Origin of the sequence: Agrobacterium tumefaciens (assembly GCF_005221325.1) — a bacterium.
In the GTDB taxonomy this organism is placed as follows: Bacteria; Pseudomonadota; Alphaproteobacteria; order Rhizobiales; family Rhizobiaceae; genus Agrobacterium.
The window spans coordinates 575255-1032458 of record NZ_CP039889.1 but is presented as its reverse complement, the minus strand read 5'-3'; the positions used below and the strand labels follow the sequence as shown (position 1 = coordinate 1032458).

Sequence of the window (457204 nt, the reverse complement as noted above, 5' to 3'; positions counted from 1 at the left end):
GGGTGGAGAAGGCGCCGTTCTGGAAGGTCGATACGATGCCGTTGCGGTCGATCCAGCGACCATCGACGGCCGGTCCGCGGGAAAGCGAAGGCGCCATCGAGGTCTGCTGCGAGGGTCCCGGTGCGACGCATGAAGACACCGCGATGGCGGCACTAAGCAATGCAGCGCTTGTCTTGAAGTTCATGAGCCTGTTCTCCTGCGATTCGATGAAACTTTCTATGCTTCGACCATGCCGCGAAGCGTTGCTTATTTCAAGGCAACGTTGTTCGCTCTCCCCGGTTCCTGTCGTCGTTTAAGGAAAGCCCCGGCGTGACAAATATGAGACGCCGATCCCTCAGCGCACCAGTATGTTGCGGAACTGCCAGGGATCGGACATGTCGATATTGTCGGGGAACAGGCCCGGCCGGCCGTCAAGCGGCGTCCAGTCGGTGTAATGCCCCTCGACAGGGCCGAGATAGGGGCGCTGCACCTCAAGGCAACGGCGATAATCCATCTCATCCGCCTCGACGATGCCGGCCTCAGGGTTTTCGATCGCCCAGGCCATGCCGGCCAGAACCGCCGAACTGACCTGCAATCCAGTGGCATTCTGGTTGGGGGCAAGCGAACGTGCCTCCTTGAGGCTCAGCCGCGAACCATACCAATAGGCGTTCCTGTCGTGGCCATAAAGAAGGACGCCCAATTCGTCCGCACCGTCAACGAGTTCGTCTTCGCCTAGCACATGCTGGATCGGCTGCGGGTTGCCGCCATTGCCGAAAAGTTCGTGCAGGGACAGAATGGCGTCGTTGCAGGGGTGGTAGGCATAGTGGCAGGTGGGCCGATAGGTCACGTCGCCATCATCATTGCGGACGGTGAAGTAATCCGAGATCGAGATAGCCTCATTGTGGGTGACGAGAAACCCATATTGTGCTCCGAGCCCCGGGCACCAGGTGCGCACCCGCGTATTGGCGCCGGGCTGGTCGAGATAGATCGCCGCCTTGTTTCCCTTTTTCTGCTTTTTGGCGTTTTTCGGCATCCAGTTTTCATGCGTACCCCAGCCGAGTTCGGCCGGCTGAAAACCTTCAGCGATAAAACCTTCCACGGACCAGGTGTTCCAGAACGCGCCGAAAGGCTTCGGCTCCTTTGCCCGCTGGGTGTCGCGCTCGGCCACATGCACGCCCTTGACGCCAAGCTGCTTCATCAGCTTTGCCCAGCCTTCCCGGTCGTGCGACTGCGGTTCCTCGATGTCGAGGCCGGTATCCTTGGCAAGATTGACGAGTGCCTGCTTCACGAACCAGGACACCATGCCGGGATTGGCGCCACAGGTGGAAACCGCGGTCGTGCCACCGGGCTTGCGCGCCCTTTCCTTCAGCATGGTCTCGCGCAGCGAATAATTGGTTCTGGCGCGATTGTCGGCATCGGCGTCGAAATAGAAGCCGGGCCATGGTTCCACGACGGTGTCGATATAGAGCATGCCATGTTTGCGGCAGATCCGCATCAGATCGACCGAGGCGGCATCGACCGAAAGATTGACGCAGAAGCCCTGACCCTGCACGCCTTTGAGAAGCGGCTTGAGAACGTCCTTATAATTCGCCTTGGTCAGATGTGTCTGGACGTGACGGATATTTCTCTCCGCCAGAAACGCTGCGATGTCCTCGCGCGGATCGATGACGACGAGCCGGGTTCTGTCGAAATTGAAATGACGCTCGATCAACGGAAGAGTGCCGCGCCCGATGGAGCCAAAGCCGATCATGATGATGGGGCCGTCAATATCACCGTAGATCGGGTAGTTTGCGTCCGTCATTCGTCAATTTTCCTTTTTCAGCCAATAAGTAAGCTAGATCATAAAAGCATGCCACAATAAAGGGCAGGTGGATGACGGAGATATGACGACGGTGGCGCCGCGGTGGGCCTGTGCATTCTTTTCGCCATATTCTGCCCGCCCATTTTGCGCGCCGATCAGGCTCTTTGTGCGGCCAAGGAGAAAGGCCGCGACCGGCTTCTGGCGGTCACGGTTTAAATCAGTTCCGCTGCAATCAATCCATGCAGCGAATTGCCGACGAAGAGTTTTCGGCCGGCAATATCCTCCGGCTTCAGCGTCTGTCCGCGTGCCCGGCGTTCGCGGATAAGGTCGGCGCGCAATACACCCGGAAGAATGCCGCTGTCGAGCGGCGGCGTCAGCAACGGCCCTTCAGGCATTTCGACGAAAATGCTGGTCGATGACCCCTCGCACAATTCGCCGCGCTCGTTGAGCAGCAGCACCTCGTCCGCCTCCTCGGCCGAAAATTCGGCGCGGGCGGCGTCATAGGGCTCCCGGCGAGAGGACTTGTGACGATAGAAGGTATCGGCGGAATCGAGTGTGGTCTGTCTGGCAATGCGGACGCGCCAGACGGCATTTTCCTGCAACGGACGGAATTCGGCCGTCTCGACATCCAGCACGCCCTTGTAGTTCATGACCAGCCTGACGCAGAGCGGCTTTTCGCCACCCACCTGTTTTTCCAGCACCTGAACCGCATTGACGGGCGCACGAAAACCCAGCGCATCGGCGGAGCGCAATAGCCGGCGCATATGCTGGTCGATGCGCTGAAAGCCCGTTTGCGGCTCCCAGCGCAGGGTTTCCCTCAAGGTCAGATCGGCGGGTTTGCGTTTCATGGCCTGTGCTCGTCGCCTGGATGATTTGCCGGTATCTCTGCCGGCAATATCTACCGACAAAGCTTGTCCGAAAGATAGCTTTGCCGGTGGAAAAGATTAAGCCTGTTTCCCGTCCAGTTCTTCCAACTCGTCGATCAGCCCTTCGATCATCGAAAGCCCCTTGTCCCAGAAGGAAGGATCGGTCGCATCGAGGCCGAAGGGTTTCAGAAGCTCGGAATGGTGTTTGGTGCCGCCGGCTTTCAGAAGCTCGAAATATTTCTCCTGAAAACCCGCCTCGGCCTTCTGGTAAACCGCGTAGAGCGAGTTCACCAGGCAATCGCCGAAGGCATAGGCGTAAACATAAAAGGGCGAGTGGATGAAATGGGGGATGTAGGTCCACCATGTCTCGTAACCTTCGGAAATCCGGATGGCCGGGCCGAGACTTTCGGCCTGAACGGACAGCCACAATTCGCCGATCTGTTCCGAGGTCAGCTCGCCTTCTTTGCGGGCGGTGTGCAGCTTGCGCTCGAATTCGTAAAAGGCGATCTGGCGCACCACCGTATTGATCATGTCCTCGACCTTGCGGGCGAGCATGGCCTTGCGTTCCCGGATATCTTTCGTGTCGTCGAGCAGCTTGCGGAATGTCAGCATTTCGCCAAAGACGGACGCTGTTTCTGCAAGCGTCAGCGGCGTTGCGCACATCAGCGCGCCCTGCTGGCCGGCCAGCACCTGGTGCACGCCATGGCCAAGCTCATGGGCGAGCGTCATCACGTCGCGCGGTTTGCCGAGATAATTGACAAGCACGTAAGGATGGGCTGAGGGCACGGTTGGATGGGCGAATGCGCCGGGCGCCTTGCCGGGACGGGCGGGGGCGTCGATCCACTCTTCATCGAAGAATCGGCGGGCGATATCGGCCATTTCAGGGGCGAAATTTCCATAGGCGGAAAGCACGGTATCCTTCGCCTCATCCCAGGGGATGATCGTATTCGACGTATCGGGAAGCGGCGCATTGCGGTCCCAATAATTCATCTGCTCCATGCCGAGCCACTTCGCCTTCATGGCGTAATAACGGTGCGAAAGGCGCGGATAAGCCTTTTTGACGGCGGCAGCCAAGGCATCGACCACCTCCCGCTCGACACGGTTGGCGAGATGACGGCTGTCGGCAATATCCTCGAACTTGCGCCAGCGGTCGGAAATATCCTTGTCCTTGGCAAGCGTATTGGTGATGAGGGTGAAGACCCGCAGATTGTCCTTGAAGGTGGCGCTCAAGGCCTCCGCCGCTTTCTTTCGGGTTTCCGGTTCCGGCTCCTGCAGCATGTTGAGCGTCACTTCCAGCGAAAGGCTTGCGCCATCAATGTCGAACCGCAGATCGGCCATCGTTTCGTCGAACAGGCGGTTGAAGGCTGCCGCGCTGGTCATCGATTTTTCAAGGAAAAGCTGCTCCAGCTGATCGTCCAGCTGGTGCGGCTTGTCCTTGCGCAGATCCACCAGCCAGGGACGGTAGTGGCCGGCCGCGGCATCGTTTGCCATGCAGGCATCCATCACGACATCGTCGATGCGGTTGAGTTCCAGCGTGAAGAACAGGAGATGCGCGGAAATATCCGTCAGTTTCGCCTGGGCATCGCCGTAAAGCTTGCCGTTTGCCGGATTCGACGTATCGGAAAAATAGGTAAGGCCGGCAAAGGAGCCGATGCGGCCGATAAGATCGTCCAGCGCTTCATAGTCCTTCAGCGCCGCGCCGATGCCGTTTGCGCCGGTCGCCTTTGCGGCGGATTCGAGCTTGCCCTTCCATTTTGTCTCGAAAGCCGCTGCCATCGAAGCCGCCTTCTCAAGATCGCCCTTATATTCCGGCGAATCCCCCGACGGATAAAGATCCGACAGCTTCCAGCCGGGCAGATCGCCGAGCGCCGGGCCGGAGGTTTCGGCAAGCGAGAATACGGGTTGCGGAGCGGGGTGGTGGAGGGTCATCGGACGTATCCTTCTGGTTATGCTGTCAAAGCATATGGGGACCCTGTTTCCCGCGGCAATGGATAAAATGCAAGCAATTCTCAAAACTGGATGTTCAAGTCTCCCGTGGCAGAGTGCGGCATAAGGGACCGCATGAAGCAGGTCCATAAACCGGAAACCGGAGCTAAAAATGACCGCGCATGCTCTCGTGATAGACGATGATCCCGTCCAGCGCCGCCTGCTCAAAAATGCGGTGGAACGTTATGGGCATCTGGCCTTGCTTGCCGAAAACGGCAGGGCGGGGCTGGAACTGCTCAAGCAATATAGCGGCGAGATCAACGTCATTGTCCTCGATCTGATGATGCCGGAAATGGACGGGCTTGCCTTTCTGAAGGCCGTTGGCGAACTCGGCACGGATGTTCCCGTCATCGTCCAGACCGGGCAGGGCGGCATCGACACCGTCGTGCAGGCCATGCGCGCCGGCGCCTTCGATTTCGTCGTGAAGCCGGTTTCGCCGGAAAGGATCGGCGCCGCCATCTCCAATGCGCTCAAGCTCGACAGGAGAGAGGCAAAGGCCCGCACGGGCAGGCGCGGACGGAGCAATGCAGTGAATTTTACCGATATCGTTTCCGCGAGCCCCGCAATGCTGAGGGTCATCGAACTTGCGCAGCGCGCTGCCCAGTCCAGCATTCCCGTGGTGCTGGAAGGCGAATCCGGCGTGGGCAAGGAAATGGTCGCCCGCGCCATCCAGTCGGCCGGCGACCGCGCGAACAAGCCGTTCATAACGGTCAATTGTGGTGCCATCCCCCATAATCTCGTGGAAAGCATCCTTTTCGGCCACGAGAAGGGCGCCTTCACCGGTGCGACAGAAAAACACGTCGGCAAGTTCATGGAGGCGGATGGCGGCACGCTGTTCCTCGATGAAATCGGCGATCTGCCGCTCGACGTGCAGGTGAAGCTGCTCCGCGCCGTCCAGCAGGGCGAAATCGAAACGGTCGGCTCCGCGCGGGTTCAGAAGGTCAATGTGCGGCTGATTTCCGCCACCAACAAGAACCTCATCGAAGAGGTGAAGGAAGGCCGCTTCCGCGAGGACCTCTATTATCGCCTCAACGTCTTTCCGATCACCATTCCGGCGCTGCGCCGCCGCAAGGAAGATATTCCCCATCTGGCGCGGGTTTTCGCCGAACGCTTTTCGGCGGAACAGAAACTGCCCAATCCCGTCGGTCTCGATGCCAGTGCGCTGGCGCTGCTGACGGCCTACGACTGGCCGGGCAATATCCGCCAGCTGGAAAACGCCGTTTTCCGCGCCGTGGTTCTCTCTCAGGGTGAGGAGCTGTCGGATTCCGATTTTCCGCAGATCGCGCTGCAGCTGCCGGAGTTTTCGAATGGCGATGATGGGGAGGATATCATCCGCTCGCCATCCGGCTCGTCGTTGAAGCTTGCGGCCTATTCGCCGCCGCCGGCTCCTGAAAGCCATGCCGTCATCGAGGAGCCTTCGGATATTTCCACCACCATTTATCGGGGCGGAAACCTGATCTCCAGCATGGACGATTCGGGTAATATTCGGAAACTGGCCGAGATCGAAGAGGAACTCATCCGTTTCGCCCTTCGTTTCTATCGCGGTCAGATGAGTCAGGTCGCGAGAAAGCTCGGCATCGGCCGCTCGACGCTTTATCGTAAGCTGAAGGATTATGGGATCGATCCGGATGATCCGCTTCGAGATGCCGCCTGAGGGCCCAAACCGCTTATTCCGAGGCAGATCGTGAAATTCGTTAACTTCTGAGCAAGGATATCCGCTTACCGTCTATAAACCTCTTGTTAGTCACTGATTCACTATGTAGAGGAAGGTTGCATGTGTGTGGCAATTTTGCCATCGTGTCACCGTATTTGACGTTCATTTGAGGCAATGTGACAGAAATTGTCTTCCAGGCGGGGATCGAATTGCCATATCTGCATCGGAATAACGCGCTTTCGACCAAGATTGCGCGCGGCTTGATCAAGGATATATGCACGAAGCTGTCGGCGCGCGCTGTCACCTTTGCCTGCCTGATGCTCGCCGCAATGCCCTTCGTAGGTGTTTCGGCGACGGAAGCCGCCGCCGAGACGCGCAGCCTCAAACTGTATTATATCCATACACGCGAGAAGGCGGTCATCACCTTCAAGCGCAATGGAAAATACGACCAGAAAGGTCTGCAGGAGCTGAACCGTTTCTTGCGTGACTGGCGCCGCAATCAGCCGACGCGCATGGATCCGCGCCTTTTCGATCTCGTCTGGGAAGTTTATCGTCGCAGTGGCGCGACCGATTACATCAATGTCGTTTCGGCCTTCCGTTCGCCCGAGACCAATGGCCTGTTGCGCACGCGCACCAAGGGCGTTGCGGAAAAAAGCCAGCATATGCTCGGCAAGGCCATGGACTTTTACATTCCCGGCGTGAAGCTTGCCACGCTGCGTGAAATCGGCATGCAGATGCAGATCGGCGGCGTCGGCTTTTATCCTACCTCCGGTTCTCCCTTCGTGCACATGGATGTCGGTGGCGTTCGCGCCTGGCCGCGCATGAGCCGTCAGGAACTCGTGCGCATTTTCCCGAAGGGCAATACGCTGCATCTTCCGTCCGATGGCAAGCCGCTTCCCGGTTATGAGCAGGCGATCGCCGATTACAAGAAGCGCGTCAGCTCCTCCTCCATTCAGGTCGCTTCCAGCGCCGGTTCCGGCCCTGATTCCTCCGGTGGCGGCGGCAAGCGCAAGACCCTGTTGCAGGCACTCTTTGGCGGCGGTGACGAGGATGAAGATCCCGATAGCATCGCAGCGCCGGAGCCCGCAGAACGCCCGGCGGTCGCTCGCCCGGCGGCTCCGCAGCAGGCGGCTCCCGAGCCTGAACCCACCATTGCTGTTGCTTCAGCACGGGCCCTTCCCGGCGTGACCGATGCGCCGCTGCCGACGGCTCGTCCTGCATTCGGCAACCAGCCGCCTGCCAATGCCGGCCTTGCGACTGCGCTTTATTCTCCGGCCCGCAATGCCGCGCAGGATGCCCTGCAGGCGGCAACCACGCCGACGCCGACGTCAGCGCCGGCCGAGCGCCAGCAATTTGCCGATCTGGCTGAGGTTTCCGTGCCCGTGCCCACCCTTCTCGGCCCGCGTGGCATGAAGGGTGATGCGGAAGGGTCGATCCTGACGGCTTCTGCCGATGGTGCGACACCGGCCGCGACCGGCGAACTCGCCTCTATTCCGGTTCCGGCCAATCGTCCGGCCGTGGCGGAAGCCCTGCTGGCGGCGGCGAATGCTGATCCGGAAGGCGAAGATGATCTCGCCGAGGCACAGCAGGATACGCTTTCGCCGACCGTGGTTGCGGCTCTTGAACAGAGCGGTCAGGCTGCCCGTTCGCAGGTCCAGTCCGCCGCCATGCCGACAGCTGCGCCGTTCCCGGCCGCCGTCAACCACAAGGTTACCGTCGCGCCCGCTGAAACGGCCAAGGCCGCTCCGCAGCCTGGTTTTGGTGATGCTTTCGATCTGAAGCCCGCCATCAGTGGTGGCCTCAGCGCCGGCCTTCCGACCAAGGGTTCGCGCCCGAGCAAGCAGGATGCAGCCGTTTCCGAGCAGGCCATGGTGGGCGGTGGACGCCTGACGCAGGATCTTATTTCGGATTGGGCGCTCAACCAGAACAAGGGTACGACCGGACGCTCGGTAAAGGCGCCGCGCGTTGTCGCCAACCGCATGCTCAGCAAAGAGATGTCGGCCTCCGCCTCCTCGGCGAGCTTCAAGCCGGGTGCCGTGGCCATCGAATCCAGCCGCTTCAGCACGCCGGTGAAGATGCACTGAGCCTGTTTTATCAGACGGTCGAAAGGCCAACAAAAAACCCGCCGTCGCCGGCGGGTTTTTTGTTGCTTGGTATTTGTCTATCAGACGCCGCTCTGGCCGTCCGAGCCGATATAGGCGATGCGCACCATGTTGGTTGCGCCGGGGGTGCCGAGCGGAACGCCGGCGGAGATGATGATGCGATCACCTGGCTTGCCGAAACCTTCGGAAACGACGATGCGACAAGCGCGGTTCACCATGTCGTCCAGATCGCTGGCATCACCGGTGACGACGCAGTGAAGGCCCCAGACGACCGACAGGCGGCGCGCGGTCTGGATGATCGGCGACAGCGCAATGATCGGCACCTGCGGTCGCTCACGCGCGGCGCGCAGGCCGGTCGTGCCCGATGAGGTGTAGGTGACGATCGCCGCAAGGTTCAGCGTTTCGGCAATCTGGCGGGCGGCAAGCGAAATGGCGTCGGCGCCGGTTGCTTCCGGCTGCGGACGCTGCGCGTAGATGATGTTGGAATAATAGGGGTCCTGTTCCACCGTGCTGGCGATGGACGCCATGGTCGATACGGCTTCGATCGGATAATCGCCGGAAGCGGACTCAGCCGAAAGCATGATGGCGTCGGCGCCTTCGAACACTGCAGTTGCAACGTCCGACACTTCCGCGCGGGTCGGAACCGGGGCGGTGATCATCGATTCCAGCATCTGGGTGGCAACAACGACAGGCTTGCCGGCGCGCCGGCAGGCACGGGTCAGCTGCTTCTGAATGCCCGGAACAGCTTCCAACGGCATTTCCACGCCAAGATCGCCGCGCGCAACCATCAATGCGTCGGAAAGCTCGATGATTTCTTCGATGCGTTCGACAGCCTGCGGCTTTTCGATCTTGGACATCAGGCCAACGCGACCGCGCGAAATCTTGCGCACCTCCGCCAGGTCTTCCGGGCGCTGAACGAAGGAAAGAGCAACCCAGTCTACTTCGTTGGTCTCGAGAACGGCTTCGAGATCGACGCGGTCCTTGTCTGTCAGAACGCCGACGCCAAGCAGGGTGTCGGGCAGGCTGATGCCCTTGCGGTCGGAAATGCGAGTGCCGGAAACGACCGTGGTGACGATGCTCTTGCCGTCGCTTTTTTCAGCGCGCAGGTGCAGCTTGCCGTCATCGATCAGCAGGCGGTGACCGGGCTTGACCGCCTCGAGAATTTCAGGATGCGGCAGGAAAACGCGGGTGTTGTCGCCGGGGGTATCGTTGTTATCAAGCGTGAAGGTTTGGCCCGGAACCAGATCGACCTTGGTCTCGGCAAATTTTCCGACGCGCAGCTTGGGACCCTGCAGGTCGGCCAGAATGCCGATGGGACGGCCGTTGCGGCTTTCGACAGAGCGGATGCGCTGAATGAGCGTCCGCATCACGTCGTGGCTCGCATGGCTCATGTTGATCCGGAAAAGATCGGCGCCAGCAAGATGCAGCTTTTCGATCATGGCCTCGTCGGAAGAGGCCGGGCCGAGAGTTGCAAGAATTTTGACTTTGCGGTTACGCTTCATCAGTTTTGATTTCCCTGTGTGCCTGGCGTATCGGAAAGCTGGACCATCCAGCTGCCCTGTCTGCCCGTGTCATATTCCTTGAAACCCATTCTCTGGAAGCTGCGGGCATAACAATCGTCTACGCCGGCGATCTTGAACTCGTTTTCCGCCACGCACATGTTGACGTCACCGGTCCAGCGGCCGCCGTGAGCGGCGTCCTCGGCATAAAGATAATAATAACGCGACTGCAACTCACCCTCTATCAGCGTTGCGCAGGTGGAGGAGGGGACCTGCCACCAACCTTCACTGACCCAGCCATCCTGCCCCCGGTAGCCGATTGCGACCCCAACGAGGTTTTGCGTGCTGTTGCAGACGCGGAAATCCGCATGCGCGGTCTCCACGAAGACAAACGGGGTCAGAAACAATGCCGCTGTGGAGAAAAGACGGGCAAGATGCCGAAAGTGGCGAGGAAGAGCGAGAGATGACTGAGTCACGGCTTCCATCCGGATTCCATGGTTATAATGAACACACTTCTTGGCGTGGCCGCCAAAGAAAGTCAACGCGAGTTTAATCGATTATATTGTTCGTGGGATCGTGAGTGCGGTAAGGTAGATGGCTGTTCTTCCGCCTGAACTTGCGCCCGGCCTCAAGCCATGCCATCAAGTTTCTCTCCTCAATCCTGCCCCAGAAAATCATCGATGAACGACTTCATACCCTATGAAATCATAGAAGGCGATTATGACAAAGGCATGGTTCTTCTGGCGGACCATGCCATGAACCTCCTGCCGGCACACTACGGCAATCTTGGCCTTCCGCAAACCGCTTTTCATCGTCACATCGCATTTGATATCGGCATAGAAGGGCTGACACGATCGCTTGCCGCGCGGCTTGGCGTGCCGGCTGTGCTCGGGCGGTTCTCACGGCTGCTGATCGATCCGAATCGCGGCGAGGACGATCCGACCCTCATCATGAAGATTTCGGACGGTGCGATCATCCCCGGTAATCATCCGATTGCGGATGAGGAATGGCAAAGGAGGATCGAGGTTTTTCATCGGCCCTATCACAATGCCGTGGACCGCGTGCTGACCGGCGTTGCGGAGGCGTCCGAAGAAGCGCCGCTCGTCCTGTCGCTGCATTCCTATACGCCGTTCTGGAAAGAAACGCCGCGGCCATGGCATGCGGCGGTTCTGTGGGACACGGACCACCGTGCGGTCGATCCGCTTCTGGCGCATCTGCGCGCCACCGGCGACATTCTCGTTGGCGACAACGAGCCCTATGACGGCGCGCTCAAGGGCGACACCATGTATCGGCATTGCATGATGAAGGGCATACCGCATGCGCTTCTGGAGGTTCGGCAGGATCTGATCACGGATGAGAAGGGGATCGCGGAATGGTCGGATCGGCTCGCTCCCATTTTCGCCGCAATGAATGACGATCCCGTCCTGCATGAATATCAGCTGTTCGCCTCTCGCACCGGCCCCTATTGAGCCTGGAGTTTTGCCATGACGAATGAGAACGACAACAGGCAGATCGAGTTCGAGGCCGCCGCCTTCCGCCGCCTCGTCAAGCACCTTCGTGAACGCCACGATGTGCAGAATATCGACCTGATGAATCTCGCGGGCTTCTGCCGCAATTGCCTTTCCAACTGGTATCGGGAGGCGGCCGAGGAAGCTGGTGTTCCGCTCAGCAAGGATCAATCCCGGGAAATCGTCTACGGCATGCCGTATGAGGATTGGAAAGAGAGATATCAGGGCGAAGCGAGTGGCGACCAGAAAGCCGCTTTCGAGCAGAACCGGCCCAAGGAATAAGTCCTCATCGACGGAATCAACTTGACGGAACGCCTTTCAGTGGGCAGTTCACAGGCCTGAATTTTGCTGTCCGCTGGCAGCGACCGGCGACGACTTCGCCCGGATATAATGAACAAGGCTCACATGCGGGCCGCCAATAAAGGATGATATGATGGACGAAACAAGCACCACCGAAACCGTCGCCGCCGCAGAACTGCGTCAGTTCATCGAGCGCGTCGAGCGCCTCGAAGAGGAAAAGGCCGCCATTCAGGGCGATATCAAGGATGTCATGGGCGAGGCGAAGGGCCGTGGTTACGACACCAAGGCGATTCGCACCATCATTCGTCTGCGCAAGAAGGATGCCAACGAGCGTATTGAGGAAGAAACGATTCTCCAGACCTATATGGCCGCGCTCGGCATGGAATGATCGGCTGAGAAAGCCTCAATGAAAAATCGCCGCTTTTGCGGCGATTTTTGTTTGTGCTTTTGTCAAATTCAGCCGCGTGTGCCCGCCAGCTTTTCCGAGAGATCGGCGGCTTCCTTGCGGGCGTCCTTGTCTGCGGGGTAAACTGCCAGATATTGTTCCCAGGCCTTCAGTGCCAGCTCGTGGCGGCCGGAGGCTTCGAGGATGTTGGCAAGGCTTGCCAGCGCCGGGAAATAACGCGGCTCTTTTTCGAGGGTCAGGTTGATGTCGGCCATTGCCTTGCGGGTATCACCATCGGCAAAATGCACCATGGCGCGGCGATAAGGCGCCTGCACATAGTTCGGGTCGAGCAAAATGACCTGGTCGAGAAAATCATAAGCCGCCGCGTTCCGCTTTTCGTCCGCGGCTTCGCCGGCCCATTGCATCAGGAGATTGACCGTCGCGCTGCCGGAATCGTTCCATTCGGAGGCGATCTGGTTGGCGATGCTGCGCGCCTTGACTGTGTTGCGCTCTTTTTTCAGCGATGCGAAAAGAGTGTCGATCGTCTTGGCAGGGGAAGGCGCGGCTTCTGCCGCAGCAGGCTGCTGTCCATCCGCCGCATGGCTAATGGCGGCCATTCCCGGAATCAGGAGGCCGGCAAACAGGAAACCCTGAGCGAGGAGGATAGCCGTGCAAAAACGATTTGGGCGCATGGGTTAAAGCTTAACCCGACTGCGCCCAATATCAAATGCAAACTTCTGCACTGTCAACAAAGTGATCCGCGCGTTCAATCGCGAACCGCAGTCGCAATCTATCAGCCCTGACGAGCCTTGAAACGCGGGTTCTGCTTGTTGATGATGTAGACGCGGCCCTTGCGGCGAACCAGGCGGTTATCGCGATGACGGGCCTTAAGCGCTTTAAGCGAATTCTTGATCTTCATTTTACTGGTCCGCAGTTTTGCACGGGTTCTGCCGTGCTATTCTAACAATCAAAAGCGCGCAACGGGGCGCGCTCTTTTCGGTTGGCAGGCAGATACCCGTTTGAGCCCTGCCTGTCAACACTTGGCCGTGCCTTTGCCTTAAAAGACTAGGCTTTTCCTGTGTGCAGAAGCTCGGTCACATGGCCCATCTTGCGGCTTGGCCGGGCTTCTGTCTTGCCATAGAGATGCACGAGACAGTCTTTTTTCGACAGCCATGCCGGCACGTCGTTGATGTCGTCGCCGATCAGGTTGGTCATGACACAATCGGAATGGCGATCCGTACTGCCGGGGGCAAGGCCCGACACGGCCCGGATATGCTGCTCGAACTGCGAGATAACGCAGGCTGCTTCCGTCCAGTGGCCGGTATTGTGGACACGCGGCGCCATTTCATTGGCAACCAGCGAACCATCCGGCAGGACGAAGAATTCGATGCCGATGACTCCGACATAATCGAGTGCGGCGAGAAGCTTTTCTGCTGACCGCACGGCGACAGCCTTCGCGGCATCCGAAAGTGCCGCCGGCACCGTCGATGTGTGCAGAATGCCGTTCAGATGGACGTTCTCGGCCGGATCGTAACACTTGACGGTGCCGTCCTTGAAGCGGGCGGCGATGATCGAGATTTCCCGCTCGAAGGCAACGAAGCTTTCGAGGATCAGCGGCACGCCGCCGAGTGCCGCAAAAGCGCCCGCGAGGTCTTCGCCACCACGGAAGAGGCGCTGGCCCTTGCCGTCATAACCCATGCGGCGGGTTTTCAGCACGCCCTTGCCACCGAAGGCGGTCAAGGCGGCTTCCAGCTCGCCCTGGCTGTCCACGGCGCGAAAATCGGCGGTTGGAATGCCGCAACCATTGAGGAAGCGTTTTTCCGTCAACCGGTCCTGCGATGCGCTGAGCGCCTGCGCCGGCGGATAGACCGGCACGGAGGCGCTGAGTTTTTCCGCGGCTGCGACAGGCACGTTTTCGAATTCGTAGGTGACGACATCGCAGCGGCTTGCGAGTTCCGCAAGCGCCTTTTCGTCGTCATATTCCGCGACGATCTGGTCGTTGCAAACCTGCGCAGCCGGACAATCGGCCTGCGGCTCCAGCACGATGGTGCGGTGGTTGAGACGGGCAGCGGCCATGGCCAGCATACGCCCGAGCTGCCCGCCACCGATGATGCCGATGGTAAGGTTGGTCGTCTTTGCCATCACTTTTTTCGTCACTGGGCGCTGTCCATCGGATATTCTGCGACGGCTGCCGACTGGCGGGCACGCCAGGCATCGAGCCGGTCGGCCAGGTCTTCGTCGCTGAGTGCCAGGACCGCAGCGGCCAGAAGGGCGGCATTGATGGCGCCGGCCTTGCCGATGGCGAGCGTGCCGACGGGGATGCCGGCAGGCATCTGCACGATGGAATAGAGACTGTCCTGTCCGGACATGGTCTTGGACTGTACCGGAACGCCGAAGACGGGCAGGGGCGTCATGGCGGCTGTCATGCCCGGCAGGTGGGCGGCACCGCCCGCACCGGCGATAATGACCTTGAAGCCTTCGTCCTTTGCGCCGTTGGCAAAGTCATAAAGCCGGTCCGGCGTGCGGTGGGCGGAAATGATGCGGGCTTCATATTCCACGTCGAGCGCATCCAGCGTATCGGCGGCGTTCTTCATGGTCTCCCAGTCGGACTGGCTGCCCATGATGATGGCGACGGGGGGCGTTTCTGCTGTCACGTAATCTCTCCGGCTCAGGCGATGATATCGGGAATGACCTGGTCTTCCAGCTGGGTCATCTTGTCCTTGACGGCCAGCTTCTTCTTTTTCATCCGCTGTATTCTCAGTGCATCGCAGCTGGTCTGGATCATCGCGTTGATCGCCGCGTCATAATCCTCATGCTCCTGGCGCAGCCGCGCCAGCGTGAGCCTGATGTCCGCCTGGTCCTGATCGGGCATCTCGTCATCCCCATTTTATGCCGCCGGATCGGCTCCGGCGCGTATGTGATCGTTCACGAGCCTCTATCATCAAATCGCGGTAACGGGAAGTTATCCCTTGCGACCAAATTGCCCACTTATTGCCTTCATTTCGCCTTCGACAAGCGGCGCGATCCGTGTCACATTGCCGTCGCAAACCTGAAACTCCAGCGATGGAGAGCTGGAGGTAGGTTCAAAAAGGAAGGACGTGCCGCATGACCATTCAGGCTCATATTGCATCGCTCGAAAAGAAACACGGTGCTCTGGAGGAGGAGCTCGAAAGTATTCTTGCTTCCCCGTCGTCTGACGATAGAGAGATCGCGGACCTTAAACGTCGAAAACTGCGCCTGAAGGATGAACTGCAGAGGCTCAAGGCCTCGACAAGACATTGATTTATGCCAGACCGCTCCCTCGACAATTGAGGGGCCGGCGGTCTGAGCCTTTTGAGCTCTGGCGGTGAAAACCTGCTGCCAGAGCTTTTTATTGCCGGATCTAGAACGGCAGCCCGTCCCACAGGAGCTTCAGCGCCGCAATCAACGCCATGGAATACATGAGCGGGTAAAACACTGATGGTTTCAGATATTTCACTACCCTTGCGCCGGCGAGCGTCGCGAGCATTGCTACCGGCAGCAGGCTGGCCGAGGTCTTGAGGTTGGTGGCGTCGAGAGCCCCCAGCGCGAAATAGGGGATGAGCTTGATCGCGTTCATGATGGCGAAGAAACGCACGCTCATGCCGGTATAGGTCTTTGGATCGAGCTTCAGCGGCAGAACATAGATCTGGAAAGGCGGACCGCCCGCATGGGCAACGAAGCTTGCATAACCCGAGAGGCTCGACCAGAGCGTTGCGGCCGCGGGTCTTTGCGGTTTGGCCGGAATCTCCTGACCCCTCCGGCTTTTGAAGCTCTCGTAGAAATAACGCAGCACGAACAGGATTGTGACCGAGGCGACGACAAGGCGCATGGCGTTTGCGGAAATGAGGCTGGACGTTGCCCAGCCGAGCGCGATGCCGGCGATTGCGCCGGGCAGCATGATGAGCAGCGTTTCCCGGTGATTGTGCCCCCGCCAGGCGAAGAGCGCCACGATATCCATGACGATCAGGATCGGCAGGAAGATCGCCGCCGCCTGCACTGGCGAAACGGCAAGCGCCATCAGCGGCACGCCCATCAGCGCCAGTGCGCCGCCAAGCCCCCCCTTGGAAAGGCCGACAAGCACGACTGCGGGAATGGCGACGAGATAAAAATGAAAATCGGTCAGCATGGATGTATGGTTGATCCTTTCGCCGGTCCGGTTTATCGGATTTGTCATATGAAAACGAGTGCAGATCGCGCGATAAGCGTCCTCTGCCTGAAATGGACGAAACGATGAGCATTGTTGAAGACCGTTGCCGCCTTGTCCTGATCGTTCCGCAAGCGGACGATGCGCAAAAGCAGGTGACAGAGGTGGAAGACGCATTGCGAGGCGGCGATGTCGCTTCGGTCATCATTCCGCAATACGGTCTGGATGACGCCGCTTTCCAGAAATGGGCGGAATTGATTGTCCCGATCGTCCAGGCGGCGGGTGCGGCCGCCCTCATCGCTGGCGACAGCCGCACGGCTAGCCGGGCGAAGGCGGATGGCCTGCATGTGGGAGGCAATGCCGAGGCGCTTGCCGAGGCGGTGGAAAACTTCACGCCGAAGCTGATTGTCGGCGGCGGCAATGCCGATGACCGCCACAAGGCGCTGGAAATGGGTGAGTCCAATCCGGACTACGTCTTTTTTGGAAAGCTGGAAGGCGACATCAAGCCGGAGGCGCATCCCAAAAATCTGGCGCTTGGCGAGTGGTGGGCGTCGATGATCGAAATCCCGGCCATCGTCATGGGCGGCACGGATTTGTCGTCGGTGGTTGCCGTTTCTGAAACCGGCGTGGAGTTCGTGGCGATGCGCAGCGGTGTTTTCGACAACGCGTCCGGCGCTGCCCAGGCCGTTTCCGAAATCAACGCTTTGCTTGACGAAAAAGCGCCACGGTTTGGCGGTTGATACAGGCGATGTTCATGCGCTCGGTTCCTCTCTGTTTTTCCGTTTCGCTGCTGGCGCTCGCTTTTGGCGCGCCTGCGGGTGTCGCCTTTGCCCAATCGGGACCGCAGAACGAAAGCAATGCGCTGTCCCGCCAGTTGGAGAATGAGGCCCAGCCTACCCGTCAGGGCAGGGTGCAATCGGAAGAACAGAAGGATCTCGAGCCGTCTTCCGGCGTCAACGTCTATCAGCGCATGGGCGCGGATCTGCCGGCCCTGCCGCCGGAAAAGGAATTCAAGGGCCGGGTGGACGAAGCCTATGGCCATTTCCAGCGCGGCGAATATGTGCAGGCGCTCGACAAGGCGCTAACCCGCGCGCAGAACGGCGATGCATCCGCGCAGACGCTGGTGGCGGAAATGATGTCGCGTGGCCTCGGCATCGCCCGCGACGAAAAGACTGCCGCTTTCTGGTATCAGCAGGCGGCTGAGGGTGGCGATCCCGTCGCCATGTTCAAATTCGCGCTGATCCTGATGGAAGGCAAATTCGTCACCCGCGACAAAGCGAAGGCTGACGATTTCATGCGGCGCGCGGCGGAAGCAGGCAATGCCTCTGCCCAGTTCAACTGGGGCCAGATTCTGGTTTCAGAAAATCCCGGCGCCAAGGGGCTCTTGATGGCCCTGCCGTTCTATGAAAAATCCGCCGAGCAGGGCATTGCCGACGCGCAATATGCGGTGTCGCAGATCTACTGGTCGGTCAAGGATGTGCCGACCGAGAAAAAGGCCAAGGCGCGGGACTGGCTGATGCGGGCGGCAAAGGCGGGTTATGATACGGCGCAGGTCGATCTCGGCGTCTGGCTCGTCAATGGTTTCGGCGGTGAGCGCAATCTGGATGAGGGGTTCCGCTGGCTTTACGGTGCGGCGCAGCGCGGCAATGTTGTGGCGCAGAACAAGGTGGCGCATCTTTACGTTCAGGCGCTCGGCACCCGGCCGGATCCTGTGGAGGCGGCCAAATGGTATGTGCTTTCCCGCCGCGCCGGTTTGAAGGATCCGAGGCTGGAGGACTTCTATCTCGGCATCACCGACGAGCAGCAGAAAAAGGCGATCGAAGCGGCAAATCGTTTCCGCCCGACGTGATGCAACCGCCTTTCCTTCGCCGCCGACATTCTCATGCAGGCTTTTTGCCTTGAATTTCCGCGCGTTTTGTGGTCTTGAACCGCAAACTTTCAATTCAAGAAAATAATGACGTGCCTGCCCGTTGCGCTTCGGGCGGTTCGCAAGCTTTCCAGGAAACAACATCGATGGCCCGTTCAGCCCTTCTCAATGTCATGGTTCAGGCCGCCATCAAGGCGGGTAAGTCTTTGTCGCGTGACTTCGGTGAAGTGCAGAACCTTCAGGTTTCGGTCAAGGGACCGAGCGACTTCGTCTCTCAGGCAGACCTCAAGGCCGAGAAGATCGTGCGCGAGGAGCTGATGAAGGCCCGCCCGACCTACGACTTCCTGGGCGAGGAAGGCGGCGAGGAAAAGGGCACTGATGGCGCGCATCGCTGGATCGTCGATCCGCTTGATGGCACCACCAACTTCCTGCACGGTATTCCGCATTTCGCGGTTTCCATTGCGCTGGAGCGGAACGGCGAAGTTGTTGCCGGCGTGATCTTCAACCCGGCCACCGACGAACTCTACACCGCCGAGCGCGGCGGCGGCGCGTTCCTCAACGATCGCCGCATCCGTGTTGCCGCACGCAAGGCGCTGACCGATTGCGTCATCGGCTGCGGTGTGCCGCATCTTGGTCGTGGCAATCATGGGAAGTTCCTGGTCGAGCTTCGCCACGTCATGGGCGAGGCCGCAGGCATTCGTCGCATGGGCGCGGCAGCGCTTGACCTCGCTTATGTTGCCGCGGGCCGTCTCGACGGTTTCTGGGAAGCCGACCTTTCGCCCTGGGACATGGCGGCGGGTCTGGTGCTGATTCGTGAAGCCGGTGGCTTCGCTTCCGATGCCAAGGGCGGCGCGGATATCTTCGGCACCGGCAGCGTTGCTGCCGGTAACGAATATATCCACAAGGCACTTGTTGAGGTCGCCAACCGCCCGGTGCCGGGTCGCTGATGCGTATTCGGCAGATAACCTGCCATTTTCAGCAAGTTTCAGACGCCCGGCGAATTTTCGCCGGGCGTTTTCGTTTTCCGTTGCCGGCTGTTCATCCAGTTTCCTGAAATGCCTGTGACGAAAGACCGGCTTTTCGCTTCAAATCGTCGCAATTTTCAAATAGCTTCCGCTTGTTACGTGACCAGAGGGAATGCGAACGTTATGGCGGATTCGGAGCTGCTCGATCTTGGTGTTGAGAAACCGGTGACCACGCGGCAATACAGCCACAAGCTGTCCAGCCCCACACCCTTTCTCTGGACGATGGTTCTGTTTCTGATCCTCGTCGGCTTTCTGGCGGCCATTCTCTATCGGCAGGCGCACACCGCCTTCATGACCAATCCGGGGCTCAACGGCTTCATTCTCGGTGTGCTCGCCATCGGCATCATTCTGGTGTTTACGCAGACCATGAGCCTGCGTTCGGAAGTCCGCTGGTTCAATGCTTTCCGCGCCGCCGGCAGCGTCGAAAAGGTCGGCCGCGCGCCAAAATTGCTGGCGCCGATGAGCACGCTGATCGGCAAGAGCGGCGAAGTCCGGCTGTCCACCGTCACGCAGCGGACTATCCTCGATTCCATCGCCACACGCCTTGATGAATCCCGTGACACATCGCGCTATCTCGTTGGCCTGCTGGTGTTTCTGGGCCTGCTCGGCACATTCTGGGGTCTGATCGGCACCATCGGCGCCATCAGCAATGTCATCCAGTCGCTCGATCCGAGTGCAGGCGACAGCAATGATATTCTGAGTTCGCTCAAGGCCGGTCTCACCGCGCCGCTTGCGGGCATGGGAACGGCGTTTTCCTCGTCCCTGCTCGGTCTTTCGGGTTCGCTGATTCTCGGTTTCCTCGATCTTCAGGCCGGCCGCGCCCAGAACCGTTTTTATACTCAGCTCGAAAACTGGCTGTCCTCGGTAACGGATACTTCAGTGGAGGGACCGAGGGAGTTCAAAGCCGCTGAGCCGGGCGCCATGGTCAGCACCGAACGTTCGCTGGCGGCCATGACCAGCCTTGCCGAAGGCATTCAGGGCCTCGTCAAGAACATGCGCAGCGAACAGCAGATGCTGCGTGACTGGATTGAGGCGCAGCAGGAGGAATCGAAATCGCTCCGCCGCACCCTTGACCGGCTGTCGATGCGGATCGACGCGGACACAAAATCCCCCGGACGCACCCGGCACGATAACGGGAGCGAGTAGCCATGGCGCTTGCGCGCAACCGCCGCCGCGACAGGGGTGTGGATTATTGGCCGGGTTTCGTCGATGCGCTGTCGACGCTGCTCATGGCCATCATGTTTCTGCTGACGGTTTTCGTGCTGGCGCAATTCGTGCTGTCGCGGGAAATTACCGGCAAGGACGAGGTGCTGACCCGCCTCAACAGCCAGATTGCCGAATTGACCGAGCTTCTGGCCCTGGAAAAAGGTAACAAGCAGGATATCGAGGACGCGCTGGCGAGCCTGCAATCCACACTTGCGGCATCGGAAAACGAGCGTTCGCGCCTGCAGTCGCTTCTCGATGCGGGTTCGGGCAACAATGCCAGCGCCAATGCCCGGATCGGCAGTCTGACCGGTGAACTGGATGAGCAGCGGCAGGCCAATTCGCGCGCCTCCGCGCAGATCGAATTGCTGAACCAGCAGATCGCGGCGCTGAGGGCGCAGATCGCTTCCGTCGAAGCCGCCCTGCAGGCATCGGAGGCCAAGGATACCTCGTCCCAGGTCAAGATCGCCGATCTAGGCCGTCGCCTCAATGTCGCGCTGGCGCAGCGCGTGCAGGAGCTGAACCGTTATCGCTCGGACTTCTTTGGGCGGCTGCGTGAAATCCTCTCCGACCGCGAAAACATCCGTATCGTCGGTGACCGTTTTGTCTTCCAGTCGGAGGTGCTGTTTCCCTCCGGCGGCAACGACCTCAACCCGGAAGGGCAGGCGGAAATGGCGAAGCTGGCGACCGCGTTGCTCGATCTCGCCAAGGAAATTCCGGCGGAGATCAACTGGGTGCTGCGCGTGGATGGCCATACGGATAATGTCCAGCTTACCGGTTCCGGCCGCTACCGCGACAATTGGGAGCTTTCCTCCGCCCGCGCGACATCGGTGGTGAAATTCCTGATTTCCAAGGGCGTACCGGCAAACCGGCTGGTTGCTGCCGGTTTCGGCGAATATCAACCGATTGCCGAAGGTGACTCACCGGAAGCGCGCCAGCAGAACCGCCGCATCGAACTCAAGCTCACCGAGCGCTGAATCGCGGCCCTCATCATGGGCCGTTGCCTTCTGGCGAAAGTAAATTTACGTTCGCGTAAAAGTAATTCCGTCATATCTGGGAGGGGCTGATGGAAGGCTATGATGTGATTGTCGTCGGCGCGGGGCTTGCCGGGCTGGTGGCGGCGACCGAGGCGGCTGAGCGTGGTTTCAGCGTCTGTGTTGTGGATCAGGAGGGAGAGCAAAATCTCGGAGGCCAGGCCTTCTGGTCGCTGGGTGGGCTGTTTTTCGTCGATAGTCCCGAGCAGCGCCGGATGCGGGTGCGCGATAGTCTCGATCTTGCCAGGCAGGACTGGTTTGGGTCGGCCGGTTTCGATCGCCCCGAGGATCATTGGCCGCGCCGCTGGGCGGAGGCCTATCTCGATTTCGCCGCCGGCGAGAAACGCGAATGGCTGCACCGCATGGGCATGCGCTGGTTTCCCGTAGTCGGCTGGGCTGAGCGCGGCGGTGGTCTCGCCCATGGGCATGGCAATTCCGTTCCGCGCTTTCATGTCACATGGGGCACCGGTCCTGGAGTGCTGGCGCCGTTCGTCAGGAAAGCGCAGGAGATGGCGGCAAGCGGTCGATTGAGCTTCCGCTTCCGCCATCAGGTCGATCGTCTGGAAACGACCGACGGCCGGATCACTGGCATTTCCGGCGTCGTGCTCGCCGCTGATCCGGTTCTTCGTGGTCAAAAAAGCAGCCGTAATGCTGAGGGCGACTTCCATTTTTCCGCCTCCGCGGTCATCGTCAGTTCCGGCGGCATCGGTGGCAATCAGGAACTGGTGCGGCGCAACTGGCCAGTGGAGCGATTGGGTAAACCTCCTGAAGAGATGGTCTGCGGGGTGCCTGCCCATGTGGATGGCCGCATGATCGGCATTACCGAGACGGCAGGCGGAGCCGTCATCAATCGCGACCGCATGTGGCACTATACCGAGGGCGTGAAAAACCACGATCCGATCTGGCCGAACCACGGTATCCGTATTCTGCCCGGTCCCTCATCCTTCTGGTGCGATGCGGATGGCAACCGGCTCGATGCGCCCGCGATGCCGGGTTTCGATACGCTCGGCACGCTGAAGATGCTGGGCGAGCGCGGCAGCGGCCATAGCTGGTTCATTCTGACCAAGGCGATCATCAAGAAGGAATTCGCGCTCTCAGGCTCTGAGCAAAATCCTGATCTGACGGGCAAGGATGTGCGGCTGCTGCTGAAGCGGCTGGGCAAGGAGCCGCCGGGGCCGGTGCGGGCTTTCATGGAGCGGGGCGAGGATTTCGTCGTTCGCGACACGCTGGAGGAACTGGTGGCGGGAATGAATGCTGTCAGTGGCAATCGGCTCAACATCAATCACATACGCCGGCAGATAGAAGCGCGTGACCGCGAAATCGAAAACGGCTTCAGCAAGGATGCGCAGGTAACGGCAATCCATGGCGCGCGCCGTTATCTCGGTGACCGGCTGATGCGGACGGCAAAACCGCACCGGCTGCTTGATCCGACAAAGGGACCGTTGATTGCCGTGCGCCTGCATGTGCTGACGCGCAAGACGCTTGGCGGCCTGCATGCCGACCTTGAGGCGCGGGTGCTGGATGCGGCTGGTCAGCCGGTGCCGGGCCTTTATGCCGCCGGTGAGGTGGCCGGTTTCGGTGGCGGCGGCATGCATGGTTATAATGCGCTGGAGGGCACCTTCCTTGGCGGCTGCCTGTTTTCGGGCCGCGTTGCGGGACGCAAGGTGCTGGCGTAGATCAGGCGTGGGCGCGCAATTCGTCCGGTCCAGTCTGAAATTGTAGTCGGGCGAGCCTTGCATAAAGGCCATTCTGGCGAATGAGGCTCTGATGCGTGCCCTCCTCGATGATACGGCCTTCATCCATCACCAGAATGCGATCGGCCTTCAGCACGGTGGCAAGGCGGTGGGCGATGACGATGGTGGTGCGGGTTTTCATCAGCTCATCGAGCGCCTTTTGCACCAGCGTTTCGCTCTCGGCATCGAGCGCTGATGTCGCCTCGTCCAGAAGCAGGATCGGGGCGTTGCGCAGGATGGCGCGGGCAATGGCAATACGCTGGCGCTGGCCGCCGGAAAGCGTGACGCCGCGTTCTCCCACCTGCGTGTCATACCCATCGTTCAGTCTGGCGATGAAGCTGTCGGCCTGTGCGGCGATGGCAGCAGCGCGGACTTCCTCGCGTGTTGCCTCCGGCCGGCCAAAGGCGATGTTATCGTGGATGGAGGAGGCGAATATCGCCACATCCTGTGGAACGATGGACAGGCGCGCGCGCAGATCGGCAAGGCCGACACCGCGGATATCGGTGCCATCGACCGTGATGCGGCCCTGTTGCGGATCGTAAAACCGCATCAGCAGCGAAAAGACCGTACTTTTGCCTGCACCGGAAGGGCCGACGATAGCAACGGTTTCGCCGGCACTAACCTTGAAGGTGAGGCCGGAGATAACCGGGCCACCGGTTGCGAGCGGATAAATGAAGCCGACATTCTCGAATTCTGCCTCGCCGCGCGGCGGTTGAACCATCGAAACGGGTGTCGTCGGTTCGGCGACGGGCGAGCGCTCGTTCAGCAGCTCGGAAAGCCGTTCTGCCGCGCCGCCCGCCTGTGCAAGTTCACCCCAGACTTCCGAGAGCTGGCCGAGGCCGCTTGCTGCGATGACCGAATAAAGGACGAACTGCCCGAGCGTACCCGCCGTCATGCCGCCGGACAAAACGCTCTGCGCGCCATACCAGAGAATGCCGACAACGCTGCCGAAAACGAGCGCGATGGCGACGGCGGTGAGAATGGACCGAGCGCCTATCGCTGCACGCGCACCCTGATAGGCGGCCTCCACGGAGGCGCCGTAACGGGCATTCGCCAGTGCCTCGGCGTTGAAGGACTGCACGGTGCGGCTCGCCCCGATCGTTTCCGAAGCATAGGCGGCGGAATTGGCCAATGTGTCCTGGGTGTTGCGGGAGCGGGCACGAACAGACCGCCCGAAAGCGATCAGCGGAAAAACGATGAAGGGAATGGCAAGCAGGGCAAGGCCGGAAAGGCCGGGGCTGGTATAGATCATCATCACAACAGCACCGCAGCACATGATGATGTTGCGCAGCGCCACGGAAGCAGAGGAGCCGAAGGCGGAACGGATCTGCACCGTATCGGCGGTCAGCCGCGAGGTCAGTTCGCCCGAACGGTTGGCATCGAAAAACTGCTGCGACAGGGTGGTGAGATGGGCAAAGACATCACGGCGCAGATCGGCAACGACCCTTTCACCGATGGTCATCACGTAATAATAGCGCATGGCGCTGGCGAGCGCGAGAAGGACGGCAATCGCCAGAAGCACGGCGAAATAGCTGTTGATCATGCCGCCATCCGGCGTCTGAAAACCGTGATCGATGATGCGGCGAACGGCAAGCGGCAGGGCGAGAGTCGTGGCGGAGGAAAGCACAAGCGCAAAAAGGGCTGCCGCCATCAGGCCGCGATAGCGCCTGAGATAGGGAAACAGGCCAAGAAGCGGCTTCAGGTTTCTCTGTTTCGCAGCTTTCTGCTCGTCAATGTCTGCCACGTCGTCTATACTCCTCGTTCAGTGCCGTTTTCGGCCTTTTGCGGGTGAATTTCCGGCGCGCGGTAAAATTCCTGCCCCTGTGGCCATCTCCTTTCACAAGGGGATAGCAGGCTCTTGTTATCTGGGCGACCTTCATGTATAGGCTCCGCATCGAATTGGGAAGCCATAGCCCATCTGGTCTATGGCTTCATTTATTGAAATGGCTCAGTTGACGCAATTGCGGCAAATGGACCGCACGTCACTTAACCAGGAAGATTGTCATGAAGGCTGATATCCATCCCGCTTATCACACGATCAAGGTCGTCATGACCGATGGCACCGAATACGAAACCCGCTCTACCTGGGGTTCGGAAGGCGCAGTCATGAACCTTGAAATCGACCCCAAGTCCCATCCGGCATGGACGGGCGGCAACCAGCAGCTTATGGACCGCGGTGGTCGCGTTTCCAAGTTCAACAAGCGTTTCGGCGGCCTCGGCCTCTGATCCACTTGCGGACGGATCGTTTAAAAAAGCCCGGTTTTACCGGGCTTTTTTGTTGCCTGGTTTTCGTGGCCGTACACATCACTTTACGGCCAAAACAAAAAAGCAGGCCGGTGAGCCTGCTTTTCAAATTGTCCGGATAGAGTCGTCTTTTCTCAGTTGATCGAGAAAGCCGTGCGTAGCAGGTTGAGCTGCGCTTGTACGCTGTTTTCGTTGTCCGGCACCTTGGCTGCTTCGGCCGGGCGATAGATTTCGCGGTCGAGCAGGGCAACGCGGTTCTGGAGGCGCAGCGACCGCTCGATGAGGTCGCGGAAGGATTCCGGCAGATCGTTCCAGCCCGGCGCGTTGCGGTCAACGTTGAAGCTGTCGAGCCGCACCTTGTTTTTTTCGCTGAGGACCTGGTCACGGGTCATTTCGCCATTGTTGACGGCGCGCTGCAAAAGCAGCCAGGATGCCATCTGCATCAGGCGGGTGGTGAGGCGCATCGATTCCGCTGCGTAAAGCACGGAGGCCATGCGCGGCAGAACCTTGGAAGCCGTACGACCGGCACCATCGAGATAGCTCGCCGTTTCCTCGACCAAGGTCATGCCTTCGGTATAGAGGGACTTGAACTGGTTGGAAGCAGCCGCGCGACCCGCAAAGCTTATGGTATTTAAAACCTGTTCCGACATTTTCTTTAAATCCCTGCTCACGCACCACACTGTCAGGCAACGACGACCCGGATATTTTGTTCCGGCCTTTAGTGTTTTCAGGATGGTATCTTTACCTGAAATGCGCAAGGCAATTATTAAAGAAGGGTTAATACCCACAGTTTTACGAATTCCGGCGACCGGCAAAAAAAGAGCCGCGAAAGCGGCTCTCAAGGTAAAACAGGGAGAAAAATCAGACCAATTCGCCGTATGGAGAAGATGCCTGAGGTCCAGAAGAACTGGACATGTATAGTAATCTCTCAGAAAGCTTAATTTTTGGTTAATGGTAAACGAAAGACTGCGCCAGAATCTTTAATCCGGTTAGCTTTTGTGCGCGCAATCTGTCGCTTGAGGGTATTGCTATAGCTTTTAAAGCCTGCCCGTCAGGAGCGAAACAGGTTCTCCGCCGCCTGCCTGCCGGCGGACTTCCTGTTTTTCTCTTCTTCAAGCCGGGTGATTTCCGCCTGCAGGAGTTCGATGCGGTTACTCAACTCGTCCACCGAAAGAAGGCTGAGATCACTGCCGATCTCATGTGCCAGGGGTTTTTGCGGACGATCATCATCAAAGAGGCTCATATGCCTGCTCCTTTTTCCACATAGTCGCCGTCGTCGCCTGGATATTGCGGCGCGCGCGGATCAAGCGCAATGCTTTCCGGCGTGACGAGCGGCGAGGGCGTCGTTGGCATCATCGTCGAGAAATTGTCCTTTTCGTCGGTCGAAAGGGCGGCGCGCTGACGGCTTCTGATGATGGCATAGGCCGTTATCAGCACATGGGCCACGGCCGTCACGAAGAATAACGCGTAAGGCCCGGAATAGGTCATGACAGCACCGCCGAGAGTCGGGCCGATGATGGTGCCGATGCCGTAAAGCAGCAACAACCCGCCCGACACCTTGACGAAGTCTTCCGATGCCGCGAAGTCGTTGGCATGGGCCACGGCAATGGGATAGAGCGCATTGGCCGCCGCGCCGTAAACCGCGATCATGGGAATGAGCACGTAGACATTATGCGGCTGCACGGCAGCGACGGCGAGACCGGCGATCGCGCCAAGCCCCGCCAGTCCGGCCAGCACGTAACGGCGGTCTATCCGGTCCGAAAGGCGGCCTGCGGGAAATTGCGCGAGTGCGCCAACGAAGATCGTGACGGAAACCATGATGGCGATCATGGTCGGGTCGAGCCCGGCCCTTGCGCCGAAGACGGCGCCGAGCGTGCCGTAAGCACCGTTGGCGATGCCGATCATCAGGATGCCGACGAAGGAGACCGGTGAGTTGCGGTAGAGCGCCGGTAAATCCAGGCTGACCTTCTGCAACGGTTGAGGGCTGGCAGCCTTGGAAAGCGTCGCCGGCAGAATAGCGATGCAATAGATGATGCCGCAGATCATGAACAGCGACGTATTGCTGACATCGCCCATCGGCACGATCATCTGCCCCGCCACGACGCCAAGCAGCGTAATGGCGATGTAAAGCGAAAAGATCATGCCGCGGCTCTCATTGGTCGCGCGTTCGTTCAGCCAGCTTTCAATAATCATGGAGGTGCCGGCCGTGCAGAAGCCGGTGAGGGCGCGCAGCGTGATCCACCAGACGTCATCGACGACGAGGCCGGTCATCAGCACCGTCAGGCAGATCAGTGCTACGAACGAGCCAAATGCCCGCACATGCCCCGCACGGCGCACGATGGCGGGGGCGACGAAGCAGCCGATGACAAAGCCTGCCGCCCAGGAGGTGCCGAGGAAGCCCAGAATCTCGTTGGAGTAACCTTCCGCGGAGCCGCGCACCGGCAGGATGAGGCCCTGAAGGCCGTTGCCGAGAAAAAGAAACAGAGTGCTGGATAAAAGAGCGAATACAGGTAGAAGATTTCTGCTCATGAAGACACTCTCATGCTTTCGGACGGACGATCGGACAGGCTATTGAACGGGTTTACCCGAATGAGTTGCACTCTTCTGGTGAACGGTAAAAATGTCCAGCCTGTGACGATGCAGAAATAAAGAAAAGGCTCAATAAATGACGAAGGCGATCGGCCTTTTTTTACTGCTGGCAATGGTGATCCAGATCATCCGGCCTTTGGGCCTGCCGGGTCTCAAGAAAAGAGGCGATTGCTGGAAGATTGCGGTTGCCGCCTTTGTCATCTGGTCGGTGACGCTGCTTCTGCGGCCGTAAAGAAAAAGCCGCCCATCGGGGGCGGCTTTGATTGTTTTGACTGCCTGTCGAAGGGCCTTATGCGGCCTTTTCGAGTTCCAGCTTCCAGTTGCCCTTGGCCGCAAGGCTGTTCATTGCGGCGCGGTGCGTGAAGGCGCGCTGGCCGGCGGCGACATTCTCGGGTTTGCCGCCCCAGGTCTTGAGGGCGGTATCCTGAAGGGCGCGACCGTAGGAATAGGTCAGCGACCAGGGCAGGTCGTAACCGGCATTCATGGCGGAGAGATGCGCCGTCGCCTCTTCGGAGGACTGGCCGCCGGAAAGGAAGGCGATGCCCGGCACGGCAGTCGGTACGGTCGCCTTCAGAACCTTGACGGTCTTTTCCGCCACTTCCTCAACGGACGCCTTGCGAGCGTTCTTGCCGTCGATGATCATGTTCGGCTTGAGGATCATGCCTTCCAGGTTCACGCGGGCATCGAACAGATCCGCGAACACGGTCTGCAGAACCCATTGCGTGACTTCGGCACAGCGGTCGATGTCATGCGTGCCCGGCTCGCCGTCCATCAGAACCTCAGGCTCAACGATCGGCACGATATCCGCCTGCTGGCAGAGAGCTGCGTAACGGGCCAGCGACTGGGAGTTAGCCTTGATGGAGCCCCAGCTCGGACGCTGCTCACCGATGGTGATGACACCGCGCCACTTTGCAAAGCGGGCGCCGGCCTCATGGTACTTGCGAAGGCGCTCGTAAAGGCCGTCGAGGCCTTCGGTGATGAATTCACTCGGATGGAAGGCCATCGGCTTGGCGCCGATATCCACCTTGATGCCCGGCAGGCTGCCGGCCGCCTTGATGATGTCAACGAAAGGCGTGCCATCGGCAGCCTTCTGGAACAGGGTCTCTTCGTAAAGTATGACGCCGGAGATGTACTTCTTCATGGCGTCGTCGGAGCGGAACAGCATTTCGCGATAATCGCGGCGGGCAGTCTCGGTGGATTCCAGATTGATGCTGTCGAAACGCTTCTTGATCGTTCCTGTGGATTCGTCGGCGGCGAGCAGGCCTTTGCCGTCGGCAACCATTTTGATGGCAATGTCTTCGAGACGTTCGGTCATTTGCTATTCTCCCAAGGCACAATAAATTCCCGATAACAGAAGTTCCAGGGCAGGGAAATGGCACGCTAACTCATTGAAACGATTGAAATGATTTCAATCGTTTGAAACTTTTCCTCCCGGTGCCACTTACCAAAAAGCAAGGCCGGACAAGCAGGGCTTGTCCGGCCTCGTGTCAGGCAAGTGAAATGAGTTTACTTGGCAGCGGTCAGGATGGCAACGCCCGGCAATTCCTTGCCTTCCATCCATTCGAGGAAGGCGCCGCCCGCTGTCGAGATATAGGTGAAATCGTCGGAAACGCCGGCATGGTTCAGTGCTGCGACAGTATCGCCGCCACCGGCAACGGAGATGAGCTTGCCGGCCTTGGTGCATTCGGCGGCGTGTTTTGCCGCAGCCACGGTTGCCGCATCGAAGGGTTCGATTTCAAAGGCGCCGAGCGGGCCGTTCCAGACCAGTGTTTCCGCCCGCGAAATCCAGGCCTTGATGCTTTCAACCGATTTGGGGCCGACATCGAGAACCATGGCATCGGCGGGAATGGCGTTGATATCGACAATTTCATTGGCCGCACCGGCCTTGAATTCGCGGGCGACGACGCCGTCTTCCGGCAGGACGATGGCGCAGCCGGATGTCGCCGCCTCGATCATGATCTGCTTTGCGGTTTCTGCCAGATCGTGCTCGCAGAGCGACTTGCCGACATTGGTGCCGCGGGCGGCGAGGAAGGTGTTGGCCATGCCGCCGCCGATGACGAGGGCATCGACCTTCTTGACGAGGTTCATCAAGAGATCGATCTTGCTCGAAACCTTGGCGCCGCCAACGATGGCGACGACCGGGCGAACGGGCTGGCCGAGGCCCTTTTCCAGCGCCTCAAGCTCGGCCTGCATGGTGCGGCCGGCATAGGCGGGCAGATGCCGCGCCAGGCCTTCAGTGGAGGCGTGGGCGCGGTGGGCGGCGGAGAAGGCGTCGTTCACATAGATATCGCCATTCGCGGCCAGTGCCTCGACGAAGGCGGGATCGTTCTTTTCTTCGCCCTTGTGGAAGCGGGTGTTTTCCAGCAGCAGAATATCGCCGTCGTTCATTTTCGCGACCGCATCCGCCGCTGGGGCACCGATGCAGTCGGTTGCGAAGGATATGGCATGATCCAGCACGTCCTCGACGGCGGGGACGATCTGGGAGAGCGACATGTCAGCGACAGGTTCGCCTTTCGGGCGGCCGAAATGGGCGAGCAGAATGACTTTTGCGCCTTTTGCGGAGAGTTCCAAAATGGTCGGCGCAACGCGTTCGATACGGGTTGCGTCCGTCACCTTGCCATCCGCGACCGGCACGTTGAGATCAACGCGGATGAGAACGCGCTTTCCGGCAATGTCGTTAAGGTCGTCGATGGTCTTGAAAGCGGGCATGGGTCGATCCTGATTTGTTGCGAGTTCGGCACGGACCATACTATGCCTGATTGACGACGCAAGCCGGTCAGGCCTCATTTTCTGTCACCGTCTTCGGAGGTGCGGAAACGCTCTCGCTGGCATCGGCGGAACGCAACTGACGCCGTTGTGCCAGATGCGTGCGCGCACGGCGGAGAATTTCCGAAAAGCTGATGAATATCGGCAGGCCGATGGCCGGTTCGACAGGCTCAAGCGAGATGCCGACGCCTGTGATTGCCTCATGTTCGTCCAGCGCCCGAACGATCAGAACGATGGAGCCGAGACGCACCCGATCGGCATAATCCGCCTTGCCCGAAAGGCGTGCCTCGATGAGTTCTGCGATGCTCATGGCGTGTTCAGCCGGCGAAATGATGCCGGGACCGTAGGCAGCATCGAGTTCCGTTGCCGGACGGGCGGGCGAGATCGCGAAGGTGCCGAAGAAATCGGCGTCGTCATCCGCGACCGGCAGCGCGCTTGCAAACAGCCGGTCGAGCAGCCTGATATAGCCGGGTGCGATAAACAGATAGACGAGATCGTTTTCACGCAGGCGTCCGGCATATTGATAACGGATCGACTTGCCGTCGCGCACCACCAGCGAGGGCATCGCCCAGCGGGGAATGCGCTCGCCCTGCATGATGGCGCTGCCTTTGGCGACCCGGTAGGAAATCAACTCGTGATTGGCAGTGCCGGGAAGATCGACCTCCAGCTTGTCGACCTCGCCCATACGCGGCGGCACGATCAGCCCGAGCCTTGTCGCCACCGGCTTGATGGTCCAACCCTGAACGAGGAGCGATACAAGAACGATGATGAAGGCGGCGTTGAAATAGATCTGCGCATCGTCCAGCCCGCCGAGGATGGGCATGATGGCGAGCAGGATGGAAACCGCGCCGCGCAGGCCGACCCATGCCACGAAGGAGGTTTCCTGCTGGGTATAGTTGAACGGCATGAGGCTCAGCCACACTGCGAGCGGGCGGGCGACGAAGATCAGGAAAAGTGCCAGCAGCACGGCCGGAATGGCGATCGCCGGAAATTGCGACGGTGTGGCGAGCAGGCCGAGCATCAGGAACATGATGATCTGGGCAAGCCAGGTCAGCCCCTCGTGGAAACGGCGGATGGTCTCCTTGGCGAAGATCCTGCGGTTGCCGGCAACGATACCCGCTACATAGACCGCCAACCGCTGCCGCCGATCGCGCCGGTGAAGGAGAAAACGAGCAGCGCCAGTGCCAGCACGAAGATCGGCGCCAGCCCGCGGTCGGCGGCGAAGCGATTGACGACGGTGGCGATCATGACGCCGCCGAGCAGGCCGAAGATCAGGCCAAGCCCCATTTCCTCGACGAAGAGCAGCAGGAAACCGCTGTCGATGCCGGCCAGACCCTGACCCTTGGCGATGATCTCGACCAGCGCAACGGTGAGAAAGATGGCCATCGGATCGTTGGTGCCGGACTCCACCTCCAGCGTCGAGCGCACCTGATCGCGGATATGGATGCCGCCGATGCGCAGCAGGAAGAACACGGCCGCCGCATCCGTGGAGGCGACGATGGCGCCGAGCAGCAGGCCCTCCAGCCAGGAAAGCCCGAGCAGCAGGGCGGCTGCGCCTGCGAAGAACACGGATGTGAGGATGACGCCGACGGTGGCGAGCGCGACGGCGGGTGCCGCAGAAAGCCGAAAGGATTGCAGGGAGGTGCCGAAGCCGGAATCGAAGAGGATGACGGCAAGTATGAGCGAGCCGAGCATATAGGCGAGCGGATTGTTGGTGAATTCGATGCCGAGGCCATCCACGCCCGCCGCAAGCCCGATGACAAGGAAGAGCAACAGCAGCGGCGCGCCGAAGCGGAAGGCGATGAGGCTGGAAAAGGCCGCGACGAGAACCAGAACAGTTGCGACCAGCAACAGAAGATAAAATGATTCCACGTCCACCGCCTCTTTCACACCGCATTGGCCGCCGCAATGAATGCTCTGCACGTTCGCAGTCAATGCGCCACGGGTTGCGGTCTGTCAGCGCTGGCTTGGTGGCGTTGAAAGGCGACGCAAGGCGGGGTGTATCGAAAGATACGGCAGGGCCGAAGTGCATTGCGCACGACCGTTATCCCTGTCGCTGTTGTCAGTCTCAAAATGGACCAGACAAAGGCAGGAAATTGAAAACTTGGCGGCATAGAGGAGGAAAATCGAGAATAAAAAATCCGGCGGGATTGCTCCCGCCGGACCTGCATCGATCGATGCGTTTTCGTTAGATGGTCTTCGCGAATGCGACGGCCGTGTCCGACATGCGGTTGGAGAAGCCCCACTCGTTGTCGTACCAGGACAGAACGCGGACGAACTTGCCTTCCATGACCTTGGTCTGGTCGATCGCGAAGATCGAGGAATGGCTGTCGTGGTTGAAGTCGCGGGAGACCAGCGGCTCTTCGGTGTAGCCGAGGATGCCCTTCAGCTTGCCGTTGGAAGCAGCCTTGATCGCTTCGTTGACTTCTTCAACAGTCGTGTCGCGCTTGGCGATGAACTTGAAGTCGACGACCGAAACGTTCGGGGTCGGAACGCGGATCGACGTGCCGTCCAGCTTGCCCTTGAGATGCGGCAGAACGAGGCCAACGGCCTTGGCTGCACCGGTGGACGTCGGGATCATGGACAGGGCTGCGGCGCGGGCGCGGTACAGATCCTTGTGCATGGTGTCCAGCGTCGGCTGGTCGCCGGTGTAGGAGTGGATCGTGGTCATGAAGCCATGGTCGATGCCAATGACGTCGTCGAGAACCTTCACGACCGGTACAAGGCAGTTGGTGGTGCAGGAGGCGTTGGAAATGACCAGATGGTCCTTCGTCAGCTGGTCGTCGTTGACGCCGAAGACGACCGTGAGGTCAGCGCCGTCAGCGGGAGCGGATACGATGACGCGCTTTGCGCCGGCTGTCAGGTGAGCGGCGGCCTTGTCGCGGGCGGTGAAGATGCCGGTGCACTCAAGAGCGATATCGACGCCGAGTTCCTTGTGCGGCAGGGTTGCCGGATCGCGAACGGCCGTGACCTTAATCGGCTTGCCGCCGCCAACGATGATCGTGTCGCCTTCGACCTTTACTTCGGCAGGGAACTTGCCGTGGATCGAATCGTAGCGCAGCAGGTGGGCGTTGGTTTCAACCGGACCGAGGTCGTTGATGGCAACGACTTCGATATCGGCACGGCCGGATTCGACGATGGCGCGCAGAACATTGCGGCCGATGCGGCCGAAGCCGTTAATGGCAACTTTTACAGTCATTTACAGTCTCCCGAACAAGATATGTGCTTGGTCTATGCGGAATGTGAGGGCCTTGGGAGCCCTCATGCAAGTTTTGCCTCGACTGCGGCGACGACGGCTTCCGCCGTGATACCGAAGTGCTTGAAGAGATCCTTCGCCGGCGCAGAGGCTCCAAAGGAGTGCATGCCGACGAAAGCGCCGTCATTACCGATGAAGTAATCCCAACCCTGGCGGATGGCGGCTTCCACCGCGATCTTGACCGGAGCCTTGCCGATGATGGCGTTACGATAGGTTTCCGGCTGTTCCTTGAAGAGTTCGAAGCAGGGAACGGAAACGACGCGGGCGGAAACGCCCTTATCCTTCAGCGTTGCGGCAGCCTTGAGCGCCACTTCCACTTCCGAACCGGAAGCGAAGATCGAAACCTTGGCGTCGCTGGCGGATACGAGTTCGTATGCGCCGTAAGCGGACAGGTTCTTCTCTTCATATTCCTTGCGCGAAGGCGCCAGATTCTGGCGGGTAAGCGCCAGCGCCGAGGGACGGTGCTTCTGTTCCAGTGCCAGCTGCCAGCATTCCGCCGTCTCGGTTTCATCCGCCGGGCGGAAGACGAGCAGGTTCGGAATGGCGCGCAGCGCTGCGATCTGTTCGACCGGCTGGTGGGTCGGGCCGTCTTCGCCGACACCGATGGAATCATGGGTCAGAACGTGGACGACGCGGATGCCCATCAGCGCGGCAAGGCGGATCGACGGACGGCAATAGTCCGAGAAGATCAGGAAGCCGCCGGCATAGGGGATGAGACCGCCATGCAGCGCGATGCCGTTCATGGCCGCAGCCATGCCGTGCTCGCGGATGCCGTAATGCAGGTAACGGCCGGAGAAGTCCGTCGGCGTGATGGACTTCATCTGGCTGGTCTTGGTGTTATTGGACGGCGTCAGGTCGGCCGAACCGCCGATCATTTCCGGCAGGATGCCGTTGATTACTTCGAGCGAGTCTTCCGAGGCCTTGCGGGTGGCAACGGTCGGGTTGTTCTCGATGATCTTCTTCTTGAAGGCATCGATGGAGCTGTCGAAGTTGCCGGTCAGTTCGCCGGAGAAGCGGCGCTTGAATTCGGCCTTCTTGGCCGTCTCAGCGGCTTCGAGGCGGGCTTCCCAGTCCTGGCGGGTCTTGGTGGAGCGCAGGCCGGCAAGGCGCCATGCATCGAGCACGTCTTCCGGAATGACGAAGGCTTCTGCTTCCCAGTTCAGGCTCTTGCGGGCAGCGGCGATTTCTTCGGCGCCGAGCGGATTGCCGTGCACCTTATGGGTGCCCTGCTTGTTGGGCGCGCCGAAACCGATGACGGTCTTGCAGGCGATGAAGGTCGGGCGGTCGGATTTCTGCGCAGCTTCGATGGCGGCGGCAATCGCGTCCGGATCATGGCCGTCGACACGGATCGTGTTCCAGTGGACCGCGTTGAAGCGTGCGATCTGGTCGGTGCTGTCGGAAAGACCCACTTCACCGTCGATGGTGATGTTGTTGTCGTCCCAGAAAAGAACGAGCTTGTTGAGCTTCAGGTGGCCGGCAAGCGCGATGGCTTCGTGGCTGATGCCTTCCATGAGGCAGCCATCGCCGCACAACACATAGGTGAAGTGGCTCTGCAGGTCGGAACCGAATTCCTCTTCCAGCTTGCGTTCGGCGATTGCCATGCCGACGGCGTTGGCGATGCCCTGGCCGAGCGGGCCGGTGGTCGTTTCAATGCCGGTGGCATGACCATATTCCGGGTGACCGGCGGTCTTGGACCCGAACTGACGGAAGCGCTTGATCTCGTCGATCGTCATGTCCTCGTAGCCCGTCAGATAGAGCAGCGAGTAAAGAAGCATCGAGCCATGGCCTGCCGACAGCACGAAGCGATCACGGTCTGCCCACAGCGGTGCCTTGGGATCGAATTTCAGGTAGCGGGTGAAAAGAACGGTGGCGACATCGGCTGCGCCCATCGGCAGTCCGGGATGGCCGGAATTGGCCTTCTCCACTGCATCCATGGCAAGAAAGCGGATCGCATTTGCCATCCGGTTGTGTTTGTCGCGAGAAATCATGGCTTTTCCGTCTGTTCCGGGTGAAAGGAGATAGTTTTACGCAACTATCCAAAAAGCGGGTTGATCCATAGCAGGTGAGGCAGGCAAGTCAATAAATCCGCGGGCAATTGCGGTTCGCCCAAGGATAAAAATCGTTTAGAAAATCGGCTGTCTCGACAAAAATCGTGCGATGGGGGCCGGCGCTTCTTCGTTCATCCACAGAGCAAAACGCCTCAATGCACTGGTTTGATTGACGGGATGGTAAATCGGGTAATAACCTCGTGACTGTGGAAAAGGCCTGAAACCGGACGATTCGGCCGGTGGCGTGCGAGTTGGAAAAAACGATGTCGGCTGAGAAGACCGTACAATCTGCGCTGACGGAGCTGAATGCTGCCATCACAAATCTCGAAAATGCCATCGATATGCGTATCGAGCGGCAAAGGGAGACGGGCGAGATCGATAATGAGGTCAAGCGGGTCCATGTCGACCGCGCCAGGCTTGCACACGAGCTTGATCAGGCCGAGTTTCGCGCCAACCGTCTTGAAGAAGTCAATCGCGAGGTTTCCCGTCGGCTGGTAACGGCCATGGAGACGATCCGCGCGGTGCTGGATCGATAGGAGCGGTTTCATGGCGCAAGTCACTGTTATGATCGATGGCAAGGCCTATCGCATGGCCTGCGAGGCGGGGCAGGAAGACCACCTGACCGATCTCGCCACCCGTTTTGATCGGTATGTCGGGCATCTCAAGAGCCAGTTCGGCGAAATCGGCGATCTGAGGCTCACTGTGATGGCCGGTATCATGGTGATGGATGAACTTTCCGAACTCAACCGCAAGATCGAGAGGCTGGAGGGGGAGGTCGCATCCCTTTCCCGCAACCGCGACGGCATGGCCGAGCACAAGGCGAAATCGGATGAAATAGTGGCTGTTGCCATTGGCGATCTGGCTGACCGGCTGAACGGTATTACCGAAAAACTGCTCGAACGTCCAAAACCCGCGGCCCATTAATCGGGCGAACTTTCCGTGCCGGCAAAATTCGTTATCGGCCCTCTGGCGGTTTCCTTCAATCCGTCCTATATCTTGGATGCGTTCTGCGCTTCCCGACAGGAACCACAATCCCTGGGGCCATACTCGATCCAAAGGGAGCTGTCCCTGGCCAGTCCCGTGGGGCTGGACACACGGTACCCACCTACTTTTGTAGGCACCCAGGATCGTAAATCTCCATCGGTCGCCGTGGATCGCGCTTGAAGTTTCGGGTCAACCCCCGTTCTTCACCTGATTATTTTATCGTCGACAGTTATTTTTCATTACTGCCGGGCAAGGCTTTTTTATATCGCTGTCATTGCAATGGCGGAACAATTGCCTATTATTCGGATTGGTATGTCTGTTATGCCCTTTTATATCAAAGGGTCCTGCGGTCAAAACCGCGACCTGCCGTTCAACAGCCCAAAGAGCTAAACTTGTTTACTGAAATTATGATCGTGGTCCTGCTCACCGTATTGAACGGTGTGCTTGCCATGTCCGAGCTTGCCGTTGTCTCCTCCAGACCGGCGAGGCTCAAGGTGCTTGCCGCGCAAGGCAGCAGGGGCGCCACCATGGCGCTTGGCCTTTCTGAAAATCCCGGACGGTTCCTTTCCACGGTTCAGATCGGCATTACGTTGGTCGGCGTTCTGTCCGGTGCGTTTTCCGGCGCCACGCTTGGCGCCCGGTTCACCGGATGGCTTCTGGAGCAGGGCGTTCCCGATCGTGCCGCCGATGCTATCGGTGTAGGCTCGGTTGTCGTTGCCATCACCTATCTGTCGCTGATCGTCGGCGAGCTGGTGCCGAAGCAGATCGCTCTGCGCGATCCCGAAAAAATCGCCGCCCGTGTCGCGCCTACCATGGTGATGCTGTCACGCGTCGGCGCGCCGCTGGTGTGGCTGCTGGATAAATCCGGCAAGGTCGTTCTGGCAATTCTCGGCCATAGCGGTGAGTCCAACGCTTCGGTGACGGACGATGAAATTCGCACGGTTCTGGCCGAAGCCCATAGTGCCGGTGTGATCGAGACCGAGGAATCGGCGATGATCACCAGCGTCATGCGCCTTGCCGACCGTAATGCGCGTGGCCTCATGACGCCACGCCGCGATGTCGAAGTGGTCGATATCGAAGACAGTGCACAGGAAATCCGGGAGCAGCTTCGCCAGACGCAGCGTTCACGCCTTCCGGTGCGCAACGGCGCTTCCGATGAAATTCTGGGCGTACTTTTCGCCAAGGACGCCTTCGATGCGCTTGCCTCGGGCAAGGAGCTGGATGTGCGCGAACTTCTGCGCGAGGTTCCCGTTGTCTCTGACCTGACGAGCGCGGTGGATGTCATCCAGTCGCTGCGTCGCTCCACGGTGCATATGGTGCTAGTCTATGACGAATACGGCCATTTCGAAGGTATCGTCAGTTCCGGCGACGTTCTGGAGGCCATTACCGGCGCCTTTCAGGAAGATAATGACGAAGAACCGGCCATGGTCGAGCGCGAGGATGGCTCGTTCCTCGTCGCCGGCTGGATGCCGGCCGATGAGTTCGCTTATCGCATGGGATTCCAGATCGATGAGGATGCCGAGTTCGAGACCGTTGCCGGTCTTGTGCTTGATGAATTCCGCCGCCTGCCGGAACTGGGTGAACATGTCACCCGCAACGGCTGGCGTTTCGAAGTCATCGACCTCGACGGCCACCGTATCGACAAGGTCCTTGTGAGCCGGGCCGCCTGATGCAGGGCGATGCAGCGGAAAAAGCAAGGTTGCGTGGCGAAAGGCTTGCCTCGCGCGATGCGTTGCCTTCAGCCGAGCGGCAGCAGAAGAGCCTGTCAATAACGGCCTATGGTGCCTTCGGCATTCCCTTTGCGCCCGGCACCGTCATTTCCGGGTTTATGCCCATTCGCTCCGAGGCCGATACCCGGCCGCTGATGGAGGCGTTGCGTGAACGGGGCGGGCGTCTCGTCCTTCCCGTGGTGCTTGACCGGGAAACCATCGTCTTTCGCGCCTTCGAGGCGGATACGCCACTGGTGAAGACCGGTTTCGGCACGAGCGGCCCGGGCGAGGATGCGGAAGTTCTTGATCCGGACATTCTGCTTGTGCCTCTTTCCGTCTTCGATGGGCAGGGGCAGCGTGTCGGTTATGGTGCGGGGCACTATGACCGCGCCATTGCGAGATTGCACGCCAAGGGTCGTCAGCCCATCCTCATCGGCATCGCCTTTGATTGTCAGGAAGTACCATCCGTACCGGCGGAGGCGCATGATGTGCCGCTCCACGCCATTCTGACGGAAAGCGGGCTGCACTGGTTTTCCACCCCGCTATCGATGGCCGATCCGGGACAAAAGGCGCTTTAGCACTTTTTAAAAGATGGATTACCCGCTAGAGGGACGCAAATCCAAAGAACATACGCAAAACGAGGCGGTGAATGAGACTTCTTTTTCTTGGAGATATGGTTGGCAAGACCGGACGCACGGCTGTCTGGGAGCGATTGCCGGGGCTGATTTCCGATCTGAAGCTCGATTTCGTCATCGTCAACGGTGAAAATGCCGCCGGCGGTTTCGGCATTACCGAGGATATCTACCTTGAAACAATCAATGCCGGTGCCGACGTCGTGACCACCGGCAACCATGTCTGGGATCAGAAAGAAGCGGTTTCCTTCTGCGAGCGCCACGACCAGTTCCTGCGGCCCGCCAATTATCCCGATGGTACGCCTGGTAAGGGCTCGGGCATGTTTTATGCCCGCAACGGCGCACGTATCCTTGTCGCCAACATCATGGGCCGGGTGTTCATGCATCCGGAGCTGGACGATCCTTTCAAGTCGGCGGAAACCATTCTTGCCGCCTGCCCGCTGAAGGAACAGGCCGACGCCATCATCTTCGATTTCCATGCCGAGGCGACCAGCGAAAAGCAGTGTTTCGGCCATTTCGTTGATGGCCGCGCGAGCTTCGTCGTCGGCACCCACACCCATGTTCCGACGGCTGACGCGCAAATACTGAATGGCGGCACGGCCTATATGTCTGATGCCGGCATGTGCGGCGATTATGACAGTTCGCTTGGCATGGAGAAGGAAGAGCCGATCAACCGATTCATTTCCAAAATGCCGAAGGGCCGTTTCGAGGCCGCAAGCGGGCCGGCGACGATCTGTGGCGTCGGCGTTGAAATCTCCGACCGCACCGGGCTTGCCGAAAAGATCGCGCCGCTGCGCATCGGCCCGCGGCTTTCGGAAACAGTGCCCTCCTTCTGGGCCTGAACGTTTGCCGGAAGCGTTCACAATGACGAGAGTCTAAGCCTCTCGCGTTCTTGTAACTGGACGCACCGCAAAACCTGCCGCATCCTCTCAACCTTCGCAAGTTCATGGGAGTGGGCATGATGCTACGCGTGCTAATGCTTGCAATGACAGGCCTGATTGCCTGTGCGGGAGCCGCCTTTTCACAGACGGCAAGCCGGCCTCCCGTCAGCCAGTGTCAGGCGATTGCCCAAAATATCCCCGGAGTGATGTTCGCCAGCTTCAATACGCCCGGTGTCCAGTTGGCTCAGGCGGCGGCGAAGGAAGAGGTGAAGATCAGCTTCATCGGCCATTCCACCTATCTCATCGAAAGTCCCGATGGCGTGACGATCGCCACCGATTATAACGGCGTATACCGTCCGCCCGTCACGCCGACTGTCGTGACGATGAACCGGGCGCATTCCACCCACTTCACCCTCAGCCCGGACCCGGCTATTCAATATGTGCTGCATGGCTGGAGCGATACGCCCGGGGAAAAGGCCGAGCACAAGGTGCTGGTGGGTGACGTCTATATCCGCAATGTCGCGACCGATATCCGCAACCGCTGGGGTGATTACGAGTCATTTCAGGAAAACGGCAATTCCATCTTCATCTTCGAGGTTGCCGGGCTGTGCATCGGCCATCTTGGGCATCTGCATCATGAACTGACGGATACGCATTATGCCGAAATCGGCCGGTTGGACGTGCTGATGGTGCCGGTGGATGGCGGTCTGACCATGGGGGCCGATAGCATGAGCCGGGTGGTGAAGCGGCTGCGCTCCGCGCTGATCCTGCCAATGCATCGCACCGGCCCGCCGCTTGAGCAGTTCCTGACGATGTTCGGGGAGAGTTTCCGGATTGCCTATGCCACAGATCCGGTGATCCGGGTCTCGATGAGAAACCTTCCCCGCCAGCCGCAGATACTGGTGCCGAAAGGCATGTAGCTGGAAGCGGGCGAGGAAGGGCGGGGGAGCTGTCAATCAGGCAAATGTGAGGTGCTGGCGCACGCCGACATCAGGCGTCTTGTCGTCGGACATGTTGGCCTTGGCGATTTCCCAGCCGAATTTCAGCGTGCTGTCCGTCGAGGCCCAGATATCGGCGTCATCGACATGAAGCGCCAGCATCGTCAGCTGCGGGTCGGCCTTGCCATGTTCGAACCAGGCGGCGGTGACGGAATTCCAGTATTCATCGATCTTCGCCCTGTCGTCGCGCGCCTCCAGGATGCCGGAGAGGCAGGCGTGGTAATCATGGTCCTTGCCAACGAGGCAGAAATGCGCGCGCGAGCCCGACTTCAGCGATTTTACGAGATCGGTGTCCTTTTTGGAGAAAAACCAGATGGTATTGGTCTTCGGATCAGCATGAGGCGCCATGGGCTGCATGTGATTGTGCAGGCCTTCGAGACCAAGCATGCCGGCATGGACCGAGTTGATCTCGTCCCAGAGCTGGCGGGCCGGGGCTTCTCTTGCTTCAGTCAGGCTGACCATATGTTTTCTCCTTCCGGTCTGATGCTGCGACGGAGAGAAAACATGTGTTCTCCCGCCGGTTCATGATCAGAACGAGAAGCGATTAAATCAGTTCCTTCTATTGTTCGCGGAAGAGAAAGTGCTTCCGGGCTTGAACGATGGGCCTATCGCACTTATAAGGCCCGCAATCTCCAAATTAAGACAATCGGGTTTTCCATGGCTGGTCATTCACAGTTCAAGAACATCATGCACCGCAAGGGCAAGCAGGACTCCGTGCGGTCCAAGATGTTTTCCAAGCTTGCACGCGAAATCACCGTTGCGGCAAAGACGGGCATGCCCGACCCCAACATGAACGCGCGTCTGCGTCTGGCAATCCAGAACGCCAAGGCACAGTCCATGCCGAAGGACAATATCGAGCGGGCGATCAAGAAGGCTTCCGGCGCAGACAGCGAGAACTACGATGAAGTCCGTTACGAAGGTTACGGTCCGGGGGGTGTCGCCGTCGTCGTCGAGGCCCTGACCGACAACCGCAACCGCACCGCCTCCAACGTCCGCTCCATCTTCACCAAGGCCGGCGGCGCACTCGGCGAAACCGGCTCGGTATCCTTCTCCTTCGACCGCGTTGGCGAGATCGCTTACAAGGCTGAAGTCGGCGATGCCGACAAGGTTATGGAAGCGGCTATTGAAGCGGGCGCTGACGATGTCGAATCCTCCGAAGATGGCCACACCATCATCTGCGGTTTCGAAGCCATGAACGAGGTTTCCAAGGCGCTGGAAAGCGTGCTGGGCGAAGCCGAAAGCGTCAAGGCCATCTGGAAGCCGCAAAATACGGTGCCGGTGGATGAAGAAAAGGCGCAGTCGCTGATGAAGCTCATCGACAATCTCGAAGATGATGACGACGTGCAGAACGTTTATTCCAACTTCGAAGTCTCAGAAGAAATTCTCGCCAAGCTTTCGGCCTGACATTTCAGATTAACGAAGAGCCCCGGTAGCGACATCGCTCCGGGGCTTTTCGTTGAATGCATTTCCAGGAAAAGTGGATTCCGGTTTCCGTCGGGAAATGCGAAAAATTCTAGGCTGCTTTTCGGATGGCGGTCCGCACATCGGCGAAAATTTCCACGGAACGCAGCCGTTTTTGGATATCGTGGATCGGCATCGAGACGATCAGCTCGTCCGCCTGCGTTTCGGCCAGGAAACCGTCAAGATGGCGCTCGATCGTTTCGGGTGAACCAACAGCGGCAAAACGCAGCGTGTGTTCGACCGAGAAACGTTCCATCTCGTTCCAGTAATCGTCCATGCTGTGCACCGGTTTCGGAAACGGCGTGCGCACATTGCGCCGCAGATTGACGAATTGCTGCTGGGACGAGGTGAAGAGATGCTGCGCCTCCTCGTCCGTATCTGCACCGACACCCATCACACCCACCATCACATAGGGCTTGTCCAGCACCTCTGAGGGCTGGAAGCGCTCGCGATAGATATGGATGGCCTCCATCAGCATATCGGGGGCAAAATGCGAGGCGAAGGAATAGGGCAGACCGAGCGCTGCGGCGAGATGCGCGCTGTAGGTACTGGAGCCAAGCAGCCAGAGCGGCACGTTGGAATTCATGCCGGGCACGGCAAGGATCGCCTGATCCGGCTGCGGTGCGCCGAGGTAACGCTGGAGTTCGACGATATCGTGCGGGAAATTTTCCGCGCCGGCATCGAGGTTGCGGCGCAGGGCTCGCGCTGTGCGCATATCGGTTCCCGGCGCGCGGCCGAGACCGAGATCGACACGACCCGGCAAAAGTGCTGCCAGCGTTCCGAACTGTTCGGCAATGACGAGCGGGGAGTGGTTGGGCAGCATGATGCCGCCGGAACCGACACGAATATGTTTGGTGGCGGCACCCACATGGGCTATCACGAGCGAGGTCGCAGCACTGGCAATGCCCGGCATGCCGTGGTGCTCCGCCAGCCAGATGCGGTTATAACCGTGTTCTTCGGCCTTGATGGCCATGCGACGGGAATTTTCGAGCGCCGCGCTGACGCTCTCGCCTTCGCCGATCGGCGAAAGGTCGAGAATGGAGAAGGGGATCATCGGACGCTCCTGCAGAAATTCAAATCTTTGCTGCGGATGTAAGGCGCGTGTCTCGATTTACCAGAGAAGTCGCATAGAATTGATGGATGGTTCAAAAAAATTGGGGCCTCCGGAGAGGCCCCTGCCTTTCGTCAGCCGGCCGTCTCAGCCCGCCCGCCGGAATTGCCTGTTCTCGCGATGCCGCGCCGTTTCCTGCTCTGAGGCCAGCACGAACTCGCCGAGCCTGCCATCCATTTCACTCGCTTCCGACGCGAGATTGTGAATGGCTGCCGTCGTCTCTTCCACCATGGCGGCGTTCTGCTGGGTCATGGTGTCGAGGCTGGTGACGGTGCTGTTGATTTCGAAGAGCGTATGCGCTTCCTCACGGGTGGATTCCATGATCTCCTCGATGCGCGCGCTAATTGTCTGCACATGTTTACCGATGCCGGTGAGTGAAGCGCCGGCCTTTTCCACCAGGACCACGCCGGCGGAAACCTCGTCTGTGGAGCGTTTCAAAAGGCTGGTGATTTCCTTTGCGGCGGCGGCTGAACGCTGCGCCAGTTCGCGTACCTCCTGCGCCACGACGGCAAAACCCTTGCCCGCGTCGCCAGCGCGTGCGGCCTCGACACCCGCATTCAAGGCGAGAAGGTTGGTCTGGAAGGCGATTTCATCGATGACACCGATAATCTGGTTGATCTGGCGCGACGAGGTCTGGATCGCCTCCATGGCGGCGATTGTCTGCTCCATCACATGGCTGGATGCGGTCGCCTCCGTGCTGGCGTCGCGCGCAATCCGGGTTGCCTGTTCGGCGCGTTCGATCTGGTCGCGGACGGCCTCGGTAATCGCCTTGATGGCGCTTGCCGTTTCGGTAATGGAAGCCGCCTGCCGCTCGGTACGTTCGGCGAGCTGGTCGGCCCCCACCCGCATTTCCTCGGAGCCGCCACGAACGGCGGCGGAGTTGCCGCCAATCGCTTCCATGGTCTCGCTGAGACGGGCAAGCGCCGTGTTGAAGTTCTGGCGCAGGCTTTCGAGATCATCGGGGAAAACGGTCTCTATGCGATAGGCGAGGTTGCCGTTCGCCAGCCGGTCGAGCCCCTCATCCAGAGACTTCACGACCATCTGCAGCGTGCCTGCCTCGGCCTCGCGCTCGGCAAGATGGGAGCGCCGCGCCGTTTCGGCTTCCTCCCGCGTGCGCGCTGCGGTCTCTTCCATTTCCCGCTGCAGGATGAGTTTTTCACGGAAACTGCCGAGCGCACGCGCCATCCGGCCGATCTCGTCGTTCCGGTCCTGATTGGCGATTTCGGCATCAAGACGGCCTGCGGCGACTTCGCCCGTTAGCCCGGCAAGTTTTTCCAGCGGGGCGAACAGGCGTCGTGCGAAAAAGGCTGTCGCCGCACACATAGCGGCCAGCACGCAAAGGCCGATCACGGCAAGCGTGCCGGCGATTGAGACGGAACCCGCATTCAACTCGCTGCGCAGCATGCTTTCCACCGCGAGATATTTTTCGCCGGCAAAGGAAAAGGGACGGGCATAGGCATTGGCTTCGCCGTCCGTGCGGTCAATCCTGGCAATGGTCATGCCCGTCGCATTCAGGGCTTCACCATGGAAACCGTAAATGGCCGGGTCGAGGCTGACCAGCTTTTCGCCGTCCACGCCGAGAACCTTGCCATCGGCAGCGATGATGGCCGATTGCTCCGAGCTGCCGGCCGCAATGCCTTTGGTCAGTATCTGGCCGAAAACATCTTCCTTGACGCGGAAGAGAACGATGCCCTTGAACGCGCCGAATTTCACGACCGGAACACCGAAATAAATACCGGCCTCTTTCGTCGCAGTATCGATCCGCAGCCCGGAGAAACTGGTCTGCGCCACATCGTTGACCGCTCTTTCGGCGTTCGCCGCACCGCGTGCGAAAGTTGCGCCAAGGCCGCTTTCCGTCCAGGCGCCAGAGGTTACGGTTTCTCCGAAAGCCGGTCCTTTGAGATAGGAATAATAGATCGCACCGGCGGGATCGATGAAAAGGACGTCGCTGAACGGCGTTCCCTTGATATAACCGGCTATATCCGTCTGGGTCTTTTCATGGGTGGAATAATAAAAGCCGCTGGGGCTTTCCGGCTTGATCAGCTTTTCCCTGTCACTGAACGGGTTTTCCTTGACGAAAACGCGCTGTAATTCCGCCTTCGCGTCACCGGAATTCTTCTGCACCGTGGCCCAGCCGCTGCGCATGGAAACGACCGCCATCTGCAGGGATTCGATCTTGGCGATGGAATCCGCCTGCGTCTTCAGCTGTTCAAGGCGCTCCTGGAGCATGTCGCCGCGGAAGACGAGAATGCTCTCCATGGATTTCGATGCCTGTTCTTCGAGAACGCCGCTGCTGCTCTGATAACCGAGAAGCGTGAGAGCCCCGGTCGAGATCGCCATCAGCGCCAGGAAAATGACGAGCACCTTGGTGGATATGGAATGAAAACGGTTCAGCATGGCCGATGCAGCCCCCAATGCCGGATCAGTTCCCACGCCATGCATGGATGGCGCCATCGGACGGCTGATATGGCGAAACTATTGTGCTGCGGATCATCATGTCCGCAGCTCCCCTTTTTGATTTTGTGGAGAACAATGCGGTACGCGGTTTAAGCAGAGGTAAATGCTGCACTGCAAATTTGATGAATGTTGTCGTTTTGTTCACTTATCGCTGGCAGGGTCGCAGCCGGAAAGATAAGGTAGATCATGCAAAAGACGATTCGAATCATCGGCATTGACCCCGGGTTGCGGCGCACTGGCTGGGGTGTCATCGACACCCTCGGTAACAGCCTCAGGTTTGTCGCCTCCGGCACGGTGACGTCGGATGGCGATATGGACCTCGCCTCCCGGCTGTGCCAGTTGCATGACGGGCTGGCTGAGATCGTGCATAGCCATCAGCCCGATGAGGCAGCCGTGGAGCAAACCTTCGTGAACAAGGATGCGGTCGCCACGCTGAAACTCGGCCAGGCGCGCGGCATTGCCATGCTGGTTCCGGCACGGGCGGGATTGCCGGTCTTCGAATATGCGCCGAATGCGGTGAAGAAGGCCGTCATCGGCGTCGGGCACGGTGAAAAGCAGCAAATTCACATGATGCTGAAAATCCTGATGCCGAAGGCCGAATTCAAGGGTAACGATGCGGCGGACGCGCTCGCCATCGCCATCTGCCACGCCCATAATCGCGGCGGTGACAGGATGCGGCGGCTCTTGGCGGCCGGTTAATTTCATTTTTATTGAGCGGGCGGCATCATGATCGGAAAACTCAAAGGCAGCATCGAGGAAATCGGCGCGGATTACGTGCTGGTGGATGTGCACGGCGTTTGTTACGTCGCCTATTGTTCAGCGCGCACCTTGTCGAAAATCGGCTCCGTCGGGGAGGCGGTGGTACTGTTCATCGAAACCTATGTGCGTGAAGACCAGCTGAAGCTGTTCGGCTTTCTGTCGGCGCTGGAGCGGGAATGGTTCAACCTGTTGCAGAGCGTGCAGGGGGTTGGCTCGAAAGTGGCGCTCGCCGTTCTTTCCACGCTGTCGCCTTCCGAGCTTGCCAATGCAATAGCGCTGCAAGACAAGACCATGATTTCACGCGCGCCGGGTGTTGGGCCCAAGGTGGCTGTGCGCCTTGTGACCGAGCTTCGCAACAAGGCGCCCGCCTTTGCCGGAGAGGCCTCCGCCTCCATCGGCCTCAAGCAGGAGCTTGGAGAGGGTGTTGCCTCCGCGCCGGTTGCAGACGCCGTCTCAGCGCTCACCAATCTCGGCTATTCTCGCGACCAGGCCGCCAATGCGGTTGCCGCTGCGCTGAAAAATGGCGGGGAGGGCGGCGACAGCGCCAAGCTCATCCGGCTCGGCTTGAAGGAGCTTTCCCGGTAAAGGCGGCCTGCCAATCGGACGTGGAGCCCATAGATATGCTGAATTTCGTGAGGCGCGTTGTCGCGATAGTCATGTTATAGCGGCTGCGGTCACCTGATGAATTCGACTAGAACGATGGAATGCCCTGAATGAGCGATGCGGACAGATTGATTACTCCGGAAAAGCGCGGTGAGGATATCGACACCACGCTGCGCCCGCAGTCGCTGGATGACTTTACCGGCCAGGCGGAGGCGCGCGCCAATCTCAAGGTGTTTATCGAGGCGGCAAAGAACCGCGGCGAGGCGCTGGATCATGTGCTGTTCGTCGGCCCGCCCGGCCTTGGCAAGACGACACTGGCGCAGATCATGGCCAAGGAACTTGGCGTGAACTTCAAGTCCACCTCCGGGCCAGTGATTGCCAAAGCGGGCGATCTCGCAGCCCTCCTTACCAATCTCGAGGAGCGCGATGTGCTCTTCATCGACGAAATCCACCGGCTCAATCCGGCGGTGGAGGAAATCCTCTATCCCGCCATGGAGGATTTCCAGCTCGATCTGATCATCGGTGAGGGGCCGGCGGCGCGTTCGGTGAAGATCGATCTCTCCAAATTCACCCTCGTTGCGGCCACCACCCGTCTTGGCCTGCTGACGACGCCGCTGCGCGACCGCTTCGGCATCCCCGTCCGCCTTTCTTTCTACACCGTCGATGAACTTGAACTGATCGTCCGGCGCGGTGCGCGGCTGATGGGGCTCAACATGACGGACGAAGGCGCTCGAGAGGTAGCAAGGCGCGCACGCGGCACGCCACGTATTGCCGGGCGGCTTTTGCGCCGGGTGCGGGATTTCGCCGAAGTGGCGCGGGCGCAAGCCGTCACCCGCGAGATCGCCGACGAGGCTTTGACGCGGCTTCTTGTCGACAATATGGGCCTCGACCAACTGGACATGCGGTATCTCACCATGATCGCCGTCAATTTCGGCGGCGGTCCCGTTGGCATCGAAACCATCGCCGCCGGCCTTTCCGAGCCGCGTGATGCCATCGAGGATATTATCGAACCCTACATGATCCAGCAGGGCTTCATCCAGCGCACGCCACGCGGGCGTATCCTGACCGCGACAGCCTGGAAACATCTCGGCATGCAGCCGCCGAAGGATCTCGAGGCGGCGCAGTTCCGACTGACGCTGGAGGATGATTGAGGGGAACAAACCCGGCGGGCTGGCATTTGATTGTCTTTCGTCAGGAGATGATGATGTCCGGATATCGCAAGGGTACAAAGGTTCGCTGGAAATGGGGCAACGGAACCGCCGAAGGAAAAATCGTCGAGACGTTTACCGACGATGTCGAAAAAACAATTTCCGGCTCCAGGATAAAGCGTAAGGCCAGCAAAGACGAACCCGCCTACCTCATTAAGCAGGATGATGGCGGGAAGGTTCTGAAAAGCAAATCCGAGCTTGAACACGCCGATTGAAAAGCGCCGTTATCAGGCGCCATGAGAGGGGACGCCGATGCCTTACGATCCGCTGCGGGTCTTCCGCAAACTCGCGCGCAACAACCGGCTGGCCAATCTGCGGCTGCATGAGGCCTGTCTTCAGCTTTCGCAGGAGGCGTTCATCGCTCCGCGTGTCAGTTTTTTCCCCACTCTCAGGGCAACGCTGAACCACATCTACATCGTAGACCGGTTTTATATCGATGCCCTGCAGGGTGGCACGCTCGGTCTGGCCGCCTTTGCGAAGGAGGAACCTTTCACGGCCATGGGGAATATTCGCCTAGCCCAAGCGGAGCTTGACGAAACGTTGATCGCATTTGTCGACGGCCTGGATGAAGGCCACCTCGCGGCCACCGTCAATATACATCGTGGTGCGCGTATCCAGCAGGATCGTTGCGACGATGTCCTCTCCCATCTTTTCCAGCATCAGACGCATCATCGCGGGCAGGTGCATGCCATGCTATCAGGCACGACGATAAAGCCGCCGCAACTGGATGAATTCATCGTGGGAGATGATGCAAAAGCGAGAAAAGAAGAGATGGATGCGTTAGGGTGGGCGGAAAATGATTTGATGTTTCCAGCGCGCAGGCCAGCATGATGACGCATGATAACAAAAGCCAGGACACTCGCATCCGCATGAAATTCAAGCCGAAGCGCATCTTCCAGATGCGTGTTGCCGGGCTTGCGTTCCGTGATGGCCATGTGCTGGTGCACCGGGCGTCGCATGAAAAATTCTGGACATTTCCGGGCGGCCGCGCCGAAATGGGCGAGCGCTCCGAGGAAACGCTGGCGCGTGAAATGGTTGAGGAACTTGGCGTCGAGGCCAAGGTCGGGCGGCTCCTGTGGGCGGTGGAGAATTTCTTCCACTATGAAGGCAAGGACTGGCACGAACTCGGTTTTTATTACCTGATGGATCTGCCCCAAACGCTGGCCTTTCATCCCAGCGATATTATTCACCGTGTTCAGGACGGCGATAACGAGCTTGAGTTCCGCTGGGTCGCGGCAACGCGGCAGGCATTGACGGAGCTTGATATTCCGCCCTATTTCATCGCCGACGAAATAGAACACCTGCCGCAGACCACAAGACATCTCGTCTGGCATGACGGCGATCTGGACGATAAATGACTTCAGCGCCCGAACGCCACATGATCCGGCTGGACCCGAAACCGCGGCTTTTCAGCGTGCGGGTCGCGATGCCGGCTCAGCAGCGCCGCCTTTTCGATGCGGCCGACATTTCCAAGGAGACATTATGAGCGAGCTTGTGGTTCCGCTTTCAGGCGAACTCATCGAACATGGGCATCGCCTGACGCAACGGGTTTATTATGAGGACACGGATTTCTCCGGCCTCGTTTATCACGCCCGTTATCTGCATTTTCTTGAGCGCGGACGTACCGATTACCTGCGTTGCCTCGGCTGTGAACAGAGCGCGCTTCTGACCGCCGACGAGGAGGGTCTGGTCTTCGTTGTTCACCGCATGGAGATCGATTTCAAGACGCCGGCGCGGATGGATGACGTGTTGACCATCACCACCGTGACCGAGAAGGCGGGCGGAGCGAAAATGGTGCTCAATCAGGAAATTCGGCGCGGCGAAACGCTGCTTGTTGCCGCCAAGGTCATCATCGCCGTTATCAACGCCAACGGCCGGCCAAGACGGCTTCCGGAGACGGTTGCGGAAAAATTCCTGAAGTAATTGGCGGGCCGATCCAGTAAATCCACCCGGCGTGGCCCGGCTGTAACACTCCTTTAACCATAATGGTGTCTTACTTTAGCAACTGGCATTTGTGCGGCGCACGCCTTCCTTTCACCAAATTTATTGGCAAGTAAGGCTTACTGGCAAGTATCGGGGTATGGCAAAGGGGTTAACGGCTGCGGCCGTACGACTTCGAGCGTTAACACGCGTTTGAATCGCCCGGTCCCGTACCGGGCGTTTGGATTCGGGGATTGGATATTTATGGAACAGGCAGGTTTGGCAGCGGCGACGCACGATGTAAGTCTCTGGGCGCTGTTTATGCAGGCGGGCTTCATCGTGAAGTTCGTGATGATCGGACTTATCGCCGCCTCGGTCTGGACGTGGGCGATCGTCTTCGACAAATACGTAAGCTTCGGCAAGGCAAAGCGCCAGTTCGACCAGTTCGAACAGGTGTTCTGGTCGGGTCAGTCGCTCGAGGAGCTTTATCGCACGCTGGCGGAACGCCAGAACGTCGGTCTTGCGGCAATTTTCGTTTCCGCCATGCGGGAATGGAAGAAATCATTCGAACGCGGCGCGCGTTCGCCCATCGGTCTGCAGATGCGTATCGACCGGGCAATGGATGTGACCATCGCCCGTGAAGGCGAACAATTCGAGGCCCGCCTCGGTTCGCTCGCCACCATCGGTTCGGCGGGTCCCTTCATCGGTCTTTTCGGTACGGTCGTTGGTATCATGACCTCATTCCAGGCAATCGCCGGTTCGAAGTCCACCAACCTTGCGGTCGTGGCGCCGGGTATCGCCGAAGCACTTCTGGCAACGGCTATTGGCCTTGTCGCGGCTATTCCGGCGGTTATCGCCTATAACAAGTTCACGGCCGACGCGCACAAGCTTTCCGCCCGCATGGAAGGTTTTGCCGACGAGTTCTCCGCGATCCTGTCGCGCCAGATCGATGAAAAACTTCAGACGCGGCAGGCCGCCCAATAAGCGGCCCCCAATTTACATGCCGCGCAGTAATTTGCCGCAAGGCAAAATGGAGTAGATGATATGGGTATGTCAGCAGGTGGCAGCGGCGGTTCCGGTGGACGCCGGGGTGGGCGCGGCGGACGGCGCAGAGGCGGCGCGATCAGCGAGATCAACGTGACGCCGCTCGTCGACGTCATGCTCGTGCTGCTTATCATCTTCATGGTGGCCGCGCCGATGATGACGGTCGGCGTGCCGATCGACCTGCCGCAGACCTCCGCCAATGCTCTGAACTCGGACACGCAGCCGATCACGATTTCCGTCAATGCCAATGGCCAGATTCATTTGCAGGAAACGGAAATCCAGGCGGCCGAAGTGGCAGACAAGCTGCAGGCGATCGCCACGACGGGTTATAACGAACGCATCTTCGTGCGGGCGGATTCCGTTGCCGCATATGGCGTCGTTGCCGACGTGATGGCGCGTATCCAGGCGGCAGGCTTCAAGAATATCGGCCTCGTGACCCAGCAGAAACAGGACAATTGACGTAAAAAGATGAAGGGCAGCATCACCACATCCGCGATCGTGCACGCGTCGCTTCTGGCTTTCGCCCTCATCTCCCTGGGCTCGCCGGAACCGCTCGACGTGTCGCAGGCCGAGGCGCTGCCGGTCGAGCTGGTGCCGATCGAGGAACTGACCCAGATTCAGCAGGGCGACAAGAACGCGCCGAAAGCCGAGAAGTCTGCCCCTGTTCCGACCACGCGTCCCGATATCATCGAGAATGCCCAGAATATCGGCAACAACACCGCCGATATCGAAGCGCCTCCGACCCCGACCGCCAAGCCCAATGACAATATCGCCGCAGCCGCCCCGCCCAAGCAGGAGAAGCCGCAGCCGGTCGTCGATACCAAGGCGAACGAGGTGAAGGAAATCGTCAAGGAAGAAACCTCGGCCCCCAAGCCGCAGGAAATGGCCGCCTTGCCGCAGACCAAGCCCGAAATAGCGCCGCAGCCGAAGACGGAACCGCCGCCGCAGGAAACCAAGGCGGAGGAGCCGCCGCCGGCAACGCAGGAGCCGGCCGAAATTCCCGTGCCGCAGAACGTTCCACGCCCGAATTCTAGGCCTGAGCCACCGAAGCCGGAGGAGCCGAAACAGGCCGAGACCAAGCCCGCCGAACAGAAACCGGCCGAAAAACCGGCTGAAAAGAAGCCGGACCAGGCAAAGTCGACGGATAAGCCTTCCGACAAGAAGCCCGGCGAAAAGAAGCAGGAAACGGCGAAATCCGCTTCCTCGAAGGAAAGCGATTTCAACGCTGACGACGTTGCTGCCCTGTTGAACAAGCAGGCGCCCTCCGGGGGCGGCGCCAAGCGCTCCACCCAGCAGGCAGCCCTTGGCGGCAAAAAATCGACCGGCGGCTCGACGCTCAGCCAGACAGAAATGGATGCGCTTCGAGGCGCGATCCAGAAGAACTGGCAGATCATTCCCGGCATGGTGGATGCTTCGGACGTTCGCGTTCGGGTCACCATGAAGCTTGACCGTGATGGGACCATCATCGGCAGGCCCGAGATCGAGGCAACGGGTGGTTCCGAGGGAACGCGCCGTGCTCTTTCCGGCGGAGCTTATCGCGCCATCATGCGTTCTGCTCCGTTCACGAACCTTCCTGCCGACAAATATGATGCATGGAACGAAGTCGTTGTGAACTTCGATCCCAGTGAATTGCTATGAATGCTGAAAGGCCTGGCAACATGAAGATATTTTCGCCGATCCGGCTGGTGCTCGCTGTCGCGGCCCTCATGTCGGTTTTCTCCGCACCGGCTTTTGCGCGGGTGGAAATCAACATCAACAAGGGTAACGTCGAGCCCTTGCCCATCGCCATCACCGACTTTATGTCGAGCGATGGCATCGGTGCGCAGGTTTCGGCCGTCATCGCTGCCGACCTGCAGCGTTCCGGTCTTTTTGCGCCGGTGAACAAGAATGCCTTCATCGAAAAGATCAGCAATCCGGATCAGCAGCCGCGTTTTGAGGACTGGAAGGTCATCAACGCACAGGCGCTCGTTACGGGCCGCGTGACGCGTGAGAGCGACGGTCGTCTGCGTGCCGAATTCCGTCTGTGGGATACTTTCGCCGGTCAGCAGTTGTCTGGACAGCAATTCTTCACCCAGCCAGAAAACTGGCGTCGTGTTGCCCATATCATCGCCGATGCCATCTACGAGCGCGTCACCGGTGAAAAGGGCTATTTCGACACCCGCGTCGTTTTTGTCTCCGAAAGCGGCCCGAAGACGGCCCGCAAGCGCCAGCTGTCGATCATGGACCAGGACGGTTTCAACGTCCGCAACCTCACCAATTCGAACGACATTGTTCTGACGCCGCGTTTCTCTCCTAACCGCCAGGAAGTGACCTACATGTCCTTCGAAGGCCAGCAGCCGCGCGTTTACCTGCTGCAGCTGGAAACCGGACAGCGTGAAGTTGTCGGCAACTTCCCCGGCATGACGTTCTCGCCACGCTTCTCGCCTGACGGACAGAAGGTCATCATGAGCCTTCAGCAGGACGGCAACGCCAATATCTACACCATGGACCTGCGCTCGCGCACCACGACGCGCCTGACGAATACGGCGGCGATCGATACCGCGCCTTCCTATTCGCCTGACGGTCAGCGTGTCGCCTTTGAAAGCGACCGCGGCGGGCGCCAGCAGATTTACGTCATGAATGCCGACGGCTCCGGCCAGCAGCGTGTTTCCTTCGGTGATGGTTCCTATTCCACGCCGGTATGGTCTCCGCGCGGCGATCTGATCGCCTTTACCAAGCAGTCGGGCGGCAAGTTCTCGATTGGCGTGATGAAGACCGACGGTTCGGGCGAACGCATCCTGACCAGCGGCTTCCACAATGAAGGTCCCACCTGGGCGCCCAACGGCCGCGTACTGATGTTCTTCCGCCAGAACGCCGGTGCGGGTGGTCCGCAGCTCTATTCGATCGACCTGACGGGCTACAACGAACAGCTCATCAAGACACCGACCTTCGCTTCGGATCCGGCATGGTCGCCGCTTCTGGATTGATATGACTGCCGTGACGGCGCCGGCATGAACCGGCGCCGTCACGTTTTACTTGATACCACAGGGACGTGCGCCTCTTTCTTGCCGCAAAGTGTTGTGAGGGAGCAAAAAAGCGGGACATTTCCTTTTTGTTAACCATAAGCGTTTGTCGGCTATTAACCGCGATCAGTTAGTGTCCAGCAACGTTATTGAAATCCTAAGGAGAGACCGGCGATGAGCCGTACACACATTTCGGCACTCAGCCCCATGCAGAAACTGGCCCGTAACCCGGCTGTCATCGCCATGACGCTCGCGCTTGCTCTTGCAGGCTGCGCGAACAAGAAGAACATGCCGAACAGCGCCGGTGAACTTGGCCTTGGTGGCGCGGGCTCCGCAACGCCGGGCTCCCAGCAGGACTTCACGGTCAATGTCGGCGACCGCATCTTCTTCGACACCGACTCCACCTCGATCCGCGCCGACGCCCAGCAGACCCTGCAGCGTCAGGCCCAGTGGCTGGCCCGTTACCCGAACTACGCCATCACCGTCGAAGGCCATGCCGACGAACGCGGTACGCGTGAATACAACCTGGCGCTCGGCGCCCGTCGTGCCGCTGCAACCCGTGACTTCCTGGCTTCCCAGGGCGTTCCGGCAAGCCGCATGAAGACCATCTCCTACGGTAAGGAAAAGCCGGTCGCGGTTTGCGACGACATTTCCTGCTGGTCCCAGAACCGGCGCGCTGTGACGGTTCTCGGTGGCGCGGGCATGTAATTGCCTGACGTGATTGTGAACGTGAATGAAAGGCGGTCTTCGGGCCGCCTTTTGTTTTTTTCATAGTTTGGCCGAAGTTAAGTTGCTTTTTCGGTTGATATGGAAAAAATCCGGCTTGCGCCATTCCGGTGCAAATCAGTTAAGGCAGGACGAATGAGATGAAGAAACTTGTCGTGGCGGGAATGCTGGGGCTTGCAGCCTGCACCGGCTTGAGCGGCACAGCCGTTTCGGGTCCGCTGTTCGGTGCGGGGGGTAGCTTCGGCACGATCAACTCTCAGCAGCCCCCGATTGTGCGGGTTCAGGCCAATGAAGCCTATAAGGTTCAGCAGCTTGAAGAACAGATCCGGCAGCTCAATGGCCGCATCGAAGAAATGAGCTTCCAGCTTCTGCAGATGCAGGAAACGATCCGTAAGGCGCAGGAAGACAACGAGTTCCGCTTCCAGGAACTGGAAGGCGGCAATGCCGGCGGCAAGGGTGCAAGCCCGACCGCTGCACCGAAAAAGAAGGCGGAAGCCAGTCCGGTCAATCCGGCCACGCCGCCGACCGACGACGTTGCAACGATCATCGAAACGCCACCTGAGGGTGGCGCTTCCGTTTCTCCGCCTGCTTCCTCCAGCGCTTCGACAGCTGCGCCGGGAGAAACAACGCTTGGCTCCATCGAGCTTGATTCCAAGGGAATGCCTGTCGGCGGCACGCTGAATCAGGGCGCCAACAACTCCTCCGGCAGCCTTCCCGGCGTGACAAGCGGTAATGGCACCCGCAAGACCGATCCGGTCAACACGGCGGCGCTGACCAGCGAGGGCGATATCTATCAGGCCGCTTATGGCCATGTGCTTTCCGGAGACTACAAGCTGGCGGAGCAGGGCTTCCAGCAGTATCTGCAGGGTTATCCCAAGGGCACGAAGGCCGCGGATGCGAGTTTCTGGCTCGGTGAGGCGCAATATTCGCAGGGCAAGTTCAATGAGGCGGCGAAGACCTTCCTCAACGGTCATCAGGCCTATGGCAAATCTCCGAAGGCGCCGGAAATGCTGATGAAGCTCGGCATGTCGCTTGCCGCTCTCGACAATACCGAAACCGCCTGCGCCACGCTGCGCGAGGTGCCGAAGCGTTATCCCAATGCCTCGAAGACCGTGCTGAGCAAGGTTGCCAGCGAACAGAAACGGCTGAGCTGCTGATTTTTCCTGCGTCGCGGGTGTTCCATGCCGATTGATGCCCGCATTCCCGATGAAAAGACAATTGCGCCGCTTGCCGCGGCGAGGTCTTTTGTCGAAAATCTCCGCAAACCCACCCATATTCTCGTTGCAATCTCAGGCGGCAGCGACTCCACCGGTCTGTTGCTGGCATTACAAGAAGTAAAAGCGGTTAATGACGACGGTTTGCGACTTTCCGCCGTCACGGTCGATCATGCGCTGAGACCGGAATCCGCCGATGAGGCGCGCAAGGTTGCCATGCTTTGCGCCGAACTCGGAATTCCCCACACCACACGCCGATGGGATGGCGCCAAACCGACTTCCGGCCTTTCTGAAGCGTCCCGGCTTGCGCGTTATCGCCTGATTGCCGATGTTGCCCGGGAGGTGCGCGCCGATCTTGTCGTGACCGGGCATACGATCGGCGACCAGCGCGAAACCGTGGCGATGCGCGCCGCCCGCAGCGGCGGCAGTGACAATCTCGGCCTCTCCGGCATGGCGGATGCGGTTTTATACGATGCACGTCTCTGGATCATGCGGCCATTCCTCGCCTGTGAAAGACAGGCGATCCGCGACTACGTGTCGTCACGCTCGCGGCATTGGCTGGATGATCCGAGCAATGAAAATATCAGATATGAGCGGGTCCGTGTGCGCCAGACGCTGCCTCACGCTCCGATCGCGCTCAATGAGAGCGTTGCCGTCAGAAGGCGGGCCCTTTCCGAAAGAACAGCCGTTTTCCTGCGCGAACGTGCGCAGGTTTTTCATGCCGCCCTTGCCAGATTGGCTGGTGATAGCATCAACCCCGATCTTCCCGAGTTTCGGCATGGACTGGCGGCGTTGATCGCCACGCTTGGTGGCAGATCTTATTTCCCGGCTGCAAGCAGCATGGAGCGCGTTCTTCGCTTTCTCAAGACAGGTGAAAACGGGCGGATGACGGTTGGCCGGGTTCTGCTCGACCGCCGGCGGGACGGGCTTTATATTTTCCGTGAGCAGCGAAACCTGCCGGAGCTTCAGATCGAGCGTTCCGGCCAGGCCCTTTGGGATGATCGTTTCCTGGTAAGAAACGGATCGGACTTTTCAATTGATGTTGCGGCGGGCAGGGCGAGTACCGCTGCGCAGGCCGCGGCGCTCTTTCCATCGGCGCCCGCCGGGGTGGCGAAGCCGGCAATGGCGGGTCTGCCGCAAATTGTCGCAGCGAGTGAAGAGCGGGCTTCCGTACCGGAGGTTACCATCGTCACGCCAAGGCTCGCCCCTTTCGATCTTTTCCTGCCGCGTTTCGACCTTGAGTTGGCGGATGCAATCGCCAATTTATTCGGACGACCGGCCTATCCACAGCCACCGGTTTAAATCCGGCCTCTTTTTCGTGAATTGCCTTGGAATAGTTTTTACACCAAAACGCATCAGATAATGCGCTTTGCCTTGGCAACGGCATATGTCGTCCTTATGTTAGGGGCACATAATGGCGGGCAGCAGATATGTCCGTGTGAGTTCGGGGAGTTCGATGAACCCAAATTTCAGAAATTTCGCCTTGTGGGCCGTGATCGCCCTCTTGCTGATCGCGCTGTTCAGCATGTTCCAGACGTCGCCGACGCAAACGGGTTCGCGGGAGATTCCGTATTCCCAGTTTCTTCGTGACGTGGATTCCGGGCGAGTTCGCGACGTGACTGTCACTGGTAACCGGGTTCTCGGAACCTATACCGAAAACGGCACGGCCTTTCAGACCTATTCCCCCGTCATTGACGACAGCCTGATGGAGCGCTTGCAGAGCAAGAACGTCACCATCGTGGCGCGTCCGGAAAGCGACGGTTCCTCGGGTTTCCTGAGCTATCTCGGCACGCTTCTGCCGATGTTCCTCATTCTTGGCGTCTGGCTGTTCTTCATGCGGCAGATGCAGGGCGGTTCTCGTGGTGCGATGGGCTTTGGCAAGTCCAAGGCCAAGCTCCTGACGGAAGCCCATGGCCGCGTGACGTTTGACGACGTCGCAGGTGTGGACGAAGCCAAGCAGGATCTCGAGGAAATCGTGGAATTCCTGCGTGATCCGCAGAAGTTCCAGCGTCTCGGCGGTAAAATCCCGCGCGGCGTGCTGCTGGTCGGCCCTCCGGGTACTGGTAAGACGCTTCTTGCGCGCTCCGTCGCCGGTGAAGCCAATGTGCCGTTCTTCACCATTTCCGGTTCGGACTTCGTTGAAATGTTCGTCGGCGTCGGCGCAAGCCGCGTGCGTGACATGTTCGAGCAAGCCAAGAAGAATGCGCCCTGCATCATCTTCATCGACGAAATCGACGCCGTCGGCCGCCATCGTGGCGCCGGTCTTGGCGGCGGTAACGATGAGCGCGAACAGACGCTGAACCAGCTGCTGGTCGAAATGGACGGCTTCGAGGCCAATGAGGGTATCATCCTCATCGCCGCCACCAACCGTCCCGACGTTCTTGACCCCGCATTGCTGCGTCCCGGCCGTTTCGACCGTCAGGTCGTTGTGCCGAACCCGGATATTGTCGGCCGCGAGCGTATCCTTAAGGTGCATATCCGCAACGTGCCGCTGGCGCCGAATGTCGATCTCAAGGTTCTGGCCCGCGGTACGCCCGGCTTCTCCGGTGCTGACCTGATGAACCTCGTCAACGAAGCCGCCCTCATGGCCGCCCGCCGCAACAAGCGTGTGGTCACCATGCAGGAGTTCGAAGACGCCAAGGACAAGATCATGATGGGTGCGGAACGCCGCTCCTCCGCCATGACCGAAGCAGAAAAGAAGCTGACTGCCTATCATGAGGCCGGCCATGCGATTACCGCGCTGAAGGTTGCCGTGGCCGATCCGCTGCACAAGGCGACGATTATTCCGCGCGGCCGTGCACTCGGCATGGTGATGCAGCTGCCCGAAGGCGACCGCTATTCCATGAGCTACAAGTGGATGGTGTCGCGCCTTGTGATCATGATGGGTGGACGTGTTGCCGAAGAACTGACTTTCGGCAAGGAGAACATCACTTCAGGCGCGTCTTCGGATATCGAGCAGGCCACCAAGCTTGCCCGCGCCATGGTCACGCAATGGGGTTTCTCGGATGCTCTCGGTCAGGTGGCCTATGGTGAAAACCAGCAGGAAGTGTTCCTCGGCCATTCCGTCTCGCAGTCGAAGAACGTCTCCGAGGCAACGGCCCAGACGATCGACACCGAAGTCCGCCGTCTGATTGACGAGGCCTACACTGAGGCACGGCGTATCCTCACGGACAACCACGATGGCTTCGTCGCAATTGCTGAGGGTCTTCTCGAATATGAGACCCTGACGGGTGACGAGATCAAGGCGTTGCTGAGAGGCGAAAAGCCTGCCCGCGATCTGGGTGACGATTCTCCCGGCAGCCGTGGTTCGGCAGTGCCGAAAGCCGGCGCCAAGAAGGACGGCCCCAGTGAAGTAAAGGGCGAGGGCGAGGCCAAGGGCGACGGCGAAGCCGAAGGCGGCATGGAACCGCAGCCGCACTGATCGCCTGCGCGAATGAATGATTGTAAAAGGCCATCCGGGCTTCCGGGTGGCCTTTTCATTTTGGTAACAAGATATAAGCCATTTTTGCGGTAATTTACGTGCTGTTTATCGTGGTTTGTGGCATCTAGCCAAAAACGCTTCCGGCTATTTTTATCTTTCGCCGGAATGCCCGAGAGATTTGGAGTTCAAATGGCACGCCGTTATTTCGGAACCGATGGTATCCGCGGACAATCGAACGTCTTTCCCATGACACCTGACCTGGCGATGCGCGTGGGTATTGCCGTCGGGACGATTTTCCGTCGCGGCCATCATCGCCACCGTGTCGTGATCGGCAAGGATACGCGCCTTTCCGGCTACATGCTGGAAAATGCGCTGGTTGCGGGTTTCACCGCAGCCGGTCTCGATGTTTTCCTGCTCGGCCCTATCCCAACGCCGGCCGTTGCCATGCTGACCCGCTCGCTTCGCGCGGATATCGGTGTGATGATCTCCGCCTCGCACAACCCTTTCTCCGATAACGGCATCAAGCTTTTTGGTCCCGATGGCTACAAGCTCTCCGACGAGCTGGAGCTGGAGATTGAGGATCTTCTCGACAAGGATATCTATGCCCAGCTGGCCAAGCCGGCCGAAATCGGCCGTGCCAAGCGCGTGGATGGTGATATCTATCGCTACATCGAATTCGTCAAACGCACCCTGCCGCGTGATGTGACGCTGAGCGGGCTCAGGATCGCCATCGACTGCGCCAATGGTGCTGCCTACAAGGTGGCGCCCGCAGCGCTCTGGGAACTCGGCGCGGAAGTCGTCACCATCGGCAATGAGCCGAACGGCATCAACATCAATCTCGAATGCGGTTCGACCCACCCGGAAGCACTGCAGAAGAAGGTGCATGAGGTACGGGCCGATATCGGCATCGCGCTCGATGGCGATGCGGACCGGGTCATCATCGTCGATGAGCGCGGCGAGATCGTTGATGGCGACCAGCTGATGGCCGTTATCGCCGATAGCTGGGCCGCCGATAACACGCTGCGCGGCGGTGGTATCGTCGCGACCGTCATGTCCAATCTCGGCCTGGAACGTTTCCTGGGAGACAAGGGGCTTACCCTTGCCCGCACCAAGGTTGGTGACCGTTATGTCGTCGAGCATATGCGCAACCACAATTTCAACGTCGGCGGTGAACAGTCCGGCCATATCGTGCTCTCGGATTATGGCACGACCGGCGACGGTCTTGTCGCGGCCTTGCAGGTTCTCGCCAAGGTCAAGCGCTCCGGCCTCACCGTTAGCGAAGTGTGCCGCAAATTTGAGCCTGTGCCGCAGCTCTTGAAGAATGTGCGCATTTCCGGCGGCAAGCCGCTGGAAAATCCCGTCGTGCTGCAGGCGATTGCCGATGCGGAAAGTGCGCTGGCCAATAATGGCCGCCTCGTCATCCGTCCTTCCGGCACGGAGCCGCTGATCCGCGTCATGGCGGAGGGCGACGACAGTGCGAAGGTGGAAAAGATCGTCAACGATCTCGTCGGCGTCATCTCCAGCGCCCGCTCGGCCGCGTGAGTTGCCGCAACAGTGACGAAAGAAAGAAGCCGGCCCCGAGGTCGGCTTTTTCTTTTAGTATTCGCTAATAAATATAGTGAATGATCGTGGTTAATCGGGACTTAACCATTTTACGTCAATCTCCATGACTGAACAGTTCACTGGCATCTGCTGCCGAAAACGCACGTGCCTCTTCTGGAGTGGAAGTCATGAAAAACGCCCTGGCCGGATTTCTGGCCGTCCTGCTGACCGGCACCAGTGCTATTGCTGCCGATCTTTATCAAGCCGAGCCAGCACCTGCCTATGTCGAGGCACCCGAGGTTGCGATCACCCAGGCAAGCGGCTGGTATCTGCGCGGCGATGTTGGTTATTCCTTCAACAAGCTGCGCGGCGCCCATTATTATCAGGGTGGACCGAGTGGTGATCTGAGGGATTTTGACACCGCGACGATGAAGGATAGTTATATCATCGGTGCCGGTGTCGGTTATCAGTTCAACAACTATTTTCGCAGTGACGTGACGTTTGACTATATGGGTAAGTCGGATTTCCGTGGTTCAACGAGCGGTGAATGCGGCTCCGTTACCGGTCCCTGTGTCTCGGCGGACCTCAGTGCGCTGCGGGCTTATACGCTCATGGCGAATGCCTATGTCGATCTCGGAACTTACGGTCGCATCACGCCTTATGTCGGCGGCGGCATCGGCGGCTCCTATGTCAAATGGGACAAGCTGCGCAACACCTCGTGCAGCACAAGCGGCCTCGGCTGCGATCCGACCACCGAGCATGGCGGCAAGGGCAAGTGGCGCTTCGCCTACGCCCTGATGGCCGGCGCCTCCATTGACGTTACCTGTAACCTGAAGGCGGATGTCGGCTATCGTTTCCGCCACATCAACAAGGGTGACATGTTCGGTTACGAGAATAATGGCGGTCCGGGCCGTGACAAGGGCCTTTATTCGCACGAAGTGCGTGTCGGTGGCCGTTATGTCTTCAATGGCTGCGATACCGCGCAGTACATGCCGCCTGCCGATATTCCGCTGCAGCCTGCCGTTTACAAATAAACGTCACGCCCTGCTGGTAGTTTCAAACCGTCCGCATCCTCCGGGTGCGGGCGGTTTTGTTTTTTGCGGCATCTGGCGCGGCGCATGACGCATATGGACCAAAATTCTTCTGCGCAGCGACATATTCCGCTTGACTGAGGTCGGCGACAGGAATAGCAACGGCGTCAGGACACCTCTCCCTAACGAGAGGCGCCTATCTGAAAGGGTAGTCAAATGACAGATATAGTGAAGCCGGGCGTTCGTCCGGGCAATACGCATTTTTCTTCTGGTCCCTGCTCGAAGCGCCCCGGTTGGTCGCTAGATGCTCTCTCCGATGCACCGCTCGGTCGCTCGCATCGCGCCAAGGTTGGCAAAGCCAAGCTGAAGCAGGCCATCGATCTCACCCGTGAAATTCTTGATGTTCCCGCCGATTATCGTATCGGCATCGTTCCCGCATCCGACACCGGCGCTGTTGAAATGGCGCTCTGGTCGCTGCTTGGTGAACGTGGCGTCGATATGCTCGCCTGGGAAAGCTTCGGTGCCGGTTGGGTCACCGACGTCGTCAAGCAGCTCAAGCTGAAGGACGTCCGCAAGTTCGAGGCCGATTACGGCCTGCTGCCGAACCTCGCCGAGGTCGATTTCGACCGTGACGTGGTCTTCACCTGGAACGGCACGACTTCTGGCGTCCGCGTTCCCAATGCCGATTTCATTCCTGCCGACCGGAAAGGCCTGACCATCTGCGACGCCACCTCGGCGGCCTTTGCGCAGGAGATGGACTTTACGAAACTCGACGTCGTCACCTTCTCCTGGCAGAAGGTTCTGGGCGGTGAGGGCGGCCATGGCGTCATCATCCTTTCGCCCCGTGCTGTTGATCGCCTGCTGAGCTATTCGCCGGCATGGCCGCTGCCGAAAATCTTCCGCATGGTTTCCGGCGGCAAGCTGATCGAAGGCATCTTCACCGGCGAAACCATCAACACGCCGTCCATGCTCTGCGTTGAGGACTATATCGACGCGCTGCTGTGGGCGAAGAATCTCGGTGGTCTGAAGGCACTCATCGGCCGTGCCGATGCCAACGCCAAGGTCATCTACGAGTTCATCGAGAAGAACAACTGGATCGCCAACCTGGCCGTCAAGCCGGAAACCCGCTCCAACACGTCCGTCTGCCTGAAGATCGTTGATCCCGACGTACAGGCGCTGGATGCCGCCGCACAGGCCGATTTCGCCAAGGGCGTTGTCGCCCTCCTCGAAAAGGAAAATGTCGCCCTCGATATCGGCGCTTACCGCGACGCACCGTCCGGTCTGCGCGTCTGGGCCGGCGCCACCATCGAGACGGCCGATATGGAAGCCGTCATGCCCTGGCTCGCCTGGGCCTACCAGACGCAGAAGGCAGCACTTTCCAGGGCTGCCGCCTGATTTTGATACCGGCCCTGCGCTGATGCAGGGCCGCACATTCCCCGCTTTCAAAACTGCACCGCTTTTCAAGGAGCCCGTGAACCATGGCACCTCGCGTACTCGTATCCGACGAACTGTCGGAAACCGCCGTCCAGATTTTCCGTGATCGTGGCGTCGAAGTCGATTTCCAGCCGAAGCTCGGCAAGGACAAGGACAAGCTTGCCGAAATCATCGGCAATTATGATGGTCTGGCTATCCGTTCCGCCACCAAGGCGACCGAAAAGCTGATCGAAGCTGCGACCAACCTCAAGGTCATCGGTCGCGCCGGCATCGGCGTCGACAATGTCGATATTCCGGCTGCTTCTCGCCGCGGTATCATCGTCATGAACACGCCTTTCGGCAACTCCATCACCACTGCCGAACATGCAATTGCGCTGATGTTTGCCGTCGCGCGCCAGCTTCCGGCCGCCGATAGCTCCACGCAGGCCGGCAAGTGGGAAAAGTCGAAGTTCATGGGTGTCGAAATCACCGGCAAGACGCTTGGCGTCATCGGTGCGGGTAATATCGGCGGCATCGTCTGCTCGCGCGCACTTGGCCTCAAGATGCATGTTCTTGCCTACGATCCCTTCCTGTCGCCGGAGCGCGCGCAGGAAATGGGCGTGACCAAGGTTGAGCTGGACGAGCTTCTGGCACAGGCCGATTTCATCACCCTGCATGTTCCGATGACCGACAAGACGCGCGGCATCCTCAATGCCGAAAACCTCGCCAAGACCAAGAAGGGCGTGCGTATCGTCAATTGCGCCCGTGGCGGTCTGGTGGATGAGGCTGCTCTTGCCGAAGCCATCAAGTCCGGCCATGTCGCTGGCGCTGGTTTTGACGTATTCGAAGTCGAGCCTGCTACCGAAAGCCCGCTTTTCGGCCTGCCGAACGTCGTCTGCACGCCGCATCTTGGCGCTTCGACCACGGAAGCACAGGAAAATGTTGCCCTGCAGGTTGCCGAGCAGATGTCGGATTACCTCGTCAAGGGTGCCGTTTCCAACGCCATCAACATGCCGTCGATCACGGCGGAAGAAGCACCGCGCCTGAAGCCCTTCATTCGTCTCGCGGATGTTCTCGGCTCTTTCGTCGGTCAGGTGCAGGAAAGCGCCACCAAGGAAATCGAAATTCTTTACGACGGCGCAACCGCCAACATGAATACGAAGGCATTGACCAGTGCATTGCTGGCCGGCCTCATCCGCAGCCAGGTTGCCGATGTGAACATGGTTTCCGCACCAGTCATGATCAAGGAAAAGGGTATCATCCTCTCCGAAGTCAAGCGCGACAAGACCGGCGTTTACGATGGTTACATCAAGCTGACGGTCAAAACAGAAAACCAGATCCGCTCGGTTGCCGGCACGGTGTTTTCGGATGGCAAGCCACGCTTCATCCAGATCAAGAACATCAACATGGATGCCGATGTCGGATCACACATGATCTACATCACCAACACCGACGTTCCCGGCATGATCGGTTTCATGGGCACCACGCTCGGTGAGGCTGGCGTCAACATCGCCAACTTCCAACTCGGCCGTGAAAAGGAAGCCGGGGACGCCATCGCGCTGCTTTATGTCGATGGTCCGGTTTCCGAAGAGGTGCTCGACAAGTTGCGCGCCAACTCGGCGATCCGCCAGGTCAAGCCGCTGACTTTCAACGTCGATTAATAAAGCTATCGTTCCTCCCAAGGGGACAATAAGGCTCGGTACAGGGGAGACCCTGTGCCGGGTTTTTCGCTTTTCTGGCCGCCAGCTTTCGTAATGGTACAAGCCGGTATCGCGCTTTGGTTGCATATCACAAAAAATTTAAGCCGAGTGGTCTAAAAATGATGATCATGAGTTGCTATATCGCCTGCTGAGATGCTGCTCATGGGAGGGCGGCCAACAGGAGATAGTGATGTTTGCTGCCTTTCGGCGCTTCAAGGGTTTGTTCGCAGTCGCCGCGCTCGGTATCGCGGTGTCTTTCGTTGCCGTAGACATGGCGGAAGCACGCCGTGCGAGCGGCGGTTTCGGTAGCCGTGGCACAAGGACGTTTTCAACGCCGCCTTCGACCAGCACAGCCCCCGGACAGACGGCGCCGATCAACCGCAGCATGACGCCGAATACCAACCAGGCAACACCGGGTGCAGCCCAGCCGGCACGGCCGGGCGCGCAGGCGCCGCAGCAGAGCCGCGGCCTGTTCGGCGGCATGATGGGTGGTCTGATGGGCGGCCTGTTGATGGGCGGTCTGTTCGGCATGCTGATGGGCGGCGGTTTTGGCGGCATGGCCGGTTTCTTCGGCATGCTGTTGCAGGTACTGCTTATCGGCGGTCTGGTCATGCTCGCCATGCGTTTCTTCGCCTCGCGCCGTCAGGGCCAACCGGCCTATGGTTCTGCTGCCGGATCGCAGCGCACGGATCATTCCGGTTCCTCGTTTAACGGTGGTTCGCAGGCAGGTCCTTCCGCATCCTCGTTCAAGATCCCGAAGATTGGCGCGCTTGCCGGTGCTGCGGGCGGTGCAGCGGCTGCGACTGCCGCCACCGCCAAACCGGTGCCGCATGCCAATGCCGTGTCGGAAGGCGATGAGATCGGCATTACCCAGAGTGACCTCGAAACCTTCCAGAAGATGCTGCAAGATGTTCAGTCTGCTTATGGTGCGGAGGATTACGGCACGTTGCGCAAGCTGACGACGCCGGAAGCCATGTCCTATCTCGCCGAGGAACTGAGCGACAATGCCACCAGCGGCGTGAAAAACGACGTCCGCGACGTGACGCTGCTGCAGGGCGACGTTGCCGAAGCCTGGCACGAAGAGGGACAGGATTACGCAACGGTTGCCATGCGCTACTCTGCCATCGACGTGATGCGCGACCGCACCTCCGGCAAGGTGATCGAGGGTGACGAGCAGCATCCGTCCGAAGCGGTGGAAATGTGGACCTTCGTGCGCCGCCCAGGTAACGACAACTGGCAGGTTGCCGCCATTCAGGCCGCCGCCTGAGGCGACAGGTGCAGTCTAGTGAATGAAAGGCCCGGAGGTTCGCCAACCTCCGGGCCTTTGTTTGTTGGGGCCATGACCACGGCTTGCCTTGGCAAAAAAGTGACTGATAAATCTAACGGGTGATATCTCCGCCGGTTCTCGGCGGCAATGTCGGCTTCGCCTTGCCATGCAAGGCTTTGGGCCCTGTTCGTCGCGGCATGTTACCGGCGCATGGCTCGATCGCTTCACGGAATTGCCTTTTTTTATTCATCCATCATTCAGTCCCGACGTCCTAACCACGGGGCACACACGTCAATGTGACTTTTCGCGCCTGACCTAAACCGCTTTGGAAAGGGAACCTCAGGCGCAAAACAGCGTTGACAATCCAATTCCAGGCCTCCCACAAGCCGGGCTGGGTGGCCGGGCAATGCAGGCCCTGTGAGAACGGAGAGCTATCGAGATGAAACGCTTTGACCTGATCGACGGGATGCGCGGTTACTTCCTCGTTTTCATGCTGATCAACCATCTGGTGTTTGCCGGCGGCTTCTGGCTGGTGGAAATCAATCACCGACAGTTTGCCTTTGTCGAGGATGCGCAGGGCTTCGTGTTCCTGTCCGGCCTCCTGATCGGCATGGTCTATGCGCGCAAGATGATGAAATACGGCTATGACGCCGGCAAGCAGATGATCTGGAACCGGGCAATGGAGCTTTATCGTTATGCGATGGGCCTCGTTATTGCCGTGCTGTTCTTCCGCATGGTCATCCCGCATGCGCCCTACATCTGGTACAACTGGCTTGGTATGACGACGTTCGATGATCCGCTGCGTCTGGCGGCCATTGCGACATTCCTCTTCCAGCCGACCTTCATGGATATTCTGCCGCAATATATCGTCTACATGCTGTTTGCGCCTGTTCTCGTTAAGCTCTGCCTCGACGGCAAGTGGGCCTATGTCATGGCGGGCTCCATGCTGGTCTGGATGGCTGGTCAGCTTGGCCTGCAGCAGATCGTGACCACCCCGCTCAACGAACTCGTCAAGGGTGCGGATGAGCAGGGCATCCGGGTCAGCTTCAACTTGCTCGGCTGGCAGCTGGTGTTCTATTCGGCGCTGGTGATGGGCGCGATGACGGCGCAGAACCGTATCCCGTGGAAGAAGATTTTCTCGCCTGAGCACACCTGGCTGCCGAAAGCGGCGCTTCTCATCTGCCTGTTCTTCATGCCGCTGCGCATCGCCACCGCCTGGGGCATGATGCCGGAATTCATGATGGGCAAATTTTCTACCATGGAAATCCGCGCCGATTTTGGCCCGGTCTACCTCATCAACTTCCTCGCGGTCGGCGTGGGCCTCACCTGGCTGGTGATTGCGGGCCCATATCACCACCGTCCACTCGTGCGCTCTATCGCCGAAGGCGTGATCTGGGTGCTGTCGCTGAAGTTCCTGCAATTGCTGGGCCGCCATTCCCTTCAGGTCTATGTCTGGCATGTGGCGATCGTTTACGGCGTCTATTATCTGGATGGCCGCACGGCGGAGCTTTCGCAGCTCAACAAGACGCTCATCGCCTTCACGGCTATCGGGCTGCTGGCCTTGCCTGCCCTTTGGCGGGAACGCGACAAGTGGATTGGCAATAGCGGCCAGAAGACGGCCGGCGCTTAAAGGCTTGCCATGATCCGAATCTGGCGGCTTTACGGGGCGGTTTTCCGCCTCGTACTTGCGTGCGCGGCCATTCCTTTCTATATGCAGCCCTTAAATCCGCAGGATGGCGAGGCAAGACGGCCCGATTGATGGCCAGTTTCCCTTAGCGGATGACCGACAGGCGGCGGGGCCTTTACCCCCGTTATGACTGACGATGGGAAAAAACGTGAATACGCTCGATTTTGACAAGAGGCCGGAAGATACCCGGATCGTTGTCGCCATGTCCGGTGGCGTCGATTCTTCAGTGGTGGCCGGTATTCTCAAGCGCGAGGGCTATGATGTCCTCGGCATTACGCTCCAGCTTTACGACCATGGCGCTGCCGTGCACCGCGCCGGCTCCTGCTGCGCGGGGCAGGATATCGACGATGCGCGCAGGGTCTGCGAAACGCTCGGCATTCCCCATTATGTGCTGGATTACGAAGCGCGGTTCCGCGAAACCGTGATCAATCCCTTTGCCGAAGCTTACGCGATGGGCGAAACGCCGATCCCCTGTGTCGCCTGCAACCAGACGGTAAAATTTGCCGATCTGCTGGCGACCGCGCAGGAACTGGGCGCCGATGCGCTGGCGACCGGCCATTATATCCGCTCGCGCCCCAATCCTGTCTCTGGCCAGGAGGGCCGTCGCGCGCTCTATCGCCCGATCGACAGCGACCGTGACCAGAGCTGGTTCCTGTTTGCGACGACGCAGGAGCAGATCGATTATCTGCGTTTTCCGCTGGGTGGCCTCTCCAAGGCCGAAACACGGGCGCTGGCGGAAGAGATGGGGCTTGTGGTGGCCAAGAAGGCCGATAGCCAGGACATCTGTTTCGTGCCGCAGGGCAAATATACCGATATCATCAACAAGCTGAAGCCGAATGCGGCTCTGGCGGGCGATATCGTGCATCTGGATGGCCGCGTGCTCGGCCGCCACGATGGCATCGTGCACTATACGATCGGCCAGCGCCGTGGCATCGGCGTTGCGACGGGCGAGCCGCTTTACGTGGTACATCTCGATGCACGGGGCCGCCGGGTCATCGTTGGCCCGCGTGAGGCGTTGGAAACCCGCCGCGTCTATCTGCGTGACATGAACTGGCTGGGTGACGGTGAACTGGCTGACGATGCCGGGCAGGGTTTTGCCTGCTTCGCCAAGGTGCGCTCCACCCGCCCGCCGACGGAAGCGGTTCTGCATGCGGATGAAAACGGCATCTATGTCGATCTGATGACCGGTGAGGCGGGTGTCGCCCCCGGCCAGGCGTGCGTGCTCTATTCCGCGCCGGGTGCTGATGCCCGCGTTTACGGCGGCGGCTTCATCGACCGTTCGGAACGCTCGGCGGATGCCGAGGCGTCGCTGAAGGCGCTTCTGGAAAAGCCGGTTGCCGCCTGAAACCATTCGCTTTTTGCAGCGATGCGGAAAGCGAATTTTTTGCGCATCTTGCGCTTGACACTTTGGGGAGCGGCACCTTATAAGCCGCTCATCCTGATGGAACGGCCAGTCACATGACTGTCACGTTTCCCCTGTGGCGGGGTAGCTCAGGTGGTTAGAGCAGCGGAATCATAATCCGCGTGTCGGGGGTTCAAGTCCCTCTCCCGCTACCATTCCTCACATAAATATATATCAAATCTACGGACTGCGTACACCTGTGTACCCTGTAGCGCGTTTTCGGAATTTTGACACGAGAAATCGGAATTTCTGAAATTTCCAGATTTGCGTGTCAAAACTTGAAAAGGGATTTCTCTACCCATCCTCTTTACCCACCAACACTGTCATCGGTATGGTCCGATCCATAAAAATGGCTAGGGGGGTATTTCATGCCGAAGTGTAAGAGTTGCGGGACGGAATATTGGATCAGCGGCACGGAGTTTTGCGTCGACTGTGAGTCTCGCGAGAAGTCCAAACAGCTTCAAGTCCTAACGGACCGAATGATCCTTACGACGTCTATCGATGTACCAAATCGCGCAATCGAGAAGGTGATCTCAATCGTCGCATCGGAGACGGCGATCGGCATGAATGTGTTCAAAGACATTGCCAACAACTGGCGCGATTTCGTTGGCGGGAGATCGGAAACATCTCAAAACTCTCTTAGAGAGACGCGGGAAGCCTGCATCGAAGGCCTAAAAAAAGAAGCGGTGAAGGTTGGGGCAGATGCCGTGATCGCTGTCGATTTTACTTACAATCAACTCAACACCAGCGGTCCTGGTGGGATACTGTTTGTCGCAGCTACTGGCACAGCCGTCTCACTGAAACCACTAGACTAGCCTAGGCGTCATCACTTCCGAACATGTGCCTGAGGTGGATCGCATCGCTGGGTTTGTAGGTCCACCACCACTTGTCGGCTAGAGCTTTTGCCAACCGCGCCGCGATCTCATTGCGGGCCGACTCTGAATAGAGTGTGAGCTTGTCCGCAAAGGTCTTGCGAGATCGTCTGGCACAGCGGTCAGCGCTTCAGCTAGGAAGCTTTCCACGTCGCGTTTCTCGACCGCACTGGCATCCTCGTAGAAGGTGTAGGTGTGCCCGAGATATCGAGTGACAACGATCGCGACTTCCTTGGTGGCAGTCGGTTCCCGCCGGTGCCGGACACCCTTTCCACCCAACCCGTTTCGGAAGGTCCTCGGCACGACCGCCATAGCAACTGCGATAGACTTCTCGATGTCGTCGTCCGCTGCGGGTCCATTGGTCTCTCCTTAAAGTCTCAACGCGGTTTTGAGGCCGCGTTGAGGATGTTTTGAGGGCTTCTTAATGACCGTTTAAATGGGCATTTTGAGGATGCGCCACGCACATGTCGCAGCCAGCCGGCCATTCAGTTTTTACCGTTAGGTTCTCCAAGTATGGGCGAAACAAAAAGCGGCTCACGGTGGGTGCCATTCCGGTCAAGCTCACTTGCCCACAACACCCAATGTTCAGTCGCTGTCCCAACGTGCTGAACTGCTCGCTCCGGTTCCCCCGATCTTAAATTAAAGAAGGTCAGATCATTGTGCTGCCGATGATCATAGACTGATAGAACCGGCTCACCCGTTTCACTGAACGTCAGAAGTCCTTGTTGCTTCACCGCCTCAGTGCCGTCGACAAACCTATAGGCAATGTTGGCCGGTTCGAGGAGCCAATTGCTACCGAGATCTAGGGCGTCGCGGTCGAAAGATAGTTCTCCATGGCGAAAAGATTTTTTGTGCAGGTCAATTGTGACCAGCCTCGACGTTTGGCTAGCATGCTCACAAACAATAGCGAGATAGGAACTATTGTCGTGGTCGAACCGAATAAGCGATCCTATCTTGGCTTTCCTAATGGTCGTCGATTTGATGTTTAATGTCATGCTTTGATACCCCCAAATAGCTGGAATTAACGGGGATATCCTAACGGCGAAGCGACAGCCTGCAAGCTGTAAGGCTGCTCGGTAGCAAACGGGCCACCCGGTCAGTACCGGATGGCCATTCGCATATTTTGGGGCCTTACCAGCCCGAGACGCGGTACAAGGCCTTCGATGATGATGCAGCGCTGGAGCCAGTTGACAGCAGCTGCGGGCGGGGCTGCTCCGCCAAAGGCCGGAGAGAATCCGTATGAAGAATTGGCGTCGTCATTGACGGCATCACAGGGAATGCCGCCGTAAACGATCGGCATCCAGCCGCCTGCGCCTGACGTGCTCCATCCAGCTGACAGTCGAGAACGCCGCCTCATTCTCACTTGCCTTACCCCGAAGGCTAGGTAATAAGACCATCTCAGAGAAATCAACCGGGCGTTGATGCGACCGGCGCATGTGTTTGGGGGGGAGCCATGCCAAGCTTGAAACAATTGAAACGCGCGATCCGAAATATGTCTACGATCGACGTGGACAGTATTTCCAAAATCAGCGGAATGTCGACTTCAGTGCGCTCAATCGAACACGGGCAAGTCGCGCTGAACGACGGCATGACGACTCTAATTGATAACGTCACCAACTTGGCCGACGTTTTGAAAGCGCCAAAGTCATCCGTACTGGATGGTCATGTTGTGTTCGACTACACCTACAAACCCGAACGCCGTGAGCTGCATAAAGGCAGTGCCGGCAAGAAGCTAATAGATATTCTTGATCAGGGTCGTAGCTTGTATCAGTCTCACCTAGCTGGAATAAATGATCTCTCAGAATGGCTAAAGAAGATCCCGACCCACGGCTCGCCAGAGGATATCACACCGTATTGGACAAACGGCTGGTTTGAGGGGCTGGATGGTGCGTCCCTTTATTACCTGATCGTCAAAAATAATCCGTCGATCTACATGGAAGTTGGATCCGGCAATTCTACTAAATTTGTCCGCAAGGCCATAGAAGATCACGGGCTGAGGACAAAAATAGTTTCGATAGACCCTCAACCTCGCGCAGATATCGACAAGCTGTGCGACGAAGTTATTCGTCAGAAATGCGAGGACGTTGATCCTTCGATTTTCTCCAGATTACGGCCTGATGATATTCTTTTCATAGACAATAGCCATCGGAGTTTTCAGGGATCCGATGTGACTGTCTTTTTTACAGAGATACTTCCAGCGCTCCCACGGGGGATATTGTTCGGGATTCATGACATTTTCATTCCGTACGATTATCCGCCCAACTGGTCTGATCGCTTTTATAACGAGCAGTACCTGCTGCTGGCGTATATCTTCGGCGGCATGGGCGGCGGCTCGATCGAGTTCCCTGTATGTCATGTCAGCGTTTCAGGTGAAGCATCAACCATTCTTGCTGACTCACTTGTGTCCCATACCGGTATTGATGGCGGAGCGTTCTGGATGCGGCGCTAATTGGCTTATGAGGTCAGCATCAGCGGGCTTCACCGCCCCTGCCTCCATCGTGGGGCCGTTACCAAGACGGCGCTAACACTGCGCCACCCTTCAAGCGACTGCCGGCATCATGCCAGGTCCCGAATTAGCTCAACTCAAACATATTGTCCGCCTGTGGCGACAGTTCCCGCGATAGTGCCGGGGAAGTAATTTGCCCCGGCACCTTCGACAATTACGCATCCGTTCCTGTGAACGAGATACGTTGCTCCAGCTACATTTGCCTTGTTTGTGAACGTACAGCCAGTAGAAGTCAGAAGGCCGGTCGCCACTCCGCACCATCTCGTGACGCCAATTGGCGCAGAAATAGTAATCGTTACATTTTGGCAGATGATCTGCCCAAACCCGTAGGCGTGCCAGTGGTTCACGCAGCCGCCGGCGACCGTATAATTTGCGGTTATAGAAATCGTGCCACCATTGATGGCGATAAAATGATCACCACCAAGTGCACCAGCAAACAGACTATTAGCGCCAAGCTGGATATCCCCGCCGTTTGCAAACAAGCAGCTCCCAACGTTGAGCGCCGAAAATCTCACTCCGCCTACGTTCACGGTAAAGCCGGGACAAGAATTTACGATGCAATTGTTGTTTGTCACCTCAAGAAAACAGTTGGCTGGATTAGCCACATTTCCGCGTATGAAGACACGGTTGTTTCCAAGCAGTCTCTTGGCGACTGTTAATGGCGCCGCGTGATAACCGTCCGCCATGTTGATAGTTACATCAAACCCGTTCAGGTCGAGCTTGTTAGCGATAAAATCGTACGCGTATTGCAGCGTAGCCCAAGCCCCAGCATCAGTGTTTTCAGTGCCTGCATTTGCATTATTACCTCCTGCTCGGACATAGTAGTTCCGGTTTTCAGTCAGTATGTCGCGGATGCCGATGGCGGCTCGAACTTGAGCCACCGTCAACCGCTCAACCGGGCCTACCCCGGCGGAAACTCGACCAACAAGAGCGGGCGAGCCCATTTGTGCCGTACCGATTTCTTTACCGGTAGTGCCAGAAAACTGAACGAAATCGCCAGCGATGGCATTTTCTGGGCCGACCACATCACCTACACCAGTTCCGTCGACGCCGGCGCGCGCGAACAATTCCCAATCGTCATTCGCTTCCGTCGGGAGCACTGGAGGGGCAACATTCGTGTTTGCCCGCAGGGCAATCCATGCAGACTTGTTATTGCGGACAACGTCATTTTTTGCGTAGGCATCGACGTTGTTCCAGACGCCAGCCCATCGGATGCCAGTCGGGCCGATATTGCCCTGGTCGCCTTTTTCACCTGTCAGGAAAGCCGGATCGGACCAGTCGCCGGCTGTGGCGCTTACCTTGAAATAAAGCGCCGCCCGCTGATCGCCCGCGTTCGACACCAGAACGATGAAGCCGGCCGCTTCGCTTTCATAGGTGGCGAGCCCTGCCGGCGTCTCGACGGTCGCGTCCGCTTCAATGCCCTGTATGAGCGCAGTGCGCGGAATGATCGTCGCCGTGCTGGCGCCGGTCAGAAGGATAAGATGATCCTGCTGCCCCTGCACGCCCGCGATGGCCGCAATTGTCGGATGGTTCAGCCGCTGCAGCAGCTCGGCAATCTTCACCGAGTTGGCGGCTTGCGCTTCGGTGTAGGTGTTTTCGCGGACAAGCGCATATTTGTAGGTGCCGGTCAGGCCCTGCCATTTGATCGCGGCCGTCATCTCAGTGTCGGTAATCGGGTGCTCGGATGCGCCGGCGCTGTCGTCGGGCAGGATCGGGAGCGGATTGCCCTCTGCTTCGACATGGACAGTGCCGCCGACGATGAGGGCGGTTTTCCACGCGGTGTCAATGCCGGTGATGACGGCAGAGCCGTTGACGAGAGAAATCGTGCCGCTGGTGTAAAGGGCGGTCATGGTCAGTCCTTCTTCGGGATGCCAAAGATGTAATAGCGAATGCCGATCACCGGCGATGAGGGGTAGTTGTAAGCGACCGTGTAGGAGCCACCGCCATTATCGATGAGGCGGGCATAGGCCGGATTGCCGGAGAAGGTGGTAAACACCGCTGCGTTCGGCTGGATCGTCACGAACGAGCTGTCGCCGGAATCTCTCCAGGTGAAGCCGAGGCTCGGATGGTTGAGGCGGTATCTGGCGGTGATCGGCGGGCGGATCATCTTGGAGTAAGACTCATCGCCGCCGTTCTGTCCGCCGTAGCCGGAATGCACCGTCATATACCGGACGATCGGATAGAAATTCGTCGTATCGATCGGAATAGCCGTGTTTTGCGTACCGCCACCCACGCCGAAGTATCCCTGGGCGAGCAGCGAGATGGCGGGCCAACGGCTGTCGACGATGATGTCCGCAAAGGCGGGAGGATCGCCGGCGCCTGGTCGCAAGAACTGGATGACGTCCTCGCCATTTGCCGTGAACATGCGGAAGACATCGTTATTGCCGGCTGTCGGTGGCGTCTGGTCATAGGCAACGACCATGAACCGCGCCCGGCATGCGCCGTTCGGATTGCTGAAGTAAAGCCGGTCGCCAGCGATGCGCCAGTCCGCGCCGCTCGGGGCGTCATGCGGGTTGGCGGGGTAAATGACCGTGCTGCCTGTGTAGAAGTTGACGATGCACATGGTGCCATCCGGCACAGCCATCGGCAGCGCATATTCCGACCCGCCCGAGGGGACAACGATGTCATCGGCCGCTACGATCTTGGTCGGCCGGTTGCTGCTGTCGAAAGCCAGCTGCGTTCCAAAAGCCGTATCGACGTTATAGCCAGGCTTTGCGACCTTGAGGCCGGTGCTGTCGAGATTGACGGCGAAGTGTTCCGGATTGGGAGGCAATGGCTGCGCATCGACGATGCCCGCCTCGTCACCCGGCAGGTTCCACACGAGGAGCTCGTTGGTCAGGTAGTTATAGTTACCCGTGTTGACTGCGGCGAAGATATTGGAAAGCTGAAGGAGGTCACCGAAGGTCCGGTAATTATTATCAACGATGGTCCGGTTGTTGAGCTTCCAGCCAAAGTCAGACTGGTCGTTGAGCGGCATGACCGTGGCGATGCGCTCCCCCCGGCTTTCGTGGCCGTAGCTGCTGAGGATCGACCGGGCATTGACATAATAATTGTCCGTGATCCTGCGGACGAGAACTTCGAACAGCGGCAGGGTGTAGTTCAGGCCGGGAAAATAGGCCGCCCGGTAGAAGACGCGGTTTTGAACAACAGTGCTCGGGTAACGCCAGCTGCGCATCGTGAAATTGTCATTGCTGGCGCCTGGCGGATAATTGTAATCCCCGTCGCGGTAGGGCTGGGTGTCGCGGCCGGCGATTTTCGCCTGGATGGCGAATTTCGAATTGTAGAGGAAGGCGCCCAGCGTGTTGTCATGGGTCATGCCAGGGTCATAGGCGCCCTTGGTGATCTTGACGCTGCCGACGCCCTCGTAATCCAAGCCGATGTGAAGCTGTGTCATGCTGATCGAACCCTCATACGGCCATTGTTGAGGTCGAGCATCATCTTGCCGTTGTAGCCTTCCATGTAGGCAGCGCGCACCGTACCGATGTTGGCGACAGCGAGTTTCGCGCCGTTTTCGTCGAAGGTGAACACGCCCTGACCGCCAGAGCCGTCAGGGGCAACGATGATAAATCGGTCAGAATAATGGATTTCCTGCGCCTTCAGCACGCCGCCCTGATTGACGATTTCGAGGATGAATGCGCCGAGCGCCGTCTGGTCGCCCTTCTGGGCACGCACCGCAAATTCGACGTTTGCAAGAGTGTCGCCAATGGTGGTGGCTTTCATTGAAAGGTAGCCTTCAGCCACCACGTCATTCATCTCGGCGCGAACAGCGGAAAGACGGCGGGCCATGGCGCCTTCAGCTGTCACGCGGGTTTCTCGCTCATCGATGACGCTGGCGACTGCGCCGCCCAGCTCCGATCGCATCACGTCACGGTCAAGCTTGGCGTCCATGTCGCTGGTGGCGACGGACATCGACAGGCTTTCAACGATGCCCGCCAGTTGGTCCATCTGGTGCTGCAGCTCCTTCATGCGGTTTTTGACATCGTCACGAACCTGCCCGAGACCAACGGTAATATCGGAGCCGTCAATGTTCGGCGTCCGGACAGGCAGCCAGCCGCCCCACTCGGTGGACCGGTTCGATGCCGGCACGAATTTTCCACGCGCCTGATAATCCGCATTGCCGGCCAGAACGGCATTGAGAACCCATGCATAAGGCGGCTCGTAAATGACGGTGCTGTCGCCGCTGTCGAAGACAAGCTCGTCTGTGGCGGTCAGTTTCACCTGGACGCGGACATAGCTGACATCGTCCTGGTTGGGCGCGCAGCGCACCTCGATCGTCGGATAACGCGGGTTGCCTTCAGCATCCGGAAGCGTGGCCGGAAACACCTGCCAGCCATACATGGGCTGCGGCGGAACGGGCACGGGGCCCATCCAGCCGATGACGGGCGGCACGATGATCGACGGCGGGTCATAGTCGGACGGATCGATTTCCTTGATGACGACGCGCTGCAGGCGGCCGGGCATCGGGATTGCCCGCACGACAAGGAATTTCTTGTTCGAATAGCCGTTTTCGTCGCTCGACCATGCAACCGGGTCGTTCGGCTCCAGTGCGGCCGCATTGGGCGGCAGGGTCAGTTCGTGGGTGCGCCAGCGCTGTTCGTCGAGGATCATCGTCGAGGTGAGCGACTGCACCTGGGCGGATATGAACACGGCGTCGAAACGGAAGGAGACTGCCAGGCGTTCTCCATCGTCACGCGCGAGCAGCTCGGGCGACGACTGTTCCGCCGCATCCTTGTCGGCCCAGCGCTGGGCCGGTTCCGGATAAACGCCGGTAATGGTGTTGTGGGTGGCGGCAACCGTCGGGAACGGCTCATAGTCCTGATCGGCCGTGACGACGATTTCCCTGTCGGTAAAGCTGTAGACGGCAGCGCCAGGCGCGCCGATCAGGGCCTTGATCCGGCCGCCGACTTCCGCCAGCCTGCCGCTGCAGCCGAGACGCAAATCTTCGATGACATCGAGGCTGTCACGATCAACCGACACTTCCAGCCCGCCCTGGAACTGGCGCCGGCCGCCGCCCATGTCGCGATCGGCTTCATTGATCGCCGCGATCCACGAGGAGACCGGGAAACGGTAGGCCGAAAAGTTGCGGCCGCCATGAACCCACCGGCCATTGTAATAAATGCCGCGTGCGATGTTGTAGATCATCATCGGCAGGTTATTGCTCGATTCCCAAGTCGAGGGATCGTTCCAGCGATGCGGGCCATTGCCGCCAACGCTGCTGTCCTTGCGGATGTCATAGAGGCGCATCGGCCGCGGCTGATAAAGACCCTGCGGAAAGCCGTTGCGGAACAGCTCCTCGTGGCGACGGGCGGTAACAATGACGATCTGGCAACCACGGCCGATCATCGTATCCCTGTAGGGCCGCTCGGCCCGGCCGGCGAAGCGGGACAGCAAGAAACTGTCGGCCGTGGTCTGCGAGCCGTCGAGATATTTGAACCAGAGATAGTCAACGCCGTTCCGGCGATATTGCGCGATGGGAAAGCCCCTGCCGTCCGGATGCGGCTCATTCCAGAGGATCGTACCAGCCGTGTCGCCGAACCAGACGGCGTCCATTCCCTGCGGGCCGGCATAGGACGGCAGGCAGGAAATCTCCACGACTTCGGTAATGTAAGCGTTCGGGGTGTTTTCCTCCTCGCCCCAATTGTTGATATAGGCGCGGCGGCCGGCCGTCGCCCTTGTGCCGATCAGGTAGGAGCGCGGGTTGCTTTCACCCATCTGGATCGAGAGCTTGACGCCGCCGGTGCTCTGCTGGTTCTTGCGGGCCTCACGCCGCGCCTTCGCCTGCTGGTAAAGCGACAGACCGACGTTGATGGCAAGGCCGATGGCGAGCTTGACGAAAGTGCCGGCAGACAGGATCGAACCGGCAAGACCGGCGATCAGACCGCCGACCGGCGCGGCCTTAACGGCCGTCGCGGCAAAAAGCAGAAATGCGAGTGTCCATAAAAGGCGCTTCAAAGCCATTCTAACCCACCTTGAAGCACATGGCAGCGTCGAGCAGATCGACCGTGCCGATTCCGGTTTCGCCGAGAACGAAGATGCGTTCGCCGTTGACGACGCCGAGCGCATGGCCGATCGGGCCGCCGACATCGATGGCGGCGATATCGCCCACACGGGCCTCACTCGGATGGATGATCGGCAGCATCGAGGCGACCAGTGCGCCGAGCGTCTCGAAACCGAGTTCGCGGACAAGACGGGCAGCGCTGGCGGCGTCATGATAGCGGCCGACGGCAAAGCCGGTCATGTCAACGCCGGTCTGTGCTTTCACGAGGCGGCCGGCAAGGCCGGGGCCGCAATCGTGATCGTACCAGGCAAACGGCTTTGCCTTGATGTCGTCGATCGCGGTTTCGAATTGCCGTCTCCAGTCTGGCAGACGCTTGAGTTCGGTCATTTCGTCCCCCACGCAATTTCCCAGGTGTCGATCTGGCCGGCGTACAGATAGAACTCATCGCCGTCGCGAAGGCGCTGCGCCTCATAGGAGGACTTTTCCGGATTGCTGCGGCCAAGCATGCGCATGACTTCCGAAACGATCTTCAGCGTGGCTTTGCCCTGTCCGCCGATGCGTGGCGTCTTGATTGGCGCGCCATCGACAATGCCCATGAAAATCGGTTCTTCAGGTGCGGCGGGATTGCCCGTGTCCGGACGCAGGGTGATGTCGTGGATTTCGACATGGGCCCGGTGCACGTCATATTCGCGGGTGATCTTGCGGGCGATGTCGGCAATCTTCGACATGTCGATCGTCACCGTCTGGATGGTGAAGTCGGAAACGCGGGGAATATCACTGATCTGAAGCAAGTTTCCGCCGCCATAATAGGGGCGCGTCACGGTCGTGCCGTTCTCGCCCTCGATGACAGTCAGGCCAACATCCTCATCGCCATTCCAGACGCCAAGGCCTTCCTTCACGCCGGTCTGGCGGTTCTTGGCGACAATCCAGACGGCCTTCCGGTCGATCAGGCTGTCGTCTTTGACGTTGTTGAGGATTTCGGTGATTTCGAAAGGTTGGTTTCTCATGTCAGCCTCTCTTCTTCTGGAGTGCGGTAAAGCCGGCGCCATCGGTGACCGATCGGCGCGCCGTGCCGGGCTTGTGGGTGGTTGGCTGGATGATCATCGCGCAGGCCGGACGGGCGAGCGTGACGGCTGCACCAATCACAAGCGACATGGGCAGGCGCGGAAACACGCTGATGTCGGCAATACCGCCCAGCGTGCCGATCACGTCCTGGGAGACTTCGACAAAGGCATATCGCGGTGCTTCCTCGGTGCCATAAACGATCTGCAGCTTGTCGCCTTCGGTCAAAACGTAGTTCGCCGGCAGGCCGGAGACCTGGGCGACGTAACGGTTGGTGGTGCCCCGGATCGTGACATTTGCACCGGCGACGATCGCGCCGTCCGGATCAGCCGCAGGAAACGGAGAAAGCGGGTCGACCAGAAGGAAGGACTGTTTTGCGCCTTCCAGTGCCCGGATGCGGGCGGCAACGCGCTTCAGCTCCGCATGCAGGCCACGGCCAAGCGTGACATTCGCCCGCCAGAACGGGTCCGCCAGTTCGGCCTGCCAGAGATCGCCATTGCCGTCGCCCGACAGTTCGTCGTTGCGCTGGATGTCCCATTCGACCGATGCGATCGGCAAAATGTCGTTGATACGGGCAAGGGGAAGCGGTGCGGCCATCAACGCAACCTCGGATCGGCGTCGATCTGCGCGATGCGGTTCGGCAGGTCCCGGTCATAGCTTTCCACAACGGTCATTGCGATTTCCGGCGCGTCCTCGGCGACGATCTGTTTGACGATCGGGATGATGTTGCCGCTTTCGTCGACCGACAGGCCGAGTTTGATGGCAAGCTCAATGCGCTGCGCAGTGGCGCTGGCTGCTGCCGCCTGCTTTGGCGACATCAGCGGCGAAACATCGGCAGAAACGCCGAGGCGGCCGGACGCATCACGGGTCAGCGGCATGATCGCCTCGGGGCCGGCTTCGCCCATCAGGCCGGTGCCCTTGGCGAATGCGAACATCGTGGGTTTGTTCACTACTCGGTTGGAATAGCCGCTGATGCCGTCAAGGAAGGTGCCACCCTTGGCATAGAGGCCGCCCGGCGCTGAAGGGAAAGCGCCCGTACCGCCACCGAACAGACTGCCCAACCCGCCCAGCAAGCCGCTGAAAAGACCACCGCCCGAACCGCCCGATGCGCTGGACACGCTGAACATGCTGTTCAGAACGTCGTTCATCAGTGTATCGGCAATGCGCTGAAGCGCTTTAACGCCGGCGTTTCCGAAAGCATCCCAGACGCTTTCGCCCTGGCGGAGACCGTCAAAGAAGGTGGACGTAAATTCGCCGGCGAGATCTCGCGCATATTGCAGCTGGTAGTTCGTCCGGATCAGGCCGGCCTCGTAGCTGTCGAAATCGACCGGCAGACCGGACGAGCGCAATGCGCCGGCAATCTGCTGGTCCATCGAGGAGCGGCCGAGCTGCTCGCGCTCAAACAGCAAATCGGCCTTCAGTTTGGCGGATGCTGCGGCCTCGGCATATTTCTTGAAGGCCTCGACGCGGCTGTTGATCGCCTCGACCTGTTTGGACGAAAGCGAACGGCCCTTTTCCTCGGACTGCTGAAGGAGATCGAGCTTGAAGCGCAGCGCGTCGGCCGCAACGCCGGTCTGGCCCGCAAGCTCGGCCTCCAGCTTCATCTGGGCAACACGGTCATCGGCCGTCTTGATCAGGTCTCGGTAGGCGTTGGCGGTGGATGTGGCGGAACGGGCCGCTGACTTCAGTTCCTTTTCCTCTCCCGGCAGATACGACAACTCTACGAGCGGTCGTTTTTCGGGAACCGGCGCATTAATGGGCGTGAAATCCTTGCCAGAGACAAACTTGCCGTTTTCCGTAAACAGGGGCGACAGCTGGTTGAGGTCCGGACCATTCTGACCGGTCAACAGCGCCTGCAAAGCCTGCTCACGGAAAATATTCGCTTGGCGGGCTGCGCCTGCGATTGTGGTCGATAGGTCGCTAAAGGCTTTAGAAAAATTCCCGATCGCAGGAACGCCGGTGGTCTGAAGAGCCGACGCCAGACCCTGCTGAACACTGTTCATAGCTTCAGTGTCGGTTTTGCCCTTTCTGATGCTTTCGGTGACGCCATCCCAAGACCGCTGAAGGCCTTTTATCGATTCGGCCTCTAGGCCGGCTGATTGCATCATCGTCATCAAGTCCGCGAACTCGATATTCAGATCGGCAACCTGTTTTCGCGCAACTTCCCACTGTTGACCGGCGGTCTGGTCTGTCGCTTTCAGAAGTTCCTGGGCATCCTTCGCCGACTGAAGCGCGTCAGAATACGCCTTGAGCGCCGGCACCGCATCGCCCCATTGCCGGACAACGTTGCGTACGAGTTCGGCCTGCTCTTCTAGTAGTGAGTTGGATTTCTCGCCTTCTGAGCCGATCGTAGAAAAATACTGAATAGCGTAGGCCGTGGCACCGACAGCCGCGACTGAAATCAAAGACCATGGGGAAATCAGCCCCATCAGCGCGCCGCGCAAAGCTTGGGCTTTATTTTCAACGTTGGTCATGACACCTGCGACCTGGGGTCCCTGCTGCATGGCAACGGTCCACCAAGGCATAGTCGTCGATGTCGCAAAGATATCTTGCGCTTGGTAGGTCAGGTTAGTGGTCTGAAAACGCAGGTTGTTATTGTTGTTTGCGGGGGGAGCGTCCGTTATCGCCTTGTTTCGCCCCTTGATCGCATCAATGCTTGCGAGAGTGGAACGACGATTGCGGTCAAGGGCGGCCGTCATTTCATCAGTGGAAAGCGCGCCAGCGGCGTGGGCACTGCGAATTTCGAGCTGGGCCTCTTTGTATCGCATGATAACCGCGTACAGCGGATTATACTTAGCTCGCAGCCGGTCGAGTTCCGCACCGGTTCCACCGAGTGGCGTCCGGAGACCTTCGCCAGCCGCCTGATTCAGTTTTTCCAGCTGCTCGGCGGTCTGATCGGCCGCAGCGCCGATCGACGATACGGCCTTGCTGGCCTCGGCCGCACCCTGCTGCGCCTTACTCGGGTCGATCTCGATGCGGGCGGAAATTCTCAACGGATCAGCCATCAGCCATCCACCTCGTTGAGAACGCGCAGCGCGACACCTTCCATGTAACGGAGATCGGCAAAGATATGCGCCGGCGCGCCGATATCATCGAGGACGAGCTTGCAGGCGGGGTAATCGAGACCGAGCCAGATCAGGCCGGAGAGGCCAATAACCATGCGCCACTGCGTTTCGCAGGCACGGAAGGCAATGTAGCTGTCCCAGGCACTGGCCATGATCTGGATATCGTCCTCAACTTTCGGTGCGGCTGCAAAACGGACGCCCATCTGTTCGAATTGCTTTCGGGCGTCGGCATCGATGGCTGTTGGTTTGCTCTTGTCGGCTCGGCCGAGGCGGGCATGCGCCCAGGCCGTAGCGACTAATTCGAGTTTCCCAGGCGGGCCTTGTCTTCGGAGATGGATTCTCGATAAGCCCGGAGGAGCGCATTTTTGACGCGGGTGTGAGCAAGGACGATTTCCACCGTCTCGGGATTGAACGGGATGGCGTTGTCGTCGTCGTCGAGGATGCCATCCCAGCCACGCAACACGTCCGTCAGGGCTTGAAGATCATGAGCATGAAGAGCTTCGTTGATCTTGCGCAGCTCCTCACCCTCGGTTTCGGGCGTGACCTGCTCAAGAATGGCAAGCCGCTCGGCATCGCGAGCTTTGGCGCGTTCGGGCGCGATCAGTGCGAATTGCGCGATGAACTCCTGTTCGAGCAGCTCACCGGGAATGTGCGGATTGGGCTCGATCACTTTGACCGGCCATGGAAAGGTGAGTTCCTGAGAGAGTTTGAAGGCCATTTGAGTTTCCCTTAAACGCGCCTCAAAAGCGCAATGTCAGTCGCGGATGATGATGCCGCCCTCGACAGGACGGCTTCGGATTTTCGGGCAGGCCTCGTAATTGTGCCTGTTGGAGCCGCAATAGGCGCAGCGCAGATGAAGCCGCGTTGCGCTGCCGTTCCATGTTTTCGGGCAGGCTTCGAAGGTGTGGAGCTGGGAGCCGCAATAGGTGCAATAGATGCGCATCGGCTCCCCATCCTCACTCGAAGGTGATCAGAATTTCGTCGTTGCCGGCAGTCGTCGGCGTGAACATCAGCGGAAGGGTGTTGTTCATGATGCGCTGCGTTTCGCCATAGGTCGGGCGGCCGATCTGGACGGCCGGCGCGTCAAACTTGACGATGTTGCCGGCAACCGTGCCATGCTGGGCGGCAAGAATGCCCTTGGTGTGAGAGCGGGCGATCTGGAACCAGTTCTTGTCGGCAAGATGGGTCGCTTCCATGATGGCGCTGCCGGTCATCTGGCGGTCGGTCTGCTCGATCGATTCCGAATTGATGAGCATGCGCGGCTCGATTTGGTTCGCCAGGTCGAAGGTGATGCCCTCGCAGGCGCCGGCGTAACCGAACAGGGAAACCGAGGTGTTGGCGTCGTTGACGGGAACCGGGGCCAGAAAATCGGTCACATCGACGACAGGCAGGGCAACGTCTGCGATGGTGCCGATCAGGCCGGTCATGGTGAAGACGAAACGCGGAATCTGGCGCGGCGTCAGCCCGAAGGTCATGGTGCCGCGTGTACCGACCAGGACATGGTTCACGCCGTCGATATTGAAATAATGCGTGGTGCTTTCGAACAGCTTGGAAACCGGCTTGTATTCGACCTTGGTGGCGGCGGTGACGATTTCCTGAAAGCCGCTGGCGCGAAGGCACGGACCCACGGCCGGCGCAGTGCCGGCAGCGCCAGAGCCGGCAATCTCGACCTCATAGGAAAGGCGGGCATAGTTGCCATCGAGAATGATGCCCTGATGGCCCATGTTGGGCAGTACCAGGTCACGGGTCAAATCTTCGCCGAGCAGCGGTTCCAGGCTCACGTTGGTCGCAAGCATGGCATTGGCCGCGCCGGTCGGCACGGCGTCGACGCCATAGGTTACCTCGGGTTTCACCAGGAGGGCGCGGTTACGCCAGTAGCGTTTAGCCATTGTTGCTTTCCTTCGGTTTCCGGCCGGAACCGGTGATGTTCTTGCGGATGGCCTCGGCGGTGGCTTCGCTCACGCCTGGCGCGGACTGTTTCTGTTCGGTACGGCTCACCAGTTTGAGAGAACCGTCCTGATTGCGGATGTATGTGCCGCCCTGGCCGTCCATCATCGTTTCTCCTGGTAGTAGGCGCTGGTGAACACGTCTTCGAACCAGACGACACCGTTAAGCGCCTGTTGAATTTCGCCCTCGACATGCTCAAGCGGATCGGATGCGCCTGCCGGCAGAAAGCCTAGAAGCTGGCCGCGCACGAAAGCCTTCAGCGCCTCGATGTCGGCGCGGGCCGCGCCGTTATCGCCTCGGGACAGGTTTTCCGTGACGATCACGACGGCGACATCGAAGGCGGTCCTCTGGCGCAGAATGTTGACATGCTCATTCGGCGCGGACTTCTCATGCGAGATGTACACGTAGACGGCTGGCAGGTTGACCGGCCGGTCTTTCACGTCCGCCAGCTCGGCCGCATCGCCTGCGATCGCGAAGGGTGTGTCGTTCTCCAAAAGTCGGGCGATAATTGACTCGATCATCGTGCCTTGCCTTCCAGATAGTCCTGACCGATCTCGACAAGCCGCGTGCGGTCCTCGGCCGAAAAGCCGAGATAGGGGCGTGCCGGCACGGTAATGGTGTGTTCGCCGATTGTGATCTTTCTTTCTTCGGAGCCTTTCTTGCCGCGTGGCACGAACCGGGTTCTTCCGCGTATCTTCCCAAGCGATGCCCGCTGGCTGCGGGCGTACATCCGGATTTCACCGCCCTCCTGGTGGACACGGGCATAGACAAGGTTCGAACCGACAGACGCGGAGCGCTCATCGGAATGGCCAACGATGCTGCGGTAAAGTGCGGTGGTGACACGCAGGATGTTGTTTGCGCCGCGTTGCCGGCCACGAATTTTCTTCAGCTGCGTGCGGCGGGCGAGCGCCTTCCACTTTATGCCGTCCGGGCCGGTTTCCAGCTCGAAGCGGCGCTGTGTCGAAAAGACGAGGTAGGAGGCAAAGGCCGATGTCAGTTCGCCGGGATGCGCAACGGCAAGGCCGATCCGCGAAATAACCGGCGTCAGTTCGTCATCGAGATAGATGGCCGAGCCAGTCATCAGTAATCCTTCAGGCTGTCACGGGTGAAGACACGACCAGGCGCAGACGCCCGAACCGAACCGCCGCCTGCCGGCGCCGGCGTTTCTCCGCCGTCCGTCAGTTCGACCAGGCCGCGCGAAACGTCACGCAGGAAGCCGACCGCCTCGTTATAGGCGCGGGTGACCGGGCTATCCTTGTCGGCTGCCTTGCCATGAAGGTAATAGCGGGCGATATCGGCCGCGTTCTTCGTGAGGATCGGTGGAACGACGCTCAAAGGCAGCTTGAGGACCTTTTTAAGATAGCCGTCGATCAGGGCGGATGCGTCGGAAATGGCGCGCTCGACGACAACAGGATTGATCGTCGAAACCGGCTTGTTAACGCGGTCCGTCAGTTCGATCAGTTCTTTTTCGCCGAAACGGTCGATCAGGTCCTGTTGCGTGACGTAGGTCAATCGATGACCTCAACCGTTAGGAGCGGTTCTGCGATGATCGCTTCCAGCTGCTCGGGCGAGAGATCGCCGGGGCGATAGTCAACCGGCCTGGACGAATGGGCTATGCCGGCGCGTCGGAAGCCATCACGATTGGAGGTGACGCGCACCAGCGGCGGGTGTTCCGCCAAGAGGGTTTCCGTGAAAGGAGACAGCAGCGCGAACGACAGCGGGAAATCGCGCTCGAATTCCTCAGGTGTCATAGATGCATAACGGTTGGCGTGTTCGCCAGCTCCGTTCAAAACGTCGCTGATTGTCAACGTGCCAATACCCTCGGCAACGCCGATTCTCAGTCCTCCCGATTTCATCGAGAATGACACCGGCTCTGAAGCGAGACGGATGTCCTTCAGGACGGCGATTTCCTCGACGAGTTCACGCACGATGCCGGCCGGATCGTCGCTTCCAATCCATTCCTGAAGCTCGGGATAATCCCGTGCGACATCGACAATGATCTCAAGCAGCGATTTGCCGATCGCAGCCAGCGTCAGGGTCTCGGTAAGATGGCCGATATCGTCGACCTTCAGCACACCGGACGTTTCGCCGCTGACGGAACCGGCATTCGCGCCGGCTCCGTTCGCATCGCCCTGGGAGGGTTCGGTGGAAAGGTTGACCGATGCGGTGGCCGCATCCACATCGGTCTGGTCATGCCCTTCGTCGGTGAGGTTCTGGTCAGCAACAGAACCATCGGCGTCGGCCGGGCCGGTATTATTCCCGTCAGGTGCTCTCAAACCTGACGGGTCAGATGCAACCGATGTGGTAACGGCTGCATCATCCTGCGTGCCATCCGTCTTGACGGTCTCAAGATCGACGGCGGGCGCGGTGGAACGGGATTTCTTCGGGGATGTCGTAGGCTTCGACATAAAAACTATCCTTTCGAGGGCTTTGCGAAAGCGGCTGGTGAGCGGTTTTCAAAAAGCCCTCCCGAATGAACGGGAGGGAGGTGCAGGCTGGGGCAGGTCAAGCCAGCCAGGGAACAACCAGGACTTCGGCAGTGCCGAACCATTCGTTGGTGCCGCCGCCGTCTTTCAGGCTGTTGCCGACGATGCGGCGGGCGGCGCCTTCGAGAGACGGCGGGACGACAAGAAGTTTCGGCTGGATCGCAAGCGGACGGCCATAGTCGCCCTTCATGTTTGCAAGCCCGGTGCGCGCAGCCTCGTAGTGGGCCGTGTCGAGCACCTGCTTCGAACCCCAGGCCATCTGCCAGAAACCGAAGCCGACGGCGCAACGACCATCGAGGCCGTAGCGGAATTCCTTCTTGGTGAAGACGTTTTCGTCGTCATCCTTGTCCATGCGCACGAGGTTGGTGAATTTCTTGCGCTCCTGGTAGATGAGCGGCTTCAACGCGCGGCTGGTGTCGAGCAGGAACCACGGCGTACCATTGCCACCGTCTGTGTTGGCGACGGAGATGGTATTGCCGTTTGCATCGAGGACCGGATGGTCAGTGTCGAAGAAGAACTGCTTGTCGTAGCACAAGGTGGCCCAGCCAGCCTTCAGTAGAGGCCAGATCAGCGTGTCCGGGAATGTCACGGCGGTCTGCCCGAAGTCACGGAACATCGGCGCATAGATGCCGAGATTGTCATCGTTGAAGTCGTTGCGATCGACGCCGATGGTGTTTTCGTAGTCCTTGTTCTTCAGCGAGTAGCCGTGCTTGGCCAGCCCGTTGACGACGCGGTCACCGATCCATTCGCGGAAGCCCGGGAAATTGCCGAGCCAGCCATATTCCTGCGTGGCGGTCGTGGAGGGCACGGTTGTTGCGATGCGACCGAACATGCTGGTCGCTTCGCCAATGCCCTGCTGGAAGGCTGCATTGAAGCCGACATAGGCGGAGCGGAGTGTCTGGGTGTTGATTTCCATGTCTCACCTTCAGGAGAACGTTACCCACACGCCCTGGTCGTCGACATCGAAAATCTTGCCGGCGACAGAGCGGGTGTTGGTGGCGGAGGTTTTGGCGACGGTCTGGTCATCGACGCCGTAGCAGTCGTTGCCGATATCCGCCTTGGTGATGAGGTCCGCAGCCGCCGAGTTGGCGAAACGGTAGGTGCCAGCGCCGACCTCGACAGTCAGGGCATCGTTTGCACCGGCTGCATTATCGACGCGACGTTCAACGCGACCGACGCCGCGAAGGCCGAGCGCGGTGGACATGGGAACGACGCGGCCCGCCGCATTCACCGCCGCCATGGCGCCGGCGAAATAAACAGTGGCAGCGGCGGCGGAAAAGACCCTGCGGGTATTGGACGCACGCTCGGGGGTATTGCGATCAGCAGCAAGTGCCGTCATGCGTCACCGCCTTTCTTGGCGTTCAACATCTGCTCTTCGGTCAGACCCATCTGACGCATGACTGCGATCTCTGCGTCGTTGAGGCTGGGCTTGCCGTTCTCGGGAGGGTTGGCGCTGGCCGTGCGCTGCGCAGAGGTGAGCACGGGGGCTTTGCCAACGAACTCCGAGAACTTCTTCGGATCGGCCCTGTGCATCGCGAGGCCCCAATCCTTCAGCGCCGGAGCAAGCTTGCCGTCGCGGATGGCGTCGCCGACTGCGGCTTCTGCATCCTTGCTGGCGTCCTTCTCCTTCAGGAGATTGAGATCAGCCTGCATCGCGCTGACCTGTTCGATCGGAACGAATTTCGTCGGATCGGGCGTGACAGCGGAATGGGCGGAAGACAGAACGCTGACGATGTCGTCGACGCTGGCGTCTTCCTTTTTGCCGGCAGCAAGCGCGATCTTCTTGCGATCAGCGAAGGCGGACTGGACGGCCGTGGCGATCGCCTCGGACTTGGCGTCCTTCGTAAGACCGGCCGCAACGGCAATTGCCGTCGAGCTGGTCAGCAGCGAATTGATGGCGACAAGCACATCGTCTTCGCTGCCGCCTTCGGCCAGGCCGAGGGCAGCAAGCACCTTTTTCATGGATACCTCTGGTTCAGTGTTGCGGGTGGAAAAAATCGAATGGGCCGAGACCTCGAACAGATCGAGGTTCGGAACGTTGGTCAGGGCCACCGTCTGAAGGGCCAGCACTTCGCCTGCCTTGGTGTGGAAATAGACCGGGGAAATGTAGCGATACTCTTTCGCCTTGATGGCCGCGGCGGCATTGGCCGTCCACTCGACACGGCCATAAAGCCCGTCCGGACGCGCCTCGACTTCCTTGATCCAGCCGGCTGCGGGAGCAGGCTTGCCGTTCTCCAGCGTGTTGCGGCTCTGGTGCTCGTAGTCGATCAGGATGTCTGTCTTGCCGGCATAGCGGCGGGTCGTATCGGCGATGCGCTGGAGCGACACCAAGTCGCCGGAATTATAGGGGCCGCGACCGTCGCGACCGGAGAATGTGCCGGCCGGGATCAGAAGCATCCACGTTTCGTCTGCGGCGGATGCCGTCAGCTCGGCGGAATGCGCCGTGAGCAATGCGGAAGCAAGGAGGGTTGCGAGAGCGTTTTTCATGCTCCCATCTAAAGGAGAGCACCGGAAACTTTCGCCCGGCCGAAATCAACCTCCCGGCCGCCATCTCCACGTCATCATGGATAACGCGACAGATCGAACCGGGCAAGGGAAGCAAGGCCCAAAATTGAGGCCGATTAAAAGCCCGTAGAAGCGTTTTTGCCGTCCGGATGATGGATGGCGCGGCTCAACCGTCTCAAACGCTGCCTGAGGGCTTTTGTTTCAATCGTGGCTATGGCGGATTTTGGGGCGAGCCGAGGCCATTTGCCATCTTCTGGGCGAGCAGCTGCGCCACCCGCGCTTCGTACCCGGCCTTGCCCGGATTATAGCCCCAGCCCGGATCGATGCCATCGGGAACACGGGTGACTTCGCCGGTGCGTTTGTTGACGAAATTGCGCCAGGTGTTTTCCGGTGGCTCGAATATCAGCTTTTCGCCCTGGGCAAGCAACATGTCGATGTCACGTTGCGAAAGGCTTTGCAGCGTGCAACGGCATCCCCAGCCGCAAGGCGGTGCCCATTCGTTCCAATAGGGATGGTCGATCGGCAACACGAGATTGTGCCGGCGAGCATGTTCCGGACGGACATGATCGTCGCGCATCGTGACATAGCGCAGATATGGCCGGGTGCGGCGGTTCTGCTCGAAGCTCGTCCAGTGACCGGCCGCATAGGACACCCGCATGTTGGTGTCGAAGATGGTGCGCAGACGGCGCGCGCTGCCGAGCTGCGCCGGCACGGTCTCGCCCGTCACGGGATCTGCGATGATTTTTTTTCCCCACCAGCCCTTCGCCTGAAGGATCGGCTGCAGCTGGCGGGATGCCTGCTCGATCGTCTGGCCTTCACTCAAGAGGCGCTCAATGGCCGCTAGAATATCGTTCAAGATATCGAATCCGGCAGACCTGGCGACGGTGAAACTGGTGGCATGCTCTGCCTGCCACATGTCGAGATAGGAGAGCGTCTCGACGGGCGAGCCGATGCGGGCGGCAAAGGCGGCGATGGCATCGCGGGGCGGCAGGGGCTGAAGGATCGCTGCCACGCGTCAGACCTCGTCAGACAGGGTTTCGTCGCCGAGACCTGCCAGTCGTGCCGAGAAGGCGGCGCGGGCAAGAATCTCCGTCAGGGCGTTCACGTCCATGGACACGAGGCGTTCCTGAAGGATGGCGCGGACTTCGGCAATGTCCTTCGCCTGGGCAATCTGCGCCTCAAGCCCCTCGACGATCGGAGCCACCATCGGCTCCCAACCGTCGTCCGACAGGATTTTCGCAATGCTGTCGTCGATCGCATCGCCCGGCGCCGGCAGGTCCTGAGCGCGATGCATGGAAACCTGCGGTTTCGCCGGCGTCGTGGTTTCCGTTTTCGCTGGTGGCTCGGCGGCCTGGGGATTGGAACGGCTGACGGGACGTAGCAGCTCCTCGTCCTTGTCCGGGTCCTCGATGCCGAGCTTGTCGCGCACCTTCGCCATGCCGACCTTGCCGCCCAGGTTCACAAAGGCGGTGACGTTTTTCATGTATTTTTCAAGATCGACTTCCTGCGGCCGGCCGATGCGGATTTTCGGATAGGCCTTTTGCCGTCCCTTGTTGAGGGAGATATATGCCACCACGAAATCGCGGTTGAGCGTTGCCGCCAGCTGCTTGGCGTCGGACCGCTCGATATCGGCTTTCACGCCATCATGGACCTTGCCGACAGCATAACCGCCGGCGATGGCATCCGTGGTGCCGGTCTGCCCGAGAACGACTTTCGATGTCTGCTGGTCGAGGAAGTTGCACCGCTTCTCGTAAAGCTCGTGCGAACCTGAAATGTCCGCCTTGATGAACTCGACCGACATCGAGGCCGGGATGATGGCGGAATAATCGACACCGATATTGGCAACGGCGCGCAGCAGAACGTCCTTGTCCTCGTCCGTCGCGCCTTCGCCCCATTTTCCCAGGCGAAGCGGCTGGCCATAAGCTTCGCAGAAGATTGCCCAGTCCTTCATGGTGAAGGACTTGAACAGGAACGTCCAGCAGACGGCGCGGGCAATGCCACCACGGATCGGCAGGCCGGATTTCACCTTCGCCTGGTGAACGATCCACTTGAATGGCGCGAGCGCCACATCGCCACCGATATCGCGCAGCAGAAGCGTTTCGCCATCGGCCTCATCGAATCGGAACCAGCGCGGATCGCGCCATTTCAGCGCCACCGGGTTCCACTGGCTTGACGAGGTTTCCCAGATGATTTCCGTCGCGGAAAAGCCCTTGCCGATTGCATCGAGCATATCGACAAGTTCGCTCTCGAAGGCGTCACGCTCGATGAAGGAGCGGACCATGTCGGCATTCTCGACATCGCTGGCGTCCTCGCTGGCGGCCTCGACCGTGATCTCCAGGCCGGCCACTTGCAGCTTGCGGGCGGCAAGCACGCCGGCGTAATGCAGGTCGCGCTCCTCCATGTCCTCGGCAAGTTCAAGATAGGCCTCCGGCTCGCCATTCATGGATGTTCTCAGAAGACGGCCGAGCTTGGCGGGCGTCAGACCGCTAGCCTGGTGCTCCGTGTTCGGCCGGCGCACGCCCATCATGGTCGGGGCGGCCTGTTCCTTCTTCAGCATGGCGGAGCTGACGGGATTACCCCATTGGTCGATGATTTTGGCCATCAGTAGATTCCTTTCGATCGACGCATCGAGGCAAGGCGCGTCGGTGCGCCGTCGTCACGATCGGTGTTGGGGGTATCGAACTTGGAGGCGGCACGCGGGGCCGCCTTGTAGGCATATTGCCCGACTGGCGTATTGGCTGCCTCGATCGCCAGCGCCAAAGCCCAGAAACGGTCGGCATGGCCGTCGGGCGTGCGTTCTGCCGTAAACCGGACATTGCCGGCCGCCGTGACCTGTTTCGTCACCGAGCGCAGATCGGAGCGAATATGCTTGTCGAAAGGAATGCGCAGCCGCCGATCTTCCATCTTCGAACGAACCGGATAGGCCAGTGCTTCCTTGACGCGGGGCGTGAAGGTGACAGCCTCGACACGATCAGTGCCGAACTTCTTCTGCGCGTCGTCGGCCCAGCCGATACCGAGGCCGGTGGCGTCGATCGTGGTCCTTACGCAGCGCTCGATCCATGGCCAGATAACCTTCTCCTGGTCACCCTTGGTCATGTTCTGAAGCGTTTCGATATGGCGGGTGTAAAGCACGTCGCCGAGCTTCTCGACAACCCACAACACCGTCAGGTCATGTTTACGGCCGATATCGATGCCGGCATAAAGAATGCCGCCCTCGATGCTGCGCCAGTTCACATCGGAAGCGTACTCGGCCGAGCCTATCAGGTCATATTCCAGAAACGCCGTGTCGTCGTCGGCGGGCTGGCACATGTATTCCTGAAGGAAGCTCTCTTCGTCTGCGCAGCCCGATCTGACAAAGTCGAAATAGGCGGCCTCATCCATCTCCTGGCGTTCGTCGTCGGCGGGCAGCGATTTCTGCAGCTTGTAAAGAAAACCGTCATCGAGGGCGTTCTGCAGCGTGACAGTATGCAGGCTGATTTTCTTGGGGTTGCCACCTTCCTTGATTTCGCGGACGAGCTGGTTGAAGAAATTGTGCGAGCCGCGATGCGTGGAAATGACTTCCAGCTGGCCGCCCCAGGTGATGCCGGGATAAGCGATTGACCAGAGTTTTCGCGGATCGGGATGCAGGGCGAACTCATCGAGGACGCGACCGCCGCGCTTGCCGGCCTGGGCGTCTGCATTCGACGACATGGAATAGATCGCGCGGCTGGAAGCAAACTTTAGAACCTGGGCGGTCTGTCTGGTCTCAGGGTCGATGACCTGCTCACCCATGTCCTTGGCAGCAATATCGAGGATACCCGCAAACAGTTTGCAGTCCTCGACAAAGAGCCGTGCCTGCAATTCATCGCGTGAGGTAACCCACTGGTCACGTATGGCCGTGTTGACTGCGGTGCGTGATACCGTGGCGTAAGCAGTCGACCATGACAAACCGATCTGCCGGCCTTTCTCCATTTGCTTCAGCCGGGATTTGTCGCTGATCCACCGCGCCTGGTAGGGGAGAAAAATGGCCGCGGGATCGGCAGGAATAATGCGGGCGGCTCCCATCAGCCAGCCCCCAGCCTGCGATTGATTTCGTCAAGGGTTTCCTGAGAAATGCCGGCTTTCTCGCCGACGGTCTTAAGAGTGGCTTTGACGTTCTCCTTAAATTCGGCCTCGACCTTCTGGCGCCGTGCTGTCGAAACGCCCTGCGCCCTGGATGCGGAAAAGAGCGCATCGGCCAACGCCTTCGCACCCTTCGGATCAAACCCGGCCTCACCACCGGCCGTCACCAGCTCGAACACGAGCGTCTTGATTGCCTCGGACGCGATCAGGGTCAGATCGTCCGACGCGGCCGCATCGAACTTGCTGGCAAGTGTAGAGGCGATTTCGCGGGTCTGGTGCAGGCGCTGCGTCAGTGTCGCGAGGCGGATAGAATACCGGTTGAAGGCCGAGAACGAGGGAATTGAGAATTCCAGTTCGCCACGATACTCGCGATCCACGGCTTCGAGCTTGCCGACGAACTCCTCATAGATTTCCGTCTGCGTGCGGTCACGCTTCTGAAGCTCCTCGGCGGCCCATGCAACAGCATCGGCGCACGCCTCGGGCAAAAGTTCGATACCGGAAAGCCGGCCGCGCCCCGTGCTCATTCACCAGGCTCCGAAGGACGACGAACGCCCTCGATGGCGATTTCCCGGTTGAGATGGCGACGGCCGCGCTTGTTCAGCGTGGCGATCTTGACGGTGCCGGCGCTGGTGAGCGTCACCGCATCCCGCTCCGCCAGATATTCCATCTGCTCGTGAATCCACAAACGGGTTTCCCGCACACCGAAAACAGGCATGATTTCTTCAAGCATGCTGCTTTCGAGCGTCCCGTCGATCTGTTCGGCAAGCGCCTTCAAAATGATGAGCCTTGCACGCTCGCGGCGCATCCGCGCCCAATCCACACCGATATCAGACATTGGCCTGTTTCGCCCTTTCCAACAGCAGATCGTTCAAAGCCTCGCCGTTCGCCTTGATCGGCTTGAGGGTTTCGTTGAGGGTGTCGAGACGCCCGTTGACCTTTTCGAGCGCCAGTTCCAGCCGGTGCTGGCTTTCCCGGTCGGGCAAATATTTCATGTCGCTTTCGACCGACTGGATGCGGCGATCGTGCTCGATCAGCTTTTTTTCGTGCACCTCGGCCTCGACTTTGAGGGCGGTGACATCCTTGGCGAGTTCCTTTTCACCGCTGTTCATCCAGCCCTTGATATGGCCGAGGAGCGCGATGACGCCGAGTGCGAGGCTGACATAGGGGATCATGTCACTGGGGATCATGGACCGGGCTCCGGCGCGTTGTCGATCGCCGCAACGGCCGCTGCGCGGCGGGCATCGCAGGAAAGGATTTCGGTGCGGTCAGCGCCCCATCGCGCGGTGACCTCACGCTCCGGCATGTCACGGTCGGGCAGATCGCCAACAACGCAAGGAACCCGCGAGGCGGGCGGTACGGTAGCTTTGATTGTTCTGACGATAATCGCCGGCGCCGGCTTCGGGTCAGCGGGGGAGCAGGCGGACGCGATCACGGCCAAGGCCGCAAGCATCGCCATTCGGCAAAGCCGCATTCTCTTTCTCCAATTTTTCCTTGTTGACGTTCAGTGTGGCGAGCCGGACGGATGTGTCCCGTTCAAGCTCGATGGCGAAGCGGACCTGTGCCGCCTCGGCATTGGCGGCCTTTTTGTTGGCAGTCTCGATCTCGCCTTTCCAGTGGGCATCGCGCTCGGTTGCTTTCAGATCGACCGCCCGTTCCACCATCCCGTTAACGGTGGCGATCGTGAGCCAGCCGAGAAAGGCTGCGGCTGCAAGAAATGCAGCCACAATGATCAGGGGCGTGACCGCCTTCGAGAGCCACGCCCCGATCATCGGAAACCCTCCGGAAACTCCGCCGGCACGTCGCGGGGATTGTAGGGCGGTGGCGAAGGCAAAACGGAATCGGCGCGCTGTGCGTTGGCGAAGTCCATGGCGCCGGCAAAACGGTGGATGCCGAGCATGGCGGCGATCAGCAGGATCATCGATGGAATGACGATGTTGGCGAGCGCAACGGCGTTCTCACTGCCACCGAGGCCCGCCCATACGATGCCCACGATGACCGACCAGGCGAACCAGAACGAAACCCACAGCTGGGCTTTGGAGGTGCGGTAGGAAGGCTTTTTCATCGCCGCTCACGCCTCACTTTTCGAGAGGGGCGCACCGGAAGCGGTAAGCCAGACTGCGCCGCCGATCGGAGCTTCGCCCGTTTTGGGCCAGCGCTTGCCACCGGAAACAAGGCGGCTTTTCTCGATGCGGGTGATATTAACGGCGTTGTTTTGGTTCGCACCCAGGACATGATAGTGCGTCCGATCCTCACCGACATAAATACCCACATGCCCGCCACCTTTCCGCTCGAATACAAGGATCGTTCCGACTGCAATGTCGGTCATCTCGACGCCGAATTTGCGCCAGTTGAGCGCGCCGAGCGGATTGGCGGGCATGGGTTCGGTGGGAAGCGTGGTGGCGATAACGTGGCCGATGAACAGGCCACACCAGGGAATGTCGTCGTCGGTGTAGAAGCTGGCAATCCAGCCGCCGAACCGCTTTGCCCAGGACATGATGACGGGATTGGATTTGGGGCCGGGGATTTCCGTCACGCCGATGTAACGGCGGGCGTCCCGCATCCAGATCGGCTCACGCGGCTTGGGCGGAACCTTGGAGATTACATGGCTCGCTTCAGCGCCTTCAGTGCGCAGAGGACGAACCAGGCGCAGCCGTGCGACGGTGTCTTCATCGGCCTTGCCGGTGACCTTCAGGCCTTCGGCGGCCTGATAGCGCTTCAGCGCCTCAAAATATTCGCGCCCCTCGGCACCATCGTAAGCACCGCCATAAGCGCCGGCGGCTCGCAATCGCGTAATCGCCCATTCACCAAATGTTTGAGTGGTCATTATAGCCCCTTCAAGAGGGGCTCAAATCGCCCCCGTCGAGAGGACTATTGGCATGGCTGAATTTGTTTGTCGGGAGGCCGAAACAGACCTGCCAAAGGCGATTAGTTAGAACAATGAGCCCTGGCGGTCATCGCGTGGGCGTCTTTTGAGATGTTCTTTAACCGTCGAGCGGGAAACACCCGTCAGGCGAACAATAGTGTTGATGGAATACCCTTTATCGATCATCTGGGCAATAGTGGCCGCGCGGCGCTTCTTATCCCCGCCGAGCGCCGGGGGAATATCAATTTTCTGATTTGCGAATTTTCTCGACATCGCTGTCGCGGCGTCAAAACCGATCAACTCGGCAAGCCAGTGATCTTCCTTCATCCGCTTTGGAACATAAATCTGCTGGCCTGCCCGTTCGTTGCCAAGAATGATCGCCGCCCGCTCGCCGGCAACATCGGCGATACGGTTGAGCAGCGGTGTCATGTAGGCGCGATCGGGCAGGTCAGACATTAGACGCCCTCATTGTTGCGAACGGGCTTTTTCTTGCGAACGTGCGGGCCGAGATAATTCATGACGAAAATCCATTCCGCGTCCGTCACCTCGCGGTATGTCGCGGGCTGCTTCAGCAGTTCGGTGACGAAAGGCCAGAAATCGTCACGGCTGTTCCCCGGTGCAAGGATCGTCCACTGTGCGCGGGCGATCTTATAGCCGGACGACTTTTCGAAGGCTGCACAAGGATGATAGTCAGCCCACTGGACGCCGGCGCGCGCCAGCATTGCCTTCAGCGCCTCGATGACGCAGGCGGCATCACCGGGCTTATGCACGAAACGAATATCGGATAGCTCGGGCAGCTGCCGACCCATGGCGAACTTTTCCAAGGCGCTGTCCCGGCGCTGCTCGACAATGCCCAAGTTCCAGCAAGCGATCCACAAGGCCCGCATTTTCGGAAGGTACTTGCCGGAAAGCTTGTGCTTGCCGTTGCGGCCGTCCTGGCGAACGGTGGCGGGCTTGGCTGCGCCGTCACCCCGGAAGACCTTCAGCACCTTTTTGCGTTCCTGCTCGGTCATGAGGAGCGTCGACGTTTTGCCGGTGATGTTCTTCAGCTTCGCCCGATAGGTATCATCGTCGAGGCCGAGCTGCTTCTGTGCGATCTTGATCGCTGCAATAGAACCGCCGCTCATTTCGACATCCTCTCTGCAGCATGCGCTGCGATGTCGGAAAGGCAGAACTCGGAAGACTGGCTTTCGTCGCCTTCCTCGGTCACGACCAGGACGAACATCTTGCCGGCCCTGGCGTGAACGAAATGACCGTCCTTCAGAAATGCGTCGATCAGCGCCGTCAGCAACTGATCGGGTTCATACGTCCTGCTCATCGCATGCCTCGCTGTTGTTGGAATAAGTGGATTTGAAAACCGGGAGAAAGACGCGGACATAGACGAACTGGACGGACCAGCCCTTGCCCTGCGCCTTTTCCCAGGTGGTTGCCTTGCGGAACTTAACGGCAATCGCTTCCGCCGCCGTGTCTCGCCATGTTCTTGGCTGAAGCCGGCCGGTTGGGGAGCAAAGGGCGTAACCCTTGGCGAATGCCGGTGGAATGTGCTGTTCGCCCGTCATAGCAGCTTGCGCCCCTTCGTCCTGCGATGAGGTCCTTTCGCCAGGCGTTCCCGTAGCATCTGCTCAAAACCTTTGACGGCCTTGATCGCCTGAAGGTCGCTGTCTGCTTCAGGCAGACCGGGAACGAGCAATGTCTTGCCGTCATAGGCATGGCGGGCGCAGACGCTCAGAATGCGCTTCAGACGACGGCCATGACCGGTGACGATCTTCATCGTGCCTTTCGGCACGCGGCGGCTGACAAAGGCTTCGCCCGATCGGTAACAAACGATGTGGGCCATCAGTTCACCCCGTCATCCATGACCGCATCGGCAAGGCGATCCTCGGCGATCTTCTCGATCAGATCGGTGATGAGCGTTTCGACCGCCATGCCGCGTTTGGCCGCGAAGGGCCGGAGCATCTGCCGGATTTCGTAGTTCAAGCCGATCCTGGCGACATTCTGCTCGCCGAGACGGTAGCTCGTATCGCGATCAATCGGCACAGGGGCAGGCTTGGGCTTCTTCGGGACCAAGGCACCGACGTTGTTGAGGGGAATGCCCGTCTTTTCCGCAATCTGCCGGTTCGTCAGGCCGTCAGCGCGGAGGCCCCGGATAGCGGCAGAACGGGAAGGATAGCCAAGGCAGGGTTTGGGAGCGCCACCGTTTGCGGTCATGCTGCACCGCCTTTCGAGGCATAATAGGAGAGTCTTTCCTCAATGCCCGGCACCAACCCATTATTGAGCATGCCGGCAGCCAGGCGCGCATCACCCATGACCGCAACCAGGACGGCCGCGATGGCATGTTCTGCCGTCACAAGTATTTGGGCCTGCTTCGCGATCGGGTCGCGTCCGTCGATTATCGTTTTGGCGGCCGCGATGGCGCGGAGGGTATCATTGACGTTCTCGCTCATGCTTCACCGCCCTTCGCCGGCATCAGGTGCCGCGACACCATGGCCTCGATTTCGGTGAGCGACACGCGAGCGCTGGCTACGCCGGTGAGCTCGGCGACGAACCACATGCGGGTATTGTCATCGAGCGCCGCCAGCAGGGCTTTTTCCGGATTGGCAGTTACGAGACGTTTCAGATGCTCTTCAAGCGGGTCGACCGCGTAGGCCGCGGGGCCGATACGCTCGCCGCGCGCAATGAGAAATGCGCAGAAATTGGCGACGTCGACGGGGTCACCCTTTTCGACGTGCTCTCGCAACATGCGGGAAAGGTCCGCATTCGTGCACTGCGAGGGATCATTCCAGCCGCTCCGGCCCTTCGCGCGCGCGGAGCAGAGTTTTTCCTTCATGCGGCCAGCAAGCAGGTCCACAGCCTCGTTGTCGCGATGTGGCATGAGGTGATCTGCAAGTTCCGGAACCTCCAATACGCCTTCGTAAAGAAACTCCAGCACTTCAAAGGCTCTGTTGTTGCAGGTCGCCTTCAGACGATTGACGTAGTCAAGGCGGCCACTCTCTTCGTTCCAATAAAGGCAATAGGAAAGCTCCGACAGCACGTCCGCCAATACGGCAGGATCATCGGCCAGAGCATTGCCAACAGATGAACTGATCGTCTCAACATTGAATACGCCATCACCTGCAGGAGAGACAGAAGCGGCAATGAGCTTGATGGAGAGGAGACCGTTCATGCTGCACCACCTTTCCGGAGCTCGATTAGAACTTCCTCGGCATTGATGCAGATGGTGTCCGCTAACAGCGCCATAAGCTCCGGCTCTTCGCCGTCCTGAGTGAGAATGAGAGTGCGTTTGCCAGCGCCGGCCATCCAGCCAAGCTCAAGGTGGGCGCTGCGACCGCAGGGCAACACCAGAAGGCAGGTATCAGCCCAACGCATCGCTGCGAAGTCCGACATGAAGCCCTGTGCCGCACGTGGATGCGTCAAAAGGGCGTTGCGGTAATCCTCAGCCGAGCAAGGCAGAGCAAGGCCGATCTGATGCCAGCCGAAGCCCGTGTTGTTGGGCGGGTTACGGAAATCATAGACCTCGTGCCCGTTGTCGCGGAGAAGAGCGACGATCATCGGCTGATGAGGATTGCGCCAGGAGGACGCAACGTAAATTCGTGCCATGGTGCTGACCTCACGCCTTTGCCAGATTGATGACGATGGACTTGAACTCGTCCTGCTGAGATTTCCGGTGCTTAAAATGCAGGTATTCCCGCACCATCACCGTGCGATCGGCATCTGAAATCGCCTGCATGGCGCGCTGCCAGCGCTCGTCCGTGATCGCGTATTTCTTCAGGTCGAGGATTTTCTGGCGGTCAAGCTTGCCCTTCTTGTCCACCTCGAAAGCGCCGAGGACGAGCATCTTCAGCTCGGGAATGGCATCGGAAGTCAGATCCCGCAGATATTCGTCGATCAGCTTCTTGGCGACGTGGATCTCGGGACCGAACTCCATGAACTTGCCGACCTTGACCTCTACGCGCTGAAGATCGTCAAAGGTGCGCAGCGTGAAATTCCCACCGGGACCGCCGATGGTGACACCGTATTCCTGCTGCAGAACGTCCATGATGCCGGTGATGTCGGTCTCGGTATGGCGACGGAAACGGGTGATCTGCGCGGAAAGGTCAAGGGCGTAGGCTATGATCACGCGGACAATCTCGTCCTGCAGCTGATCCTTGGCCTTCACCAGTCGCCAGTCGATCCAGCGGCCCTCGGCGTCCTGAACGTGCGGATGACCGTTGATTTCGATCTTGCCGGCTTCGACCTGGACTTCCTGATAATCCTCGATCGGGATCAACCGGCCGCGAATATCTTCCACGTAGGTTTTGCCGGCCACCTCGAAGGTGGGGCGGTTCGGTTTCTGGTCTGCGATAATGACGGACTGCATGGGTACAACCTCATAAATTAATGTGAAAGGGGATCAGGCCGCGTCGCCACCGGACGGCGCGGAAGGTGCGGGGGAATTGGAGGGCTTGGGGCGGAACTGGACGACGTTGCCGCCATCCTCGATGTCAGGCCTCATCAACTGAAGCACCTCGGCCGTCACGGCGGTCATGTCGGAAATCAGCTTCAGCCGATCCTCGAAGGCGCGGCGGTTCCATTCCGCGCACGACCAGGCGTTTTCAAGATTACGGGCGTAGTCGGCAATCTTGCCGACATTCATCACCAACCTCGACGACATAGCGCGGTCGAGGTGGATGTGACCCTTCTCGGCCAGTTCCGCGTTGAGGCCGCGATAAAGCTCACGCAGGAGATCGGAAACGCAGTCAGGCTTCGCCGTCATTCTTCTTTCCTCCAAAGTTCGGGCGGATGATGTTGCCTTCGGCCTTTTTCAGAAGGCCGGTGAGTTCGCCGGTTGCGAGCTGCTCGGCGGTCTTGGCGAGCAGCTTCCCGGCCTCGCTGTCGCGCAGAATGGAAAGCTCCAGCTCAAGATGGCCAGCCTGCTGTGACAGGGCGCGAAGGGTTTTCAGGACGGTCTGGGCGGATTGCGCATCCAGTTCCAGTTTTTCGTCCGGCTTCATCTTTTTGGCTTCCCCGAAGATGCCCGCGAGATAATCCAGGTGAGATTTGAGGGAAGGGTTTTCCGGCGTCATAGGCTGTCTCCCATGTCGCGGTTCTTCCAGGCGGCCTGAAGGTGCTCCAGGCGAACGCCTTCCTCGCCGTCACCGATGGCGAGCATGGAAGCGGCCTTCATGGTGCGGTCGATCTGGCGAAGCGCCCCGGGCTTCTGGGAGAGACCTTTTAGAAAGGTTGCGCAATCGCTGCCTTCCTCTACGCCCCATGCCTTGATCAGCATTTCCGCGTCCGCAATCGGATTACGAACCGTGCGGACCTGCCGATCAAAGCGGGAAAGCACCTGCGCACGGCTGGCAACTGAACGACCCTGATCCTTAACAAAGGCGGTCGCGGTGTCCTCATTGCCGATCAGAGCGACGCCGCAATGATCATTGTCCACGAAGTGACGCAGCTGGTTGATCGCGTCCGGAACCGCGTTCTGTGCCTCATCAATGATGAGTAGCGAGCCTTCGCCAACGCGCTTCAGCTTCGCACCGAGGGCGCGGGCGAATTTTGCGGGATTATGCTCGTGCACCTCCAAAGCGGCACACAACTCGACGAGCATGCCGTGAACCGTCTTGGTGCTCGGGCTAAGCGTCGCCTTAAAGACATGTGGCCGAGTGGCGGCAAAGTGCTCCACAGCGGCGGTTTTGCCAGAGCCTGCGGGCAGGGTGACGCGGACGAAACCGGACGTTACCTGGGCAAACAGAAGAGCGTTGTAAACGTCCATGCCGACCGTCGTGCGCTGGAAAGGCGGTGACACGGGCATGATAGCGGCCATGTTCTGGCTGGCATCGATAGCATCGAGCCAGTTGGCCAACTGCTGATTTACGTTCGCCAGGACGCCGAGGTACTTTCCGCTAAACCAAGGGGAAAACGTGCCGTCCGGAACGCCCGAGCGGCGGGACACTTCGGCTTTCGTCCAACCGTAAGTCACGGCGACATCAACGGTGCGCGCCGTTAGCTTGCGCCATTCGGCAACGTCGGAAGCCGGATGCTTGGCGGTAAACTCGATCGTCGGTTGAGACTGTTCCCAGACGGTATTTGTGCTGGTCGTCTTTTTCATATAAAGGTTCCTTTGTTCAATTGTGGGGCGGCCTTTGGGTCGCTCATTTTTTTTCGCCCTGTTGGACTGGAACCGTACTCAGTACTTTTCGGCTCTTCTCTTGCGGGCAGGCTTGCCGCCTGCCTCGGTATTCCCCGTGGGGAATTGGATGATTGCGCTTTCCCCGCCCGCCACTCGGGCGAGGCCACGCGCAAAACTGTCTTCGAAATGATCGACGCTGACCGCCTCGACCGGGGCATGTGCAAGGTTGCCGGTGACAAGGCGCGTGACGACCGGACGAACCGGCGTCTGCGGACGCTTCGCAGCCTCGGCCTTGCGGCCCTTTTCCATGATCTCGCCAAGCTGCATCGGTGAGAGCGCCGCATTGCTCTTGGCCACCGCCTGAAGGTTCTTGACGTGCGTTTTGCGTGCCTTCTCCTGGCGACGGGCAGCGCCCGTATCGGCAAAGCCGGTTTTAGCCAGGCAGTCGGCGTCACAAAGGAAGCGGCCTTCCGGGTCGTAGACCTTGACCGGCTTGTGCAGGTCGGCTGGATCGAACCGAACCGTCAGCTTCTTGCTGATCCACTCGTTAAGCACGGGGTGCCAGTAGCGGTTACCGTGCATGTGGATCGCGCCGTCCGGCTTTCGGGCCGTTATGGCGACGGCCGAGAGCATCCAGAGCGAACGCTGGGCCATGCTGGCATAACGGACGATCGTGGACGGCTCGGCGATCGACGCGTCAAACGTCTGCGCAAAACTGCGGCCGTGGGCGGTTTCCGTTGTACGGTTCAGCCGGTGATTATGCTCGTCAACGCACTGCGCAACGTGGCGCTGGAGCGTTTCGAGCGGCACGGCGCTATTGCCGTAGTTTTCCGGCTTCGCGTCCGGCCGGTTGCCCGTATAGCAACCGGACATAGACGGATGCTTGGAAATTTCCTCGGCGAGATCGCGCCAGGCGCGTTCGATCGGCTTGGACTGACCGGAACGCGGCTTAACGAAATGCGGTTCGATGTCGAGCGTCTTCAAAAGGCCGGCAACATCGTCCTCATTGACCTTGAAGCGGTGACGGGTCTTTGCGCCGCCCGAGATCATCTTGCCCGCGAAGGCACGGCCGTTATCCATATAGATGTGCTCGGGGAGGATGCCGTCATGGTTCTCGATCATCGAACCGATGCAGATGCGGACGGCCTCCCACGTTTCGGCTTCGGAGAGCGTCCACGAAAGAACCTTGCGCGAATAGACATCCTGAATACCGATCAGGATCACCCGCACTGGCGTCTCCGACCACGGTGCCCGCACAAACAGGTCGAGCTGGTGACCGTCGGTGTTGACGATCTTCATCGCGTGCAGATGTGCCACGGTGCGCTTCTGAGCAGGGAAAAGCTGTTTCGCTTTATCCTTGCCTTCGCGCGCGATGATCTGCGCTGCCTTCGGCACTTCCGCATCCAGGCGGCGGCGCAAGGAACGCTCCGAAGGGATCGGCGACAGGTTCTGGTCACGGGCAACCATCATCATGCGACGGTAGCAGGCGCTAAAGGATGGACGTTCCGGCCGCAGGAAGTCGGATTTCAGGATTTTCCACGCCTCGGGGTGGCATGGCGTGACCTCGGCGGCCTCTCCGCTGGCGCTGCCCGAGAATGACGGGGCAAGCGCGGCGAGCCAGTCCTGGCGGGAATGGCCTTCGACCATCTTGCGCCACTCGTAATAGGTGGCGGGCACGATGTCAGCCCGTCGAGTAACGTGGGCGACGGCATGTTTCATGCTGATGCCCGAGGCCCGCAGTTCCTCAACTTCCGTCAGGACGGCGAAGCGGGTCTTGCAGATCGCTTTATGGGCGTCTGAAAGGGCCTCAAAACGGTCCCAAAGCATCTTCGAGAGTTTCGACGGGCGCGGATCGGTCGGCTCCGCATTGAGAAATGCGAGCTTCGCCTGCGCAACCGAAGGCAGGAAGGAATAATGGTACTCAAACCCGCCGCCTTGCCCGGCCTTCGGGCGGGCTTTCGCGGTGGATCGCACTCCAGAGCGAGCGATAAACAGCTCAAGCCCTTGGCGCGTGCTCGGAATACCCGGCAAAGCTGCCTGGGCCAATTCGGCGGATGTGAACCATTCTTTCTTCATTTGCGCACCCGACGAATGTGCACCGGCGTCGCCTGAAGAACTTTCAGTTCCTGGGCGAGCTTCTTTTGCTCCTGGCGAATGCGGGACATTTCCGCGAGGCGGGCTTCGTCGCCTTCGAGCAGCAACAGGCCGTCATCGGAAACAACGACGTCCCAGAGCCAGAAGGCGTTGGTGGCGCGAACGAACGCCTTGAAGCGCGGCATGCTGATGTCGTGGGCGGTCTTGCTCTCGGCGGTGTAGCTGTCGAGAGCCGACTTCGAGACCTTGTCGAGGCCGAGGTAATAGGCCATGCGCGCCGCGATCGTGTCGCGGTCATACTGGCATTCACGGATGGCACGGGCCATCTCGCGTTTCAGGGTCGAGCGGAAGCGGTCGATATCGAGACGTTCCGATGCAGAGCGCACCGGGAAAACGGTCTCTTTGAAAAAGTCCATCTGGTTGGGGTCGCGTTTCGTGCTCATGCTGCCTCCTCGCGGATCGCAGCCATGAGGGCATCTGGCGCGTCAGACATGCCGATGTGCTCAAGGAAGCTATCGCGGGTTTCCTCGCTCGCCTCGTCCCAGGCGGCGATCAGTTTGGTGAGGATGATTGATTGAGAAGGAGCGGGCGGCGGGGTGACCAGAGCGGGGGGCTTGGTGAAGGCGAGAACCTTCTTCACGTCCGGCTCGTGCTTCAGCGCTGCTGCGACCTTCACCTGATCTTCACGGGGAAGTTTCGCCAGCGTCAAAAGCTGTGACTGATCGTTTTCCGCCGAGGTGCCACGCACGGCCTGTCTCAGCACCGGATCGAGATTTTTCCCGATGCTGGTCACCTTCTCATAGGTGCTTTGACCGAAGCCGAAGCGCTCTTTTACGCGTTCGGAAAGCTCCCGCCCGCCGGAGAAGATAATTCCGTAATCGTTACGGTTTTTCTCCGAAGGACGGCCGGGCTTGATCTCGCCATGCTTCTCTTCCCAAAGTTCGCGGTACTTCATAACGAAGATGGCGCGATCAAGCGGGTTCAACTCATTGCGATAGAGGTTCTCGGAGATTTCGAGCAGCTGTGCCTCAACGGCGTCAGCCTTGACGACGATGGCGTCAATCTCCTTCCAGCCGAGCAGCGTTGCGGCGGTGGTGCGATAGCCACCCGCCACCAGCGTGTAAGGAGTGCCCTTTTTCGCTGGCGTCTTGCGGATCATGATCGGGCTGATCTGCCCGTGTTCAGACATCGAGGCGGCAATAGCCTCGGCATAATCCATATCGATCGGGCGAAGCCGCTCGCCGACAAAGATGCTTGATAGGGTGGCGCGGATGAACTCAGCCATAGGAGGCTTCCTGTCCGGCCGACGCCTCGTAGAGCATTTCCATAAAGGTGTCTTTGGCGCGGGCGGCGATACGCTCGTAAGCCTTGTCAAAAAGCGGTTCGTAGCGCCGCGCCTCGACGACGCGGACAGCCTGCATGACAGTCCAGCGGGCAACGCCCAGGAGCACGACCAGGCGGCGGCGCGGAACATCGAAATCGACGTGAAGCACGTAGATCGCCATCTGCCGTGCGAGCTTCGCATCGAACATTTCAGCAGGCGGGTTGATGATGTGGCGGAGTGGAAGGTGGTTGAAATGCGAACGGCTGGCGCGGTAGCTGGCCGCCACCATCGCCTGCAAACGTTCTTCATCGGAATAAGGATTTACCATCGAAACCTCGGAGTTCGTCGCTCGGCGACGGCATTGCGGCAGTTCGATGCCGGGGCGGTGGGGCTGGGTGTTGAGGCCGCCCCGGCATCTGGCGTCGCTCCCTGGGGGTAACAGAGCGACGATTCGGGAAATCAGCGGGATTTGGGCGTGTCTGAGCGCACAAGAAGGCGGCAAAGCTCGGGCTGCATGTCCATCGTAAGGCAACCGACAAGCTTGTCGTCGATGTCCGCATCGTCTTCGCCTAGAAGGAGATCGACCAGCTTGTTTCCAACTGTCATATGAACGTTAGCGTCCAGAACGGTGGCGTCCGCCTCTGTGGTCAAAAGGTCAGTCAAAGCCTGCTGCACGATCGTGTCATCCAGCGTAATTGAGGCAGGGCTATAACCGGCTGCAAGCTTCGCCTCGTTGAGCGCATGGGCAGCTTTGACAATTGCGCGTGCCTGCTCCAGCCGAACTTCCTCTTCGGAAAGCTGCGCAACGTTGAGTGCCATGGCCCGTTCGGCGCGCCGCACAATTTTGGTGATCGTCCGGCCTTCAAGAGGGTGGACGCGCAGCTGGTTCGCCGCCTCATCACTGATATTAGATGCGGCCGTCAGCAGCTCCGCTCGGGTGATAGCGACGGGTTGAACCTCGGATGGATGAGGGCGCTCGATCAGACCGTTTTTGACGCGCTCGTGCCAGTCCGCGAATTCATCGAAGGTCGGGCCTTCAAACTGACGCTGTTTCACGCCGGTTGCGAAGAAATAATAGGCCTCGCGTTTGTTCTGCGCGCGCTCGACGATGTTGTCGAAAGTGGTGATGACGAGGTCCATGACCCGTGGCGGGACGCGGTCAAAGAAAGGCACTGCGACGTAGTTGCGGACTGCTGCGCTCATTGAGCTGCTCCATAGTTTTTGAGGATGGTGAAAAGGACGGCCGAAACGCCTGCGAACGCAGGACTAAAAATCAGCAGGGTTTCGGCCCACCGGCACACGCGAGAGTGTGACGGAATGAAAATCGGGCTGTCGAAATTGGCATGCGGTTTCGTCATTGTGGGGTGTCTGCTGATCGGCGATTGTCGGGGTGTGGAGCGGTCGAGAGATTGGGTCTGACAGCCGGGGCGAACAAACGCCTTGCGCACGATGTGCGGCAGGCTAGAGCAGCAATCCCGAACCGTTCCACGCTTCATGCTGCGGCTTGCTCCGCTTCGGCGGCGCGGCGGCCGTTCCGGTAGTTCTCCGAAGGCTGCGGGCTAAGCCTGCGACCATCGGGCATGTAACGGGAGAACCAGAGAAGGTGCGGCCGGGTTTTCAGGGCCGCAGCGATGGCACGTTCACCCGCCGTGTGCGGCTCATGAACGGCATTGCCGGCAGTACCGGTGGGCAGGCAATATTTCTTGTCGATCTCGGCAAGCGTAATTTTGGCTACGATGAGCTTGCCTTTAATCCGGGCAATTTCTTCCAGCCGAAGGCGTTCGGCACGGCTCATCTTGCCGCCGTCAGAGACACGGTGCATAAAGGATTCCTTCCAGAAGGGAGGCCCTGACCGGCCTCCTTTTTTGGGGTTATTAATTCTGCGAACACAGAAAGGAATAAATCAGAATTCTGATTTTGTAAATCGGAAATCGGATTTATGCGGTGATTTATTGGCTAGACCTGAGATTCCGTCAAAAACGGCGCTCGGCACGCGACTTCGTGAGTTGCGAAGAAAGCTCGGCGATCCTGAAAGAGACGTGTTTGCGGCCCAGCTCGGCGTCAGCAAAACGACGCTAGGAAATTACGAAAAGGGAGACTCGGAGCCGACCGCTTCGGTGCTGGATTCATATCGCCATAATTTCGGGGCTAATGTCCTCTGGATACTGACGGGCGAAGGCAACATGTTTTCCGAATCTGCAACTGTAACCGAAGGTGTCGATATGGTGGAAATTCCGCTGTACGACGTTCAAGCGGCTGCTGGTTCTGGCCTTATTCCCAAAGACGACGGCCTGCATAATTCCGTAGCTTTTAGCCGCGCTTTCCTTCGAAGCATCGGCGCGAAGCCTGAAAATTGCATCATGTTGGAAGCCAAAGGCGAAAGCATGCTGCCGACCATCCCGGACGGCGCGTTTATGATCGTCGATCAAAGCAAGACCGACATCGTCGATGACCAAGTTTTCGTGTTCCGCGTCGGACCTGGTATCAAGGTGAAGCGGGCAAACTGGCGGATGGACGGCTCGTTGGAATTGCGTTCCGATAACGAACAGAATGGCTATCCCAAAGAAGTCATCGACGAGGACGTAGCAGATGATCTTTCCGTCATCGGCCAGGTGCTCTCCCTTCTTCGTCGAGCATAATTTAGGAATCACTCAGAAGTGGCATTGACTCATTTTGCAATGAGAACAAAATAGGAACATTAGTAACGCCAAATGTGAGGTAAGAGGGTATGGCGCCGGCTGATAAGTTCATTGTTGTTCCATTCGCAGAGCGGAGAAATGAGATGGTGAATGTCGATTGGAAGGTCGCGCCGAAGAATGCCCGTTGGTGGGCTGTCGATGCCAATGGTGAAGCGCACTGGTTTTGCGAACCGGACATCGCGGCATTTACTGACTTCTGGTTTTCCGAGCCGATCGGCGCACCTTCGTTCGGCTTCGACGGCGACTGGAGATCGAGCTTAACAGAGCGTCCGTCACGGTTTGGCCTGGTCCGATAACGCAAAAAGCCGCGTTGCATCTTCTCGCAACGCGGCTTTCTCTTATTGTCTTTGATTTCATTGTAAAAAATCATGATTTTTCGAACTTGCAAGACAGTTGCATGTTCAATTTAGCTTCGGGGCCGTCATTCGTGCTTGTTTGTGAGATATCTGCGCGAGGCCGCCGATTTCTAAAGGCCGGTTTTCTGGGCTTTAAGGGGTCTTAAAAGACCGATCGGGTGGTTTTTGAAGAGTTGTTGAGGGCCGTTCGAATTTTTCCCGTTTCTGCCACGACGCATCGCAGATCGCGCCGCCAGTCTGTCAAATTCGGTTTCTATCGCTTCTCGCCTGCACGCTTGAAAGCCCCTGATTTATAAGGCTTTGTCACCAGTTCCCGGATATTATCGGATATTCCCAGAGATTCCGGTAAGTGGTGACAAAGTACAACCTGTGCGTTCCCATCACAGCGATGGCCGACGCATATCCTGAGTGCGGCCCAAAAAAAGGGAAACCCGCTCACTGTTAAACACAGCCAGCGGGTCTCAACCTTTACCCCCTCCCACAAGGGCGGCTGCACAAAAGCACATGAAATGAAATATGGCAAGATCATGGCGAACATATTCTTGCGATGCATTGCCGCCTTTGGCTGATTTTTGTTCAGGAATTGAATTGCGCCGGGTCAGTTCTTTGGTGCCGCTGTGAATACTGCCAATTGGGCGTCGTAGGCCCGCTGGAACGCCGGACGGGCCTTGCCTCGATCAAGATAGGCCAAGAGGTTCCGGTAGTCTTTCAATATGCGAGACGATTCCAGCCGACGTAATACGCAGATCATCAGAATATCTGCGGCACTGAAAGAACCCTCAAGCCATTCGCGATCGCCAAACCACGCGGATAACTCGTCGAGGCGCTTCAGGAGCTGTTCCTTCACTCGGGCAAGGCGGGCTTCGTGCCAGGGCTCATCGCGTTCGAAGAGCCAGACCGTGGAGAAATTGAGGACGGGCGGTTCGATCGTGTTCAACGCAGCGAACATCCGGGCAATGGTCCGGGCTCGTCGCAGCGGGTCCTCCGGCAGCAGGCCTCTATGATGCTGCGCGATATGGAGCACGATCGCGCCCGACTCGAACAGAACGAGGTCACCCTGCTCATAGGAGGGTATCTGGCCGAACGGCTGGTAAGCGAGGTGCGAAGTTTCCTTCATCGCTGCGAACGACAGGCGCCGGACGTGATAGGGCTGCCCCACTTCCTCGAGCGCCCACCGCACCGGCATATCGCGCGCGAGACCACGGCCGCCATCGGGAGAGCGCTCGAAAACGGTTATCGTGGGGTTCGCCGTCATCTCCGTAGAACCAGGGACTGTTTCGATATTTGACATCCTATGTCTCCCATACGAGGTCCGTATTTCCCAAAGGAACAACCTCCGCCTCGCGGGACGTTCAGTCAACCGTGCCGCGCGGTGCACAGGCCGTCGATGTAGATATGGAGATGAGGACGTTCTTCGGCAGCATGGAATGAGAACGCCGATCGCAAGCCGAAACAGCGAGAAAAATCGTCGCATCTGGACGGGCGACTGTCTAAATATCGATTTTCCTGGGAAAATTTGGAGCGGGCGAAGGGATTTGAACCCTCGACCCCAACCTTGGCAAGGTTGTGCTCTACCCCTGAGCTACACCCGCTCAAATCCACCGGTCCGGGGTAGTTCGCTGAACCGTGGGCCACCAAGCGGCGACGGGCGCTATATCGCTCAATCGATTTTGGAATGCAACAGGGAAATGACAAAAACGCGAAAATTTCTTTGGGAAATGCGACAAGCGGCGGAAATGATTGATAATTTTTCAATTTGCCGGTTTTTCCTGCGTTGCCAAGCGTCGGCCGCCCGCTTAATCAGGAAAGAACGACAGTGGAATCGGCGGAAGCAGGCGGCAGGATATGACGGAAAATTCCCAGAAGACGGCAACGGAGCTGTTCGAGTTTCTCGACGGCCTCGGCATTTCTCACATCACGAAGCAGCACGAGCCGGTGTTCACCGTCGCAGAATCCCAGTCACTGCGTGATCTCATTCCCGGCGGTCATACAAAGAACCTCTTTGTGAAGGACAAGAAGGATCAGTATTTTGTTCTGACCGTCGAGGAAAATGCCGCCGTGGACCTGAAAAGCGTCCACAAGACCATCGGTGCAGCAAGTCGCGTCTCTTTCGGCAGGCCGGAAAAAATGCGCGAATATCTGGGCGTCGTGCCGGGCTCGGTCACGGTGTTCGGGGCCATCAACGACACGGCCAGACAGGTCACTTTCGTACTCGATAGCGATCTCCTGGAAAACGAGCTGGTCAACGGCCATCCGCTTTCCAACGACCAGACGACAACGATCGCGTCCAAGGATCTCATTCGTTTTCTCGAGGCAACCGGACATGCACCGCTTGTCTTGAAAGTCAGCGAGTGAGATACGATCTTTGCTTCAACTGAGACATGCGACAGAGATTACGGGAGACCGGCATGAGCGACACGAATAATCCCTACGGCGGTTCCTATGGCGGGCAGATGACCGCAAGCGCGCATCATAATGGCGAGCTGAACGGTGCGGCCTCCGGCCACATCAAGGACACCACGACGGCGGGGTTTTCCAAGGACGTTCTCGAAGAGTCGCGCCGCCAGCCGGTTCTGGTGGACTTCTGGGCGCCCTGGTGCGGACCGTGCAAGCAGCTGACGCCGGTGCTCGAAAAGGTCATCAACGAGGCGAATGGCCGCGTGAAGCTCGTGAAGCTGAATATTGACGATCATCCGTCCATTCCCGGCCAGCTCGGCATCCAGTCCATTCCCGCCATCGTCGCTTTTGCCGATGGCCGGCCGGTGGATGGTTTCATGGGTGCCGTGCCGGAAAGCCAGATCAGGCAGTTCATCGACAAGATCGCCGGACCTGACGCGGGTGATCCCAAAGCCGAGATCGAAGCGGTTCTGACCGAGGCGAAGCAGCTTCTGGCGGATGGCGATTTTAATGGTGCGGCACAGCTCTTCGGCGCCGTCATGCAGGCCGATCCGGAAAATCCCGCGGCGATTGCCGGTATTGCCGAATGCATGATTGCCGTCGGTCAATATGAGCGGGCCAGTGAATTGCTTTCCTCCCTTCCTGCCGAACTCAATGACGATGTGGGCATTCAGCTCGTTGCGAAAAAGATCGCGCAATATGAAGAAGCCCGCAAAATCGGTGACCCGGTCGCACTTGAGCAAGACCTCGCGCAAAATCCCGATCATCACGAGGCGCGGGTGAAACTCGCCAAGGTGCTGAACGCACAGGGACGGCGCGATGAGGCGGCGGACCATCTGCTTTACGTCATGCGCAAGGACCGGACCTTCGATGATGACGGCGCGCGCCGCCAGCTTCTGGAGTTTTTCGAGGCCTGGGGCTTCAAGGATCCGGCAAGTATTGCGGGTCGCAGGAAGCTTTCGGCGATACTGTTTTCGTAATGCGGGCATATCCCGGCCGTGGCGGCTGAGCCGCCGACCGGGCAGCAGTGAACAGGGGGCTTGATCCCAATGCATGTCGGAAATGCGAGATACGTGAAGAACGACGACCTGCCGGAAACCGTGCCGGTCTTTCCATTGCCGGGCGCGCTGCTTCTGCCGGAAGGCCATCTTCCGCTCAACATTTTCGAGCCGCGATATCTTGCCATGATCGACACGGCACTGGCGAGCCACCGAATTATCGGCATGGTGCAGCCGGCCCTTCACCTCATCGAGGCGGGGATTGAAAGCGGGCCTTTGAGCGCGGTCGGATGTCTCGGCCGCATTACCTCCTTTTCCGAAACGGGGGATGGCCGTTATGTCATCTCTCTCACCGGTGTCTGCCGTTTCCGCTTGCTGGAAGAGGTGGAGGCCGGCAAGCCCTATCGCAGCTTCCGTCACGCCCCCTTCATTGCCGATCTTTCCGGCGAATATGATGAGGAGGCGGTTGATCGCGAAAATCTGCTCCGGGTATTCCGCGCGTTTCTGGACGCAAACCAGCTGGAGGCTGATTGGGAAAGCGTGGAAAGGGCGGGCAATCGTGTCCTCGTCAATTCCCTTTCCATGATGTCTCCCTTCGGTCCGGCTGAAAAACAGGCGCTGCTCGAGGCGCCTGATCTGAAGACGCGGGCCGAAACATTGATTGCCATCACCGAGATCGTTCTTGCCCAGGGGTCGGGCGAGGGCGGCACCGTGCTGCAATAGGATCGCCGCCATGGACGACAGGATGAGCAATGTCGATCCGAAGCTGCTGGAGCTTTTGGTCTGCCCTTTGACGAAGGGCCGACTTTCCTATGATCGCTCCCGCAACGAACTCATCTCCGAAAGCGCGAGGCTTGCTTACCCGATCCGTGACGGCGTGCCGATCATGCTGATTTCCGAAGCGCGCAAAATAGAAGACTAGTCTCCCCTTCTTCCGCTCTCCACAGATTGTCATGTCGCGAATTGACGAAGATGCGTTGACAACCATGCGTGGATTTGACCAGAGTCCCGCCCGACATGTCTGTTGCGGGGAGAATACTGATGTCGTTGCGCGCTCTTGTCCGGGTCTCGTTGGCTGCGGTCTCTACCGCCTTCATTTTTCTTCCAGCCACGGCAGCAGAACCTTCGCGGAAGGTGGTAACCACCCAGAACGGCGATTATTTCGGCTTTGATCTTCGCACGGAGCAGAATGTCTCGCTGGAGCAATGCGGCGAGATTTGCGTCGGCGACGCCGCCTGCAAGGCCTTCACCTACAATCCCAAGGTGAAATGGTGCTTCCTCAAATCCGATTTCAATCAGCTGAACGCCTTCCCCGGCGCTGTTGCCGGCAAGATCGTGGACGTGGCGGCGGAGGCCGATATCGGTGCGCCGCAGCGCCTGCCCTTCGTCACTGACAGCCTGCAGCAGGAAGCGCGCCGGCTGAAATCCGGCCTTGCGGCAAATGACGGTGAGACCGGACAGGGTGTTGACGCGCTGGTCGAAACGGCGCGGCAGCAGGTGGCTTCGGGTAATATCCCCGATGCGGTCACGACCTACAAGGCGGCTCTTGCCATCACGCCTGAGGATGGCGCGCTCTGGGCGGAATTTTCGGAAAAGGCAGCGCTGGTCACCGATAATTATTCCATTGCCGGGCAGGCGGCGTCGGCCGCCATCAACGCCTATCAGCTGAGCCGCACGGTCAGCGCCCGAACGGAGGCTCTGAACCGGCTGGCGAAGGCTTTCGAGAGAACCCAGAATTATCGCGCGGCACTCAATGCCTATAAGGAGAGCCTTGCGCTCACCGACGATGCACAGACAAAAGCGGCCTATGCCGACCTGCGCACCCGCCAGGGTTTCCGCGTCATCAACAATACGGTGGATACGGACAGCGTCAGCCCGCGCGCCTGCGTGCAGTTTTCCGAACCGCTGGTGAAGAATGGCGTCGATTATTCCTCCTTCATTACGCTGGATGGGGCGGCCCCCAAGGCCATCGAAGCGAAGGGCAGCGAGATATGTGTCGAAGGCCTGACCCATGGCCAGCGTTACAAGATCGCGTTTCGCGCCGGCCTGCCGTCCTCCGTGGAGGAACCGCTGGAAAAGCAGGTCAATCTGGATATTTACGTGCGCGACCGCGCCGCGACCGTGCGCTTTACGGGTGAGAATTTCGTGCTGCCGGGCACCGCGCGCCGCGGCATCCCGATCGTCTCTGTCAATGCCGACAAAGCCGACCTGAAGCTTTATCGCGTCGGCGACCGCAACATCACCTCGCTTCTTTCCAATTCGCAGTTCCTGACGCAGATGGACGGTTACAATGCCGACCGTATCGAAAACGAGATCGGCGAACTCGTCTGGCAGGGCTCGATCGAGATCAAGCCCGATCTCAACAAGGATGTGGTGACGAGTTTCCCGGTGGATGAGGCCCTGCCGGAGCGCAAACCCGGCATCTATGTGCTGACCGCCGTGCCGCCTGGCGTAGCACCGGAAACATGGGATTCCCGCGCCACGCAATGGTTCCTGGTCTCCGATACCGGCATCACCACCTATGCCGGCACCGACGGCCTGAATGTCTTCGTCCGCGCGCTTGGCAGCGCCAAGCCGCTTGCGGATGTGGATTTGCAACTGCTTGCCAAGAATAACGACGTACTGGGCACGGCAAAGACCGATGCAGACGGCCGTGCGGTGTTCTCGGCCGGCCTGATGCGCGGTACTGCGGCGCAAGCGCCGGCAATCCTGACCGCGCGCAATGGCGACAAGGATTACGTCTTCCTCGACATGACCCGCGCCGGCTTCGATCTCTCCGACCGTGGCGTGACGGGACGTGCCGCACCCGGTGCGATCGACGTGTTTAGCTGGACGGAACGCGGCATCTATCGCGCTGGCGAGACCGTGCATGCGGCAGCGCTTGCCCGTGATGTCGATGGCAAGGCAATCGAGGATCTGCCACTCACCTTCATCTTCTCACGCCCCGATGGCGTTGAGGACCGGCGCTTCGTCAGCGACGGCAAGGCGCTCGGCGGCCATGCGGTCGATCTGCCGTTGCAGGCAAATGCCATGCGCGGCACCTGGACAATGCGCATCCATACCGATCCGAAGACGGCTGCCATCAGCGAAAAGAGCTTCCTCGTTGACGATTTCGTGCCTGACCGCACCGAGTTTGACCTTTCGAGCAAGGCAAAACAGATCGACCCGGGTGCGGAAACGGCAATCGACGTCGATGGCCGTTATCTCTATGGCGCCCCGGCCGCCGGCCTGACGCTGGAAGGCGAGATCGCAGTTAAGCCGACGCGCACGAGCACGGATTTCGAAGGTTATTTCTTTGGTCTGGCCGATGAGGAAAGCGAAGAGGAAAACCGCACCACGCTTGCCGATCTGCCGGTTCTGGACGAAGAGGGCAAGGCGAGCTTTAACGTCGATCTCACCGACCTGCCCTCCACCACCCAGCTTCTTTCCGCCAACATCACCGTGCGTATGCAAGAGGCGGGTGGACGTGCCGTGGAGCGCTCGCTGACGCTGCCCATCAAGGCGGAAGCGCCTGTGATCGGCATCAAGCCGCAATTTTCCGGCGATCTTGCGCAGAATTCCGTTGGCCGTTTCCAAATCATTGGCGTTGATGCCGATGGCGCCAAACAGGCGATGAGCGGCCTCAGCTGGAAGCTCATCAAGGTCGAGCGGAACTATCAATGGTATCGTCAGGGCAACTCCTGGCGTTACGAGCCGGTGGAATATACCAAGCAGCAGGAAACCGGCACGCTTTCGGTCGATGCCAATGGCGGCGAGATTTCCGTTCCCGTCACCTGGGGCCGTTACCGGCTGGAAGTGGAGGGCGCCGGCAATGGCGCGCCGGTTTCCAGCGTCGAATTCGATGCCGGTTTCTACGTCGAGGCAAGCTCGACGGAAACGCCGGATGCGCTGGAAATCGCGCTGGACAAACAGAGCTATAAGATCGGGGATACGGCCAAACTCAAGGTGTCCTCGCGTTTTGCCGGTGAGCTGATGGTGACATCAGGTTCCGAGAAGCTGATTTCCGTTCAGAATGCCGAGATCGGCGCGGATGGCGGCGAGATCGATATTCCCGTCACCGAGGAATGGGGCGCGGGCGCTTACGTCACGGCGACGCTGTTCCGTCCGGGCGATGCGCAGGAAAGCCGCATGCCGATGCGCGCCATCGGCATCAAGTGGCTTGCCGTCGATCCGGCCGAGCGCAAGCTTGCCGTAACGCTTGGCGCGCCGCAGAAGACACTGCCGCGCCAGCCGCTTGAAATTCCGATCACCGTTGCCGGTGCTGGCGTCGGCGAAAAGGCCTATGCCATCGTTGCGGCGGTGGATGTCGGCATTCTGAACCTCACCCGCTACGAGCCGCCGAAGCCGGATGAATGGTATTTCGGCCAGCGCCGGCTGGGGCTTGAAATCCGCGACCTCTATGGCCGCCTGATCGACGGTTCGCTTGGCGCCACCGGCCGGCTTCGCACCGGCGGCGATGGCGCAGGGGCAGCCCTTCAGGGCAGCCCGCCCACCGAAAAGCTGGTGGCCTTCTTTGCCGGTCCGGTCGAACTCGACGCCGACGGCAAGGCGACAATCAGCTTTGATATTCCGCAGTTTAACGGCACGGCTCGCATCATGGCTGTGGCCTGGACGAAGACGGGTGTTGGCCATGCGGTCTCCGATGCCATCATCCGTGATCCCGTTGTGGTCATCGCCAGCGCGCCGAAATTCCTCGCACCCGGCGATGTCTCGCAATTGCGGCTCGATATCGCCAATACCGACGGCGAAGCCGGCGATTACCGGCTGGATGTGACCAGTAACACGGCGCTGACGGTGGATCAGGGCGAGATGTCTCAGACATTGGCGCTTCAAAAGGGCGGCAAGTCGTCGCTGACCGTTCCGCTGACGGGCGAACAACCCGGGAATGGTGCGATCACCATCAAGGTCTCCAATGCATCAGGCATTTCGCTGGAGCAGGTTCTGAATGTTCCGGTGCGCCCGGCCGTTCTGCCGGTCACGACGCGGCGCGAAATCAAGATTGCGCCCAATAGCAGCCTGACGATCAACGGCGATCTGTTGGCCGATAGCATGCTGCTGGGGTCTTCCGTCGCGGTCAACGTCACGCGCTCGCCGGCCTTCGATATCCCGGCGCTGGTGATGATGCTGGATAAATATCCTTACGGCTGCGCCGAACAGACGACGAGCCGCGCTTTGCCGTTGCTTTATCTCTCGGAACTGACGAAGGACAGCGGCATGGCTGAGGACCCCGATACCCGCAAGCGGGTGCAGGAGGCGATCTACCGCGTGCTGTCCTTCCAGTCGAGTTCCGGCAGTTTCGGCCTCTGGTCTCCGGGTTACGGCGATCTGTGGCTCGACGCCTATATCACCGATTTCCTGACCCGCGCCCGCGAGCAGAGTTACGACGTGCCCGAAGCGGCCATGGTGCAGGCGCTGAACAACCTGCAGAACGGCCTCTCCTATGACAGCAATGTCAAGGATCGTGGCAACGAGATCGCTTATTCGCTCTATGTTCTGGCGCGCAACCGCAAGGCGGCGATCAACGATCTGCGTTATTACGCGGATACGGCGCTCGCCGATTTCCCGACGCCGCTCGCCAAGGCGCAGGTTGCCGCCGCCCTTTCGCTTTATGGCGATCAGGCCCGGTCTAAGAGCGTGTTCGGCGCTTCGCTCGACATGGCAAGCCGTGCCACCAATGTCAGTCTCGCGCGTGCAGATTATGGCTCTGCGCTGCGCGATGGTGCGGCGACGCTGGCGCTTGCGGCCGAAAGCCGTCCGGTTCCGGCCGTCGTGCCGCAGCTTGCTGGTGCCGTGGCGAAGGAATGGGAAAAGAAGCCCTATACCAGCACCCAGGAACAGGCCTGGATGCTGCTCGCCGCCCGCGCCGTCAAAGGCGAGGACAAGGATATCCGCCTCGATGTGAATGGCGATTTGCAGACCGGCGGCTTCGGCAAGCGGATGAGCGGCGATGAATTGCTGGCCGCGCCGCTGAAGATCGCCAACGCCTCGGCCGATCCGGTCACGGCTGTCGTCACCACGGTGGCGCCGCCGGCGCAGCCGCTCGCCGCCGGCGGTGAGGGCTTCACCATCACCCGCACCTATTATTCCATGGATGGCGAGGAGGTGAACCCGAGCGAGGTCACGCAAAACGAGCGTTATGTGGTGGTGCTGAACGTGGTGCCGCAGAATAACTGGCAGTCGCGCATTCTGGTGACCGATCTTTTGCCCTCCGGTTTCGAGATCGACAATCCAAGCCTCGTCAATTCTGCGCAACTGTCGAATTTCGACTGGTTGCCGGAAACGGAAGCGGCGCATACCGAATTCCGCTATGACCGTTTCGTCGCGGCCTTCGACCGCTCCGCCGGCGACAGTTCGGAGATTGCGCTCGCTTATGTGGTCCGCGCCGTCACCCCCGGCACCTATGATCATCCGGCAGCCTCGGTCGAGGATATGTACCGGCCGCAATTTGCCGCCCGCACGGCAACCGGCCGCATGGAGGTGCGTTCGGCAACCCCATGACGCGGAAAAAGGCTGTTATCATCGGCATCGTAATGGCCGCATTGCTTCTTGGCGGTGCGGCCTTCGGTCTTGATGCGCTCGACAAGGCCTATCCGCCACCGCTCCACGCGGCGCAGCAGCGGTCCTTCGAGGTGCTGGATCGCGATGGGAAGTTGCTCCGTGCCTTCGCGACATCGGATGGCCGCTGGCGGCTGAAGACCACGGCCGCCGAGGTTGATCCGCAATTCCTGCGCATGCTGGTTGCTTATGAGGACCAGCGTTTTTACGATCATCACGGCGTCGACCCCTGGGCGCTTGTGCGCTCTGCTTGGCAACTGCTGAGCAACGGCCGGATCGTCTCCGGCGCTTCCACACTTTCCATGCAGGTGGCGCGGCTGATCGAGCCGCGCGCTGATCGGTCATTCTCGGCCAAGTTCCTGCAGGCTGCGCGTGCGCTCCAGATAGAAAGAAGGCTCGACAAGGCTGAGATCCTCGATCTTTATCTGAATATCGCCCCCTATGGCGGCAATCTCGAAGGCATTCGCGCGGCAAGCCTTGCCTGGTTCGGCAAGGAACCGGGCCGGCTTGATACCGCGGAGGCCGCCCTTCTGGTGGCGTTGCCGCAATTGCCGGAAAAGCGCCGTCCGGATCGTTTCCCGGAGGCGGCGAGCGAGGCGCGCGAGCGGGTGCTGCAACGACTTGCCGTGGAGCGCGTGGTAGGTGAAGGAGAGGCGGAGCGGGCCGCATCGGCGGCGGTGCCGGTCAACCGGCAAGACCTGCCGTCCTATGCGCCACACATGGCGGTTGCAGCACGCGCAAAATTCCAGAATGCCACTCAGGTGCATTCGACACTGAGATTGCCGATCCAGCGGGAGCTGGAAGGCGTTGCCCGCCATGCGGCGGACAAGCTTGGCGACAAGGTCTCCGTCGCCATCGTCATGGCCGATGCGCTGACCGGCGATATTCTGGCGGAGGTCGGTTCGGCGGATTATCTCGATACGGCAAGGCGCGGTTTCGTTGAGATGAGCCGGGCGGTGCGCTCACCGGGCTCCACCCTCAAGCCGTTCATCTATGGTCTTGCCTTCGAAGATGGTCTTGTCGGGCAGGAAACCATCATCGAGGATCGCCCGGCGGATTTTTCCGGTTATCGACCGCGCAATTTCGACATGCATTATCAGGGCGATGTCAGCATTCGGCAGGCGCTGCAACTGTCGCTCAACGTGCCGGCGGTCAAGCTGCTTGATGCGGTCAGTCCATCGGCGCTGATGGTGCGGTTCCGGCGGGCGGGTGTCAAACTGGTGCTTCCGGCCAATGAAGCGCCTGGGCTTGCCATTGCGCTCGGCGGTGCCGGCATTTCCCTCGTCGATCTGGTGCAGCTTTATGCCGGGCTTGCCGGCAGCGGTGATCCCGTGCGGCTCGGAGACGGCGTCCGCGCCGCCCCGGAACGGCGGGAGGGTGACCGGCTGTTTTCCGATGCCGCGATCTGGAACGTCACCGACATACTCTCCGGCGTGCTGCCGCCGCTTGGCATGAAACAGCGCGGTATCGCTTACAAGACCGGCACCAGCTATGGTTATCGCGACGCGTGGTCGGTGGGTTATGACGGGCGGCACGTCATCGGCGTCTGGGTTGGCCGCGCTGATAATGGCGCGGTGCCGGGTATTGCCGGTTATGCGACGGCGGCCCCGATCCTGTTCGAGGCTTTCGCAAAATCCGGCGTGGCGGTGACGCCGATGCTTGGCCCACCCTCCGGCATTGCGCGCGTCGCCGTAACCGACCTTCCCGCCAACCAGCGGCGCTTTACCACGACCGCAAACGGCCTGCTTTCGGCGTCCAGACGGGAAAGCGCCCCGCGCATCGTCTACCCGCCGGAGGGCGCGCGTGTGGAACTCTCCAGCCAGTCCGGCATTTCGCCGCTGGTGCTGAAGCTGCAGGGCGGACGGGCACCTTTCCGCTGGCTCGCCAACGGCTTGCCTTTGCCGGATGCCTCTCATCGCCGCAACAGCGAATGGCGACCGGAGGGGCAGGGTTATTCGACGCTGACAGTGATCGACGCCGATGGCCGCGCCTCGAGTGTGCGGGTTTTTGTCGAGTAAGGTCTGGGACGGAAAGCCAAATGCTTGGTCGACGGTGGGAGCTTTCAGTGAAATACGCTGGAAAACAGGGACAAGTTCGGCACCGCGTCTATTGAGGAAAACGGCGAGGCCCAGCTAGCCCAATCTCCTGCCCTCGCGGCGTCAGGACGTTACGACGATGATGGGACCAATCTTGTATGTCTGGATGTTGAGGGCAGTACGCAGGAAATTCAGCGCGCTCTCTGTATCGGTCACGAAGAGCGTGCCGCTGACGACCCGCTGTGCGGTCGCTTCGTTTCCTATGACAATGCGCCCGTGAAAATGCCGCTGTATTTCTTCGACCACGTAGGACAGGGGCACGTTGTCCACGGTGAGCTGGCCCCGACGCCAGGCCAGCGCCGTGTTGGCATCCGTTTTTCGGATCGTGCTTTTCCCTGTCTCGTTCAAGTGAAGCACTTCTTCGCCTTCCTCGACTTTCACCGGAATGGCTCCCTGCGCCTTGAATTCGACCCGCACGGAATGTTCCGTAACGGCGATGCGAGTGTCTGTGGCGCTTTGACGAACATCGAAGGCCGTGCCGAGAGCTGTGACCAGGGTATCGTCGGTGCTGACGGAGAAAGGTCGCTTCGCATCCGGACTTACCTGAAAGAATGCCTGTCCTCGCAGGAGCCGGACGGTCCGTCGCTCGCTGGTGAAATCGAGCGCGATTGCAGATGACGCATTCAATTGAACCCGGGAGCCATCCTCCAGTGTCACTTCAGGCATTTCATCGGAGCCGGACATGATATCCGCACTCATGCGCATCGGGCCATCCAGAGCGACGAACAATGTTCCGGCGGCGATGATCGCGACGACCGAGGAGATGATCGTGTTGCGGCCGCGCGATGAGGATGCAACCGGCGCTTCACGCAGCCCGGCGTCAGACCGTATCGCAGTTCTCGCTTCACCGAGAATGCGCTTCGCCGCCGTGTAGGCCCGACAGTTCTCCGGATCCAGCTCCATCCAGCGACGAAACTCCGCCCGTTCCGTTTCGGGCTGGTCCGGGTCGCGGTTGCGAAACACCCAGTCGGCTGCCTCTCTGTTTCGTTTGCGCTGCTCACGCGTCAGACGTCTACGTTGCACGGAACGCTCCAATTATGCTCTTCCATGTGTAGACGAATGAGCTGTGTTGATTGGGATGTTTACTCCATTTCAAAAAGCCGGTCGAGGCAATGGCTGAGCGCGCGCCTGAGATGTCGGTCGACCATATTGCGTGAAATTTTCAGCTTTGAGGCGATCTGGTCGGGCGAAAGATGATGCAGCCTGTGCAGTATGAAGGCCGTGCGCCGTTTTTCGGGCAGGTCGGCGATGGCCTGTTTCAGAACCGTCAGCCGTGCCTCGACAGCCAACCCCTGATCGGGCGCGCTATCTGTCGTGACCACGGTCCTGGCATCTTCATCCGAGCCGGAAAAAAGCCTGGATTCGAACTGCTCGCGCCTGATCCGGTCGATCCGCATATTGGAAGCGGCGCGGCACAGGAACGCCTTTATGGATCGCTTGCCGGACAGGGCATCCGGCTGCAAGGCGAGTTTGACGTAGAGATCGTGTACGATTTCCCGCGCGGCCCCGTCTGAGCGACTGCGTCCCCCCACGGCCTTGATGATGTCGCCGTAATGTTCGACGATCGCCCTGTTCAACAGGTCGGTTCCGTCATTTTCATTGAGGCTGGCCGTCGACGTCCGCATTGCTTTCCTGAACCTCCGCAATCTGCAAGGTGCGACAACTGAAGGCGGACACGGAGCGCAAACCGGGTGCTCTCCTTAGGGGTTGTCCGAACCTGGTCATCATCCGGCACCGAAGTTTTGGCTCCTCGTTGCCGGTGAGGAATTTCTAGTCACGGGTAAAAAGCGATGCAAGCGCAATGATTTAAGGCCGGAGCCGTGAAAAATCCTCTTGACGCTTAAAAGAGGACAATTTTTATCATGTTTATGTCTGGATTCATTACATCTTTTGGCTTGCGGGCGAATGCGCGCAAAGGCGGGACACAGAAGCGTCTTTTACGAAAAACCCAGGGAATGTTGCGTGGTAGCCACAGGTCACGCGCCTCGGGCCTGTGATGGAACGGGCACGCACATCGGAGTTCCCGAAATCGGATCCGGCATGATGACGGCATTGACGCCAAAGACGTCAAGGACATTTCTCGCCGTGATGACCGTGCTTGGGGCGCCCGCGTCGAATATCCTGCCGTCCCTGATAAGAACGATTTCGTCGGCGTAACGGGCCGCCTGATTAAGATCGTGGAGGACCGCGACGATGGTGCGGCCCCGATCATGAACAAGCTGCCTGATCAGATCCAGTATTTCGATCTGGTGGGCGAGATCGAGGAACGTCGTCGGTTCGTCCAGAAGAAGAATGTCCGTTTCCTGGGCAAGCGTCATCGCGATCCAGGCGCGCTGCCGCTGACCGCCGGAGAGGGCTTCCACCTGGCGCCCGGAAAGCGATGTCATGTCGGTCAGGTCGAGAGCATGGGCGCATGCGTCCTCATCACGGCTGGACCAGCGCTCGAACAGCCTGCGATGGGGATAACGCCCTTGCCGGACCAGTTCGGCGACCGACAGCCCTTCCGGAGCCTGCGGCCCCTGCGTGAGGACGCCGATGTGTTTCGCACGTTCCCGCGATGGAATTTTCCGGGTCGATGTACCGTCCAGAAATATCTCGCCTTTCATGGGACTGAGAAGTCCGGCGAGCGCACGCAATATCGTGGATTTGCCGCATCCGTTTTTCCCGACGAGAACGGTGAAATGCCCGGACGGAATTTTCAGGTTCAAGTCTTCGACGATGACGGAGCCATTATATCCAAGGGACAGATTGCGTGTCGCGAGGCGATAATCTTCATGCATGCCGGCGGCCCTTCAGAAGATAGGCAAAAAACGGAGCCCCCAGCAGGGCTGTGACGATACCGGCCGGCAGCTGCGCCGGTGCGATGACCGTGCGGCCGATAATATCGGCGACCAACAGTAGAAGACTGCCTGTCAGAGCCGCAACCGGAATGAGGGCCCGATGAGCAGGGCCAACGATCCGCCTCGCAACATGCGGGGCGATCAGGCCAATAAACCCCACCAACCCCACCATGGCGACGGTGGCGCCCGATATCAGCGTGCAGAGCAATATCAGGAATGCGCGCACGAGATTGACCTTCTGTCCAAGCCCGGTTGCCACATCGTCGCCGAAACGGATGAGGTCCAGCTGCCGGCAGGAGAACCAGGTCAGAGCAAGTGGAACGGAGAGCCAGAGCAGAAGGCTTTGGACCTTGGTCCAGTCAGCGCCATAGACGCTGCCCGAAAGCCAGATCATTGCCCGCTGCACATCCATGACATTGCCGAATGCGGTCAGAAAGCTGGTTCCCGCGCCGGCCATGGCACTGAGGCCTATGCCGACAAGGATGATCCGCAGAGAGGAGGTGCCACCTTTCCAGGAGAGCGCATAGACGGCCGCTGCCATTGTGACGGCCCCTGCAAAGCCCGCCCAGGGCAGAACGGTTGGTGAAACGCCAGCAAAAAGGATGATAACCACGCTTGCGACGAGCGCAGCGCCCGCATTGATACCCAGAACGCCGGGCTCCGCCAGGGGATTGCGCATGACGGTCTGTGAGATCGTGCCCGCAACGGCAAGGCCTGTGCCGGCAAGCAGGGCCAGTATTGCTCTTGAAAGCCGGAATTCAACGACGATCATCTGCAGATCGGCCGGCGCACTGCCGATGAGCGCATTGGCGACATCATGCCAGGCAATTGATTGGTCACCCCAGATCATGGCAGCAATGACGGCCAGAAGGTTGAGAATGATCAGAACAGCTATTGCTCGTGTCACGACCTGCCTGCCCCCGTGCGATAACGCGCCAGCCAGAGGAAAAATGGCGCTCCGATCAGCGCCATCGTGACGCCGACAGGGAAACTCTGGTTGGCGAGGATGATCCGTCCGGCGAGATCGGCGATAACAACCATGATCGCACCGATGACGGCGCTGAAGGGAATGACCCACCGGTAATCCACGCTGATGGCGAGGCGAACGATGTGCGGCACGACGAGGCCGACGAAGCCGACGGGCCCGACAAGGGCGACGGCGCTGCCGGATAGGAGAATGACGATCACGACCGAGAGGCTGCGCCAAAGGGCCGGGTTCTGGCCGAGCGCCGTGGCGACATCGGTGCCAAGGCTGAGTGTCGTCAGATGACGGGCGAGCAGCAATGATCCGAACAGTCCTGCAAGCCAATATGGCACGACGGTGAAGACCTGCTCCATCGTCCGACCGCTTAGGGAACCAACGGTCCACAAGCGCACGGCATCGAGGGTCGTCTGGTCGAAGATCAGAATGGCCGTGGTCAGTGAAGTGAGGAATGTCGCGACCACCGCTCCGGCCAGCACCATGATCAGCGGGGTCGCGCCAACGCGGCCGACAGAGCCGATGAAGAAAACGCAGAGCGCGGCAAAAGCTGCACCGCCAAAGGCATACCAGACCAGCGCGTCGCCCGAAACTCCCATGATCGACAGGCCGGCGACCACTGCAAAAGCCGCGCCGGCATTGATGCCGAGGAGCCCCGGCGAAGCCAGAGGGTTTTTTGTCACCGCCTGCATGATCGCGCCTGAAACGGCCAGGCCCGCTCCTGCGATCATGGCCGCCGCGACGCGTGGCAAGCGCAGCAACGTCACGACGAGATGATCACGCGAGCCGTCAAAGCGGAAGATTGCAGAGAGCACCGTCGATGGTGAAAGGGGCGCTGGGCCAGCTATTATTGCCAGCGTGGCGGAAACCAGCAGGCCAGCGATGGCGAGCAGAAGCAGGACCGAGCAGAAAAATTCCGCCCTGCGAGCATGTATCGGTCTTTCCGCCTTCGATAATCCGCGAAACGATGTCACGGCTTGTCCAGCAGATATTGCTCGATATCATCGAGAACTTTGTTCGCGGAGCCAATGCCGTTGAAGCTCATCCATGTTTCGCGCTTGACCCGGTGGGCGTTTCTGGATGCGACTGCCGGCAACATTTGCCAGAAGGGGTTGCTGGTCGTGCGGTCGGCAAGCGCATCGTCCATGGTCGTGTCATATCTGCCGGCAACGACGTAAAGCAGAATGTCTCCGTCCAGAAGGACGAGGTCTTCCCATTCGGGCCGTTTGAATACCGTGTTGTCGTCAGTCGTTTCGTAAGTGCTGCGTTTTACGCCAGCATCACGAAGAACCGCATAGGGCGCATAGGCGGCCGGACCGTCGAGATAGACATGAAAACCGCTTGGTGTCACCCGCAAGACCGACACCTTATGGGAAGCAGTTTTATCCCTGATGGCGGCGACACGTTTTTCGTAAGTCGCCAGCATCCCTGCCGCCTCGTCACTTTTCCCTGAAAGGAGCGCCAATGTGCGGAAATGGTCTTTCCAGTTCTTTGCATCGATGAGCGCAGTCGGCGCAATCTTGGCGAAGTTCTGGTAGGATTGGCCGTGCAGGGCTGCGTCCCCGACAATCAAGTCCGGCTTCAGGGCCACGATACGCTCGAGACTGGGCTGGCGGGCTTCGCCAATATCGGAGACCGTTGCCTTGCCGGCTTTTTCCTTCAGTTCATGGTCCTGAACGGACATAAGCGGTGCGCCGACCAAAGGCAGGCCGAGTTCAAGCGCCATCCCCAGATTATAGAAGGGATCGAGTACAATGATCCTGCGAGGCGTGTCTGACACGCAGATCGGTGTACCATACACGCCGGATGTTAAGGTCCGGCCCGAACATTGCGCCGAGGCGCCGGAGGCAAAAAGTCCCATCAGCAAGATGAGAAACGACCGCAGGATCATTCATTACTCCAGAAATGGAAGCCTGCGCGGCATTGAGCCGCGCAGGAAATGGATCAGAATTTGACCTTCAGGTTCAGACCGACGCTGCGGCGTTCGCCGAGCGTGGCGGCAATATCATTGTCGTTGTAGACAAAATATTCCTCGTCCAGCAGGTTCTGCGCGAAGGCGTTGATTTCCCACCGCTCCGTTTTGTAGCCGGCCTGCAGGTTCACGATCCAACGGCTGTCGAGATAATCGTGTGGCAGGCTGCCCAGACGTGCCAGGTAGCTCGAGGTATATTTGGCGTCTGCGCCGACATAGACGCCGTTATCGAAGGTGTAGCGAGCGCCAAGGCCCAGCGACCACTCCGGCGCTTCCGGGAATGGCAGGCCGGACAGATTGCCGTAGGTCAGATCGTTGAAATTCTTGAACTCGGTATGAACGTAGCCGAGCGATGCGAAGGTTTCGAGGTTGTCAGTGACCTTGAACGACGGCTCGAACTCGAAGCCCCAGGCTTCCGACGACGCGGCGTTGATGATGCGCCGGCTCAGCAGATCCGTTGGATCGAGCTGCATCAGAACCTGCTGGTCCGAATATTTGGTGAGGAACACGTTTGAATTTACGGTCAGCCGGTCATCCATGAACGAGCCTTTGTAGAAAATCTCGTAGGTCGATGCCGTTTCCGGTTCGTAGCTGTAGGCCGTCCGACGATAAGAATCGTAACTCGCGCCACCTGTCCGGAAACCTTGGGAATAGGTGATGCCGACCGTCTGTGTGTCTGTCAGTTCTTTCGAAAGGCCGATTTTCGGTACGAAATTGACCTCGTTGAAGGAAGCAGCATAGTCCGTCAGAACGCTCGTCGCGCCGCCAAGAGGCTGGGTCCGCACCAGATGTTGCGTTATATCCTGATCCGTGTAGTCCAGCCGGCCGCCGAGGGTGATTTTCCATGTCGGAACGAACTCGTATGTCGCCTCTCCGAACACGGCGGCATTGAACGATTTCTGCGTATTGTGCTGGACCTGGTTGCGGTTGACGGTGGCTGTCAGCGGAATGGTGCGATCATAGAAATTCTTCTCATCTTCATAAGAAAAATAGACGCCGCCGACCCAGTCCCATTTGTCGCCTTCATAATTGAGGCGGACTTCCTGGGAGGCGATCCATTCCTTGTAGTAGCCGTGATAGGTGTTGATTTCGCCCGGGGTGCCGTAATTGACCGAGAGACGATCGGCATCGGAATAGCTGAAGGCCGAAAGTGAAGTCAGCTTCAGCTCGTCTGAAAAATCATGCGTTACTTCCAGTCCGACATTATGCACGTCGGTCGGGCGATATTCGATGTAGGCAGGAAGGAGATAATCGCCGCGTTTCTGGTCGAAGCTGAAGGGGATGGAGCCTTTGGGGCCACCGATATCGCGAACAGCGGGATTGTCATGTGAAAATGAGTAGCTGAGAAGTGCGCGTGTCTCCGGCATTTCCGCCGGCTCGAACAGTACCTTGCCTCGAACCTGGTAATAAAAGTCGTGCGTGAACTCGTTGTAGTTCTCGTAACCCGCGAAGGTCGGGTAATTGATGTCGTTCTTGCTGCGCTGGACCTCACCGGAAATACGAACAGCGAGCTGATCGTCCATCAGCGGCGCATTGAACATGAAGCCGGTGCCGTAGAGATTGCCGGTGGCGATTGTGGTCGAGAGTTCCGCCTCCTTTTCGAAGGTGGGATCCTTGGTCTTTATATAAATCGCACCAGCCATGGCAGCGCGGCCAGACAAGGTGGACTGTGGGCCTCGATAGACTTCGACCTGCTCGACGTCAAACAGTCCGCGTGCCCCGCGGCGCGCGCCACGCACCGTCTGCTGAACGCCGTCGATGTAGAGCGTCGCAAGAGGCGCACCACCGGGGACAAGACCCTCGGAGCTGACGCCACGAATGATGAAGCCGGCATCGGCCCAGTCGCCATCCATGACGTTTGCCATGCGGCGGAAGCTGTCGCGGAAACTCCTTATCTGGCCGTCCGAGATCTGTTCCGCGTTGACGATACCGATGCTCGAGGACGTGCTGGCAAGCGTCGTGGCGTTGCGTGAACCGTAAATCGTGATGGCCTGCAGCTGGGTCGTGCCGTCCGCACTGACGGTTGCGGCCTCTGCAGGAGCCGCCGCAAGGCTGAGGGCGATCTGGTTTTGGCCGGCAAACCGTGACTGAACACCGGTCCCTGCAAGCACTGCCGTGAGCGCCTGAGAGGGTGTGAGATTGCCGCTGGCGCCGCGGGACGTCTTGCCATTGGCAATGGACCCGTCAAAGAGAATCTGCAGGCCGGTTTGCGTGGCAAGCTGATTGAGCGCGGAGGTCAGCGGTCCGGCGGCAATGGAAATCTGCCGTGGCGCGGTGCTCGCCTGACTGGTGGTCTGTGCTGCGGCCGGCACATGTAAGGCCAGAGCAGAAACCGAAGTTGCGAGCAGCACCGCTGCCCATCCCGCCAGTCCGGTTCGAACCGTTCTGCCGTTAATTCCCTTGCATTCCATTGAAGCCCCCGCTCCCGCGCACTTGATAAGCGTTTCAGACAAAAGGCGGCAATATCCGCCCACTCATGCTGAAGACGATCAAAGACGGCGCTATGGGACTCCCGAGTAAAAAAAATTATTGAAAATAATAATCTTATTTTAGGCAGATACGGTCGCGCATTTCCTGGAGAAGAATGTCGTCACGCTCTTCATTCGACTTCAGCACGCAGGTGGGGCACTTTTCCGCTCCCTCTACGGTATAGTAACGGCAGCATCCGCCGCGCGCGCGAAACGTGTAGGTGAACGGTTCTTTTAATGAGCTGTCATGCAGGGTGAGGTCGAAGTAACCCAGCTGGCGGTTGTTTAGCGGCGATCCCTGTACCTTGACGATCGCCATGGCTGAGGACATCGCCTCGGTGAGACAGCCGAACCTTCTTCCGACATCGAGAAATCTGCCGGCTATCGCGTCTCCCACCAGCCGCCACTGCGCATTTTTTGGAAAACCCGTCCTTTTTGCCAATGCTTCCACCAGCGGACGGAAATGGTGCTCGACGCCCATGCGGAACCTTTCGCACAGGCCCGCGTGGTCCGTGACCGTCGAAAAAGGCCCAGCGTCCCGATCCGCAAAGATCTGCGGCGACAACAGCCTAACGTGTGCCCGCCGCACCGTCATCGGCTCCCCGTCATGTTCGCCATGATGGGTATAGAACTGCAATGAAACGGCTTCGGGTGACATATCGGGCACCACGCCGCGACCCACCAGCAGCGGAACCGTGGCCATGAAGAAAATGTAGCAATAGTCGCTGATCAGGAATGCGGCGCGGCTTTTGAGGTCGACGCCGGGATCGAACGACCCCTCATAGTCAAGGAATTCTTCCAGCGCCGAGGGGCTGGAGAACAGCTCGGCGGACGTTGTCCAGCCGGCAAGCATCGGGCCGGCGCTGCAGGGCACCTCCGGCCACATGGACTGCTGGAGGGCAGTCGCTTCCCTCAGACTATCGGCGGCGGAGACGCCGGCTGTCTCATGATTTCTCATTATCTGCCGCATCCATCAGCTTGGCATAGCAAATCAAGCTCATGCCGTTCTGGTTGAAACAGCGCAAGCCTGCACCGTATCGGTTTGCCATAATTGGCCGAGTTTTCCAATGAAGTGTGCGAAGGCCTGTGGTGCGAGCATATGCGACCCTCCGATCCGATGCATGGTGATGTCTTGCCCGATACAGTTTTCCCAGGCACCTGCCGCATTCCAGCTGACGAGATGGTCGGCATCGGCAACGAAGACATGGACCGGGAATGTAACGGGCAGATGTGGAGGGGTGAATTGATAGGTCTCGCAAATGCGAAAATCATTGCGCAGAACCGGCTCGAACAGGGCCATGGCCTCCCTGTCGCGCAATATCTCGTCCGGCGTGCCGCCGATCTCGACCAGCGATTGAAGGAAATCCTCGCTCGTCATGCTGTGGATAGGCTCACGTCCTTCAAGGACGCGGTCGGGCGCGTTGGAGCCGAGAATGTAGAAGGCGTCGGGGAGCGGCAGGCGCCGGAGTGACAGGTGCCGTAACAGCTCATAGGCCACAACCGCGCCCATGGAATAACCGAACAGGGCGTAAGGAGCCTGCAGCAGTCCGGTGATTTCGCTGCCGACGTGGTCGGCGAGGCTCTGGATGTCGCGCGGCAGCGGCTTGGTGAAATGCGCTTCGCGACCTGGCAGGGCGACCGGGATAACGTCAAAGACACTCTCGGAATTCTGTACCCATGATCGGAAAATGCTCGGGCCGGCGCCGGCCGGCGGAAGGCAGATCAACCGGGGACGAACTGTCATCGGGGCACCTCTCATCAAATTTCAATCGCATTATGTTCGCCCACGGGCGCGGCGGTTGCTTTCAGCGCGTCGATGAAACCCGCAAACGCGGCAAGGACCGGACGGTCGAACAGGACTTTTACGGGAAAATTGATCGCAAATTCTCTCCGCACCCGGTTGACGACCCTGGCTGCCAGAAGCGAGTGGCCGCCGAGGTCGAAGAAATTATCGGTATTGTGCTGGGCTTCCACCTTCAGAACCTCCGCCCAAATCCGGGCGATCCTTTCTTCCGTTTCCGTCCAGGCGGTAGTGGGAAGGGGCTGATCATCGTGTGTTTCCGCCACCGAAGGCAGCGCAGGCCTGGCGATATCGACCGGCTTTATGTCCGCAGCAGAAACGTTTGGAACCGTCGGAGTTCCACCGGCCATCTCGCCGATTGTCGCGCCAAGCTCATGCAGAAATGCCTCCATCTCCCGCTCGGCAATGCGGTGCCTGTCGTATCGGGCTGAAACCGAAATCTTTGTGGCGTCAGCAACGGCAAACAGGGTGAGGGGGTAGTGGGTCCATTCATCGACCTCGACGCCGGTCACTGCGAATGTGGCGTCCACCGAAATATCCCGCGGCACGGGATAGTTTTCAAAGACCAGCAGGCAGTCGAAAAGATCGCCCCGCCCGGCCTGTATCTCACGCAGTGGAAGATAGTCGTGCTCCGCACAGGCAGACTGACGTTGCTGCAATGTCTGCAGCCACGGGGCAAGGGGGCCATTTTCAACGTCGATGCAGACCGGCAGCGTGTTGATGAACAGGCCGACCATGTTTTCCACACCCTGCAGTTCGGAAGGTCGCCCGGCTGTCGTCGCACCGAAGACGACGTGTCTGCTGCCGGTCTTGCGGGCGATGACGATGGCAAGCGCGGCCTGCAGCAGGGTATTGGGGGTAATCCCCATCTCCCGGCACAGCTTTGTCGCCTGCGTGGAAACAGCGGGATCGCAGGTGAGGTGATGACTGGAGAAATCGGCCTCGCCTCCGGTGGCGTCGCGGGTCATCCTGCACGGCCCCTCGATCTTCGCCGTGTAGTCCGTCCAGAACGCACGGGTCGCCTCACGTTTCCTGCTTTTCAGCCAGGCAATGTAATCCACATAGGGCCGTGGTGCGGGCAGTGGCGGACGGGATGAACCGCACCGTCTCTGATAGATCCTGAAGGCGTCTTCGACGATGCGGCCCGCCGACCATCCGTCGAGAATGATATGGTGATACTGAAGCACCAGACGCGAATGTTCGCCGCCGTAATCGATCCATTGCAGGCGGATCAGCGGAGCCTTCTTCAGATCGAAAGCTTGCCGCCGGTTGGTGGACAAAAGCGCGCCAAGGCGTCTTTGCTGCTCTTCCGCGTCGATGCCTGACCAATCCAGTTGCGACCAGACAAGGCCGGCATCGCTGTGGACCACCTGAAAGGGTTCGTCCCTTTCTTCCCAGTGGAAGGTGGTGCGCAGAACCGCATGGCGCGACACCATCTCGCTCCAGCAATCATGCATGATCTGCGGATCGACGGCGCCCCGCAGTTGCAGGACGATCTGCGGCACGTAGACGCCTTCGTCGGGCGTGGCGATGGAATGGAACAGCAATCCTTCCTGCATCGGTGACAGCGGATAGATGTTTTCGATTGCCGAGCGGCGGCGGCTTTCAAGAGGGCGATTGTCCATTGTGTCACAAGCTCTTTAGCAGATTGTCGAGTTCGTCCTGGCCGAGATCCATCAGCGGGAAATCAGAAATGCTGTAACCAGCACCTGAATCATCAAGGCAATGCTGGATCAGCGTTTCGAGATTGTCCCGGAAATGGCCAGTCAGCATCTTGATGGTGTCCCCGGAATGCAGCTGCGCGCCATAGACCCATTGCAATTGCAATTCGCCGCGCACCACCATGGCATTGATCTCGAGGATCGTATCGCGCGGGTTGCCGGGACCGTACATCGGACCGGATGTGATGCCGGAGGGAGCAAACAGGCTGTCGGCCCCGAACATGGCATCCATCTGGCCGAGATAGTTGAAGCGGACCTGCGGTTGGCCGTAGTCCAAATGCCCACCCCTGTTGCGAAGATATTTCAGAACACCGAAACCCACACCATTATTGGGAATTCGCCGCAGGGTGTCCTTGACGTCGAGAAGCAATCTGTCTGGCGTCGCGTCATCGGGCGTATCGAACAACACGGGATAAAGCGCAGTCAGCCACCCCACCGTTTCGGAAACGTCGATATCCTCGAACAGGTGCGGTCTGCCGTGGCTTTCCATTTCGAGGCGCAGGCGTGGCTTTCCGCTCCATTGCCGCAGCGCCAGATAAAGGGCTGCAACTAGAACTTCGTTCGAGGCGATGCTGAAGCATTCCGGCACATCCCGAAGCAGTTGCCTTGTTGTTTCGGCATCGATCGTCTGCCGGTACGTCACCGCATCCGATTGAGTATTGCTGCCACTCTGGTTGTCGAGCGGCAGCGCCTGCACGTCTTCTTCGCAGATGCCGCGCCAATATGCCTCCTCTCCATCGAAAAGTACCGACCGCGAAAGCCGGCTGTTCCAGCTGCCCGTCGCGACCGCGCCGGAGCGGATGGTGCCAGTTTCCAGATAATGCCGCTCGATATCCGCGACGATCATTCGCCAGGACACGCCGTCGACTATGAGGTGGTGGGCCGCGAGAATGAGGCGTCCGGAACCATCGGGCAATGTCGCGAAAATCGCGCCGAAAAGAGGCCCGGCACCAAGGTCGAAGCCGGCGTGGAGCTTTCTGGCAAAATCCGTGACGTCGTTCTCATCCGTGGCGGCCAGTCGTTGCATGAGGGGCATCGCCGAAATGGGGGCGAATTTCTGTTGCCAATGCCCGTTTTCACGCAAAAATCTGGCGCGAAGCGACTGATGTTCATCGAGAACTCTGGCGATCGCCTTTTCGAGCCGGTCGAGATCGAGAGATCGGGTGGGTTTCAGGATCAGTCCCTGGTTCCAGTGGGAGAGATCGGGCAGGTCCTGATCCAGAAGCCAGCGCTGAATAGCGCCGAGCGTAGCTTCGCCATCGGCATGACCGTTTTCAGCCGTCGCAGTGCTTTCCGTGCATGTCGCTTCTGCGAGCGATGCGAGCGTGGGGTGGAGGAACACGTCGCGCGGGGCCATCTTCAACCCCTTCTGGCGGGCCTGTGAAACCAGCTGGATGGCAAGGATGGAATCGCCGCCGAGCGAGAAGAAATTGTCGTTTCGCCGGATGTCTCCGCAGCCGAGCAAGCCTTGCCATATCTGCGCCAGCACGTCTTCCTGGTCATTGAGCGGACTTGCAATTTCACCGGAGCGCTCGCCATGGGCTGCCGGGTCCGGCAGCGCGGATCTATCCAGCTTGCCGTTCGGCAGGCGTGGAAGCGCGTCGAGCCTGGTCGCAAGCACGGGAATGAAATGCTCGGGCAGGCGTTGCCGGAGAATTGCGACAAGTTTGGCGATTTCGAGGGCAGAATCACCGGCAATCCACATTGCCAGGCGCGGATGATTGGAAGCGTCGCGCCAGAGCCCGGCAACGGCCTCGTGCACCCCGTCCTGCTGAAGCAATACGGCCTCAATTTCACCCGGTTCGATACGAAAGCCGTTGAGCTTCAACTGCCGGTCGCCGCGCCCCATGTAATCGAGGCCACCATCATCACGTCTGCGCACGACATCGCCGGTCTGATACATGACGCGGTGTTCGCTGCAATCGGCAAAAGGGTTGGGCAGAAAACGCTCGGCGGTCTGGCCGGGCCGGTTCCAGTAGCCACGCGCCAGTCCGCTGCCGGACAGGAACAATTCACCGGGAACTCCAACCGGCACCTCGTTTAACTCGCCGTCGAGCACATAGGCGCGGGTATTGGCAATCGGCACGCCGATGCCGAACCATTCTCCCGATTTGGGCACCGGCGCCACCGTCGAATACGTCGTGTCTTCCGAGGGGCCGTACAGGTTATAGAGGCCTTCGACATGGTCGTTGGCGTATATCCGCGCGACAAGTTCACGCGGCAGCGGCTCTCCCGCCAGGCAAACCGTTTTCACGCTCTCCGGCAGGGGCCCGAGTTTAAGCAGTTCGGACATCGGTGTCGGAACGGTGTTCACCAGCGTCACTTCACCTGAAAACGGTGCGCTCGGGAACGCGAAGAGATCGTCCACCATGAAGATGCGTCCACCCGCCGCAAGCGTCGCAAATATTTCGAAGATCGAAAGATCAAAGCAGATCGAGGTGGAGGCGAGCACGCCGGACAGCTGGTCGCCGGTGAAGCTGTGCAGGCACCACTGCACGAAAGCAACGGCGTTGCGATGTTCGATGGCCACGCCCTTCGGCCTGCCGGTCGAGCCTGATGTATAGATGACATAGGCAAGATCGGAGCCTGACGTCGCCGGCGTTGGCACGGCCCCGCCTGCCAGACTTTCCACCATACCCGGCGTCATGCAGCGGAAATTCTGTCCGACAGTCGAAATATCATCCTCTGTCGTGACCAGAATGAGCGCCAGATCGGCGTCCGCGGCGATGAATTCTATGCGGTCGGCGGGGTAACGCGGGTCGAGCGGAACATAGGCCGCGCCGGTGCGAAGAACGGCCAATATGGCGACCACCAGCCCCACGCTTCTTTCCAGGCGAATGCCGACGCGTTTCCCACTGCTTATGCCGGCTGCGGCGAGCCCGCTGGCGAGCCGGTCGGCTCTTCGGTCAAGTTCGGCATAGGACAGGCTCCGGTCCCGATCAGTGACTGCTATTGCCTGCGGATTGGCGTCAGCACTCGCTTTCACGAAGTCGTGCAGGCAGCGCCGCTGCGGCTGAAATGCCGCCTCCGTCTCGTTCCATTGCCGCAGCCTTTTCTGCTGGCTGTCCGACAGCAGGGACAATCTGTCGAGTGGCACATCAGGATGTTCGACAATCTTTTCAAGCAGCGCGACCAGCGCATCACCAAGAGATTCCATGGTTGAGCGGCGGAAAAGATCGCTGCGATATTCCAGACGGCACGAAAGTTCCTCTGCCGTTTCATGGATGAACAATGTCAGGTCCACACGCGACGACGTGTCGGGAAGCACCAGTCTTTCCCAATCCATGCCGACAAGCGAAATGGCTTCACGCCGGGTTTCGACGGTCGAGACGAGCATGGCCTGGAACAGCGGATTGTGGCTCCATGTCCGGGGAAGTGAGAGCGCATCGACCACTTTCTCAAACGGCGCGGCCTGGTTGGCGAAAGCGCTTAATGCCGTGTCGCGGGTTGCCTTCAGTGCTTCGTTGAAGCTCTCGCCGCCCTGGGTCTGCAATCGGATCGCCAGCGTATTGGCAAACATCCCGATGATGTTTTCCAGATCGGGGTGGAACCGCTCGGATATCGGTGTCCCGATGACGATATCGCGCATGCCGCTGGCGCGCTGGAGCAGTGTCGAAAATGCTGTCAGCATTCCCATGAAGAGGGTAGCGCCTTCGCGGTCGCAGAGTTTTCGCAATCCTGCGAGCAAAACTGCATCGAGCGAAAAACGAATGCTGTCACCTGAGAAGCCCTGTATGGCGGGCCGCACAAAATCCGTCGGTAACTCCAGCAGCGGCGGAGCGCCGGCAAGCGTTTTATGCCAGTAATCGACCTCGCCCTTCGTGTCCTGTTCCCGTTGCCAGATTGCAAAATCCGCATATTGCAGCGGCAGCGCCCCGTTTGGCGGTGTGGTTTTCTTTAAGAGGGACACGTAAAACTCGGCAACGTCGTTGAGCAGAATTTCCGCTGAAAGGGCGTCACCGATGATGTGGTGCAATATGAAAAGCAGAACATGGTCCTGCGGGCCGGTGCGGAAGGCGTGAATGCGCAGCAGCGGCGCAACGGCAATATCGAATGGCCGGCGCGCGCAATCGAGCAGGGCAGCCTCGAGTTCCCTATCGCCGATCTCTTCCGGCATGATCCGGAATGTCATCTCGGGGTCAGTCTCGACGAATGGCTTGCCATCGACGGAGACGAACCGGCTGCGCAGGATATCCTGTCTCTGCGTCGTCAGTTCCAGCGCATGCGAGAGGGTTGCGAAATCGAGCGGTCCCCTGATCTTCAGGGCAAACGGAATATTATAAAGCGGGCTGTCCGGTTCAAGCTGCGCCAGCGCCCATTGTCTGTTCTGTGCATGCGACAGCGGTGTTCGGCCGGTATGGTTCCGCTTTACCAGTCCGGATGAACCCGGTTCCGATCCGCGTCCGGTGATGGCCATCAGCGCATCGACGGCACCGGCAAATTCCGCAAGTCTGGGTTTTTCAAAAATGGTGCGCAGCGGCAGGTCGACGGCAAATGACGTCCGCAAACGCGCGAGCATCCGCGTCGCCAGCAGGGAATGGCCGCCAACCGTGAAGAAATTGTCGTCGCGGCCGATCTTTTCGGCGCCGAGCAATTCACGCCATATGGCCGCAACCATCTGCTCGGTGCCATCGCGCGGAGCGGCATAGGCGGCTGACGAGACGATCTGTTTCGGTCGTTCAAGCCGCTTGCGATCGATCTTGCCATTAGCGTTTAATGGAAAACTGTCCATCCAGACAAAGGCCGAGGGAAGCATGTAGGAGGGAAGCTGTGACGCAAGCGCTGTGCGGATCGCTTCCTCGTCCACCACGCCTGTCCCGCGGCGGCAATAGGCGACGAGGGTGCCCGAGCCTTCCTCATCCTGCCAAAGGGTAACGACGGCCTGCTCGATGGATGGCTGCGAGGCAAGGACCGCCTCGATCTCGCTGAGTTCGATGCGGAAACCGCGAAGCTTGACCTGAAAATCGGCGCGGCCGACATAAAGAAGGTGCCCGGCGGCGGAACGCCGCATCAGGTCACCGGTTCGGTATAGCCTTGACGTTTCAGGCCGACCGTTCGCGCCTGCGGCTGGGCCTTGAACGAATGCGCGCGACGTCAGATCGTCCCGGTTGAAATAGCCGGGGCTCAGACCTTCGCCACCGATATACAGTTCTCCGACGACGCCTGCGGGCACTGGCATCAGCGCGTCATCGAGCAAATGCAGCTGCGTGTTGGCGATCGGCCCGCCGATTGGCAGGGCAGGAAGCTCTAGATGTTCGGGGGTTATGCGAGTGCAGGTGGACCAGATCGTCGTTTCGGTCGGGCCGTAGAGGTTCCACAATTCGCCACCGGTCTCCAGCAGGCGGCGGGCAAGGCCCGGCTCGAGCGCTTCGCCGCCGCAAAGCATCCTGAAGTCAGCCGGAGCCTTCCAGTCGGCATCGGCCATCAGTCGCCATGTCGCGGGTGTCGCCTGCATCATCGTCGCGCCATGGTTCCGGATAAGCTCCGAAAGGGCCATATCGTCATAGACATCATCGGCTTCGGCGATGATCAGCAGGCCGCCGACCATGAGCGGCATCAAAAGCTCGAGGGTAGCGATGTCAAAGGCCGGCGTGGTGACGGCGAGGAATCGGTCTTCAGCGGTCATGCCCGGCCGTCTCGCCATGCTGGTCAGAAGATTGACCAGGCTTTTCTGTCGGATCGGCACGCCTTTCGGCCTGCCCGTCGAACCCGATGTGTAGATGATATAGGCCAGATCGTCAGGCAACGTCTCGCGGTGCGGATTGCCGAAGGAGCCGGTTGCGCGCAGCAGAGGTTCAATCGCCATGCAATCGGAAGGATATGCCGCTTTCGCAGCGTCATCGTCAGCCTCGCTGACGAGAATGATGTCAGGCTTGCAGTCCTCGAGAATGAGTGAGCGCCGTTCCGCCGGGTGCCCGGGGTCGAGAGGCACATAATGGCCTCCGAGTTTCAGCACCGCGAGTATGGCGATGACGAGGTTTTCGGAACGCGGCAGGCAGATGGCGATACGGGGATGGGATTTACCTTTGCCGATGCGATCACGCAACCCTGACGCCACGCGGTTGGCGGCATAATTGATATCACTATGGGAGTATTGCCGGTCGCCGCAGCGCACGGCCGCAATCGAGCCGCGCGCCTTCGCCGTCTCTTCCAGCAGTGCTGCGACATCTCTCAATGGAAAGGCGGTGGTCGTCCGGTTGGCAGCCGCTATGGCCGCATGCTCTGTCTCGTCCAGCAGGTCGATTTCGGCGATGCGACCGCCGGGATTTGACACGAGCCCGCCAAGCAGTCTCATGAAATAGTCGGAGAAGCGTGCCACCGTCTCAGGCAGGAAAAGTTCGGTATTGAACTCGAAAATGCCGCTGAAACCTTCGGTGCCTCGTCCCTCGTGCATGTCGAGGCTGAGATCGAAACGCGACGCGCCTGAATCGAGCGCGATCGGCGTGACCTTGATATCGCCGAGGTCGAAAGCTGCACCCGAGGCGTTGTGAAGTACGAAAGTCGACTGGAACAGGGCGTTATGGCCGATGTCACGCTCGACATTCAGCGCATCCACCACCTGCTCAAAGGGGACATCCTGGTTGGAAAGGGCTTCAAGCGTCGTCTCCCGAACCCGTTCGAGCAGCGCATCGAAAGTGTCATTCGGTTGCAGGCGCGCCCGCATCACGAGATTGTTGACGAACAGCCCGATGAGATTGCAGGTCTGCGCCCTGTTGCGGTTCGATGCCGTCGTGCCGATGCAGATGTCGTCGGATCTCGAAAGGCGGGCGAGCAGAATTTGATAGGCCGCCAGCAGCACCATGAATGTCGTCAGTTTCCGGCTTTTCGCCAGATCCTTGATGGCGGCGGACAGGTCCGGCCCAAGGTGGAACTTGTGCCGGGCACCGCGAAACGCCTGTGTCACCGGCCGGGCGAAATCGAACGGAAGTTGAAGCAGCAGCGGTGCGTCACGAAGCTGTTCGCGCCAGTAGTCGACCTGGCCGGAAAGCTCCGCAGTGCCGTTGCGCTGCCATTCGGCATAGTCGCGATACTGGATATCGAGTGCCGGAAGCTGGCCGGTGGCAGGAGATCCGGACGCGCTATAGAGCCTGTGGACCTCGTCGATGAGGATCTGCAACGAGGCGTAGTCGGAAATGATGTGATGGATGACCATGACGAGGATATGCTCGTCAGGTGCGACGGAAAACAGGCCAACGCGAAACAGCGGACCTTGCGAGAGTTCGAACGGCTCCCGCGCGAAGCGGCCTATGGCGGCATCGCGTGCGGTCTCGTCATCGCCCGGTTCGTGAAAGCTGAAGTCTGCCGTTGATCGGGAGGAGATGACCTGGAACGGCTCTCCGTCAAGCACCTTAAAAACCGTCCGCAGGCTTTCATGGCGCTCTACGACGATATCGAAGCAGGTCTTCAGCCTGTCGCGGTCGAGCGGACCTTTCAGCCTGATGGCCAGAGGTATCGAATATGCGCCTGAGCCGGGCTGCATCTGCTCGACGAACCAGATACGTTCCTGAGCATGGCTCAGGCGGAAATTCTTTTTTTCGGATGCCTGCTGTCCGGCCATCATGCGCTGCAGAAGCTGGCGCTTTTCATCTGCGGTCAGTCGGGAAATATCCATTGTGTTCACGTCTACTGGTCCTTTTGGCCGGAGAGCAGCTGCTCCAGCATTTTATCCACGTCATCATCGGAAAGGTCGCTTACGGATGTCTGCGCGGCGATCGGGGAAATTCCCGCTTCCACGCCGCCCGGCAGGGACGGTGAAAGAGAGCCGAGCAATTCCGACTGGGCTTTGACGGTGGTGGCCCCGAAGAGCTGAGCGAGCGTCAGGTGCACCGAAAACTCCTGCCTTATGCGCGACAGCAGCTGCATGATCGTCAGGGAATCGCCGCCCGCTTCGAAGAAGTTTTCCTCCACGCCGGCGCTGTTACCGGACAGGAGCTCGTGCCAGATCGCCAGCAATGCGGCCTCGTTTTCGGTTGCCGGAGCAACGCTGTGGCGTGCCCTCGCGCCCGGTGCGGGCAGGGCCTTTCGGTCAACCTTGCCGTTGGCGCTGAGAGGCAGCCGCTCCATGATCACGAATTCGCGCGGGACCATATAGGCGGGAAGTTTTGCGGCAAGAAAGGCGCGCAGCCGCTCAGAGAGGGTTTCACCCCGCATTTGCGCGGATGCCTGCCACTGTGTGCTCCATGCGGGATCGATGGACCCTCCGGCGAGCACGTAAAGCGGCTCCTCGTCTTCTTCGGTTGCCAGTGCCGATGCGATGGCGGTCAGATCGACGCCGCCGGCCGCGCACAGGCCGATATCGAGACGCGGTGCATGCAGCATCATCACCTGCGCCATATGGCCGGCTTCCAGCAGGCAGAAGTCTCTGGCCTTTTGCCCGTAGCTGCGCGCCATGGCCGCCTTGAGGCCGGTGAAAACCACGAGGAAAGCGCTTTGCCCGACGATATCGTCGCTCTTGCCGGCGATTGCCGCGATCTGTTCCTGTGAAACGGCCGCCAGAAATTCTAGCCGGTGTTCGGCGGGATGATGACGATACCAGCCGGCAGACAGCCCCTCGATCCGGCTGTCCTGGACCAGAATATGGGTCTGAACCGGATAAAGTCCGCCCGCAGACGGGTAAAGCGCCTTTTTCAGCGGTGTGCCGGGGACATCGAAGGCCCTTATGCTGGCGAGCAGGTGGCCGATGCTCTGAAGTTCGGCGGGAGCGCTCAAAAACCGGCGATGACTTTGCCGGGCGATCGCTTCGTGGAACAGGCCGTCCGGCGTGGCCAAATCGATGGTTCTTCCGGCATCGCCCAATCTGCCATCGGCCAAGCCGCCATCACCTGACCGGCCGGCCTTCGCTTCCAGTTTGCCGATGAGGCTGCCTTGGGTATCTGGAACGATATAGGCAACGAGGGCAGGTGGCTGGCCTGTCGTCGTTACCACGGCTTCGGCGACATTTTCATTTTGCAGCAGCGCGGTCTCGATTTCCCCGAGCTCGATCCTGAAGCCGTTGACCTTCACCTGGAAATCTTCGCGCCCCAGAAACTCCAGCAATCCCTCCGGCCGCAGCCTCCCGAGATCGCCGGTTTCGTAAAGCAGCAGCGCGCCGTTTCCAGCCTCTTCTTCGTCCGCGAAACGGTCGGGAATGAAGCGATCGGCGGTCAGCTGCGGCCGCCCCCAGTAACCACGCGCAACACCGATGCCGCCGATAAACAGCCGGCCCGTGACCCAAGGCGGGCAGGGCCGCCCCTGATCATCGAGGACATACCAGCGCTGGTTTGCCAGCGGCTGGCCATAGGGAATGCTCGTCCAGTCCCGCAGTGCCTCCCCGATCGGGTGGAAAATCGACCAGATGGAAGCTTCGGTTGCCCCGCCGAGGCTGATGAGATCGGCATCTGGCAATTGTGCTTTCAAGGAGGGAGGCAGGCTGACGGGAATCCAGTCTCCGCTCATCATGATCAGGCGCAGGGGTGGCTTTTCATTGAGCGCCGGCAGCTCGGCCAGCAGCAATTGCGCAAGGGCCGGCACCGAGTTCCATACCGTCACCCGATGTTGCAGCAGAAGCTTCATCCAGCGGGCATTATCCGACACTTCCTCGCGCACGGGAATGACGATGGCGCCGCCAACCGCAAGCGGGCCGAATATATCATAGACCGAAAGGTCGAAGCTCAGCGACGAGAGCGCGAAAACCCGGTCCTCAGTGGAAACGCCAAAGCGGCGATTGATGTCGAGGATCGTATTCAGCGCACCGCGATGATCGATCATGACGCCTTTCGGTTTGCCGGTCGAGCCCGAGGTGAAGATGATATAGGCAAGATCCGATGGTTTGGTCACTGAGGGTGAAGGTCTGGCTCCGCCATCTTCGGGGACCGCGATCACCGTTACCCGCTGCGGCCAGTCGCCCCCTTCGGCGATGACGAGATCGGCCGCCGTGTCTTCCACAAGCTCGAAACGCCGCTCAGCAGGCAGGTCGGGGTCAACAGGCACATAGGCCGCGCCGCTTGCCAGAATGCCGAGGCAGGCGATTACCTGACCTGCACCCTTCGGCAGAGAAACGGCAACCCGGTCGTTCGGACCTGCTCCGGCCTTCTGCAGATCAGCCGCCAGCGCCAGCGCCCGTTCGGCCACCTGTCCGTAGGTCAGTTCGATGCCGCCTGCGCAGACGGCGATCTTGTCAGGGCTTTCCGCAGCTCTCTCGAAAAATGCCTCATGCAGGAGCTGCGTATCCTCGGGAAGCGCGATTTTCGCCCTGTTGTTCAGCGTTTCGAACGCCTGGCAATCAACGATATCAGGCTCGGTCTGCCATGCCGTGTCGTCGCTGGCCAGCGCCCGCAGCAGGGTCTCATAGGCGGCAAACATCATGTCCAGCATGGCAGGCGGAAAGAGTTCCTCGACCGCATCCCAGTTATAGACGAGCTCGCCCTGATCTTCGGAAACCTGATGGTCGAGATAGACCTGCGGCGTCTGGCTGACGCTGTCCACCAGTCGGGTATCGAGACGTGGAGCGTTGTCGTCTCTCGATGACTGGCCCAGAACGCTGGTGAAAACCACGGGCATCAGGGCACCGCCGGAGCGCCCGTTCTGTTTCGCCAGTTCGCGAAGCACGGAAACACCGCTGAAAAGCCGGTGTTCCAGATCTTCCATCAGGCGCAACTGAACCTGACGGGCACGCGTGGTGAAGTCGGCGCGGGCCGAAAAATCGAGCCCCAGCAGGAGTGACGCCGTGAAGTCGCCGACGATCTTTTCCACGTCCTGATGAACCGGCTCACGATTGAAGACGGTGAGATTGAGGGTGAAATCCTGACGCCTGCTCCAGCGCGCCAGAACCTCCGCAAAGATCGTCATGATCGCGGCTGTCGGGGTGAGGCCGGCGCTCTGGGCCAGTTCCTTGAAGCGTGACCAGTCTTTCGCGGCAAGCCGGCCCCGGCGACGCGTGAAGCGCGGATGCTCGATCTGCGATGGGTTGCATGCCAGCGGCAGATCCGGTGAGGCTGGCAGGGTGGCTATCCGGGCAGACCAGTACTCCCGCGCCCGCTCATAGGCTGCACTGTTATGGGCGGATTTCTCAAACAGAACATAATCCCGGAATGTCAGTCCGATTTCGGGAAGCGCACGTTTCTGCATGAGCGCCGCGAGTTCGGTGCCCATCAATTTCAGCGACCAGGCGTCACCGATGAGAACATCGAAACTGACGAACAGCCTCGTCGTTTTTTCATCGAGCCGGGCAGCTTCGATGTGAAACAGCGGCCAGCGGTCCGCCTTGAAAATATTGTGAGACAGCCTGTTTCTGATGTCCAACAGGCACGTGGCCCGATCGGCCGCATCACGCAGGTCCACGACCGGCAGCGCGTAATGGGGAACGTCTGCCAGCACGCGCTGCCGCCCGTCGGCATCGACGATCGCGCGCAGCATGTCGTGGCGCGCGACAAGACCGTTTATGGCGTTTTCCAGCGCACCCGTATCGAGATTGTCGATATCGAATTCCCGATAGCCGTGGGAACCGACGCTGCCGAGTTCGAAACCCTGGTTGCGGCCGATCCAGTATGCATGCTGGATATCCGTCAGCGGAAACGGCTCATGGCGGTCTTCAGGATTATGGACCACTGCAAGGCCGTCGACGTTGAGGGCGTCCGCCGCCTCATTATCAAGCCGGTTTGCCAGCCCGGCGATTGTCGGTGTCTCGAAAATTGCCTTCAGCGGCAGTGAAACCCCGAAATCGGCCTTGATACGGGCAATGATCCTGATGGCGAGCAGCGAATGTCCGCCCATCTCGAAGAAGCTGCGCTCGACATCGATCATGCTGGTCTGAAGGACGTCCTGCCATATGGCTGCAAGCCGTTCCTCAACATGGTTTCTCGGTGCGGTACCGCTGCTATCAGGCGTCTTTATTTCAAGTGCACGCAGGGCGCTTCGGTCGATCTTGCCGTTCGGCAGATGCGGCATGGCCGGCAGGATGGTACATAATGCCGGGACGAGGTGGGAGGGCAGCTGCCTTGCCAGTGCAGAGCGGATGTCGTCCACCGTCAGCTGTCGCCCAGCATCGAGCGAAATATAGGCGGCCAGTTGGCGTTCCGGGCTTGCTTCATCGCCGATGACTGCAATGACGGCCTCGTTGACGCCGTCGATATCCTCAAGCCGGTGCTCGATCTCGCCGGTCTCGATCCGCAGGCCCCTGATCTTGACTTGATTATCGAGACGTCCGTGGAATTCCAGCATGCCATCCGTGCGGCGTCTGACCCGGTCGCCGGTGCGGTAGAGATAGGCGCACGACCTGCCGGAAAAAGCGTCCGGAACGAAACGCTCGGCCGTCTGGCCCGGGCGTCGCAGATATCCGCGGGTAACGCCGGCTCCGCCTAGATAGAGTTCGCCCGCAAGACCGTCAGGCCGGAGACGTCCGGCCCGGTCGAGGACATAGGCTTCCGTTCCGGGCAGGGGTGCGCCGATGGAAACCGTTTTTTCCCCGTTGACGGCGCAAACCATCGCGCCCGTCGAGTAAGTCGTATCTTCCGAAGGCCCATAGAGATTGTGTATGCGCGCCTGCGGTGCCTTCTTCGCCAGTTCTTCAAGCAGGACCGGCGGCAGCGGCTCCCCGGCGAGATTGATGGTGCGAACGGATGTCGGAAGCGTGTCGTGGCGCAGATATTCGCGCAGCAAACTCGGAACGGTGTTGATCAGGCTGACCTCGGCGACATGCTGCAAACGCGGCAGATCGAAGAGCGTGTTGGCCAGAACCACCTGACCGCCGCAGGAAAGCGTGCCGAAAATCTCGAATATCGAGAGATCGAAGCACACTGAGGTCGATGCCAGGACACCTGCCAGCTCGTCACCGGTGAAATTGCTGCCGGTCCACTGCATGCGGGCGGCGGCATTGCCATGCGTGATCGCCACGCCCTTCGGTCGTCCCGTCGAGCCTGATGTATAGATGATATAGGCGAGATCGGCCGGATCGCAGGCGTGAGCGGCGGAAAAGACCGCATTGGGAAGTTTACCGACCTCAAGGAGGGTCAGTTCATCCGTGGCGTCGAATGCCAGCCGGTCGCTATCCGTCAGGACGACCCTGATGGCCGCATCCCGTGCAATGAAGGCGAGCCTCTCGGACGGATAGTCCGGGTCGAGCGGCACATAGGCCGCGCCGGCTTTCAACACGCCGAACAGGGCCGCGATGAGATCCGGCGTGCGCTGCATGCAGACCCCGACGATGGAGCCACGGCCAAACCCGCCGGCGGCGAGCGCAGCGGCAATCGCGTCGCTTCGCTGATCGAGCTCCCGATAGGCGAGGCCGCCATGTTCGCTGGCCACTGCGGATTTTTCCGGTGTGCGCGCCGCCTGCGCCGTCAGCATCTCGTGCAGGCAAAGCCCGTTGGGTGCCAGAGCCTGACCGGCAGACCGGCGGATCTGCTCCTGCTGCTCGTCGTCGCAAAGAAGGGAGAATTCCGATATCCGGCGGACGGGGTCCTCGGCGATCGTGCGCAATACATGTTCGAAACGCCGCCAGATCGTGGCGATCGTCTCCTCATTGAAGAGATCGGTTGCATATTCGATCTTGCCGCCGATGTCGGGGTCATTGTCCTCGAGGTTGAAGCGGATTTCGTTTTTTGCAGCACCATCGGGCAGGCGCAGTGTCTCGATGGCAAGACCGTCGAGTTCAGGCAATCTTGCCAGATTGTGCTGAAGATCGAATTTTGCTTGAAACAGCGGCGTCATCTCGGACAGGGAGCGTTTTGGATTGAGAGCCTCGACGATCCGCTCATAAGGCACGTCCTGGTTCGCCAGGCCGGTGCGGACGGTCTCGCCGACGCGCTGCAGCAGGCTGGAGAAATCCGGATTGCCCGCAAGATCGGTACGCAGCACCAGCGTGTTGACCAGAGGGCCGATCATCGCCTGGGTTTCCGGCCGGTCGCGGTTTGCGACTTCGCTGCCCACGACGATGTCGTCGCTGTCGCAATAGAGATGCAGCACCAGTTTGAAAGCGGAGAGAAGCAGAACATAGAGGCTGACATTATGTGCCCGTGCCAGCGCCCTCAGCTGTCCGGAAAGTGCAGGGTCGATGGAAACCGCAAATTGCGCGCCGAGGAAAGTGGCGATGGCCGGTCGCGGACGGTCGAATGGCAGGTCCAGCACCGGCAGATCCGTTCCGAGCGCCTTTTTCCAGTATGCGAGCTGGTTTTCAAGCACCGGGCCGCGCAGCATCTTTCCTTGCCAGATCGCCCAGTCGGCATATTGAACGCGAATATCAGGCAGATGGTGTAACTGGCCGGTCGTCTCCTTGTAGAAGCCCGCGAGGTCACGGGCGAGCACGGTCATGGACCACCGGTCGCCGGCGATGTGATGCAGCCCGACCGCCAGCAGATGATCTTCGGCCGAAAGGCGCACCAGCATTGCGCGCAATTGCGGATGACTCAGGTCATAGGGTTCGGAAAGCCGTTGCAGGATGTGCTGCTTGGCTGCGGCTTCCACATCGGTGTCCTGCGCGAGATCGAAGAATTCGATTTCCGCGTTCCCGGCCGCGAGAATATCCTGCTCCGGAAAGCCGTCGGCGCCGGGAATGAAGCGCGTTCGCAGCGGTTCATGCCGTTGTACGACCTTCGCCAGCGCCTCTTCCAGCGCCGTCCTGTCGAGTTTCCCGCGAAACCGCAGGATGCTGCGCATATTGTAAGCCGTGTTGTCAGGTTCAAGCTGCTGCATGAACCACAGGCGCTGCTGCGCAAAGGACAGGGGCCGATCACCATCGCCTTCCTCACGTCCCGGAATGGCGGAGTCGAGAGCCGACTGATATCCCCGCTCGGCAAGACGCTGCTCTATGAGGCGACGGCGCTCGGGCGAAAGGTTCGCGAGTTTGGCGTAGAATTCGTTCATCGTGCTTCTGCTCCTCCAAGCGCGCTCTGGACTTCACTGTCGGAAAGGCTTTCGATTTCCATCAACAGCGCTGCCATCTCGTCCAGGTCGCCTTCATCAGGCATATGGGCGGTAATCATGCTCGCCACGCGGGCGACCGTCGGGTTTTCGAAGAGGAGTTCGCGCATTTCGATCTTGACCGGGAATGTTTCCCTGAGCTTGGCGACAACGCGGATGGCCAGAAGCGAGTGGCCGCCCAGCTCATAAAACCCGTCATCGACGCCGATCCCGCTCACGCCGATCAGTTCTTCGAAAATGCCCGCGACCGTGGTTTCGGTGTGGGTGCGCGGGGCGATGAAGGGTGTGGACATCGCCGGCCTTGCACGGCCCGAAACAGCCGCTTTCGACAGCTGCGCCTTCTTGACCGCCGTCGGGGCAACGGTGATGTCGCTGCGCGAAAGCATCGTTGTGCCGGTAATGCCGTTCTCGATGATCCTTCTCGTCAGGTCCCAGGCATCATCAGAGGCAACCGCATAGGCGTTGGTATCGAGCGAGGAACGTTTGCCGGCGGCCAGCACATCGATGAGCGGATAACCAATGGCGAACCAGGGCATTCTTGCGCTGCGCGACTGGGCAGCCACAAGCAGCTCCACCGCCTGATATCCCGATGTATAGGCGGCCAATCCCACGCCGCCGATGACGGTTGCAAGCGAGGACTGGATGCAGCAGAAACCTGCCCGCCGTTGCTCCATCGCCTTTATGAGTGCCCGCAGCGGCGCGATGCGAACCGTTTCATTGTAGCCGAGATGCGTGTCGTCCATCATTGAGAGCGGCGCTGCCGCCTGCCGGTTCGCCTGAGGCATGCTCAGAAAAATTCCGTCGATCCGGCCATGTCTCGACACCACCTCATCGAGTGCCGCGCCGATGGCAGCCGGATCATTGCAGTCGATCCGGCGCGTATCGATAGCTGCATCCAACCGAATGGCGGTCTCCGCATCCTTGATGGAGTGCAGCACGGACAGGCGTGTGCCGGATATTTTCGCCAGATGATCCAGCCAGACAGTGCCGACACCTTCGGCGATATTGCCGATCACGACATAAATGCCGTTTTTCTTCAGGCGGGCGGATGCCTGCGGTTCAGGCAGGTCTAGTGGCGCAAATCCATGCGACCAGCGATGTGGCCCCCTTATGGCGACCACCGGGCCGCTTCCGTTGAATTCCGCCAGAAGGCGGTCCGCAATCGCCTGATCCGCCATGTCCTGCGCCACCATGATATCGATGTGCCTGCAGGTCAGGTCTTCATATTCCTGGCCCGCAACCTTCAGGATGCCCGGCAACTGAGACTGCAGCTCGTCGAGATTTTCCAGGCCGGTGACATCCGTTGCGCCATTGGTCACCAGCGTCAGATTGCTTTTGTGCCCCTGTGCGGTGAGCGCCCGCACGAGATTGAGCAGGGTCGTAACCTCGTCCCGTCGGCCCGGCTTCAGCGGCCAGAGATATAGGATGTCCTGTGGCAGAGCCCCGCGTTCGCCGAGAGTTTCGAGCAGCCGGGAGAAATCCGCCGCGGAATGTCCGGCAAGGCTGAAGCAGCGGAAATCGCACTCGTCGAACCTGTCGCCTTCAATGGCGCGATAGGCCTGGGCGCCGGCGCCTTCCAGCCGTGCGGCGAGGGATTTGCCGATGCGTCCTTCATCAAGGATCAGGACACGGCGGTTTCTGCAATCTGCCGGGGTTGCCGGCGGCAGGCGCTGCCATGTCGGACGATAGATTCTGGCGCTGTCGACGGCGGTGGAGACGGGCGCCTGATTTTCTGCCGTCTGGGCGGAAATCCAGTAACGCTGCCCCTGGAACGGATAGGTAGCGAGTGGCACGCGGCCGCCTTCAGCCGATACGGCCTGCCAGTCGAGATGCCCTCCGGTCCGCCAGTATTGTCCCAGTGCGGCAAGGTACTGGCCCGTCTCGTTTTCCGGTCTGGCACGACCAAGGCACGGTATGATCCGGTCTTCCGCGACAGCCTGTTCGCTGATGAGACCCGACAGTGCCGAGCCGGGTCCGGCCTCGATGAAGACTGTATTGTCGATGCCGAGAAGGGTTCGCATCCCCTCGTCGAAACGCACGGTCTGCTCCAGATGTCTGGCCCAGTAATTCGGATCCGTCGCCTGCGAAGCGCTCAGCCAGGTTCCCGTCACATTGGAGATCATCGCAATGGATGGCGGGGAAAGCCTGACATTTCGCAGTTCCTCCAGATAGCGCGCTGCGGCCTGCGCCATCATCGGCGAATGGAACGCATGTACGGTCTTCAGCCGCCGCGTCACGTAACGCGCCTGTTTGAGTTCCGTTTCGAGCCTTGCGATGGCGTCGGTACTGCCTGAAACGACGCTGAGGGCCGGCGCGTTGCTGGCCGCCAGGGCGATGTCCGCGTTAAGCCAGCGGTCGATCGGCGCGTCGGGATGAACGACCGCAAGCATTGCGCCGGGGGCGGCCTGTTGCATCAACCGGCCGCGCGCCACCACAAGCGAAAGTGCCGTATCCAGATCGAAGACGCCCGCCAGGCAGGCCGCCACATATTCGCCGATGCTGTGGCCATGGAGCGCCTGCGGTATCACACCCTGCGCCATCCATGCCTTTGCAAGGGCATATTCCACGGCAAACAGCGCTGGCTGGGCAAATTCCGTATTATGGATATCCTCATGTCCGGCAAAGAGATCAGCGCGGAAATCGCGTTGCATGATCTTGGAAAGACGATCCGCGCAGGCATCGAAAGGCGCACGGAAAAGCTCCACCCGCTCGTAAAGATCCTTGCCCATTCCGGCATATTGGCTTCCCTGTCCGGGAAACAGGAAAACCGCGGACGGCGTGCTGCCGGCAATGGATGGTTTTTGTGCAGCAAGACGGTGCAGTTCCGTTGCGGCTGACACCAGATCATCCGCAACCAGCGACTGGCGATGGCTGAAAGCCTTCCGGCCATGACGCAGCGTGAAGGCAACGTCGTTGATCGCAAGTTCCGGGTTCGCCTCGAACGCTTTCGCCTGTGCCGAAAGCAGTGCCGAGAGCGCCGCATCGTTGCGCGCTGAAAATACCAGAAGCTGCGGCGATGCCGGTTGCGTCTTGGCGCGCGCGCCTGCGTCGGTTGGTGCCTCTTCCAGCACCAGATGCGCATTCGTTCCGCCGATACCGAGAGAACTGATGCCGGCTCTCCGGGGGCTTTCTACAGCATCCCAATCCCGCAGGGCCGTATTGACCGCAAAGGGGCTTGCCGGGAAGTCGATCTTTGCGTTTGCCTGTTTGAAATGAAGGCTTGCGGGAATTCTGCCGTGCTTGAGGCAAAGCACGGTCTTGATGAAGCCTGCAATGCCTGCGGCGGTATCGAGGTGGCCGATATTGGTCTTCACGGAGCCGATGGCGCAATATCCGGTGCGCGTCGTCGTCTTGCGAAAGGCCTGCGTCAGCGCCGCGATCTCGATGGGGTCGCCCAGCGATGTTCCCGTGCCATGCGCTTCGATATAACCGATGGAATCGGCCGATATTCCTGCGGCGGCGTGGGCCTCGCTTATGACCATGGCCTGGCTGTCCACCTGCGGCGCGGTAAAGCTCGCCTTCAGCGCGCCGTCATTGTTGATGGCCGAACCGATGATGACGGCATCGATCGTGTCGCCGTCTGCAAGCGCATCTTCAAGACGCTTGAGCACGACAACGCCGACGCCGCTGCCGGGAACGGTTCCGGCGGCATCCGCATCGAATGCCCGGCAATGCCCGTCAGGAGACAATATTCCGCCTTCGCGCGCCACATAGCCGTGCGAACGGGAAACCGTCACGCCGCCCGCGAGCGCAATATCGCATTCGCCCGCAATGAGGCTCTGGGCCGCGACATGGATGGAAACAAGTGATGAAGAGCAGGCCGTCTGCACCGTCATGGCCGGTCCGCGCAGATTGAGCTTGTAAGCCGTGCGCGTCGCCAGAAAGTCCTTGTCGTTGGCGACGAACAGTTCAAAGGGGCTGATTGATTGGCGCACCGCGGCATTGGCGTGCAGGTTCAGAAGATAGGTGTTGAAGCCGCTCGAGGCATAGACGCCGATGGAACCGTCGAAAGTGTCGCCCTGGTATCCGGCGCGCTCCAGCGCTGCCCAGGCGCATTCGAGAAACAGGCGCTGCTGCGGATCGAGAATTTCCGCCTCGCTGGGGCTGTAGCCGAAAAATTCGGCGTCAAACTGGTCGGCGCCCTCCAGCGGCGCTGAAGCCCGCACGAAATCCGGATCGACAAGCTGCTCGGATGGCACACCCAGCGCGATAAGTTCCTCGTCGGTCCATTCTTTGACCGACTCCCGGCCATGAACCAGATTATCCCAGAAGCTCTCAATGTCGGAGGCTCCCGGAAAGCGGCCTGCCATACCGATGACGGCGACCCTAAAGGCGTTCCGATCCTGGTTTGAAGCGCTGGTATAGTCGGACATATGCAGTTCTCGCTGGATTAGAAATTGAACACGCACGTTACTTGTGGAACGGGCAGCCTTTTTTGGGCGGATCGATCATGCCGAGGCGACCGCGTTCGAAACGCTGGAGCGTATCGATTGCCTTCCGGTCGCCGTATCGCAGGCTTCCGGCGTCGGAGCCGACGAAACGTGAGCAGACGCCGACATGCCCTTCCGCCAGGTATTTGTAGGCTGCGACGAATTCCGCATGTGCGTCATGGAGTTCGACCGGCAGGGTGGCGAACACGTCCTTCATTTCACGCCAGACCTGAATGAGGACGGCATGGTCAAACGACATCAGTCCGCTGAAATCATCGGATTCGACAGATGGTGGCGTCATGGAGACGCGGATGGTATTTTCGTAATCAGCCTTGCTGAAGCTGGCGGCGAGGTCCATGGAGCTGGCAGATGTGCGCAGAAGCACCGCGGCGGCCCGCAATTCCCCGTCTGCTTCGGCATGGTTGCCCTCATGCACCTGCATATTGAAACGACGAAGGCACAGAACCAGCCCCTGCACGTTCATGAAGAACGCCCAGTGGAATTCGCGCCAGATCCGGGAAGGCGAGGGAGGAGCAATGGTCATCTTGCACACTCCACGCCAAAGCACCTTGCAAGAAGCCTTGCATGAACCTCGAAACCATCAAACTGGGCTTTAGCGGCCTTTTCCGACAGGTGTGGCGCCCGGCAGAAAAGATCGGTAACCGACAGCGCGACCTGCAGGAAGCTGCGCAGCAGAACATGGGCGGGCTGGGCGGTGGTAATGCGGTTCACGCGGAAATACCGGTCATAGTCATTGGCGTGAAAGGACGTCAGCGGCAGGCCGCTGATATCCACGACGCCGGGATCGGACATCGGCTTTTCCATGTTGCCCAGAAGCGCGGCGATGCGCGCGCGGCATTCGGGATGATGCAGCGTGAACGCTTCGAGTGCCTCGCAGATGATGTGCTGCAGGCGGGCTCTTTCGTGTTCTTCCGGCACCATTACCGGTGCCAGTGCCTCCGGCAGGAGCAGATCAAGAATGGCATCCTGCGCAAGCCAGTCCCTGTCCGGTCCGGCGTCCTCGCGGGGCACCAGGCTTGGCCATGGTTGGTCGTCCATGGGGTCACGTCCTATTCTTGCACGCTGGTTGTGTTTACGGCCTCGCCGTCCATCAACCGCCGCAAACTCAAGGGGCGCATGTCGGTCCACTCAACCTCGATATGATCGAGGCACGCCTGCTTCGATCCGGAAAAGCCGCTCGGTCGCCAACCAGTCGGGACCGCCTTGTAGACCGGCCATATCGAATATCGCTCCTCGTCGCTAATCACGACGTTGTAGTGCATGTCTTCAGCCGGGGTCTGGGAACTCATGGTGGTCACTCCGATCAATGTCTGTCGAGAAGACGGTGGTCCGCCAGAGCCGTCAGGCCTTGCAAAACACCGTCGTGAACAAAGGTGATGTCGTCATCGCTGTGGGCGGTTGAGAGAAAACCGCCGCGGTCTCCGGCACGAAGGTGAACGCCGGAGGTCAGAAGAAGGAAGGAAAGCATGGTGACAGCCTGCGGCGAGATGCGGCTGCGGGCAGCGGATATGGCAAAGAACGAACCGAAGCTCATGAACGCAACGGGCAACCCCGCATCTTTGAGCGTGCCGTTCAGCCGTTCCACGAATGCCTGGGTCCTGGCGTTGAGGCTTTCTTGCAGGGCCGGTCCGTCTTCCAGCAACCGCGTCGCAACCGCCTTTGCGGCTGCGAGCGCCAGCGGATGGCGGCAATAGGTTCCGGCAAAAAATGTCGGGGCCACTTTCGGGAAAGAGCTGTCGCCGTAAGCCCATGCTCCGCCATCGACGAAATCCATGAACCGCCCCTTGCCGGCGATAAGCGACAGCGGCAACCCGCCGCCGGCGATTTTGCCATAGGTGGCAATATCAGCATCTATGCCGAAATGGGCCTGTGCGCCGCCGGGTGCGACGCGAAAGCCGGTAATCATCTCGTCGAATATCAGCGCGCTTCCGGTGTTTTCGGTCACGCTTCGCAACTCATGCAGAAACTCGCGCGGCTGCAGTTCCGGGTTCCTGCTTTGAACAGGCTCGACGAGCACGCCGGCAAGGCTTTCGCCGTGACGCCTGATATAATCGATGGAACGGGGATTGCCGTATTCCAGCAGCACGATATCGCGGGCGGAGGAAGGGGCGACGCCCGAAAAGCCGGGAACTGCTTTCGTCAGCACCATGCGTTTCAGGAGCGGCTTCAGCGCCACCAGCCACGCCGGATGAGACCGCAGCAACGCGCCCCTGCGGATATATTCCAGTTTGGTCGCCTTATGCAGGGCAGGGTCGGAGTGGCCGTGATACGAACCTGTAAACAGCACGATCTTGTCGCGCCCCGTTGCGGCACGGGCTATGCGCATGGCCGTCTGCACGGCTTCGGTGCCGGTATTGCTGAATGTGACGCGGTCTTTTCCGGTGATGCGGCAAAACAGTTCCGCGGTCTCGCCGGCCAGATCCGATTGCGGCCCAAGTGCAAAGCCCTTGGCCAGCTGCGCTTCGATTGCCGTGCGGATAAAGGACGGATTATGGCCGAAGAGATTGGTCCCGAGGCCCATGAGAATATCGACATATCTGTTGTTGTCGATGTCCTGCAAATAGGCGCCTTCCGCGTGGGTGGCGACGATGGGATACAGGGCCTCTTTGGTCTGCATCGTGAAGGGAAGGCCGATCGAGCTCTTGTCCGAAAGGAAATCCCGGTTATAGGCGGCGGCGCGCTTCGAACCCGGCGTCTTGAGATTGAAGCTGGCAACGATTGTGGTGACAGGGTCGGTCGCGGGGGCAGTTGCTGGGCCGGGATTGTTGTGAATATTCATTCGACGGCCTCCTGAGTGACTTCCTGCCCCGCGCTGTCGCCGGCAATCTTCGTGCAGAGGAAGTAGACCGCCCTCTCATCGGTCACCGGACCGCCATCGGTGCTTCGCATTTTCACCGAAAAGCCCGATGCCCCTAGAAGTTCGGTCACGGTTTCCAGATTGTGCCCCCAGACAGGGTTGGTCACGGAGTGACGCTGCCAGTTCTTTCCGGGAATGCCGAAGCGGGCGATGAGAGCGAGCCGCCGGCGATTGGAAAGCAGCCGGGCCGCCAGCCTGTATGCCGCCTCCACCGGGGAGAAGCCCGCCTCTTTTGACCTCGTATGGATTTCAACCGTGAAGGACCCCTCGTTTGACCGCGAATTATAACGAGGCGTGATCAGCCAGGCATAATCGTCGGTGAGTTCACCCTCAGCGGGCACATCGCGCCAGTAGCGCACCATCTGGCCGGGATGGTTGATGTCGAAAGCAAAAATTCCGTCATCCTTCAGGCAACGGCGAACGCTTGAAAAAACCTTCTGCAGGTCTTCCGTATTCGGGATGTGGTTCAACGATGCGCTGGTGCACACCACGCCGTCAAATGGTTGTTCAAAGGTGAAATCCCTTGCGTCCCCAAGAACGAATTCAAGATCGGGTGCATTGCCGCGGGCATGGTTTATCATGTCCTGCGAACCATCCAGCCCGGTCACGGCATATCCGCGCGCAGCCATCAGCTTTGCAAGATGTCCCGTTCCGCAGCAGAGATCGAGAACCGAAGCGCCGTCGGGCAGTTGCGAAAGAACCGCCCGTGCCAGGGGCTCGATCTTCTGCTCGCTATAGCGCGGGCCAAGCGTGTGGTTGTAGAGCCATGCCCAATGGTCGTAATTGCCGGCTTCGCTTGATATGACTGTGCTCATCGTTCACCCTGCTTTCGCGCGTCATCGGACGTCGCGTTCAGAAAGTTGGCCTTGGCAAATGCGCGCAGATATGTTCGCAAGAGCTCGAATGTCAGGGCCGGTTCGCGGAATGGTGCGTCGGACATTGCCGCCTGTGTGAGGTGGCAATCGAAGTTGCGCGTCTGTTTTTCATCACTTCTGCCGGCGGCGGAAGGGGAGCGCAGCAGTCCCAGCAATGGATAAAGCGGGTGGTCTGGCGTTCCACGCGCCACATCGCTCAGCATGTCCTGCCATTCCCGCTGCGAAACCCGCTCAAGCTTGATCCCCTCCATTTCGCAGGCCTCGAAGAGCCGGGCACTTGAAACGGGGGAGGAATGAATGAGATGGAAAACCTGTCCCGCCGAAGCCGGTTTGCCGGAGAGATGGACAATCGCCCGGGCCACATGGTCGACCGGCAGCATATCGAGCAGCCTTTCGCCTTCTGGCGCTGTCCCGGTGTAGAGATAGGCCTGTACCAGACGGCACAATATGTCCGAGCCGTTGAAGGCGCCGGTAACGCTGTCGCCGGATATCGCTCCCGGCCGGTAGATCGTCACCGGCAATCCCCGCTTTCCGGCTTCGTTGACGAGATGCTCCGCCACCCATTTGCTCCGGTTATAACCGCCGGCGGGTGGGGCAAACCCTTCCACGCTCTCCAGTTCGCAGACAGGCCGGGCATCGCCGCCAGAACCGCGACGCGGTGTCAGCGCACTGAGTGTCGAGATGTAATGAACATGCCGCCCCGCCCCGGCGCAGGCGAGTTTGAGAACTTCGCGGGTTCCAAGCACATTGGTCTCGCGCAACCGCTCATACCGATGCAGATGGTGCACTTCCGCGCCATTGTGGAAAATACAATCGGCATTCCGGAGAATATGGTCGTAGTCTGCCGCGGCAAGCCCGAGATTTGGTTTGGATAGCTCGCCCGACAATGTCGTCACACGTTCCGTCAGCACGGATTGGGGCAGGTCATATTGCCGGAAGGCGTGCCGCAGGCGGTTCATTCCGTCGTCGCCACGCACCAGGCAGGTGACTTTTCTCGCCGGGTCGCGAAGCAGCTCGTGGAGCAGATAGGTGCCGAGAAAGCCGGTCGCGCCCGTCAGGAAGACGTGGGCGGTGCCGCTTTCCGCTCTTGCCGTCGCACTCGGGCGGATTGCCTCATCCAGCTTTATATCGCGCTTCAGCAGCAGGGTTTCTTCGTCGCTGCCGCTATCGCCGGCGTCTCTGGTCCGCAGACGGTTCGCCAGCGCTTCCACCGTGGAGGCGTTGAAAAGATCGAGAACGCCGATATCGAGCCCGAACTTCTCCTTTGCGACGGCGCAGAAACGGGTGGCCAGCAGCGAGTGGCCGCCAAGCGCGAAGAAGTCATCGGTTGCGGCAACCTGATCAATATTCAGAACATGCCCGAATGCGCTGGCTATCCGGGTTTCCATTTCGCCTTCCGGCGCCCGGCCATCGGGGTTTGTTTCGGCGCGCGGCGCGGGAAGCTTTGAGGGATCGATCTTGCCGTTCACGGTGAGCGGCAGCGTCTCAAGCCAGTCGAACGTGTCGGGCACAAGGAATTTCGGCAGGCGGTTTGCCAGCCATGCGCGGATTTCCGAAGGCGTGGGTCTGACTGCCACGTCCTGATCGGTTTGGGGAACCGCATAGGCGGCGAGCCTTTTGCCGCCGCGTCCGTCGTCACGTACCGCCACCGTCGCCGAAACGATGGACGGGTGGGCAAGCAGGCCGGCCTCTATTTCCCCGGGCTCAATGCGGTATCCACGGATCTTGACCTGGCTGTCCAGTCGCCCTGACACGTGTATCCGGCCATCGGCAAGCAGCACGGCGCGATCGCCGGTGCGGTAGAGCACGCCCGCTCTCCCGTTTGTGGCAAATGGATCAGGAACGAAACGTTCGGCCGTCAGCGCCGCCCGGTCGTGATAACCGCGGGCAATGCCGCAACCGCCGATATGAAGTTCTCCCGGCACGCCGAAGGGCAACAGCTCGAGATTATCATCCAGCACATAGAGCTGCTTGTTTGCCGCAGGCCTCAGCACCGGCAGGCCGGCGCGGCCGCCTCCCATGTCGACCATGCTGGCATTGACGGTGGTTTCGGTGGGGCCATAGGCATTGATGAAACGACGGTTCTTTCCCCATCTTTCGATGAGTTCCGGCATAGGAACTTCTCCCCCGACCAGAACGGTGCGCAGCGACGGCAGGTCGTCGACCGGCAGTGAAAGCAGCGCCGATGGCGTCATCGTCAGGTGCGTTACCTGTCGCGTGTGCAGGATGTCGGCCAGTTCGGCGCCGGGAAGCGTCGCATATCCGGGCAGGAGAAGAAGCCTGGCGCCGGCGCCAAGGCTCATGACGAGTTCGGGAATGGAGGCATCAAAACTGAAGCTGAAGAATTGCAGCACACAATCGCCAGGCCTGACGTCACAGGCGCGAATCTTGTCCCTCGTCAGATTGATCAGCCCGCTATGATCAACAAGGACGCCCTTTGCCTTGCCTGTCGAGCCCGACGTGTAGATCACATAAGCCAGCTGTGACGGATGCGTGACCGTTTCAAGATTGTCGGCGTGTTCGTCATGGGGGAAATCCTCATCCAGATTGAGCCGGTCGGCTGTCGCTGGGAGATCGATCGAGCTGTGGCTGACGACAAGCCGGGCGCGTGCATCCGACAGCATCGCGCCAATCCGCTCCGCGGGATAATCTGGATCGAGAGGCAGATAGGCACCGCCTGCTTTCCAGACCGCAAGCCAGGCGACGATCATGTCGAAACCGCGCGGCAACGAGATTGCGACAACGGTTTCCGGTGTAACGCCTTTACGCTGCAACAGGCGCGCCAGCCTGTTTGCGCGCGCGTTGAGTTCACCATATGTCATGGTATCATCAGTTCCCGCGCGCGGCATGATGAGTGCCACGGCGTCCGGCGCGCGCGCCACATGCGCTTCGAACAGCTCATGAAAATAGTGCGGGCCGACGTGTTCCTGCGCCGTGCTGTTGAAGTCGAAAACCCGCTGCCGTTGTTCTTCCTGTGTCAAAAGCGCAAGGGTTGCGATCGGCAGGGAGGGGTTGGCGATGATGGATTTCAGCAGTTGCTGGAAATGGCTGGCGAACAGGCCGATCGTCTCGACGCGGAACAGTGCGGTCTTGTATTCGACCGTGCCGGAAAGCTCGGCCTCCGTCTCGCGTAGATCGAGGCACAGGTCGAGCCTCGAAACCTTGTCCTGGCGCGCCAGCCGGCGCATTTCCAGCCCGGGAAGCCGGATGCGCTCGCGTGGTGCTGCGTCGAGCTGGAATTTGATCTGGAACAGCGGGTGGCTGTCGGGATCGCGTTGCACACCGACCATATCGACAATGCGCTCGAACGGCATGTCCTGATGGCTGATGACCTGCTGCAGGGTCTCATGTGTTTGCCGCAGGGCCTTTTCAAAATTGCCGAAAGGATCGACACGCGATCTGACGGGAAGCGGATTGACGAATAGCCCGACCAGATCTTCCGTCTCCACATGCGGGCGGCTGGCGACGGGCGTGCCGATCACCAGATCGGTCTGTCCGGTATAGCGGTGGATCAGTAGGTTGAAGGCGGTAAAAAGCGCCGTGAACAGCGTCGTGCGATGCGCGGCGGCAATCTTGCGTAGCGCATCGGCCGTCTCTTTTTCGATCGAGAAGTCATGCAGTTCACCCGCATGACCATGGCCTGCGGTGCGCGCCATGTCCGTCACCAGCTGCGTGGTCTGCAAAGGTTTCGAAAGGTGCTGCTTCCAGAATTCCTCGAGCGCGCCCGCCGTTTCCGCCGCCAGACGCTCGCGCTGCCATGCGGCAAAGTCGCCATATTGTATCTGCAATGCAGCTTCTGCTGCCGCGCTGCCGGACACTTGCGCGCTATAAAACGCGCCGAGATCTTTCAGCAGGATTTCAGTTGACCAGCCGTCGGCGCATATGTGGTGCAGCGTAAAAACGAGGACATGGCGGCCGTCGCCGCACTTGACGACGAGCAGGCGAATGGGCGGTTCGGCGGAAAGATCGAAGGGTCTGCTTGTTTCCGCATGAATGACATCTTCCATCGCCGCAGCAGCGGGTGAAATCTCCGCGACGGAAAGCGGTGCGTCACAGACCGCGGAGATGGTTTGTTTCGGCACGCCCTTGTCGCTGTATATGCGGGCGCGAAGGACTGTGTGGCGGTTCATGACGCCAGCGAGCGCCGCCCTCAGCGCATCGAGGTCGAGAGCGCCGCGCACTTCGAGCGCAATGCAGATATGGTGCAATGCCGAGCCCGGATAAATCTGGTCGATCAGCCACAGTCTTTCCTGGGCAAATGACAGCGGCGGGTAAGTCTCGTGACGGGGCGGAATATCATTCTGGCCCAGCGTGGCGACATCCGCATGCGCCATGTTGAGGAACGCCAGAATGTCGTTTTTTCTGGTCCGGATTTCGCTCATCACCGCATCGTTCAGGCGACCATCAGGGTCTGAACATTTCAGGCTGCCGGCATCGATCCAGACACGGATATTGTTCTGATGAAGCCGGGTTATGAGGGTCTCGACTGGCTCGATGTAATTCATAAGCCGCCCCTTGGCTTTGTCAGCTTCACACGATCCGGAGAACGAATGGTGAGCCCTTTCAGGTCGGTGTCGGGCAGCATCGTCCGCATCGCTAAAACAACTATCAATTGCATGTTCGGCGGCCTGAAACCGGTCTTCAATTTCAATTTCTTATTCTTGACTAAGCGATTCAAGAATTATATGCAAGAGGTAATTGTTGTCATTGAGACGCAGCGGGCAGCGATGCCTGCCGCTCTCGATTGAGCGTGAGCAATCAGAACGATGAGCATCCTATAGTTGCTCGTCGCGAAGAATGATGGCCGGACGTCAGGAGTTTTTTCAGATGCAGATCATACCGATGTTCGCTCGAAAACCATCTGGAGAACGCGATTTTATAACGATAATACATAGGCTTGAGGATATCGCCGCAGAACGACCGGCAGATGAGGCGTTCCGTTTTTATCCCGATGATCCCGGAGCGATCGGTGAAAGCCGTAGCGATGGCTGGACGTGGAGCGAATTGAATGCTCGCGTCAAGATTGTTTCCGATGAGGTTTCCAGGACGGGTCTCGTCGGGCAGGGCGGCCGGGTCCTCATCGTTTATCCGCCTGGTCTCGCCTTTATCGCGGCCTTTCTCGGATGCCTGCATGCCGGTGCCGTTCCGGTGCCTGTTCCGGCGCCGCGGCGAAATGAAGGAATACACCGTTGGTTGCATATTGCGAAAGACGCCGGCATCTCGGGAATAGTGTGCGCTGACGAATTGAAGGAGTTGCTCGAACCGCTCCAGAGGGCGGTCGGCCACGGATTTTGCCTTGCGCCTTCAGGCGCCGATCCGAATATTCCGCTGCACGATCTTACGCCTTCCTCAAGTGCGCCTGCGGTTCTCGACGGAAGCCGGATTGCATTTCTGCAATATACATCCGGTTCGACCAGCGATCCGAAAGGCGTCATGGTCACCCATGCCAACCTGATGGCCAACCTGCGGCAGATCAGCCTTGCGTTTCACTATGGCACTGAGGACCGGTCTGCGACGTGGTTGCCCCATTATCACGATATGGGGCTGATCGACGGCATCCTGTCGCCGATCTTCAACGGATTTCCGGTGTCGATCATGGCGCCTGCGAGCTTTCTGCGGCGTCCGCTGCGCTTCCTTGAACTGGCGACGCAAAACAGGGCGACCATCATCGGCGGGCCGAATTTCGCCTATGAGCATTGCGCCGACCGCTACAGTGAAGAAGCGGCCGCGCAGCTTGATCTCTCCACGGTTCGGATCGCCTATAATGGTGCGGAGCCCGTGCGCCCGCACACGTTGAGGCGCTTCAGCGGCCTGTTTGCCGACCATGGCTTCCGGCACGATGCCTTCTATTGCTGCTATGGCCAGGCCGAAGCCACGCTTTTCCTGACCGGAAATGCGCCATCCGATCCGCCGCAATTGCGGTGCTTCGAGCGCGAAACGCTGGCGAAGCAGGGAACGGCGCTGCCGCTCCCGGCTGGAGCGGACGAGCATAATGCAATCGAACTGGCGGCCTGCGGACGTCCCGGGGCGGACATTGAAATCGTTGTCATGGAGCCCGAGGAAAACCGGCTGCTGGACGATGGGCAGGTCGGTGAATTGTGGATCCGTGGTCCGAATGTCACTCCCGGTTATTGGGCGAGGGCAAAGGCAAGCACGGAAAGCTTCGACCAGAAAATTGCCGGTGAAGGTGGCTGGCGCCGGACGGGCGATCTCGGCTTTCGCCATGAAGGGCAATATTTCATTACCGGCCGCCTGAAGGATCTCATCATCATCAGGGGGCAGAACCATCACCCCGAGGACATAGAGCAGACCGCCTTCTCCTCGCATTCGGCACTCGCCCAGGGGCGTGCGGGCGCTTTCGCGCTTGATGTGGATGGGGAGGAGCAGGTCGGTCTCGTTTGCGAGCTCACGCGTGAGGGCTTGCGTAATCTTGATGCCGAAGCCGTTCTGCAAGCCATTCGCGGCTCCATTTCCCGCGTTCACAAGCTCAAGCTCGCCATCATCGTCCTCATCCGCCCCAGCAGCCTGCCGCGCACGCCGAGCGGCAAGGTCCGGCGTTTCGCTTGCCGCCAGGATTTGCTGAACGGAAATCTCAAGGTGGTCGAGCGTTGGGAGGCCGCCCCGCAGGCGAGTTTCACGCCCGTTGCCGAGCCGGGGGCGGTGGCGGACTGGGCGCAACAATTGGCGCTGGTTGACCGATCCCGATATCCGGCCCTGCTTCGGCAGTGGATCAGGGAGGAAGTTTCATGGCTTTCCCGTCTTCCTGCCGGAACCCTGCCCGCTGCAAATGCCGGTTTTTTTGATCTCGGACTGGATTCCGTGGCGCTTGTGGGCCTTGCCGGAACGCTGGAGCGCGAACTGGGTGTCAGAACGCAGCCGACACTGTTTTTCGAGCACGCGACGATCGATGCTCTGGTGGAGCATCTCTGCTGCGACCTCCTCACTCCCGAGGTAACGGCGCAGGTGCAAGAGCAGCCGGCGCAGAATTTCCGGCCGGACGAGCCGCAGGAAGAAAGCGACCTGTCGTCCGAACTGGCTGCCCTGTCGTCACTTCTGCAGGCTGGAACAGGCCGAAAATAATCTCATGCTTTTCATGCAATCGATGATCGGAGCCATCGCCGATGAACGTAAAACAACAGGCCGGGGCCAGCAGTCAGCCCGATCAGGCGACATTGCTCGGAATATTGCGAGACGCGCGGGAGCGTCTGCAGATTTTCCAGAAACGCCATGACGAGCGCGTCGCGATCATCGGCCTCGCGGGCCGTTTTCCCGGTGCCGATGATATTGACGGTTTCTGGCAGCTGCTTGCCAACGGCGGCTCCGGACTGACGACGGTCACGGATGCCGATCTCGAAAGCGCCGGAATCGACCCGCAATTGGCGGGACAGCCCGACTATGTCAGGGTCTGGGGCGGCTTCAGCGATCCGACCGCTTTCGATGCCGGTTTTTTCGGTTATGCGCCAAGGGAAGCGCAGCTGCTCGATCCGCAGCAAAGGGTGTTTCTGGAATGCGCCTGGAACGCGCTGGAACATGCCGGTTACGGAAGCGGGAAAAGCCGGGGCCGCACGGGTGTTTATGCCGGCGGTTCGCTGAATTATCACTTCACCCATATTCATTCCGACCCGTCCCTGCGCGACAGCGTGGCGCCGCTGCAGGCAGGGCTCGGCAATGTTTCCGGCATGATCGCATCGCGTGTCGCTTATCACCTTGATCTTGACGGTCCGAGCGTGGGCGTCCAGGCAACCTGCGCCACCGGTCTGGTGTCGGTGCATCTCGCCGTTCAGGCATTGCTTTCGGGTGAATGCGAGATGGCGGTGGCCGGCGCGGTTTCCGTTGGCCAGCCCAAACCTGCCGGTTATCTTTATGAGGCGGGTGGCATCGGTGCTCCCGATGGCCAATGCCGGCCATTCGATGCGGCTGCGAGTGGCACTATATTCACCAACGGTGTCGGCGCCGTGATCTTGAAGCGCCTCGGCGACGCGAAGGCGGCTGGCGATACGATCTATGCCGTCATTGCCGGGTCGGCGATCGGTAACGACGGCAGCTCCAAGGTCGGGTTGACGGCTCCAAGCGTCAAAGGTCAGGCTTCGGTTCTCAAGAAAGCGCTGGCCAATGCCGGCATTGCGCCTTCGGCGGTGGATTATGTGGAAGCGCACGCGACCGCGACCGCGATTGGCGATCCGATCGAGCTGACTGCGCTGAACCGCATCTACGGGCCGTCGCTTCGGGCCGAAGGCCGGACTTGCCTCATCGGCTCGCTCAAGGGAAATGTCGGGCATATGGATGCCGCAGCCGGCATTGGCGGGCTCATCAAGACTGTCCTTGCGCTGCGGCATGAATGCCTGCCCGCAAGTGGCAACTTCACGACGCCCAGCAGCGCCTGCGATTTTGAAAGCGGTCCCTTCCGGGTGGCCGCAGGCAAGTCAGACTGGAAAGCCGATGCCGGCAGGCCGCGCCGTGCCGCCATCAGCGCTTTTGGCATGGGGGGCAGCAATGCCCATGTGATCATAGAGGAAGCATCCGCACGACAGGGATCGGCGGAAGACGAGGCGCGCGCGCTGCTGCTGCCGCTCTCGGCGCGTTCGGCGGCATCGCTCGCCGCGATGCAATCTTCCCTTGCGGATGCGCTTGCGAAGCTCAAAGAAAATGAAGGGGTGTCCCTTGCCGATGTGGCCCATACGCTGCAGACGGGGCGCGAGACCTTCAACCACCGTTCCATCACGGTCGCGACGACGCTATCGGATGCGTCCGAGAAACTGAAAGCCGCCTCCGGACCCGGTTTCGCTACGGGCCAGCTCCCGCAGCATGATCCAAGTCTGGTTTTCATGTTCCCGGGCCAGGGCAGCCAGCATGTGGGAATGGCCCGGTCGCTTTATGAGCGTGAGGAGCACTTTCGGACCGCGCTGGATGAATGCCTGTCATTGATACCGGACGATCTTGAAATCCGGGCGTTGCTTCTTGCAGGGGCGGATGCCTCCGATACCGGGCTGGACCGCACGGACCGTGCCCAGCCCGCCTTGTTCGCCGTTGAATATGCGCTGGCCAGAATGTGGATGCAGAAAGGGTTGCAGCCACGGGCCATGATCGGCCACAGCGTCGGTGAATATGTCGCCGCCTGCCTCGCCGGCGTGTTCTCCCTGAAGGATGCCATGTTCCTCGTGCTGGCACGGGGGCGGTTGATGCAGAGTTGCGCCGCCGGCGGAATGTTGTCGGTCATGTTGACCGAGGCTGATCTGCGCGCCCGGCTGGATGAGGGGCTGGAAATAGCTGCCGTGAATGGCCCGGGTAGCTGCGTTGTTGCTGGCGACACGGAGGTTCTGCACCGGTTTGCCGAACGGCTGGAGAAGGACGGAGCCGGCTGCCGGCTGCTCAGGACATCGCATGCGTTCCACAGTGCGGCGATGGAGCCGATCCTTGAGGAGTTTGCAGGCCTGTTCGACGGCATCGCTCTCTCTGTGCCGGCAATCGATGTGATGTCCAATCTTTTCGGAAACTGGCTGCGGGCCGAAGAGGCCTGCAACCCGGCATATTGGACCGAACATCTCCGCAGGGCGGTAAATTTCAGCGACGGCATAAAACATATTCTCGAGCTTTCCGCTCCCGTTCTGCTGGAGGTCGGGCCCGGCTCGACACTTTCAAGGCTGGCGCGCCAGCAGGCGAATGAAGATTGCCGCATCGTAACGTCCCTGCCGGATGCGGCCGGAACGGCCGACGCTGCCGACCATGCGTTGCTGGCGTTCGGACAGCTATGGCTGGCGGGCATCGATGTCCGCTGGGAGGCGCTTGAAGACGGATCGCCGCGCCGCCGTGTGGGTTTGCCGGGTTATCATTTCGAGCGTCAGTCATATTGGATTGCGCCCCCCGCAAATGGGCGGGAAGTTGCTCCTCCCACAACCCACAGACCGATGGCCGAATGGTTCCATCAGCCGGTGTGGAAAACACGGCCGTTGAAAAATGGGGCGGCGGCAAGCGCTCGAGGCCGCTGGCTCGTTTTCGGTGCTGAGGTTCTTTTCGATATTCCGGACGGGATCGATGCGGTTGTTGTTCGCGAGGGTGCGACATTCGGCGTTTCGGAGAAAGCCTATACGATCGATCCGGCGAGAACGGAGCATCTCGTTGCCCTGTTCGATGATCTTGCCAACAAGAACTGGACGCCGGATCAGGTCGTCGGCGGTTTTGGATTGGCGGAGACGGACCTGCCGGATGCCGCGTGGAATTTCGCGCTTGACCTTGCCCGAACGCTTGCCGGTGGCAACCAGCGCCCGGATGTGACATTCATCGGCAGGTCCATGCACGGGATTTTCGCCGCCGATGGCGTCGAGCCCGCGAGAGCCCGGATCAACGGACTGGCGCGCATGCTGGGTCAGGAACTGCCGGGATTGTCGTGCCGCAGTATCGATCTTCAGGGCCTGCCGGACGCAAATGCCGCAAAATGCCTTCGGGATGTCGTCTCTTCGCCTCTGGTCGAAGGGGAGCAGATTTATGCCCTTCGCGATGGTATTTTGTTCTCGCTCTCCCACGAGCGGGTCGAACTCAGCGATGTTGAAGCCGGTTCCATTGCAAAGCCCGGTGAAACCTATCTTGTCATAGGCGAACTTCTGGGAGGGTTGGGGCTTGTCTATGCCCGCGCGCTCATCAAAGCTGGAGCAAAAGTCATTCTGGCGGGTCGTGCGGGAATTCCGCTGGTGCCGGACTGGGAGCGCTGGCTTGCATCTCACAGCCCCCGTCATCCGGTCAGCCTTTTCATCCAGACGCTCAGATCGCTCCGAACCCTTGGCAAGGACTATCTTCTCTTTTCGGGGGATGTCAGTGAGGCGCAATGGCTTCGCTCCGTACTGGAAGAGGGGGAAAAAAGCCTCGGCACCGTGAAGGGTGTTTTCCACACGGCCGCGATGGGTGATCAATATTTCGGGCTGCTCGGCAATGAAAATTTCGACACCAAAAGCCTTCAGGCCGTAAAATCCGGCACCATTGACGCCCTTGATCGCGTTCTTGGACAGCGCAGCGACATTTTCGTGCTTGTCCAGTCGTCGCTCTCATCGATCGTTGGTGGCAAAGGCCTTGGCCGATACGCTGCGGAAAATGCCTATCTGGATGCTTTCGTCTCCGCAAAACGGCAGGCGTCCGGTCCGGTGTGGAAATCCGTCAACTGGGATGCCTGCGCGTCGGTTCACGCGACGGAGGCCGGCCATGCGGCCCATCGGGAAATAACCCCGGAGGAGGTCTGGCAGGTCACGGCGCTGGTGCTTTCGCAGGCTTCGCCGGCGTCAATCGTCGTCACGCCCTATGATCTCGAAAACCGTCCGGCAGCGGACGTCCAAGGTTCCGACGGCGCTACAGTGAACGGCCAGAAATCCGCCCGGAGCGGGGTGTCGGCCGCCTATGCCGCGCCGCAGGGGCCGCTTGAGGAAGAAGTCGTCGCCATCATGGCGGAGCTTCTCGGGATAAATGGTATCGGCGTTGCCGATAATTTCTTCGAACTCGGCGGGCATTCGCTGCTCGCCATCCAGGTCGTCGCCCGGCTTCGAAAGCGCTTCGACGTCGAAATCCCAATGCGGGCCCTGCTTTTCGACGCACCGACGGCCGCCGGCCTTGCCAGGGTCATTCAGGAGGGTCTCGACGCCCGCAACCATGAGGCGGATATGCTTGCCTCGATGCTTGATGACGTCGAGGCCGGTCGTTGAAGACGCCGATAACGCTCACATACAATCGGGATCATTCTGATGAAATTCAGCCTTTTTTATTTTGACGGTGACGGATCGCGTCCGGGTCAGGAAAATTACCGCCTGCTAATGGACAGCGCGCAATTTGCGGACAAAAATGACCTCGAAGCCCTGTGGGTGCCGGAACGGCATTTCCACGCATTTGGAGGTCTCTACCCCAACCCTTCGATCGTCAGTGCCGCGCTGGCGATGGTCACGCGCAAAGTGCAACTGCGAGCCGGCAGCGTCGTTGCCGCCCTGCACCATCCCGCTCGCGTGGCTGAGGAATGGGCGGTCGTCGACAATCTTTCCGGCGGCAGGGCAGGCATCGCGATTGCGGCCGGCTGGACTAAAGATGAATTCGTCTTTTCGAAGGAGCCGCACGGCAACCGCCGCAGCACCATGTGGCGCTCCTATGAACAGATCACCCGGCTGCTTGCCGGCGAGGCGGTCTCGTTCGAGGATGCGGACGGCAATATCGTCGAAGCGAAAACCCTGCCACGACCCGTGCAGTCGCGCATCCCCTTCTGGGTTGCGTGCCAGTCCACGGAAACCTTCATCGAAGCAGGCCGCCGCGGCCTCAACGTTCTGACGGCTTTGCTCGGCGAAACGACGGAGTCGCTTGCGCCGAAGATTGCGGCCTACCGCAAATCACGGGAAAAACATGGGCACGATCCGGCCGCGGGGACGGTCAGTATGATGGTCCACACCTTCCTGGGTGACGATACCGGCAAGGTCAAATCCAATGTTTCCAAGCCGTTCGGGGATTATCTCCGTACCCATTATCACCTGCTTGAAGGCCTTGGGCGGAGCATGGGTGTCGACATAACGCTGGATAATTTCAGCGATGACGATCTCGACAGTCTGATCGAATTCGGCATCGAGGGCTTCATGAAAGGCAGGTCGCTGATTGGCACGCCGGAAAGCTGCCAGTCGACGGTGGACACATTGGCGGAGATGGGCGTCGATGAAATCGCCTGCCTGATCGATTTCGTTCAGGATTACGATCTCGTCATGGGCAGCCTGCCATTTCTGCTGAAACTCGTGGAAACGAACCGCCCGCCGGTTCGCGTTGCCAGAGCGGTCTGAAGGATTTGCGATGATGTCGAATGCCGAGACGATTGCTCTATTGCGTAACCGCATCGCAAATCTTGACCCGGAGCAGCGGGCACGGCTGCGCTCGCAGCTTGAAGCACGTGGCATGTCCTGGCAGGATGTTGCTCCCGACGATGGCGATGTCGGTGCTGCCGGGCGATTGCCGCTCACGTCATCGCAGATGCATTTCTGGCTGCAGCAGAAAATCTACCCTGATAGCTCGGCCTATGTCATCCCGTTCAGGTGGCATATTGATGGCCCGCTGGACCACGACGCCATCATCCGCACGCTTCAAATTCTCGTCGCGCGGCACGAGCCGTTGCGCACGGCGTTTCCGCTCGAAGAGGGAAGGCCGTGGCAGCAGGTTCTCGGTGATATGGAGCCCGAACTTGTGGTTTCCGATTGCCGGACCATGTCTACTGCCGATTGCGACGAGGCCATAGGCCGGATCGCCCGCACAGCTTTCGATCTGTCCAAAGCGCCGCTGATGCGCACGCATCTTCTGCAGCTTGGACAAAACGAGCATATTCTCGTCTTCGTTTTTCACCACACGGTTGCCGACGGATGGTCCCGCGGCATTCTGATGCGCGAATTTTCGTTGTGTTATGCCGCGGTGACAAATGGTCAGGAACCTGTCCTCGATCCCTTGCCGCAATCCTATGGCGACTTTGTCCGCGCCAGGCAAAAATGGTCCCGCACGAAGGATTACGAGCGGCAAAAACAATACTGGGTCAATCGGCTGCAAAATCTTGAGCCGCAGGAGTTTCCAGCCGACTATCCCCGCCATGAAACGGCTGACATGGCCAGCGAAACGCTGGTGAAGGAGGTTTCGCAGGATCTGATGGCGGAAGTGTCAGGTCTGGCCGCTAGGCTCGGTACGACGACCTTTGTGGTGTTCGCCGCCGTTTTCCAGCTTTTGCACCACCGTTATACCGGTCGCCGTGACCTTGCCGTATGCGTACCCGTTGCCGGTCGGAGCGATCCCGATTTGGCAGGATTGATTGGCCTGTTCACCAATACAATCGTGTTGCGCAATGATCTCAGCCCGGCCATGTCATTCCGGGACTGGGCGAGACGTATACAGGAAGACTTCGCCAATGCTCTGGAGCATCAGGACTATCCCTTTGCGGAGTTGATGGATGTGCTGGGCAGCAACCGCGAAGGGGTGGAAAATTCGCCATTCCAGATTTCCTTTCAGGTCCAGACCCAGGGCTACAGGCAGCAGAATGCGCAGGGCTTCGATCTGGGCAATGCCGGCCTGCGGGTACGGCAGGAAGCGATACCGGTCGCGGAAGCAAAGCTCGACATGAGCTGGATGATCATGGAGCGCGCATCGGGCGCGCTCGTCACCGTCGAGTACCGGTCCGGCCGGTTCGAGTCGGTGCGAATGGAGCGACAGCTGGAGCATTTTGAAAACCTGCTGCGGTCGGTCGTTACTTCCCCCGACGCGCTTCTGCCGACCTTCGAATATATCTCCGCCGGCGAGCGTGAAGGTCTTCTGTCGGCGGGCGCGCTCGTGGCGCGGCCTCTCCCGGTCAAGGGCGTGCACGACCTGATAAGCGGCGCGGCACGTCTCCATCCCGAGAAGATTGCCATTGAATGCCTGGACAGGAGCTGGACGTATAGTCAGCTCGAAGAGGCGTCGAATAATCTCGCAAGAGCGCTTCTGACACTGGGCAGACCGGTGAAACCGGGAATGCGCGTGGCGGTTTCGCTGCCGGGGCAGGCGAGCTGCATCATATCTTTCCTTGCGATCATAAAGGCGGGTGCGGTCTATGTTCCGATCGATCCGCGCCACCCGGCAGACAGGATCGGTTACGTGCTGGAGGATGCCGCAGCGGTTCTGGTGCTGACTGACAATGCGGGGCTTTTCCCTGGCATTGCCTGCATCGATCCTGTTCATCATCTTGCGGATCAGCCGGAAGCCCGGCTTCCGGCAATGCCTGATAACAGTGACATCTATATTCTCTACACAAGCGGCAGCACGGGGCGACCCAAGGGAGTGCCGATTACGCATACGGGCCTGCTCAATCAGTTCCAGTCCATGGCGCGCCACCCCGGTATAGGGGCTGGAGACCGGATGCTCTCGGTGACGACGCCGGCATTCGACATCTCCGTTCTGGAAATGCTCTGGCCATTGAGCGTCGGTGCCACGGCCGTCATGCGCGAACCGGACCTTCTGCTTCAACCCGAGAAGCTGGGAAGGACAATCGGCGAATATGATATTTCGCATTTTCAAGCGACCCCCGCCACATGGAGAATGCTGCTGGACAGCGGCTGGGAAGGAAAAAAATCCCTCACCGGACTATGCGGTGGCGAAGCTCTCGATGCCCAGCTCGCCGGCCGGCTCCTTCAAAAGATCGGTTCTCTCTGGAATGTCTATGGCCCGACCGAGACGACGATCTGGGCTGGTGCATTGCTGGTGGAGGAGGCACATTCCAGAAGCGGCAAGGTGCCGATCGGCGGCCGCCTGGATAACACCTCGTTCCTTGTCCTCGATGCCTATATGGATCCCGTTCCCGAAGGCGTGCCGGGAGAGCTGCACATTGGTGGCATAAGCCTCAGCCGTGGCTACTGGGACCGGCCGGCGCTTGCGGCCGAAAAATTCGTTCCCGATCCCTATGACCGGGCATTTGCGCCGGGCTCCCGCCTTTACAAAACCGGTGACCTTGTCGTGCGCAGGCCGGACGGCAATCTGGAATTCGTTGGACGAACCGACTTCCAGATCAAATTGCGCGGCTATCGCATCGAGGTTGGAGAAATCGAGAGCCTGCTTCAGGAAGAAGAGGGGGTCGATCAGGTTCTGGTTCTGCTCGATGCGAACAAGGAGCAGCTTCTGGCCTATGTTCTCCTTGAGGATCGCTCCGGCAAGGTCGACAAGGGTGCAATCGGTATCCGGCTCAGCAGGGCGCTTTCGGCTCGGTTGCCGCGTTACATGGTGCCTTCGCATTTCATTCTTCTGGAAGAGTTTCCGATGAATGCGAATGGCAAAGTGGATCGCAAGCGTCTGCCGCTGCCGGATCGCTCGGAACGGGCGGCTTCCGAAATCACTTCTCCGGCGAACAGTGTCGAACAGGCCCTCCACGTTCTCTGGCAGAAGATGCTGAAGCGCGAGGATATTGGCGTCAACGACAATTTTTTCGAGCTGGGAGGCGATTCCCTCCTGATCGTCGCCATGCCTGCCAGGGTGCGCGATGCTCTTGGCATTGAGCTGGAAGTCACGGATTTCTTCCGTTTCCCGACACTGGAAACGCTGGCCGGCCACATCATGGATTTGCAGCACGGCAAAGCCGAACCGTCGGAGAGTGCGCGTGGGCGAAGCGACACCAGGGGCAAGGGGCGTGAACGGCAATTGCAGCGGCGCATCAGGTCAGGCAATTTCGCCTGACCTGCCCATAAAGTCTGTCAGGATCACCGCCATGGAACAGGGCGCCGCAACCGCCGATAAAGAAGACTTCAATGCGCACGGCAAGCCCACCCTGTTTCAGCTGAGCTTTCCGCTCCTGCTTCATTCGCTGTTGAGCTTCTTCGTCAATCTGGCCGATACCGCGATAATCAGCGCCTATTCTGCAGAAGCAGCGGCAGCCGTTGCCGTCGCCAAACAGGTGATGATGATCGCTTTCGAATTGTCGGGGCTGGTCGGCATCGGCGCGGTCATCGTCATCTCCCGGCATCTCGGCCGGGGAGAGGTGGAGGCGGCGCGGCAGGTGGTGGCGGTGGCGCTATTGACCAACACGCTTGTCGGGCTGGCGCTTGGCCTGTCATTGCTCGTTGCCGGCCCCTTCGTGCTTGAACAGCTGGCGGGATCGACCTCGCTGAATGATGAGGCAGGCCTCTACCTGAACATCGTCGCTGTTGGCATGGTCTTTAACGGCTTCACAGCCGCCGGGCTTGCCTGTCTGCGCGCATTCGGCCACAGCAGGTTGATCCTGGCATTCGGGGTGGGCGTGTCTGCATTTTACCTTCTCGCCGAATGGATTCTCATTCTCGGGGTCGGGCCTTTGCCGGGTATGGGCGTGAAGGGTGCTGCACTTGGCACCTTCAGTATTCGCGTGCTGACTACCGCCGTTCTGACACCGGTTCTCATGCGGAAACTGGGGTTGCGGTTCTCATTTGCCGATACGATCGCGCGTCTTGCGACGGCCCGCCGGATGATCGCAATCGCCTTGCCGAGCGTGACCGACTACATTGCCTACAGTTTTTACCAGATCATTCTTTTGGGGCTGGCTGCCAGATTTGGTGTCGAGGCCGTTCTGGGCCGCACCTATACGATGCTGGCCATGGCATTTCTGATCGTTGTCGTCATGGCAATCAGCCAGAGCAATGAGGTCCTGATCGGTTATCGCTTCGGTGAACGGCGGCTTGAGGCGGCGACCAGCCAGGCGCTCCGGTCCGCAAGCCTTGCGGCGGCCGCGACGACGTCCATCGCCACACTGATCTGGCTCGCATCGGTTCCTTATGTCAGGTTGTTCACCGACAATCCCGCGGTGATAGAATTATGCGGCAGCCTGCTTTTTCTGACGATATTTATTCAGCCGGGATTTGCATTCAATACGATCCTCTTTCAATCGCTGCGGGCGGTGGGCGATGTCCGCTGGCCGGTTTTCGTCAGCCTGACCGTGACATGGGGGCTTGGCCTTTCCACGGCCTGGTTCTTCTGCCTGTTCCTCAATCTCGGAGTGACGGGTGTATGGTTGTCGCTGATTATCGAGGAGACCATAAAGGGCAGTCTGTTCCTGCATCGCTGGCTCTCACGCGGGGCGAGGCATGAGGCGGGCTGAAGCATCCATCATGCCGGATGGCCGGCATGGAACAATTGAATGACGCGATGTAACACGGTAGTCTGAGCACTGGGTCGGCGATCCCTACACTCGCCATAAGGACGTTCATAAGCAATGCATCTGAAACGGCAGACTGAAATCGCCTTTGGCATTCTTGCGGTATGCGCGCGGCAGGAGAGCGAAATCGTATCGGTTCAAAAGGTCGCGCAGGAAATCGGTGCGACGAAAGACCATACCTATCAGGTTGTCGCGTTGCTCGCGCGAAACGGTCTGCTGCAGAGCGAGCGGGGCCCTGGCGGCGGTCTGAAACTGGCAAGGGACCCGCAGACGGTGAAACTGACCGAGGTGTTGCGGCTGGTACAGCCCGAATTGCTTGGGGAGGGCGCAGACGCCCTTTCATCACCTCAATCGGAAACCGAAGCATTCCTCGGCCGTATCGTCTCGACGACCTCGTCATTTTTTGCCCGTCTTCTCGATCGCTTCACGATTGCCGATTTGATCGCTCCTGAAAGCAACCTGCGTGTGAGCTGTCTTGATTGTGGCCTGCTGGCTTCAAGCCAACAGGCCACGGTCTCTCTGGCGGGCGATGTCCGGCCGGAACCTCTGGTCGCCTGGCGGTCTGGCACCCGTAGCTAGGCGTGCCTCATTGACGGAACATCAGCGCGCTTTTCAGGCAATGGCGCGATCAGCAACGCTTTCGTCTTCCATATCGGAGTTTTCTGCGTGTGGCAGGGTTTCGATAAAGAAGTCGAAGGGACGCCGCGCCGTTTCCTTGACGCGATAACGCAGAACGTCCTTCACATCGTTTTTCGGCGTGAAGGTGAGCACCATCGGAGCGGTGTCATAAAGCGCCGTCTCCTCAACGTAAGACGACGAGCATATGATGACCTGATCGCCACGCTGGCAGGTGCGCGCCGCAGCACCGTTCAGGATGCAGCATTTCGATCCGGCTTCGCCGAAAATCACATAGGTCGAAATTCTGGCGCCGCTCTGCTTGTTCCAGATATCGACGAATTCCAGAGGTCTGATCCCGGCAAGGTCACAATGCTCGGGATCAAGCGTGATGGACCCGTGATAATCGAGATCGGCTCCCGTTACGGTGATGCCGTGCAGCTTGGCTCTGACGATGCGTATCAAATGCGACTCTCCTCAACATGATTTCAAATTGTCGCATGCGACCGGCTGACAGCCTCAGTCTCTCCCGGGGATTGGCACTGGTGGCACCAATCGCCGGCTGCGACACTGCGAATTGCCGATTTCTGTCGGAACGACATCGGTAATCTTGCAGGCGTCCGCAAGTTCGATGAAATAGTCGGAGGTTGCTTCCGCCAGCATGTGGAAAATACCCGTGGTGCCGGAAGGATTGGCGTTGCGCGTGCGCGGTCGCCGGACGAGAACCGGCTGCGTTGCCCGCAGGATCATGCCCACTGAAAGACTTTCCGGATCGACATTGAGAACGACCCCGCCTGTCCGCCCCCGCCTGCTCTGCAGCAACCCGTTTCTGACGAGAATGGCAACCACCCTCGCGGCATGATCTTTTGTGACCCCAAGCCGATGCGCCAGCTTCCCCGTCGTATGGGCTTCCTCCGCTTCATGGACAAAGTTGGTCAGAATACCGATTGCGATCTCAGATTCCCTGGTCAGATACATCAGATGTTCTCCTCACACCGAGAAACGGAACGTGCAAATTCCCTCTCGTAGTTTAGACGAGCAGGACATGTCCTTTGGGACTTTGTCATATAAAAATAATGCGACGGACAGCGGCGGCGTGAAGCCGGTGTCCTCCGTTAGCGTCTCGATTGCGAAGCGCTTGATACCTGAACCGGTGAGGGAGCCATCACAGGTTTCGCAATAGAATCGACAGTAACAACGGGCGGTGAGGTAAGGAGCGCCGCTCTCCTCGAGAAGTGAAATAATGTATTGTTTACAACCACTTAATGGAAATATTTTCAGGATTTTTGGTGTCCACGAGAGGATTCGAACCTCCGACCCCAGGATTCATACCGCTTCGGCTTTCGCCGCCGTCCTGCCGCTGTCGGGCAGAACGTTCGTGGTCTGGACTGTCCCTTCACCATGGACCTTGCGGCCTTTAGGTGCTGCCCATCCAGTCTCTACACCTTCACCGGATTTCTCCGGAGCTTGGCTCGGGATTGGCATGCTGGAGACCAGCGAAGCTTTCCCCGACTTTGAGCAGATCGATTGCGTCGTTTCCGGGCGCAACCCCCAATTTTCCTTAGGAATCCTGTGCTCTATCCTGCTGAGCTACGTGGACACTGAATTGCTCTTTAACCTGACGATGCCTGCGGATCAACCGCGTTCTTCATCGCGGTCGATCTCTTCCTCGGCTTTCTGCGCGTTATCAGGCGATCAGCTTGCCAGGCGCTGTTCGGCCAGCTTCACCCAGTAGGAAATGCCGTAGGCGATGGCGTCGTCGTTGAAGTCGTAGCCGGGATTGTGGAGCCCGGCCGAGTCGCCATTGCCGATGAAGATGAAGCAGCCCGGCCTTTCCTTCAGCATGAAGGAGAAATCCTCGCCTGCCATGGAGGGGTCGACATCGGGATCGACATTCGGTTCGCCCGCCACATCAAGGGCCACGCGGATGGCATGGTCGGTCTCGGTGGAATGGTTGAAGGTGACGGGGCAATAACGTTCATAGACGACCTCGGCTTCCGCACCATTGGCAAGTGCTATGCCTTCCGCCATCTGTTTGATCCGCTCCTGCGCGAGATCGCGCACGGTTTCATCGAGACTACGAACCGTGCCGGCGATCAGCGCTTCGTTGGGAATGATGTTGTGGCTGGAGCCGGCGTGAAAGCGGGTGACGGACACGACCACAGACCGGATCGGATCGGCATTACGCGAGGCGATCATCTGCAGGTTGCCGACGATCTGTGCGCCGATGGCGATCGGGTCGATGGTGCGGTGCGGCTGCGCCGCATGGCCGCCACGGCCCTTGACGGTGATGGAGAATTTGTCAGGCGCCGCCATGATGCCGCCCTTGCGGACGGCGAAGGCGCCAAGCGGAATCCCTGGCATATTGTGCATGCCATAGACTTCGTCGATGCCGAAACGCTCCATCAGGCCATCCTCGACCATCGCAAGCGCGCCAGCGCCACCTTCTTCGGCGGGCTGGAAGATGACGGCGATCGAGCCGGCGAAATTGCGGGTCTCGGCAAGATACTTGGCCGCGCCGAGCAGCATGGCGGTGTGGCCGTCATGGCCGCAGGCATGCATGGCGCCAGCCGTTTTTGACGCCCAGGGTTTGCCGGTTTCCTCGAGAATGGGCAGTGCGTCCATATCCGCACGGAAGCCGATGGTGCGATTGCCTGGAACATTGCCCCTGATGATGCCGACGACGCCGGTGCGGCCAAGACCGGTCACGATTTCGTCAACGCCGAAGGATTTCAGCTTTTCCGCAACGAAGGCCGCGGTGTTGTCGACGTCATAGAGAATTTCGGGATTTTCATGCAGGTGATGCCGCCATTCGCTTACTTCCTGCTGAAGTTCGGCGGCTCTGTTCAAAATCGGCATTCGCTCATTCCTGGGTTCATCGGTGCGGCATGTGGTAAAAACCCATCCTCCGTGGTGGATAGTGCGCCGCATAATTGACGTAATCAATGTACTTTGCCATTGCTAGGACATATATGGTGAATATTGCCATTCCCCGACCGAAGACGGGAATTCGAGGACTAGCCTTGCCAAACACAGTGAAATCGCCAAACGCCGCACGCCGGCTTTCCGCAGCCATTGCCATCGTCACCGCAGGCGTCGTCGCCGTAGCGCCCGTGGCCAATGCCAATCCGAAAATGGTGGTGGACGTCAAAACCGGCAAGGTGATTTCCCATCAGGAAGCCTTCCGCAAGTGGTATCCCGCTTCGCTGACCAAGCTGATGACCGCCTATATCGCCTTTTCGCAGATGAAGGCCGGCAAGATCAGCCCGCAGACGGAAGTGGTGATGAGCAAGAAGGCCGCCGACCAGCCGGCCTCGAAAATGTATTTCAAGCCCGGCCAGAAGTTGACGATGGATAGCGCGCTGAAGCTGCTGCTGATCAAGTCCGCCAATGACATCGCCGTGGCCATCGCCGAAACCATCGGCGGCACCAGCGACAATTTCGTGGCGCAGATGAATGCGCAGGCGCAGCGGCTGGGCATGAGCTCCACCCACTACATCAATGCCAACGGCCTGCCCGGTAAGGGGCAATATACGACGGCGCGCGACCTTGCGCTTCTGGCACTGATCATCAAGCGAGAATTCCCGGAATATGCCCATTATTTCTCGCTGGAGGGTGTCACCACCGGCAAGAAGAATTATGCCAACTTCAATATGCTTGTCGGTCGCTTTGATGGCGCGGATGGCATGAAGACCGGCTTCATCTGCGCTTCCGGTTTCAACCAGGTGTCATCGGCCGTGCGCAATGGCCGTTCGGTCATCACCGTCGTGCTGGGTGCGGACAGCCTTGCCGGGCGAACCGACCAGTCGGCCGATCTGCTGCAGATGGGATTGACCGCGCCTTCGGGGCAGGGTGTTTCGCTTGCCTCGCTGGCGCCCTATGGCGATACCGGCGACGTCAACGACGTCAGCGCCGATATCTGCAATCCGAAGGCCGCCAAGGTGCGCAGCGAAAGCCGTGACGAAACCGGCCGCATGGTCATTCATTCGCCCTATGTCACGGAAATGACCCGCCCGCCGGAATATTCCTACGCCGGCCTCATTCCCGGCAGCGAGACGGTGGCGGTCAATGCCACCAAGGGTGCTGCCAAGGGCGAGCTGGCCAATGTGCCGATCCCGATCCCGCGCCCGACATTCTGATCACCTGAAACCGGACCAAGAGGCTGGTGCCGCGATGCGTTTATGTATTCGCAGCGTGATCATGTTATGATATTACAGTGTCGCTCGTGGCTTCCCGCTCCGGGCGATTTCTTTTCGTTCCGTGCGGCTCCAGGTCTTGTCTGACGCAATGACAGGCCGGGGCAGCCATCACCATACAGGCAAGGCATGTCTCGCGATCGCATCCCGGTTTCCATCATCACCGGCTTTCTCGGCGCCGGAAAATCGACGCTGCTCAACCGTCTTCTCAAAGACCCTGAGATGAGTGACGCGGCGATTATCATCAATGAATTCGGCGATGTCAGCATCGACCACATGCTGGTTGAAAGCGCCGGCGAAGGGATCATCGAACTGGCGGAAGGCTGCCTCTGCTGCACCGTGCGCGGTGAACTGGTGGATACGCTGGCGGAACTGATGGATGGTATCCAGACCGGCAAGCTGAAGCCGGTCAAGCGGGTGGTTATCGAGACGACCGGTCTTGCCGATCCCGCCCCTGTCATGCAGTCGGTCATGGGCAATCCTGTCATCGCGCAGAATTTCGTGCTGAACGGGATGGTCACGGTGGTGGATGCCGTCAACGGCCTGTCCACGCTCGACAATCACGAGGAGGCGGTGAAGCAAGCGGCCGTGGCCGACCGGCTGGTGGTGACCAAGCGGGCACTTGCCGATGCTTCCACGATTGCCGCACTGACGGCGCGCCTTGAGGCACTGAACCCGCGCGCGACAATCGAGGATGGTGACAAAACCGACTGGAGTGCTGCAGGGCTTCTCGACAACGGCCTTTACGATGTCTCCAGCAAAAATGCCGATGTGGGCCGCTGGCTCGGGGAAGAGTCCGGTCACGATCACCATGAGCATGATCACGCGCACGACCACCACCATCATGGCGACCACCACCACCATCATCATGACGATGTGAACCGGCATGACGCCTCGATCCGGTCCTTCTCGATCATTCACGATCAGCCGATCGATCCGATGGCGATCGATATGTTCGTGGATCTGCTGCGTTCGGCCCATGGGGAGAAGCTCTTGCGCATGAAGGCCATCGTCAAGCTGTCGGATAATCCGGGCCGGCCGCTGGTACTGCATGGGGTGCAGAGCATTTTCCATACGCCTGAACGCCTCTCGGCCTGGCCGGACCCTGCAGACCAGCGCACGCGCATGGTGCTGATCACGAAGGATTTGCCGGAGGCTTTCGTGAAGGATCTGTTTGCTGCCTTCACCAGCACACCGGGCATTGACCGGCCGGACAGGCAGGCGATGACGGATAATCCGCTGGCGGTTTCGGGGTTGCGGTTTTGAGGTCGTGCCGCGATGGTCGAGGTCGGTGGGTGTGGTTCACCCCCCTCTGTCCTGCCGGACATCTCCCCCTGAAGGGGGAGATCAGCAGGGTGCTCCCTCATCGCTGCAGGCTCAACGTTGAGGTATTCGAGCGGAAGCCACTTGCCGATCTCCCCCCTTGAGGTGGAGATGCCCGGCAGGGCAGAGGGGGGGTAACCGCGCCTGACACCGTCAAACGTCGGCTTACCCGCCCTTCACAATCCGAAACCGATGCCCCTTGTCCACCACAACGGTCTCAACCAACCGATGCCCGTCCTCATTGCACATATGGGTGATATCGATCACCGCCAGCGGATCGGTCGTCTCGACGGTCAGGATATCGCCGGCCTTGAGGGTGGCGAGCTTCTTGCGGCTTCTCAAAACCGGAAGGGGGCATTTAAGCCCCCTCAAATCATAGACGATCTCGGCCGTGTCGCTCATTCCTTGGCCCAGAACTTCCAGAAGGGCTTCTTTTCCGGCGCTTCCGGTGCCGGGGCAGGGGAATAGGCGAGCGGGTTCATCGTCGGGACCGGGATGCCCTGGGCGGCAGCGCCGGTCTGGCCTGCTGTTGCAGGCGCTGCCGTTGCAACCATGGTCGGGGCTGCGGGCGCCGGGTTCGATTGTGGTCCCGTGGTGGGCTGAGCTGCCGAAGGACGCGGACCGCGCAGGGCAGAGGCGGTTGCGGTCGTCGCCGACGAGGATGACGTGACCTGCTGCGCCTTCTTTTCCATCAGCGCGGCATATTCCGTTTCCTTCATCAGCTTGCCGGCCTTCAGCGCCGAGCCGGTCGGTGCGTAAGCAGGTTCGCGGCCCTTGCGCTTTTCGGCAACCAGCGCCTTGCGCTCCGCCTCGCTCGGGTCGTACCAGGCCATGCCGTCATATTTCTTCATCGCCGTTGCATAGGCGAGATCGTAGGTCTTTTCGTAGCTCGAAAGCGCGCTTGCCAGTGCCGGCGGGGTGCTCATGGCCGGGCATTGGCCAGAGCCATTGAAGCTGCCGCCTTCCGTCTGCTGGTTGAAAACGTATTTCTTCTCGCAGACATTCACTTCCGGCGGGCGCTTGGTGACTTCGAAATTGTCGTAACCGACCTTCAGCATCTTCCAGAATTCGAGATGCTCGCTCTGGCGGTGGCGGGCCATGTTTTCCGCCGTCATGCGGAAGGGGAAGGCCTGCAACTGCACTGTTTTCTGGCCGCCCTTAAAGGCATCCCGTGCAAAACCATAGATTTCAAGAATCTGCGCATCCGTCATCGAATAGCAGCCTGACGACGAGCACGCGCCATGGATCATCAGGTTGGTGCCGTTGCGGCCATTGGCGGCATCGTAACGGTTCGGGAAACCGGTATTGATGGCGAGGTAGTATTTGGAATTCGGGTTCAGGTGCGCGGGCGTCAGGTTGTAGAAACCTTCCGGCGCCTGCCGGTCGCCTTCCTTCACCTTGGGGCCGAGTTTGCCGGACCATGCGCAAATCTCGTATCCGGCGATCTTTTCGAAGCGATTGTCGCGCCTTGCCTTCCAGATCTCCAGAGCGCCTTCTTCCTTGAAAATGCGGATCATGATCGGCGAGGTACGATCCATGCCCCGCTTGTCGATCTCGGCCAGAATGGACGGAGACAAGGGGTAATCGACCTTGTTCTTGACGTGAGAAACGTCGCGTTCGACGGTTTCAAGCGTATCGTTGCAGCCGGTGAGAATAAGCGCGGTGCAGGCGAGAAGGGCAAAATGTGTCAAACGCATGATCTGATCCGAAAGACGATGGCACGAAGCGGTGGCAGTTCTATACCGTTCCGTGTGCAATTTAAATACGGTATTAACCGTTTACATCTTCTTAACTCAAATCGGATCCGCCCCCGCGGCCGCCGATACATCCGTTGATGTGACCGGACTATGGCCGAGTTGGGGCGATCTTGCCGGAAATTAAGGCCGAACTAGAGGTTCCGGCCGATATCCAGGAACTTCTGGCGGCGTTCAGCGCGCAGCTGTGTGCCGGAACGCTGGGAAAGATCGGCCAGAGCCTTGGCGATAACATCGCCGGTCGCGCTGATAACGGTTTCCGGGGCGCGGTGCGCGCCGCCGATGGGTTCCGGAATGATGCCATCGATGACGCCGAGCGATTTCAGATCTTCCGAGGTGATCTTCATGTTGGTTGCAGCTTCCTTGGCGCGGGTCGAATCGCGCCAGAGGATGGAAGCGGCCCCCTCGGGTGAAATCACCGAATAGATCGAATGTTCGAGCATATAAACGCGGTTGCCGGTGGCGATGGCGATCGCGCCGCCCGAACCGCCTTCGCCGATGACGACGGAGACGATCGGCACCTTGACGTTGAGGCACATTTCCGTCGAGCGGGCGATGGCTTCGGCCTGGCCGCGTTCTTCGGCGCCAACGCCGGGATAGGCGCCGGCGGTATCGATGAGGGTGACGACCGGCAGCGAGAAACGGTCGGCCAGTTCGAGCACGCGGATCGCCTTGCGGTAACCTTCCGGGCGCGCACTGCCGAAATTATGCTTCAGACGGCTCTTGGTGTCGTTGCCCTTTTCCTGGCCGATGATGGCGACGGGCTGACCGTTGAAACGGGCAAGACCGGCCTGAATGGCGGCGTCTTCGGAAAATTTGCGGTCGCCGGCCAGCGGCGTGAAATCGGTGAACAGGGCCTTGGCATAGTCGACGAAATGCGGGCGCTGCGGATGACGCGCGACCTGCGTTTTCTGCCAGGCATTCAGCTTGGAATAGATGTCCTGCATCGCATCGTTGACACGCGATTCCAGGCGGTTGATCTCCTCCGAGGTGTCTATGCTCTCGTCTTCATCGGCAAGCTTCTTCAGCTCGATGATCTTGCCTTCAAGGTCCGAGATAGGTTTTTCGAAGTCGAGATAATTGTGCATGAGATCCGTTTCCGATCGTTTTGCGCAAGGTTTGAGCCGGATTATCCGGCGGTTCCGGTCGCTCTAATCAAGGTTTTTGCCCTGTTTGGCAAGGGGGTGATGTGTTTGTACCAGCTCTTGCAAGCGTTCTTCCAGCACATGTGTATAGATTTGTGTCGTGGAAATGTCGGAATGGCCGAGCAGTTCCTGGACCGCGCGCAGATCCGCACCGTTCTGCAGCAGGTGGCTGGCAAAGGCATGACGCAGCACATGCGGCGATACTGCCGAAGGGGTAAGGCCCGCGCGCATGGCGATGTCCTTGAGGTCCCGGGCGAAGACTTGGCGGGGCAGGTGGCCTTGCCTGCTGTTGGAAGGAAAGAGCCACGGGCTCTCCGTGGCTTCGGCTTTTTTCGGCGCCTTGTCTTTTTCCGGCACGAGGGCTTTTCGGGCGGCCTCGTATTTTTCCATGGCCTCGATGGCGGTGCGGGAAAGAAGCACCATACGGTCCTTGTTGCCCTTGCCGCGGATCATCAGGAAGCGGCCTTCCTGGCGCAGCACCTTGACGGGCAGGGAGACCAGTTCGCTGACACGCATGCCGGTGGCATAAAGCAGTTCGAGCAGCAGGTGCATGCGGATGCGGGCAAGCTGGCCGGGGCCTGCGGTTGCCGCTTCCTGCGCCGCGAGGCCAAGAAGCCTGTTCACATCGGCGACGCTCATCGTTTTCGGCAGGGCGAGACCTTTCCTGGGCGCATCGATGATGCCGGTCGGGTCGTCGCTGCGCAGCCCTTCCGAATAGAGAAAGCGATAGAACTGCCGCATGGAGGAGAGGCGGCGTGCCTGCGAGGTTGCGGCAAAACCCTGAGCGGAAAGATCGGTGAGATAAGCGGAAAGGTCAGGCGTCTGCGCCTCCGTCAGCGACTGGCCGCGACGGCTGAGAAATTCACGCAGGTCGGCAAGGTCGCGCTCATAGGAAGAGAGCGTGTTGGCGGCAGCACCCCGCTCGGCGCTCATCATCTCCAGAAAACTTTCGAGCCGCGCGCCGTCGCGCCCTCCCGCCGGTTGTCCGCTCATGGGGTGCGCCTTGCCGGTTCCGTGGTGGGTGGGTTCAGTCGCTCGGAGGGGATGCGCACCGTCACTTCGCGGTCGCGTGGCTGAACGAGCATGACGAGCAGCACCATGCCGCCATAGATCAGCCCTGCGATGGTCGCCAGTATCATCGTGAAGCGAAAAAGGGTGGGCATGGCGGCTCCGTAGGGTGGCAGTCGAAATCTATATGCGGTGCAGCGAAAGCGGCGACAAGATCAAAATGCCCGCTCCACCCCGCGCCGCATGCGGCGTTGATTGTGATTCACCACCATTCAGTCAGCAATTTGGCTTGACGCTTCGTAAACATTTGCAGATATCCATGCCAAACGGGCTTTCAAATTTATGAATGAAACGAATTTATCGGTCCCGGCCACGCTCGGGGAGCAAGCACGGGCAAAGCTCGGACGGCGCAACATCGTCTTCGTCGGGCTGATGGGGGCTGGAAAGTCGGCGGTGGGCCGCATGGTGGCCCAGCAGCTCAAGGTTCCTTTCATTGATACGGATGTCGAGATCGAGCGCGTATCGCGCATGACGATAGCGGAACTTTTCGCCACCTATGGCGAGGAGGAGTTCCGGGCGCTGGAAACGCGGGTCATCAAGCGGCTGCTGCGCGGTGGTCCCAAGGTCGTCTCCACCGGCGGCGGCGCATTTATCAACGACAATACCCGAGCGCATATCAGGCGGGGCGGCATTTCTCTCTGGCTGAAGGCCGATCTTGAGGTTCTGTGGGAGAGGGTCAACAAGCGCGACCATCGTCCGCTGCTCAAGACTGAAAACCCCAAGGCAACGCTGGCTGCCCTGATGGAGAAACGCTATCCGATCTATGCGGAGGCGGACGTCACCATCGAATCCCGTGATGTCCGTAAGGAAATCATCGCGACCGAAGTGCTGACGGCCTTAGCCGGCCTCGAACAGAAAGACTGACCACCATGACGCCTTCCGAAATCCACGCCGATGAACGTCTCGTCCATGTGCCGCTCGGCGAGCGCGCCTATGACATTCTGATCGGGCCGGGACTGATCGGCAGGGCGGGTGGCGAAATTTCAGCGCGGCTGAAGGGCAGACGCGCGGCGATCATCACTGACGAGCATGTCGCGCCGCTTTACCTAGAAGGCCTGATGGACGGTTTGCAGACGGATGGCATCGAGGCGGTTTCACTGACCCTGCCGGCAGGAGAGAAGACCAAGAGCTTCGAGCATCTCGTCACCGTCTGCGATGCGGTTCTTTCCGCACGGGTGGAGCGTAACGATGCGGTGATCGCGCTCGGCGGCGGCGTCATCGGCGATCTCGCCGGTTTTGCCGCAGGCATCGTGCGCCGCGGCGTGCGCTTCGTGCAGATACCGACCTCGCTTCTGTCGCAGGTGGATTCCTCCGTCGGGGGCAAGACCGGCATCAACAGCCGCCATGGCAAGAACCTCATCGGTGTTTTCCACCAGCCCGATCTGGTGCTGGCGGATACGGCAGTCCTCGATACGCTGAGCCCGCGGGAATTCCGCGCCGGTTATGCCGAAGTCGTGAAATACGGTTTGATCGACAAGCCGGATTTCTTCTTCTGGCTGGAAAAGAACTGGGATGACATCCGCACCGGCGGCCCGGCCCGCATTCAGGCGATTGCCACGAGCTGCCAGGCGAAGGCCGATGTGGTGGTGGCTGACGAGAAGGAAAACGGCGTGCGCGCCCTTCTGAACCTCGGCCACACCTTCGGTCACGCGCTGGAAGCGGCAACCAACTACGACAGCAAACGGCTGGTGCACGGCGAAGGTGTCGCCATCGGCATGGTGCTGGCGCACCAGTTTTCCGCCCGCCTCAACCTCGCCAGCCCTGACGATGCCGCGCGCGTCGAGGCACATCTGAAGTCCGTCGGCCTGCCGACCACGATGAAGGATATTCCCGGCGAATTGCCGCCGGTCGAAACCCTGATGACGGCGATCGCACAGGACAAGAAAGTGAAGGGCGGCAAGCTCACCTTCATCCTCACCCACGGCATCGGCCAGTCCTTCGTGGCTGATGACGTCGCGGCTTCCGAGGTACAGTCCTTCCTGTCGGAGAAGCATCCGGGGTGAATTGATTATGGTGAGGAACGGTGAGGGCCACTCATCGCCTCGCTTCGCTCCTCCCGGTCGGGGAGAGGTGGCCCGGAGGGCCTAATGAGGGGGCTTGCTGTTGGTCTGATGGCAGCCCCAATCAGAACCGCACCGTTTCCCCCGGCGCCGCCGCCTCAATCGCCAGCGCATGCAGCCCGGCGTCGAGTTCCGGCTTCAAAAGTGCATTGATCGCCCGATGCCGCTCGATGCGAGACTTGCCTGAAAAGCTTTCAGACACTATCTGGACACGCATATGCGTCTCGCCGGTGCCTGTCATATCCGGCTGGTGGCCCGCATGCATCTGGCTTTCATCGACAACCCTCAGGCGTTCCGGCGAAAAGCTCTGCCGAAGCTTCGTTTCTATGCGTTCTCGCAGGGACATGCGGAGGGCTCCAATCCTGTTGGCTGGTCTTTGAAAGGGGCTACCTAAAAGCCTGTAACATTCCACTTTGTCAATTCTTGTTGTGCGGCTTTTCGCACCCCATAATCAGGGCATCATGAAACTGGATTCGAAATATTTCGACCGCATCCGCACGCGCCGGAAAAGGGAGCGGGAACCTGAGGTTCAGGCTCCAACCTGCCAGTGGGATGGATGCGATAAACCGGGCGTTCACCGGGCACCTGTCGGCCGCAATGCCGAGGGGCAATTCTTCCTGTTCTGTTTCGAGCATGTGAAGGAATACAACAAGGGCTATAATTACTTCTCCGGCCTCTCCGACAGCGAGATCGCCCGTTACCAGAAGGAGGCGATCACCGGTCATCGCCCCACCTGGACGGTGGGCGTCAACAAGACGGCGCGCGACGCCCCCCTGCATTCCACGCTGCGTTCCGGAACCGCCAGCGCGAATGCCCGTGTCCGCGATCCTTTCGGCTTCACCGGCGGTTTTGCTGACGGCGCCAGGGCTGGTGGGCAGCGCATGCAGCGGGACCGCAAGCTGAAGACGCTGGAGGCGAAAGCCTTCGATACGCTCGGCCTTTCTTCCAATGCAAAGCAGGAAGACATAAAAAGGCGCTACAAGGAGCTTGTCAAAAAGCACCATCCTGATGCTAATGGTGGCGATCGTGGTTCGGAAGAGCGTTTTCGGGCTGTTGTTCAAGCATATCAATTGTTAAAGCAGTCAGGTTTCTGCTAAGCCAACTTACGTGTTTACCGCCTGATTGATGATGTGGCCGGGTGGCTGCCGCCCGCCTTGGAGACGTGATGAGCAAAATCGACCTTGATATTTCCAACCTGCCCGACACGACGGTGTCCGTGCGGGAGGTTTTCGGCATTGATACGGATCTGCGGGTTCCCGCCTATTCCCAGGGCGACGCCTATGTACCGGACCTCGATCCCGACTATCTTTTCGACCGCGATACGACGCTTGCGATCCTTGCCGGTTTTGCTCACAACCGACGCGTCATGGTTTCCGGTTTCCACGGTACGGGTAAATCCACCCATATCGAGCAGGTCGCCGCCCGCCTGAACTGGCCCTGCGTGCGCGTCAACCTCGACAGCCATGTCAGCCGTATCGACCTCGTCGGCAAGGACGCCATCGTCCTCAAAGACGGCAAGCAGGTCACCGAATTCAAGGACGGCATCCTGCCCTGGGCCTACCAGCATAATGTCGCGCTCGTTTTCGACGAGTATGATGCCGGCCGCCCGGACGTGATGTTCGTCATCCAGCGCGTGCTGGAATCGTCGGGCCGCCTGACGTTGCTCGACCAGAGCCGCGTCATCCGTCCTCACCCTGCTTTCCGCATCTTTGCGACCGCCAACACGGTTGGCCTCGGGGATACGACGGGTCTTTACCACGGCACGCAGCAGATCAACCAGGCGCAGATGGACCGCTGGTCCATCGTCACCACGCTGAACTATCTGCCGCATGAGCAGGAAGTGAACATCATTGCCGCCAAGGTAAAGAGCTTCGACAATCCGAAGGGTCGCGAAACCGTCTCCAAGATGGTGCGCGTGGCCGATCTCACCCGTTCGGCCTTCATCAATGGCGATCTTTCCACCGTCATGAGCCCGCGTACCGTCATCACCTGGGCGGAAAATGCGGAAATCTTCGGCGATCTCGCTTTTGCCTTCCGTGTGACCTTCCTCAACAAGTGCGATGAGCTGGAGCGCACGCTGGTGGCCGAGCAATATCAGCGGGCCTTCGGTGTCGAGCTGAAGGAAAGTGCTGCGAACATCGTTCTCAGCGCCTGATCGTCCCCGGTCTGTCCGGAGAAGATCACCGATGACTTGAAGACGCCGGCCGGCCGCGCATCCTGAGGATGGGCGTGCCGCAGGCGCCGACAAATGACAGGAAAGACAATGGCAGGGCGCGGCGACAATTCCAGAGCGAAACCGGGTACGGCGGTCGATACGGAACCGTTGCGTCAGGCGATTGCCGGATGTGTGCGATCCGTTGCAGGCGACGCCGAGGTCGAGGTCGTTTTCGCCAATGAGCGGCCGGGCCTTGCCGGTGAGCGCATGCGCCTGCCGGAAATCTCCAAGAAACCGACCGCACAGGAAATCGCCATCACCCGTGGCCTCGGCGATTCCATGGCGCTGCGTCTTGCCTGCCATGATGCGGACACGCATGCGGTGATGTCGCCGCAGGGTGCGGAAGCGCGGCTTATCTTCGACGCGGTGGAACAGGCGCGCGTGGAATCCATCGGTGCGTTGCGCATGCCGGGCATGGCTTCCAACATCAACGCCATGAACACCGAAAAATATGCCAAGGCGAATTTTTCGGGCATCAGCAACAAGGACGATGCGCCGCTGGCCGAAGCCGTTGCACTTCTGGTGCGCGAGAAGCTGACCGGCGAAAAGCCGCCCGAAAGCGCCGGCAAGGTGCTCGATCTGTGGCGCGATTTCATCGAGGACAAGGCGGCCGCCGACCTCAAGGATCTTTCGCGCGTCATCACCGACCAGAAGGCGTTTTCGCGGCTGGTGCGCAAGATGCTGACCTCCATGCAGATGGCGGAAGATTTCGGCGACGAGGATAACGAGCCGGAAAGCCAGGAGGCGGAGTCCAACGAGGACCAGCCACGCACCAACGAGACCGAGGAAGAGCAGGTCGAGGAAGAAGCCGGCTCCGACGCGACGCCCGCCGATGAAAACGAGGCCTCGCAGGAGGAAATGGAAGAAGGCGAGATGGACGGCGCCGAGATGTCGGACGAGGAAATGTCCGACGATCTCGACGAGGATTCCGAAACGCCCGGTGAGACCCGCCGTCCCAACAGCCCTTTCGACGATTTCAACGAGAAGGTGGATTACCGTATCTTCACGCAGGAATTCGATGAGGAAATCCGCGCCGAGGAACTGTGCGACGAGTCCGAACTTGACCGTCTGCGCGCTTTCCTCGACAAGCAGCTCGCCCATCTTCAGGGTGCCGTTGGGCGGCTGGCGAACCGGCTGCAGCGCCGCCTGATGGCGCAGCAGAACCGCTCCTGGGATTTCGATCTGGAAGAGGGTTATCTCGATCCGGCCCGCCTTGTGCGGCTTATCATCGACCCCATGCAGCCGCTTTCCTTCAAGAAGGAGCGCGACACGAAGTTCCGCGATACCGTCGTGTCGCTCGTCATCGACAATTCCGGTTCGATGCGCGGCCGGCCGATAACCGTTGCAGCCACCTGCGCCGATATTCTGGCGCGCACGCTGGAGCGTTCGGGCGTGAAGGTGGAAATTCTCGGCTTCACCACCAAGGCCTGGAAGGGCGGACAATCGCGCGAACAGTGGCTGGCGAACAGCAAGCCAGCTTCGCCGGGTCGCCTTAATGATCTGCGCCATATCATCTACAAGTCGGCGGACGCTCCGTGGCGGCGTTCGCGGCGCAATCTCGGCCTGATGATGCGCGAAGGCCTGCTCAAGGAAAATATCGATGGCGAAGCGCTGATGTGGGCGCATAACCGCCTGATCGGCCGCCCTGAGCAGCGCAAGATCATGATGATGATCTCGGACGGCGCGCCGGTGGATGATTCGACCCTGTCGGTTAATCCGGGCAACTATCTGGAACGGCACCTGCGCGCCGTCATCGAGCAGATCGAGACGCGATCGCCGGTGGAACTGCTGGCAATCGGAATCGGCCATGACGTGACGCGGTATTACCGCCGTGCCGTGACCATCGTCGATGCGGATGAGCTGGCCGGCGCGATGACTGAGCAGCTCGCTGCCCTCTTCGAGGATACGAGCGGTGCTTCCGGTTCGTCCCGCAGGATCCGCCGTGCGGGATAAGCGGGGACGAGCGTCCTTTTCCTGCAAATCCTTCGCAGCGGCCGCCGCTCTTGCAGCGGCTTCGCTGTTTCCCGTTCCCATCGGCGCATCGACCATCGATGTGCCTGTCAGTGCGCGTCTTCTGTCCGGCTTCGAGGTCGGCACCAGCGAAAAACGTTTCGGCAAGCTGGAGTTTGTCGGCGGTATGGTGATGAGCGCGCCCGAAAAGCTGTTCGGGGCGATATCCTCTATCCGGTTTCGCCCCGATGGCGAGGAATTTATCGCGGTGCTGGATACTGGCCATTGGTTGACGGGCAGGATCACGCGTGATGCGGTTGGCGCGCTGTCCGGGCTTGCCGATGTCCGCATCACCCCCATGCTTGATATGAGTGGCCGCGAACCGCCGCGCAAGATGGAAATGGACGCGGAAGGAATGGCGGTGCGCGACGGCAAGGTGTTCGTCAGTTATGAGCAGCGCCACAGGATCGACATCTATCCCGATCCGGGCTTCGCCGCCTCAAAGCCGCTCGACCGACTGCCATATCTCATACCCAGTAATGAACTGCGCCATAATGGCGGCTTGGAGGCCTTGGCGGTATCGCCAGCCAATTCGCCGCTCGCAGGCGCTCTGGTCGTGGTTGCTGAAAAGAGCATCGATACGGACGGCAATCTTCTCGCGGCCATTTTGGAAGGCCCGCTGAAGGGCACCTTCGCTGTTACCCATCATCCGTCATTCGATGTGACTGATGGCGCTTTCCTGCCGAACGGCGATCTGCTGCTTCTCGAGCGGCGCTTCAATTTCGCCGAAGGTGTCGGCATGCGCATCCGCCGTATTCGCGGGGGCGATATCCGGCCAGGGTCCGTGGTGGATGGTGAAATCCTCATGGAAGCGGGCATGGCCTACCAGATCGACAATATGGAAGGCATGGATGTGGTGAAGGGGCCGGATGGCTCGACGCGCCTTCTCATCGTGTCCGATGATAACCACTCGTTCCTTCAGCGCAACCTGATGCTGGAATTCAAGCTGGTGGAGTGAAATATCAGGCCTGCTCCTGTGCCGCCCTGTAGGCAGCCAGCAGATCCTCGACCGCAATGCCGTCGATCTTCATGCCGGTCATTCGGCATGCCGTTATCTGCGTGCCGGACAGGTTTGAATTGCTCAGTTTCAGTCCGGTAAAATTGACGTCATCGATCGACCAGCCGGACATGTTGCTGTCCGTAAACGACGCACCGGAAAAGTTGATGTCGTTGAAGCGTGTTCCGGCCAGATTGACATTGTTGAAGACCGTCCCCGACAGATTGACGTTATCGAAACTGGAGCCCGAGAGTGTGGCGCTCGTCGCATCCACAATGTCGATAACGTCCTTGATCTGCATGTTGGTCTGCCTTCGCGCTGTGACACGAACGGCAGACTGCAATGCCGATTGTGGGTTTGCAAGCGCGATTTGATCCACGCGCTCCAACATCAGAATCCGGCTGACGGAAAATGTCAGCTCGGTTTGACGGTGCCCGGCATCGGCTTCAGCGTGTTCATCAGCGCGCCGTAAGGCAGGAGCATGACGAGGCCGACGAGAACCTTGACCGAAAGATCGCCCAGCGCCCAGGAAATCCATCGGGGGGCTTCCAGAGCGAACGCTCCGAGCAGCGGCGCGCTTTCGATGGCGAAGGCATCATTGGGGCCCACAAACGAGAAGCTTGCCGCAAAGGCGATGGAGAAGAACAGGGCCGTATCCAGCACCGAACCCAGCATGGAGCCGGCAAGCGGCGCATGCCACCAGCGCTGGCGGCGCAGGCGATTGAAGACCGAAATATCGAGCAGCTGGCCGATCAGATAGGCGGTGCCGGAAGCGACCGCGATACGGGGGATGGATGTCCAGAAGGACAGCGTGACGCCAACCACGAAGCCGGCAAGCACCACGCGGCGCGCGACAGAGGGGCCGAACTGGCGATTCGTCAGGTCGGTGACGAGGAAGGCGACAGGATAGGTGAAAGCGCCCCAGGTCAGAAGGTCACCGAGGTTGATACCAAACAGCGAGCCCGACAGCGGATATTGCACCAGAATATTGGAGGCGACGACGACGAGCGTCATCAGCAGAACGTAGATAAGCGTGAAGCGCAGATAGGGCATTTTTTTATCCTGGGTGATGCCACCAGTTGGAGCCACACATCGGACCGAAACGTCTCAAACGGTTTCCGCAAAATCCGATGCAACGAAAATCTAAAACAAACAAAAGGCTTGAGTGGCAAAAAGCCATTCAAGCCTTCTGAACATCAGATGGTGTCGAAGCCGCTATTAGGCAGCTTCAGCCGTCTTCTTGGCGATCTGGCGGCGCAGGAGACGAGCGCGCATGCTCAGTTCGTTTTCGCCGGACTTCAGAAGGAAGGCATCGAGGCCGCCACGGTGTTCAACGGAGCGCAGGGCTGCTGCGGAAACACGCAGGCGGAAACGCTGGCCGAGAGCATCGGAGATCAACGTAACCTGGCAAAGGTTCGGGAGGAACCGGCGCTTGGTCTTGTTGTTGGCGTGGCTGACGTTGTTGCCCGTCTGGACGCCCTTGCCGGTCAATTCGCATACACGGGACATGGGTACACCTATTTTGTTTTGTCTGTTTCACCACTGGCTCGCCACCGGCAAAACCGTGGTGGCAATCCAACTGGCCATGATTGGAAAGTTGCGGTTCTATAGTCAGACGGGACTTAACAGTCAAGCCGCCCGCGAGCAAATCAAAGGAAATTCCGGCGTTTTCAACCGTTGTCCGCTTTTTTATTGCCACAAGTCAGCGTATATGATCGCCCGATAAGGCCGCTTCCGCGCCTCTTTTAAGGTGATATCGAAATGATTGCCAGAGGAAAAAGCATTTTCATGGCCGCTGCTATGGCGTTTGCGGGCGTCTCCCCCTCGCTCGCCGCCGAAGCACGCCACACAAGCGAATACAGCATCAATCTCGGCATTCTGCCGATTGCACGAGCTAGTTTTTCGACTCGTATGGACGGGCCTAATTATTCGATTTCTGGTTCCTTCAGCGCCGCCGGCCTTGCCAGCATTCTGAAGGATATTTCCGGCAAGACGACCGTTTCCGGCGCCAAGCGCGGCCACCGGCTGCAGGCGAACGAATATTCGCTGGTCTACAAGGATGGCAAGCGGGTACGCACCTATGACGTTGTCTATCGCAACGGCAACGTCACATCCACGACGGTGAAACCGGAACCGAAGGCGCGGCCGGACAATTGGGTTGACGTGAAGGACCGCGACCTGCGCTCGGTTCTCGATCCGATTTCCGGTCTCATCATTCCCTCCGGTGGCCGCATCTGCCCGACCCGCCTGCCGATCTATGACGGCGAATCGCGTCTCGACCTGGTTTTGAGCCCCAGCGGCACCAAACCTTTCAAGACCGATGGCTTCAGCGGCGATGCCATCGTCTGCAAGGCGCGTTATGTGCCGAAGTCGGGTTACCGGCAGGGGCGCAAGGATATCGAATATCTGAAATCCATCTCCATGGAGATCTGGTTCGCCAAGTCGAACAATATGGATGTCTATGCGCCGGTTTATGCGATCATCCCGACGCGGGTGGGGCAGGTTTATATTACCGCGACGAAATACGGCGGCTGACGCGCGGTCGCTTAACGGGCAGTGCCCTGGGAATTAAGGCACGTCCCCAGGCGACCAGCCGGGTTCGGCCATGACGAAGCTCGAAAAGGCAAAGCCCGGGGAGACGGTGCAGCCGACGAGGGTGAAATCGCCAAGGCTTTCCGCCGATTGCCAGCAATTGGCGGGCACGATCACCTGTGGGCGCTCGCCCTCCAGAATGGCGGGGCCGAGCGTGAAGGTCTGCACTTCCCGGCCGTCCTGCGAAAGATGCAGCGCGATCGGCGCGCCGGCATAATAGTGCCACACCTCCACCGCGTCCGTGACCCGGTGCCAGTGCGACCGATCACCCTTTTCCAGAAGATAATAGATCGCCGTGGAATGGCCGCGCTCGCCGCCGGCCTTGTCGCGGAACGTCTGGTGATAGAACCCGCCCTCGGGATGCGGCTCAAGCTCAAGTTCGCGAATGATCGCCTGCGCCGATAAATCCGTTCCCATCAGAAATTATCCTTGCGCGTGCGGATTTCCGCGAAGACATCGGCATCGGTGGCGCTTTCGAGGCCCAGATGTCTGCGGATACCGGCATCCGCCACCCGCATATAGGGATTGGTCTGTTTTTCGAGCCCGATGGTGGTTGGAATGGTGAATTCATTGGCCTGCCGCGCCGTCTCGATGCGGGAAGCGCGCTCGCGCAGCACGGCGTTATCGGGATCGACGGTCAGCGCAAAACGGGCATTCGAAAGCGTGTATTCGTGGCCGAAATAGACCCTTGTATCATCCGGCAGGGCCATCAGTTTCTGGAAGGAGTGCCACATATCCGCCGCCGGGCGTTCGAACAGCCGGCCGCAGCCCATGGCAAACAGCGTATCGGCGGCAAACAGGAGCCCGTCATCCGGCAGGTAATAACAGATATGCCCCGCCGTATGGCCGGGTGTGGCGATGACCTGAACGCGGCGTCCGGCGAATTCGAATTCGTCGCCATCGGCCTGTGAACGGTCGAGGCCTGGTATCGCAATCGCCTCGTCGTAGGGGCCGTGCACCTCGCATCGGAACTTGTCCTTCAGCGCCAGATTGGCTTCCACATGGTCCTGATGGTGGTGGGTGGTGAAGATATGCGTGAGCTTCCAGCCGTGGCCGTCGAGGGCGTGCAGGATAGGCCCTTCTTCCGGCGCGTCTATGGCGGCCGTCGCCCCGCTTTCGGGATCGTGCAACAGAACCCCGAAATTGTCGCTGCGGCAAAGAAAGACGTCTATTTCCAAAGGTTTCATCGTATCCTCTCCATTTGCCGGCCAAAACCGGCGCATTCGCCCGCCTGACTTTCCCTACTGGCTACCAATGTAAGGGCAGACGCCTTGAAGTCCAACCGCCTGATGCTACATTCTCGTCCATGAATACCGATATCGTCGATCTGCGCGAATTCTATCATTCCCCGCTTGGCCGCTCGGCCGAGCAGGCGGTCACCATGGCGCTTTCGACGCTGTGGCCGCCCTTGCCGGAAGAGCGGCTGGTCGGCCTCGGTTATGCCGTGCCGTTTCTGGAGCGGTTCCGCCATGATACGGAGCGCACCTTCGCCTTCATGCCGGCGGGGCAGGGCGCAGTGAACTGGCCAGCGGGCGAACTCTCCTCCACCGCGCTGGTGTTTGATGAGGAACTGCCGCTGCCCGATTCGTCTATCGATCGGGTATTGATGGTGCATGCGCTGGAATTTGCCGAAAATCCGCGTGAAAGTTTGAAGGAGCTGTGGCGGGTGCTGGCGCCCGGCGGCCGTCTTGTTATCGTGGTGCCGAACAGGCGCGGGGTCTGGGCACGCATGGAACATACGCCCTTCGGTTCCGGCCGGCCCTATTCGCGCGGGCAGCTGACGGCGCTTTTGCGCGAAACCAATTTCACGCCGGGCGCCACCGCCGAGGCGCTGTTCTTTCCGCCCACCACGAGCCGGCCGGTGCTGAAATTCCGTCGTTATCTCGAACATACCGGCCGCAGGCTTTGGCCGTTGTTTTCCGGTGTCATCGTGGTAGAAGCCCAGAAGCGTCTCTATCAGGGGTTGCCCGTCACCCAGCGTGCCTCGCGCCGGGTTTTCGTGCCCGTGCTCGCGCCGCAGGGCGTGCCCACCACCCGCACTGCTGCAAGCCAAGGAAAGCCGCGCTGACCCTCGACAAAGTGCCCATTCCGGTCTAATGCCTCCGGCATTGCTTTTGCCGGGTTCTCCGGCGTTTTTCCAAAGGTCGATCAAATGAGTGCAGAGCTTAACCAACCTGTTCCGCGTCCGGGTATTCTGGATATCGCCGCTTATGTTCCCGGCAAGGAACATGTGGACGGCGTTGCGAAGGTTTATAAGCTCTCCTCCAATGAAACGCCGCTCGGGCCGAGCCCGAAGGCGATAGAGGCTTTCAGCACGGCTGCCAGCCATCTGGAAATCTATCCGGACGGACAGGCGATTGCGCTGCGCCAGGCGATTGCCGACGTGCATGGCCTCAACATCGCAAACATCCTGTGCGGGAACGGTTCGGACGAGCTTCTCGGCCTGCTTTGCCACGTTTATCTCGGTACAGGCGATGAGGCGATCATCACCGAACACGGTTTCCTCGTCTACAAGATCCAGATCATGGGCGCGGGCGCGACCCCGGTGACGGTGAAGGAAAAGGATTGCGCTGTCGATGTGGATGCAATCCTCGCCGCCGTGACGCCGAAGACGAAGATGGTATTTGTCGCCAATCCGGGTAACCCCACCGGCACCTATGTTCCAGTCGCGGAAATCCGCCGCCTGCAGGCCGGCCTGCCGAAACATGTCGTGCTGGTGCTGGATGCGGCTTATGCCGAATATGTGCGCAAGAATGATTACGAAGCCGGTCTGGAGCTGGTTTCCGGCAACCGCAACGTGGTGATGACCCGCACCTTCTCCAAGGTTTACGGTCTGGCCGCACTGCGTGTGGGCTGGATGTATGCCCCGGTGGATATCATCGATGCGCTGAACCGTGTGCGCGGCCCGTTCAACATGAGCGCGCCAGCCATTGCGGCGGGTGCCGCTGCGATCCGCGATCAGGCATTCGTTCAAAAGGCTGTGGCGCATAATGCCCTGTGGATGGAAAAGCTGGTCACGACCTTTACCGGTCTCGGCCTCACCGTCACGCCATCCGTTGCCAACTTCATCCTCATCCATTTCCCGGATCAGGACGGCAAGCGGGCGGCGGATGCGGATGAATTCCTGAGCCGCCGTGGCTATATCCTGCGCGCGGTGCGCGGTTACGGTTTCCCGAATGCGCTCAGAATGACCGTGGGTTCTGAAGAGGCCAATCTCGGCGTTATCGCTGCTCTCACCGAGTTCATGGGGCAGGCGTGATGGGCGAAATCATGTTTGAACGCATCGCGCTGATCGGCATCGGCCTGATCGGCTCGTCGATTGCCCGTGATATCAGCGAACTCGGGCTTGCCCGCCATGTGACGATTTCCACCCGCAGCGAAGACACGCTGAAACGGGCGGAAGAACTGGCGCTCGGCACCGATTACACGGTTTCGGCGGCGGAGGCGGTGAAAGATGCCGATCTCGTCATCGTTTCGGTGCCCGTCGGTGCTTCGGAAAGCGTGGCGCAACAGATCGCCCCGTATCTGAAGCCGGGCGCCATCGTCACCGATGTCGGCTCCACCAAGGCTTCGGTCATCGCGCAGATGGCCCCGCATATGCCTGACAACGTGCATTTCATTCCCGGCCATCCGCTGGCGGGCACGGAAAAATCCGGCCCGGATGCCGGTTTTGCCGGCCTCTTCCGCGATCGCTGGTGCATCTTCACGCCGCTGGCGGGCACGGATGCCGCAGCGCTGGAAAGGCTGCAGGATTTCTGGCGGGCGCTCGGTTCGCGCGTGGATGAAATGGATGCCGAACACCACGACAAGGTTCTGGCGATCGTTTCGCATCTGCCGCACATCATCGCCTATAATATCGTTGGCACCGCGGATGATTTGGAGACTGTGACCGAATCGGAAGTCATCAAATATTCCGCTTCCGGTTTCCGTGACTTCACGCGTCTCGCGGCTTCCGATCCCACCATGTGGCGCGATGTCTGCCTGCATAACAAGGATGCCATCCTCGAAATGCTGGCGCGGTTTTCCGAAGACCTTGCCTCCCTGCAAAGGGCGATCCGCTGGGGAGAGGGCGACAAGCTGTTCGAACTGTTTTCCCGCACCCGCTCCATCCGCCGCTCCATCATCGAGGCCGGTCAGGACGTCGATACGCCTGACTTCGGCCGTCACGCGCTGGATCAGAAGAAGTAAGCCTGCAAGGCAAAGCGCGATTTTAAGGCAAGGCGCGATTTTCTCTCTTCGTCATGCCGGACTAGATCCGGCATCCAGCCACGGCGCGTCTGCGCCGTGAGTAGACTCTTTTGCGATCAAAGACTTGATCGTGCTGGGCCCCGGAACAAGTCCGGGTGACGGAGCGGGGTGCTACAGCTCAGATCGGCGGAATCTTGCCCAGCGGAATGAAGCCGCTGACAGTGGCGCGGCCGCGATCCACCACGAGGTCGACGGATGCCCTGTCTCCGCCGCCGGCGAGCGCGCCGAGCAGCTTGCGGGCGGTGTCGATGGTGGATTGCAGCTGCGGAAACGCCTGTTTGGCATTGTCCGACCATGCGCCGAGCTTTTCGATTTCCAGCTTGAACTTTCCGGAGAGATAACCCTCATTGTCGAAGGCGAAGGGGCCGCTGATGCGCATGGTGCGGCCCTCGCCAATATCGGCCACCAGCCGGCGAAGCTCGCCGCTTGTGCCATAAAGGCCGGATTTATCGCTGCCATCCACCATGCCTGCCTTGCCCGCGAGCGTGACGTCAATGATGGCGTCGAGGCGGGGAAGAACCTGCGGCCAGTCCTTGATGACGGTTGCCGAATCGGTGAGCGTAATCGCGCCGTCGAGATCGGCGCCGTTCTGACGCAGATGCATTTCCGTCTTGACGGCATCGAAGTCGATGGTCTGGCCGGTGATGGAGGAAACCGCCTGCGCCTTCAACCCGTCGATGACGAGCGAGCTGCGGTCGATGCCCTTCAGCTTGGTGACGATGCTGGACTGCATGTTCTTCCAGGCAGCCGAAATTGTCAGGCCGTGGGCCGAGCGAATTTCCGCGGGCGAATCGAGTTCCCAGACGATGTGGCCGGGATTATAGACCTGCGCCGCCGAGCGAAGTTCCCCAAAAGAAGCGGAAACACCGTTTTCGCTGTCGTCCACCGTCACCTTGGAGCAGAAAAGGCCGATGCGGAAGGGATAACCCTTGAAGGAGATATCGCCGCATTCGCCGCTGACGCTGCGGGCCTGCGAGGGGGAGATGACATTCAGCACCGTCTGCTTCAGCCGCTCTGCGGCGTAAAACCACCCGGCGGTGTAAAGTCCGATAACCACCGCGACGGCGATGGCGAGCCAGAGGAATTTTTTGGCCGTGCCGGATTGGCTTGACGCTGCCATATTGATCTCCGATGAACAGACTTCAGATATTTTTGATTTGGCTTGGGATATGGACGATTTTTGGGTCTTTGGCTACGGTTCGTTGATGTGGAACCCCGGCTTCGCTTTCGAGGAGAGACAGCAGGCACGGCTGCACGGCTATAGGCGCTCGCTCTGCATCAGCTCCAACTTTTACAGAGGTACGGAGGAAAAGCCTGGCCTCGTTCTCGGCCTGGAGCGCGGCGGCTCCTGCCTTGGTGTCGCCTTCCGCGTGCGCGGAGCGGACCACGATCCCGTCATGGCCTATCTGCGCGAGCGCGAACTGGTGACGAATGTCTACAAGGAGCGGGTGGTTTCCATTGCGCTCGCCAATGGCCGACGCGGCAGTGCGGTGACCTATGTGGCCGATCCCGCACATGAGCAATATATCGGCGGTCTCGGTGTTGCCGAATCGGCTGTCATCATCGCGGCCGCGACCGGGCGCTCCGGGCCGAACACGGACTATGTGTTCAACACCGTGCAGCATCTGCAGGAGATGGGCATTCGCGACTCACTGCTCGAAAGCATCGCCGCGAGCGTCGGTACGCTTTCGGCTCAGCCGGCCGTGGTTTCCTTGCCCTGAAGTTCGGCGATCCGCTTTACAGCGGTCGGCGGCAGCGGCAAATGCGGGTTGTTGCGGGCTGTTTCAAGCAGCAGTTCGTCGCTCGCCTTTTCCGTCACCTCGATCAGGCGCTTGAAGAACACGTCGGGGTCGAGCCCCGGCTCGATGGCCGGCAGGATACGCACCTTGAAATGGCCGGGATAACGCATGGTGGACCGGCGCGGCCAGAAGAGGCCGGGGTGCATGGCGACGGGAATGACCGGAACCTGAAGGTCACGGTAAAGCCTTGCGATGCCGTAACGATATTCGGGCTCCGCGCCCGGCGGGCGGCGCGTACCTTCCGGATAGATGATGAGTTCGCGGCCTGCGGCCATTTCCTCTTTCGCCCGCTCCATCACCTTCAGCATCACCTTGCCGCGCGCGGCGCGGTTGACCGGGATCATGCGCTGTTTCATCACATACCAGCCGAACAGCGGAATCCACATCAGTTCCCGTTTCAGGATGTAGACGGGGTCCGGCAGATTGGGCAGCAGCGCGTAGGTATCCCAGAAGGATTGATGCTTGGGGGCGAAGATGCAGCCGGTTTCCGGAATGTTCTCCAGCCCCTCGATTTCGAAAGTGGTGCCGACGATGGTTTTCATCAGCCAATGGTTGGACCGGGCCCAATTCTTGGGAATTTCGAAGGCGATCTTGCGCGGCAGAATGAAATAGATCGGTGTCAGCACAATCATGCGGACAATCAGATTGAGGTAAAACAGCGTATTGAAAAGAAAAGAGCGCAGCTTGAGCATCAACAGCCTTCCCGGAGCGCAGCCGTTCCGAAGCCTTGGACAGGCCTCGATGCCGGATGCCGATGCCAGACGCCTACACGAAAACAAGGGGCGGCAGCAAGCGTGTTTCTGGCGGTTTAAGACGATGCTGCCGTCACTTTCGGCGGGGCGTGATCCGTGAGGGCCTTGCGCAGGCCGTCGCCCTTGCCGAAGCCGGTGAGGTCGCGGCCGGCCGCCGCCACGAACTTCAGATATTCGTAGAGCAGGGTTCTCACCACATCCGGTTCCACGAACCAGTTGGTGCGGGCAAGATCGGCGCTGATGACGGGATAGGCGATGAATTCCGTCTGCGGGCTGGCGTTGCGCAATTCATGCAGGCTGCGGTGCATGTGATAATTATTGGTGACGACGACAATGGAGGCATAGTTGTGATCGCGTATCCAGCTTGCCGCTTCATTGGCGTTGCCGATCGTGTCTATCGCCTTGTAGCCCATATCCACGCAGCAGGTGAACATGTCAGATGACCCTTGGGTCATCTTGCGGATCTGCGAGCGGGTGGTGGCCGGGTTGACGCCTGATATCAACAGCCGTTTGCCCACGCCATCCCTGAGCAGGCCGACAGCCTGCTCGATGCGCTGATAACCGCCGGTGAGAACGATGATGGCGTCGCCTCTCGCCCCCTCCGGCGGGCGCATGGAGGCAACGGAATCTGCAAACCACAAAAAACCGCCGGAAAATGCGCCGAGCGCAATGACGCAGAGCAGGATGATACCGCGAATAAAACGGCGCAGACGACCACGCCGCGACAACAGGCCCTTTTGGGCCGGCCGCGCCGTCGTCTGATCCTGGTCCATCCGACTCACAAACATTCCTCCTGAATACTCGCCGATTAAGGCAAGGAACAGGCATTTTTGTCCACCGCCCGCAGGTTACATCCGGCGTGTGACGGTTTCAGTTTTCCCGTGGAATTTCGGTCGTCATTTCACGATGCGAGGCCGTCGCTTTTCGATGGATCGGAGCGAACGCGGTCGATATCGTCGATGGTGCGAATGACTGTCACGCGCGCGGTGAGGGTTGTGAGCAACGCAATGATGATCATGGTCATGGCAATGCCGAGATAACCGCCGAGACCGACCGAAAACGATCCGAAAAGCGCGCTCGCCTGATCGCTCTGCGGCGTGGCGACGGTGCTTGACTGCCAGAAACCGGCGACGAGGAACACGGCCGCTGCCAGTGCGCTGCCGGCGGCGGCCCCCTTGAGGCTGATCTTCAGAAAGTGCTTCTGGAATTCGCGGGCCACAAAGCTGCTTTCCGCGCCGACGAAATGCAGCACCTCGACGATGTGCCGGTTGCCGGAAAGCGCGCCGCGCGTGGCGAATACCACCGTCAGCACCATGGCCGTGAAGACGAGGATGAGCACGCCGACGCCGATCATGACCGTGGTTCTGGCCATGGAAACCAGCCTGTCGACCCAGGTGCGGTGGTCGTCCAGAAAGGCCTGCGGGATTTCCGTCTTCAGCATGTCCCGCATAGCCTGGAAATCGGGCGGGTTGCTTTCATCGATGGTGATGACGACGAGGCGCGGTATGGGAAGTTCGGAGAGGTCGAGGCCGCTGCCGAGCCATGGCTCCAGCAGGCGCGATGTCGCCGCATCGTCGAGGATCGTGCCGTCACGGGTGCCGACGAAAGTCAGCGCCAGATTACGTGCCTTGTTCAGCGCCGTATTCATGTCCAGCCCGTCCTCGGGTTTGATCTGGATGGTGATTTCGCGGGAAATCTGGCTCTGCCAGGTGGCGGCGGTGGCACGCACCATGGAGACCGCACCGAGCGTCAGGCAGGCGAGAAAGGCCATGATGGCAATCACCACCATCAGCGCATTGCCCTGAATGTTGGAGGGCGGCAGGATGGGCGCCATGGGCCGGATGCGCATGGGCGGGCGCTTCGGCTGGGCCGCTTCCGGTTTCAAGGCTTTGCGGTTGATCTCATTCATAGATATCGAGCCGCCCTTCGGTCAGGATCATCCGGCGCGCATTGATCTGGTCCATCAGTCCGAAATCATGGGTGGCGATGACGACGGCCGTGCCCAGCCGGTTGAGTTCAAGGAAGAGGTTGAGAAGGCGTTTGGCCATCGGCGGATCGACGTTGCCGGTCGGCTCGTCAGCCAGCAATATTTCCGGCTGGTCCATCAGCGCGCGGGCAATAGCGGCGCGCTGCTTTTCGCCGCCGGAAAGGATGGCCGGCAGCACATTGATGCGCTCGCCGAGCCCCACCCATTTCAGAAGCTCGATCACATCATTGCGGTAAGCGCTTTCTTCCTTGCCGCGCACGCGCAGCGGCAGGGCGACATTCTCATAGGTCGTCAGATGATCGAGCAGCCGGAAATCCTGAAACACGATGCCGACGCGGCGGCGCAGCATCGGCAGCTCGCTGCGCGGAATGCGCGACACATCGCGGTTGAACATGCGGATATGGCCGCGCGTGGGCTGCAGCGACATCAGGAGCAGGCGCAGGAGCGTGGTCTTGCCGGCGCCCGACGGACCGGTCAGAAACTGGAATGAACCCTTGGGAATGTCGAAGGTCATGTCCCTCAGGATTTCGGGTCCCATGCCGTAACGCAACCCGACATTTTCGAAATGGATCAACGGACTTCCAGTCTCTTCGTTTCGTGGTGGTTCGCAAGCCGCCGGCGCGTGCGACCCGGACGGCGCGGTTTAACCCGGTTCCGGTGGCCTGTGCGAGCCGCTTTTGCGAAGCATTAACCAATTAAATTTAAAACTTGGCAGGATTCGTTGCAATGCCCAGTTTTGCGGGCCGGAAAACCTCACCCAAGGAATTCTATGGCTATGTTCCGTTCATCTCGCCGGCAAGCGGCATTCGATTTTGACCTCCTGATGCCGGAAACACCGGCGCGCCGAACGGCGCGGGCGGCAAATCCCGACCGCGATGTGGTAGACGCGGAATTTGTCACCATCAAGGAAAACCGTGTCCGTCAGCCCGGAAACGACAATTGCGGCGCGGCACGTCGGCAAATGGCGAAGCCATCAGTCACTATCGGTGCGCTTGGCCTCGCCTTCATCGGCTGGCTGGACCGCAGGTTGTCGCGCCTTTCTGCGGATGCCTATTCGGCGCTGGTGGCGGGGCTCGCGATTTTCGTTTTCGTCTGTTCCGGTGGCCTGTCTATTGTGGTTCCGGAAAAGTCGGCGGTCGCCGCCTCGGTCAATCCGCTCGCCATTTCCCATGTCACGATCACGCCGCAGGAAGCGGGCGGCATGGATATATTGCTCATCAACGGCATCGTGGAAAACAATGGCGGCAATCTGGAAGAGGTACCGGCCCTTCGCGCCGATCTCTTCGCCGCCAAGGGACAGCTGGTGGCCAGCATGGTCATCGAGCCGCCGGTCAAGGAGATGCAGCCCGGTTTCAGCCACGGTTTTTCAGCAAAACTGCGCCATCCCGGTGGAAAAACGCCCGAGATCAAGCTTTCCTTTGTTGAGGCGGGTGCGTCCGCACGCTGACTGTGCTAACGCGTGGTCTTCGTATTTTTACTGAAAGGTAAAATCGGCAAGGCGCAGCACAGGAGTAAGAATGCCCGTCGTCCGTGGAAAAAACATCGAGCCGCTTTATACCGCCGAGCAGATCGCCGAGCGCAATCGCGACATGGCCAAGCACATTGCCAGCGGCCCGACCAAGGATTTGCTGGTTATCGCCGTGCTCAAGGGATCGTTCATTTTCGCGGCCGATCTTATCCGCGCGCTGCATGACAGCGGCCTTGCTCCCGAAGTCGAATTCATCACGCTGTCCAGCTATGGGGCCGGCACGGTCTCGCAAGGGGTGAGGATCGTCAAGGATATCGACAGCGACGTGAAGGACCGCGATGTGCTGCTGATCGACGACATTCTCGAATCCGGCCGCACGCTGCGTTTTGCCAAGGAACTGCTTTACGAGCGCGGCGCCCGCCACGTCACCATCGCCGTGCTGCTCGACAAGAAGGTCAAGCGCAAGGAAGATCTGGAGGCCGATTATGTCGGCTTCGAATGTCCTGATTATTTCGTTGTCGGTTACGGCATGGACGTGGCCTATGCCTTCCGCGAACTGCCTTTCGTCGGTGTGGTGACCGGCGACGCCTGAGTATCTTCCCCGTGCCGGAACGGCACAGGGCGGAGACGCCTCGTTAACCATTCACCCAGCCAAGGGCTGGGTGTTTACCTCTTGAAAAGAGGAGCCTGCGATGTTGCTCACGGCTGGAAATGATGCCCAGGAGCAATGAGTAATGGCGAAAATTCTGATTACCGAAGACGAGGATGCATTGCGGGCTTTCGTCGCCCGCGCCCTGCGTCTCGACGGTCACGAGACCCATGAGGCGGCTGACGGCGAGCAGGGGCTGGAAAAACTCCAGGAGACCAGTTTCGATCTTCTTCTTTCGGATATCCGCATGCCGGTCATGGATGGCATCGAGCTGGCGCACCGCGCCGCCGAAAGCTTCCCGGCCATGCGCATTTTGCTGATGACGGGTTACGCCGAGCAGCGCGAACGCGCGGATGATCTGGCGGAGAAGATCGTGGATGTGGTTTCCAAACCCTTTGCGCTTCCGGATATTCGCAAGGCTGTGGCGCGGGCGCTGGCGGCTTGAGCGACTGGATTGCAAAGATTAAAGGGCGGCCTTCGAGCCGCCTTTTTTGTTGGCCTGATCATCCTCCGCTCTGCGTAATTCCCCACCTCCGTCGTTCCGGCCCTGAGCCGGAATCCGGCCAGCCCAAGTCCTTGGGCTAAAGGAATTCCTTCGCGCCGCGCAGACGCGCTGCAACTGGATGCCGGATCAAGCAACCGTGGATGCTCAGTTAAACGCGGGGTCTGTTCTGGCGATGGCGTTGAGGATCGTGACGAGTTTTCGGATTGTTGCGACTATGGCCAGCTTGAAGGGTTTTCCTTTGCTGCGCAGGCGCTGGTAGAAAGCGCCGAGGACCGGGTCTTTTATCTTGATGGCACTGAGGGCGGCCATGTAGGCGATGTCGCGCAGATGCTTGCGGCCGCCGGAGCATTTGCCCTGGCGGTTGGAGGATCCGGATTGGCGCGCATGCGGTGCGACGCCGACCAGGGCAGCGATGACCTTTGACGAAACGGTGCCAAGTTCGGGCAGATCGGCAAGGAGCGCGGTGGCTAGCATCGGGCCGACACCGGTGACCTCACACATCCTGTCGTGACGTTTTCGCAGGGCGGGTGTCGCCTTCAGCAGGTCGCGCATGGCGCGGTCGAGGGTGGCGATATCAGTGGCGATGGTACGCAGACGCACCTCCAGCATCTCACGCACCAGCGGCTCTTCGATGGTATCGAGCTGGCTCGTCAGGCCGCTCTTTTCGGCGACCAGCCTGCGTCTATGAGCCGCCAGAGCGCTGAGGCTGCTGCGGGCAGCGTCTGGCTCATAGGGCGTGAGACTATTGTGTACCGTCGCCAGATAGCGGGCGATCACGGCGGCGTCGATCCTATCGGTCTTTGCCAGCTGGCCCATGGCCCTGGCAAAGTTGCGAACCCTTGCGGGCGGCAGGATATAAACCTTCAGGCCTGCCGCATGCAGACTGTCAGCCAGCCTGCGCTCGTAACCGCCAGATGCCTCCAGCCCAACGATGACCTGTCCAAGCGCCTGAAGGCGCTCAATGAGAGCCGCGATCTGTGCAGGTGAACTGCCTATACTCCAGCACTTGCCGGAAGGATGCACAACGATATCGAAGCGGGCTTTGGAAACATCGATGCCGACGAAGAGAAGTTCCTGTATCATGGCCTTGCTCCCAGGCTTGTGGTGCGGGCGAAAGCCCGAGCAACCGTTCGGGGTCAAAGGGAGCAGGCAGGGCCTTGCTTGATCTCGGCTGTTTCAACCAGTCCGGAAATACGGCCTCCTGCCTGCATTGGCCGGGATGCGCATCCCGGCCAATGCTCCAGTAAACCATATTACGTCCACACAAGTCCGGCATGACGGAAAAATTTTTGCTCTGAGGCTGTATCGAAGCGCAGTACGACTGTGCGCAACCCTCACCGTATATCCAGCAACCGCTCCAGATAACGTCGTTCCACTTCACCCGGCGGATTGTTACCGAGTTTTTCCCTGATAGCCTCGAGAATTTCACGGGCGCGCTGCACGTCGATCTCATCAGGCACCTTCACCTGATCGCCGAAGTCCGGCCCGGTGGTGCTGCGCGGCCGGCCGAGTGGGTCACGGCCGTTCTGTCCGCCCTGGCCGGCCATGCCTTCCTGCCCCTGACCAGGCTGCTGGCCCTGCTGGCGCATGGCCTGCATGATCTGGCCCATCATGTCCTGCGCGCCCTGTCGCAGCGCATTCAGTGCATTGCCCTGGCCTTCGACGGCCTGTTCGCCCTGGCCCTTGCCGAGCGCTTCACCGGCGCCCTGCATCTCCTGCTGCGCCTTGCCAAAGTTTTCTCCCGGTTCCATGCCCAGATCACGAAGGCCCTGCTGTAGCTCGCCGAGCTGCTTGCCGAGCGCATCCTGCTGCGCCCGCAGGTTTTTCAGCGCCTCGCGTAGCTGTTCAGCAGTCATCTGGTCGCTCGGCTGTTGTCCACCCTGCTGACCATTTTGACCCTGTTCGCCTTGCTGGCCTTGCTGACCCTGCTGCGGCGGCTGGCCGTTTTCGCCCATCTGCTGGTCATCTTCGCTTTCACCGCCCTGCTGGGGGTCGCCGCGCTGCATGCGGTCTCGAAGTGCCTGGTCGAGCTTGAAGGTCTCGTCCATCAGCTTCTGCTGCTGTTGCAGGATTTCGCCCAGCTTGTCGATCTGCTGGCGCATCTTGCTGCTCTGCTGCTGCCCCTGCTGGCCCTGACGTTGCGGGCGGCCAGCCTGCAGATTGTTCATCATGCGCTGCAGCTGCGAGAGCATTTCCTGCGCCGCATCGCGGTTGCCGGAACGGGCAAGGTTCTCGATCTGGTTCATCATGTTTTCCAGATCGCGTTGACGCAGCACGTTCTGGGCCTGATTGTTCATGTTGGCCTGCGGCGCGTTCTGCATACGCTGTGCCAGCTCGCTCATGAATTGCTGCATGGCTTCGCGCAGTTCCTGCATCAATTTGGCAACTTCCTCATCGGATGCATTGCGCTGCAGGGCCTCGGAGAGCGCGTTCTGCGCATCGCGCAGACGTCTTTCGGCCTGCGAAAGATCACCGTCCTCAATGCCGAGCGCGATTTCCCAGAGATAATCGGCCGTGTTCTTCAGCATCTCCTCATTATAAGCGAGCCGCATCCGCGTCTGTGCTGATTGCAGCAGGAGATAATGCGTGGTGTTGGGAATGGTCTCTTCCGGACGCAGGCCCACCGCCTCGTTATAGGCGATCGCCTTCGGCATCTGGCGCGCGTCTAGCGAGAAAATCTGCCGCTGTTCGGCGATGGCAGCCGCCAGTGGTTCGGCGAAGTTGCGGCCCGGCAGCACCATTTCATGCGCGGGGCTGCGGCCGGTCTGGCCGGCGCCGTCAGTCGCGACAAGCGTGATGCGCACACGTTTCCCGGCCATCGGGTGCTCGGTCAGGTTGCGGCTGGTTAGGCCCTTGATCTCGCGATTGTTCTGCCGCGGCAGATCGAGCTTGAATTCCGGCGGCGGGTAAAGCGCTGTCGCACCTTCCGCCACGCCGATGGGCTCGATGATGGCATGGGCTTCCTTCAGGCCATAATCGTCCTTGGCAGTGAAGCCGATTTCCAGCGCGCCATTGACGGCGCGACGCGGCATATTGTCGAAGGCGATGCTGGGCGGCTGGTCGGGGATGACGTTGAAGACCCATTGTTCACCGTTGGCGGTGATCATGCCGCTTTCGGTAACATCCATGGCGAAAGTGCGCGGCGCGACGGGCTGATCCGCCGAACGAACCGGCGTTTGAACGGCGACGTCGCCGCTTGTACTGTCGGCCCGTGCCGCTTCGGGCGCAAGCTTCTGCAATGCGCCCGCCATTTCCGGCTCGAATGTCACTTCCTCGCCGCCATCGCCGCCAGTCATGCGGATCGTCAGCTTGGAGGATTGCGGCACGGAAACGGCGTCGCGGCCGCCCGCATCACGTCCGGTTAGGAAAATCGGCGCGCGGGCGGTATAGGCAGGCGGAGTGACCCAGGCATCGAGACGGATATCAGGGTTGAGCGGACCGGCGGCTGGCTGGCTGCGGAACGCATCGGCAACCGTGCCTGCGCCGTTCGAATAGGAAAAACCGAAAGCAGTGACCAGGAGCAGCGCGGGAATGGCGCGCAACGCCAGACGGTCATAACGGGCGATATCGGGTTTCGGCAGGCCGGCATTGAGTGCGGCAATGCGCTCCGCCATGCGGATCTGGTGTTCTTTCCAGAGTGTGCGGGAAAAAGGCGTGTCGAAGGCGGGCTCGTCTTCCTGCACGCCGACCGGCTGGTGCGCCAATCCGTTGCGATCTTCAAGAAGGCGGGAGGCGTCATGATCCGCTGGCCACTTCAGCCGCAGGATCGGCAAGAGCGTGGCAATGAAACTGAAAATCAGAACGAAAACGATGCCGAGCCGCAGAAAATCCGGCATGTGCCGGTAAAGGCCGAACCATGCAAGCGCCAGAAACACGGCGGCAATGGAGAGAGGCCACAGCGTTTTCGGCGCAATTTTCTCCGAGAGCAGCACGATTTTTGCGAAGAAGCGCTTGGCCGCAACCCGCCGGGCAAGGTCCGGCCGCTGCGCGAACGCGCCGGTCGGGCGCTTTCTGCCTGTGCTTTCCTCTCCCGCTGTGGTCATCAATCCGTTCTCCCGGTTCTGGCCACGTCGAACGCCATTCCCGGAACGGCGAGCTGTTCATATCACAGGGGCAAGGATAACATTCTTTGTGGCGAAGACGAGGGCAGCCAGACCCTCACCCCCATTTTTTAGGCAGCTTCGCTTGATTGTGATCGATTGCGCAGGGTCAATCGAGCCAGGTGGGCACGGAATCGAGAGCGATCAGCTCCTCATAGGTGCCGCGCGGGCGGATGACGTGGAACTTGTCACCCTTGACAAGCACTTCCGGCACCAGCAGGCGGGAATTATAGGTGCCTGCCTGCACCGCGCCATAGGCGCCAGCGGAACTGACGGCGATCAGATCGCCCGGCTGGGGTGCTGCCATTTCTCGGTCCAGCGCGAGATAGTCACCCGTTTCGCAGACGGGACCGACAATATCCGCCTTGATACGAGGGGCATCCAACGCAGGCTGCACCACCGGACGAATACCGTGATAGGCTTCGTAAAGCGTCGGGCGGATAAGGTCGTTCATCGCGCCATCGACGATGACAAAGGTCTTGTCGCCGCCATCCTTTACATAGATCACTTCCGTCACCAGAATGCCGGCATTGCCGACGATCAGGCGGCCGGGCTCAGTGACGATCTTGCAGTTGAGGCTCTTCAGCTCGTTCTTGACGATATGCGCATAGGCATCCGGCAGCGGCGGTGGATTGTTGTCGTCGCGATAGGGAATGCCCAGCCCGCCGCCAATATCGACGTGGCTGATCTCATGGCCGTCCCCGCGCAGGGCCTCGACGAGTTCGCGCAGCAGCCGGAAGGCATCCTCGAAAGGCTGCAATTCGGTGATCTGGCTGCCGATATGCATGTCGATGCCGGTGACTTCAATGCCGGGCAGGGTGGCGGCATGGGCATAGACTGAGCGCGCGCGCTCATAGGAAATGCCGAACTTGTTTTCCTTCTTGCCGGTGGAAATCTTGGCGTGGGTGCGCGCATCCACATCCGGATTGATGCGGAAGGAGACATGCGCCCGCTTGCCGGCCTTGACGGCGCGCAGGTTGAGGACTTCCAGCTCCGGTTCGGATTCGATGTTGAAGCAATAGATGCCGGCTTCCAGCGCATAGTCCATTTCGGCGACGGTCTTGCCGACACCGGAGAACATAATGCGGCTTGCAGGCACGCCGGCGGCCAGTGCGCGGCGCAATTCGCCGCCGGATACGACATCGATGCCGGCGCCGAGCTTGGCCAGCGTCTTTAGCACCGCCTGGTTGGAATTGGCCTTCATGGCGTAACAGACCATGGCGTCCACATCCGCAAAAGCGCCTGAAAACACCTTGTAATGGCGCTCCAGCGTCGCGGTGGAATAGACATAGAAAGGCGTGCCGACCGCCTTGGCGATCTCCGGCACGGGCACGTTTTCGGCGTGCAGCACGCCGTCGATATAGCCAAAATGGTTCACGGCTTTTTACCCGTCAGAGAAGCTTGTCGAGGATGAACGGCCGTTCCGCCGTCGCGGGCTTCGGCTCGCTGCCATCGGCGGCGCGTTTGTTACGCATTTCGACCGGCGTGCTCGGCGGGTCGATGTCGCCCTTACGCCCGCAGGCGCTGAGAGCAAGGCTGACGGCGAGGGTCATGCCGATGGGAACGATGAGTTTGCGCGCGGTTTTTGAAAGCATGAGCCTGTCCAAAGGAAATATGTGCCTCTCTGATAACGAAAAACAGGGCGCTTGTGCACCCTGTTTCTTGTGATCGCAGCGTAACGCAGATTTATCAGTTGCGTCCGCGCCACCAGGCGATCTGCTTCCTCACTTCCGAAGGAGCCGTACCGCCGAAGCTCACGCGGCTTGCAACCGAGGCTTCCACCGAAAGAACGTCGAAAACGCCATTGGTAATGCCGGGGTGAATGGCTTGCAGCTCCTCCAGCGAAAGATCAGCCAGATCGCAGCCCTTCTTTTCCGCCAGCGCCACGGCATTGCCGGTCACATGGTGGGCGTCGCGGAAGGGCAGGCCCGCCTCGCGCACCAGCCAGTCGGCAAGATCGGTGGCGGTGGAATAACCCGAACCGGCGGCGGCCCGCATCCGGTCCTTGCGCACCTCGAGATCGCGGATCATGCCGGTCATAGCGGCAATCGCGAGTTCAAGGCTCTCGGCGGCGTCGAAAACCTGTTCCTTGTCTTCCTGCATGTCCTTGGAATAGGCAAGCGGCAGGCCCTTCATGACAGTCAGAAGTGCGACCAGCGAACCGTTGATGCGGCCGGTCTTGGCACGCACCAGTTCGGCGGCATCCGGGTTCTTCTTCTGCGGCATGATCGACGAGCCGGTAGAGAAGGCGTCAGACAGGCGGATGAAGCCGAATTGCGGGGTCGACCAGATGACGATTTCTTCGGCGAGACGCGACAGATGCGTGGCGCAGATCGAGGCGATCGACAGGAATTCCAGCGCGAAATCGCGGTCGGAGACGGTGTCGATGGAGTTGCGGGTCGGCTCGCGGAAGCCGAGCGCCTTCGCCGTCATATGGCGGTCGATGGGGTAACCGGTACCTGCAAGCGCCGCCGCGCCGATCGGGCTTTCGTCCAGATGCTCGATGGCGTGGCGCACGCGGGCACGGTCACGGCCGAACATTTCCACATAGGCCATGCAATGATGGCCGAAGGTCACGGGCTGGGCCGTCTGCAGATGGGTGAAGCCGGGCATCACGGTATCGGCATTTTCTTCGGCGCGATCGAGGAAGGCGGCGATGAGGGCGGTCAGCATGCCCTCGGTCTTCTGCAGTTCTTCCTTCACCCACAGGCGGAAATCGAGCGCCACCTGGTCGTTGCGTGAACGGGCGGTGTGCAGGCGGCCGGCGGCCGTGCCGATGAGGGTCGCAAGGCGCGCCTCGATGTTCATGTGAATATCTTCGAGCTTGCGGGAGAATTCGAAGGTGCCAGCTTTAATTTCTGACAGGATCGTGTTCAGGCCGTGAACGATCTTCTCTTTATCTTCCTGCGAAATAATGCCTTTTTCCGCCAGCATGGTGGCGTGCGCCATAGAGCCGCGGATGTCCTGGGCGTAAAGCTTCTTGTCGAAGCCGATGGAGGCATTTATCTCTTCCATGATGGCAGATGGCCCGGAAGCAAAACGTCCGCCCCACATCTGGTTGGAGGATTTCTGATCTGTGCCGTCAGCCATGTTCGCAGTGCCCTGGAGTATTCGATGACAGAAAAAACGCCGTTCAGGCTTCCTTCCGCCAAGTTGGTTGCAATTGCTGCCGTTGCCGGTCTTTTAAGCGGCGCGGGCGCGGTCTGGTTCAGGCATATTGGGTCTGAGAGCCCGGTTCAAGGGGCTGCGGTGGCAGAGGGCGGTTTATGTGAGGGTGCGGCAAACCGCATCGCCTCGCTGAAACCGTTTCTGAAGGGGCAGGTGGCCGCGATGTCGGCGGCGGATAGACCGCGTGTCATCCCGCTCTCCTTCAAGGGGCCGGAGGCCAAGGACATGACGCTTGCCGACCTCAAGGGCAAGGCGGTTCTTCTCAACCTGTGGGCCACATGGTGCGTGCCCTGCCGGGAAGAAATGCCGGCCCTGAACGCGCTGGAGAAGGAAAAGGGCGGAGACGAGTTCGAGGTTGTGGCCGTCAATATCGATGTTGGCGCGGATGAAAAACCGAAAGCCTTCATGGACGAATACAAGATCGACGCCCTGAAGCATTACCGCGACAGTTCCATGGGCGTCTTCAACGTTCTGAAAAAGGAAGGTCTTGCTTTCGGCCTGCCTGCCACCCTGCTGCTGGATGAAAACGGCTGTCTGCTCGCGGCCATGAACGGCCCGGCGGCGTGGGACAGCGAAGATGCCAAGGCGCTGATATCGGCAGTCAAATGACTGCCGATATATTCTTGTGAGATCAATATAACGGGTCGATCGACACGCCGTAATAAAGACCACGACCAACACGTCCCTCATTCCCTTCGAGGGTGACGCCGAAGCCGGCTTCAATTTCCTTTAAGACTGCGGCCTTTATGGATGCGCTGGTCGACGCCTTGTAGGTAATTGAATAATCCAGATCTGCCTTGAAGGCAGACCGCACGATATGTGCATTCCCCTTTTTTCGCTGTTTATTGAGAATGCTTCGGCACTCGGGCCCGAGACCGTTTTCGATGGCTTCGAGTTTGTCTAGGCCATATTCGAGATATTCGATATTGTTGAACTTGATCGTCAGATTGCTCACGTATTTTGCGCTGGTTGAAAAACCGAGCTTCTGAAGATTGTCTCCATTGAAGGAGAAATCTTTCTTGCGTCCGAAATCGGTGATTTCTCCCGCCCCTTTTTCAGGCGCTCCAGGAAGCTTCACGTATTCCGGAGAGCATATGTAGCCGAGAGAGACATCATCCTTATCATTGTACCGATTGATTTTTCTCCAGACGATGTTACCTGGGCCATAGTTGGTACTGGGCGGAACCGTCGTGAGATAGCCAGACTTTCTGACGATTTCCCGCGGATTTTCCGAAACACAAGCTGTCGCGAGAATGGCGACAACGGACATCGCAATATAAATTTTCATGAAAAGCCCCCAAAGAATCACAATTTTGACTTTGAGGTTTTCGCGCGGAGCGTGTCAACGCCATAGGTTGTATTTTAGCAAATGCAACTGATTATTCTATCTGGAAGACCGTAATCAAAGGCTCTACCGTGTCGGAACCGGCGTCTCGCCGCGGTAATCGTAGAAGCCGCGTCCGGATTTGCGGCCGAGCCAGCCGGCCTCGACATATTTGACCAGCAGCGGGCAGGGGCGGTATTTGCTGTCGGACAGACCGTCATGCAGCACCTGCATGATCGACAAACAGGTATCGAGACCGATGAAATCGGCAAGTTGTAGCGGACCCATCGGGTGGTTTGCGCCGAGCCGCATGGCGGTGTCGATGGCTTCCACCGAACCGACGCCCTCATACAGCGTGTAGATCGCCTCGTTGATCATCGGCAGCAGGATGCGGTTGACGATGAAGGCTGGGAAATCTTCGGCAACGGTGATCGCCTTTTCGAGCGTCCGCACATAGGCCTTCGCCGCATCGAAGGTCTTCTCGTTGGTGGCGATGCCGCGCACCAGCTCGACCAGTTTCATGACGGGCACCGGGTTCATGAAATGGATGCCCATGAACTGCTCGGGGCGGTCGGTGGCGGAAGCAAGCCGGGTGATGGAAAGTGAAGACGTGTTGGTGGCGAGCAATGCCTCGGGTTTCAGGACCGGGCAGACCTGCGCATAGATCTTGCGCTTGATCTCCTCGTTTTCCGTGGCAGCCTCGATGACGATATCCATCGGCGCCAGATCATTGACGTCGGTCGATCCGCTGATGAGCGTCAGCGCTTGTTTGCGCGCGTCATCGGAAAGCTTGCCGTTGGTCACCTGGCGGGCGAGATTGCCGTTGATCGTGGCAAGGCCGGCCTCGATGCCTTCCTTCGAAAGATCGTAGATATGGACCCGGTAGCCGGCAATGGCGGAAACATGCGCAATGCCGCACCCCATCTGACCGGCTCCGATGACACCGATGTTTTTAAAGGGGGCGGTCATATGCGGTTCTCCCATGTGATGCATCTGCAAATTCGCTGGCGATGTTACGCATATCGCCGAAAAAGAGAAGGCGGCGCGTTCAAAAAACGCGCCGCCTTTATCATGTATTTAAAATCAAAGGGCTTTTTGCAGTTCCGGCAGTGCCTCGAACAGGTCTGCGACGAGACCGTAGTCCGCCACCTGGAAGATCGGCGCTTCCTCATCCTTGTTGATGGCGACGATGACCTTCGAATCCTTCATGCCGGCGAGATGCTGGATGGCGCCGGAAATACCCGCCGCAATGTAAAGCTGCGGTGCAACCACCTTGCCGGTCTGCCCCACCTGCCAGTCGTTCGGCGCGTAGCCGGCATCGACGGCCGCGCGGCTGGCGCCAACGGCGGCACCGAGCTTGTCGGCGACGGGAAGGATGACTTCCTTGAATTTTTCCGAAGAGCCGAGCGCACGGCCACCGGAGATGATGATCTTCGCAGAGGTCAGTTCCGGACGGTCGGATGAGGCCAGCGCGTCGGAAACGAAGCTGGAGACACCGGGGTTTTCAGCAGCGGCAATGGTCTCGACCGGTGCCGAACCACCCTCGGCGGCGGCCGCAAAGGCGGTCGGGCGCACGGTGATGACCTTCTTTGCGTCGGTTGCTTGCACCGTCTGGATGGCGTTGCCGGCATAGATCGGCCGCTTGTAGGTGTCGGGCGATACCACCTCGATGATTTCCGAGACCTGCGCCACGTCGAGAAGGGCTGCAACGCGCGGCAGCACGTTCTTGGCAGATGCCGTCGCGGGGGCGATGATGACGTCATAGGAGGGGCTGAGCGAGACGACCAGCGCCGCCAGCGGCTCGGCGAGCGCGTTGGCGTAGGATGCGTCGTCAGCGAGCAGCACCTTGGAGACACCGGAGAGTTTTGCCGCCGCGTCGGCAGCGCCGTTGGCACTAGCGCCGGCGATCAGCACATGTACGTCGCCGCCGATCTCTGTTGCCGCCGTCAGCGTCTTCGCCGTCAGGTCGGAAAGGGTTGCGTTGTCGTGTTCTGCCAGAAGAAGAATGGCCATAAGAATATCTCCCTTTTCCGAAACCTTAGAGGACGCCGTCGGCTTTGAGCTTTTCGACCAGCTCGGCAACCGAGCCGACCTTGATACCGGCCTTGCGGCCTGCGGGCTCCTCGGTCTTCAAGACCTTCAGGCGCGGCGAAACATCGACACCGAAATCGGCCGGAGCCTTCTTGTCGAGCGGCTTCTTCTTTGCCTTCATGATGTTCGGCAGCGAGGCGTAACGCGGCTCGTTCAGACGAAGATCGGTGGTGACGACGGCTGGCAGTTTCAGTTCGACGGTCTGCAGGCCGCCATCGACTTCGCGGGTCACGGCAACCTTGCCATCTGATGGCACGACCTTGGAGGCAAACGTGCCCTGGCCCCATCCGAGCAAGGCTGCCAGCATCTGGCCGGTCTGGTTGCTGTCGTCGTCGATCGCCTGCTTGCCGACGATGACGAGACCGGGCTGCTCAGCCTCAGCCACGCCCTTCAGGAGCTTGGCGACGGCGAGCGGCTCGACGGTTTCGTCGGTCTCGATCAGGATGGCGCGGTCGGCGCCCATGGCGAGTGCTGTGCGCAGCGTTTCTTCCGCCTTGGCCGGGCCGATGGAGACGACCACGACCTCTTCGGCCTTGCCGGCTTCCTTCAGGCGAAGGGCCTCTTCCACCGAGATTTCGTCGAACGGGTTCATCGACATCTTCACATTGGCAAGCTCAACGCCAGAACCATCCGACTTCACGCGGATCTTCACGTTGTAATCGACGACTCGTTTAACGGGGACAAGGATTTTCATCGGCGGCTTTCCTCAAACTCCTGTCCGCGGGGCGGGTAAACCGCGCGGACCTCCAAAAACAGGTGGCGACATGGATAAGCATTTTTCCCGCAAATACAACGGAGCAATCTTCATTATCACATGCACGTAAGGCATATCTTACGTTGACGTTAACGTAAATACTGTATCTCCGACGAGAGCTCTCATCTACCCCCGTCATAGCCCCGTTCGATTTGCGACAACCCCGCCGTTTGCGACGTATTCTTGAACTGCGCCGCCCTCGGCGCAACAATGGTGCGGTCAAACAGGGGAACACCTCGCCTGCGCATGAAAATCACCATGATCGCGCCCGCCAGGATGCCGCCCACATGCGCGCCCCAGGAAACATTTTCCTCGAGCCCCAGCGCCAGCATCAGGAACTGCTGACCAATCCACAGCGCCAGCGGAATGAAGGCGGGCAGGGGCAGCGGAATGCGCATCAGGACCAGCACCCAGACACGCACCCTGGGATGCAGCAGGAAATAAGCCGCAACCACGCCGGAAACCGCCCCCGATGCCCCGATCAGCGGCCCTTCCGAGGTCGGGCCGACAAGACCGTGAAACAGGGCGCCGGCAATCGCGCAGGCGAGGTAGAAGATCAGAAACCGGAAATGGCCGAGTGCATCCTCGACATTATCACCGAAGACCCAGAGAAACAGCATGTTGCCGGCCAGATGCCAGAAATCGAGGTGGAGAAAAGCATAGGTGACGACGGTGAGATCATCAGGCACCACCTGCAGGGCCGGTTCCAGATAGGCGTAATCGAACACCACGGCGGGGATGAAACCGAGGCCGAGCGCTGCGGCATTGGCCTGCACGTCGCTGGCAAGCACGCCGGTAAACAGCCAGACCAGCACATTGACCACGATCAGGCCGATCGTCACATATTGCAGCCGGATATGTTTGAGGGAATTCGCATCGTGCAGCGGTATGAACATCGAACGCCCTTCGGTTGCGCCATGAATAGGCTTTAGCGGTTCTTGCCGGGAACCCACAATATGTCGGCCCTGCCCGCATCATTGGCGAAGCGGGCGGCGACGAAAAGGAAATCGGAGAGGCGATTGGCATATTTCAGCGCCGCCGGACTGACGATCTCCTTGTCAGTGACGGAAAGCTCCACCATCAACCTCTCCGCTCGCCGGCAGACGGTGCGCGCCATGTGCAGATTCGCCGCTGCCGCGCCGCCACCCGGCAGCACGAAGGAGGTGAGCGGTTCAAGGTCGGCATTCAGCTCGTCGATTTCGTTTTCCAGCCGCGTGACCTGGCTTTCGACGATGCGCAGCGGCTCGTAGGAAAGCGGCTCGCCATTATCAGGCGTGGCGAGATCGGCGCCGAGATCGAAAAGATCGTTCTGGATGCGGAAGAGCATGGCGTCCAATGTCTCCAGCCCGCCGGTATGAAGCCGCGCGACGCCTATGGCCGAATTGGTTTCGTCGACAGTGCCATAGGCCTCGACGCGAAGATCGTGCTTCAGGCGGCGCGGGCCGGAAACCAGCGCCGTCGTGCCCTTGTCGCCGGTGCGGGTGTAGATCTTGTTCAGCTTCACCATGTCAGCGGCCACCGCCGGTGAGCCAGAGAGTCAGCATGATCAGCACGATGGCGATGGCCTGCAGGAGAAGGCGAAGCTGCATCAGCTTGTTGGACCGGTTGGCGTCCTGCCCCTTCAGCATGTTGAAGAGGCCGCGTATCAGCACGATGACGACAAGGCCCATGGCGATAAGGGCCAGAACAGTGGTGAAGCCGGACATTTAGGGGATACTCCTCCTCAATCGAATCTGCGCAGCAGACGATAGAACAGTCCGGCAGGCAAGAGCCGTTTCAGGATAAGCCCCTGTTTGGCTGGAACGGTGACGGGATAATGCGGTTTCGGCCTGGCGGCGGTCAGGGCGTGTTTCAGCACGGCATAAACGGCCTCGGGGCCGAGTTTGTGGCGGTTGACGGGACCGGAACCATCCATGCGCGCCAGCTGCCGTTTATATTCTGCCGCATGGGCCGAGTTTTCCAGATCGATCTTGTCCCTGACATGGGCAAGCGCCGTTGCCGTGAATTTCGAGGTAATCGGACCGGGTTCGATCAAGCTCACATGAATGCCGCTGCCCTGAAGCTCCATGCGCAGCGTGACGCCCAGCCCCTCGATCGCGAATTTCGAGGCGGTGTAGGCGCCGCGATAGCGATAGGGCACGAGGCCGAGAATGGAGGAGCAATGCACGATGCGGCCGGTGCCGCGGGTGCGCATGAAGGGAATGACACGCCGTGTGAGATCGTGCCAGCCGAAGACATTGGTTTCGAACTGGGCTCTCAGCGCTTCGACAGGCAGATCCTCCACCGCGCCCGGCTGGCCATAGGCGCCGTTATTGAAGAGCGCGTCGATGCGGCCGCCGGTCCGGGCTGCAACGGTATCCACCAGCGCGGCGATGGTTTCGGGCTTGGTGTAATCCATGATCAGGGTTTCGATGCCCTGATTTTCGAGCGCGGCCATGTCGACGATGCGGCGCACCGTGGCAAAGACCCGCCAGCCGTCCCGCTGAAGCGCGCCGGCGCAATAGGCGCCAATGCCAGAGGAACATCCGGTGATGATGATGACCGGTTTTTCAGACATGTTCCGCCCCCGCCAATGGTCTTTGCGCCAAGCCGCGCGCAGGTTCACAAAATTAAATTGCGCGAAATCCTTTTCGGGAATGGAACCGAAAGCCCGGCCTGCGCGCTGTACAAAGCGAAGGTGACTTCCCATATTCGGGGCGAAGTTACAAATGAAATGCCGATGAATGGAGGTGACATGGTTGCCGCAGTGCGCCTGGCAGGCAAGGTTGCCTTCGATGCCTATTCCCATTTCGCCGAGGATGACGGCTGGGCGATGGCGAGCCATATGGCGCTGTCCATTCTGCTGGCGCTGTTTCCCTTCCTGATCTTCGGCACGGCGCTCGCCGGTTTTCTGGGTGCCGACCAGTTTTCCGAGACGGCCGTGCATCTGATTTTCGATACCTGGCCGGAGGCGATTGCGGGGCCACTGGCGGCGCAGGTGCAGCAGGTGCTCACCATTCCCCGAGGCGGGTTGCTGACGATTTCGGTGCTGGCGGCCGCTTACTTTGCCTCTAACGGTGTCGAAGCGCTGCGCATTTCGCTGAACCGCGCGTATCGGGTCACCGAGACACGCTGGTGGTATGTCACCCGCCTGCTCAGCCTGCTTTATGTGCTGATTGCCGTGGTGGTCTTTGCCGGCATCAGCATCGTGCTTGTCGCCGTGCCCGTCGCCATGTCCTTTGCCGAGCAACGGTTCCCGTGGCTGACGGATGTGCTGAACACCGTCTCCAGCCTCGGCCTCTACGGCACCATCGTGGTGCTGACGGCCGGGCTGGTGGCCGCGCATCTGTGGCTGCCCGCCGGCAAGCGCCGCATCTGGGACGTCTGGCCCGGTATTCTGTTGACGATGATCTTCTGGGTCATTGGTGCGGCGATCTTCGCCTATTATCTTTCCACCTTCGCCAATTATGCCGCCACCTATGCCGGTCTGGCATCCGTCATGGTGGTTCTGGTCTTCCTTTATATGGTCGGTGTCATCTTCATGCTCGGTGCGGAGGTGAACGCGGCGCTGATGAAATACAAGGTCCGGCAGATCATCCGGCGCAATATCGGCAGCAACGGGACGCGCCGCGAGCGGGCGCTAGAGGAGGCCGACAAGCCTGCGGATATCTGAGGGCGTTGCACCTTCTGCACGCAGGGCGGAAAGGCCGGTGCTGCCTTCGCTTTTCGAAAGCTTGCGCCCGTCCGCACCGAGGATCAGTCGGTGATGGTGATAGGTGGGCTGCGGCAGGTCCAGCAGGTGCTGCAGCAGCCGGTGAATGGCAGTGGCATGGAACAAATCCATGCCGCGCACCACATGGGTGATGCCCTGCAGCGCATCATCCACCACAACGGAAAGATGGTAGCTCGAAGGCGCGTCTGAGCGCGACAGCACGACATCGCCCCACAGTGTAGGAAGGGCCTCGATCAGTCCCTGCTCGCCATCGCCGCTCTCCTGCCAGAACAGGGGGCTGCCGACGCTACGGATCGCTTTTTCCATGTCGAGCCGCCAGGCGTATGGCCGGCCGGATGCGAGAAGTGATGCCTGTTCCGCCCCAGGCCTTTCGCGGTCCATTGACGGATAGAGCGGCGCGCCATCGGGATCGCGTGGCCAGAGCTCGCCGTCTGCCTCGAAGGCTTTGACGATCGCTTTGGTTTCTCCACGGCTGAGAAAGGCAGGATAGGCAAGGCCGGCGTCGATCAGCCTGTCCAGCGCCACGCCATACGCATCGAAATGGTCCGATTGACGCCGAACAGGGTTTTCCCAGGCGAGCTCCAGCCAGCCGAGATCGTCATAGATCGCCTGCTCCAGTTCCGGTGTGCAGCGCGTCTGGTCGATATCTTCGATACGCAGCAGAAAGCGACCGCCATTGTCCCGCGCCATATCATGGTTCAGGAAGGCGGAAAGCGCATGGCCGAGATGCAGCAGGCCGTTGGGGCTTGGCGCAAATCGGTAAACCGGTTTTTGACGGAGAGGCGAAGGCATGGTTTGTTCTGCCATGTTTTAAAGTGCCCCGCCAGCCGGCCGGTGGCTTAGGGAATGAGCGATATGAAAATCATCACCGGGATGGACGACATCCGCGAAGGGCTGGATCATCTCGCCCGCCTCGACCCGGTTCTCAGCCTCGTTATCGAAAAAGCCGGCCCGCTGGAGTTGCGCATCCACGAACCGGGCTTTGCCGGCCTTGCCCATATCGTCGTCTCGCAGATGGTATCGCGCGCCAGCGCCAATGCCATATGGGCGCGTATCCTTGCCGGCACCGGCGGCGAGGTTACGGCGGAAAATTATCTGACCGTACCAGAAGAATTGCGCGCCACCTTCGGCCTTTCGCGTGCCAAGGCGACGACGCTGGAAGGGCTGGCGCGCGCCGTCACGGAAGGGCAGGTCGATCTTGACGGCGTGGTGCGCAAGGAGGCGGGCCCCGCCTTTTCCGAGCTGGTGGCACTTCGCGGTATCGGCCCATGGACGGCGGAGGTCTATCTGATGTTCTGTGGCGGGCACCCGGATATCTTTCCGGTGGGAGATGTGGCGCTGAGATCGGCGGTGGGGCATGCGCTCGATCTGGAGGTGAGGCCGGATGGGAAGTGGCTGGCGGAACGCGCCGCACTCTGGTCGCCATGGCGCTCCGTCGCCGCCCGGCTTTTCTGGGGTTATTATGCCAACATCATGCGGCGCGCCATGGTGCCTCTGCCCTGAGCGGGCTGCCTAAAAATCTGCGATCTGGTAGGGCAGCGTTCCGCGCGACAGATGATCGAAATGCAGCTTGCGTTTCAACGGCGGCACGGCGCGCTGCACGCAATCCACCCTTTCGCAGACCCGACAGGAAATGCCAATCGGTTTAAAGGAGGCTGAATTGCCGAGATCGAGCGTATCGGCATAAACGAAATTCTGCGCATGGGAAATTTCGCAGCCGAGTGCGATGGCATAACGCGGTCTTTCCGTATTGAAACCGGCGCCGGCCTTTTCGATCTGGGTGGCAATGGAAAGATAGCGCACGCCGTCGGGCGTTTCCGCCAGCTGCCGTACGATCCTGTCGGAGCTTTCGAAGGCCTGATGGATGTTCCACAGCGGACAGGCCGCGCCGAAACGGGCAAATTGCAGCCGCGTGGCGCTGTGGCGTTTGGTGATGTTGCCGGCGCGGTCGATCTTGGCGAAAAAGATCGGCACGCCCTTCATGCCCGGCCGCTGCAGCGTGCTCAGCCTGTGCGCCACCTGTTCGAGGCTCGCGCCGAACCGCACAGCCAGAAGTTCGAGATCGTGGCGCAGTTCCTGAGCGGCCCGATGAAATTGGCCATAGGGCAGGATGAGGGCGGCGGCGAAATAATTATGCAGCCCGATACGACAGATTTCCGCCGCTTCCGCATTGCGGAAACCTGCACCGGAAAGCACCCTGTCCACCGTCGCGCCGGCATGAAGCTGGGCGATCTGCAACGCAAGCTGAAAACAGCGGGTTGGTGCCGCCATGTAGGAGCTGAGAGCGAGCGTCTTGCCGGCGGGATCGAAATGCCGGATCAGGCCGCCCGCCGCATCGGTTCTTGTGATGTGGATGCCGTAACGGCTGCGCAGATGCGCCGCCAGAATGCCGTAGGTCTCACCGCCTTCGATCTCCAGTTCCTGCGCCAGCTCCTCGGCCAGAAGATCGATCTCGGCGACGTAATTGTCGACGAAGTGGAAGAAATCGCGCACCTCCTCATAGGGGGTTCTTTCCACCTGCGCGGTTCCGCGGCCCAGCCGGTCGTCCAGCTGCACCAGCTGTTCGCTGTTCTGTCGGTAGGCCTGATGGGCGCGCAGCAGCGCATGGGCAAAACCGGGAGCGTTCTGGGCGATCAGCTTCAATTCCTGAAGCCCCGGCTCGTAATTCATGAACAGCGGGTCTTTCAGCGCCTCGCGCACGGCGGAAACCAGCCTGTCGCTTTCGCCGGTCGCAAGTTCCGCCATGTCGAGCTGGAATTTTTCCACCAGCGTCACCAGAACGCTGGCCGAAACCGGGCGCTGGTTGTTTTCGATCTGGTTCAGGTAACTCGCGGAGATGCCCAGCCGTTCGGCAAACTGCGCCTGCGTGGCGCGGGCATTTTCGCGAAGGCCACGAACCTTGCGGCCGATGAAGAGTTTTTCCGTCGCCATGTTGCAACTTTGCAAAATTAAACATTGCAAATATTTATGGCACGCATACGCGCACGATCAAGGCTTCTAGGCGAATGTTTTCTAAGCTATTGATTTTGAGGTAACGCATGGAGGAAACATGCCCGGCATTCTGGAGCAGTTGGAAACGCGGCGGGAAGAGGCTAGGCTCGGCGGTGGCGTCAAGCGCATCGAGGCGCAGCATGCCAAGGGCAAGCTGACGGCGCGCGAGCGCATCGACGTGCTTTTGGATGACGGCTCATTCGAGGAATACGACATGTACGTCACCCACCGTGCGGTGGATTTCGGCATGGCGAGCCAGAAGATCGCCGGCGATGGCGTCGTGACCGGCTGGGGCACCATCAATGGCCGGCAGGTCTACGTGTTTTCTCAGGATTTCACCGTGCTTGGCGGTTCGCTGTCGGAAACTCATGCCCAGAAAATCTGCAAGATCATGGATATGGCGGTGCGCAACGGCGCGCCGGTGATAGGCCTCAACGACAGCGGTGGTGCCAGAATCCAGGAGGGTGTCGCCTCGCTCGGCGGTTATGCCGATGTCTTCAAGCGCAATGTCATCGCCTCCGGCGTCGTGCCGCAGATATCGGTCATCATGGGGCCGTGTGCCGGTGGAGCGGTCTATTCGCCCGCCATGACCGATTTCATCTTCATGGTGCGTGACACCTCCTACATGTTCGTGACCGGGCCGGATGTGGTGAAGACGGTGACGAACGAGATTGTCACGGCCGAAGAACTGGGCGGGGCCTCCACCCATACGAAAAAATCCTCGGTCGCCGATGGCGCTTATGAAAACGACATCGAGACGCTGGAGCATGTGCGGCTGCTGTTTGATTTCCTGCCGCTCAACAATCGCGAAAAGCCGCCCGTCCGGCCGTTCCAAGATGATCCAGCGCGGCTGGAAGCACGTCTCGACACGTTGATTCCCGATAGTTCCAACAAACCCTATGATATGAAGGAACTGATCAACGCGCTGGCCGATGAGGGTGATTTCTTCGAGTTGCAGGAAGCCTTTGCCCGCAACATCATCACCGGCTTCATCCGTCTCGAAGGCCAGACGGTGGGGGTTGTCGCCAACCAGCCGATGGTGCTGGCCGGCTGCCTCGATATCGACAGTTCACGCAAGGCCGCCCGTTTCGTGCGATTTTGCGATGCCTTCAATATTCCGCTGCTGACGCTGGTGGATGTGCCGGGTTTCCTGCCCGGCACGGCACAGGAATATGGCGGCGTCATCAAGCACGGCGCAAAACTTCTGTTCGCCTATTCGGAGGCGACGGTGCCGATGGTGACGCTGATCACCCGCAAGGCCTATGGCGGTGCTTATGACGTGATGGCCTCGAAACATATCGGCGCGGATGTCAATTACGCCTGGCCAACGGCAGAAATCGCCGTCATGGGCGCGAAGGGCGCGGCGGAAATCCTCTACCGGTCCGAGCTTGCCGATCCCGAGAAGATTGCCGCGCGCACAAAAGAATATGAGGAGCGTTTTGCCAATCCCTTCGTCGCGGCAGAGCGCGGTTTCATCGATGAGGTGATCATGCCGCATTCCTCGCGCCGCCGCATCGCTCGTGCGTTTGCGTCGCTGCGCAACAAGAGCGTCGAAACACGCTGGAAGAAACACGATACTATTCCGCTCTGATCCCGCTGCGGGGCTGGAAAAATGCTTCGGCCACCTTACTATATTGATGTTCAGGCGTCCGGATGTCCGGATGTCCTCCCGAAACGAACAAGGACAGTTTTTGATGGCCGAAAATTCCTCCGCAGATAATTTCCCCGCCGGATATGAGCCGCCCAAGGTCTGGACCTGGGACAAGGGCAATGGCGGCCAGTTCGCCAATATCAACCGCCCGATCGCCGGTCCCACCCATGAGAAGGAACTGCCGGTCGGCAAACATCCGCTGCAGCTTTATTCGCTGGCGACGCCGAACGGCCAGAAGGTCTCCATCATGCTGGAAGAATTGCTGGCCGCCGGCCACAAGGGTGCCGACTATGATGCCTGGCTGATCAAGATCGGCGAAGGCGACCAATTCGGTTCCGGTTTTGTCGGCGTCAATCCGAATTCCAAGATCCCGGCGCTGATGGATTATTCGACGCCTGAGCCGACGCGGGTTTTCGAAAGCGGCTCCATCCTCGTTTATCTCGCGGAAAAATTCGGCGCTTTCCTGCCGAAAGAGGGCAATGCCCGCACGCAGGCGCTGAACTGGCTGTTCTGGCAGATGGGCTCGGCACCCTTCCTCGGTGGCGGTTTCGGCCATTTTTACGCCTATGCGCCGGTGAAGATCAAATATGCGATCGACCGCTACGCCATGGAAGTCAAACGCCAGCTTGATGTGCTCGACCGGCATCTGGCCGACAACCGCTATCTCGCGGGTTCTGAATATACGATTGCCGACATGGCCGTCTGGCCCTGGTATGGAAAGATCGCACTCGGTCAGGCCTATGGCGACGCCGGCGCTTTCCTCGAGGGGAACGGTTACAAGAACCTCATGCGCTGGACACTTGAAATCGCTGAACGCCCGGCGGTAAAACGCGGCGTGATCGTCAACAAGACCTCGGGCGATCCGTCCGAACAATTGCATGAGCGCCACGACGCCTCCGACTTCGACACGAAGACGCAGGACAAGATCGGCAAGGCATAACGAAAAGACCGAAAGGACCAGCGATGGCGAACCTGCCCGAAATGACCAAACATAAGGGATTTCCATCCGGGATGCCGAGCACGGGCGTCCAGTTCACCATCCGCCGCGCCAATCCCAAAGGGGTAACGCCAATCAAGGTGATACCCCGCAGGGCGCGCAACGACACCAAGGAGCATCGCATCGATGCCGCCTTCCTGCACTCGCTCTGGCACCATTTCGGGCCTGAGCCTTTCGAGCGCGGCAATCTCGACGCCGCCCGTCTCAACCTGCTTTTCGGCCGTGAGGTCGTGGCGGCGGAAAAGAACTTCGATCCGCTTTCCTATCAGGCGATGCTTGTTATCGATGAGCGTGTCGCCCGGCAAAATTTCCCGGAATCCTTCGAGAATTTCTTCGAGATTTGACGACTACTCACGGGTTTGCGCTGAGGGAAGAGGGGCAACAACCGCATGATCAAGAAAATCCTCATCGCCAATCGCGGCGAGATTGCCTGCCGTGTGATCAAGACGGCGAAGAAGATGGGCATCGCCACTGTCGCGGTTTATTCGGATGCGGATGCCAATGCGCTGCATGTGAAAATGGCGGACGAGGCCGTTCATATCGGCCCGGCACCCTCGTCACAGTCCTATATCGTAATCGACAAGATTCTGGAGGCGATCAAGAAAACCGGGGCGGATGCGGTCCATCCCGGTTATGGCTTCCTGTCGGAAAATGCGGCCTTCGCCGAGGTGCTGGAGAAAGCCGGCGTCGTCTTCATCGGCCCGCCCGTTGGCGCGATCGAGGCCATGGGTGACAAGATCACCTCGAAGAAGCTTGCCGCAAAAGCGGGTGTTTCCACCGTGCCCGGCCATATGGGGCTGATCGAGGATGCGGATGAGGCGGTGAAGATCGCGTCGCAGATCGGTTATCCCGTCATGATCAAGGCTTCAGCCGGCGGCGGCGGCAAGGGCATGCGCATTGCCTTCAGCGATGCCGAGGCGCGGGAAGGCTTCCAGTCCTCGAAGAACGAGGCGAAATCCTCTTTTGGCGATGACCGCATCTTCATCGAAAAATTCGTCACCCAGCCGCGCCATATTGAAATTCAGGTGCTGGGCGACAAGCACGGCACCATTCTTTATCTCGGCGAGCGCGAATGCTCGATCCAGCGCCGCAACCAGAAAGTTATCGAGGAAGCGCCGTCGCCCTTTCTGGACGATGCAACGCGGCATGCCATGGGCGAGCAGGCCGTGGCGCTCGCAAGGGCAGTTGGTTACCATTCGGCCGGCACGGTGGAATTCATCGTTGATGGCGAGCGCAATTTCTATTTCCTTGAAATGAACACCCGCCTGCAGGTGGAACATCCGGTGACGGAGCTCGTCACCGGCATCGATCTGGTCGAGCAGATGATCCGTGTGGCATCAGGCGAAAAACTGTCCTTCGGGCAGGCGGATGTGAAGCTGAACGGCTGGGCGATCGAAAGCCGGCTTTATGCCGAAGACCCCTATCGCAACTTCCTGCCCTCCATCGGCCGGCTGACGCGTTATCGTCCGCCGGAAGAGGGCAAGCAGGAAAGTGGCACCGTCATCCGCAACGATACCGGTGTTTTCGAAGGCGGCGAAATCTCGATGTATTACGATCCGATGATCGCCAAGCTGTGCAGCTGGGGTGAGGATCGCGAAACCGCCATCGACGCCATGGGAGAGGCGCTGGATCGTTTCGAGGTTGAGGGCATCGGCCACAATCTGCCGTTCCTGTCGGCCGTCATGCAGCATGAGCGTTTTCGCGCCGGCAGGCTGACGACGGGCTTTATCGCGGAAGAATTTCCGGAAGGGTTTTCCGGGGTCGAGCCGAATGAAGCCGCCGCACGCAAGCTTTCCGCCATTGCCGCCATCGTCAATCAGCGCTTGCAGAGCCGCGCGGTCGAAATTTCCGGCACCATCGGCAATCACCGCCGCATCGTAGGCCATGACTGGGTGGTTTCGTTTGGCGCATTCCGCCACGCGATCAGCGTTGAAACCGGTGCGGATGGAACGGCGGTCCGTTTCGAGGACGGGGCGGCTTTGACCATCGATACCGGCTGGCGTCCCGGCCAGAGCCTTGGCCTCTTCACGGTGGCGGGCGAGGTCATCGCCGCCAAGGTCGATCTTGCCGGGGCCGCGATCCGCCTTCGCTGGCGCGGCATGGATGTTGTCGCCCGCGTGCGCAGCCCCCGCGTGGCGGAACTGGCGCTGCTGATGCCGGAAAAACTGCCGCCGGATACCTCGAAACTGCTGCTCTGCCCCATGCCGGGCGTCATCACCGGCATCACGGTGAGTGAGGGCGACGAAGTGGAGGCTGGTCAGGCGCTGGCGACGGTTGAGGCCATGAAGATGGAAAACATCCTGCGTGCCGAAAAACGCGGCCGCGTCTCGAAAGTTTCGGCAAAGCCGGGCGACAGCCTTGCTGTGGATGAGGTGATCCTCGAATTCGAGTGATGGCCGCTGCCGTTTTTCCGGAACGCATGTGGGCCGGAGCGGTTTACGGTGTCGGACCTGCGGGCGGATCGTTCGATTTTTGTCACGATCACCCGCCAGAATGCGGAAATGAAATGCAGAAGGGGAGAGATGCATGTCGGGTGAAAAAACGGTGCGGGATTGGCTCCAGCTTGCCGAAAAGGAGCTGAAGCGGTCACCGGAAACACTCGTCTGGCACACGCCTGAAGGTATCGAGGTCAAGCCGCTCTATACGGTTGACGACCTGCAAGGTGTTTCGCATCTCGAAAGCCTGCCGGGTTTTGCGCCCTTCACGCGCGGCCCGCGCGCCACCATGTATGCCGGACGGCCCTGGACTATCAGGCAATATGCCGGGTTTTCCACCGCCGAAGCCTCCAACGCCTTTTACCGCAAGGCGCTCGCCGCCGGCCAGCAGGGTGTTTCCGTGGCCTTCGATCTCGCCACCCATCGCGGTTATGATAGCGACCATCCGCGCGTGGAGGGTGATGTCGGTAAGGCGGGTGTGGCGATCGACAGCGTCGATGACATGAAAATCCTGTTCGACGGCATTCCCCTCGAAAAAGTCTCGGTATCGATGACCATGAATGGCGCGGTCGTTCCCGTGCTCGCCAATTTCATCGTTGCGGGGGAGGAGCAGGGCGTTTCGCGCGCTGCGCTTTCCGGCACCATTCAGAACGACATCCTCAAGGAGTTCATGGTCCGCAACACCTATATCTATCCGCCCGAACCCTCGATGCGGATCATTGCCGACATCATCGAATATACGGCGAAGGAGATGCCGAAATTCAACTCCATTTCCATTTCCGGCTATCACATGCAGGAGGCGGGCGCGACGCTCGTACAGGAACTGGCCTTCACTCTGGCGGACGGCCGGGAATATGTACGGGCGGCCCTTGCCAAGGGGCTGAATGTCGATGACTTCGCCGGCCGCCTGTCGTTCTTCTTCGCCATCGGCATGAATTTCTTCATGGAGGCGGCCAAGCTGCGCGCCGCGCGCCTGCTTTGGTCGCGGATCATGGAGGAATTCAAGCCGCAAAAGGCGTCATCGCTGATGCTGCGCACCCATTGCCAGACATCGGGTGTCTCTCTGCAGGAGCAGGACCCCTATAACAACATCGTCCGCACCGCCTTCGAGGCTATGTCCGCCGTGCTCGGCGGCACGCAGTCGCTGCACACCAATTCCTTCGATGAGGCGATTGCCCTGCCGACGGAATTTTCCGCCCGCATTGCCCGTAATACCCAGCTTATCCTCCAGCATGAAACCGGCGTCACCAAGGTCGTCGATCCGCTGGCTGGTTCCTATTATGTCGAAAGCCTGACCGATGATCTGGCGCAAAAGGCGTGGGCGTTGATCGAGGAAGTCGAGACGCTTGGCGGCATGACCAAGGCGGTGGCCGAAGGCCTGCCGAAACGGCTGATCGAGGAGGCCGCAACACGCCGGCAGGCGGCGGTGGACAAGGGCGAGGAGGTGATCGTCGGCGTCAACCGTTACCGGCTGGAAACGGAAGAGGATATCGATGTTCTCGATATCGATAACGCCGCTGTGCGCGCCGCACAGATCCGCCGCATCGAAGACACGCGCCGCCGCCGCGATGGCAAGGACGTGACCGCCGCTTTGCAGGCGCTTTCGGAAGTGGCCCGCAGCGGCAAGGGCAATATTCTGCAAGCCGCCGTCGTCGCCGCCCGCGCCCGCGCCACTGTCGGCGAGATTTCCGACGCGCTGCGCCTGGCCTTCGGCGACCACGCCGCCGTGCCGGAAGTGGTGAGTGATATCTACGGCGAGGCTTACAAGGATGAGCCGGAGCTTGCCACGCTCTCCGCCCGTCTCTCCGGCGTCGCGGAAAGGATTGGTAAGAAGCCGCGTATCATGGTCGCCAAGCTCGGGCAGGACGGGCACGATCGCGGCGCGAAGGTCATCGCCTCCGCTTTCGGTGATATCGGTTTCGATGTGCTGGCCGGGCCGCTGTTTCAGACGCCAGCGGAAGCGGCCGATCTCGCCGTTCGGAACAAGGTGCATGTGGTCGGCATGTCGTCGCTCGCCGCGGGTCACAAGACCCTTGCGCCGCAGCTGGTCGAGGCGCTGAAACAAAAGGGTGCGGAAGACATCATCGTCGTGGTCGGTGGGGTCATTCCACGTCAGGATTATCAGTTCCTGCTCGATCACGGTGTCGCCGCTATCTTCGGCCCCGGCACCAATGTCATGGATGCGGCCAACAAGGTGCTCGACCTGCTCGAGGGCATCAGGCGAAATGCGTGAGGGGTCGGCAAGCATGTTCGGAAGATTGAACCACGTCGCCCTTGCCGTGCCCGATCTCGATGCCGCCGTTTCGCGATACAGGGCGCTCGGTGCACAGGTTTCCGAGCCGCAATCGCTGCCGGAACATGGCGTGACGGTGGTGTTCATTCAGGCTGATAACACCAAGGTCGAACTTCTTCACCCCCTCGGGGAAAAATCGCCGATTGCCGCTTTTCTCGAACGGAATCCGGGCGGCGGCACGCATCATCTCTGTTTCGAGGTGCCGGATATTCTGGCGGCCCGCGACGATCTCCGCAAAAAAGGGGTTCGTATCCTCGGCGATGGCGAACCGAAGATTGGTGCACATGGCAATCCAGTCCTTTTCCTGCATCCGAAGGATATGGGCGGCGTGCTTTACGAGCTTGAGCAGGTTTCTCAGACACACGGCTGAAGCATAAATCTCTCCTAGGAGACTGACCCTGTGAGGCACCGCTCACGGCGGCGCTTTCGCCTTGTGCCTTCGTGGTTCGTTTGTTTTCTTTTGACATTCGTTTTGTTTTCGTTTTTATGTAATCGTCTTTCCATAAAGGGTTCTTCCCTTGCATTGTCGCGGAGGCTTCATGTCCGGCGAAAACAACATTTTCGATCTTTTTGTCATCGGCGGCGGCATCAATGGCTGCGGCATTGCCCGCGATGCGGTGGGCAGGGGTTATTCCGTGGCGCTTGCGGAAAAGGGCGATTTTGCCTCGGGCACCTCTTCTGCGGCCACCAAGCTCATCCATGGCGGCCTGCGTTATCTCGAACATTACGAATTCCGCCTCGTGCGCGAAGCGCTGATGGAGCGGGAAATTCTGTGGGCCATGGCGCCGCATGTCATCTGGCCCATGCGTTTCGTTCTGCCCATGCAGCAGGGCGGTGTGCGTCCGTCATGGATGGTCCGGCTCGGCTTATTTCTTTATGACAATCTCGGCGGCCGCAAGCTTTTGCCGCCGACGCGCACGCTCGATCTTCGCAAGGACCCGGCAGGCAAACCGTTGAAGCCTGTTTTCGCCAAGGCTTTCGAATATTCCGATGGCTGGGTGGATGATGCGCGTTTCGTAGTTCTCAATGCACGCGATGCGGCGGATCGCGGCGCGACGATCATGAACCGCACACGGGTCGTTTCGGCGCGGCGCGAAGGTGGGCTTTGGCTCATCGAGACGCTGGACGAAAAAACCGGCCGGCCGGCCACGCATAGGGCCCGCATGCTGGTCAATGCTGCCGGCCCGTGGGTTGACAACGTGCTTTCCGGCGTCTTCGGGCGCAAGGATGTTCATAATGTCCGGCTCGTGCAGGGCAGCCACATCATCGTGCGTAAAAAATTTTCCGATCCGCGCGCCTATTTCTTCCAGAACCCCGATAACCGCATCATCTTCGCCATTCCCTATGAGCGGGATTTCACGCTGATCGGCACCACGGATCGCGACTACAAGGGCGATCCGGCCAAGGTGCGTATCTCTGAGGAAGAGATTTCCTATCTGTGCAATGCGGCCAGCGACTATTTCAGCGAGCCGGTGCGCCCGGAAGATATCGTCTGGACCTATTCCGGCGTGCGGCCGCTGTTCGACGATGGCGCCTCGAAAGCGCAGGAAGCCACCCGCGATTACGTGCTGAAGGTCGAAGAAGCCGAAGGCGAAGCGCCGCTCCTCAATATTTTCGGCGGCAAGCTCACTACCTATCGGCGGCTGGCGGAACATGCGCTGGAAAAGATCGGCACGGCAATCGGCGAAAAGGGCAAGCCGTGGACGGCGGGTTCCCACCTGCCGGGCGGTGATTTCGGCGTGCAGCGATTTGACGCGCAGGTGAAGACGCTTCTCCCGCATTATCCCTTCCTGGACGAACGCCATGCCGAACGCCTCGTCAAAAACTACGGCACGAAGGCAGCGGACCTGCTCGGAACCGCCACCAATATTTCCGACCTCGGCCGGCATTTCGGCGGCACGCTTTACGAATGCGAAGTGCTCTGGCTGGTGGAGAATGAATGGGCCTTTTCGGCCGAGGATATCCTCTGGCGCCGCACGAAACAGGGCCTGCGTCTGAGCAAGGACGAAGCTGCCGCTCTTGACGAATTCGTGGCGATGCTGACAGGCGTCAGGGAAAAGCCGGAAGCCATGGCGCAGCGGGCCTGAGCACCCGCCGATCGCCCTCTCAGCTTCCCGAATTCCGCACCGGCTTCTGAGCGCCTTCGGCGCTCAGAACATAATCGTCGGCGGCGGAAAGCGCGTGTTCCATGTGGCCTTCGAACACCAGTTCCGGTTCGTTGGGCGCGATGGCGATTTTTGGCATGCCGCCGAAACGGACGGCCTGCGATTGCGCAAGCCCGTCGCGCAGGCCGCTTTCCAGAAGATCGAAATAACGTGTGCCGGGGCCGGTGATGAAAACCGGCATGTGGCCATGCAGGCTGAACAGGCGTGAAAGGCCGTTGCCGAGCGCAAGCCCTGCGGTGCGGAAGGCTAAGCGCGCCATGCGCGCGCCAGCGCGGGCTGAAGCGGCGATCTTGTCCACCTCGGCGACAGGTACGAATTTTGCCGGCTCGGCCTGTGGCGGGGCTTCGAAAGCCGAGCGCAGGATCGCGTAGAAGCCTGAATAGGCCTCGATACAGCCTCTGGTGCCGCAGCGGCATAAAGCGCCGTCGGCGAGGTGCAGCATATGGCCGAAATTGGGGGCGCTGACTTCGATTGCGCCGCCTCCGGAGCGGGCAATGCCGAGGCCGATGCTGTGGCCGAGCGACAGGGTGACGAGTGCATCCGGCGCTGCCTCATCTTTCGCATGTTCCCGCATCCAGATGGCCTTGGCGGCAAGCAGGGTTTCATTGTTCAGCGTCACGCGCGTGCGCTCGTCCCCGGATATCAGCTGCTGGAAATCAATCCTTTCATTACCGAGAACGGGCGACCAGAGAAGCGTCGCCGTTGCCGCATCCACCAGTCCCTTGCTGCTGATCGAGACCTGCAGGATATGGTGTCGGTCGATGCGTGAGCGATCGGCAAGCCTCGCAAGGCCGGCGAGGATCGCACCGCCGAACCTGCCTTTCTCAGCCGTTATCCTCTGCTCAGTGAAACGGTCCACCAGCTTGCCGGCATAATCGACCAGCGAATATTGCACGCTGTCGGACGAGATGATGATGATGGCGACGTGGCAGAAGGCGCCATCCGGCGCGAAGAGAATGCGCGGTCGTCCACGGCCTGCAGCGGCGATCTGTTCCTTGCGCAGAATGAGGCCGGTCCGTTCCAGATCGGTGGTGATGACGGAGACGGTGGCGGAGGCAAGCCCGGTGAAGGACGACATGTCCGTGTGGGACAGGCTGCCGTGCAGGCGCAGCGCCGCCATCACCGACAGGCTGTTTTTCTGGCGCACCAGTTCCGTGCTTGCAATGGCGGACATGGGCTGGGGCATGCTCCCTGAACGGCTTTTTTCCTGTCGTGCTTATCCTCTCTGATGGCGCATACCACGAAAAGGATCAAGGCACCCGGATGCTGCCCGCAGCCGTTGTTGACAGCATGGGGAATCTCTGACATTAATTTTCTCGACTGTCGAGAAAATTGTGAAGCCACAGAGACCGGCAGCTTTTTCCGGGCGTTTTCCCTGCATGGAGGTGCAGGCTTCGCCCTTACCGGGAGGACATCATGAATTCATTTGCCAAGCTTTTGGCGGGTACGGCCGTACTCGTTTCCCTGCATACTGCTGCCATCGCGGCTGATCTCGTCGTGGGCGTTTCCTGGTCGAATTTCCAGGAAGAACGCTGGAAGACGGATGAGGCGGCCATCAAGTCTGCACTCGACACGGCCGGTGCGAAATACATCTCCGCCGATGCGCAATCGTCTGCCGCAAAGCAGCTGACCGACGTGGAATCGCTGATTTCCCAGGGCGCCAACGCGCTGATCATCCTGGCGCAGGACAGCGACGCGATTGGCCCGGCCGTTGAGAAGGCCGTTGCCGAGGGTATTCCGGTTGTCGGTTACGATCGCCTGATCGAAAACAAGAACGCCTTCTACATCACCTTCGACAACAAGGAGGTCGGTCGCCTTCAGGCAGCCGAAGTCTTCAAGGTCAAGCCGGAAGGCAATTACGTCTTCATCAAGGGTTCGTCTTCCGACCCGAATGCGGACTTTCTTTTTGCCGGACAGCAGGAAGTGCTGAAGGCCGCCGTCGATGCGGGCAAGATCAAGAATGTCGGCGAAGCCTATACTGATGGCTGGAAGCCGGAAAATGCCCAGAAGAACATGGAACAGTTCCTGACCAAGAATAACAACAAGGTCGATGCGGTTGTCGCTTCGAACGACGGCACGGCCGGTGGTGCAATCGCCGCTCTTGCCGCACAGGGCATGGCGGGTTCGGTTCCCGTGTCCGGTCAGGATGCTGACTTTGCCGCTCTCAACCGCGTCGCACTCGGCACGCAGACGGTATCCGTCTGGAAGGACAGCCGTGAACTCGGCAAGGAAGCGGCCGGCATTGCGCTTTCACTGGCCGGTGGCAAGAAGATGACCGAGATCAAGGGCGTCACCGCCTTTGATGGTGGTCCGAAGAAGGTCACGATGCAATCGGTCTTCCTCAAGCCGATCGCCATCACCAAGGACAATCTCGGCACTGTCATCGACGCCGGCTGGATCAAGAAGGAAACGGCCTGCCAGGGTGTGAAGGCCGGATCCGTCAAGGCTTGCAACTGAGACCGGTAGGTTGATGTTTGGGCGCCGCGTCACGGCATGTGGCGCGGCGCCTTTCAGATGTAAGGAGGACCGGCAGTCCATGGCCGACATGACACAATCCAATTCCACAGCGTCCCCCAAGACGGAAAAGACGAGCTCGATTTCGCGTTTCATCAACGCCACGGAGCTTGATACCCGACTGCTCGGCATGGTCGGCGCGCTTCTTCTGATCTGGATCGGTTTCCACATTCTCTCGGGCGGGCTGTTCCTGACGCCGAGAAACCTCTGGAACCTCTCCGTCCAGACCGCTTCCGTTGCCGTGATGGCCACAGGCATGGTGCTTGTCATCGTTACCCGCAACATCGATCTGTCGGTCGGGTCAATCCTCGGTTTTTCCGGCATGATCATGGGTGTCATGCAGGCGGAAATCCTGCCGCAGCTCCTCGGCTTTGAACATTGGGCGACATGGATCGTCACGCTTCTGGTCGGCATTCTCGTCGGCGGTGCCATCGGCATGCTGCAGGGCTCGATCATCGCCTTCCTCAACGTGCCGTCCTTCATCGTCACGCTCGGCGGCCTGCTTGTCTGGCGCGGCGGCACCTGGTTTGTCACCAGCGGTCGCACCGTGGCGCCAATGGATTCCACCTTCCGCCTGATGGGTGGTGGCACCAGCGGCTCGATCGGCGCGACATGGAGCTGGATCGCAGCCATTGTCGCCTGCGTCGCCATCGTGGCGGCAATCCTCAATTCCCGCCACCAGCGCCGCCGTTTCGGTTTCCCGCTGCGGCCGGTCTGGGCGGAATATTTCCTGGTGGCGCTCGGCTGCTTTGTCGTCATCGGTTTCGTGGCTGTCGTCAATAGCTACCCCTGGCCGATCAACATCGCCCGCAACTATGCCGATGCCAATGGCCTCGCCTGGCCGGATGGCGGCCTGTTCATTCCGCACGGCATTGCCATTCCGGTGCTGATGGCTCTCGCCGTCGGTGCTGTCATGACCTTCATCGCGACAAGGCTGCGCTTTGGCCGCTATGTCTTTGCCATTGGCGGTAATCCGGAAGCGGCGGAACTCGCCGGCATCAAGACCCGCTGGGTCACGGTGAAGATTTTCACGCTGATGGGCGTTCTGTGCGCCATCGCCGCGGCAATCTCGACGGCCCGCCTCAACGCGGCCACCAATGCCCAGGGTGAACTGGACGAACTTTATACGATCGCGGCGGCGGTCATCGGCGGCACCTCGCTTGCCGGCGGCGTCGGCACCATAGCGGGCGCGATGCTCGGCGCGCTCGTCATGCAATCGCTGCAATCCGGCATGGTGCTTGTGGGCATCGATACGCCCTTCCAGCGCATCGTCGTTGGTGTGGTTCTGGTCGTCGCCGTCTGGCTCGACACCATCTACCGCGCCCGCGCCAAGTAAAAACCGAGGAGAACCCCAATGACGGACCAAGTCACGCCCCTCGTGGAAATGCGCAATATTTCCATTTCCTTCGGCGGTATCCATGCGGTGGAAAACGCCTCAGTCGATCTTTTCCCCGGTGAGGTTGTCGCCCTTCTCGGCCACAACGGCGCAGGCAAATCGACGCTCATCAAGATATTGTCCGGCGCATACCGGCGGGATGGAGGAGAAATCCTCATCAATGGCGAGGATGCGGATATTCGAAATCCCCGCGACGCCAAGAAATACGGCATCGAAACCATCTACCAGACGCTGGCAGTGGCCGATAATGTCGATGCGGCGGCCAATCTTTATCTCGGCCGTGAGCTGAAGACGAAATGGGGCACGCTTGATGATGTCGCCATGGAAGCCTCGGCCCGCGAGGTGATGGGACGCCTCAACCCCAATTTCCGGCGGTTCAAGGAGCCGGTGAAGGCGCTCTCGGGTGGTCAGCGCCAGTCTGTCGCCATTGCCCGCGCTATCCTGTTCGATGCCCGCATCCTCATCATGGACGAGCCGACGGCGGCTCTCGGGCCGCAGGAAACGGCGCAGGTCGGCGATCTCGTCAAGGAGCTGAAACGGCAGGGCATCGGCATCTTCCTCATCAGCCACGATATCCATGACGTCTTCGATCTGGCCGACCGGGTCTTCGTCATGAAAAACGGCAAGGTCGTCGGCCATGCCCGCACGGAAGACGTGACGAAGGACGAGGTCCTCGGCATGATCATTCTGGGCAAGGTGCCGGCAGGTGCGGTGGCGGGGCCGGGTGCGGTCGTCTCCTGACGACAGGATTTGGCAGTCTTCACGTCCAATATAAATCGAGGCCCGGTAAAAACCGGGCCTCGACAAACGCTAGGAACAAAAGTTCTTGGGGTTGATTATAAAATATGTGCGTCCGGTGTGTTTCAGCCCAGCCGGAACCGCAGACGAAAAATGTCTGCGGCTCTGCGCAATTGCAGACGCGGTCTCTTTAACTCGGTTATTTAATGTAGTTCGGCGTGTGCGAAACCGCTGCCATTCATCTCTGCGCCTGCCTGTGGCAAACCATGCTGATTGATGTCCTGGGCCAGCGACAACAATGCCATTTCCAGGAAATAGGTCGACATGCCGAGTTCCAGAGATTTGGAGCGCTGGCAGAGATAGGACACCATCCGCCCGAGCGCCAGAATCTCGTCCGCATTATCCTGTTCAACTATTGCTGTGGTAGACGCCACCATGATTCCCTCTCGACAGTCGACAGTATGAAACGCGTTGATACCGCGTTGATCATTTTCGACCATATCGAGCGTCACGCGAGCGTCACACCTGCGTCAATCGTCGCTTTTGTCGATCGGCGTGCCGGCATTTTCCGCCGTTTCGCTCGCTGCGAGCGATGTCACGAGGGCAACGATGCTTCTGCGCACGGTCGCGCTCTTGATGCGCGAAAAGGCCTGATTGAGCGAAAAACCTTCATTCGAGGCCACGAAAGTCTGCATGGCATTGATGGTGCCAAGCGCCGGGTTGGCGGCTCCGCCATCGGGCGTGGCATTGGCGAACAGAGAGCTGACCTCGACGCCGAGGATCGACGCGATGGCCTGCAGACGGGACGCGCCGACGCGGTTGGCGCCTTTTTCATACTTCTGGACCTGCTGGAAGGTGATGCCCAATCGCCCGGCCAGCGCACTCTGACTCATGCCGAGCGATTTGCGGCGCATTCGGATTTGTGTGCCCACATGGACATCAATCGGGCTGGGTAGTTTGGCTTGCATTACAAATTCCTCCTGTGTGAGGTTTTTAAATTCGATGATTATCAATTAATATTGTTGAAGGTATACATTCAATACAATTTCCACGGGTATTGTGAAGCTTTATTGACGAAACGGCATGGATTTCCATTCATAATCTTGTGTCCGGATCTCGATCTATAATCTTTATTGCGCAGCGCAACGCGCCGTTGCGGCTTGAAAGGTGGCTCCATCCGGCCACGCCGATCGACTGAAAGCCCAATCCGTCCCAGATTTTCCGGTTCACCGCGTCGAACTCCTCAAGCGTTTCAGTATCGCCGAAATGCGGAATCCAGACGAATGGCCGTTTCTGACCGGAACGTATGACATTTTCAAGAACGACATTATTGTAAAGTCTGGGCAGGCATTTATTGGTATCGATAGCAGGCGCAAGCGGAATGGGGTTGCGTTCAATCGCAAAACCCTGCCGTGCGAGCGAGAGGGCCGAGGCGTCCAGTTTTCGTTTCAGCTCTTTTGCGGCGCGGACATTGCATCCGCCCTGCGCGACAGGATCGGCGACGAGCAGGAGCGGACTGCCACCACGTTCGAGACCGGTGACGGAAACGAACTGATCGACGTGGAAACCACACTGGTGCATCTTTCCCTCGATAGCTGTCGGGTCGACCTGTACCGCCAAGAGATCGAAAGGGAGATCGCCGAGGTCTTGCGGCCGATATCCGAAACTGTGGACGCTTCTGCCGTCGAATGCCTCAATTTTCTGCCGTCGGTGTGCGGGCGCGGCTGCTTGCCGTCCAATCCCGCTGTCATCCACAAGGCTGGAATGGCCTATCAGCCGAAAATCCGGGCCGAGAAGCTGGTTGCCGCCTGCCAGGGCGACGTCCGAATGCGTGACTGCTGCTCCGAGATGCTCGGCCAGACCAGCGCCGATACTATTTTCCGCCGCCAAGACAAGTTCCGGTGCAACTCCTCGTCCGCGATCACTTGCCCGCACATGGAACATGTCCTGTATCCACGGATGCGGGATATTGCAGTTTCCAGAAAGGGGCACAAGTTCGCAGATGCAACGGATCGGCAGGCTGTCGAGCCAGTTTCGTGCCGGGGCAAGAGAGGCGTTATCGATCACGATAGCGGCAATAATATCCGAAGGCAGGGCCGAGAGCAGGTTACCGAACGGGATGAGCGGTGAAACTGTGTCCTCTACCCGGTTTTCAGCAAAAAAAGCAGCTGGCAACGCCAGCGCGACCGTGCGGATCAAACCGCCGCAATCGGGCACCAGCGACAGGGGACTAGCGGCGGTCACGACGCTTCGTCCCCAGCCACCCGTTGCGCCACCAATTGCTGGAAAAACAGGGTGTTCTGCAATTTCCATGATTGCGGCGGCGGTGATGGCAATGGCTCATCCTTAAGCACCGCCAGAAGTCTGGCCGCATCGTCTCGTTTGGCGGATACCGCGTGGGCGGCGAGCAGATTTACCGTTGCGGGGCCAAGCCCGGCTTCAGCGGTGATGGCGCGCCAGGTCCTGCGGGTAAAATGCAGGGTGCGGGCGGCAGAGGCCAGCGCGTCGTATTCTTCCGGGGTGATTGCATCACCGCAGGCGGCGAGCGTGGCCTCGGCATCGACCAGAGCGATCGTCAGCGGGCGGTAGCCGAGTTGAGCGGGCGCGTGGCTCACCGCCACGTCAGCATCGGAAACACGGTGGCCGTCGCGATAGGCCCCGAAGATGTCGCCTATGCCGATCATGCCGAAGGCTTCACATTCCGCCGCCCTCAGCGCACCCATGCTGGCGGCCCCGAAAACGGTGATACCGCTCGACAGTGCAAACAGGATTTCCTTGTGCCACACGGCGGCGCAATCGCCGTAGAGACCGTCGATCAACCCGATCGTTCGGGCACCTTGCCGCACCGCATCGAAAATATCACCGCAGGCAGCCGGTCCGCGACGATCGAGGCCGGAGAGATGTTCATTTGCAATGCCGTGGATGGACGGGCCTGCAAAAACCACTGGCTTCATCAAGCGCCTCCGAGATTTAACAGGTGATCGAGCGTGCGCGGCGAGATGCGTTGCAGGCCGCCGCCGGCCGGGGCGAGCCCGCTTGCCAGAACCCGGACGACATGCAGGCCGGAGACCTCCGTTTCCAGCGGAAAGACATGGATATCCTCGATGCCGCTGATGAAGAGGTGCTCCGCCAGCTGGCGCCATGGAGGCAGAGATACATCGATTTCTGGAAAGCCGAGATCGGCTGGCATCCGCCGTAGTGGCCGCGCGCCGGCGGTCGTGGGGTCCGATGTTGACAGGTCGCGCTGGTAGCGCAGCGGGGAGAGATCGTCCCTTGCACCGCTGATATCGGTCAGCCGCGACTGGATCGCCTCCAGCAGTGCGGCCATGGCGGCCGCATGGGCGCTCGGGCGGCAGGCGGCACCCGCGGCGCTGCGGGTCGCTGGACCGTCCTCAGCCTGAAGCGATCGGGGCAGGCTCGCCATCACCACCGGCACGCCGAGAGTATTCGTTAGATCGAAGAAGGAGGGCGGCAGGCCGATATTCGAAAGACGCTGAACGAGATCGTCCAGCGACGGGTCCATTCCTGCCGGAAGGAGAAACGGTTGTGGCGCGATGGCGCGTGTTTCGAACGTATCAACGAGAAAGCTGGCGTCGTTTTCAATAAGTTCGAGCAGGGCATGGAAAACCGCATGGTCATGGTCGAACCCTGCCGCGAGCCCTTGCGAACTCATGCGGAAGGCCTGCCGGTCCCATGGAAAATCCACGCGGAAATCCATGCCGATGAGTTCATAAGGGGCAAAGACCCCCTGCTGCCGGCGAATGGACGTGCCCTTCACCCAGGCGCGTTCCTTGCGCGGATCCAGAGCGTCCGGATCGATCCGGCCGACGGTCTCGAAGGAAATGACGGGAACACCTTTGTTCCGCATCTCCTCGATGGAGCCGAAAGCGGCGACGTGTCTGCGGGTTTCTTCGGCAACCGCGCCTTCGATCGCCTCCATGATCGCCGCTAGCCGGGCCTGGTCGGCAACAAGCCCCTTGCCCTGCGAGACGGAGAGGCCGCGCGAATTAGGCCGGGCCGCAAACCAGACCGGGATGCCGATAATATCAAGGCCGGTCACATCGCCGACGCGGGTAATCCCGAACCGCCGAAGCAGTCCGGGATCGAAGAACGAAGCGTCTGCATGCCCTGAAGCCGCGGTCGCTGACATGGGAGCATCGGCGCCGGTCAAGGCAAGAGGGCCGCCATCAGCCTGCCGTGTTGCTGTCGTCGGCAAGGATGGCGTCGAACAGTTCGCCGGTGACGGAACCCGCCGGACCGACAGCCTTCAGGGCCGCTTCGATCGGTGCCTGCACCATGCGGTTGAAGTCCCAGCCGGCATCGACCACTTCGCCGATGAAGGCGAAATCGGCTTCGGAAACCACGGCGCCACCGGCAACGAGAGCCTCGATGCCCTGAATCTGCACCTGGTCAAGCTCTGTCTCCGGCGCGCCGTCCTGACGAACGAGCATGGATTTTGCAGCGGCTGCCACGCGGGCATAACCATCCACGCCCGGATGGCTGGCTTCATAAGCGGCGATCGTCTCATGCGATACCGATGCAACCCGAAGCGGAGCCGTGCGAATGAAAAGAACGCCAAAACCCTTTTTTCCGACAATGAAGAAATGCGAGGACATAATATCTCCTATTTGATCCCAGCTAATCGAAGTGCGTTATAGAATAGTTCATTCGCTATCGGGTCGCGGTCGGGAGACAGGCTGCTGATCTCCCTCGCCGTCATACCCGGATAGTTTTCCTGAAGCCTGCTGCCGCTTTCGCGGGCGGCGGCCAAATCGCCATGCAGCGCGTGGCTTGCGGTCAGAACGCGCAGCGCCGGTTCGTCATTTTCCATCCGCCCGCACAGTTCTACCGCCGTGCCGTAATCCTGCCGTTTGAACGCGATGCTGGCGCCTGCCCACCAATAGATATCAGGGGCTAGCGGGTTGAGGTCTATGGCCTGCTGAAACTTGTCCCAGGCGATTTCCGCCTCGCCAAAATGGGCGAGCGCATCGGCATGCTGCAGGAGAAGATCGGCGGAGTTGGGCGCGAGCGCCTCCGCCTCGAAGAATTTTTCGGCGGATATGTCGAAATCCCGCTGGTAGAGCGCCACGACGGCGCACATCCAGTGCCCGACGCCAAGCGCCGGATCGATCTCGACGGAGGCATCGGCCTCCGCCTTGGCGCGATGCAGCAGGTGGGGGTCATTGCCGCCCAGCATCAGCCATTCCAGCTGCAGGCTCTGTGCCACCCGGGCGCGGGCGACCGCAAGGCTGTGGTCGAGATCGACCGCCTTGCGGAACATCGAGCGGGCTCTCCTGAGAAGCGGCAGGTCGCATTTGCCGCGCAGAAGCTGCTGTCCCTCCAGCAATTGCCGGTAGGCTTCGCCGCTGTGGTTACGGTCGGGCTCCACCTGCAGCCGCTCGATTTCGCGGGCAAGTGCTGCCGCCACCTGTTTGGAGAGCAGCCGGAAGGCAGCGTGGATGTGCCGCTCGGTCAGCACCGCCTCCAGCGACCAGACGATTTCACCACTCGCATCCTCGATCAGCGCAACCGACATGCGGGCATCGTCGAAGACGGTGGAGATGATGCGGTAATCTGCCCGCAGCATGGCGTAGCTGTCGTCTACCCGGTCATGGGCCAGCGCAAAGGTGCTGTGCGGTGAAAGCACGGTGAAGGTGCGGTATCGGACGAGACTGTTGGCGACATCCTCGACAAAGGCATGCATGACCGTCGGGACCGGCTGCCCGTCGACCCGGGCCGGGCGAACGAATGCGACACGCGGTTTTGCCAGTGCTTTTCGGCGGCTACCCTCTTCGGGCTCCGCCGGGCCTGTTATCGTCGCGGCAAGACTCTGTATCCGCCGTTTCAGGGCCACGGTTTCCGCTTCAGGCGAACGGGCCTCCTGGCGAAGCTGCTCCATCAGAAGCTGATACATGCCTTCGCAGGCGCTGATGTTGCCTACGCGCGCATAGGCTGCCATGGCGGCCCGGTAGGTTTCTTCGCGCTCCGGCTCGATCTTGCAGGCGCATTCGGCCAGCCTGGCGATGTCGTTGGAACTCGCACGCCCGAACCGCGTCAATTCCTCCAGAAGCTGGGTATAGCTTGAAAAGAACAGGTCCTTGAGACGGCGGCGTTCCGAAAGCAGCCACAGGTAGAGATGATCCTGCCCGGCCTCCAGCCCCTCCAGCAGGTCGCCACCGAATTCCAGCAGGGCGTTGAGCCGCCGCATCGGGTCTTCGGCTCTTGCACCGGCCAGGAAGATGGCAAGATCGGTGCGCTGCGCCAGCGCTCCGGCCTTCAGATCGTTGCCTTCGGTCAGAAGGACGGCCTCATCCTCATTGGGAAGTTTCTGCAGGCGCAGGATGAGCTGTCGCAAATTGCCAAGCGCTCGTTTCTGCTCGACATTTTCCCACAGCAGCGATGCGGCGTGCTGGCGGGAAAGCGACTGGTTCGGTGCAAGGATCAGGGCGGCGGTGAGGGCAAATCCCTTGGACGGAAAAAAAGCGTCCCGCACCGCTTCACAGCGCGGGGTGCCAAATAGCCGGATCGGTATCAGTTCAGCGTTCCCAGCCACGTTCGTCCCCTCATGAAACATCATCTAACAACGTGCTCGGAAAATTGAAAGTCATCATAGCGTTCCATTTGACGCTGGTGTGACGCGATCTGCCTATTGTCGGAAACGGAAGAATGAACGACGGGCGGAAAACAGCGGATATGCGGCGGGCAGGCATCGGGAATTTTCGACAGTGATCGCGTTTAACGGAAGCTACATGGCGTTCGAGCCGCGTACCGAACCTTACCAGCGTGCCGACGATGTCGGTTATGCGGTCAGCGAATTCATGTGGTTCAAGGGCCGGCCTTTTTATCCGGTTTCGGCGCTTGTTCACGCTAAGGTCGCCCATGCCAGACTGTCGGTGGAAAAAGGCGATGAGGAAGACGAGGATAATCTCGATATTCTCTTTCGCATGCCGCTGGTGGCAGGCGGGCATTTTTTCGAGATCGTGCTGCGATCGAATGAAGGGACATCTTACGGCGGCTGGGTGTGGGGAGAAGAACTGGAAATCCTGAATGAATTCGTCAACGGCTACCGCGTTCTGGCGGGCAAGTTCGACGACAGGCTCATCCGGTTTGAATATTCCAGGCGGTTTCAGCGTTATCGGACGATCGAGCCGCTGCCGGTGGAAAAGTCCGTCTTCCTGATCCAGCGCGAGGCGAAACCTTACGCGGGCGGGCGCGGACTGCCGGGAAACCCGGCTCCCTGATCGCGGGGACGCCTTGCTTCAGCGGTGGCGCAAGGCGTGGAGAAATATATGGCGATCGGCGCGGCGGGGGCCGTGTATCGCGGCCTACCCGGTAAAGCACGGCTTTACCTGAAGTCACCGGAATATTTTTATTTTTATTGTTTGGAACATTGTGATGCCCAATAGAGGTAATGTGCGTAACAGGGGGACGTCACCGCAGCTTGTGGCGGCGGGCTGTGTTTCCGGCGACAGTGCGCTTTCCGATGCGGAGAGCGTTGATGATGTGTCGCGTCCGCTTCTGCGCAGCGACAGGCTCTATGTTGTCAATGAGCCGACCTCCCAGACGCTCCCATCTTCCGCCCAAGATGATCGGGCCGGGGAAGGCGCGCCGGGCAGGACCGAGATTCGCAATACGGTTGTCGATGCCGATATCAGGGTCGCAAAATGGGCGTGGGCGATACTGGCGATCGCACATTGCTGGCTGATCTATTTCATGGTCCATAATCTCGGTTGATACCTCTCGCCCGAAGATCGCTGTCTTCGGTCCGCTGACCGCTCAGATATTCGCCGCCGCTTCGCGGGCGGTTATCCCAGATCTAGAGAGTTTGGGCCAAAGGGCGCCGTTTGCTGAACCGGGCACCCGTTCAGCCTTTCCCAACAACCCTCTTGCACGCTCTTTCCTGATGACCTCGAGTGTCTATCCAAGGAGACTTCGGCTTCCCGCTCATCACGCCCGGGAATGTCATAAAGCTGTAAATGAAGAAAACTAATTGAATGATCGGTTTCAACGCAAACCGATCACCCTGTTCCTGTCGCTTTCCACCAACACGACGGCGAGCGTCGACTTTTCTTAACGACATCGCGTCGGTCGGCATAGATTACGTCAAGATCGACCGGCCGGACCTGTTTAATGCTGTACGACGCACTGCGCGGCCGCACGAGCCCGTATGACCTTTTAGCCCTGGAGATGACGAAGTGAGCAATCTTATAGGTACCGGCTTCAATGCCGGCTCGGATGACGGCGAACTGGCCACACTCGAAAGCGATCTGCGCGCGCTTGCCGATATCGGCTGCGACACCGTCGAGATAGCGGTGACAAGCCTCGACCTGATCGCCGGCGGCCGCATTATCGAGGAACGCGCCGAACGTTTCGTGGCGCTCGCAAAGCAGTTCGGCTTCCGTTACACCGTGCATGGTCTGGTGTCGTCTAATTTCATGGACCCGGTGACATGCCGTTACCAGATCGACGCCGCCAAGGCGCTCGCCGTGCTCTGCGACCGTATCGGCGCGGGTATCCTCGTTCAGCATAGCGGCGCGCTACGCGCCGACCAGATTGCCGAACGGGCCGATGCCGATGCCCGCGAGCGGGAAGCGCTTTTCGAACTGGCGGAATTCTGCAAGCCCTATGGCGTGCGTGTCGCCCTTGAAAACATCTTCTCCACCGAACCCGGTCAATATCGTCAGACGCCCACCGAGGTGGCGGCGACCGTGAAGGCTCTCGGTCACGACAACGTCGTGGCGCTGATCGATTTCAGCCATGCCTATCTCGAATCGACCTATCGTGGCCTCGACTTCCGCGCCGAGCTTCGCGCCATGGCGACGGTTGCCGGCCATTTGCATGTGCACGATTCCTTCGGCCGCCCGCAGGGCTTTTATGAGCCCTATTTCCCGCAGGAAAGCACGGCGCTTGGCATCGGCGACCTGCATATGCCGCTCGGCTGGGGCGATATAGACTGGCAGGACATTTTCTCGGAGCTCACCTTCCTGCCGGATACCGTGTTGATGATGGAAATCGGCCGCCGTTACCGCGCCGAGCAGCCCGCAAGCCTCGAAACGGCGCGGCATCTGATGTCGCTGAATGCCGCACGCACCCAGCTAGCGGCCGAATGATGCCTTCTACAGGCCTAGTCGCGATGGGCTGATATGTGAAACACCGGCAGTCAAATACGACTGCCGGTGTCTTAATTCATGCTGCCCAGTCGGAGAGCGAATAGGCCCTGATGTAATCGATCATCATCTGCGAGCCGTCGCTGAAGTCGTTGGCCGATGGTGTTCCCGCCATTCCGCCGACGGCCAGATTGACGACCATATACATGGGGTCATGCATATCGTCTGGCGTGTCCGTCTGGGCAACGGCGACATCGTCGAAATACCAGGTGATATGTTCGGCATCCCATAAGACGCCGTAAGTGTGAAACCCCTCCGTGCTCGGCACGCTGACATTGTTGATGACCGATGTCTGCTCGCCGGTGGCGCTGGAATGGGTGGACATGATGAGCGTGTTGGGATTCTGGCCGCGCATTTCAATGACATCGAGCTCCGGCGGCCAGGATCCGTTTTCCGGCAGGAGCCAGAAGGCCGGCCAAGCGCCCCGGTCGGTCGGCATATCCGCGCGGATTTCAAAATAGCCATAGGTCTGGCTGAAGGAGGAATAGGTGTTCAGCATGCCGGAGGTATAGTCGTAACCCTCGACTTCATCGGCGATCGACTGCGCGGTTTCCGCGGCGGTGATGGTCAGGACGCCATTTTGAACGCTGAAGGGATTAACCTCCGTCGTACCGGCATAAGCGGGATTGATGTACCATTGCGCCTCGCCATTGGTCGTCAACGAGCTTCCCTTTTCCGGCGCCCACCAATATTTGGCATCCCAGATACCTTGACCGCCATTGCGCAGCGACAGCGCTTCGAATTCATCGGCAAAGGTCTGGGTAAAGGACGATCGGTCGAGGCTGAGTTCGAACTGGTCGGCCCGAAGATCGTCCACGGTCGTTCCTGCAAGAACGACGGCTTCGCCATTCGAAAAATTGAGCCAGAGATCGTTGCCCTGCTGTGTGGCACTGCCGACAAGCTGATCAAAGGAAGTGATGCCGTAGCCATTGAGACGGATCGTATCATTGGCGCTGAAATCCATGATGAGATCCGTGCCGTTGCCGCTGGTGAAAACGAAGGTGTCTGCACCGCCGCCGCCGATCAGCACGTCGTTGCCGGCCCCGCCGTCTATCGTCTGGCTGCCCGATCCGCCGGTGATGATATTGTCGAGCGAATTGCCGAAGGCATAACGCCCGTCGCCCGTTACTCGCAGGTTTTCGAAATTCTCGGGCAGGGTATAGCTCATCCAGGTATCGATAGTGTCGATGCCTTCCCCGGCATTTTCGACAGCACGATTGATGCTGGAATAGAGATAATAAATATCGTCGCCCGTGCCGCCCGCCATCGTCACGTTCACGGAACTGTCGCCCCACATGGAATCATTGCCGGCGGTGCCGCCGAGCAGGGGGCCGGAACCCGTGGCGGAGAAAAATCCGGTGGAATTGCCGCTGTAATAGAGTGTGTCTCCAAGCGCATTCACTACTGTACGGGCCATGAACCGTCTCCTGTCCGTTCGCGTTGGTGTCCTCACTCCTCCCTGCTGCACACCCTAACAGGGCAAAAAGCCTCTCGTTAGGCCGAATTATGAGGGGTATGTTTCCTTTTGGTTGCATCGCACTGTTGAGCGGGCGCGTTGTCATCGGCTGGCTCCGCCTGCTACATGTCCGTTTTTGAAGCAGCGCGGCGTGGTCTTGCCGTGCTCCCGTGGGCGATGGCAAGATTGGATCGGATTGAAGATGCCCGCGCGGCATCTCGGCAGTGGAGTGTCAGAATTGAGCGTAGCCTTTACCAAGGAAGACAGTGCGGAAACCGCAGCCGAAACCGTTCTACCGGATCGGTTGATCTCGCCTCATCTTAATCTGGTGACGCAGGCCGGGCTGAAGGCACTGGAACAGCAGTTGCAGCTGGCGCGGCAAGCCTGCGAGGCGGCCAATGCCATTGAAGACATCAATGAACGACGGCGCCTATCGGCCAGTCCCCTGCGGGACATGCGATATTTTGCGGAGCGGGTGCGCACGGCACAACTGATGCCTGACCCGCCGGCGGATGGCATCGTTGCCTTCGGCAGCATGGTGACCTTCAGTCGCGATGACGGGCGAACGCAACGGTTCCGGATCGTCGGTGAGGATGAGGCCGACCCTGCCTCAGGGACGATGTCCTATGTCTCCCCGGTTGCGAGAGTGATGATGGGAAAAACGGCCGGTGATTTGGTCAACCTCGCCGGCAGGGAGATTGAAATCATCGAAGTCGCCTGACGCCTGAGCCGGAATAGGCATAAGAGGCCCTCAGACGTGGGGCCTCTTTATCGCTATCTGCCGTCAGACAATAAGGGCCCCAGACCCGGATTGCCGACGGCGCTTGCTTCTTCTTCGTTGCGAGCGTCCTCTGCCGTTCCCAGCATCCGCATCATCGTGTTTTTCAGAAAAAGCCTGAAGTCCAGATCTATGGCGGCATAGGCGAGGGCAAGCCCCACATGGGCCATGAAGACGGGATTGAAATTCAGCTCTTCGAACTGATATCCGATAATGACCCCAATTGCTGAATAGACAAAAAAGCCGATCTTGCGTTTCCGGAAGATTGCATAAAACAGCGCGAAGGCGCTCATCATGCAAAATCCCAGACCGCAAGCGTAGGCGGTGGCCATGAAGCCGTTATGGGGCGTGCCGATCTTTGCGATACGTGCAAGCTCTTCATATCGAGCGGTAAATCCTATGCCCAAAGGATGTTGGAACATGACCTGAAAACCGCCGGTGATTGTCTCCCACCGCTCATGCAGGTTGTTGCTGCTATTGCTGTCCTCAAGAAACCTTTTCGAAAAAACCTCTTCCGCAAAATCGAAAGCGCCGAGCGGGAGAATAGCGGCGATGACGAGGGCACATAAAGCAAAGCCGAAATAGGTGCTGAGCAGCATCTTGATCGAGAAATTCCGGACGTAGAAATAAAGTCCGATGGCGAGAACGGCAAACAGGCCAGAGCGGTTGAGCGTGAGCGTGAAGCTCGCCAGATATATGAGCAGAAACACGGCAAACAGAGCGGGCCGTCTCTGCCGCTCGGCGAGATAGGCGGCCGCCGCTCCTGCCAGCGCAAAGGCCGGTCCAGCCGTGTTTCCCACGGGCCAGATGCCGCCTGCCTTTTCGACGCGTAAAAGCAGCGGGGTTATTTCACCTTTTGCTGCGAGTTCCAGGACGCCTGCCTCATCGAACATGAAGGATAGTCCGAGGGAGGCCAACTGGTCATGGATGACGATGTCCAGGAAAAGCAGGATCGTCACCGCTATGAAGCCGGCAAATATGCCCCAGCAGAACAATTCCAGAAGGTTTTCTTTGAACAGCATATAGGCGAAGAATAGAAAATAGACCGCATAAAAATAGGTCATCGCCGTCGTGTAAAATTCGCCATCACCACGCGCGTCGGCGAAGAGGGCGGTGAGGACAAAGAGGACCGTCAGCGGCAGGAGGTAAAGCAGGATGATGGAAGGCGTCAGGCAGCGAATGTAAAGCAGCGCAATGATGGGCAGCGTCATCAGCACCAACATGTCGGTGATGTTGAGGAACCGCAGACCGATATTGCTGGTCAGCACATTGCATTGAATGAAGAAGCCAATGGCAAAAACGAATGTCGCGAGAAAGACGCAGGGAATATTGATTGTTTTTGAAGGGTAAAGCGGCATTGCCAAAACAAAACCTGGTAAAGCAGGTTGGCGCGATACCGCATGATTTGCTCGTCTTTGCATTGGCGGCCTTTGTTTTTTCGGCAGATTGCGACGGTCCCCTTAGGGACAGCGCAACCGCGCGGCAATAAATATAATATGGTGACCATTAGTGGGCTTGATGACGTCACCACGCAAGATATTTTATCGGTTTCTTCATGAGAGCAGATTGCCTCTCGGCAAGTCTCCTTCGACGGCAATGACCCGCTGAATGTGAATGGGTTCATTCGAGGCTGGGACGCTTGTGCCGAATGCCGGAAGGATCCTCATGTAGAAATTATATCCGGACGGGCTGGTATCAGCGTCGATGGCGATTCCATTTGCAATGGCCCACATCCAGCCGCTGTTGCCGGAGATGTTGGCACCCCCGAATTGCAGGGCGGAGCAAGAGATTGTCCTGATTGCACCGCCGCTTTTGACGACCAGCGTGACATAGGGGAGGCGTTGCTTTTCGTTGTTTTTGTAAAGCGCGCCGAAAGAAATCGTCCTGCCGATCATCGCTGCCGCTTCCAAATTGCGGAAATACCGTGTGAGACCGGCTGTCTGGCTGCCATTTGCGTAGAGGGCAAGGCTGCTGGTGAAGGACGAAGAAAAGATGACCTCCGTGGTTTTGATGGCGGAGCCCGGTGAAGTCAGGCCCCAACCGGTGGGAATGGAGCCGGACCAATCGATGAAATCGCCATTGCCGATGAGATTGGCGGCAGGAAGTTTTGGCCAGCAAGGCGTCTCAAAGCCGCTATTGGATGCGGAAGCCAGATAGGCATCGAACAGGGTTCGGGCAACAAGCCGGGATCCTGTTTCGTTTGGGTGGATATTATCCCTGTAAAGGGCGGTGTCCTTTCCTTTCGCCAGAAATGCGGCGTGCGTATCCACCAGCGTGAGGTTCGGGTGTGCTCGGGCCAGTTCGAGGATCGCCTGATAGACCTTGTCGTAGCCCGTCCCGTCACGCCAGGGGTTCTGCGTGGTGATGAGCTGTGGTGTGCCTGGCCATTGCCATTCGGTCATGCCCAGAGGACCGAGCAGGCTGGCCCGCCCGGAACTGGGAATGCCACCTGGCACTTCGAAGGTCTGCATATTATGGCCATGATGCATGATACACAGATCGGGGCGGGGAATTCTCACCGCCGCTACGCGCTGCTCCGCAAGCATATACCCCGCCATGCCGCCGGGCAGCGTTGCGAGGTAAAGCGTGAGCGTTGCTCCCTTGCCGGTGCGCAGCGTTATGGGGTCCGCATAGGCCTTCGGCCCGGTGGCGGCATTCGTCTCCCATTCGGCCCAACGGTATAAAATCACCTTCGCATCGTGCAGATCACCGAGCATCACGGCAAATTGCTGAAACGGCCCTGCTTCGGCATGGGCGGTGCTGTCGCCGTTCACGAAGATTGTGGCGTTCCGACCGGCCGTCAGCAGGGCGCGCAAAGGAGAAAGTGCGGACGCCGAGAGGCCGGTGACGCCGATGTTCTGAGGGCGGATACCGAGCGTTACACCGATCATACCGCCACCTCTTCCGTTCTCGCCATATATATGCATAAGTTGTCTTTGCGTGGTGTCATCGTTTGCTCTCCTGGTCTGACGTCAGGATAATCCGGGCTCGAAGGGCGGGGAAAAGACACGGGCGGCGAAACGACGAAAAGTACAGAAAAACTGAACGTAACCAAGTTTTCTTAGGTTTCTGCCGAACTATAAGAATAGAATATTTACCTTTTATATTTGCTATTATTGAATTTTATTATGAGTAAAGGCCTGAATGCTGGTATTTTTATCTAGCGACGCACAATTTTGTGCGACTTCCGTTGAAAATATTTTCGTCGTTTCTCGACAGATGGCTTCTTGTTGCGGGTCGGCTGTTCATTCCCGCAGTCATGGGCAGAGGCATTGCACGCGGCTCCATCCGGCGGGGGGGATGCGATGACCTCAGCTCTTTTTGTCAGCCATACCGGAGAGAAGGGTGGCGCCGAACTTTTCCTGGCGGACCTCGTCAAGGCTGGGCCGCATTCCTGGCGTGCGTGTTTTCTCAGCGGCGGTGCTACAGCAGAAGATCTGGCCAAGGCCGGACGGCCGCCGGTCATGTTGTCGGCCGGAGAGAAAATGCTGTCGATCCGCCGTAATTCGTCATTCGGCACGCTGGCGCGCGGAGCGGCCGACGTGATGGCGGTTGCCTGGCAATTGAGCCGGGAGGCGAGACATTTTGATGTGATATGCGCCAATTCGCAAAAGGCGCTTTTTGTCTGTGCGCTGGCCGCAAAGCTCAGCCGCCGGCCGCTCGTCTGGATATTGCATGACATCGTCACCGATCCGGCTTTCAGCTCGACAAACCGCCGGGCTTCGCTGGCATTTGCACGCCTTTTCGCCAGGTTGGTGGCGGTCAATTCCGAGGAAACGGGCCGAGCGTTCATCGAGGCCGGCGGCGAGGCGGATAAGGTTCGCATCGTTTACAACGGCTTCGATCCCGCAAAAGCAAAACTTCATGACGCTGGCATGGCTGCACGGCTGCGGGCGGAGCTTGGCTTTGGCCCGCAACCGCTTGTCGGTCTGTTTGGCCGTTTGAGCGAATGGAAGGGTCAGCACGTGTTTCTGGACGCTATTGCCGCCATGGAGGGGGTACAGGCCGTCATCGTCGGTGGCGCGCTTTTCGGACAGGAAGCCTATGAGGCGCGCATCCGCGAACAGGCGTCCCGTCTCGGGCTGGATGGCCGCGTCCGCTTCCTTGGTTTCCGTTCGGATGTGCCGGAACTGATGGCGTCGATGGATGCGGTTGCCCATACCTCGATCGTTGCCGAACCCTTCGGCCGGGTGGTGGTCGAGGCTATGATGTGCGGACGGCCGGTCGTCGCCACGCGCGGTGGCGGGGTTACTGAAATCATCCGTGATGGAGAAACGGGCCTTCTCGTGCCGCCGGGGGATGCATCGGCGCTGGCGGCGGCGCTCGGTGCGATCCTGTATGATCCTGCTCTGGCGCAAAGGCTGGGAGAAAGCGGGCGGGAGGATGTGAGCGACCGTTTTTCGCTGGAAGAGACCTGCCGATCCGTCTCCGCATTGCTGACAGAGGCGGCGTAGTCTCGCCCCCGTGATTGACAGAAATAGCCAATGCCGGCAGGCGGAAGGGCAAGAATGCGCATTCTCGTAAACATGCCGAGCCAATATGGCGGCAAGGCCTCCGGTGTGGCCCGCGTGACCTTCAGCCTGCTGGAGCGATTGCTGGAGAAGACGGGCGACGACTATATTCTGCGCTCGCCATGGACGAGGCAGCAACTGCCGGAAAGCCTGCGCGGCAGCCGGCTGGAGCTTATGGAGACGCCGCGGCCGCGCATCATGGTTTTTGACGTGGTGCGTCAGGCCGCCATGCTGCCTGTGCTGTGCCGCCGGCATGGCATCGATGTGCTGTTTAATGTCGATCCATTTGGAAGCCCCCTGGGCGGCAAACGGCGCATCACCCTCGTTCACGATCTCTATTTCAAGACCATTCCGGAGCAGATCGGCCGGCGGGCCACCCTCACGACGGATTTCATCTTCAGGCTGATGATGGCCGGCTCGAACCGGGTCATTTGCGTATCCGAGGCGACCCGGAAGGATTTGGCGCGTTTTTATCCTGCTGCTGCCGGCAAGAGCCTCACCATTCATTCCGACAGCACTCTGGCGACCGATCCCAATCTTGTTGACGCGGTGTCGCCCATTGCCGGCCGCTACATATTGGCGGTCGGAAACGCGACGTCGAACAAGAATTTCGCGCTCCTCGGCAAAGCCTTTGCCATGCTCGGCAAAAAATGGCCCGACCTGCATATCGTGCATGTGGGCCGTGACGAGGCGGAAGAAATCGCCGGCATGCTTGATGATCCGAACCTGAAGTCCCGGCTGATCCGGCTTTCGGGCATAGACGACCGTCAACTGGCCGAACTTTACCGCCATGCCGCCTGTCTTTGCGTTCCTTCCACCTATGAAGGGTTCTGCCTGCCAGTGCTGGAGGCGCAGCAGCTTGGATGCCCGGTAGTATGCTCCAATCGCTCCGCCACGCCGGAGATTGCCGGCAAGGGGGCGCTGACGTTTGATCCAGCCGACGCACAGAGCCTTGTTGCGGCCCTTGAGCGACTTTTGGAAAACCCCGAACTGGCGGGGAAGCTTCGCCAGGCGGGTTATGAAAACCGCAAATTATATTCGTGGCAGAAAGCGGCGGAAAGCTATGCGCGGCTTTTTAAGGCTGAGGCCTGACGATTGGGGTGAGACACTCTGAGCACGGTCTCCCCATTCGCTTCTTTGATTCCACTTGCGGAAAAACCGGTTCCGGTTGAGATGGAAGGGGCGGCTTCCTGGCCCAGCACCCGGCCTATGCTTGAGTGCTACCGCGCACGTCCGAATAGAGCTTTTCATAAGCCGCGACGACCACTTCGGGCGCGACGCCCTGACGAATTCGTTCCGACGTTTCAGGCGTTTTGGTGAGCATGGCGGGGTCGCGCATCGCTTCCGCCATGCGTGCGGCGAGTTCGGCGGCATTGCCCGGTGGAAACAGTCGCTCCTGCCTTTCCGGGCCGATCTGTTCGGCGACACCTGCAAGATTGGCGCCGATGACGGGTACACCGCGCAGAATGGCTTCGGCAACGGTACGGCCGAAGGCTTCCGGCCACAAAGGCGGAACAATGAGGCAATCTATGCCTGCGAAGAATTGATCGGCCTCGACATAGCCCGGAAACTCGACCGGGAGGCCGGCGGCCTTTTGCTGATAGGCTTCGATACCATCGGGCGCACGGCCCGCCATGACCAGCCGCCAGCCTTGAGAAGGCAGGAACCGCAAAGCCTCGATCAGCAGGTCCGCTCCCTTGGCCGCTTCGATACGTCCCAGATAACCGAAGACCAGCGGCTCCCCGGACGCGTGGGGAATGCGCGGTTTTAGCGAATCCGGCGGTGAAATCGCGTTCCAGATTACGGTACGACGGTTTTCAGGCACATGGGTGAAAAAACCGGCCCGCACATGGCGCTCGACGATATCGCGACCAACACCGGCGACGGCATCGACCGCACATTGGCAACGTCGGTGGAGATAGGAAAAGACACGGCATTTTTTGCTGCTGCCATCACAGATATGCCCGTCATGAAACAGGGAGCCATTGGTGCACATGCTGGTAAAATCATGCAGCGAATGGACGAGGGGAATGCCGCGCTTGCGAACCATCGGCCAGATCAATGGTGTCAATTCCGATAGCGAGTGGGTATTGACCACATCCGGCCGGAACTCATCGATGACGCGCGCAAGCCGACGAACGAGACGTGGGTCCAGTTGCACGGCGATTTTGTAATATTTCCGCTTCCATTCCCGTTGTTGCCCCCAGTCGCCGATAAAGAACGGCGTGGTATGCCCGAGGCGGTGAATGGTAAAACCGTCGCGCTGTTCCGGCAGCTGTCGTTCACGGGAGATGGCGGCCACCGCGACGGTATGACCTTTATCGGCGAGCCCACGCGCAAGGTCTTCCACGAATATTTCCGCACCGCCCACTCGGTCGGGAGAAAACAGCGAGGTTATCTGCAATATCCGCATGCTCAAATTCCTGCGCTTATGGTTCGGAAATCACGGCGGTTGACAATTGTCTCTGCCTTTTGCGCGCATCGCGCTCCACCCCGGGCGGGTTCAGGCAAAGTGTGACGATGGGGGCGAGAAAAACCGCGTAAGCCATAGCGAAGCCGGGGATTTGCAGCGAAAAATCAAGGATCGAATGCAGCAGGACAAGCAGCAGCGCCGCAAGGCCGAGATGAGATGCATAACGATAATTCCTGCGCTTGCGGGCCCCGCGAATGAAAATTGCCAGTTGGGCGAGCACGAAAAAAGCCACGTAGAACGGGAAGGCAACGCCAAGTGTCAAAAGTCCCTCGGCATAGACATTGTGGGCATGGGTGACGACGGCGTCCACGCCACATCGCGCTGCATGATAGGGGGCATAGATTTCGGCGAAGCTTGAAAGACCTGATCCCAGCGGCCAGTTGTCGGTGATGGCGCGCGCGATGCCGGGCATATAGCAGAAGCGCATGTCATCCTCCAGACGCGTTTCCATGCGTATTGCCACCCGATTGGCGAAAAGCGCAAACAGGGCAATGGCGACGGCGATCACGAGTGCGGCGCGACGTCTCGATCCGCGCTGCTTACGCCGGCTGGAGGCGCCGTTTCGACCGGTTTTTGGCGCGGAATTGAAGACCGTCAGAAGGATCAGGAAAATCAGCGCGGCGAGGCTGGAGGCTATTCCCGCACGCGATCCCGTCAGCATCAAAGCGATGAAAGAAAAACCGGCTAGTACGCCGATGAAGACAGACTTGCGTATCAGTTTTTTCTGATCGGCCGGCACGGTCAGGCGATTGGCGACGAGTGCTTTCACCATTCCCCAGTCAGGCGCCAGAAGACTTTTGTGCAGCAGCATGGCGAGTGTGAGAAGGATGAGGCCGAAGAAGGTCGCGGCGGTATTGCGGTTGACGAAGAGGCCGGTCAGGCTGCCGAGATAGAAGCGTTTCTGGATGAAGCCGAGTGCTTCGGGAAAAAGCGCGAATTGCACGATGGAAAATAGCGCCAGCCAGCCACCGGCGATCGCGAACCATCGCAAGGTTTTGGCGGCGCGGTCATCGGTGTCGAAAATCACGAGGCCGGTCATGAAGGCGCCAAAGGGCAGCGCGGCACTCATGAGGCCGAGCCAGTCATCCGAGGGTGTGAGTGAGATCGTTGCGGCCGGCGCAATCTGCGTGAACATGGCAGCGGTCGACCAGGCCGGGTTGGGACGCGCCATTGCCGGCATGGACGATGTTTGCAGCAGCATCTGCACGATGAGCGCGCCCAACGAAAAGCAGGCGGCAAAAAGCACCTTGCCTGCACCGGCCCTGGGCGGTCCGAACAGAAGGATCGCCGGCACCAGCAGCAGATAGATGGCAGCCGTGACAACGATGCGGCTTTCGATGTCCGTGGCACCTTGATTGAGCAGCGCAAGCAGAAAAATGGCCCAGAATGCGACGATCGCGACCGGTCGGGCATAATTTTGAAATGCTATCGGTTGCGGCTGCGAGGAAAAGATTGGTTCTGATCTGGCTTCGTTAAGCGACATCTGGCGGCTTTATCGGTGCGTTTGGTGGTGGCTGAACCCCGGTGAGGGGCGGGGTTTTGCCCTTTTGTCGTTTTGAATCATGGCAGCGTCGGGCGTTTCGTGCCGCCCGGCGGCGGCTTCGGGCAGGCTGCGGCCAGTGTCCAGCGCAGGATTTCTCCTTCCTTGCCGCAGACGACGGCCGTGTCCGCGTCGCGCGCCGCTATGGCCTGAGGCAATGCATCCCTTTGAAATTTCTGCCACATCACAAAACGTCCGCGGATGAGATTGGCATCGGCGGGTCCATAGAGCTGTGAAAAATTCATCAGCACGGCGATCTCTATTGGCGAGGCGTTGCGAAGGGAGCGAACCATGGCGAGGCGCAACCAGACGTCGCCATTTGCGGGCAGGCAAAAGAGCGAATGGCGAATAAAGGTCTCGGCAAAATCGAGCCGCACCATATCGGAAGCGGATGCTGGATCGGCACCATTTGCATCGAGATCGGCGAGGACGAGCCGCAGCCCGGCCTTGACGATATCCGACCGGCAGATTTTTTCAGTGACGACGGGGCTGAGTTCAGGGACCGTTACGGCAAGAAGAGCCGGCGCCAGGCCATTATTGTCATCGGCGATCTTCGCCATTGCGACTATATCGGAGAAGCGCCGGCTTTGCGAAAATGCCTGAGCCGCGACGGACAGCACAAAAACGGATATGACGAGGACAGGCACGACCGCGAGGACGTTCCGCAGGCGCGTCACGCCGTCACGCCTAGTCATGGTAATATCGCGTGTAGCGCGAATGATAATATTCGCTGGAACCATAGGCACGATAGAGCTTCAGCTTTTCGGTATCCACCTTGTTGAGGATGACGCCGAGGCACTTCTTGCGGATGTGGACCTCGTTCTCCACCGTGTTGCGCACCGCCCTGCGTGCGGTTTTGCCCCATTCCGTGACGAAGATGAAACCGTCTATCCGCCCCGCCATCGCGCGGGCATCGACCACCGGCCCGAGCGGCGGAAGGTCGACGATGATGTAGTCGAAAGCGCCACTCGCCTCCGCCAGCAGCTTGTGCATCTGCGCCGAGGTCAGGAGTTCGGAGGAGTGGGGAACGCGCTGCTTGACCACCGTGGGCAGGAAAGCAAGGCGGGTCTTTTCGTCGCGAAGCAGCACATCCTGCAGGCTACGGCCTTCCAGCAGGACTTCGAGCAGCCCTTCGCCGGCGTGACGCGCCATGGCGCGTGTGGCGCCGGGATTGCGGATATCCGCATCCAGCAACAGGACGCGTGCGCCCTGCGCGGCCAGCAGCTGGGCGAGATTGATGGAGATCGTCGATTTTCCTTCGCTCGGCAAGGACGAAACAACGCCGACAATCCGCGCACCGCTCTTGGCGGGAATGCCGAGATCAATGGCCAGTCTGGTGCTGCGCAGCGTTTCGGCAAAGGAGGAGAGCGGATGATCGACCGCATATCGCGCGACAATGGTGGGACGCGTCAGGCCGGGATGGCCGTTTTCCTGTGCCTCTGTCGTCGGCTGGTTCGGGATGAGCGGGGTGTTGCCGAGGAACTCCAGCCCGAGGACATCGCGAACCTGATCGCCGGTGCGGAAAAACCGGTCACGGAATTCGCGGAAGATCGCGATGCCGCACCCGGCTGCCGCGCCCATGATCATGAACAGCACCAGAATCATCGGCTTGTTCGGTTTGCTCGGCACGTAGGGCGGCATCGCCTTTGAAATCACGCGCGCTTCCGTCACGGGGAAGGATTGCTGCTGCATCGCCTCCTGATAACGCTGCAGGAAGGTCTGATACATGTTCTTGTAGGTTTCGGCTTCGCGCTGCAATTCGCGCATCTGAACCTGTGTTTCGCTGGCGGAATTGCTGATATCGGTTGCTTTGGCGACGCTCTCGGCAAGCGATTTTTCCTTCGCCTCCGAAACCTCGAGATCGCTTTTGTAACTCTGCGCGATGCGGCTGATTTCCTGGAACATCAACCGCCGGTATTCCTGCATCTCATTGCGCAGACGCACGGCCTGAATATGGTTGCTGCCGAGGCGTCTGGTGATTTCCGCCTCGATTTTCGAGGATTCCAGGTATTTTTTGCGCAGGTCGTTTGCGACGGAACTGTCGAGAATATCGGTGACTACCCCGTCGACATCGTCGGTGGCGAGAATGTGCTCGATACGCTGCACCCGCGCCCGCGCCTTTGCCGTTTCCGACTGGGCCAGAATAAGGGCGCTATTGGATTCGGCCAGCTGCTGGTCTGACAGCAGGCCGTTATTACCGGTCGTGATCAGGTTATGTTCGGCCCGGAATTTCTGCACGGCAAGATCGGTATCGAGTGCACGCTGGCGCAATTCCGCAATACGGTCGGACAGCCAGTCGCTGGCCCGGCGCGTCGCTTCATATTTGGAATTCAGCTTATCCAGCAGATAGGCCGAGGCCACGGCATTGACGATCTGCGCGGCGAGAACCGGCGATGTCGAGTTGTAGGTAAGTTCCAGTGCGTAGGTGCGGCCGATGCGCTTGACGCTGAGGTCGTTGAGCAGGCGATCGGACAGGGACCGCTTCAGGGTTCCATCGTCGATAACAGCTTCTTTTTTCGTCGGCGAGAACCATTGCGAAACGTTGACGAGCGAGCGGATCGTGCCGAAAATCGAGCTCAGAAGCGATGCGCGTGTTGCCCTGAACTCCTGGTTTTCTGTGAGTTTGAGATTGTCGACAACGGCGAGCCCGATGGTTTCCGATTGCAAGACCTCGACCTGGCTGAGAATGGAGGCCTCGTCTTCCACAACGCCACCGATCGTCGAAAGCTGTTCGACAATCTGGCTGTTGTTGCGGTCGATCAACAGGGTGGCCGTGGCCGAATAGATCGGAACGGCCGTCGCGGCAAAGGCGAGGCCGATTGCCCCGGCCACCGCGATTGCGGCAAGCACGACGCGCCACTGCCGGCGGATAATCGCAAGCGCGGCGTCGATGTCGATAAACTCGGCCGTCAGTCCGCTTTTATCGTAATCGGACATTGTGAGGGGATCGTGCCTTTGCAACAACTGTCAGCCTCGCTCATTTCGGCGGGCGCAGGGCCCACCAAGTCACGGTTGCATCACAGAACGGGTGGCAGCCTTCCCACTTTGGAAAGGCGACCAAGCCAAACTCAAACGGGACTTGTGCTGACCGGCGTGGTGGTGTTGCCGATCGAGAAAAAGTTATTGATCGTCGTGAATGAGGATGTGCCGCCACCGCCGGTCGTTCCGCCAACGCTACCGCCGCCGCCTATGGGCGCGCTGCCACCACCCGTCTGGGCGGTGCCGTCGTCTGTACCCGCGGTTCCCGAACCGCCGATGCTGTTGGCGCTGGCCGGTGAGGAACCGGCGCCGCCGATCGGCGATGCCGCTGCAGGCGCTGCGGCCGCTGCCGCCGGGCCGGCGGCCGTTCCCTGGATATTCTCGCTAAAGGCAATCAGGAGATCGGAAGGCACGCCGGGGCCTTTTGTCTGCAGCTGGATGGCGGCGGCAAGGATCGTGTTGCCGTTGCGCATCGCGGTGGCATGCGCCAGCGCCAGGCCTTCGCCAACGACTTCGGAAAAGTCCTTGTTGCCGACCTTCTGGGCCAGTGCGACGATGGTGGGCAACTGGCCGGAATCGCTGAGGATCAGGGCAGACAGCTGTTCGGAAAACTGTGCCGCGCTGGTGGAAACGGCGATGATTGGAAAACCGCTCGTCACTTTTCCGGTGACGTCTGCCGTTGCCGCATCCGTGCTGGACGCGATGGTGACCAGATCCTTGACGATCGCCTGCGTCGGAAACTGCTTGAACAGTTCCGCAGCGGTGATGGAAACGCTGTCCGGATTGGTGGCGTTGACGCGGGCCAGAAATGCGGCGGTTGATTCATCGGCGGCCTTGACGGGTGCGCCTGTGGCGGCGTTCTCCACCGCGGCTGTCTGCTGCGGGGCGGCGGGCGGAAGGGTTTCCACGGTCTGTGCGTTGGCGACTGAGGAAAAAACACCAAGGCTGGCGACGAACATCGCACCAACGAGCATCGAGCCGTTATGAATGCGGGGCATCCAACTCTCCAAATCTTTAAAATACGACTTTAAATACATCCAATGCTGAATATGGTTATTCAACATCTAAAATTTCTTTTTAAATCGCACAGCCCAAGCAAAGGATCAAGCGCTAAAATAAGACCGTGCCGGAAACCCTCAGCTATTGTTAACGGCTCGCTCCGCGCCTGTCCTGCGTTCTTCAGGACACGGCGACTTTTCGTGGTGATGTTATCAGTCTGTCACGAAGCCAGAGATTGGCCGGTGTTTCTACGAAGACGTGGAATGCGTGGGCAATCGCGACGGTGCTGACGACGATGACGAGATAGACCAGGTTGCTCCATTCCGGCGGGAAGGTGACGCCGCCGAGCACGGTCTTGAAGCCCCGGAAAATAAACGGGTGCAGCAGATAAAGCGCGTAGGACGAATCGCCGAGCTTTGCCAGCGGCTGTGCGAAGCGGGGCAAAGATCTGTTCCGCGTCAGGGTCGCTGCCGCCATCAGCAGAATGGCGCCGCCGCCGAAGACCATAAGCCGCGAAAAAGAATAACATCCCGGATTGCACTGGAAGCCGATGCTGTTCAGATCCGTTAACATCCAGATCGCGAGGCCGCAAAGGGCCGTGGCAATGCCGAGCAGGGGCGGCAGGCGCACGCCCCGCAGGAAAAGCGTGGCGATCAGCATTCCCGCGACGAATTCGAGAATGATCGGCTGAAACCAGAAGCTGAAGGGCAGGGCGAGATCGACACTCGCGCCAATCAGCACGGCGACGAGCAGCACGCCGGCCGTCGTGAGGACGGCGCGCTCCAGCGGCAGGAATATGAACACGGCGAAAACGAGATAAAAAAACATCTCGTAATTCAGGGTCCAGCCCAGATCGATCAGCGGAAACGGATAGGCGTCGCCGTAACCCATGCTGTCATAAGGAATGAAAAGATAGGAGGTCACGATCGACTGCAGCGGCGGAAAGGCCTTCGCGCCGATAACCATCGCGGCGGTGGCCATGGCAAGCCGGACCGTCAGCACAAACCAGTAAAGCGGAACGATGCGAAGAAACCGGCGCAGCAGAAAGGCCGAGCGGCCGCCCGCAGTCGCAAAATAAGGCCGGGAGGCATAAACGATGACGAAGCCGGAAATGACGAAAAACAGATCGACGCCACCACCTAGTCTCAATATATGGAGTGGGAAAAGCGTAAATTTCCAGTTCACATCGGCGTGCAGCGCGACAATCATGACCGCCGCCACGGCGCGCATCACCTGAAGAATATCGAGACGTTGCGCCCCGGTTGCGGACGCTTTCGTGAAATTTTTCATCATCGTCAATCTATAAAAATAAAGATATATTTGGTAATATATTGCATCCACTTTCGCGGAACTGAAGTTCATTATTCAGTCAAGCTAACATGCAACAGGCCGAGGCGATACACACAATTTTGCAGTGCGGCATTTCCTCCGCCCCATTCAGAAAATTTCCAGAACCGTGAGCTGATCGCTGACCGAAAGCCGGTATTGTCCGCTTTCCGGTGCAATCGTCTGCTGGCTCACCGAACCGTCGTCACGGAAGCGGTGTGCGACGACGCGACTATGCTGGCCGGCCACCGAAAATGCCGCAACCCGTTCCGCAGGCGGGTTTTCGATCCGGGCGGGCCATTGCCAGCCTGAAAGGGCAAGCCAGACCGGCACGAGCAAAGCGCCATCCTGCCTTCTTAGAGGCATGGCCAACCTTTGGGCGTCGCTATCGAGGAAGGTGACCTCTCGTTCCACGGATGTGGTCTGGCGGCTTGCCTTGCAGAGCGAAAGAAGGCCACGAACGGCCTCATAAGCGGGTGTGCGGCTCAGATCATGACGCAGGAGGCCGAAGGAGGATTCCGGGTTCGTCGCATCGGCGGCGAAGCTTGAGACCAATTCATAAATATAAGACCGGCGGATGCCGCTGATGAAACTCCAGAGCAGCATGCGCGGCATGTACCGCGCCTTGATGCCTTCGGTGACGGGAAAATGGAAGGTCTTCGTCTGCAGCGAGGTGTGGTAGCCCATTTCCGTGGCAAGCACCGGCCTGCCGGCCGCTATATGCGCTGAAGCCGCGACGGATTTCGAGAGCGCACCCGGACCGGTGGTTTCGGGATGTTCCATCCCGGCATAGGGATGAATATTGCCATAGTCGCAGACATCCTTCAGGTTCAATGCCAGTGCCCTGTGCGTCAGGACATAGCTTGGCGCGGCGACGGGCACCGCGCTCAGTTGCGGATTCGAATGGACGGCGTTGTAAAGGGCCGCCTGATGCTCCGCCGAAATGCGCGGGGCATTTTGCGGATCCTTCGTCAGGTTCGGTTCATTGCTGCCTTCGAAAATATCGATCCCCCCGTCACACCACGCGTAAAAATCCGCGAGCCTGTCGAGCGGTGTGAAGACATAGGGGTTGAGATTGTCGTAACAGATGATGGTGAGGCGAATGTCCGATGCCACGATGCGGCGCAGCCTCTGGAAGACGGGGCTGTCGCGATTATCCTTCGGCGTAATGAGGCCGTCATCCCGCAGATGTTGCACGCCGAGTGCTTCGAACTCCGGCATGATCCGGTCGAATTGTTCCGTATAGATGCCGTTGGGGCGGGTGAAATGACCGCACACGCCAACGCTGTCCAGAAAGGCGTCTGTCGTGGCGGAGGCAACCGTCTGGGCCAGTGTGGAAACGGGCCGCAGACCCGAGGCGGCGACCAATGCAAGGGGGGCGGCTGAAAGCAGGTTGCGCCGCGTCAGGCTGCGGAGGTCGACCGGCTGTTTTCCGTTCATATGCGTCTCCCGGCTGGTGCGGAGAAAAATACGGGGCAGGCATCATCCGATCGACGTCGCCGCCTTAATGGCGATGACGTCGCTCAGCATGTCGATATCAGAATGTGTTTGATGTTTGTGGCATCTGCAGACGCTCCAAAATCCATGTCTTTGAAATGAAATAAATATTATCGATCGGAATAGCATTATTGGCGATAATGAAGCCTATTGCTTCCGTTCGCCGTCATTCAAAACTGTTTAAAACGGTAACACGGGAGAGGTTCTTTTCGCAACACCGCATGACTTTTACCGCGCCGCGAAAAAAATCACTTGAAATGCCGCCGATTCCCGTGCTTTTTGAAAAGTAGATTTTGGTAATTCATATTTTCAAACATTAGATCCGCTCCGGCTCCTGTATTTTTTACAGATATATCACTGGTCTCCAGCATTACGGGGAGACAAACGAGCCGGGATGGACGCCATACATTTTCGATGAAGGAAAATAGAGCGTATCCGCATGAGAATTCTCCATCTTAGCAGCCTTTATCCGCCGCATATCGTTGGTGGATGCGAACGCTCGGTCGAACATCTCGCCGAGGAACTCGTTTCCATGGGCCACACGGTCGGCGCCGCCTGTATCGAGCGGCAGGCCGAGCCTAAAACGGTGCGCAACGGCGTCACCGTTTACCGCATGTTCCATAACAATGATTTCTGGCTTGAGGACTGGCCGCAATATTCGCCGCAGCAGCGGCGCATGCAGAAGCTCAAGCAGCAGTGGAATTTCGACGTCGAAAAGCAGTTCGAGGCCGTTCTTGATGATTTCAAGCCTGACGTTCTCAATACCCATTCGCTGCTGGATGTGACGACGCTGGTGTGGCGGGCGGCACAAAAGCGTGGCATTCCGATCGTTCATACAATCTGCGAATATGATCTTCTCTGCGGCAATGCCGCCATGTTCAAGGGCGACAAACCCTGCGAGCATATCCATCTCGGCTGTCAGGTGGTGAATTTCACCAAAAAATTCACGCAGCGTTACATCAGCGCGGTGGCAAGTGTCGGCACCGAAATCCTCAAGACGCATGTCAATCACGGGCTTTTCCATCACATTCCGGAAAGCCTGCGCCGCGTCATCTTTTATTCCTGCACGGTGCCGGGGGGCGACCCTGTCGCACGCCGGCAGATCGACCGGACGGACCGGCCGCTGACCTTCGGTTACATCGGCCGCATCAATACCGAAAAGGGCGTCGGCAACATGGTCGATGCCTTCAAGGAAATCGGCGATGGCAACTGGCGCTGTCTGGTCGCCGGCCATGCCATGGATGATTCCATCGAGCGTTTCACGGCTCAGGCCGGCGATCTGCCGATCGAATTCGTCGGCTGGGCAAAGCCGAAGGAGTTTTTCGAGGAGATTGATGTGCTCATCGTCCCCTCCTTCTGGGCCGAGCCTTCGCCGCGCACCATCTACGAGGCCTATGCCATGGGCGTGCCGGTCATCGGCGCGGCCTCGGGCGGTATTCCGGAACTGATCGGCGAGACGAACCATGACTGGCTGTTCGAACCGGGCAACGTCTCTGAGCTTGCGGACCGCATCCGCCGGGTTTTGACGCTGTCGCGGGAAGAGCTGCCGACGGAGGCCGATTTCGGAAACATCGTCGAGGAATCCACCTCGCGCCGCGTCGGCGAAAATTACGTAAAACTTTATGAGGACGTGCTGGCGAAAAGCAGGGAAGGCCGAACCTTACGCGCATCCTAGACCGGCAACGGACCCGGTCCGTTGCAAGCGTTTCTTCCAAGGAGAAAGCACATGGTAGAAGGCAATATCGGCGCAGTCCGTTTTCCCATGCCGGACTTCGGTCGTTTTTCTGCCGCTGAAGTCGTCGCCCTGCCGCGACCGGCCTTTCAGGCGGTGGGTTGATGGCGGAGCAACATTCCATAGGCAGCGCTGCCATTACCGGAGTCTTCTGGTCCATCGTCCAGAACTGGGGCGGCAAGCTTTTCACCTCCATCCTCTTCATCGTCCTGGCCCGTTTCCTCAGCCCCACCGATTACGGCATGGTCGCGACCGCCGGGCTGGTGCTGATGCTGATCCAGATGGTGTCTGAATTCGGCTTCGGCGATGCGATCGTGCAGAAGCGCGATCTGGAGCCCAGTGACGTCAACCTGCCATTTTACGCCTCGGTTGCGGTTGCGACGCTGCTGGCCGTAACCGTCTGCGTATTTTCGTCGGAACTGGAACGCTGGTTCGAGGTCGAGGGGCTGGCGCCGATCATCGTGGCGATCTGCATATTGCTGCCGCTGAACACAGCTTCGCTGTTTCAGGAGGTGAATTATCGCCGCGCGCTCGCCTTCAAGCCGCTGGCGATCAGAACCTTCATTTCGAATATCGTCGGTGGCGGCGTGGCGATTGCTTTCGCAATCATGGGCCTTGGCGTCTGGAGCCTGGTGGTCCAGACCTATGTCGCAACCATCGTCACGCTGATCTGGCTCTGGCGAAAACCGCACTGGCTGCCGGGCACAACGCTCAATCCCCGCAGCTTTGTCGAACTGCTTCGCTTCGGCACGTCTGCCCTTGGCCTTCGTATCGTGGATTTCGTCGCCACCCGGCTGATCGATTTCATGATCCTCGGGCGCTACGGGGTCGCGCTTTTTGGTCTCTACACCGTCGGCAGCAGGCTCTACCAGCTTCTCATGCAATTGCTCCAGGCGGCGCTTTACGATGTTTCGCTGACCGTGCTTTCGCGCATCTCGCATGAGCGGGAGCGGATGGCGGCGCTCTACAAACAATCCATCACCATGTCGGCGATCTTCTCAACACCGATCTTCGTGCTCTCCGCAGCCCTTTCGCCGGAAATATGCAACGTGCTGTTCGGTGCAAGGTGGCAGGGTGCCGACGGGGTGGCGCAACCGCTGCTGCTGCTTGGCGCGTTGCAATGCGTCCAGTTTCAGAATGCACCGTTTCTCTCCGCGCGCGGCAAGCCTGACAAGGTGCTGATCGCCGGAAGCGTGAAGGCGATTTGCACGATCCTGCTGATCCTGCTGGTGCCGACAGACAGCATCCGGCAGATCGTCATCGTTTATGCCTTCGGACAGCTGACCTCGACACCCTTCACATTCTTCTTCGTTGCGCGCGAACTGGGCATCTCGCTGTGGAGAATATTCCTGCTGCTTTTGCCGAGCTTTGCCTCCAGCGGCTTCTGCTTCCTGCTCGTTCAGTGGATGCGCCCGGAGATCAAACTGCTCGGTGCCGGCGATTTCATATCCGGCATCCTGCTCGGGTCTATTTTCGGCGTGGCATATCTCCTTCTTCTGGCCCTGACTGCAAGGAGCGAGGCCCGGTCCGCCATCGCGCTCATCACGGGCAAAATCATGTCCCGAAAGGAAAGCAAATGCGCAAGCTGATCAAAAAAATGCTGCCGGCACCGCTGCGCCAGAGAGTGGTGAGCTATATCGAGCGGCGCAACCGGGATATCGCGTTCCGGCAACTCTTTGACGATCTGCAGACATTGAAGGCCGGCATGCAGCCCATCGCTGTCGGCGGCCCACTGCGCCGGCTTTTGATCGTGGCTGGTGATCCCATCACTCTCTTCGGTTCGCTGGGCGACGATGCGATGATCACCGCGACGCTGCAACATGCCCGGACCAGCAATCCCGATGTCGAGATCGATATCCTTGTCGATGGCATGGCTTATGCCGATGCCGCCTATCAAAGGGGCTTCGCCCCCGTCGATATCTTCAGCAAACCCGATTTCATAAAGGCCCTAGCCCAGCAGTTCCAGACCCGGCAATATGATTGCGTGGTCGTCGTCGGTGCGGATGTCATGGATGGATATTACCACCCGCTGGTCAGCGCAAAACTTCTCGCAAGTGCGGATCTGGCCGCGGCTGCCGGCATCAAGAACGTCATCCTCGGCTTCAGTTTCAATGAAACGCCGCATCCTGATCTGGCCATGTTCTATCGGTCGCTTCACCCGGAATGCTTGCTGAAGGTGCGCGACGTTATCTCGCTCGAACGCCTGCAATCTTTCGCAAAGACCAATGCGGCGCTTGTTGCCGATTCCGCCTTCAGCCTTGTGCCATCCGAGCCCGATGAGGACACGCGGTCCTGGATCGCGCGAAAGAAGGCCGAGGGATACAGGGTCATGGGTTTCAACCTGCATCCCATGCTGTTTAAGAATGCGGATCGTGCGCAGACGGAGGCGATCATCCGACATGCGGCGGAAGCATTGCAATATGCCGCCGATGCGCGGCCGGTGTGCTGGCTGCTCATCCCGCATGACTACCGCGACAATGTCGGCGATCAGGCCTATCTGAAAGCCATCACCGAACTGGTGCCGGGATCGCGGGCCGACAGGGTTCTATATCTTGATGGAAAATGGTCGGCGCCTGTTTTGAAGGGGATCGCCGGCCAGCTTGATGGCCTCGTCAGCGGGCGCATGCACCTTGCCATTGCTGCGCTCGGCAAGGGCGTTCCTGCCATATGCATCGCCTATCAGGGCAAGTTCGAAGGGCTGTATCGGCATTTTGGCCTGTCAGCAGCCAATCTGCTTTCGCCTGCCGCGTTCCTTACCCAGGACGGGATAAAGAAGGCGCTGGTGGAGTTTATCGACCAATCCGATGAGATTCGCGAGCGTGTGGGGAAAAAGCTGCCGGATATTCTTGCGATGTCCAAGAGCAATTTTCAGGTGTTCGAGACTTTCCGGGCACGGGCCTGAGTTCGGCCATGAAGGTCGCTTTCGTCTCGGCATTTCCGGTCGTTCCCGCCAATGAGGGTGCGCGGAGCAGGATTCTCCAGTTGACGCGTGCCGTGCGCAGCTTCGGTCACGAGGTGCATTTTGTCCATGTCGATGGCACGATCGCCGCCGATTTCGATCGGGCGGGGCATGAGGCGGAATTCGGGCCGGGTCATTTGCACCTCGTTTCCCGGCAGGCAGGTGGCTTCAGGAACAGGCTTGCCGGTGATGTTGGCTTCGACGTTGGCTTGGCGGCGTTTCGGGCCGTCCGAAAGGTTCACCGGCTGCTCGGCCGCGATAGTGGTTTTTATAACCACCTCGATGAGTTCTATTACCCGGAAATCGGCCGACAGGTTCGGGATATTCAGCGCCGGCTTGGCATCGATGCCGTCATTGTCGAATATGCCTTTCATTCGCGGGCCTTTCTGGGTTTGCCGGATGATGTGCTGCGTATTCTCGACACCCATGATTCCTTCGCCGACCGACATAAGGCCTTCATCAACACCGCGAACAAATATGGATACTGGTTCTCGGTGCCGCCGGCGGTGGAGCGCAGGGCTCTTCGCCGTGCGGACGTGGTTGTCGCCATCCAGGAAGAAGAGGAACAGGCGTTTCGGCAGCGGCTGGGGGTAGAGCCGCCGGTTGTCGCGACGGTCAGCCATATTCTCGATCTTGGCGGAAGGGTGGAGGATTTCACCCCGAGCGACTTTCTGTTTCTGGGCTCCGGAAATGACGCCAATATCATTTCCCTGAAGGGGTTTCTCAAAAACATCATGCCGTTGGTGAGAGCGGCCCGGCCGGATATCAGCTTGGTTCTTGCGGGCGGCATATGCGGCAAGATCGAGGACGGGAAGGGCATTCTCAAGCTCGGTCGTTTCGATAATCTGAAGGACGCCTTCACCCGTGCGCCGCTCTCGATCAATCCCATCACGCTTGGAACGGGCATCAACATAAAATTGCTCGATGCTCTGGCCGCAGGTGTTCCGACGATCAGCACCCGGACAGGCGCGAGGGGACTTTCGGACCGATACCAGCGCGGTGTGGTCATTGTCGGCGATGACAACCATCAGGCTTTCGCCGACGCAATCCTGCAGCTGGCCGCGAGCCGGGATCAGCGACAGGAACTGGGAAACAAAGCCTTCGAGGACGCCATAGAATGGAATCGCCAGCAGATGATGGTGCTGGACAATATTCTGAACGGCAGGAAGCCCGGATAATGGATGAGTTCCCCCGTTGGATGTCGTCCAAACATTGCGCCGGGCCGGCGGAACGCTCGTCTCCGAATCGGACCCGGACATGCCGCAGACTGACCGCCGAGGGGACTGACAATCGGTGACGCCATTGCGCGCGCCGAGGGTTGTTCTCGGTGGGTGGATCGATGTATTCAGGGGCCGGATCGTCAGTTGAACCCGCTGGTACATGGAAACGTCGCTTTATCTGCCCGTCAAAGGCTTTCTTGAAAAGGCCGGTTACACCGTCAAGGGTGAAGTTGGTGGTTGTGACCTCGTTGGCCTCAGCGATGACGACCCGGCTGTGGTCGTCATCTGCGAGCTGAAACTGAGCTTTAATCTCGAACTTATCCTGCAGGCCGTCGATCGCGCGGCGATCGCAGACGAGGTCTGGATCGCGGCGCGGGTTTCGGCCAGAGGCAGGGGCCGTGAGGCCGACAAACGCTACCGGGATCTCTGCCGCAGGCTCGGGATCGGCATGCTCGGAATTTCCGATACCGGCGATGTCAGCATTCTCGTCGGCTCCGTGACGCCAATGCCGCGCACCAATCCGAAACGGCGCTCGCGGCTCATGCGTGAACACCAGAGGCGGCGCGGCGATCCGGCGGTGGGTGGCAGCACACGCGCACCGATCATGACCGCCTACCGCCAGCAGGCACTCGGCTGCGCGGTGGCGCTGGCGTCTGGCCCCATGCGCGTGCGCCAGATCAGGTCCAGCGTACCGGATGCCGGCAAAATTCTGCTTGCGAATGTCTATGGCTGGTTCGAACGGCTCGATCGCGGTGTCTATGGCCTGACCGAGGCGGGGCAGGAAGCCCTGCAGAGATGGCCGCAACCGGCAATCTGACGCGAAAGCGTGCGTTCCATAAACCGGAAGGCCATCTGGGCCTTCCGGGTCTTGTCGAACGGTGGCGGCTTATTCAGCGGTTGCCTGAATGTCGACCTTGTCGAGCAGAAGCATCGGATTGTCGGAGGCGGCGACGAGATCCAGAAGGCCGAGGCCATTCGCACCTGTCGACTTAACCGTGACCGTCAGCGTTCCCGGGGTGCTGATGAAGCGGCCGAGCGCCTCCACCGCATTTTGCAGCTTCGGCTGTTCAGCCGCCACCTGCTGCAGCAGGGCACTTGCCACCAATGTCAGGGTGGCGCGAACTTCTTCCTCGGTCATGTCGTTCTGCAGGGCATAGAGCTTGATCGCCTTGGCCATCAAACCTTCGTCCTTGATCGTGAGTTTCACTTCGCGACCGGCCAGCCCGAAGAGCGCGGCCTGGGCCCGACCGATGTCAAAGGAGAAGAACTCTTCCGTAAATCCGCTGGCCAGACCGGAGAAATTGACGCTGCCAATATCCTTGCCGCTGAAGAAGATTTCCCGGATCAGCAGGTTTTTGTTGGGTTCGTCCCAGCCTGCGGAGAGGCCATAAGACAGGGCGAGCGACTCGATACCCAGCTTGCGCGCCTCAACGAAAACCTCCTCCGACGAATCTGCCGGGATGGGGAGGGAAAGATCGTCCTGCCGGATTTTAATATCCGTCGGGATGCCATTGAAGGGCTTCGTCAGCCCCATCTCGAAGTTCTTGAGCGTGAACTTGATGCGCTCCGGCGTGCCTTTCGTTTCCTCGTCCGTCTCTTCGTCCGACTTTTCAGGTGCGGCCACATCGACATTGATGCCGCCGACGCGGAACGTGCCCAACTCCGGTATCAGACGGTTGAACGGGAAGGTTTCGATTTCCGTATCATCGAGCCCGGCGAGCTCAGAAATTGCCTCGATCGTCGAACTCCAGTTAAAACCCTTGAGGCTTGCCTCATCGAATTTGATCGTGTCGTCGCCATTTCCGACCGACATGCCATTCAGACCGAAATCGAGCTTGCGGCCATCCATCTGCATGTCGATACGATCGATGGTGGCCTTGACCCTCTTGCCGGCCGCTGCCTCGCTTTCGTCAGGCGCATCCATCTTGAACCCGAGCAGCTGCATGTTGCTCTTGCCGACGATATCGAGAACAGAGAGAATCTTCTTGAAATAAGCCTGCCGTTCCTCCGGAGACAGCTCTTCAGGCTTCTTGTCTGCCGCAAGGGCTTTCATGGTTTCCAGAAGCGGTTCGGCCGGCATGCGGGCGGTAAAGCCGTCGCTGCGGATTTCATCGTAGCTGAAACGGCCATCACCTTCCGAGAACGAAATCGCGCTGACGGACAGCGGACCGTAGACAGGTTTCGCATCCTTGTCTTCCGGACCGGCTTTTTCCGTATAGAGCCGGGCGAGATAAGCGACGTCGATATCCTGACCGGCAATGGCGCCCGTCGACACGACCATATGCTTCTTTTCCATCGCGCCGCTATTGTCCGGCAGATCCATCTGGATGTCGAAATTGGCATTGTCGATGGAGTAACGGGCGATCCGGCCGCCGGCGATATCAGAGAAAGCCACGTTCTTGTAAACGGTCTTCTGCTCGCTGGTCGTGATGGACTGTGTAAGGGTCAGCTCCGGCGTGGAGATGCGCGACGCCGCGAAGCGCTCGATGCGCTTTACGAGAGAATTGGCATTGCCATCGGTTGCTGCCGCGGCCTTTTCAAAGGCGGCATTTTCGACGCGCGCATGCGCCATCGAGACTTTCCCGGCGGGCATGTCGATGGCGATGTCGCTCATGTCCAGCGCGCCGTCCAGGAATGGCAATTTCGGACGCCCGTCGATGGCCGCAATCTTGATATTCTTGCCGTCTTCAAGCGGCAACGTCAGATCGCGAACATGGATTTTTCCGAGAAAATCGACTTCCACGGAGCCGGCCGTGGCACCGCTGCGGGCAACGAGTTCGTTGACCTTGGCCTGGTAGAAGCTTTTGCCTCCCACGACACCTGCTGCTGCAACAGCAATGATTGCAACCGCCGCCCATAGAGCCTTGCGCCGGCCCTTGCCGGTCTGAGTAGTTGTCTGTTCCACGAATTCGTCCTCTGTGACGCCAAATGAGACTGTGCGCCTTTTAAGCACGCAAAAGTTGCTTCGCAAGCCGCTGTTAAGGGAAAACCAGCGCGTATTTCGCGTAAATCCCAACCGACCGTCGCGTCCGAGGAGACAGACCCAAATAATCAAGAATTATTTTTTGCAGTAGGCAACTGAGGGGGCGTGAGGCCGTTTTCTCTGCGTTGTCCAACTCAAGAGGCCCCTCCCCATGAAAAAGCTGATCATTGCAGGCGCTGCGATATTTCTCGCAGCGGGAACCGCCTTTGCCCAACAGCCGCCACCACCGCCCGGTCCTGCGGATGGAGTGGCCCGGCCCGATGCTCCGCCTCCTCCGCCGCCGCCCCACCCCGGCCCGAGGGATACCGGTCCGGGTGAGGACGGACCACGCGGCCATATGCCGCCTCCGCCGCCGTCGAAAGGCGCGCATTTCCGGCTTGAGCAGGGCGACATCAAGATCGATGTCAAATGTGCCGACGACGAGCCGATGAAGGCGTGCTCGGACATCCTCATGCAGCTTATCGACAAGATCAACGAGTAATCCGATAGGAAACCCGAAGCGGCGCAATGGCGCCGCTTCACGTCACTCTCAAGAAGTGCTCATGCGCGTGTCAGAGAAGCAATGTTGCAAGCGACGCCAGCAGGGCCGGGGTCATGACAACGACGCCCAGTTTGAGAAAGTCCAGCGCGCTCACATGCAGGCCTTCACGGCGGAGCGCGGAAAGCCACAGGATGGTTGCAAGCGACCCCGTTACCGACAGGTTCGGCCCCAGGTCGACGCCGATCAGCACGGCGGCGGTGACATTGTCAGGCACCTGTGCAGCCTGAACGGCGCTTGCGGCGAAGAGACCAGCCGGCAGGTTGTTGACGAGGTTGGAGAAAAGGGCGACGGCCACGCCGCCAATCCCGATGGCCTGTGCCTCAGAATGCAGGCTCAGCGCCTTCAACTGCTCGGCGACGACGGCGGTGATGCCGGTATGGCTGACGGCTTCGACGATGACGAACAGGCCGGCCACGAGCGGCAGCACGCCCCAGCTCACATCCTTGATGATCTCCACCGGGTTCTGCCGCACGATGGCAAGAACGAGCACCGTGGTGATCACGCCGGCGAGGAACGTCGGAAGGCCGAGATCCATGTGGAATGCAGAGGCTGACAGCAGCACGGCAGCGGTCGCCAGCAGGCCGACACCCGCCAGTTTCGCGGGTAGGCTGAGGGTCGGGCGTTCCACCCGGTCCGCGACAGTGTCTTCGGCGAGCACTCGCCGCTGCGACCAGTAAAGCGCGATAAAGGTGACAAGGATTGCCGCAATCGACGGAAGCAGGAAGGTGTCCAGCCAGCGGGACAGCGGCGGCATCTCGCCGCCGGCGAAAATGACGAGGTTGGCGGGGTTGGAGATCGGCAGCACGAAACTCGCCGCATTGGCAATGAAGGCGCAGATATAAAGGTAAGGAAGAGGATCCTTGACCCTGGCAGCGCGGCAGGCCGCATAAACGGCAGGCGTCAGGACGACGGCGGTTGCGTCGTTGGAGAGAAGCGCGGTCACGATGACGCCGATCAGGTAGATCAGCACGAAAAGGCGCCGCGATGACCCTCTGGCATAAGAGATCGCAACGGCGGCAACCCAGTCAAACAGGCCTTCGCGCCGCGCAAGCTCGGAGAGCAGCATCATGCCGGTCAGGAACAGGTAGACGTCGAGACCCTTGATCACCCCCGACCAGACTTCCGCAGGGCTTAAAATGCCCAGCGCGAGGATCAGCAGCGCTCCGGCGACGGCCCATACGGCCTCGGGCCACCGAAAAGGCCTGATAACGACCCCTGCCGCAGTCGCGACCGCAATGGCCGACGTATAATACGCAGCGCTCATGTGTTTCCTTGATGCTGGTTGTTGAGGTTGATCAGATGGCGGGTTGCGTCTTGTTACTTCACTATTGTCTTCGCGACGGGGCGGCCTGCCGAGAAGAAGAGAGATCACCGGCGTCCTATACAATGTTGGAAGCGGGCTGACCAGAAGTGTGCTGACAATTACACAGCCGAGGGGCTGGTACTGTTCCGCGCTCGAAGCTTCCGCGTGCATGTCCGGCGGTTGCAATCGGGGGGGAGATCGTGCTTGTTCCCTGTTCAAGCGGCATCTGCGCGTCTCCAGCGCGAGCAAATGCCAATACCGCCCGCTATCTGACGCACTGCATTGAGGAGTAAGGCATGAAGAAGCTCATCAACGATCCATCAACCGTTGTCCGGGACATGCTGGAGGGTGTCGTGGCGCTCAGCCCGCAAACCATTCTGCTTCAGGATGAGAATGTGGTCATAAGGTCCGGCCTGCCTGAGACGGAAAAGCGCAAGGTGGCGGTGCTCTCGGGTGGAGGCAGCGGACACGAGCCGGCCCACGCCGGTTATGTCGGCGCGGGCATGCTGACGGTTGCAGTGGCGGGCGATGTCTTCACTTCGCCGAGCACCGATGCGGTTCTTGCCGGCATAAGGGCCGCGGCCGGCCCTGCCGGTGCGCTCGTCATCGTCAAGAACTATACGGGCGACCGGCTGAATTTCGGCTTGGCGGCGGAGCTGGCGAGAGCCGAAGGAATCCCTGTCGAGATCGTTGTCGTCGCCGACGACGTTGCCTTGAAGGATACGGTTCCCGCCGATCGCCGCCGCGGGATTGCGGGAACGGTGCTCGTGCACAAGCTCGCCGGGGCCGCAGCGGAAAAGGGGCTTCCTCTCCATGAGGTCGCCCGCATCGCCCGGGACGCTGCCGCCAAGCTATCTTCCATGGGTGTCTCGCTGGGCTCCTGCACGCTGCCGGCCGTGGGCAAGCCGGGCTTCGTGCTGGGTGAGGCAGAAATCGAAGTCGGGCTCGGCATCCACGGTGAACAGGGCGTGCAGCGGATGCCCATCGCCTCGGCTGACGCGCTCGTGAAGCTGGTGATCGAAACGATCGAAGCCGATGGCAAGCTCACCGGCGGAGATCGCGTCGCACTGCTGGTCAACGGCCTGGGGGCAACGCCGCCGATGGAACTCGCCATCGTCGCACGGTCGGCGGTCGCGCGGCTGGAGGCGAAAGGCATCGTCGTGGAGCGAGCCTGGGCCGGCACTTTCCTTTCAGCCCTCGATATGCCGGGGTTTTCCTTATCGGTCCTGCAGGTTGACGACGCAGCGCTCGGCCTCATCGATGCGCCAACCGATGCCGGCGCATGGCCCAGCGGCGGTGCGGTGAACCGCAAGCGGGTTCTGCCCTCCGCAAACGCCGAAAAGACCGTGATTGCGACAAACAAGAGGACGGCGGCCGGCGATCGGCTGCAGTCTCTAGCAGAACGGGCTGCGAGAGCCCTGATAACAGCAGAGCCCAGGCTGACGCAGCTCGATAGCGTCGCGGGTGACGGTGACCTCGGCGCCAGCATGGTGCGTGGCGGTGAGGCAATTCTTGCGTTGCCGAAAGAGAGCTTCGGCGACGTCTCCGATGGATTGATGGCGATGGCGAATGCGATGCGCAAGGCAATCGGCGGAAGCTCGGGCCCCTTCTATGCGACAGGTCTCATGCGCGCTTCGCGCCAACTGGCAGGGATTGATGAGCCAACAGCCCAACAGATGGCGGAAGCATTCGCGGCGGCTGTTGCCGCGATCTCGGAACTGGGTGGGGCGAAGCCGGGCGATCGCACGATGATCGATGCGCTTCATCCGGCAGTGGAAACCTTCACGAATAAGCTCGCGACAGGCGCTTTGGCGAAAGAAGCCTGGCAATCCGCTGTTGCGGCGGGCTTGGCGGGCGCAGAGGCGACAGCCTCGATGAAGCCGCGGCTCGGGCGCGCGAGTTACCTCGGTGAGCGGGCTGTCGGCCATCCCGATGGGGGCGCGGTCGCCGTCGGCATCTGGCTCGAAGCTATCGAGGGTGTGGACTAATAAAAATCTGACCGAGGCTCAGCCGATCAGATGCAGGCCCGCATCCGAGAGCCTGAGAACGGTGAGCCTGCCCGTGGTAAAGGCGCCGGTGTCGATGCCGATGCGCTGCGGGCCGGTCTCCGGTCGCTCAACCGGCGTGTGCCCGTGGACAACGAGGAGGTCCAGTCCTGCTCCTTGTGAAAGGAAGGGTTCACGGATCCACAGCATGTCCTCATCGGTTTGCGCATCCAGCGGCAATCCCGGTCTCAAGCCGGCATGCACGAAGATATAGGAGCCAATCCGGGCATAGACGGGCAGGCTGGATAAAAGCTGGCGATGGGCCTGCGGGATCGCGCCGAGCAGGGCATCCCTGAATGGCTGCAGCCTGAGACGGCCCTTGTGCATGAAATAGTCGATATCGACACCATAGGACAGAAGCGTCTGGCGGCCGCCAAAGTCCAGCCAGTGCATGTTTCCCTGCGGATTTTCGAGAAATTCATGGAAGAGCTGCTCATGGTTGCCGCAAAGCGCGATACGGCGAAGCGGCGCGGGCGGCGCTTGCAGTAGATGTTCGAGAACGCCGCGGGAATCGCGCCCGCGATCGACATAGTCGCCAAGCAGGACGACCAGCGCGGGGGAGGGATCGGGTCCCAGATCGGCGAGGATTTTCCGCTCCGCCTGCAAAAGCAGATCGAGGCTGCCGTGCACGTCGCCAATGGCGTAAATGGGGAAGGTGGCCGGCTTGTCGCCAAGGTCTATTCTGCGCCGCCTCCGGTCTTCGCGGGGGGCTGGTTGCTTACGACCGCGAATCCAGTTGAATACCTTGGGCATAGCTGCCGATACTGTCTCTCCCGCACAAGGTCAAGGGCGTTGGAAACGGCCAACGCATCATGCGCCGAAGCTATGTCGGAACCTTCTCGAACGAAGCACACGAGATGGGTTCGGCGGCCTAGAGTTTCAGCCAGACGCGCGGGTTCTCATGCGACTGGATCTTGATCCATTTCAGATCGACCGCTTTCCACGGTTTGACGACATTGGTGCGGTTATCCAGAACCAGATCGCCCTGGCTGGTGCTGACGACCAGGACGGCATGGCCGATACCATCGGTCGTGCGCGCCGTTGCGATGCGCAACGCGCCCGAGGGCCAGCCGGCGCGCAGGAGGCGCTGCCGCTTAGTCACCGCGAAATCATCGCAGTCGCCGCTTGCCGGGTTCAGCTTCCAGTCGTCTTCGCCGTCCTGCTCGCTGGCGTAAATGATCGATGTGTTGATCTCGGCATTGACGCGCTGGAGTTCCATGCGCTTCTGTTTTGTCAGTTCCACCATGTCGCCATCGCCGATCCGGACACACTGGTCGGCGGCGCTGTCGCAGAATTTCGCAAAGGCAATGGGCGCGATGGTCGGGCGGCTTGTCGGCATGAACTGGCCTGGGCGAGCGGCACCCGGCTTCTGGGCGAGGCCAAGCGGTGCGGCCGATACCGTTGTCGCAATGCTTGCCGCCACGCTGGCAGCGACGGCAAAAATATTTGCCAGACGGATTTTTTTCTTCGCCATGTCCTTGCCTCTGCACAATTGTCTTCTCTTGTGCCTGGCACCATAGCGGCCCATTCTTGCAGGCCGTTTAAGTGGATGGATTGCATTTTAACGAAATACGACTTTCTCAACGGCGGGCTGAAAATAACGGGAAAGAAGGGGCCTGCGCTCACTTGCAGCGCGTTCTGCCCTCGCTGTCGATGACACAGGTCTGTTGCGGAACGGCCCGCCTGAGTTCGCGCCGTGTCGCGTTTGAGGCGCCGCCCGCCGGCGGCCGGTCGTAATTTCGCTCAACCTCGAAATTGCGCCCGCCGACTGTTCCCTGTGCGCCACCGCGCCCATCCGGCGTCACTTCGAAATTCTGGTATTGCTGGGCATGGGCGCCCGCCGCCAGGCCGATCGTGACGGAGAGAGCCGCCGCCGTCAGGCTGGCCCGCAATATCGCTGCTTGCCGCATGCGCAACATCATGAGCGTTTCCTCCAGCGAAGGAGTGATGGACGCCGCCGCCGCCGCACATTTGCCACGGCAGGCGCGCATTGGTTTTTCGTTGAAGGTCATCATACCACCGATATTGCGTCCGCCGTAAGAACGATTTGTGGCTGGCCGAATCGCCTTCCTGCCGCACCGGCCCAAGTTGCCACATGGCGATGGCATCGCCCGGTCTTCAGGAATGCGAAAACGGCCTTTCCGGGGCTTAAAAATTAAGCTCTTTGCCGCTGCATTTATAGGCTTCACAATCCTGTAACAACGGACCTAATATACAAGTGCAGATGCCGAATCGCTCAGGAGAAGCCCTTGACGATTGCAGTTTCACCACAGGCCCTGCCGGCGCTCGTTCTGAACGCAGACTACAGGCCACTGAGTTATTACCCCTTGTCGTTATGGTCCTGGCAGGACGCGATCAAGGCCGTCTTTCTAGACCGTGTGAACATCATTGCAGAATATGATCACGCGGTGTCCTCCCCCAGCTTTTCCATGCGGCTGCCGAGTGTCGTCAGCCTCAAGACCTATGTGCAGCCCACCCGCAACCCCGCCTTCACACGCTTCAACGTTTTCCTTCGGGACAAGTTCGAATGCCAGTATTGCGGCACGCGGGACGAATTGACCTTCGACCACGTCATTCCCCGCGCGCACGGCGGTGAAACGACGTGGCACAATGTCGTGGCGGCGTGCTCTCCCTGCAACCTTAGAAAAGGCAGTAAGCTTCCCAAGCAGGCGGGCATGTTCCCGTCGCAGAAGCCCTTCCAGCCCACGGTTCAGGATTTGCACAATAACGGACGGTTGTTCCCGCCCAACTATCTGCACGAAAGCTGGATGGACTATCTTTACTGGGATACCGAACTGCAGCCCTGATGCTTCAGGACTGCAACGCGGTTATCCGCTTACCGGCTTTTACGGCTCGCGCCAAAAAAGGCGACTGCCGCAAGTGCAACGCTTGCGATGACGTTCCAGCCTGCAAAGGAAAGGCCAAGCACTCGCAATGCGGCGTCGTTGCAGGAGGGTGCCTTGATGGCGTTCAGATTGCCCAGGAGGTCGCCGGCATTGGTGGTGATGGAGGGAGCCCCGGTGGCGCAGGTGATCGGGCCTGCCCAGAAACCCCATTCCACGCCGGCATGATAGACGCCAAGCCCGGCGCCGATCAGCATCGCCACGCCGATCAGGGCGAGAAGCAGCCGTGTGATATGGGTCGGCAGTTTGAAGACGCTGGTCGCAATGGCCAATATGCCCAGCGGAATGGCGTAATAATAGGGATCGCGCTGCAACAGGCAGAGCGCGCAGGGCGTATAACCGCCAATATGCTGGAAACCGAGGGCGGAGCCGACGGTGAAGATCATTCCCGCCGTGACGCCGAGAGCGGCGAGCGTGCGGCTGTTGTCGGCGGTGGTCGCATTGGCCATGTTGTTTTCCTCAAACTTCGCGAAGAAGCAGATATCCCGGACGGGCTTTCAAAAAGGCGGGGCGTGATGGCGAAATTAAGTCGCCGGTTTCCACGGTGTAACGGGATTCGTCTAATCCAGTCCGCTGCATCTGGCAAATGAAAGCCCGGCAATGTTGGCGGGATGTGCAAGCAAAGTTTCGTGAGTGCGCCGACGGCAAAACGGCATTCCAGGCCAGACACGCCTTTACGCACCGTAGTGTAGGCGGAAGCTTGGAGCGGCGAGACCTATACCTGATGGAGGCGGGCCTCACTCTCTTCAGGGTGATGGATGAGAGCCATGATGTCGTGGCTCATATCGGCATAGACGCCATTGTTTTCCACGATGCCCTTTACCCTGTAGCGGTCCATCACGACGATGCGATCGGCGAGTGCCACCATTTCGGGCATGTCGCTGGTAATGACGAGAATGGCGGTGCCGCTGTCTGCCAACTCGCGCAGCAGGTCATGCAGATAGGCCTTGGTCTTGATGTCGATGCCGACGGAGGGTTCGTCGACGATCAGCAGTTTGACATCGGCGGCGAGCCATTTGGCGACGCTGATTTTCTGCTGGTTGCCACCAGATAGATTGCCAACGGTCTGGCTCAGGCTCGGCGTCTTCACCTCCAGCTTTTTCAGGAAAGGCGTTACCGCCGCACGGATGCGCCCATCCGAAAGCACGCCGAAGGTATTCGAGAGCTTGCGCCAGATGGGAACGCCCGCATTGGCGAGAACGGAGTGCTGGAGAATGAGGCCATCGCCCTTGCGGTCTTCGCTGACATAACCGACGCCATATTCGTGGATGGCTTCGGCAACGGAGCGGATGCGGGCGGGCCGGCCGGCAATACGCACGTCGCCGGCCGTGACTGCGAATTTACCCATGATCGATTTTGCAAGTTCCGTGCGCCCCGCGCCGACCAGCCCGTAAAGGCCGACGATCTCGCCCTTGCGCACGGACAGGCTGACATCGCGATGACCGATCGCGGTCGATACGTCCTCAAGTTCCAGCACCATCGGATTGTGCTCGACCGCACGTTTGCGCCAACCGCCGCCGCCTTCGGCGCGTCCGATCATCAGGCGCACGAGATCCTGCCGGCCAAGTCCCTCCATAGAGCGGCTTTCGCAGGCGTTTTCCCCGTCCCGCAGAACCGTCACCCGGTCGCAGATATCAAGAACTTCCTCCAGCTTGTGGCTGACGAAGACGAGGCTTGCGCCGTCATCGCGCAGGCGGCGCAGAATGCGGAAGAGGTTGTCCGTTTCGCTCGGCGTCAGCGATGTCGTCGGTTCATCGAGCAGAAGGACACGGCTTTGCAGGGAAAGCGCCTTGGCGATTTCCACAAGCTGCATCTGCGCAACGGAAAGCTCCGATACCGGCGTTGCCGGATTGATTTCCAGATTGAGCGCCTCAAGCCAGCGGCGCGCATCGCGGTTCAGCGCAGCGTAGTCGATGGGTTTGAGGTAATGCGCCCCGAGCTTTTCCATGTGGATATTCTCGGCAATGGAGAAGCGCGGGATGAGGTTGCGTTCCTGGTGCACGACACCGATGCCGCGCGCAATTGCCTCGCGTGGATTGCCGAAGCGCACTTCCTGCCCATCAACAAGGAGCTGGCCGCTGCTTTGATGATGGACACCCGTGATGACCTTGATCAGGGTCGATTTACCCGCGCCATTTTCACCGAGCAGGGCGTGGATCGAGCCGGGTTGCAGCGAGAGATTGACGCCCTTGAGGGCTCTGACGCCGGGAAAGACTTTTTCGACGTTTCGCGCCTGAAAAACGGGTTGCGTGTCCATGATGTCAGGCCTTCCCTGTTTTTTTGCCGAGATGCGTTTCGCGCAGGCGATTGATGCCGACGGCGGCGAGGATCATCGCGCCAAGCACGACCTGCACGAGGAACGGATCGATGGAAAACAACACGAGCGCCTGGGTGATGATGGCCACGATGACGACGCCGAGCAGGGTTGCCCCGACGCTGACATGGCCGCCGGCCAGCACGGCGCCGCCGATGACGGGGGCGGCAAAGGACAGGATGAGCCAGTCATCGCCGATGGAGGGCTGGCCGATCTGCAGCCGGGAGACGAGCAGAATGCCAGCGACCGACGCCAGAAGGCCGGAGATGCCGTGAGCCACGATCATCGTCGTGCGGACCGAAATGCCGGAAAGCTCCGCCGCATGGCTGTTGCCGCCAATCGCAAGGATGAAGCGGCCTATCGGTTGACGACGCAGCATGAACCACAGCGCCAGTGCGATGATGATGGTTGGTGCTGCGAGCCACGGAACAGGTCCGACAAGCAGCGCCGAGCCGAAGGCCTTCACCGATTCCGGCACGCCGTAGAATGGCTCCGCCCGCGTGATGCCGAGGTTGATGCCCTTGTAGATCGACAGTGTCGCCAGCGTGATGACGAAAGCGGAAATGCCGGTGATGGCAATCAGCAGGCCGTTGAGCATGCCGCAGACAATGCCGATCAGCACCGCGGCAATGGCAGCCGCCGGTGCCGGAAGCCCCCAGACCTGCATCAGGCCCGCAAAGGAGATTGCCGCAAGGCCGCCGATGGCGCCGACGGAGAGGTTCATCTGGCCGATGGCGATGATGATCATCTGCGAAAAGGCGATGAGCGTATTGACTGCGATTGCCAGAAGCAGAATCTGAATATTGAAGGAAGACAGGAAGTTGGGGCTGAAGCCACGGATCAGCACAATTGCCAGCACCGTGACCAGCAGGGGGCCGAACCAGTCGGTTCTGGCAAGGCGCAGAAGGGTGTTGTCGGTTGTCATCGTCCAGTCCTCAAGCCAGATTACGCCGGGCGAGATAGCTTCGCCGCGCCTTGTCCATCAAAACCGCCAGCAACAGCAGCAGGCCAAGAAATGTCTGGACCCAGAATTCGCCGAGCTGGAGCAGCAGCAGGCCGCTGGTCAGCATGGTGACCAAAAGTGCGCCGAGACAGGTGCCGAGCACCGAAACCTTGCCACCCTGCAACAGGGTGCCACCGAGGACGGGGCCTAGAAAGGCGGGCAAAAGCCAGTCCTGCCCGAGCTGGCCGGCCATGGATGGGATGGCGGCACCCGTGCGCGTCACCAGCATCAGGGCGGCAAGTGCGGCAAGCAGGCCCGACAGCATATGACAGGCAATGAAGATGCGGTCGATGCGAATACCGGATAATTCCGCCGCTTCCGGGCGTGCGCCTGCCGCCAGCATTTCGCGGCCGAGAACCGTGCGTCGGTAGAGAAAGGAAAGTGCAAGTGCGGTTGCGAGCGTGACGAGAAGCAGCGGCGAGAAATAGGTCGCGAGCTTCATCTTGCCGAAGGCGGCGAAGATCGGTGGCAGGCCGCGATAGGCCTCGGCCCGCGTCAGGAAGATCATCACCCCGAAAAAGATGCTCATGGTGGCGAGTGTGATGATGAAGCTGTGCAATCCCGTGCGGATGACAGTCCAGCCATTGATGAAACCGAGTGCTGCGCCCGTGGCGAGGCCGCCGAGGATTGCGAGCGGCCAGGGCACGCTCAGCACCTCGATCAGATAACCGCAGGCCATGGCCGCCGAGACGCCGATCGCTCCAACGGCGAGATTGAGGCCGCCGGTCACGATCACCGCCATCATCGACAGGCCGATCATGATGTTGATCGCAGCACTTCGGCCGAGCGTGAACAGGTTGAAAGGCGAAAGGAAGCCGCTGGCCGCCACGCCGAAAATGACGGCGAAGACGGCGATCAGCAGAATGAGGCCGAATTCATTGGTAAGGAAAAAACGGCTTTGCGAAAGGCTGGAACCCATTCGTTCGTCTGCCTCCTGCTCGCCTTTTGTGAGCAAACTATCGTTCACGGTCATGAAACTGTCCCGGCATTGGTTCGGCCCGAGGCAACCTTCGCGGTTCGCCTCGACGTTGCGCTGCCGCCGGAAGAGGGGCTTCCGGCGGCATTGGTGGCCGGGCGTGGCCTTCAGCCGCCCGGAAACCGCAAAGGGCTCGCTTATTTGCAGCTAAGATACGTCGTATCGAAGTTTGCGAGCAGTTTTTTGGTCTCGGCGCGCATGGCGTCGATATAGTTGTCGACCTTGCCGGCATCGACATAGGCGGTGCCGGAATCGATGAACTTGGTCGTCAGCGCGTTCGACTTGAACGGTGCATCTTCCTTCACCTTGCAGCCGGCCTGCAATTTGCTCAGCGCGAAGGAGCCGATGTAACCCTGACCATAGGGGTTCTGCAGCATCGTGCCGTCAACGAAACCGTCCTTGATCGCCTTCAGCACCACTTCGTCGTGGTCGATGCCGACCATGTGGATTCGCTTGTCGCCGATCTTGCGCAGCGCGTTGGCGGCAACGACCGCCGGAACCCAGGCCGTTGTCACGATGCCGTCCACTTCGGAGGCGTGGGCGGCAAGGTAAGCGCTGATCTTTTCTTCCGCCGGTTCGGGCGCGTCAATGTCGGCAATGACCTGAACGACTTCAGCGCCGGCTTCATCTGCTGCCTTTTTAACGGCGTCGATACGAAGCTGGGTGTTTGGGTCAACAAGGAAGCCGGTGAAATGGGCGATGCGTTTTTTGCCCGTTCCCATCGCCTTGATGAGCTCCTTGGTGCCGAGATAGGCCGAATTGCCGGTGTCGGTGCCAAGGCAGAAAGCGGCGGGCGAAGGGTCCTTGAAGCAGCCGGCGCCGGCAATCACATTGGCGCCATTGCCGGTCAGTTCTTCGGCCGTGGAGACCGCGCCGACGGGATCGCCGGGGAAAATCAGGAAGCCGTTATAACCCTGGCTCAGAAGGCTTTCGAGAAGCTGGTTCTGCTGCGCCAGTTCCCATTTCTGCGGTACTTTATAATCCGCGCCCGCCAGACCGAAATCCTTGGCGGCGTCCTTGCCGGCCTGTTCCCAGGCGGCGAAATAGGGGTGCGGACCACCCGGCACGAGGGCGATCTTGCTTGGATCCGCGGCCTGCGCAACACCGCAGGCTCCAGCGCCGATGATTGCGGCAGCGACGAGGCTGCGCATGAAATGCGTCATGTTTTTCTCCTCCATGAAACGGTCTGCCTCTGCAAAAAGCGACTGGAAACCTCCCTCAATCGCTCTTTCTCCCAACAGCCGGCTTGCGTAAGCACTGCGGACCCTAGTATACTTGTATCCAAGTAGCAATGAGATTTTCACGACGGCCTTTCAAGGGGAGCGCTCATGACGAAAAACACCAGTGCCGGCTTTGCCGGACGCGGCGGCCATCAGGAGGCCTCAGGCCCGGGAATCGAAAGCGTGGAGCTCGTGGTCAATCGCTATGGCTCCGTGGCCGATCAGGTTCACGCGGCGCTGCGCGAAGCGATTGTCGAGGTCCGCCTCGCGCCCGGTGCGCCGATCAGCGAGAACTCCATCTGCCGTCAGTTTTCCGTGTCACGCACGCCGGTGCGCGCGGCCATCCAGCGCCTGTCGGAAGAAGGGCTTGTGGATGTCTATCCGCAACTCGGCAGCTTTGTTGCACCGATCAGGCTCGGTGAAATTCAGGACAGCCATTTTATCCGCCGTTCGCTCGAAGTGGCGCTGCTACGCGAGGTCGCGCCGCGATGGACGAAAGAGATGAGCCGGACAATGCGGGATGTCATCGCCGAGCAGGAAAGGGTCATCGCCGCCAATGACGCCAACGGCTTTTTCCATGCCGACGAGGCGTTTCACCGGTTGCTCGGCACGTTTTCCGGCCGCGAGGGCGTCTGGCAGGCAATCCTTGCCGCCAAGGTGACGCTTTCGCGGTTCCATCGTTATTGGGCGAAACCCGAGCGCCTGCCCGCCGTGATCGAGGAGCACCTGGCGGTCGTCGACGCCCTCGACCGGGGCGATGCCGACGGCGCGGAAAAGGCTCTGGTGACACATCTGGATATGGTTTTCGTGATCTACGAACAGCTGCCCGAAGAAGAGCGCAAGCATTTGTCCATTTGATAATGGACGTGGAGGAGACAGAATGGAACTGAAACACAAGACCGCGCTCGTGACGGGCGCGTGCGGCGGCATCGGCCGCGCCGTGGTTATGGCGCTGGTGGCGCAAGGGGCAAGGGTGATCGCCTTCGATCGCGATATCGAGGCTGTGACGGCACTCGCGGAGGGCTTTGGCGGTGCCTGCGATCCCATCGCCGTCGATCTGGGTGATGCGGCGGCGCTGCAGGCCGTCATGAAGGATATTGCTGGCCGTTTCGAGGTCATCGACATTCTCGTCAACAATGCCGGTGTGCTTTCACCGCACAAACTGGCCGCGACCACGCTTGAAGAATGGCACAGGCTGATGGCCGTCAATCTCGATGCCGCCCTGCTGCTGACGCAGGCCGTCGTTCCCGCCATGAAGGAAAACCGCTGGGGGCGGCTGATCAACATCTCGTCTTATGCATGGAAGTCAGGCGGCCTGACGGCGGGCACGGCCTATTCGGTGTCGAAATCGGCAATGGTAGGCCTCACCTATTCCTCCGCTCGTGAACTCGCGCCCTTCGGCGTCACTGCCAATGCGGTAGCGCCGGCCTATGTGGTTTCGCCGATGATCATGGAGCAATTATCGGAAGAAGACCGTCAGCGACAGCTCGCAGCCATTCCCGTCGGACGCTTCTGCCAGCCGGAGGAAGTGGCGCATGCCGTGCGGTTCCTTGCCTCGCCGCTGTCCGGCTTTATGACCGGAACGGTCGTTGACATGAATGGCGGCCTGCAATTCGGCTGAGATACGGAGATAACAAACGTGACCAATCGTCTTTCTTCCCTTGCGCTCTCCCATCTGCCGCAAGACGTGCTTTTACCCGCCTATGACCGTAAAGCGGTTACACCGGGCATCGTCCATCTCGGCGTCGGCGCTTTTCACCGTGCTCATCAGGCCGTGTTCATCGATGATTGCCTCGCGCGCGGCGAAACGGGCTGGGGTATCGTCGCTGCCTCGCTGCGCAGCCCGGATACCCGTGATGCAATTGCGCCGCAGAACAATCTCTACACTTTCTGCCTGCGCGACGGCGAAAACGAGACGCTGCGGATCGTCGGCTCCATCCTCGAGACCATCGTTGCCCCGGAAGAGCCGGAACGGCTGCTGCAGGCCATGGCCGATCCGCGGGTCAGGATCGTCACTTTGACCGTCACGGAAAAAGGCTATCTCGCCGATCTGTCGGCGGCTGCGCTTCTTCGCGATCATCCCGATGTTGTTCATGATCTGGAACATCCGCAAAGGCCCCGTTCGGCGCTCGGTTTTCTGCTGGAAGCGACAAGGCGCCGGCGCGCCGCCGGGGCCGTGCCGCTGACGTTGCTCTCCTGCGATAATCTCCCGTCCAATGGCCGCATCCTGCACCGGCTTCTGGTGGAGATGGCTGGTCTGGCGGATAAGGACCTCGCTGCTTTCATTACGGAAAATCTCTCCTGCCCCTGTGTCATGGTGGACCGCATCGTGCCTGCGACCACCGCAACCGACCGCGAGCGGGTGGCGACGCGTCTCGGCTGCGAGGATGCCTGGCCGGTGATTGCGGAACCCTATTTCCGCTGGGTGATCGAGGATCGCTTTCCGCATGGCCGCCCCGGCATCGAGTTGTCGGGCGCCGAACTTGTCGATGATGTCGAGCCCTATGAGCATATGAAGCTCAGGATGCTGAACGGCGCCCACACGGCCATGGCTGCGATCGGGCAATGCAGCGGACTGGAGACGATCGCCGATATCTACGCCGATCCGCGGGTGCGCGGTTACATCGACCGTTACTGGCGGGAGGTCGGCTCGACCTTGAGCCCGGCCGTCAGCGGCCCGGACTATGTCGCCGGCCTGCGCCTGCGTTTTGCCAACCCGGCACTTCGCCACCGCGCCGCGCAGATCGCTTCGGACGCCTCACAGAAAGTGCCGCAACGCATTCTTGCACCGCTGGCGGAACTGCGTGCCGCAGGCGCGCCTGATGCGGCCGCCCTTTTTGCCGTCGCCATGTGGATACGATCCTGCGCGGTGCTGAACGAGCGGGGAGAGCCAATCACCATGGCCGATCCGGCTTTTGCGGAATGGGGCACTCCCACTGGCAACGGCGAGGACACGGACGCAATCATCGACCGGTTTTTAACGTTCCGTCGCGTCTTCGGGCCTGAATGGCAGAACGACGGAGCATTCGTCACGACGCTTCGGGCCGCCTATCGCGATATCGTCCAATACGGCGCGCTCGGCGCCATCGAACGGCATTTTTCGGAGGAGTAGACTATGAAGGAAACCTGGCGCTGGTTCGGTGAATCGGACCCGATCACCCTTGAGCATGTGCGGCAGACGGGTGCGAGCGGCGTTGTGACGGCGCTGCACCAGATTCCCGACGGCACCGCGTGGCCGGCGGAAGAGATCGCCAAACGCAAGGCGATGATCGAGGCGGCCGGTCTGGAATGGAGTGTCTGCGAATCCATTCCGATGGAACAGTCCATCAAGCGCGGCGACGCCGATGCTTCGAAGGCGATCGCGCGCTGGAAGGATACGCTCGTCCGTCTCGGCCGCGCCGGCGTTCCCGTCGTTTGCTATAATTTCATGCCTGTCGTGGACTGGACGCGCACGAATCTGCGCTGGCAGGCGCGCAACACCGGATTGGCGCTGCGCTTCGAAATGGCGGATTTCGTCGCCTATGACGTCTTCATCCTGAAGCGTGCCCGTGCGGCCGAAAATTACGATCCCGCACTGGTGGCGCGGGCTGAAGCGCGTTTCGCGAAAATGAGCGAAGAGGAGCAGTCGCTTCTGGAGCGCAACATCATCGCCGGTCTGCCGGGCGGCGCGCTGGTGCAGACGCGCCAATCCATCGCCGCGCTGATTGCTTCATTCGATGGTATCGACAGCGCGACCATGCAGGGCAATCTTCTCGCCTTTCTGCGGGAGGTCGTGCCGGTGGCGGAAGAGGTGGGCGTGCATCTCGGCATCCACCCGGATGATCCGCCATTCTCCCTGTTCGGCCTGCCGCGCGTGGTCTCAACACCTGCCGATATCCGCGCCATCCTGTCGGCCGTTGAAAGCCCGAACAACGGCATCACCCTCTGCACCGGCTCCTACGGTGCCCGCAGCGATAATGATCTCGTGGCAATGGCACAGGAATTCGCATCCCGCATCAATTTCGCCCATCTGCGCAATGTCACCGTCGAAGCAGATGGTTCTTTCTTCGAGGACGATCATCTGGATGGCGGAACCGACATGATCGGCGTCATCGAGGCGCTGTTGCGCGAGGAGCGGGCCGCCGCCCGGGCCGGCCGAAGGACCGATATTCCGATGCGGCCGGACCACGGCCATCTGCTGGGCGACGACATCACCAAAAAGACCAACCCCGGATATTCCTATATCGGCCGCATGAAGGGTCTGGGCGAACTCCGTGGTGTCATCCGAACCGTCGAGCGCCAGCTGCGGCGCGAGGAGGCTGCCGCATGAAGACCCGCAAACTTGGACGCACAGGACTGTCGCTGAGCGAGCTTTCCTTCGGCGCAGCCGGTATCGGCAATCTCTATCGCAGTGTCAGCCGCGAGGATGCGATGGCGACGCTGCAGACCACCTGGGACGCCGGTATCCGCTACTTCGATACCGCGCCCTATTACGGGCAGGGCCTTTCGGAGCGCCGTATCGGGGATTTCCTCCAGACGAAACCGCGTGATGCATTCGTGCTGTCCACCAAGGTCGGGCGGATCCTGAAGCCGGCTGAAGAGGGTGTCACACCGGATTACGGTTTCGTCGAAGCGCTACCTTTCGTGGTGGAATACGACTACAGCTATGATGGCATCATGCGCTCGCACGAGCAGAGCCTTGCCCGGCTTGGCCTCGGCTCCGTGGATATTCTCTATGTCCACGATCTGGAGGTGACCACTCTGGGAGAGGAAGCCTATCGCCATCATTTCGGGATATTCACCGAAAGCGGCATCGAGGCGCTGCACGAATTGAAGGCGAAAGGCAAGATCGGCGCGTTCGGCCTCGGCGTGAACGAGGTTCCGGCCTGCCTGAACCTGATGGAAATCGACGAAATCGACTGCATCCTTCTGGCGGGCCGCTATACGCTGCTCGACCGTTCGGCGGCAGCACGGCTGCTTGGGCGTTGTGCGGAAACCGGCACGTCGCTCATCATCGGCGGTGTCTTCAACTCGGGCATTCTTGCAACCGGGGCAAGGCCGGGTGCGACCTTCAATTACGTTGAGGCTGCACCTGAAGTCATGGAGCGGGTGCGCGCCATGGAGGCCCACGCCGCCAGCCACGGCGTGGCACTTGCGGCCGCGGCATTGCATTTTCCGCTGCAAAACGCCGATGTCGCCAGCGTGCTGATCGGCACGGCGAAACCGGACAGTCTCCGGCGCAATCTATCCATTTTCGAAACAGCCGTGCCGGACGCCGCCTGGGCGGGTTTTGACGCGCTCGCTCTTGAAGATTGACCGAGGACAGGGAGGAGGACGCCATGGACCTGATTGATACCCACCAGCATCTGATCTTGCGGGGCAAACTCGGTTATGCCTGGACGCGCGGGGAGCCGAGCCTTGCAGGAAGCTTCACCCGGGCGGATTATGCGGCCCTTGTCGAGGGCAGCGGCGTCATCGGCACGATCTTCATGGAGAGTGGGGTCGACGACGGCGATTATCGGGCGGAGGCCCGTCTTATCGCTGGCATGGTTGGGGAGGGCGCCTTGCCGATGTTCGGCCAGATCGCCAGCTGCCGGCCGGAGACGGACCGGGGTTTCGACGCCTGGCTGGAGGAGTGTCGCCGCCTCAACGTGGTCGGCTTCCGGCGTATCCTGCAAGTCATGCCCGACGATACCAGCCGTGCGGAAAACTACCGGCGGAACGTGCGCAAGATCGGAAGGGCCGGATGGTCGGTCGATCTGTGCTTTCACTCCCGCCAGCTCGCCATTGCCGCCGAGCTCGTCCGGGCCTGCCCCGACGTCCGCTTCATGCTCGACCATTGCGGCACGCCTGACATCGCCGGGAACGATTTTCCCGGCTGGAGCGAGCGCATGACCGATCTGGCCAGCCTGCCCAATCTCTCCGTCAAGCTCTCCGGTGTCACCGCCTATTGTGCGCCGGGGAAAGCGACGCTGGAAAGCGTGAGGCCTTATGTGGAAACCGTATTGAACCTGTTCGGCCCGGCAAGAATGGTCTGGGGCGGCGACTGGCCGGTGGTCGATCTCGGCTCCGGCTTGCCGGAATGGATCGCCATGACGAGGGAGTTTCTGTCGGCGCTTTCGCCGGATGAGCAGGCATCGATCGGTCACGGAAATGCCAGACGATTTTATCTGGCGGCGTAGGGCGATGCCCGACCGTGGATGGCCTAGATCATGCCCATAATGTCATGCAAATCATTAGAGGTGGTGCGGGTGGTCGGGCTCGAACCGACACTCCTTTCGGAACCGGATTTTGAGTCCGGCGCGTCTACCAATTCCACCACACCCGCATTTCGCTGCCGATTGTGATTCAGGTCACTGAGGCAATGCCACGGCGTCTATCACGGGCGAGACCGTGCGTGCAAGCCCAAAAGCGGGAAATTTGCCAGGCGAAACGGTATGGATGTGCGCTGCGAGATAGGGCGAAATAACGGCCGTTCTCCGAAAGAAATTCGGCAGAATTGCCGCGAGGCGGGCGCTTCAATCGGCCGCATCCGTTCCAAAACGATACACCCAGGATTGAATCATTCCGATAATTTTAGATATCTCTAATAAATTAGTATATACGCAATTACTAATTGAAACTATAATCCTGAGGTGGAGTTTCCACGCGGGGCGGGAGTAGCCAAACTCATAGGGAGGAAATTATGAGGGCTCTTTCTCGCAATTTGTTACTGTCTGCCTGCCTGATCTTGCCGGTCAATGCCCATGCACTGGATATCGGGATCGGTGGAGAGAATGGGGTTAATGCCAGCGTGGGTGGTAACGGTAGCGGTGGTCTCGGGGTCGACGCTTCCGTTGGCGGTAGCGGCGGTGTCAATGCCAGCGCGGATGTCGGCGGCCGGAGCGGCGGCGGGCTGGGCGCGGATGTCAACGCTTCGGTCGGTGGCAGCAATGGGGTCAATGCGGATGTCAACGCATCCGTTGGTGGTTCCAGCGGGGTCAATGCCGGCGTGAATGCCTCCGTTGGCGGCTCCAACGGAGTCAACGCCAATGTCGGAGCCAATGTCGGCGGATCACGCGGTCTGGGCGTTGATGTCGGACTTGGCATTGGCGGTTCTCGTTCGCCGGGCAATCCCGGCAATCCTAACAATCCTAACAATCCTGGCAATCCAAACAATCCGCAAAATCCCGGCAACGTATCGCCCGGCGCCATGCGCAATGCCATACAGGCCTATAACGACATGTCACGGACCGAGCAGATCAAACTCGCGCGTCGCTGTGTCGATATTCTGGGTGGCGGATATGATGCAGCCCTGACGCAATTGTGCAAGATGATCCGGACGGCCTCGCGCTGAAACCGGCCTCATTTGCCGACCATATCCGAAGGGCGCCCCGGCGTCCTTCGGATCAGTTGCCCTTGCGTCCGAAGGACAGGATCTTTTGCCGCAGGCTGCGGGCGAGGTTGCGGGTGTTGCGGTACATGTCCACCTGCGTGGAAACCTGCCGCACGTCGCGGTCGCTGTTCTGGGTCAGGCCGACGACCAGGGTGCCCATTTCCTGTCGTTCCTGCCAGAAGCGGCTCATAATCGGATGATCTGGCACCGCGCAGCTGTCGCTGCGCAGAATATTGGCGTCGTCCAGATGCCAGTCTGTCAGTTTCTGCACCAGCAGCTTGCCGGGCGAATATTGCGAATAGTTTTCGTCGAAGGCGGTTTTCCACGTATAGGCTTCGCCGGCCGTGATGAAGACCACCATGGATGCGATGGCGCTGCCATTGAGATCGATGGTGTGGATACGAACGGCATCGGCTTCGGCCAGGTTGGTGATCGCCTCACGGGCGAAGGCGGCGCGATACCGGTCGTTGACCAGCGCGGTGCGTTTGCGGCCCTTCCAGCCACTCGCCTCCAGCGCCAGAAATTCCTCCATGCGGTAGCGCACATCCTTCGGCTGGCGGGTCACGCTGTAGGAGAGGGACCCAAGCTTTTCGAGCTGACGCCACTGCCTGCTCATTTCGCGCAGGTGGTGTGGCGCAAGGGCGTTGCGCAGATAGGCCCTGCCATCAAGGAGACTTTCCAGCATCGGACGGTGATAATTGCTCGTTGTCGTCACCGGCAGGTTGCGGCTGAGCGCGATGGCCCTGAACATGCGCGCAAACGGCCCTTCCAGCCGCACATCCGGCAGGACAAGAACATTCGGCAGACGCATGTTCGGGTCGGAAAGGGCGTCGAAGAGATTATCGAGGGTTTCAGCCGCCCCTTCGGTATCGACCAGCGGCGTGCCGAGCGGCCCGAACGGATTTGCCCAGACGCGAATGATGGAAGGACCGATGGAAAAACCCGGCTTTTCCACGGTAAAGGGCATCAGAAAGCGCATGCGGCTTCTGGCGCCGTTCTCGTCGCGAATGAGGGCGAAGCGCACGGACTTGTCTTCGATGCGCGGCATAGCGGGCGCGAGAAGCCGCCCGGTGAAGAAGACATTCGCCTCCATGACGCGGTTGGACAGGAAGTCGAGTTCTTCCTGCATGTCGTAACCGAGCTGACCCGGATAGATGCAGAATTCCCGGCCATCGCGTCCAACGCGCCGGCTGCTGTCTGCCGCGGGACGATCACGCTCCGCAGACGCCATCAGCGCCGCGATGCGCGGGTCCTGAAAATCCGGATTCTTTGGATCGCTGGACATGCTTATCGTTACACCGCCTTCCCAGTGTCTTGACCCGCCCGGGGATCGTTGAAGGCAAAAAGGACGATCCCGAGTGTGCGGCGAATGGCAATATGCAATAGCACAGCTTCTATGCACATGGCTATTGCCACCGCCGCCGCGGCCCCTGCCAGACCATAGACCGGAATGAGCGCCATGTTGAGTGCAATGTTGCAACCGAAGATGATTATATAAAGCACAACGCAAAGTTTTTGTTTGCCGGCCATATTCAGCAGGGTTTCTCCCGGGCCGATCATCGCTTTGGCGAGGAAACCGGCAAAAAGGAAGAACATCAGCTGGTAACCCTGGACGAAGCCCGGGCCGAACAGCGAGAGCAGAAACGGGCCGGCCAGAAGCACCACGCTACCAACGGCGAGCGATGGCCAGAAAGCCCAGCGTGCGGCCTGGCCGGCGAAAGCCGCAAGCCCCTGGCGATCATTGGCCGACATCAGGGCGGCGAGGCGTGGTGCAGCGGCCGCCTGCACGGAGAAAAAAACGAATTGCATCAGCACGATGGTTTTTGCCGCGGCAAAATAGATGCCGACCTGATCGGGTGCCAGGTAGAGGCCGACAATCACCACATCGGAATTGGTCATCAGGAAACCGATGCCATCGATCAGGAACATCGGGAAGGCGAACCTTATCCAGTGACGGAAATGAACCCTGCGGGCAGCACTGCGAAAATGCTGGTTGAGCCGGCGGTTCATGAAGGCGAAGTGGAAAAGCGTGGTGACATAGGTGGCAAGGAGGGCCATCAGCATGGCGGTCGTTGCGGTCTTTGCCGCGCCGAAACCGATGGCGGTCAGCATGAACAGCAGGATCAGTACTGGACGGACGATATAGGTGGGGCTGAGCGCGGAGACGGCCCAGCCATTGGCACGCGCGGTGCCGTTCAGTACATCGCCCAACGCCACCATCGGCAGGGTGAAAAGTGCGAGCGCAACCGGGATGAGATAATAGGAAGCGATGCGCTCGCCGAAGAAATACAGGAAAACGAAACCGAAAATTGCAAGCGCGCTGGCGGCAAGCATCGCGAAGATGCGGGCTGTCGACGTCAGCCCCATGATTTTGTCATGGGCCTCCTCCAGACGGTAGCCGGGTAAAAATCGGATCACGGTCGTATGAAAACCGAGACAGGAAAGGTTGCCGAACAGGATCACCAGAACCCAGACAAAGGCAAAGAGGCCATATTCGAATTCACCCATCAGGCGGGCAAGGATGATCTGGGAAATGAAGGCGATGCCGGCGCTGACGATGCGCACCGCAAAGGCGACGAGCGCCATGCGTTGCGCGCGCGAAACCTCATCTCTTCCGGAAAGAAGGACGGCGACTTTCGCTCCCAGCGGCGCAAGCTTTGCGCGCAGGCCTGCGGGTAAGGCTTTTTCCGCCGTGTTGAGGATAGCCATGATCCACACGCCATCATTTCCAGTTGAATAGGCAGTTCGACTGTAGATGCTTATCCTTAACGAAGGGTTTGGGAGGCCCCGGCCTGTGTGCCGATATCGTCCACCCCGCGTGGCCTGCGGATGCCGTTGAGCAGGAAAAGCGCGAGCGGGCTCCGGCGTATCGCCTGATGCAGCATATAGGCCGTTACCGTGGTGGCTGTGACGATGATCGCGAATTCCAGGATCGGCGGCAGTGCTATCAGGATGAAGAGGATGCCAAAGGTGTAAATCAGCGGATGATGAAACAGATATATGGTGAAGGACGCATCCGTCATGCGTCTCGCAAGTGCGCTCGGCCTGTCGAAATAGCGGCAGGCAAGGTCGATCAACAGGCGGCTCGCCGCCACCGCCGCAATGGCAGAAACCAGCACCAGCAGGGCCGAAGTCGAAAAGGGATGTTGCAGGCGCAATGTCACCGCCGCGCCAACACTGCCCAAAGCGACGATACCGGTGAGAAGACCTGTCTGGCGGAATTGGTGAAAAAGAGCGCGATTACGGTGCAGCAGCGCGCCGATCAGGAAAAAGGGCAGGTAGCGGGCATAGGGATCGGAGGCACGCTCATAAAGAAGGAAAAGCCTGCTTCCGCTGCTTGCCGCCAGCAGGCCGGAACCATAGATCATCAACTCCCACAGAACCGGGAGGGCGCAGAGTGATGCGAAAAACAGGGTGGTGTGCCGCTGCTGCAGCCTGTCGAACCAGTTTCGGACACGGGTAAATGGCGGGTGTTCCGCCAGAAACAGGAGAGCTGCCAGCAGGACCGAATAGGCAATGAGGGCCGGCAGGAACCACAGATGCATGATCCACTGTTCGCTCGGGCGCAGCAAGCCGGGCAGGCTCTCCAGCAGATGGTCGACAGGAATATCGCCTTTGGCGACACCGGCAAGCTGCAGCAGGAACAACTGCAATGGTCCGAGGAGAAGCAGGGCCACGGTGAAGGGCAGGCCGAGGCGCAGGAAACGCTGCCTCAGCCAGCGCATCTTGCCCTTCTTGCCGATGACCATGGTGGAGAAATATCCCGCCACCAGAAAAAATGCCGGCATGCGGAAGGTGACGAGTGCTGCACCGAGTGCACTCAGAAGCGGGCTGGTCTCGAAATCCTTGATGTCCCAGGGTAGAACGTGGCTGTAGAGCAGGGAGGCGTGATAGGGGATGCCGAGCAGCATCAGGAGCGCCCTGAGAGGGTCCCAGTAATGCTCATAGTCTGACTTGCCCGGTTGCATTTTTCCCCCGCGCCGAAAACGCGATCCCGCGTGCTCCGTGACGACCAACACGACTATTGGTGGAAAATGCTAATAAACTCTTCACGCACCGGAGGGTGTGGGTGGAGCTTTTTTCTTGGGCAGAAGGTCGAGCACCAGCGCGCAGCCGAAAATGATGATGCCAGCGCCGAAGAGCTGGGGAAGCGAAAGCGGCTCATCGAGCACCAGGGCGCCGACGAGGACGGCCACCACGGTCACGGCGAATTCGACGCTGATCGCCTTGGTCGCGCCGATCGAGGAGACCAGCTTGAAATAGGTGATGTAGGTCAGGCCGCTCATGACGACTGCCTGTATCAGAAGATAACCGTAATCGACGAGATCAGGCGTTCCGGGCAAGGGCACCGCGAAAAGAAGCGGCAGGGTCATCAGGCCGCCTGTCAGGAAGGAACCGATGGTGATTTCCCAGGATCCAACCCCTTTGAGGTGCAGGCTCGCAAAATTGCTGCCATAGGCGGCGCAGATGCAGGCGGCGACAGCGGCAGCACAGCCGATGATAAAGCCTGAAGTGACGGGAACAGCGGGAAAACCGACGAGCAGAACGATGCCGGCAAAGCCGATGACGAGACCGGCAATGCCCTGCCGCGTCAGACGTTCCAGACCCCAAATCTGCGAGATGAGCATCGAAAAAAGCGGAATCGTCGCCACCAATATTGCTGCCATCGCAGTGCCGATCTGAGGCGTCGCGTAGGACAGACCAATCAGTTGCCCGGCAACCGTCGTTGCGCCGACGATTGCGAAAGCGCGCCAGCTGGCGGAAAAGGCCAGCTTCCGGCGTGCCGCCCGCGCAATGAGAAAAAGGGCGACAGCGGTTATGATCGAGCGAAGCGTGACTGCGCCGATCCAGCCGAAGGCCGCAACGACATGGAGAAGCAGCAGGAAAGATACGCCCCACGTAATCGCGAGAAAAATATAGGCGGCAAGATCGCGAGGGGCCATGAAAGCAGTTTCCGCAAGATGATCCGGCTCCCATATGGAAAGTGCCGATACCAGTCAACACCCCGACCGGCAGCAACTATCCGGCGAAAACAAAATCGCCCGTAACCTGCGTTACGGGCGACCGATTTCTGGCATAAAGTCTTGGCCTTTTACGCCTGTTCGTAAACGCCGTGGCAGTGCTTGTATTTCTTGCCGGAACCACAGGGGCACATTTCATTGCGCCCGATACGGCCCCAGGTGGCGGGATTGTTCGGATCGCGTTCCTCGGCTGGCACTAAAGCGGCCGGAATGCCCTGTGACATCTCGTCCTCACCGGTGACGGGGTCGAGATGATGGGCGGTCATCTCAGGCAGTTCAGGCTGCTGCGGTTCCTGCTGCACCAGTTCCACGCGCATCAGCTGGGCCGTAACGGCCTCGCGCAGATTGGTGAGCAGCGACTGGAACAGTTCGAAGGCTTCCGCCTTGTATTCCTGCAGCGGATCGCGCTGAGCGTAACCACGGAAACCGACGACAGAGCGCAGATGGTCGAGATTGACGATGTGTTCGCGCCACAGATGGTCGATCGTCTGGAGAATGACCGAGCGTTCAACATAGGTCATGATTTCGGGGCCGAAACGTTCGGCGCGTTCGGCGGCGTATTTGTCGGCCGCTTCGGTGACACGCTGAAGAATGTCGTCCTCGGCAATGCCTTCTTCCTTCGCCCATTCCTCCACCGGCAGGTCGAGGTTCAGGAACTGCTCGATGCCCGCCTTCAGGCCGGCGATATCCCACTGTTCGGCATAGGCATTTTCAGGAATATGCTTGGTGACGAGCGCTTCGATGACCTCGTGGCGCATGTCGGCGGCGGTTTCACCGATATTGTCGGCTTCCATCAGCTCAAGACGCTGATCGAAGATGACCTTGCGCTGGTCGTTCAATACGTCGTCATATTTCAGAAGGTTCTTGCGGGTCTCGAAGTTGCGGGCTTCGACCTTCTTCTGGGCGCGTTCCAGCGCCTTGTTGATCCACGGATGGACGATGGCTTCGCCGTCCTTAAGGCCGAGCTTCTGCAGCATCGAGTCCATGCGCTCGGAGCCGAAGATGCGCATCAGGTCATCCTGAAGCGACAGGTAGAATTTCGAGCGGCCCGGGTCGCCCTGACGGCCGGAACGGCCGCGCAGCTGGTTGTCGATACGGCGGCTTTCATGGCGTTCGGTGGCGATGACGTAGAGACCGCCGGCGGCGAGCGCCTTTTCCTTCAAGACCTTGATCTCGGCGCGGATAGCCTCTTCTTTCGCATCAAGCTCGGGACCCGGCTCCATGCCTTCCAGTTCGCGCTCGAGGCGCATATCGACGTTGCCGCCGAGCTGGATGTCGGTGCCGCGGCCGGCCATGTTGGTGGCGATGGTGACAGCGCCGGGAACACCGGCCTGCGAAACGATATAGGCTTCCTGCTCGTGGTAACGGGCGTTCAGAACCTGGAAATCGGTAAAGCCGGACTGGCGCAGCATATGGGCCAGAAGCTCGGATTTTTCGATGGATGTCGTGCCGACCAGAACCGGCTGGCCACGCTCATGCGCCGCCTTGATCTCGGTGATGATGGCGAGGAACTTCTCTTCGCCGGTACGGTAGACCTCGTCGTCCTCGTCGATACGCTGGATCGGCAGGTTGGTCGGCACTTCGATGACGTCGAGGCCGTAGATGTTGCCGAATTCTTCCGCTTCCGTCGATGCCGTACCGGTCATGCCGGCCAGCTTTTCATACATGCGGAAATAGTTCTGGAAGGTGACGGAGGACAGCGTCTGGTTTTCGGGCTGGATCTGCACCTTTTCCTTGGCTTCGAGAGCCTGGTGCTGGCCTTCCGAATAACGACGGCCCGGCATCATGCGGCCGGTGAATTCGTCGATGATGACGATTTCATCGTTGCGGACGATGTAGTCCTTGTCGCGGGTGAAGAGTTTGTGGGCCTTCAGGGCATTGTTGATGTGGTGAACGATGGCGACATTTTCGATGTCGTAGAGCGATTCGCCCTTCAGCAGACCCGCCTGCCGTAGCAGGTTTTCGAGCTTTTCGGTGCCGTCTTCGGAGAAGTTGGCAGAGCGCTGCTTTTCATCGATTTCGTAGTCTTCCGGCGATAGAAGCGGAATGAAGGCGTCGATGGTGTTGTAGAGGTCGGAACGGTCGTCCAGCGGGCCGGAAATAATGAGTGGCGTGCGCGCTTCATCGACGAGGATCGAGTCGACTTCGTCGACGATCGCGTAATTGTGGCTGCGCTGCACCATCTGGGCGCGGTCGTATTTCATGTTGTCGCGCAGATAATCGAAACCGAGTTCGTTATTCGTCGCGTAGGTGATGTCGCAGGCATAGGCCTCGCGGCGCTGGTCGTCGTCCAGGCCGTGGACGATAACGCCTGTCGTCAGCCCGAGGAAGCCGTAGAGCCTGCTCATCGTGGCCGCGTCGCGCTTGGCGAGATAGTCGTTGACGGTGACGACATGCACGCCCTTGCCGGCCAGCGCGTTGAGGTAGACCGCAAGGGTCGCCACCAGTGTCTTGCCTTCACCCGTCTTCATTTCGGCGATGGCGCCGCCATGAAGAATCATGGCGCCGGTCAGCTGCACGTCGAAGGGCCGCATGTGCAGAACGCGGCGTGACGCCTCGCGGGCGACGGCGAAAGCCGGGATCAGCAGATCGTCCAGCGTCTTGCCATCCGCAAGCTGCTGGCGGAATTCCGCCGTCTTTGCCGCCAACGCCTCATCGGACAAAGCCTTGGTGGCCTCTTCCAGCGCATTGATGGCTGCGATCTTGCTTTTATAGGAGCGGACGCGGCGTTCATTTGCCGAACCGAACAACTTGCGGGCTATTCCGCCGAGACTGACCATCTTACTGGCCCTTTCTGAAATTCCGTTTTCGCGGGCGCTTTTCTCCGTCACGTTGATTTCAGCAACAAATGACGGACTTCGCCCTTCAACGTATCTGGACGCGAGGTTGCGTGACAGATAAGAGGGGGGGCAAATGATGTCAACGGTTCTGCCCGTTACAGAATGGCCACAATCCGGTGTTTGGAAGTTTTTTCAGAGCCGGAAACCATGTCTGGAGCCGGCATTGTCCCCGAAAGGTTCAAAATGTTGCGCTATAATAAAATTGCGGCTGCGGTGATTGTGGCCACGCTCGGCCTCCAGCTTCCGGCTTTTGCACAGGAAGACAAGGTTGTCGCCAAGGTCGGCGATCTGGAAATCCACCAGTCCGAACTCGACCTCGCCATGGGTAACCTCGATCCGCAGCTCGCGCAGCTTCCCGATGAACAGAAGAAGGTCGCAGCCTTGTCCGGCGCGATCGACGTCAAGCTCCTCGTGAAGAATGCCGACGCCGAAGGTCTGGAAAAGACTGAAGATTTCAAGAAGCGCATGGAATTCATCAAGGACCGTGAGCTGCACAACGCTTACTTCCGCAAGCATGTGGTCGATGCCGTCACCGCTGACGAAGTGAAGGCGCGCTACGACAAGGAAGTCGCAGCCCTGCCGCAGGAAGAGGAAATCAAGGCCGCCCACATCCTCGTCGCCAGCGAGGATGAAGCCAAGGACATCGTCAAGCAGCTTGATTCGGGCAAGGATTTCGCCGCACTCGCCAAGGAAAAGTCGACCGATTCCAACAAGGATGACGGCGGCGATCTCGGCTGGTTCGGCAAGGGCCGCATGGTGCCGGAATTCGAAGAAGCCGCTTTCGGTCTCGAAAAGGGCGCCTACACCAAGACGCCTATCAAGACCCAGTTCGGCTTCCACGTCATCAAGCTGGAAGACAAGCGCATCGCGCCGCCGCCGGCTTTCGAGCAGGTTGAGCCGCAGGTTCGTCAGCTTGTCATGCGTGACAAATACGTTGCCCTCATCGAGAAGGCAAAGGCTGAGCAGAAGATCGAAATCATGGATGAGACGCTGAAGAAGGGCTACGACGAAGCCACGAAGGAACAGCAGGCTCAGCCGCAGCAGTAAAAAAATCAAGGTCACGGGGCGGCTATGGGCCGCCCCGTTTCATCTCAGTCTTTCCCAGACCCTCCTTTCCAGAATTTCAGGCGCTTCCCATGTCCGTTGCCGTTTCTCCGCTCGCTCCGAAATCCTATCCCGATATGCCCGCGCTGCGCGGTGTTCGCATGGCGACGGCCGCCGCCGGCATCAAGTACAAGAACCGCACCGATGTTCTCCTGATGGTGTTCGACAAGCCGGCAAGTGTCGCTGGCGTCTTCACCAAATCGAAATGCCCCTCGGCCCCCGTTGATTTCTGCCGCGCCAATCTCGGCGGCGGCGCGGCGCGTGCCGTGGTGGTCAATTCCGGCAATGCTAATGCCTTTACCGGCCTCAAGGGTAAGGCCGCGACCGAACTGACGGCGAAATCCGCCGCCGCTGCCGTTGGCTGCTCCGAAGGCGAAGTCTTCCTGGCATCAACAGGCGTGATTGGCGAGCCGCTGGACGCCTCGAAATTTGCCGGCGTTCTCGGCGATATGAACGTCAGGGCGGAAGCCGATTTCTGGCAGGAAGCCGCCAAGGCGATCATGACGACCGACACCTATCCCAAGGTCGCCACACGCACCGCCGAGATCGGCGGCGTGATCGTCACGATCAACGGCATTTCCAAGGGTGCCGGCATGATCGCGCCCGATATGGCGACGATGCTCTCCTTCGTGGTGACGGATGCCGATATCGAACCCGCCGCGCTGCAATCCCTGCTTTCGGCCGGCGTTGGCCCGACCTTCAATTCCGTGACGGTTGATAGCGACACCTCCACTTCCGATACGCTGATGCTGTTTGCCACGGGTGCGGCGGCAGAAGACGGTCAGGTGAAGGTGACGAGCGCCGATGACGAGCGCCTGTCCTCCTTCCGCGCCGCGCTCAACGATCTCCTGAAGGATCTGGCGTTGCAGGTTGTTCGCGATGGCGAAGGCGCGCGCAAGATGGTGGAAGTCACCGTCACAGGTGCGGAAAACGATGCCGCCGCCAAGAAGATTGCCCTTTCCATCGCCAATTCGCCGCTGGTGAAGACCGCCGTTGCCGGCGAAGACGCCAATTGGGGTCGTGTCGTCATGGCCGTCGGCAAATCCGGTGAAATGGCCGACCGCGACCGCCTCGCCATCTGGTTCGGTGGCGTGCGCGTGGCCGTCAATGGCGAACGCGATCCGGATTATTCGGAAGCGGAGACCACCGCCGTGATGCGGCTGGAAGACATTCCGGTGAAGGTCGATATCGGCCTCGGTCAGGGTACGGCCACGGTCTGGACCTGCGACCTGACCAAGGAATATGTTGCGATCAACGGCGACTACCGGAGCTGACCGTTGGAGCCGAAGAGAATGCAGGATAACAAAGCCGTCAATCTGCCGCTGGTTCGCCGTCTGGAAGCCGTCAGCTTCCGGGCATGGCCTGCCTCGTCGGTGATTTATGACGGCAGCTGGCAAATCCGCCTGACGGGTTCGCATCCCTCCAAGCGCATCAACTGCGTGGTGCCGCTCGATCCCTCCGATTACGGCAACTGCGCGGTGCGGCTGGAAAAGGCACGCAAGCGTTTCGAGGATTTCGGCCGGCCGCTGGTGGTGCGCGAAACGACGCTGATGCCGCCGCAACTCGTGGATTTTCTGACTGGTGATGGCTGGTCCGTCTTCGAAGAGGTCAAGGTCATGACGGCCGATCTCTCCAGCATGGAACTGCCGGAAACGCTGGTCAGCCTGCCGAGCCACGATATCGGTCGTTTTGTCGAAGCAAGCATCAAGGTCAGCGATGGCGATCCGGCGCTGCGCCCGGCAATCGCGGAAATCGTCAGTTCCATCAAGCCGACGCTCGGGCTCTTCATCAACGAGGAAGTGGAGGGCAACCCGCTCGCCACCATGATCTGCGTGCAGGATAACGATCTTGCCGGCGTCATCTCGCTTGATGTCGAAAAGTCGCAGCGTAAAAAGGGACTGGGCACGCAGGTTCTGTCGTCGGCACTGCGCTGGGCGAGAATCAGCGGCGCCAAAACCGCCTGGCTTCAGGTGGTCTCCACCAATGCGCCGGCGATCGCGCTTTATGAAAAATTCGGTTTCTCCGAGGCTTATCGTTATCGCTACTGGCAAAAGGGGACCGGCGAATGAGCGAGGCGGGCAAAAAGATCCTGCTGGTCGCCGCCTGCGCGCTTCTCGATCAGGATGGGCGCATTCTTCTGGCGCAGCGGCCGGAAGGCAAGTCGCTTGCGGGGCTGTGGGAATTTCCCGGCGGCAAGGTGGAGCAGGGCGAGACCCCGGAAGAAACCCTTGTCCGCGAACTGGACGAGGAGCTGGGGGTCAAAACCAAGGTCGCCTGTCTCGCGCCGCTGACTTTTGCCAGCCATACCTACGAGACCTTTCACCTTCTGATGCCGCTTTACGTGTGCCGCCGTTATGAAGGCATCGCCCATGGCCGGGAAGGACAGGCGCTGAAATGGGTCAAACCCCAGGCGCTGCGCGATTATCCCATGCCGCCGGCCGATGAGCCGCTCATCCCCTTCCTTCAGGATTTGCTGTAGAATCGAGAGGGTCTCTGAGGCCCTTCAGCCTCATCCCGTCACAGCTTCGTGAAAACCCCCTTCCTTCCCCGTTTTGCCGTGCCAAAACGGGGCTTCGTTAAGAGATCGTTCAGCACCCTCTGGCAGATTGTTAAGCTAAAGAAGCGGTAAACTGCGCGAGACGAGGTTGGTCATGAACGAGGATTTCTGGAAGACGGTGGAAGGTCGTCATCTGTATTCCAACAAATCCCGTCGCACCGGCGTGCTCAATGTGGCACTGCTGTTCGGCACGGCTGTTATCGCGCTCTCGCTGATCATCACCCCCATGCTCGCCGGAAAATCCCCCACGCGTGTGGCGCAGTTCCCCGACAATTACGACATGATCAGCACCGGCTCCATCAAGAAGACAGATGTGGGCAAGACCTATTCCATCCGCCGTAGCGTCACACAGCCGATGCCGGAGATGCCGTGCGTGGTCACGGGTTACAGCAACGAGGGCGGTTGCTGATCATTTACCATCAACGGTAACGGATTCCTCATGTCGCTGACCTAGGATGGTGCTGAATTTCAACAGGGCATGTGCCGGTTGTCGAACGCACCGGATGGTGGATGGGGAATATCCTGTGCTGCATTTTTTTATCAATTTTTGCAAAAGTGAAAGCGGTGCAACAGCTGTTGAATACGGGCTTATAGTGGGCGTGATTTCCGCAGCGCTTATCGCCGGCCTCGGCAACATCAGCAGCGGTATCAATACCGTTTTTCAGTTCATCGTCGATGCTTTTCCCACGGGTTGAAAGCCCGCGCGGTCATTCAGGACAGTTTTACCTCTGTTGTCTTCAAGGCGTCAGCAAGTCGCATCTTGGCGGAGCCGGGCTTTAGAGGCTTTTGCTGGCTCTCATGCGGCGCCCAGCCTGATACATAGATAATGGAAAATGTCGCCCTTATCCGCCCGTCGGGGTCGGAATAGCGCTCGGCATAGAGTTCCGCCGCCCGCAGGAAAAATGCGCGGTTGAGCGGCTTTCGGCTTCTGCTGGCCAGCGGGTTGGCCATCCCCATGGCGCGCAGGTCGCGCATCAGCGGGAAAATCGAATCGTAGCGAACGGTGTAGGTTTCGGTGTCGGTGACGGGAAGCGCAAAACCGGCACGTTGCAAAAGCGCGCCGACATCCCGCACATCGGCGAAGGGAATGACACGCGGGCTGGCGCCTCCGGTCAGCTCCGCTTCCGCCGTCAGCAACACGTCGCGCAACTCATGCAGGGTGCCGCTGCCGGGAATGGCGCCGAGAAACAGTCCATCTGGCTTCAATGCCCGCCGGATCTGGATCAGCGCACCGGGGGTGTCATTGGTCAGATGCAGGGCGAGCGGTGAAACGATGAGATTGGCGGAGGCTTCCGCGAGTGGCAGATGCTCCATCGACGCCGTCTCGGGAATGTTTCCGTCCGTCGCGAACTCGCTCTCGGTTTCGATGCGGCGAATACTGTCCACTTTTCCCGTCTCGGCCAGCCGGCGGGCAGTAACGCCCGTTCCGCCGTGCAGTTCGATTGCCGTCTCGAACTTGCGCTCGACGATCGCAAGCCTGTCGGCCAGCTCTTCGGCTGCCATATCGAGAAGAAACAGGGCCTTGTCTTCACGCCGGGCCCATGCCCGGTGGCGATTTTGTTCGATCAGGGCCTGGTCAAAGAGAATATCCATCGTCTTGCCTGCTCGGCCTTGAACGCCTCGGGGTTGGCGGGCCGTATCGTTGCTGTCATGCCGCTTCGGGCATCATTTCCGGTGTCGCGCCGGAGCGTATCGCTCTCGCAAAGGCACCCGTTCGGCGCTAAAGTCAACCTCATGGGTGCTGGTGACGATCTGTTTTCGGGGTTGCTGTCGAAGTCCGCCGCCGTGCCGGCGGTGGCACGCGATGTGGCGCGTTCGTTCTTCCGCCTCGTCTATCCGCCGACCTGCGCCGGCTGCAATCGCATGACCGGTGGCGAAGGGGCCTTGTGTTCCGATTGCTGGCGGGATGTCGCCTTTATCGATCGCCCTTTCTGCGAGGTTCTTGGCATTCCCTTCGCGCGGGATCACGGAGAAGGTGTTGTCAGCGCGCAGGCCATTGCCGATCCGCCGCCATTTGATCGTCTGCGTAGCGTCGCCAGCCACGAGGGCACTGCCCGCAAGCTGGTTCACCGGTTGAAATATCAAGATCGGACCGATCTCGCCCGGTTGATGGCGCTGTGGATGTTGCGGGCAAGCGACGGGACGGTTGACGCCTGCGATTGCATCGTGCCGGTTCCGCTGCATCGCCGCCGTTTCCTGCGCCGCCGCTTCAACCAGTCCGCCGAACTGGCGCGGCATCTTTCCAAGGCCGCCGGCAAACCTCTGCTCGCCGGCACCCTGCTGCGCCTGAAACCGACCGAGCGGCAGGTGGGGCTTTCCGCGCTCGCCCGGCGGGATAATGTGCGGGGCGCTTTCTCCCTCGCGCCCGGCCGGGAAGCCGATATTTTCGGCAAGCGCGTGGTGCTGGTGGATGACGTCTATACGACAGGCGCGACGGTGGGGGCGGCAAGCCGCGCCCTGCGCAAGGCGGGTGCCGCCGATGTGACAGTTTTGACCTTTGCAATGGCCATTTCCGGCCCTATATGAAGCCTTGATAACATGACTTTATCGTGCGTTTTGCCGCACGTTTGCGAGGCTCTGAAGAACATGGCACCAGTGACGATCTATACGCGGGATTTTTGTGGTTATTGTGCGCGCGCCAAGGCGCTGCTGGACGCGAAGGGCGTGGATTATGCCGAATATAATGCCACCACGACACCGGAATACCGGCAGGAAATGATCGAGAAATCCGGCGGCACGACCTTCCCGCAAATCTTCATCAACGGCCAGCATGTCGGCGGTTGTGACGATCTGCATGCGCTGGAACGCGCCGGCAAACTGGATGCCATGCTGGCAGCCTGATCGCCAGGATTTATGGAGGACATGATGAGTTTCAAGGCTGCCGCCATCCAGATGCGTTCCGGCGTCGATCCGGTAAGGAATGCTGCCGATATGGAACGGCTGGTGCGCGCCGCCGCGGCTGAAGGGGCTGTTTATGTGCAGACCCCGGAAATGACGGGCGCGATCCAGAAGGACAGGCAGGCGCTTCGTGCCCAGCTGCGTGACGATGATGGCGACATCATCGTTGCGACGGCGGCCCGTCTGGCACGCGAACTCGACATTCATGTGCATGTCGGCTCCACGGCCATTGCCCGCACGGATGGCAAGATCGCCAATCGCGGTTTTCTGTTCGCGCCGGATGGTTCGCGCATCTGCAGCTATGACAAAATCCATATGTTCGATGTCGATCTCGACAATGGCGAAAGCTGGCGTGAAAGCGCCGCCTACCAACCCGGCGAAGTGGCGCGTATCGTCGAATTGCCATTGGCGAAATTCGGATTTGCGATCTGCTACGACGTCCGTTTCCCTCAGCTTTTCCGGGCGGAAGCGCTGGCAGGCGCCGAGGTTCTGACGGTTCCGGCGGCCTTCACGCGCCAGACCGGGGAAGCCCACTGGGAAATCCTGTTACGCGCCCGTGCCATCGAGAACGGCGCTTTCGTCATCGCCGCCGCACAGGCCGGCGTGCATGAGGACGGTCGCGAGACCTTCGGCCATTCCATCATCATCGACCCCTGGGGCAAGGTGCTGGCCATGGCCGGCGGTGCGGGGGAAGAGATCATCTTCGCCGAGATCGACACGTCGCTGGTTGCGGCTGCGCGCGGCAAAATTCCCAATCTCCGCAATGCCCGCGAGTTCGGGCTGGACACTGTCATTCCCCTGAAACCTGCCGGAGGTGAGGCGGCGTGATCCGTTATGCGCTGGCCTGTGAAAAGGGCCATGAGTTCGAAGGCTGGTTTGCCGGTAGCGACGATTTCGACAATCAGTTGCAACGCGGTTTTTTGTCCTGCCCGGTCTGCAATTCCGTGCAGATATCCAAGCTCCTGATGGCGCCTTCGGTCTCCACCGCCCGCAGGAAGGATGAACGCCAGACACTCGCGATGGACACGGCGAAAAAGGAGGCCATTGCGAAAATCCGCGAGGCTGTCGCCAATATCCGCGCCAATGCCGAGGATGTCGGCGACAGGTTTCCCGAGGAAGCCCGCAAGATTCATTACGGCGAGGCGGATGAACGCGGCATCATCGGCAATGCCTCGGTTCAGGAGGCCAAGGCCCTGTTGGACGAGGGCATAGAGATCGCGCCGCTGCCGGCGCTGCCTGACGACGTCAATTGAGTTTCCTGGGATGTCGGCTCAAGACCGGCCATGATGGAAGCGACGGGCGTTACCCTTGTGACGACCGTTTCGCCAGCATCATGTAGTTGACTTCCATATCCGGCGAGAGATTCCAGCGATCCTGCAGCACGTTATAGAAGACACCGGTGCGGTGGATGATATCCATGCCGCTCGCCACCATCGGTCGCTCAAGCTCTTCCGGGCGGACCAGCTTTTCATACTGGTGCGTGCCCCGCGGCAGCCAGCGCAGCACGTTTTCGGCGGCGAAGATTGCCAGCGCCCGGGCCTTCAGCGTGCGGTTGATGGTGGCGGCGAACATCAGCCCGCCGGGGCGCACCATTTTCGCGCAGGTGGTGACGAAGAAATCGACATTGGCCACATGCTCCACCACCTCCATGTTGAGGATGACGTCGAAGGTCTCGCCCGCTTCCTGCAACTGTTCTGCGGTTACGGCGCGGTAGTCGATGCTGACGCCGCTTTCCCGCGCATGGGTTGAGGCGATGCCGATGTTCTTCTCCGAGGGATCGGCGCCCACCACGGTGGCGCCCATGCGGGCCACGGGTTCGGACAGAAGACCGCCGCCACAGCCAATATCCAGCACGCGCAGCCCTTCCAGCGGGCGATGCGCCTTCGGGTCGCGGCCGAAATTTTCGCAGACGCGGTTGCGGATATATTCGAGCCGAACCGGATTGAACTTGTGCAATGGGCGGAACTTGCCCGTCGGGCTCCACCATTCCGCAGCCATCGCGGAGAAGCGATCCACCTCGCTCTGGTCGACGGTCGTCTGTGCGGTCTCGCTCATGGTTCTGCTCCATATTGCTGTTGCATTGAAGTCGGATGATTGCCCCCCGAAGTCAAGACCGACGGTCTATTCCGCAGGCAAATTGTCTGAGGGCGCATTGCCGCAGATGGAACTGATGCGGCACCTCATTTGTTTCATGCTGCGTTCATGGAGGAACGCGTATTTTCCGATCGTGGCAGTATGCGGAACGCATGCTCGTCCATCGAAAAGGATGGATGCCGACAAGGGCAAAGCGGGCCTTTGCTTGAGGAGAAAGAAGTGAAGAGAAAACTGTTTGGCGCAATCGCGCTGGTGGCGATGCTCGCTGCGCCGGCACTTGCCGAAGCTGCGACACGCGGCTTCGCCACCGCGAATGTGAATATGCGCTCCGGCCCGAGCACCGCCTATCCGGCTGTTGTCGTGATCCCGGTTGGCGCACCATTGACGGTGCACGGCTGCCTGTCCGATACGCCGTGGTGCGACGTCTCTTTTGTCAATGGTCGTGGTTGGGTCGCCGGTCGTTATATCCAGACGACGTTCCGGCAAAACCGGGTCTACGTTGAGCCGCGTTATTATCGCGATCTCGGCGTTCCCGTGATCACCTTTGAAGCCGGCCGCTATTGGGACCGTTATTACCGCGACCGTGACTTCTACCGCGAGCGCGATCGCTGGCGTCGTCCGCCGCCATCAGGCGGTTACTGGAACGCACCACCTCCGAGTGCCGGCTGGGATCGCCCGCGTCCGCGCGACGACTGGCGCGATGGCCGCCGCGATGACGGGCGCCGTGATGAATGGCGCGACCCGCGTCAGGGTGGCCCGAATGACGGTCGCTGGGAACGTCGTTACGGCGACTGGAACCAGGGTGACCGAAATCAGGACAGACCGCGTCGCGACGATGACCGCCGCCGCTGGGAAGATGAAAATCGCGACCGTGACCGCAATCGAGACGGTAATCGTGATCGCCAGCAAAACCAGACTGAAGGTGGGCAGCTTCCTCCAGAGCGTCGGCAGTGGGATGACCCGCGTCGCGCGCCTGCTTCGGAAAATCTTCGGGATGGATGCAGGATGGGTGATCCCGGTTGTGCTCAGCGCTAACAGACAAAGCCCGGCGAGATTTCGCCGGGCTTTTTCATTTGCGGCTTTGTTTAATGTATTCGTGTGGTGTTATTTCGCGGCAGCAGCCTTGCGGGCACGGCTCTTGGGTTTTGCCGGTGCTTCCGCGTCCAGTGCGGCAACGTCAACAATCGCCGTGGGAGCGGCCTTTTTGCGCGTTGCCGGTTTTGTCGCTTCCGATGTCTTCAGCAGCGAAAATTCGTGCCTGGCCTGTTCCCAATGCTGCGCGTCGCGGCCATGGGGCTGGCCTTCCTTTTCCCAGAGTGTATATGCCCGTTTGCTGATCCATTCATTTTCCGAAACCTGCATGCTCGTCTCCCGTTGCTGTTTACAACGCCTTTGAGAAGGCGACATCCGCTTGGTCCGGCACACGCTCGACAGCAATCAATGCCGGCATTTCCACAACCCATTACATGCCATGATCTTTCGGGCGTCAAGCAAACATGCTGCATTGCGAAAGAGGATTTCCGGCATTTTCTTTCCTGCAAAGCAGTTTCAGCGAAAGACGTTCCCGCAGGACGAGATCAACGTTGCGTGATCGCACCAAGCCCGCCAAGATAGGTAGAGGCATGGCGGCGGAGGAGGCGGTCTTGAAACTGGCAAGGGAAGTGGAAGCTGAGGTCATCGTCGAGACAAGAGGAGCGGCCGGCATCATCCGCCTCAATCGCCCGAAGGCCATCAACAGCCTGACGCTGCCGATGGTGCGCGACCTGTTTCAGGCGCTTCAGCGTTTCGAGGACGATCCCGCCATTTCCTGCGTGGTGCTGAGGGGTGAAGGCGAAAGAGGGCTCTGCGCCGGTGGCGATGTCCGCATCATTCATGATCTCGGCAAGGCCGGCGACCCGCAGGTGCTGGATTTCTGGCGGGAGGAATTTCCGCTCAACTATCGCATCGCCCGTTTCGGTAAGCCCTATGTGGCCTTGATGGACGGCATCGTCATGGGTGGCGGTGTCGGCATTTCCGCCCATGGCAGCCACCGCATCGTCACGGAGCGGACGAAGCTCGCCATGCCGGAAACAGGCATCGGCTATTTCCCTGATGTCGGCGGTTCCTGGCTTTTGCCGAGGGCGCCCGGCGAATGCGGCACCTGGCTGGGGCTGACCGGCAACACGGTCACCGCCGCCGATGCCGTCTACGCCGGCTTTGCCGATTATTGCATAGCCTCCGAACGTCTCGATGCGCTGGTGCAGGCTCTGTCGCAGGCTGCTGATATCGAAGGTGTCGAGGCGGCGATAACCTCCTCTGCCATTGATGCGGGCGAAGGTGTGCTGGCCGCAAACCGGGATGTCATTGATGCGACATTCCGCTTCGATACAGTTGAGGAAATCTTCGCCGCGCTTTCGGCGCGTGATGATGCTTTTTCACGCGAGACCCTCGAAGTCCTGCGCAAACGCTCTCCCACCAGTCTGAAACTGACCCTGAAGTTGCTGCGCCTCGGCCGGGAAAGCGCGAGCCTGATCGAGTGCCTGGAGCGAGAATTCGCCGCCGGCACTGAGATATTGCGGCAGCACGATTTTTACGAAGGCGTGCGTGCGGCTCTGGTCGACAAGGACCGCAATCCCCGCTGGCGACCGGCGCAGCTGGAAGAGGTGCGTGAGGAGGACCTTGCACCTTATCTTGCCGCGCATTCCGGCAATCTGTTTCCCGAGCATCGTCTTTAGCCTGACGAAAAAGAAATCCGGCTTCCCGCCCCATATGAAATCATCGCCTTTAGGTACCTAATTATTTGGGCGAAATTTCCAATTCATGCCTCCGCAAAGCACGGCTGTTTCTCGTCGCTGTTGCCGCCGCCCGTTATCTTGAGCACCATTCGAATTGCCGGGGGTATTCATGAAACGTCTTCTCATTATCGGTACTGCCATTGCCGCTCTTTTTGCAGGTGCGGCGCAGGCGCAGTCTCCGACCACCATTCTCAACGCGTCCTATGATGTCGCCCGTGAAGTTTTTGCGGCCGAGAACGAGGCGTTCATCAAGCTTCATCCGGGTGTCACGGTCGATCAGTCGCATGCCGGCACTTCCAAGCAGGCGCGCGCCATCGTCGAGGGTCTGGAAGCCGATGTCGTCACCTTCAACCAGGTGACGGATGTCGATTTTCTGGTGAAGCAGAAGTTCGTGTCCGCTGACTGGAAAAAGGATTTCCCGAACGACGCCTCGCCGTTCTATTCCTTCCCGTCATTCCTCGTGCGCGCCGGCAACCCCAAGGGTATCAAGGACTGGGACGATCTTGCCCGCGACGACGTGAAGGTGGTTTTCCCCAATCCGAAGACCTCGGGTAACGCCCGTTACACCTATCTCGCAGCTACCGCTTACGCCAAGGAGAAGTTCAACGGCGACGAGAAGAAGGTTCAGGAATTCGTCAAGAAAATCTTCGACAATACGCCGGTATTCGACACCGGAGGCCGCGCCGCCACCACCACCTTCGTGGAGCGTGAAATCGGCGACGTGCTGATCACCTTCGAAGCAGAGACCCGTGGCATTGCCAAGCAATATGGCGCCCAAAAGGTGGAAGGTGTCGTGCCCTCCGTCAGCCTGCTGGCCGAATTCCCTGTCGCCGTGGTGGACAAGGTGGTCGACAAGCGCGGCTCGCGCGATCTGGCAAAGAGCTACCTCGACTTCCTTTATACCGAGGAAGGTCAGCGCATCGCCGCCGAGTTCGGTCACCGCGTCCATAATGAGAAGGTCGTCGGCGAATTCAAGGACAAGTTCCCGGCAATTCGTCTCGTCAACGTCGATGATGTCTTTGGCGGCTGGGACAAAATCCAGAAAGAGCATTTTGCATCCGGCGCGACGCTTGATACGCTTTACGGTAGCCGTTAATCACAACGATAGACGACAGGCAAACGGCCCGGCGGGAAACTGCCGGGTCGCTTTATGATTGATGGGGGCGAGGTTTGAAGCGGAATGTTCTGCCGGGGCTTAAGTTGTCCCTTGGCGTTACCCTCACTTACGTCGCCATCATCGTGCTTCTGCCGCTCTCGGCGCTGGTGTTCAAGGCCGCAAGCCTTGGGCCTGCCGAATATTGGGCGATCATCTCTTCGCCACGCGCCGTCGCCAGTTACCGCGTCACCGTGCTTTGTGCGCTGGCTGCGACGCTGTTCAACGTCATTTTCGGGGTGGCGCTTGCCTGGGTGCTGACGCGTTACCGCTTTCCCGGCTGGCGCATCGTCGACGCCATTGTCGACCTGCCTTTTGCGCTTCCCACCGCCGTTGCAGGCATTGCGCTGACGACGCTGTTTGCAGGGAACGGCTGGTTCGGTTCGGTGCTTGCGCCGCTCGGCATCAAGGTGGCCTATACGCCTGTTGGAATCATGGTGGCGATGGCCTTTACCAGCCTGCCATTCATCGTGCGTACCGTGCAGCCGGTGCTGGAAGACCTCGACCCGGCGCTGGAGGAAGCGGCGCAGTCGCTTGGTGGCTCGGATCTGGAAATCTTCCGCAAGATCATCCTGCCGCTTCTGACGCCGGCGCTGCTCGCCGGTCTTTCGCTCTCCTTCGCCCGCAGCCTCGGTGAATTCGGGGCGATCATCTTCATCGCCGGTAACCAGCCGTTTTCGACTGAAATAACCGCGCTGCTGATCTTCATCCGGCTGGAGGAATATGATTATCAGGCCGCCGCCGCCATCGCCTCCGTGCTGCTCATCACCGCCTTCGTGATGCTGGCGGTGACCAATTATCTGCAGGCGCGGGCGCTGCGTTATACGGTGAGGAGCTGAGGCATGAGCACCGTTTCCCGACATCGCAAACCGCCGCGCGTTGGTGACGCGCCTCTCGTTCGCCGCAGCCTGATCGCCTTCGTGCTCGTCATCGGCGCTCTGCTGGTCGTCGCACCGCTCATCATCATTGGCGTTGAGGCGTTTTCGCAGGGCTGGAAGGTCTATTCCGCCACCATCACTCATCCCGATACCCGCCACGCCATCATGCTGACGGTTCTGACGGCGCTGATAGCGGTCCCGATCAATACGGCCTTCGGGGTTGCTGCGGCCTGGGCCATCACCAAATTCGATTTTCCCGGCCGGCGCTTCCTGCTGGTGCTGATCGAAATACCCTTCTCGATTTCGCCGATCGTCGCCGGTGTCGCCTATCTCTTCGTGTATGGTTTGCAGGGGCTGTTCGGGCCGTTCCTCGATGCCCATGATGTCAAGATACTGTTTGCGTTGCCCGGCATCGTCATTGCCTCGATGTTCGTAACCGCACCTTTCGTGGCGCGTGAACTCATCCCGCTGATGCAGGCGCAGGGCCGCGATCTTGAGGAGGCGGCGACCTCGCTCGGCGCATCCGGCTGGCGCACCTTCTTTTCGGTGACGCTACCGAATATCAAATGGGCGCTGCTTTATGGCGTCGTGTTGTGTAACGCCCGTGTCATGGGCGAGTTCGGCGCGGTCTCGGTCGTATCGGGCAATATTCGCGGCCAGACCAATACGCTGCCGCTGCATATCGAGCTGCTTTATCACGACTACCAGACGGCTGGTGCGTTTGCCTCGGCCTCCATCCTCGCTTTGCTCGCCGTCGTTACCATCATCGCCAAGGTGGCACTGGAACGGCGCGGCGCCGGGCGCGGGGCCAAAAAGACCAACGGCGGTGCCGCCATCGCCACGGAGACCTGATTCCCATGAAAATCCGCCTCGAAAATGTGGTTAAGACCTTCGATACCTTCCGCGCCGTGCGCGATGTTTCGCTGGATATTGAGAGCGGTGAGCTTCTGGCGCTGCTTGGACCTTCGGGCTCCGGCAAGACCACGATTTTGCGGATGGTCGCCGGTCTCGAATACAGCGACGGCGGCCGCATCTTTTTCGGAGACGAGGACGCCACCAATATTCCTGTGCGGGACCGCGGTGTCGGTTTCGTATTCCAGCATTATGCGTTGTTCCCGCATATGATGCTCCATGAAAACATCGCCTTCGGCATGAAGGTGTCCAGGGTGAAGCGCGACAGGGCAGCGATCGATGCCCGCGTCGAGGAGCTGCTGCGGCTGGTGAAGCTGGAGGGGCTGGGCGACCGTTTCCCGGCGCAGATTTCCGGCGGGCAGCGGCAGCGCGTGGCGCTGGCTCGCGCCCTTTCGGTCGATCCCAAGGTGCTGCTGCTCGATGAGCCTTTCGGGGCGCTGGACGCCAATGTGCGTCGCGACCTGCGCCGCTGGCTGCGGGAAATTCACGATTCGCTCGGCATCACCACGATTTTCGTAACCCATGACCAGGAAGAGGCGCTCGATCTGGCCGACCGCGTGGTCATTCTCAATCAGGGCGAGATCGTGCAGCAAGGCACGCCGAAAGAGGTGTGCCGCCAGCCGAACAGTTCTTTCGTCATGCGTTTCCTTGGCGATGCTAACCGGGTGTCCGGCGTGGCGCGCGGCGGCAAGGTCTATGTCGGCGAAAACGAGCTACCCTTCTCCTATTCTCAGGGCGACGGCGCCGTCGATATCTATGCCCGCCCCGGCGATCTTGAATGGGAAGATCTGCATGAGGGCATTCCGGCCTCGGTGGAGCGTGTCCTCGACCGCGCCGGCGAGCGCCGGGTGATCGCCAGCACTGACGGCGGCGATATTCTGGAATTCGATGTGCCGCCGGAAAACGATGTCACGGCCGGAGATCGCGGTTCGGTCATCATCCGCCGGGCGAAGATTTTCCCGGCGGCGTAAGCGGCGGCAGCCGGCTTCAGATCAGAAGTTCGAAGGCGCTTTCCGCCACCAGCCTGCCATTGATCATCAACTCGACCCTGTGAATGCCGGCATAGTGCTTGCGGGTGGTGAAATCGCGCATGGCGCGGCTGATCGACAGCGCGCAGGTTTCGCTGGGCTGAATTTCGACTTCTTTCCATTTGAAGACCTTGGCAGAGGCATCGCCACTTTTCTTCACGTAATGCACGGCGTAATCGATCACCAGCTTTTGCGGACCCTTCGCCGTTGAGGTGAAAGAGGCGGAAATCCGCACCGGATTGCCGAGAGCGACCGTCTCAGGCGAGACCTGAAACGCCGCAAGCCCAATCTGCGCTTCCTCATGTGCGCCGAGATGGGCAAGCGCTGCGGCATCGCCCTTCTTGATCAGCGTGCGCAAGGCCTGCCGCACGATCCAGCGCGTATGCGGGTTGTCCTTTGGCCATGTGTCGATCAGCGTCAGCACGAAAGCGGGATTGTCCTTGGTGATGTCGTTCAGGTGATTGGCGACGGATTTGCGCACGTAAAGCGCATCATCCGCTTTCATCGTGTCGAGGATCGCGGTGACCGGGGAGGGGTCGTCGATTAGGGATTTCAGCTGGAACGACCAGGGCAGGCGGGGCCGGCAGCCTTCGCTCGCCAGCCGCCGCACATGCTCGTTTTCGTGCCGTGACCATGTTTCCATCACGGCAAGGGTGCGGGCCATATCCTTTTGCAGAAAATGCCGGATGGCGAATTCCGAGGAGCCGAAGCGGGTGAAATAGGACAAGGCCTGCATGGAAAGATCGAAATCATCGAGACCATAAAGCGCCACATATTCCGGCAGTGAAATGGAGGCGAAACCGTTGCCGATACCGGGCGCGGCGGCGGTCAGGATTTCGATGTTGCGGGCATAGTCGCCGGGAAGCGCCGCATGCAGGCTCGTCGCCACCTGCCGCATGCGCTGCATGATGCCAAGCGCCTCCAGATTTGTCGTGGCGTGCGCCATGAAGGCGGAAACGTCGAAGGGCGGATGAACGGCCTTGGTCTGATCGGCGATATGCCGCAGTTTTTCGCGATTGAAGATTTCCTTCAATGCCGGTGCTGCAGTGTCGCTCATGTAGCCCTCAAAGTTCACTTTTTGTTCTTTTAAGGCAGGGGAAGATCGGAGGCAAGGGAAGACTGAGCAGCTTTCGAGACTGCTGACGGACCGAGCGGGTGCCACGGGTTTCTTCTCCCCGGCGGGGAGAAGTCCGCGGCAGCGGGATGAGGGGGCAAGGGCAGCGATAAGTCGCGAGCTTGCCCCCTCATCCGACCCTTCGGGCTACCTTCTCCCCGGCGGGGAGAAGAAATTTTGGAACACTCAGCTCATCTGGCTGACGAATTTCGTCTCCAGATAGGCCTGCACCGCTTCCGAGCCGCCTTCCGTGCCATAACCGGAATCCTTGATGCCGCCGAAGGGGACTTCGGGAAGCGCAAGGCCGTTGTGGTTGATGGTCAGCATGCCGGCCTCGACCTGATGGCCGAGCGCATGCGCGGTCTTGACCGAGCCGGTGAAGGCATAGGATGCAAGGCCGAAGGGCAGGCGGTTCGCTTCGGTGATGGCGTCATCGAAGGTCGAGAAGCGGTTGATGATGGCGACGGGACCGAAGGGTTCGTCGTTCATGATCTTGGCGGTTACCGGTACGTTGGCGAGAACCGTCGGCTCGAAGAAATTGCCCTTGTTGCCGATGCGGCGGCCGCCGGTTTTCAGTTCCGCGCCATGGGAAACGGCGTCGTTGATGAGGCCTTCCAGCGCGGGAATGCGGCGCTCATTGGCGAGCGGACCCATGATGACGTCCTCTTCCAGACCGTTGCCGACCTTGATGGCCTTGGTTGCTTCCACGAAACCTTCAAGGAAGCGGTCCGCCACGCCATCCTGCACGAGGAAGCGGGTGGGGGCGACGCAGACCTGGCCGGCATTGCGGAACTTGGCAAGCGAAGTCACCTCGATCGCCCTTTCAATATCGGCGTCGTCGAAGATCATCACTGGCGCATGGCCACCCAGTTCCATCGTGGCGCGCTTCATGTGCTTGCCGGCCAAGGCCGCCAGATGTTTGCCAATGGGCGTGGAGCCGGTGAAGGAAATCTTGCGGATGACCGGATGCGGGATCAGATATTCCGAAATCTCTGACGGGACACCGTAAACGAGGCCGATGACGCCTGCCGGTACGCCCGCATCCACGAAGGCGCGGATGAGTTCAGCCGGCGAGGCCGGAGTTTCCTCAGGCGCCTTGACGATGATGGAGCAGCCGGTGGCAAGCGCTGCGGAAAGCTTGCGGACGATCTGGTTGATCGGGAAATTCCACGGTGTGAATGCCGCCACGGGTCCGACCGGCAGCTTGATGGCAAGCTGCGAAACGCCGGTCGCACGGGCCGGAATGACCTGGCCATAGGTGCGGCGGGCTTCTTCAGCGAACCAGTCGATGGTATCGGCGGCCCCCATGATTTCGGTAGCGGACTGCGCCAGCGGCTTACCCTGCTCACGGGTCATGATATAGGCGATCTTGTCCTTGCGCTCACGCAGGATATCGGCGGCCTTGCGCATGATCTTCGAACGCTCGAAGGGCGAGGTATCGCGCCAGACCTTGAAACCGCGCTCGGCGGCGGCAAGCGCCAGATCGAGGTCTACCTTTTCGGCATGGGCAATGGCGCCGATGATTTCGTCGGTTGCCGGGTCGGACACGGCAATCGTCTTGCCGGAAACGGCGTCTCGCCATTCGCCATCAATGAGAAGTTTGATGTCGGGATAGGTGTGCATAGGGGGCTACCTTCATGATGCGGCCGGCACGGCGGATGCCGTCCGACCCGGAGACGTGAACAGAATTTTCCTGACCGGACGATATCCGGCATAGCGGCTTGCGTTGCGCGGAACAGGTGCCTGGATATTTCCGGCTTCTGAGGGTGCCGGAAAAGGAAACGACAGCCTTTATATTAAGTCCCTGATGGTATGTTTCAACCATGCGACCCGGCAATCGCCATGATTTTTCTGTGACGGGGAACCTGTCTTTGTCATCCCGGTTCGGCAGCTGGGAGATCGAAAGCTGGCCGGCCGGCCTGAGCGAATCAGATGGTCCTGTACAAGGGCGGAACAGCTTTCGCCACAATTCGGCCTTTGTCGCACCGGACGGATCATCGTGAAGGGCTTCTCGCGTTTGCCGCTTGCGTCATAACAGGGCGTCGAGCGTAAAAAACTATAATAAGACGGAAAACTTATCCAAAGGGTTTACTCAAAACCTAGAGAAAATACGGATAAAATCTCAGTGAGGATATAACATCTATTCCTGATATATATTGCCGGTGTCGGTGCTCTTGACCTTCAAAGGTTGGCGAAAACCCTCGAGCTGAACGTTATCGATGGAGAAAAAGTATGAGTCTCGCCCGGGTACTTCTCAGTGCGTTCTTATCGCTCGTGTGGCTTTCCTGTGCGCAAGCCGGGACGATTGCCAAACCGCAGGGCAAACCGATATTAACCATATCCGGAAACATCACCAACACGAATGCCGAGGGGGCGGCGCAGTTTGACCGCGACATGCTGGAAGCGCTCGGCATGGACACGGTGGAGACGACGACACCCTGGCATGATGGCCGTGTTCGCTTCGATGGTGTTTCGCTGGCAAAGTTGATGGATGTCGTCGGCGCAAAGGGCACCACCGTCACGGCGGTCGCTCTCAACGATTATGTCAGTACGATACCGATTGAAGATTTTAAGAAATTTAACGTTATCCTGGCGATCAAGCTGGATGGCAATTACATGACAGTTCGCGAAAAAGGCCCGTTGTTCGTCATTTATCCCTATGACAGCGACCCGGAGCTGCAGAAGCAGACCTATTATTCGCGCTCCGCATGGCAAGTCGCCAAACTGATAGTGGAATAAAGGTGCCGTTTGCGAAAACTTGTGGCGGTGATCATCTGTTGCTTCGTCCTGGCAACAGGCTATATCGCTTTCGTCATTGCCGAGCGGCAGACCGCTCTGCAGAAATTTGCCCGCTACAATGATTCCTGGGCCGTCAGCCAGACGGTGGCGGAGTATCTGCGCCTGCAGAACAAGCTGGCCGTCTTCGCGCTCAATCCCGGCAAAATAGACCGGGACGAGTTGCAGCTACGGCTGGACATCATGCTGAGCCGGCTGGAGCTTCTGAAGCAGGGCAATCTTGGGGCCTTCATCAATGAGAAACAGCAGTGGCGGGAACTTGTAAACCGCCTCGATGCCGTTCTGGCGCGGCTGGAGCAGGAGGTGAACACGCTCGATCCGGCCGAGGTTCCTGATCTCCTGTCGACAATGAGCGCGCTCGATGCGCCGATGACGACGCTCGCCTCATCCTCCGTCGCTTATGATGTCAACCTCATCGATACCGCCCATGAAGATGTGCGCAAGCTGCACATCGTCTATACCGCGCTGGCCGGCGGCCTGATCCTGTGTGGTATTGCCCTCGTCATCTTGCTGCTGCGCCAGAACGATCTCCTGAATCGTGCGCAGAAAAGTATGCGCGGCCTGACGGACGATTTGCGCGCCGCCACGCTGGAGCTGCAGGCGAAGAATGTCCGGCTGGAACATGACGCCTATCATGACGCATTGACGGGGCTGCCGAACCGCGCGCTGTTCAGGCAGGAACTGATCGAAAGGTTGCGCCGATCCTTCGGCGGCACCGGAACGACGGCCATCCTCCTCCTCGATCTCGACGGGTTCAAGGACGTGAACGACACGCTCGGCCATGATGCGGGCGATGCGCTGCTTCAGGCCGTGGCGCAGCGCCTTTCTGCCATCGGCGGCGATTATGACATGGTCTGCCGTCTCGGCGGCGATGAATTTGCCGTCGTCTCCGACGATCTGAACGAGGATGCCGCGCGCCGTCTTGCCACGAAGCTCATCGACCAGATCAGCCGTACCTACCAGCTGGGTGAGCAGGAAGTCAAAATCGGCACTTGCATCGGCATCGCCATCTCGCATGGCGCCGTCGATGCCGATGAATTGTTCAAGCGTGCTGACCTCGCTCTTTACGAGGCGAAAGCCATCGGCCCGGGCCGGGCAAGCGTGTTCAAGGTCCGCATGCAGAAGCAGCTGACGGAAAAGAAATCCTTCGAGGCCGATCTGCAGACGGCACTGCAGAACGACGAGATGGAAGTCTATTACCAGCCACAGGTGGCAACGCAGACCCGCAAGCTTTGCGGCTTCGAAGCGCTGCTGCGCTGGAAACATCCAGTTAGAGGTGATGTGCCGCCCAGCGTGTTCATTCCGGTCGCGGAAAGAACCGGCCTCATCCATTCGCTTGGGAAATGGGTGATGGAGACCGCCTGCCGCGAGGCGATGGGGTGGGATGAGGACATGAAGGTGGCGGTCAATCTTTCGCCGGTTCAGTTCCACAGCACCAACCTTATCCAGAACGTCATGGGTGCGCTTGAGAAAAGCGGGCTGGAACCGAGCCGTCTCGAGCTTGAAATCACCGAATCGATCCTGCTCAACAAGAGCGACCAGACGATCAACACGCTGTCGCGGCTGAAGGCGGTCGGCATCAAAATCGCCATGGATGATTTCGGCACGGGTTATTCGTCGCTCGCCAATCTGCGCGGCGTGCCCTTCGACAAGATCAAGATCGACCGATCCTTCCTGCGCGATATCACCAGTGACCGTGACGCATTGGCGATCGTGGAATTCGTGGTCGGCGTCGGCCGCAGTCTTCGGATGACGACGATCGCGGAAGGTATCGAGACCGAAGAGCAATATGAATGTGTCAGACGTCTGGGATGCGATCAGGTCCAGGGATATCTGATCAGCAGGCCCTTGCCGGCCAAGGAATTGGTGGCCTGGAGTTCCGTCTGAAACGGACCTGTTTCGCGATCTTGGCAGCGTGTCGAATTCTTAACCGATATATCATTGCCCGCTAAAACCGATATCGGTCGCCGCGCCGATGTTGTAGAGCAGTCCCGGTCGATGGATCATTCGGACGAAGCGACCGGGTTTGCGAAAGGCTTGAGACATGGAAATACTGGACGTGCATGGAGTTGCCCTGCCTCTTTCTTCCGATGAGGTCTCGCCCGTCATCTGGCAGGCGCTGACCGACGGCAGCTACGAGGCGAAGGAGGCCCGCAGTGTCCTGAAAGCCATCAAGCCCGGCGACCGCGTGCTGGAGCTGGGCTCCGGTATCGGCATCATCACCTCGATCATCGCCGGCATAGAGGATGTTTCCGTCTGGGCCTTCGAGGCCAATCCGTCCACGGCGGCGCTGGCGGAGCGGGTCATCAAGGCCAATTGCCGTGACAATGTGGTGTTTTCGCAGGGGCTCCTCACCGCCGACGAACCGCGTTCCTATCCCTTTTATGTTCGCAAGGATCTCTGGATGTCGTCGATGGACGAGAACCAGGGCCCCTATGAAAAACGCATCGAAATCTCCTCGGCGAATATCGATGAATTTGTGGCCGAGCAGGGCATCACCGCGCTCGTCATGGATATCGAGGGGGCGGAACGCGATCTGCTTGGCAAGGCCGAGCTGGCCGGTGTCGAGCGGATATTCGTCGAGCTGCACGACCACCTCTATGGTCTCACCGGCGTTCGCGACATCATGCAGGCGCTCACGGCCAAGGGTTATGCCTATGATCCGCGCGGCTCGCGCGGTCCCTGCGTGCTGTTTTCCCGGGACGATAGCCCGAGGGAATACGATCCCAACGTGGATTGAAAGCCTGGCATGTAACCCCGAGGGCGACGTTAGAGAGTTTGTTTCACATTGCGGGCAGGGCGCAGAGCGTTCTGCCCGCAATCATTTTGTTATACGCTTGGCCATCTCGCGCAACCTTTGGGGCGGCGTGCCGTTTAGTGCCCATGCCATAATCCGGCAGGCAGTGGGCGGCTCCATTATTATTGCTAAAAGCGCAACTCATTCCAAATTATTATTGTAATTGTTGAGACCGTTTTCCTGCGTCATTATCCCTCCATCAAACCGGCGCACAACAGAGGCTGCGCTGGAAGATGCCACCGCAACCAAAGGAGAAACGATCATGGGCTTTGTTAAGACGACAGACGGAACCGAAATCTTCTACAAGGACTGGGGCCCGAAGGATGCCCAGCCGATCGTCTTCCACCACGGCTGGCCGCTCTCGTCCGACGACTGGGATGCGCAGATGCTGTTCTTCGTTTCCAAGGGTTTTCGTGTTGTCGCCCATGACCGCCGTGGTCACGGCCGTTCCGCCCAGGTTGCCGATGGTCACGACATGGACCACTACGCCGCCGACGCCTTTGCAGTCGTTGAGGCGCTCGATCTGAAGAATGCCGTCCATATCGGCCATTCCACCGGTGGCGGCGAAGTCGCCCGTTATGTCGCCAAGCATGGCGAACCCGCCGGCCGCGTTGCCAAGGCCGTTCTCGTTTCCGCCGTACCGCCGCTGATGCTCAAGACCGAGGCCAATCCGGAAGGCCTGCCGATGGACGTGTTTGACGGCTTCCGCTCAGCACTTGCAGCAAACCGCGCCCAGTTCTTCCGCGACGTCCCGTCCGGTCCGTTCTATGGCTTCAACCGCGATGGCGCGACCGTGCATGAAGGCGTGATCCAGAACTGGTGGCGTCAGGGCATGATGGGCGGCGCAAAGGCCCATTATGACGGCATCAAGGCTTTCTCCGAAACCGACCAGACTGAAGACCTGAAGAATATCAGCGTTCCAACGCTGGTTTTGCATGGTGAAGACGATCAGATCGTTCCGATTGCCGACTCGGCTCATAAGTCGGTCAAACTGTTGAAAAACGGCACGCTGAAGACCTATCCCGGCTTCTCGCACGGCATGCTGACAGTTAATGCCGATGTGCTGAATGCCGACCTGCTGGCCTTCATCAAGGGCTGAACCTTCTGCAGAACCGAAATGCGGCCGATTGTTCGGCCACATTTTTTATGCGGGTTAGGTCAGATGGCCTAGCCAGGCTGTGCGATACGAAGTAAGTCCCGCCATATCCCCCGCCGTGAAATGACGCTCGCGACCGGCAACCGGCTTGATCCCCGTGAGGAGCGCGGCACCCGCACTGGTTCCCGTCGAGCCTTCCATGGCAATGATATCGGTTGCTGCAAAAGCGGCGAGTGCCTTCAAATAAAGCGTGTTTCCGGCGAAGGGTCCCTCGACGAGAATGGGCCCTCTTCGTTCAACGAGCGAAAGGCAGAATTCCGTCATCAGGGCGAGATAAAGCGAGGCAGCCGCATGTCGCTCCGCCGCCGTTGCATCGTTATCGGCGATCCAGCGTGCTGCGCTTTCCGGAAAGGGGCCGGAGCCGCTGACCACGCTTGGCAGCAACATCATCCCTTTTTTGATAACCCCACTGAGCGCGGCTTCAATGTCATGGGTTGTCGCTGGTCCGAATTGCTGTGCAAGCATCTCGTATTCCCGCCCGCCCATGAAGCGTGACGAGGGAACGGGTCGTCCAAGCGCATCGACATTCAAAAGCGTATCGCGGGCGGGATCCAGCGCATCCGCCTTGCCGCCAATGGCGAAATTCACCACCCAGGTGCCGGTGGAGACGACGGAAAAATCTCCGTTGCGGCGAAGGAGGTGCGGCAAAAGCGACGCATTGGAATCATGGATGCCGCAATAGACCGGCATATCCGGTGACAGCCCGGTTTCCTGCGCTAGCGATGGGCGTATCGTGCCCAGCACATCGAAAGCGGAGCGGACAGGCGCCATCAGATGCTCGATACCGAGATGCCCGACCAGCGAGGAGAAGCTCTTCCGGCGCGGGTTCCACAGGTCGGTATGGCACCCGAGCGACGTCGTTTCGGTTGCCTGCACCCCGGTCAGCCGTCCCGCCCAATATTGCGGATAGGTGACGATGCTGCGCACTCTGGCGAAATCGTCCGGAAAGGTGGTTTTCTGGAAATGGATCTGCGCACCGAGGTTCAGTCCCGCAGGGAGCTGCGGGGAGCCGGTTTCATCAAAATCGGGCCTTATGCCGCGATAGGCCTCTTGAACCGGTTCGGGGTAGATATGCTCGTAATCAAGCACCGACATGGTGAGGTCGCCGTTTCCATCGAGAAGTGCTGCTGAAGCGCCGTGGGTGGTGATGGAAATCGCATCGAAACCCGGCTCGTGGCCAAACCGCTGAAGCGCGGCAAGAATGAAGCGCCAGAGCATCTCCACATCGTAATGCGGGTAGGGGCCATCGCGAAGAACGGGGTTCGTCCGCTTTTCGGAGGCGATTTCCTCGCCGCTCACGGTGTCGATCACGACCACCTTGGCATTGGTCTTGCCGATATCGATGACTGCGACACGGCCCGGTTTGATGCTGTCGCTCATGGCAGATGGAACACCGTCACCAGGTCTTTTGCAACGGGTGAGTTGTCGGGATTGCTCTCCATGATATCGGCCATATGCGCCCACCATTTTTTCATCACGGGATGTTCGGGCAAAGTCGCCATGCCGTGGGTCTTCGGCCGCGTCAGCACGCCGAAAAGAATATTGGTTTCCGGGTCAAGATGGATGGAATAATCGCTCACACCCGCCTCGTGCAGCAGTGTCACCAACTCCGGCCATATCTCGTCATGGCGCTTTTTGTATTCGGCCTCTTTGCCGGCGAAGAGTTTCATCTTGAAAGCGTGTTTTTCGAGTTCCGGCATGGCTCAGCCTTTCATGGCTCGAAGGCGACGGACGACGATGGGGATGGCGATGGTAACGATGAGCAGCAGGCCAACGAAGATCGACATGACGATGCCGGGCACGTTCAAAAGCCCCAGCCCGAAAGTGACAAGGCCCATGACGAAGGCGGCGATGACGACGCCCGCAATCGTGCCGGAACCGCCGAGAATGGAAACGCCACCCAGCACCACCATGGTTACCACTTCAAGCTCCCAGCCTTGAGCGATGGACGGCCGCGTGGAGCCGAGCCGGGAGGTGAGGCAGACGGCGGCGATACCGCTCATCAGGCCGGTGAGCAGAAAGAGGATGAACTTCACGCGCTCGACGGGAATGCCGGAGAAGCGGGCGGCGAAGGGGTTGGTGCCGATGACATAAACCTGCCGGCCGAAATTGGTTGCGTGCAGCAAAATGGCGAAGAGGACAGCCATGATGACGAATAGCACAAATTCGAATGAGATCACCCAGAACACGTAGCCTTGACCGAAATAGGCGAAATCCGCCGGATATTTGCCATAGGCCTGATCCCCCAGCACCATATAGGAAATGCCGCGAAACAGGCTCATGGTGCCGATGGTGACGACGATGGAGGGCAGTTTCAGCCCCGCGACCAGAAAGCCGTTGAAGGCGCCGCAGAAAAGCCCGGTGCCGATGCCGATGGCGACGAGGCCGGGCGTGCCGACACCCATCTGCACCGCTGCTCCCATGGCAGTGGAGGCGAGCGCGATGATGGCAGCGACTGACAGGTCGATTTCACCGGCGATGATCAAAAGCGCCATGGCAAAGGCGATGATCGCCTTTTCGGTGAAGTTGAAGGTGGCATCGGAAAGATTCCAGGCATTGAGGAAATAGGGCGAGGCGAGCGAATTGGCGATGAAGATCAGGATCGCAACGCCAAGCAGCAACACTTCCCAACTGGCCATGATACGGCTGAGCGGCGTACCGAGCCTGTCGGGAATGACGCGCGGTGCCTGTGACGATTGGGAATTCGTGCTCATGCGGATGCTTCCTTGCCATGGTCTGCGGCGGCCCGGTCGCGAAGGATGATGCGGCCTTTTCTCGCCTCGGCGCGGGCGTTGAAGACGACGGCAAGCACGATGACCACGCCTGATATCGCCATCTGCGCGAAGGGCGAGATACCGATGACGGGCAGCGCGTTCTTGATGACACCGAGAAACAGCGCGCCGAGCACCGCACCGGCCACCGAGCCGATGCCGCCGGCAATCGAAATGCCGCCGATCACATTGGCCGCCACGCTGTCCAGCTCGAAACCGGCGGCGATATCCACATAAGCGACAGCGTAACGCGACACCCAGAGATAGCTGGCGAGACCGGCCAGTGCGCCCGACAGCACGAAGGCGAAAAAGCGGGTGCGGCCAACATCGATGCCCGCATAGACTGCGGCACCCGGGTTGCCGCCAGAGGCGTAAGCGGAGCGGCCGAAGGAGCTGCGGGTGAGCACCAGCCAGGCCCCGGCGATGATGAGGATGGCGACCCAGGACAGAACCGGCATGCCGAGGATCACGGTGCGCGGCACATTGAGGAAGGTTGGCGAAAGCTGGTGCGCATTCACCCAGCCACCGCCCGACAGCACGAAGGCCATGCCGCGATAGATGGTGAGCGTGCCAAGCGTCACGACAATGGGCGGAATGCCGAGCCACCAGACGAGGATGCCGTTGAGAGAGCCCAGAAACGCGCCGATGCCGACGGCCATGACGATGAGCAGCGGCAGGGGCACGCCCGGAAAGGCGGCATTGGTCATCGCCACCGCCATGCCGGTAAAGGCGAGATTGGCGGCGACTGAAAGGTCGATGGATTTGGTGAGAATGACCGCCATCTGGCCAAGCGCCAGGATGATGAGGATGGACGTATCATTGAAGATATTGACGAGATTGCCGGGCCGGCCGAAGCCGGGCGCGCGCAACGCGAAGCCGGCAATCATGATGAAGATGATGCCCGCCAGCAGCCATTCGCGATTTTTGAGTAGACGTTGCATGTTCGTGGCCCCTCTCAGGCATTGCCGGTGGCGGCGCGCACCAGCTTTTCCGGAGAAAAATCGGCGCGTTCGAACTGGCCCGCCATCAGGCCTTCGCGCATCACGATGGCGCGGTCGGACATGCTGAGGATTTCGGGAAGTTCGGATGAAATCATGATGATCGACAGGCCTTCGGCCGCAAGCTCGCTGATGAAGCCATGCACGGCGGCCTTGGAGCCGATATCGATGCCCTTGGTGGGTTCGTCGAGAATGATGACCTTCGGCTTCGTGGCGAGCCACTTGCCGATCACCACCTTCTGCTGATTGCCGCCCGAAAGCGTGCCAACCGGCACCGAAAGCGCGGCCGCGCGCAGATCGAGCCGTGCGGCATATTTGCGCGCCAGCGCAAATTCATTGGCGGCAGCGAGAAACCCCTTGCGCGAGGTGCGGGTGAGGGAGGGCAGCGACATGTTCTGATAGATCGGCATATCGAGTGCCAGCCCGTGGCGGCCGCGCTCCTCCGGCACGTAGACGATGCCGGCGCGGATCGCATCCTCCGGCGAGCGGATGGTGAGCGGCTCGCCGTCCAGCGTCACCTGCCCGGAAGCCGGGCGGGTGATGCCGAACAGCGACTGGCAGAGTTCGGAGCGCCCGGCCCCGATCAGTCCGTAAAGACCGAGAATCTCGCCCTTGCGCAGCTCGAGCGAAATATCACGGAATTCCGTCTGGTGCGAATAATCCCGCACCGAAAGAACCGTCGGACCAAGCGTTACGGCCTGCTTGGGAAAGGCATTCGTCACGTCGCGGCCAACCATCAGCCGCACGATTTCATCCTGCGGGGTAGTGGCAAGCCTGCCAGCGCCAACCATTTTTCCGTCACGGAACACGGCATAATTCTCGGCGATTTCATAGACTTCATCGAACTTGTGGCTGATGAAGAGGATCGCCTTGCCCTGCCGCTTCAGGTTTTCGACGATACGGAAAAGATCGTCGATCTCCTTACGGGAAAGAGCGGCAGTCGGTTCGTCCATGATGACGATGCGCGCCTCGACCGATAGCGCCCGGGCGATGGCGACCAGATGACGCTGGGCGATCGACAGGTCTTTCAACCTTATGGAAGGATCGATGGTGCTTTCCAGCTGCTCCAGCAGAATTCTGGCACGCGTATTGATGGTCTTCCAGTCGATCAGGCCAAAACGACCTTTGGGCGCATGGCCGAGGAAGATGTTTTCGCCCACCGAAAGCTCATCGAATAGCACGGTTTCCTGATGAATGGCGGTCACGCCGGCATTGATGGCGTCCTGTGCGCTGTGGAAGTGGACGGCCTTGCCATCCAGCATGATTTCACCCTCGTTCGGGCGATAGATACCGGTGAGGATTTTGACCAGCGTGGATTTGCCTGCGCCGTTTTCACCGATCAGCGCGGTGACCTTGCCGGGGTATAGCGCGATATCGACGCCATCCAAGGCTTTGACGCCGGGGAATATCTGGCTGATGCCACGCATTTCCAGAATGGGCGTGGGGCTGGAAGCCTCTGTCATATTGATGGTTTGGTTTTCAGCACGCATTATCAGGTCTTACCGGTCAGTTTTGAGTGAAGTGATCGGGGCCACCCCCCTCTGCCCTGCCGTCACTTCTCAGATCAGAAAATCTTCGAGAACTGATCGATATTCTTCGCGTCATAGATAAACGGATCGGCCATGGCGGCTTCACTGTTTTCGCCAACCTTGATCTTGCCCATGCGGCCTGCCTCGATTTCCGAGCCCGGCTTGCCATCGGCTTCGCCCTTCACGAGGCGATAGGCAATCTGGGTGGCGGAATAGCCGAGGTCGATCGGGTTCCAGATGGCGAATTCCTTGGTTGCGCCGGACTTGATGGCGCCCGCCATTTCGGACGGCAAGCCAAGGCCCGTCACGAAGACCTGGCCGATCTTGCCCGCATCCTTCACGGCCTGCGAAGCGGCGAGAACGCCGACCGTCGTCGGTGCGACGATGACCTTCACATTCGGTTGCGAGGAAAGCAGGCCTTGTGCTTCACGGTAGCTCTTGTCGGCCAGGTCATCACCGTAAACAGTCGTGACGAGGTTGAGGCCGGGGAAATCCTTCAGCTGCTTCTTCATCTCGCCGATCCAGACATTCTGGTTCGTGGAGGTGGTGGTGGCGGAAAGAATGGCGAAATCGCCCTTACCGCCTTCCAGGTGGGCTGCGGCGAGCTGTAGGCACATCTTGCCGATCAGCGCGTTGGAGGACGGATTGAGCTGGAGAATGCGGCCCTCGGGCGCCACGCCGGAATCCCAGGAAATCACCTTAATGCCACGCTGCGCCGCCTTTTTCAGCGCCGGAACAACCGCATCGGGGTCGTTGGCGGAAATGGCGATGGCATCGACGCCCTGCGCGATCAGCGAATTGATGACTTCGATCTGGCCTTCCGCCGTGGTGCTGGTCGGGCCGGTATAGATGATCTTCACGCCGCCAAGGTCCTTCGCGGCCTCTTCAGCGCCCTTGTTTGCGGCTTCGAAAAAGCCGTTGCCGAGTGATTTGACCACCAGCGCGATCTTCACATCGGCGGCCTGGGCAACGCTGCCGAGCCCTGCGACAGAAAGCGCTGCGCTCAGCGCCAAGACGCTGGTCAATGTTCTGCGTGTAAGTTTCATGTCCCTTATTCCTCCCGTTTTGAAACCTGTTCTTCCCTCCGGTGCTCCTCAGGCGACCGAAGAAGAATCCTCCTCGTCCGGCGGGCCGGCAATCTTGCCATCCCCCACCGCACCGGCGATCAGCAATTCGACGCCGGCATTTTCGACCATCCTCGCCGCCTCGTCCGAAATCCCGTCATCGGTGATGATGGTCGTGACGTTTTCAAGCGGGCATAAAATCAGGCTGGATCGTTTTCTGAATTTCGACGAATCGACCATCACGATCAGTTCCTCGGCCTGCCGCATCAGCTTCTGCTCGCTCTGGATGACCAGCGCGTCCGATTCCATGATGCCGAGCGCGCCCACACCCTGCGCGCCGAGAAAAATCCGTCGCGCATAAAAATTGCGGATCGCGTCGTTCTCGAAGGGCGAGAGGATGAGGCTCTGGTCACGATAGATCGCGCCGCCCGGCACATTGACGTTGCATTTGGAATGCTTGACCAAATGCTCGGCAATGGCGAAAGAATTGGTCATCACCTGCAAACGCCGTGCCGCCATGTAGTGCACCATCTGGAAGGTGGTCGTGCCGCCATTCAGGATGATCGCGTCGCCATCATTGCAGAGATCGACTGCCTTGCGCGCAATTGCACGTTTCTTGTCGATATTGACTGATTCGGACACACGGAAGGGACGTGCGGCGAGATTGCCGAGCTGCGGCGGGTGAACCGCTTCCGCTCCGCCGCGCACGCGCCGCAGCTTTCCCTGCACATGCAAAGACGCGATATCCCGGCGGATCGTCGCTTCCGACGCATCCGTCAGTTCGGCAATATCCTGTACCGTCACGACAGCTTTTTCCTGCGTGGCGCTCAAGATGATGCGATGGCGTTCGCGTTCGTGCATGGGGTTCCTCCTGATGTTGATTTATTCGCAATCTCTTTACGTTGTCAATCAAGAACGATCAAATTAATCAATATCGCGCTGCAACATGAAAATTTATGATCGTTTTTGATTGACATTGTGCTTTTGGATGCGCGATACCTGCCATCAAAGGAGGCGGGCCGGTGTCGGCTCCGCGAATGCACATAGATGTGGGAGGAAGACATGACGGGTAAATCCCGCCTTCTCGAAAGCCGTTGGGACGATGCTTATGCCAAAACGCTCGATGAGCCGGGCAAGCTGCTTTATCGCTCCAACCTGCTGGGTGCCGACAAGCGCATCACCAATTACGGTGGCGGCAACACATCCGCGAAGGTGCTTGAGACCGATCCGTTGACGGGCGAGAAGGTCCGCGTCATGTGGGTGAAAGGCTCCGGCGGCGATGTCGGCACCATCAAGCTCGATGGTTTTGCCACTCTTTATCTCGATAAGCTGGAAGCACTGAAGGGTATCTACAAGGGCGTCGAAGACGAGGACCGCATGGTCGGCTTTCTGCCGCACTGCACCTTCAACCTCAACCCACGCGCTGCCTCCATCGATACGCCGCTGCATGGTTTCGTGCCTTACGACCATGTCGATCACATGCACCCAGACGCGATCATCGCCATTGCCGCTTCGAAGAATTCGAAGGAATTGACGCAGCAGATTTTCGGCGATGAGATCGGCTGGCTGCCCTGGCGCCGCCCCGGTTTCCAGCTCGGTCTCGATCTGGAAGCTTTCGTCAAGGCTAATCCGGATGCCAAGGGCGTGGTGCTGGAAAGCCATGGTCTCTTCACCTGGGATAACGATGCCAAGGCTTGCTACGAACTGACGCTTGCCATCATCAACAAAGCGATCGAATGGTTTGCCGCTGAGACCGAGGGCAAGACGATCTTCGGCGGTGCCACGGCCAAGAGCCTGCCGGCGGCTGAACGTCGCGCCATCGCTGCCCGGCTGATGCCGGAAATCCGTGGACGTATCGGCCGTGAGGAGCGCAAGCTCGGCCATTTCGACGATCAGGATGCGGTGCTTGAATTCGTCAATTCGAAGGATCTGAAGCCGCTTGGGAACCTCGGCACATCCTGCCCCGATCACTTTCTGCGTACGAAAATCCGTCCGCTGATCCTCGATCTCGATACAGCAAATCCCGATGTGGACGCGCTGACGGCGGGTCTGGACAAAGCGCTGGAGGCCTACCGCGCCGACTACAGCCGTTATTACGAGGCTTGCCGCCACGACAATTCGCCCAAGATGCGCGATCCGAACCCGGTGATCTTCCTCATCCCCGGCGTCGGCATGCTGTCTTTCGCCAAGGACAAGGCCACGGCCCGCATCGCCGGTGAATTTTACGTCAACGCCATCAACGTCATGCGCGGCGCGTCCACCGTGTCCGAATATCAGGGCCTGCCCGAGCAGGAAGCCTTTGATATCGAATATTGGCTGCTGGAAGAAGCAAAGCTGCAGCGCATGCCGAAGCCGAAAAGCCTTGCCGGCCGCGTGGCCTTCGTCACCGGCGGCGCCGGCGGCATTGGCCGGGCAACGGCGGAACGGCTGGCGGGCGAGGGCGCCTGCGTGGTTCTGGCGGATATTGACGAAGCGGCACTGGAAGCCGCAAGGGGCGATTTCGTCAAGCGTTACAGTGGCGATGCGGTGCGCACCGTCAAGCTTGACGTGACGCAGGAAGATGCGGTCATTTCCGCCTTTGCGGAAGCGAGCGTGGAATTCGGCGGTGTGGATATTCTGGTCTCCAATGCCGGCATCGCTTCCTCCGCCCCGGTGGAAGATACGACGCTTGCCATGTGGAACAAGAATATCGACATTCTCGCGACAGGCTATTTCCTCGTGTCGCGAGAAGCATTCCGGTTGCTGCGGCGTCAGAATCTCGGCGGCAACGTCGTCTTCGTCGCTTCCAAGAACGGCCTTGCTTCTTCGCCCAATGCATCGGCCTATTGCACGGCGAAGGCCGCGGAAATTCATCTCGCCCGTTGCCTTGCGCTCGAAGGGGCGGAGGCGGGCATTCGCGTGAACACCGTCAATCCCGATGCGGTGCTGCGCGGCTCGAAAATCTGGAACGGCGAATGGCGTGAACAGCGTGCGGCCTCATCCAGGATCGAAGTGACCGATCTGGAGGAACATTACCGCAAGCGCTCGATGCTGAAGTTGAACGTCTACCCGGAAGATATCGCAGAGGCGATCTATTTCCTGGCGTCCGACGCTTCCGCCAAGTCGACTGGCAACATCATCAATGTCGATGCCGGTAATGCGCAGAGTTTCACGCGGTAAAATGGGACGGTAGCAGGTGGCGAAATCGCCGCCATTACCGGGGAGGAAGAGATGACCGAGATGAAAATCGCCGCCGATGTGATCGCGGCTGAAAACGAAAAGCGTGCCGGTGCACAGAAAGACGATTATCAGGCGCTGGGCAACCAGCTGGCGCGTCGCAACATCGACATTGACGCCGTTACGGCCAAGGTGGCGGAATTTTTCGTTGCCGTACCTTCCTGGGGCGTCGGCACGGGCGGCACGCGTTTTGCCCGCTTTCCGGGCACGGGGGAGCCGCGCGGCATTTTCGACAAGCTGGATGATTGCGCGGTCATCAACCAGCTGACGCGGGCCACACCAAACGTCTCCCTGCATATTCCGTGGGACAAGGAAGATCCGAAGCGGTTGAAAGCCCATGCCGATGCGCTGGGTCTCGGTTTCGACGCCATGAATTCCAACACGTTTTCGGATGCGCCGGGCCAGAGCCACTCTTACAAATATGGCTCCCTCAGCCACACGGATGCCGCGACGCGCCGGCAGGCCGTGGAACACAACATCGAATGTATCGAGATCGGTGACGCCATCGGCTCGAAGGCACTGACGGTGTGGGTGGGCGATGGTTCGAACTTCCCCGGCCAGAGCAATTTCACCAGAAGTTTCGAGCGTTATCTTGCCGGCATGGCCGATATCTACAAGGCCTTGCCGGATGACTGGCGCATTTTCTCCGAACACAAGATGTATGAGCCAGCCTTTTATTCCACCGTCGTGCAGGACTGGGGCACCAATTACCTCATCGCCAATACGCTCGGCGAAAAGGCCTTCTGCCTCGTTGACCTCGGCCATCATGCGCCGAACACCAATATCGAAATGATCGTTGCCCGGCTCATCCAGTTCGGCAAGCTCGGCGGTTTTCACTTCAATGACAGCAAATATGGCGATGACGATCTGGATGCCGGTTCGATTGAGCCCTACCGCCTGTTCCTGGTTTTCAACGAGCTTGTCGATGCCGAATATCGCGGCGTGAAGGGTTTCCATCCCGCCCATATGATCGACCAGTCGCATAATGTGACCGACCCGATTGAAAGCCTGATCTCCAGCGCCAATGAAATCCGCCGCGCCTATGCGCAGGCGCTGCTGGTGGATCGCACGGCTCTCGATGGCTACCAGCAGGATAATGACGCTCTGATGGCTTCCGATACGCTGAAGCGGGCTTACCGTACCGATGTCGAGCCGATTCTTGCGCAGGCCCGGCAACTGGCCGGCGGCGCTATCGATCCTATCGCGACCTATCGGGCGAGCGGTTATCGCAAGCGCGTGGCGGCGGAACGCCCGGCTTCGGTTGGTGGCAGCGGGGGTATCGTTTAGGGTCGATATTGCAGGGACACGCGCTGGTTCCAAGCGTTATCGACGAACATTGCCTCAAACACGACGTCATCCTCGGCCGTGTGCCGAGGATCTGCCAACATCGCACAAAATCGATACGTAGCAGATGCTCGGGACAGGCCCGAGCATGACGAAGGTGTTGGTTACAGGCCTCGCCAGCTCGCTATGTTAGCCCTTCACTCTCCCGAACTCGGTTTCTTGCGCACCTGAAACGTATGCTCCGGCCCCGGAAATGCACCGCAGCGCACCTCATCGGCATAAGCCGCTGCGGCTTCCGAGGCCGCCGCGCCGAGATCGGCGTAACGCTTCACGAATTTCGGTTTGAAATCGGAAAACAGGCCAAGCATGTCGTCCGAGACCAGCACCTGCCCGTCACAGGCGGGCGATGCGCCGATGCCGACGGTCGGTGCGGCAAGTTTTTCCGTCAACGCGCGGGCAAGCGGTTCGACGGTGCCTTCCACGACGATGGCGAAAGCGCCCGCCTGATCGACAGCAATCGCATCGCGCCAGATCTTTTGCGTTTCCGCATCCGAATGACCGAGCGAGCGGAAGCCGCCGGCGGTGTGGACGAGCTGCGGCATCAGCCCGACATGGCCGAAGACGGGAATGCCGCGCGCCACCAGAAAGGCGATGGTCTCGGCCATTTCCTCGCCGCCTTCCAGCTTCACGCCGTCGCAGCCGGTCTCCTGCATCAGCCGCACGGCGTTGCGGAACGCCTGTTCCTTGGATTCCTGATAGGTGCCGAAGGGAAGATCGACAATGACACAGGCATGTTCGACGCCGCGCATGACGGCGCGGCCATGGGCGATCATCATATCCAGCGTCACACCAACAGTCGTATCCATGCCGTAAAGCACCATGCCGAGGGAATCCCCCACCAGCAAAAGGTCGCAATGCGGATCGAGCAGCCGGGCAATCGGCGTCGTATAGGCGGTGAGGCAGACGATGCGCGCCTCGCCTTTCATCTGCCGGATGGAGGCCGTCGTCAGCCGCTTTTGTTTTGCATGGGCGCTCATTGGGCGGCCTCCTGTTTCCCGGTTTTTTCGCGGCCGATGACGCGGTTGTCGAGAAGCCGCGTGCTGCCAAAGCGCACGAACAGCGCGAGCAGCACAGACCCCGCCTGAAGAGAGGCAACGGGCGTCAGCGTATCGGGATCGCGCACCGCGACGACTTCCGGCGAAGCCAGCGGTTCGGCCGCGATGAACTTTTCTATCGCCGCTTCAAAGGCTGCCGGGTCATCGACGCCTTCATCATAAAGCCGTTCCGCTTCGTCCAGCGCGCGCGGCACGATCACGGCGGCAGCGCGTTGCTCGGGTGTCAGATAGACATTGCGCGATGAGCAGGCGAGCCCGTCGGCCTCACGCACCGTGGCGACGGGAACGACCCGCACCGGCTGGGCAAGGTCCTCGACCATGCGGCGGATCAGCGTCACCTGCTGATAGTCCTTTTCGCCGAAATAGGCCGCATCAGGCTGGACGAGATTAAAAAGCTTGGTCACGACGGTGGTAACACCGGCAAAATGCCCCGGCCGCACCGCGCCTTCCAGCTGGCTGCCCAGTTCCGGCACATCCACCACCGTCTGCATCGGGCGCGGATACATCTCCGTAACGTCAGGAGCGAACAGGAGATCGACGCCCGCTTCCTGCAAAAGCGCGCTGTCACGGGCGAGATCGCGCGGGTAACGAGCCAGATCCTCATTCGCGCCGAATTGCAGCGGGTTGACGAAGATGGAAACCGCCGTCACGTCGTTTTCCGCCTTGGCTCTGGTTACCAGCGTGAGATGACCGATATGCAGAAAACCCATGGTAGGCACGAAGCCGATGGTTTTGCCGGCGCGGCGAAAGGCGGCAATCACATCCCGCAATTCGGCGACGGTTTTTACAAGGCGCATGGGGTCTCCTCCGGCTGCCGATCGCCATCCGGCGAAAGGTGCTGGATAGAACGCGATTTGCTGAACGGGGTCAACGCGGCCGCGGACATTATATCGATTAACAGCTGAAGACGCGCCGCTGCTGTGAAACGCGGCGGTTCAGGACGTGCCGACCCATACAGGCAGGCGCTTTTCTGCAAAAGCCTGCCGCCCTTCGCGCGCTTCATCGCTGCCGCTGATCGCTGCTATGGCACCTTCCGCAAAGGCAAGCCGTTCATCCGATGGAAGATCGCGCATCGCCAGCAGGGCCGCCTTTCCCGTGGCGATCGCGCCCGGCGCGTTCTGCCGCAGCTTCGCGAGAACATCCTCGATCAAGTCGTCGAGTTCGGCCAAGGGCGCAGTGCGATTGACAAGGCCGAGACGTGCTGCCTCCACAGCGCTTATCGGCTGGCCGAGATAGGCCATTTCCTGAAGCCCGCCCAGGGGTATTTTCGCCAGAAGCTTTGCCGCCACCATGGCCGGGAAAAGCCCGACCCGCACTTCCGGCAGGCCAAATTGGGCGTGGTCGGCGGCATAGGCAAGATCGCAGGCGGCGACAAGGCCGAGCCCGCCGGCCAGAACCCTTCCATTGATGCGGGCAATGACGGGCTTGTCGCAGCGCTCTAGGGCGCGCATCACGTCGGCAATCGGGTTCGTCCCGTTGCGCGAGAGGAACATGCCACCGGCACTTTCTTTCAGATCGGCTCCCGAACAGAAGCTGCGGTCTCCGGCTGCCGTTATCACCACCGCACGCAGGCCGCCATCGCCGGATGCAGCGCGGATCGCATCCGTGAGTGCATCCGTCATCGCGGCATTGAGGGCGTTGTGAACCTCCGGCCGGTTGAGGGTCAACCACAGAACATCTTGACGTGTCTCGTGCAGCAATTCATCCGCCATGCAGGTCACCCTCCTGTTTTGCAGCAAGCAGCGCTTTTCCGGCGCGTGCCGCATTCGGCCTGCCGAGATGCCGGCTGATCCACTCACCGGTCTTCGCGACCGCCATCAGGTCGATACCGGTTTCCATGCCCAGCCCCTGCAACAGATAAACGACATCCTCCGTGGCGACATTGCCGCTCGCTCCCGGCGCAAAGGGACAACCACCCAGCCCCGCAACGGAACTGTCGAAAACGGTGATGCCTTCCTGAAGCGAGGCCAGAACATTGGCGACGCCCTGCCCATAGGTGTCATGGAAATGCATGGCGATTTGTTCGCGCGGAATGCCGGTCGCCACTCGCTCGATTACCTTGCGAATCCGGCCGGCCGTGCCGACGCCGATCGTATCGCCGAGCGAGATTTCATAACAGCCGAGGGCCACAAGCGCGTTGGCCATCGCCGTTACTTCATCGGGCGCGACCGCTCCGTCATAGGGACAGCCGGCAATGCAGGAGACGTAACCGCGCATGCGGATATTGCCAGCGGCGGCAGCCTCCGCGACATCGCGCAGGCGCTCGAGGCTTTCGGCGCGCGAGCAGCCGATATTATGCTGGCTGAAGCCTTCCGAGGCGGAGACGAAAACGGCGATTTCCGTCACGCCTGCCTCGATGGCCGCCTCGAAACCTTTCATATTGGGGACGAGCGCCGGATAGGCGGCTCCGGGCCGTCGTTCGAGGCCCTGAAACACCTCTTTCGAACCGGCCATTTGCGGCACTTTTCTGGGAGATACGAAAGCGCCCGCCTCGACCGCCGGCAGGCCGGCTGCGGCGAGCCGTTCGATCAGTTCGATCTTGATGGCGGTAGGAACCTCGGCGCTTTCGTTCTGCAGACCGTCACGCGCCCCCACCTCAACGATCTTCACGTTGCGAGGCCACCTCATATCAGACGCCCTCCGGCTCGAAATCCACCAGCACCGCCCCGGCGGCCACCATATCGCCTTCAGCGCAGTTGATGGCGGTGACGATGCCTTTCGCCGGGGCGCGGATCGTATGCTCCATCTTCATCGCTTCCATCACCACAAGCGCATCGCCGGTCTCGACGGCCGCGCCACTCTGGCTGAGCACGGCGCGGATAACGCCCGGCATGGGCGCCTCCAGACCGCCCGTATGGCCTGAAGAATCCGCGATATCGACCGGGTCTGGCTGGCTGATACGATAGTGTTCGCCGTGCAGAAAAAGCGCGTAGCTGTCATCTTCCGCGAAGAAATAGCCGTGCCATGTCCTGTCGTTGACGGTCGCGCGCAAGCTGCCTTTGTCTGAGAGGTTGCCATAAGCGCGGATCGTCTGTCCGGCGGTCTCCAGCGAAAAGCTGTCTGCCTCATGGATAACGCCAAGGTCGATCGGCTGGTTCTGCATGGTGAAATGCAGCGTTTCCCGCGCCGGCGCATTTAGCCGGAAGGTGTTGGTGGCGTTCCATGGACTATGGGGGTCAGCCTGTGCTCGCGGGTTGGCGCTTGCGTTTTTACGGGTGAGAAGAAGACCGAGCGCAGCCAGTGCGATCTCATTTTCGCCCACGGCCTCCGGAGCAAAAAGGGCTGTCTCATTGCGGGCGATGAAGCCGGTATCGAGATCGGCGGCGGCGAAAGCATCGTGCCCGGCTAGCCGCGTCAGAAAGGCCGCATTGCTGGTGACGCCGCAAATCGCCAGCTGTTCAAGCGCCACCTTTAGACGCCGCACGGCAGCGGCGCGGTCATGATCCCAGACGATCAGCTTGGCGATCATCGGATCGTAGTGCACCGTGATGGCGTCACCGGCACGGATGCCGCTGTCGATCCTGAGGTGAGGGCCTTCATCGGGAAAGACGAGATGGCTGATCGTGCCTACCGCCGGCAGAAAATCATGCGCCGGGTCTTCGGCATAAATCCGCGCCTCGATAGCATGGCCGTTGATGCGAAGATCGGCCCAGTCTTCAGGCAGGGCTTCTCCATTGGCAATACGCAGCTGCCATTCGACCAGATCGAGACCGGTAATATATTCCGTCACCGGATGCTCGACCTGAAGCCTGGTGTTCATCTCCATGAAATAGAAGTCGCCGGATGGATCGAGCAGGAACTCCACCGTTCCCGCGCCGCGATAATCGATGGCGCGGGCCGCAGTGACCGCCGCATCATACATGCGTTGCCGCAGAGCATCGGGCAGGCCGGGGGCGGGGGCTTCCTCTATCACTTTCTGGTGCCGACGCTGGATCGAGCAGTCGCGCTCGAAAAGCGAAACACAATTGCCGTGGCCATCGGCAAAGACCTGCACTTCCACATGGCGCGGCCGTTCGAGGTATTTTTCGATCAGCATGCGGTCATTGCCGAAGGCGGCCAGCGCCTCGCGTTTTGCGCCGGCAAGCTCCGCCGCGAAGTCCCGCTTCTGCCTGACAACGCGCATGCCCTTGCCACCACCGCCGGCCGAGGCCTTGAGCAGCACCGGATAACCGATCTTGTCCGCCTCGCTCGCCAGCCGCTTTTCGGACTGTTCATCGCCGTGATAACCCGGAACGATGGGAACACCCGCCGTTGCCATCAGCGCCTTCGCTTCACTTTTCCCGCCCATGGCGCGGATTGCTTCCGGCGGCGGGCCGATGAAAACGAGGCCGGCAGAAGCGCAGGCTTCGGCGAAATTGGCATTTTCGGAGAGAAAGCCGTAACCCGGATGGATGGCCTCTGCGCCGCTCGCCTTTGCGGCAGCGATGATCTTTTCGCCGTCGAGATAGGAGGCGCGCGCCGGTGCGGGGCCGATGCCGATGGCCTCATCGGCCAGCGCCACATGCATGGCGTCTCGGTCGGCATCCGAATAGACCGCGACGGTGCGGATGCCCATGTCGCGGGCGGTGCGGATGATGCGGCAGGCGATTTCGCCACGGTTGGCGATCAGTATTTTCGAGAACATCGTCGCCTCACATCCTGAATATGCCAAAACGGGTGGGTTCAATCGGCGCGTTGAGTGCGGCGGAAAGCCCGAGGCCGAGCACCAGGCGGGTATCCTTCGGGTCGATGATGCCATCGTCCCAGAGCCTGGCGCTGGCATAATAGGGGTGGCCTTCCCGTTCGTATTTTTCGCGGATCGGCTGCTTGAACGCCTCTTCGCCCTCCTTCGACCAATGGCGGCCATCAGCCTCGATGCCGTCGCGGCGGATTTGCGCCAGCACGGAAGCCGCCTGCTCGCCGCCCATCACCGAAATGCGCGCATTCGGCCACATCCAGAGAAAGCGTGGCGAATAGGCGCGGCCGCACATGCCGTAATTGCCAGCCCCGAAGGAGCCGCCGATGATGACGGTGAATTTCGGTACTTTGGCAGAGGCAACGGCGGTGACGAGCTTCGCGCCATCCTTGGCGATACCACCCGCCTCATAGGCCTTACCGACCATGAAGCCGGTGATGTTTTGCAGGAAGACCAGCGGAATGCCGCGCTGGCAGCAAAGTTCGATAAAGTGCGCGCCTTTCAACGCCGATTCCGAAAAAAGGATGCCGTTATTGGCGACGATGCCGACCGGATAACCATGGATATGGGCAAAACCGCAGACCAGCGTCGTACCGTAAAGCGCCTTGAACTCATCGAATTGCGAGCCATCCACCAGACGGGCGATGATCTCGCGCACCTCAAAGGGTTTGCGCGTATCGGCCGGAACGATGCCGTAAAGCTCGTCGGCCGGATAAAGCGGCCCCGCCGGCTCGCGGATATCCAGTTCCACCTGTTTACGGCGGTTAAGCGTGGAGACGATCCGCCGGGTCAGCGCCAGCGCATGGCAGTCGTCATTGGCATAATGATCGGTGACGCCGGATTGCCGGGAATGCACATCCGCACCACCCAGCTCTTCCGCGCTCACCACCTCGCCGGTCGCGGCTTTCACCAGCGGCGGGCCGCCGAGAAAGATCGTGCCCTGATTTTTGACGATGACGGACTGGTCACTCATGGCAGGCACATAGGCCCCGCCAGCCGTGCAGCTGCCCATCACCACGGCGATCTGGGCGATGCCAGCTGCCGACATATTGGCCTGATTATAGAAGATGCGGCCGAAATGATCACGGTCGGGGAACACCTCATCCTGATTGGGCAGGTTCGCACCGCCGGAATCAACGAGGTAAATGCAGGGCAGGCGATTCTCCGTGGCGATCTCCTGCGCTCGCAGGTGCTTCTTCACCGTCAGTGGATAATAGGTGCCGCCTTTCACCGTCGCATCATTGGCGACGATGACGCATTCGCGGCCCGACACCCGGCCGATGCCGGTAACGATGCCGGCGGCGGGGACGGGTTCGTCATAGACCTCGTAAGCGGCAAATTGCGAAAATTCGAGGAATGGACTGCCCGGATCAAGCAACGCCTCGATCCGATCACGCGCCAGCAATTTTCCGCGCGAGAGGTGCCGTTCGCGGGCCTTGTCGCCGCCGCCTTTCGAGATTTTTTCGACATGCGCTCTCAAATCCTCCACCAGGCCGGACATGAAAGAGGCATTGGCGGTAAAGGTGGGATCGCGGTTCAGACTGGATGTAAGCTTCATCGCGTGTCCTCACCCGTTGCCCTTGACCAGTTCGCGGCCGATCAGCATCCGGCGGATTTCGCTGGTGCCCGCGCCGATTTCATAAAGTTTGGCATCGCGCAGCAGCCGTCCGGCCGGGCTTTCATTGACATAACCGGACCCGCCAAGAAGCTGGATCGCATCCAGCGCCACCTGCGTAGCCCGCTCGGCGGCGAAGAGGATCGCGCCAGCGGCGTCTTGCCTCGTGATGCGGCCATTGTCGCAGGCCCGCGCCACGGCATAGACATAGGCACGGGAGGCGTTCATGGCCGAATAGATATCGGCGAGCTTGCCCTGCACCAGCTGAAATTCACCGATCGGCTTGCCGAACTGCTTGCGCTCGCGGGCATAGGGCAGAACCAGATCGATGGCGGCCTGCATGATGCCGACCGGGCCCGCAGCCAGTACGGCGCGCTCGTAATCCAGCCCGCTCATCAGCACCGTCACGCCGTCATTCAAACGCCCGAGAATGTTTTCCTCCGGCACTTCGCAATCCTCGAACACCAGTTCTGAGGTGGGGGAGCCGCGCATGCCGAGCTTGTCGAGTTTCTGGGCCGGGCGGAAACCCTTGAAGCCCTTTTCGATCAGGAAGGCGGTGATGCCGCGCGCACCGGCGGACATATCCGTCTTGGCATAGACCACCAGCGTATCGGCCTCGTGACCATTGGTGATCCACATCTTCGCGCCGTTCAGCATATAACGGTCGCTCTTGCGTTCCGCCTTCAGCCGCATCGAGACGACATCCGAACCGGCTTCCGTCTCGCTCATGGCGAGTGAGCCGACATGCTCGCCGGAAACCAGCTTCGGCAGATATCTGTGTTTCTGCTCTTGCCTTCCCCAGCGGTGAATCTGGTTGATGCAGAGGTTGGAATGGGCGCCATAGGAAAGGCCGATGGAAGCGGAAGCCCGGCTTATCTCCTCCATCGCCACGCAATGGGCGAGATAACCCATGTCAGCACCGCCGAATTCCTCCGAAACGGTGATGCCGTGCAGGCCGAGCTGGCCCATTTCCGGCCAGAGCTTGCGCGGAAAGCGGTCGTCGCGGTCGATTTCGGCGGCCAGCGGGGCGATTTTATCATCTGCGAATGCGCTCGCGCTGTCGCGCAATGCTGCGATTTCCGGGCCGAGATCGGCGTCGAAAATGGCGGCGAGGTTCAAACTCATCGCGTCTCCTCCTCCGGACGGCCTTTGCCGCCGTCCCTTTTGTCAGCCGCCGGCACCTCCTCCGCGCCGGCAACCCTTGATTATGGCGCGTCACCTCCGGTGAAGGCGGCGGAACGGCGCACGAATGTCTTGATGGCGAAATTGGACTGGATGCGCGAGACGCCGGGAACCGTGGTCAGGAAATCCAGTAGCTCCTGATAATGCGGCAGGTCCCGAACCATGGCGTGGATCAGGTAATCGGAACTGCCGCTGGTCTGGTAACCGCCCACGACTTCGGGAATGGAGGCGACATGGTGTTCGAAGGTCGTCAATGCTTCCTTGATCTGCCGTTCCAGCGTGACGGAAATGAACACACCCATATTGCCGAGCAGCCGGTTCTCATCGAACACGGCGGTATAACCGCGAATGATGCCTTCCTCTTCCAGCTTGCGCACGCGGCGCAGCGTCGGCGTGAAGGAAAGACCGATACGGGCCGCCAGATCGCGCCAGCTCACCCGCCCGTCATCGCCGAGCACATGCAGAATCTTGCGGTCGAAACTGTCGAGCTCAATCATGGATCATTTGCTCTATGATATGACTAATTGTTGGATCAAAGATATCGCCAATCAAAAAACTGTCAATCAAAATAGCTTTGAAATGAATTCGAGATAGTGATAGCGTTCACATCAGTCGCGGTCTGGAGGAGATGGCGATGATGGTCGTTTTCTCAAAGCGAGGGATGGCCAAGGGAGGTGAATTTGGCTGTGCATGACCCTGTCGTGATCGTCGGGGCCGCCCGTACTGCTATGGGTGGGTTCCAGGGCGAATTCAAATCGGTTGCCGCGCCCGATCTCGGAGCGGCGGCGATTCGCGCGGCCGTCGAACGGGCTGCGGTTCCGTTTTCCGACGTTGACGATGTGCTGATGGGCTGTGTGCTCACGGCCGGGCAGGGGCAGGCTCCGGCCAGACAGGCGGCGATTGCCGCCGGAATCCCCAACTCGATTGGCGCGACGATCATCAACAAGATGTGCGGCTCCGGCATGAAGGCGATCATGCTGGCGCATGACCAGATTGCGGCGGGAAGCTCTTCCATCGTGCTGGCGGGCGGCATGGAAAGCATGAGCAATGCGCCCTATCTGCTGGATCGCGCCCGCAATGGCTATCGTCTCGGCCACGGCAAGCTCACCGACCACATGTTTCTCGACGGTCTCGAAGACGCCTATGACAAGGGCCGGCTAATGGGTACTTTCGCGGAAGATTGCGCTGAATCCTACCAATTTACCCGCGCCATGCAGGATGACTATGCGCTGACCTCGCTTGAACGGGCGCGACGCGCCATAGCTGACGGTGCGTTCGAGGCGGAAATTGCGCTGGTCGGAGACGTCGCCGTGGACGAGCAGCCGGGCAAGGCAAAGCCGGAAAAAATCCCGCAGCTGAAGCCTGCCTTTCGCGATGGTGGAACGGTGACGGCGGCTAATTCCAGTTCCATTTCCGATGGTGCGGCCGCTCTTGTTCTCATGCGCAGATCGGAAGCGGAAAGGCGGGGCCTTTCACCGCTGGCAACCATTATCGGTCAGGCCTCCCATGCCGATGCACCGGCCGGATATCCAACCGCTCCCATCGGCGCGATGAGGAAGCTGTTCGATAAAACCGGCTGGGCCGCGAAGGATGTCGATCTCTTTGAAATCAACGAGGCCTTTGCCGTCGTGGCCATGGCGGCCATGCGCGACCTCGATCTGCCGCATGAGAAGGTGAACGTGCATGGCGGCGCCTGCGCGCTCGGCCACCCCATCGGCGCTTCCGGCGCGAGGATCGTCGTCACCTTGCTGGCAGCCCTGCAGCGCCACGGGCTGAAACGCGGCGTGGCCGCCGTCTGTATCGGCGGCGGCGAAGCAACCGCGCTCGGCATCGAGCGGCATTAAGGGAGGCGGCGATGATCCTGAACGAAGCCCAGCAGCAGATCAGGGACATGGCCCGCGATTTCGCCCGCGAGCGGCTCGCCCCCGGCGCTGCCGCGCGCGACCGGGAAAGCCGATTCCCGAAAGACGAACTGAAGGAAATGGGCGAACTCGGTTTCCTCGGCATGCTGGTCTCCGAGGATTATGGCGGCTCGGAGACTGGCGCGGTTGCCTATGCCTTGGCGCTGGAAGAGATTGCTGCCGGAGATGGTGCCTGTTCCACCATCATGAGCGTGCACAATTCGGTTGGCTGCGTGCCGATCCTTAAATTCGGGACCGAAGAGCAGAAGCAGCGTTTCCTGCCCAAGCTCGCCTCTGGCGAATGGATCGGCGGTTTTGCACTGACCGAGCCGCAGGCCGGTTCCGATGCCTCCAACCTGAAGACCCGTGCGCGGCGCGATGGCGACCGCTACGTTCTCGACGGCGCGAAGCAGTTCATCACCTCAGGCAAGAATGGCGATGTCGTCATCGTTTTTGCCGTTACCGATGCGGCGGCGGGCAAGAAGGGCATCACGGCCTTCATCGTACCGACGGACACGCCGGGTTACGAGGTTATCAGGGTTGAGGAGAAACTCGGCCTGCATTCGTCCGACACCTGTCAGATTGCCTTTACCGACATGGTGGTCCCGGCCGAATTGCGGCTCGGCGAGGAGGGGCAGGGTTATCGTATCGCGCTCGCCAATCTGGAAGGCGGCCGCATCGGTATCGCCGCGCAGGCGGTCGGCATGGCGCAGGCGGCCTTCGAGGCGGCGCGGGATTATGCCCGCGAACGCAAGGCTTTCGGACAGGCAATAATCGAGCATCAGGCAGTGGCCTTTCGCCTCGCAGATATGGCGACGCGCATTGCGGCGGCGCGGCAGCTGGTGCTGCATGCGGCGGCGCTGAAGGAAGCGGGCGAGCCCTGTCTTTCGGAGGCCTCGATGGCGAAACTTTTTGCGTCCGAAATGGCCGAGCGCGTCTGCTCGGACGCCATCCAGATTCACGGCGGTTACGGCTACATGGCGGATTATCCGGTGGAGCGGATCTATCGCGATGTGCGCATCTGCCAGATTTATGAGGGAACCAGCGATGTCCAGCGCATGGTCATCGCGCGGAACCTCTGAAAATGTTTCGTCGTCTGGAGGAGATGGCCATGGGAGGAGTAGAATGGATATAACCGAAACGCCACATCTCAGCCTGCATGTTCCGGAACCCGCGGTGCGGCCCGGCGACCAGCCGGATTTCTCCAATGTGAAGATATCCAAGGCCGGCACCGTGCCGCGTCCGGAGGTGGATGCAGCACCTGAAAGCATGCGCGATCTGGCTTATTCGATCATCCGCGTCCTCAATCATCAGGGCGAGGCTGTCGGGCCATGGGCAGGGCTGCTCTCGGACGAGGATTTGCTGGTCGGCCTCAAAAACATGATGCGGCTTCGGGCTTTCGATGCCCGCATGCTGATGGCGCAGCGGCAGGGCAAGACCTCCTTTTACATGCAGCATCTGGGGGAGGAGGCTGTCAGTTGCGCCTTCCGCAAGGCGCTTTCCAAGGGCGACATGAATTTCCCGACCTACCGGCAGGCGGGGCTGCTGATCGCCGACGATTATCCGCTCGTCACCATGATGAACCAGATCTATTCCAACGAGCTCGACCCGCTGCATGGGCGGCAGTTGCCGGTTCTCTATTCCTCGAAGGAACACGGCTTCTTCACCGTCTCGGGTAATCTCGCCACGCAATATGTACAGGCGGTCGGCTGGGCGATGGCTTCGGCCATCAAGGGCGATACCAAGATCGCGGCCGCGTGGATCGGCGACGGCTCGACGGCGGAGTCGGATTTCCATTCAGCGCTGGTCTTTGCCTCCACCTACAAGGCCCCGGTCATCCTCAATATCGTCAACAACCAATGGGCCATTTCCACCTTTCAGGGCATTGCGCGCGGCGGTTCCGGCACCTTTGCAGCGCGCGGGCTGGGCTTCGGCATTCCTGCACTCCGGGTCGATGGCAATGATTATCTCGCCGTTTATGCCGTGGCGCGCTGGGCGGTGGAGCGGGCGCGCCGCAATCTCGGCCCGACGCTGATCGAATATGTCACCTATCGTGTCGGCGCCCATTCCACCTCGGATGATCCTAGTGCTTACCGGCCAAAGACCGAATCCGAAGCCTGGCCGCTCGGCGATCCGGTTCTCCGCCTCAAGAAACATCTCACCCTGCGCGGCGTCTGGTCGGAGGAACGGCACCGGCAGGCGGAGGCGGAAATTGCCGATGAGGTGCTGGAGGCACAGCGCGAGGCGGAAAGTCACGGTACGCTGCACGAGGGCAAAAAACCGCCGAAAAAGGATATTTTCGAAGGCGTTTATGAGGAGATGCCGCCGCATCTCGCCCGCCAGCGCCAGAAGGCAGGGTGGTAGGACATGACAAGAATGACGATGATCGAAGCCGTCCGCAGCGCCATGGATGTTTCCATGGAACGCAGCGACGATGTCGTGGTGTTCGGCGAGGATGTGGGTTATTTCGGCGGCGTGTTCCGCGCCACGCAGGGGCTACAGGGAAAATACGGCAAGACCCGCTGTTTCGATGCGCCGATCAGTGAATCCGGCATCGTCGGCACGGCCATCGGCATGGCCGCTTATGGGCTGCGGCCCTGCGTCGAAATCCAGTTCGCCGATTACATGTATCCCGCCTATGACCAGATCACCCAGGAAGCAGCGCGCATCCGCTATCGCTCCAATGGCGATTTCACCTGCCCCATCGTTCTCAGAATGCCGACCGGCGGCGGCATTTTTGGCGGGCAGACGCACAGCCAGAGCCCGGAGGCGCTTTTCACCCATGTCTGCGGGCTGAAGGTGGTGGTTCCCTCCAATCCCTATGATGCCAAGGGGCTGCTGATTGCGTCCATAGAAGACCCCGATCCGGTCATGTTTCTGGAGCCGAAACGGCTTTATAACGGTCCTTTCGACGGCCATCATGATCGGCCGGTAACGCCCTGGTCCAAGCACGAGATGGGCGAAGTGCCGGAAGGTCATTACACCATCCCCATCGGCAAGGCGGAAATCCGCCGCCCCGGCAACGCTGTCACCGTCATCGCTTATGGCACCATGGTGCATGTGGCGCTGGCGGCGGCGGAAGAGACGGGTGTGGATGCCGAGATCATCGATCTTCGCAGCCTGCTGCCGCTCGATCTTGATACCATCGTGAAGTCCGTTTCGAAGACCGGCCGCTGCGTGATGGTGCATGAGGCGACACTCACCTCCGGCTTCGGCGCGGAGGTCGTGTCGCTGGTGCAGGAACATTGCTTTTATCATCTGGAGGCTCCCGTCGTCCGGGTCGCCGGCTGGGATACGCCTTATCCCCATGCGCAGGAATGGGACTATTTTCCGGGACCCGCCCGCGTCGGGCGCGCCCTCGTAGACGTCATGGAGGCCTGATTATGGCGGAATTTGTTATCACTATGCCCGATGTCGGTGAAGGCGTGGCGGAAGCCGAGCTGGTGGAATGGAACGTCAAGCCGGGCGATATCGTCCATGAGGACATGGTGCTGGCCGCTGTCATGACGGACAAGGCGACGGTGGAAATCCCCTCGCCGGTGGCGGGGATCATCACCTGGCTCGCCGTGACGGTCGGAAACACGGTGCCGGTGAAAGCACCGCTCGTCCGTATCGAAACCGATGTCGCTGCGGCCGCACCCGATGGCAGCGCGCCGGAGGCGGAGGCGCCAACCCGGACGACGGAAGAGGAAGCGCCTGCCGACATGACGGAAGCGCCGCCACCTGTTGAAACCCAGCCAGCTCCGCGCCAGGCCGAAGAGGCACCTTCCGTGCCCGCAGCCGAGCCCCATCACAAGCCGCTCGCATCCCCCGCCGTTCGCCAGCGCGCCGATGATCTCGATATCGATCTCACCAAGGTCAAGGGAACCGGGCCAGACGGGCATATCACCCATGCCGATCTCGATGGATTTTTAACGATACGGGGCCGGCCGGAACGTCCCGAGCCGATGACGCCGCACGATAGCGCCGTCGAGGAAGTGAAGATAACGGGTCTGCGGCGCAAGATTGCCGAGAAGATGGTGCTTTCCGTCTCGCGCATTCCCCACATCACCTATGTCGAAGAAGTCGACGTGACCGATCTGGAGGATCTGCGCGCCACGATGAACGGCAATCGCCGTTCCGGGCAGCCGAAGCTGACGATCCTGCCGTTTTTGATGCGTGCGCTGGTGAAAGCCGTGGCCGATCACCCCGGCATGAACGCCACTTTCGATGATGAAAAAGGGGTCGTCAGCCACTATGAAGCGGTTCATATCGGCATCGCCACGCAAACGCCGGCGGGCCTGACTGTTCCGGTCGTCCGCCACACGGAAACACTCGGCCTTTGGGACTGTGCGGAAGAAGTCGCGCGTGTTGCGGAAGCCGCCCGCACCGGCACCGCCCATCGGGAAGAGCTGATGGGCTCCACCATCACCATCAGTTCGCTGGGGGCTCTGGGTGGTGTTGTTTCGACGCCCATCATCAACCATCCCGAGGTGGCGATCATCGGTGTCAACAAGATCATGACACGGCCGGTCTGGGATGGGTCGCGTTTTGTGCCGCGCAAGATGATGAACCTGTCTTCGAGCTTCGACCATCGGGTCGTCGATGGCTGGGATGCGGCGGTCTTCATTCAGGCCATCAAAGCGCTGCTGGAGAAGCCGGCGCTTATTTTCATCGAGTGAGAGGCGACCGGCGACCATTCGGTCACGCGCCCCTCCCCCCCTGTGACAAGCACAGGTGGGAGGGGCGCGCGTTTTTTAGCCGCCGTTTTCGACCTTCATGGAACTGTTTCGCTGTCGCTATAGGCTTGCGTTCGTCATCTTCGGGTATAGAAGAGAAGAACGAGAAGCATGTTTTCTCATCATGATCATAGTGGCGGACGGGGGCGCTCGGGTGCCCGGTGGTTCGCTGTCCGCCGGCAACCGAATGAAGAAGAAGGTCCTCCCATGCGCACTCCCAAACCCGTTGTCCTGACTATTCTCGATGGCTGGGGGCTGAACGAGGACACATCCAGCAATGCGCCTGTTCTGGCGAATACGCCGACCATGGACCGGCTTTTCGCCACCTGCCCGAATGCGACGCTGACTACCTTCGGCCCGAATGTCGGCCTGCCCACCGGGCAGATGGGCAATTCCGAAGTCGGTCACACCAATATCGGCGCTGGCCGCATCGTCGCCATGGATCTCGGCCAGATCGATCTGGCGATCGAGGATGGCAGCTTTTTCCGCAATGCGGCGATGCTTGATTTCGCCGCCACGGTGAAGGCCGCGGGCGGTGTGGCGCATCTGATGTGCGTCGTTTCCGATGGTGGTGTCCATGGGCATATCCTTCACGGCCAGGCGGCGGTGAGGTTGATGATCAGCCACGGCCTGAAGGTCGTCGTGCATGCCATCACCGATGGCCGCGATGTCGCGCCGCAATCGGCTGAAGATTTCGTGGCGGCGCTCGTCGCAAGCCTGCCGCAGGGTGCGAGCATCGGCACGGTGATCGGCCGTTATTATGCGATGGATCGCGACAATCGCTGGGAGCGTGTCGAGAAAGCTTATGACGCGATGGTTCTGGCGAAAGGCGAACACGCGCGGGATGCGGTGAGCGCCGTTGCCGAGAGCTACAGGAGCAATGTCACGGATGAATTCATCCTCCCGACGGTGATCGATGGTTATGAAGGTTTCAAGGTCGGCGACGGCCTGTTCTGCCTGAATTTCCGCGCCGACCGTGCGCGTGAAATCCTGCTCGCCATCGGCGCGGATGATTTCGACGGTTTTGCGCGAGAAAAGCCGGTGCTTTCGGCGCTGCTGGGCATGGTGGAATATTCTACCCGCCATAGTGGTTTCATGACCACGGCTTATCCGAAGCGCGATATCGTCAACACGCTCGGCGCCTGGGTGGCAAAGCAGGGGCTGACGCAGTTCCGGCTCGCTGAGACGGAAAAATATCCGCATGTCACCTTCTTCCTGAATGGCGGCAAGGAAGAGCCGGAAGTGGGCGAAGACCGCTTCATGCCGAAATCGCCGAAGGTCGCGACCTACGATCTGCAGCCGGAAATGAGCGCGGCTGAGGTCACGGAGAAATTCGTCGAGGTGATCGGCAAGGGTTATGACCTGATCGTCACCAACTACGCCAATCCTGACATGGTTGGCCATACCGGTGATCTACAGGCGGCGATCAAGGCGTGCGAAGCCGTGGATCGCGGTCTTGGTGCCGTTGTTGCCGCCCTTGAAAAAATTGGTGGCGCCATGCTTGTGATTGCCGACCACGGCAATTGCGAAACCATGGTAGACCCCGTCACCGGCGGCCCGCATACGGCCCATACCACCAATCCGGTGCCGGTGATCCTGTTTGGCGGCCCGGAAGGCGCAAAGGTGCATGACGGCATTCTCGCCGATGTCGCGCCGACGCTGCTGCAACTGATGAACGTGCCGCTGCCCCCGGAAATGACAGGCAAGAGCCTGATCGATCTGTAATCGAACGCAGTCGGGAAAAGCGCGCCAGCCCCATGATACTGCTGATGCCGGCGATGCGGCCGTTGAAGACAAACAGCAAAATGCTGGCGAGACCCAGCAGCATGCCTCCGAACAGAGGCGGCCAATAGGGCGTCACGGGTTTTCCTCCGGCGCGCAGAAAATGGCGTAGAGAGCCTCTATCAGCCGCGCCGCCTTGTCTTCTGCCAGCCGGTAGAAGATTTGTTTGGCTTCCCGCCGTGTTTCGACGACGCCGGCTTCCCGCAACACCCCGAGTTGCTGGGAGAGCGTCGGCTGGCGGATATCGAGCTTGGTTTCCAGTTCGCCGACGGAAAACTCCCCCTGCGCCAGCGTGCAGGCGAGCATCAGCCGGGCAGGATGAGCCAGCGTCTTTAAAAGTATCGCGACCTCGACGGCGCGCTTTTCCATAGCGGGAAGGGGAATCTCACCGACATTTTTGGGCTTTTCCAGTGGGGTTTCCGTCACCATGTGCTGCCCTCCAGCACGTCCAGCGGAAATTTCAGATAACGCTTGCCATTCGCCTCCGGCTCCGGCATGCGGCCGCCACGAATATTGACCTGCAGGGCATGGAGAATGAGCTTCGGCATCGGCAAGGTGCGATCCCGCGCTTCCCTCAAACGAATGTAGCCCTCCTCCGTCATGCCGGCCAGATGCGGATTGCTGCGTTTCTGTTCGCCAACCGTGCTTTCCCATTTCGGGGCGCGGCCGCCGGGTTGATAATCATGGCCGGTGAAAAGCCGTGTGTCGTCGGGAAGGGCGAGGATATCCTGAATCGATGCCCAGAGCTCTTTGGCGCCGCCGCCCGGAAAATCGGCGCGCGCCGTGCCGGAATCCGGCATGAAAAGCGTATCGTGCACGAAGGCCGCGTCGCCTACCGCATAGGTCACGGAAGCCAGCGTATGGCCGGGTGAAAACAAGACGCGGGCTTCCAGCGAACCGATGCTGAACCGGTCGCCTGTCTCGAACAGCCGGTCCCATTGGGAGCCGTCGGTCTTGAGATCGGGCCAATTGTATTTCTCCTGCCAAAGCTTCTGTACGCCGGTGACTTTGGCGCCGATGGCGGTCTTTGCACCGGTCTTCTGCTTTAGATAATGGGCGGCGGAAAAATGGTCGGCATGCGGATGGGTATCGAGAATCCATTCCACCGAAAGCCCCTGGCGCTCCACATAGTCCAGAATGGCGTCGGCATTCATCGTTCCGGTCGCGCCGGATTTTTCATCGAAATCATAGACCGGATCGATGATGGCACAGCCGCCGGTCGCGGGATCGGAAACGACATATTGGACACTCGATGTGCGTGGGTCGAAAAACGCCTTGATGTGCGGCACCGCTGCCGACCGACGCTCCAGCCAGCGCGTGGCGGCGGAAAGATCAAAACCATGCGTCTTGCCGAAAGCCTCGATATCCTCCGGCTGCATGCGCCCATCCAGCGCTTCGCCGAGAACATAAAGCGTCAGCGCCCGGGTGCCGCCCTTGCAATGGGCAAAAACAGGACCTTCGGCCTCGGCCATCTTCTGCTGGAAGGCGCGGATATCGGCTTCCGTGATGGTGGGGCCACTGACCGGGATGAAACCATAATCCATGCCGGCTGCACCGGCTGCACTCTTTTCCTGCGTATTGCCAGGCTGACCGGGCTCTTCGCCATCGGGCCGCGCATTAATGATGCTTTTAAAGCCTTGGGCGGAGAGCGATGGGAAATCGGCAATCGCCGGCTGGCCCGCAACCGTCAGATGCTCGTTAATCTTCACGGCATTCATCGGCATCTCCTGTTGTTATGAATTAATATATAATATCATATAATGTATATTGATTTCCCGCAAGGGGTGGAGAATATCCTCGTGCCGAATGGCCTTCTGCCTGGCACGCAAAGACGCCTTGTGCCTGAAGCTATTCTGGCACAAGGCGTTTTCCCGGAAGCCGGCGCAAATTCGGCGTGCTTCAGACGGCCAGCCTGCGGCGGGTCGCCTTCCAGCCAAGACAGATTGCTGCCAAGAGCAGGACCGTCTGAGCCACGACAAAAGGCGGCTCGTTGCCGTTCGGGGCTAGGTTGTTGAGCGTTTCGACCTTGAGGAAGGCCTGAACGATCAGCACGAACATATTGAGGTAAAGGCTGATCGTGGCGGTGATTATATAGATGATGCGCGATCTGCCATTGAGGCCGTACCCGTAAAGCGCAACGAGCGCGATGGCCAGAAAGGCGCTCGAGATGATACCGACGCCGAGCGCAGGCGTGAAATTCCCGATGGGAAACAGAAAGCCCGTAAGCGTGGTGGCGAGCGTGGTGACGAGAAAAACCGCCGTCATGCGCGGCATCCACCGCCCTACCGCATAAGCGGGCAGGGCGATCAGTCCGGTGGCAATGCCGATGAAGCTTAAGGCCACATGCAATGCCGTGAATTGGGGAATGGTCAGTCCAAGGATCATGATACGTCTCCCACTATTCGGTTTTGGCCGCACGATACCGGCTGGCGGCAAGTGCATGCGACAGATTGGGCCTCAACGCCGCGCGTGCTGCAAGGAAATTTTCAAGGTCGGCCGTATCCGGCAGGGAAGGAATGGTCAGCGCTTCACCGAGATCGAGACCGGCAAGGGCCGCATCCACCATGTCGTGCACATCCATGACCATGGCGGCCGGAATGGCGTCGAGTCGTTCCTCTTCCCATATCGCGGTGCGGGTGATGCCGGGCAGAACGGCCTGAACCCGTACACCGGACGGCGAAAGCTGCGCCTGCAACGCCTCGGTGAAGGCGAGCACAAAAGCCTTTGTGGCCGGATAGACGGCGGTGAATGCCGCTGGCATCAGCGCCGTGACTGAAGTCATGTTGATGATCGTGCCTTTGCCTTCGGCGGCAAGGCGCGGCGCGATGGCTGCCGCGAGCCGGGTGACGGCGAGAATGTTGAGGTTGATCATCGTCGTCACATAGGCCGGGTCCAGCGCCGTGATTACGCCTTCCCCGGCGATGCCGGCATTGTTGACGAGGCCGGTGATGCGTCGGTCTTCGCGCAGCCGCGCCTCGACCTTTTCGAGGTCTTCCGCCCTGGAAAGATCGGCGCTGAGAACCTCGACGGCGATGCCGTGGTCCTTTTCCAGCTGCGCTGCCAGTGCCTTCAGCTTCTCGGCACGCCGCGCGACGAGGATGAGATCGTGGCCGCGTCTTGCGAGGCGTTCGGCGTAAACGGCGCCGATACCATCGGATGCGCCGGTGATGAGAAAGGTATTCTGTGTCATGTCCGTGTCTCCGGTGTCTGGTGGTTTCAGGCGTTGATGAAGGTGAGGAGGTCGGCGTTGAACCGGTCCTGATGTGTCTGGGTCAGGCCATGATCGGCGCCCTCGTAGATTTTGAGGACCGCGTGTTTGACTATTCTGACCGTGGAAAGTGCTGAAGCGCCGACCGGTACGATCTGGTCGTCATCGCCATGTAGCACCAGCGTCGGTTTGTCGAAGGCTTTCAGGTCCTGGTGGAAGTCGCTTTCCGAGAAGGCGCGGATGCTGTCGAGCTGGCCCTTGAGACCGCCCATCATGCCCTGCCGCCAGAATTCCTCGCGAATGCCTTCCGAAATCACGGCGCCTTCGCGGTTATAGCCATAGAAGGGAATGGTCAGGTCCTTGAAGAACTGGCTGCGATTGTCATAGGTGCCCTTGCGGATGCCATCGAAGACATCGATGGGCAGGCCGATGGTATTGCTTTCCGTCTTCAGCATCAGCGGCGGCACCGCGCCGATGAGGGCGATCTTGGCAACGCGGGCCGTGCCGTGGCGGCCGATATAACGTGTCACCTCGCCGCCGCCGGTGGAATGGCCAACCAGAATGATGTCGTGGAGATCGAGCTGTTCGATCAGTTCGGCCAGATCGTCGGCATATTGATCCATGGTATTGTTGTGCCAGACCTGATCCGAACGGCCGTGGCTGCGCCGGTCATGGGCTATGGTGCGGAAACCGTTATTGGCGAAGAACACCATCTGCGCATCCCAGGTATCGGCGCTGAGCGGCCAGCCATGGGAGAAGATGATGGGCTGGCCGTCTTTCGGACCCCAGTCCTTGTAGAAGATGTGCGTTCCGTCTCTGGTGGTAATCGTTGTCATGGCTCTCTCTCCTGTTGCAGGGGGCTTGCTTGCGTCCCGTGGGAATAGAGATACTCTTGATGCAGCCGGGGCTGGATTGGCGCTTCTGACAGAAAGCGAGCCGAAACTGACAAAACAGGGGTAAGGGGCATGACGGGTGTAACGGGAAGCACGCTGGAAGTCGGTCTGGTCCTCTACCGGGACTGTCAGATTGCCATGGTGCATGGCATCACCGATCTTTTCGCCATCGCATCGGTATTTTCACAGGATCGCGGTGGGCCGAAATTGCGGATCAGCCACTGGAGCATGGGTGAGGGCGGTGAATTTTCCCGCTGTCATGATACCGATCCAGGTCCGGGGCATCCCGATATCTTCGTCGTACCCGGGAGGCTGACCGGGCCGGCCGAAATCGAGGAGGCCGAGCCTTACGCTCGCTGGCTGCTGGACCGGCATGCGCAGGGCGCGACGCTGGCGGCCAGTTGCGGCCGTTCCTTCCTGATCGCCGCGACCGGGCTTCTGGCCGCCCGCCCGGCCACGACCCACTGGCTGTTTGCCGAACGGTTCCGTGAGCGTTTTCCCGATGTGCGGCTGGAAATAGACAAGATCGTCATCGAGGACGGCGATATCATTACCGCCGGCGGGCTGATGGCGTGGACCGATCTTGGCCTGCGCATCGTCGACCGGCTGCTTGGCCCCTCGGTCATGATCGAGACCGGCAAATTCCTGTTGATCGATCCTTCCGGGCGGGAGCAGCGCCACTATAGCAGTTTTGCCCCGAGGCTGACGCATGGCGACGAGCCGATCCTGAAGGTGCAGCACTGGTTGCAGGCGCGTGCCGGGCGGGCGACGAGCGTGGCCGATATGGCTGGCCACGCCGGGCTGGAGGAGCGGACCTTCCTGCGTCGCTTCAAGGCGGCGACCGGTATGAAGCCAATCGAATATGTCCAGCATCTGCGCGTCGGCAAGGCGCGGGAACTTCTGGAATTCACCCGCCGTTCGGTCGATCAGATTGCCTGGTCGGTAGGTTACGAGGATGCCGCCGCATTCCGCCGCGTGTTTCATCGCATTCTCGGGCTTTCACCGGGTGAGTATAGAAGCCGCTTTTCCAGCAACTCGGCCATGGCAGCCGCCTGAACTGCACCTGCGGCTCCTCCGACGCTGACGCCGGCCCTTGCAATGTGGCGGGTGTTTGCTAACATGCCAGACAGGTTTAAAACAGGTGGGCCGGAATGGACGTTGAGAGCAGCACCAAGCAAGTATCGCTTGCGGCGAAAATCAGTTCGGCCTTGCGGCGGGATCTGGCGGAAGGCGTGTTCCGCGCTGGTGACCGGCTTCCGAGCGAAAGTGAATTGACCCGGGAATATTCCGTCAGCCGCACGGTTGTGCGTGAGGCCATTGCCATTCTTCGTGCCGATGGTCTGGTTGAAGCCCGCAAGGGGGCAGGCGTTTTTGCCATTGAGGCGAAACCGGCCAAGGAAGTGCCTTTCAACGATCTGGCGGTGGGACGAATTTCCTCCGTCATCGAGCTCTTGGAATTGCGCACCGTCTTTGAGGTCGAATCCGCCGGCCTTGCTGCCTCGCGTCGTTCCGCCGTGCAGGTGGAAGCGATTGTCGATGCGCATCGGCGCGTGGGGGACTGTCTTGGCGCGGGCTTGCCGACGCGCGACGCGGATTTCGAGTTTCATCTGGCCATTGCGCAGGCGACCCAGAACCGGCGCTTCCCCGAATTTCTCCAGCTTATCCGCTCCGGCATCATTCCCCGTGGCGAATTGCAGGGTGCGGCGCCGGGGTCGCGTCCCAAGGACTACAATCTGCATCTCCAGGAGGAGCATGCCAAGATCGTCGATGCCATCATCGAAGGGGACGCTGATGCTGCGCGCCAATATATGGCCGCGCATCTGCGCGGCAGCCTTGAGCGTTACAAGGTGCTTCTGCGTTCCCGCACCATGGCTGAGTGAGGCGAAAATAGCAGAAACGGCAAAGGCTTATGCGCTGGCCCGTCGGTAAAGGGCAAGGGAAGCGGCAAGCGTCAGCAGCGCGCCGCCGCAGATGCGGTCGAGCCACAGGGCGCCGGACTTGCGCAACATCCTGACCGCCTGCGCGCCGAGCAGCGCGTATCCGCACATCACCATGACATCGATGCCGGCGAAGACCAGCGCAAGCACGGCATATTGTTGGATTTGCGGCGCGGCGGGATCGATGAATTGCGGCAGGAAAGCCGAAAAGAACAGATATCCCTTGGGGTTGGTCACGGCGACGAGAAAGCTTTTCAGAAAGATCGAGCGCGCCGATGCTGCCCCGTTTGCCTCTGTCGACCCAAGAGCGCCATCAAGCGTTCCTCTTGAGCGCAAAAGCATGATGCCGAGGAAAACCAGATAACAAACACCCACCCATTTGACGACTCCGAACCAGAATTCCGAGGCGGCGAGGAGAGCCCCCAATCCCAGCGCAACCGCGCCGATCAGGACGAAATCCGAAAGGACAGCACCAGCCATGCCGATCATGGCGCGCCGCACGCCGAATTTCGAGCCATTGGCAAGTGCCAGCAAGACGGTAGGGCCGGGTGTCGCAATGCCGATAAAGGCGACCACGGCAAAGGCCAGAAGTGTCACGTCGATCATGTTTTCCTCCCCCGAGGTCGCAGACATCGTCGGCAATATTGCCGCAAGCTTCCATGTCCGCCTGTTGTGAACGGGAGAATACAGGCTTTTGCATTTGCGGCAATGTGGGCGATTTTTCTGTGAAGCAACGGTGCCGCAACCGCGGCCCGAAACAACACGGTGCATGCATTTTGCCGCCCTTGGAGATATCGATTTTGACCGCCCGTGCTTGACAGCCTTCGACACCTGTGACAACTTATGAATAGTTGTCAGACAGGATTGTGCCTTCATCGCTTGCGCAGTCGATCTCTGGCAAGGGAGGAATCATGTCAAGAAGACGCCTTTCGCTGTATGGCCTCTCCGGCCAGATCGGAAGCATTGCGGTTACGCTGCTTGGATTGCTGCTGCTGACCTTTTTTATTGGCCGCCTGATGCCCGCCGATCCGGTGCGGGCGATCGTCGGCGAGGATGCGACGCGCGAAACCTATGAGCAGGTCTATCATGCGCTCGGCTTCGACCGACCACTGTGGCAGCAGTTCATCTATTATCTCGGTGATGTCTTCACCGGCGATTTCGGAACCTCGATTCGCACCGGCCGCCCTGTGATCGAGGACATCATACGCGTCATGCCGGCAACGATGGAGCTTGCGACCTTCGCGATCCTGATCGGCGCCGGCCTTGGCATTCCCATGGGCGTTTACGCCGCCGTCAACAAAGACCGCTGGCAGGACCATCTTGTGCGGGTGCTCAGCCTGTTCGGCCATTCGATGCCGATCTTCTGGACCGGCATGATCGCGCTGATCGTGTTTTACGCCCATCTCGGCCTTGTCGGTGGCGGCGGCCGCATGGACCAGTTCTATATCGGTCTGGTGGAGGAGCGGACGGGCTTCCTGCTGATCGACAGCCTGCTTGCCGGCGATATGGAAGTGTTCTGGTCGGCCATCAACCACCTCATCCTTCCCGCCGCCCTGCTCGGTTACTCCTCCTCGGCCTATATCACCCGCATGACGCGCAGCTTCATGCTGGATCAGCTGGGCCAGGAATATGTGACGACAGCCCGCGTCAAAGGCCTGTCGCAACGGCAGACGGTGTGGCTACACGCTTTTGGCAATATCCGCGTGCAGCTCGTCACCATCATCGCCCTTGCCTATGGCTCGCTGCTGGAAGGCGCGGTGCTCATCGAGACCGTCTTCGCCTGGCCGGGTTTCGGACAATATCTCACCAGCAATCTTATTATCGGCGACATGAATGCCGTGATGACCTGCGTGCTCATTGTCGGCGTCATCTTCATCGGGCTCAATCTCCTGTCCGACATTCTCTATCGCTTTTTCGATCCGAGGACCCGCTGATGACGGCTCGTGCAGAAACCTCTTCTCGTCTTCCCGTGCCCTTGAACGCGCTGAAGAACATCATCATTTTCCTGCTGAAAAGCCCGACATCGGCCTTCGGCCTGGCTGTCCTGCTGCTCCTCGTCATCGCCGCGATTTTCGCGCCCTGGCTTGCGACGCATGACCCTTACGCGCAGGATCTCGCCAATACGCTGAAGGCGCCGGGCAATGGCCACGTCTTCGGCACGGACGAGCTGGGACGAGATATTTACAGCCGCCTTCTCTGGGGTGCACGCATCACGCTCACCATCATCTCGCTGGTATCGATCATCGTTGGCCCCGTCGGTCTTCTCGTCGGCACGGCATCCGGTTATCTCGGCGGCAAATTCGATACGGTGATGATGCGCATCACGGATATCTTCCTGTCCTTCCCCAGCCTCATCCTGTCGCTCGCCTTCGTCGCAGCGCTTGGGCCGAGCCTCAACAACGCGATCATCGCCATTGCGCTCACCTCCTGGCCACCGATCGCGCGTCTTGCCCGGGCTGAAGCCATGACTTTCCGCAAGGCGGATTACATCGCCGCCGCGCGGCTTCAGGGGGCGTCACCGCTGCGCATCATCGTCAAATCGATCATGCCCATGTGCCTGCCGTCTGTTCTCATTCGCCTGACGCTGAACATGGCGACCGTCATCCTCACCGCCGCCGGCCTCGGCTTTCTCGGCCTCGGCGCGCAGCCGCCGCTGCCGGAATGGGGTGCGATGATCGCCACGGGACGGCGTTACATGCTCGATAGCTGGTGGCTGGTGACCTTTCCCGGCGTGGCGATCCTCTCCGTCAGCCTCGCCTTCAACCTGCTGGGTGACGGCCTGCGGGATGCGCTTGATCCGAAGCAGATGAACCGGAGATAAGGCCATGGAAAAACCAATCCTTGACGTCGAAAATCTTCGCATCCGCTACGGCGGCTCACCCACGGAGGCGGTGCGCGGCATCTCCTTTACCCTTGGCCGGGAACGGCTCGGCATCGTTGGCGAAAGCGGCTCTGGCAAATCGACCGTGGGCCGCGCCCTGCTGCGGCTCCTGCCGTCGGCGACGATCACCGCTGACAGGCTTGATTTCGAAGGGCTCGATCTTCTAGCACTCAGCGAAAAAGAGATGCTGAAGGTGCGTGGCCGGCGCATGTCGATGATCCTTCAGGATCCGAAATTTTCGCTTAATCCCATCCGCCGTGTCGGCGATCAGGTGACGGAAACCTATCTGCGTCACTTCAAGGCGTCGAAATCGGAAGCCCGGAAAAAGGCGCTGGCTATGCTCGATGCGGTGAAAATCCGCGATGCGGAGCGCGTCTATGAGCAATATCCGCATGAAATCTCCGGCGGCATGGGCCAGCGCGTCATGATCGCCATGATGTTGCTTGCCGATCCCGATCTCGTCATTGCCGACGAACCGACCTCGGCGCTGGATGTGACTGTGCGGTTGCAGGTCTTGAACATTCTCGACGGTCTGGTGCGCGATCGGGGCATTGGCCTCATCATGATCAGTCACGACCTCAATCTCGTGCGCAATTTCTGCGACCGGGTTCTCATCATGTATGCCGGACGGGTGGTGGAAACGCTGGCCGCGCGCGATCTCGATCAGGCGCAGCATCCCTATACGCGTGGCCTTCTGGCGGCGCAGCCGCGCATCGGCGGCTCGCGCTCACCGCTTGCGGTGCTCGATCGCCGCCCCGAATGGCTGGAGGAGAAAGTATAATGGCCGTTTCCGTTGAAACCCGCGATCTCTCCATCACCTTCGGCAGTGGCCATACGGCGCTGAAAGTGCTCCCCTCGGTATCGTTCCGCGTCGAGCCGGGCGAATGTTTCGGCCTTGTCGGCGAAAGCGGCTCGGGCAAGTCCACCGTGCTGCGCTGCGTATCCATGCTCAACGATTTCTGGACCGGCGACATCCTCATTGACGGCAGGTCGGTGCGTGACATGCCGTTGATCGAGCGCTGCCGCATGCTGCAGATGGTGTTTCAGGATCCCTATGGTTCGCTGCATCCGCGCCAGTCGGTACGCACCGTGCTTTCGGAATCGCTTGCGATCCATAAGCTCGGCGACCGTGAAGAGCGCATGCGCAAGGTCATCACCGATGTCGGCCTGCCCGTGTCGTTCCTGGATCGCTTTCCGCACCAGCTTTCCGGCGGCCAGCGGCAGCGCGTGGCGATTGCGCGCGCGCTGATCCTTGAACCCTCGCTGCTTCTGCTCGATGAGCCGACATCGGCGCTCGATGTCTCGGTGCAGGCGGAAATCCTCAACCTGTTGCAGCGCCTGCGTGAAGAACGAGGCTTCACCTATATCATGGTGACCCACGATCTCGCCGTCGTTGACCACATGTGCGACCGTTTCGCGGTGATGCTGCGTGGCGAAATCACCGAAATCCTGCCGCGCGACGCCATCGCCGGCAATGGCGCGGCGCATCCCTATGCCCGCGAATTGATCGGTGCCTCACTGGAATATGAAGGCGCCTGACGGCTTCCAAAACGTGACTGTCCTCCTCCGGGGCGTCACGGATAATAAAGTCCTCCTTCCTTGCCCGGCCTCCCTGCCGGGCATTTTTTTGATGGCGAGTGCACGAGCGGAAAACGGAAAAAGGCGCGGGGGTTAGCCGCGCCTTTTCTTATTCGCAGATATGGCGGCAGATTACCGTTCCTTGCTCACCTCTTCAAACCGCGAGAGCCAGGGGCTGACGATCATGCCCTTGATATCGCTGCGGAAGGCGGCGGTGTCGATGACCTCCGAGAAGGGCTGAATGGACATGACGATCTCGTCCATGTAGCCCTGCAGGTCTTCATAAAGCTTCGTTTGTTTGGCCACGTCACGCTCTACAAGCGCTTCCTCGATCATCTTGTTCAGCTTTTCATCGAAGAAGCTGGTGCGCCAGCTCTGGTAATTGGTGAGCTTGGCGTCGTCGGCATTGTTGGGATTATAGGCGATGGAGCGCAGGTTGTTGTCGGGATGCGGCTGCTGGCCACCGCCGCCGCGGCCGAGCAGCAGTTCGAAATTCCGCTCGCGCATCGCGCCATAGATCTGGTCGCCAGAACCGCTGATCAGTTCGGCCTGAATGCCGGCCTGGGCAAGCGTGTTCTGGATCGCCGTTGCCGCCTTCATGAAGGGGTCTTCCGAAAGCACGCGCAGCGTGGTCTTGAAGCCGTTGGGATAACCGGCCTCAGCCAGAAGCGCCTTGGCTTTTTCGATGTCGAGCTTGTAGCCCTGATCCGGCAGCGCACCCATCACGCCGGTGCTGAGAGAACGCTGATGCAGCTTGCCGTAATAGGGCATGACCGCCTTGTCGAGACCGTCGTAATCGATCAGGTAACGCAAGGCCTCGCGCACCTTCTTCTTCGCGAACTTCTCATCCTTCATCGAAACGCTGAGGTAATAAAAACCGGAGCCGGGCGTGGATTCGATGGTGACGGCCTTGTCGGCCTCAAGCGATTTCAGGTCCGGTGCCTGCAGGGAATAGGCAACATCGATATCGCCTTTTTCCAGCATCAGCCGCTGCGATTGCGATTCCGGCAGATGGCGCATCAGGATGCGTTTCATCTTGGCCTTTTCACCCCAATAATCATCATTGCGGGTAAGAATGATATATTCGTTGGACTTCCACTGCGTCAGCTTGAAGGGGCCGGAGCCGGCGGAATTCAGCGTCAGCCATGCGCCGCCCAGATCGCCGTCCTTCTCATTCTCAAGCGCCGTCTTGCTGTCGATGATCGAGCCGGGACCGTTCTGCCCAAGGATCATCAGCAGCAGGTTCGGGTCGTCTGGTTTGGGGATATTGAGCACAAAGGTCTGGTCGTTTTCGGCCACGAACAGCTTGTCGGCCTCTTCCAGCTTGAAACCACGGGTTTTCAGGAAGGACGATTGCGCCAGGTTGCGGGCGAGCAGCCGCTTCAGGCTCCACGCCACGTCCTTTGCCGTCACCGCATTGCCGGAGGCGAATTTCGCATCGGCGCGCAGATGGAAACGGATCGATTTACGGTCTTCGGCAATTTCCCAGCGTTCGGCAAGGCGTGGCTGAAGACTGCGATCTTCAGGGGAAAGCACGACCAGCGTGTCATAGACGTTGTTTAGAACCTGCACGGTCTCGCGGCCGGTGATGGCGGCGGGGTCGAGGGTCAGGATGTTGCTCATGGTCGTGGCGACGATAAGCTGGTCTTTCGGCGTTTCGGCGAAAACACTGAGCGGCATGGCGCCGATCAGCAGGGCGCCAAGCGCTGCGGTTGCAAGAAAATGTTTCATCTTTCCTCCCTATGGCCGGTTCAAGCGGCCTTTCCACGTTTTGATCCACGCGCCTGGTTCCTCCACAGGCGTTGCGTGATCAGCCAAGAATGTCTCTTACGGGTGCTGCGAGCGCCCGGCCGATTGCCGCCGTTGCCGGCGCATCCAGATGCACGCCATCCACCGGCGAGGCGCTGGCGATCGATCCGGCATCGAAGAAATGATGCCCCAGTTCGGCAGCGAGTTTGCGGTAAAGCGGCGCAAGCCGCAGTGACTGTTCGATATCCCGTCCACCGGCCGGTTCGCCGCCGGGTCCTGCGGCGCAGGGTGGCGGCGCGACGATCAGCAGGTTCGGTACGGCCTCGCGCGGCTTATAGATGAAGGTTTCGACAATCTGCGCCAGCCTGCGCATGCCGGAAACGGCGGCTTCCGCCCGCCCGCCATGCACCGGCTTGATATCATTGGTGCCGAGCATGATGATGACGAGATCGAGCGGCATGTGGCACGACAGTGCAACTTCAAGCGCCCGCGCGCCGTTGCGGCAGGCAGGACCGGCATGGTCGTCATAACAGGTGGTGCGCCCGCCAAGTCCTTCGGGGTGAACCTTCGCCCTTCCGGCAAGCTCGGCCTCCAGCACATCGGGCCAGCGATGCTCGACCGAGTGCCTCAGACCCGTGGCCGGGTCGGCACCCCAGGTGAGGCTGTCTCCGAAGGCGAGCACCGTTTTCATTACCCGTTACCTCACCCGGTTGTTGTCGATGAAGGTAAAATCGATGTCCTCGCCAAGGCCCGGCCGGTCAGGGACGTGCACGAAGCCGTCGCGGTCCATCGGATCCGACAGCGATTTCAGATAGTCGTGGCCGTCATCATATTCGAGGAAGGGGTGTAAGAGCCCGCGCTCATACCAGCGGCAATTTTTGGTGGCGGCGACAACGTGCAGGTTCATGGCCGTATTGCCGTGGACTTCGCACTCCATGCCGAAGGCTTCGGCCAGATGCATGGTCTTCAGCGCCGGGGTAATGCCGCCGACATCATTGACGCCGGTGCGCAGAATATCGCAGGCGCCGGACTTGATCCATTCGGCGCGGTGCCAATGCTTGCCGGCTGCACTTTCCGGGCCGACGACGGGAATATCGAGATTATCTGAGAGCCATTTGTAGGAGGAGAGCGACTGCTCGTCCATCGGCTCCTCGATCCAGTCGAAACCAAGTTTTTCGAGGCCACGGCCCAGCGCCAGCGCATCGGTGCGCGAATACCAGTGGAAGGCGTCGATCATCAGGCGAATATCGGGACCAACAGCCTCGCGCACGGCGGCACAGGCCTTGAGGTCCATCTTCACATCCGGCGCCCAGCTGACGGGCGGCATCCAGGTGTGCAGCTTGATACCCTTGTAACCGCGCTTCACCAGCGTTTCGGCAAAGCGGCCGTAATCTTCGGGCGTCGCAAGCCCGCTTTCCAGCTCGTCGCCGCACATGATGGAGCCATAGGCCAGCACCTTGTCGCGATAGCTGCCGATCAACTTGTATACAGGTTGATTGAGGGAGCGGCCGGCAAGGTCCCACAGCGCGCAGTCCACCACGGCCAGCGTGCGGTCGGTCAGCTGCGCGGCCGAGCCGCGCTGCCAGTGAGCAAGATCCTGCCACAACCGTTCACGGTCGCGATGGTCCTCGCCGATCAGGACTTTCTTGACGAATTTCTCGATGACGTGCGGGCGAACGATCTCCGGCGCGGTGAAGGAATGCCCTTCCTGTCCATCCTCCGTGCGGATGGTCAGCATGGCCTGTTCCACCTGATGCGCCGGCCCCGGATGTGCATGGCCCGCACTGTCCGAGTGCCGACGGGTCGTCGTGCGGAAAACACGGACCTCGACGTCGGTGATGATCATAATTCCTCCCTCATGCAGGTATCGCAGCTTTCGTGATGGCTGCAATGTCATACATGTCTGCGTTATTTGTCAACATGTATGATAATCTGTATTACATGTTTGGGTGGGAAATCAAGTTTATTTGCGCGGAACGCGATGTGGCGTGCCAGAGGGAGTGCGTCCTTAGGCGCGCTAGGGGCAGCGTCACCTCAAAATAGGAAGGCGTATGACCAACACCAGCCATCGCAGAATAATCCATAATTTTAGTAGATTATTGAATCGCGCAACGATCTTTCAACAATCGCCGGGACTATAAAAGACCATGCCGTGCCAGCCCTGCCGGTCATCGTGCATTCTGCGGAAGTATGCGCTGCACCTGCGCTGCGTGAGCCCGATCTTCCGTCAACACCTGGTCCCGGATGCACACCATGCCCCTTTCCCATATTTCCCATTTCGCCTTTCTGGTTCCCGGTAATTATCACGATGATGATCCGGAGCGGGGACTGGAGGAGACCCTGCAGCTTTTCGAGGCCGGGGAGGCGCTGGGCTATCACAGCGCCTGGGTTCGCCAGCGCCACCTGGAACGGGGCGTATCTTCGGCGGCCACCTTTCTTGCGGCGGCCTCGCAGCGCACGAAGCGGATTGGCCTCGGCACCGCCGTCATTCAACTGGGTTACGAAAACCCGTTCAGGCTGGCCGAGGATTTAGCCACCGTGGATATCCTGTCACGCGGGCGGTTGAACGTCGGCGTTTCCGTGGGCGCGCCGCCCTTCGCCCATCTCATTTCGGATTATGTCGATACGGCTCCCGCTGCGGATTACAGCCATGCCCGCGCCGAAAAGCTGGCGAGGGCGTTGAGATCGGAACCATTGTCGAGCGATACGGAGGCGGGTAATGCGGCCGGCGCGCAGGTGCCGCGCCTTCGGCCCTTCGCAAAGGGGCTGACCGACCGGCTGTGGTATGGTGGCGGATCGCAGAATTCGGCCCGCTGGGCGGGCAAGGCAGGGTTCAATCTTCTGACCGGCAATATCGTCAGTGGTGAAAATACCGATGATTTTCTGACGGCGCAGGCGGCCCTCGTTGCGCGCTTCCGGCAGGAATGGGCGCATGAACGCCAGCCGCGTATCGCGCTTGGCCGTGTGATCCTGCCGACCGATAGCGCAAGCCCCGCAACACGCCGCCGTTATGCGGAATTTGTTGCCGAGCGCGACAAGCGCACGCATGCGCCACATGGCGCGCGCCGCACGCTTTTTCTGCCTGACATTGTCGGTACGACGGATGAAATTCTGGAGACGTTGTCGCGTGATCCCGTGCTGCCGCATGTCTCGGAATTCCGTCTGGAATTGCCCTATGAGTTCCAGCCTGATGATTATCGTCAGATCGTTACGGATTTCGCTTCCGTTTTACCGCAGCTTTCCGGTGGACGGCCTGTTTTGAAAGTGGCGACGGGTCAATGATATGTCCCTAACATCAGCCACTCCCGCGCGCAGCGGGAATGGCGGGAGATGGACCTGTGGCGCTTCAACAGCGCCGCATCTTTCGTCAATCGGGATAGGGCAGATCGTAGCGGTCGCGGATTGTCACGCCTTCGTAGTCACGCGGGTAAACGCCACGATCCTGCAGGACCGGCACGACCTTCTCGACGAATTCAGCAATATCGTCGGGCGCTCGCGGCGGCTGCAGGGTGTAGCCATCCACCGTGCCATCCTGCCAGAGATCGATGATACCATCAGCCACCTCTTCCGGCGTGCCAAGCAGCAGCCGGTGGTGCCCCTCCGAACGGCGCACGGCCTCGCGGGCCGTGAGCTTTTCGTGGGTCAGCAACTCGGAAAGGCCGAGCCCCATGCCGACGGCCCATTGCCGGTTCTGGTCGGGAATGAAGCGCTGACCTTCGAGTTTCGCATCGGGGTTGAAATCACGCGGATCGATACCGTTTTCCTTGGCGAAACGCGCCAGAAGCCCGTCTTCCGAGCCGGTTCCACTGTAAAGCTCGTGTTTGCGCAAAGCTTCCTCACGGGTCTCGCCGAGAATGACGACAAGGCCGGGAACGATGCGGATGCCGGAGGGATCGCGGCCGAAAGAAACGGCGCGGTCACGCACCTTTTTGCCGAAGGCCTGACCCGCGGGCCGGGACAGGATGTTGCAATAGATGATCTCGCCATGGCGCGCGGCCAGATCGATGCCGCCCTCGGATGCGCCGGCCTGCGCAATGACGGGATGCCCCTGTGGCCCGCGCGGAACGTTGAGCGGGCCTTTCACCTGGAAATATTGCCCCTCGTGATCGATTGTCTCGGCGGTTGCCGCATCCCAGAACCGATCTTCCGGCACGTCGCCTTCGCGGCGCGGATCCCAACTCGACCAAAGCTTTTTCGCGACATCGAGAAATTCGGTGGCCTTGGCATATCGCTCGCTGCGCGGCGGCAGCGGATCGTTGCCGAAATTGGCGGCGACATTGGGATTGAAGGAGGAGACAATGTTGACGATCAGCCGGCCGCCGGTGACGACGTCGATGGACTGCGTCCGTCTCGCGAAATTGTAAGGCGAATTATAGGTGGAAGACACCGTCGCCACAAAACCGATATCCGGCACCTGCGCGGCAAGCGATGTGGAGAGGATGAGCGGATCGATGGTGTGAAACGGGCGGCTGGCCGGATCGGTCAGCAATGCCGGATGGTCGGACAGGAAAACGGCGTCGAACCGACCCTTGTGGGCCAGTTCCGTCAGCCGCCGATAATAGCTGATATCGTTGATATCGTGCCGGTCTCCGCTCCGGTATTTCCAGGCATTGGGAAGATATCCTGTCGTGTTGATGCCAACATTCAGATTGAGCCGGCGTTTGGTCTTGCTCATGCTTCTACTTTTTCTTTTCGGTCCGTGCGGGATTTCCGGCCTGCGGCCGGTGCGATTGTCCGAAAGCGTAACAGCCGGAATTGCGGTCGCGAGTTAAAAATCCTTGCTGTTGGAAGAAGAAAAACTTTCATCAGTCTTTGCAGCTGGTGCGCGGTTGAATGGAGGAAGCAATCAAAGGCACAGGCGACGATCCGACCCAAAATCTCGCCATTATCGAAAGGATATTCCGTCATCTCGCTCAAGCGATGACAGGATGGAAACGAATTTCCTCAATCGCGCCTCAAATAGTACACTGTTTCTATAGAAAATATCGTCCGCCGTGTAGCGTGCCGTCCAGATCGCAATTTCGAGGACGTACACTATGGCCGATGCCGCCCTTCGCCAGGTAACCCAGCCCGTAACCCTGTGGTATACGCGCTGCCCGGCGCCCACGCCGCTTTCCATCGCGGTGCAACTTGGCTGGATAGAGGAACGTTTTGCCGGCCATGGTATTTCGGTGTCCTCCATTCGTGATTCCGCCGATCCGGCCATCAGGCAAAGCCATTTCGATCATCGTCTCGACTGGTCCTTCCGCCAGGGCGGTAATATTCCGCCCATCTGGGCGAAATCAGGTGGCCGGCAGACGCGGCTGGTGGGGCTGACGAGGACCGATGAGTTTCAGGCGGTCATCACGCTGCCCGCAAGCGGCATAAGCAAGGGCGGCGATTTGAAGGGGCGGCGCATCGGCCTGCCGAAACGGCCGAATGAAACCATCGATTTCCAGCGCGCCACATCGCTCAAGGGCATCGTGTCGGCGCTCACCGTCTCCGGGCTCTCCGTTGCGGATGTCGAGCTTGTCGATCTGACCGCCCGGGAGCCGGTGTTGCTTAGCCCTGACGATGAGCGGTTCCATGGTCTGCGTCGACGGCTCCCCTATGGCGAGGAAATCGCCGCGTTGCACCGGGGCCAGATCGATGCTTTCTTCGTCAAGGGAGCGGAAGGTGTAACCGTCGCCAATCTGATCGGGGCGCAGGTCGTGGTATCGACGGGGTTCCACCCTGATCCGAAAATCCGCATCAACAATGGCACGCCGCGTCCCTTGACTGTCGATGCCACCTTTGCCGATGAGCGGCCAGATCTGGTGGCGGAACTCGTCGCTACCGTGCAGCGGGTGGCCCAATGGGCTGATGATAATCCGGCGGAAGCCGTGCATTTCATCGCCCGCGAGATCGGTGTGAGCGAGGAGGCGGTTCTGGCCGCCAATGGCGCGGATCTGCACCGCAATCTGAAGCTCGACCTCGATCCTGCCGAACTGGATGCGCTCAGCCATTTCAAGGACTTCCTGCTGGAATGGAAATTCGTCCCCGAGGATTTCGATGTGAGGGCTTGGGCCGATCCACGCGCGCTTACAGCGCAGCATAATGCGGGAAAGTGAGGACGCTATGGCAGCCACCATTTTTGTAACGGGCGCAACCGGCAAGCTCGGCCAACGTGTCGTCAGCCGTCTTTTGCAAAAACAGGCCAAGGTTCGGGTGCTGACCCGCAGGCGGGAGGATGCGCTGAAGCTCTGGGGCGACCGCGTCGATATAGCGGAGGGAAATTTCTCCGATGCGGCGAGCCTGAAAGAGGCCTCACGCGGTATAGACAGGGTCTTCCTGCTTTCCCCCATCGGTGAAACGCTGGCGGCTGACCAGAATGCGGTCATTGACGCGACTCTTTCCGCCGGCGTGTCTCGGATCGTGAAAATATCCGGCTCCGACTGGACGATTGAGAATGCCGCCCGCTCCATCTCGGGCACGGCCCATGCACAGGTGGAAGCGTATCTGGCCGGAAGCGGCATAGCCCATACGGTGCTGCGGCCGAATGCCTGGATGCAGGTGGCGCTGGAACCCGTTGTTGCCGCCCTGCGCAATGGGGAGGATGTGCCCGCCCGTTTCGGAAATGCTGCCGTCTCCTTCATCGATGCCGACGATATCGCCGATGTCGCGGTTCACGCGTTGACCGCAGATGCGCCTGTTTGCGGCGCTTTGGTGCTGACCGGTGGAGAAGCGCTGACGGCGCTGGAGATCGCCCGCATCGCCGCGCGCATCCTGCATCGTCCCGTCGGGGTTTCGCACCATGCCGCCGCCGCCTTTCCGCCCCATATCGGCGCGTTCGAGCAGAAAGCGATCAGCGAATTCGGCCAGCTCATCCGCGAAGGTCTCGCAGCATCCATCGACGATAACGTCCAGCAGATCACCGGTCGTCTGCCCCGCAGCGTGGAAGGCTATCTGCGCGCAAGGCTGGCAGCGGCCCCACAGGGCGACCAACCCGAGGGAGAAAAGACATGGCGCTGACTGTTTCATTGCCGGATGGTCCGGAACTGAAAGATATTGAGCTGAAAAGCCCGGCCGATTTCGAAGACAGCCCGCTCAGCCGGGCGGCGAAGCAGCCGATGATGCTGGGCCTGTTCCTCAATCTGCAGGACATCAATTTCTCCAGCCTGCCGACGAGCAACAGCTGGACCTTCGATTATAATGTCGAACTGGTGAAGCGCGCGGAGGAGCTTGGTTTCGAAATCGCCTTCAGCCGCACGCAATGGCTGCCCAAGGGCGGTTATGACGGTGAATCCTCGCTTGACAGTTTCATCGCGCTTGGCGCCATGGCGGCGGTCACGAAGAGCATTCTGCTGATCTCCACCATCCATGTTCTTTACGGGCCTCTGCATCCGCTGCATCTCGCCAAATATGGCGCGACGCTGGATCATATCGCCAAGGGGCGCTGGGGCATCAACATTGTCACCGGCCACCGCGCCATCGAGCATGAAATGTTCGGCTGGCAGCGGATCGATCATGACAAGCGTTACGATATGGCGGGTGAATTGTTCGATGTGCTCCATCGTCTCTGGGGCGAAACCGAAAACTTTTCCTATGAGGGCAAGCTCAATCCCTGGGCGATCAACAATGGCTGGATAACGCCGAAACCCACCTTTGGGCGCCCGCCGCTGGTGACGGCGACCGGTTCACCCGCCGGCATCGATTTCGCCGCCCGCCATTCCGATCTGGTTTTCGTCACCTCGCCCGGCGGCGCGCATATAGACAGCGCGCTGGAAACGCTTCCGGATCATATCGCGAACATCAAGAACCGCGCCAAGGCCTATGGCCGGCAGGTGAAGACGCTCATCAACCCGATTATCGTCAGCCGGGATACGGAGAAGGAGGCGATCGCCTATGCCGATGCCATTGAGGCTGGAAAACCGCAGCCCGGCACCCGCGCCTTCGCCACCAATAATTACGAAAGCGACGCCCATGCCTGGCGCGGCCGCGGGGATGCGCGCCACAAGCAGGGGCGCAATCTCGGCGGCAATATCGAGATCATCGGTTCACCGGAACAGGTGGTCGAGCAGCTTGTCGGCCTGAAAAAGGCCGGCATCGATGGTGTGCAGCTGAATTTCTACGATTTCCGCGAAGATCTCGATTATTTCGCCGAGCGCATTTTGCCCTTGATGAAGGAGGCGGGCCTGAGGTTCTAACGCCTCTCCCTGCCTCAGCTTTCCAGTTCTGAAGCTTAGCACTTCGCAATCACCAAGATTGCGAGAACGATATTCTTTGCCCTGAGGAGATACCGTGAATATTGCCGTCGATCCCGTCAAAACACCCGCTCCGAAAATAATAGACCGGATCGGGACCTATGTTCCCGAACTCGTCTCCATCCGTCACGATCTGCACCAGCATCCGGAAATCGGCTTCGAAGAGGTACGCACCTCAGGCATCGTCGCCGAAAAGCTCGCCTCCTGGGGCATCGAGGTGCACCGCGGTTATGGCAAAACCGGCGTGGTCGGCGTGCTGCGTGGCCGCCACGCGGGCAATCGCTCCATAGGGCTGCGGGCCGACATGGATGCGCTGCCGATGCCCGAGGAGACCGGGTTGCCTTATGCGTCGATCTACCCCGGCAAGTTCCATGGCTGCGGGCATGATGTGCATACAACCATCCTGCTCGGCACCGCGCGTTATCTGGCTGAAACCCGCGATTTTGCCGGCACGGTGGTGTTCATTTTCCAGCCGGCGGAGGAGGGTCTCGGCGGCGCGCGCGCCATGATTGCCGACGGGTTGTTCAGGGATTTTCCTGTCGACGAGATTTACGGGCTGCACAATTCCACCCATGCGGCGCCCAATCATCTGAAGGTCTCGCCCGGCACCATTCTGGCAGGGGCGGATTTCTTCGATATCCGGCTGAAGGGGAGGGGCGCACACGCCGCGCATCCCGATGTGTCGCGCGACCCGGTGCCGGCAACGGGCGAACTCATTCAGGCCTTGCAGACCATCGTCAGCCGTAACGTGTCGCCGACCGATCCCGCCGTGCTGTCGATCACGCGCATCGAGGCGGGATCGGCCTATAATGTCATCCCGGAAACGGCTGCGATTGCCGGAACGGTGCGGGCCTTCTCCGACAGCGTGCGCGAAACCATCCGGGAGCGCATCCGCACGATTTCCGATCACATCGCTGCGGCTCACGGTCTCACCGCCGAGGTGGATATCCGCGACATATTCTCGGTCCTCACCAACGATGACGCATCGGTGGACATTGTCGCCGGCGTGGCGCGTGAGGTTCTGGGAGACGAGCGCGTTTCCACCGAGCGGAGCCGTTTCATGGGCAGCGAGGATTTCGCCGATCTTCTCAAACACGCGCCCGGAGCGTTCTTCACCCTCGGTCACTCCGGCACCGTGCCAGCCCATAACCCCGGTTTCATCGTTGACGACGCTATTCTGCCGGTTGGTGCCACATTGTTTGCCCGGCTGGTCGAGACCCGGCTGAAGGTTGCGTGAGTATTTGAAAACAAATTCGCAAAAGGAAACATCCATGAATATTACAAGACGTAAGACATTGCTTCTGAGCGCTGCCCTTGCCGGGGCCATGCTGTTGCCGTCATTGCCCGCTCTGGCGGTCGAAACGCCGAAAAAGGGTGGGATCGTCACCCTTGCGGGTCTTGGCGAGCCGACGACGCTGGTGCCGCTTTCCGATTCCAACACGCGGACCCGTGCCATTTCCACCAAAATTCTGGAAGGTCTGGTGCGGTTCGACAGCGAGTTCAAACCACATCCCGTGCTGGCTGAAAGCTGGGAAACCTCCGCCGACGGGCTGCGTTACACTTTCAAGCTGCGCAAGGGGGTCAAATGGCATGACGGCAAGGATTTCACCGCGCAGGACGTGAAATTTTCCCTGCTTGCCTTCAAGAAGGTCGGCCCGCGCGGGCGCATCACCTTCGCCAATGTCGCCGATATTGAAACGCCCGATCCGCTGACGGCGGTGGTGGTGCTCTCCAAACCCGCGCCTTATCTGCTGCGGGCGCTGACGGGGGGCGAAACGCCCATTCTGCCGGCCCATGCCTATACTACTGAAAAATATAACGAAAGCCCGAACGGCAACGCCCCTATCGGCACCGGCCCGTTCGTCTTCGAGGAATGGAAACGCGGCAGCTATGTCAAGCTGAAGAAGAACCCGAACTACTGGCAGGCTGATCTTCCCTATCTCGACGGTTTCGTGGCGCGCTTTTTCGCCGACGCGGCCTCCACCACCATCTCGGTCGAAACGGGTGAGGCGGATTACACGGCGGATGTTTCCTACAGCGATCTGGAGCGCCTTCGCCAAAATCCCAAGCTCTCGGTGGAGGTTTATACCGACTCCTATCTCAACAACGCCGCCATCTTCGAGTACAATCTGGAAAACCCCATCCTTGCCAAAAAGGAGGTCCGCCACGCGCTGGCCCACGCCATCGACCGCAATTTCATCAATGACGCCATCTTCTTCGGCACCGCGAAACCGGCTGGTTCAAACATCCCGGCGGTCTTCACTGCCTATAATGATGAAAAGCCCTTCACCTATCCTTTCGATCTGGTGAAAGCGAACGAGCTGCTGGACAAGGCCGGTTATCCCAAAGGCGCAGACGGCACCCGTTTTTCACTGCGGCTCGCCTTCCTGCCCTCCGACGTCTTCCGCAAAACCGCGGAATATCTGCGCTCCTCCTTCGGCAAGCTCGGTGTGAAGGTGGATATCGTCGAAGGCGATCTCGCCACCTTCATCAAGCGCGTTTACACCGAGCGTGGTTTCGACCTGACTGTGAACGGTATCAGCCGGCTGTTCGATCCGACAGCGGGCGTGCAGCGTCTGTACTGGTCTGACGGCATCAAGAACCCCGCGCCCTATGTCAACGCTGCCCACTACAACAACCCTAGGGTTGACGATCTTTTCCGCGCGGCCGCTATAGAAGTGGACGAGACGAAGCGGGCCGGTCAATTCCACGACATCCAGAAAATCGCCGGCGATGACCTGCCGAATTTCTCGATCGTCGCCCTGCCGACCGTCGTTCTGCGCAACACCAGCCTGAAGTCCCTCGTGACAACCATTGACATTGCCTATGGCGATCTGTCGACGGCCTGGAAAAGCGAGTGAGTATTTGGCAAGCGGTCTAATCCACACTCCGTCACCCCCGGACTAGATCCGGGTTCAGCGCGATCAAGTCCTTGATCGCGAGAGGCTCCTTTCACGGCGCGGACGCGCCGTGGCTGGATGCCGGCTCAAGGCCGGCATGACGGAGGAGAGGTCCGCCAGAACCAACGCAAAACCGGCAATTTTGCCGGTTTTTTTATTGTTGAAACGGCTCCCAGCTACGTTTGTGCCTTCGCGCGCCAAGCCCGTTTTCGAGAAAAACATTGCTCGTGAGACAAGTCGTTCAGAACAGCGGTCCCTGTTGGCTGAATTCAGAAAAAATAAGTTTCATCAATAATTTAGCGCAAAGCAATTCTTCGCCGCGACGCAAGAATTGCTTTCTGGACCCACGCTTTGGCCACCTGCACTGTGAACTGGAAATCTCACCCGCAAATGATGGATACCATGGCCAAGGATACGCTTTTTTTGATCGCCCCCGGTTTCGAAGACCCAAAGCACCCCGGTGTCCGCTTCGTCTGCCCGCATTGTAACCAGATCGAAGGCCTGCTTGCCTCCTTTCCAGACCTTGCCGCCAGAATAGATATTCGCCGCGTCGGTTTCCTGCGCCCGCGTGAGGCGGTCATCGCTACTGTGGGGGAGGAAAATCAGTCGCTGCCGCTCTTCATCTTTGCCGGCGATGCGCCCGCTGACGCCACGGCCAAGGGCGACAAGCACTTCATTCAGGACACCAAACGCATTTTGCAAATCCTCGCCGAGCGCCACGGGTTCCCGCAGCTGCATTAAGCCGCCGCACCCTCGCCCATCGGATTTTTTCGGAGACAGACATGACCATTTCCAGACGCCAGTTTCATAAAATTGCACTTGCCGCCGGCGCATTCGTGGCGCTTCCGGGCGGTTCTTTCGCCGCTGCCGAAGAGCCCGTTTCGGGCGGCACGCTGAAGATCGTATATTTCCCTGAACCGACCCAGCTTGTCGCCATCAACACCAGCGCGGGCGGTCCGCAGTTCATCGGCTCGAAGATTTATGACGGGCTTTTGACCTACGATTACGAGCTTTCGCCCCAGCCGAGTCTTGCGAAGGAATGGAGCGTTTCGGCCGATGGGCTGGAATATGTCTTCCATCTGCAGCCGAATGCCAAATTCCATGACGGCAAACCGGTAACATCGGCGGATGTGGAATTTTCGATCCTGCGTCTGAAAGAGGCCCATCCGCGCGGCCGGGCGACGTTCTCGAATGTCGAAAGTGTCGATACCTCCGATCCGCTGGTCGCGAAGGTGAAGCTTTCAAAGCCCGCGCCGGGCCTGATCACCGCGCTGGCCTCCTCGGAATCGCCCGTTGTGCCGAAGCATATCTTCGAGACCTTCAAGCCAACCGATAATCCCAAGCCTGCGCAGATCATTGGCAGCGGTCCCTTCGTTCTGAAGGAATGGGTGCCGGGCAGTCATATTCTTCTGGAAAAAAATGCTGACTACTGGGATGCACCGCGCCCTCACCTTGACCGGGTCATCATCCGCCTCATCAATGATGCGGGCGCCCGCGCGGCGGCGCTGGAAACCGGAGAGGGCGACATTGGCCCGAACCCGGTGGCGCTTGCCGATCTCGAGAGGCTGAAATCCATCCCGACGCTGAAGGTGGATGACCGCATCTATGCCTATGCCGGCCAGCAGAACCAGCTGGTGATCAATCTTGAGAATGAATATCTGAAGGAATTGAAGGTCCGGCAGGCTATCGCCCACGCCATTGATGTTCCGGCGCTCATCGATACCGTGCTTTACGGTTATGCCGTGCCATCGCCAACGCCGATCAGTCCCGGCCTCGCAAAATTCCACAATCCCAATATCGGTTTTGCCAAGTTCGATATCGCTCTGTCGGAAAAATTGCTGGATGAGGCGGGTTTCCCGCGCAAGGACGGCGGCAAACGCTTCAAGCTCCGCGTCACCACCAACCCGTTCAACCCGCAGACCTATTCGGATTTCATCGCGCAGGCGCTGTCGAAGATCGGCATTGAGGCGGACATCCAGAAATTCGATTTCGGCACCTATGTGAAGGTGGTCTATACCGACCGGGCCTGGGATCTTTCGGTCGAATCCCTCTCCAACACCTTCGATCCGACAGCCGGTGTCCAGCGCGTCTACTGGAGCAAGAACTTCAAGATTGGCCTGCCTTTCTCGAATGCCAGCCACTATGCCAACCCGGAGGTGGACCGGCTGCTGGAAGCGGCGGCGGTGGAGCCGGATATCGAAAAACGCGCCGCCTTCTTCAAGGAGTTTCAGGCCGTTGTCGCGAAAGATCTTCCCGTCATCAATCTCGTCTCTCCCATCCAGCCGGTCGTCGGCAGCGTGCGCATCAAGGATTATGCGACCGGGGCGGAAGGGCTGAGCGGCAATCTCGCCAAGGCCTGGGCGACGAAGGAGGCGTGAGCCCCCTTGCCTTGGGTTCAGGCCGCGTCAGAGCGAATAAGAGGTGATTTCCATGAGCAGAAAATCCGAAAAGCTGGTTCTCAATGCGTTCATCTATCCGGGTGGCCATCATGAGGCAGCCTGGCGGCATCCGGACTCCGAGCCCCACCGGGTTACCGATATAAGGCTCTATCAGGATATCGCCCGCAAGGCCGAGGCGGCAAAGCTTGATGCCATCTTCTTTGCCGATGCTCCGGTTCTGGATGCCAATATCCGCTATGCCGCCCGCCACCGGCTGGAGCCGATCACCATGCTGGCGGCCTTGGCCGCCGTCACCGAAAAGATCGGCTTCATCGCCACGGCCTCCACCACCTACTACGAGCCTTATAATCTCGCCCGGCTGTTCGCTTCGGTCGATCATATCAGCGGCGGCCGGGTGGGCTGGAACATCGTGACGACTTCTGCTGACGCGGCGGCCGGCAACTTCAATCTGCAGCAGCATCCGCCACATGCCGACCGTTACCGTCAGGCGACAGAGTTTGTGGACGTGGTGACCAAGCTCTGGGACAGTTGGGAGGATGACGCCATTGTTGCGGACAAGGAGAGCGGTTTGTTTGCCGATACGGACCGTATTCATCCCGCCAATCATCATGGCGAATTTTACCGGGTGCGCGGCGCTCTCAACCTGCCGCGTTCGCCGCAGGGACGCCCGGTCTATGTGCAGGCCGGTTCCTCGGAGGAGGGCCGTGGTTTTGCGGCTGACTATGCGGAGGCGATCTTTACCGCGCATCAGACTCTGGAGAGTGCGCGGTCTTTTTATTCTGATATCAAGCGGCGCGTGGCGGCCACGGGGCGCAATCCCGCCCATGTGAAAATCCTGCCGGGCATCAGCCCTTTCATCGCGTCAACCGAAGAAGAGGCACGCAGGCTGGAAGCTTCCTTCAACGATCTCATCCAGCCGGCTTTCTCGCTCGGGCAATTGCAGCGCATCACCGGCATCGACCTGTCATCGGCCGATCTCGACCAGCCGCTGCCGCACGACGCCGTGGAGGCGACACGGGCACGGGCGGATAGCAGCCGTCATCAGCTTGTTCTTGATGTCATCGACCGGGAAAACCCGACGATCCGGCAATTGCTGCACCGGCTTGCCGGCGGGCGTGGCCACAAGGTGATTTCCGGAACACCGGAACAGGTGGCGGACTGGATAGAGACCTGGTTCCGCGAAGGCGCTGCCGATGGCTTCAACATCATGCCGCCATGGCTGAACGGCGGGTTCGACATCTTCGTGGACGAGGTGGTGCCGATCCTCAAACAGCGCGGCCTCTTCCGTCAGGATTATGAGGGCGACACGTTGCGTGACCATTACGGCCTACCGCGCCCGGACAATATCTACGCGGCCAAAGAGTTGCAAAAGGAACGCGCCTGAGGTGGGACGGGCGTGTTCAGGCGGCGGCCTCGAGAGAGCGCATATCCTCGCGCAACAAGGCGAGTAGAGATGCGACCTCCGGCAGCCGCCGCCTGTCAGGGCTGGTCAGCAGGTGGTAACGGCTTGCGGTCGGCTGCGGTGAACCAAAGGGAGCGATCAGGCGGCCGTTTTTCAGTTCGCCCGAAATCAGGGAGTGGCGTACGAGGCCGATGCCATGGCCGGATGAGATTGCTTCTATCAGCGCCGTCTGGCGTGAGAAACGCGGACCTGTCGCCGACAGCCTGAGCGGGATGCGGCAGGCGCGCAGCCAGTTCGCCCATTCGAAGGCTGGGTCCAGGCCATTGCCGCGCAACATCGTAAAACCGAGATCCCGCAACTGCGCGGGCTCGCCTGCAAGCTCATGGCGGGCTGCGAATTCCGGGGTGCAGACGGCGCTGACGGTATCGGCGAAAAGTGGCTCGTGAATGAAGCCAGGAATTTGCGCATGAGTAGCGACGATGGCGCAATCGGCATCGAAATTCGTGAGGTCGATGGCTTCGCTTTCAAGGGATTCGATGGAAAGTTCCACGTCTCCGAGCGCCGGAACAATGCTTCCCAGCCGCGGCGCCAGCCAGCGGGCGGCAAAACAGCCCTCGGCCAGCACCTTCAGCTGCGGTCGTGCATTCGAAACCATCAGGTCGGAAAGACTGCCGATCATGGTGTCGAAAGCATCCGCAAGGCCGGGATAAAGTGCGCTACCGGCATCGGTCAGCAGCAATTCACCGCGCTGGCGGCTGAAAAGCGGCTGGCCGAGATGGGTTTCGAGAATGCGAACCTGCTGGCCGATGGCAGCGGTCGAGACGTGCAATTCCTCCGCCGCCCGCGAGAAGCTGGCATGGCGGGCGGCCACGACGAAGGCACGCAAGGCTGTCAGCGGTGGCAGCCGGGAAAGTGTCGGCAGGCGAAAAGCCGCCCGGCTCCCGGCTGGAGCGACAAACTCCGTTCTCATTGCTGTTCCTCCTTTGTCGCCTGCATCTTCCGCATGATCAGAACACCCGGCCTTCCCGAAGGTGTGTCGTGGTGCCGTTGAGGTAATAGTCACCGATGACGCGCGCCTTGTGGGCAAGCGGATTGTGATTGTAGACGGTGCGGATGTTGCGCCAGTGGCGGTCGAAATTCCGCTCGCTCGATGTCGCCGAGCCGCCGCCGAGTTCGTAGAGATTGGTGGCGACCGTCAAAGAAAGCTGCGAGGCGATGATCTGGGTGCGGGCGGTGGCGAGCGAGCCTTCCAGCAAGGCTGCCTCTATCGCCTCTTCGTCACCGGTGGCAAAGGCGACAGCGGTCCGGTCTAGCGTTCGAGCGGCTTCGCGGATCAAAGTCTTGACGGCGAAAGCGCCGGCGCTGATTTCGCCCAGCATCTTCTGCACGAAGGGGTCCTGATTGGCGGTTTCCGCAGCACTATGAAGTGTCGTGCGCGCCTGGCGTAGAACATACTCCACACCGTCATTCAGCGCGCCTTGAACGGCGCCGGCGGCCGAAGCGGCGAGGTGCAGCTGCCGCATGGCCGAGCTGTGGCGGCCGATCTGGCTGCCGAGCTTGCGGGTTGTCAATTCATGCGGCAGTACCTCGACATTTTCGAGCAGCACGCCGCCGCTCGCCGTCATGCGCTGGCCCATGCTGTCCCAGTCATCGAGGATCGTGATGCCCCGGCGATCGAGCGGAATGAGCACGCCGATCGGCTGCTCGTCGTCACCAATGGCGCTGAATGTGCCGAAATCGGCAAAGGCCGTGCCTGTCGCATACCATTTGCGGCCGTTCAGCCGATAGCGGTCGCCATCGGCACTCAGCCGTGTGGTGATTTCGCCGGGGCGCTTGGTGCCCTGTTCGGTGCTGGCGCCGGCGAAGAGTTTACCGGCAAGCACATGTTCGAGATGCCGCCGATCCTCCAGCTCGATGGGTGCGAGAGCGAGGTTTTCAGTGAAATTGAAGTGGCTGCGAAGCGCGTGCGGAATATTGCTGTCGGCTTCGCCGAGGATCATCAGCACTTCGATATAGTCCGCAATCGAGCCGCCCGGTCCGCCCTTGGCCTCGGGGATGCGCAGCGTGCCGATCTTGGCTTCCTTGATAAGCGCGAAGATATCGAAGGGCAGTTCGCGCTGGCGCTCGCGGCGGGCGGCATCTCTGGCCGCGATAGCCCCAATGTCCTTCGCCCGGGCCAGAATCTCATCCCGGCTCGGTACGCCGGAATTATCGGTGGTGTTTGTCTGCAGTTTCGGATTGGACATTGCGGCTTTCCCTGAGCGGATGTGGGGACCTGCGGCACAGTCGCGCCGCAGGCTTTTTCGTCTGGGCGATCAGGCAACCGCGCGCGGCTTGAGGGCCGGGCGGGGCGCGGGTTCGACATTGCGCGGCACGCGGCCTTCGACGGGATGGCTCGGATCGTTGAAACCGGGCGTGGAGGGATGGCCTGTCGTAACAAGGCTATCGACCAGCGCTTCGTCTTCCGCATCGATCTTCACATCGAGCGCGCGGACATATCCGTCCCAATGTTCTTCGGTGCGCGGGCCGGTGATGGCTGCGGTGACGAACTTGTTGTTCAGCACCCAGGCGAGTGCGAAATCCGCCGCCGAAACACCCTTTGAAGCGGCATGGGCCGCAACCTTCTGGGCGATTTCAACCGATTCCGGACGCCATTCCGTTTCCAGAACGCGCTTGTCGCCACGGCCGACGCGCGTATCGGCGCCCGGCTGTTCGCCCGGCTGATATTTGCCGGTCAGCACGCCGCGTGCGAGCGGTGAATAGGACACGACACCAAGGCCATAATGATTGGCCGCCGGCAGCTGTTCGGCTTCGGCCGTGCGGTTGACGATGTTGTAGAGCGGCTGGCTGGCAACCGGTCGGTCGATGCCGAGCTGGTCGGCCAGATGCGAAATCTCGGCGATGCGCCAGCCGCGGAAGTTCGAAACGCCGAAATAGCGCAGCTTGCCGGCGCGGATAAGATCGGCAATGGCGCGCACCGGCTCTTCCAGCGGCGCGTCGAAGACGGCGCGGTGGAAATAGAGAATGTCGATATAGTCGGTGTTCAGACGGCGTAGCGAATTCTCGACGGTCTCGATCACCCACTTGCGCGAATGGCCGCCGAGGTTCGGACCCTTGGTATGGGAATTGACGAATTTCGTCGCCAGAACCCAGTGATCGCGCGTGGCCTTGATGCCGCGACCGACGACTTCTTCCGACTTGCCGTCGTGATAGACATCAGCGGTATCGATGAAGTTGATGCCCTGTTCGCGCGCCTTGTCGATGATGCGGAAGGCCACGTCATCCGGCGTCGGGCCTCCGAACATCATCGTGCCGAGGCTCAGCGGTGAAACTTTCAGCGCGCTGCGTCCGAGATAGCGATAGTCGACCATTATGGTTGCTCCTTTAAGTTATTGGGCATGGTGGCAGGCCACGGCGTGGTTCTTGCCGAAAAGGGTATAGTCAGGCGCTTTTTCGCGACAGAGATCGGTGGCGAGCGGGCAGCGGGTGTGAAACCGGCAACCGGATGGTGGATCGTGCGGGCTCGGCAGATCGCCGGAAATCGGTGCGGCCTGCTTGCGGCGCGCCGGATCGGGAACGGCGGCGAGGAGCGCGCGGGTATAGGGATGCTTCGGCGATGCCCAGAGTTCTGCGGTTGGCGCGCTTTCGACGATCTTGCCGAGATACATGACCAGCACGCGGTCGGAAAAATAACGTACGACGGAAAGGTCGTGGGACACGAAGAGATAGGAGAGCGAAAGCCGTTTCTTCATCTCCACCAGAAGATTGAGGATTTGCGCCTGTATCGAAAGATCGAGCGCCGAAACCGGCTCGTCGCAGACCACCAGTTCCGGTTCCAGAACGAGCGCCCGGGCAATGCCGATGCGCTGGCGCTGGCCGCCGGAAAATTCATGCGGATAACGGTCGAGCGCGTCAGGCGGCAGACCCACCTGCGCGACGATCGCCTCGACGATCTCCCGCTGTTGCGCCCTGTCGCCGATGCCGTGCACCTTTAGTGGCCCGGTAAGGATGGTCCGCACCGTCTGGCGGGGATTGAGCGAGGCGAAGGGATCCTGAAAAATCATCTGGATGCGGCGGCGGATGCCGCGCAGCTGCGACGACGACATCGCCGTGACATCGGCGCCCTTGAAGGTGATCCTGCCGGAAGACGGCTCGACAAGACGCATCAGTGACTTGCCGAGCGAGGATTTACCGCAACCGGATTCACCCACCAGCGCTACCGTCTCGCCCGCCTCGATATCGAGCGACACATCATCGACGGCACGCACGGTTCCACGTCCCCCCGAATAATGGGTGGAAAGACTATGCACTGACAAGAGCGCCATCGGAAACCTCCTGGTGTGTGGGGGATACGAAGGGGCACGCGGCATGGCGGCCTTCCGAGATAAGCCGCAGTGGCGGCACGAACTGCCCGCAGAAACCGCGGGCGCTCGGACAGCGGGGCCGGAAGGCGCAGCCCCGCTCGCCCGTGGCGGAAACGATGGAGCCGGGTATCTCGATGAGCGGCCCGTCGCGATAATGCTGGCCGTCTTCCGCGCGCGGAGAAGCCGCGAGCAGCCCGCGCGTATAGGGATGGTAGGGATTGGAGAAAACCGGTTCCGGCAATCCCTCTTCGACCTTGCGGCCGGCATACATGACCATCACCCGGTCCGCCCATTGCGCCACGATACCGAGATCGTGGGTGATGAGGATGACGGCCATGTTGAGATCGCGGCGCAGATTGTCGAGCAGTTGCAGGATCTGTGCCTGAATGGTCACGTCGAGCGCCGTCGTCGCCTCGTCGGCGATCAGGAGTTTCGGATTGCAGGCGACGCCGATGGCGATCATCACACGCTGGCGCATGCCGCCGGACAGCTGGTGCGGATAATCATCCACCCGGCGGCCGGCATCGGGAATATTGACGAGGTCCAGCAGCTCGATGGCGCGCTTGCGCGCCTGATGCCGGTCGATCTTCTCATGGATGCGCAGCACCTCGATGATCTGCTCGCCGACCGTCAGCACGGGGTTGAGCGAGGTCATCGGTTCCTGAAAGATCATACCGATATCCCGGCCGCGAATGCCGCGCCATTGCCGCTCGGAAAGCGGCAGCAGATCGTGGCCCTCGAGCAGAACCCGCCCGCCGGTCTTGGCGTGGGAGGGCAAAAGGCCGATCAGACCAAGCGCCGTCAGGGATTTGCCGGAGCCGCTTTCGCCGACGATCGCCAGCATTTCGCCGGGGCTGACATCGAAACTGACGCCTTTTACCGGCTGGGCCGAGCCGAAGCTGACGGAGAGATCGTGGACTTCGATCAGTTTGCTCATCGGCGTTCCTCCGAAAAACGGGGGTTGAGCGCATCGTTGAGGCCATCGCTGATGAGGTTCAACGAAATGACGGTGAAGACGATGGCAAGGCCGGGAAGGGCGGTCAGATACCAGGCGGTGCGGATGACATCGCGGCCCGAACCGATCATCGAACCCCAGGAGACCCGGTTGGGATCGCCGAGCCCCATGAAAGACAGCGCTGCTTCCATGAGGATCGCGCCCGCCACCATGACCGAGGAGGTGACGATGATCGGCGGCAGCGCATTGGGCAGGATTTCCTGAAAAACGATGCGCGCATGGCCATAACCCAGGCTGCGGGCGGCGAGCACATAATCCTTTTCGCGAATGGCGCGGAATTCCGCACGGGTAAGACGCGCAACGAGCGGCCAGGTGATGATGCCGATGGCTGACGTGACCGTGGTGACAGACGGCTGGGCGATGGCGACCAGCACCACCAAGAGCACGAAATTCGGCAAGGTCTGGAAGATTTCGATCAGCTTGACGAGGATATCATCAATGATGCCACCAAAATAACCGGCGAAGGCGCCAACCGCGATGCCGATGGTGAGGCCGATCAGCGTTGCCACGACACCGACGGTGAGCGAAATGCGCGCGCCGTGCACGATGCCGGCCAGAACATCCCGGCCCATGGAATCGGTTCCGAGCGGATAGGCCGCGTTCTGGCCCGGCCACAGGAACGGGCGGGCCACCATTTCCAGGGGATCGCCGGGATAGATCAACGGGGCGATCAGTGCGGTGACGATGACGGTGGCGAGAAACAGCAACCCGACGATGGCGTTGGGATTGGTCAGGAAGATTTTCAGTTCCCGCCGTAGTCCGCGCCGGGGCACGGAAACGGAGCGGGCCGAAAGCGCATCCGGGGCATGGATATACGGCCAGGCCTTTTCTTCGGGCTTCTTCGGTTTCGGATTGGTCTCTTCAGCGCCGAGTTCGGCCGTGTCGAGAACCGCTGATGTATGGGAGGAATTCATCGGCTTTCTCCGATGCGGGGGTCAAGCCATGCCTGCAACAGGTCCACGGCCGCATTGACGATAATGACGACGAGGGAGGAGAGAAGCAGAATGCCGAGCAGCACGCTGAAATCCCGCGCCATCACGGCTTCAAAGGCGAGACGGCCAAGGCCCGGCCAGCTGAAGACGGTCTCGACCACGACCGCACCGCCCAAGAGGCCGCCAATATGCATGCCGGCCATGGTGGTGATGGGGATCAGCGCGTTGCGAAGGATATGGCGTGTGGTGAGCCGGAGCGGCGAGACACCCTTGGCACGCGCCGTTCGCACATAGTCCTGGGATTTCACCTCCAGCATCGCCGCGCGGGTTAGGCGGGCATAGATCGCCAGAAAATAAAGCGCGAGCGACAAAGCGGGAAGGACGATGTAACGCAACCTGTCAAGAAAGGCGGCGAAACCGGTAAGACTGCTGCCGATGGTGCTGTCACCGCCTGAGGGAAGCCAGCCGAGCTTCACCGAAAAGGTCAGGATCAGCATCAGGCCGATCCAGAAACCCGGCACGGAATAAAAGATCAACGAGCCGATCGAAATGATCCGGTCCGGCAGCTTGCCGGAGAAAAGCGCCATGATCGAGCCAAGGAATACGCCGACGAAAATCGCGATGCCAAGCGCTGCGCCCATCAGCGCAAGCGTGCCGGGCAGGCGCTGGCCGATGAGGTCTGCCACCGGCATGCCGTATCGCGGCGAAAAACCAAGGCTGAACTGGGCCAGATTGCCGAGATAATTCATCAGCTGATGCAGAACCGGCAAATCAAGACCGAAGCGGGAGCGGATTTCCGCCATGGTCTCCACGGTTGCAGAACCTGCTTCCGCCGCCAGCACATCGGCCGCGTCGCCGGGTGCCAGTTGCAGCAGGAAGAAGTTCAGGATGACGATACCGAGAACTGTCGGAATGGCCTGAATGGCCACCCGTCTTGCCTGGGATAAAATCCTTTTCGAATTCGACATCGGCTCCAGTCCGTAAGCGTGAAAATGTGAAATCAGCCCGTGACGGCGTGAGTATTAGTTGACTAATTTTATGGAATTTGTCAAAGAGTAATAGAATTATTTTCTGAAATTTACGGAAATATGCGCTATAAAGAAAAGATAATTCCTGTTTATGGGAATGGTTGGTTCTTCATGCCAATCTCACTCTCCTCTGCAGAACAAACTTCTTCTCAAGCGCTCCCGTTCAGTTTTGCCGGTTTTCGCCGGTTCGATTAAGGAGAGGGTATCGCATGACTATTTTCAACCAGACGACGCGGCGTGGATTTCTGCTGGCGTCGGTGGCGCTTGGCGTGGTGTCGTTGCCGGGGCTGAAGCTGCAGGCGGCGGAGCCGGCAAGTGGCGGCACGGCCACCTTGCTCATCTCATCGGAGCCGCCGGTGCTGACGACGATCGCACATACGGCCTATAATTCCGTCTATATATCGCCAAAGGTGACCGAGGGTCTGCTGACCTATGATTTCGATCTCAATCCCAAGCCGCTTCTGGCCAAATCCTGGGAAGTGAGCGCGGATGGCCTGCGTTACACCTTTAATCTGCGGCCCGGTGTGAAGTGGCATGACGGCAAACCCTTCACCTCCGCCGATGTGGCTTTCTCCATCAACACCATCAAGGAAGTGCATCCGCGCGGTCGCAATACATTTCTGAACCTCACTACTGTCGAGACGCCGGATGATCTGACGGCGGTTCTGGTTCTTTCCAAACCCGCGCCATACCTGATCACGGCGCTCGCCGCCGCCGAAACGCCCATCGTGCCGAAACATCTCTATGAAGGCACGAAAGTGACGGAAAATCCGGTCAATCTTGCTCCTATCGGCACTGGTCCGTTCAAGTTCAAGGAATGGGTGCGCGGCAGCCACATCGTTTTTGAGCGCAATGCCGATTATTGGGATGCGCCCCGTCCATACCTCGACAAGCTGATCGTCCGCTTCATTCCCGACGCTTCCGCCCGGGCGATTGCCATCGAAACCGGCGAGATCGATCTCGCGCCCAGCACGCCTGTCGCCTATAGCGATCTCGACCGGCTGAAGGAGCTGCCGAGCCTCGGTTTTGAGACGAACGGCTATCAATATTCTAATTCCGTCAGTCGCGTAGAGTTCAACCTTGAAAAGGATGTCTTCAAGGACGTGCGTGTCCGCCGCGCTTTCGCGCATGTGATCGACCGCAACGTCATCTTCAACACCGTCAATTTCGGTTATGGCGCGACGATCACTGGGCCAATCAATCCGAAGCTGACGAAATGGTTCGTGGATGATCTGAAAACCTATCCGATCGATCTTAAGGCGGCCGAAGCACTGTTGGATGAGGCCGGATACAAGCGTGGCGCGGATGGCATCCGTTTCAAGCTCAATCTGGATTATGTGCCAAGCACCGAGGCCTATCCGCGTGGTGCGGACTATATTCGCCAGGCGCTGGCGAAAGTCGGCGTGGATGTAACGGTGCGAACGCAGGATTTCGCCACCTATACCAAGCGCATCTACACGGATCGCGATTTCGATTTTGCCTATGAGGGCATGAGCAATCTCTTCGATCCGACCGTCGGTGTGCAGCGGCTTTACTGGTCGAAGAACTTCAAGAAGGGCGTGCCCTTCTCCAACGGTGCTGCCTACAGCAATCCGAAGGTGGATGCGCTTCTCGAAGCCGCTGCCATCGAGATCGATCCGGACAAACGCGTCGCGCAATGGAAGGAAATCCAGCAAATCCTCGTTGAGGACGTGCCCGCCATCGATATCGTCGCGGCACCGGAAATCACCATCTACAACAAACGCATCGCTGACCACACCATCGGTGCCGAAGGTGTCGCGGGAAGCCTCGCCTTCGCGCATATCGCCGCATCCTGACCGTCTCGCCAGACCCGGCCCCCCTTTGCGGCGGGCCGGGACCTTTCCATCTCATCGAGGCCAAAGCCATGAGCACGACACTTTCTGAAATCTGGTACACACGCTGCCCGGTGCCGACACCCGTGGGGCTGGCGGCACAGCTCGGTTATCTCGGCGAAACCTTCGAGGAGGTCGGTATATCGCTGAAATCCATCATCGATTCGCCTGACCGTTCCGTTCGCCAGAGCCATTTCAACCACACGCTGGAATGGTCCTTCCGCCACGGCGGCAATGTGCCGCCCATCCGCGCCCGCTCGGAGGGGCGTAATACGCGTCTCATCGGCATTACCTGGACGGATGAGTTTCAGGCGATCATCACCCTGCCGGAAACGGGTATCCGCTCGCTTGCCGATCTTGTCGGCCGCCGTTTCGGCGTGCCGCGCCGCCCGGAAGGCATTGTCGATTTCATGCGGGCGACGGCGCTGAAGGGCATTGTCTCCGCGCTTTCGCTGGAAGGGCTGACGGTTGAGGACATCGAACTGAAGGATATTGTCATCAAGGATTCGGTGCTGGCCTCGCAGGAGGGACCGTCGCTTTTCGGGTTGAAGCGCCGGCAATCCTTCGGTGAGGAGATCATCGCGCTGCTGCGCGGTGAGGTCGATGCGATTTTCGTCAAGGGAACGGCCGGTATTGCCGCCGCGAACCTGATCGGGGCCGTGCAGGTGGTCGAATTCGGCTTCCACCCCGATCCGAAGATACGCATCAACTCCGGATCGCCCCGCGTGCTGACGGTTGATGGACGGCTTGCAGATGAACGTCCCGATCTGGTGGAACGGCTGGTTGGCGCCATTCGCAAAGCCTCGCTCTGGGCGGAACAGCATCCGGAAGAGACGCGCCGTTTCATCGCGCGCGAGGCGGGTGCGACTGAAGAACAGGTTTTGGCTGCCAACGGGCCGGATGTTCACCGCCATCTTGGTCTCGGCCTTGATGCCGACCTTGTTGCCGCTGTCGGCCACTACAAGGACTTCCTGCACCAATGGAGTTTCCTTGAAAACGACTTCGAGCTCGCTGCCTGGATCGACGACCGTTTCGTGACGGCAAGTGAGAGGGCGGTGGCATGAGTGGGGCTTTATCCGCCGTTCCGCGCCCGCAGGAACAGCAATCCAGCTCCATTGCCGTCGCAACCGCGCTGGCCGAAGATTTCAGCCAGACGGCGGCCGAACATGACAAAAGCGGTGAATTCGCTGCCGGCAATTTCGAAGCGCTTTTCAAGTCGGGTCTGCTCGGTCTCGTGACGGCTGAGAAGGATGGCGGTCGGGGCGAGGGCATGGAGACGGCGCATGCCGTCATTACGGCCATTGCCAAGGGTGATCCGTCCACAGCGCTCATCCTGGCCATGCATTACAGCGTTCATGCGGCCATCCGGCGCGGCAAATGGCCGGCTGCTCTTTCAGCAAAGGTGCTGGCCGCCAATAACAGGGAGCTGGCGCTTCTGAACAATGCGCAGGCGGAGCCGGGCGTTGGTTCGCCGGCTCATGGCGGCCTGCCGGAAACAACGGCGCGGATCGACGGCGATGTCTGGGTGGTCAATGGCCGCAAGAGCTTCGTCACCGGCCTGCCGGGGCTGAAATGGGCGATCGTGCTTGCCGTGACGACGGAAGAAACGCCGCGCCTCATCCAGCTTCTGGTCCCGCTCGATGCGCCTGGCATCGCCCAGGAAAAGGCATGGGAGGCGACTGGCATGTATGCCACCGCCAGCCACGACCTCGTCCTGAAGGATGTAAGGGTACCGCTTGCAGACATCGTTGCCGAACAGCCCGCGGACGAGCCGCTGCGGCGCGATGAGGCCGACGGCTATAATTTCTTCGCGCTTCTGGCTTCCGTTTATCATGGCGTTGCGATTTCGGCGCGGGATGATCTGCTGCGCCATCTGACGGGCCATGTTCCGGCAAGCCTCGGTGCGCCGCTTTCCTCCATTCCGCGTATTCAGGAAGGTCTCGGCCAGATCGAGGTACTTCTTGCGGCAAACCGGCGCCTGCTTCTGTCCGTCGCCCGCGATATCGATGCGGGAGAGCGGGTCGGAACGGATGCGCTGGCCGTTCGCCATGTGGTGATCGACAATGCGGTGGCCGTGACCGATCTGGCGCTGGATCTTGGCGGCAATCGCGGCCTGCGCCGGGACTACAATCTCGAGCGACATCATCGCGATGCCATCACGGCAAGGGCGCATGCGCCGCAAAGTCACATGATCCGCACGATTCTCGGCCGTCAAAGCATCAAGGCGGCGGGTGGCTGATTGGCGAAGACACCGGGCGGCCTTGCTGCGGCAAGATCGCCCTGCGGTCGTCTCCGCGTCAATCCCGCAGCAGCGGCAGCAGCCTGTCGCCCTGCCGCTCAATCTCCTTCAGATAGGGCGTGTCGGAAAGCACAAAATGGGTGATGCCAAGCGCACGGTATTTGCGCAGTGAGGCGGCGACATCCTCCGCCGAACCCACCAGCCACGTCGTTGCGGCACCGCCGCCGCCGAATTTGCCCGGCGCGGTGTAAAGATTGTCGTCCAGCACATCGCTCTGATGGTGCAAATCCAGCAGTCGGCGCTGGCCGACCGCCACGCCTTGCAGATGGTCGTTCCATCGCACGCCGTTATTCGCAGCCATTTCGGCAACCTTCGCTTCCGCATCGCGCCATGCTTCTGCTGTCGTCTCACGCACCAGTGTGGTGATCCGCAGGCCGAATTGCAGCGGCGGCAGGTCACGGCCAAGCGTTTCACTGAAATGCTTGAGCCTTTCTATCCTTTCGCGCACGCCGGCAAGCGGCTCTCCCCAGAACAATTGTACATCGGCCTCGGTTGCGGCGACCTGCTCGGCTGCTTCGGAAGCGCCGCCGAAATAGAGCCTGGGATGCGGCCTGCCGTCGTGTGCGGCGATTCGTGGCAAGACGGTGGAGTTTTTCACCCGGAAATGGTCACCGTCAAAGGTGACGTTTTCTTCGGTCCATAAGCGACGCACCAGCCGCATGAACTCTTTCGTGCGGGCATAACGCTGCGCCTGGTCACCTTCTTCGTCGCCATAGGCTGCAAGCTCGTCTCGACCCGAGACGACATTGATCCGCACCCGGCCACCGGAAAGCTGATCGAGCGTGGCGGCGGCCGAGGCAAGGTTGGCGGGTTTCCAGTAACCCGGACGAATGGCGATCAGCGGCTCGAATGTGGTCGTGCGCGCCGCAAGGGCGGTTGCCACTGTGAAGGTGTCGGGTCGGCCCCAGCCGGTGCCGATCAGCGCGCCCTTCCAGCCATGATTTTCCAGTGCCCTGGCGTGGCTGGTCAATGTATCGAGACTGTTATGGTCGCCGCTGACGGCATCGCCGCGATGGCCGGGTTTGACGTCATTGGGAATGTACCAGAGAAATTCGCTCGTGCTGCTCACATCATCCGCCTGAATTGTCGGTTTGTCGCGCGCAGGAGAGGCCCGCCGCCGCGACGTTCGGTTTGGGAGGCGAAAACCTCCGATGGCAGGAGAATGGCAAAGCTGCGTCTGGACGGCCAAGCAGCAGCGTTTCTTTTGGCATGCGGCGGCGAAAAAGCTTTGCTCAGACTTTGCCTATATTGCACATATTTTCCATGTAAAAAATTAGGATAAAAGATTCCGTTCTTCAGGCAATGCTAATGGCAACGAGAACCCATTTTCTACGCTGCTGTCATTACATGGTTTGATTTTTCCCAAGGTTTGAAAAGGTGAGCAAGGCAATATTCGACGGGAATCGCAAGTTTCTCCATTCTTGAGACACACCGCCCACAAACCACGGAGTAGGCATGTGTACCACCTTGATTGTCCCCGGTCTGAACGGTTCGGATGAGGGGCATTGGCAGCGGCACTGGTTGCTGGATGATCCTCAGGCTCAGCTGGTCGATCAGGACAATTGGCAATGCCCGGTCCTCGAAGACTGGATTGACCGTCTTGAGGCAGCGCTGAGCGCGGTTGAAAGCGCCTATATCGTTGCCCACAGCCTCGGTTGCCCGCTCGTGGCGAATATGGCGTCGCGCCCTTCGTCTGCCAAAATCAAGGGCGCGCTTCTCGTTGCTCCTGCTCATCTCGATCGGGTCGAGGCGATGCATCCGTGTATCGTCCGGTTCGGCGCGTTTCCGCAGCAACCGCTTGCTTTTCCCAGTCTCGTCGTTGGCAGCATGAACGATCCCTATATGAACCCTGAGGAGCTGGCGTACACCGCCGCCAACTGGGGAAGCGACCTCGTCAATCTCGGCTCCGTCGGGCACATCAACATTGCTGCAGGCTTTGGCCGGTGGCCCGGTGGCTATGCGCTTTTCGACCGTCTGAAAGCGACCGCTGAAAAGACCACGACCGGATCGAGGCTGCACGGATTGCCCGCGATACATGACGGGCATCTTCATGGTGACGTCGGCGCGCTCTGAAACGGAATTTTTCCCACTGCCACATCCTTGGTCCACCTTTGCCGGCGATGCATCAATTATAGAATAGTAATTTTATGGAAAATATTGACGATTTTTACCGGTCGCCGGAGGATAGGGGAGAGTTGAGCAAAGGAGGCGCACATGCCGCAGGGACTTCATGCGTTTACTTTCGATCTGTTCGGTTTGACGCGGCGTCAGCCCCGTGAAGAAGAACAGCTTCATCTTCATCCGCTGGATCACTCCGGGCGCAACCGGCAGGAGAAAAGCGATCTCGAACTCGAGCGGGAAGAGATTTGCGAAATGAACTTTGCGATGCTGGGCCTTTACCCGGTCTTTTAAGCACGGTTCACAAGCGCTGCTTTCCCTTTTAATCCCGTTCATCCGGGAGAGAAACTCTCCTCGACGGATGGAAATTGGAACAAAATTTCTTAAACGCGCCGCGGAAGTGGCTACCCTTTTACCATCACGCCGCATCGCCCGAGGGCGGATTGCAAAGGACCTGCCGATGAGCACACATGACAAACCACTCGATTTCCTGTGGTTCATACCCACCTCCGGCGACGGCAGCTATCTTGGTTCGGACGATCTGTCGCGTCCCTCCGATCCCGGATATTTCCGTGAGATAGCGCAGGCGGCGGACAGGCTCGGTTATTCCGGCGTGCTCATTCCCACCGGTGTCGCCTGTGAGGAATCCTTCATTCTCGCGGCCAATCTTGCCGCCTATACCGAAAAGCTGAAGTTCCTTGTCGCCATCCGTCCGGGTGTCGCTTCACCCGCCTATTATGCGCGGTTGGCTTCCACGCTTGATCGCGTGTCCCACGGCCGGTTGCTGCTCAATATCGTGGTCGGGGGCAGCGCTCAGGAGCTGGCGGGTGACGGCATCTTCCTGCCGCATGACGAGCGATACGATCACGCGGACGAGTTCTTTCAGGTGTTCAATTCTCTGATCGAAACCGGCAAGGGCAGCCTCGACGGCAAATATATCAAGGCGGTGGATGCCAAGCTCGGTCTGCCGCCGGTGCAGGAGCCGCGCCCACCGCTTTATTTCGGCGGTTCCTCCGATGCCGGTATCGAGTTTTCGGCTGGCATCACCGACAAATACCTGACGTGGGGTGAGCCGCCGGCACAGGTGGCGGAAAAAATCGCCAAGGTGCGCGCCGCTGCCGCGAAAAAGGGGCGGGAGGTTACCTTCGGCATCCGTCTGCACTTCATCGTGCGCGAAACCGACGAGGAAGCCTGGGCCGATGCGGAGAAGCTGATTTCGAAGCTTTCCGATGAGACCATCGCCTCTGCCCAGGAAGTCTTCTCCAAGGCGTCGGATTCCGTCGGGCAGTCGAGAATGCAAGCGCTGCACAATGGCCGGCGTGACAAGCTGGAAGTTTCCCCCAACCTATGGGCGGGCATCGGTCTCGTGCGCTCTGGCGCAGGTACGGCACTTGTGGGTTCGCCGAAGACGGTGGCGGCACGGCTCAGGGAATATCAGGCACTTGGCATCGATACCGTCATTGCTTCCGGTTATCCGCATCTTGAAGAAGCCTATCGCCTGTCCGAGCTGCTGTTTCCGGAAATCGGCCTCGGCGGGCCGCGAAACCAGATCCGTTCGTCGTTTGGGGCGAAACAGGTTTTCGGTGGTGGCGGCCATGGCGGCAACGTCAAGCTGGTGTCCGGATCCTGATCCGTCCACGGAAAGGCGTGCAGCGGTATAAACGTAAAGGCGGCATATAAAACATTATTTCTATAGAATATTATGATTATGGAAAACGATGTCTATTTCTGCCCCCGTTGCCGCTGCTAGCTATTGAACAATTCAGCTGTTTTCAGGAGCCATGCGATGACATTGCAATATGCGGCCAAGGACCAACAATTCATCAATCTCCGCGATCCGGTCGCCGGCAAGGCGGCGGATGCAGATAGTCTCAAGGCGGCGCTGAGAACATTAGGCGGCGGCGTCAGCGTGATTACCGCAGGCGAAGGGGATGAGCGAACGGGCGCGACCGTGACATCGGCCACCGCTTTGTCGGTCGATCCGCCGCGAATCCTGGTGGCGCTCAACCGCTCCTCATCGACATGGCCGGTGGTGCAGCATTTCGGTCACTTTGCCGTCAACATCATCGGCACGAACCATCAGTTCGTCGCCAACCAGTTTGCCGGCATTGGCGGCCTGAAGGGTCCCGACCGGTATCGTGGCGCGGAGTGGACAAGGCTGGCGAGCGGCGCACCCATCCTCGAAGATGCCGTGGCTGCGATCGATTGCACCATCGAAGAGGCGATCGAGCGCCATAGCCACGTCATCGTCATCGGCAAGGTGGAGGCGATTCGTGTCGGATCGGGCCATTCGCTGCTCTATCAAAACGGGCGTTATCATTCAGTGGACTGAGCGTTGGCCGTTCGGCGCTTTCATTTTGTCGTTGTTTGAGGGAGTTGAGCATGGGATCCGTCACGCCTCTTGGCGAAAGACTTCGTTTCGTTCCTCCACGCCTCGGCGCGGATATGGATGTGCTGACCGTCGCCCGGACGATCGCCGAAAAATGCGCCATTGAAAATTCGGGGCAAATCCATGCCCGGATCGCCCGCTCCGGTCTTCTCGCTCTTTCGGTTCCAACGGAACTCGGCGGGGCGGATATAACCAACGATGTTCTCTCGCAGGCACTTTCGATCATTTCCGCAGTCAATGCCGAGGCGGCGCATGATCTTGTCGAACATTTCACCGCGCTTGAATTCATCCGGAATGCGGGCAGCGAAGAGCAGCGCAAGGCCCTCTTCGCCCGCCTCGATCTTGGTGAGACCTTCGCGCTGGCGACATCCGGTGGCGAGCTGGATCAAGCGGTCCCGGTGACCGCCGACGACTATGCCCTGCGGCTTCCCGACGACATTGCGCGATCGGCGAGGGGCAATGCGGACTGGATCGTCGTCCCTGCCGTCAATACGTCCGGGCAGCCCCTGCTCGTCGTTTTGCGCAATCGGCCGAATAGTACATGGGAGGGCCTGCTGCGCGCCGATCAGGTGGTGTTCCTTGCCCGGGGTGCGGGAAATCTCGCCGCCTCCGTTTCCACCTTGTTGAAGGCCGCAGTGGCTCTGGGGCAAAAACAGCGTGAGCTTTCAGGGCTCCTGATCGACAGGCTGGCCGATGATGGTGCGGCAAGACCAGTCATAGGGGAAATATTTCTCGCTATCGAACTGCTGAAGGCGCAGATATCAAGTCTCGCGACGAATATCGATGCGGCGCAGGTCGGAGCGGAAAACGTCACTTTTCGTTCAGTTCGAAACAATGCCATCACGCTTGAAATCCTGATGGCGCGCCTTGGTCTTATCGAGGGCGTTAGCGAATCCGGGCTCATCGCATCACTGGTGGATGATTTGCGCCGGCAGTAAAGAGGACGTGCCGTTTCCGCGAAATCCTATTCGACGGCTGTGATCGACCGCTGGTCCTGCCCATCTTTTGCGACGAATTGCGCAAGCGTCATATTGTCGAGAATGGTTGCGATGGCGTCACGTACGTCCGTCATCGAAACCCTGACCTGACAGGTCTCGGGATCATCGCAGTCATCACAGGCTTCAAAGGCCGTGCGGCTTGCACAGCGAATAGGCGCGAGCGGGCCGTCCAGCGTGCGGATGACCTGTCCGATCATGATTTCGGATGGCATTTTCGAAAGCGAATAACCGCCATTCGGGCCCTTCTTGGAGCGCAGAATGCCGCTGTTGCGCAGTTCCAGAAGAATAGTATCCAGGAATTTTTTCGGGATGTTGTTACGAGTCGCGATCTCGGTCACGAAGGCGGTCTCGCCCTGCGGCAGCCGTGCCAGATCGACAAGCGCCTTTAATCCGTATTTGCCTTTTTTGGTCAACATTGCCTGATCCGAAAAGAGAACCGGCACAGTCACAATGCCGGATCGTATTATTCCCAACTTACTTAGTAGTTTTTAGCGAATTCCGGTGCAAGCCCGTTTCCGTAAGATCTCCGGTGAAAGTGGCTTGCTGCAGCCGATTGGCGCACGGTTTTCAGCATTTTCGAGCGCTTTGATCAGGGCAGCATTCGAAAATCTGACTGAAAACAATATTTTCTCTGATCCCCTCGCAGCATGGAACAAACATCCTTTATTAGAATATAAAATCGGTAGACAAACTATGCATCAAAGATGCACGAGGTGACGATGTATACGCTCAGTTTGCTCGACAAGAGCCCGGTGCCAACGGGTGAGGACGCGGCAAGCGCGTTCCGCGACACGATCAATCTGGCCAGGCGCGCCGAGGAACTGGGGTATCGCCGGTTCTGGGTGGCAGAACATCACAATTCGCCGGAGCTTGCCGGTTCGGCGCCCGAGGCGCTCGTGGCATGGATATTGGCGAAGACATCGCATATCCGCGTCGGTTCGGGTGGCGTCATGCTGCAGCATTACAGCCCTTACAAGGTTGCCGAGGTCTTCAATGTCCTCTCTTCGCTGGCGCCCGGCCGGGTCGATCTTGGTATCGGCAAGACGCCGGGCGGCCTGCCGCTTGCGACCTCCGCTTTGCAGCAGGCCTATGATCCCGACCGTAAGCCGAATTTCGAGACGGCTTTTGGTGAGCTCACGAGATTTCTCACCGGTAACACGCCGCTGAACCATGCGCAGGCTGGACTGCAGGCGACACCCGTGCCGCCGGTTGCCGCGGAGCGGTTCCTGCTCGGCGCCAGCCCCGAAAGCGCAAGGCTTGCGGCGTCGAAAGGATGGAGTTTCGTTTTTGCCGGCCACCTCAATGGCGATCCGGAGGTTCTGCGCCGCAGCCTCTCGGCTTTCCGCGAAGCGAGCGGCGGGAGCGCGCCGATCCTTGCCCTTTCGGCTTTTGCCGCAAGCGATCCTGCCCATGCGGCAAGACAGGTCGAAGGCCAGCGTATCTACCGCGTATTTCTGAGCGATGGCAGGGCGTTCAACCTCGGTCGCCGCGAACAGGCGGAAGAATTCGCCCGCCAGTCCGGCGATAGCGATTATCGCATCGAGGAGCGCAAGCCCAATGTCCTGCATGGCGGGCCGGACGATATTCACCGGGCGTTGCGCGCGCTTTCTGAAGAACACGGCATCGAAGAATTCATCATCGAGCCGCCGCATGTCGGGGCCGATCAGCGGCTTGCCTCGATCGAACTCTTGGCCACGCATCGCCTTTCCCGGGCGGCGTGATTTTGTCCTCAGGAGGAAATGACATGACGAAAAAGAAAATCCGTTTCGGTATCATGCTTCAGGGTCCCGGCGGGCACATGAATGCCTGGCGGCACCCCAAGAGCCCGGTGGATGCCAGCGTCAATTTCGACTTCTTCAAAAAAAACGCGCTGAAAGCGGAGGCTGCCGGCATCGCCTTCGCCTTCGTTGCTGATGGCCTCTACATCAACGACAAGTCCATTCCGCATTTCCTCAACCGGTTCGAGCCGCTGACCATCCTTTCCGCGCTCGCCGCCGTCACCTCGAAAATCGGTCTCGCGGGTACTGTTTCCACCTCCTATAGCGATCCCTTCACCATCGCGCGCCAATTCGGCTCGCTTGATCTTCTAAGCGGCGGACGGGCCGGATGGAACGCGGTGACGACGCCGCTTGAAGGGACGGCGAAGAACTACAGCCGCAATCATCCCGAACATGCGTTGCGCTACGAAATCGCTGACGAATATCTCGAAGTCATCAAAGGCCTGTGGGACAGCTGGGACGACGGCGCCTTCGTGCGCAACCGCGAGACGGGGCAATTCTTCGACCGCGCCAAGCTCCATACGCTCGGCCACAAGGGCCGTTTCTTCCAGGTGGAAGGCCCGTTGAACATCCAGCGTTCGCCGCAGGGGCAGCCGGTGGTGTTCCAGGCCGGTTCTTCCGATGCCGGGATCGGTCTTGCGGGCAAACATGCGGATGCCGTCTTCACCAATTCCGCCTCGCTGGAGGAAAACCAGACCTTCCTGAAGCGGGTGAAGCAGAGCGCCGTCGCACAGGGTCGATCGGCGGCAGACGTCAAGATTTTCCCCGGCATCGGCCCGATCGTCGGGGAGACGCAGGAGGAGGCGGAGGCGAAATATGACGTCATCCGCAACCTCATCACGATAGAGGATGCGCTCGCTTATCTCGGCCGTTTCTTCGATCATCATGATTTCAGCGTCTATCCGCTGGATGAGCCTTTCCCTGAGCTTGGCGAGATCGGCAAGAACAGCTTCCGCTCGACGACCGACCGCATCAAGCGGCGCGCGAAAGAAAAGAACCAGACGTTGCGCGAGGCGGCGCTGGAGGCCGCAACGCCGCGCGAAGGTTTCATCGGTACGCCGGACAAGGTCGCCGACGAGATCATCCGCTGGGTGGAGCATGATGCGGCCGATGGCTTCATTCTGGGCTTCCCGGTGATTGCCGAAGGGCTGGATGATTTCATCCGTCTCGTCATCCCGGTGCTGCAGCGGCGCGGTTATTTCGATCCGCATCTGGAAGGGACGACGCTGCGCGAGCATCTCGGCCTGCCTTTCAAGGAAAGTGTCTATTCCGGCGGCGAAAGCAGCGCGGACAAGGCCATCGCATAAGGTCGTGGCCAGGCGGTGGTGATCGCAGCCCGGCACAGATTTCAAGACGCGGCGCGAAAAAGCGTTGTGCAGGAGACAGAACCATGAATATCCGCATTGACGGCGCGCGTCCGCAGGACGACGCCGAACGGGGAATCCTTGCCTTCATCGATGAAATCATAGCCATCCGGCATGATCTTCACCGGTATCCGGAGCTTTCGCTCAAGGAGACGCGCACGGCGGGGCTCATCGCCCGTTATCTCCTGTCTTTCGGTTATGAGGTGACGGAGGGTGTCGGTGGCCATGGTGTTGTCGCCACGCTAAAACGTGGCCACGGTGAAAAACGTCTCGGCATCCGCGCTGATATCGATGCGCTGCCGATCCACGAAGAGACCGGCCTTGCCTATGCCAGCGAAACACCGGGTATCATGCATGCCTGCGGTCACGATGGCCACACGGCGATCCTGCTTGCCGCTGCCCGGTATCTCGCCGAAACCTCGAATTTTTCCGGCACGCTGACGCTGATCTTCCAGCCTGCGGAGGAAATTGGCGCGGGTGCGAGAGCGATGATAAAGGACCGGCTGTTCGAGCGCTTTCCCGTCGATGCCGTCTTCGGCCTGCACAATTGGCCGGGTGTGGAAACCGGCCAGTTCGGCTTCGTCGAAGGCCCGGCCATGGCCTCCGTCGATAAGGCAAGCGTGCGGATCATCGGCAAGGGCGGCCATGGCGCAGCACCGCATGAGACGATCGATCCGGTTCTCGCCTCGGCCAGCTTCGTCACCGCCCTGCAGAGCATCGTCTCGCGCAATGTCGATCCGCGCGAGATGGCGGTGCTGACGGTCGGCTCCATCCATGGCGGAACGGCATCAAATGTCATTCCCGAAAGCGTGGAGCTGCAAATCACCGCGCGCGCCTTCTCACCTGCCGTGCGGGACAGGCTGGAGGAGCGGCTGCCGGCGCTCGCCAAAGCGCAGGCGGAAAGTTTTGGCGCAACGGCGGATGTCTCCTATTCTCGTGGTTTCCCGCCAGTCATCAATCACGCCGAACAGACCGCTTTCGCCCGCGATGTCGCCAGACGGCATTTTCCTGCTCCACAGATCGCCGACGCCTTTCAGCCCCGGACGGCGAGCGAGGATTTTGCCTTCATGCTGCAGGAGCGGCCCGGCTCCTATCTCTTCGTCGGCAATGGCGAAAGCGCGACACTGCACAGCCCCCGCTATGATTTCAACGATGCGATCATCGCACCGGCAGCGCGCTTCTGGGTGCGTCTGGCCGAAGCCTACCTCTCCTGACGCTAAAATTGAGGACAAGGATATGAGCGACAGTTTTCTCTACACATCTGTCAAGGATCCGCTCGCAACCCCGCTTCTGGAGGAGTTGCTGTTCGAATATGACAGCCGTTACGGCACATTTTTCAACGCGGAAGGCGCCAGGGCGGAAATGAACAAATACCCGCCGGAAGCCTTCAGCCCGCCTTCGGGCAATTTCCTGCTGCTGCTGCGCGACGGCAAGGCAATCGCCGGCGGCGCTTTCATGCGCTACGACGAAGAGAGCGCCGAGTTCAAGCGGGTCTGGACCCATTCGGCCTACCGCCGGCAGGGGCTTGCAAAAATAGTGCTTCGGGAACTGGAGCAGCAGGCGGTGCGGCAGGGCTATGCGCGTGCCTATCTGACGACAGGTTTCCGCCAGCCGGAAGCGGTGGGTCTTTATCTCACCAATGGTTATCGCGCTTTGTTCGACACGGCGGCTGATCCCGAAACGATCAAATCGCTGCCCTTCGAAAAATGGCTTTCCGATACCGTCTCCCTTGCGGAAGGCCCGCCGATACCGGTCGCCCGCCTGCAATCTTCCCTGACCCACCCCTGAAAGGCTCCTCCCGATGACGATAGCCTCTGATTTTCCGCATGTTGCGGTGAGCGAGCAAAAGAGTGAACCGGTCAAGGGTGGCTATGCCCATTTCCGCATCGTTCCCGCCCGTTATCCGCTTCGTACGGCGGGTACCATTCTTTCTGTCCTCATCATCGCGGCCATCTTGCATTCCGTGTTCGGTAATCCTCGCTGGGGATGGGACGTCTTCGCTGAATGGTTCTTCGCCGAGCCAGTGCTGGTTGGCCTTGGTCGGACGCTGCTGCTGACGGCACTCGGGGCTATTCTCGGGTTTGTGTTCGGCACGGTTCTGGCGATTGCCCGCGTCTCGGGTTCGCCTCTACTTGTCGCAATATCCTGGACCTACATCTGGATATTCCGTTCCATTCCGCTGATCGTGCTTTTGCTGATCCTCAACAATCTTGGTTATCTTTACGAGACCGTGACAATCGGCGTGCCCTATACCGGCATTAATTTCTTCAGCTGGAATACGACGCAGCTCATGACGCCTTTTGCCGCCGCGGTACTGGGGCTGACATTGCATGGCGCGGCGTTTTCATCGGAAATCGTGCGCGGAGGCATCCTTTCGGTGGAGCAGGGCCAGCTTGAGGCAGCAGCCTCACTCGGACTGCCGCGCCGTAGACAGTTTTCACGGATTGTGCTGCCGCAGGCAATGCGCACAATTCTGCCGAATGGCTTCAACGAGATCATTCTGCTCGCCAAGGGCACCTCGCAGGTCTATATCCTCGCGCTGCCGGAACTGTTCTACACGATCCAGATCATCTATCGCCGCAATCTCGAAGTGATCCCGCTCTTGATGGTCGCGACCGTCTGGTATCTGGTGATCCTGACCGCGCTTTCCATCGTCCAGCATCATATCGAACGACACTTCTCGCGCGGTGCATTGCGCAATCCGCCACCCTCGTTGTTTACTACGATCTTTCGCACCTTCCTGCCGCGCAAAACCGCGCCTGAAGCGGTGGAAACGATCACGGCCAAGCCCGAGCGCACGACACCTGCTCGCGCGGCCAGCTTCCAGCTTGGCAATCGCGGTGGTTCGGTCAATATCCACGGTGTTTCGAAATCCTTCGGATCGCTGAAGGTGCTTGACGATATCAGCCTCTCCATTCCGGCAGGCAGCGTCACCACCATTCTCGGCCAGTCCGGCTCGGGCAAGTCGACATTGCTGCGCTCCATCAACCATCTGGAGCGCGTGGATGACGGTTTCATCGCCATCGATGGCGAGCTGGTCGGTTATCGCCAGAAGGGCGACACGCTTTACGAATTGAAGGAGCGGGAAATCCTTAAGCGCCGCGTAGAAGTCGGCATGGTGTTTCAGAGCTTCAATCTCTTCCCGCATCTGACAGCACTTGAAAATATCATCGAAGCGCCGGTCGCGGTTCGCGGCATCTCGAAAGAACAGGCCGAGGCCGAGGCGCGGGATCTTCTGGCCCGCGTCGGGCTTGCCGATAAGGCGGCGGCCTATCCCCGCCAGCTTTCCGGCGGGCAACAGCAGCGCGTGGCGATTGCCCGGGCTTTGGCGCTCCGGCCGAAGGTGCTGCTCTTCGACGAACCGACATCGGCGCTCGACCCTGAACTGGTCAACGAGGTGCTTGATGTCATCAAGGAACTGTCCCGCTCCGGCGTCACCCTCATCATCGTCACCCATGAAATCGGTTTTGCCCGCGAAGTCTCCGACAGGGTCGTCTTCATGGAACAGGGGCGCATTCTCGAAACGGGCACGCCGGAAAAACTGTTCAACAGCCCGGATCATCCCCGCACTGCCGAATTCCTCGCAAAAGTCCTCTAATCAAAAAACAAAGGAAACACTCACATGGCATTTTCATCGAAATTATTGTCCCTTCTCGTAGGCGGTCTTTTCACCGCCACCGCTTCCCTTGTGCCGGTCGCGCATGCGCAGGAGGTGGACCTGTCACCCGAGCAGAAGGGCCGGGTGCGCGCCGAAAAGGTGGAGGGGGCGATCAAGCTTCTGCCCGCCGGTCATAAATTCATCGCCGATGGAAAGCTGACGGTCGCGACCGTACCCTTCCGCCTGCCGCTGGTGGATTATGCGAGTGACACGAAAACACCTATTGGCGTTGAGCCGGATATTGCCCAGCTGGTCGCCGACAGCCTGGGGCTCGAGCTGCAGCTTGTACCGATCGCCTGGGCCGACTGGCCGCTCGGCCTTGCTTCCGGCAAATACGACGCCGTTACCTCCAACATCACCGTGACGGAAGCGCGCAAGGAAAAGTTCGATTTTTCCAGCTATCGCAACGACCTGCTCGGTTTTTACGTGGGCAATAACAGCAAGGTGACGTCAATCGGCAAGCCCGAGGATGTTGCCGGGTTGAAGGTCATTGTCGGCGCCGCCACCAATCAGGAGCAGATTCTGCTGAAATGGATCAAGGAGAACAAGGCGAAGGGATTGGCCGATACCGATGTGCAATATTACGACGATCAGGCCGTGCTTGACGTCGCCCTGCAATCCGGCCGCGCGGACGCCTATCTTGGCCCCAACGCCACCTCGGCCTTCCAGGCGGCAAGCCAGAAGAAGACCAAGCTCGTCGGCACCTTCTCCGGCGGCTGGCCGGAAGCGGCGGAAATCGCCGTTGCTTCGAAAAAGGATGCCGGCATTGCCGAAGCCGTCACTGCGGCACTGAATGCCCAGATCAAGAACGGCAATTACGGCAAGGTTCTCGCCCGCTGGAACCTCGGCTCGGAAGCCATCACCGAATCCCGCACCAACCCGCCCGGCCTGCCGAAGAGCTGAGCGCGACGTGCCCAAAAGCTGAACTGCCAAAGGCTGAGTTGCCAAACGCTGAGTTGAAGGTGGGACATCACTCAGCCGGTAGCGCGGGCATCCTCCCGTCCGCGCTACCTCCCGTCCCGCCATCATTTCATCGGGAAACCACAATGACCTTCACCTCTCGTCTCGCCACGGCCACGCTCGGCGCCTTTCTCTCCATCGCCGGTTTTGCGTCGGCTTTTGCAACCGATGTCTTCGACCTGTCACCGGATCAGCCGGGCCGCATCAGGGTTGAAAAAGACCCCGCTGCCATTGCTGCTGTTCCCAAGAATTTCAAATTCGTCTCGCCGGGCAAACTCACCGTCGCGGTCGCACCCGGCGGACCGCCGCTCGCGACCTATGCGACGGATGCAAAAACGGTGGTCGGCGCAGATCCCGACTATGCTCTTGCGGTGGCCGACAGCCTCGGTCTCAAGCTGGAACTGGTGGCGGTGGCATGGGCGGACTGGCCGCTCGGCCTCGCCTCGGGAAAATACGATGCCGTCATCTCCAATGTCGGTGTGACCGAACAGCGCAAGGAGAAGTTCGATTTCTCGACCTATCGTCAGGGCCTACACGGCTTTTTCGTCAAGTCGGACAGCGGCATTACCGAAATCAAGGAGCCGAAGGACGCGGCCGGCCTGAGGATCATCGTCGGCGCTGGCACCAATCAGGAGCGTATCCTGCTGAAATGGAGCGATGAGAATGTCGCCGCCGGATTGAAGCCGATCGAGTTGCAATATTACGATGACGAAGCTACCCGGTTCGTTGCGCTTTCGGCGGGGCGGGCGGATGTCATCGTCCAGCCGCATGCGCAGCTGGTTTTCATCGCTGCACGCGACAAGACTATCAAGCGTGTCGGAACCCTTTCCGCTGGCTGGCCGGAACGTTCCGATGTCGCCATCACCACGCGCAAGGGTTCGGGGTTGGCCGATGCCCTGACGCTTGCCACCAATGATCTGATCAAGAGTGGCGCCTACGCGAAAATTCTGGATCGCTGGCAACTTTCGGAAGAGGCCCTGCCGGAATCACGCACCAACCCACCCGGCCTGCCAAAAAGCTGATTGCTCGAATAAATGCGGCGGACGGCAATATCCGCAGGTTCCGGCCTGCGGATATTGTTTCGTCGGCACCTTTAGAAATCCGCGACTTTGCCCCAGGCAGAGCCCTGGAAACGGCTGGGGTGATAGGGAGCGGGATCGACGATCGGGTTTGAACCCGTCACGATATCGGCGATCAGATGGCCGGCACCCGGCCCGATGCCGAAACCGTGGCCACTGAAGCCGGCGGCGAGAATGAAACCGGGCAATTCACTGGTTTCACCTATTGCGGGCACCCCATCCGGCGTGCTGTCGATGAAACCGGCCCAAGTGGCGGAAATCCGAGTCCTGTTCAGTGCAGGCAGAAGTTCCAGTGCCCTTTTGTGGGTTTCCTGGATGGCGGCGGCATTGGGTTTTGGGTCAAGAATGCGCACCCGCTCCATCGGAGTCGGCGCATCGAGGCGCCAGTGCTTCAGCGTCTCGTGGCCGCCGCGAACGCCCTCCAGCCCGCCCGGTCGCAGGCTGCGCCAGCGCTTCAGGAACATCGGAACGAATTCGCGCGAAAACCGCATCTGCTGCGCCGTTGGGTCGATGCGACCGAGGCCGCTGATGGCAAGCGTATAACCGCCGTTGTTCCGGCGCGTTATGGAAACGGCTTTTGTATGCAGCGCATCCGGCAGGCCTTCCGCGCCCGGCGTGACGGACAGAATGGAAGAGCGAACGGAAGCCTGCGGAAAACGAATGCCGAGCTGACGGCAGAAGGAGGAGGCCCAGGCCCCGCCGGACATGATGGCGGTTTTGGTGCGGATGGTGCCTTTTTCGGTGACGACGGCGCTGACGCGGCCGCCTTCCGTCTCAAGACCGCGGGCAGCGCAATTCTGATGCACGGTGCCACCCAGTTTGATGATGGCGCGTGCGACGGCGGGTGCCGCCATGGAAGGATCTGCCGTGCCGTCGGTCGGTGAAAAGACACCGCCCTTCCAGCGTTTTCCGGTGGCGCGGCCGCGTTCGCTGGCCTCGTCCGCACTCAGCATATGGGTTGTCACGCCTGCCGTGATGGCAAAGTCGCGCCAGCGCGCCCAGCCGGCAAGCTCTGCCTCGTTGTCGCTGAGATAAAACAGCCCGCAGCGGCGAAAACCGGTGTCTTCACCGCTCTCAGTGGCGAATTGTTCCCAGAGCGCAAGGCTCTGGGTCGAGATCGGCAACTCACGGGCATCGCGGTTCTGCTGGCGGCACCAACCCCAGTTGCGGCTGGATTGCTCAGCGCCGATTAGGCCTTTTTCGACCAGTGCCACTTTCAGGCCGCGCCGGGCGAGGTAATAGGCCGCAAAGACACCGACAATGCCGCCGCCTATAATGACGGCGTCCGCGGATTCTGGCAGTTCCGGCGATGTCGTGATCTGTTGCAGCGGGGCGGGCATGGTCGGACTCCTTGTGTTCGTCCTAATTTACCTCAGCCGGCATGTAAACGCTGCCAGACTGAGCCTCCAGCCGGAATCTCCTGCTGTTCGATGACGCTTCTGCAACTCTTTATGCTGCATCAAAAAAATATCCCCACGTCGACAGGACCCGCCCATGTGATAAGATTTCCGTCAACGCGCCAGAATTTTATGCTGCGCTTACAAAAAACAAAAAAGGGGTCCCGCACATGATGAAACTTGACCGGATCGACATCAAGATCCTCTACGAATTGCAGAAAAACGGTCGTATCACCAATGTTGAACTGGCGGAGCTCGTCAACCTGTCGCCCAGCCCCTGCCTGATGCGGGTGAAGAAGCTGCAGTCCGAAGGTTATATCGAGGGTTATTCGGCGCAGATCAACATCAACAAGCTCGGCCAGACGCTGACGGTTTTCACGGAGATCACGCTCAAGAACCATCGCCAGATCGATTTCGCCCGCTTCCTCGGCGTCGTCGAAAAGATCGACCAGGTGGTGGAATGCCACCTTGTTTCCGGCGGTTATGATTATCTGCTGAAATTCGTCACATCAGGCATCGTCGAATATCAGTCGATCATGGAGCGGCTGACGGATATGGATGTCGGCATCGATAAATATTTCAGCTTCGTGGTGCTAAAATCGCCGATCATCAAATCACATATGCCGCTGACCAGCCTGTTTCCGCTTTGAAGTGGATGAGGCGTCTCAGGCGTCGCAGAACCAATGCGGAAAGTCTTTTCACGGCGCAGATGCGCCGTAGCTGGATGCCGGCTCAAGGCCGGCATGACGGAGGAGAGTTTCTCACCTTTTCGAAAACGCCCGCACCAGTTCCGCGTCCTGCTGAAGATTGTCGAGCCATGTCGGGTCGAGTTTCGGCACCGAGGAGAAGAGCAGTTTCGAATAGGGATGGGTGGGCGATTTGATCGCTTCCGTTTCCAGATGCTCCACCTTCTGCCCGCCATACATCACGACGATTTCGTCGCAGATGGTTTCCACGACAGAAAGATCGTGGCTGATGAAGATATAGGAGAGGCCAAGCTCGCGCTGGAGTTCCCCCAGAAGATCGATGATCGCGGACGCGACCACGGTATCGAGCGCCGAGGTGATTTCATCGCAGATGATCAGCGACGGTTCGGCCGCGAGCGCCCGGGCGAAATTAACACGCTGTTTCTGGCCACCCGAAAGGCCGGAGGGGTGGCGATGGCGCACCGAACGCGGCAGCTTCACCATATCGAGAAGCTCGTCGATCCGTGCATCGCGAGCCTTGCCCTTCATGCCGTGATAAAAGGTCAGCGGCCGCCCTAGAATATCCTCGATGGGTTTTGACGGGTTGAGCGCCGTATCGGCATATTGGAAGACGATCTGCATGCGGCGCAGCTGGTCGCTGGTCCGGCGCCGGGCATCGGCATCCAGTTCACGGCCTTCGAAGATGACATGGCCGCTTGCCGCCGGCAGAATGCCGGCAATCGCCCGAGCAAGTGTTGACTTTCCGCAACCGGATTCGCCGATGATGCCGAGATTGCGGCCGGGATAGACTGCGAGGTTGACGGAATCCACCGCCCGCACCAGCGGCAAATTGTCTTCACCTTTGGTGCCATAACCGGCGATCAGATTTTCAATATCCAGCAGCGGTGTTGCCCGTTCCTGCTTGGCTGGGGTGACTGCGCGGACCTTGTCATGAAACGCCGTCAGCAATTCCTTGGTGTAGGGATGCTGTGCATTTTCGAGAATATCCTTCGTGGTGCCGGTTTCCTGCACTTCGCCGCCTTTCAGCACAACGATCCGGTCGGCGATCTGGGCGACGACGGCGAGATCGTGCGACACGTAAACGCCACCGATGCCGCCCTTGCGCATGGCTGATTTGAAGGCGCGCAGAACCTCGATCTGTGTCGTCACATCAAGAGCGGTGGTCGGTTCGTCGAAGATCACCAGCTTCGGGTCGCCAATCAGCGCCATGGCGGCCGAGAGGCGCTGCAACTGGCCGCCGGAGACCTGATGCGGGTAACGCTCGCCGATGGTCTCCGGGTTGGGCAGCGACAGAGCCTTGAAGAGTTCCACCGCCCGGGCGCGAGCTTCCTGCGGCGGCATCAGATGGTGGATGCGCGTGACTTCGATGACCTGATCGATGATCTTCTGCGCCGGGTTGAAGGCGGCGGCCGCACTTTGCGGTACATAGGTCACTTTCGTGCCGCGCACCTTGGCGCGCTCGGCTTCCGAAAGCTGCACCATGTCGCGACCGGCAATCTTGACGCTGCCACCGGAAATACGGCAGCCGGGGCGGGCATAGCCCATCAGCGTCAGCGCGATCGTTGTCTTGCCGGAGCCGCTTTCCCCGATCAGCGCGACGATCTCGCCATCGGCGATGTCGATGTCGACACCCTTGATGATATCGATGCGGCGGCCGCTGTCGGTGGTCGCTTCAACTTTCAGTCCGCGGATTTCAACGAGATTTTTCATGCTTCGCTCCTGTCGCGGATTTTCTGCGGCAGATTGTCGATCAGAAGATTGACGCTGATCGTCAGGCTGGCAATTGCCAGCGAAGGGAAGATCACGGCGGGCGCTGCAAAAGGCAGGCCGCCGATATTTTCACGCACCAGTGCGCCCCAGTCCGCGTTCGGCGGCTGCAGGCCGAGGCCGAGGAAGGAGAGGCCCGACAAAAGCAGCACGATGAAGACGAAACGCACGCCGAGATCGGCAAGCACGGGACGGATGATGTTCGGCAGGATTTCGGAGCCGATGAGGTAGAGCAGGCTTTCGCCGCGCACGCGGGCGACGGTGACGAAATCCATGGTGTTGACATTCACCGCCAGCGCCCGGGCGAAACGATAGGCGCCCGGCGTATAGATGACCGAGAGCGTGACGATCAGCACCGGGATGGACGAACCGACGGCGGCGACGACCACGAGGCCGAACAGCTTGCTTGGAATGGAATTCACCGCATCAAGAAACCGGCTGAGCGCGGCATCGAACCAGCCGCCGATGACGGCCGCGCACATGCCGAGCACGACGCCGGACACGCAGGCGACCGTGACGGCCGCCAGCGAAATGCCGACCGTGAAACGTGCACCCATGAGAATGCGGGAGAAGACGTCACGGCCGAGATAATCGGAACCGAGCCAGAGATCTGACGTCATCGGCCCGAAATAATCGAAATCGACGATTTCACCCACCGGATGCGGAATGAGATAGGGTGCGAAAATCGCAACCATCGCCCAGAAGAAAATGACGAGAAAGCCCAAAACGCCGACTGCGTTGATCTTGTAACCCAAACGCGAAGTCCCCTGATATGTCTTGATATGATCGGTCATCAGCGCAGCCTTGGATTGGACATGATGGCGATGATGTCAGCTGTCGTGATGAGGAGGAGATAACCGACGCAGAAGATCATCGCGCAGGTCTGGATCAGCGGCAGGTCGCGGGTCGCGACGCCATCGACCATCAGCTTGGCGATGCCAGGATAATTGAAGATCGTCTCGACGATGATGACGCCGCCGACGAGATAAGAAAGCGACAGCGCCACGGCATTGACGATGGGGCCGAGCGCATTGGGCAGCGCATGGCGCAGCACGATGCGCATGCGCGGCGCGCCCTTCAAGAGCGCCATTTCGACATAGGGCGTATCGAGCGTTTCGATCACGGCGGCGCGGCTCATGCGGATCATCTGCGCCGAGACGACGAAGGTGAGCGTGATGACCGGCATGGCGTAAACACGCAGTACATCGAAGACGGAATGAATCTCGCTGACCAGCGACAAAGCGGGAAGCCATTTCAGGTAAACGGCGAAAAGTAGCACGGCAAGCGTCGCGATCATGAATTCCGGCACAGAGATAACGCCGATGGTCAGGATGGTGACAACCCGATCATAAAGCGTTCCGCGCAGCATGGCGGAGCTGATGCCGAGTGTGAGCGCCAGGGGCACGGCAATAATGGTGGTGATGCCGGCAAGCTTCATGGAGTTGATGAAACGTGGACCGATGAGATCGGCAATCGCCATGTTGTTGGCATAGGAGGTGCCGAGTTCGCCGTGCAGCAGGCCAAACAGCCAGCGAACGAAACGAAAAAGGGCGGGGTCGTCAAGATGCATGGCGGTGCGCAGACCGGCCACGGCCTCCGGCGTCGCCGACTGGCCGAGAAGGATCGTCGCCGTGTCGCCGGGCAAAAGGCTGGTGGCGGAAAAGACGATAAACGACACGATCAGCAGCGTCGTCAACATGACGACCAGCCGCCTGGCGACAAGGGACAATATACGGCTGTTCATTCACATGCTCCTGCGACCTGGCTGGGTCATGATGATTTCGGTCCGGGCCGACCCGAAATCATCATGATCCAAATTATAGAGCCGGGGCGGGATTTCAGGCGAAAACCGCTTGCACTTTCGCCATCCCGCTCCGGCTATGGAGGCTTTCCGCAACCGGCGGAAAGGTTGTCGGGCGCATCGGCGCCCGGCTCCATGGTCTATCAGGCTTCTAGCCAGACGTATTCCGCAAAGGCGTAACCCATCATGCCGCCGAGCGGATTGGCTTCCAGGCCCTTCAGCTTGGCGTTGATGGCATCGACATTCGTAATATAGGCGGGAATGATCGTGCCAGCCTCTTCGGAAATCATCGTTTCCATCTCGAAGTAGATCTGCTTGCGCTTTTCCATGTCCAGCATGCCGCGTGCTTCGAGCATCATCTTGTCGAACTTCGGCGACTTGTACTGGCTCTCGTTCCATGGCGCGTCGGAGGCGTAAAGCAACGAGAACAGAATATCCGGGGTCGGGCGCGGGTTGATGTTGCCGAAGTGAATGGGCGCTTTCAGCCAGTAATTGCTCCAGTAACCGTCGGAAGGAACGCGCTGCACGTCCAGCTTGACGCCGATTTCCGCGGCCGATGCCTGGATGATCATCGCCATGTCCACGGCGGAGTTTGCGGCATCCGAGGTGATGACCGGAATGGACTGGCCGATGAGCCCCGCTTTTTCGAAGTGAAACTTCGCCTTGTCCGGATCGAAGGCTTTCGGCTTCAGGTCGGGATTGTGGTAGGGGCTCATGGGCGGCACGGGCTGGTCGTTGCCGACTTCGCCGAGGCCACGCAGCGCCGCCTTAACGATCTGCTCGCGATTGACGATCGACTTCATGCCGGCAACGAAATCGGCATTGTTACCGGGCGTCTGATCCAGCCGCATGTTGAGGTTGGTATAGTTGCCGGACGTTCCCTTGGACAGAACGATACCCTCCTGCTTGTCGAGCAGGCGCAGCGAACGCGGATTGATCGCAGCCGCAAGATGGATATCGCCCGAAATCAGCGCGTTGACGCGGGCATTGTCTTCGGCGATCGCGAAGAACTCGAAACTATCGACGTGCGGGCCGCTCTGTTTCCAGTAATTGCTGTTTTTCGACATGATCGAACGGACGCCGGGCTCGAATTTTTCGAGCTTGAAGGCGCCGGTGCCGTTGCCCTTGGAGAAATCGGTCGCGCCGTCGGCAACGATCATGAAATGGTGCAGGGCCAGAATGGCTGGCAGGTCGGCATTCGCGTTTGCCAGCGTGATCTCGACCGTGCTCTTGTCGAGCGCCTTGAAGCCGGTCATCTGGGCTGCGATCTTGGCGACCTTGGAGCCGACGGCCGGATCGAGATGGCGCTTCAGTGAATAAACAACGTCGTCGGCGGTCAATGACTTGCCATCATGGAAGGTGACGCCGGAACGCAGCTTGACCGTCCAGGTCTTGGCGTCCTTGGATTCGATGGATTCGGCCAGTTCCATCTGCGGCGTGCCGGAAGCATCGAGGAAGCTCAGCCGGTTATAAAGCGCGCAGCAACGGACATAGTCCGTGGAAAGCGAGGCTTTCGCGGGATCGAGCGTATCGGCGGTGGAAGAGGACCAGCCGGCCGCCTTCAGCGTGCCGCCGGAGACGGGAGTGGCCGCCACGGCGTTCGAGGCGCGGCCGAGAATGGCCGAGCCGGCGGAAAGGGCGACGCCACCCGCCAGCATCATGTGAAGCAGCTCGCGCCGCGTCGCACCGCGGCGGATCGCCTGTTCAACGGCGGCATCGTCGGAGCGGGTCCAGTTTGTTATTCTGTCACTCATGGTCTTCCCCTTTTGTATGATTTGTTGAAATGCGTCAGCAGAAATGTCCGGCATGCCGCATCCCAGTTCGCGGCACCCCATGGGAGGAGCGATTCAGCCGCCCGTTTGCCTCACGGCCGCGGCAAGGCCGGCCATTGAGGTGAAGTGGAAATCCGGTTCGGTGAAATTTTCCGGCTCGATCGTGCCGCCATATCCCTTCTGGGCGTGGCGGCGCTCGATCCAGCAATTGGTCATCCCGAGTTTCCGGGAAATGCCGATATCATGGTACTGGCTTTGCGCGACATGCAGAATGTCGTCCTTCGATGCCCCCTCGCTTTCCACGAAGGCAAACACCTTTTCGAAGAAGGCCGGGTCGGGTTTTTCCGTGCCGGTATCATCGGCGGTAAAAGCGGCATGAAAGGGATTACCGAGCTCTTTCGAGAAATATTCGAAGGCCCAGCGCTGGGCATTGGTCATGGCGATGAGGCGGTGCGTCTTCGCAAGTTCGGCCATGGCAGCGCGGCTGTCTTCAAAGCCTTTCCAGCTTTTTGCCGCGTCCCGCAGGCGCTCGCCAAGCGCGCGTTCCGCCAGCAGGCCGAGTTCAGGAGCGATGATCAGGTAAACACGGACGAGATCGGCTGGAAACAGGTCGGTCGCATCGGAGTAACGGGCCGCGCGGTAGAGCGCGAGCGCCTTTTCACCATCGACCTCCACGCCGTGTTCCGTGCCGATCTCGGCAAGCGTCGCTTTCAAGCCGCCTTCGAAATCGATGAGTGTTCCCACCACGTCGAAGCTCATATATTTGAAGTCGCTCAGGTTTTTGGGCAATGTCGGTCTCCGCTTCGCCGCCTTGGCCTCTTGGGGAGCCTGCGGCAGATTATTCTGTTCCCGGACGGGATCCTTGCCCCGTTCCCATTTATGGTTACGCCCTTTTTTATGGCGTTTAGTGCCGTTTGCATTGATAGTTTGGCACTTCCAGCACGCTGGATACGCCGAAATGGATCGGCTGTTCGGCAGAATATTGCGAATATGCGGTGCGTTGCGACATTTCGAGAGGGTGCCGCAACGCCGCCCGCTTTTCCTCTCAGGCCATCGCTGCCCGCACTGCGGGGTCTTCAAGTGTCTGATCGAGCGTCTTCAGCGTCCGCTCGACGATTGCATCGATTTCGCTATCGGTGCAGCAGAGCGGCGGCGCATAGCCGAGGATGCCATTCGCGAAGGCGCGCACGATGAGGCCGTTTTCCCAAGCGCGGTCGAAAACTTTTCGCGCGGGGGCTGCCGCGGCCGGCAAGGGCGTCTTCTTGTCCTTGTCGGTCACGAGTTCGACGGCGGCAAGCATGCCCCGGCCGCGCACATCGCCAACCAGCGGGTGGCTTCTCAATCCTTCAAGGCCAGCCATCAGCCTTTGGCCGGCGCGGCGGCCATTTTCCAGCAGTCCGCCTTCATAGAGTTTCAGCACTTCCAGACCGACGGCGGCGCTGACGGGGTGGGCGGAATAAGTATATCCGTGCCCGATGGCCGCCTCGCCCGCGAAGTCTGCTATTGTATCATAAACATGGTCGGCCATGAAGACGGCGCCCATCGGCACATAGCCCGACGTGAGGCCTTTTGCGGCCGTGATGAAATCAGGCACGATGTCCTCGTCGGCACAGGCAAACAGCGGTCCCGTGCGGCCAAAGCCGGTGATGACTTCATCGGCGACAAAGAGAATGCCATAGGAACGGCAAAGCTCGCGCATGGCCTTGATCCAGCCGGGCGGCGGCACCAGAACACCGCCCGAGCCCTGAATGGGCTCAGCATAAAAGGCGGCGACCCGGTCCGGGCCGATGGCCTCGATCTTGTCCTTCAGAATTTGCAGGGAGGATGCGATGATCGCGGCTGGATCGCTGCCTGCCGGATTGCGATAGGCATAATGCGACGGAATTTTGTGCTGCCAGTCATAGGGCACGCCGAAACCCGCATGGAATGCGGGCAGCGCAGTGAGGCCCGAGCCGGCGGTGGTGGAGCCGTGATACCCCTGTTCGATGGAAATGAACTGGTCGCGCTGGGGCTGACCTTTCGCATGCCAGTAATACCGGATGAACCTGATGGTGCTGTCCACGGCATCCGAACCGCCAAGCGTGAAATAGACATGGTTGAGATCACCCGGCGCACGGTCGGCAAGTTCCGAGGCCAGCCGGATCGCCGGTTCGCTGCCAATGTCGAAATAGGCGGTGGCATAGGGCAATTCACGCATCTGCTTTGCCGCCGCTTCGACGATGCTCTCGTGCCCGTAACCGGCATTAACGCACCAGAGGCCGGCAAAACCGTCGATCAGCTGATGGCCTGTCATATCGGTGACGGTGGCGCCGCTTGCCGATTTCAACACCCGCACGCCGAGTTTTTCATGGCCGCGGAAGGAGGAGACGGGGTGCACCAGATGGGCGCGGTCCAGTTCGATCAGTGAATTGCTTAACATGGGTCTCTCCCGATTCAGCCGAGTGCCTGGCTGGTCAATGCGAATGTCTTGAATTTTTTGTCGGCTACGATGTCGGCTTTCGGTCGGCGCATGGCGATGCCGCCGCCAACATGGGCAAGGCCGTGTTCGGCAAGCCAGGGTGCGAGGCCTGCATCCACTGTAGTGTCCACGCGCAGGAATTCACCGGCTCGTTCGGACACTATGAAAGAAATCAAATCTTTTGCGATTTCAACATCTTCCGCAACGATCGGGCCGATGACTTCACCACGTCCGAAGGTACGCAGGGCGGCAAAACCCTTAATGACGCCCTGCTCCTGCACGAGTGCGAAACGGGCTCGTTCTGCAAGCACCGCAAATAGATTGCCTCGATCTGCGCCAAAGGCCTGGGCATCAAGCACCGCAAGTTCCGCTGGCTCAATCTTATCTGCCCATGCAACGCCTGCCGGCCTGTCGGTAGCGAGTGGAACGCCCTGATATTGAAGCACCTGGCCGCAGGCGACAAAGCCCATTTTTTCGTAGAGTGGCAGGCCGTCGGCTGTCGCCGTCAAGCGGCATTCGCGATTTTCTGCTGCTGCCATCGCCGCCTGCATCAGCTGACGACCAACGCCGCGGCCTCGCATGGCCTCATCGACGATCACCATATTCACCGTGGCGCAACTGTCGCCGAGAAGGCTCGCCATGGCTGTCCCGACGACGCGCCCGTTATCGAGCGCGACGAAACCCTTGCTGATGGAAAGGGCCAGCGCCCAGTCGTCCTTCCGGTGCGGCCACCCAGCCTGGCGGGATAATTCAACGGCTGCGTCGAGATGGTCAGGTTGAAACGCCTGGATATCGATGAGGTTCACCTGCATGCTGGAACTCCGTTTGGTCTCGTTATTCATTGATAGACTGATGCCGGAAGAAGATTGTCCCGACAAATGGGAAGGTTCGATATGTTTCGCTGTTGCTATTATCCGCCGCCGCATCTTATGCCGCATCCTGTCTGCGCCAGTCGGTAAATCTGGGGCGGGTGATGGCTTTCGGTTTGCCCGAACGCAACTCTCTGCCAAACTGGCGGCTGCATACGCAACAATCTGCTTCCGCGAATGGCAATTGCGGTGCGCCGACCGGCCAAAGGCTTTCTATGATCAGTTTATTCCGGCACGGCCGATCCCCAAGCAAGGATGACGACGACATGACCATCTTCCGCCCGAAATACATCTCCTTTGATTGCTACGGCACGCTGATCAATTTCCAGATGGCCGAGGCCGCCCGCGATCTCTATGGCGATCGCCTGGACGAAGCGCAGATGCAGCAGTTCATCAAAAATTTCGCGGCCTACCGTCTGGACGAGATCATGGGCGCCTGGCAACCCTATGCCGAGGTGGTCTACAATTCCCTGTCGCGTAGCTGCAAGCGCAACGGCGTTGCCTTCAAGGACGAGGATGCCACCTTCGTATATGAGCGTGTGCCGACCTGGGGTCCGCATGCCGACGTTCCGGCCGGTCTTGCCAAGGTGGCGAAGGAAATTCCCCTCGTCATCCTGTCCAACGCGATGAATTCACAGATCATGTCGAATGTCGAAAAGCTCGGCGCGCCCTTCCACGCTGTTTATACCGCCGAACAGGCGCAGGCCTACAAGCCGCGCTTCCAGGCGTTCGAATATATGTTCGACATGCTGGGCTGCGGGCCGGAGGACATGCTGCATGTTTCCTCCTCCTTCCGCTATGACCTGATGTCGGCCCATGATCTCGGCATCAAGAACAAGGTCTGGGTCAATCGCGGCCACGAGCCCGCAAACCCCTATTATGGTTATGTGGAAATATCAGATATTTCCGGTCTTGCAGGTGTCGTCGGACTGTAAGGAAAGGATCATGACCATGAAACTCGTCTCCTACTGGCACGACACCGCTCCCCTGTTTTCGGGAGCGGCGGAGGGACCTGTGGAAGGCCACTATGACGTGGCCGTCATCGGCGGCGGTTTCACCGGTCTCGGTGCGGCGCGCCAGCTCGCGAAAGCTGGCGCGCGCGTGGTTGTCCTCGAAGGGCAGCGGGTCGGCTGGGGTGCTTCCGGCCGCAATGGCGGGCACCTCAACAACGGGCTTGCCCATTCCTATCTTTCCGCCAAGGCGGAACTTGGCAAGGAACGCGCCATCGCCCTCTATAAGGCGCTGGATGATTCAATCGATACGCTGGAGGCATTGATTGCCGAAGAAGGGATCGATTGTAACTTCCGCCGCTCAGGCAAGCTGAAGCTTGCTTCCAAGCCGCAGCATTTCGAAGGGCTGGCGAAAAATTTCGAGGCACTTCATGCCGAGGTCGATCCCGATACCGCGCTTTTGTCCGTTGCGGATCTGAAGGCGGAAATCGGCTCGCCCTTTTACGGCGCGATGCTTTCGAAGAAGAGCGCCATGATGCATATGGGCCGTTATGTCGCGGGCCTTGCCGAAGCCGCCAGCCGGCATGGCGCGGTGATATTCGAAAATGCCGCCGTGACGAAGCATATCCAGAACGGCAAGCTCCATGAGCTGGAAACCCCGCGCGGCAAGGTCACAGCCGACAATGTTCTGGTCGCGACCGGCGCCTATACGCCTTCCGGTTTCGGTTACTTCCGCCGCCGCATCATCGCCGTCGGCAGTTTCATCATCGCCACCCGGCCGCTGACGGATGCCGAGGTCCGGGCTTCGGTTCCGGGCAACCGCACCTACGTCAACTCCATGAACATAGGCAATTATTTCCGTCTGGCGCCGGATAATCGCCTGATCTTCGGCGGCCGCGCCCGTTTTTCCGCGACATCGGACCAGCGTTCCGACGCCAAGAGCGGCGCGATCCTGACGGAAAGCCTGCATCGCATCTTCCCGCAGCTTTCGCATGTGCCGATCGATTATTGCTGGGGTGGTCTGGTTGATATGACCAAGGACCGTTATCCACGCGCCGGTTTCCATGATGGCGTATGGTACGCCATGGGCTATTCCGGCCATGGCGCGCAGCTTTCCACCCATCTCGGCATGATCCTGGCCGACGCCATTATGGGACGGCCGGATACCAACCCTCTGAAGGGGCTGGACTGGCCGGCAGTGCCGGGCCATTTCGGCAAGCCCTGGTTCCTGCCACTGGTGGGCTATTATTACAAGATGCTGGATAAGATTCAGTAGACCGCGTCCGCCTTACGTCACTCGGACCTCTGACGAAGACGAAGCCTCACCCAGATTCGACGTCATCCTCGGGCTTGTCCCGAGGATCCAATCACGTCTCGTAAAATCAAACCGTTGCAGATGCTCGGGACAGGCCCGAGCATGACGAGCGAGGGGAGATTTTCGGACTTTGCATCAATCGTACTGCGGCCTCAGGGCCGCTTTTTGATGTAAAAAAGAAGGGCCGCAAAGCGGCCCTTTAGGCGGGGAGAAAGAAACGGGGGCTTCAGGCAAGCCCGCCGATATGAAATGCCTTGGTCTCCAGATATTCCTCGATACCGACCTGTGCGCCCTCGCGGCCGAGGCCGGATTGCTTGACGCCGCCGAAGGGGGCGACCTCGGTGGAGATCGCGCCGGTGTTGAGGCCGACCATGCCGAATTCCAGCGCTTCACCTACGCGCCAGGCGCGCTTGAGGCTCTCGGTGTAGAAATAGGCGGCAAGGCCGAAGGGCGTGCCATTGGCGATGGCGAGCGCCTCGTCCTCCGTCTCGAAGCGGAAGAGCGGCGCGACTGGTCCGAAGGTCTCTTCGGTTGCCAGCTGCATTGCCGTCGTCGCGCCCGTCAGCACCACGGGCGCTGTATATTGCGGGCCTTCCGGCAGGTTGCGCGGCCTGGTGATGATCGTTGCACCCTTGGCAACGGCGTCGTCAATATGGGCGTGGATTTTCGCGATGGCCGGTTCGTTGATCATCGGGCCGATAGAGACGCCCGCTTCCGTTCCGGGTCCGACGCGCAGGGCGTCGACGCGATCCGCCAGTTTTTTCGCAAAGGCGTCATAAACGCTCGATTGTACGAGAATTCGGTTGGCGCAGACGCAGGTCTGGCCGCCATTGCGGAATTTTGAAACGAGCGCACCTTCGACCGCGAGATCGAGATCGGCATCGTCAAAAACGATGAAAGGCGCATTGCCGCCAAGTTCCAGCGACAGCCGTTTGACGCTGTCGGCCGCGCCGCGCATCAGAAGCGAGCCGACGCGGGTGGAACCGGTGAAGGAAATTTTCCGCACCGTCTCGTTGGCCATGATTTCGTTGCCGATTTCAGTCGGCATGCCGGTGACGATGTTGATGACGCCTGCGGGAATGCCCGCCCTTTCTGCGAGCACACCAAGCGCCAGCGCCGAATAGGGCGTGAATTCCGAAGGTTTGATGACGACCGTGCAGCCGGTGGCGAGTGCCGGCGCGACCTTGCGGGTGATCATCGCATTCGGGAAATTCCATGGTGTGATGATACCGCAGACGCCGACAGGTTCCTTCAGCACCACGATGCGCCGGTCCAACGTCGGTGAGGGGATGGTGCCACCGCCGATACGTCGGGCCTCTTCCGCAAACCATTTGACGAAAGATGCGCCATAGCGGATTTCGCCCTTGGCTTCGTCCAGTGGTTTGCCCTGTTCGAGGGTCAGAAGCAGGCCGAGATCGTCGATATGCTCGATCATCAGCGCGAACCATTTTTCCAAAAGGGCGGCGCGCTCGGCGTGGGTCTTTTTCTTCCATGGGCCGAAGGCGGCATTGGCGGCCTCGATTGCCGCGCGGGTTTCCGTGCCGCCCATGTCAGGCACGGTGCCGATCACCGCCTGCGTTGCCGGATCGATGACATCCACCACCTTGCCCGATGCCGCCGCTTTCCATGCGCCGCCGATCAAACCCGTCTGGCGAAAGAGTTCTTTGTCCTTCAAGCCCTGCATCATAATTCTCCGAAATCAGGCGAGTGCCGCGAGAACCGCGGCGGTGATGGTTTCCGTCTTATCCTTGCCCGGCACGGTCCCGATGCCCCGGCCGGTCGCCGTTTCCAGTGCCGCCATGATCTTTGCGGCTGCATCCTTTTCGCCGAGATGATCGAGCATCATCGCGCCGGACCAGATGGTGGCGATGGGGTTGGCGATGCCGAGATGGGCAATGTCGGGGGCCGAACCGTGCACCGGCTCGAACATCGAGGGCGCGCTGCGGTCGGGATTGATGTTGGCGGAGGCGGCAAAGCCAAGGCCGCCCTGAATGGCAGCGCCGAGATCGGTCAGAATATCGCCGAAGAGGTTGGAGGCGACCACGACATCAAGGCTTTCCGGCGCCATCACCATGCGCGCCGCCATGGCGTCGATATGGTAGCTCGAAACCTCGACGTCAGGATATTCCGCCGCGAGCCTGTGGGTTACCTCGTCCCAGAACACCATCGAATATTTCTGGGCGTTCGACTTGGTGATGGAGGCGAGCTTGCCGCGGCGCTTTTGCGCTTGCTCGAAACCGAAGCGCAAAATCCGCTCCACGCCCTTGCGCGTGAAGATCGATGTTTCGACGGCCACCTCGTCCTCCGTGCCCTGATGCACGCGGCCACCGGCGCCGGAATATTCACCTTCCGTATTTTCGCGAATGCAGAGAATATCGAAGCCATCGGCTTTCAAGGGCCCTTGCACGCCGGGCAGCAGCCGGTGCGGGCGGATATTGGCATATTGCACGAAAGCCTTGCGGATCGGCAGCAGCAGACCGTGCAGCGACACCGAGTCAGGCACTTCCGCCGGCCAGCCGACCGCGCCGAGCATGATGGCGTCGAAGCCGCGCAGCGTTTCGATGCCGTCCTTCGGCATCATCGCCCCGGTTTCCTTGTAGAAGGCGCAGGACCAGGGGAATTCTGTTCCTTCAAACGCAAAACCGGAGGTTTTGGCGACGGCATTGAGAACCTGCCACGCCGCGTCCGTCACGCTTTGGCCGATGCCGTCCCCGGGAATGAGTGCGATGCGATGCGTTTTCAAGAGAATTCCCCTGTTACAGTCCGATGAGGACGCTTTTGCTCTTGCGGTTGGCGAGATAGGCCTCCCGTCCGAGGTCCTTGCCGATGCCGGAGCGCTTGTAACCGCCGGTCGGCAAGATGTGATCGCGCGAACGCCCGTAACGGTTGACCCAGATCGTTCCGGCCTGGATCGCGCGCGACAGGCGCAGGACACGCGAGACGTCCCGGCTGAAAAGGCCGGCCGCCAGACCGTAGGTCGGATGGTCGGAAAGCGCCAGAGCCTCTTCTTCCGTGCGGAAGGTCTGCAGCGTCAGCACCGGCCCGAAGATTTCCTCGGTGACGGCGGGTGAGGTCTGATCGACATTGGCGATCAGCGTTGGCTGGTAGAAATAGCCGGGACCGTCCATGATCGCGCCGCCCGTCAGGCATTCACCGCCATGGGCGACGGCTGCCTGCACGATGCCGTCAATACGCTGGCGCTGCACTTCGGAGATGATCGGTGAATATTGGGTTGCCTCGTCCCAGGTCGGGCCGGGCTTTACCGTCTTCATGCGGGCGATGATCGCGGCGGAAAGGGCGTCGGCCGCACTTTCCTCAACGATGATGCGCGAGCCGGCGACACAGGCCTGTCCCGCATTGGAAAGAATATTGCCGGCGATTGCGGCTGCCGCCTTTTCGATATCGGCATCGGCAAAGACCAGCTGCGGGCTTTTGCCGCCGAGTTCCAGCGTCATGGGCTTGATGCCGGTGCGGGCGACATTGGCCATGATGGCAGCACCCGCGGCGGTAGAGCCGGTGAAGCTGACCTTGGAAATTTCGGGATGCCCGGTAATGGCGTTGCCCGTCACGGGTCCGTCGCCCAGCACGATGTTGATGAGGCCGGCGGGCAGCCCGGCCTTGATGGCCAGCTCAGCCATGAAAATGCTGGAAAAAGGCGTCATTTCCGATGGTTTCAGCACCACGGCATTGCCGGCCGCGAGCGCCGGGCCGAGTTTCCAGCCGGCCATGGAGACGGGGAAATTCCACGGTGTAATCGCGCCGACCACGCCATAGGGTTCGGTCATGATCATGCCAAGGCTCGCATCGTCGGTCGGCACGAGATCGCCGCCTTCCTTGTCGGCGAATTCGGCAAAGAAGCGAATCTGCTCGGCGGTCACGGCGATGTCGCCGGCAATCAGCTGGCCCACCGGCCGTGTGGAAGACAGCGCCTCGATTTTCGCCAGCGTCTCGGCCTCCTGCTCGATAAGGTCGGCCCAGCGCTGCAGGACCTTCGTGCGCTCGCGCGGGCGCACGCCGCCCCAGTTGCTGGTCTTCAACGCGGCCTTGGCGGTCTGCACCGCTTCATCGACCAGTGCTGCATCCGCCCTGGGGCAGCCGGCATATTCGATGCCATCTGACGGGCGATGCATGTCGATGCCGTTTTGAGCCGGGATCAACCGGCCGCCGATGAAATGGCCGATCGGCAAAGACAGGCTGTCTGGATCGAAGCTGAGCGTCATGGGAAGCCCTCTGTGGATATGCCTCAAACCTAGTCCCTGATGCCAAGCAGCATCGACCGACTGCGGCGGGAGCGGTGAACGAAAATCCTGTTTTGCCGCCGGCGGACAGCGCAATCTTCGGTGCGTGTGTCCGCCGGCATTTCCCGGCACGAACCTTCACGGGCGATGCCGAAATGGGGGATATCAGCTCATCCGTTCACGGTGACATAGATCTTGCGCACGGTCTCGATGGTCTTCCACACACCGACGAAACCCGGCTTCATGACGAAGCTATCGCCCGCTGTGTAACGAACCGTTTCGCCGCCTTCGGGGGTGATTTCGATCACGCCTGAAACGATGTGGCAGAACTCGAAGGTCTCACCCTTGATAGACCGGTTTGCGCCGGGCGTTGCTTCAAAGATGCCTGTTTTCACAGTACCGTCACGGGCCTCATCCAGCGCCCAGGTCTTGTAGGAGGGGTCACCTTCGACGAGGCGTTCCGGCATGGTCTTGGTTTTCTTGGGCTCGAAGGTGGGATTGGTATCGATGGTCTTGAGAAGCGACATGGGGGTCCTTTCCTGGAACGGGGTGGGTTAATATCCGCGATTGCGATCAACGAGGCCGAGCGGATCGAGACCGGACTGGTATCGTTTGATGTTCTCGACAACGGTGCGCGCTGCCGAATGCGGCTGGGTGACGCTGGCGATATGCGGCGTCAGGAGAATTTTCGGATGTGTCCAGAAACGATGGTCTTTCGGCAGCGGTTCGGGCTCGGTGACGTCGAGCACCGCGCCGGAAAGCCTGCCGCTATCCAGCGCGTCGAGGAGGGCATCGTGATCGAGCTGCCTGCCGCGTCCGGCGTGGACCAGCCCCGCGCCCTCGGGAAGCATTGCGAGACGTTCGCTGTTCAAAAGACCCGTGGTCTCCTCCGTCAGCGGCAGCAGGCAGACGAGAATATCGCTTGTCGAGAGGATCGTGGCCAATCCTGACTCGCCATGATGGCAGGTCACGCCATCGATCTCGCGCGGTGAGCGGCTCCAGCCGGACAGCGGAAATCCGAAGGGTTTCAGCCGCTCTAGCGCCGCAACGCCCAGCATGCCGAGGCCGAGAACGCCCACCCGGCATTCTTCCGCCTGGCGCTGGGGCAGGGCCTTCCACAGGCCTTGACGCTGTTGGCCCAAATAGGCGGGCAAATTGCGGTGAAGCGCCAGCACGCCGAGGCTGACATATTCCTGCATCATGCGGATGATGCCCTCATCCACCATGCGCACGACCTTCACATGGGGAGGGACTGCGTCGATGTGAAACTGGTCTACGCCGGCGCCGATCGAGAACAGGATTTCGAGATTGCGGTAGCGGCCTATATCCTCGGGCACCGTCCAGCTGATGAGGTATCGAACCGCGTCGGGATCGACGCTCGCGGCATCCATCGAAAAGGGCAGGTCCGGCAGGTCGCGGGCCAGGGCCTGGCGGAAAATCTCGCCGCGCTTGGCGTCGGAATTGAAAAAAAACGTCATTTGAAATCCGTGTTCCGAAGGTTCAAACCGTGCAGCGGTTTGCCAGTGTTTCCAGCATGGACTGGCAGGCCGACAGTTCGCCGGTGGTGATATATTCATCCGGCTTGTGAGCGCGGCCGATATCGCCCGGGCCGCAGATGATGGCGCCGACGCCGGCCGCCTGGAAAAGCCCGGCCTCCGTGCCGTAGCTGACGGCGGGAATGCAGGGAGCGCCGGTCAACTCTTCCAGAAGCTTTGCGAGCGGCGCATCGCCCGCCAGGGACAATGCCGGATAGTCGCTCATCGGTGTCCATTCAATATCGATGCCCTCAGCGGCGAGCGTTTCCACGCCATCTCGCACCGGCTGAAGTAGCGCGAGTGGCGAAACGCCGGCAATCGCGCGCGCTTCCAACTCGATGGCGCAATGGTCGGGAATGATGTTGAGCGCCTGTCCGCCCCTCACCGTGCCGATCTGCAGGGAGGAGTAGGGCGGCTCGAAGGTCGTTTCGAAGGGCCCCTGCGTCAGCGCCTGCGCTGTCGCGACCGCCTTTGCCATGATGCCGGTCATCAGGTGGATGGCGTTGACGCCCTGATCGGGCCGCGATGAATGGCCGGAGCGGCCACGAATGGTGATGCGCGCGGCGGCCTTGCCTTTGTGGGCGCGCACGGCAAGCAGATTGCTCGGCTCGCCGATGATCGCGCCCGCCGGCTTCGCGCATAGTTCCGGCAATCGGGCGATCATGTGCGGGACGCCGCGGCAACCGGACTCCTCGTCATAGGAAAAGGCGATATGCACGGGCCGCTTCAGCGCCATGCGCGAAAATGCCGGCGCTGCGGCGAGAACAGTGGCGAGAAAACCCTTCATATCGGTGGTGCCACGCCCGTAAAGACGCTCGCCTTCGGTTCTCAGCGTGAAGGGATCGGAGGACCATTCGGGCTCACCGGCGGGCACCACGTCCATATGGCCGGAGAGGATGTATCCGGCGACATCAGTCGGGCCGAAGCTCGCGAAGAGATTGGCGCGGTCGCCTTCGGGGCCGGCAAGCAGCGATACTTTCGCGCCATGGCTTTCCAGATAATCGGCGATCCATCCGGCGATATCGCCATTGGCGGTTCCGACGACCGATGGAAAGCCGACAAGACGCTCCAGAATTTCGATTGCGTTCATGGCTGCCCCCGTCGTTTCAACGCCGAAAGCTTAAAGTGGCTGATGGCGTTTATCTGCTGAAATGCGGGTGATTTCGGTAGATTGTTGTGTCCTTCCAGTGCTTTCGGAAAATTCGTGCTGGCAAGGCTGGTTATCTTCGGATGTCGTGGGCTGGGCTGCCGGGATCAAGGTTCCGCGCCGGAGGAAATGAGAGCCGTTTGCTATGGAGCTGCTCAAAGTCGATAGTTTCGAGTTGCGAACCGTGGATATCGCCGATGTCGAGGCCGATCATCTGCACGCGCTTTCCATGGCGGTGGGGTGGCGATATCACGCGAATGAATGGTGTTTTCTGCGGCAGTGCGGCGTCGGCCTCGCGGCACTTGATGAGATTGATCGCGTCGTCGCAACCGCGATGCTGTTTCCCTATGATGAGGGTTTCGCGACGCTCGGCATGGTCATCGTTTCCCCGCGCCTGCAGGGGCAGGGCGTGGCGCCATGGCTGGTGAAGCGGCTTCTGGCGAAGTTCCCTGCCATATCGCTCCGGCTCAACGCCACGGATGAGTCGAGGCGGTTGTTTGCCGGGCTGGGCTTTGCTGGAGAGACGGAAAAAGTGCATCTCTTTCGGGGAAAGGCGCAATGTCCGGCAGAGGTGCCGCCCACTGGCAGAAAACAGAAAATTGAGCCGCTGTCCGAAAACCATCTTGCCGATGTGGCCGACATGGACCGGGCTGCTTTCGGCGTTTCACGCCATGGCGTCCTGTTGCGCCTTCTCAGGGAAAAGACGGGTTACGGCCTGTTCGAGGCCGGCCGGCTTGTCGCCTTTGCCTTGCGCCGGGCGGCGGGGCGAGGCCACATCATCGGTCCGGTCGTTGCCGCAGAGGAAATGGATGCGGTCGCGCTCGTCAGGCGGCATTTTTCCGATCTGGAAGAACAGCTTGTCCGTCTCGATGCCGTGCGTGACAGCGGCTCCTTTTCCGATTTTCTCGCGCAATCCGGCCTGGTGGTGATCGAAACGCTGACGACCATGTCGAAAGACGAGCCGCAGCCCACGGGGTCCGGCACGGCGAGAATTTTCGCGCTGGCGGGTCCTTCCCTGTGCTGATTTCGTGCTGAGCTGCGACACGATCGCAATTGACGCCCCGCCTCTTGCCCCTTATGTGAGAAAGCGACGGTTCCTGCAGCCGAAAGGCGAAGGGATTAATAGGGAACATGGTGCGGGCGATCTTTTTCGTCCAATGCCGTGGCTGCCCCCGCAACTGTAAGCGGATTGTCGTTCATCCCAGTGACGCTTGAAGGCGTCATGCCACTGTATTTTTCGGAATGCGGGAAGGCAGATGAGTGACGCAAATTCGTGAGCCAGGAGACCTGCCGTCAAAATAGAAACCATCGTTACGGGCGGGGAAGCCCGGAGGAGGAGATTGTAATGTTATTTCATAACATTTCGTTTGCGTCCTATTACCGTTCTCCGTACAAGACGTCCCGCTGTTGCTGCGCGCTTTGACGCCTGCTGCTCTGGAATAAGATTTATCGTCGACTGGAGAACACATGTTTCATTCTAGACGCCTGCCGGTCCATGCCGGCATTCTCGCCGCTGTGCTTTCGGCTTTGCCCGTTGTCGGTGCCAATGCCGCCGAAACCACCTATCCCCTGACGATCAACAGCTGCGGCCAGGAGATCACCTTCAAGCAGACTCCCGCCCGTACCGTTTCCGTCGGCCAGAGTACGACCGAGGTTCTTTACCTGCTGGGCGTTGCCGACAAGGTCGTCGGCACGGCGCTGTGGATCGGTCCGGTTCTGAAAGGTTATGAGGAGGCCAATGCCAAGGTCGAACGGCTGGCTGACAACGATCCGAGCTTCGAGGCCGTGGTCGGCAAGAGACCGGACCTCGTCACGACGCAGTTCCAGTGGCAGATCGGCCCCGAGGGTGTTGTGGGTACGCCGGCGCAATTCGCCGAACTCGGTATTCCCGTCTATACCTCGCCTGCCGATTGCGTCGGCAAGGACAATTCCGGCGGCGGTGATGGCGTGCGCAACACCGGCTTCACCATGGAGCTGATCTATCAGGAAATTCGCGACCTCGCCAAAATCTTCAACGTTCAGGATCGCGGTGAAGAAGTCGTTGCCGACCTGAAGAAGCGCGAGGAAGCCGCCCGCGCCAAGATCGCCTCTGCGAATGGCAAGCTTTCGGCCGTCTTCTGGTTCTCCAGCGCCGAACTCGATATCGACCCCTATGTCGCCGGCCGCAACGGCGCTCCCGGTTACATCATGTCCGCGCTGGGGCTGAAGAATGTCATCGAAAGCGATGAGGAATGGCCGACCGTTGGCTGGGAAACCATCGCCAAGGCCAATCCGACCGTGATCGTGGCTGGCAAGATGGATCGCCGCCGCTTCCCGGCTGACGATATCGCCGTCAAGCGCAAGTTCCTGGAATCCGATCCCGTCGCTAGCCTTATGCCCGCCGTCAGGCAAGGCCATGTGTTCGACATGGATGCGCAGGCGATGAACCCGACCATTCGCACCATCGAAGGTATTGAAACGCTGGCCGAGGCGATTTCGGCCGCTGGCCTCGCCAAGTGAACCGTTTCTCCACCCAACTTGGCAGGGCGGGGCTAGTTTTTGCCGCGCTCGCCCTGCTGCTTGTCGCGCTGATGGCCGGGGCGGCCATCGGCGAGACCGCCATTCCTTTCGATGTCGTGGCGAAAACCATCGCCAACCGCGTTTTCCACGCGGGTTATCCGCTTGAGCCGCTGGATGAGGGCATCGTCTGGAGCTACCGCCTCAGCCGCGCCGTTGTTGCCGCCTGCTGCGGGGCGTCGCTGGCGCTCGCCGGGGCGGTGCTGCAATCGCTTTTGCGCAACCCGCTTGCCGATCCCTATATTCTCGGCATCTCCGCCGGCGCCTCCACCGGTGCCGTCGCCGTGGCTCTTCTGGGTTTCGGCGCAGGGTTTCTGACGATGCCGGCCGGCGCTCTCATCGGCGCTTTCGTCGCTTTTTCGCTGGTCAGCCTTCTGGCCGTGCGGGCGGGGCATGGCAACAGCGCCATCATTCTGGCGGGCGTTGCCGGTTCGCAGCTGTTCAACGCCATGACCTCTTTCATCGTCACCAAATCCGCCAATGCCGAACAGGCGCGCGGCATCATGTTCTGGCTGCTCGGCAATCTTTCCGGCGTGCGCTGGCCGGATGTCTGGCTGGCGCTGCCAATCAGCCTTGCCGGCCTTGCGGTCTGCCTCTGGTATGCCCGTGCGCTCGATGCCTTCGCCTTTGGCGGTCAGGCGGCAGCCTCGCTCGGCATTCCGGTGCGCTGGGTCTATGCGGTGCTGATCTCTGTTTCCGCAATCATGACGGCCGCGATGGTGTCGCTGGTCGGTTCCATCGGTTTTGTAGGGCTCGTCATTCCGCATGCCTCACGCATCTTCGTTGGTGTCCGCCATGGCATATTGCTGCCGGTGACGGCGCTGACGGGCGCGGTATTCATGATCATCGCGGATATTCTCTCGCGCATCGTCATTCCGGGCCAGGTGCTGCCGATCGGTGTCATTACCGCGCTGGTCGGCGCGCCCGCCTTCGCATTCATTCTGGGGCAGAAGAGAGGGCGGTCATGAAATTATCCGCCCACGGCCTGCATTTCCATGCCGGCAATATCGATATCGTCCGTGGCGTCTCGCTCGATGTCGGTTCCGGGGAGTTTCTCGGCATCATTGGCCCGAACGGGTCCGGCAAGAGCACGCTTCTGTCCATGCTGGCTGGCATCCGCAAACCGCGCAGGGGCCACGTTACGCTTGGCGAGGAACGGCTTGGCTCATTGGGGCGGCGCGAACTCGCCCGCCGGCTGGCCTTCGTGGAGCAGCAGGCCGAAACCACCGAGCGAATTACCGCACGACAGGCGGTGGAGCTTGGGCGCACGCCCTATCTCGGCCCGCTTTCCGGCTGGTCGGAGAATGACAGCGCTATCGTTGATGCAGCACTTGCCAATGTCGACATGGCCGACAAGGCGGAGCGCAGCTGGCACCACCTTTCCGGTGGTGAACGGCAGCGCCTGCATATTGCCCGAGCCTTGGCGCAGGAGCCGCACATTCTGCTGCTGGACGAACCAACCAATCACCTCGATATCGGCCACCAGATCGGCCTGCTCGATCTGGTGCGCCGGCAGGGGTTGACGGTCGTGGCGGCGCTGCATGATCTCAATCATGCCGCCATGTTCTGCGACCGCGTCGCCATCATGCATCGGGGAGAGATGATCGCTATCGGGCCGCCGCGCGAAGTTTTGACGGCGGCAAGGATCGCCGACGTCTTCGGGGTGGAATGTGTTGTCACCACGGACGAGGGTGGTTTTTCCCATATTCGTTTTCTGCCAGCCCATGGACGGGTTGATCCAGCAAGGAAAGTACTGGCACGATGATGACATTCACGACGCTCGCAGACGCTGCTGCAAAGGGCAGACGGTTTTGCGCCGCTGCCGCAATTGCCGTGGTGGCCACAGGATTTCCCCTTCTTGCTTCCGCCGAGACCTTCGAGGTGAAGATGCTGAACCGGGGCGAAAAAGGCCCGATGGTGTTCGAGCCCGATTTCCTGGAAATCGCCCCCGGTGACCGCGTGCGCTTCGTGCCAACCCACAAGAGCCACAATGCCGCGACCATCGACGGCATGATTCCCGAAGGTGCCGAAGGGTTCAAAAGCCGGATCAATGACGAGTTCGAGACCGGGTTTGAAAAACCGGGCTTTTACGGCATCAAATGCTCGCCGCATTACGGCATGGGCATGGTCATGCTGATCAAGGTGGGCGAGGCGGCGCTGTCGCAAAGCTACAGGGAAGTCGATGTGCCCGGCCGGGCCAAGACCCGGCTTGATGATCTTTTCGAGCGGGCGGAAAAATGAGTATTCTGCGGAAGTCTTGAGTGGCGGTCTGGATTGTCTGGGAGGGTGCTTCCGTCATGCTCGGGCCTGTCCCGAGCATCTGCAACGCGTTGATTTTGCGATACGTGATTGGATCCTCGGGACAGGCCCGAGGATGACGTCGTGTATGCGGATAGTGAAGGGGACTGCGGCTTTCCTCAGCCCTTACCAGAAACATCCGGCTTCACCGCACAGACCGCATAACGGTGCTGCAGCCCGCGCAGGATGCCCTTCAGCAGGCTGAAGTTTTTCGCCTGGGCGCGGTGAATGGCCTGAAGTTCCTGATCGATCGAGACAGGCTCGAAACCGGCCCCACGCAACATCGTCGCGACATCGCCGGCCCTCGCACCCTTCGAAAAATGGACCCGTGAGAGGATGCTGTTGAAGGTGTTTTCCGGGTCTGCCGGCTTGTGCGGCTGGTCCGGTTTGACGAGGCCGATGCTCTCCAGGCCGGCGGCCAGTTTCTTGACCAGCTTTTCGCGCCAGCCGGTATTGACGAAATCGCCATCGACGATCAGCAGTTGCCCGCCGGGTTTCAGAACGCGGAACCATTCGGCAAAGCTTGCCTGCGGGTCCACCAGCGTCCAGACCAGATGGCGGGTGATGATGACGTCGGCGCTTTCGTCCGGCTCCATCGTATTTTCGGCGTCGCCGACAAAAAAGCGGATGTTGCGCCCACGGCTTTTCGCCTTTTCCCGGGCAAGCCCCAGCATCGTCTCGGACCAGTCCATGCCGGTGACCTGAAAGCCGAGATCGTCCATCAGGTGCGAGATGACGCCGGTTCCGCTGGCGAGATCGAGCGCCTTGCGTCCCTCACCGCGACCCAGATGTTTCAGGATAAGCGCGTGCCAGGCCGCGCGCTCGTCCTCGGAGAAAATTTCGTGCCCGGGTGAAAGGTCGAAAGTCGCGGCGCGGCCGGACCAATAGGCCTTTATCTCGTCTCTCAGGCTGTCGTTTTTGCCATACTGGATAGTGTCGATCATCGGTCTTCAGCTCATGTACCGGTCAGTTAAGAATGGCTCTAAAACATAAATGTTGACTAGTACAGTCAGAAAATAATACAGCCGCGCCAGTCAACACTGGAGAGCAATATCCGATGCGCATCTCAGCCAAATCCGCGGCACTTGCCCTTGGCCTTCTCGTATCCGCCGCATGGCCGGCATTTGCCGAAAAAGTCACCGTCAAGGATGTGACCGGCCGCGATGTCGAAGTCAATGTGCCCGTTTCGCATGTGATCCTCGGTGAAGGCCGTCAGATCTATTTCCTGGCGGCGCTCGACAAGGAAAACCCTTTCCAGCACGTTGTTGGCTGGCGCGATGACCTGGCGAAAGCCGATCCGGAAACCTATGCGGCCTATCTCGCGAAATATCCTGAGGTCGCCAAGCTGCCGACTTTCGGCGGTATGAAGGACGGCACATTCGACATCGAGCAGGCGGTTGCGCTGAAGCCCGACGTGATCCTGATGAACATCGACGCCAAGACGGCAACCGAAGAAGCGGGCTATATCGAAAAACTCGCCAAGGTCGGCATTCCGCTTGTTTATGTCGACTTCCGCGAAAAGCCGATGGAAAATACCGAGCCGAGCATGCGCCTGATGGGCCAGCTGACGGGCAAGGAAAAGATCGCCGAAGACTTCATCAAGTTCCGCGCCGACTCCATCGCCAAGGTCACCGATACGCTCGAAAAGGCCAATCCGAAGAAGCCTGTCGTGTTCATGGAGCGCGCCGGCGGTTATTCCGACGATTGCTGCATGTCCTTCGGCAACGAGAATTTCGGCAAGATGGTCGAGCTCGCCGGCGGCATCAACATGGCCAAGGACATCATTCCCGGCACTTTCGGCAACGTCAATCCGGAACAGATCATCGCCTCCAACCCGGAACAGATCATCATCACGGGTGGCAACTGGAACGGTTATGTTCCCGGCGGCAACTGGGTCGGTGTCGGTTATGGCGCAGATCTGAAGGAAGCCCATCGCAAGCTTGAAAACCTGACCAAGCGTCCGGCTTTCACCGGCGTGCAGGCGGTCAAGGACGGCAATGTCCACGCCATCTGGCACCAGTTCTATAACAACCCGTATCAGTTCGTGGCCATTCAGGAAATCGCCAAGTGGCTGCATCCGGACCTCTTTAAGGATCTCGATCCCGAGGCGACCTTTAGGGAATTGCATGCCCGCTTCCTGCCGCTTGACTACAAGCCCGGCTACTTCGTGTCGCTGAAGGACGCGAAATAAGACAGGGACGGTGAAGGGGAGCGCCGTCCGATCGATGGATGAAGCCGCAGTCCTGCGGCTTCATCGTTTTGTTTAGGAACTCAGTGAGGATTTCTCATGCGGCTCAACGCTCTCAGGCATCTTGCGGTGCTGGCCTTCTCCCTTCTCGCCATGACGGCGCAGGCCGGAGAGATTACCGATGTCACCGGGCGCAAGGTCGAGCTGGACCTGCCGGCCAAGCGCGTCATCGTTGGTGAGGCCCGTCAGGTGCATGTCATCGCGGCGCTCAAGGGCGATCAGACCTTCGATACCATCGTCGGCTGGCGTGACGATCTCCTCAAGAAGGATCCGGACAGCTACGCCGCCTATGTCGAGCGTTTCCCTCAGATCGAAAAACTGCCGCGTTTCGGTTATGTGCCGCAGGGTGATTTCAGCCTGGAAACGGCCATCACCCTGTCGCCTGATGTGATTACCCTCAATCTGGAAGCGGAAAAATCCGCGAAGGAAAGCGGTTTCGAAGACAAGGCCGCGGCTGCCGGTATCAAGGTCATCTATCTCGATTTCCGCATTGATCCCGAAAAGAACAGCGAAGCTTCCATCGAAATCCTCGGCAAACTCTTCGGCGCCGAAGAGCGCGCCAGGGAATTCATCGCCTATCGCCGCGCTGAAATCGCCCGCGTGACCGACCGCCTTGCCGGCGTCAAGGACCTGAAGCGTCTGAAGGTTTTCATAGAGCGTGCACCCGGCATTTCCGGCGAAGACAATTGCTGCCGCACCTTCGGTCCGGTCAATTTCGGTGCGATGGTCGATCTCGCCGGCGGCCACAATATTGCCGACGGCATCATCAAGACGACCTTCGGCGATCTCAATCCCGAGCAGCTGGTGATTGCCGATCCTGATCATGTCATCGTCACCGGCTCCAACTGGGCGGCGGAATCCGATATCAACCAGTTCGTTCCCGTCGGACGCGGCGCCGATATGGCGCTTTCCCGCGTAAGGCTTGCCAATCTGATGAAGCGCACGCCGTTTCCGGAACTGAATGCCGTCAAGCAAGGCAATGTCCATGCCGTCTGGCACCAGTTCTACGGCGCGCCTTACGAGTTCTTCCCGATCCAGCAATTTGCCAAGTGGTTCCATCCCGATCTCTTCGCCGATCTCGATCCGGGAAAGAATTTTGAGGAATTCCACCGGAAATTCCTCCCCATCACCTATAAGCCGGGCTATTTCGCCTCGCTCGAAAAAGGTTTGAACCAATGACTTCGCTGAATGAAAGCGCCGATGGCGTCAGCGGGCGCGATCAATATCGTGCCCTTGCCGCGCGCAGGATCCTCATCCTCGTCGGGCTTTTCCTCGCCCTGTGTTTCAGCATGGCAGCAGACATGGCACTCGGCCCGGCGCGTTATACGCTATCGGAAGTTCTGGCGACCATTGCCGATCCGGCGGCCGTCGGAAACCAGCTGCGGGTGGTGATCTGGGATATCCGCATGCCGATCGCGCTGATGGCGGTTACCGTCGGTGCCTCGCTTTCGGTTGCGGGCGCGCAGATGCAGACCATCCTGTCCAACCCGCTCGCCAGCCCCTTCACGCTCGGCATTTCAGCCGCTGCAAGCTTCGGCGCGGCGCTGGCGCTTGTCGGCGGGGTGGCGATCTTTCCGGGTGCCGTGCATTACATGGTGCCGATCAATGCCTTCATCATGGCCATGGTCGCAGCCCTCTTCATCCATTTCGCCTCCACCATGCGCGGCGTGACGGTGGAGACCATCGTCCTGCTCGGCATCGCGCTGGTCTTCACCTTCAATGCGGCGCTGTCGCTGCTCGAATATCTGGCTTCCGAACAGGCGCTCGCCGCCGTCGTTTTCTGGACCATGGGCAGCCTGACCAAGGCGACCTGGGACAAGGTCTATATCACCGCCGCCATTCTCGTCGTCACCGTACCGCTGTTCATGCGCCAAGCCTGGGCACTGACGGCACTCAGGCTTGGCGACGACAAGGCGGCCAGCATGGGCATCAATGTGCGCCGGCTGCGGTTGACGACCATGCTGACGGTCAGCCTCCTCGCCGCCATTCCGGTTTCTTTCGTTGGCACCATCGGCTTTGTCGGGCTGGTCGGGCCGCACATCGCCCGCATGGTGGTGGGTGAAGATCAGCGCTTCTTCCTGCCGGGCTCGATCATCTGCGGCGCGCTTCTTCTGTCGGCAACATCGGTCATCAGCAAGATCCTCATTCCCGGTGCGATCCTGCCGATTGGCGTCATCACGGCGCTTGTTGGCGTGCCTTTCTTCTTCGCGCTTATTTTCGGCAACAGGAGACGCGCATGGTAATGCTCGCACTGAAGGATGTCGGGGCTGCCTACGGCCGCACCACAGTCCTCTCCAAGGTCGGCATCGATACGCTCGAAAGCGGCAGCGTTACTGCCGTGATCGGTCCCAACGCTGCCGGCAAATCGACGCTTTTCAAGCGCATCGCCAGCCTCATTTCCGGCCCCGGCCTGGTTGAACTGTCCGACACGGCACGCGGCAACCGCGCCATCTGCTACATGCCGCAGGATACCGGCGCCAACGCCGTGCTGACGGTATATGAATCCGTGCTTCTTTCGGCCAAGCAGGGCGGCGGCTGGCGCGTCCATGATGATGAGTTGTTCGAGATCGACGCCATTCTCAAGGCGCTGAAAATTCACGACCTCGCCTTTCGCGGCCTCGGCGAACTGTCCGGTGGCCAGCGACAGCTTGTGTCGCTGGCGCAGGCGCTCGCCCGCAAGCCGGAAGTGCTGCTGATGGACGAGCCGACCTCCGCACTCGATCTTCATCGGCAGATCGAGGTTCTGGGGTTCGTCTCTGATCTTGCGCAGAAAACCGGCATGATCGTGCTGATCGCCCTGCATGACCTCAACCATGCGCTCCGTTATTGCGAAAACACGATGGTGATTGCGCGTGGCGAAATGGTGGTGAGCGGCAATACCGAAGCGGTGATTACGCCTGCCATGCTGCGCGATATCTATCGCATCGATGCACGCATCGAGCCATGTTCGCAGGGCAGGCCGATGGTGATCGTCGACGGGGCTATCTGAGAGAGCAAGACCCGGCCGCATCTGTAGCCGGGTTCTCGTCGGCCGCAAGTCGTCAAACATAGACCGCTAACGGCATAATTCTTGATAATAATTATCATGAAATATCTGTTCGATGCGGCTTTTGGATGCTAGAGCTACGGACGGCAAAACTGCGCGGCCATTCAGGCCCCGGCGGGTTTCGTTGATCCCTCGAATTTCTCTCGGTTGAGACATGGGCATACGGGAAGATGACAAGCGTTATAACGCTTACGTCGCGCATAGGGTCGACCTGATCAAATACGCCACCCTTATTCTGGGGTCGCGTGCGGATGCGGAGGACGTGGTTCAGGAGGCCTTCCTGAAATTTGTTCCGGAAGCCTCCGGCAATCCTACCAATCTCAAATCCTATCTCTTCCGCATCGTTCGCAACCTTGCGCTCGACAATCGCCGTCGCAGTCGGCAGGACCTTCGGGAACGGCCGGACGATACACCTTTCTGGGGCATGCCGCAGGACAATGGCACGCCGGAGGAACATGCGCTTTTTTGTGATGAAGTTCGGCAGATGCAGACTATTTTGGCCGGCCTGCCGGTTCAGGCACGGGTGGCATTGGAAATGCACAGATTCGGTGGTTACAACATGGAGGAGATCGCGCGTCATCTCGGCATTTCGGTGGCCAGTGCCCACCGGCTGATAAAGGGCAGCATTGTCGCGATTACCAGAGAAATGAAGTAAAATAGCCTTATTGTCCTGCCTTGTGAAAAAAATCCCGTCGTCAAACGTCTTTATAGCAATTGAGAAAAATGACGCTTCCCGTCTGCCTCGTAAAGGAACTGGCCCGGTTCAATGACTGTTGATCCCGATAAGAAGATTGAATTGCCGACCGGGAAGGCGGAAGAGGCGGCCGACTGGCTGCTGCGGCTGCAGGGGGGCGCGACGGAACCGCGATTGAAGGCGGAATTCGAGCGATGGCTGGCGGCATCGCCGGGAAACCGCCTCGCCTGGGAACGGACATGCAAGACCTGGCGGAACCTCGGCCTGGTCGAACCGGAATTCAAGAGCCTCTGGGAAGACGCTGCGCATCTGCCGGGCAAGGCGGCGATAAATCCAACGCGACGGCGCTGGTCCGTCAGGCATTACGCGGGTATCGCCGTGGCGGCGGCATCGCTCTGTCTCGCGGTGCTGTTCATTCCGACATTTTCTGTTCGCATTGAAGCGGATTATCAGACCGGCACGGCCGAAAGCCGTACCATCACCCTCGAGGACGGCAGCAAGGTAGAGCTTGCCGCGGCAAGCGCTCTTTCCACGGATTTCAGGGATGGCCGTCGCACCGTGAAAGTGTTGAAGGGGGAAGCCTTCTTCGATGTCGTGCCGGATAAAGCCCGTCCCTTTGTCGTGGAGGCGAAGAACGTGACCGTTCAGGTGCTGGGGACCGCATTTGACGTCGACTTGACGGATGGCGTGACGCAGGTCGCACTTGCCCATGGTTCCGTGGAAGCTTCCTTCCGCAACGCGCCGCCAACGCGGCTTGTGCCGGGCGAGATGCTGGTCGTCGACGCCGCCGGCGCGATCCGCAAAGAGAATGTCCCGGTCGAAGATATTGGCGGCTGGCGCAAGGGCGAACTCTATGTGGTCGATGCGACGATAGGCTCGGTGGTGGAGCAGATCCAGCGTTATCACCCCGCATGGCTGACCATGGCCGACAAGCGGCTGGCCGAGCAGAAGGTGACGGGATTTTACGATCTGCGCGACCCGGACCGGGCGCTGGAAGCCCTCGTGGAACCTTATAGGGGCAAGGTGCATGCGATCGGCGGTTCAGCCCGCATCATTACCCGCTTCTGAAAGGGGCAGAAGCAGAAAATATTATTTATTTTCAGTAATTTATAAAATTTCTTCCGAAACCCTGAAAAAAATCGACGCGGCAATCGTCTTTTTGTTGAGTAATCCGGTCAAGATATTTCCGGAGCGAAAGACAGGAAGACAGAAGCATTATGCGCCTCCAGATATGCAGGACCGGTTCAGGGAAAAAAGCGGCAGGGCAGACCCGCAGGGCCACGTTGCTGGCGACAACAGCGGTAGCCATTTCATTCGCGCCCCCCGTTCTTGCCCAGACCGGAGCGGATGCCGCCAATTCCAGGCAGCCGGGCGGTGAGCAGGGGGCGACGCGTCCATTCAATATTCCCGCCCAGTCGTTGTCATCAGTCGTTGGCGCTTTCGGCCGGCAATCCGGCCTTCAGGTCACGCTTGCCACGCCGACGGCCGGCAATGTGCGCACTAATGCCGTCACCGGCAGTTTGACGGTGCGAGAGGCCCTGTCGCGACTTCTGGCCGGCACGGGTATCAACTTCCGCATCGCCGGAAATGGCAGAACGGTGATCATCGGCACAGGGGAATCCACTGTCGATCTTTCCGGGGCGGCGGGTACGACCGTTCTCGAAACCATCACCGTAACCGGCAAGACCGGACGCAACGCCCTCGCCGGCTCCGGTTATCAGGGAACGCCAGACTGGGTTTATGAAACGCCCGCCAGCGTCAGCGTGGTCAGTCGCGAAGCGATCCAGTCGGCCGGCGTGCGCAACACGCGCGATGTTTTCAACCGGGTCTCCGGGGTTTATGCCGGCGAGGGCAATGGCAGCTTCCCCACCGTTTCACCCAATGTGCGCGGCTTGCAGGAAAGCGGCCGCGTGGTCGTCTCCATCGACGGCGCGCGACAGAACGCACAGCGTGGTGCGGCGTTCGGTGGCACCGCCAGCTATACCGCAAGCGCCGGTCAGAGTTATGTCGATGTCGCCTTTATCCGTGCCGTCGAAATCGAGAAAATAACCAATGCGCGCTCAGGCAACGCTGGCTCGCTGGGCGGCAAGGTGGAATTCCGCACCGTCAGCGCCGATGATCTGATTGCCGCAGGTGAAAACAAGGGTGGGGAAGTGAATGTTTCCCGCGGCACCAATGGTTATGATTTTCAGGGCTCGGTTCTCGGTGCCGTTCGCGAGCCGGATGGTCCCCTTTCCTTTGTCGCCGGTTATAGCCGCACGATCATGGATGAATACAAGATCGGGACAAAAGGCGAGGCGCGGAACACCGCGCTGACGATGAAAGACCTCTTGGGCCGTGATGGGTGGTCGACGTTTTTCAAGAGTGAAGGCGATTTTGGCGATGTAAAGGCCTCGCTTTCGTGGATGCATCAGGAGAATGATTTCGTTCAGGGCGCTTCCACTGCCATCGACCGGGAAAGCGTGCGCAATGACAGTGTCGTTGCGAAGCTGGACTGGGACCCGGAGAGCGAGCTTATCGACTTCAAGTCGTCGCTGTGGCTGAACGATAATATGACGCATGAATTGCGGGCGGCGCGCACGAGATACGCGGCCGAAACGAACCTTGACATGGGCCTGCGCAGCTTCGGTGGCAGCCTGGAAAATACCAGTCGCTTTGATACGGCGGCGGGCGCGCTCAGCTTGAATTACGGAGCTGAAGCCTTCCGGGACATCGCGACATCCGTTGCGACGAGTGCCACAATCGCACAGAATCCCTCCTATGCCAGCAGCTACACGGCTTTCAGCCCTGCCGGACGGCGTGACGTCGCCAGCCTGTTTCTAAACGGGCAATTGGAGCCGGCGGATTGGATCACGCTCAGCGGTGGTGTGCGTTATGATTGGTCGCGCCTCAAAGGGTCGGCCACCTATTACAGCACCCGCAGCTACCTCATTGACACGTCTGTCGCGTGCGATCCCGTGCGTAATCACTATACGCCCCTGAACTATTTCAATCAGGTTTTTCTTCCGGCAAATCCCAGCTGGGCGACACGTTACGCGCTTTATCTCGCGCGTGCCTGGCCAAACGCCTCGGCAGGTTGCATGCCCGGAACCGGAACAACCAGTGATCCGATACCGGTCACCGAATACCCCGAGCACACTGTCGATATCGATCGCACCTACAGCGCCTGGTTGCCCTCGGCCACCATCGAACTGAAACCCGTCGATTGGTTCCGCCCCTATGTGAGCTATTCCCAGAGCCTGCGCCCGCCGACCATTCTCGAGGCATTTTTTGCCGGTGCGCGTCCGGGTGATAGCGCCGGATATGAATACGCTCCGAACCAGGCTCTGCGCGCCGAAAAAGCGACGACCTATGAAATCGGTGCGAATATGAGTTTCGACGGCGTGCTGCTGGACGACGATTCCCTGCGCATCAAAATGGCCGCCTTCCGCCGGGAGGTGAAGGACTATATCGCTCTTGGGTATCTCGTCACGGATCAGGTCCTCGACCGTACCTATACCAGCTTCGTCAATCTGGATGGCACGACCTATATGCGCGGGCTGGAATTCGAGGGCAATTACGATGCCCGCAGTTTCTGGATCGGCGGCTCGGCAACGATTTTGAAAACGGAATGGCCTGAAAAGACACAGGTTTTCTCCAACAGCGCGGCCACCACATCAGGTGAAATCGTTGCCTGGCCGGGCGATGTCGCGCCCAAGATGAAGCTGACGCTCGATGGCGGCATGCGTTTCTTCGATGAAAAATTCTCGCTGGGTGCAAGGCTCAACCACGTTACGCCAACCCAGTCGCGCACGCTGGATACGGAGGGCAATCTGCGTGAGGTGACCGATCCCTATACGACGGTGGACCTCTACGGTTCCTACGCTTTCAACGACAAGGCCACGCTTCGTTTCGCCGTCAACAACCTTACGGACCGCAAATATATCCCGGCGGCAAGCTCCTACACGGCGCCGGGCCGCACTTTTATCGCGACGATGAACGTGAAGTTCTGAGACGTGGAAGAATTCTCCGGGCTGGGTTGCAGCCCGCCCCGGAGATAAAACGCCTTCGCTACAGGACGAAGGTACCTCTATTGGCCAGCAAAGGAGTACACCTATGGCTACCACAATTCAACTGACGCAGTCTTCCTCCAATCTGATCGGTTACCTCAACGGTTGGACGAGCGGTTTCGGTTCGACCTATGGTGCGTTCTACGACGCTCAGACCAGCTCTCTCGCCACCACCACCATCGATCCGAACACGACCTATGAGGCGTGGGGCGATGGCAGCTCCGGCGGCAAGGGCATCGTCATGAGCGGCGCTCTGCAGTACTCCCAGGGCAACCTGACGGGTTCGGTCGACAGCATCGTTCTGGGCACCGGCTACAGCCAGTCCACCAACGGCATCGCGGTCAGCCAGCAGGAACTGCTGATCGACCCTGATAGCGCCTACTCGCTGGCCGGTGCCCGCGATCTTCTCGATCTCGCCGTCTACCAGCTTGCCCGTTTCGGTTCGCTGGCCGGCTTCTATGATTACTTCGCGGCCACCGGCACGGTGATCGAGGATACGGCTGCCTCCAACACCCTGACTGGCTTTGCCGGCGCGGACACCTTCGTGTTCTCCGGCGGCAATGATGTCGTGCAGGCTGGCCCGACCGGAACCTACGGGTATCAGGACGGCACGGATACGCTTGATGTCTCCGCCTGGGGCGCAACTTCGGTGGACGATTTGTTGTGGTATAATGATAACGGAAATGCCGTTATCCTTTCCGCAACAGACACGTCCGTCTCCATCACGCTGAATGGCGTCGATGCAAATGTACTCGACGCATCGGACTTCATTTTCGCCAGCGCATTGGCGCTTGCCGCGTAAAGGAAAAACAGGCTGTGGGCTTTCAAAACCACCAGCAGACGCCGCCGCAGTCCCTCACTGCGGCGGTTGTTTCGCCCCTTAAAAGCACATTTCTCGGCGTCGCCCTCGTCAGTGGCGTGGTCAACATATTGGCGCTGACGTCGCCGCTCTTCATGCTGCAGGTCTATGACCGGGTGCTGGCCAGCGGCAGCCTGCCGACACTGGTCGGGCTCGCGCTCTTTGCACTTGGACTTTATGGCTTCCAGTGCCTGCTTGATATCATCCGCGCGCGTGTTCTGATCCGCATCGGCGAAGATTTCGACATGCGTTATTCCGGCAGGGTGCATGACGCGGTGGTACGCCTGCCGCTCGTCAACCGCATGCCGGGCGATGGCCTGCAGCCGCTGCGCGATCTCGACAATGTGCGCGGTTTCCTCTCCGGCACAGGGCCGACCGCCTTTTTCGATCTGCCGTGGATGCCGCTTTATCTCGGCATATGTTTTCTCTTTCATGTCTGGATTGGCGTGACCGCACTCGCCGGCGCCGTGCTGCTGGTATCGCTCACGATCCTCACGAACATTTTTTCCCAGAAACCGATCCGCGACACCATGGTGGAAAACATGGCCCGCAACCGGCAGCTGGAAGCCTCGCGCCGCAATGCCGAGGTCGTGCAGGCCATGGGGCTGGGCCGCCGGCTCGGCAAACGCTGGCAGAATTCCAACGAGGCCTATCTCGCCGCCAACCGCAAGGCGGGTGATGTGGCCGGTGGTCTCGGCAATCTCGCGAAATCGCTGCGGGTCGTGCTGCAATCGGCCATTCTGGCGGTGGGCGCCTGGCTGGTCATCAGGCAGGAAGCCTCGGGTGGTGTGATGATCGCGAGTTCGATCATGATGGGCCGGGCACTGGCGCCCGTCGATCTTGCCATTTCCAACTGGAAGTCTTTCGTCGCCGCCCGGCAGAGCTGGGCGCGGCTGAGAGAGCTTTTTGCGCAGATGCCGGCCAGTGCCGCTGCCATGGCCCTGCCAAAGCCTGAAAAGGAGCTGCGGGTCGAGAATGTCACCATCGTTCCGCCGGGAGAAAGAAAGCTTACCGTCACCGGGCTTGGTTTTGTCGTAACCGCCGGAAACGCGCTCGGTGTCATCGGCCCTTCCGGCTCCGGTAAATCCACGCTCGCGCGCATTCTCACCGGCGCCTGGATGCCCGCTGCCGGCAAGGTGCGGCTTGATGGCGCGAGCTTCGATCAGTGGGATCGCGAAACGCTCGGCCGTCATATCGGTTATCTGCCGCAAGGGGTGGAGCTGTTCGATGGCACGATCGGCGAGAATATTTCCCGCTTCGAGGATAATCCCGATCCAGAGGCCATCATCGCAGCGGCCAGGGCGGCCGGAGCACATGAACTGATCCTGCGCTTTGAAAAAGGTTATGACAGTAATATCGGCGAGGCGGGTTCTGCACTTTCGGCCGGACAGCGCCAGCGTATCGGTCTCGCCCGCGCGCTCTACGGCGATCCCTTTATCGTGGTGCTGGATGAGCCGAACGCCAATCTCGATGCCGAAGGCGAGGCCGCCGTGGTCAAGGCGATTACATCGGTCAAGGCGCGGGGCGGCATTGTCGTCGTCGTCGCCCACCGGCCGAGTGCGATCGGCGCCGTCGATTTCATACTGATGATGGAAGAGGGGCGAATGAAGGCTTTCGGTCCACGCGACGAGGTGCTGTCGAAGGTGCTGCGCGCTCCGCAGGCGCAGGCGGTCAAGGGATTTACCGCATCCGCCCAGACCGTCTCGCCGCTGCGTGTCGTTGCCAATGCTCAACCCAAACCCGCGCTGGTGGACGATGTTCAGGATGAGCAGAGCCAGGAAGGAGATGCCGATGTCAAACATTGACCAGCGAACCCATGTCTCCCGCTCCATCCGCAAACATCTTCTTGCCAGCCTTGCCGCAGGCGTCGCGTTGCTCGCCGGTGTCGGCGGCTGGGCCGCGACGACCAATCTTGCCGGCGCGGTGGTTGCCTCCGGTCATCTGGTGGTGGATTCCTATACGAAGAAGGTGCAGCATCCAAAAGGTGGTGTCGTCGGCGAAATCCTGGTGAATGAGGGCGACAGGGTGACGGCAGGTGAGGTGGTCATGCGTCTTGACGCGACCCAGACCCGCGCCAATCTCGCCATCGTCACCAAGCGTCTGGATGAGCTTGGCGCGCGCATGGCAAGGCTGGAAGCGGAGCGCGACGACCTTGCGGAACTCCTCTTTCCGCAGGCTCTGATAGCGCGAAGTGACGATCCCGATGTCGCCTCCGCCATGCGCAGCGAAGCGAAACTGTTTGAATTTCGCAAATCCTATCGTGAGGGCCGCAAGGCGCAGCTTGCCGAACGCATTACCCAGTTCGAGCATGAAATCGAAGGGCTGAAGGCGCAGGAAGTCGCTTACAATAACGGCCTTGCGGTGCTGGAAGCGGAAATCACGTCGCAGAAATCGCTGCGTGAACAGGGTGTCGTCTCCGTGCAGCGGCTGAACAGCTTGCAGACACAGGCCGCGACCTTCGGCGGCGAGCGCGGCGAAAAAATTGCCTATCAGGCGCAGACGGCGGGGCGCATCACCGAAACGAAGCTGCAAATCCTGCAGATCGATCAGGAATTGCGCACCGAGGTCGGCCGGGAATTGCGTGAGATACAGGCGCAGATGGGTGAATTCGTCGAACGCAAGGTCGCCGCCGAAGATGAGTTGAAGCGCATCGATATCGTCGCGCCGCAATCGGGCATGGTGCATGAAATGGCCGTGCATACGGTCGGCGGCGTAGTGACGCCCGCCGATCCGATCATGCTGATCGTGCCTGACGGAGACGAACTGGCGCTGGAGGTGCAGATCGTGCCGAAGGATATCGACCAGCTGCAAGTGGGGCAAAAGGCCATGCTGCGCATGACCGCCTTCAATCAGCGCGTCACGCCGGAACTGGAAGGCCATGTAAGCCGTATCGCGGCAGATATCACCACCGATCAGCGCACCGGTCTTTCCTATTATCTGGCGCGGATTTCCGTACCGGTTACGGAGCGGGAAAAGCTGAAAAATGCGCCGCTGGTGCCGGGCATGCCCGCAGAGGCCTTCATCCAGACCAGCGAAAGAACGGCGCTGTCCTATATCGCCAAACCACTCACCGACCAGATCAGCCGCGCCTTCCGCGAGGAATAGCGGCCTTTTAGCCGGTGACATCATCGGGGTGAGGCACGCGGCCACCCATGACAGGGTCTATGATGTGAAATTGTAGGCGGCTATCGAACGTGGAATAAAAAACCGGTGACATGAGGCACTATCGGCGGCAAAAGGTTTGAACCGATACCGGCTCGTTTTTCATCCATTGGTGCTGGCCTCATGAACATCAAGCAGCTCGAAGTCCTGCGCACGCTTCTTTCCACCGGCTCGACCATTGCCACGGCCAAGGCTATGGGTCTCAGCCAGTCCGGTGTCAGCCGGCTTCTGGCGCAGCTCGAATCGGATCTGTCGCTGACGCTGTTTGCCCGTGACAAGGGGCGGCTCATTCCGACGCCGGAGGCCGCACTTCTTGCCCGTGATGCCGAAAACGTGCTGCTCGCCGTTGATCGCATGTCCGGCCACGCCGAAGATCTGCGCAATGGTGCTGCCGGCCCGGAAATCGTTCGCATCGGCCTGCCGAGCAGCATGTGGGAAAATTTCGCGCCCGCCATGCTGATCGATTATGTCCGGGATTTTCCCGGCGTGCGTATCGAAACCTTCTTCGAGACGACTACCGCCATCAACAAACTGGTGGGTGAGCGGGTGATCGATCTCGGTTTCCTGCGGATGGAAGGTGAGATTGGGCCGGGCATCGATGTCGAACGTGTCGCGACCGGCAAAAGCGTCTGCGTGGTCCGGGAGGATCATCCGCTGGCTGAACTCACCGAAATCACCGTCAAGGATCTGCGCAATGTTCCGCTCGTCCTGATCGGCCGGCAGCGGCCGAACCGTATGGCGCTCGATCAGGTATTCAAGAAGGCCGGCGTCAAGCCGATGGTGAAGATCGAGACCCATACCAATAGTTCCGCCTGCGCCTATGTGGCGCACGGGTTGGGGGTAACGATCATCAGCAGTTTTTATGCTAACCTCTACCGCCACCTTCCCGTTGTCGCCCGACCATTCGTCCCGCAAGCCACACAGGAATTCGGTCTAGCCCGCGCTTCCGGTGCGCCCTTGTCCATCGCGGCGCAGGCACTGAGCGATGCCCTGAAGCGGGAAATCCAGCTTTCGCAAAAAATCGACTGAAAACGGGATTTTGGGCGGAAAATCTCATTGTCCTTATCAGGATGAAACGCGCCGCCATTCTGCATAGACATATGACATTTACGCATAATATTGCGTGATATTTCTCAATCCGTCATAGTCACAAGCAACGAAACCGATAGAGGCGGGATGTCATTCCCCGCCATCAATCGTGGGGAACCGATGATAAGATTCATACTGAGCCGTCTTTTGATGGCGCTGCCGACGATCGCATTCGTGTCGATCACGGTCTTTGCGCTCATCCGCTTCATTCCGGGCGATCCGGCTGCCCTGATGCTGGGCGACATGGCGCAACCGGAACAGATCGAAGCCATGAGGACCGAACTCGGCCTCGACAAGTCCATGCCGCAACAATTCGTCATCTGGGCCGGCAATGTGGTGCAGGGCGATTTCGGCCGCTCCATCGTCAACGACGAAGCGGTGTTGCCGCTGGTCGTCTCGCGCTTTCTCGTCAGCGCCGAGATCGTCGTGGTCGCTGTGCTTCTCGCAAGCCTGATTGCTGTTCCGGCAGGCGTGATCGCCGCCTGGAAACAGAACAGCCTGACCGATCTTGCGCTGGTGGGAACGGCAACGCTGCTCCTCTCCATCCCGACATTCTGGCTGGGCCTTCTGCTTCTGCTGTTCTTTGGGTTGAAGCTCGGCTGGCTGCCGGTGCTGGGATATGTATCGATCAGCGACAATCTCGTTGGCGGCATGCTTTATCTCGTCCTGCCTGTCATGACGCTCGTCATCCACGAAATGGGCGTTCTGATCCGCATGGCGCGCGCCTCCACGCTGGAAGTGCTGCGGCTGGACTACATCACCCACGCCCGCGCCAAGGGTCTTTCGGAAAGCGCCGTGCTCTGGCGGCACGCCTTCAAGAACGCCTTCGGCCCCACATGGACGATGATCGGCCTCATCCTCGGCAATCTCCTTGGCGGCATCGCCGTCATCGAGACGGTGTTCACCATTCCCGGCCTCGGACGGCTGATGGTCGACAGTATTTTTGCCCGCGACTATCCGGTCATACAGGGCTGCCTGCTGTTCGTCTCGCTGTCCTATGTGCTGGTCAATCTGTTCGTCGACCTTCTTTATCCCCTCTTCGATCCGCGTGTGGTTGCCGAATGAAAAAGTTCACACTCAACGGGCTTATCGGCGGCTTTCTCATCGCCCTCCTGCTCATCACTGCCGCAACCGGTCTGTTCTGGACGCCCTATGACCCGATGAAGCTTGGCTTCGCCTCGCGTCTGGCCGGTCCAAGCGCCAGCCATCTTCTCGGCACTGACGAATTCGGTCGCGATGTTTTGAGCCGCCTGATGGTCGGCGCGCGCGCCAGCGTCTGGATCGGCTTCCTGACGGTCAGCTTCGCAACGATCTTCGGCACGCTGATCGGCCTTGTCAGCGGTTATGCGCGGGGCTGGGTGGATGGCCTCATCATGGCCATCAACAATGCGCTCTTGGCCTTTCCGGGCATTCTGCTGGCGCTCGGCCTGCTCGCGGTTTTCGGCGCAAACCAGTATGGCATCATCTTCGCGCTCGGCATTGCCTATACGCCATCCATGGCCCGCGTGGTGCGCGGCGCCGTGCTTTCTCTGCGTGAGCGGGAATTCATCGAGGCGTCGCTGGTGATGGGCAATGGCGAGATCTACACCATGTTCCGCCACATCCTGCCCAATTGCATCGCGCCGATCACGGTTCTTGCCACCTCCATGTTCGGCTGGGCCATCCTGTCGGAAAGCGCGCTGTCCTTCCTCGGCCTCGGCGTGCCACCGCCGGCCCCAACCTGGGGCAACATGCTGGCCGCCGGCCGGCCCTTCATCCAGCAGGCCGCCTGGCTCGGACTTTTCCCCGGTCTCTGCATCGCGCTGACGCTGCTCGGCATCAATCTTCTGGGCGATGCCCTTCGCGACAGGCTTGACCCGCGCATGAGAGGTCTCAAATGACGGACAATATTCTTCTTACCGTGCGCGGCCTTTCGCTGGAGGTCGCAGGAAGCGGCCATCGGGTGGTCAAGGATGTTTCCTTCGATATTGCCGCTGGCGAAATCTTCGGCATCGTCGGCGAAAGTGGGTCGGGCAAGACGCTCGCAACCCGTGCGCTCATCTCGCTTCTGCCTCCGGCCATTGCCGTCACCGGCGGATCGGTCATCTACAAGGGGCAGGACGTGATGTCCTTGCCGACGAGGGAACTTCGCCGCCTGCGCGGCGCAGAAATCGGCGTCGTTTTCCAAGAGCCGATGACCTCCCTCAACCCGTCGATGACGATCGGCCGGCAGCTGGAAGAGGGCTTGATCCTTCACACGAAATTGTCGCCGGACGAGCGCCGCGAGAAAATTCTCGATATGCTGCGACGGGTCGGTATCCGTGATCCCGAAGGCGCACTGGCGGCCTATCCGCATGAATTTTCCGGCGGCATGCGCCAGCGCATCATGCTGGCCTCAGTCATGCTGCTGAAACCGGCATTGCTGATCGCCGATGAGCCGACGACGGCGCTCGACGCTGTCATCCAGCGCGATGTCATGGAATTGATGGTCGAACTGACGCGGGCGGAAGGCACTGCCGTCCTCCTCATCAGCCACGATCTGCCGATGGTGGCGCGTTACACCAGCCGCATCGTGGTGATGGAAAAAGGCGCAATCGTCGAACAGGGCCGCACCGAGGACCTGCTGGACGCGCCGCAGCATCCCTATACGAAAAAGCTGCTTTCCTCTCTGCCCTTCCGGGGCGAACCGCGTACCGTTGACACCAGCAAAGCGCCGATGGTTTCAGCCCGGAATATCGTCGTCGATTATGCCGGCCGCAAGTCGCTGCTCAAGAAGGCCAAATCGAAGCGGGCGCTGCACGGCGTCAGCATCGATATTCATGAGGGCGAGGTCGTGGCGCTGGTCGGCGGCTCCGGTTCCGGCAAGACCACGCTTGGCCGCACCATCGCCGGTCTCGTGAAGGAAAGCGAAGGGCAGATCCAGTTTCAGGGTCGGCAACGCAACGAGGACTGGAAGGACTATCGGCTGAACTGCCAGATGGTGTTTCAGGATCCCTATTCCTCTCTCGATCCGCGCATGACCATTCTGGCGCTTGTGGAGGAGGCGCTGCGCCTCGTACCCGGTCTCGATCAGGCCGCCAAGCGCAAGCGGGCGCTGGAAACGCTGGAGGAGGTGGGTCTCGGTGCTGACTACGCTACCCGTTATCCGCACGAGCTTTCCGGCGGCCAGCGCCAGCGTGTGGCGATTGCCCGCGCCATTGCCCGTCGCCCGCGTTTCTTGATCGCCGACGAACCAGTGTCGGCGCTTGACGTGACGGTGCGGGCGCAGGTGCTCGATCTCTTTTCCGATCTGCAGAAACGTTATGGTTTTTCCTGCCTGTTCATCAGCCACGATCTCGGCGTGGTCGAACAGGTGGCCGACCGTGTCGTCGTCATGCAGGACGGTCGCATCATCGAAGAGGGTGATCGCAACACGATTTTCGACAACCCGAGAGAGGCCTATACGCGCCGGCTCCTCTCGGCCATTCCCGCCCTCGACCAGAATGAAAAGGGCGGCGTGACACTCAAATGGCGTCTGGAAGATAAAGTTTAACAGGAAGATGACTATGACTGTGGCTGCCCAACTGAATGCGATCTGTGATGCACAGCCTTTCGTGACGCGCTTCATGGTGCGCAATCTCCTGACCGGCGAAGAGATCGGGCGCGGAGAAAACGAGGAGACGCCATCGGGCAGCACCCGCAAGACGTCGATTATGATGGCCGTTCTCAAGGCCGCCAGCGAAGGACGGATTGATCTCGACCAGCCCGTCACCTATGAAAAGCGGCTGGCGGAAGAGGTGGCGAGCGGCATGTTCCGCTATATGACGCCCGGCATCGTCATTTCCCTGCGCGATGCGCTGGCGGGCATGATGGTGCTGAGCGACAATGTCTGCACCAAGATGGTGCTGGAGCGGCTGACGCTGGAGGAAGTGGACGGCTATTGCAAGTCGCTCGGCATGGCCAACACGCATCACCGCTTCCTCATTCCGCCTTTGGCGCTGGCGGCGGATCATCCGCTGAAGACCGTCACCACCACCTCGGCGGCGGATCAGGTGCTTCTGCTTCAGACCATTCTCGACGCGCAATCATCGAGCGAGGCGCAGGCAAAGCTCGGCTGCAGCCCGCAATTGTGCGAATGGGCGATGCAGACGCTGAAGAACCAGATTTTGCGGTATGGAATTCGCTCCCGCCTGCCTTTCGAGGCCGTGGTGGCCAGCAAGAGCGGGCGCGGCAAGCGTGGGCGCATGGATGCCGGCATCGTCTACAGAAACGGCGCGCCGTCCTTCATCATCACCACCTATACCGATGAGGTGCCGCAAACCATGCCTGATGGCACGCCGGGCTATACCGTCGCGCTCGAAACGATCGGCCGGCTGGCACAGGCCTGCTGGGACGGGTTTTAATCAATTACAATCAACGACAACAAAGAGGGTAGAACAGTGAAAAAACTTCTTCTCGCAGGTGTTGCCCTGCTAGTGACCGCCAATATCGCCGCGGCACGCGACATCACCATCGCGCAAAGTTCGGATCTGCGCAGCAGCAATCCCGGCGTCAATCGCGACGGCAATACGGATGGTGTGATACTGCACATTGTGGAAGGCCTCGTCGGTTACAACAATGCCGGTGAGGTGAAGCCGCTTCTGGCCGAGAGCGTCGATGTCTCGCCTGATGGCCTGACCTATGCGTTCAAGCTACGCAAGGATGTGAAGTTCCACAATGGCAAGCCGCTCACCGCAGAGGATGTGGTCTGGAACTGGACACGCTACCTGAAGCCGGAAACCAAATGGGCGTGCCTCAACGATTTTGTCGAGGGCGGGGCAGCACACGTCACCGCCGTCAAGGCCACGGATGCATCTACGGTTCAGATCACCCTTGAAAAGCCGTCAGGCGTTTTCCTAGGCCTCATGTCGCGGCCGGAATGCGGTTATACCGGGATGATCTCGCCGGAATCCGTCGCTGCCGACGGCAGCTTCGTCAAGCCCATCGGCACCGGGCCGTTCCAGTGGGACGAATGGAAGAAGGGTGAATATATCCGCCTTGCCAAATTTACCGATTATGTTTCGCCGGCAAATGACGGCAAGCCCGATGGCATGGTCGGTTCCAAGCGACCGCTGGCCGACGGCATCAAGTTTATGGTCATTCCGGATGCTTCCACCGTAAAGGCGGGCCTTGAATCCGGCGTGCTCGACACCGCCGAGATTTCTCCCGATCTTATTCCGGAGTTCAAGACCAACGAGAAGATGCAGCTCATCGTCTCCCGCAATAACGGCAAGAACCTGTTCTACATCCAGACCCGCGACAAGGTGCTGAGCAATCCCGGCGTGCGCCGCGCCATGGCGATGGCGCTCGATCTCGATGAACTGGTTGCTGCCGCATCGAACGGCACGGGTGAAGCCAACGGCTCGATGGTCTCGCAGGACTCGGTCTATTTCGACGAGACCCAGAAAAAGCGTCCGGCCTATGACATCGAGGCGGCGAAGAAAGAACTGGAGGCCGCCGGTTACAAGGGCGAGCCGATCTCCATCATCGCCAACAAGCGTGGCAACGTGCCGAGCTTCCCGGCCGCCGTCATGGCGCAGGCCATGATGCAGCAGGCGGGTCTCAACGTGCAGATCGAGGTGCTGGATTATGCCACGCAGGTGGATCGCCGCCGTTCCGGTAATTATCAGGTGATCTCGCAGTCGGTCGCCCCGCGTCTCGACCCGGCGCTGATGTATGCCTTCTATGTCGGCAACAAGGACAAGAACGCCTCCCTGATGTGGGATGATCCGAAGGCGATCGAGCTGATGAAGGCCGCCTATGTCGAGGCAGACCAGACGAAGCGCCAGAAGATTTTCGACGAGTTTCACGAGCTGATGCTAAAGGAAATGCCGGGCATCTTCCTTTACGACATGGTCGATGTCTGGGGCGCGACGAAGAAGCTCAAGGGCCAGCCGGTCTGGCAGTCGAACGCCCGTCTCTGGGAAGTCTCGGTGGATAACTGATCTGCTACTGCCCGCGCCGGAGGCGAGCCTCTGCGCGGGCTTTCCATCATAGAACGCAAGGATTTGGTGGTGTCTCCGCCGAAGCGCTTGTGCGCGCCCTTAGAGGGCCGAAAATGCGAGGACAAGCCATGAACCGTGAAGCCGTGATGTCGATTGCCGCCGAAATCGAGGCGATGAAGCCCGATTTCACCACCTTGAGCGACAGCATCTGGGATTTCGCCGAACTGAAATTCGAGGAAAGGCAATCCGCCGGGATACTGGCAAGCGCGCTTGAGGAGAACGGTTTTGCGGTTCGCCGCGGTGTTGCGGGCATGGAAACGGCCTTCATCGGCGAATTCGGCAGCGGCAAGCCGGTCATAGCCCTCCTTGGCGAATTCGATGCCCTGGCTGGCATGAGCCAGCTGGCCGATGTCGCGGAGGCGCAACCGGCAGAACCGGGTGCCACCGGCCATGGCTGCGGCCACAACCTGCTCGGCGTCGGCTCATTGATGGCTGCTATCGCGCTTGCCCGACATCTCAAAGCCAACAATCTGCCCGGCACCGTGCGTTATTACGGCTGCCCCGGCGAAGAGGGCGGTTCCGGCAAGACCTTTATGGTGCGCGCCGGCTTGTTTGACGATGTCGATGCGGCGCTGACCTGGCATCCGGCACCGTTTAACGGCGTGCGTTCCACCAATAATCTTGCCGTGCTGGAATATTTTTACCGTTTCAAGGGTGTCGCCGCCCATGCTTCCAACGCCGCCCATCTCGGGCGCTCGGCGCTCGATGCCGTCGAACTCATGAATGTCGGCGTCAATTTCCTGCGCGAACACATGCCGCAGGATTGCCGTGTGCATTATGCAATCACCGATACCGGCGGCAAGGCGGCGAATGTGGTGCAGGCGAAGGCCGAAGTGCTTTACCTGATCCGCGCCCCGGAAATGCGTCAGGCACTCGCTCTTGCCGCACGGGTGGACAAGGTGGCGCGCGGTGCGGCGATGATGACCGAAACCGAGGTGGAGATCGTCTTCGATACCGCCTCCACCAATCTCCTGCCCAATATCACGCTGGAAACGGCGATGCATGAAAACATGGTGGCGCTTGGCCCCATCGCCTTTGATGAGACGGATCTCGCCTTCGCCAAACGCATTCAGGATACCTTTACCGAAGAAGCGATCAAAAGCAGTATCCGGCTCTATCAGATAAAGGGCGACGTCTTTTCCAACCAGAAAATCGACGGCTCGACGCCCCTGCATCTTGGCCTGCGCGATTTCGAGGGACAGTCGCATTTCCGGGCGGGCTCCACTGATGTCGGCGATGTCAGCTGGATCACGCCAACGGCGCAGTGCTGGACGCCCGCCTGGGCAATCGGCACCAATCCACACACCTGGCAGGTGGTAGCACAGGGCAAAAGCCCCGCCGCTCACAAGGCCATGGCACATGCCGCCAAAACGCTGGCATCGACCGGCCTTGCGCTGATGACCTCGCCGGAATTGCTCGCCAATGCCAAAAGGGAGTGGCAGGAAAACACCGAAGGCAGCAAATATGTCTGCCCGATTCCCGCCGATATCATGCCGGGTTCCCACCTGTAAGGCGCTGCGCACTTATCACACTCTCCTTCGCCGCCGTCCATCTGTCGCCAGATTTTCGCAGGCGGCATGATAAATCAGATGAGCGTTCGAGATAAATAAATTCGATGTTTCGCCGGCGTTTTGAAAAGAAGGGCGGCGGATTCCGGTTTGGAATAAATTTTCCATCTCAGCCGAGTTCGTCCTGGCTTCGAACCGGGAGTCCGTAATTTCAACGGCTTATGGCTCCTCCTCGAGGGCGAGAATGAGGCGGACGGAGCTTCGACATCCTCTTCGGCAATCCAGTGCGGAACGCGCGTCTTCTCGAATTTCCCGTCATCACCGCCCTGTGTGCCGCTTTGCAGCGAGGGCTGCGAAGAAAGCATTGACGTTCGAACCAAAAATGGAATAAATATATCGAACAGACAGAAAATCGGTTTCATTATTCCGTTTTTTTGCATCTGAGGAGGTTGCGGCGGGCTTTCGGGTTCGCCTCCGGCTGGGAGAGGCGGCGCCGGACGCCATGGAGGAGAAAACACAATGAAGAAATTTATCATCGGCGCAGCCATGTCTGTGCTTCTCGGCACAGCGGCACATGCGGAGACGGTCGGTGTCTCGATGGCGCTGTTCGACGACAACTTCCTGACCGTGCTGCGTAACGGCATGCAGGATTATTCCAAGGAGCTGAAGGGCGTCACCCTGCAGGTCGAGGACGCGCAGAACGACGTTGCCAAGCAGCAGAGCCAGATCCAGAATTTCATCGCTTCCAAGGTCGATGCGATCATCGTCAACCCGGTTGATACGGATGCGACGGCGGCCATGTCGAAGCTCGCTGCCGAGGCCAAGATCCCGCTGGTTTATGTCAACCGCCAGCCGGTGAACGTTGACAGCCTGCCGGACGGCCAGGCCTTCGTGGCTTCTGAAGAAACGGTCGCCGGTACGCTCGAAACCAAGGAAGTCTGCCGCCTTCTCGGTGGTAAGGGCAAGGCCGTCGTCATGATGGGCGAGTTGTCGAACCAGGGCGCGCGCATGCGCACGCAGGCGGTTCACGATGTTCTGAAAACCGACGAATGCAAGGGCATTTCGATCGTGGAAGAGCAGACCGCAAACTGGCAGCGCACCCAGGGCTCCGACCTCGTCACCAACTGGCTGTCGAGCGGCGTCGAGTTCAATGCCGTTATCGCCAACAACGACGAAATGGCCATCGGCGCCCTTCAGGCCCTGAAGTCCGCTGGCAAGGACATGAAGGACTATGTCGTTGCCGGTGTGGATGCGACGCAGGACGCGCTTGCCGCCATGCAGGCGGGCGATCTCGACGTCACGGTCTTCCAGGATGCGGCAGGCCAGGGCAAGGGTGCGCTCGATGCCGCGCTGAAGCTCGTCAAGGGCGACAAGATCGAGAAGAAGGTCTACATTCCCTTCCAGCTCGTCACGCCTGAAAACGTCAAGGACTACGTGGCCAAGAACTAACCGCGGCCTTCCGGCATCTGCGCCCGTTTTCGATATCGCGGGCAGATGCCGGTTCTCGACGGCGCCGAAGAACGAGCTTCGGCGCCGGCGCGAGCTAGAATTGAATTTCAGTGAATTCAAACTGTTACAGCGCCGTTTTGTCGTGACCGACATGGCGCTGTAAGCCTCCCCGGAGGCGAGGCGCCTTATGGTGAAGCCTGTCGCCGGTATTTTTGTCTATTGTGGAGGATGAGATGGTCGTCAGTCCATCGACAATGGCCGCCGTGCGCGCCAGCGGAGCCGTGCCGAATGCGGAGTTTCTTCTCGCGGCGGATGGCATTCGCAAGGAATTTCCCGGCGTCGTGGCGCTCGATGATGTGCAGTTCCACCTCAAGCGCGGAACCGTTCATGCGCTGATGGGCGAGAACGGCGCCGGCAAATCGACGCTCATGAAGATTCTCGCCGGCATCTACCAGCCGGATGACGGCGAAATCCGCCTGAAGGGTGCCCCGATCCGTCTTGATTCCCCGCTTGACGCGCTGGAAAACGGCATCGCCATGATCCATCAGGAACTGAATCTGATGGCCTATATGACGGTGGCCGAAAACATCTGGATTCGCCGCGAGCCGAAAAACCGGCTGGGCTTCATCGATCATGGCGAAATGTATCGCCGCACCCAGACCCTGCTGGAACGACTGGGCATCGATCTCGATCCGGAAACGCGTGTCGGTGAGCTTTCGGTCGCCAGCCGTCAGATGGTCGAGATCGCCAAGGCGGTTTCTTATGATTCCGACGTTCTGATCATGGACGAGCCGACATCGGCGTTGACGGAGCGCGAGGTCGAGCATCTCTTCCGCATCATTCGTGATCTGAGGGAGCGTGGTATCGGCATCGTCTATATCACCCACAAGATGAACGAGTTGTTCGAGATCGCCGACGAGTTTTCCGTCTTCCGCGACGGCAAGTATATCGGCACCCACGCGTCCACCGATGTGACGCGTGACGACATCATCCGCATGATGGTGGGTCGCGAAATCACCCAGATGTTCCCGAAGGAAGAGGTTCCGATCGGTGACGTCGTGCTGTCGGTCAAGAACCTGACGCTGAACGGTGTGTTCCATGATGTGTCGTTCGACGTCCGCGCCGGTGAAATTCTCGGCGTCGCGGGTCTTGTCGGTTCGGGGCGCTCCAATGTTGCCGAGACGGTGTTCGGCGTCACGCCGGCATCATCGGGCACCGTTGCAATCGACGGCAAGCAGGTTTCGATCGACAGCCCCACGAAGGCCATCCGCCACCGCATGGCGTTCCTGACGGAGGACCGCAAGGATACCGGGTGCCTGCTCATTCTCAATATTCTCGAGAATATGCAGATCGCCGTGCTGCAGGATAAATATGTCGCCAACGGTTTCGTGCAGGAAAACGCGCTGTCGGATGCCTGCGAAGAGATGTGCCGCAAGCTGAGGGTCAAGACGCCGCATCTTCACGAGCGCATCGAGAACCTTTCGGGCGGCAACCAGCAGAAGGTGCTGATCGGTCGCTGGATGCTGACCAAGCCGCGCATTCTCATTCTGGATGAGCCGACGCGCGGCATCGATGTCGGGGCCAAGGCGGAAATTCATAAACTGGTTTGCGAGATGGCACGCCAGGGCGTCGCCGTCATCATGATTTCCTCCGAAATGCCGGAGGTTCTGGGTATGAGCGACCGTGTCATGGTCATGCATGAAGGTCGGGTGACGGGTTTCCTTGATAGAAGTGAAGCCACACAGGTGAAGGTGATGGATCTCGCATCGCGGTGAGGCGCGCCGGGATTCTCAAGGAGGAACGATTATGACTACGAACGCCGCCAACGTGGAGTTGGATGCAAAATCCGGACGCAAGCCGCACCGGCGCATACCGCCCGAGGCCAATATCTTTTTCGTGCTGATCGGCATCGCGCTGGTTTATGAAATTCTCGGCTGGATTTTCATCGGCCAGAGCTTCTTGATGAACCAGCAGCGCCTGACGATCATGATCCTGCAGGTGTCGGTGATCGGCATCATCGCCGTCGGCGTGACCCAGGTCATCATCACCGGCGGTATCGATCTCTCCTCCGGCTCTGTCGTCGGTTTGACGGCGATGTTGTCCGCCAGCGTGGGGCAATCATCCACATGGCCGCGAGCGCTTTATCCGGGGCTGACCGATCTGCCCTTCTTCATCCCGCTGGCTGTTGGCGTATTGGCTGGCGCCCTTGCGGGCTTCATCAACGGGCAGCTTATTGCGCGTACCAAAATCCCGCCCTTCATCGCAACACTCGGTATGATGGTGACGGCGCGTGGTCTTTCCAAGTGGTACACGAAGGGCCAGCCGATTTCCGGCCTGACTGACGGTTTCAACTTCATCGGTACGGGCATCTGGCCGGTCGTGGTGTTCCTCGTCGTCGCCGTCATCTTCCATGTGGCGCTGCGTTATACGCGTTACGGCAAGTTCACCTATGCCATTGGCGCCAACCAGCAGGCTGCGCGCGTTTCCGGTATCAATATCGAAGCGCATCTGATCAAGGTCTATGCCATTGCAGGGCTGCTCGCCGGTCTCGCCGGCGTCGTCACCGCCGCGCGTGCACAGACGGCACAGGCTGGCATGGGTGTGATGTA

Annotated in this window: 412 protein-coding genes, 3 tRNA genes, 1 other RNA gene, 2 pseudogenes and 1 riboswitch (2 of these 419 cut by a window edge); of the genes and pseudogenes, 201 read left to right on the top strand and 217 right to left on the bottom strand. The window is 59.8% G+C overall.

Annotated features, from left to right (window positions below; translation table 11 throughout):
- The 4 genes from omp10 to CFBP5499_RS19640 all read right to left on the bottom strand — a co-directional run.
- Positions 1–184, bottom strand: the 5' portion of a protein-coding gene (gene omp10, locus CFBP5499_RS19655) for an outer membrane lipoprotein Omp10 (protein ID WP_003506132.1). The gene continues 191 nt to the left of window position 1, outside the view; the window shows 184 of its 375 coding nt (coding positions 1–184); it begins with the start codon at positions 182–184; its stop codon lies off the left edge, out of view.
- A 150-nt stretch (positions 185–334) separates the two neighbouring features.
- The gene (locus tag CFBP5499_RS19650) at positions 335–1780 is read right to left on the bottom strand and encodes a homospermidine synthase (protein WP_080829143.1); all 1446 of its coding nucleotides are present in this window, start codon (positions 1778–1780) and stop codon (positions 335–337) included.
- Positions 1781–1992: 212 nt separating this feature from the next.
- Positions 1993–2628, bottom strand: a complete 636-nt coding sequence (locus tag CFBP5499_RS19645) for an aminotransferase class IV family protein (protein WP_080829145.1) — start codon at positions 2626–2628, stop codon at positions 1993–1995.
- A gap of 96 nt (positions 2629–2724) precedes the next feature.
- Positions 2725–4575 (bottom strand): M3 family oligoendopeptidase, encoded by a 1851-nt coding sequence (locus CFBP5499_RS19640; protein WP_080829147.1) that lies wholly within the window; start codon positions 4573–4575, stop codon positions 2725–2727.
- Positions 4576–4744: 169 nt separating this feature from the next.
- Here CFBP5499_RS19640 and CFBP5499_RS19635 point away from each other — a divergent pair, with 169 nt between their 5' ends.
- Complete coding sequence (locus CFBP5499_RS19635) at positions 4745–6286, top strand: sigma-54-dependent transcriptional regulator (RefSeq protein WP_080829149.1); 1542 nt, start codon at positions 4745–4747, stop codon at positions 6284–6286.
- Positions 6287–6462: 176 nt separating this feature from the next.
- A complete protein-coding gene (locus tag CFBP5499_RS19630; protein ID WP_175416831.1) occupies positions 6463–8370 on the top strand; it encodes a DUF882 domain-containing protein in 1908 nt (635 codons plus the stop codon).
- A gap of 80 nt (positions 8371–8450) precedes the next feature.
- Here the strand turns inward: CFBP5499_RS19630 and pyk are convergent, their stop codons facing one another.
- Together pyk and CFBP5499_RS19620 are read right to left on the bottom strand one after the other, a co-directional pair.
- Entirely contained in the window at positions 8451–9890 is a 1440-nt protein-coding gene (gene pyk / locus CFBP5499_RS19625) for a pyruvate kinase (RefSeq protein WP_080829151.1), read from the bottom strand.
- A complete protein-coding gene (locus CFBP5499_RS19620; protein ID WP_175416830.1) occupies positions 9890–10372 on the bottom strand; it encodes a DUF1036 domain-containing protein in 483 nt (160 codons plus the stop codon). The genes pyk and CFBP5499_RS19620 overlap by 1 nt, the downstream gene beginning before the upstream one ends.
- Positions 10373–10567: 195 nt before the next feature.
- Here CFBP5499_RS19620 and CFBP5499_RS19615 point away from each other — a divergent pair, with 195 nt between their 5' ends.
- The 3 genes from CFBP5499_RS19615 to CFBP5499_RS19605 all read left to right on the top strand — a co-directional run bounded on the left by CFBP5499_RS19615 (position 10568) and on the right by CFBP5499_RS19605 (position 12083).
- Entirely contained in the window at positions 10568–11356 is a 789-nt protein-coding gene (locus CFBP5499_RS19615; RefSeq protein WP_080829157.1) for an N-formylglutamate amidohydrolase, read from the top strand.
- Between the two features lie 15 nt (positions 11357–11371).
- The gene (locus CFBP5499_RS19610; protein ID WP_080829159.1) at positions 11372–11677 is read left to right on the top strand and encodes a DUF1244 domain-containing protein; all 306 of its coding nucleotides are present in this window, start codon (positions 11372–11374) and stop codon (positions 11675–11677) included.
- Between the two features lie 148 nt (positions 11678–11825).
- Entirely contained in the window at positions 11826–12083 is a 258-nt protein-coding gene (locus CFBP5499_RS19605) for a DUF2312 domain-containing protein (RefSeq protein ID WP_006314683.1), read from the top strand.
- A gap of 68 nt (positions 12084–12151) precedes the next feature.
- Here the strand turns inward: CFBP5499_RS19605 and CFBP5499_RS19600 are convergent, their stop codons facing one another.
- The 5 genes from CFBP5499_RS19600 to CFBP5499_RS19580 all read right to left on the bottom strand — a co-directional run bounded on the left by CFBP5499_RS19600 (position 12152) and on the right by CFBP5499_RS19580 (position 14952).
- Positions 12152–12772: a tetratricopeptide repeat protein gene (locus tag CFBP5499_RS19600; RefSeq protein ID WP_080829161.1), complete on the bottom strand. Its 621-nt coding sequence runs from the start codon at positions 12770–12772 to the stop codon at positions 12152–12154.
- A 101-nt stretch (positions 12773–12873) separates the two neighbouring features.
- Entirely contained in the window at positions 12874–12999 is a 126-nt protein-coding gene (ykgO, locus tag CFBP5499_RS19595; protein WP_003497670.1) for a type B 50S ribosomal protein L36, read from the bottom strand.
- A gap of 146 nt (positions 13000–13145) precedes the next feature.
- Positions 13146–14222, bottom strand: a complete 1077-nt coding sequence (locus CFBP5499_RS19590; protein ID WP_080829162.1) for a 5-(carboxyamino)imidazole ribonucleotide synthase — start codon at positions 14220–14222, stop codon at positions 13146–13148.
- Positions 14223–14233: 11 nt separating this feature from the next.
- Entirely contained in the window at positions 14234–14701 is a 468-nt protein-coding gene (gene purE / locus CFBP5499_RS19585; protein ID WP_035216131.1) for a 5-(carboxyamino)imidazole ribonucleotide mutase, read from the bottom strand.
- 47 nt (positions 14702–14748) lie between these two features.
- On the bottom strand, positions 14749–14952 hold the full coding sequence (locus CFBP5499_RS19580) for a YdcH family protein (protein WP_003497661.1): 204 nt from the start codon (positions 14950–14952) through the stop codon (positions 14749–14751).
- Positions 14953–15185: 233 nt separating this feature from the next.
- Here CFBP5499_RS19580 and CFBP5499_RS19575 point away from each other — a divergent pair, with 233 nt between their 5' ends.
- Positions 15186–15362 carry a YdcH family protein gene (locus CFBP5499_RS19575; RefSeq protein WP_003506164.1) on the top strand — a complete coding sequence of 59 codons (177 nt, stop codon included), beginning with the start codon at positions 15186–15188 and terminating at the stop codon, positions 15360–15362.
- Between the two features lie 100 nt (positions 15363–15462).
- Here the strand turns inward: CFBP5499_RS19575 and CFBP5499_RS19570 are convergent, their stop codons facing one another.
- Positions 15463–16227 carry a sulfite exporter TauE/SafE family protein gene (locus tag CFBP5499_RS19570; RefSeq protein ID WP_080829163.1) on the bottom strand — a complete coding sequence of 255 codons (765 nt, stop codon included), beginning with the start codon at positions 16225–16227 and terminating at the stop codon, positions 15463–15465.
- A 104-nt stretch (positions 16228–16331) separates the two neighbouring features.
- Between CFBP5499_RS19570 and CFBP5499_RS19565 the strand changes: the two genes are divergently transcribed.
- The 6 genes from CFBP5499_RS19565 (at position 16332) to CFBP5499_RS19540 (ending at position 23050) form a co-directional block, all read left to right on the top strand.
- Positions 16332–16985, top strand: a complete 654-nt coding sequence (locus tag CFBP5499_RS19565) for a thiamine phosphate synthase (protein WP_080829164.1) — start codon at positions 16332–16334, stop codon at positions 16983–16985.
- 8 nt (positions 16986–16993) lie between these two features.
- Positions 16994–18094, top strand: coding sequence for a tetratricopeptide repeat protein (locus CFBP5499_RS19560; RefSeq protein ID WP_175416829.1), 1101 nt, complete (start codon positions 16994–16996; stop codon positions 18092–18094).
- A 164-nt stretch (positions 18095–18258) separates the two neighbouring features.
- Positions 18259–19059 (top strand): inositol monophosphatase family protein, encoded by an 801-nt coding sequence (locus CFBP5499_RS19555; protein ID WP_080829167.1) that lies wholly within the window; start codon positions 18259–18261, stop codon positions 19057–19059.
- A 201-nt stretch (positions 19060–19260) separates the two neighbouring features.
- Complete coding sequence (locus CFBP5499_RS19550) at positions 19261–20283, top strand: flagellar motor protein MotA (protein WP_080829169.1); 1023 nt, start codon at positions 19261–19263, stop codon at positions 20281–20283.
- A gap of 2 nt (positions 20284–20285) precedes the next feature.
- Positions 20286–21317: a peptidoglycan -binding protein gene (locus tag CFBP5499_RS19545; protein ID WP_080829171.1), complete on the top strand. Its 1032-nt coding sequence runs from the start codon at positions 20286–20288 to the stop codon at positions 21315–21317.
- Positions 21318–21406: 89 nt separating this feature from the next.
- Positions 21407–23050, top strand: a complete 1644-nt coding sequence (locus CFBP5499_RS19540; RefSeq protein ID WP_080829172.1) for an FAD-binding dehydrogenase — start codon at positions 21407–21409, stop codon at positions 23048–23050.
- Position 23051: 1 nt separating this feature from the next.
- Here CFBP5499_RS19540 and CFBP5499_RS19535 read toward each other — a convergent pair whose 3' ends face one another.
- Positions 23052–24851, bottom strand: coding sequence for an ABC transporter transmembrane domain-containing protein (locus tag CFBP5499_RS19535; protein ID WP_080829173.1), 1800 nt, complete (start codon positions 24849–24851; stop codon positions 23052–23054).
- Between the two features lie 260 nt (positions 24852–25111).
- On the opposite strand from CFBP5499_RS19535, the gene rpmE reads away from it, so the two are divergent.
- Positions 25112–25333 (top strand): 50S ribosomal protein L31, encoded by a 222-nt coding sequence (gene rpmE, locus CFBP5499_RS19530; RefSeq protein WP_003506183.1) that lies wholly within the window; start codon positions 25112–25114, stop codon positions 25331–25333.
- Positions 25334–25485: 152 nt separating this feature from the next.
- Here the strand turns inward: rpmE and CFBP5499_RS19525 are convergent, their stop codons facing one another.
- The 3 genes from CFBP5499_RS19525 to CFBP5499_RS19515 form a co-directional block, all read right to left on the bottom strand.
- The gene (locus CFBP5499_RS19525; RefSeq protein WP_137066436.1) at positions 25486–26001 is read right to left on the bottom strand and encodes a DUF1465 family protein; all 516 of its coding nucleotides are present in this window, start codon (positions 25999–26001) and stop codon (positions 25486–25488) included.
- Between the two features lie 401 nt (positions 26002–26402).
- Positions 26403–26594, bottom strand: a complete 192-nt coding sequence (locus CFBP5499_RS19520; protein WP_080829174.1) for a DUF1192 domain-containing protein — start codon at positions 26592–26594, stop codon at positions 26403–26405.
- Positions 26591–27880, bottom strand: a complete 1290-nt coding sequence (locus CFBP5499_RS19515) for an MFS transporter (protein WP_080829175.1) — start codon at positions 27878–27880, stop codon at positions 26591–26593. The genes CFBP5499_RS19520 and CFBP5499_RS19515 overlap by 4 nt, the downstream gene beginning before the upstream one ends.
- 136 nt (positions 27881–28016) lie before the next feature.
- Here CFBP5499_RS19515 and CFBP5499_RS30110 point away from each other — a divergent pair, with 136 nt between their 5' ends.
- The gene (locus CFBP5499_RS30110) at positions 28017–28172 is read left to right on the top strand and encodes a hypothetical protein (RefSeq protein WP_173989009.1); all 156 of its coding nucleotides are present in this window, start codon (positions 28017–28019) and stop codon (positions 28170–28172) included.
- A 57-nt stretch (positions 28173–28229) separates the two neighbouring features.
- On the opposite strand, the gene CFBP5499_RS19510 is transcribed toward CFBP5499_RS30110, so the two are convergent.
- From CFBP5499_RS19510 to tkt, 5 genes and pseudogenes are all read right to left on the bottom strand, one after another.
- Positions 28230–29255, bottom strand: a complete 1026-nt coding sequence (locus CFBP5499_RS19510; RefSeq protein WP_080829176.1) for a class I fructose-bisphosphate aldolase — start codon at positions 29253–29255, stop codon at positions 28230–28232.
- Positions 29256–29446: 191 nt separating this feature from the next.
- Positions 29447–30649 (bottom strand): phosphoglycerate kinase, encoded by a 1203-nt coding sequence (locus CFBP5499_RS19505; protein WP_080830184.1) that lies wholly within the window; start codon positions 30647–30649, stop codon positions 29447–29449.
- Positions 30650–30716: 67 nt separating this feature from the next.
- Positions 30717–32578, bottom strand: a pseudogene (locus tag CFBP5499_RS19500) (potassium/proton antiporter).
- A 316-nt stretch (positions 32579–32894) separates the two neighbouring features.
- Positions 32895–33905 carry a type I glyceraldehyde-3-phosphate dehydrogenase gene (gene gap, locus CFBP5499_RS19495; RefSeq protein ID WP_080829178.1) on the bottom strand — a complete coding sequence of 337 codons (1011 nt, stop codon included), beginning with the start codon at positions 33903–33905 and terminating at the stop codon, positions 32895–32897.
- Between the two features lie 62 nt (positions 33906–33967).
- On the bottom strand, positions 33968–35950 hold the full coding sequence (gene tkt, locus CFBP5499_RS19490; protein WP_080829180.1) for a transketolase: 1983 nt from the start codon (positions 35948–35950) through the stop codon (positions 33968–33970).
- A 323-nt stretch (positions 35951–36273) separates the two neighbouring features.
- Here tkt and CFBP5499_RS19485 point away from each other — a divergent pair, with 323 nt between their 5' ends.
- The 7 genes from CFBP5499_RS19485 (at position 36274) to CFBP5499_RS19450 (ending at position 41136) form a co-directional block, all read left to right on the top strand.
- Positions 36274–36546: a DUF4164 domain-containing protein gene (locus CFBP5499_RS19485; RefSeq protein WP_003506205.1), complete on the top strand. Its 273-nt coding sequence runs from the start codon at positions 36274–36276 to the stop codon at positions 36544–36546.
- 10 nt (positions 36547–36556) lie between these two features.
- A complete protein-coding gene (locus CFBP5499_RS19480; RefSeq protein ID WP_080829181.1) occupies positions 36557–36934 on the top strand; it encodes a cell division protein ZapA in 378 nt (125 codons plus the stop codon).
- 77 nt (positions 36935–37011) lie between these two features.
- Positions 37012–37170, top strand: a non-coding RNA gene (gene ssrS, locus CFBP5499_RS19475) — 6S RNA.
- 231 nt (positions 37171–37401) lie between these two features.
- Positions 37402–38664: a hemolysin family protein gene (locus CFBP5499_RS19465; RefSeq protein ID WP_173989277.1), complete on the top strand. Its 1263-nt coding sequence runs from the start codon at positions 37402–37404 to the stop codon at positions 38662–38664.
- Positions 38664–39281, top strand: a complete 618-nt coding sequence (locus CFBP5499_RS19460) for a 5-formyltetrahydrofolate cyclo-ligase (RefSeq protein ID WP_080829187.1) — start codon at positions 38664–38666, stop codon at positions 39279–39281. The genes CFBP5499_RS19465 and CFBP5499_RS19460 overlap by 1 nt, the downstream gene beginning before the upstream one ends.
- Positions 39282–39352: 71 nt before the next feature.
- Positions 39353–40177: a TIGR00282 family metallophosphoesterase gene (locus CFBP5499_RS19455; RefSeq protein ID WP_080829189.1), complete on the top strand. Its 825-nt coding sequence runs from the start codon at positions 39353–39355 to the stop codon at positions 40175–40177.
- Between the two features lie 116 nt (positions 40178–40293).
- A complete protein-coding gene (locus tag CFBP5499_RS19450) occupies positions 40294–41136 on the top strand; it encodes an MBL fold metallo-hydrolase (protein WP_130932548.1) in 843 nt (280 codons plus the stop codon).
- A 36-nt stretch (positions 41137–41172) separates the two neighbouring features.
- On the opposite strand, the gene CFBP5499_RS19445 is transcribed toward CFBP5499_RS19450, so the two are convergent.
- Positions 41173–41676, bottom strand: a complete 504-nt coding sequence (locus tag CFBP5499_RS19445; protein ID WP_080829191.1) for a pyridoxamine 5'-phosphate oxidase family protein — start codon at positions 41674–41676, stop codon at positions 41173–41175.
- Positions 41677–41871: 195 nt separating this feature from the next.
- On the opposite strand from CFBP5499_RS19445, the gene CFBP5499_RS19440 reads away from it, so the two are divergent.
- Positions 41872–42618 carry a YebC/PmpR family DNA-binding transcriptional regulator gene (locus CFBP5499_RS19440; protein ID WP_080829193.1) on the top strand — a complete coding sequence of 249 codons (747 nt, stop codon included), beginning with the start codon at positions 41872–41874 and terminating at the stop codon, positions 42616–42618.
- Positions 42619–42727: 109 nt separating this feature from the next.
- Here the strand turns inward: CFBP5499_RS19440 and CFBP5499_RS19435 are convergent, their stop codons facing one another.
- Positions 42728–43729 (bottom strand): LLM class flavin-dependent oxidoreductase, encoded by a 1002-nt coding sequence (locus CFBP5499_RS19435; RefSeq protein WP_080829194.1) that lies wholly within the window; start codon positions 43727–43729, stop codon positions 42728–42730.
- A 144-nt stretch (positions 43730–43873) separates the two neighbouring features.
- Positions 43874–46183, bottom strand: coding sequence for a methyl-accepting chemotaxis protein (locus CFBP5499_RS19430; RefSeq protein ID WP_080829196.1), 2310 nt, complete (start codon positions 46181–46183; stop codon positions 43874–43876).
- 246 nt (positions 46184–46429) lie between these two features.
- Between CFBP5499_RS19430 and ruvC the strand changes: the two genes are divergently transcribed.
- The 25 genes from ruvC to CFBP5499_RS19305 all read left to right on the top strand — a co-directional run bounded on the left by ruvC (position 46430) and on the right by CFBP5499_RS19305 (position 70997).
- On the top strand, positions 46430–46942 hold the full coding sequence (gene ruvC, locus CFBP5499_RS19425) for a crossover junction endodeoxyribonuclease RuvC (protein WP_004445748.1): 513 nt from the start codon (positions 46430–46432) through the stop codon (positions 46940–46942).
- A gap of 27 nt (positions 46943–46969) precedes the next feature.
- Positions 46970–47587: a Holliday junction branch migration protein RuvA gene (gene ruvA / locus CFBP5499_RS19420; protein ID WP_003523218.1), complete on the top strand. Its 618-nt coding sequence runs from the start codon at positions 46970–46972 to the stop codon at positions 47585–47587.
- A gap of 128 nt (positions 47588–47715) precedes the next feature.
- Positions 47716–48756, top strand: coding sequence for a Holliday junction branch migration DNA helicase RuvB (ruvB, locus tag CFBP5499_RS19415; protein WP_080829198.1), 1041 nt, complete (start codon positions 47716–47718; stop codon positions 48754–48756).
- A complete protein-coding gene (locus CFBP5499_RS19410; protein WP_336470683.1) occupies positions 48753–49028 on the top strand; it encodes a DUF2945 domain-containing protein in 276 nt (91 codons plus the stop codon). The genes ruvB and CFBP5499_RS19410 overlap by 4 nt, the downstream gene beginning before the upstream one ends.
- 37 nt (positions 49029–49065) lie before the next feature.
- The gene (locus CFBP5499_RS19405) at positions 49066–49644 is read left to right on the top strand and encodes a DinB family protein (RefSeq protein WP_080829200.1); all 579 of its coding nucleotides are present in this window, start codon (positions 49066–49068) and stop codon (positions 49642–49644) included.
- Positions 49644–50171, top strand: coding sequence for an NUDIX hydrolase (locus CFBP5499_RS19400; protein ID WP_080830187.1), 528 nt, complete (start codon positions 49644–49646; stop codon positions 50169–50171). Before CFBP5499_RS19405 ends, CFBP5499_RS19400 begins: the two co-directional genes overlap by 1 nt.
- Positions 50168–50299 carry a hypothetical protein gene (locus CFBP5499_RS30795; RefSeq protein WP_256387186.1) on the top strand — a complete coding sequence of 44 codons (132 nt, stop codon included), beginning with the start codon at positions 50168–50170 and terminating at the stop codon, positions 50297–50299. Before CFBP5499_RS19400 ends, CFBP5499_RS30795 begins: the two co-directional genes overlap by 4 nt.
- Positions 50296–50736 (top strand): tol-pal system-associated acyl-CoA thioesterase, encoded by a 441-nt coding sequence (gene ybgC / locus CFBP5499_RS19390; RefSeq protein WP_080829202.1) that lies wholly within the window; start codon positions 50296–50298, stop codon positions 50734–50736. The genes CFBP5499_RS30795 and ybgC overlap by 4 nt, the downstream gene beginning before the upstream one ends.
- A gap of 261 nt (positions 50737–50997) precedes the next feature.
- Positions 50998–51717 (top strand): protein TolQ, encoded by a 720-nt coding sequence (gene tolQ / locus CFBP5499_RS19385; protein WP_080829203.1) that lies wholly within the window; start codon positions 50998–51000, stop codon positions 51715–51717.
- 60 nt (positions 51718–51777) lie between these two features.
- A complete protein-coding gene (tolR, locus tag CFBP5499_RS19380; protein WP_006310275.1) occupies positions 51778–52236 on the top strand; it encodes a protein TolR in 459 nt (152 codons plus the stop codon).
- A gap of 9 nt (positions 52237–52245) precedes the next feature.
- Positions 52246–53415 carry a hypothetical protein gene (locus CFBP5499_RS19375; RefSeq protein WP_080829205.1) on the top strand — a complete coding sequence of 390 codons (1170 nt, stop codon included), beginning with the start codon at positions 52246–52248 and terminating at the stop codon, positions 53413–53415.
- 20 nt (positions 53416–53435) lie between these two features.
- Positions 53436–54743, top strand: a complete 1308-nt coding sequence (tolB, locus tag CFBP5499_RS19370; RefSeq protein WP_080830188.1) for a Tol-Pal system beta propeller repeat protein TolB — start codon at positions 53436–53438, stop codon at positions 54741–54743.
- A gap of 210 nt (positions 54744–54953) precedes the next feature.
- The gene (gene pal, locus CFBP5499_RS19365) at positions 54954–55487 is read left to right on the top strand and encodes a peptidoglycan-associated lipoprotein Pal (protein WP_077985275.1); all 534 of its coding nucleotides are present in this window, start codon (positions 54954–54956) and stop codon (positions 55485–55487) included.
- A gap of 158 nt (positions 55488–55645) precedes the next feature.
- Complete coding sequence (gene ybgF, locus CFBP5499_RS19360; protein ID WP_175416828.1) at positions 55646–56662, top strand: tol-pal system protein YbgF; 1017 nt, start codon at positions 55646–55648, stop codon at positions 56660–56662.
- Positions 56663–56686: 24 nt separating this feature from the next.
- Complete coding sequence (tilS, locus tag CFBP5499_RS19355; protein WP_080829207.1) at positions 56687–58021, top strand: tRNA lysidine(34) synthetase TilS; 1335 nt, start codon at positions 56687–56689, stop codon at positions 58019–58021.
- 154 nt (positions 58022–58175) lie between these two features.
- A complete protein-coding gene (gene ftsH, locus CFBP5499_RS19350) occupies positions 58176–60140 on the top strand; it encodes an ATP-dependent zinc metalloprotease FtsH (protein WP_080829209.1) in 1965 nt (654 codons plus the stop codon).
- A 189-nt stretch (positions 60141–60329) separates the two neighbouring features.
- Entirely contained in the window at positions 60330–61682 is a 1353-nt protein-coding gene (gene glmM, locus CFBP5499_RS19345; protein WP_080829210.1) for a phosphoglucosamine mutase, read from the top strand.
- Positions 61683–61870: 188 nt separating this feature from the next.
- A complete protein-coding gene (locus CFBP5499_RS19340; protein ID WP_080829212.1) occupies positions 61871–62716 on the top strand; it encodes an outer membrane protein in 846 nt (281 codons plus the stop codon).
- Between the two features lie 213 nt (positions 62717–62929).
- Positions 62930–64108, top strand: coding sequence for a phosphoserine transaminase (locus CFBP5499_RS19335; RefSeq protein WP_080829214.1), 1179 nt, complete (start codon positions 62930–62932; stop codon positions 64106–64108).
- A gap of 83 nt (positions 64109–64191) precedes the next feature.
- Positions 64192–65787 (top strand): phosphoglycerate dehydrogenase, encoded by a 1596-nt coding sequence (serA, locus tag CFBP5499_RS19330; protein WP_006310291.1) that lies wholly within the window; start codon positions 64192–64194, stop codon positions 65785–65787.
- 229 nt (positions 65788–66016) lie between these two features.
- Positions 66017–67093 carry a Tim44 domain-containing protein gene (locus CFBP5499_RS19325; RefSeq protein ID WP_130932549.1) on the top strand — a complete coding sequence of 359 codons (1077 nt, stop codon included), beginning with the start codon at positions 66017–66019 and terminating at the stop codon, positions 67091–67093.
- Between the two features lie 439 nt (positions 67094–67532).
- A complete protein-coding gene (locus tag CFBP5499_RS19320; RefSeq protein ID WP_080829216.1) occupies positions 67533–68723 on the top strand; it encodes an OpgC family protein in 1191 nt (396 codons plus the stop codon).
- A gap of 205 nt (positions 68724–68928) precedes the next feature.
- Positions 68929–70125 (top strand): tRNA 2-thiouridine(34) synthase MnmA, encoded by a 1197-nt coding sequence (gene mnmA, locus CFBP5499_RS19315; protein WP_080829218.1) that lies wholly within the window; start codon positions 68929–68931, stop codon positions 70123–70125.
- A gap of 135 nt (positions 70126–70260) precedes the next feature.
- Positions 70261–70337: transfer RNA gene (locus CFBP5499_RS19310), tRNA-Met, on the top strand.
- 324 nt (positions 70338–70661) lie between these two features.
- Complete coding sequence (locus tag CFBP5499_RS19305) at positions 70662–70997, top strand: YbjQ family protein (protein WP_233284541.1); 336 nt, start codon at positions 70662–70664, stop codon at positions 70995–70997.
- Between the two features lie 542 nt (positions 70998–71539).
- On the opposite strand, the gene CFBP5499_RS19300 is transcribed toward CFBP5499_RS19305, so the two are convergent.
- The gene (locus CFBP5499_RS19300) at positions 71540–72049 is read right to left on the bottom strand and encodes a hypothetical protein (RefSeq protein WP_080829225.1); all 510 of its coding nucleotides are present in this window, start codon (positions 72047–72049) and stop codon (positions 71540–71542) included.
- A 458-nt stretch (positions 72050–72507) separates the two neighbouring features.
- On the opposite strand from CFBP5499_RS19300, the gene CFBP5499_RS19295 reads away from it, so the two are divergent.
- Positions 72508–73503 carry a class I SAM-dependent methyltransferase gene (locus tag CFBP5499_RS19295; protein WP_130932550.1) on the top strand — a complete coding sequence of 332 codons (996 nt, stop codon included), beginning with the start codon at positions 72508–72510 and terminating at the stop codon, positions 73501–73503.
- Between the two features lie 134 nt (positions 73504–73637).
- Here CFBP5499_RS19295 and CFBP5499_RS19290 read toward each other — a convergent pair whose 3' ends face one another.
- The 47 genes from CFBP5499_RS19290 to CFBP5499_RS19060 form a co-directional block, all read right to left on the bottom strand.
- Complete coding sequence (locus CFBP5499_RS19290) at positions 73638–75410, bottom strand: hypothetical protein (RefSeq protein WP_080829230.1); 1773 nt, start codon at positions 75408–75410, stop codon at positions 73638–73640.
- A gap of 2 nt (positions 75411–75412) precedes the next feature.
- A complete protein-coding gene (locus tag CFBP5499_RS19285) occupies positions 75413–76954 on the bottom strand; it encodes a hypothetical protein (protein WP_080829232.1) in 1542 nt (513 codons plus the stop codon).
- Positions 76951–79518, bottom strand: coding sequence for a phage tail protein (locus CFBP5499_RS19280; protein WP_158523296.1), 2568 nt, complete (start codon positions 79516–79518; stop codon positions 76951–76953). Before CFBP5499_RS19280 ends, CFBP5499_RS19285 begins: the two co-directional genes overlap by 4 nt.
- Position 79519: 1 nt before the next feature.
- Complete coding sequence (locus CFBP5499_RS19275; RefSeq protein ID WP_080829235.1) at positions 79520–79945, bottom strand: DUF6950 family protein; 426 nt, start codon at positions 79943–79945, stop codon at positions 79520–79522.
- Complete coding sequence (locus tag CFBP5499_RS19270; protein ID WP_080829237.1) at positions 79942–80565, bottom strand: hypothetical protein; 624 nt, start codon at positions 80563–80565, stop codon at positions 79942–79944. Before CFBP5499_RS19270 ends, CFBP5499_RS19275 begins: the two co-directional genes overlap by 4 nt.
- A 1-nt stretch (position 80566) precedes the next feature.
- Entirely contained in the window at positions 80567–81217 is a 651-nt protein-coding gene (locus tag CFBP5499_RS19265) for a hypothetical protein (protein ID WP_080829239.1), read from the bottom strand.
- Complete coding sequence (locus CFBP5499_RS19260; protein ID WP_080829240.1) at positions 81217–83625, bottom strand: phage tail length tape measure family protein; 2409 nt, start codon at positions 83623–83625, stop codon at positions 81217–81219. Before CFBP5499_RS19260 ends, CFBP5499_RS19265 begins: the two co-directional genes overlap by 1 nt.
- Entirely contained in the window at positions 83625–83888 is a 264-nt protein-coding gene (locus CFBP5499_RS19255; RefSeq protein WP_065656455.1) for a DUF1799 domain-containing protein, read from the bottom strand. Before CFBP5499_RS19255 ends, CFBP5499_RS19260 begins: the two co-directional genes overlap by 1 nt.
- Positions 83889–83980: 92 nt before the next feature.
- Positions 83981–84403 (bottom strand): hypothetical protein, encoded by a 423-nt coding sequence (locus CFBP5499_RS19250; protein WP_080829242.1) that lies wholly within the window; start codon positions 84401–84403, stop codon positions 83981–83983.
- A gap of 36 nt (positions 84404–84439) precedes the next feature.
- The gene (locus CFBP5499_RS19245) at positions 84440–84628 is read right to left on the bottom strand and encodes a hypothetical protein (RefSeq protein ID WP_080829243.1); all 189 of its coding nucleotides are present in this window, start codon (positions 84626–84628) and stop codon (positions 84440–84442) included.
- Between the two features lie 13 nt (positions 84629–84641).
- Positions 84642–85574 (bottom strand): phage tail tube protein, encoded by a 933-nt coding sequence (locus CFBP5499_RS19240; protein WP_080829245.1) that lies wholly within the window; start codon positions 85572–85574, stop codon positions 84642–84644.
- Positions 85567–85740, bottom strand: a complete 174-nt coding sequence (locus CFBP5499_RS30105; protein WP_158523297.1) for a hypothetical protein — start codon at positions 85738–85740, stop codon at positions 85567–85569. Before CFBP5499_RS30105 ends, CFBP5499_RS19240 begins: the two co-directional genes overlap by 8 nt.
- Entirely contained in the window at positions 85737–86153 is a 417-nt protein-coding gene (locus tag CFBP5499_RS19235; protein ID WP_080829247.1) for a phage tail terminator protein, read from the bottom strand. The genes CFBP5499_RS30105 and CFBP5499_RS19235 overlap by 4 nt, the downstream gene beginning before the upstream one ends.
- Positions 86150–86713 carry a phage virion morphogenesis protein gene (locus CFBP5499_RS19230; RefSeq protein ID WP_080829249.1) on the bottom strand — a complete coding sequence of 188 codons (564 nt, stop codon included), beginning with the start codon at positions 86711–86713 and terminating at the stop codon, positions 86150–86152. The genes CFBP5499_RS19235 and CFBP5499_RS19230 overlap by 4 nt, the downstream gene beginning before the upstream one ends.
- Positions 86713–87144: a gp436 family protein gene (locus CFBP5499_RS19225; RefSeq protein WP_080829250.1), complete on the bottom strand. Its 432-nt coding sequence runs from the start codon at positions 87142–87144 to the stop codon at positions 86713–86715. Before CFBP5499_RS19225 ends, CFBP5499_RS19230 begins: the two co-directional genes overlap by 1 nt.
- Positions 87141–88040, bottom strand: a complete 900-nt coding sequence (locus CFBP5499_RS19220) for an HI1506-related protein (protein ID WP_080829252.1) — start codon at positions 88038–88040, stop codon at positions 87141–87143. The genes CFBP5499_RS19225 and CFBP5499_RS19220 overlap by 4 nt, the downstream gene beginning before the upstream one ends.
- Positions 88041–88137: 97 nt before the next feature.
- Positions 88138–89034, bottom strand: coding sequence for a Mu-like prophage major head subunit gpT family protein (locus tag CFBP5499_RS19215; RefSeq protein WP_065656447.1), 897 nt, complete (start codon positions 89032–89034; stop codon positions 88138–88140).
- 9 nt (positions 89035–89043) lie between these two features.
- Positions 89044–89457, bottom strand: a complete 414-nt coding sequence (locus CFBP5499_RS19210) for a hypothetical protein (protein ID WP_065656446.1) — start codon at positions 89455–89457, stop codon at positions 89044–89046.
- Complete coding sequence (locus CFBP5499_RS19205; protein WP_080829253.1) at positions 89454–90605, bottom strand: phage protease; 1152 nt, start codon at positions 90603–90605, stop codon at positions 89454–89456. The genes CFBP5499_RS19210 and CFBP5499_RS19205 overlap by 4 nt, the downstream gene beginning before the upstream one ends.
- Before the next feature lie 229 nt (positions 90606–90834).
- Positions 90835–91635: a phage minor head protein gene (locus tag CFBP5499_RS19200; protein ID WP_080829255.1), complete on the bottom strand. Its 801-nt coding sequence runs from the start codon at positions 91633–91635 to the stop codon at positions 90835–90837.
- Between the two features lie 3 nt (positions 91636–91638).
- Positions 91639–93225 carry a DUF935 domain-containing protein gene (locus CFBP5499_RS19195; RefSeq protein ID WP_080829257.1) on the bottom strand — a complete coding sequence of 529 codons (1587 nt, stop codon included), beginning with the start codon at positions 93223–93225 and terminating at the stop codon, positions 91639–91641.
- Positions 93225–94667, bottom strand: a complete 1443-nt coding sequence (locus CFBP5499_RS19190) for a terminase large subunit domain-containing protein (RefSeq protein WP_080829259.1) — start codon at positions 94665–94667, stop codon at positions 93225–93227. Before CFBP5499_RS19190 ends, CFBP5499_RS19195 begins: the two co-directional genes overlap by 1 nt.
- Positions 94667–95248 carry a DUF3486 family protein gene (locus tag CFBP5499_RS19185; protein WP_080829263.1) on the bottom strand — a complete coding sequence of 194 codons (582 nt, stop codon included), beginning with the start codon at positions 95246–95248 and terminating at the stop codon, positions 94667–94669. Before CFBP5499_RS19185 ends, CFBP5499_RS19190 begins: the two co-directional genes overlap by 1 nt.
- The gene (locus tag CFBP5499_RS19180; protein WP_080829265.1) at positions 95245–95559 is read right to left on the bottom strand and encodes a hypothetical protein; all 315 of its coding nucleotides are present in this window, start codon (positions 95557–95559) and stop codon (positions 95245–95247) included. Before CFBP5499_RS19180 ends, CFBP5499_RS19185 begins: the two co-directional genes overlap by 4 nt.
- Positions 95552–95911: a DUF2730 family protein gene (locus tag CFBP5499_RS19175; RefSeq protein ID WP_080829267.1), complete on the bottom strand. Its 360-nt coding sequence runs from the start codon at positions 95909–95911 to the stop codon at positions 95552–95554. The genes CFBP5499_RS19180 and CFBP5499_RS19175 overlap by 8 nt, the downstream gene beginning before the upstream one ends.
- A 216-nt stretch (positions 95912–96127) precedes the next feature.
- Positions 96128–96493, bottom strand: coding sequence for a hypothetical protein (locus CFBP5499_RS19165; RefSeq protein ID WP_080829270.1), 366 nt, complete (start codon positions 96491–96493; stop codon positions 96128–96130).
- A complete protein-coding gene (locus CFBP5499_RS19160) occupies positions 96490–96786 on the bottom strand; it encodes a hypothetical protein (protein WP_080829272.1) in 297 nt (98 codons plus the stop codon). The genes CFBP5499_RS19165 and CFBP5499_RS19160 overlap by 4 nt, the downstream gene beginning before the upstream one ends.
- 6 nt (positions 96787–96792) lie before the next feature.
- A complete protein-coding gene (locus CFBP5499_RS19155) occupies positions 96793–97548 on the bottom strand; it encodes a TIGR02594 family protein (RefSeq protein ID WP_080829274.1) in 756 nt (251 codons plus the stop codon).
- Between the two features lie 105 nt (positions 97549–97653).
- On the bottom strand, positions 97654–98043 hold the full coding sequence (locus CFBP5499_RS19150) for a helix-turn-helix domain-containing protein (RefSeq protein ID WP_080829276.1): 390 nt from the start codon (positions 98041–98043) through the stop codon (positions 97654–97656).
- Positions 98043–98714, bottom strand: coding sequence for a regulatory protein GemA (locus tag CFBP5499_RS19145; protein WP_080829278.1), 672 nt, complete (start codon positions 98712–98714; stop codon positions 98043–98045). Before CFBP5499_RS19145 ends, CFBP5499_RS19150 begins: the two co-directional genes overlap by 1 nt.
- Positions 98711–98905, bottom strand: a complete 195-nt coding sequence (locus tag CFBP5499_RS19140) for a hypothetical protein (protein ID WP_130932551.1) — start codon at positions 98903–98905, stop codon at positions 98711–98713. Before CFBP5499_RS19140 ends, CFBP5499_RS19145 begins: the two co-directional genes overlap by 4 nt.
- Complete coding sequence (locus tag CFBP5499_RS19135; protein WP_080829280.1) at positions 98889–99146, bottom strand: hypothetical protein; 258 nt, start codon at positions 99144–99146, stop codon at positions 98889–98891. The genes CFBP5499_RS19140 and CFBP5499_RS19135 overlap by 17 nt, the downstream gene beginning before the upstream one ends.
- Positions 99143–99424 carry a hypothetical protein gene (locus tag CFBP5499_RS19130; RefSeq protein ID WP_080829282.1) on the bottom strand — a complete coding sequence of 94 codons (282 nt, stop codon included), beginning with the start codon at positions 99422–99424 and terminating at the stop codon, positions 99143–99145. The genes CFBP5499_RS19135 and CFBP5499_RS19130 overlap by 4 nt, the downstream gene beginning before the upstream one ends.
- Positions 99424–99795, bottom strand: coding sequence for a hypothetical protein (locus CFBP5499_RS19125; protein WP_080829285.1), 372 nt, complete (start codon positions 99793–99795; stop codon positions 99424–99426). Before CFBP5499_RS19125 ends, CFBP5499_RS19130 begins: the two co-directional genes overlap by 1 nt.
- Positions 99792–100031 carry a hypothetical protein gene (locus CFBP5499_RS19120; RefSeq protein ID WP_080829286.1) on the bottom strand — a complete coding sequence of 80 codons (240 nt, stop codon included), beginning with the start codon at positions 100029–100031 and terminating at the stop codon, positions 99792–99794. Before CFBP5499_RS19120 ends, CFBP5499_RS19125 begins: the two co-directional genes overlap by 4 nt.
- The gene (locus CFBP5499_RS30390) at positions 100028–100750 is read right to left on the bottom strand and encodes a hypothetical protein (protein WP_199445970.1); all 723 of its coding nucleotides are present in this window, start codon (positions 100748–100750) and stop codon (positions 100028–100030) included. Before CFBP5499_RS30390 ends, CFBP5499_RS19120 begins: the two co-directional genes overlap by 4 nt.
- On the bottom strand, positions 100747–101184 hold the full coding sequence (locus tag CFBP5499_RS19110; RefSeq protein WP_065656429.1) for a hypothetical protein: 438 nt from the start codon (positions 101182–101184) through the stop codon (positions 100747–100749). Before CFBP5499_RS19110 ends, CFBP5499_RS30390 begins: the two co-directional genes overlap by 4 nt.
- 10 nt (positions 101185–101194) lie before the next feature.
- Positions 101195–101944, bottom strand: coding sequence for a DUF3164 family protein (locus CFBP5499_RS19105; RefSeq protein WP_080819454.1), 750 nt, complete (start codon positions 101942–101944; stop codon positions 101195–101197).
- A gap of 33 nt (positions 101945–101977) precedes the next feature.
- Positions 101978–102340 carry a hypothetical protein gene (locus CFBP5499_RS19100; protein WP_065656428.1) on the bottom strand — a complete coding sequence of 121 codons (363 nt, stop codon included), beginning with the start codon at positions 102338–102340 and terminating at the stop codon, positions 101978–101980.
- Complete coding sequence (locus CFBP5499_RS19095; RefSeq protein ID WP_080829287.1) at positions 102324–102650, bottom strand: hypothetical protein; 327 nt, start codon at positions 102648–102650, stop codon at positions 102324–102326. Before CFBP5499_RS19095 ends, CFBP5499_RS19100 begins: the two co-directional genes overlap by 17 nt.
- A complete protein-coding gene (locus CFBP5499_RS19090; RefSeq protein WP_065656426.1) occupies positions 102647–103678 on the bottom strand; it encodes an AAA family ATPase in 1032 nt (343 codons plus the stop codon). The genes CFBP5499_RS19095 and CFBP5499_RS19090 overlap by 4 nt, the downstream gene beginning before the upstream one ends.
- 78 nt (positions 103679–103756) lie before the next feature.
- Positions 103757–105775 carry a transposase domain-containing protein gene (locus CFBP5499_RS19085; RefSeq protein WP_080829288.1) on the bottom strand — a complete coding sequence of 673 codons (2019 nt, stop codon included), beginning with the start codon at positions 105773–105775 and terminating at the stop codon, positions 103757–103759.
- The gene (locus CFBP5499_RS19080; protein ID WP_035222383.1) at positions 105772–106236 is read right to left on the bottom strand and encodes a hypothetical protein; all 465 of its coding nucleotides are present in this window, start codon (positions 106234–106236) and stop codon (positions 105772–105774) included. The genes CFBP5499_RS19085 and CFBP5499_RS19080 overlap by 4 nt, the downstream gene beginning before the upstream one ends.
- The gene (locus CFBP5499_RS19075; protein WP_065656424.1) at positions 106233–107078 is read right to left on the bottom strand and encodes a ParB/RepB/Spo0J family partition protein; all 846 of its coding nucleotides are present in this window, start codon (positions 107076–107078) and stop codon (positions 106233–106235) included. The genes CFBP5499_RS19080 and CFBP5499_RS19075 overlap by 4 nt, the downstream gene beginning before the upstream one ends.
- A complete protein-coding gene (locus CFBP5499_RS19070) occupies positions 107071–107445 on the bottom strand; it encodes a hypothetical protein (RefSeq protein ID WP_065656423.1) in 375 nt (124 codons plus the stop codon). The genes CFBP5499_RS19075 and CFBP5499_RS19070 overlap by 8 nt, the downstream gene beginning before the upstream one ends.
- A gap of 131 nt (positions 107446–107576) precedes the next feature.
- Positions 107577–108320, bottom strand: coding sequence for a hypothetical protein (locus CFBP5499_RS19065; RefSeq protein WP_080829290.1), 744 nt, complete (start codon positions 108318–108320; stop codon positions 107577–107579).
- A 289-nt stretch (positions 108321–108609) separates the two neighbouring features.
- Entirely contained in the window at positions 108610–108939 is a 330-nt protein-coding gene (locus tag CFBP5499_RS19060; protein WP_065656421.1) for a helix-turn-helix domain-containing protein, read from the bottom strand.
- A 130-nt stretch (positions 108940–109069) separates the two neighbouring features.
- On the opposite strand from CFBP5499_RS19060, the gene CFBP5499_RS19050 reads away from it, so the two are divergent.
- A complete protein-coding gene (locus CFBP5499_RS19050; protein ID WP_233284540.1) occupies positions 109070–109756 on the top strand; it encodes a S24 family peptidase in 687 nt (228 codons plus the stop codon).
- A gap of 143 nt (positions 109757–109899) precedes the next feature.
- A complete protein-coding gene (locus tag CFBP5499_RS19045) occupies positions 109900–110112 on the top strand; it encodes a hypothetical protein (protein WP_080829292.1) in 213 nt (70 codons plus the stop codon).
- Positions 110113–110770: 658 nt separating this feature from the next.
- Here CFBP5499_RS19045 and CFBP5499_RS19040 read toward each other — a convergent pair.
- Positions 110771–111463 (bottom strand): glutathione S-transferase family protein, encoded by a 693-nt coding sequence (locus CFBP5499_RS19040; protein ID WP_080829294.1) that lies wholly within the window; start codon positions 111461–111463, stop codon positions 110771–110773.
- Between the two features lie 226 nt (positions 111464–111689).
- Positions 111690–111764, bottom strand: a tRNA-Gly gene (locus tag CFBP5499_RS19035).
- Positions 111765–112017: 253 nt separating this feature from the next.
- On the opposite strand from CFBP5499_RS19035, the gene CFBP5499_RS19030 reads away from it, so the two are divergent.
- From CFBP5499_RS19030 to pbpC, 6 genes are all read left to right on the top strand, one after another.
- Positions 112018–112527, top strand: coding sequence for a prolyl-tRNA synthetase associated domain-containing protein (locus CFBP5499_RS19030; RefSeq protein WP_080829296.1), 510 nt, complete (start codon positions 112018–112020; stop codon positions 112525–112527).
- Between the two features lie 53 nt (positions 112528–112580).
- Positions 112581–113549, top strand: coding sequence for a thioredoxin (trxA, locus tag CFBP5499_RS19025; RefSeq protein WP_080829298.1), 969 nt, complete (start codon positions 112581–112583; stop codon positions 113547–113549).
- A 69-nt stretch (positions 113550–113618) separates the two neighbouring features.
- Positions 113619–114290, top strand: a complete 672-nt coding sequence (locus CFBP5499_RS19020; RefSeq protein WP_175416827.1) for an LON peptidase substrate-binding domain-containing protein — start codon at positions 113619–113621, stop codon at positions 114288–114290.
- Between the two features lie 10 nt (positions 114291–114300).
- On the top strand, positions 114301–114489 hold the full coding sequence (locus tag CFBP5499_RS19015; protein WP_080829300.1) for a Trm112 family protein: 189 nt from the start codon (positions 114301–114303) through the stop codon (positions 114487–114489).
- 119 nt (positions 114490–114608) lie between these two features.
- Entirely contained in the window at positions 114609–120065 is a 5457-nt protein-coding gene (locus CFBP5499_RS19010) for an alpha-2-macroglobulin family protein (RefSeq protein ID WP_080829302.1), read from the top strand.
- Complete coding sequence (pbpC, locus tag CFBP5499_RS19005) at positions 120062–122140, top strand: penicillin-binding protein 1C (protein ID WP_080829304.1); 2079 nt, start codon at positions 120062–120064, stop codon at positions 122138–122140. Before CFBP5499_RS19010 ends, pbpC begins: the two co-directional genes overlap by 4 nt.
- A gap of 141 nt (positions 122141–122281) precedes the next feature.
- On the opposite strand, the gene CFBP5499_RS19000 is transcribed toward pbpC, so the two are convergent.
- From CFBP5499_RS19000 to CFBP5499_RS18910, 19 genes are all read right to left on the bottom strand, one after another.
- Positions 122282–123241 (bottom strand): FecR family protein, encoded by a 960-nt coding sequence (locus tag CFBP5499_RS19000; protein ID WP_233284217.1) that lies wholly within the window; start codon positions 123239–123241, stop codon positions 122282–122284.
- 59 nt (positions 123242–123300) lie between these two features.
- Positions 123301–123843 (bottom strand): RNA polymerase sigma factor, encoded by a 543-nt coding sequence (locus CFBP5499_RS18995; RefSeq protein WP_080829307.1) that lies wholly within the window; start codon positions 123841–123843, stop codon positions 123301–123303.
- Between the two features lie 351 nt (positions 123844–124194).
- The gene (locus CFBP5499_RS18990; RefSeq protein ID WP_080829309.1) at positions 124195–124998 is read right to left on the bottom strand and encodes an ABC transporter ATP-binding protein; all 804 of its coding nucleotides are present in this window, start codon (positions 124996–124998) and stop codon (positions 124195–124197) included.
- Positions 124991–125965, bottom strand: a complete 975-nt coding sequence (locus tag CFBP5499_RS18985) for a FecCD family ABC transporter permease (protein ID WP_080829311.1) — start codon at positions 125963–125965, stop codon at positions 124991–124993. Before CFBP5499_RS18985 ends, CFBP5499_RS18990 begins: the two co-directional genes overlap by 8 nt.
- A complete protein-coding gene (locus CFBP5499_RS18980; RefSeq protein ID WP_080829313.1) occupies positions 125962–127011 on the bottom strand; it encodes a FecCD family ABC transporter permease in 1050 nt (349 codons plus the stop codon). Before CFBP5499_RS18980 ends, CFBP5499_RS18985 begins: the two co-directional genes overlap by 4 nt.
- Positions 127008–127817, bottom strand: a complete 810-nt coding sequence (locus CFBP5499_RS18975) for an iron-siderophore ABC transporter substrate-binding protein (RefSeq protein WP_233284216.1) — start codon at positions 127815–127817, stop codon at positions 127008–127010. Before CFBP5499_RS18975 ends, CFBP5499_RS18980 begins: the two co-directional genes overlap by 4 nt.
- A 164-nt stretch (positions 127818–127981) precedes the next feature.
- A complete protein-coding gene (locus CFBP5499_RS18970; RefSeq protein WP_080829319.1) occupies positions 127982–130420 on the bottom strand; it encodes a TonB-dependent receptor domain-containing protein in 2439 nt (812 codons plus the stop codon).
- A gap of 133 nt (positions 130421–130553) precedes the next feature.
- Positions 130554–131330: a ferric iron reductase gene (locus CFBP5499_RS18965; protein ID WP_233284215.1), complete on the bottom strand. Its 777-nt coding sequence runs from the start codon at positions 131328–131330 to the stop codon at positions 130554–130556.
- A gap of 144 nt (positions 131331–131474) precedes the next feature.
- Positions 131475–132221, bottom strand: coding sequence for a thioesterase II family protein (locus CFBP5499_RS18960; RefSeq protein WP_080829323.1), 747 nt, complete (start codon positions 132219–132221; stop codon positions 131475–131477).
- A 14-nt stretch (positions 132222–132235) separates the two neighbouring features.
- Positions 132236–133903: a condensation domain-containing protein gene (locus CFBP5499_RS18955; RefSeq protein WP_080829325.1), complete on the bottom strand. Its 1668-nt coding sequence runs from the start codon at positions 133901–133903 to the stop codon at positions 132236–132238.
- Between the two features lie 4 nt (positions 133904–133907).
- Complete coding sequence (locus CFBP5499_RS18950) at positions 133908–141611, bottom strand: non-ribosomal peptide synthetase (protein ID WP_080829327.1); 7704 nt, start codon at positions 141609–141611, stop codon at positions 133908–133910.
- Between the two features lie 11 nt (positions 141612–141622).
- A complete protein-coding gene (locus CFBP5499_RS18945) occupies positions 141623–148837 on the bottom strand; it encodes a non-ribosomal peptide synthetase (protein WP_080829329.1) in 7215 nt (2404 codons plus the stop codon).
- Positions 148834–153267, bottom strand: a complete 4434-nt coding sequence (locus tag CFBP5499_RS18940; RefSeq protein ID WP_080829330.1) for a type I polyketide synthase — start codon at positions 153265–153267, stop codon at positions 148834–148836. Before CFBP5499_RS18940 ends, CFBP5499_RS18945 begins: the two co-directional genes overlap by 4 nt.
- Before the next feature lie 37 nt (positions 153268–153304).
- Positions 153305–153868, bottom strand: a complete 564-nt coding sequence (locus CFBP5499_RS18935; RefSeq protein ID WP_080829332.1) for a siderophore biosynthesis protein — start codon at positions 153866–153868, stop codon at positions 153305–153307.
- Positions 153865–154383, bottom strand: a complete 519-nt coding sequence (locus CFBP5499_RS18930; protein ID WP_080829334.1) for a siderophore biosynthesis protein — start codon at positions 154381–154383, stop codon at positions 153865–153867. The genes CFBP5499_RS18935 and CFBP5499_RS18930 overlap by 4 nt, the downstream gene beginning before the upstream one ends.
- Positions 154384–154394: 11 nt before the next feature.
- A complete protein-coding gene (locus tag CFBP5499_RS18925) occupies positions 154395–154634 on the bottom strand; it encodes an MbtH family protein (protein ID WP_080829336.1) in 240 nt (79 codons plus the stop codon).
- A 14-nt stretch (positions 154635–154648) separates the two neighbouring features.
- Complete coding sequence (locus CFBP5499_RS18920; RefSeq protein WP_080829338.1) at positions 154649–156124, bottom strand: aminotransferase class III-fold pyridoxal phosphate-dependent enzyme; 1476 nt, start codon at positions 156122–156124, stop codon at positions 154649–154651.
- A complete protein-coding gene (locus CFBP5499_RS18915) occupies positions 156121–157017 on the bottom strand; it encodes a class I SAM-dependent DNA methyltransferase (RefSeq protein ID WP_080829340.1) in 897 nt (298 codons plus the stop codon). The genes CFBP5499_RS18920 and CFBP5499_RS18915 overlap by 4 nt, the downstream gene beginning before the upstream one ends.
- Positions 157014–161582, bottom strand: a complete 4569-nt coding sequence (locus tag CFBP5499_RS18910; protein ID WP_080829342.1) for a non-ribosomal peptide synthetase — start codon at positions 161580–161582, stop codon at positions 157014–157016. Before CFBP5499_RS18910 ends, CFBP5499_RS18915 begins: the two co-directional genes overlap by 4 nt.
- A gap of 45 nt (positions 161583–161627) precedes the next feature.
- Here CFBP5499_RS18910 and CFBP5499_RS18905 point away from each other — a divergent pair, with 45 nt between their 5' ends.
- The 7 genes from CFBP5499_RS18905 to CFBP5499_RS18875 all read left to right on the top strand — a co-directional run bounded on the left by CFBP5499_RS18905 (position 161628) and on the right by CFBP5499_RS18875 (position 175291).
- Positions 161628–161825, top strand: a complete 198-nt coding sequence (locus CFBP5499_RS18905) for a hypothetical protein (protein ID WP_080829343.1) — start codon at positions 161628–161630, stop codon at positions 161823–161825.
- 49 nt (positions 161826–161874) lie between these two features.
- Entirely contained in the window at positions 161875–164157 is a 2283-nt protein-coding gene (locus CFBP5499_RS18900; protein WP_336470682.1) for an AMP-binding protein, read from the top strand.
- Between the two features lie 41 nt (positions 164158–164198).
- Positions 164199–168761 (top strand): type I polyketide synthase, encoded by a 4563-nt coding sequence (locus CFBP5499_RS18895; protein WP_080829345.1) that lies wholly within the window; start codon positions 164199–164201, stop codon positions 168759–168761.
- Positions 168762–168800: 39 nt separating this feature from the next.
- Positions 168801–169868 (top strand): LLM class flavin-dependent oxidoreductase, encoded by a 1068-nt coding sequence (locus CFBP5499_RS18890; RefSeq protein WP_080829346.1) that lies wholly within the window; start codon positions 168801–168803, stop codon positions 169866–169868.
- Between the two features lie 10 nt (positions 169869–169878).
- Positions 169879–173262, top strand: coding sequence for a non-ribosomal peptide synthetase (locus tag CFBP5499_RS18885; protein ID WP_080829348.1), 3384 nt, complete (start codon positions 169879–169881; stop codon positions 173260–173262).
- Positions 173186–174655, top strand: coding sequence for an MATE family efflux transporter (locus CFBP5499_RS18880; protein ID WP_233284214.1), 1470 nt, complete (start codon positions 173186–173188; stop codon positions 174653–174655). Before CFBP5499_RS18885 ends, CFBP5499_RS18880 begins: the two co-directional genes overlap by 77 nt.
- Positions 174656–174769: 114 nt before the next feature.
- Positions 174770–175291: an Rrf2 family transcriptional regulator gene (locus CFBP5499_RS18875; protein WP_080829351.1), complete on the top strand. Its 522-nt coding sequence runs from the start codon at positions 174770–174772 to the stop codon at positions 175289–175291.
- Between the two features lie 33 nt (positions 175292–175324).
- On the opposite strand, the gene CFBP5499_RS18870 is transcribed toward CFBP5499_RS18875, so the two are convergent.
- From CFBP5499_RS18870 to CFBP5499_RS18860, 3 genes are all read right to left on the bottom strand, one after another.
- Positions 175325–175792: an aspartate 1-decarboxylase gene (locus tag CFBP5499_RS18870; protein WP_080829352.1), complete on the bottom strand. Its 468-nt coding sequence runs from the start codon at positions 175790–175792 to the stop codon at positions 175325–175327.
- Positions 175793–175846: 54 nt separating this feature from the next.
- The gene (locus CFBP5499_RS18865; RefSeq protein WP_080829353.1) at positions 175847–176305 is read right to left on the bottom strand and encodes an Rrf2 family transcriptional regulator; all 459 of its coding nucleotides are present in this window, start codon (positions 176303–176305) and stop codon (positions 175847–175849) included.
- A 717-nt stretch (positions 176306–177022) separates the two neighbouring features.
- Positions 177023–178186: a M20 aminoacylase family protein gene (locus CFBP5499_RS18860; RefSeq protein WP_080829355.1), complete on the bottom strand. Its 1164-nt coding sequence runs from the start codon at positions 178184–178186 to the stop codon at positions 177023–177025.
- 164 nt (positions 178187–178350) lie between these two features.
- Between CFBP5499_RS18860 and CFBP5499_RS18855 the strand changes: the two genes are divergently transcribed.
- Positions 178351–179466: a D-alanyl-D-alanine carboxypeptidase family protein gene (locus tag CFBP5499_RS18855; RefSeq protein ID WP_175416825.1), complete on the top strand. Its 1116-nt coding sequence runs from the start codon at positions 178351–178353 to the stop codon at positions 179464–179466.
- A gap of 186 nt (positions 179467–179652) precedes the next feature.
- Positions 179653–180789, top strand: coding sequence for a CobW family GTP-binding protein (locus CFBP5499_RS18850; RefSeq protein WP_080829358.1), 1137 nt, complete (start codon positions 179653–179655; stop codon positions 180787–180789).
- A 222-nt stretch (positions 180790–181011) separates the two neighbouring features.
- Here CFBP5499_RS18850 and CFBP5499_RS18845 read toward each other — a convergent pair whose 3' ends face one another.
- The 5 genes from CFBP5499_RS18845 to CFBP5499_RS18825 form a co-directional block, all read right to left on the bottom strand.
- The gene (locus CFBP5499_RS18845; protein WP_080829359.1) at positions 181012–181248 is read right to left on the bottom strand and encodes a sulfurtransferase TusA family protein; all 237 of its coding nucleotides are present in this window, start codon (positions 181246–181248) and stop codon (positions 181012–181014) included.
- Positions 181245–182543 (bottom strand): L,D-transpeptidase family protein, encoded by a 1299-nt coding sequence (locus CFBP5499_RS18840; protein WP_130932552.1) that lies wholly within the window; start codon positions 182541–182543, stop codon positions 181245–181247. The genes CFBP5499_RS18845 and CFBP5499_RS18840 overlap by 4 nt, the downstream gene beginning before the upstream one ends.
- 191 nt (positions 182544–182734) lie before the next feature.
- Complete coding sequence (locus tag CFBP5499_RS18835; protein ID WP_080829361.1) at positions 182735–183688, bottom strand: acetyl-CoA carboxylase carboxyltransferase subunit alpha; 954 nt, start codon at positions 183686–183688, stop codon at positions 182735–182737.
- Between the two features lie 63 nt (positions 183689–183751).
- On the bottom strand, positions 183752–184738 hold the full coding sequence (gene xerD / locus CFBP5499_RS18830) for a site-specific tyrosine recombinase XerD (protein WP_080829362.1): 987 nt from the start codon (positions 184736–184738) through the stop codon (positions 183752–183754).
- On the bottom strand, positions 184735–184908 hold the full coding sequence (locus tag CFBP5499_RS18825; RefSeq protein ID WP_080829364.1) for a histidine kinase: 174 nt from the start codon (positions 184906–184908) through the stop codon (positions 184735–184737). The genes xerD and CFBP5499_RS18825 overlap by 4 nt, the downstream gene beginning before the upstream one ends.
- Before the next feature lie 187 nt (positions 184909–185095).
- On the opposite strand from CFBP5499_RS18825, the gene CFBP5499_RS18815 reads away from it, so the two are divergent.
- Positions 185096–185677, top strand: a complete 582-nt coding sequence (locus CFBP5499_RS18815) for a shikimate kinase (RefSeq protein ID WP_080829366.1) — start codon at positions 185096–185098, stop codon at positions 185675–185677.
- 5 nt (positions 185678–185682) lie between these two features.
- Positions 185683–186816, top strand: a complete 1134-nt coding sequence (gene aroB / locus CFBP5499_RS18810) for a 3-dehydroquinate synthase (protein WP_080829368.1) — start codon at positions 185683–185685, stop codon at positions 186814–186816.
- A 121-nt stretch (positions 186817–186937) separates the two neighbouring features.
- On the opposite strand, the gene CFBP5499_RS18805 is transcribed toward aroB, so the two are convergent.
- The gene (locus CFBP5499_RS18805) at positions 186938–187219 is read right to left on the bottom strand and encodes a BolA family protein (protein WP_080829370.1); all 282 of its coding nucleotides are present in this window, start codon (positions 187217–187219) and stop codon (positions 186938–186940) included.
- A 115-nt stretch (positions 187220–187334) separates the two neighbouring features.
- On the opposite strand from CFBP5499_RS18805, the gene CFBP5499_RS18800 reads away from it, so the two are divergent.
- The 4 genes from CFBP5499_RS18800 to CFBP5499_RS18785 all read left to right on the top strand — a co-directional run bounded on the left by CFBP5499_RS18800 (position 187335) and on the right by CFBP5499_RS18785 (position 192056).
- Positions 187335–187970, top strand: coding sequence for a J domain-containing protein (locus CFBP5499_RS18800; RefSeq protein WP_080830196.1), 636 nt, complete (start codon positions 187335–187337; stop codon positions 187968–187970).
- A gap of 68 nt (positions 187971–188038) precedes the next feature.
- On the top strand, positions 188039–189028 hold the full coding sequence (gene cobS / locus CFBP5499_RS18795; RefSeq protein ID WP_003523293.1) for a cobaltochelatase subunit CobS: 990 nt from the start codon (positions 188039–188041) through the stop codon (positions 189026–189028).
- A 108-nt stretch (positions 189029–189136) separates the two neighbouring features.
- Complete coding sequence (gene cobT, locus CFBP5499_RS18790; protein ID WP_080829371.1) at positions 189137–191041, top strand: cobaltochelatase subunit CobT; 1905 nt, start codon at positions 189137–189139, stop codon at positions 191039–191041.
- Complete coding sequence (locus CFBP5499_RS18785) at positions 191031–192056, top strand: esterase-like activity of phytase family protein (RefSeq protein ID WP_080829373.1); 1026 nt, start codon at positions 191031–191033, stop codon at positions 192054–192056. The genes cobT and CFBP5499_RS18785 overlap by 11 nt, the downstream gene beginning before the upstream one ends.
- A 4-nt stretch (positions 192057–192060) precedes the next feature.
- On the opposite strand, the gene CFBP5499_RS18780 is transcribed toward CFBP5499_RS18785, so the two are convergent.
- The 3 genes from CFBP5499_RS18780 to rpmB form a co-directional block, all read right to left on the bottom strand.
- On the bottom strand, positions 192061–192396 hold the full coding sequence (locus CFBP5499_RS18780; protein WP_080829375.1) for a pentapeptide repeat-containing protein: 336 nt from the start codon (positions 192394–192396) through the stop codon (positions 192061–192063).
- A gap of 113 nt (positions 192397–192509) precedes the next feature.
- Positions 192510–193148, bottom strand: a complete 639-nt coding sequence (locus tag CFBP5499_RS18775; RefSeq protein WP_080829376.1) for a queuosine precursor transporter — start codon at positions 193146–193148, stop codon at positions 192510–192512.
- A 165-nt stretch (positions 193149–193313) separates the two neighbouring features.
- A complete protein-coding gene (gene rpmB, locus CFBP5499_RS18770) occupies positions 193314–193604 on the bottom strand; it encodes a 50S ribosomal protein L28 (RefSeq protein WP_003509888.1) in 291 nt (96 codons plus the stop codon).
- Between rpmB and CFBP5499_RS18765 the strand changes: the two genes are divergently transcribed.
- The gene (locus tag CFBP5499_RS18765; RefSeq protein ID WP_130932553.1) at positions 193603–193821 is read left to right on the top strand and encodes a hypothetical protein; all 219 of its coding nucleotides are present in this window, start codon (positions 193603–193605) and stop codon (positions 193819–193821) included. The genes rpmB and CFBP5499_RS18765 overlap by 2 nt on opposite strands.
- 35 nt (positions 193822–193856) lie before the next feature.
- On the top strand, positions 193857–194630 hold the full coding sequence (locus CFBP5499_RS18760) for a DUF3108 domain-containing protein (RefSeq protein WP_080829378.1): 774 nt from the start codon (positions 193857–193859) through the stop codon (positions 194628–194630).
- A gap of 33 nt (positions 194631–194663) precedes the next feature.
- Here the strand turns inward: CFBP5499_RS18760 and CFBP5499_RS18755 are convergent, their stop codons facing one another.
- Together CFBP5499_RS18755 and gloB are read right to left on the bottom strand one after the other, a co-directional pair.
- Positions 194664–195104: a cupin domain-containing protein gene (locus CFBP5499_RS18755; RefSeq protein WP_080829380.1), complete on the bottom strand. Its 441-nt coding sequence runs from the start codon at positions 195102–195104 to the stop codon at positions 194664–194666.
- Positions 195104–195874 (bottom strand): hydroxyacylglutathione hydrolase, encoded by a 771-nt coding sequence (gene gloB / locus CFBP5499_RS18750; protein ID WP_080830197.1) that lies wholly within the window; start codon positions 195872–195874, stop codon positions 195104–195106. Before gloB ends, CFBP5499_RS18755 begins: the two co-directional genes overlap by 1 nt.
- A 119-nt stretch (positions 195875–195993) precedes the next feature.
- Between gloB and CFBP5499_RS18745 the strand changes: the two genes are divergently transcribed.
- The 3 genes from CFBP5499_RS18745 to CFBP5499_RS18735 all read left to right on the top strand — a co-directional run bounded on the left by CFBP5499_RS18745 (position 195994) and on the right by CFBP5499_RS18735 (position 198875).
- On the top strand, positions 195994–196755 hold the full coding sequence (locus tag CFBP5499_RS18745; protein ID WP_080829382.1) for a class I SAM-dependent methyltransferase: 762 nt from the start codon (positions 195994–195996) through the stop codon (positions 196753–196755).
- 84 nt (positions 196756–196839) lie between these two features.
- Positions 196840–197946 (top strand): histidinol-phosphate transaminase, encoded by a 1107-nt coding sequence (hisC, locus tag CFBP5499_RS18740; protein WP_080829384.1) that lies wholly within the window; start codon positions 196840–196842, stop codon positions 197944–197946.
- The gene (locus tag CFBP5499_RS18735) at positions 197946–198875 is read left to right on the top strand and encodes a prephenate/arogenate dehydrogenase family protein (protein ID WP_080829387.1); all 930 of its coding nucleotides are present in this window, start codon (positions 197946–197948) and stop codon (positions 198873–198875) included. The genes hisC and CFBP5499_RS18735 overlap by 1 nt, the downstream gene beginning before the upstream one ends.
- A gap of 178 nt (positions 198876–199053) precedes the next feature.
- Here the strand turns inward: CFBP5499_RS18735 and CFBP5499_RS18730 are convergent, their stop codons facing one another.
- Positions 199054–200055, bottom strand: coding sequence for a DUF2125 domain-containing protein (locus tag CFBP5499_RS18730; protein ID WP_080829389.1), 1002 nt, complete (start codon positions 200053–200055; stop codon positions 199054–199056).
- A 49-nt stretch (positions 200056–200104) separates the two neighbouring features.
- On the opposite strand from CFBP5499_RS18730, the gene CFBP5499_RS18725 reads away from it, so the two are divergent.
- Positions 200105–200656, top strand: coding sequence for a gamma-glutamylcyclotransferase (locus CFBP5499_RS18725; protein ID WP_080829391.1), 552 nt, complete (start codon positions 200105–200107; stop codon positions 200654–200656).
- On the opposite strand, the gene CFBP5499_RS18720 is transcribed toward CFBP5499_RS18725, so the two are convergent.
- The 4 genes from CFBP5499_RS18720 to ftsE form a co-directional block, all read right to left on the bottom strand.
- Complete coding sequence (locus CFBP5499_RS18720) at positions 200629–201426, bottom strand: lysophospholipid acyltransferase family protein (RefSeq protein WP_080829393.1); 798 nt, start codon at positions 201424–201426, stop codon at positions 200629–200631. The genes CFBP5499_RS18725 and CFBP5499_RS18720 overlap by 28 nt on opposite strands.
- 116 nt (positions 201427–201542) lie before the next feature.
- A complete protein-coding gene (locus CFBP5499_RS18715; RefSeq protein WP_175416899.1) occupies positions 201543–202259 on the bottom strand; it encodes a YdcF family protein in 717 nt (238 codons plus the stop codon).
- A 128-nt stretch (positions 202260–202387) separates the two neighbouring features.
- Positions 202388–203395, bottom strand: a complete 1008-nt coding sequence (locus CFBP5499_RS18710) for a cell division protein FtsX (RefSeq protein ID WP_080829397.1) — start codon at positions 203393–203395, stop codon at positions 202388–202390.
- The gene (gene ftsE / locus CFBP5499_RS18705; protein WP_080829400.1) at positions 203388–204047 is read right to left on the bottom strand and encodes a cell division ATP-binding protein FtsE; all 660 of its coding nucleotides are present in this window, start codon (positions 204045–204047) and stop codon (positions 203388–203390) included. Before ftsE ends, CFBP5499_RS18710 begins: the two co-directional genes overlap by 8 nt.
- A 201-nt stretch (positions 204048–204248) precedes the next feature.
- On the opposite strand from ftsE, the gene CFBP5499_RS18700 reads away from it, so the two are divergent.
- The 3 genes from CFBP5499_RS18700 (at position 204249) to CFBP5499_RS18690 (ending at position 206035) form a co-directional block, all read left to right on the top strand.
- Entirely contained in the window at positions 204249–204920 is a 672-nt protein-coding gene (locus tag CFBP5499_RS18700; protein WP_080829403.1) for a hypothetical protein, read from the top strand.
- 70 nt (positions 204921–204990) lie between these two features.
- The gene (gene hpt, locus CFBP5499_RS18695) at positions 204991–205533 is read left to right on the top strand and encodes a hypoxanthine phosphoribosyltransferase (RefSeq protein ID WP_080829405.1); all 543 of its coding nucleotides are present in this window, start codon (positions 204991–204993) and stop codon (positions 205531–205533) included.
- Between the two features lie 142 nt (positions 205534–205675).
- Positions 205676–206035: a response regulator gene (locus tag CFBP5499_RS18690; protein WP_003509924.1), complete on the top strand. Its 360-nt coding sequence runs from the start codon at positions 205676–205678 to the stop codon at positions 206033–206035.
- A 204-nt stretch (positions 206036–206239) separates the two neighbouring features.
- On the opposite strand, the gene CFBP5499_RS18685 is transcribed toward CFBP5499_RS18690, so the two are convergent.
- The 5 genes from CFBP5499_RS18685 to argH form a co-directional block, all read right to left on the bottom strand.
- Complete coding sequence (locus CFBP5499_RS18685) at positions 206240–207178, bottom strand: IS110 family transposase (protein ID WP_080825206.1); 939 nt, start codon at positions 207176–207178, stop codon at positions 206240–206242.
- 251 nt (positions 207179–207429) lie between these two features.
- Positions 207430–210138: a TIGR02302 family protein gene (locus tag CFBP5499_RS18680; RefSeq protein WP_080829407.1), complete on the bottom strand. Its 2709-nt coding sequence runs from the start codon at positions 210136–210138 to the stop codon at positions 207430–207432.
- Between the two features lie 166 nt (positions 210139–210304).
- Complete coding sequence (gene lysA / locus CFBP5499_RS18675; RefSeq protein ID WP_080829409.1) at positions 210305–211573, bottom strand: diaminopimelate decarboxylase; 1269 nt, start codon at positions 211571–211573, stop codon at positions 210305–210307.
- A gap of 13 nt (positions 211574–211586) precedes the next feature.
- On the bottom strand, positions 211587–211790 hold the full coding sequence (gene lptM, locus CFBP5499_RS18670; protein WP_003509930.1) for an LPS translocon maturation chaperone LptM: 204 nt from the start codon (positions 211788–211790) through the stop codon (positions 211587–211589).
- Between the two features lie 94 nt (positions 211791–211884).
- Positions 211885–213285 carry an argininosuccinate lyase gene (gene argH / locus CFBP5499_RS18665; RefSeq protein WP_080829411.1) on the bottom strand — a complete coding sequence of 467 codons (1401 nt, stop codon included), beginning with the start codon at positions 213283–213285 and terminating at the stop codon, positions 211885–211887.
- A 24-nt stretch (positions 213286–213309) separates the two neighbouring features.
- Between argH and tlpA the strand changes: the two genes are divergently transcribed.
- The gene (tlpA, locus tag CFBP5499_RS18660) at positions 213310–213972 is read left to right on the top strand and encodes a thiol:disulfide interchange protein TlpA (protein WP_080829413.1); all 663 of its coding nucleotides are present in this window, start codon (positions 213310–213312) and stop codon (positions 213970–213972) included.
- Between the two features lie 22 nt (positions 213973–213994).
- Here the strand turns inward: tlpA and CFBP5499_RS18655 are convergent, their stop codons facing one another.
- The 8 genes from CFBP5499_RS18655 to CFBP5499_RS18620 form a co-directional block, all read right to left on the bottom strand.
- Positions 213995–214651 carry a hypothetical protein gene (locus tag CFBP5499_RS18655; protein WP_080829416.1) on the bottom strand — a complete coding sequence of 219 codons (657 nt, stop codon included), beginning with the start codon at positions 214649–214651 and terminating at the stop codon, positions 213995–213997.
- A 123-nt stretch (positions 214652–214774) separates the two neighbouring features.
- A complete protein-coding gene (locus tag CFBP5499_RS18650; protein ID WP_080829419.1) occupies positions 214775–215656 on the bottom strand; it encodes a 3-hydroxybutyryl-CoA dehydrogenase in 882 nt (293 codons plus the stop codon).
- A gap of 114 nt (positions 215657–215770) precedes the next feature.
- Complete coding sequence (locus CFBP5499_RS18645; protein WP_080829421.1) at positions 215771–216700, bottom strand: electron transfer flavoprotein subunit alpha/FixB family protein; 930 nt, start codon at positions 216698–216700, stop codon at positions 215771–215773.
- Positions 216701–216725: 25 nt separating this feature from the next.
- Positions 216726–217472: an electron transfer flavoprotein subunit beta/FixA family protein gene (locus tag CFBP5499_RS18640; RefSeq protein ID WP_003520827.1), complete on the bottom strand. Its 747-nt coding sequence runs from the start codon at positions 217470–217472 to the stop codon at positions 216726–216728.
- Between the two features lie 182 nt (positions 217473–217654).
- Positions 217655–218428 (bottom strand): rhomboid family intramembrane serine protease, encoded by a 774-nt coding sequence (locus tag CFBP5499_RS18635; RefSeq protein ID WP_080829423.1) that lies wholly within the window; start codon positions 218426–218428, stop codon positions 217655–217657.
- Between the two features lie 32 nt (positions 218429–218460).
- A complete protein-coding gene (locus tag CFBP5499_RS18630; RefSeq protein WP_080829425.1) occupies positions 218461–219039 on the bottom strand; it encodes a cob(I)yrinic acid a,c-diamide adenosyltransferase in 579 nt (192 codons plus the stop codon).
- 1 nt (position 219040) lies between these two features.
- Positions 219041–219238: a twin transmembrane helix small protein gene (locus CFBP5499_RS18625; protein WP_006315578.1), complete on the bottom strand. Its 198-nt coding sequence runs from the start codon at positions 219236–219238 to the stop codon at positions 219041–219043.
- Positions 219239–219255: 17 nt separating this feature from the next.
- The gene (locus tag CFBP5499_RS18620) at positions 219256–220089 is read right to left on the bottom strand and encodes an SDR family oxidoreductase (protein ID WP_080829427.1); all 834 of its coding nucleotides are present in this window, start codon (positions 220087–220089) and stop codon (positions 219256–219258) included.
- 177 nt (positions 220090–220266) lie between these two features.
- Here CFBP5499_RS18620 and CFBP5499_RS18615 point away from each other — a divergent pair, with 177 nt between their 5' ends.
- Positions 220267–221184: a YihY/virulence factor BrkB family protein gene (locus CFBP5499_RS18615; protein WP_080830198.1), complete on the top strand. Its 918-nt coding sequence runs from the start codon at positions 220267–220269 to the stop codon at positions 221182–221184.
- On the opposite strand, the gene gluQRS is transcribed toward CFBP5499_RS18615, so the two are convergent.
- Positions 221152–222051 carry a tRNA glutamyl-Q(34) synthetase GluQRS gene (gluQRS, locus tag CFBP5499_RS18610; RefSeq protein ID WP_080829429.1) on the bottom strand — a complete coding sequence of 300 codons (900 nt, stop codon included), beginning with the start codon at positions 222049–222051 and terminating at the stop codon, positions 221152–221154. The two genes, CFBP5499_RS18615 and gluQRS, sit on opposite strands and share 33 nt — an antisense overlap.
- A gap of 48 nt (positions 222052–222099) precedes the next feature.
- Between gluQRS and CFBP5499_RS18605 the strand changes: the two genes are divergently transcribed.
- Positions 222100–222747 carry a DNA-3-methyladenine glycosylase family protein gene (locus CFBP5499_RS18605; protein ID WP_080829432.1) on the top strand — a complete coding sequence of 216 codons (648 nt, stop codon included), beginning with the start codon at positions 222100–222102 and terminating at the stop codon, positions 222745–222747.
- A gap of 9 nt (positions 222748–222756) precedes the next feature.
- Here the strand turns inward: CFBP5499_RS18605 and CFBP5499_RS18600 are convergent, their stop codons facing one another.
- On the bottom strand, positions 222757–224175 hold the full coding sequence (locus tag CFBP5499_RS18600) for a helix-turn-helix domain-containing protein (protein ID WP_080829433.1): 1419 nt from the start codon (positions 224173–224175) through the stop codon (positions 222757–222759).
- A gap of 118 nt (positions 224176–224293) precedes the next feature.
- Here CFBP5499_RS18600 and CFBP5499_RS18595 point away from each other — a divergent pair, with 118 nt between their 5' ends.
- From CFBP5499_RS18595 to CFBP5499_RS18565, 7 genes are all read left to right on the top strand, one after another.
- A complete protein-coding gene (locus CFBP5499_RS18595; protein ID WP_080829435.1) occupies positions 224294–225826 on the top strand; it encodes an acyl-CoA carboxylase subunit beta in 1533 nt (510 codons plus the stop codon).
- Positions 225827–225929: 103 nt separating this feature from the next.
- Positions 225930–226826, top strand: a complete 897-nt coding sequence (gene yghU / locus CFBP5499_RS18590) for a glutathione-dependent disulfide-bond oxidoreductase (protein ID WP_080830199.1) — start codon at positions 225930–225932, stop codon at positions 226824–226826.
- 23 nt (positions 226827–226849) lie between these two features.
- Complete coding sequence (locus CFBP5499_RS18585; protein WP_080829438.1) at positions 226850–227227, top strand: hypothetical protein; 378 nt, start codon at positions 226850–226852, stop codon at positions 227225–227227.
- Between the two features lie 45 nt (positions 227228–227272).
- On the top strand, positions 227273–229276 hold the full coding sequence (locus tag CFBP5499_RS18580; protein WP_080829440.1) for an acetyl-CoA carboxylase biotin carboxylase subunit: 2004 nt from the start codon (positions 227273–227275) through the stop codon (positions 229274–229276).
- A 133-nt stretch (positions 229277–229409) separates the two neighbouring features.
- A complete protein-coding gene (gene scpA / locus CFBP5499_RS18575) occupies positions 229410–231551 on the top strand; it encodes a methylmalonyl-CoA mutase (protein WP_080829442.1) in 2142 nt (713 codons plus the stop codon).
- Between the two features lie 13 nt (positions 231552–231564).
- Positions 231565–231981 (top strand): methylmalonyl-CoA epimerase, encoded by a 417-nt coding sequence (gene mce, locus CFBP5499_RS18570; RefSeq protein ID WP_080829444.1) that lies wholly within the window; start codon positions 231565–231567, stop codon positions 231979–231981.
- A gap of 169 nt (positions 231982–232150) precedes the next feature.
- Entirely contained in the window at positions 232151–233698 is a 1548-nt protein-coding gene (locus CFBP5499_RS18565; protein WP_080829446.1) for a glycerol-3-phosphate dehydrogenase, read from the top strand.
- Between the two features lie 19 nt (positions 233699–233717).
- On the opposite strand, the gene CFBP5499_RS18560 is transcribed toward CFBP5499_RS18565, so the two are convergent.
- A complete protein-coding gene (locus tag CFBP5499_RS18560) occupies positions 233718–234950 on the bottom strand; it encodes an ROK family transcriptional regulator (RefSeq protein ID WP_175416824.1) in 1233 nt (410 codons plus the stop codon).
- 242 nt (positions 234951–235192) lie between these two features.
- On the opposite strand from CFBP5499_RS18560, the gene xylF reads away from it, so the two are divergent.
- From xylF to CFBP5499_RS18545, 3 genes are all read left to right on the top strand, one after another.
- Positions 235193–236233: a D-xylose ABC transporter substrate-binding protein gene (gene xylF / locus CFBP5499_RS18555; RefSeq protein ID WP_080829450.1), complete on the top strand. Its 1041-nt coding sequence runs from the start codon at positions 235193–235195 to the stop codon at positions 236231–236233.
- A 79-nt stretch (positions 236234–236312) separates the two neighbouring features.
- Positions 236313–237626 (top strand): sugar ABC transporter permease, encoded by a 1314-nt coding sequence (locus CFBP5499_RS18550; protein WP_080829452.1) that lies wholly within the window; start codon positions 236313–236315, stop codon positions 237624–237626.
- Between the two features lie 18 nt (positions 237627–237644).
- Complete coding sequence (locus CFBP5499_RS18545; protein WP_006315597.1) at positions 237645–238427, top strand: ATP-binding cassette domain-containing protein; 783 nt, start codon at positions 237645–237647, stop codon at positions 238425–238427.
- 200 nt (positions 238428–238627) lie between these two features.
- Here CFBP5499_RS18545 and CFBP5499_RS18540 read toward each other — a convergent pair whose 3' ends face one another.
- The 7 genes from CFBP5499_RS18540 to CFBP5499_RS18510 form a co-directional block, all read right to left on the bottom strand.
- On the bottom strand, positions 238628–238861 hold the full coding sequence (locus CFBP5499_RS18540) for a hypothetical protein (RefSeq protein ID WP_080829454.1): 234 nt from the start codon (positions 238859–238861) through the stop codon (positions 238628–238630).
- A gap of 93 nt (positions 238862–238954) precedes the next feature.
- Complete coding sequence (locus CFBP5499_RS18535) at positions 238955–239392, bottom strand: helix-turn-helix domain-containing protein (protein WP_080829456.1); 438 nt, start codon at positions 239390–239392, stop codon at positions 238955–238957.
- Positions 239393–239519: 127 nt separating this feature from the next.
- On the bottom strand, positions 239520–240668 hold the full coding sequence (locus CFBP5499_RS18530) for a hypothetical protein (RefSeq protein ID WP_080829458.1): 1149 nt from the start codon (positions 240666–240668) through the stop codon (positions 239520–239522).
- Positions 240665–241378, bottom strand: coding sequence for a TfuA-like protein (locus CFBP5499_RS18525; protein WP_080829460.1), 714 nt, complete (start codon positions 241376–241378; stop codon positions 240665–240667). Before CFBP5499_RS18525 ends, CFBP5499_RS18530 begins: the two co-directional genes overlap by 4 nt.
- Entirely contained in the window at positions 241378–242574 is a 1197-nt protein-coding gene (locus CFBP5499_RS18520) for a YcaO-like family protein (protein ID WP_080830200.1), read from the bottom strand. The genes CFBP5499_RS18525 and CFBP5499_RS18520 overlap by 1 nt, the downstream gene beginning before the upstream one ends.
- Before the next feature lie 37 nt (positions 242575–242611).
- Entirely contained in the window at positions 242612–243040 is a 429-nt protein-coding gene (locus CFBP5499_RS18515; protein ID WP_080829463.1) for a hypothetical protein, read from the bottom strand.
- Between the two features lie 8 nt (positions 243041–243048).
- Entirely contained in the window at positions 243049–245001 is a 1953-nt protein-coding gene (locus CFBP5499_RS18510) for a BTAD domain-containing putative transcriptional regulator (RefSeq protein WP_175416823.1), read from the bottom strand.
- 172 nt (positions 245002–245173) lie between these two features.
- Between CFBP5499_RS18510 and CFBP5499_RS18505 the strand changes: the two genes are divergently transcribed.
- From CFBP5499_RS18505 to CFBP5499_RS18495, 3 genes are all read left to right on the top strand, one after another.
- Positions 245174–245665, top strand: coding sequence for a hypothetical protein (locus CFBP5499_RS18505; protein ID WP_080829464.1), 492 nt, complete (start codon positions 245174–245176; stop codon positions 245663–245665).
- Between the two features lie 154 nt (positions 245666–245819).
- Entirely contained in the window at positions 245820–246158 is a 339-nt protein-coding gene (locus tag CFBP5499_RS18500) for a hypothetical protein (RefSeq protein WP_080829466.1), read from the top strand.
- 461 nt (positions 246159–246619) lie between these two features.
- Positions 246620–247534 carry a TIM barrel protein gene (locus CFBP5499_RS18495; RefSeq protein ID WP_080829468.1) on the top strand — a complete coding sequence of 305 codons (915 nt, stop codon included), beginning with the start codon at positions 246620–246622 and terminating at the stop codon, positions 247532–247534.
- 76 nt (positions 247535–247610) lie between these two features.
- On the opposite strand, the gene CFBP5499_RS18490 is transcribed toward CFBP5499_RS18495, so the two are convergent.
- Complete coding sequence (locus CFBP5499_RS18490) at positions 247611–249008, bottom strand: family 16 glycosylhydrolase (protein WP_080829470.1); 1398 nt, start codon at positions 249006–249008, stop codon at positions 247611–247613.
- Positions 249009–249285: 277 nt separating this feature from the next.
- Here CFBP5499_RS18490 and greA point away from each other — a divergent pair, with 277 nt between their 5' ends.
- Positions 249286–249768 carry a transcription elongation factor GreA gene (gene greA, locus CFBP5499_RS18485; RefSeq protein WP_080830202.1) on the top strand — a complete coding sequence of 161 codons (483 nt, stop codon included), beginning with the start codon at positions 249286–249288 and terminating at the stop codon, positions 249766–249768.
- 53 nt (positions 249769–249821) lie between these two features.
- Here the strand turns inward: greA and CFBP5499_RS30095 are convergent, their stop codons facing one another.
- Complete coding sequence (locus CFBP5499_RS30095; RefSeq protein ID WP_175416822.1) at positions 249822–251246, bottom strand: O-antigen ligase family protein; 1425 nt, start codon at positions 251244–251246, stop codon at positions 249822–249824.
- 132 nt (positions 251247–251378) lie between these two features.
- Positions 251379–252716 carry an SGNH/GDSL hydrolase family protein gene (locus CFBP5499_RS30090; protein WP_175416821.1) on the bottom strand — a complete coding sequence of 446 codons (1338 nt, stop codon included), beginning with the start codon at positions 252714–252716 and terminating at the stop codon, positions 251379–251381.
- Positions 252717–253130: 414 nt separating this feature from the next.
- On the opposite strand from CFBP5499_RS30090, the gene CFBP5499_RS18470 reads away from it, so the two are divergent.
- Together CFBP5499_RS18470 and CFBP5499_RS18465 are read left to right on the top strand one after the other, a co-directional pair.
- Positions 253131–254279: a glycosyltransferase family 4 protein gene (locus tag CFBP5499_RS18470; RefSeq protein WP_080829472.1), complete on the top strand. Its 1149-nt coding sequence runs from the start codon at positions 253131–253133 to the stop codon at positions 254277–254279.
- Between the two features lie 54 nt (positions 254280–254333).
- Complete coding sequence (locus tag CFBP5499_RS18465) at positions 254334–255428, top strand: glycosyltransferase family 4 protein (protein ID WP_080829474.1); 1095 nt, start codon at positions 254334–254336, stop codon at positions 255426–255428.
- A gap of 115 nt (positions 255429–255543) precedes the next feature.
- Here CFBP5499_RS18465 and CFBP5499_RS18460 read toward each other — a convergent pair whose 3' ends face one another.
- The 7 genes from CFBP5499_RS18460 to CFBP5499_RS18430 form a co-directional block, all read right to left on the bottom strand.
- On the bottom strand, positions 255544–256749 hold the full coding sequence (locus CFBP5499_RS18460; protein ID WP_080829476.1) for a glycosyltransferase family 4 protein: 1206 nt from the start codon (positions 256747–256749) through the stop codon (positions 255544–255546).
- A gap of 16 nt (positions 256750–256765) precedes the next feature.
- A complete protein-coding gene (locus tag CFBP5499_RS18455; protein ID WP_175416820.1) occupies positions 256766–258292 on the bottom strand; it encodes an O-antigen ligase family protein in 1527 nt (508 codons plus the stop codon).
- A gap of 77 nt (positions 258293–258369) precedes the next feature.
- Positions 258370–259044: a hypothetical protein gene (locus CFBP5499_RS18450; protein WP_080829478.1), complete on the bottom strand. Its 675-nt coding sequence runs from the start codon at positions 259042–259044 to the stop codon at positions 258370–258372.
- Complete coding sequence (locus CFBP5499_RS18445; RefSeq protein WP_080829480.1) at positions 259037–261286, bottom strand: polysaccharide biosynthesis tyrosine autokinase; 2250 nt, start codon at positions 261284–261286, stop codon at positions 259037–259039. The genes CFBP5499_RS18450 and CFBP5499_RS18445 overlap by 8 nt, the downstream gene beginning before the upstream one ends.
- Before the next feature lie 131 nt (positions 261287–261417).
- A complete protein-coding gene (locus CFBP5499_RS18440) occupies positions 261418–262326 on the bottom strand; it encodes a hypothetical protein (protein ID WP_080829481.1) in 909 nt (302 codons plus the stop codon).
- A 181-nt stretch (positions 262327–262507) separates the two neighbouring features.
- Positions 262508–263620, bottom strand: a complete 1113-nt coding sequence (locus CFBP5499_RS18435) for an acyltransferase family protein (RefSeq protein ID WP_080830205.1) — start codon at positions 263618–263620, stop codon at positions 262508–262510.
- A gap of 144 nt (positions 263621–263764) precedes the next feature.
- A complete protein-coding gene (locus tag CFBP5499_RS18430) occupies positions 263765–265093 on the bottom strand; it encodes a hypothetical protein (RefSeq protein ID WP_080829483.1) in 1329 nt (442 codons plus the stop codon).
- Positions 265094–265589: 496 nt separating this feature from the next.
- Here CFBP5499_RS18430 and CFBP5499_RS18425 point away from each other — a divergent pair, with 496 nt between their 5' ends.
- From CFBP5499_RS18425 to CFBP5499_RS18405, 5 genes are all read left to right on the top strand, one after another.
- Positions 265590–266825 (top strand): glycosyltransferase family 4 protein, encoded by a 1236-nt coding sequence (locus CFBP5499_RS18425; protein ID WP_080829485.1) that lies wholly within the window; start codon positions 265590–265592, stop codon positions 266823–266825.
- 161 nt (positions 266826–266986) lie between these two features.
- Positions 266987–268471 carry a lipopolysaccharide biosynthesis protein gene (locus CFBP5499_RS18420; protein WP_080829487.1) on the top strand — a complete coding sequence of 495 codons (1485 nt, stop codon included), beginning with the start codon at positions 266987–266989 and terminating at the stop codon, positions 268469–268471.
- Positions 268459–269784, top strand: coding sequence for a polysaccharide pyruvyl transferase family protein (locus CFBP5499_RS18415; RefSeq protein WP_080829489.1), 1326 nt, complete (start codon positions 268459–268461; stop codon positions 269782–269784). The genes CFBP5499_RS18420 and CFBP5499_RS18415 overlap by 13 nt, the downstream gene beginning before the upstream one ends.
- A gap of 8 nt (positions 269785–269792) precedes the next feature.
- Positions 269793–271019, top strand: a complete 1227-nt coding sequence (locus CFBP5499_RS18410) for a glycosyltransferase family 4 protein (RefSeq protein ID WP_080829490.1) — start codon at positions 269793–269795, stop codon at positions 271017–271019.
- A 202-nt stretch (positions 271020–271221) separates the two neighbouring features.
- Positions 271222–271878, top strand: a complete 657-nt coding sequence (locus CFBP5499_RS18405; RefSeq protein WP_080829492.1) for a DUF2161 domain-containing phosphodiesterase — start codon at positions 271222–271224, stop codon at positions 271876–271878.
- Between the two features lie 69 nt (positions 271879–271947).
- On the opposite strand, the gene CFBP5499_RS18400 is transcribed toward CFBP5499_RS18405, so the two are convergent.
- Entirely contained in the window at positions 271948–273966 is a 2019-nt protein-coding gene (locus CFBP5499_RS18400; protein ID WP_080830206.1) for a hypothetical protein, read from the bottom strand.
- A gap of 229 nt (positions 273967–274195) precedes the next feature.
- Here CFBP5499_RS18400 and CFBP5499_RS18395 point away from each other — a divergent pair, with 229 nt between their 5' ends.
- Entirely contained in the window at positions 274196–274525 is a 330-nt protein-coding gene (locus CFBP5499_RS18395) for a hypothetical protein (protein ID WP_080829494.1), read from the top strand.
- Positions 274526–274595: 70 nt separating this feature from the next.
- Here CFBP5499_RS18395 and CFBP5499_RS18390 read toward each other — a convergent pair whose 3' ends face one another.
- Positions 274596–275849 (bottom strand): arsenic transporter, encoded by a 1254-nt coding sequence (locus CFBP5499_RS18390; protein WP_080829496.1) that lies wholly within the window; start codon positions 275847–275849, stop codon positions 274596–274598.
- A gap of 335 nt (positions 275850–276184) precedes the next feature.
- On the opposite strand from CFBP5499_RS18390, the gene CFBP5499_RS18385 reads away from it, so the two are divergent.
- A complete protein-coding gene (locus CFBP5499_RS18385; protein ID WP_080829498.1) occupies positions 276185–277876 on the top strand; it encodes a dihydroxyacetone kinase family protein in 1692 nt (563 codons plus the stop codon).
- An 18-nt stretch (positions 277877–277894) separates the two neighbouring features.
- Here CFBP5499_RS18385 and CFBP5499_RS18380 read toward each other — a convergent pair whose 3' ends face one another.
- The 3 genes from CFBP5499_RS18380 to CFBP5499_RS30085 all read right to left on the bottom strand — a co-directional run bounded on the left by CFBP5499_RS18380 (position 277895) and on the right by CFBP5499_RS30085 (position 279945).
- A complete protein-coding gene (locus tag CFBP5499_RS18380) occupies positions 277895–278686 on the bottom strand; it encodes a metallophosphoesterase family protein (protein WP_080829500.1) in 792 nt (263 codons plus the stop codon).
- Positions 278687–278804: 118 nt separating this feature from the next.
- On the bottom strand, positions 278805–279407 hold the full coding sequence (locus CFBP5499_RS18375; RefSeq protein ID WP_080829504.1) for a transglutaminase-like cysteine peptidase: 603 nt from the start codon (positions 279405–279407) through the stop codon (positions 278805–278807).
- 148 nt (positions 279408–279555) lie between these two features.
- Positions 279556–279945, bottom strand: a complete 390-nt coding sequence (locus CFBP5499_RS30085) for a hypothetical protein (RefSeq protein WP_233284212.1) — start codon at positions 279943–279945, stop codon at positions 279556–279558.
- Positions 279946–280182: 237 nt separating this feature from the next.
- Between CFBP5499_RS30085 and CFBP5499_RS18365 the strand changes: the two genes are divergently transcribed.
- A complete protein-coding gene (locus CFBP5499_RS18365) occupies positions 280183–280740 on the top strand; it encodes an HNH endonuclease (RefSeq protein ID WP_080829506.1) in 558 nt (185 codons plus the stop codon).
- 29 nt (positions 280741–280769) lie between these two features.
- On the opposite strand, the gene CFBP5499_RS18360 is transcribed toward CFBP5499_RS18365, so the two are convergent.
- From CFBP5499_RS18360 to CFBP5499_RS18340, 5 genes are all read right to left on the bottom strand, one after another.
- Positions 280770–281285 (bottom strand): disulfide bond formation protein B, encoded by a 516-nt coding sequence (locus CFBP5499_RS18360; protein WP_080829507.1) that lies wholly within the window; start codon positions 281283–281285, stop codon positions 280770–280772.
- 266 nt (positions 281286–281551) lie between these two features.
- On the bottom strand, positions 281552–283093 hold the full coding sequence (locus tag CFBP5499_RS18355) for a sugar ABC transporter ATP-binding protein (RefSeq protein WP_080829508.1): 1542 nt from the start codon (positions 283091–283093) through the stop codon (positions 281552–281554).
- A gap of 4 nt (positions 283094–283097) precedes the next feature.
- Positions 283098–284075: an ABC transporter permease gene (locus CFBP5499_RS18350; RefSeq protein ID WP_080829509.1), complete on the bottom strand. Its 978-nt coding sequence runs from the start codon at positions 284073–284075 to the stop codon at positions 283098–283100.
- Between the two features lie 10 nt (positions 284076–284085).
- Positions 284086–285126: an ABC transporter permease gene (locus tag CFBP5499_RS18345; protein ID WP_080829510.1), complete on the bottom strand. Its 1041-nt coding sequence runs from the start codon at positions 285124–285126 to the stop codon at positions 284086–284088.
- Positions 285127–285266: 140 nt separating this feature from the next.
- On the bottom strand, positions 285267–286307 hold the full coding sequence (locus tag CFBP5499_RS18340) for a sugar ABC transporter substrate-binding protein (protein WP_080829511.1): 1041 nt from the start codon (positions 286305–286307) through the stop codon (positions 285267–285269).
- 150 nt (positions 286308–286457) lie between these two features.
- Here CFBP5499_RS18340 and CFBP5499_RS18335 point away from each other — a divergent pair, with 150 nt between their 5' ends.
- From CFBP5499_RS18335 to CFBP5499_RS18310, 6 genes are read left to right on the top strand one after another with little or no spacing between them, the layout of a single operon-like run.
- Positions 286458–287207, top strand: coding sequence for a GntR family transcriptional regulator (locus CFBP5499_RS18335; protein WP_080829512.1), 750 nt, complete (start codon positions 286458–286460; stop codon positions 287205–287207).
- Between the two features lie 22 nt (positions 287208–287229).
- The gene (locus CFBP5499_RS18330; RefSeq protein WP_080829513.1) at positions 287230–287970 is read left to right on the top strand and encodes an SDR family NAD(P)-dependent oxidoreductase; all 741 of its coding nucleotides are present in this window, start codon (positions 287230–287232) and stop codon (positions 287968–287970) included.
- Positions 287971–287988: 18 nt separating this feature from the next.
- Entirely contained in the window at positions 287989–289461 is a 1473-nt protein-coding gene (locus CFBP5499_RS18325) for a mannitol dehydrogenase family protein (RefSeq protein ID WP_080829514.1), read from the top strand.
- A 3-nt stretch (positions 289462–289464) separates the two neighbouring features.
- The gene (uxuA, locus tag CFBP5499_RS18320; RefSeq protein ID WP_080829515.1) at positions 289465–290658 is read left to right on the top strand and encodes a mannonate dehydratase; all 1194 of its coding nucleotides are present in this window, start codon (positions 289465–289467) and stop codon (positions 290656–290658) included.
- Positions 290655–291644 carry an aldo/keto reductase gene (locus tag CFBP5499_RS18315; protein ID WP_080829516.1) on the top strand — a complete coding sequence of 330 codons (990 nt, stop codon included), beginning with the start codon at positions 290655–290657 and terminating at the stop codon, positions 291642–291644. The genes uxuA and CFBP5499_RS18315 overlap by 4 nt, the downstream gene beginning before the upstream one ends.
- A 23-nt stretch (positions 291645–291667) precedes the next feature.
- Positions 291668–292510 carry an amidohydrolase family protein gene (locus tag CFBP5499_RS18310; RefSeq protein ID WP_080829517.1) on the top strand — a complete coding sequence of 281 codons (843 nt, stop codon included), beginning with the start codon at positions 291668–291670 and terminating at the stop codon, positions 292508–292510.
- 61 nt (positions 292511–292571) lie between these two features.
- Here the strand turns inward: CFBP5499_RS18310 and CFBP5499_RS18305 are convergent.
- Positions 292572–292656: transfer RNA gene (locus CFBP5499_RS18305), tRNA-Leu, on the bottom strand.
- A 357-nt stretch (positions 292657–293013) separates the two neighbouring features.
- Here CFBP5499_RS18305 and uppQ point away from each other — a divergent pair.
- The gene (gene uppQ / locus CFBP5499_RS18300; RefSeq protein ID WP_080829518.1) at positions 293014–293664 is read left to right on the top strand and encodes a polysaccharide biosynthesis GNAT family N-acetyltransferase UppQ; all 651 of its coding nucleotides are present in this window, start codon (positions 293014–293016) and stop codon (positions 293662–293664) included.
- Positions 293665–293716: 52 nt separating this feature from the next.
- Here the strand turns inward: uppQ and CFBP5499_RS18295 are convergent, their stop codons facing one another.
- From CFBP5499_RS18295 to secA, 5 genes are all read right to left on the bottom strand, one after another.
- Entirely contained in the window at positions 293717–294988 is a 1272-nt protein-coding gene (locus tag CFBP5499_RS18295; protein ID WP_080829519.1) for a GNAT family N-acetyltransferase, read from the bottom strand.
- A gap of 8 nt (positions 294989–294996) precedes the next feature.
- Entirely contained in the window at positions 294997–296412 is a 1416-nt protein-coding gene (gene uppV / locus CFBP5499_RS18290; protein ID WP_080829520.1) for a Wzx-type polysaccharide biosynthesis protein UppV, read from the bottom strand.
- A gap of 56 nt (positions 296413–296468) precedes the next feature.
- Positions 296469–297671 carry a glucans biosynthesis protein MdoC gene (gene mdoC, locus CFBP5499_RS18285; protein WP_080829521.1) on the bottom strand — a complete coding sequence of 401 codons (1203 nt, stop codon included), beginning with the start codon at positions 297669–297671 and terminating at the stop codon, positions 296469–296471.
- An 81-nt stretch (positions 297672–297752) separates the two neighbouring features.
- Positions 297753–298646 (bottom strand): DMT family transporter, encoded by an 894-nt coding sequence (locus CFBP5499_RS18280; RefSeq protein ID WP_080829522.1) that lies wholly within the window; start codon positions 298644–298646, stop codon positions 297753–297755.
- A gap of 149 nt (positions 298647–298795) precedes the next feature.
- Positions 298796–301504 (bottom strand): preprotein translocase subunit SecA, encoded by a 2709-nt coding sequence (gene secA, locus CFBP5499_RS18275; protein ID WP_080830207.1) that lies wholly within the window; start codon positions 301502–301504, stop codon positions 298796–298798.
- A gap of 243 nt (positions 301505–301747) precedes the next feature.
- Between secA and CFBP5499_RS18270 the strand changes: the two genes are divergently transcribed.
- From CFBP5499_RS18270 to CFBP5499_RS18245, 6 genes are all read left to right on the top strand, one after another.
- A complete protein-coding gene (locus CFBP5499_RS18270; protein ID WP_080830208.1) occupies positions 301748–302611 on the top strand; it encodes a peptidylprolyl isomerase in 864 nt (287 codons plus the stop codon).
- A gap of 89 nt (positions 302612–302700) precedes the next feature.
- On the top strand, positions 302701–303942 hold the full coding sequence (gene argJ / locus CFBP5499_RS18265) for a bifunctional glutamate N-acetyltransferase/amino-acid acetyltransferase ArgJ (protein WP_080829523.1): 1242 nt from the start codon (positions 302701–302703) through the stop codon (positions 303940–303942).
- An 18-nt stretch (positions 303943–303960) separates the two neighbouring features.
- Positions 303961–304737, top strand: coding sequence for a GNAT family N-acetyltransferase (locus CFBP5499_RS18260; RefSeq protein WP_080829524.1), 777 nt, complete (start codon positions 303961–303963; stop codon positions 304735–304737).
- The gene (gene mutT / locus CFBP5499_RS18255; protein WP_006315742.1) at positions 304734–305147 is read left to right on the top strand and encodes an 8-oxo-dGTP diphosphatase MutT; all 414 of its coding nucleotides are present in this window, start codon (positions 304734–304736) and stop codon (positions 305145–305147) included. Before CFBP5499_RS18260 ends, mutT begins: the two co-directional genes overlap by 4 nt.
- Before the next feature lie 172 nt (positions 305148–305319).
- A complete protein-coding gene (locus tag CFBP5499_RS18250; RefSeq protein ID WP_080829525.1) occupies positions 305320–305634 on the top strand; it encodes a hypothetical protein in 315 nt (104 codons plus the stop codon).
- A 94-nt stretch (positions 305635–305728) separates the two neighbouring features.
- Positions 305729–305920 (top strand): Flp family type IVb pilin, encoded by a 192-nt coding sequence (locus tag CFBP5499_RS18245; protein WP_175416898.1) that lies wholly within the window; start codon positions 305729–305731, stop codon positions 305918–305920.
- A gap of 16 nt (positions 305921–305936) precedes the next feature.
- On the opposite strand, the gene CFBP5499_RS18240 is transcribed toward CFBP5499_RS18245, so the two are convergent.
- Entirely contained in the window at positions 305937–306818 is an 882-nt protein-coding gene (locus tag CFBP5499_RS18240) for a methyltransferase domain-containing protein (protein ID WP_080829527.1), read from the bottom strand.
- Between the two features lie 141 nt (positions 306819–306959).
- On the opposite strand from CFBP5499_RS18240, the gene CFBP5499_RS18235 reads away from it, so the two are divergent.
- The 4 genes from CFBP5499_RS18235 to CFBP5499_RS18220 are packed head-to-tail and all read left to right on the top strand — an operon-like array spanning position 306960 to position 309376.
- A complete protein-coding gene (locus CFBP5499_RS18235; RefSeq protein ID WP_080829528.1) occupies positions 306960–307751 on the top strand; it encodes a ComF family protein in 792 nt (263 codons plus the stop codon).
- Positions 307752–307811: 60 nt separating this feature from the next.
- Positions 307812–308066, top strand: a complete 255-nt coding sequence (gene grxC, locus CFBP5499_RS18230; RefSeq protein WP_175416819.1) for a glutaredoxin 3 — start codon at positions 307812–307814, stop codon at positions 308064–308066.
- A 24-nt stretch (positions 308067–308090) separates the two neighbouring features.
- Positions 308091–308951: a carbon-nitrogen hydrolase family protein gene (locus CFBP5499_RS18225; protein ID WP_080829530.1), complete on the top strand. Its 861-nt coding sequence runs from the start codon at positions 308091–308093 to the stop codon at positions 308949–308951.
- A complete protein-coding gene (locus tag CFBP5499_RS18220) occupies positions 308948–309376 on the top strand; it encodes a DUF1178 family protein (protein WP_080829531.1) in 429 nt (142 codons plus the stop codon). The genes CFBP5499_RS18225 and CFBP5499_RS18220 overlap by 4 nt, the downstream gene beginning before the upstream one ends.
- A 49-nt stretch (positions 309377–309425) precedes the next feature.
- Here CFBP5499_RS18220 and ubiG read toward each other — a convergent pair whose 3' ends face one another.
- The gene (gene ubiG / locus CFBP5499_RS18215; protein ID WP_080829532.1) at positions 309426–310178 is read right to left on the bottom strand and encodes a bifunctional 2-polyprenyl-6-hydroxyphenol methylase/3-demethylubiquinol 3-O-methyltransferase UbiG; all 753 of its coding nucleotides are present in this window, start codon (positions 310176–310178) and stop codon (positions 309426–309428) included.
- A gap of 258 nt (positions 310179–310436) precedes the next feature.
- On the opposite strand from ubiG, the gene CFBP5499_RS18210 reads away from it, so the two are divergent.
- The gene (locus tag CFBP5499_RS18210; RefSeq protein WP_130932554.1) at positions 310437–311252 is read left to right on the top strand and encodes an SH3 domain-containing protein; all 816 of its coding nucleotides are present in this window, start codon (positions 310437–310439) and stop codon (positions 311250–311252) included.
- 69 nt (positions 311253–311321) lie between these two features.
- Here the strand turns inward: CFBP5499_RS18210 and CFBP5499_RS18205 are convergent, their stop codons facing one another.
- Complete coding sequence (locus tag CFBP5499_RS18205; protein ID WP_080829533.1) at positions 311322–311579, bottom strand: DUF2934 domain-containing protein; 258 nt, start codon at positions 311577–311579, stop codon at positions 311322–311324.
- Between the two features lie 260 nt (positions 311580–311839).
- On the opposite strand from CFBP5499_RS18205, the gene CFBP5499_RS18200 reads away from it, so the two are divergent.
- The 5 genes from CFBP5499_RS18200 (at position 311840) to CFBP5499_RS18180 (ending at position 316905) form a co-directional block, all read left to right on the top strand.
- Positions 311840–312931, top strand: coding sequence for an enoyl-CoA hydratase/isomerase family protein (locus tag CFBP5499_RS18200; RefSeq protein ID WP_175416897.1), 1092 nt, complete (start codon positions 311840–311842; stop codon positions 312929–312931).
- Between the two features lie 169 nt (positions 312932–313100).
- Positions 313101–314087 (top strand): thiosulfate ABC transporter substrate-binding protein CysP, encoded by a 987-nt coding sequence (gene cysP, locus CFBP5499_RS18195; RefSeq protein WP_080829534.1) that lies wholly within the window; start codon positions 313101–313103, stop codon positions 314085–314087.
- A gap of 74 nt (positions 314088–314161) precedes the next feature.
- Entirely contained in the window at positions 314162–314983 is an 822-nt protein-coding gene (gene cysT, locus CFBP5499_RS18190; RefSeq protein ID WP_080829535.1) for a sulfate ABC transporter permease subunit CysT, read from the top strand.
- Between the two features lie 3 nt (positions 314984–314986).
- A complete protein-coding gene (cysW, locus tag CFBP5499_RS18185) occupies positions 314987–315874 on the top strand; it encodes a sulfate ABC transporter permease subunit CysW (protein WP_080829536.1) in 888 nt (295 codons plus the stop codon).
- 5 nt (positions 315875–315879) lie between these two features.
- A complete protein-coding gene (locus CFBP5499_RS18180) occupies positions 315880–316905 on the top strand; it encodes a sulfate/molybdate ABC transporter ATP-binding protein (protein WP_080829537.1) in 1026 nt (341 codons plus the stop codon).
- Positions 316906–316921: 16 nt separating this feature from the next.
- Here the strand turns inward: CFBP5499_RS18180 and CFBP5499_RS18175 are convergent, their stop codons facing one another.
- Positions 316922–318019 carry a DNA alkylation repair protein gene (locus CFBP5499_RS18175; protein WP_130932555.1) on the bottom strand — a complete coding sequence of 366 codons (1098 nt, stop codon included), beginning with the start codon at positions 318017–318019 and terminating at the stop codon, positions 316922–316924.
- Positions 318020–318262: 243 nt separating this feature from the next.
- Positions 318263–319699: an NAD-dependent succinate-semialdehyde dehydrogenase gene (locus CFBP5499_RS18170; RefSeq protein ID WP_080829538.1), complete on the bottom strand. Its 1437-nt coding sequence runs from the start codon at positions 319697–319699 to the stop codon at positions 318263–318265.
- 609 nt (positions 319700–320308) lie between these two features.
- On the opposite strand from CFBP5499_RS18170, the gene CFBP5499_RS18160 reads away from it, so the two are divergent.
- The 4 genes from CFBP5499_RS18160 (at position 320309) to CFBP5499_RS18145 (ending at position 324768) form a co-directional block, all read left to right on the top strand.
- The gene (locus tag CFBP5499_RS18160) at positions 320309–320815 is read left to right on the top strand and encodes a molybdopterin-dependent oxidoreductase (protein ID WP_080829539.1); all 507 of its coding nucleotides are present in this window, start codon (positions 320309–320311) and stop codon (positions 320813–320815) included.
- A 21-nt stretch (positions 320816–320836) separates the two neighbouring features.
- Entirely contained in the window at positions 320837–322759 is a 1923-nt protein-coding gene (locus CFBP5499_RS18155; RefSeq protein WP_233284210.1) for a putative bifunctional diguanylate cyclase/phosphodiesterase, read from the top strand.
- 157 nt (positions 322760–322916) lie between these two features.
- The gene (locus CFBP5499_RS18150; RefSeq protein ID WP_080829541.1) at positions 322917–323612 is read left to right on the top strand and encodes an FkbM family methyltransferase; all 696 of its coding nucleotides are present in this window, start codon (positions 322917–322919) and stop codon (positions 323610–323612) included.
- Positions 323613–323931: 319 nt separating this feature from the next.
- Complete coding sequence (locus tag CFBP5499_RS18145; RefSeq protein ID WP_080829542.1) at positions 323932–324768, top strand: alpha/beta fold hydrolase; 837 nt, start codon at positions 323932–323934, stop codon at positions 324766–324768.
- Between the two features lie 54 nt (positions 324769–324822).
- On the opposite strand, the gene CFBP5499_RS18140 is transcribed toward CFBP5499_RS18145, so the two are convergent.
- From CFBP5499_RS18140 to CFBP5499_RS18110, 7 genes are all read right to left on the bottom strand, one after another.
- Entirely contained in the window at positions 324823–326205 is a 1383-nt protein-coding gene (locus CFBP5499_RS18140; protein ID WP_080829543.1) for an FGGY-family carbohydrate kinase, read from the bottom strand.
- Entirely contained in the window at positions 326202–326525 is a 324-nt protein-coding gene (gene rhaM / locus CFBP5499_RS18135) for an L-rhamnose mutarotase (RefSeq protein ID WP_080829544.1), read from the bottom strand. The genes CFBP5499_RS18140 and rhaM overlap by 4 nt, the downstream gene beginning before the upstream one ends.
- Positions 326526–326528: 3 nt before the next feature.
- Entirely contained in the window at positions 326529–327539 is a 1011-nt protein-coding gene (locus CFBP5499_RS18130) for an ABC transporter permease (protein WP_080829545.1), read from the bottom strand.
- The gene (locus CFBP5499_RS18125) at positions 327536–328537 is read right to left on the bottom strand and encodes an ABC transporter permease (protein WP_080829546.1); all 1002 of its coding nucleotides are present in this window, start codon (positions 328535–328537) and stop codon (positions 327536–327538) included. Before CFBP5499_RS18125 ends, CFBP5499_RS18130 begins: the two co-directional genes overlap by 4 nt.
- Positions 328538–328551: 14 nt before the next feature.
- Positions 328552–330084, bottom strand: a complete 1533-nt coding sequence (locus tag CFBP5499_RS18120) for a sugar ABC transporter ATP-binding protein (RefSeq protein WP_080829547.1) — start codon at positions 330082–330084, stop codon at positions 328552–328554.
- Between the two features lie 74 nt (positions 330085–330158).
- Positions 330159–331169 carry a rhamnose ABC transporter substrate-binding protein gene (gene rhaS / locus CFBP5499_RS18115; protein ID WP_080829548.1) on the bottom strand — a complete coding sequence of 337 codons (1011 nt, stop codon included), beginning with the start codon at positions 331167–331169 and terminating at the stop codon, positions 330159–330161.
- A 48-nt stretch (positions 331170–331217) separates the two neighbouring features.
- A complete protein-coding gene (locus tag CFBP5499_RS18110; RefSeq protein WP_080829549.1) occupies positions 331218–332048 on the bottom strand; it encodes a DeoR/GlpR family DNA-binding transcription regulator in 831 nt (276 codons plus the stop codon).
- A gap of 201 nt (positions 332049–332249) precedes the next feature.
- Here CFBP5499_RS18110 and CFBP5499_RS18105 point away from each other — a divergent pair, with 201 nt between their 5' ends.
- Entirely contained in the window at positions 332250–334346 is a 2097-nt protein-coding gene (locus CFBP5499_RS18105; RefSeq protein WP_080829550.1) for a bifunctional rhamnulose-1-phosphate aldolase/short-chain dehydrogenase, read from the top strand.
- Positions 334347–334397: 51 nt separating this feature from the next.
- The gene (gene rhaI, locus CFBP5499_RS18100; protein ID WP_080829551.1) at positions 334398–335690 is read left to right on the top strand and encodes an L-rhamnose catabolism isomerase; all 1293 of its coding nucleotides are present in this window, start codon (positions 334398–334400) and stop codon (positions 335688–335690) included.
- Between the two features lie 194 nt (positions 335691–335884).
- Here the strand turns inward: rhaI and panB are convergent, their stop codons facing one another.
- The 8 genes from panB to CFBP5499_RS18060 form a co-directional block, all read right to left on the bottom strand.
- A complete protein-coding gene (gene panB, locus CFBP5499_RS18095; RefSeq protein WP_080829552.1) occupies positions 335885–336724 on the bottom strand; it encodes a 3-methyl-2-oxobutanoate hydroxymethyltransferase in 840 nt (279 codons plus the stop codon).
- Positions 336721–337599: a pantoate--beta-alanine ligase gene (panC, locus tag CFBP5499_RS18090; RefSeq protein ID WP_080829553.1), complete on the bottom strand. Its 879-nt coding sequence runs from the start codon at positions 337597–337599 to the stop codon at positions 336721–336723. The genes panB and panC overlap by 4 nt, the downstream gene beginning before the upstream one ends.
- 138 nt (positions 337600–337737) lie before the next feature.
- Positions 337738–338514 carry an enoyl-CoA hydratase-related protein gene (locus tag CFBP5499_RS18085; protein WP_080829554.1) on the bottom strand — a complete coding sequence of 259 codons (777 nt, stop codon included), beginning with the start codon at positions 338512–338514 and terminating at the stop codon, positions 337738–337740.
- Entirely contained in the window at positions 338504–339430 is a 927-nt protein-coding gene (locus tag CFBP5499_RS18080; protein WP_080829555.1) for a hydroxymethylglutaryl-CoA lyase, read from the bottom strand. Before CFBP5499_RS18080 ends, CFBP5499_RS18085 begins: the two co-directional genes overlap by 11 nt.
- 1 nt (position 339431) lies before the next feature.
- Positions 339432–341426, bottom strand: coding sequence for an acetyl/propionyl/methylcrotonyl-CoA carboxylase subunit alpha (locus CFBP5499_RS18075; protein ID WP_080829556.1), 1995 nt, complete (start codon positions 341424–341426; stop codon positions 339432–339434).
- A gap of 7 nt (positions 341427–341433) precedes the next feature.
- Complete coding sequence (locus CFBP5499_RS18070) at positions 341434–343035, bottom strand: carboxyl transferase domain-containing protein (protein ID WP_080829557.1); 1602 nt, start codon at positions 343033–343035, stop codon at positions 341434–341436.
- A 9-nt stretch (positions 343036–343044) separates the two neighbouring features.
- The gene (locus CFBP5499_RS18065; RefSeq protein WP_080829558.1) at positions 343045–344217 is read right to left on the bottom strand and encodes an isovaleryl-CoA dehydrogenase; all 1173 of its coding nucleotides are present in this window, start codon (positions 344215–344217) and stop codon (positions 343045–343047) included.
- A gap of 80 nt (positions 344218–344297) precedes the next feature.
- A complete protein-coding gene (locus CFBP5499_RS18060; RefSeq protein WP_035221263.1) occupies positions 344298–344771 on the bottom strand; it encodes an Lrp/AsnC family transcriptional regulator in 474 nt (157 codons plus the stop codon).
- Positions 344772–344954: 183 nt separating this feature from the next.
- On the opposite strand from CFBP5499_RS18060, the gene CFBP5499_RS18055 reads away from it, so the two are divergent.
- The 6 genes from CFBP5499_RS18055 to gpmI all read left to right on the top strand — a co-directional run bounded on the left by CFBP5499_RS18055 (position 344955) and on the right by gpmI (position 352618).
- Positions 344955–346118: an acetyl-CoA C-acyltransferase gene (locus CFBP5499_RS18055; protein WP_080829559.1), complete on the top strand. Its 1164-nt coding sequence runs from the start codon at positions 344955–344957 to the stop codon at positions 346116–346118.
- A gap of 11 nt (positions 346119–346129) precedes the next feature.
- On the top strand, positions 346130–347257 hold the full coding sequence (locus CFBP5499_RS18050; RefSeq protein ID WP_080829560.1) for an acyl-CoA dehydrogenase family protein: 1128 nt from the start codon (positions 346130–346132) through the stop codon (positions 347255–347257).
- A 43-nt stretch (positions 347258–347300) separates the two neighbouring features.
- Positions 347301–348539, top strand: a complete 1239-nt coding sequence (locus tag CFBP5499_RS18045) for a 3-methyl-2-oxobutanoate dehydrogenase (2-methylpropanoyl-transferring) subunit alpha (protein ID WP_080829561.1) — start codon at positions 347301–347303, stop codon at positions 348537–348539.
- Between the two features lie 3 nt (positions 348540–348542).
- On the top strand, positions 348543–349556 hold the full coding sequence (locus tag CFBP5499_RS18040) for an alpha-ketoacid dehydrogenase subunit beta (RefSeq protein ID WP_080829562.1): 1014 nt from the start codon (positions 348543–348545) through the stop codon (positions 349554–349556).
- Between the two features lie 2 nt (positions 349557–349558).
- Positions 349559–350836, top strand: a complete 1278-nt coding sequence (locus CFBP5499_RS18035; protein ID WP_080829563.1) for a dihydrolipoamide acetyltransferase family protein — start codon at positions 349559–349561, stop codon at positions 350834–350836.
- Positions 350837–351100: 264 nt separating this feature from the next.
- Entirely contained in the window at positions 351101–352618 is a 1518-nt protein-coding gene (gpmI, locus tag CFBP5499_RS18025) for a 2,3-bisphosphoglycerate-independent phosphoglycerate mutase (RefSeq protein ID WP_080829565.1), read from the top strand.
- 13 nt (positions 352619–352631) lie between these two features.
- Here gpmI and CFBP5499_RS30520 read toward each other — a convergent pair.
- The 6 genes and pseudogenes from CFBP5499_RS30520 to CFBP5499_RS17995 form a co-directional block, all read right to left on the bottom strand.
- Positions 352632–352754, bottom strand: a pseudogene (locus CFBP5499_RS30520) (YeeE/YedE family protein); the annotation flags it as partial.
- Positions 352751–353104, bottom strand: a complete 354-nt coding sequence (bigR, locus tag CFBP5499_RS18015) for a sulfite-sensing transcriptional repressor BigR (RefSeq protein ID WP_080829566.1) — start codon at positions 353102–353104, stop codon at positions 352751–352753. The gene bigR and the pseudogene CFBP5499_RS30520, both read right to left, overlap by 4 nt.
- Positions 353098–354393 carry a bifunctional sulfur transferase/dioxygenase Blh gene (gene blh / locus CFBP5499_RS18010; RefSeq protein WP_080829567.1) on the bottom strand — a complete coding sequence of 432 codons (1296 nt, stop codon included), beginning with the start codon at positions 354391–354393 and terminating at the stop codon, positions 353098–353100. Before blh ends, bigR begins: the two co-directional genes overlap by 7 nt.
- A 181-nt stretch (positions 354394–354574) precedes the next feature.
- Complete coding sequence (locus tag CFBP5499_RS18005) at positions 354575–355060, bottom strand: hypothetical protein (protein ID WP_080829568.1); 486 nt, start codon at positions 355058–355060, stop codon at positions 354575–354577.
- Between the two features lie 13 nt (positions 355061–355073).
- Positions 355074–355865: an SDR family NAD(P)-dependent oxidoreductase gene (locus tag CFBP5499_RS18000; RefSeq protein ID WP_080829569.1), complete on the bottom strand. Its 792-nt coding sequence runs from the start codon at positions 355863–355865 to the stop codon at positions 355074–355076.
- A gap of 26 nt (positions 355866–355891) precedes the next feature.
- Positions 355892–356719 carry an alpha/beta fold hydrolase gene (locus tag CFBP5499_RS17995; protein WP_080829570.1) on the bottom strand — a complete coding sequence of 276 codons (828 nt, stop codon included), beginning with the start codon at positions 356717–356719 and terminating at the stop codon, positions 355892–355894.
- Positions 356720–356848: 129 nt separating this feature from the next.
- Between CFBP5499_RS17995 and CFBP5499_RS17990 the strand changes: the two genes are divergently transcribed.
- Both CFBP5499_RS17990 and CFBP5499_RS17985 read left to right on the top strand, forming a co-directional pair.
- Positions 356849–357832: a GlxA family transcriptional regulator gene (locus CFBP5499_RS17990; RefSeq protein WP_080829571.1), complete on the top strand. Its 984-nt coding sequence runs from the start codon at positions 356849–356851 to the stop codon at positions 357830–357832.
- 95 nt (positions 357833–357927) lie between these two features.
- Positions 357928–358656: a FadR/GntR family transcriptional regulator gene (locus CFBP5499_RS17985; protein WP_080829572.1), complete on the top strand. Its 729-nt coding sequence runs from the start codon at positions 357928–357930 to the stop codon at positions 358654–358656.
- A gap of 27 nt (positions 358657–358683) precedes the next feature.
- Here the strand turns inward: CFBP5499_RS17985 and CFBP5499_RS17980 are convergent, their stop codons facing one another.
- On the bottom strand, positions 358684–359319 hold the full coding sequence (locus tag CFBP5499_RS17980) for a LysE family translocator (RefSeq protein ID WP_080829573.1): 636 nt from the start codon (positions 359317–359319) through the stop codon (positions 358684–358686).
- 305 nt (positions 359320–359624) lie between these two features.
- Here CFBP5499_RS17980 and CFBP5499_RS17975 point away from each other — a divergent pair, with 305 nt between their 5' ends.
- From CFBP5499_RS17975 to CFBP5499_RS17960, 4 genes are read left to right on the top strand one after another with little or no spacing between them, the layout of a single operon-like run.
- The gene (locus CFBP5499_RS17975) at positions 359625–360647 is read left to right on the top strand and encodes an ABC transporter permease (RefSeq protein ID WP_080829574.1); all 1023 of its coding nucleotides are present in this window, start codon (positions 359625–359627) and stop codon (positions 360645–360647) included.
- Positions 360647–361534, top strand: coding sequence for an ABC transporter permease (locus CFBP5499_RS17970; protein ID WP_080829575.1), 888 nt, complete (start codon positions 360647–360649; stop codon positions 361532–361534). The genes CFBP5499_RS17975 and CFBP5499_RS17970 overlap by 1 nt, the downstream gene beginning before the upstream one ends.
- Before the next feature lie 4 nt (positions 361535–361538).
- Positions 361539–362375 (top strand): ABC transporter ATP-binding protein, encoded by an 837-nt coding sequence (locus CFBP5499_RS17965; protein WP_080829576.1) that lies wholly within the window; start codon positions 361539–361541, stop codon positions 362373–362375.
- Positions 362375–363133, top strand: a complete 759-nt coding sequence (locus CFBP5499_RS17960; RefSeq protein WP_080829577.1) for an ABC transporter ATP-binding protein — start codon at positions 362375–362377, stop codon at positions 363131–363133. The genes CFBP5499_RS17965 and CFBP5499_RS17960 overlap by 1 nt, the downstream gene beginning before the upstream one ends.
- 171 nt (positions 363134–363304) lie before the next feature.
- Here CFBP5499_RS17960 and CFBP5499_RS17955 read toward each other — a convergent pair whose 3' ends face one another.
- The 3 genes from CFBP5499_RS17955 to CFBP5499_RS17945 form a co-directional block, all read right to left on the bottom strand.
- Positions 363305–364903, bottom strand: a complete 1599-nt coding sequence (locus tag CFBP5499_RS17955) for an ABC transporter substrate-binding protein (protein ID WP_080829578.1) — start codon at positions 364901–364903, stop codon at positions 363305–363307.
- Between the two features lie 79 nt (positions 364904–364982).
- The gene (locus CFBP5499_RS17950; protein WP_080829579.1) at positions 364983–365612 is read right to left on the bottom strand and encodes an SGNH/GDSL hydrolase family protein; all 630 of its coding nucleotides are present in this window, start codon (positions 365610–365612) and stop codon (positions 364983–364985) included.
- 6 nt (positions 365613–365618) lie between these two features.
- Positions 365619–366767: a mandelate racemase family protein gene (locus CFBP5499_RS17945; protein WP_080829580.1), complete on the bottom strand. Its 1149-nt coding sequence runs from the start codon at positions 366765–366767 to the stop codon at positions 365619–365621.
- Positions 366768–367174: 407 nt separating this feature from the next.
- Here CFBP5499_RS17945 and CFBP5499_RS17940 point away from each other — a divergent pair, with 407 nt between their 5' ends.
- Positions 367175–368203 (top strand): LLM class flavin-dependent oxidoreductase, encoded by a 1029-nt coding sequence (locus tag CFBP5499_RS17940; protein WP_080830212.1) that lies wholly within the window; start codon positions 367175–367177, stop codon positions 368201–368203.
- Between the two features lie 85 nt (positions 368204–368288).
- Here CFBP5499_RS17940 and CFBP5499_RS17935 read toward each other — a convergent pair whose 3' ends face one another.
- Entirely contained in the window at positions 368289–369596 is a 1308-nt protein-coding gene (locus tag CFBP5499_RS17935; RefSeq protein WP_080829581.1) for an NtaA/DmoA family FMN-dependent monooxygenase, read from the bottom strand.
- A gap of 361 nt (positions 369597–369957) precedes the next feature.
- Here CFBP5499_RS17935 and CFBP5499_RS17930 point away from each other — a divergent pair, with 361 nt between their 5' ends.
- The 8 genes from CFBP5499_RS17930 (at position 369958) to CFBP5499_RS17895 (ending at position 379826) form a co-directional block, all read left to right on the top strand.
- Complete coding sequence (locus tag CFBP5499_RS17930) at positions 369958–371010, top strand: ABC transporter substrate-binding protein (RefSeq protein ID WP_080829582.1); 1053 nt, start codon at positions 369958–369960, stop codon at positions 371008–371010.
- Between the two features lie 7 nt (positions 371011–371017).
- Positions 371018–371911: an NmrA family NAD(P)-binding protein gene (locus CFBP5499_RS17925; RefSeq protein ID WP_080829583.1), complete on the top strand. Its 894-nt coding sequence runs from the start codon at positions 371018–371020 to the stop codon at positions 371909–371911.
- On the top strand, positions 371902–373086 hold the full coding sequence (locus CFBP5499_RS17920; RefSeq protein WP_080829584.1) for an LLM class flavin-dependent oxidoreductase: 1185 nt from the start codon (positions 371902–371904) through the stop codon (positions 373084–373086). The genes CFBP5499_RS17925 and CFBP5499_RS17920 overlap by 10 nt, the downstream gene beginning before the upstream one ends.
- 94 nt (positions 373087–373180) lie before the next feature.
- Positions 373181–374380 (top strand): M20 aminoacylase family protein, encoded by a 1200-nt coding sequence (locus tag CFBP5499_RS17915; RefSeq protein WP_080829585.1) that lies wholly within the window; start codon positions 373181–373183, stop codon positions 374378–374380.
- 34 nt (positions 374381–374414) lie between these two features.
- Complete coding sequence (locus CFBP5499_RS17910) at positions 374415–376004, top strand: ABC transporter substrate-binding protein (RefSeq protein WP_175416818.1); 1590 nt, start codon at positions 374415–374417, stop codon at positions 376002–376004.
- Between the two features lie 429 nt (positions 376005–376433).
- A complete protein-coding gene (locus tag CFBP5499_RS17905) occupies positions 376434–376784 on the top strand; it encodes a DUF3088 domain-containing protein (protein ID WP_080829587.1) in 351 nt (116 codons plus the stop codon).
- Positions 376785–376825: 41 nt separating this feature from the next.
- Positions 376826–378421, top strand: coding sequence for an ABC transporter substrate-binding protein (locus CFBP5499_RS17900; RefSeq protein ID WP_080829588.1), 1596 nt, complete (start codon positions 376826–376828; stop codon positions 378419–378421).
- 52 nt (positions 378422–378473) lie between these two features.
- A complete protein-coding gene (locus CFBP5499_RS17895; protein ID WP_080829589.1) occupies positions 378474–379826 on the top strand; it encodes an LLM class flavin-dependent oxidoreductase in 1353 nt (450 codons plus the stop codon).
- Between the two features lie 16 nt (positions 379827–379842).
- Here the strand turns inward: CFBP5499_RS17895 and CFBP5499_RS17890 are convergent, their stop codons facing one another.
- From CFBP5499_RS17890 to CFBP5499_RS17860, 7 genes are all read right to left on the bottom strand, one after another.
- A complete protein-coding gene (locus tag CFBP5499_RS17890; protein ID WP_080829590.1) occupies positions 379843–380814 on the bottom strand; it encodes a LysR substrate-binding domain-containing protein in 972 nt (323 codons plus the stop codon).
- Between the two features lie 37 nt (positions 380815–380851).
- Positions 380852–382090 (bottom strand): acyl-CoA dehydrogenase family protein, encoded by a 1239-nt coding sequence (locus CFBP5499_RS17885; RefSeq protein WP_080829591.1) that lies wholly within the window; start codon positions 382088–382090, stop codon positions 380852–380854.
- 69 nt (positions 382091–382159) lie between these two features.
- Positions 382160–383215 (bottom strand): aldo/keto reductase, encoded by a 1056-nt coding sequence (locus CFBP5499_RS17880; protein WP_080829592.1) that lies wholly within the window; start codon positions 383213–383215, stop codon positions 382160–382162.
- A gap of 18 nt (positions 383216–383233) precedes the next feature.
- Entirely contained in the window at positions 383234–384169 is a 936-nt protein-coding gene (locus CFBP5499_RS17875) for an ABC transporter ATP-binding protein (RefSeq protein ID WP_080829593.1), read from the bottom strand.
- Positions 384147–385145 (bottom strand): ABC transporter ATP-binding protein, encoded by a 999-nt coding sequence (locus CFBP5499_RS17870; RefSeq protein WP_080829594.1) that lies wholly within the window; start codon positions 385143–385145, stop codon positions 384147–384149. The genes CFBP5499_RS17875 and CFBP5499_RS17870 overlap by 23 nt, the downstream gene beginning before the upstream one ends.
- A complete protein-coding gene (locus CFBP5499_RS17865; RefSeq protein WP_080829595.1) occupies positions 385142–386137 on the bottom strand; it encodes an ABC transporter permease in 996 nt (331 codons plus the stop codon). Before CFBP5499_RS17865 ends, CFBP5499_RS17870 begins: the two co-directional genes overlap by 4 nt.
- A complete protein-coding gene (locus tag CFBP5499_RS17860; RefSeq protein WP_080829596.1) occupies positions 386134–387123 on the bottom strand; it encodes an ABC transporter permease in 990 nt (329 codons plus the stop codon). Before CFBP5499_RS17860 ends, CFBP5499_RS17865 begins: the two co-directional genes overlap by 4 nt.
- A gap of 269 nt (positions 387124–387392) precedes the next feature.
- On the opposite strand from CFBP5499_RS17860, the gene CFBP5499_RS17855 reads away from it, so the two are divergent.
- From CFBP5499_RS17855 to CFBP5499_RS17845, 3 genes are all read left to right on the top strand, one after another.
- The gene (locus CFBP5499_RS17855; RefSeq protein WP_080829597.1) at positions 387393–389000 is read left to right on the top strand and encodes an ABC transporter substrate-binding protein; all 1608 of its coding nucleotides are present in this window, start codon (positions 387393–387395) and stop codon (positions 388998–389000) included.
- A gap of 68 nt (positions 389001–389068) precedes the next feature.
- Entirely contained in the window at positions 389069–390100 is a 1032-nt protein-coding gene (locus tag CFBP5499_RS17850) for an ABC transporter substrate-binding protein (protein ID WP_080829598.1), read from the top strand.
- On the top strand, positions 390097–391275 hold the full coding sequence (locus tag CFBP5499_RS17845; protein WP_080829599.1) for an acyl-CoA dehydrogenase family protein: 1179 nt from the start codon (positions 390097–390099) through the stop codon (positions 391273–391275). Before CFBP5499_RS17850 ends, CFBP5499_RS17845 begins: the two co-directional genes overlap by 4 nt.
- 58 nt (positions 391276–391333) lie before the next feature.
- Here the strand turns inward: CFBP5499_RS17845 and CFBP5499_RS17840 are convergent, their stop codons facing one another.
- Positions 391334–392404 (bottom strand): LLM class flavin-dependent oxidoreductase, encoded by a 1071-nt coding sequence (locus CFBP5499_RS17840; RefSeq protein ID WP_080829600.1) that lies wholly within the window; start codon positions 392402–392404, stop codon positions 391334–391336.
- 386 nt (positions 392405–392790) lie between these two features.
- On the opposite strand from CFBP5499_RS17840, the gene CFBP5499_RS17830 reads away from it, so the two are divergent.
- The 5 genes from CFBP5499_RS17830 (at position 392791) to CFBP5499_RS17810 (ending at position 396780) form a co-directional block, all read left to right on the top strand.
- Positions 392791–393408 carry an alpha/beta hydrolase gene (locus tag CFBP5499_RS17830; RefSeq protein WP_080829602.1) on the top strand — a complete coding sequence of 206 codons (618 nt, stop codon included), beginning with the start codon at positions 392791–392793 and terminating at the stop codon, positions 393406–393408.
- 141 nt (positions 393409–393549) lie between these two features.
- Complete coding sequence (locus tag CFBP5499_RS30080) at positions 393550–393747, top strand: hypothetical protein (RefSeq protein ID WP_175416817.1); 198 nt, start codon at positions 393550–393552, stop codon at positions 393745–393747.
- 166 nt (positions 393748–393913) lie between these two features.
- Complete coding sequence (gene ssuD, locus CFBP5499_RS17820; RefSeq protein ID WP_080829603.1) at positions 393914–395083, top strand: FMNH2-dependent alkanesulfonate monooxygenase; 1170 nt, start codon at positions 393914–393916, stop codon at positions 395081–395083.
- A 156-nt stretch (positions 395084–395239) separates the two neighbouring features.
- Positions 395240–395785 carry a flavin reductase family protein gene (locus CFBP5499_RS17815; RefSeq protein WP_080829604.1) on the top strand — a complete coding sequence of 182 codons (546 nt, stop codon included), beginning with the start codon at positions 395240–395242 and terminating at the stop codon, positions 395783–395785.
- 50 nt (positions 395786–395835) lie between these two features.
- Positions 395836–396780: an acyl-CoA dehydrogenase family protein gene (locus tag CFBP5499_RS17810; protein ID WP_080829605.1), complete on the top strand. Its 945-nt coding sequence runs from the start codon at positions 395836–395838 to the stop codon at positions 396778–396780.
- A gap of 26 nt (positions 396781–396806) precedes the next feature.
- Here the strand turns inward: CFBP5499_RS17810 and CFBP5499_RS17805 are convergent, their stop codons facing one another.
- The gene (locus tag CFBP5499_RS17805; RefSeq protein WP_080830213.1) at positions 396807–397256 is read right to left on the bottom strand and encodes an RrF2 family transcriptional regulator; all 450 of its coding nucleotides are present in this window, start codon (positions 397254–397256) and stop codon (positions 396807–396809) included.
- A 303-nt stretch (positions 397257–397559) separates the two neighbouring features.
- Here CFBP5499_RS17805 and CFBP5499_RS17800 point away from each other — a divergent pair, with 303 nt between their 5' ends.
- The 7 genes from CFBP5499_RS17800 (at position 397560) to CFBP5499_RS17770 (ending at position 405622) form a co-directional block, all read left to right on the top strand.
- Positions 397560–398561, top strand: a complete 1002-nt coding sequence (locus CFBP5499_RS17800) for an LLM class flavin-dependent oxidoreductase (protein ID WP_080829606.1) — start codon at positions 397560–397562, stop codon at positions 398559–398561.
- A 23-nt stretch (positions 398562–398584) separates the two neighbouring features.
- Positions 398585–399925, top strand: a complete 1341-nt coding sequence (locus CFBP5499_RS17795; protein ID WP_080829607.1) for an LLM class flavin-dependent oxidoreductase — start codon at positions 398585–398587, stop codon at positions 399923–399925.
- 83 nt (positions 399926–400008) lie between these two features.
- Entirely contained in the window at positions 400009–401196 is a 1188-nt protein-coding gene (locus tag CFBP5499_RS17790) for a M20 aminoacylase family protein (protein ID WP_080829608.1), read from the top strand.
- A gap of 22 nt (positions 401197–401218) precedes the next feature.
- Positions 401219–401770 carry a GNAT family N-acetyltransferase gene (locus CFBP5499_RS17785; protein WP_080829609.1) on the top strand — a complete coding sequence of 184 codons (552 nt, stop codon included), beginning with the start codon at positions 401219–401221 and terminating at the stop codon, positions 401768–401770.
- A gap of 13 nt (positions 401771–401783) precedes the next feature.
- Positions 401784–403580: an amino acid ABC transporter permease/ATP-binding protein gene (locus tag CFBP5499_RS30790; RefSeq protein WP_080829610.1), complete on the top strand. Its 1797-nt coding sequence runs from the start codon at positions 401784–401786 to the stop codon at positions 403578–403580.
- A gap of 24 nt (positions 403581–403604) precedes the next feature.
- Positions 403605–404543: an ABC transporter substrate-binding protein gene (locus CFBP5499_RS17775; RefSeq protein ID WP_080829611.1), complete on the top strand. Its 939-nt coding sequence runs from the start codon at positions 403605–403607 to the stop codon at positions 404541–404543.
- A gap of 143 nt (positions 404544–404686) precedes the next feature.
- Complete coding sequence (locus CFBP5499_RS17770) at positions 404687–405622, top strand: ABC transporter substrate-binding protein (protein ID WP_080829612.1); 936 nt, start codon at positions 404687–404689, stop codon at positions 405620–405622.
- A 71-nt stretch (positions 405623–405693) separates the two neighbouring features.
- Here the strand turns inward: CFBP5499_RS17770 and CFBP5499_RS17765 are convergent, their stop codons facing one another.
- Positions 405694–407019: an NAD(P)/FAD-dependent oxidoreductase gene (locus tag CFBP5499_RS17765; protein WP_080829613.1), complete on the bottom strand. Its 1326-nt coding sequence runs from the start codon at positions 407017–407019 to the stop codon at positions 405694–405696.
- A gap of 230 nt (positions 407020–407249) precedes the next feature.
- Here CFBP5499_RS17765 and CFBP5499_RS17760 point away from each other — a divergent pair, with 230 nt between their 5' ends.
- Positions 407250–407726 carry an Lrp/AsnC family transcriptional regulator gene (locus tag CFBP5499_RS17760; RefSeq protein ID WP_004445447.1) on the top strand — a complete coding sequence of 159 codons (477 nt, stop codon included), beginning with the start codon at positions 407250–407252 and terminating at the stop codon, positions 407724–407726.
- A gap of 111 nt (positions 407727–407837) precedes the next feature.
- On the opposite strand, the gene CFBP5499_RS17755 is transcribed toward CFBP5499_RS17760, so the two are convergent.
- The 7 genes from CFBP5499_RS17755 to CFBP5499_RS17725 all read right to left on the bottom strand — a co-directional run bounded on the left by CFBP5499_RS17755 (position 407838) and on the right by CFBP5499_RS17725 (position 416393).
- Positions 407838–409493: an ABC transporter ATP-binding protein gene (locus CFBP5499_RS17755; protein ID WP_080829614.1), complete on the bottom strand. Its 1656-nt coding sequence runs from the start codon at positions 409491–409493 to the stop codon at positions 407838–407840.
- Positions 409490–410344 (bottom strand): ABC transporter permease, encoded by an 855-nt coding sequence (locus tag CFBP5499_RS17750; protein ID WP_080829615.1) that lies wholly within the window; start codon positions 410342–410344, stop codon positions 409490–409492. The genes CFBP5499_RS17755 and CFBP5499_RS17750 overlap by 4 nt, the downstream gene beginning before the upstream one ends.
- A complete protein-coding gene (locus CFBP5499_RS17745; RefSeq protein ID WP_080829616.1) occupies positions 410344–411294 on the bottom strand; it encodes an ABC transporter permease in 951 nt (316 codons plus the stop codon). The genes CFBP5499_RS17750 and CFBP5499_RS17745 overlap by 1 nt, the downstream gene beginning before the upstream one ends.
- Before the next feature lie 200 nt (positions 411295–411494).
- Positions 411495–413105 carry an ABC transporter substrate-binding protein gene (locus CFBP5499_RS17740; protein ID WP_080829617.1) on the bottom strand — a complete coding sequence of 537 codons (1611 nt, stop codon included), beginning with the start codon at positions 413103–413105 and terminating at the stop codon, positions 411495–411497.
- 93 nt (positions 413106–413198) lie between these two features.
- Positions 413199–413912, bottom strand: a complete 714-nt coding sequence (locus CFBP5499_RS17735; RefSeq protein WP_080829618.1) for an HAD-IA family hydrolase — start codon at positions 413910–413912, stop codon at positions 413199–413201.
- Positions 413913–414168: 256 nt separating this feature from the next.
- The gene (locus tag CFBP5499_RS17730) at positions 414169–415542 is read right to left on the bottom strand and encodes an aspartate aminotransferase family protein (RefSeq protein ID WP_080829619.1); all 1374 of its coding nucleotides are present in this window, start codon (positions 415540–415542) and stop codon (positions 414169–414171) included.
- A 14-nt stretch (positions 415543–415556) separates the two neighbouring features.
- Positions 415557–416393 carry a GNAT family N-acetyltransferase gene (locus tag CFBP5499_RS17725; RefSeq protein ID WP_080829620.1) on the bottom strand — a complete coding sequence of 279 codons (837 nt, stop codon included), beginning with the start codon at positions 416391–416393 and terminating at the stop codon, positions 415557–415559.
- Between CFBP5499_RS17725 and CFBP5499_RS17720 the strand changes: the two genes are divergently transcribed.
- Genes CFBP5499_RS17720 through CFBP5499_RS17710 form a run of 3 tightly spaced genes read left to right on the top strand, consistent with a single transcriptional unit; the run spans position 416392 to position 418676 of the window.
- Entirely contained in the window at positions 416392–416709 is a 318-nt protein-coding gene (locus tag CFBP5499_RS17720) for a hypothetical protein (protein ID WP_130932556.1), read from the top strand. The two genes, CFBP5499_RS17725 and CFBP5499_RS17720, sit on opposite strands and share 2 nt — an antisense overlap.
- A 7-nt stretch (positions 416710–416716) precedes the next feature.
- Positions 416717–417385: a haloacid dehalogenase type II gene (locus CFBP5499_RS17715; protein WP_080830214.1), complete on the top strand. Its 669-nt coding sequence runs from the start codon at positions 416717–416719 to the stop codon at positions 417383–417385.
- Between the two features lie 16 nt (positions 417386–417401).
- Positions 417402–418676, top strand: coding sequence for an NAD(P)/FAD-dependent oxidoreductase (locus CFBP5499_RS17710; protein WP_080830215.1), 1275 nt, complete (start codon positions 417402–417404; stop codon positions 418674–418676).
- Between the two features lie 265 nt (positions 418677–418941).
- On the opposite strand, the gene CFBP5499_RS17705 is transcribed toward CFBP5499_RS17710, so the two are convergent.
- The 6 genes from CFBP5499_RS17705 to argE all read right to left on the bottom strand — a co-directional run bounded on the left by CFBP5499_RS17705 (position 418942) and on the right by argE (position 425578).
- Positions 418942–420399, bottom strand: a complete 1458-nt coding sequence (locus CFBP5499_RS17705; RefSeq protein WP_080829621.1) for an NAD-dependent succinate-semialdehyde dehydrogenase — start codon at positions 420397–420399, stop codon at positions 418942–418944.
- A 15-nt stretch (positions 420400–420414) separates the two neighbouring features.
- The gene (locus tag CFBP5499_RS17700; protein WP_080829622.1) at positions 420415–421458 is read right to left on the bottom strand and encodes a tartrate dehydrogenase; all 1044 of its coding nucleotides are present in this window, start codon (positions 421456–421458) and stop codon (positions 420415–420417) included.
- A gap of 13 nt (positions 421459–421471) precedes the next feature.
- Entirely contained in the window at positions 421472–422935 is a 1464-nt protein-coding gene (locus CFBP5499_RS17695) for an aldehyde dehydrogenase family protein (RefSeq protein ID WP_080829623.1), read from the bottom strand.
- A 188-nt stretch (positions 422936–423123) separates the two neighbouring features.
- Entirely contained in the window at positions 423124–423480 is a 357-nt protein-coding gene (locus CFBP5499_RS17690) for a cupin domain-containing protein (RefSeq protein WP_006315137.1), read from the bottom strand.
- 27 nt (positions 423481–423507) lie between these two features.
- Complete coding sequence (locus CFBP5499_RS17685; protein WP_080829624.1) at positions 423508–424431, bottom strand: 2-hydroxyacid dehydrogenase; 924 nt, start codon at positions 424429–424431, stop codon at positions 423508–423510.
- A gap of 22 nt (positions 424432–424453) precedes the next feature.
- Positions 424454–425578 (bottom strand): acetylornithine deacetylase, encoded by a 1125-nt coding sequence (argE, locus tag CFBP5499_RS17680; protein ID WP_080829625.1) that lies wholly within the window; start codon positions 425576–425578, stop codon positions 424454–424456.
- A gap of 202 nt (positions 425579–425780) precedes the next feature.
- On the opposite strand from argE, the gene CFBP5499_RS17675 reads away from it, so the two are divergent.
- The 5 genes from CFBP5499_RS17675 to CFBP5499_RS17655 all read left to right on the top strand — a co-directional run bounded on the left by CFBP5499_RS17675 (position 425781) and on the right by CFBP5499_RS17655 (position 430432).
- A complete protein-coding gene (locus CFBP5499_RS17675) occupies positions 425781–426659 on the top strand; it encodes a GNAT family N-acetyltransferase (protein ID WP_080829626.1) in 879 nt (292 codons plus the stop codon).
- A gap of 50 nt (positions 426660–426709) precedes the next feature.
- A riboswitch (cobalamin riboswitch) is annotated at positions 426710–426944 on the top strand.
- Positions 426945–427102: 158 nt separating this feature from the next.
- Positions 427103–428134, top strand: coding sequence for an ABC transporter substrate-binding protein (locus tag CFBP5499_RS17670; RefSeq protein ID WP_080829627.1), 1032 nt, complete (start codon positions 427103–427105; stop codon positions 428132–428134).
- 71 nt (positions 428135–428205) lie between these two features.
- On the top strand, positions 428206–429159 hold the full coding sequence (locus CFBP5499_RS17665; RefSeq protein ID WP_233284249.1) for a FecCD family ABC transporter permease: 954 nt from the start codon (positions 428206–428208) through the stop codon (positions 429157–429159).
- Positions 429156–429956: an ABC transporter ATP-binding protein gene (locus tag CFBP5499_RS17660; protein WP_080829629.1), complete on the top strand. Its 801-nt coding sequence runs from the start codon at positions 429156–429158 to the stop codon at positions 429954–429956. The genes CFBP5499_RS17665 and CFBP5499_RS17660 overlap by 4 nt, the downstream gene beginning before the upstream one ends.
- Positions 429953–430432: a pseudoazurin gene (locus CFBP5499_RS17655; RefSeq protein WP_080829630.1), complete on the top strand. Its 480-nt coding sequence runs from the start codon at positions 429953–429955 to the stop codon at positions 430430–430432. The genes CFBP5499_RS17660 and CFBP5499_RS17655 overlap by 4 nt, the downstream gene beginning before the upstream one ends.
- 176 nt (positions 430433–430608) lie before the next feature.
- Here CFBP5499_RS17655 and CFBP5499_RS17650 read toward each other — a convergent pair whose 3' ends face one another.
- Positions 430609–431433: a class I SAM-dependent methyltransferase gene (locus tag CFBP5499_RS17650; RefSeq protein ID WP_080829631.1), complete on the bottom strand. Its 825-nt coding sequence runs from the start codon at positions 431431–431433 to the stop codon at positions 430609–430611.
- A 113-nt stretch (positions 431434–431546) separates the two neighbouring features.
- On the opposite strand from CFBP5499_RS17650, the gene CFBP5499_RS17645 reads away from it, so the two are divergent.
- From CFBP5499_RS17645 to CFBP5499_RS17565, 17 genes are all read left to right on the top strand, one after another.
- On the top strand, positions 431547–432680 hold the full coding sequence (locus tag CFBP5499_RS17645) for an ABC transporter substrate-binding protein (RefSeq protein WP_080829632.1): 1134 nt from the start codon (positions 431547–431549) through the stop codon (positions 432678–432680).
- A 96-nt stretch (positions 432681–432776) separates the two neighbouring features.
- Complete coding sequence (locus tag CFBP5499_RS17640) at positions 432777–433916, top strand: ABC transporter substrate-binding protein (RefSeq protein ID WP_080829633.1); 1140 nt, start codon at positions 432777–432779, stop codon at positions 433914–433916.
- Positions 433913–434980: a FecCD family ABC transporter permease gene (locus CFBP5499_RS17635; RefSeq protein WP_080829634.1), complete on the top strand. Its 1068-nt coding sequence runs from the start codon at positions 433913–433915 to the stop codon at positions 434978–434980. Before CFBP5499_RS17640 ends, CFBP5499_RS17635 begins: the two co-directional genes overlap by 4 nt.
- Positions 434974–435726 carry an ABC transporter ATP-binding protein gene (locus CFBP5499_RS17630; RefSeq protein WP_080829635.1) on the top strand — a complete coding sequence of 251 codons (753 nt, stop codon included), beginning with the start codon at positions 434974–434976 and terminating at the stop codon, positions 435724–435726. The genes CFBP5499_RS17635 and CFBP5499_RS17630 overlap by 7 nt, the downstream gene beginning before the upstream one ends.
- A 211-nt stretch (positions 435727–435937) precedes the next feature.
- Positions 435938–436438, top strand: a complete 501-nt coding sequence (locus tag CFBP5499_RS17625) for an RNA polymerase sigma factor (RefSeq protein WP_080829636.1) — start codon at positions 435938–435940, stop codon at positions 436436–436438.
- A gap of 111 nt (positions 436439–436549) precedes the next feature.
- A complete protein-coding gene (locus CFBP5499_RS17620) occupies positions 436550–437545 on the top strand; it encodes a FecR family protein (RefSeq protein WP_080829637.1) in 996 nt (331 codons plus the stop codon).
- 149 nt (positions 437546–437694) lie between these two features.
- Entirely contained in the window at positions 437695–440469 is a 2775-nt protein-coding gene (locus CFBP5499_RS17615; RefSeq protein WP_080829638.1) for a TonB-dependent receptor, read from the top strand.
- Between the two features lie 103 nt (positions 440470–440572).
- Positions 440573–441328, top strand: a complete 756-nt coding sequence (locus CFBP5499_RS17610; protein WP_080829639.1) for a hypothetical protein — start codon at positions 440573–440575, stop codon at positions 441326–441328.
- A gap of 14 nt (positions 441329–441342) precedes the next feature.
- The gene (locus CFBP5499_RS17605) at positions 441343–443190 is read left to right on the top strand and encodes a type I secretion system permease/ATPase (protein ID WP_080829640.1); all 1848 of its coding nucleotides are present in this window, start codon (positions 441343–441345) and stop codon (positions 443188–443190) included.
- Positions 443177–444490: an HlyD family type I secretion periplasmic adaptor subunit gene (locus CFBP5499_RS17600; protein WP_080829641.1), complete on the top strand. Its 1314-nt coding sequence runs from the start codon at positions 443177–443179 to the stop codon at positions 444488–444490. Before CFBP5499_RS17605 ends, CFBP5499_RS17600 begins: the two co-directional genes overlap by 14 nt.
- Positions 444491–444670: 180 nt before the next feature.
- Complete coding sequence (locus CFBP5499_RS17595) at positions 444671–445576, top strand: LysR family transcriptional regulator (RefSeq protein WP_080829642.1); 906 nt, start codon at positions 444671–444673, stop codon at positions 445574–445576.
- A 180-nt stretch (positions 445577–445756) separates the two neighbouring features.
- On the top strand, positions 445757–446701 hold the full coding sequence (locus tag CFBP5499_RS17590; protein ID WP_003511005.1) for an ABC transporter permease: 945 nt from the start codon (positions 445757–445759) through the stop codon (positions 446699–446701).
- Positions 446698–447516 (top strand): ABC transporter permease, encoded by an 819-nt coding sequence (locus tag CFBP5499_RS17585; RefSeq protein ID WP_080829643.1) that lies wholly within the window; start codon positions 446698–446700, stop codon positions 447514–447516. The genes CFBP5499_RS17590 and CFBP5499_RS17585 overlap by 4 nt, the downstream gene beginning before the upstream one ends.
- Positions 447513–449147 (top strand): ABC transporter ATP-binding protein, encoded by a 1635-nt coding sequence (locus CFBP5499_RS17580; RefSeq protein ID WP_080829644.1) that lies wholly within the window; start codon positions 447513–447515, stop codon positions 449145–449147. The genes CFBP5499_RS17585 and CFBP5499_RS17580 overlap by 4 nt, the downstream gene beginning before the upstream one ends.
- Before the next feature lie 13 nt (positions 449148–449160).
- On the top strand, positions 449161–449997 hold the full coding sequence (locus CFBP5499_RS17575; RefSeq protein WP_175416816.1) for a serine hydrolase: 837 nt from the start codon (positions 449161–449163) through the stop codon (positions 449995–449997).
- Between the two features lie 36 nt (positions 449998–450033).
- The gene (locus CFBP5499_RS17570) at positions 450034–451578 is read left to right on the top strand and encodes an ABC transporter substrate-binding protein (RefSeq protein WP_175416815.1); all 1545 of its coding nucleotides are present in this window, start codon (positions 450034–450036) and stop codon (positions 451576–451578) included.
- A gap of 128 nt (positions 451579–451706) precedes the next feature.
- Complete coding sequence (locus CFBP5499_RS17565) at positions 451707–453149, top strand: M20 family metallopeptidase (RefSeq protein WP_080829647.1); 1443 nt, start codon at positions 451707–451709, stop codon at positions 453147–453149.
- Between the two features lie 74 nt (positions 453150–453223).
- Here CFBP5499_RS17565 and CFBP5499_RS30505 read toward each other — a convergent pair whose 3' ends face one another.
- Entirely contained in the window at positions 453224–453694 is a 471-nt protein-coding gene (locus tag CFBP5499_RS30505) for a hypothetical protein (RefSeq protein ID WP_233284209.1), read from the bottom strand.
- Here CFBP5499_RS30505 and CFBP5499_RS17555 point away from each other — a divergent pair.
- The 3 genes from CFBP5499_RS17555 to CFBP5499_RS17545 form a co-directional block, all read left to right on the top strand.
- On the top strand, positions 453666–454595 hold the full coding sequence (locus tag CFBP5499_RS17555; protein ID WP_080829648.1) for a sugar ABC transporter substrate-binding protein: 930 nt from the start codon (positions 453666–453668) through the stop codon (positions 454593–454595). The two genes, CFBP5499_RS30505 and CFBP5499_RS17555, sit on opposite strands and share 29 nt — an antisense overlap.
- Positions 454596–454828: 233 nt before the next feature.
- Positions 454829–456370, top strand: a complete 1542-nt coding sequence (locus CFBP5499_RS17550; protein ID WP_080829649.1) for a sugar ABC transporter ATP-binding protein — start codon at positions 454829–454831, stop codon at positions 456368–456370.
- A gap of 31 nt (positions 456371–456401) precedes the next feature.
- On the top strand, positions 456402–457204 hold the 5' portion of the coding sequence (locus tag CFBP5499_RS17545) for an ABC transporter permease (RefSeq protein ID WP_080829650.1). 226 nt of this gene lie beyond the right edge of the window; only the first 803 of its 1029 coding nucleotides appear in the window; the start codon lies at positions 456402–456404; its stop codon lies beyond the right edge, outside the window.

Excerpts from the sequence above, each read along its gene's own strand:
- CFBP5499_RS19650 (WP_080829143.1), bottom strand. The coding sequence starts at position 1,780 with ATGACGGACGCAAACTACCCGATCTACGGTGATATTGACGGCCCCATC.
- CFBP5499_RS19645 (WP_080829145.1), bottom strand. The coding sequence starts at position 2,628 with ATGAAACGCAAACCCGCCGATCTGACCTTGAGGGAAACCCTGCGCTGG.
- CFBP5499_RS19640 (WP_080829147.1), bottom strand. The coding sequence starts at position 4,575 with ATGACCCTCCACCACCCCGCTCCGCAACCCGTATTCTCGCTTGCCGAA.
- CFBP5499_RS19635 (WP_080829149.1), top strand. The coding sequence starts at position 4,745 with ATGACCGCGCATGCTCTCGTGATAGACGATGATCCCGTCCAGCGCCGC.
- pyk (WP_080829151.1), bottom strand. The coding sequence starts at position 9,890 with ATGAAGCGTAACCGCAAAGTCAAAATTCTTGCAACTCTCGGCCCGGCC.
- CFBP5499_RS19620 (WP_175416830.1), bottom strand. The coding sequence starts at position 10,372 with ATGGAAGCCGTGACTCAGTCATCTCTCGCTCTTCCTCGCCACTTTCGG.
- CFBP5499_RS19615 (WP_080829157.1), top strand. The coding sequence starts at position 10,568 with ATGAACGACTTCATACCCTATGAAATCATAGAAGGCGATTATGACAAA.
- CFBP5499_RS19610 (WP_080829159.1), top strand. The coding sequence starts at position 11,372 with ATGACGAATGAGAACGACAACAGGCAGATCGAGTTCGAGGCCGCCGCC.
- CFBP5499_RS19605 (WP_006314683.1), top strand. The coding sequence starts at position 11,826 with ATGATGGACGAAACAAGCACCACCGAAACCGTCGCCGCCGCAGAACTG.
- CFBP5499_RS19600 (WP_080829161.1), bottom strand. The coding sequence starts at position 12,772 with ATGCGCCCAAATCGTTTTTGCACGGCTATCCTCCTCGCTCAGGGTTTC.
- ykgO (WP_003497670.1), bottom strand. The coding sequence starts at position 12,999 with ATGAAGATCAAGAATTCGCTTAAAGCGCTTAAGGCCCGTCATCGCGAT.
- CFBP5499_RS19590 (WP_080829162.1), bottom strand. The coding sequence starts at position 14,222 with ATGGCAAAGACGACCAACCTTACCATCGGCATCATCGGTGGCGGGCAG.
- purE (WP_035216131.1), bottom strand. The coding sequence starts at position 14,701 with ATGGGCAGCCAGTCCGACTGGGAGACCATGAAGAACGCCGCCGATACG.
- CFBP5499_RS19580 (WP_003497661.1), bottom strand. The coding sequence starts at position 14,952 with ATGCCCGATCAGGACCAGGCGGACATCAGGCTCACGCTGGCGCGGCTG.
- CFBP5499_RS19575 (WP_003506164.1), top strand. The coding sequence starts at position 15,186 with ATGACCATTCAGGCTCATATTGCATCGCTCGAAAAGAAACACGGTGCT.
- CFBP5499_RS19570 (WP_080829163.1), bottom strand. The coding sequence starts at position 16,227 with ATGCTGACCGATTTTCATTTTTATCTCGTCGCCATTCCCGCAGTCGTG.
- CFBP5499_RS19565 (WP_080829164.1), top strand. The coding sequence starts at position 16,332 with ATGAGCATTGTTGAAGACCGTTGCCGCCTTGTCCTGATCGTTCCGCAA.
- CFBP5499_RS19560 (WP_175416829.1), top strand. The coding sequence starts at position 16,994 with ATGTTCATGCGCTCGGTTCCTCTCTGTTTTTCCGTTTCGCTGCTGGCG.
- CFBP5499_RS19555 (WP_080829167.1), top strand. The coding sequence starts at position 18,259 with ATGGCCCGTTCAGCCCTTCTCAATGTCATGGTTCAGGCCGCCATCAAG.
- CFBP5499_RS19550 (WP_080829169.1), top strand. The coding sequence starts at position 19,261 with ATGGCGGATTCGGAGCTGCTCGATCTTGGTGTTGAGAAACCGGTGACC.
- CFBP5499_RS19545 (WP_080829171.1), top strand. The coding sequence starts at position 20,286 with ATGGCGCTTGCGCGCAACCGCCGCCGCGACAGGGGTGTGGATTATTGG.
- CFBP5499_RS19540 (WP_080829172.1), top strand. The coding sequence starts at position 21,407 with ATGGAAGGCTATGATGTGATTGTCGTCGGCGCGGGGCTTGCCGGGCTG.
- rpmE (WP_003506183.1), top strand. The coding sequence starts at position 25,112 with ATGAAGGCTGATATCCATCCCGCTTATCACACGATCAAGGTCGTCATG.
- CFBP5499_RS19525 (WP_137066436.1), bottom strand. The coding sequence starts at position 26,001 with ATGTCGGAACAGGTTTTAAATACCATAAGCTTTGCGGGTCGCGCGGCT.
- CFBP5499_RS19520 (WP_080829174.1), bottom strand. The coding sequence starts at position 26,594 with ATGAGCCTCTTTGATGATGATCGTCCGCAAAAACCCCTGGCACATGAG.
- CFBP5499_RS19515 (WP_080829175.1), bottom strand. The coding sequence starts at position 27,880 with ATGAGCAGAAATCTTCTACCTGTATTCGCTCTTTTATCCAGCACTCTG.
- CFBP5499_RS30110 (WP_173989009.1), top strand. The coding sequence starts at position 28,017 with ATGACGAAGGCGATCGGCCTTTTTTTACTGCTGGCAATGGTGATCCAG.
- CFBP5499_RS19510 (WP_080829176.1), bottom strand. The coding sequence starts at position 29,255 with ATGACCGAACGTCTCGAAGACATTGCCATCAAAATGGTTGCCGACGGC.
- CFBP5499_RS19505 (WP_080830184.1), bottom strand. The coding sequence starts at position 30,649 with ATGCCCGCTTTCAAGACCATCGACGACCTTAACGACATTGCCGGAAAG.
- gap (WP_080829178.1), bottom strand. The coding sequence starts at position 33,905 with ATGACTGTAAAAGTTGCCATTAACGGCTTCGGCCGCATCGGCCGCAAT.
- tkt (WP_080829180.1), bottom strand. The coding sequence starts at position 35,950 with ATGATTTCTCGCGACAAACACAACCGGATGGCAAATGCGATCCGCTTT.
- CFBP5499_RS19485 (WP_003506205.1), top strand. The coding sequence starts at position 36,274 with ATGTCGGCTGAGAAGACCGTACAATCTGCGCTGACGGAGCTGAATGCT.
- CFBP5499_RS19480 (WP_080829181.1), top strand. The coding sequence starts at position 36,557 with ATGGCGCAAGTCACTGTTATGATCGATGGCAAGGCCTATCGCATGGCC.
- CFBP5499_RS19465 (WP_173989277.1), top strand. The coding sequence starts at position 37,402 with ATGATCGTGGTCCTGCTCACCGTATTGAACGGTGTGCTTGCCATGTCC.
- CFBP5499_RS19460 (WP_080829187.1), top strand. The coding sequence starts at position 38,664 with ATGCAGGGCGATGCAGCGGAAAAAGCAAGGTTGCGTGGCGAAAGGCTT.
- CFBP5499_RS19455 (WP_080829189.1), top strand. The coding sequence starts at position 39,353 with ATGAGACTTCTTTTTCTTGGAGATATGGTTGGCAAGACCGGACGCACG.
- CFBP5499_RS19450 (WP_130932548.1), top strand. The coding sequence starts at position 40,294 with ATGATGCTACGCGTGCTAATGCTTGCAATGACAGGCCTGATTGCCTGT.
- CFBP5499_RS19445 (WP_080829191.1), bottom strand. The coding sequence starts at position 41,676 with ATGGTCAGCCTGACTGAAGCAAGAGAAGCCCCGGCCCGCCAGCTCTGG.
- CFBP5499_RS19440 (WP_080829193.1), top strand. The coding sequence starts at position 41,872 with ATGGCTGGTCATTCACAGTTCAAGAACATCATGCACCGCAAGGGCAAG.
- CFBP5499_RS19435 (WP_080829194.1), bottom strand. The coding sequence starts at position 43,729 with ATGATCCCCTTCTCCATTCTCGACCTTTCGCCGATCGGCGAAGGCGAG.
- CFBP5499_RS19430 (WP_080829196.1), bottom strand. The coding sequence starts at position 46,183 with ATGCTGAACCGTTTTCATTCCATATCCACCAAGGTGCTCGTCATTTTC.
- ruvC (WP_004445748.1), top strand. The coding sequence starts at position 46,430 with ATGCAAAAGACGATTCGAATCATCGGCATTGACCCCGGGTTGCGGCGC.
- ruvA (WP_003523218.1), top strand. The coding sequence starts at position 46,970 with ATGATCGGAAAACTCAAAGGCAGCATCGAGGAAATCGGCGCGGATTAC.
- ruvB (WP_080829198.1), top strand. The coding sequence starts at position 47,716 with ATGAGCGATGCGGACAGATTGATTACTCCGGAAAAGCGCGGTGAGGAT.
- CFBP5499_RS19405 (WP_080829200.1), top strand. The coding sequence starts at position 49,066 with ATGCCTTACGATCCGCTGCGGGTCTTCCGCAAACTCGCGCGCAACAAC.
- CFBP5499_RS19400 (WP_080830187.1), top strand. The coding sequence starts at position 49,644 with ATGACGCATGATAACAAAAGCCAGGACACTCGCATCCGCATGAAATTC.
- CFBP5499_RS30795 (WP_256387186.1), top strand. The coding sequence starts at position 50,168 with ATGACTTCAGCGCCCGAACGCCACATGATCCGGCTGGACCCGAAACCG.
- ybgC (WP_080829202.1), top strand. The coding sequence starts at position 50,296 with ATGAGCGAGCTTGTGGTTCCGCTTTCAGGCGAACTCATCGAACATGGG.
- tolQ (WP_080829203.1), top strand. The coding sequence starts at position 50,998 with ATGGAACAGGCAGGTTTGGCAGCGGCGACGCACGATGTAAGTCTCTGG.
- tolR (WP_006310275.1), top strand. The coding sequence starts at position 51,778 with ATGGGTATGTCAGCAGGTGGCAGCGGCGGTTCCGGTGGACGCCGGGGT.
- CFBP5499_RS19375 (WP_080829205.1), top strand. The coding sequence starts at position 52,246 with ATGAAGGGCAGCATCACCACATCCGCGATCGTGCACGCGTCGCTTCTG.
- tolB (WP_080830188.1), top strand. The coding sequence starts at position 53,436 with ATGAAGATATTTTCGCCGATCCGGCTGGTGCTCGCTGTCGCGGCCCTC.
- pal (WP_077985275.1), top strand. The coding sequence starts at position 54,954 with ATGAGCCGTACACACATTTCGGCACTCAGCCCCATGCAGAAACTGGCC.
- ybgF (WP_175416828.1), top strand. The coding sequence starts at position 55,646 with ATGAAGAAACTTGTCGTGGCGGGAATGCTGGGGCTTGCAGCCTGCACC.
- tilS (WP_080829207.1), top strand. The coding sequence starts at position 56,687 with ATGCCGATTGATGCCCGCATTCCCGATGAAAAGACAATTGCGCCGCTT.
- ftsH (WP_080829209.1), top strand. The coding sequence starts at position 58,176 with ATGAACCCAAATTTCAGAAATTTCGCCTTGTGGGCCGTGATCGCCCTC.
- glmM (WP_080829210.1), top strand. The coding sequence starts at position 60,330 with ATGGCACGCCGTTATTTCGGAACCGATGGTATCCGCGGACAATCGAAC.
- CFBP5499_RS19340 (WP_080829212.1), top strand. The coding sequence starts at position 61,871 with ATGAAAAACGCCCTGGCCGGATTTCTGGCCGTCCTGCTGACCGGCACC.
- CFBP5499_RS19335 (WP_080829214.1), top strand. The coding sequence starts at position 62,930 with ATGACAGATATAGTGAAGCCGGGCGTTCGTCCGGGCAATACGCATTTT.
- serA (WP_006310291.1), top strand. The coding sequence starts at position 64,192 with ATGGCACCTCGCGTACTCGTATCCGACGAACTGTCGGAAACCGCCGTC.
- CFBP5499_RS19325 (WP_130932549.1), top strand. The coding sequence starts at position 66,017 with ATGTTTGCTGCCTTTCGGCGCTTCAAGGGTTTGTTCGCAGTCGCCGCG.
- CFBP5499_RS19320 (WP_080829216.1), top strand. The coding sequence starts at position 67,533 with ATGAAACGCTTTGACCTGATCGACGGGATGCGCGGTTACTTCCTCGTT.
- CFBP5499_RS19305 (WP_233284541.1), top strand. The coding sequence starts at position 70,662 with ATGATCCTTACGACGTCTATCGATGTACCAAATCGCGCAATCGAGAAG.
- CFBP5499_RS19300 (WP_080829225.1), bottom strand. The coding sequence starts at position 72,049 with ATGACATTAAACATCAAATCGACGACCATTAGGAAAGCCAAGATAGGA.
- CFBP5499_RS19295 (WP_130932550.1), top strand. The coding sequence starts at position 72,508 with ATGCCAAGCTTGAAACAATTGAAACGCGCGATCCGAAATATGTCTACG.
- CFBP5499_RS19290 (WP_080829230.1), bottom strand. The coding sequence starts at position 75,410 with ATGACCGCCCTTTACACCAGCGGCACGATTTCTCTCGTCAACGGCTCT.
- CFBP5499_RS19285 (WP_080829232.1), bottom strand. The coding sequence starts at position 76,954 with ATGACACAGCTTCACATCGGCTTGGATTACGAGGGCGTCGGCAGCGTC.
- CFBP5499_RS19280 (WP_158523296.1), bottom strand. The coding sequence starts at position 79,518 with ATGGCTTTGAAGCGCCTTTTATGGACACTCGCATTTCTGCTTTTTGCC.
- CFBP5499_RS19275 (WP_080829235.1), bottom strand. The coding sequence starts at position 79,945 with ATGACCGAACTCAAGCGTCTGCCAGACTGGAGACGGCAATTCGAAACC.
- CFBP5499_RS19270 (WP_080829237.1), bottom strand. The coding sequence starts at position 80,565 with ATGAGAAACCAACCTTTCGAAATCACCGAAATCCTCAACAACGTCAAA.
- CFBP5499_RS19265 (WP_080829239.1), bottom strand. The coding sequence starts at position 81,217 with ATGGCCGCACCGCTTCCCCTTGCCCGTATCAACGACATTTTGCCGATC.
- CFBP5499_RS19260 (WP_080829240.1), bottom strand. The coding sequence starts at position 83,625 with ATGGCTGATCCGTTGAGAATTTCCGCCCGCATCGAGATCGACCCGAGT.
- CFBP5499_RS19255 (WP_065656455.1), bottom strand. The coding sequence starts at position 83,888 with ATGGGCGTCCGTTTTGCAGCCGCACCGAAAGTTGAGGACGATATCCAG.
- CFBP5499_RS19250 (WP_080829242.1), bottom strand. The coding sequence starts at position 84,403 with ATGGCCTTCAAACTCTCTCAGGAACTCACCTTTCCATGGCCGGTCAAA.
- CFBP5499_RS19245 (WP_080829243.1), bottom strand. The coding sequence starts at position 84,628 with ATGCGCATCTATTGCACCTATTGCGGCTCCCAGCTCCACACCTTCGAA.
- CFBP5499_RS19240 (WP_080829245.1), bottom strand. The coding sequence starts at position 85,574 with ATGGCTAAACGCTACTGGCGTAACCGCGCCCTCCTGGTGAAACCCGAG.
- CFBP5499_RS30105 (WP_158523297.1), bottom strand. The coding sequence starts at position 85,740 with ATGATGGACGGCCAGGGCGGCACATACATCCGCAATCAGGACGGTTCT.
- CFBP5499_RS19235 (WP_080829247.1), bottom strand. The coding sequence starts at position 86,153 with ATGATCGAGTCAATTATCGCCCGACTTTTGGAGAACGACACACCCTTC.
- CFBP5499_RS19230 (WP_080829249.1), bottom strand. The coding sequence starts at position 86,713 with ATGACTGGCTCGGCCATCTATCTCGATGACGAACTGACGCCGGTTATT.
- CFBP5499_RS19220 (WP_080829252.1), bottom strand. The coding sequence starts at position 88,040 with ATGTCGAAGCCTACGACATCCCCGAAGAAATCCCGTTCCACCGCGCCC.
- CFBP5499_RS19215 (WP_065656447.1), bottom strand. The coding sequence starts at position 89,034 with ATGGAAATCAACACCCAGACACTCCGCTCCGCCTATGTCGGCTTCAAT.
- CFBP5499_RS19210 (WP_065656446.1), bottom strand. The coding sequence starts at position 89,457 with ATGACGGCACTTGCTGCTGATCGCAATACCCCCGAGCGTGCGTCCAAT.
- CFBP5499_RS19205 (WP_080829253.1), bottom strand. The coding sequence starts at position 90,605 with ATGAAAAACGCTCTCGCAACCCTCCTTGCTTCCGCATTGCTCACGGCG.
- CFBP5499_RS19195 (WP_080829257.1), bottom strand. The coding sequence starts at position 93,225 with ATGGCCAAAATCATCGACCAATGGGGTAATCCCGTCAGCTCCGCCATG.
- CFBP5499_RS19190 (WP_080829259.1), bottom strand. The coding sequence starts at position 94,667 with ATGGGAGCCGCCCGCATTATTCCTGCCGATCCCGCGGCCATTTTTCTC.
- CFBP5499_RS19185 (WP_080829263.1), bottom strand. The coding sequence starts at position 95,248 with ATGAGCACGGGGCGCGGCCGGCTTTCCGGTATCGAACTTTTGCCCGAG.
- CFBP5499_RS19180 (WP_080829265.1), bottom strand. The coding sequence starts at position 95,559 with ATGTCTGATATCGGTGTGGATTGGGCGCGGATGCGCCGCGAGCGTGCA.
- CFBP5499_RS19175 (WP_080829267.1), bottom strand. The coding sequence starts at position 95,911 with ATGATCCCCAGTGACATGATCCCCTATGTCAGCCTCGCACTCGGCGTC.
- CFBP5499_RS19165 (WP_080829270.1), bottom strand. The coding sequence starts at position 96,493 with ATGATCGGGGCGTGGCTCTCGAAGGCGGTCACGCCCCTGATCATTGTG.
- CFBP5499_RS19160 (WP_080829272.1), bottom strand. The coding sequence starts at position 96,786 with ATGAAAAAGCCTTCCTACCGCACCTCCAAAGCCCAGCTGTGGGTTTCG.
- CFBP5499_RS19155 (WP_080829274.1), bottom strand. The coding sequence starts at position 97,548 with ATGACCACTCAAACATTTGGTGAATGGGCGATTACGCGATTGCGAGCC.
- CFBP5499_RS19150 (WP_080829276.1), bottom strand. The coding sequence starts at position 98,043 with ATGTCTGACCTGCCCGATCGCGCCTACATGACACCGCTGCTCAACCGT.
- CFBP5499_RS19145 (WP_080829278.1), bottom strand. The coding sequence starts at position 98,714 with ATGAGCGGCGGTTCTATTGCAGCGATCAAGATCGCACAGAAGCAGCTC.
- CFBP5499_RS19140 (WP_130932551.1), bottom strand. The coding sequence starts at position 98,905 with ATGAGCAGGACGTATGAACCCGATCAGTTGCTGACGGCGCTGATCGAC.
- CFBP5499_RS19135 (WP_080829280.1), bottom strand. The coding sequence starts at position 99,146 with ATGACGGGCGAACAGCACATTCCACCGGCATTCGCCAAGGGTTACGCC.
- CFBP5499_RS19130 (WP_080829282.1), bottom strand. The coding sequence starts at position 99,424 with ATGGCCCACATCGTTTGTTACCGATCGGGCGAAGCCTTTGTCAGCCGC.
- CFBP5499_RS19125 (WP_080829285.1), bottom strand. The coding sequence starts at position 99,795 with ATGACCGCAAACGGTGGCGCTCCCAAACCCTGCCTTGGCTATCCTTCC.
- CFBP5499_RS19120 (WP_080829286.1), bottom strand. The coding sequence starts at position 100,031 with ATGAGCGAGAACGTCAATGATACCCTCCGCGCCATCGCGGCCGCCAAA.
- CFBP5499_RS30390 (WP_199445970.1), bottom strand. The coding sequence starts at position 100,750 with ATGAACGGTCTCCTCTCCATCAAGCTCATTGCCGCTTCTGTCTCTCCT.
- CFBP5499_RS19110 (WP_065656429.1), bottom strand. The coding sequence starts at position 101,184 with ATGGCACGAATTTACGTTGCGTCCTCCTGGCGCAATCCTCATCAGCCG.
- CFBP5499_RS19105 (WP_080819454.1), bottom strand. The coding sequence starts at position 101,944 with ATGCAGTCCGTCATTATCGCAGACCAGAAACCGAACCGCCCCACCTTC.
- CFBP5499_RS19100 (WP_065656428.1), bottom strand. The coding sequence starts at position 102,340 with ATGACGGCGAAGCCTGACTGCGTTTCCGATCTCCTGCGTGAGCTTTAT.
- CFBP5499_RS19095 (WP_080829287.1), bottom strand. The coding sequence starts at position 102,650 with ATGACGCCGGAAAACCCTTCCCTCAAATCTCACCTGGATTATCTCGCG.
- CFBP5499_RS19090 (WP_065656426.1), bottom strand. The coding sequence starts at position 103,678 with ATGAAAAAGACGACCAGCACAAATACCGTCTGGGAACAGTCTCAACCG.
- CFBP5499_RS19085 (WP_080829288.1), bottom strand. The coding sequence starts at position 105,775 with ATGAAGAAAGAATGGTTCACATCCGCCGAATTGGCCCAGGCAGCTTTG.
- CFBP5499_RS19080 (WP_035222383.1), bottom strand. The coding sequence starts at position 106,236 with ATGAGCACGAAACGCGACCCCAACCAGATGGACTTTTTCAAAGAGACC.
- CFBP5499_RS19075 (WP_065656424.1), bottom strand. The coding sequence starts at position 107,078 with ATGGCTGAGTTCATCCGCGCCACCCTATCAAGCATCTTTGTCGGCGAG.
- CFBP5499_RS19070 (WP_065656423.1), bottom strand. The coding sequence starts at position 107,445 with ATGGTAAATCCTTATTCCGATGAAGAACGTTTGCAGGCGATGGTGGCG.
- CFBP5499_RS19065 (WP_080829290.1), bottom strand. The coding sequence starts at position 108,320 with ATGAGCGCAGCAGTCCGCAACTACGTCGCAGTGCCTTTCTTTGACCGC.
- CFBP5499_RS19060 (WP_065656421.1), bottom strand. The coding sequence starts at position 108,939 with ATGCACCGTGTCTCTGACGGCGGCAAGATGAGCCGTGCCGAACGCCTT.
- CFBP5499_RS19045 (WP_080829292.1), top strand. The coding sequence starts at position 109,900 with ATGGTGAATGTCGATTGGAAGGTCGCGCCGAAGAATGCCCGTTGGTGG.
- CFBP5499_RS19040 (WP_080829294.1), bottom strand. The coding sequence starts at position 111,463 with ATGTCAAATATCGAAACAGTCCCTGGTTCTACGGAGATGACGGCGAAC.
- CFBP5499_RS19030 (WP_080829296.1), top strand. The coding sequence starts at position 112,018 with ATGACGGAAAATTCCCAGAAGACGGCAACGGAGCTGTTCGAGTTTCTC.
- trxA (WP_080829298.1), top strand. The coding sequence starts at position 112,581 with ATGAGCGACACGAATAATCCCTACGGCGGTTCCTATGGCGGGCAGATG.
- CFBP5499_RS19020 (WP_175416827.1), top strand. The coding sequence starts at position 113,619 with ATGCATGTCGGAAATGCGAGATACGTGAAGAACGACGACCTGCCGGAA.
- CFBP5499_RS19015 (WP_080829300.1), top strand. The coding sequence starts at position 114,301 with ATGGACGACAGGATGAGCAATGTCGATCCGAAGCTGCTGGAGCTTTTG.
- CFBP5499_RS19010 (WP_080829302.1), top strand. The coding sequence starts at position 114,609 with ATGTCGTTGCGCGCTCTTGTCCGGGTCTCGTTGGCTGCGGTCTCTACC.
- pbpC (WP_080829304.1), top strand. The coding sequence starts at position 120,062 with ATGACGCGGAAAAAGGCTGTTATCATCGGCATCGTAATGGCCGCATTG.
- CFBP5499_RS18995 (WP_080829307.1), bottom strand. The coding sequence starts at position 123,843 with ATGCGGACGTCGACGGCCAGCCTCAATGAAAATGACGGAACCGACCTG.
- CFBP5499_RS18990 (WP_080829309.1), bottom strand. The coding sequence starts at position 124,998 with ATGCATGAAGATTATCGCCTCGCGACACGCAATCTGTCCCTTGGATAT.
- CFBP5499_RS18970 (WP_080829319.1), bottom strand. The coding sequence starts at position 130,420 with ATGGAATGCAAGGGAATTAACGGCAGAACGGTTCGAACCGGACTGGCG.
- CFBP5499_RS18965 (WP_233284215.1), bottom strand. The coding sequence starts at position 131,330 with ATGCTTGCCGGCTGGACAACGTCCGCCGAGCTGTTCTCCAGCCCCTCG.
- CFBP5499_RS18960 (WP_080829323.1), bottom strand. The coding sequence starts at position 132,221 with ATGACAGTTCGTCCCCGGTTGATCTGCCTTCCGCCGGCCGGCGCCGGC.
- CFBP5499_RS18955 (WP_080829325.1), bottom strand. The coding sequence starts at position 133,903 with ATGGACAATCGCCCTCTTGAAAGCCGCCGCCGCTCGGCAATCGAAAAC.
- CFBP5499_RS18950 (WP_080829327.1), bottom strand. The coding sequence starts at position 141,611 with ATGGATATTTCCCGACTGACCGCAGATGAAAAGCGCCAGCTTCTGCAG.
- CFBP5499_RS18945 (WP_080829329.1), bottom strand. The coding sequence starts at position 148,837 with ATGAACGAATTCTACGCCAAACTCGCGAACCTTTCGCCCGAGCGCCGT.
- CFBP5499_RS18940 (WP_080829330.1), bottom strand. The coding sequence starts at position 153,267 with ATGTCCGACTATACCAGCGCTTCAAACCAGGATCGGAACGCCTTTAGG.
- CFBP5499_RS18935 (WP_080829332.1), bottom strand. The coding sequence starts at position 153,868 with ATGACCATTGCTCCTCCCTCGCCTTCCCGGATCTGGCGCGAATTCCAC.
- CFBP5499_RS18930 (WP_080829334.1), bottom strand. The coding sequence starts at position 154,383 with ATGGACGACCAACCATGGCCAAGCCTGGTGCCCCGCGAGGACGCCGGA.
- CFBP5499_RS18925 (WP_080829336.1), bottom strand. The coding sequence starts at position 154,634 with ATGAGTTCCCAGACCCCGGCTGAAGACATGCACTACAACGTCGTGATT.
- CFBP5499_RS18920 (WP_080829338.1), bottom strand. The coding sequence starts at position 156,124 with ATGAATATTCACAACAATCCCGGCCCAGCAACTGCCCCCGCGACCGAC.
- CFBP5499_RS18915 (WP_080829340.1), bottom strand. The coding sequence starts at position 157,017 with ATGAGCACAGTCATATCAAGCGAAGCCGGCAATTACGACCATTGGGCA.
- CFBP5499_RS18910 (WP_080829342.1), bottom strand. The coding sequence starts at position 161,582 with ATGAATTACATCGAGCCAGTCGAGACCCTCATAACCCGGCTTCATCAG.
- CFBP5499_RS18905 (WP_080829343.1), top strand. The coding sequence starts at position 161,628 with ATGGTGAGCCCTTTCAGGTCGGTGTCGGGCAGCATCGTCCGCATCGCT.
- CFBP5499_RS18900 (WP_336470682.1), top strand. The coding sequence starts at position 161,875 with ATGATGGCCGGACGTCAGGAGTTTTTTCAGATGCAGATCATACCGATG.
- CFBP5499_RS18895 (WP_080829345.1), top strand. The coding sequence starts at position 164,199 with ATGAACGTAAAACAACAGGCCGGGGCCAGCAGTCAGCCCGATCAGGCG.
- CFBP5499_RS18890 (WP_080829346.1), top strand. The coding sequence starts at position 168,801 with ATGAAATTCAGCCTTTTTTATTTTGACGGTGACGGATCGCGTCCGGGT.
- CFBP5499_RS18885 (WP_080829348.1), top strand. The coding sequence starts at position 169,879 with ATGATGTCGAATGCCGAGACGATTGCTCTATTGCGTAACCGCATCGCA.
- CFBP5499_RS18875 (WP_080829351.1), top strand. The coding sequence starts at position 174,770 with ATGCATCTGAAACGGCAGACTGAAATCGCCTTTGGCATTCTTGCGGTA.
- CFBP5499_RS18865 (WP_080829353.1), bottom strand. The coding sequence starts at position 176,305 with ATGTATCTGACCAGGGAATCTGAGATCGCAATCGGTATTCTGACCAAC.
- CFBP5499_RS18860 (WP_080829355.1), bottom strand. The coding sequence starts at position 178,186 with ATGCCGATTTTGAACAGAGCCGCCGAACTTCAGCAGGAAGTAAGCGAA.
- CFBP5499_RS18850 (WP_080829358.1), top strand. The coding sequence starts at position 179,653 with ATGTCTCGCGATCGCATCCCGGTTTCCATCATCACCGGCTTTCTCGGC.
- CFBP5499_RS18845 (WP_080829359.1), bottom strand. The coding sequence starts at position 181,248 with ATGAGCGACACGGCCGAGATCGTCTATGATTTGAGGGGGCTTAAATGC.
- CFBP5499_RS18840 (WP_130932552.1), bottom strand. The coding sequence starts at position 182,543 with ATGCGTTTGACACATTTTGCCCTTCTCGCCTGCACCGCGCTTATTCTC.
- CFBP5499_RS18835 (WP_080829361.1), bottom strand. The coding sequence starts at position 183,688 with ATGCACAATTATCTCGACTTCGAAAAACCTATCTCGGACCTTGAAGGC.
- xerD (WP_080829362.1), bottom strand. The coding sequence starts at position 184,738 with ATGAGCGGACAACCGGCGGGAGGGCGCGACGGCGCGCGGCTCGAAAGT.
- CFBP5499_RS18825 (WP_080829364.1), bottom strand. The coding sequence starts at position 184,908 with ATGCCCACCCTTTTTCGCTTCACGATGATACTGGCGACCATCGCAGGG.
- CFBP5499_RS18815 (WP_080829366.1), top strand. The coding sequence starts at position 185,096 with ATGAATGAAACGAATTTATCGGTCCCGGCCACGCTCGGGGAGCAAGCA.
- aroB (WP_080829368.1), top strand. The coding sequence starts at position 185,683 with ATGACGCCTTCCGAAATCCACGCCGATGAACGTCTCGTCCATGTGCCG.
- CFBP5499_RS18805 (WP_080829370.1), bottom strand. The coding sequence starts at position 187,219 with ATGTCCCTGCGAGAACGCATAGAAACGAAGCTTCGGCAGAGCTTTTCG.
- CFBP5499_RS18800 (WP_080830196.1), top strand. The coding sequence starts at position 187,335 with ATGAAACTGGATTCGAAATATTTCGACCGCATCCGCACGCGCCGGAAA.
- cobS (WP_003523293.1), top strand. The coding sequence starts at position 188,039 with ATGAGCAAAATCGACCTTGATATTTCCAACCTGCCCGACACGACGGTG.
- cobT (WP_080829371.1), top strand. The coding sequence starts at position 189,137 with ATGGCAGGGCGCGGCGACAATTCCAGAGCGAAACCGGGTACGGCGGTC.
- CFBP5499_RS18780 (WP_080829375.1), bottom strand. The coding sequence starts at position 192,396 with ATGCAGATCAAGGACGTTATCGACATTGTGGATGCGACGAGCGCCACA.
- CFBP5499_RS18775 (WP_080829376.1), bottom strand. The coding sequence starts at position 193,148 with ATGCCCTATCTGCGCTTCACGCTTATCTACGTTCTGCTGATGACGCTC.
- CFBP5499_RS18765 (WP_130932553.1), top strand. The coding sequence starts at position 193,603 with ATGGGTACACCTATTTTGTTTTGTCTGTTTCACCACTGGCTCGCCACC.
- rpmB (WP_003509888.1), bottom strand. The coding sequence starts at position 193,604 with ATGTCCCGTGTATGCGAATTGACCGGCAAGGGCGTCCAGACGGGCAAC.
- CFBP5499_RS18760 (WP_080829378.1), top strand. The coding sequence starts at position 193,857 with ATGATTGCCAGAGGAAAAAGCATTTTCATGGCCGCTGCTATGGCGTTT.
- CFBP5499_RS18755 (WP_080829380.1), bottom strand. The coding sequence starts at position 195,104 with ATGGGAACGGATTTATCGGCGCAGGCGATCATTCGCGAACTTGAGCTT.
- gloB (WP_080830197.1), bottom strand. The coding sequence starts at position 195,874 with ATGAAACCTTTGGAAATAGACGTCTTTCTTTGCCGCAGCGACAATTTC.
- CFBP5499_RS18745 (WP_080829382.1), top strand. The coding sequence starts at position 195,994 with ATGAATACCGATATCGTCGATCTGCGCGAATTCTATCATTCCCCGCTT.
- hisC (WP_080829384.1), top strand. The coding sequence starts at position 196,840 with ATGAGTGCAGAGCTTAACCAACCTGTTCCGCGTCCGGGTATTCTGGAT.
- CFBP5499_RS18735 (WP_080829387.1), top strand. The coding sequence starts at position 197,946 with ATGGGCGAAATCATGTTTGAACGCATCGCGCTGATCGGCATCGGCCTG.
- CFBP5499_RS18730 (WP_080829389.1), bottom strand. The coding sequence starts at position 200,055 with ATGGCAGCGTCAAGCCAATCCGGCACGGCCAAAAAATTCCTCTGGCTC.
- CFBP5499_RS18725 (WP_080829391.1), top strand. The coding sequence starts at position 200,105 with ATGGACGATTTTTGGGTCTTTGGCTACGGTTCGTTGATGTGGAACCCC.
- CFBP5499_RS18720 (WP_080829393.1), bottom strand. The coding sequence starts at position 201,426 with ATGCTCAAGCTGCGCTCTTTTCTTTTCAATACGCTGTTTTACCTCAAT.
- CFBP5499_RS18715 (WP_175416899.1), bottom strand. The coding sequence starts at position 202,259 with ATGGACCAGGATCAGACGACGGCGCGGCCGGCCCAAAAGGGCCTGTTG.
- CFBP5499_RS18710 (WP_080829397.1), bottom strand. The coding sequence starts at position 203,395 with ATGAATGAGATCAACCGCAAAGCCTTGAAACCGGAAGCGGCCCAGCCG.
- CFBP5499_RS18700 (WP_080829403.1), top strand. The coding sequence starts at position 204,249 with ATGTTCCGTTCATCTCGCCGGCAAGCGGCATTCGATTTTGACCTCCTG.
- hpt (WP_080829405.1), top strand. The coding sequence starts at position 204,991 with ATGCCCGTCGTCCGTGGAAAAAACATCGAGCCGCTTTATACCGCCGAG.
- CFBP5499_RS18690 (WP_003509924.1), top strand. The coding sequence starts at position 205,676 with ATGGCGAAAATTCTGATTACCGAAGACGAGGATGCATTGCGGGCTTTC.
- CFBP5499_RS18685 (WP_080825206.1), bottom strand. The coding sequence starts at position 207,178 with ATGATACAGGAACTTCTCTTCGTCGGCATCGATGTTTCCAAAGCCCGC.
- CFBP5499_RS18680 (WP_080829407.1), bottom strand. The coding sequence starts at position 210,138 with ATGACCACAGCGGGAGAGGAAAGCACAGGCAGAAAGCGCCCGACCGGC.
- lptM (WP_003509930.1), bottom strand. The coding sequence starts at position 211,790 with ATGCTTTCAAAAACCGCGCGCAAACTCATCGTTCCCATCGGCATGACC.
- argH (WP_080829411.1), bottom strand. The coding sequence starts at position 213,285 with ATGGCTGACGGCACAGATCAGAAATCCTCCAACCAGATGTGGGGCGGA.
- tlpA (WP_080829413.1), top strand. The coding sequence starts at position 213,310 with ATGACAGAAAAAACGCCGTTCAGGCTTCCTTCCGCCAAGTTGGTTGCA.
- CFBP5499_RS18655 (WP_080829416.1), bottom strand. The coding sequence starts at position 214,651 with ATGAAAATTTATATTGCGATGTCCGTTGTCGCCATTCTCGCGACAGCT.
- CFBP5499_RS18650 (WP_080829419.1), bottom strand. The coding sequence starts at position 215,656 with ATGACCGCCCCCTTTAAAAACATCGGTGTCATCGGAGCCGGTCAGATG.
- CFBP5499_RS18645 (WP_080829421.1), bottom strand. The coding sequence starts at position 216,700 with ATGGCCATTCTTCTTCTGGCAGAACACGACAACGCAACCCTTTCCGAC.
- CFBP5499_RS18640 (WP_003520827.1), bottom strand. The coding sequence starts at position 217,472 with ATGAAAATCCTTGTCCCCGTTAAACGAGTCGTCGATTACAACGTGAAG.
- CFBP5499_RS18635 (WP_080829423.1), bottom strand. The coding sequence starts at position 218,428 with ATGTTCATACCGCTGCACGATGCGAATTCCCTCAAACATATCCGGCTG.
- CFBP5499_RS18630 (WP_080829425.1), bottom strand. The coding sequence starts at position 219,039 with ATGGTGAAGCTGAACAAGATCTACACCCGCACCGGCGACAAGGGCACG.
- CFBP5499_RS18625 (WP_006315578.1), bottom strand. The coding sequence starts at position 219,238 with ATGTCCGGCTTCACCACTGTTCTGGCCCTTATCGCCATGGGCCTTGTC.
- CFBP5499_RS18620 (WP_080829427.1), bottom strand. The coding sequence starts at position 220,089 with ATGTCTGAAAAACCGGTCATCATCATCACCGGATGTTCCTCTGGCATT.
- CFBP5499_RS18615 (WP_080830198.1), top strand. The coding sequence starts at position 220,267 with ATGGTTGCCGCAGTGCGCCTGGCAGGCAAGGTTGCCTTCGATGCCTAT.
- gluQRS (WP_080829429.1), bottom strand. The coding sequence starts at position 222,051 with ATGGCAGAACAAACCATGCCTTCGCCTCTCCGTCAAAAACCGGTTTAC.
- CFBP5499_RS18605 (WP_080829432.1), top strand. The coding sequence starts at position 222,100 with ATGAAAATCATCACCGGGATGGACGACATCCGCGAAGGGCTGGATCAT.
- CFBP5499_RS18600 (WP_080829433.1), bottom strand. The coding sequence starts at position 224,175 with ATGGCGACGGAAAAACTCTTCATCGGCCGCAAGGTTCGTGGCCTTCGC.
- CFBP5499_RS18595 (WP_080829435.1), top strand. The coding sequence starts at position 224,294 with ATGCCCGGCATTCTGGAGCAGTTGGAAACGCGGCGGGAAGAGGCTAGG.
- yghU (WP_080830199.1), top strand. The coding sequence starts at position 225,930 with ATGGCCGAAAATTCCTCCGCAGATAATTTCCCCGCCGGATATGAGCCG.
- CFBP5499_RS18585 (WP_080829438.1), top strand. The coding sequence starts at position 226,850 with ATGGCGAACCTGCCCGAAATGACCAAACATAAGGGATTTCCATCCGGG.
- CFBP5499_RS18580 (WP_080829440.1), top strand. The coding sequence starts at position 227,273 with ATGATCAAGAAAATCCTCATCGCCAATCGCGGCGAGATTGCCTGCCGT.
- scpA (WP_080829442.1), top strand. The coding sequence starts at position 229,410 with ATGTCGGGTGAAAAAACGGTGCGGGATTGGCTCCAGCTTGCCGAAAAG.
- mce (WP_080829444.1), top strand. The coding sequence starts at position 231,565 with ATGTTCGGAAGATTGAACCACGTCGCCCTTGCCGTGCCCGATCTCGAT.
- CFBP5499_RS18565 (WP_080829446.1), top strand. The coding sequence starts at position 232,151 with ATGTCCGGCGAAAACAACATTTTCGATCTTTTTGTCATCGGCGGCGGC.
- CFBP5499_RS18560 (WP_175416824.1), bottom strand. The coding sequence starts at position 234,950 with ATGTCCGCCATTGCAAGCACGGAACTGGTGCGCCAGAAAAACAGCCTG.
- xylF (WP_080829450.1), top strand. The coding sequence starts at position 235,193 with ATGAATTCATTTGCCAAGCTTTTGGCGGGTACGGCCGTACTCGTTTCC.
- CFBP5499_RS18550 (WP_080829452.1), top strand. The coding sequence starts at position 236,313 with ATGGCCGACATGACACAATCCAATTCCACAGCGTCCCCCAAGACGGAA.
- CFBP5499_RS18545 (WP_006315597.1), top strand. The coding sequence starts at position 237,645 with ATGACGGACCAAGTCACGCCCCTCGTGGAAATGCGCAATATTTCCATT.
- CFBP5499_RS18540 (WP_080829454.1), bottom strand. The coding sequence starts at position 238,861 with ATGGTGGCGTCTACCACAGCAATAGTTGAACAGGATAATGCGGACGAG.
- CFBP5499_RS18535 (WP_080829456.1), bottom strand. The coding sequence starts at position 239,392 with ATGCAAGCCAAACTACCCAGCCCGATTGATGTCCATGTGGGCACACAA.
- CFBP5499_RS18525 (WP_080829460.1), bottom strand. The coding sequence starts at position 241,378 with ATGAAGCCAGTGGTTTTTGCAGGCCCGTCCATCCACGGCATTGCAAAT.
- CFBP5499_RS18520 (WP_080830200.1), bottom strand. The coding sequence starts at position 242,574 with ATGTCAGCGACCGCGGCTTCAGGGCATGCAGACGCTTCGTTCTTCGAT.
- CFBP5499_RS18515 (WP_080829463.1), bottom strand. The coding sequence starts at position 243,040 with ATGTCCTCGCATTTCTTCATTGTCGGAAAAAAGGGTTTTGGCGTTCTT.
- CFBP5499_RS18510 (WP_175416823.1), bottom strand. The coding sequence starts at position 245,001 with ATGATGTTTCATGAGGGGACGAACGTGGCTGGGAACGCTGAACTGATA.
- CFBP5499_RS18505 (WP_080829464.1), top strand. The coding sequence starts at position 245,174 with ATGGCGTTCGAGCCGCGTACCGAACCTTACCAGCGTGCCGACGATGTC.
- CFBP5499_RS18500 (WP_080829466.1), top strand. The coding sequence starts at position 245,820 with ATGCCCAATAGAGGTAATGTGCGTAACAGGGGGACGTCACCGCAGCTT.
- CFBP5499_RS18490 (WP_080829470.1), bottom strand. The coding sequence starts at position 249,008 with ATGGCCCGTACAGTAGTGAATGCGCTTGGAGACACACTCTATTACAGC.
- CFBP5499_RS30095 (WP_175416822.1), bottom strand. The coding sequence starts at position 251,246 with ATGCAAAGACGAGCAAATCATGCGGTATCGCGCCAACCTGCTTTACCA.
- CFBP5499_RS30090 (WP_175416821.1), bottom strand. The coding sequence starts at position 252,716 with ATGATCGGTGTAACGCTCGGTATCCGCCCTCAGAACATCGGCGTCACC.
- CFBP5499_RS18470 (WP_080829472.1), top strand. The coding sequence starts at position 253,131 with ATGACCTCAGCTCTTTTTGTCAGCCATACCGGAGAGAAGGGTGGCGCC.
- CFBP5499_RS18465 (WP_080829474.1), top strand. The coding sequence starts at position 254,334 with ATGCGCATTCTCGTAAACATGCCGAGCCAATATGGCGGCAAGGCCTCC.
- CFBP5499_RS18460 (WP_080829476.1), bottom strand. The coding sequence starts at position 256,749 with ATGCGGATATTGCAGATAACCTCGCTGTTTTCTCCCGACCGAGTGGGC.
- CFBP5499_RS18455 (WP_175416820.1), bottom strand. The coding sequence starts at position 258,292 with ATGTCGCTTAACGAAGCCAGATCAGAACCAATCTTTTCCTCGCAGCCG.
- CFBP5499_RS18450 (WP_080829478.1), bottom strand. The coding sequence starts at position 259,044 with ATGACTAGGCGTGACGGCGTGACGCGCCTGCGGAACGTCCTCGCGGTC.
- CFBP5499_RS18445 (WP_080829480.1), bottom strand. The coding sequence starts at position 261,286 with ATGTCCGATTACGATAAAAGCGGACTGACGGCCGAGTTTATCGACATC.
- CFBP5499_RS18440 (WP_080829481.1), bottom strand. The coding sequence starts at position 262,326 with ATGCCCCGCATTCATAACGGCTCGATGCTCGTTGGTGCGATGTTCGTC.
- CFBP5499_RS18435 (WP_080830205.1), bottom strand. The coding sequence starts at position 263,620 with ATGATGAAAAATTTCACGAAAGCGTCCGCAACCGGGGCGCAACGTCTC.
- CFBP5499_RS18430 (WP_080829483.1), bottom strand. The coding sequence starts at position 265,093 with ATGAACGGAAAACAGCCGGTCGACCTCCGCAGCCTGACGCGGCGCAAC.
- CFBP5499_RS18425 (WP_080829485.1), top strand. The coding sequence starts at position 265,590 with ATGAGAATTCTCCATCTTAGCAGCCTTTATCCGCCGCATATCGTTGGT.
- CFBP5499_RS18420 (WP_080829487.1), top strand. The coding sequence starts at position 266,987 with ATGGCGGAGCAACATTCCATAGGCAGCGCTGCCATTACCGGAGTCTTC.
- CFBP5499_RS18415 (WP_080829489.1), top strand. The coding sequence starts at position 268,459 with ATGCGCAAGCTGATCAAAAAAATGCTGCCGGCACCGCTGCGCCAGAGA.
- CFBP5499_RS18410 (WP_080829490.1), top strand. The coding sequence starts at position 269,793 with ATGAAGGTCGCTTTCGTCTCGGCATTTCCGGTCGTTCCCGCCAATGAG.
- CFBP5499_RS18405 (WP_080829492.1), top strand. The coding sequence starts at position 271,222 with ATGGAAACGTCGCTTTATCTGCCCGTCAAAGGCTTTCTTGAAAAGGCC.
- CFBP5499_RS18395 (WP_080829494.1), top strand. The coding sequence starts at position 274,196 with ATGAAAAAGCTGATCATTGCAGGCGCTGCGATATTTCTCGCAGCGGGA.
- CFBP5499_RS18390 (WP_080829496.1), bottom strand. The coding sequence starts at position 275,849 with ATGAGCGCTGCGTATTATACGTCGGCCATTGCGGTCGCGACTGCGGCA.
- CFBP5499_RS18385 (WP_080829498.1), top strand. The coding sequence starts at position 276,185 with ATGAAGAAGCTCATCAACGATCCATCAACCGTTGTCCGGGACATGCTG.
- CFBP5499_RS18380 (WP_080829500.1), bottom strand. The coding sequence starts at position 278,686 with ATGCCCAAGGTATTCAACTGGATTCGCGGTCGTAAGCAACCAGCCCCC.
- CFBP5499_RS18375 (WP_080829504.1), bottom strand. The coding sequence starts at position 279,407 with ATGGCGAAGAAAAAAATCCGTCTGGCAAATATTTTTGCCGTCGCTGCC.
- CFBP5499_RS30085 (WP_233284212.1), bottom strand. The coding sequence starts at position 279,945 with ATGACCTTCAACGAAAAACCAATGCGCGCCTGCCGTGGCAAATGTGCG.
- CFBP5499_RS18360 (WP_080829507.1), bottom strand. The coding sequence starts at position 281,285 with ATGGCCAATGCGACCACCGCCGACAACAGCCGCACGCTCGCCGCTCTC.
- CFBP5499_RS18355 (WP_080829508.1), bottom strand. The coding sequence starts at position 283,093 with ATGGACACGCAACCCGTTTTTCAGGCGCGAAACGTCGAAAAAGTCTTT.
- CFBP5499_RS18350 (WP_080829509.1), bottom strand. The coding sequence starts at position 284,075 with ATGACAACCGACAACACCCTTCTGCGCCTTGCCAGAACCGACTGGTTC.
- CFBP5499_RS18345 (WP_080829510.1), bottom strand. The coding sequence starts at position 285,126 with ATGACCGTGAACGATAGTTTGCTCACAAAAGGCGAGCAGGAGGCAGAC.
- CFBP5499_RS18340 (WP_080829511.1), bottom strand. The coding sequence starts at position 286,307 with ATGGAGGAGAAAAACATGACGCATTTCATGCGCAGCCTCGTCGCTGCC.
- CFBP5499_RS18335 (WP_080829512.1), top strand. The coding sequence starts at position 286,458 with ATGACGAAAAACACCAGTGCCGGCTTTGCCGGACGCGGCGGCCATCAG.
- CFBP5499_RS18330 (WP_080829513.1), top strand. The coding sequence starts at position 287,230 with ATGGAACTGAAACACAAGACCGCGCTCGTGACGGGCGCGTGCGGCGGC.
- uxuA (WP_080829515.1), top strand. The coding sequence starts at position 289,465 with ATGAAGGAAACCTGGCGCTGGTTCGGTGAATCGGACCCGATCACCCTT.
- CFBP5499_RS18315 (WP_080829516.1), top strand. The coding sequence starts at position 290,655 with ATGAAGACCCGCAAACTTGGACGCACAGGACTGTCGCTGAGCGAGCTT.
- CFBP5499_RS18310 (WP_080829517.1), top strand. The coding sequence starts at position 291,668 with ATGGACCTGATTGATACCCACCAGCATCTGATCTTGCGGGGCAAACTC.
- uppQ (WP_080829518.1), top strand. The coding sequence starts at position 293,014 with ATGAGGGCTCTTTCTCGCAATTTGTTACTGTCTGCCTGCCTGATCTTG.
- CFBP5499_RS18295 (WP_080829519.1), bottom strand. The coding sequence starts at position 294,988 with ATGTCCAGCGATCCAAAGAATCCGGATTTTCAGGACCCGCGCATCGCG.
- uppV (WP_080829520.1), bottom strand. The coding sequence starts at position 296,412 with ATGGCTATCCTCAACACGGCGGAAAAAGCCTTACCCGCAGGCCTGCGC.
- mdoC (WP_080829521.1), bottom strand. The coding sequence starts at position 297,671 with ATGCAACCGGGCAAGTCAGACTATGAGCATTACTGGGACCCTCTCAGG.
- CFBP5499_RS18280 (WP_080829522.1), bottom strand. The coding sequence starts at position 298,646 with ATGGCCCCTCGCGATCTTGCCGCCTATATTTTTCTCGCGATTACGTGG.
- secA (WP_080830207.1), bottom strand. The coding sequence starts at position 301,504 with ATGGTCAGTCTCGGCGGAATAGCCCGCAAGTTGTTCGGTTCGGCAAAT.
- CFBP5499_RS18270 (WP_080830208.1), top strand. The coding sequence starts at position 301,748 with ATGTTGCGCTATAATAAAATTGCGGCTGCGGTGATTGTGGCCACGCTC.
- argJ (WP_080829523.1), top strand. The coding sequence starts at position 302,701 with ATGTCCGTTGCCGTTTCTCCGCTCGCTCCGAAATCCTATCCCGATATG.
- CFBP5499_RS18260 (WP_080829524.1), top strand. The coding sequence starts at position 303,961 with ATGCAGGATAACAAAGCCGTCAATCTGCCGCTGGTTCGCCGTCTGGAA.
- mutT (WP_006315742.1), top strand. The coding sequence starts at position 304,734 with ATGAGCGAGGCGGGCAAAAAGATCCTGCTGGTCGCCGCCTGCGCGCTT.
- CFBP5499_RS18250 (WP_080829525.1), top strand. The coding sequence starts at position 305,320 with ATGAACGAGGATTTCTGGAAGACGGTGGAAGGTCGTCATCTGTATTCC.
- CFBP5499_RS18245 (WP_175416898.1), top strand. The coding sequence starts at position 305,729 with ATGGTGGATGGGGAATATCCTGTGCTGCATTTTTTTATCAATTTTTGC.
- CFBP5499_RS18240 (WP_080829527.1), bottom strand. The coding sequence starts at position 306,818 with ATGGATATTCTCTTTGACCAGGCCCTGATCGAACAAAATCGCCACCGG.
- CFBP5499_RS18235 (WP_080829528.1), top strand. The coding sequence starts at position 306,960 with ATGGGTGCTGGTGACGATCTGTTTTCGGGGTTGCTGTCGAAGTCCGCC.
- grxC (WP_175416819.1), top strand. The coding sequence starts at position 307,812 with ATGGCACCAGTGACGATCTATACGCGGGATTTTTGTGGTTATTGTGCG.
- CFBP5499_RS18225 (WP_080829530.1), top strand. The coding sequence starts at position 308,091 with ATGAGTTTCAAGGCTGCCGCCATCCAGATGCGTTCCGGCGTCGATCCG.
- ubiG (WP_080829532.1), bottom strand. The coding sequence starts at position 310,178 with ATGAGCGAGACCGCACAGACGACCGTCGACCAGAGCGAGGTGGATCGC.
- CFBP5499_RS18205 (WP_080829533.1), bottom strand. The coding sequence starts at position 311,579 with ATGCAGGTTTCGGAAAATGAATGGATCAGCAAACGGGCATATACACTC.
- CFBP5499_RS18200 (WP_175416897.1), top strand. The coding sequence starts at position 311,840 with ATGGCGGCGGAGGAGGCGGTCTTGAAACTGGCAAGGGAAGTGGAAGCT.
- cysP (WP_080829534.1), top strand. The coding sequence starts at position 313,101 with ATGAAACGTCTTCTCATTATCGGTACTGCCATTGCCGCTCTTTTTGCA.
- cysW (WP_080829536.1), top strand. The coding sequence starts at position 314,987 with ATGAGCACCGTTTCCCGACATCGCAAACCGCCGCGCGTTGGTGACGCG.
- CFBP5499_RS18180 (WP_080829537.1), top strand. The coding sequence starts at position 315,880 with ATGAAAATCCGCCTCGAAAATGTGGTTAAGACCTTCGATACCTTCCGC.
- CFBP5499_RS18175 (WP_130932555.1), bottom strand. The coding sequence starts at position 318,019 with ATGAGCGACACTGCAGCACCGGCATTGAAGGAAATCTTCAATCGCGAA.
- CFBP5499_RS18170 (WP_080829538.1), bottom strand. The coding sequence starts at position 319,699 with ATGCACACCTATCCCGACATCAAACTTCTCATTGATGGCGAATGGCGA.
- CFBP5499_RS18160 (WP_080829539.1), top strand. The coding sequence starts at position 320,309 with ATGAGTCTCGCCCGGGTACTTCTCAGTGCGTTCTTATCGCTCGTGTGG.
- CFBP5499_RS18150 (WP_080829541.1), top strand. The coding sequence starts at position 322,917 with ATGGAAATACTGGACGTGCATGGAGTTGCCCTGCCTCTTTCTTCCGAT.
- CFBP5499_RS18145 (WP_080829542.1), top strand. The coding sequence starts at position 323,932 with ATGGGCTTTGTTAAGACGACAGACGGAACCGAAATCTTCTACAAGGAC.
- CFBP5499_RS18140 (WP_080829543.1), bottom strand. The coding sequence starts at position 326,205 with ATGAGCGACAGCATCAAACCGGGCCGTGTCGCAGTCATCGATATCGGC.
- rhaM (WP_080829544.1), bottom strand. The coding sequence starts at position 326,525 with ATGCCGGAACTCGAAAAACACGCTTTCAAGATGAAACTCTTCGCCGGC.
- CFBP5499_RS18130 (WP_080829545.1), bottom strand. The coding sequence starts at position 327,539 with ATGAGCACGAATTCCCAATCGTCACAGGCACCGCGCGTCATTCCCGAC.
- CFBP5499_RS18125 (WP_080829546.1), bottom strand. The coding sequence starts at position 328,537 with ATGCAACGTCTACTCAAAAATCGCGAATGGCTGCTGGCGGGCATCATC.
- CFBP5499_RS18120 (WP_080829547.1), bottom strand. The coding sequence starts at position 330,084 with ATGCGTGCTGAAAACCAAACCATCAATATGACAGAGGCTTCCAGCCCC.
- rhaS (WP_080829548.1), bottom strand. The coding sequence starts at position 331,169 with ATGAAACTTACACGCAGAACATTGACCAGCGTCTTGGCGCTGAGCGCA.
- CFBP5499_RS18110 (WP_080829549.1), bottom strand. The coding sequence starts at position 332,048 with ATGCACGAACGCGAACGCCATCGCATCATCTTGAGCGCCACGCAGGAA.
- CFBP5499_RS18105 (WP_080829550.1), top strand. The coding sequence starts at position 332,250 with ATGACGGGTAAATCCCGCCTTCTCGAAAGCCGTTGGGACGATGCTTAT.
- rhaI (WP_080829551.1), top strand. The coding sequence starts at position 334,398 with ATGACCGAGATGAAAATCGCCGCCGATGTGATCGCGGCTGAAAACGAA.
- panB (WP_080829552.1), bottom strand. The coding sequence starts at position 336,724 with ATGAGCGCCCATGCAAAACAAAAGCGGCTGACGACGGCCTCCATCCGG.
- panC (WP_080829553.1), bottom strand. The coding sequence starts at position 337,599 with ATGCGCCTTGTAAAAACCGTCGCCGAATTGCGGGATGTGATTGCCGCC.
- CFBP5499_RS18085 (WP_080829554.1), bottom strand. The coding sequence starts at position 338,514 with ATGGCGGATGAATTGCTGCACGAGACACGTCAAGATGTTCTGTGGTTG.
- CFBP5499_RS18080 (WP_080829555.1), bottom strand. The coding sequence starts at position 339,430 with ATGAGGTGGCCTCGCAACGTGAAGATCGTTGAGGTGGGGGCGCGTGAC.
- CFBP5499_RS18075 (WP_080829556.1), bottom strand. The coding sequence starts at position 341,426 with ATGTTCTCGAAAATACTGATCGCCAACCGTGGCGAAATCGCCTGCCGC.
- CFBP5499_RS18070 (WP_080829557.1), bottom strand. The coding sequence starts at position 343,035 with ATGAAGCTTACATCCAGTCTGAACCGCGATCCCACCTTTACCGCCAAT.
- CFBP5499_RS18065 (WP_080829558.1), bottom strand. The coding sequence starts at position 344,217 with ATGAGTTTGAACCTCGCCGCCATTTTCGACGCCGATCTCGGCCCGGAA.
- CFBP5499_RS18060 (WP_035221263.1), bottom strand. The coding sequence starts at position 344,771 with ATGATTGAGCTCGACAGTTTCGACCGCAAGATTCTGCATGTGCTCGGC.
- CFBP5499_RS18050 (WP_080829560.1), top strand. The coding sequence starts at position 346,130 with ATGATCCTGAACGAAGCCCAGCAGCAGATCAGGGACATGGCCCGCGAT.
- CFBP5499_RS18045 (WP_080829561.1), top strand. The coding sequence starts at position 347,301 with ATGGATATAACCGAAACGCCACATCTCAGCCTGCATGTTCCGGAACCC.
- CFBP5499_RS18040 (WP_080829562.1), top strand. The coding sequence starts at position 348,543 with ATGACAAGAATGACGATGATCGAAGCCGTCCGCAGCGCCATGGATGTT.
- CFBP5499_RS18035 (WP_080829563.1), top strand. The coding sequence starts at position 349,559 with ATGGCGGAATTTGTTATCACTATGCCCGATGTCGGTGAAGGCGTGGCG.
- gpmI (WP_080829565.1), top strand. The coding sequence starts at position 351,101 with ATGCGCACTCCCAAACCCGTTGTCCTGACTATTCTCGATGGCTGGGGG.
- bigR (WP_080829566.1), bottom strand. The coding sequence starts at position 353,104 with ATGGTGACGGAAACCCCACTGGAAAAGCCCAAAAATGTCGGTGAGATT.
- blh (WP_080829567.1), bottom strand. The coding sequence starts at position 354,393 with ATGAATGCCGTGAAGATTAACGAGCATCTGACGGTTGCGGGCCAGCCG.
- CFBP5499_RS18005 (WP_080829568.1), bottom strand. The coding sequence starts at position 355,060 with ATGATCCTTGGACTGACCATTCCCCAATTCACGGCATTGCATGTGGCC.
- CFBP5499_RS18000 (WP_080829569.1), bottom strand. The coding sequence starts at position 355,865 with ATGACACAGAATACCTTTCTCATCACCGGCGCATCCGATGGTATCGGC.
- CFBP5499_RS17995 (WP_080829570.1), bottom strand. The coding sequence starts at position 356,719 with ATGACAACGATTACCACCAGAGACGGAACGCACATCTTCTACAAGGAC.
- CFBP5499_RS17990 (WP_080829571.1), top strand. The coding sequence starts at position 356,849 with ATGACGGGTGTAACGGGAAGCACGCTGGAAGTCGGTCTGGTCCTCTAC.
- CFBP5499_RS17985 (WP_080829572.1), top strand. The coding sequence starts at position 357,928 with ATGGACGTTGAGAGCAGCACCAAGCAAGTATCGCTTGCGGCGAAAATC.
- CFBP5499_RS17980 (WP_080829573.1), bottom strand. The coding sequence starts at position 359,319 with ATGATCGACGTGACACTTCTGGCCTTTGCCGTGGTCGCCTTTATCGGC.
- CFBP5499_RS17975 (WP_080829574.1), top strand. The coding sequence starts at position 359,625 with ATGTCAAGAAGACGCCTTTCGCTGTATGGCCTCTCCGGCCAGATCGGA.
- CFBP5499_RS17970 (WP_080829575.1), top strand. The coding sequence starts at position 360,647 with ATGACGGCTCGTGCAGAAACCTCTTCTCGTCTTCCCGTGCCCTTGAAC.
- CFBP5499_RS17965 (WP_080829576.1), top strand. The coding sequence starts at position 361,539 with ATGGAAAAACCAATCCTTGACGTCGAAAATCTTCGCATCCGCTACGGC.
- CFBP5499_RS17960 (WP_080829577.1), top strand. The coding sequence starts at position 362,375 with ATGGCCGTTTCCGTTGAAACCCGCGATCTCTCCATCACCTTCGGCAGT.
- CFBP5499_RS17955 (WP_080829578.1), bottom strand. The coding sequence starts at position 364,903 with ATGAAACATTTTCTTGCAACCGCAGCGCTTGGCGCCCTGCTGATCGGC.
- CFBP5499_RS17950 (WP_080829579.1), bottom strand. The coding sequence starts at position 365,612 with ATGAAAACGGTGCTCGCCTTCGGAGACAGCCTCACCTGGGGTGCCGAC.
- CFBP5499_RS17945 (WP_080829580.1), bottom strand. The coding sequence starts at position 366,767 with ATGATCATCACCGACGTCGAGGTCCGTGTTTTCCGCACGACGACCCGT.
- CFBP5499_RS17940 (WP_080830212.1), top strand. The coding sequence starts at position 367,175 with ATGCCCCTTTCCCATATTTCCCATTTCGCCTTTCTGGTTCCCGGTAAT.
- CFBP5499_RS17935 (WP_080829581.1), bottom strand. The coding sequence starts at position 369,596 with ATGAGCAAGACCAAACGCCGGCTCAATCTGAATGTTGGCATCAACACG.
- CFBP5499_RS17930 (WP_080829582.1), top strand. The coding sequence starts at position 369,958 with ATGGCCGATGCCGCCCTTCGCCAGGTAACCCAGCCCGTAACCCTGTGG.
- CFBP5499_RS17925 (WP_080829583.1), top strand. The coding sequence starts at position 371,018 with ATGGCAGCCACCATTTTTGTAACGGGCGCAACCGGCAAGCTCGGCCAA.
- CFBP5499_RS17920 (WP_080829584.1), top strand. The coding sequence starts at position 371,902 with ATGGCGCTGACTGTTTCATTGCCGGATGGTCCGGAACTGAAAGATATT.
- CFBP5499_RS17910 (WP_175416818.1), top strand. The coding sequence starts at position 374,415 with ATGAATATTACAAGACGTAAGACATTGCTTCTGAGCGCTGCCCTTGCC.
- CFBP5499_RS17905 (WP_080829587.1), top strand. The coding sequence starts at position 376,434 with ATGATGGATACCATGGCCAAGGATACGCTTTTTTTGATCGCCCCCGGT.
- CFBP5499_RS17900 (WP_080829588.1), top strand. The coding sequence starts at position 376,826 with ATGACCATTTCCAGACGCCAGTTTCATAAAATTGCACTTGCCGCCGGC.
- CFBP5499_RS17895 (WP_080829589.1), top strand. The coding sequence starts at position 378,474 with ATGAGCAGAAAATCCGAAAAGCTGGTTCTCAATGCGTTCATCTATCCG.
- CFBP5499_RS17890 (WP_080829590.1), bottom strand. The coding sequence starts at position 380,814 with ATGAGAACGGAGTTTGTCGCTCCAGCCGGGAGCCGGGCGGCTTTTCGC.
- CFBP5499_RS17885 (WP_080829591.1), bottom strand. The coding sequence starts at position 382,090 with ATGTCCAATCCGAAACTGCAGACAAACACCACCGATAATTCCGGCGTA.
- CFBP5499_RS17880 (WP_080829592.1), bottom strand. The coding sequence starts at position 383,215 with ATGGTCGACTATCGCTATCTCGGACGCAGCGCGCTGAAAGTTTCACCG.
- CFBP5499_RS17875 (WP_080829593.1), bottom strand. The coding sequence starts at position 384,169 with ATGGCGCTCTTGTCAGTGCATAGTCTTTCCACCCATTATTCGGGGGGA.
- CFBP5499_RS17870 (WP_080829594.1), bottom strand. The coding sequence starts at position 385,145 with ATGAGCAAACTGATCGAAGTCCACGATCTCTCCGTCAGCTTCGGCTCG.
- CFBP5499_RS17865 (WP_080829595.1), bottom strand. The coding sequence starts at position 386,137 with ATGAATTCCTCCCATACATCAGCGGTTCTCGACACGGCCGAACTCGGC.
- CFBP5499_RS17860 (WP_080829596.1), bottom strand. The coding sequence starts at position 387,123 with ATGTCGAATTCGAAAAGGATTTTATCCCAGGCAAGACGGGTGGCCATT.
- CFBP5499_RS17855 (WP_080829597.1), top strand. The coding sequence starts at position 387,393 with ATGACTATTTTCAACCAGACGACGCGGCGTGGATTTCTGCTGGCGTCG.
- CFBP5499_RS17850 (WP_080829598.1), top strand. The coding sequence starts at position 389,069 with ATGAGCACGACACTTTCTGAAATCTGGTACACACGCTGCCCGGTGCCG.
- CFBP5499_RS17845 (WP_080829599.1), top strand. The coding sequence starts at position 390,097 with ATGAGTGGGGCTTTATCCGCCGTTCCGCGCCCGCAGGAACAGCAATCC.
- CFBP5499_RS17830 (WP_080829602.1), top strand. The coding sequence starts at position 392,791 with ATGTGTACCACCTTGATTGTCCCCGGTCTGAACGGTTCGGATGAGGGG.
- CFBP5499_RS30080 (WP_175416817.1), top strand. The coding sequence starts at position 393,550 with ATGCCGCAGGGACTTCATGCGTTTACTTTCGATCTGTTCGGTTTGACG.
- ssuD (WP_080829603.1), top strand. The coding sequence starts at position 393,914 with ATGAGCACACATGACAAACCACTCGATTTCCTGTGGTTCATACCCACC.
- CFBP5499_RS17815 (WP_080829604.1), top strand. The coding sequence starts at position 395,240 with ATGACATTGCAATATGCGGCCAAGGACCAACAATTCATCAATCTCCGC.
- CFBP5499_RS17810 (WP_080829605.1), top strand. The coding sequence starts at position 395,836 with ATGGGATCCGTCACGCCTCTTGGCGAAAGACTTCGTTTCGTTCCTCCA.
- CFBP5499_RS17805 (WP_080830213.1), bottom strand. The coding sequence starts at position 397,256 with ATGTTGACCAAAAAAGGCAAATACGGATTAAAGGCGCTTGTCGATCTG.
- CFBP5499_RS17800 (WP_080829606.1), top strand. The coding sequence starts at position 397,560 with ATGTATACGCTCAGTTTGCTCGACAAGAGCCCGGTGCCAACGGGTGAG.
- CFBP5499_RS17795 (WP_080829607.1), top strand. The coding sequence starts at position 398,585 with ATGACGAAAAAGAAAATCCGTTTCGGTATCATGCTTCAGGGTCCCGGC.
- CFBP5499_RS17790 (WP_080829608.1), top strand. The coding sequence starts at position 400,009 with ATGAATATCCGCATTGACGGCGCGCGTCCGCAGGACGACGCCGAACGG.
- CFBP5499_RS17785 (WP_080829609.1), top strand. The coding sequence starts at position 401,219 with ATGAGCGACAGTTTTCTCTACACATCTGTCAAGGATCCGCTCGCAACC.
- CFBP5499_RS30790 (WP_080829610.1), top strand. The coding sequence starts at position 401,784 with ATGACGATAGCCTCTGATTTTCCGCATGTTGCGGTGAGCGAGCAAAAG.
- CFBP5499_RS17775 (WP_080829611.1), top strand. The coding sequence starts at position 403,605 with ATGGCATTTTCATCGAAATTATTGTCCCTTCTCGTAGGCGGTCTTTTC.
- CFBP5499_RS17770 (WP_080829612.1), top strand. The coding sequence starts at position 404,687 with ATGACCTTCACCTCTCGTCTCGCCACGGCCACGCTCGGCGCCTTTCTC.
- CFBP5499_RS17765 (WP_080829613.1), bottom strand. The coding sequence starts at position 407,019 with ATGCCCGCCCCGCTGCAACAGATCACGACATCGCCGGAACTGCCAGAA.
- CFBP5499_RS17760 (WP_004445447.1), top strand. The coding sequence starts at position 407,250 with ATGAAACTTGACCGGATCGACATCAAGATCCTCTACGAATTGCAGAAA.
- CFBP5499_RS17755 (WP_080829614.1), bottom strand. The coding sequence starts at position 409,493 with ATGAAAAATCTCGTTGAAATCCGCGGACTGAAAGTTGAAGCGACCACC.
- CFBP5499_RS17750 (WP_080829615.1), bottom strand. The coding sequence starts at position 410,344 with ATGACCGATCATATCAAGACATATCAGGGGACTTCGCGTTTGGGTTAC.
- CFBP5499_RS17745 (WP_080829616.1), bottom strand. The coding sequence starts at position 411,294 with ATGAACAGCCGTATATTGTCCCTTGTCGCCAGGCGGCTGGTCGTCATG.
- CFBP5499_RS17740 (WP_080829617.1), bottom strand. The coding sequence starts at position 413,105 with ATGAGTGACAGAATAACAAACTGGACCCGCTCCGACGATGCCGCCGTT.
- CFBP5499_RS17730 (WP_080829619.1), bottom strand. The coding sequence starts at position 415,542 with ATGTTAAGCAATTCACTGATCGAACTGGACCGCGCCCATCTGGTGCAC.
- CFBP5499_RS17720 (WP_130932556.1), top strand. The coding sequence starts at position 416,392 with ATGCTGGAACTCCGTTTGGTCTCGTTATTCATTGATAGACTGATGCCG.
- CFBP5499_RS17725 (WP_080829620.1), bottom strand. The coding sequence starts at position 416,393 with ATGCAGGTGAACCTCATCGATATCCAGGCGTTTCAACCTGACCATCTC.
- CFBP5499_RS17715 (WP_080830214.1), top strand. The coding sequence starts at position 416,717 with ATGACCATCTTCCGCCCGAAATACATCTCCTTTGATTGCTACGGCACG.
- CFBP5499_RS17710 (WP_080830215.1), top strand. The coding sequence starts at position 417,402 with ATGAAACTCGTCTCCTACTGGCACGACACCGCTCCCCTGTTTTCGGGA.
- CFBP5499_RS17705 (WP_080829621.1), bottom strand. The coding sequence starts at position 420,399 with ATGCAGGGCTTGAAGGACAAAGAACTCTTTCGCCAGACGGGTTTGATC.
- CFBP5499_RS17695 (WP_080829623.1), bottom strand. The coding sequence starts at position 422,935 with ATGACGCTCAGCTTCGATCCAGACAGCCTGTCTTTGCCGATCGGCCAT.
- CFBP5499_RS17690 (WP_006315137.1), bottom strand. The coding sequence starts at position 423,480 with ATGTCGCTTCTCAAGACCATCGATACCAATCCCACCTTCGAGCCCAAG.
- CFBP5499_RS17685 (WP_080829624.1), bottom strand. The coding sequence starts at position 424,431 with ATGACGTTTTTTTTCAATTCCGACGCCAAGCGCGGCGAGATTTTCCGC.
- argE (WP_080829625.1), bottom strand. The coding sequence starts at position 425,578 with ATGAACGCAATCGAAATTCTGGAGCGTCTTGTCGGCTTTCCATCGGTC.
- CFBP5499_RS17675 (WP_080829626.1), top strand. The coding sequence starts at position 425,781 with ATGGAGCTGCTCAAAGTCGATAGTTTCGAGTTGCGAACCGTGGATATC.
- CFBP5499_RS17670 (WP_080829627.1), top strand. The coding sequence starts at position 427,103 with ATGTTTCATTCTAGACGCCTGCCGGTCCATGCCGGCATTCTCGCCGCT.
- CFBP5499_RS17665 (WP_233284249.1), top strand. The coding sequence starts at position 428,206 with ATGGCCGGGGCGGCCATCGGCGAGACCGCCATTCCTTTCGATGTCGTG.
- CFBP5499_RS17660 (WP_080829629.1), top strand. The coding sequence starts at position 429,156 with ATGAAATTATCCGCCCACGGCCTGCATTTCCATGCCGGCAATATCGAT.
- CFBP5499_RS17655 (WP_080829630.1), top strand. The coding sequence starts at position 429,953 with ATGATGACATTCACGACGCTCGCAGACGCTGCTGCAAAGGGCAGACGG.
- CFBP5499_RS17650 (WP_080829631.1), bottom strand. The coding sequence starts at position 431,433 with ATGATCGACACTATCCAGTATGGCAAAAACGACAGCCTGAGAGACGAG.
- CFBP5499_RS17645 (WP_080829632.1), top strand. The coding sequence starts at position 431,547 with ATGCGCATCTCAGCCAAATCCGCGGCACTTGCCCTTGGCCTTCTCGTA.
- CFBP5499_RS17640 (WP_080829633.1), top strand. The coding sequence starts at position 432,777 with ATGCGGCTCAACGCTCTCAGGCATCTTGCGGTGCTGGCCTTCTCCCTT.
- CFBP5499_RS17635 (WP_080829634.1), top strand. The coding sequence starts at position 433,913 with ATGACTTCGCTGAATGAAAGCGCCGATGGCGTCAGCGGGCGCGATCAA.
- CFBP5499_RS17630 (WP_080829635.1), top strand. The coding sequence starts at position 434,974 with ATGGTAATGCTCGCACTGAAGGATGTCGGGGCTGCCTACGGCCGCACC.
- CFBP5499_RS17625 (WP_080829636.1), top strand. The coding sequence starts at position 435,938 with ATGGGCATACGGGAAGATGACAAGCGTTATAACGCTTACGTCGCGCAT.
- CFBP5499_RS17620 (WP_080829637.1), top strand. The coding sequence starts at position 436,550 with ATGACTGTTGATCCCGATAAGAAGATTGAATTGCCGACCGGGAAGGCG.
- CFBP5499_RS17615 (WP_080829638.1), top strand. The coding sequence starts at position 437,695 with ATGCGCCTCCAGATATGCAGGACCGGTTCAGGGAAAAAAGCGGCAGGG.
- CFBP5499_RS17610 (WP_080829639.1), top strand. The coding sequence starts at position 440,573 with ATGGCTACCACAATTCAACTGACGCAGTCTTCCTCCAATCTGATCGGT.
- CFBP5499_RS17600 (WP_080829641.1), top strand. The coding sequence starts at position 443,177 with ATGTCAAACATTGACCAGCGAACCCATGTCTCCCGCTCCATCCGCAAA.
- CFBP5499_RS17595 (WP_080829642.1), top strand. The coding sequence starts at position 444,671 with ATGAACATCAAGCAGCTCGAAGTCCTGCGCACGCTTCTTTCCACCGGC.
- CFBP5499_RS17590 (WP_003511005.1), top strand. The coding sequence starts at position 445,757 with ATGATAAGATTCATACTGAGCCGTCTTTTGATGGCGCTGCCGACGATC.
- CFBP5499_RS17585 (WP_080829643.1), top strand. The coding sequence starts at position 446,698 with ATGAAAAAGTTCACACTCAACGGGCTTATCGGCGGCTTTCTCATCGCC.
- CFBP5499_RS17580 (WP_080829644.1), top strand. The coding sequence starts at position 447,513 with ATGACGGACAATATTCTTCTTACCGTGCGCGGCCTTTCGCTGGAGGTC.
- CFBP5499_RS17575 (WP_175416816.1), top strand. The coding sequence starts at position 449,161 with ATGACTGTGGCTGCCCAACTGAATGCGATCTGTGATGCACAGCCTTTC.
- CFBP5499_RS17565 (WP_080829647.1), top strand. The coding sequence starts at position 451,707 with ATGAACCGTGAAGCCGTGATGTCGATTGCCGCCGAAATCGAGGCGATG.
- CFBP5499_RS17555 (WP_080829648.1), top strand. The coding sequence starts at position 453,666 with ATGAAGAAATTTATCATCGGCGCAGCCATGTCTGTGCTTCTCGGCACA.
- CFBP5499_RS30505 (WP_233284209.1), bottom strand. The coding sequence starts at position 453,694 with ATGGCTGCGCCGATGATAAATTTCTTCATTGTGTTTTCTCCTCCATGG.
- CFBP5499_RS17550 (WP_080829649.1), top strand. The coding sequence starts at position 454,829 with ATGGTCGTCAGTCCATCGACAATGGCCGCCGTGCGCGCCAGCGGAGCC.